The following is a 461373-nucleotide window of genomic DNA, read 5'->3' on the forward strand; positions in this document are numbered from 1 at the left end:
TATTGCAGCAATTAGAGAAAAGATAAAATACTCTAATGTCCCCCCGGCCTTGAGAGGGCTGGGAATGGCTTTTTTACTGACCGGGTTGATGGGTCTTGCCTTTATGAGCTTAATGGGTATCGATCCAGCTATTTTATAATAAATAATAAACAAGAAAAAGTAATATGATTTTACTAATTGAAGTCTTACCATTTGTTTGGGCCTTGTTAGTATTCTGCGGAGTAATTTCTGCACTATCTTTCATGTTGATCTATGCCAGAAAACAGTTGGTTCCACAGGGTGCTGTGAAAATAGTGGTTAACGGAGATGAAGATAATCCAATTATGGCTCAGCCTGGGTCTTCTTTGCTTTCTGCCTTATCGGACGAAAATGTGTTCTTACCTTCAGCTTGTGGAGGAGGTGGAACGTGCGCAATGTGCGAGTGTCATGTGGACAAGGGTGGAGGAGAGACGCTACCTACCGAGATGAACCACCTTACCAGAAAGGAGGCGGCTGAGAATAAAAGATTAGCCTGCCAGGTTAAGGTGAGAGAAGATATGGAGATCAGAATACCGGAAGAAATATTCGGTATTAAGAAGTGGGAATGCGAGGTGGTTGAAAACTATAATGTGGCTTCTTTTATTAAGCAATTTGTAGTGAAATTACCTCCGGGAGAAGAATTGGATTTTCAAGCAGGAGGTTATATTCAAATAGATGTTCCAAAGATCACAGTGCCTTTCAAAGATATGGACATAACGGCACATCCAGACTATCATGATGATCCGGATAAGTTTAAGTCAGAGTGGGATAAATTTAACCTTTGGCCTTTGGTAATGAAAAATGACGAGCCACAGTTTAGAGCTTATTCAATGGCCAATCACCCTGCCGAAGGAAACATTGTAAAACTTAATATTAGGATTGCCACACCACCGTGGGATAGAGCTAAAAACACCTGGCAAAGTGTTAATCCAGGTGTTTGTTCATCGTACGTTTTTGGTTTGAAGCCTGGTGACAAGTGTACTATTTCTGGTCCTTATGGAGAGTTCTTCATTAAGAAGACCAAAAAAGAGATGGTCTACATTGGTGGAGGTGCAGGAATGGCTCCTTTGAGATCACATCTGTTCCATTTGTTCCATACTTTAAAGACTACGGATCGCAAGGTATCATATTGGTACGGAGGTAGAACTAAGCGAGAGCTTTTCTATATTGAAGAGTTTAGAGAAATTGAAAAAGAGTTTCCTAATTTTAAATTCTACGTGGCCTTAGACAATCCTCTACCAGAGGACAATTGGAAAGTGAAAGAGGATATAGATTCAGAAGGAGATGGATTCAAAGGTTATATCATGCCTGTGCTTCACGAGCAATATTTAGCGAAACATCCAGAGCCTGAGGAAATAGAATATTATTTCTGTGGACCTCCAGCGATGAATGCTTCTGTTCTGAAATCTTTAGACGAATTAGGAGTTCCGGAAGAAAACATCAGCTTTGATGATTTCGGAGGATAATTCTGAAGTAAAATAAACTGTTAAAGGGCGATCAATGCATCATTGGTCGCCTTTTTCTGTAAGTATACTGTCCACTTTCCTTCAGTTTTTCATAAACCTGGCGATTTATTGACTTTACTCTAATATAATAAAGTAAATACCTGAATTCAATCGATTTACTTTTAAACCTATTTAATACGCATCGACTTCTAAGAATTTGCTGTCAATGGTAAATATGGATGGGAGTTCATCTGAAGATACATGTTTGAAAATATGTAATAAGCATTTTTCAAATCCTATACTCATTGAAGCATTTGTAATTCGTTCGCACCTCTGTTTTTCATACCAGTTGAACCATGATTGATATTTTCTGAAATCACCATTATCAGCTCAGATTTTAGATCTGGATGTTTCATTGCAATCTTTCTACACACGGTCATACAAAATACCTTCACTGCAATTGGTTGATCAGGTCCAGATAAATAATCGAAGCATCTATTGTAAATTTCTCCTTCGTATTCTTCAGGATAATTGTTCATGAACTGCCATGCACGAACAACATTTCTAACCAAAGCGGCGTGTTTCGGTTTATCTAAAGCTTTCAGGATTTTTGGCATCCACTTCATCATGAGTTCAGGTCGATTTTCACAGACTTTGCCAAACACCCAAGAAGCCCGTTGGCATAAACGATAGTCTTCCTCTAACAAGAATGGCATCAGCTGATCAAATTTTGCTTGTGATTCACCGATCCATAGATAAATCTCATTATTTTGTTCTTTGGTAATCCTATCTGTAAAAATTCGCTCTAAATTCATCTCTGAAATAAATATATATAAAAAGGCTATATCTATGTGATTTCCTTATCTTCGCCGAAGATTTTTTTTGCAGATTATGAATTTGAAAAAACGTATCCTTGTCACCTCGGCATTGCCGTATGCCAATGGGCCGCTACACATCGGGCACTTAGCTGGAGCCTATCTTTCTGCTGATATATATGTGCGGTTTCAAAGGATGATGGAGAAGGATGTCGTCTATGTATGTGGTAGCGATGAACACGGTGCAGCCATTACCATTCGAGCGCAAAAAGACGGTATTTCACCACAGGAGGTCGTGGACAAATATCACCAGGAATTTCAGGAAGCATTTGATAGAATAGGTATTTCCTTTGACATTTATCATAGAACATCTGCGCCTATTCACCATCAGACTTCACAGGATTTTTTTAGGACATTGAACGACAAAGGAGAATTTATCCAGGAAGAATCTGAGCAATATTATGATGAAAAAGCAGAGCAGTTTCTTGCAGATAGATATATCAAAGGGATATGCCCCAAATGTGGGTATGAAGAAGCTTATGGTGATCAATGTGAAAATTGTGGCTCTTCGTTAAGTCCTACAGAACTCATCGACCCCATTTCAACATTAAGCAATGAGAAACCTATATTAAAAAAGACATCGCATTGGTATCTCCAATTGGATAAATATGAGTCATGGTTGCGAGCGTGGATTGAAACCGGAGAGCTTGATGGTTCAGTTCTACATGATCCTACAGACTGGAAAAACCATGTGGTGGGCCAATGTAAGTCATGGCTGGATGGTGGATTGCAAAAACGATCGATGACTAGAGATCTGGACTGGGGCGTTGATGTACCACAAGAGATTGAAGGTTCGAAAGGCAAGAAGCTTTACGTGTGGATGGATGCACCTATTGGCTATATTTCAGCAACCAAGCAATGGGCACTTGATAATGGAAAAGACTGGGAGCCATATTGGAAGGATAATGATACCGCTTTAATCCACTTTATCGGAAAAGATAATATCGTTTTTCACTGCTTAATCTTTCCAGCAATCCTGAAAGCACACGGTGAGTATATTCTACCAATTAATGTTCCGGCAAACCAATTTGTAAATTTGGAAGGAAGAAAAATTTCGACCTCAAAGAATTGGGCAGTATGGGTGAATGAATACTTGGATGATCTTCCTGGCAGAGAGGATGAGCTTAGATATTACATGATTAAAAACATGCCTGAAACGAAAGACAGTGAATTTACATGGAAGGGTTATCAGGAAGCAGTGAATAATGAGTTGGTCAATAATCTGGCTAATTTTGTCAATAGGGTTGTTGTATTAACGAATAAGTATTATGAAGGAGTTGTGCCGGAATTTGACGCAGACCTGATGATAGAAGTACCCGGTGATGAAATGCCAGGATTCCACGATACTGAGATGCTGACCTTACATGATATGTGCCAGGATTGTGCTGAGTACATCAGAAAGTTTGACTTCCGATCCGCACTGAAAGTGGTCATGGAAGTTTCATCCAGGGGAAATCAAATCTTGCAATTTAATGAACCCTGGAAGCAAATTAAAGTTGATGAAGATCTGGTTAAGGTAGTCATGAATATTGGATTGCAGTACGTTAAAGCGCTCTCTGTTTTGACTTACCCGTTCATGCCATTTACCTCAGCCCGGATTTCTGAGTTGCTGAATGAAGATCACATAGATGAAAGAGATGGCTTTGTTGGAATGCTTAACTTACTTTGCGAAGATGAGCCACTCATTCAATCTGGACATACTATAGGTAGCGCCTCCCATCTATTCGATAGAATTAGTGATGAAACGATTGAAGAGCAAGTCAATAAATTGAAAAAGTCTGAGAAAAAAGAAGGAGTGAAAAACGAGAATCATGCTATTCCAGTGAAGGAAACGATAAGTTTCGATGATTTTATGAAATTGGATATCAGAACAGCCACCATTAAGCATGCAGAAAAAGTTAAAAAGGCAGACAAGTTATTAAAATTGATTGTTGACCTGGGCTTTGAAGAAAGAACGGTTGTTTCTGGCATTGCTGAATTTTACGATCCACAGGAGCTAGAAGGTAAAGAAGTAAGTATGATTGTAAATTTGGCTCCACGAAAAATTAAAGGGATTGAATCTAACGGAATGATTTTAATGGCTGAGAATCAGAAAGGCGTATTAAGCTTCGTTAGTCCTAAAGAAAAATGGGAGAATGGCTCTGTCATTAGATAAAGTTATAAGGTGGGTTTTAGTTGTAGTTTCTTTGACTGTGATCATTTTCACTGGTCTGGAAATGAGATCAGAGGACTTCTGGGGTTATACCCCTCTATACTTTTTCCTATCATGCTGGATATTTATTGTTTCACTTCTCCTTCCTTTTTATAGCAAGCATCCGCAAAAGTATAAACTACTTGCAATGTCCGGGCTTGCTGGGTTTATCCTCTTTTTGGGCTTTCCTACTAAACCAGTGACGCCCTTCATGTTTATAGGTTTGATTCCCTTAATTTGGATAGAAGAGAAAATATTTCATTGGAAGTCAGAAATATCCAGATGGGAAGTCTTTAAATATGCCTTTAATGCCTTTGTCATATGGAATATCCTGAGCACTTTTTGGGTGGCCAATACTTCATTCGTTCCAAGTATCGCAGCCTTTACATTGAATGCAGCTTTTATGGCTATACCATGGGTAGGCTATCATTGGATAAGAAAAACACTTGGCGACAGGTACAAATATGCTGCGCTGATTTGTTTTTGGCTTTGTTTTGAATGGATTCATTTACACTGGGAAATTTCGTGGCCATGGTTGACACTAGGAAATGCTTTTGCTCAATATCCGTGGGTGGTCCAATGGTATGAATATACAGGACATCTGGGCGGCAGTCTTTGGATATTGGTGATGAACATATTGCTGTACAGATATATTCAAAAGATAAGAGCTAGGGTAGAATTAAAAGTCCAGGACTTAATGTATCCGGTTTTTACGCTTTTTGGCCCTTTGATGCTTAGTGCCATGATTTATGTTACTTATCAAGAAAAAGGAGAGCATAGAAACATCAGCATTATTCAGCCCAATTACGAACCTCACTATGAGAAATTTGCCGTTTCAGAGTCTGAGCAACTTAGAACCTTCATCAGACTGAGTGAACTGTGTCTGACAGATAGCACGGATTACCTTTTGTTCCCGGAGACTGTATTTGGACCCGATGATGTAGAGAGGCTCAATGAGACCACGCATTTCAGAGCAATTAAATCCCTGCTTGAAAGATATCCGGGTACCAATCTGATCAGTGGCCTGGCTACTTACCAGTTTTTCGACAGCGAAGAAGCCATCTCGACGGCGTTGAGAGAGGCTATAATCAATGATGAGACCGTTTATTATGAATCACAGAATTCCGCCGTTCAATTGCCAGCCCAAAATTTAGATGAATACGAAGTCTATGTCAAAGGCCGACTGGTCCCCGGTGCAGAAATTTTCCCCTATAGTAAGTTGCTATTCTTTTTGCAACCTATTGTTAAGATGGCCGGTGGCGGCATGCTGGGTAGAAGTAGGGAAAGAAAGGTTTTCGAAAACCAATTTAATGAGTCCGTGGCTCCGGTGATTTGTTACGAGTCCGTTTATGGAGAATATGTGGGACAATACGTTAAAAAGGGAGCCAATGCTGTTTTTATCATGACTAATGATGGCTGGTGGGACAAAACCCCTGGCCATGTACAACATTTGAAATTTGCCCAATTAAGAGCGATTGAACACCGTCGTTCAATAGCCAGGTCTGCTAACACAGGAATTTCAGCTTTCATTGATCAGAGAGGAAATATCTTAGATAACACCCGGTATGGCAAAGAAGCCACTCTAACAGGTAAGATCAGATTTAATAAAGAGACTACTTTTTACACGAGATGGGGAGACATTATTGCCAGACTAGGTATCTTGGGAACCATTCTATTACTGATATCCGGTACTTTGAAAAGATTTCGTAAAAACTGATCCGTCAAGCAGGTCATGGCCGAGCCAAGTTAATCAAGGTAAAAAAAATAAGCCTGAAGAAAACAATCTGTCAGGCTTATTTTAAATGCATTTTCGATACTTAATCTTTTAGAGCAGCAATCAATTTTTCTGCCAATTCAATTCCAATTTTCTCCTGTGCCTCACCAGTCGAAGCTCCTATGTGGGGAGTCAACGAAATATTAGGGTGACTTAAAAGTTCTACTCTGGGTTTAGGTTCTCCTACAAAAACATCCAATGCAGCAGCTGCTACCTTTCCACTTTCTAAGGCTGCCAATAGGGCATCTTCATCAATAGTTCCTCCTCGGGAAGCATTGGCAATGAACACACCTTCTTTCATCTGATCAAACTCTTTTGTCCCCAGTACAGGTTCTCCTAAAAATGGTACATGTAATGTAATGGCATCAGCTTGCTTCAGCATTTCGTCCATGGAAGATGTTTCAATCTTCACTTTGAATTGATGGGAAGTTGGCCCAAAAGAAACTTCAGCACTGTCCAGATAAGGATCCACTGCAATTACATTCATACCAACACCTAGCGCTATACTAGCTGTTTCCTGACCTATTCTACCAAATCCAATGATACCTAATGTCCTACCAGTAAGCTCAACACCTGCTGAATAGTTTTTCTTTAGATCTTTGAACTCGCTATTACCTTTAACTGGCATTTCCCTGTTAGCTTGTTGTAAGAAACGGGCGATTGAAAATAGATGTGCAAAGACCAATTCAGCTACTGATCGCGATGATGCAGCAGGAGTATTGATAACATGAATGCCTTTTGATCGTGCATAATCAACATCTATGTTGTCCAAACCGACACCCCCTCTACATATGGCTTTTAAGTTAGGAGATTGGTCAATTAAGTCTTTGCGAACCTTTGTAGCACTTCTCACGCAAATGGCATCATACTCATTTAATTTTGCAGGTAGATCGTCCTGAGCAATCTTATTAGTGCTCACCTCGAATCCGGCTTCCTCCAGTAATCTCTTTCCCGTGGGATGTATCCCGTCATTGATTAAAATTTTCATTTGAATTGGTTAAATTTTATAGTTGTTTTCCAACTTTGTTTATCTAAATTTTAAAACCCAACATTTTCATGTTGGGTTTTATTTTTTATTCGTTTCCCGACCCTTGCAGCAATTGTATCTGCCTGTCCTTTTGTTGAAGTTCTTCTTTTAGGTCGCTGATTTCCTTTCTTAATTCCTGAATGGTTTCTTTTTGAGTTTCAATCGTGCTTTTTAATATCCCTTCTGAAGAAACTGTAGAAGTTTTATTATCGTTTTCAACATTCCTCTCTAAAGGCTGTTCAGTGGTCTCAATATTCAACAATTCTTTGACCTGATCGATTGGGTTGTTACCATTGTAAATGCTAACACCTATTAATACTAATGGTGTGAAAATCAATAGAAAGATTAAGAATCTAGCACACCCTGTCATTTTATATTTACGTCTCATGTTCGCTTTTAATGTTTACAAAAATAATAAGACTTGGCATTAATTACCAACCTTATTCTTCTTAATGCGTTTTTAATGTAAATAATTCTACACACTATACGAAACTGCAAATTTATCAGATGAAATTTTCTATAATACTGTTTTTATGCACTGTACTATTGATTTGTCAGTGCGCTCGTGAAGAAATAGTAGGCTCTTTCGACGAATCAGTAACGTATCTTTCAGGGTATGAACAAAGGGATAACGGAGATGCTGAAAAGGGATGGGACTATATTCGCTATGGAGATTACATCAGTAGTGGTATCCCGTATGACTTTTTTATTGAAAATTCACCGGATGCAGGAATGAACGAATTAAAGAGGACGGGAAAAAGTGCGGAAGTTCCTTATGGTTTTAATGTCGTAAAAGCTGAAAATGGAGTGGACGTTGTCGCACCGAATTGCTTTCAATGTCATGCGGCTTATTTGCAAGACGACTTTATCCCAGGCTTGGGTAATTATGCATCGGACTATACTTTTGATCAAAGAGTTGCGCTCAGTTTCACAGAACAAGGCATTAAAAGCATATATGGAGAGGATTCTCCTGAATGGAATGCATATGAGCCTTTTAAAAGAGCAAGTGAAGTCACAGCACCACATTTAATTACAGAAGTTAAGGGAGTCAATCCTGCTGATAAATTAACAGCAGTTTTAGCTGCACATCGAGACCCTAATTCCTTAGAGTGGCTGGAAAGCCCTCAATATGAGATACCCGAAGGTCTTATTCCTACGGATGTACCGCCATTATGGCTAATGAAAAAGAAAAATGCTCTTTATTATACAGCTTCTGGTAGAGGAGACCATGCCAAGTTGATTACACTTGCAGAAATACTGACCATGCCAGACACCATTAAAGCTGCTGAGGTTGACGCTAACTTTTCTGATGTGTACGCTTTTTTAACACAATTAGAAGCTCCCGATTACCCGAAAGAAATTGATCAGGATCTGTCAGATCAGGGCCAAGAAATTTACGAAGCAAATTGCATGAAATGTCATGGTTTGAATGAATTTCCCAATGTATTGGTTTCGCTTGATTACATTGGTACAGACCCAGAACTGGCGAAGGCCAACTTTGCATATGAAGACTTTTTAGATTGGTACAATAGCTCCTGGTATGCTGACACGACTCCTAAAGCTTTCTTTGAGAAAACTGAAGGATACATTGCACCCCCACTCGATGGCATTTGGGCTACCGCTCCTTACCTCCACAATGGTTCAGTCCCTGATTTGGAGACGCTGCTAAATTCAAAGGAAAGACCTGATTTCTGGAAGAGAACTGATGAGTATAATTTTGAAAAACCGGGTTGGAATTATTTGAAATTTAATGCAAGTGCAGGAAAAAGTATATATGATACTTCTTTGAGAGGTTATGGAAATCAGGGTCATCTCTTCGGCGATGACTTTACTGATTCAGAAAGGAGAGCAGTGATTGAGTTTCTTAAAACGCTCTAGGCTTTACTCAAGAGAGATACATTGTCATGAGCGGTATTATCAGGGTTTGGAGAGTAGTTGAAAAAGTAAAAATTTATGGGCAATCCTAGTATTTCTTTCTGTAACTTACTTGTAAATGCGATTTCTATATTTTAAATATTACTGCTTTTTATTATGCCTCTTGTCCCTTCATACTGGTCTAGGTCAACGCTTTTCATTGCTTGCAGAAGCTGGAATAGTGAGAGCTCAGATTGATGGAGATAAGATCCAAGGTTTTCATTATCCCGGCTATGTGATAGGTATCGGCACGCATTATTCTATTTCAATAGAACATGCTCTTAGCGTAAAGACATCCTATTATCGACACGGCAGCAGAGCTAAGGATTCATTTTTACCAGTTTCTAGAAGTCCATTTCAGATGCAAATGGACCTAAATTCTATAGGGCTTGAGTTTTCTTACAAGTTTGAGCCAAAAGAGAGTTATTACTTCGTCGGAGGTGGTTTTGTTCGTCATCAGCTGGTACAATTGAAATATGATATTGTGAGCAATCCTTTGTATGAGGCAGATAAAGAAAAATTTATATTGACGTCGGATCAACTTTCTTCTTCATATGTCAGCTTTAAGATTTATTATGGATTAAAGTTATTTAACAGAGCGGATATCTATTTTGCTTTAGAGACAGGATTTACAGATTTACTTAAGGAAGAGTTAGAACAATTGCAAAGCTTAAATCCGTATTCTCTTTCGGCAGTATTTACCTACGAAATAATTGCCGCAAAAGTAGAAGAGCGAAAAGTCAGACCGGGCCGCAAAATCCGAGAATAGAATCTACTGTGATTCTATAAAAATATCGACATTCTCTTCCTGGTGATTTTTGCTTTCTTTTTTTGGAAGCTATTTTTAATCAACCAGCCGTTTATTGAGCTTTATATTAATCCAATAATAACCAAGAACCAGGTGGTTTCAAAGTAAAGTAGTGGAATGATTTCTGTTTTTTCAATGACCTCGGCTTTGACTTTGCCACACTATTTTCCTCATTTTACTTTATTTTTTATTCGGCTAGCTTTAAATTCTGTGCACTAAGTACAGAGCTTTCAAGTGGTAAAAATTATTCTCCTTATTTTCAAGTAGGACAAAGTACTCAAGATCAAGATCAAGATCTCATGATCTGATCGCAAAAATGTCAATAATACACAGATGACCAAAATCTCTTTTTGACTGTAAATCAGGCTAACTAAAATAAAGAACACCTGGTTACTGGAGAGATGACAGTCCAAGTACTTTGATCACTTCTTCTTCGCATTGTTTTTAAAAGACATATCTGGAAATGCTGGAGGATCTGGAACAGCTCTGGGATCTTCCTGAATTTTCTTCATCAAGATTTCAATGGCTTTCTCCAGTTGTGCATCGCGTCCATGAAAAGTTTCATGTGGCATGTTCACCACTACGATATCTGGTTCAAAACCATGACCTTCAATCAACCATTCTCCTTCCGCACCATATACTCCGTTCATGGGAGCTCTGGCAATACCATTATCGGTTAGTCTATTCACACTGCTTAACCACACTTCACCACCCCATGTTCTTGTTCCGATCGTTGTACCCAAGTCTAAACGCTTAAAGCCTTCAGCAAAAGCTTCCCCGTCAGACGCAGTTAATTCATCCACCAGTACTACAATATGCCCCCTGAATGCATACTGCATATTCCAAGATGGTTGACCTTGGCGGCCTGCCCAATACATCCAGGCCTTCCTCATCAATTTTTCCAAAACAAAACTTTCGATGTTTCCTCCGCGATTATGTCGTACATCTACAATCAGTCCAGGTCTGTTAAACACTGGATAAAAATCACGATACCATTGACTTAAGTCATTACTTCCCATGGCCCTTAAGTGGACATATCCTATTTGACCCTCAGATGCTTGTTCTACCTCCTGCCTTCTGGAGTACTCCCAATCATTGTAACGCAAATTGTAATTACTGGAAAGTGGTTCTACTATAGTTTTTTTCAGGGAATTTCCCCTTTTGATTTCCAGCAATACTTGTTGACCGCCTTTCCCTCTTAGAAACTCATTAATATCAACACTATTCAACACGGAATGACCATCGATTGCTGTGATAAGGTCACCTTCTTGTATATCAAGAAAAGGATCATCAAGTGGTGATCTTTCATCTGGGTAATCCGGATCAGATTGATATATATGTTCCAGACGATATCCGCCAGCCTGTTCATCTCTTGTGAATCTTCCACCAAGACTGGCGACCCTGATATTTTGTTCATCTTCACGGGTATCTCCTCCTCTTACACTGGTATGTAAGACAGAGAGTTCGCCGACCATGCGACCTATGAGTTCTGATAACTCTTCCCTGGTTGTAACTCGCTCAACCAGTGGCTTGTATTTATCATGCATCGCTTCCCAATCTACACCATGCATGTTTTCATCATAGAAATAGTCTCTTTCCATTCTCCATGCATCTGTAAAAATCTGTCTCCAATCTTCTCGTGGATTAATGGTATACTTTACTCCGGAAAGATCAATTTTTGCATCGGAAAGATCACTGACCTTATTTTTTGGAGCGTCAATCATAAAGTAGTTGCTTCCTTTTCTTATCATTAGTTTCTCGTGATCATTAGTCAGGTCGAATTGATTAACATCATCGATAACCGTTTTTAACTGAATTTCTTCATTACTTATTTTTAATACCATCAAATCGTTAGATGCATTGACACCTGTAGACCTTGATAATAAATAAATAGCATCTTTACCTACCTTCATCCCGGAATAATTACCGGGTTTAATGGGCACCTCTTCTATGCGAGACATTATATTTTCCTGATCTATTGATACCTTTTCCACTTTAGTCGTGTCTTTTTCGAACAGCTCGTTCATCGGTCTGAAGGGAGACCGATATTCAGGTTTAAGTGGTAAAATGTACAACTTTTCTCCTGCATCAAAATACGGTTCTGGTTGGCGGGTTCCCCATGGTGAGCCAACTAAAGAAGTAAAACTACGATCTGATAGAAAATATATAAATTTTCCATCACTACTCCATTGCACATTAAAACTATTGGCGCGATCAGATGTGATAGGAAAGCTATTCTTACTTTTAACATTATAAAGGTGAATTTGACGCATGGTATTCAATGCTGATTGTTCAAAAGCTAGCCATTGTCCATCCTTGGACCATGTAAAAGAGCCTATGCCCTCCGAATTGGTTGATATTTTTGCGCTTTCCCCACTGGATATGTTTAAAACAAACAAATGACCATGGATATCATCATACGCTATATACTGATTGTCTGGAGAAACAATGCCTTCGTACCTTAAAACATCTCCACCAGATGAAATTTGTTCAGAAGATCCTAATCCGTTCGAGGGTAGTTTAACAAATTCAAATTCACCTGTTGCGTCAGACTGAACATAAATGGTTTTACCGTCAGGCGAGAAGTGAGCATCCCGATATCTTACCTCACTTTGATCATCGAATTTGATGATTCTACCTTGTTTTGAAGGAACCACGAATACTTTACCTCTCACAGTCAAGACAATTCTATCACCATTTGGTGAAGCGTTGACAGAGGTTAGATTTTCAGTTGGATTTTCAACCCATTTCTCCCGTAATTGATCAAGATCACTGGGAATACGGATCTTTAGTTTGTTGTTTTCTTTTGTACCAATGTTATACAACCATAAATCGGCCGCTCGATTATAAACAATTAAATCTCCGGACATATCTGCTAATCTAACATCAAAGTCTTCATGAAATGTATGTTGTTGTAAACCTGAACCATTGTTATCCATGGACCATATGTTCATCGTTCCATCACGGTCAGTAATGAAGTAAATCTGATCTCCATAAACCATGGGGTGGTGACTTTCACCTGTATAGTCAGTTGTCAATTTGACAGCTTCTTCGTCTCCTTCTGTGAATTTCCAAATTTGCCTGGCTGTTCCACCTTTGTATCGCTTTGTAACATTTCCATGAAAAGAGGGTCTTACAAAATATACGGTTTTGCCATCATTGGAATAAGAAGCCTCACTTGCTTGAGAAAGTGGAACTAGCGTTTTGGTAGAATCTTTCGGGTCAATGAGAACCACCTGCCGGTCTGGTAAGGTTGAGTATGCTCTCGTATCGTAGATGATTTGGCCATTTGAAGTCCATCCGTTGACCAAAGAGAAATCAGATTCATAGGTCCATCTTTTAGTCAAACCTCCGTTAATGGGAAGTGTATAGACCTCACTTGGACCTTCGTAACTTGCAGTGTATGCAATGGTCTGACCATCTGGAGAAATAGAAGGATACGTCTCTTCTTCAGGATGGGTAGTAAGTCGGGTGGCCATGCCCCCTAAAGTGCTTACTTTCCATAAATCACCTTCTGCCGCAAAAACAATCATGTCGTCGTGAATAGTTGGATATTGGTAGTACCCTTCAAATCCTTGAGAATGAATGACTTTTATGAACATAAAGATGATAAGAACGGCGATAAATTTTTTCAACATAGCTTGCTTGGATTAAAAGCTTTTAATATAATTAATATTGGTCGAAATATCTATTGAGGTTTGCTCCATATTTTAGAGCTTAAGTTAAATTGAACACTTAGCCAAAGATTTAGAAATGTTAAAGCACTAATATTGATGTATAATTGAATGGTTTAAAAGTCAATTGCGAACTCTTTCAAAACAAAAAGGTAACACAGAAAATACGCTTAGATGAAGTCAAGAGAATTAGAGGCGATTGTAATAGGAGCTACAGGTCTGGTAGGCTCTGAACTTGTAAAACAGTTACTTATTGATGATGATTACTCCAAAGTAAGGGTTCTACATCGAAGACCAACTGGTGTCAAGCATGATAAATTAGAAGAGTTTATCATCGATTTTGACAAACCCCAAACATGGAAGGATCTAATGCAAGGAAATGTTCTATTTTCTACTTTGGGAACAACTATGTCCGCGGCTGGTAGTAAGGATGAACAGTACAAAGTGGATTATACTTACCAGTATGAGATGGCGAAAGCAGCAGCGGATAACGATGTTGAACACTATGTTTTGGTTTCTTCAGCCGGAGCTCACCCAAAATCGCGTATTTTTTACTCTAGGATGAAAGGTGAATTAGAAGAAGCCGTAAAGAAATTAGAATTTAAGTCCATTCATATACTTCAACCAAGCATCTTGTCTGGAGACAGAAGTGAGAATAGGGTAGGAGAAAAAATCGGATTAGCCCTAGTGAAAGCGGTTTCATGGGTTCCATTTGTCAAGAAATATCGACCCATTCGAGATCAAGAGGTTGCGACAGCGATGAGGACTTGTGTCCTAAGGAATAATTTGGGCACGCATACCTATAAATTAGATGAAATCTTCAATATGAATTAGGATATTCGGCTGTAGCTCTTATATTTTTTTTGAATCCTGATCATCTCATTCCTTAAGGTCAAATTTTCTGGTAATTCTAGCCTCGGATCGGCAGATAGAATCTTTTCTGCTATGTGTCTGGCTGCGGTAAGTATTGGAGTGTCAGTAGCAAGGTTGGCAATGGCAAAATCCAGATAACCAGATTGTTGAACTCCCTCTATGTTTCCAGCGCCTCTCAATTGCATATCGGCCTCAGCAATTTCAAAACCGTTATTGGTCCGAACCATGGTTTGAATTCTTTCTTTTCCCTCCTTAGAAACTTTATAGGAGGTCATTAAAATGCAATATGATTGCTCGGCTCCACGGCCCACTCGTCCCCTCAATTGGTGTAACTGGGATAAGCCAAATCGTTCAGAGTTTTCAATGATCATGACAGTGGCATTAGGCACATTGACACCGACTTCTATCACAGTGGTGGCTACCATGATGTGCGTTTTTCCGGTCACAAATCTTTCCATCTCAAAATCCTTGTCCTTAGGTTTCATTTTGCCGTGTACGACACTGATATTAAACCTTTCCGGAGGAAAATATTGGAGCAACATCTCATAGCCAGCATTCAAGTTCTGCAGATCGAGTTTTTCAGATTCTTCGATTAAAGGATAAACCACATATATCTGCCTTCCTTTTTGTATTTCATGATGCATGAAGTTGAGTACATGAGGCCTTCTTGATTCCGTAAAATGCTTGGTGGTGACTTCTTTACGACCAGGTGGTAGTTCATCTATGATGGAGACATCTAAGTCACCGTAGAGGGTCATAGCAAGAGTTCTGGGAATGGGGGTTGCTGTCATGACCAACACATGTGGCGGCATGGTTTTATTTTTACCCCATAACTTAGCACGTTGAACCACCCCGAAGCGGTGTTGCTCGTCTATGATGGCCAAGCCCAAGTTTTTAAATTTGACAGGATCTTCAATGAGGGCATGCGTGCCGATCAGTATGTCAATGTCACCCTCTTTAAGCATCTTCAATAACTCTTTTCGCTTTTTACCTTTGACGTTTCCAGATAGAAAGCCGATTTTAAGCCCTAACCCTGAAACGTACTCTAAAACAGAAGCATAATGTTGCCGAGCGAGTATTTCTGTGGGCGCCATCATGCAGTTTTGAAAACCATTGTCAATGGCAATTAACATGCACATCAATGCTACCATGGTTTTACCACTTCCGACATCACCCTGAACCAATCTATTCATATGAATTCCAGATCCTAAATCTGCTCTGATTTCTTTGATGACTCTTTTCTGAGCGCTGGTCAATTCAAAAGGTAGTTTTTCAGAGAAAAATCGATTGAACTTCTCCCCCACTTTTTCAAAAACATGACCTTTAATGGTTTGCTTCCGAATGTTGCGAGTCTGAAGTAGCCTCATCTGCATAAAGAATAGTTCTTCAAACTTCATTCTTTTTTGAGCTTCTTCTAGGGCAGATTGACTGGTTGGAAAATGCAACTCTTTTAAAGCTTGATATTTGCCGATTAACTTAAGCCTTTCTAATAAGTAAGAAGGTAAAGTTTCGTGTATGGCACCTGCAGGCATTTTTTCGAAAAGTGCTTGCATTGCTTTTCTGATACCTTTCGCATCTAAGCCTCTACTACTGAGTTTTTCTGTGGTATAGTAAACAGGATCAAAGGACCTTTGAACGCCTTTTTTTACTTTTTCAGAAAGTTCCATTTCAGGATGGGCAAATGATTTTTTGCCTTTATAAATTTTTAGCGTGCCATAAAGCACATATTCAGAACCTATCTGTAGTATTTCGCTTAAAACTTTTGCTCTTTGGAACCAAATGAGCTCGACAAATCCAGATGGATCTTTGAACAGGCCTACTAGTCGACGGCGATTATTGGCTCCTTTGATTAATTCCAAGGAAGTCAGGTAGCCTTTTAATTGAACAGTTTCACCATCTGTCTTCAGATCTTTGATGAGTTGAAAGGAAGATTTATCAATGTAACGAAATGGAAAATTATAAATGAAATCGCCGTACTTGAAAACCTGAATCTCTGTCTTTAGAAGATCTGCACGTGCAGGACCTATTCCTTTTAGATATTCAATAGGAGTATCGAGATAGTGAGACACCAGAATAATGTTTTATGCGAATGTATGATATTTTAAAAACATATGCTTTTGACTAATTTGGAGAATACTAATATCATCTGGGTGATCGAGGTAAAAGCGGATATAGAGATTAAGATCAAGAGTAGTAGTGAGATCTTTACTATCTTTGATTCTTTAAAGTAAAAATTCAGTATGGCATCGAAAAGAAATTTGCAGGTAGCAGAAATAATCAAGAGAAATATGGGCATGGTTTTTTTTCAGGAAGGACCATATATTTATGGAGATGCATTGGTTACAGTGACCAATGTTCAGGTTACTCCGGACATGAGTCAATCAAAAATTTATCTTTCCATTTATAATACTGATGATAAGAATGCAGTAGTTGAAATGGTTCAACAACATACGCATCGACTGCGTCAGTTATTAGCTCATCGCATCAAAAAGCATGTTAGACGCATCCCTACCATACATTTTTTCATTGATGAAACGCTGGATGAGATGTATAGATTGAACGCCTTATTTGATAACATTCACGAAGAAGAGTGAGCGGTACGAAGTAATCACGCCAGCGGCGTGATAGCGAACGAACCGGCAGCAAACCTGCCGGATGGGAGGGCAGCGGTACGAAGTAATCACGCCAGCGGCGTGATAGCGAACGAACCGGCAGCAAACCTGCCGGATGGGAGGGCAGCGGTACGAAGTAATCACGCCAGCGGCGTGATAGCGAATGTGACCGACTGTTGCGAAGCAAATTGCACTACTTCTCTACACTAATTAATCTTGCCAGAGAAGTACGAATCTCTTTCTTTTCCGAATCACACTGTATTTCAACATAATCACGACCTATTTCATTTAAGATGAAATCCTGATTAGGCAATAATCCTAGCTCCCACAGTTCACTTTCGATGGCATCACTGATTTGCTTCGAAGCTATCTTAGCTTTACTTTTTGGGTGGAGATCGATAATTGACAGCTTAGGTCGTGTAAACTTCTGAGGAATGGGACTACCATGAGGGTCTTTTTCCGGATAGCCGAGCAGGTGATCCACTTCGTCCAAAAATTCCGAGGACATATGATGTTCCATTTTCTCTGCTTCATCATGGATCTGTTCTTCATTTAATCCTACTTTGTCCACAAGATAGGTTTCCCAAAGCCTGTGCGCTCGAACCAGGACCTCACCAGCGGAAAGTCCCTTGTCAGTGAGTTTAAACCTACCATTCTTCCATTGACCCAAACCCTCTTTACTCAATTGCTGTAAAAGGGTTTTGACCTGACCTTTTGAAAAATCAAGTTTATCGGTAAAATATGACACATCCAGCACAATACCATCATCAGCCTTGACCGCTTGCTTCAAGATATCTTCTTGTTCAATTTTTAATCTCTGTCGCTGCTTCCGAATGTAGCGAACTGCCAAGCCTTTTTTTGGTGAAAATACGGCAGCTATTAAATATAAACCAGTAACTACCACAGTCATAGCCGGCCCTGGAGTTGTGTTGAATATGATGGATATGATTAAACCGAGATTCGCAGATATAAGCCCAATAATTGCTGATATGATCAGCACATTTTTCAATTTATTCGAAAGTAACAAAGCTGTTGATGCTGGTGTGATCAACATGGCGACCACCAGGATGACACCGACACTTCTTAGAGCAGAAACTACTGCAAATGAAAGTAAAAGCATCAAGAAATAATGAATCATTTTTACAGATATTCCCATGGTCTGGGCAATGGTCTCTTGAAAAGTCGTGATGAAGAGATACCGGTAAAATACAACCACCGAAGCCAGGACAAAAATGCAAACGGTACCCGTAATGTAAATATCTTCAGGGCTAATACTTAAAGTCGTCCCAAACAAAAAATCAGATAAATCTAAATGTACTCCTTCGCCCTGAGAAATGTATGAAATACCCATCACTCCTATAGCAAACATCGTTGTGAAAACAATACCAATTGCTGCATCGTTTTTGGTCTTTACATTGTGCTGAATCCAGGTGATGCCGAATGCAGTGAATAAGCCTGCCACTACTGAACCCAAAAAGAATCCGATGGTACTGTAGCCCACAAGGATAAAAGCTACAAAAATACCAGGCAAAATGGCATGTGCCAGAGCATCTCCGATCAATGACATGTTCCTCAGCACTATGAAGCAGCCAATAACACCACACATGATACCCACCAGTGAAGAAGCAATCATTGCTCTTATAGCCCATCCGGAACTCAACGCATCTATCAATAAGTCCATCATGCAAATCTAAGTCATATTTAAGACTAATCAAAATTAATTTTTAGATGCATCTAAAAAATTGCTCAACATTCCTTCTTTCATGGCATATTTTGAAACTATAATTTTATCAATTTTCAGTTGGCTCAGCATATATTTAATAAGCTGAAATGCAACGACAATCAATTGTGCTCTGTCTTTTGGAATGTCCTCTCTGCTTAGCCTCTCATCGAGACTAGCACTAACGATTTCTTCATAAAAATCCAGGAAGGAAGATATCGGAACATCCATTTGTAAAGCCTCATCTTGGTCTGAAGCCATCTTTGAAAGTACTTCAAATGAACCTGATGCACCTATTAGACTGGTAAATTTAGTATCCCGACATAAGTAAAGTAATTTAGCAATATGGTCGCGAATAAATTGATTGATCATCATGATTTCATCACGTGTGATGGGCTCACTTTTGTGAAACTGCCTTCTCAGCACGGCAATTCCAATCGGATAACTGTTGCTCCATACAAAGTGACCGGATTTGATTACAATAAATTCCACACTTCCACCGCCGATGTCCATGATCAGATGGTTACCTTCCTTTAAATCAGGGACAGCTAGTTTTACACCCTGGTAAATATACTTGGCCTCTGTGATGCCATCTATCACATCAACTTTAACCTTAAGACAATTTTCTATTTCATGCACTAAACTTAGACCATTAGAGGCTGTTCTCAGTGCGGCAGTGCCTGAACAAGAGATATGTGAAATTTCAAAATGCTCAAGGTCTGTAGCAAATTGTTGCACACATGTAAGTGCTTTGTTATATGCCTCCTGGCTTATTCTTTCGATCCCATCCTTCGCTAAATGAATGTATTCACGCCGACGAAAATGCTCTATTAATCTTCCTTCCTCATTAAAGGAAGCGATAAGCAAGTGAAAAGTATTTGTCCCTAAATCAATAGCTGCATACTTCTCCATGCCACTACATCTGCTGTGCTTGTGCTAGAATTTTTCGATAAAATTCTATCCCTTCATTGGTGAAACTCGCACTGTAGACAGGAAGCCCATTTTCATAAAATAAGTAATAGGTACAGGTGGGCTCAAAGAAGATTTTAGCATCCAAAACGATTTCTCCATTTTCCTGAAAGATCTGTTGAGCGAAGTAAGGACAATCTGGATTATAATTACTGGGCTGTACGTTGTTAATATGCCTCATCGTTTGCTGAATCGATGATTTGTCTTCCTGTGAAATACTAAATGGAAGATTGGGAAATATAAAATCTATGTAATCGCAATTTTCATATACATCCAAGAGGATTTCTGTAGGAATAGCGGGTGGAGGGGTGACATTAGCTGACTTCGATTGATCGCTAGCACTTGCAGAAGCACCCTCCAAACTTGATGAACGCTCACCACTATTGTTACATGCTAACAGACAACCAATAAGTAACAAATTGATTACAAATCTCATAAAACAAGTGTTAAAAAGTATATTCCGTCCTCAATGTAAGAAAATATCCAAGGAGTCTTTCTCTTTCTCTTCCAGGAAAAGTTTCTAATTCATATAGCGTAGTAAGTGACCTGGAATATCTCAATGAAATGGACCAATTCTTAGAAAAGGCAAATCCACCCCCTAGCACCAAGCTTAGATCATAATCATTCAAATCTCGATCAATAGGAATAGGACTTTCTTCAGTATCACTTGAAATCAAATAGGCATTGGCTAAGCCCCCGTGTAAGTTGACCTTATAATAGGATTCTTCAGGAACCCACCAGTCGTTCCACTTTAATATGAGCGGCATAGAAATATAATTTAAGCCAAATCTGTAAGTTTCGGAGTAAATGTTATAGATTAAAGCAGTTCGTGATCCTCGCTGGCAATACAAAAATTCTAGTCCTAAATCAAAACTGGGGCTCAATGGAAACTCAACTTTTACTCCTGCTGTAAGTCCATATTTATGGTATCCAGCCAGGTCGTCACCATCTATTTGCGAAGCATTGACCCCAATAATTGCGCTGCCCTTAAAGAACGATTGTGCTTCTACAGATATAAAGGAAATTAATATGAAAAATGCTATTTTTGCTGTATTCATGGTACGCAAAATTAAGAGATAAGCGAAAATGATGAAATATACGAGAAATAATCTGAAAAAGATCGAGCAATATCTTGCGGATCATGACTATAAATTGATCTATGAAAAAGGTCATTTTAAATCTGGATATTGCATCGTTAATGATTCAAACATTATTGTCGTCAATAAGTTTTTTGATGTAGAAGGTCGGATTAATGTACTTCAGGAAATTATTCCTCAACTCGACTTGACGGACGGAATCTTCGAAAATTAATTGATGAAAATTACATTTCTGGGTACAGGTACTTCTCAAGGCATACCCGTGATTGGTTGCAAATGTTCTGCATGTCTTTCTGATGATCACAGAGATAATCGATTAAGAACTTCGGTTTTCGTTGAGGTTGGTAAAACCAGTATTTGCATTGATGTAGGTCCGGATTTCAGACAACAAATGCTGGCCCATTCGATTGATAAGCTTGATGCTGTTCTGCTGACCCATGAGCACAACGATCATATGATAGGTGCAGATGACCTTCGACCTTTCAATTTCAGACAGAGAAAAGACATGCCTATTTATGGTGAGCAGAGGGTGCTGGATGAAGTAAAGAAACGATTTGAGTATGCCTTTACATCCAACCCCTATCCAGGAAGTCCTAAATTTTTAATGGAATCTATTTCTGATGACCAGTCGTTTGATGTCAATGGTTTAAGTGTAACTCCCGTTCGAGTGCACCATGGATCTTTGCCTATATTAGGGTATCGAATAGGTGGGTTCTGCTATTTAACAGATGTGAAGACCATACCCGAAAATGAATTTAAAAAATTGAAAAATTTAGATGTTATAGTTCTGAATGCGCTTCGGAAAAAAGAGCATCATTCACACTTGACTATTGATGAGGCTGTTCAGATGAGTAAAAAAATAGGCGCGGAGCAAACTTATTTGACTCATTTTTCACATGATATTGGGCCTGTCCAGGAATGGGAGCAAGAATTACCGAAGAGTGTTTTACCGGCATACGATGGCTTGGAAGTATATATCAGTGACGCTGAGTGATATAACTGCATTTTTTTTCATATTTTGGTAACTTTTAATACCAATTTGCGTTTGATTAAAGAATGACATAAACCAGAATCGATACTTTGAATAGGTTTTTATTTCTCTTATTGATTATTTCTTCCAGTGCTATAGCTCAGCAGCCCATGCAGTTTAGCCAGTTTATGTTCAACAAATATCAGATGAATCCCGCATATGCAGGCTTTGAATATTCATTAAATGTTACAGGAGTTTACAGGTCACAATGGAATGAACTTCCTACGCAACCCAGGACTCAGAATGTAAATGCACATCTCCCAATGTACATATTGAATGGAGCTTTAGGGATTAATGTCGCCAATGAACAAATAGGCTATTTTAACAACACATTGGGTACCATTTCATACAATTACGTTTTGGAAACAACCTTGGGATTATTTTCCGGTGGGTTGAAGGCTGGCTTAATGCAAAGTGCTTTAAGTGGCTCACTTTTAAGGACACCGAGTGGTATCTACGAAGATCCCACCATTAGCCATCAAGATCCCATCCTCTCTGAATTAAATGAAAGCGGGGTAGGGGTGCTATATGGAGCGGGTGTCTATTTCATTGGGAATTTCTTCGAAGCGGGTCTTTCCATTTCGACTTTCCCTTCAACAAGTATATCGATTAGCGACACAAAGGTGGAGCTGATTCCATACATAAACTTCTATGGTGAATCTAATATTGACCTAAATGATAATTTAATTGTTGCACCTTCTATTATGGTCCGTTCCGATTTGGTACAGACTCAGATCGACGTGGCAGCCATTGCAAAATTATCTGGCAATATTTTTGGAGGATTAGGAGTGCGTGGTTATAATTCAAGGACATTAGATGCAGCGATTGTTTATGCAGGCTGGCGATTCAACGAACATTATACTTTGTCATATGCTTATGACATTGGTGTTTCAGCCCTAAGATCGGTACATGATGGAACGCATGAAATACTATTAAATTATAACCTCAATAAATTGATAGGAGCAGGATTACCCCCAAAGATTATTTATAATCCAAGGTACCTTTAAAATTCTTTTCCGCTTTTTGTTAAAAAAAAGTAAAATCAATAATAAAGAAAATTTTACGCCGTTAGTTTAGTGGCTTTTCCCGATAAAAGCGTCTATAGATTAAAGGTTTATATTTAGATTGAACAAAAGAAAGATTTCGGACTTAATTTTAGTCTGAATTTTGTATTAAAAACTTGCAGTAGAAACTAAGTTTGAAAGATGAAAAAGATTGTAAATTCTCTATTTTTACTTGCCTCGATTGTGATTGTCATGACTTCTTGTGGCAGCAGCAATTACGGTGAATTAACTGGTGTATTAGACCGTCCTTCCTGGAGTGGTATAAATCCATATGGTATGGTGTACATACCATCTGGGACATTGCACATAGGCCAGAGTGACCAGGATGTATTTTCCACATATACTCAACGACCCAAGGCCATTTCCATTGCCGGATTCTTTATGGATGATACCGAAATTACCAATAATGAGTACAGGCAGTTTGTTTATTGGGTAAGAGATTCAATAGCTCACACCATTATGGGTGATTTTACCGAGGATGAATATGGTAATGAAAGATTGGACTGGGAATATGAATTAGACTACACCGATGAGACCTTAGATGAAATGTTCTATCAAGGTGACATGGCTTTTAATGGTAAGAGAGAGTTAGATACCAGACAAATGAACTACGCCTATGAGTGGATTGACTGGAAAAAAGCTGCAAGTGGCGCTGAAAGAACAAGTTTAATCAATAGAGATGAAGTAAATATTTATCCAGACACATTGGCTTGGATACGAGATTTTGCATATTCATACAATGAGCCTTTCGCTAGAAATTATTTCTGGCATCCTGCTTTTGATGATTATCCAGTAGTGGGAGTTAATTGGAAAATGGCTAAAGCTTTCTGTCACTGGAGATCTGCTTTATGGAACAAGTACAATGATAGTGGAGTTAATACCGAAAACTTCAGATTGCCTACGGAAAGTGAATGGGAATATGCGGCAAGAGGAGGAAAAGATTTATCTCCATATCCATGGGGAGGACCATATGTCAGAAACGCCAAAGGATGTCTGTTGGCTAACTTTAAGCCAGGAAGAGGTAATTATCCGGAAGATGGTGGAATGACTACTGTGCCTGCAGATGCCTACTTTCCTAATGACTATGGCTTATACTGTATGGCGGGAAATGTTGCTGAATGGACTGAAACTGCCTATGAGCCCAATGCTTATAGCTTTGTTCATGATTTGAATCCTGATTTGAAATATGATGCTAAGGAAGATGACCCAGACGTTCTTAAAAGAAAAGTATTAAGAGGAGGTTCATGGAAAGATATTTCTTACTTCATTCAGACTGGAACCAGACATTGGGAATTTCAGGATACAACAAAATCATACATAGGATTCAGATGTGCATTGACTTATCTGGGACGTTCTATTAATGATTTTAAATAAATGACAATTTTTAATCATAGCACCTCGTTCAGCTGTGGTGCTATGAATGACATAAACTACCAACTCATTATTAGTGCTGCATATGTGGTACAAAGCTCAAAGTCGATACTTGAATCGGCATCTAATTAACATTATTTATTCAACTAACTTTAAATTGTAAAAAAATGAGTTTCTTAAAATCAAAGGGTTTCAAATATTTCAAAAACTTACTTATTGGATTAGGTGCAGCGGCTGTAATGTTGGGAGCCTTGGGTAAGATTAATAGTGAGCCATGGGGTGGTACTATGATTACCATTGGTCTGATTACGGAGGCAGTACTATTCGCTTTTCTTGGAATAATTGGCCCTGAAAAAGACTATTACTGGGAAAAATTATATCCAGGTCTGGATAATTACAAAGCAAATTTATCTCCTCTTTCCGCTGGAGCAGTTGGTTCAGCTGAAACATTCAAACCTTTGGATGGAGAATCTGTAGATAACAAACTAGGAGGAATGCTTGATGAGCTTCAATCTATGTCTCGAAGCTTAGGAGCGTTAAAATCACTTCAGGAAGTAGATTTCTCTGAAACTTCAGAACAACTTAAGTCCATGCATAATTTCTATTCAAGAATGAATGAAGCAATGGCTACACTAAACGACACTGTAGAAGATACAAAATTATATAAGGAGCAAATGGTTTCTCTTAATAGAAACTTGACTTCGTTAAATTCTGTTTACGGAAATGTACTAAGTGCTTTTAATGCACCGATTGCAAGAACGTAATTGAAAACCATTAGCTAACTATTTAAAATAATAAAAAATGTCAATACCAAAGGAACCGCGCCAGCTGATGATCAACATCATGTATCTGGTTTTGACGGCAATGTTGGCTCTAAATGTGTCTGCTGAAATTTTTAATGCCTTTAAAATTGTTGATAAAGGTCTTATAAAATCAAATGCTGCTTTAGAGCAATCCAATGATGCCATCATTCCAGCCATTCAGGATGGTGCAAAAAAGAAAGAGTCCTTAGCACAGTATGCTGAAAGAATAGAGCCTGCGAGAGAGCTTTCGAATAATATGGAAGCACAGATTGAGCAACTTATGGAAGATATGATTGCTGCAACCAATGGATGGGTAGAAGATAAAGAAACTGGAGCTCAGACAGACGATCTTAAAGGAAAGAAGAACATGGATATCACTACCAGATACCTGGTAGAAGAGGGGAATGGAGCAAAACTTAAGCAAGCTCTTATCGATTACAAAGATGAGATCATGCAATTAGTTGATGAAGAAGACAGATCTGAATTTGAAAAGAACGTTGCCGTAACTATCGATGATCAAACATGGAGAGAAAAAGGAAAAGCTTCCTGGTCTCATATGAATTTTGACCATATGCCTTTACAAGCCACTCTGCCAATATTTAGAAAGTTTCAGAATGATGTAAAATCTACTGAATCAGCTTTCTTAAATTACTTAGCTGGAAAAGTGGGAACTACTACAGATGTAGTACTTGATAAGTTTACTGTGGTTTCAGCACCTGAAAAATCTTATGTTATTAAGGGTGAGAAATTTAAAACGGATGTATTCTTATCTGCTTTCGCAGGTGCTGACTCTAAAACAGGAATAAGCATTAGTGTCAATGGAAAGGCTTTACCTGTCAACAGTGAAGGAATTGCTACTTTTGAGCAAACTGCTTCTTCTGTAGGTATCAAGAAGTTTGACGCTGTCGCAAGCATTAGAAATCCGGTGACCGATGAGGTTCAAACTTTTAGAAAGACTTTCGAATATGAAGTAGGTGAAAGATCTGTTTCAGTTTCTGCTTCTAAGATGAATGTATTCTATATTGGAGTGGATAACCCAGTAGAAGTTTCTGCTGCAGGTGTACCTTCAGGTCAAATACAAGTGAGCGCAGGTGGAGCTGGTGGACCTAAAATCAAGAAGAATGGTGACGGAACTTATACCGTTAATGTGAGTAGACCGACCGCTAAAGGTGAATTTGCAGAGATTAGAGTTTCTGCTCCTGGTCTAAATGCAACTAAAGATTTCAGAGTGAAAAGAATACCTGATCCAATTGCTAAACTTTCAGGAAAATCTGGAGGGACTATGGGCGCAGGTCCATTTAAAGCGCAGATTGGTGTCTACGGAGACTTACAAAACTTTGACTTCGATGCAAAGTGTAACATCGCTGGATACAGAGTAGTCAGAGTAGCTAAAAGACAAGACCCTGAATTTTCTACAAATCCAGGTTCTAATTATACTGCTCAAACTCAGGCCATTATTGCCAAAGCGAAGCCAGGTGATACCTACTATTTTGAAAACGTTAAGTGTAAGTGTCCTGGAGACCCTGCACAAAGAGAATTGAACACTATGGTGTTCAACATAAATTAAATAAAAGGTTTTTTGAGAGTTCTCACTCTAATGAGAACTCTCGATTTTTAAATTCAAATATTGAAAAAGATGAATTTTGCTCTTAAATTTTTTAATGCTTTCCTTCTACTCGTTCTGGTAGTAGGATCGGTGAATGTTTCTACTGCTCAACGAGCTGAAGAAATCATGACTGAATCAAGCGAACCTGCTAACGAAGTGTTCTTAGATGGTGTGGTAGAAAAGAGATTGATGGTCGAGAACAGAGTTTTACCTTACGAGCCTATCAGAGAAGCTGATATTGCATGGGAGAAAAGAATATGGAGGGTAATCGATACAAGAGAAAAAAGAAACCTTGTATTCAGATATCCTGAAAAGTCTTTCTTTTCCATTATTCAGCAGTTGGCTAATGATGGTGAAATCAATGTTTTCAGAGATGATAGATTTACTGAAATCATCGAAAGCAATGAATTGACAGGTATTCTGAACAGAGTAGATACATCAGTAGTTTTTGACCCTGAAACTTATGAAGAGCAGATCAAAATCACTACTGAAGAGATCAATTGGGAAGACATTAAAAGATACAGAGTGAAAGAAGTATGGTTCTTTGATGAGGAAACTTCCAGAATGAGAGTAAGAATTCTCGGAATCGCTCCGATTAAGGAAGAATACGATGAAGACACTGGACTATTTAAATATGAGGCACCACTTTTCTGGGTTTACTACCCGCAGATTAGAGAGTCACTGTCTAAGTTCCAGGTCTTTAATGATTCAAATGATGCAGCTCCAATGACATGGTACGATTTATTCGAAGCCAGAGTTTTTGCCAGCTACATTTACAAGCAATCGAATGTTTTGGATTTAAGATTAAAGGATTACTTCGAAGAAAGTGATCAGTTAGGAATAGATGTGTTATTAGAAAGTCAAAAGATTAAAAATGATCTTTTCAATTTCGAGCACGACCTTTGGGAATTTTAAGAAAATAAACTTTAAGAGCATAAAAAAGGCGACTGAATATTCTTTCAGTCGCCTTTTTTTTTAATTACATTTCTTACAGGTCTGTCCAACCTTCTTTCTTATGCCTTCCGTCACAGAAGGGTTTGTTTGAACTCATTCCACATCTACAAAAAGTTGCTCCATTCTCCTTCTCGACTTCACTTCCATCTCTCAAAGTAACTTTAAGAGGACCGTTTACTCTGAGAGGACCGTCTCCAAAAACTTGTATTTCTGTTAATTTGTTATCTTCCATCATTTAGTATTTATTATCAGAAGCGATTTTCTTCTGTATTTGTTTTCAATTAAAGCCTTAGAATCATTCTAAATTAAAAGTTCTGGTTCTTCTTTTACTTATTTCATATATCAGGTAGGCCGTCAATATAAGATATTCAATTCCAATAAATGTGTAGTAGGCTTGATTTCCCATTCCGTATTTAGAGTAGCTTAAAATGATCAGAAAAGACCATAGGATGAAGAATCTTAAGTGACTAAAAACGCTGAGAAGAACACCTAAAGTTAAGTACCAGGGATGCACTGTGGTACTAAGAAGAAGAAAGGCGAGTAAAGCAAGTTGGCAAAAAAGTATAAAATCTTTAACCTTATAGGCAAGTAACATAATTACAACAAATGTACATACCCCGAGCCATGGACCTATTTGCGCAATCATATTATAACCCTTCCACAATTGGCCTATTTCTCTCAAGACAAAATAAATACTGGCATTAAATTCAAACTTTCTAAAATAAAGATCTAGACTTTCTGTAAATCCAGAAAGTTGAAGAATTAAGGGTGACAATAAAATAAGGGTTATCAGTCCCACTTTCATCAGATAGAAAAGAGCCTTTGGCCATTTCATTTGGAACAGAAAGTAGGGTAAGAAAAGTAAGGGTACGAGTTTCACTGAAATAGATAATGCGAGAAAGAAAGAGGATGCATTTAGTTTTTGAACCAAGTAGTAATACAGTGCAATCATAAAGAAACATGCTACAAATCCTTCAAAATGGAGATTGCCCATAACCTCTACGATGACCAAAGGATTTAGCGCATACCAAAGGATATTTCTCTGATCCATTTTTAATAAGTCCAATACCTTAATACCCGTGTAAATGGTGAGGCATTCCGCTGCAATTAAGATGAGTTTGATTACAAAAGAGGTATCCATCCAAGAGAATGAGCTTATATAGAATATTATTTGTGCGAAGGTGGGATAGATGCTATAGTAGTCAGGAGAGTTTAGTAAAGGGAAGGTATTTCTAAAAAGCTCTACGTTAGTACTTTCAATGTATTCTGATGGTAGATATTCATAAGGATTAATGCCCTCATGAAGCAAGTTACCATCCCATATGAACCGATATATATCATCACTTAAGTTGGGAAAGGCAAAAAGTAAGATGACTCTTATAATCACTGCACAATATAAAAGTGCGTTAAGCTTAAAGTATGACTTGTGTATTAAAATAATGTAGGAGGCAAAGGAAACTGAGAATCCGGCAAGAATAAAGCTGAAATCTTCTTGGTCAGGCACAAAGGCTGTAAACGCCACCCCGAATAAAAAGGTTAATAGAAGAACATATTTCACTTGATCCTTAAGTGCTTCACTGAATAAAAACATATTGCACCGTAACCCAGCGCTAATAATATGTGGAGTAAGATAAAGGAATTATTATTGATTTGGATACCAGCATATATCGCATAAATAAAATATAAACACAACAATCCCTCCATAATCGTAGTAAATGGAATTCTTGTCGCCATGTATTTTTCCTTATTAAGTTTGTCTGCAATATTTTTGATATCAAATTTTGGAGTTCTAATAAAAGGAGACTTTCGTCCGATGTAACCCTGGATGATGGCTATAGAATTGTGCAATGATAGTCCCATTGATAACGCTAAAAAAACCGGGAAAATGAATAAGAACTTTAAAATAATTCTAAAGAAATGCTCTCCTTTCCAGGTCGTACGTGCATTGGCTACAAAATATACACCTACTATGGATAACATGCTCAATAAGAATATTCCAAAGTATCTGGCATTCACTCCGATTGGTTCAAGAAGAAACAGCACTGGGACACTTAAAACCCCAATGATAAAGACACTAAGAAAGACTGAACTGCTCAATAAGTGAACACTGGCATGTATTTTTTTGACCAGGCTGAGATCAGATCTCCAGACAGGTGGTAACATTTTTTTTGCAGTCTCTGCGCCTCCTTTCATCCATCTAAATTGCTGAGATTTCAGACCATTCATCTCAGCTGGTAATTCGGCGGGTGACCCCACATCTTCCAGGTAGTGAATTTTCCATCCCTTCAACTGTGCCCGATAACTTAAGTCCAGATCTTCAGTCAATGTATCTGCCTCCCAGCCACCGGCATCTTCAATCGTCTCTCTCCTCCATACACCGGCTGTCCCATTGAATTGCAATAAATAATCAGCTGTTTCTCTTCCGACTTGTTCAATTGTGAAGTGCACATTAAGTTGAAAGGCTTGAAGCTTGGTAATCAAGGAATAATCTCGATTGATGTGTTCCCACCTCGTTTGAACCACTCCGATTTTTTCATCTTTAAAAAAAGGTATAGTGCTTTGTAGAAAATCAGGATTTGGAAGAAAATCTGCATCGAAAATGGCTATAAATTCACCTTTAGCGAATCGCATTCCATCTCTCAAAGCTCCGGCTTTGTATCCGGTACGTTGCTTTCTGGTGATTCTTTCAATGTTGTAACCTTTAGCTTTGTATTCTGCAACTTTTGCTTCAGCAATCTCTACGGTTTCATCATCTGAATCATCCAAAATATGAATTTCGAACCTGTTCTTTGGATAATCAAAACCTGCGATGTTGTCTACCAATCTTTCCACCACATATAATTCATTATAGATGGGCAATTGAACCGTTACGAAGGGAAATTCTTCATCTGAAAGATCTAGGCTCTGAGCAGAATCTTCATTTTTGTCTTCCTTTAAGTGGCGATTGTACTGAAATAACAAATGAAATTGCATGAGACAGAAGACCAATACATAGGTAAGTGCCAGGCAATAAATAATCAATATGATGTATCCTAATATAACCATTGGCCTATAGCAATTTAAAAATTGTCCACAGGATCTTATGTCCCGCTAATATGGTGCCTCTCACTGTTCCTGAAACCTTGGAAACACCAATCCTCTTCCGGTACTTAGCAGGAATTTCTGTAAATCTGAATTTATGTTTTGCGGCTTTCACCTGCATCTCTACAGTCCATCCAAAGGTCTTATCCTGCATTTCGATTTCTATTAATTTATCATAACGGATAGCCCGAAAAGGACCCAGATCTGTAAAGGTCACATTGTAAAACAATTTGATCAAGGTGGTTGCGAGCCAGTTACCGAACACTTGCTGCGGCATCATTGCACCTTTCTCTAACTGACCCACAGCCCTGGAGGCTATGACCATATGCATCCCGTCGTTGATGATTGGTCTTACCAGCTCCGGCATCTGTTCCGGGTAGTCCGAGTAGTCTCCATCAAGGAACACCACGATGTCAGGATTACTTTCCAGTGATTCGATGTATGCCATCCCTTTTAAACATGCGTTTCCATATCCTTTCTCGGGTTCAGATACGACAATCGCGCCTGCTTCACTGGCGACCTCCGCAGTTCGATCTGTACTATTATTTTCACATACGATGATATTCCGTACGAGATACTTTGGAATATCTTTGATGACATGAGCAATCGAAGCCTCTTCGTTGTAGGCTGGAATAATCACATCTATAATGGGTTCTCGACTCAAATTTTGAAATTGCACCGCGAAGGTACGCTATTAATTAATTAATATACTGTTCGACATATGACATTCGGATGTGGAACGTTTACTTTTACAGATAGAACGAAGAGAAATTTTACTTTTGCAGCATGAACAGAGCTTTTCTTAGTGTTTTAGTATTATTAGCACTTATAGTCGGAGGAATTACATCTTGTAGGTATTCTGAAAACTTTTACGACCGCACTGATGCGATGATTGAGTTTTCAACCGATACTTTGAGGTTTGATACCGTTTTCACTACAGTCGGTTCAGCTACACGTAGTTTTAAAATCTACAATCCATACAATGAAGCACTACTACTGAGTAGGGTTGGATTGGACAAGGGAAGTGACAGTTTTTTTAGGTTGAATGTCAATGGTGTGGCAGGGACTGAGGTTGAGGGAACTGAAATTCCGCCAAAAGACAGCATTTATGTTTTTGCAGAAGTCACAATAGATCCCGATATGGATCTTTCGATTAGCCCTTTTATCATAGAAGAACAACTTTTAGTGGAAGTGAATGGCAATCAACAAAAAATAATCCTTGAAGCCTGGGGACAGAATGCAAACTATGTCCCATCGAACGCTGCTAAAGGGCGGCTTTCTTTGTTGTCATGTGATTTGGAAACAGTGATTTGGGATGATCCCAAGCCTTATGTGATCTATGGCATTTTGATCGTAGATAGTTGTACACTGGAATTACCACCGGATTGCAAAGTTTATGTTCATGGAGGGGTTGCTTTTACAGAGGAGCGAGCGACTTACAATGATGGTAGAGTCATTGTCTTGAAGGATGGGAGTCTGGTGGCCAATGGTACAATAGATCAACCAGTCATCATTCAGGGCGATCGGCTGGAGTCTGAATATGAAGGAGTGCCAGCTCAGTGGTATGGCCTTCAGATTTTTCCGGAAAGTAAGGGGAATCAACTCAGACACACCATTGTAAAAGATGGGATTACAGGCATTACCATCGATAGTTTAGGCGAACTAGAACTGGATGCCGTGGAGGTTAGTAACCACGCTACCAGAGCTTTGGTTTCTTTTCATGTTGGTCAATTAAATATCAAAAATTCACTTTTTCATAGTGCTGGAGCTGAAACTCTCCTTGTAAAATATGGTGGTGAAGTCAACATTGACTATTCGACGATCGCGGGCTATGACGGTAACCAGGTCGCCTCTTTATATGCGGACAATTTTAGGTGTACAGACGAGATTTTTTGTAGTCCTATTTTGGTTAATCCACTTTTCATTAATTTAAGAAATACCGTCATTGCTGGTCAGAGTGAGGATGAAATACTGTTTGTTGATGGCACCTTTAACGAGGAACCAAATGTTTTTAACTACCAGCTTACAAATTGTGCGTTGGATATCGACACGCTTCTAAATGTATTTCCTAATTTTTTTGACCAATGTGAGAACTGTCTGACCATCAATAAGTCAGAAAATCTATTTGCAGACCTTGATGAGAAAAACTTTCATCTTGACACATTATCTCAACTCGAAATGCAGGCCATTCCACTTTCAGGGATTTTTAGTGATTTGGACGGAAATTTACGAGATGTTGAAAAGCCGGACATTGGATGCTACGAATATCAGTGATTCAAAAGATTAAATTAAAGTGCAGCCTTGTCTAAGGCCCGTCGAGCCATTGCCTTCAGACCAGTTTGATATAAAGCACCTTCATTTCTCTCTAAGACTCTGCCGCGCTGATCAAGAATCAATAGGGTGGGGTAGCCAGCAACACCAAACATGACGCCCAGATTGGGACCATTGTCTTTTTCAGCATTGACCTTATAGTTAATAAATTTAGACTTCATATAATCGGCAAATTTCTCATCTACAAATACATCTTCATCCATTAGTTTACATGGCGTACACCAATCCGTATAGAAGTCTACAAATATTAATTTGTTACTTGCCACTGCCTGGTCCACAACGTTTGAAAGTGAGACTGAAGAATTATGGTTAAAATCCATCTTATCTGGATTTTTAGTAGACTCATCTTCCTTTAAAACCGTATGCGTAGTTGTGCATGATAGAGCCAGAAAAATGACCAGTAAAATTTGAATGCTGATTTTCATATTCATAATTATACTTCTGAGTATAACGATATTAAAGTTATAAGATTATTGCTTTTCCTTGATTTCACTAAGATAGGCATATTTTCGACGGAGCGCTTCAGCGTTTGCTTTCGCAATTTGGTGTCCTAGCTTTCCGTCTTTGAATCCACCTTTTAGATAATAAGATCTGAAATACTTAAACCAGGGTTTAAGCTTAGAGATCAGTCCTGCCTTTTGCTTCTGTGAATACATTTCTGCTGCCCCCAAACGGGCGTAGTGGTCCAGTCTTTTCTGTAAAGATTCCACATCCGCATAGGAATAGTGCATAATGTGGCCTGGTAAAATTGTTCGGGTCTGCCATTTCTCAATATGTAAATTTTCATGCACTTTTTGATTATTCCACCTAGTCGTTTCTCGATGGTACAATCTAAATTTAATATCTGGGTTCCAATCTCCATGCTTGATGGCTACAGAGCCTATGTGATTGATACGCCTGAATCCATAGATATGTTGCTGATTAAGTTGAATTTCACAAAGCGACCGTGACATTTCATCGTCAGGACGTTCATCTGCATCTATGCTAAGAATCCAATCGTAAGTGGTCATATCTGCTCCGAAATTTCTTGCAGCTCCATATCCTTCCCAGGGTTTGGTGAAGCATTTGGCTCCGAGATTTTGAGCTATTTCCGTAGTTCTGTCAATACTTCCACTATCTACAACAATGACATCTTCCGAGAAAACTTTGCAAGAAGAAATACACCCTGCTATTTGGTTTTCCTCGTTGTGTGTGATGACTACGACAGATATATTATTCTTGCACTTTAGCATAAGCTACAAAATAAGGATTTCTAAGCACCTCCTTATTATAAATTAAAGGTTGTCCGGTTTCCTCATTGATAACTTTTCCGCCTGCTTCTTCTAATATGATTTGAGCAGCTGCGGTATCCCATTCCATGGTGGGTGCTAATCTTGGGTAGAGCTCTGCATCACCTGAAGCGAGAATCAGAAATTTAAGCGAGCTTCCTCTTGAAACCAAGTTTGGTTGATTTAAGCCATCTACAAAGTGTTGGGTGTCTTCATTCAGGTGTGATCTGGAACAGACTACTCTAAGTCCTATATCATTCAAATGGAATGGTTTCGAGGCCAATGGAGTTTTAGTGCCGCCATTGACATGAAAAGCGCCCGCATTTCTATAAGCATAATACAGGTCTTCAGTAACAGGTGTGTAAACTATTCCACCTATGACAACATTATTTTGAATGAGTGCAATGTTGACGGTAAAATCACCATTCCTCTTTATAAATTCCTTAGTTCCATCCAATGGGTCAACCAGCCAGAAATGAGGGTATTTCGATCGTACCGAATAAGGTATCTGCTTATTCTCTTCACTAATGATAGGGATCTCAGGAAACAAGTCTAAAAGTCCACTGCAAATGATCTCATTGGCCATCTTGTCGGCTTTGGTAAGCGGAGAATCATCTCCTTTGACCTCGACACCGAAGTCATCTGAATTGTAAATTTCCAAAATCGCTTCGCCTGCTTTTTTAGCGATTCCCAATAGTTCATCCAGATTCTTGTTCCAGTTCATCGATATTTTTACTTTTAGAGCTCGCAAAGGTAAAAATATAATACGATGGGTAAAATTTTAGTGACAGGAGGCGTGGGTTACATTGGTTCACATACCGTTGTGGATTTAATTGAAAATGGTTATGAAGTTATTTCTGTGGATAACCTAGTCAATTCGAAGGAAAGTGCATTAGAAGGAATCGAAAGAATAACCGGCATAAGCATAGAAAATTATGAAGTTGACCTTTGTGATCTTAATGATCTGAGACAAGTATTTTCCGAGCACCCTGATATAAGTGGCGTTATCCACTTTGCAGCGTTAAAAGCAGTTGGTGAGTCGGTTGAAGAACCAGTGTTGTATTTTAGAAATAACGTCAATGGCCTTATTAATCTGGTGGATTGTTGTATAGAGTCAAATGTGAAACATTTTATTTTCTCATCATCTTGTACGGTCTACGGAGTCGTGGAGAACTTGCCTTGTACTGAAGATTCTCCAATCAAACCTGCTGAGTCACCCTATGGAAGGACAAAGCAGATCAGCGAAATGATCATTGAAGACTCCTTTAGAAACACGGATGTAAAAGCGATATTACTTAGATACTTCAATCCTGCTGGTGCCCATAAAAGCAATCTGCTAGGAGAAAATCCCAAGAAAGTAGCGTTGAATCTGGTTCCAGTTATCACTGAAACAGCTTTAGGGTTAAGAGAAAAAACAGTGGTTTTTGGTGACCAATTTGATACCAGAGATGGTAGTTGTGTCAGAGATTATATTCACGTCATGGACCTAGCAGATGCTCATACAAAAGCCTTGCAGTTTCTGGAAAACTCACCAGAAGCTAAAAAGTTAGATAGCTACAATCTGGGTATCGGAAAAGGTGTTACTGTTCTGGAGGCCATCAAGGCCTTTGAGAAAGTGACCGGCCAACCATTGAACTACGAAATAGGACCTCCACGGCCAGGTGATGTGGTAGCCATCTATGCCGATCATACTAAAGCCACTAAGGATCTCGGTTGGAATCCAACTCGAGGAATCGAGGAGATTATGGAGAGTGCATGGAAGTGGGCTAATAGAAAGAACTAAGTTTGCCTGGAATAAAATCCGAGACCATTTGACAAGAAGAGTTGTGAGCAATGATTTTAAAGATTGGGTTAGATTCCTGCGCTGTACAACTGCAAGATTGAAAATTCTTCACTAAAGTATTGATCAAGACAGCTAGCCCTATCCCATGCAATTATCTTTGCAAAAGCACTGTTTAAAACAAAACTGATTTTGTGAGGATACTATTTACTTTTATACTCCTATACTCTTTTTATTACATTCATGCTGCAGACTACTACTGGGTAGGAGGCAGTGGAAATTGGTCTGATATCTCCCATTGGGCAGCCGCGTCCGGAGGCACCGTTAAATACCCTGTCGCTCCCACATCAGAGGATAATGTCATTTTCGATGAAAATTCATTCGATGCTCCAGGTCAAGTCGTCACCTTCAAGAACAATATCATTTTCTGTAAGTCGATGGATTGGTCTGTAGTTACGAATAATCCGACCCTTCGAGGAGCTAAATCCGTTACCGTAAGTGTTTTCGGTGATCTACTTCTATCTAATGAAATGTCAATAGCCTTCGAGGGTAAATTTCTGTTGACAGGATCTATGGGAAATAAAAGGGTCGATTTTGCTGGCAATCTGATTCCCGGCGTTGTGACTTTTGAAGGAGAAAGTACCTGGTCAGTCGAAAGTGCACTTGAAATTGACTCCATGCTAGAAATAAGCCGTGGGAATGTGCATTTCAATGAGAACGACATCAATTGTCAATTTTTTCATATCAACACTTTCGGGACTAAAGAAGTCAATTTGACAAACTCTAACATCGTAATCTCAGGATCCTACCAGGAAGACTATGGTTATGACGGAGATGGCTCTGTCAGCATGATCATACAAAGAAACTTTCTGACCTTAAATGCCGAAGGATCTGTCATAGATATTTCTGCTGCCAATCCTGAGTTAAGATATTTAGGTCAGCAAGAAGTCAAATTAGATACGGTTCGTTTTTCTGCAACAACCGGATCTGCGCTATTGAACTCCACCTGGCATGAAGAGCCAATTGAATTTGGTGAACTTAGCTTTAATTCCAGTGCCAGGGTGGAAGGCAGTTTCAATGCAGAAATGGTCTCTTTTGGAGCGGGAGGTCGATACAGATTGGGGGCAGAAAGGAGGTATCAGATTGGAGACGTTTTGGCCGCCGGGGATTGTGTAGAAGGTGTGATTGTCACTTCTGATAATCCTGGAGTCCCTGTAAATATTGAGCTTACGAGTGGGAATGTTGATGTTGACTTTATCACAGCAAGAGATATTCACATCGAAGGAGGTCTGCTCAATGCAAATAATGGCGTTGACCTGGGAAATAATATGGGCTGGAATTTTAACAATACCACCGCGGTGGATTATTACTGGGTTGGTGGATCCGGTTGGTGGGATGATCCTTCACACTGGTCTCTTACTAGTGGAGGACCTTCAGCGGGTTGTATTCCTTCAGGAAAGGATAATGCTTTTTTTGACGTCAATTCTTTTACTGCACCCAATCAAAGCGTTAGGCTTAACAACAGAAGTACGTTTATTCACGATATGATTTGGTCAGATGTTATTGGGGCCCCAGAGTTTACAAGTCGATTGGATCAAAGAATGGTGGTTACAGGATCTCTTGAACTTGATCCAAATATGAAGCATGATATTTCAGGGTATTATGATTTTGAGTCAATCGAGAAGGGGAATACCATTACCACGAATGGAAAAATTTTCAATGAATCTATATCTTTTGCAGGGACAGAGGGCGAATGGTTATTGGTGGATGATGTAGAAGTTTACAGAGCTGTATACTTTAATTCAGGCACACTGGATATCAATGGTAATCAGCTCATTATGACCAGGATGATCAGTAATTCTAATAGAATGCGAAACCTGGATATTTCAGATAGCTACCTATTTCTGAGGGAATCGCAATATCTCAGTGTGGAGTGGAATGTTCATATGCAGGGATTTATGGTGGATGCGACCAATAGCACTATAGAATTTGTAGACAAATCTTCATTTCAGCATGATGGGCAAGCAACCCGAGGTAAACCACATTATGCTAAAGTAATTTTTAATAATGTACGTGGAGGGGTCACCAGCTTTGATGAGTTGACAGATGAGTCAGAGACTTCGGTGATTGTGGATGACATGACATTTAGTGGCAGAGGTAATTTTACGGGGTCTACAGAGGTTGGTATTTTAAGACTGGCAGAGGGTTTCTCTTATGTTTTTGACTCCAATGGAAATCGGAGGCAGGTCATCAGCGAAATCATTACGCAAGGAAGTTGTGACAAAGGGACGACCATGTTGTTTGGAAGTACTCCTGGTGAAAGAGGTCATATAGAATTAAGAAACAACGAAATGCTCGAGAGAATGTACATTTTCGACATTGAGATATTGGGAAGTACTTTAACCAATAACAATTCAATCGACGGTGGCAATAATATCGGCATGACCTTTAATGAGCTAAGTGGAAGAACTCTTTACTGGGTTGGGGATGGAGGATTGTGGCAGGATGTTTCACATTGGTCTCTGAACAGTGGTGGTGCAGGAGGGGAATGCATACCTACACCATTGGATGATGTCGTATTTGATCAAAACTCTTTCAGTTCTGCAAATCAAACAGTGGAAACCATACCTTCCCAATTCGCCTATTGTAAAAATTTTAGTTTTACAAATCAAACACAGAATCCCAGAATTTGGATGGATTATTTGCAGATCAATGGCTCAATCCGGGTGGACAACTCTTTTCGTTATGATGTGTCCTGGTTGATTTTGACGGGTGAATTAAGTGAAACTATAGTATTGGGTGGTCAACAATTGGAGAATGTCAGGATGCGAGGGCAAGGACAATACACATTTATGGATCAGGTCATGATGAACAATTTGATCCAGAATTCCGGAGAAATAGTATTGAATGACATCCTGGTAGAATGCAACAGCATAGCTACTGAAGGAAATAGGCCCATGATAATGACCTTAGGAAAATCTGAGATCACTTTTTATATCAACAATGCATACGGGTTTAATGATAGAAGCCGAACGCTGACTGTGAATCCTGGCCAATCCACCTTAATCTTTCCAAAAGACGATGTGGGCGTTTTTTCGCTAAGTAAAATTAAATTGCACGATATCCGATTTACCAATCCAGGTGGAAGGGCCACGATTGCTTCCAGGCAGGTTTGGGATGAAGGTGATCTCGATGGTACATTGACAGTTTCATCCATTAGCTTCAATGGAGACGGACAAGTCATAGGCAATTTGGTAGCAGATACTCTGATAGGTGTTGCTGGAAAGGTTTATACACTCAATCAGGATCGCGATTATAAGATTTCTGAATATTTGCAATTGAGAGGCAACAATTGCACACCTATTGAATTACGGTCGTCTGCAAATGATGTTAAGGCAAGGATTAAAATGCCTGCAACTGCGGAAGTAGTCGTTGATTTTGTTCAAATGAAGGATATCGTTGCTTCCGGCGGAGCAGATTTTAATGCGGGGTCTCGTAGTGTCGATGTCGGGGGTAGTAATCGAGGCTGGACTTTCCAGGATGCGCCTGATTTCATAGAAACAGGTTTTCTGGGAATGGATAGAGCCATTTGTGAAGGTGAAGATTTAGAATTATCAGCATTTAGTTATAGCCCGAAAGAGCAATATGTCTGGAGCGATGGAAGCACAGATTCGATTTTGTTGGTTGAACGACCAGGACTGTATTATGTAGAAGTTCAGTTTCAATCTAATTGTGTTCTACATGACACCATTTTGGTGGTTGGTGCTCAGGAAATTGAGCCTGAATTGCCTGATAGTACTTTGGTTTGTTCAAAAACAAATGTAGAGTTAGACGTTTCAGTTCCATACGAGGGTGCTTCATATTATTGGAACACGGGTTCTGATGAACCTAGATTGCTTGTTGATGAGGAAGGAAAATACAGTGTGGTCGTGGAGGTCTTGGGTTGTACAAAAGAAGATTCTACGATTGTAAAATTTGTCGATGATCCAGGTGATATTTTATGGGACGAAATTAGTATTTGTGAAGGAGAAGAATTTCTTATTGTTCCAATGGTAGAAGGAGACCAGTACCAATGGCAGGATGGTTCCACTGATAAAGATTACGTGGCTAGGCTTGAAGGCAATTATCATTTACTGTTGTCAAAGGAAGGGTGTGAATTCATGGACTCTCTTTTTCTATCTATATCGCCGCTCCCTGCGATAGATTTGCAAAGTGACACAACAATTTGTGAGGGGGATTCATTACGAATAGTGCTGGATGAGATTTTAGACTATCAATGGTCAGATGGGAGTAGTGATCACATGATCGAAATGAATGGTGCTGGAAAATGGTGGGTGAGCGTGACTGATGCCAATGGCTGCATGAACAGGGATTCAGTAATGGTTTCCACAAAGGGTATACCGGAAGTCAACTTAGGTGATGATCTGGAAGTCTGCGCTAATGAAGAAGTCATTTTAAAAGTGCCAGACATGTTTGAGGACTTTGAATGGGAAGACGGAAGTATTGAAAAAGAGCGATTGATCATTCAGGAGGGAGAATATCAACTTTTTGTAAGAGACAATGGTTGTAAAGGTTCTGATCAGATCAAAGTAGAAATGATCGCTTTACCCAACATAGACATCGGTCCAGCAGATACGCTTTTTTGTGAAGAAAGGCCTTTAAGGATTGAACCGCTGCGTAGGTCTCCGGGAAAATTGACCTGGCAAGACCTTAGCGAAGAAGAATTTTTCATAGCAAGTGTACCCGGACTGGTGACTGCTACCGTTTTTGATGGGCTCTGTGAAAATTCAGATACCATTCGGGTTGATTACAAGGATTGTGTTTTCTTCGATGTTTATATTCCAAATGCCTTTTCACCCAATGACGATGGATATAATGACCAATTTGAAATCTTCGTTCCTGAGGATTTGATTGTCAACTCATTTTCACTTCTTGTGTATGATAGATGGGGCAACCAGGTCTTTAGCAGTCAGCAAATTGACCATTCCTGGGATGGAAGTTTTCAGACCAAAGTGCTCGATAATGGCGTATACATCTATACGCTCTTTATAGAATATACAGATGTAGACGGAACCGGAAGTCAAATCATTAATGGAGATATCACCATTTTCAAATAGCATCAATTTTCACTGCAAAGATCCTCTTTTATGATAAGTCCTGAACTTGAAGGTATGGTGACATTGTTCATCAAAGTTACCTTTGGAGCAATTAACTCAACACCCGTAAGATTTTGATTCAGGGGATCACTTATCTTGATTTCATCAGCAGCCAGATAGGTTCCAGAGAGTGGATAATCAGATGAAGTCAGAGTAATACTCTTAGCTACGTTTTGGTCTATCACTTTATAAATGTCACCTCCTAGTGTCGCTAACCATAATTCTCCTTTGCTATCTTCTCCATAAGTGGTCACGTTAGCTGGAGCACCTTTAAATGCTATTCCCGATCCATCAGACTCAATGATCCAACTGTTATTGGTAACAAAGTCTGTACAAATGTATTTGCCGATCAGATCAGGATATTTGCATCCACGATAAACAAATCCTCCGGTAATAGAATTGGCTTTATTGACGTCTGTATCAAATTGACTGCTTCGATGAGCCATAACATAGATTGGATCGGTATAATCATTACTATTACATAGTGGTACACTTGTAGTGCCACAACCCGATGATCCTCCTGCATAACAATCATTTCCTTCCATCCGTTTCCAACCGAGATTGAGGCCTGATGCGTTTTCAGCATTTGCAATGAAAGTGACTTCTTCCCATAGTCCTTGACCTACATCAGCAATCCACATATCTCCGGTTTCTTTGTCAAAAGAAAAACGCCAGGGATTTCTTAATCCGATACTCCAGAGCTCTATTGGACTATTTGAAGGAACACTATAAGGGGCGGAATCTAACATTCCATCAACATCCATTCTAAGGATTTTTCCCATAAAATTGTCGGTTTTCTGAGCTCGACATCCCGGATCTCCACCGTCTCCACCATCTCCTGATGCGATATATAGTAATCCATCTGTGGGCCCAAAGCTAAGATCACCACCATTATGATTGCTATAGGGCTGATAAAACCTGATCAATTGATTCTCAGTGGTAAGATCCGCTTCATTGGCATTGTCTATCTTTACTTTAAATTCTGAAACAACAGTATATCGATTATTGTCTATGTAGTTGATGTAAAACTTTCCATTATCTTCATAGTTGGGATGAAATACCAAACCAAGTAATCCCTTTTCCCCACAACAGTCGATTTCATTGCTAAGATCTAAGAACAATCCTGGTAAGGGAGTTTCATTTTCTATGATTTTAATTTTGCCTTCCTGCTCTACGATAAATAATCGATCCGTTCCATCTTCAGGGTTACTAATATCGACTGGTCTGGAATAGCCACTAAAAGTTAATTCGAAATCAACATTTGGTTGTGCGGAAAAATAAATTGGTATCAATAGTAATAGAATAAAAAAGTTTTTCATATCATCCTTTTTTTAATGAAGTATGTAACTAGGTACTGACTAGGACTCTTTTGATCGTTTACTTGTTTTGTAAGTGGGGTAAAGAAGTGTCTATTTGTCTTAAGCATTAACTGGCCTATCTATTGTCTTACTTTGTAGTAGGGTAGGGAAAGTATATTGCAATAAAGAAACATGATGGAAAAAATGATAATTTTAAAGATGCTTAAATATTATCTGGGGGTATCCCTGCTAATGGTTGGTAGTCACCTTTACGGTCAAGGATATTTCCAGCAGGACGTTAACTATGACATTGTTGTAGAATTAATAGATAGCACACACACCTTACAAGGTACGATTACAATTGATTACAAGAACAATTCACGAACTCCACTAGATACTATTTATATGCATCTGTGGGCCAATGCTTTCAAGAACAGGAGCACTGCTTTTGTAAAGCAGAAATTGCGAAACTTTGATACAGACTTTTACTATGCGGATGAAAGTGACTATGGAGGTTATTCTGATTTAGAATTCAGGGTGGATGGTCAGCAGGTGAGATGGGGGGTTGATGATGAGCATATAGATATTGCTTATTTATTCTTAAACAAGCCTCTACTACCAGGAGAAGGCTTGACAATTTCTACCCCTTTTACACTTCAAATCCCTGCTTCATTTTCTCGTCTGGGCCATGTGGAAACGTCATATCAGATGACTCAGTGGTATCCAAAGCCCGCTGTTTTTGACCATGCAGGTTGGCATGTAATGCCTTATCTTGATATGGGTGAGTTTTATTCAGAATTTGGAGATTTCAAAGTAGAAATTACGCTTCCTGAGAACTACTATGTGGGTGCCACTGGTGTTTTAATGACCGCTTCAGAAAGAAAATTCCTGGAAGAAAGAATGGATTACACAGACCTGTATTTAAAAGACTCTTTAAAAAGTCACACAGAATTTCCACCTTCTTCGAAGAAAAAGAAAACCATTGTATATGAAGCAGAGAGCGTACACGACTTTGCCTGGTTTGCGGACAAAAGATTCTTGATTCAAAAAGAAATAGCGAGGCTGTCAACGGGCGAAGAGGTGAACTGCTGGGCATTTTTTACCGACTTTGAGAGCTCCCTATGGGAAAATGCTGCCTTTTATACTAAAAGAGCGATTGAGTTTTACTCAGACAGAGTAGGCCCATATCCTTATCCGCAAGCTACTGCTGTCCAAAGCGCATTAAGTGCAGGGGGAGGCATGGAATATCCTATGGTAACAGTAATAGGTCCTTCAGCAATTCCCGCAGCTTTAGATCAGGTTATTACACATGAAGTGGGACACAATTGGTTTTATGGCATTTTGGCGAGTGATGAAAGAGATCACCCCTGGATGGATGAAGGAATGAATTCTTATCATGATCACAAGTACATGGATATTTATTATGATGATTTTGATGAGTTAGGAGGTATACTACCAGCAAAGATCAAAAGGCAAATGGAATATTCGGCTTTGAGTTTGGTTTATCAGGTTTGGAGCAGAATTGCTAAAGATCAGGCCCCGAATACCACTTCCAATCAATTAACGAGTGTCAACTATTTCCTTGGAGCCTATGAGAAGCCTGCGATTGCTTTTAGGATTTTAGAACGATACCTCGGGGAGGAAGAATTTGTTTATGCCATGCGTGACTATTATAATAGATGGAAATTCAAGCATCCTCAGCCAGAAGATGTCAAAGCGAGTTTCGAGCAGAGTACCGGAAAAGATCTGACTTGGTTGTTTGAAGGGATGCTTTACTCTAATGCAATATATGATTATGAGTTGGAAGAGGTAAACCATAGTACTAATGCTGTCACTGTAATTAATCATGGCGAGGTAGCAGCTCCAGTCAGTATCACGTTGTATTCAGATTCAACAGATGCTACAACCATTTGGTTTGAAGGATTTTTAGGCAGTAAGACGTTAACGATAGATCAGTTAGATGGCAAACAAGTGGAAATTGACCGGGAAAGAATTTCATTGGATGTTTCGCCTGATAATAATGATCTTAGAGTAGGGTCTTTACAACTGCGCTTCTTAAGTGGATTGAAAACCAGCAAAACAAATAAGATATTTTACGCACCCGTAGTTGGTATCAATACTTCCAATTTATTGCAAGTGGGTTTGGCGTTTCATAATTACGGTATTCCTTTAAGTAATTTTCAATATTATATCAATCCTTCTGTCGGGATTCGAAAAGGAAAGCTTATAGGCTCGTTTGAATTCAGACGGGACTTTCCAAGGAGGAATGGCCCACTGAGGAACGTTTCGATAGCCTTAGGTGGTAAATCATATCACGAAAGCTATAATGAGCGCTTTGATTACAGCCTTAGATTTACCAGGATTCAACCGTCTATTGATTTTGAATGGAAGAAGAGCTGGGTGAGCCAGGTAAGCCACTATCTGAGCTATCGACCCATAGGCATCATAACAGAAATTCCGATGTTCAGTACTGAGAATGGTTACGAAGGAAAAACAAACAGCTTTGCGCTCATACATGATTTGCAATATACCTATGTAAAGAGGTCTCCTATCACACCATTAAAATTTCAAGTGAATACTGAATTCAGGCGATACGATAGAGGAATCAGTATGAACAGGTATTTAAAACTATATGGAGATGTCGAAGCTAAATTTGCCTATAAGAAAGATAGATTTTTCGAAATAAGAGGTTTTGCCGGATTCTTTCCGCTTCATAGCGAACGCCAAATTTCAACTTCAGCTGCTCTTGGAAATTTTTCACTGTTTCATCGAGGGGTGAATGATTATCGCTACGATTTTCATTTTATAGATAGAAGAGGACAAGATGGATTTCTTTCCAGACAAGTCACCTTGTCAGACGGGGGATTTAAAAATGGAATTACCAATTCTATGCCTATAGGATTGTCTAACAACTATATGGCGTCTGTGAACTTAGCCATTGATTTGCCTTTTGGCTGGACTTCTATAATTCCTATTAAGCCTTATTTTGACGCTGGGTTATACAGTTTTAAACCTACCTCGTCGGATCCATTTAGTCAAGAGCTACTTTACAGTGCAGGCCTGATGATTGATTTTCGAAAGGTAGTCATGATCCATTTTCCTTTTTTTAATTCTGACAGGATCAATGATGTCTATGCACAGACAACTACTAACTACCTGCAAAAGATCTCTTTTACGCTAAATATTAATAAACTTGATCCACATCGTCTGAAATATTGGTTTTACAGATAAATTTTTTGAGCTCTAAGTAGCCTATACTTGCATATACTAGGGAGAGATAAAGCATAGAGTAGCTATTTGTAGGTCTTACAGAACGAGATTCAGGAGAATTCACTATGTATTAGTATTTAACGTTGATATCCAATAAATGATGAGGCTGGAAATTCTATGCTGATGGTGTAAAGCTCGCTGTTAAGACAAGCTTATAAAAGAAATTAGTGGAAGTTGATTAAAATTGTCTATAAAACTATTCGACCTTAATGAATTTTAATTATCTTAATGAGGTCGCTGTTATTTCCATTACTTCAATTAAATCCTGTAGAAGATGAAGAATTTTAAGCAAAACGTTATTCAGAAAGAAAAGAAAGAGCTTGGATTTGTATCACCACCTATCACCGAATACATGACCAAGGAGTTAATCACCTTCAAACCTGATACAGCTATCATTGAAGTGATTGAGACCCTATTAAAAAATCGAATTACAGGTGCACCAGTTCTCAATGATTCAGGAGAAGTAGTGGGCCTTATAGACGATAAAGATTGCCTGCATGTTTTGATGAGTTCTGCATATAACAATCATCCTGTTGACAGGGATACAGTTAGTGATTATATGTCGAATGTGATGAAAAGTATTTCACATGATGCTGATATCTTAGATGCGGCCACAGTATTTACTTCCACTCCATTTAAAAGATTGATTGTCCTGGATGACAAAGGAAAACTAGTGGGGCAAATCAGTAGAAGAGATGTTTTGAGAGCAATCAAGAAGATCAATTCCACCACCTGGTAGATGTAGATTCTGTGATTGACATGGCGGATTGTTCAAAACTATTTCTTCTGAACTATACTTAATATTTTATCACGTTCTCTAATTTGAAATTGGTCTACAATTTCAAAGCTATCAGGTACTTGGTATTTCTCTTCGTCGATGACATAGTAGACTTGCTCGTCCTCATGTTCCATATCTCTTTCAGTAATTCGTCCTCTTGTGGAGCTGATGTAGAATGAGCTTGTATAATCTATTTTCGTCCTTTCCCATATTCGCAAATCTTCATCCTTGTATCTTTCTCCGACGCTGATGGCCTGTTGTTTATATGCTGTTGCCGGATCATGTTCATGTCGATCCGGCAGTATGAACCAGTTAAAACCTATTCTGATAATAAGCAAAGCACTTATTAAAGTGATCAGTCTTTGTTGTTTATGATGGTAAAAATAATAGGCGATAAAGATTAATGAAACGGAGACTGCTGCTCCTTTCAAAATAGGAATGGATACGTCGTTTAAACGTTCCATAAATGGAAAGACGATTCCCAAGAATGCACCCACAATTATGGTTGCGATTGAGAAGTAGATAAAAACCTTATAAAGTACGGTTTCGTCTTCATAATGTAACTTGTGTAAATAAAGAAATACCGAAAATAATATCGGAATTAACATTAAGATGTATCTGGGATACACTTCGATAGAAGCCCAATAAACCAAAATATTGACTCCAAAAATGATGGCACAATACTTAATGAACTCATTCTTGAAAAGAATTTTCAGTAAATCTCTTCTGAACAAATATATGACCATGATGGACCATGGGAAAAAGTCATAGGTGTTTTGAAAAGGATAGATAATCAGATGTCTGAAAAAATCCCAGATGGTATGGGTATCGTGCATCAAAGTTCTTCTGGTCGACTGATCAAGTAATCCCGTAATGGCGCGCCCTTCCGGGTTTGCACTGTAATAATAAAGATAATAGGATCCTACTATAGCACAAAACACAAGGATACCGAAAAGGTGTTCTTTGGAAAGCAATCGCTTGAGGTCTTTTTGGTATCCAAAAAAAACAACCAGGCTCAATCCCTGGAATAGGATGGTCGGAAAGCCTTTCAGTAAAAAACCTACGGCCGCCAGGAAAGAAGACAAAAGAAACATTTTGAGATATTGACCTTTGTGGTAGCAGTGAAAAATGACCATGAGTTCCATGTATGTTACCCAGGAATAACACATGTCTATGTACCCCAACATGGAATCCCAAAACAAAATTCTTCCACAGGTCACAAATAGCATGGCATTAATAAAAGCAAATTGTCTGTCATAATATTTCTGGGAGTAGTAATAAATAGTAAAGGCATATACCATTAGAAAAAAGAGCGTAGGAATTCGAAGTGCCCATTCATTCAAAGAACCCATCAGGGTATAACTGATGTTAAGTATCCAGTTGTACAAAGGAGGTTTAGAGTAATATAATGTACCATTCAAGGTAGGTGTAAAGTAATCGCCACTAAGCCTCATTTCCAATGCTACCAGTGCTCTGATAGATTCATCCTCATTCAGTGTGATCAAATCCAGATTAATCAAAAAGGCTGGCAGGCAAAGTGCCACAGCTAGAAAGTACCAGAAGTAATTTGGTATTCTAAAGCCTTTCATTCCTTTGGTAGGTAAATGATTTCAGTACAATTGTCTAAAGTAAATATTTTCTGTGCAACTTTCCTGATGTCATTTATGGAAACATTCCTGTATAGTTCAGATTGCTTGTTGATTAACGATACATCTCCTATCATTTCGAAATAGGCGATATTAATCGCTTTGTTAAGATTGTTCACTTCAGAGAATACCAAAGAACTTTCAATTTTATTTTGGACTTTCTCTAATTCCTGCTCTTCAATCTCCCCATTTTTAAGAGCGTTTAATTCTTTCCATATGGCCTGAATTCCTTCTTCAATTTCTATTTTATCGTGAGGCTTGGCCTCTATTAAAAATAATCCGGGCTCTACGGTTCCTGTGATGTAAGCATCAATATAACTGAATAGCTCCTGATCCTTGAGTAAATGCTGGTAGAATCTGCTGGATCTTCCGCCACTTAAAATATCAGAAATCACATCACATACATAAAAATCATTGTGATAGCGATCGCTCATGTGGAAGTTAAGGTACAATGATCTCAAAGGAACATCTGACCGGGTTTCTAATTTGATATGTTGGCGTTGAGGTTCTTCCTGTTCCCAATTGGAACTTTTTACTTCTCCAGCAGGAATGCGTCCGAACCATTTTTCTACAAGTTCAAAAGCACGATCAGGTTCTATATTTCCTGATATAGTAAGTATGGCGTTATTGGGAAGATAATAGGAATTGTAAAATTCCAAAACATCTTCCAATCTCGCTTTTTCAATATGTTCAGGGATTAGACCAATGGTCGGCCATCTATAAGGATGTTTTTTGTAAGCGTTCCCTGAAATCGTATGCCATACGTCACCATAAGGTAAGTTCAAGGTAGTTTCTTTAAACTCTTCGATGACGACCTTTTGCTGAATTTTAAGTTCCTTTTTACCACAGACCAGGCTTCTCATTCGATCGCTTTCTAACCAAAGAGCGGTTTCTATATTTTCAACCGGAAGAATTTCGTAGAAATTGGTGATGTCACTATTTGTGAAAGCATTTGATTCTCCACCAGCTTTTTGTATGGGTTCGTCAAAGTCAGGAACATTTTGTGAACCTGAAAACATTAAGTGTTCGAAAAGATGGGCAAATCCTGTTTTCTGAGGATCCTCATATTTAGATCCCACGTTGTAAAGCAAATTGACCGCAACAAGTGGAGTACTCTTATCTTCATGGACGATCACCCTAAGTCCATTGTTTAAAACTTTTCTCTCGTATTCTATCAACTTTAAATCTTGTAATTACAAATATACAGTCTTATGCTGTACCCCTATGCTATTTTTCAAATTAATGAAAGATCCATGTAAATGTAAAGTAGTTTGCATAAATACCAATTCAATCCATAGGGGGAGCAACAAAACTTAAAGTAATTAAGTATATATTTATGTATACATTACCCGTATAGAGAATGATACCTGTTTACACTAAAACTAGGTATTTTATGAAACTAATTTTTAAAGTCTTCATTCTTGCTTTTCTCACTTTTGCAGGAATGAATTCATGTCAGAAAGAGCAGACAGAGATTGTAGAAGCGTTTGATTTAGAAGATTATATCGGTCGGTATAACTTCGACATCGAACTGGAAACGTTTCGCAATGGAGAAAGTGTAGTAAGTTACCATCAGTCCGTGGGCTATGTGACCAAGGAAAATGATTATACCATAAAAGTATTATTCGACTTTTCTGCCCCCAAGGTAGATTGTGTATATGAATATGTGGTCAGAACAGATGGTTCTTTCTACTCCACTTTTAGAGGTGCAGGAGACCGAACCGGTCAGTTCATCGATGGAAATATTCAATTTGAAGAACATATTGATCTAGGTTATGATAATTTCAAGCACCTGGATTTTGTAGGAACTAATTATTCTAAGTAACGAGCGACTTATGCTAAATTGTAAGCACTAACTAAGCTTATCCCTAATACTAATTGCCGGAATATGGTCCTCCATATTCCGGCTTTTTTATTTTATGATCTTTAATTTATCTAAAATCTTATAAGATAAGTCAAGAAGTGATTGACGAATTTTATACAGACCTGAGCAGTCTTCTTTTAATATACAGAATATCTGAATGTAATGTAAAATAGAATACAAAAAAGGTATTGCTTGGACGATCATACGAACCAGAGAGCCAATAAATAAGTATAAATTAGTGACTGAAACACCCCTTTGAGAGAATGATACCTGTTTTATGTAATTTCTTTAAAAAGGTGTTTATGAAACAGTATTTATTTATTCTCATTCCTGTGATTCTCATTATATCAGGAATGAATTCGTGTCAAAAAGGGGATTTTGAAATTATTGAAACGTTTAACTTGGAAGATCATATCGGGCGATATGAGTTTGATATTGATCTGGAGACGTTTCGAGATGGAGTAAAAAATGTGAGTACCCATCATTCAGTGGGTTATGTGACTAAAGAAAACGATTATACCATTAAGGTATTATTCGATTATTCGGAGCCAAATATCAATTGTGTCTACGAATTCCTGGTAAGGTCAGATGGATCATTTTACTCCACGTATAAAGGTGCGGGAGACCGGAGTGGCCAATTTATCGATGGAAATATTGAATTTCAAGAGAAGATTGAGCTTGGCAATGGTAACTTCAAGCATTTGAAATTTATTGGTGTAAATTTTAGCAAACTTTAGCTTTAATAGCAGGGGTGCTATTATTTATTAAGTTTTTACCCTAAAACGCGAAGAAAGCTGAGATATTCACTGTAATATCTCGGCTTTTTTCTTTTAGTTAGAAAGCGATTATAAACTATGGGGCAAATGGATCAGTATTAGATCAAATGTCTTGTTTAGGGGTAATAACTGAATACCATTTTTTAGACTTTTTTTGACACTAATACAAAAAAAGATGCCCCCCTTCTGCTTTTTGTGGGAGGCACCTTATTCGGGCTAACTTTATTTCGGTTCAGAGGTATTGCGTCAAATCGATGCAAATTAGTTCAAAAAATACAAATGCAAAGTATGAATGCTAGCTATACTTTGACTTTAATTTAATTGTTCAAGATGAGTGGTAAGCCACCTTCACCACCTCCAACGATGACGACCTTGCTATTAGGAGATTGAGCCAGTTGTAAAGTAGCCTCTATTCCTTTATCCATTAAAATTTTGTCATTAAGACTCCTCGTTAGAATATCATTCGCATCGGCCTTCGCTTGTGCTTCAATCAATCTTCTTTCCGCTTCTTTTCGCTCTCTTTCCAATCTGAACTCATATTCCAGAGAGGATTGCTCTTCTTTCAGCTTTCTCTCGATAGCATCCTGAAGGGTTTGAGGAAGTTGTACACCTCTAATGAGTATATCATCAATCACAATATATTTCTTTTCTACCTTATCTCTTGTTCGCTCGTATATTTCCTGCTGAATTGTTTCCCTCTTTGTACTGTATAATTCATCCGGTAAATACTTACCAATGATTTCTCTGGTAGCAGATCTCAATTCAGGGATGATAATGGTTTGTAGGTAATCCTTCCCAATTTCATCATGCAGATAGGCAATCTGACTTTCAAGAGGTTGGTACCGTGCAGATAGATCTACTTCGATGTTCAAACCATTTTTGGAAAGAACAGTCATTTCCTCAAAATGCTCTTGTATTCTTACATCGTAGATGTATACTTTATTCCAGGGCATAATTACTTTAAAACCCTGAGAAAGTGGCGGGGTATCTTTATCTAATCCGCCAGCAAATCTTTTGAAGACGATACCTTTTTCACCGGGATCTATCGTCACAAACGTGGTGTTGGTTAGAATTAGAAGAACGATTAAGATAATGAATCCTGGTATCAATAGTTTGAGTAATCCACCTTTCTTTTGTGGATCTATGTTAATTGTTTTTCTTGTAGACATTATTTATTTAATTTTAATTACTTCGGAGTAAATCTCCCTCGTTATGTAAAATACGAATAGAGATTAATAAGTTTCGAATTTAAAGGTTTTATTACCAATTGATTAGAATACTCGACAAACACAATAGCGAAGATGTGAGTAATTTAAGCTGGCAAATAAATGGCCACTCCCGAATCAAATGAAGAGCAAGGGAGAGTCATACGACGATTCAATCATGATTCAGCCATTGAGTGGCAAGCTCAGAAACAGCCTGCACATCTTGATCCATCATACACCTGAAATGTTTTTTGGGGCATTCCGCTTTTCCCAGCTTTGAGCAGGGCCGGCAGCCCAGACCTTTCACTTCAAATGAATCAAAAGAGGTCTGATAAGGCCCCATTCCGAACTCAGGTACGGTGTTGCCCCATAAAATGGCAATAGGTTTTTTAAGTGCAACTGCAATGTGCATCATTCCTGTATCGCTCGTGATAACATATGAGGACTGCTCAATGATGGAAGCAGATTGAGCAATTGAATATTTACCACAGGCATTGGTCACATTTCTGTACTGATTTTCAAACTCAGCGCCCAGATTTTTTTCTTCCGGCCCTCCTACAAGAACGATGGGACATTTCAACAGGGATATGATGTTTGTAATTTTTTGTTTGGGAATTCTTTTAGTGAAGTAAGTTGCTCCTAAAACCAACACCACGTATGAACTCAAATTCAAATTGACTTGATCTTCAGCTTTTATATAATATTCTAGCCCCAGGCCATCCTTTTTAACCATCGGAACAGCCATAAAGTAACGATCGACAATATGTAGTTCCGGAAGTTTATTCATCCCCACATTGACATAAATCCATTTTAGCAAATTCAACTTAGGAAAACTATTCCCAGGTTTGCCAAGCCATCTCTTGACCTGGAATGAACGTAAATTGTGATGTAGGTCTGCAACATAGTCATAATTCGCTTCCAATAACTCTCCTTTGATTTCTTTTAAATGATTTTTGAAGCTAATGATTTTACTGAGATGAGGGTTAGATTTTAGGAGATCCCCATGTTGATGCTTTGTCAATAAATGTACTTCTGCTCCAAGTTGCAGTTTACAAGCTCTTATAACTGGTGTGGTTAGTATGATATCACCTATGCTACTGAATCGTATGATAAGAATCTTCACACTAGACTAATTCTTATTAAAAACTTCGGTGTATTGATGGTCTTTTGTTTTAACAGACAGCGTATATAAGCCATCGAATAAGGTTGAAATATCTATTTGTTGTAATGTTTTTGCCGTTTCAGATTGCATTTCTTCAGATATCATTAATCTTCCACTTGCATCGAAAATTTGGATCAAATAAGGGGCGGGTGTTTTGGCGTCGAATTCGATGTTCAACTTATCCCTGGCTGGATTAGGAAACAGCTTCAATACCAAATCATCCTTGTATTCGTTTTTTGTGTCTGACAATATCCTGCTACCGTTTCTGAAAACGACTCCCCATTTTGCATCCTCAATGAGTAAGCCCTCAGAATTTTGAATCGGTAAGATTTTGGAAACATCCAGATCAATTAAAAAAAGATCTGTATCAAAGGTGGTCTCATTCGAAAAGACCAGCTGGTTGTCTGTTCCACTAAAAGAAGGATATCCAAGACTTGCACTTTCATAAATTAGTCCCAGATCTCCGGTTTCAATATTGGCACCTACGACAGCATATTCATTGGCTTCTATAAAATCGAAAGCGATTATATATGGAGAATTTTTAGAAAAAGTCGGATTTCCCACACTGACTCCCTCCGAAAGACTGCTAAACAATTTGAAAATATTTCCATCTCCCCAATTATTTCTTGCGTTATCCCACACGTTCAGGAACCCAATGTCCCAGTATCCAATCTGCTCTCCAAAATTCCCGGTAATTTCACTATAAACATCGTACATCAAAACCTCCCCAGATATATCAAATTCTAAAACATCCGCAAATCGTGCATCACCTGTAGAAATTCCCTCTGTGAACGTAGGGTTATAGAGTTCGAAACCTTCCACTCCGAATGGATCTACGTACCATTCATTTAGATTAAAGTCAAAGACCCATATTCTGTTAGATTCTGCAGATTCCACTGCTGCCAGTCGATTACCATCCTTTGAAATCGCCACGTTGCTCCATATTTCCTGGTCCTGGACCAATTGGGAATTAAAAGTATTGTTGTCCCAGTCGCAGATCGTTGCGGCAATTTGATGGCTAGCATTGACATAATAAATTAAGCTACCATCGTCGGTCACACTGGGTACGCTAATGGGAGCAAAAGCCGATGCTGGATCCACTCTCAGATTAAGGCCGGCATCGACAATGGTGTATTTGGTTTGTCCTGGATCAGAGTATATGAGAAATTCATCACCGGGGTTGATCTGAGCATCTTTGGTATAGTTGCCACCTGAGCCAGTTCCTATTCCGACTTGACTAAAGGCATTCATAGCTGCATTGACTTCAGCACTACCATACAAGTCTTCGGCAGATTGAAGGACCGCATTTCTGGCATCAACAAACCTGGATGATCTGGTAAGATATTGAGTAAGCGCCCTATAAAAAACCTTCTCAGCCTTTTCTTTACCTACTGCCTCGGCAAATAGATAGAAAGCATGATTAGGAATACCACTATTAATGTGTACTCCACCATCATCCAGTGTACCGAAATATTGTTCATCCACATGTTTTGGTTGCCAACCCCGGTCACCCAGCTGAGAACCTCCATTATTGGGATTGCTTAAATCTCGCAGAGCGCCTGTCGGAAAAGCATTGGTCACGACTTCTTCGCCAATTTGATAATCATCACGATCCATCATTACCGCAAATATATCTGCAAAGCTTTCATTGAGTGCGCCGCTTTCATTAATGTAGTTTAAATTGGCACTGGTTTGGACCACTCCATGTGACATTTCATGACCAGCCACATCTAATGCACCTGCTAGAGGAAAAAATTCGGTATCTCCATTTCCATAATGCATGGCAAGTCCGTTCCAGTATGCGTTATCCATGGACAATTCATTTTCATCGGTCACATTCACAATCGATATGAGGTTACCGCCGCTTCCATCTATAGAATTTCTTCCATGAACATTCCGAAAATAGTCATAGGCAATATTTGCATTATAATGGGCGGACACGGATGATCTGTCAGACCATGAAAGATTATCATTGTTAGCTACATGAAAGTAAACAAAGCCTTCATTTTCAGGGCTTTTATTCCTGGCATCAAGGGTAAGTATTCCGCCTACCACGTCTGTGGGAATTTGTGACTGTGAAGCACTAAAATTTGGTTTTGTTGTATTGATTAGGAAAAAATTACCACTTGCCTCATAGGTGTTAATGGTTCTTGGTATTCCATTCAAATCTTGTGCTACAGCTGTCCTGGGGCCATCAGGCGGAGTCAAATGATCAGCATGAACTCTGCAAATGTTAGAATACTGTTCTATGATTTCTCCCGTATGAGCATCCATGAAGTAAGTTTTGTAACTGCCTAGATTTTCGTAGGCTTGCACGTAGTAGACCAATCTCTCTTTGTCTGCAAGTTCCTGTTCATGAAAAATGACAAGTTCTATCTTTATCTGTTCAGTCTGAAAGAAGTCTAGTTGCTCGTTCGGAATTGGAATAAAATTTTCTTTAGAACTTAATATTTGTCCTATTTGACGCTTTGCTTCTGGCAAACTTAGAGTTGGAATTATCGTCTGCAGAGATGGCGTAGGAAACCCACGACCCATAACGTGTTCAATTCTCCCGTTCTTAGCGTGCAAGTTTAATTCACCTGCAAAAACAGGCACTCCGTTAAATTGCTGTTGAGCTTTAATGTGATGCATTCCCAGCTCATCTACTTCCACGCTCTTTATTTGCCACTCCGTTGTAGCATCCTTTACTTGAAAAAACGCTGCTAATTCTTTAAGGTAAGCATTGACTTGCCTTTCGATATTGGCCTCATGGTCAACTAACCAACCTTTCATAAGGGTTGGCATTTTATTATGATCGAAGTCAATTACTCGAATGGGGTTTCTTAAATTTTTAAGCGAAAGTGCTTTTAACTGATTAATAGGGAAACTTTCTGTAGTGTCTACCCGATTTGGAATCCGTGGCGGTTTAGGCTTCTTAATAATGGTAATCCGTTCTCCTTTTTTTTCAATGGTTTTCAGTTGAGCGTTTAAGTCCAAAGCGAAAATCATTAGGAGGGGTAGTATTAATTTTTGTACCATCATAGTTCAATTGAATTACACAGTGCTAACAGATCAGCGTAGACAAATTTAAGTTTTTATTATCATACTTTTCGTTCCCATTGCTGCTGCTATTAAAATGCAACTGTCCCGTTCGGATCAATTTTTATATCAGCTTAACCTACTTCATAATCTTTGTGTGCTTAATCTCAAAGTGGGTTATAGCAAAAATTAGTTTTTACCGTATCTATATTTATGAGAGCAACACAAGTAGGGTCCAAAGATCATCGCGCTACAGTCAAATTGTCTTCACTTCCTCGAAAAGCATTTGCGATCCTCCATATGAATTATAGCCCAAAAAAGGAATCTGAACTTCTGGCGATGATTTCGCGTGATGATTGATATACTCATCTGAAGTGAAATGGCATTGCCCTAAAAATCCTAGCTTTTAACTATTTCATAATTTCTTCCTGGTGATTGATGCTTTCCTGGTGAACTGAGCGAAAAAGTGTGTTGATAAATTCTACGCTTAATCCTAGATTCTCTGCTTTTTTCTCTGACTTGACCAATATTTGGTTCCATCGATCTGGTTGGAGAATCGAAATATTATGGGCTTTCTTATATCGACCTATTTCTTCAGCAAGTTTCATTCTGTCGTCCAGAATTCGCAGTAATTCATCATCTAATACGTCTATCTTAGAACGTAAAACAGAAAGATCCGATTGCTCTTCGGTACTTCCACCTTTTTCCCTGATCACTAATTCTCTGACCAATTGGCCAAAAACTTTTGGTGTGATTTGTTGTGCTGCGTCACTCCAGGCATTGTCCGGATCTGTATGAACTTCCGTCATTAAGCCATCAAAATTCAGATCCATCGCTACTTGTGCGACGTCTTTTAAAATGTCTCGTCGTCCGCAAATATGGCTGTTGTCATTGATTACCAACAGGTCCGGAAATTGCCTTTTCAACTCAATGGGAATTTGCCAGGTAGGAGCATTTCTGTAATTGGTCTCGCCAAACGAAGAAAAGCCTCGATGTATAGCAGCTATTTTGCGTATCCCTGCTTTATATATTCTTTCAATTCCTCCAATCCAGAGTTTAAGGTCGGCGTTGATCGGATTTTTGACCATCACTGGAATGTCTACTCCTTGTAAAGCGTCAGCGATATCCTGCACAGAAAATGGATTAACAGTAGTTCGAGCCCCTATCCAAAGTGCATCAATGCCATGATACAAGCACTCATCGACATGTACCCGATTTGCTACCTCTGTGGTGACTTTCAGTCCCGTTTCTTCTTTCACGCGTCTTAACCATTTTAAACCCAAAGCTCCTACACCTTCGAAAGATCCCGGTTTTGTGCGAGGCTTCCATATCCCGGCTCTGAACATGTCAATGTTCTGATCTTTGAGTTCTTTAGCAATACCCAGCACCTGTTGTTCAGTTTCAGCGCTGCACGGACCCGCTATGATGTAAGGTCTTTTTTTATCTACTCCGAATGGATTTTCAAATTTCATTTCCATCTTAATTCTATTTTAATATTTTTTTAATCTTGTTAGCTTCACAAACCATATCGTGAAATTTCTTGTAATTTTTATTGATTAATGAACTTCTGAAGTCAGAGAGGACACTGATGTGTTCATCGAGAACCTCTAAAACATTATCCCTGTTTTGCTCGAATATAGGAACCCATGTAGCAGGCGAACTCTTTGCCAGTCTTACAGTACTGCTGAATCCAGTACTGGCCAGCTCAAATATTCTATCCTCATCTTCTTCTTTATTCAAAACCGTTATGGCCAGAGCAAATGAACTTATATGCGATATATGCGAAACGTAGGCGACATGAGTATCGTGTGCCTCAGCTTCCTGAAAAAGCAATTTCATACCCATCTGCTCATACATCGATCTGACCAGTTCGAATTTTCCAGGATCACTATCTTGATGATTACAAATCACCACAAATTTATTAGTAAATAACCCAGAAATGGCAGCATGTGGTCCAGAGTATTCAGTACCTGCCATGGGATGCGTCGCAACATAGCTTGCCCTTTTCGGATGTGTAGATATCTGTTCGATAATTTCAGCCTTGGTAGAACCCACATCTATGACGATTTGGTCTTCCACCAAATCAAGGACACTTGCAACGATCGAACTAATGGTGTCCACTGGTGTAGCTACGATGATTAATTCAACATTCTTAACTGCTGATTCCAGAGACATGCATTCGTCGACAAAGCCAAGATCTATGGCCAACTCCTGATGCGCTTTTGATTGATCAACGCCTATAACTTGATCGGCAAAACCAATTTCCCTCAGAGTTTTGACCATTGAGCCCCCTATCAAACCTAGTCCTATAACCGCTACTCTCATTGCTCTTCTTTAAATTTTCTGATTCTTTCAAATGCTTCGTTGATCAACGCTGTTGGTTGGCAAAGTGAAATTCTGATATATTGATCTCCGTTGCTTCCGAAAATATTTCCAGGTGTTAAAAAGACATTCGCACCGTATAAAACCTGATCTGCTAAAGCCTTTGCATCCTTATGTTGCTCATTAATTTTAGCCCAAAGAAACATGCCACTCTGATCCCCTTGGTATTGGCATTCTAACAATTCAATAATTTTTTCTGCCGCTTTTTTACGTCGAAGATATTTTTTGGTTAGAGACGCATACCAGTGATTGCCTGCCTGCAAAGCAGCGATAGCACCATCCTGTATGGCTCTAAACATACCAGAATCCATATTGCTCTTAAATTTCAGAACTGTCTTGATGTATTCGGAACTGCCTGCTAGCATTCCCACTCTCCATCCTGACATATTATGTGACTTACTCAAAGAGTTAAGTTCCAGCGCACACTTTTTACTGTCTTCAATACTAAAAATGCTGAAAGGATCAGGGTTCAGTATAAAACTGTAGGGATTATCGTGACAAAGTAGAATTTCATTTTGGATACAAAATGCTATTACTTCCTCCATAACGTCTCTGTCAGCTCTGGCCCCAGTAGGCATGTGAGGATAATTAATCCACATCAATTTTATCTTTGCAGTATCCAGAGATTGCAATTCCTCTATATTTGGCAACCAATTGTGTTCTTCCTTTAAGTTGTAATAAACACAAGTTGCCCCACTCAGCTTTGATGCAGATGCATAGGCTGGATATCCCGGATTAGGAATTAACACTTTATCACCCGATTCGAGAAAGCTCATGCTGATGTGCATAATGCCTTCTTTAGATCCTATTAATGGCAGTATCTCTGTCGCTGGGTTCAAACTGACATCGTATTTTCTTATATACCACTCAGCAAAAGCAGCACGCAATTCAGGGCTGCCGGTATAGGACTGATAACCATGATTCGATTCATCATTTGCAGACGCATTTAATGCATTGACAGCAGCCAAAGGTGGTGGTAAATCCGGTTTACCTATACCCAAATTGATCACATCTTTTCCATCCGCATTCATCTGCGTCACTTCCCTCAGTTTGTGCGAAAAGTAATATTCCTGTACATGATCCAGTCGACTGGCAGGTTTAACTATCATAGTATTCCCCTTTTTCGTAAGTTCCAAGAATTTTCAATTCAGAAGTGTCATTTCTTAAATCATCCATAATCTTTTCAAAATCACCTTTGCCATTGATGATAAAATCCACAAAGAAATAATATTGCCACTCTTTCCCAATGATGGGCATGGATTGAATTTTAGTAAGATTCGTGTTATTCTTACTTAAATTATTCAACACTGTACTCAAGCTGCCCACCATGTGTTCTACCGCAAATGATACCGAGACCTTTACATGATGCTTCTTATATTGATGCCCATCCTTTCTTTCTAGAACTAAAAAGCGGGTGTAGTTCCTGTGGTTGGTCTCAATTTCCTCTGCTACCACTGATAGACCAATTTGCTCTGCAGCTAGCTTGCTGGCAATCGCAGCTCGTTTTGGATTCTGATTCTGTTTGACTCTGATGGCACTGGCTGCCGTATCATCCGCTTCCACCAGTCTGATATGTTCGTGGTCCCTAAAAAATTCGGCGCATTGCAGGATGGCCATAGGATGTGAATAAACCTCCTCGATTTCTTCAATACTGATGCCGTTTAAAGCAAGCAGGTTGTGTTTTATTCGTAACAGAACCTCTCCCACAATGGTCAAATTAGAGTCCTTAAGCAAGATATAATTTTGAAGTAAAGAACCTGCAATGGTATTTTCTATGGCCATGACAGCGTAATCACTTTCTGATAGAGATTCCGCTTTTTCAATCAATTCCTTAAAAGTTCTAGCCGGAACTACCTCCACTTCAGAAAGCTTATCTTCAAAATAGTGTCTTGCTGCTATCTCGTGGAACGCTCCTTGCACACCTTGAATGACTACCTTAATTGTTTTTTTCTTATCCATAAAAATGAAAAGGGAGCTCTCATATGAGAACTCCCGTCGTATTTAATTCATATACATGAAGTTCTCATTCCCACTTTCCGTAAAAGTAAAAGAAGAAACAGAAGCATGTATTTTGTGTAATTGTATTCATTTCGGGGTCAAACTTATCTTTTATTTCTGAAATACAAAATAAAAATTCAATAAAAATGGTACTTAAGCATTTAAAATCAATTAGTTATCATTGCAACTATTGCATAAACAACTATAATATTATTATAAAAAAAGCCGATTTGTAGCTTATTTGTTACGAATTGAATGAAAAATTACCTATTTGTGGATACAATTTGGTTAATTGAATAACAATATTCTATCAGAAATAGCGTAATTAGACATCAAAAATGACCCAGCCACTATCAGGATCATTTCCTTTTTTTGACAATCCAGCTAGAATTTTCCATTCATGATTCGCATTGATTCCCCGATAGGTTCCGGGAACATTGGGGGGAATAAGAAATTCCGCATCCCATTCATATTCTCCATGAGCTTCCAAACGAAAGTTTTGATCTATGACCAACTCCTCTTTATAAGATGTGGCATATGCTGTTTTAGTGCTTCCACCAGATTTCCCAACTCGATGACCTGATCCATGAACATGACTCCGATCTCGATATCTGACCATCTCTTCTGCATGCAGCTTTACGTAAAGTTTGTCGACTAAAATACCATGTTCCTTTATTTGACAAAGGATTTTCAGTCTAACCAAACCTTCTGTATGTACAGCGGAATTATCTATGGCTAAATGTAACTCAGCTCCGGTACCCGTAATGTAGTCCTTGAATTTTTTTAGTTTGTCGAAAAATCCCATATTAGCAATAATGAAGGCCTAAAAATAAGTACTTTAGGATATACTGTGGCAAATTCATAGATTAAATCAATAAATCTTATTTGGATGACCAATCAAAACCCTGCTCATTTATATATCCATCACATTGTTAAACTGTGCCAAGACCATCACAAAAAATCGATTGATTTGCTCACCGAGGGAATCAGCATGAAAGAATTTATGGAAATCTATGCGAAAGAAATAGAGGAAGGATTTAAAAATAAGAAACTGGCCACGGCAAAAGAGATATCTAACTATTACCCACCATTGTTAGGAAAGTCTGACCTTGAGATTTTTAATTCACAACTGAGCAAAGCGTCATTTCTGGATATTGCAGCGTGCATTCATGGCTTTGAAGCATTTAGCAAAATACAAGATGTGAAGATTGACGGTGAATTTGAAAAAAGTGTTAATGCATTGCTAGCCGGGGATTATGACTTTTTAAGAGGAATAGTAAACATGAAACCCCAGTTAGTCCATCAACGTTCTAACTTTGGTCACGGCGCATATTTGTTGCATTATGGTGCCTCTAATGCTGTAGAACTTTATCGTCAAGTGGTACCTTTAAATTTGGGATCAATGATAGAACTTTTACTAGGTGCAGGTGCGGAAAAAGATAGTGAAATTGAAGTCTACGGAGGATCTTATACTTTTCTGGATTTGTTTAATTCCAGCGCCCATCCTAGAGCTGCCGGTATAATGAATGAGGTGAATGCACTCTTTTCGTAATGATCTAACGTTCTAAGATGTTGATAATCTCCCTGGCCTGTACAGTCTTCTCTTCATCGGGTGAAAATTCAATGTATTTTTCAAAATTTTCGATCGCCTCAGATGCTTTACCCACTTTTGCATTGAACATTCCCAGATACCAATACACCTCTTCTCTATATCTGAAATCCTCCTGGTTAATTTTTTCAAGGATTGACACAGCAGATTCAAATTGACCTGTGGCGCCCAATGAATTAGCGTAGAAAAATTGAAGAGAGGGATTCACCTCGATTTCCGGACTTTGCTCAAACAATTCAGCTGCCAGTGCATATTCACCACTCTCATAAGCCGTAAAAGCTCTCGTTTGAAGCTCTTCCCTTGAGTTTCGTAATACAGGGCTGTAGTCGTTGGCAGGAACCTGAAAGTAATTGGCATACATCCCTTCAATATCTGAAGGTTGTACTAATTTTAAGACTAAAATAATGGATACGATGCTTGCCACCATTAGAATAGCTAAGTAGATATATGATCTCCGCCTCCTTCTTCTTCGATGAATTTTCGACCACTCTTTAACTTTAGTTTGAAGTCTTTGACGTTCATCTTCCCTCACTACTTTTTGAAGATCAACGTACATCTCTACCTCCTCCTGGAAATCTTCGTCCGTATTGAGTATTTCATGAAAAACGACTTTTTCTTCCTCACTGAGTTTTTGATTAACATATTGATCTATTAAATAATCTTTATCCATGGCGACCTTTATTTATGAGTTCGCGTAAATTCTTGATACATCTGGACTTCGTGCTTTTTACACTGTTGGCATCCTTATAGTTCCCTAGACTGACAATTTCATTGATGGTCAATCCTTCATAATAGAATAATTTCAAGACTTTTTTACATGATGGCTGTAGTGCAGAAAAATATTGATGCAATAATTTTTGTCGATCGGTAAGTACACCATTCTGTTCTTCAATACCGTCTTCTGATTTCAGAATTTCCGCACTACGAATCTTTTTTTTTCTTAGCAAATCAATGGCTTTGTGTTTACCAATACCCCACAAATAGGCTTTTATTCCCACATCCATATTAGTAAACTTTTTTTGTATTATGTTTTGATACATGGCTATTAAGCTATCATGGAAAAGATCTTCTCTTTCAGGTTTTGTGAATCCATACTTTCTAAAAAACTTCATAAATGAAATTGAAAAGGAAAAATACAGTTCTTGTAAGGCCTCTTCGTCCTGACGCTCTAATCTTTTGATATAATCTAGATCCTTTTTATTCATCTTATCGAAGTCATTGCAAAAGGTTAACATCATTTTGCTCCAAAAAACTAAAATATGGATTAACCTAGAAAAATCTAAAATATCGTGTTAACCTTTTTGTTTTGATCCGATATCCTAATAAAACAATACTATGAGCAAATTAAAAGCAATTGAAACGATCAAGATTTTACGATTCTTTATTTTACTCATGTTTGCATTGGGTGTAACTCAATGTGGATTGCCGGATTTAGGTTCTGATCCTACACTATCAGTGAGTGTGCCTGGTGATCAGATGGTCAATTTTGGAGAAGAAGTAAACCTGGAGGCGTTCGCAAATCATTCTTCCGGAGGTAATGTAACGCTTTTGTGGGAACTAATCAGTAAACCAAGTGAATCGGACATTACTCTACAAAATGCAAATACTAACACTATCTCCTTTAAACCGGATGTTTTAGGAGAATATGTTCTACGGTTTACCGCCAACAGCGATGATGGTTTGTCAGCATTTGAAGAAGTATTACTGACGGTTATTAAAGCCCCTGTAGTGCTGACGTCAATAGATTCAGAAACTGTAATTGCGAATATCTATGATGATCCAGCGGATCCCGATTATATTGTAAAAGGAAATGTCACATTTAGTGCTAACGTCACTATTGAAGAAGATGTTTTCGTCATTTTTGAAGAAAATACCGGTCTTTCAGTGAGCTCCAGTGGATCACTAAAAGCCATCGGAACTCCTGATAAGCCAATCCTTTTTTCTGGCATTCAGAAAACGAAAGGTTTTTGGAAAGGGCTTAATTTCGAATCTCGTAGTCCCTTAAATGAATTAAGATTTACCACTATTGAATATGGAGGTAGTGGAGGCTTTGATGGTGCAAATGAGAAAGCCAATATAACTTTAAATGATGGGATCTTAAAGTTGAGTGATGTTCATTCCGTGAATGGTGAAGGAATGGGACTTCTAACGAGAGCGAAAGAAGACCTACTTCCTGATTTTAGAAACAATGTTTTTTCAGGTAACTCATCTGCCCTTCATGTTAATAAAACTCAATTTCATTTCCTTGATGCCAGTTCAGATTATTCAGGTAATAACGAAGACTTTGTTACTTCATGGGGTTCAAATGCACTCATTGAAAATGTAACATGGAAAGCCCTAAATGTGCCTTATCGTCTGCGGCCAGGTAGAGAGAATATAGAAAGTGACTTGATCATTGAAAAGGGCGCCAGATTTATAGGTCAAGATGGTAGTGGCCTACATATTCGAGATAATGGATCTGTAAAGGCAGTGGGAACAAGTAATGAGCCCATTATATTCGAAGGACAAGAAAATACAGCAGGTTATTGGCTGGGGATAGAAATAGAATCTAATACAGATCGAAATGAGTTGAGATACGTCACGATTAAGGACGGAGGAAAAGGAGGTTTCGATGGGGCTAATCTCAAAGCCAATTTAATACTGGATCAAAATGCAAGATTAAAGATGACAAATTGTATACTTTCTAATAGCTTAGATAGAGGCTTGATAGTTAGAGAGCTTAATGCTGTTCTGTCTGAATTTTCAGATAATCGAATTACAGCAAACGCCATACCTGTACAATGTTTGGTTAACCATTTTCATTATTTTGATGGTAGTTCGGATCTGACGGGAAATGCCGAAGATGTGATAATCACAACTTGGGCAAATAGTCCCACGGCACAGAATGTGACCTGGAAGAAAATGACGGTTCCCTATAAAATAACCAAAACAGATTTCATAGGTAGCGATATCACTATAGAACCAGGTGCTGAATTTGTGTTTACAGACGGTAGCGGACTGGAAGTCTATAAAGAAGGAAGTCTAAACGCACAAGGAAGCTTAAATGATCCCATCATTTTCAGAGGGAGCGAAGACGTACACGGATATTGGATTGGTTTAAAGATTTTCTCAAAAAGTGACCATAATATGCTTACATATGTGAACATCCAAAACGGGGGATCCAAAGATCAATCATTTGGTGAAAAAGCAAATTTGATCATATGGAGGGATGCAAGAGTTACAATCTCTAGTAGTTCGCTCTCCAAAAGTGGAGGATATGGTATTAGTGTGGGTAAGGAAGGCGTACTAAATGCGGCTGATATCACTTACGTTGACAATCTAGCTGGAGAAATATTCTATGAGTAGAACTGAACATTCGATACATTTTGAATCCATGAATAATAGAGGTACATTTAGTATCTCTATTATTTTATGAAAATTGGCCTTAGACTCCATATTGTTTTCTTTCTTTTCGCAATAAATCATTTGCTTTTAGCACAGGAACAAGTATTCATAACTGTATCTGACTCTATACTCATATTTGATAGCCCGTCGAAGGCGCTTTCGTCTCTACATAATGAGTTGGAACAGCATTCAATCGAAACCATTGACTTAAAAAGAAAATATTTACAAGCTTTTAAGACATATCAAAATACTTTCGACGATCAAGATTTTAAGCTACTTCATAGAGCTTTAAGTCAGCTCATTGAATCTGAAAGCATAAGCATTGATAGCAAATTATCTTACTTACATTACTTTATATCAAATTTATCTAGAACGGCTTTAAGAACCGAAGACCGGATTGAATACTGTAATTGGGCATTAGAAAAAACGAATCAGCAAACCTCACTAGATACTTTTTTTAAATTTAATTTCCTGCTTCATCGTGGCCGATCGTATTGCAATAATGCCCAATACGAAGAAGCTCTAAAAGATTTGGAAATGGCAGAGGCATTATCTAAGGACTATAGATATTTTGATGAAAATATTAATTTGAGGATTTACTATTTTTTAGGTGTGGTCCATAAGGGCCTTCATCCAGGTCAGGTCGGGAAAGGATATGAATATTTTCAAAAGGCTGAAGAAGAATTAAATCATTTAGTTCATCCCGATACCTCAATTATCGCTCAGCTATATGGAATGCTTAGTGATATAGCGTGGCAAGTCAGAGATTTAGACCGTGGTATGAAATATGTTCAGAAGTATAAACATCTCAATGAGGCTTTTGAAAAAAGGAATTCTATTGATCCTGAGCAAGTAATGCAAACACGTTACCACCTTTTATATAAAGAGGTCCAATTTTTACGAGAGGACCAGTATGAAGATGCCATTGAAATAGTAAAGGAGGCGGAGCTATACTATGAGGAGTTCTCAGAAAATGATGAGATTAAACTTAGAATGGCTTCGATTTATAATTTGACGGGTGAAAAATTCATCAGAACTCTTCCAGCCAGGTCAATTCCATACTATCAAAAAGCCATATCCGTTTTAAACAATCCTAGTTCTTCATATCACTTACAATATTTATTTAATTTAGGTAAAGCGAGTGTTTATTCAGGCCAGGAAGAAGAAGCTCTACTCTATATAAATGAATTAATTGAAAAAGGAAGTGAAGTGGATGACAACCGACTTCCTTTTTTTCTATTTCTAAAATCGTTAGCCTATATTAGGTTAAATGATTTTGATTCGGCGTTATCGATCACCAAGGAGGTCATCAAAGACCTTGACCCTAAAAATGAAATCGATCTGGTCTTACATAAAGGTCTAAGTGATTTTCAACCTTCCAGTGCACCTATTGTAAATATCAATCTTCTTTCGAGAATGGCCATGGAATTTTACAATGGCTTTAAAAACAACGAGTCAGCATTGTCAATAGCCAATGCACTGTATCAACTGGGAATTCATGAGTACAGTCGATCCATTAAAGCAGCGAAGGTTACACCCTATACTAAAACCATGTATGAACAATTAGTCGGTGGCATTCTAAGTACTAAAGCACAATTGAAAGAAGGTGACTTGAAAATCGAAGATCTTATAGCCTTTTCGGAAAATACGAATCATAAATATCTTTGGACCAATCACAAGCTCAATCACAGTCAGGAGACGTTTTTTGACAAAAAATTAGTTGCCAGGGAATCAAGTCTGAGAGAGGAATTGCTTGAGTTGAAGCAAAAGATTTTATCGGATTCAAGTCAATTGGTTCATTCCGATATTTTCGAAATAGAAATGGAAATTGAAAAAATTGAAAGGCAAAAAAGAAATTCCAATTCATCTTACTATTTATTTGAAGAAGCAGAATTTTCAATGGATGATTTGACCAGTAGACTTAAACATCAGGATCAAATTTTCAAATATGAAAATATCCTGGATTCCACTTATCTTTTCATCATTTCTAAGGACTACCGAAAGGTAATCTCGCTGGCTGCCAAAGACAGCCTGGAATTGCAAGTGGCTGGCTTTTTGCAATTATTAAATGATCCTCATTCTGATTTGCCAGATCTAAAATCACAGAGTACAGATCTATGTAACTTGCTTTTTCCTGAATGGCCAGTAACGAAAAAATTGTTGATCAAAGCGGATGGCATTTTGCAGTTTTTACCTTTTGAAGTTTTGATGAAAAATGGAGACTATCTTTTAGCTCATTACGACATTAGCTATTTAAGTGCATTGGCATTTTACGAGACCATGAGTAATTCGAAAGAGGTTGCAAATGCATTGTTCGTTGCACCCAGTTATTCGAAATCAGTTTCTAATGAGCAGGAGGCCTTAAGGCAAAAAGCTTATGATCTTTCAGGAGCTAAAAATGAAGTAGATAGGATAGGAAAATTGATTAAAGGTCGGGTACTGAAAGGAAAAGAGGCCAGCAAGTCCTCTTTTATGGAAGTAGCTGATAACTTTGATCTGCTACATTTTTCCATGCATTCTAATTTAAATGACTATGATCCTGAATTGATTAATCTTGTATTTCATGGCGCAGACGAGGACAATAGGCTTTACCTCAACGAGCTCTATGGGATGAGATTACAAGCTAAAATGGCAGTGCTTTCGGCGTGTAATACAGGAGTCGGTAAAGTTGAATTAGGTGAAGGACTAGTATCACTGGACCGTGCATTTGCATTTGCTGGAGTCCCTAGTGTGGTTGCAACACTTTGGCCTGCTCCTGATCAATCGACAAGTGATATCATGTTTCATTTCTACCAAAAACTGAAAGAAGGTAACAGCAAGTCAGCAGCATTAAGTGCATCAAAGTTTCATCATTTGCAGATGCAAGCAGGAACTGCTTTTGAGCACCCCTTCTATTGGGCTGGAGTAGTTCTTTATGGTGATACTTCATCCTTGATCTTTGGTGAAAAGCAAAACCTCTCCCTGACCAGTGTATTTATTTTCGGTTCATTACTTCTTTTAGGGTTATTGTTCCTTTTCAGGAACAAAATCCTAAGCTAAATAGCATGATCAAGCAGTAGATTCATATTAATATGATTAGAAAAAAAATTTTGCAGCATGAAAAGTGAGAAGAAAATTGAAGTTGAAAAACTAGACTTACCTTTTATTGATCCTGACGAAAAGATGGAGTTTATAAAAGTGGATTGTCCCTCCTGCTCAGCGAAGGTCCAGGCAGAAAACATTGACCTTCAATCCCGGATAGGTAAGTGTGTTCAATGTAATGCTTTGTTTTCTGTCGATAAAGATTTAATGCATTTACAGACAAATGTGAAGGAGCGGGAAAAGGTCAAAAGGCCTGAAGGAGTCGAAATATTCTATTTTAAAGATGAAATGGAAATAGAAACCATCCAGCCACTACCGGTGCTTCAAATTATCAATCTATCCCTTACTCCTTTCATGCTTATTTTTTCACTGCTTCTTTACTTCTTGAAAGATGTGGAAAACGCAATCTATGTTGCTGTTTTTTCAGCTGTATTAGTGGCCATAGGAATGTATGTGGTATTAAGACGGAAGCATCATAAAATTTACATTAATGTTAATGAGCATGAAGTATCCATTCAAAGACGACCGAGACATATGGTAAAAGATATGAAATTTGATCGGAATGAAATTGAACAAGTTTATGTCAAACAAACCACTGATGGAATGGCGCTATGTTTTATAGTCAATGGTCAGGATGGTCAGAAGCATCATCAGGTGCTCACCAGAATCAGGGATATCAGTCACGCGAAATATATGGAGCAGGAAATCGAACGCTACCTAGGCATCAGAGACAAGGTGGTACATGGAGAGTTATAGACGATTAGGCCTGTAAACTCAAATCCGCAAATGCGATAGCCGTGATGGCCTCTACGACCACTGGCGCCCTTAATGCAATACAGACATCATGTCTACCCACAATGACCAAATCCTCCACTTCACCAGACTCAAGATTGACGGTTTTTTGCGCTTTATGAATAGAAGAGGTAGGTTTTATGGCTACTCGGAAATAGAAATCATTTCCATTGGTGATCCCGCCATTGATCCCAGCAGCATTGTTGGTTTCAGTGGTTCCGGTCTCATCAATGAAATTATCATTGTGCTCAATACCCGTCATTTTTGCTGCCGCAAAGCCAGAACCAAATTCTACCCCTTTAGTGGCAGGAATTGCAAATACCAGGTGGGCCACAATAGATTCCACAGAGTCGAAAAAGGGTTCACCCAGACCGATAGGAATATTGCTGGCAGTGGATTGAATAATACCACCAATTGAATTTTGTTCCTGAATGGCTTGGTCAATGGCTTGGTCGATATCTGAAAGCCCACCTGCTTCGATGAGCTCCGCATGATATTTAATTTCTGGCGTAATCTTCTTTGCAATAACACCAGCTGCAACCAGTCCCAGTGTCAATCGGCCAGAAAAATGTCCGCCCCCTCGATAATCTTGAAAACCCTTGAATTTTTTATGAGCCACAAAATCGGAATGACCGGGGCGTGGTTGTTTCACTAGATTAGAGTAGTCTTTTGATCGTGTATTTTGATTTTCAAAAAAAATCATCAGGGGAGCGCCTGTCGTATGACCATTAAAAACACCACTTTTAAGATGCGGCATATCTTTTTCTACTCTTGGAGTGGTTCCTTTCGCTCCTGCTTGTCTGCGCTTAAGGTCAGGTAAAAAGTCTTCCACGCTGATGGGGATTCCAGGTGGCACTCCGTCCAATAAAATACCACATCCTTCTCCATGAGATTCACCAAAAATTTCTAATCTAAATATTCTTCCGAAACTGTTCATCTTTAACTTTGAATTCTAGAATCAATAAATTGTAAGATCTTAATTATGTCAATGGGTGAAAATTTTTATTTCACTAAAGCCCACAGAGCAAACTACACCAATTCTCCCCTCAATTTTATCGTCTTGCGCACATTCTCATACAATGCCTCCGCTTCACGATAACTCAACGTCTGTTGGCCATCAGAAAAAGCTTTTTCCGGACTTTCATGTACTTCTACTATGAGTGCATCCGCTCCTGCCATGACCGATGCAAGCGCAATCTGAGGTACAAAGCGCCGTACTCCGATCCCGTGCGAAGGATCAGCCACTACAGGCAAATGCGTTTTCTCTTTCAACATTGCAATTGCGTTAAGGTCCATCGTATTTCTATAAGCACCCTCATAAGTCCTAATTCCTCTTTCACAAAGCATAATTCGTTCGTTGCCATTTGAAAAAATATACTCAGCAGCTTGTAATAGCTCATTCATCGTTCCACTTATTCCTCTTTTAAGTAAAATTGGTTTATCCACTTTACCCAATTCATCAAGAAGATTAAAATTTTGTGAATTACGCGCACCAACCTGAAAAATATCAATGTAATCATGCATTGGCTCAATTTGTGAAACCTGCATGACTTCTGTCACAATTTTGATTCCATGTTCCCGACAGGTTTGGTACCACAATTTGAGTCCCTCAATACCTAAACCCCGAAAACTGTATGGTGAACTCCTTGGCTTATACACGCCACCTCGCATAATTTTAATTCCATTATTGACCAGGTGTTTTACTGTTGATTCTATTTGCTCTTCTGATTCAATGGAACACGGGCCTGCCATCATCTGGAAGTGACCATCCCCAATAAACAAGTCTTCACCAATCTTCACTTTTGTTTCACCTACTTTCCACTTCGCCGAAACTAATTTATAGGCGTCAGACACTCTGTGAATATCCTTAATACCTTCCATTGACCCAATTCGACGAATATCAAACTGTTTTTTCCCAATGGCGATAATGTATTTACCAAACTGCGTCTCAATATCAGTCCCTTCATATCCAATAGCCTGAACTTCAGATTTTATTCGATCCAGTTGAGCTTCTTCACAATCTGCTGCAATTTGTATAATCATGATCTTATGCTTTTAATAAATTCTTCAACTTTACTTTCAATGCTTCCTTCCTGACTTATGGCTTTGATAAATGCGCTGCCAATGATGGCACCATTTGCCCTCCGGCATGCCTGTTCGAATGTTTCTTTACTGGAGATACCAAAACCTATCATCTTCGGTTTTTTGAGTCCCATAGATTCAATTCTTCCGAAATAATCTAATTGAGCTTTACTAATTCCAGATTTAGCCCCTGTTATTGCATTGCTGGAAACTTGGTACAAAAATGGATGACTAAGCCGATCTGCCTCTTTTATTCTGGCTTCGCCACTCTGTGGACTAATCAGAAAGCTCATCCCCAGGTTGTAATCATCAAAGATAGCCTTGTGCTCCTCTTCATAAACATCCATGGGCAAGTCTGGTATGATTAGTGAATCAATACCCGCATCAATACATGCTTTACAAAATTTTTCCAGCCCATACTGCATCAATTGGTTCAAATAGCCCATATAGACAAAAGGCATGCTTACTTCTTTTCTGGCTTCCTTGATCTGAGCAAATAGCGTATTTAAATTCATGCCATTTGAAATAGCCTTTTGGCTACTTTGCTGAATGGTCGTTCCATCTGCTAAAGGATCAGAGTAAGGCATGCCGATTTCTACAAAATCTACTCCATTGGCTTCCAAAGCCTTTAATATAGGCACCGTATCGTTTAAGTTTGGAAATCCAGCCGTCATGTAGATGCTCAATAGCTTATCGCCCGAATGAAAAAGTTCTTCAAATTTACTTTGCATAATCATCCATATATTTCATGAAGGTATCCAGATCCTTGTCACCTCTTCCCGAGAGATTCAAAACTACGATGTCCTCTTTACCAAAGTCGTATTTCTCCAAAATGGTAAGGGCATGAGCTGATTCAAGAGCAGGGATTATGCCTTCGGTTCGGCTTAGCATAAATGAGGCATCTAATGATTCTCGATCTGTAACAGGAAATGAACGCGCCCTTCCGGTCTTAATCAGATGAGCATGCAATGGACCAATCCCAGGATAATCCAGCCCTGCTGAAATCGAATGTGGCTCAACGATCTGACCATCCTCCGTTTGCATCAACAGTGTACGACTTCCATGTATGATCCCTTCTGTACCCAAAACCGAGGTAGCTGCTGACTTATCAGTATCAATTCCATGACCGGCTGCTTCTGCCATAAATAATTGCACCCTTTGATCATCTAAATAATGATAGAAAGTTCCCGCTGCATTGCTGCCTCCTCCGACACAGGCCAACAAGTAATCAGGGTAATCCCGACCAATTTGCTCTTGAAGTTGTTTTTTAATTTCTTCAGAAATGACCGCTTGAAAACGAGCAACCATGTCAGGGTAGGGATGGGGGCCTACTACAGAACCAATGATATAAAAAGTATCCTCCGGATTTCCGATCCAGTCTCTGATGGCCTCATTAGTGGCATCTTTAAGCGTCTTACTTCCAGATGTTGCAGGTCTCACTTCTGCTCCCAACATTTTCATTCTTGCAACATTGGGAGCCTGTCTGGCAATGTCTACCTCACCCATGTAAACAATACACTGAAGTCCTTTCAATGCACAAACCGTTGCTGTTGCCACGCCATGTTGGCCAGCCCCTGTTTCGGCTATAATACGCTTCTTACCCATCCTCTCAGCTAGTAATATTTGGCCGATGGTATTGTTGACTTTGTGTGCTCCCGTATGGTTCAGATCCTCTCGCTTTAAGTAAATCTGAGTTTTATATTTTTCTGATAATTTTTTAGCAAAATACAATGGAGTAGGACGACCGACATAATGCTTAAGCAAGTCATCAAATTCTTTTTTGAATTCCTTTGTAGATGAAATTTGCAGGTACTTCTGCCTGAGTTCTTCCACATTTGGGAAAAGCATTTCAGGTATAAATGCACCTCCAAAATCACCATAAAAACCTTTTTCGTTTACTGCGTACTGCATTTGAGATAGCTTGTAAATGTTTTAATTTTATCAATGTTCTTAAGCCCGGGCTCGATTTCAAACCCACTGTTGATATCGATACCCACAAATTTAGGATGGGCAAATGCCAGTATTTTATCCACATCGTCCGGACCTATACCCCCACTTATTAGAAAGGGCGTTTCATATTTATAATCTTTGAGTATATTCCAATTGTATTGAATGCCATTACCCCCTCTCTCGGCACCTTTCGCATCAAATAAAAGGTAATCGCAATTTTGGTAAGCGATGGTAGTGTCGAACGAAAAAACGGTATCAACATTGAATGCTTTAATGACCTTGGCTAGCTTCATCATTTCGGCACAATATTTAGGATCCTCATCTCCATGAAGTTGTACGTAGTCGAGGTTATACGTTATTACCGTATTTTTTGCAAAATCAAGATCTGCATTGACAAAAACACCGACTTTTTTTACATCTCGAGGTACTGCTCCTAGTATCAGGTCTCTTTTTTCTATGTCAATGTATCTTTTAGATTGATCATAAAATATGAAACCCATCATACGTATGCCGGCATCGTACAATTGGAGAATATTCTCCTGGTTTCGCATTCCACATACCTTTATTTTCATCTTTTGTAACTGCTTAAAAATTTGTAGTCAACCGCTCGCATTATCACTTGTAATTTATGATTTATAACTTTCTACATCAGAATATCTTGTAGATCTCAATTCCTTTACAAACTTCCTGCAACTAGCACCAGGATCACCACTCGCCATGAAATACTCTCCAATTAAAAATCCATCATAACCACAATCTTGTAACTCTTTTACAACATTGGCATCGTTAATCCCGCTTTCACTTATTTTCACAGCGTCGAGCGGTAATTGATCATATATCTCCTTTGAATAATTGTAATCTGTCTGAAATGTTTTCAAATTGCGATTGTTAACCCCTATTAATTCTATTCCTTCTACATATTTCTTTATCTCGTCCGCATCGTGTACTTCAAATAAAATTTCCAGGCCCAGGGTCTTGGCGAGGGCAACATATTGTTTAATCTCATTTTCACTTAAGATGCTGGCAATCAGCAAGATCGCATCAGCACCAATGGATTTCGCCTCAATAATCTGATAGTCGCTAACTATAAATTCCTTTCTGAGAATAGGACAATAGTTGTAATTTCTTATCGTTTTCAAATCCTCATTTGATCCCCCAAAAAATTCTTTATCCGTCAACACTGAAATTGCGGATGCGCCTGCTTGCATATAACTAATGCTGACTTTTTCAGGAGAGGCATAAAGATTAATGGGTCCTTTAGAGGGCGATTTTCTCTTAAACTCAGCAATAATTCCCGATTTGTCATCCCGACAAACATATTCTTTCATAGACACACAGGGAGAATCAAAGTAGATGCTCTGTTCCAATAACTTGATAGGATATAGCGATTGATCTCGTTCTACCTGTTCCTTTTTTGCTTTAACAATTTTATCCAGTATGCTCATATCAGTATTGTATTGATTTAATCAATGCTTCTAAATTATCAAATGCTTTACCATTTTTGAGCGAATCTTCAGCTTCCAATAGACAATCATCAAAAGATTTTTGGCGATCAAAAGTCTGAATACCAAGAGCCGCATTGGTCAGAACAACCGCATTTTGGGCATCAGTGCCCTGGCCTTTCAGGATCAGACCGAATGTCTTGATGGCATCTGCTATGGTATCTGCTCCAAAAATCTGTTCAGCTTCAATTCGATTTTGGTTAAAATCGGCGGGTTCTAATAACTCTTCACCCTGTTCCGTGACAACTTTTGTAGTACCTGTGAGTGAAATCTCATCATAACCATCTAAAGCATGCACGATTGAGTAATTAATTTGACCTTCATTCATGATATGACTATAAAAAGGAATCAATTCAAGAGAATAAACTCCAGCCACTTGCTGACCGGGCTGAGCGGGATTGACCAGTGGACCCATCATATTGAAAAAAGTTTTGACTGCCATACCTTTGCGAACCGGGCCTAGTGGTTTTAATGCAGAATGAAAAAGTGGTGCATGCATAAAGCTAAGATTGAACTGGTCAAGTTGCTCTGCAATGATCCCGAGTTCATCAGTGAACTTATATCCCAACCCCTGAATGACATTGGAAGAACCACACACTGAAGACACCGCAGCGTTCCCGTGTTTAGCTACTTTGTAACCTGCACCTGCCACCACTACTGAAGCCAATGTGGAGATGTTGAAAGTATTCTTACCATCGCCTCCTGTACCACACATGTCAATCAATAAGGAACGGTCATAGTCTACTTTAATCATCAAGTCCAGCAATGCCTCACGAAACCCGGCGAATTCAGCAATACTTATAGGTCTCATTCTGTATATGGTCAATAATGATGCAAGTTGCATCTCATTATATTTTTCATCTGCGATCTCCCTCATCAGCACATTGGCTTCCTCTCTGCTTAATTCTTCATGATTGAATAATCTCTCCAATACTTTTTTCATGCCACTAAAGTTTTAAAAAATTGATCATCATTTCCTTGCCATGTTCGGTCATCACAGATTCAGGATGGAACTGGACAGCTCTGGTTTTATGATCCCTATGTGCAATACCCATAATTTCTCCCTCATCGTCCGTACATGTTACTTCTAAGCAATCCGGTAAAGTGCTTTTATCGATAACCCATGAATGGTAACGACCTGCCATAAACCTGTCAGGAATGCTTTCAAACATTTCCTTACCGGCCTCCGTTTGTACGAATTCTGTCTTTATACCATGATAGACGCGGGATAGATTCTTTAGAGAAGCACCAAAAACCTCACCGATCGCTTGTTGGCCGAGACATACCCCAAAAATTGGTTTCTTACCACTATATGCCTTAATAATAGGTTTTAGATTTCCTGCTTCATCAGGAAGGCCAGGTCCGGGGGACAGAATGATCCTATCATAACTTTGACAGTCCTCTACACTAATTTGATCATTCCGGTGAACTTCCACCTGAAGATTACTTACTTGTTTTACCAACTGGAAAAGATTGTAAGTAAATGAATCATAGTTGTCAATGATTAGTATCCTACTCATCTTAAATACTTTCTGCTAAGATTAAGGCTCGCTTTAAAGCGGCCAGTTTATTTTCTACTTCCTGGAGTTCCTTTTCTTCATCTGAATCAATCACTATGCCGCAACCAGCCTGAAAAATCAGCTTATTGTTTTTACTCAAGAATGATCTGATCATAATTGCGGTATTGATATCTCCATTGAGTCCCAAAAAGCCAATCGCTCCACCGTAAAAACTCCTGGAATGGGGTTCGTTTTCATTGATCAGTTCCATAGCGCGGTACTTGGGAGCTCCACTTAAAGTGCCTGCCGGAAAACTGTCTGCGTAAATTCTTAACGCATCTTCGTTGACGGTCATATCTCCTTTTACAATTGACGTTAAATGGATGACATGACTGAAAAATTGGGTGTTTTTATATTTATCTACTCTGACATTATCTGCTTTTCGGTTCAGATCATTACGTGCGAGATCTACCAGCATCACGTGTTCGGCATTTTCTTTTTCATCTTTCAACAACTTTTCAGCAAGCTCAGCATCTTTCTCATCATCTCCAGTCCTTCGAAAAGTCCCGGCAATCGGATGGATCTCCGCAATACCATCGTTAATAGTAAGATGCGTTTCAGGAGAAGAACCAAAAATCCGGTAAGAGCCAAAATCGAAGTAAAATAAGTATGGGGAAGGATTTATGGACCTTAAAGCTCTATATACATTGAGATCGTCACCCTTAAAATCCTGATAGTACCGTCGCGAAAAAACGACTTGAAACACATCTCCACGTTGGCAATGGTGTTTTCCCTTTGTAACCATATGCTTAAATTGCTCTGGTGGAATGGGACAATATTCTTGTCCAATCATTTTGAATCTTGCTGAATTAGAATGCCGGTTAGAAATCAAATTTTGCACCTCATCCATTTTAGATTCAGCTCCTTCTGGCAGATGCTCAATGATAGTAAGTGTATCGTTAAAGTGATTGATGACCACTACAAATTGGAAGTATTCATAAACTAAGTCCGGTATCAGTTTTTCATCTTTTTCTTCATCAAATTCAATTTGTTCAAAATATTGTACGGCATCGAAACTACTATAACCAAAAAAACCATTATACTTTTCACACTCCGCACTGCCTTCGAATTCAATGAGATTGAAGGTATCGGACAGACGGTCCAAAACAGTTAATTTGGATAAATTTTCTCGTGTGGTTTCCCCTTTTTGGTGCTTAATTTTAATGTTTCCCTGACTAGCTGAAAAAGAAAGTAAACTTTCAAAACACAGAAAAGACCTGCTATTTTCTTTCTTATTGTATTCAGAACTTTCTAGCAGAAAAACTTTGGGAAATTTACTCCTCAGATTCATAAGCATCTGAACCGGAGTATAAAGATCTGCAAACATCTTTCTGCTATTAGAATGAATTTTGATTTTCTCCATTGAAACTTTATGCTTAAAAAAAAAGTGACTTGCCGAATCGTGGCAAGTCACTTTTATAATTTTGAGTAAATTAAATACAGATTATGCCACATCCAGTTTCCTGAAGTGCCACCACCAAGCTGTATTATTTACATTATTTCTTTTCATGTCAATGCAAATATATATTGTTTTCGAAACTATTGTAAAAATTTATAAAATAAATCATTACAACATATTAAAAAAAAGACTTATATTTAATTTTGGTTATATGTAACAGACTATTATTTAGTTATTTGATTCAGAGTTAGCGAAGAACTAAATATATGGAGAATTTTGAAAAGTAATGAGAACGGAATGAGGTCGCCTGATTTTATGGTCAGGTGACCTTTTTTTAAAGACAAATTACTATTTGACATAGTCGCTTCGGTAGACCAATGCAAACATATCGTTTTCTAGTTCCAGATATCCATAGTCGTAGATAAAGTGGTAATCATTTCCGGATTTGGTGATGTATTGGTTAGTGAAATAATTGAAATTAAATCCCTTTTCAAATAGGCGGTCCCGATGCACCTTTGTTTTACCATGGGGATTTAACTCAGCTAGTATACGTCGATTTTTTCTTAGAATATGATTGATTCTTCTGGCGTAGTTATTAGGATTTCTATTTAATTGGTTGTTATACGAATTTCGGCAATAATCTCCACAGAATTTTTTATCGGAGCGACCTCGGATTTCTTCCGCACATTCTAGGCATTTCCTCATCTGGTTATTTTTAACAAAATATATAGTAATTTCTACAAAGAACAAATTATAATTTTTATTTGAGTTGGGCTTTAGTTAGATTTGAAAGGATTTAAAAATGCAATTGAAAACATTTGAATACACCTTTTAAAGATCGCTCTGCGTTCAGGGAAGTATTCGAGCTGTATTACAATCCGCTCGTTAACTTTATTTACTCCAGGTACGTGAAGGATTACGAGATATCCAGAGATATTGTCCAATCGACCTTTGGAAAAGTTTGGGAGAAAAGAGATTCAATCAACATTTCTACCTCCATTAAAAGCTATCTTTTTCAGGCTTCTAGGAATCGAGCATTAGATTACATCAGATCTAAGACTGATCACGCTATAGAGTTACAAGATGATTTCAGAGACTATGATTTAGCAGAAGAGAATGTAGACATCGATGCGCGTTCTTTTTTAATTCGAGAACAGATAGTCGAGGCCATGAAAGGCATGAAACCTAAAATGAAAAAGATCTTCGAACTGAATAAATTTCAGGGCTTTTCTTATGAGGAAATAGCAGCTGATATGGAAATATCCAAAAGAACGGTAGAAAGTAATATGGCAAGGGCATTTGCCATCCTTAGGGATAAATTGAAAGACAGTGAAATATTTAACTAATCTAAAGTGTGAGAAAAAGATAATAAAACGTCTAAATAGAGACACCTAAATGATAGAAGAGAAGGACATATTGACTTATTTGGATGGTAATTCTTCGGCAGCTTTGAAGGAAAGGGTAGAAGCATGGATTAAAGAGAGTACAGACCACAAAGAAGAATTTGAATTTACCAAAATGATGTGGGAGGAATCGTCCGCAGCAGCTGATTATGTGCAGTTTGATCTGGAAGAAGAGTGGCAAGTCTTCGAAGAATCTATTGATAAGGATACTCCTCAGCGAAAGGAAAAGGAACCTTTTAAGGTCGTACCCATCGCTAAGAGGAGTCATGGATGGAGAACAAATCTTGCTGTAGCAGCTTCACTGACTGTACTCATCGCATCGACTTGGCTCTTATGGCCTCAGTCCGAATATATTGAAATTGTAGAGGCTGCTGAGGAAATGAATATGGAGTTGGAAGATGGTTCCCTGGTGAACATTAAAAAAGGAGCTTCTTTTAAGACTAAAAGGACATACCAGTACGACACTAAGAGGAATATTACGATAGCAGGCGAAGTAAAATTTGATGTGGTACGAGATACGCAGCGACCATTTATCGTAGAAACGGAAGAATCTGCAGTGGAAGTTTTAGGAACAATATTTAATATCAAAACGCAGGGAATCGAATCAGAAGTAGCAAATGAAGAAGGGCTAGTCAAGTTTTACATTATAGATGAGCCAGAAAACTACGTGACACTCGAGGAAGGAGATGTTATGAAATATGATGGTACAGGTTTCATAGATATGAATGAACCAGATACCATTCCACAGCCACCAGCACCTCGCGTCATCCCTAAAGTACAAGATGTTTTGCAGTATCTCAGGAGAGTCTCCCGAGGTCGCGTAACCTTTGGATCGGGGATCGGTGACCACATACTTGCAGACATGGACATTGATTACGAAGGTAAATCTGTCAGAGAGGTCATTCGCTTGATGGAAGAGAAGGCCTTAGTAGTTGTACTTAGTAAAGGATGTCCCACCTGTTTTGAAATAACAGAAATCATTCCCAGAAACCGATAATAGGCTTATATTTGTGGTCAATGAAACATTGGATCAAAACCACTTTCTTCCTTTTGTTTTTTGCTCATGTGCTAGTAGGACAGCACTCTGTGGCAAGACAATGGAATGAAATTTTATTGCAGGGTATTCGCGGTGATTTTGCTCGACCGACGGTTCATGCGCGAAATTTATTTCACAGCTCTGTGGCAATGTACGATGCATGGGCACTGTATGATTCTATTGCAAGACCTTATTTTATGGGCAATACGATTGATGATTACAATTTTGAATTTGAAGGTATGCCCTCTGTAATTGATGTTGAGAGTTCACGTGAAGAAGCCATCAGCCATGCGATGTATAGACTACTGAGACACAGATTTCTAACCTCTCCAGGTGCCTGGGAGTTATACCTGGCCACTGATTCACTCATCACCCATCTCGGCTTTGACAAGAACAACACTTCTCTTGATTATCGAAGTGGTGATCCTGCAGCTCTTGGCAACTTTATCGCTGACCACATTATCAAATTTGGATTGAATGACGGTGCAAATGAAATTCAAGGTTACGAAAATTTATATTACGAGACCGCTAATCCACCTTTGATTATGGATCGATCCGGAAATCCGGGAATAGAAGATCCCAATAAGTGGCAGTCACTCACTTTGGATGTTTTTATTGATCAAAGCGGTAACGTAATTCCATTAAATACACCGGAATTTCTGAGTCCGGAATGGGGTAATGTAACACCCTTTGCTTTAGACGAATCCGTCCTTTCCAGATATGAGAATGAATGGGGATACTGGAATGTTTATCATGACCCGGGACATCCCTGGTACATTCAGGATGGTATGGGAATTGATGATCCGTACAAGTGGGGATTTGCGCTTGTTTCAGTATGGTCCTCACATTTAGGCGTAAAGAATGATACTTTAATTGACATCTCTCCTGGAAGTATTGGTAATAACATGCAACTGCCTGCAAATTTTGAAGAATATAAAGATTTCTACAATTTTGAGAAAGGTGGTGACAACAGTCCCGGCCATTTGATCAATCCTGTTACTGGTCAGTCATACGAACCAAATTTGGTCAAACGATCTGATTATGGAAGGGTGCTTGCAGAATTTTGGGCGGATGGGCCTGATTCTGAAACGCCTCCTGGTCACTGGTTTACGATTCTGAATTATGTCAATGACAGTCCATTACTTGAAAAAAGATTTGAAGGAAAAGGGGAGGTTGTGGATGATTTAGAGTGGGATGTCAAAACCTATCTGGCATTAGGCGGAGCGATGCACGATTGTGCTGTCACAGCCTGGGGAATTAAAGGCTTTTATGACTATATAAGACCTGTTTCAGCAATTCGATATATGGCCACGAAAGGCCAGTCTAGTTCACAGAATTTGCCAAACTATCATCCTCATGGAATGCCTTTGGTTGATGGATACATTGAACTGGTGATGCCTGGCGATCCCTTGGCCGGTATTCAAGGTGAAAATACCAATGAAGTAAAGATTCTGGCATGGAAAGGGCCAGATTTTATTCAGGATCCCGAGAATTCATTAGCTGATGTGGATTGGATTCTTGCCAAGGATTGGTGGCCTTACCAAAGACCTTCCTTTGTGACACCACCATTTGCAGGCTACGTATCCGGACACTCTACTTTTTCACGTGCAGCAGCTGATATATTGGCTAGAATTACAGGAGATGAATATTTTCCTGGAGGGCTGGCCGAGTTCCAAGCTGCAAAAAATGAATTTCTGGTCTTCGAAGACGGTCCCAGTGAAGACATTGTTTTACAGTGGGCTACATACAGAGACGCTTCCGATCAGACCAGTTTATCCCGAATTTGGGGTGGTATACACCCACCAGTCGATGACATACCCGGAAGAAAGATTGGAATTCAAATCGCTGAAGAATGCTTTCAAAAAGCACGTGAATACTTTTATGTTGATGCTGATAATGATGGGTTTTACAATTATGAAGATTGTGATGATAGGAATGCAGCCTCTTATCCGGGTGCTGTTGAAATTTGTGATGGCCTGGATAATAATTGCGATGGATTAATTGATGAGGATCTGGAGATATTCACTTATTATTTGGATTCAGATGACGATGGCTATGGTACCTTAGAGCAAAGCATAGATACATGTGTTAACACACCTCCCGTCGGTTATTCCACAATGGCCTTTGACTGTGATGACCTGTCAGCTGATTCATATCCGCGAGCAGAAGAAGTTTGTGATGGTAAGGACAACGATTGTGATGGGTATATTGATGAGGGTCTGACATTATATACTTATTATCTGGATTCGGATGGGGATGGATTTGGCGATGCCAATGTATCACTTGATACCTGTATAAATGTTCCTCCGATAAATTTCGTCATTGACGATACCGACTGTAATGACTTCGAAGCTGGTGTAAACCCTGGCGTTATTGATTTATTGGACAATGACATAGACGAAGATTGCAGTGGACGTGATGCTTCTTCATCCGCATTCTATATCAACAATCTCAATACCGGTGAATTTATTTTGCATTATCCCGAGCCCATTAATGCTGAAATGAGAGTATATGCAGTCGATGGGAGATTGATGCTTCTAAAAAATTTAGATTTCACCGATCATTATCAGGAGTTAGATATGAGAAATCTAGGAACAGGTATTTATATTTTAATTCTTATTTCAGAAAGTGGAGAAAGATTATTTAGCGAAAAAGTGATCATGACTTTTTAAAATCTAATCACCATATTTTACCTTTCCATCCACAATGGTATACAATACTTTTGTATCCATTATTTCATCATCAGAACAATTGATTAAGTCTTTGGAAAGGATAACAATATCAGCGAGTTTGCCTACCTCTAGTGATCCCTTATCATCTTCTTCGAATCCAGCATAAGCATTTCCTAGCGTGTAAGAGTGAACAGCTTCTTCACGATTCATGGCTTGTTCCACAAAAAATTCAAAACCATTATCCACCCGTTTTCGTGTGACCGAGGCATAAAAGGATTCGATCGGATCCACATCCTCAACAGGTGCATCTGTTCCATTGGCAATAATCACACCTTCATCTAAAAAGGACCTCCACGCATAAGCACCTTCTCTGGCTCTTTGTTCGCCTAGTCTATTTTCTGCAAACAATGCATCCGATGTGCAGTGAATACCTTGCATTGCTGCTATCACACCTAATTCTTTAAAACGAGGAATGTCGGCAGGGTCTACATGCTGAGCATGTTCAATTCTCCATCTCGCATCTTTCAATGAGGGATTTTCTTGTTGTTCTTTTTCGATGATGTCTAATACTTCCTTGTTTGCCCGATCACCTATGGCGTGTACGCACAGCTGCATATTGCTTTCAATAGCAATGTCAGCAATAGCTTGAACTTCACTGATTTCTGTCGTATTCTGACCATGAAAGCCAGGCTTATCATGGTATGGCTCCAGCAACCAAGCACCATAGGAGCCCAATGCACCATCCACTTCGGTTTTGATAGCACGGCAAGTGAAAAACTTATTTCCAGCATCTATCACTCTTGCGCCCTCAGCTTTTCCTTTCATTCGTTCTGAAGAATGACGTAACATGGCCCACAATCTTAAATCTAATTCGCCATTTTCAGCCATCTCTGTATAGTCTGCTATTTCTTTGAAACTAGAGCCCGCATCTTGAAAAGAGGTAATTCCTTTTGAAAGACATTCTTGCTCAGCGAGGCCAATGGCTTCCACCCATTTCTTCTGCAGTTCTTCCTGATCCAGGGTAGAAAGATATTCTTGATAGATGCTTCTGATAGGACCCATAGCTCTTTCTTCAAACATTCCGATGGCATTGCCCTGATTATCTCTTACTATTCTTCCACCAGCAGGATCACCAGTTTCCTTTGAAATACCAGCCATGTCCATTGCTTTCTTATTTGCAAACAAACCATGTCCGCTAGCATGTACTAGTATAACTGGGTTATCGGGTGATACCTCACTCAATTTATCATGCGATGGATAGCCATCTGTAAGTTCTTCTTCAGCAGTTTTCCACTTATCTTGATGCCATCCTCGTCCTTCTATCCAAACATCTTTATCTAAGGTTGCGGCTTTTTCTCCTACCATGTTGACAATTTCATCCCATGATGTTGCTTTTAGAAAATTCAAATTTTGCAGGGACTTTCCTAAGCCGGAAAAATGACCATGCCCTTCTATGAATCCGGGCATAACAAACGCACCATTGGCATTTATTACTCTCGTGCTATCACCTTTAAGCTTCATTATTTCACTTGTGTTTCCTACCTGTGTTATCCTTCCATTTTGCATTGCAATAGCTTCAGCTCTGGGATTTTCATCATCTACAGTCCAGATGTTGGCATTGGAAATGATTAAATCAACAGATTGATCTTCTTCAGTACAGGATTGGATCAATAAAAACAACAGCAATATTCTTAAAAACTTCATCTATCTTAAATAATTCGAGAATGTGAAAACAATTGTAAGCTAATTCAATTTCTATCTTTGTCAAAAATTTAAAGCAAAATATGCACTCAAGTCAAGAGATTAAGAATTTGTTTGACTTATATCTAAGCCAGTATAAGTTTCAAGGGCATCCTTCTAATTTATATCAGCCCATTGAATACATGATGAACTTAGGTGGAAAGAGGATCAGACCCGTTTTGGTCATGATGGCTTGTGAAATGTTCAGCGGTGATCCTGAAAAAGCGATGGATGCTGCTCTGGCATTGGAAGTTTTTCACAATTTCACTCTTGTTCACGATGATATTATGGACAAGGCAGAAACCAGGAGGGGTGAAGCGACAGTGCATGAAAAGTGGAATGAAAACCTGGCAATTTTATCGGGAGACGCAATGCTGATTATGTCCTATCGCTTATTGGGACAGTATGAAAACCCACAACTAAAGGTAAAACTCTTCGATATTTTCAGCAAGTTGGCTTCTGAATTGTGTGAAGGGCAACAGATGGATATGAATTTTGAAAGCAGTGATGATGTTCATGTCGATGACTACCTCAAGATGGTTACCTTAAAAACTGGTGTATTGATCGCAGGAGCATTGAAAATGGGCGCTTTGATTGGAGGGGCAAGTGATGAAGACAGTGAAAAACTCTATCAATTTGGTAAGAATATTGGTATTGCATTTCAATTGCAGGATGACCTATTAGACACATTTGGGACCTATGAGAAGGTCGGTAAAAAGATCGGTGGCGATATAGTTCAAAATAAAAAAACGTATCTTTACCTCAAGGCAATAGAACTTGCTGGTAATAAAGTGAAAGAGAAGCTCACTTCATTATACTCAGAACACACCTCTGGAAAAGAACAAAAAAAAATCAATGAAGTCACTAATATCTTCAAGAGTTTAGTGGTAGACGAATACGCAAGACAGGTAAGGGATGCCTATCTCGATTTGTCTTATGCACATTTGGATGCAATTGTATTACCAATTGAAAATAAGGTTGAAATTAAAAATTTAGGTAAGCAATTAATAAACAGAGATTTTTAAATGGGTAAAACTGGTGCACTGATCGCTTTGGCCTTTCCTGAGGAATTTGTTTCTATGATTCCGGCATGGTATAAGAAACCTTTGGAATGGATAGGTATGATCAAAAATGATAAGGTTTGTGCTGGACATGCAGCTCTGGCTTTGGTTGACGGAGAAACTGGAAAGGTCGAGTATGCTGACTTTGGAAGATACATCACCCCTTTTGGAAAAGGGAGAACGCGTACGGAATATACAGATCCGGAATGTGTGATCGAAGTCAAGGCTGAATTTGACGAAGATGGTAAAATCAAGAACGAGGAAGAAATTCTACTTTATCTAGAAGCTCATCCCGATAAAACACATGGAGCAGGTAGAATGTATGGCTCTTTCTGTTACAATATTAATTATAGAAAAGCTAAAAATTTTATACGAGATATCAATTTAAAAGGATCCCTTGCTTACGACCCTTTTAAAAAAGATGCTTCTAATTGTGCGCGGTTCGTATATGATACCTTTAAAGCAGGGATAAAGTCGCGCAAACAAAGAACCAAGCTTAAATTATGGAATCAGGTCACTCCTTCGCCTTTGGGTATCGTTTTCAACGGTACAGATCAAAGTGAAGTGTATAGTGTATTAGATGGTGAGATAGAGCATTATAATGGTTCGAAATTTACAGCGGTAATTAAGCACCTTTTCCTTAAACCAAGTGATGAAGATGAAGAACATCAAGAAAAACTTGACCTGGAAGACACACATCACTGGCTGGATGGTGTAGGCGCAAGCGGCTGGTTTAGACTTTCTAAACCAAATGGAAAATATATATTTGAAAGAAGGTATCCAGACGGAAAAGTTATATTTGAAGAGGAGTTTTACTCCGATAGTGAGCAGTTTGACATCAATCAACCTTACGAGCTGATTCACGACTGTAATGCACTTTGGTGCACTGTGCGTCAGAATGGAAAAATTCACAGGCTCTACAATTATGGCTATAAGGAACTGGTTTAGAAAATGATCTTGCCGTTCCACCATTGCTTTTCTATGGTTGCTCCTTGTCGCTCATAAAATTTTATGGCCTCAGCATTCCAATCCAAAACTTGCCATTTAACCATTTTGGCACCCTGGGCTTTTGAATCTTTTAACCACATCTCCCAAAGCTTGCTTCCCACACCTTGGTTTCTGTATTCCGGTAAGACGACAAAATCTTCCAGATACATCATCTTGCCTTTCCAGGTGGAAAAATTCATGTAGTACAGTACCATTCCTACAATGCGCTCCTGATCTTCAGCTACAATGACCTGGAATACTTTTTCCTCAAAGCACCTTTCGTAATATTTTGGATCTACATTCACGGCATCACCTTCTTTTTCATAATCAGCTAAGACCTGGACGAGGTGATGAACCGCAGACATGTCTTCTTTTTTTGCTTTTCTATAATTCATAAAATGGGTTTTGATGCTGACAAATTATCAAAAATCAACCTCTTTAAAGATTATTGAGCTTAAAACCTGGCTAATGAATCGATAGAATATTTTGCATGCATTTCAAGTTGTGAAATTTTAATTGGACCTAAACATACTTGGTTTTTCAATTTAATAGGACAGATTGAATCACTAGAGACCTAACTCTATAAATAACTGTTAAAATGGAGAGAATGGCATTTGGAAAATCGAAAAATAGTCGTACATTTGCATTCGCTTTTGAGAATAGGTGTCTCTAGTTGGGTCGAAAGACCTTATTTTCAAGGGTTTTACAAAGATTTAACATAAAATAAATGTTTTAGAAAATATGCCTACTATTAATCAGCTGGTAAGGAAGGGTAGAAAAAAAGTTGTTACGAAGAGTAAATCTAGAGCTTTAGACAGATGTCCTCAGAAAAGAGGAGTTTGTACCAGAGTTTACACAACGACACCCAAGAAGCCTAATTCAGCACTTAGAAAAGTCGCAAAAGTAAGATTGACCAATGGAATTGAAGTCATTGCCTATATTCCAGGTGAAGGTCACAACTTGCAAGAGCACAGTATAGTTTTGATACGAGGGGGAAGAGTGAAAGATCTTCCTGGTGTAAGATATACCATCGTAAGAGGTGCTTTAGATACAGCGGGTGTAAATGATAGATTACAAAGTAGAAGTAAATACGGTACTAAAAGACCTAAAAAATAATTTCGCATGAGAAAAAGAAGACCGAAATTAAGAGTTATTGCTCCAGATCCTAGATACGGTGATCAACTGGTTACAAAATTCATCAATAACTTAATGGTATCAGGCAAAAAGAATGTCGCAATAGCTAATTTCTATGAAGCCATGGACATCATAGCTGAGAAAAGTGATGAAAACCCTCATGAAGTTTGGCAGAAAGCGTTGAATAATGCCACCCCTCAAGTAGAAGTGAGAAGTAGAAGAATTGGAGGTGCTACTTTCCAAATTCCAACTGAAATTCCTGCTAAGAGAAAAACTTCTATCGGAATGAAATGGTTGATACGATTTGCCAGAGAGCGAAATGGGAAGGGGATAGCAGATAAGTTGGCTAACGAATTGCTTGCAGCAAGTAAAGGAGAAGGTGCAGCAGTAAAAAGGAAAGAAGACACACATAGAATGGCCGAGTCGAACAGGGCATTCGCACACTTTAGAGTATAATAAAACAAACATTAAATGTCAAAGGATCTAAAATTCACTAGAAACATTGGTATCGCAGCACACATTGATGCTGGTAAGACAACTACTACGGAAAGAGTACTGTATTACACAGGTCTAAGTCACAAAATTGGTGAAGTACATGATGGTGCAGCTACAATGGACTGGATGGAGCAAGAGCAGGAAAGAGGAATTACCATTACCTCCGCTGCGACTAAGACCAATTGGAACTGGAAAGGGCAGGATTATCCGATGAACATCATTGATACTCCGGGTCACGTTGATTTTACAGTAGAAGTGAACAGATCATTGAGAGTACTTGATGGTCTAGTGTTTCTCTTCTGTGCAGTATCTGGAGTGGAGCCTCAGTCTGAGACCAATTGGAGATTGGCTGACAACTACAATGTACCTAGAATAGGGTTTGTTAACAAAATGGACAGATCTGGCGCTAACTTTTTTAGCGTAGTTAATGATGTAAAAGAAAAATTGGGTTCAGATGCTATTCCTTTGCAGGTGCCGATCGGTGCTGAAGAAAGATTTAGAGGTGTAGTAGATCTGATTACTAATAAAGCGATTGTTTGGAACGATCACGATATGGGGATGACTTACGAGGAAATTCCTATCCCTGAAGACTTACAGGATACTGTATTAGAGTGGAGAGAGAAATTGTTAGAGGCGGTTGCTGAATATGACGAGAATTTAATGGAAAAATTCTTTGAAGATCAGGATAGTATCACGGAGCAGGAAATGATCAACGCAGTTAGAGGAGCAGTTTTAGATAACAAATTCGTTCCTATGATGTGTGGATCTGCCTTTAAAAATAAAGGAGTTCAGGCGGTATTGGATGCAGTATGCGCATTTCTGCCTTCACCATTAGATGTTGATGCGGTGACAGGTATTAATCCGGATACCGAAGAGCCAGTTAAAAGAAAGCCTTCCGTTAACGAGCCTTTCACGGCTCTTGCTTTTAAAATTGCAACCGATCCATTCGTAGGAAGACTTGCGTTTTTCAGAGTTTATTCTGGTGTTTTGGATGCAGGGTCTTATATATATAATACACGAACAAGTAAAAAAGAGAGAATTTCTCGACTTTACCAGATGCACTCCAATAAGCAAAATCCTATTGATAGGGTAGAGGCTGGAGATATAGCAGCTGGAGTAGGCTTTAAGGATTTGAGAACAGGTGATACGCTCTGTGATGAGAAGCACCCGATCGTTTTAGAAAGCATGAAATTTCCAGATCCGGTAATTGGTGTCGCAGTTGAGCCTAAATCTCAAAAGGACATGGATAAACTGGGTATGGCATTAGCAAAGTTAGCTGAAGAAGACCCTACTTTTAAAGTAAGGTTCGATCCGGATACAAATCAAACGGTGATCAGTGGAATGGGTGAGCTTCACCTGGAGATCATCGTTGATCGATTGAAAAGAGAGTTTAAGGTAGAATGTAATCAAGGTGCTCCTCAAGTTAATTACAAGGAAGCATTGACTCAACAGGTAGATCATAGAGAAAGGTTGAAAAAGCAGTCTGGTGGTTCTGGATTGTTTGCAGACATGCAATTTGAATTAGGACCCGCAGACGAAGAATTTTTAGAATCTGATGACTTTAAAGCTGGAAAGGTTAAACTTCAGTTTGTAAATGATATTGTTGGAGGTAAGATTCCTAAAGAATTTATGCCATCTATCGTCAAAGGATTTACGTCTATGATGGACAATGGTATACTTGCTGGATATGGTATCGATAGTATGAAAGTTAGAGTGTATGACGGTTCGACTCACGCTGTGGATTCAAAGCCTATTGCATTTGAACTTTGTGCTAAAGAAGGATTTAAAGAAGCGGCGAAAGGTTGTAAACCTGTACTTCTTGAACCGATCATGAAGCTTGAAATTACTACTCCTGAAGAATATACTGGTTCGGTTATTGGTGACTTGAACAGAAGAAGAGGTCTTCCAAAAGGCCAGGAACAAAAGTCTGGTGGAGCAGTACAAATTTCTGCTGACGTTCCTTTATCAGAAATGTTTGGGTATGTGACGCAGCTTAGAACCATAACTTCAGGTAGAGCGAGTAGCTCAATGGAATTTTCTCATTATGCAGCAGCTCCTAAGAGTGTGGCAGATGAGGTGATTGCTGAAGCTAAAGGTGAAGTAAAAGTTTAAGAAAATATTGCGGCAATGAGATATATTGCTATCTTTGTGCCGCTTTTTAAAATAATATATTTAATTACTAGGTAATGAATCAAAAAATCAGGATTAAACTTCGTTCATACGACCACAACTTAGTGGATAAGTCGACGGAGAAAATCGTGAAGACAGTACGAAATAGTGGTGCTGTCATTACGGGTCCGATTCCGCTGCCAACAGAGAAAGAAATATTTACGGTATTGCGTTCCCCGCATGTCAATAAGAAATCTCGTGAGCAGTTCCAATTGCGTACCCACAAAAGATTGATCGAGATTTATACTCCGACGCAGAAAACCGTTGATGCTCTATCTAAACTAGAGCTTCCTTCAGGAGTAGATATCCAGGTTAAGTTGACATAATTTTAAATAATTTTCAAGAAATCGCTGGCACTTTTAAAGTGCCCGTAGACTTTTTGTTCATAGTAAAATAATATATCGTGGACGGTATAATAGGTAAAAAAGTCGGTATGACGAGTATCTTCTCCACCGATGGGAAGAACGTCGCTTGTACTGTAATAGAGGTAGAGCCAAATATTGTTACTCAAGTTAAATCTGAGGACACAGATGGTTACAATGCACTCCAGATAGGTGCCGGTGAAGCAAAGGAGAAAAATACAACAAACCAATTGTTGGGTCATTTTGCTAAAGCGAATACCTCACCAAAGAGAAAATTGGTTGAACTGAGAAATGCTTCATTTGAAAAAGCATTGGGTGATTCCATTAGCGTCGATGAAGTATTTTCTGTTGGTGATAAAGTGAGTGCCATAGGCATTACGAAGGGAAAAGGATTTCAGGGTGTTGTGAAAAGACACAATTTCCGAGGAGTGGGAGATGCAACTCATGGACAACACAACAGAATGAGAGCTCCTGGATCTATTGGAGCCGCTTCTTATCCTGCGAAGGTATTCAAAGGTATGAAGATGGGAGGTAGAACTGGTGGTAAGAGAGTTAAAATTGCTAACCTGGAAGTAGTGAAACTGTTTCCAGAGCAAAATTTATTGGTCATCAAAGGTGCTGTTCCTGGACATAAGGGATGTTACCTTGTTATAGAAAAATAATTGCAATGAAGATTGATGTTCTAAATATCGAAGGTAAGTCTACAGGAAGGTCTGTGGAACTTCCAAGTGAGATTTTCGGTGTAGAGCCGAATGATCACGCTGTTTATCTTGCGGTTAAAGCATATCACGCTGCTCAAAGACAAGGTACTCACAAAGCAAAAGAGAAGGGAGAAATTACGGGTTCTACGAAGAAGATTAAAAGACAGAAGGGTACAGGTACAGCAAGAGCAGGGTCTATTAAGAGTGGTCTTTTCAGAGGAGGAGGAAGAATGTTTGGACCTAGAGCTGACCGTAATTACAATTTGAAATTGAATAAGAAAGTTAAGCAATTGGCAAGAGCTTCTGCTTTAAGCACCAAGGCGAAGGATGGGAAAATAGTGGTGATCGAAGATTTCACATTTGACAATCCTAAGACCAGCAATTACGCTGGAATGTTGGCTAGTTTAAGTGCTGCTGACAAGAAATCCTTGTTGGTATTGAGCGAATATGATAAAAACCTTTTACTGTCAAGTAGAAATTTAAAGAAAGCTCAGGTTGTCAACGCGAAGGATTTAAATACTTTTCAGATTCTTGATGCGCAGTCAATCATTTTGAGTGAAGGTGTCATTGAGAAGATGCAAGAATCATTTGCTTAAGCATAAAAGAATAGGAAAATGGCCAAGAATATTTTAATAAAACCCATCATTTCTGAAAAAGCAGAAATGTTATCGGAAACAACCAATCAATACAGCTTTATCGTGAATCAGAAAGCGAATAAAGTAGAGGTAAAGAAGGCTGTAGAAGAAATGTATAGTGTGCATGTAGCTTCTGTGAATACGATGATTATGCCTGCGAAGGCGAGAAATAGAAATACGAGAAGCGGTTTGATCAAGGGTCGAGTTTCTTCTTTTAAAAAGGCCATCATCACATTGGCTGATGGAGAGGAGATAGATTTTTACGGAGATATATAATTAGCATTAGTATAAAAATTATTTAACAATGCCAGTAAAAAAGTACAGTCCAGTAACACCAGGTACGAGATTTAGAGTCGGTCTGGATTATTCAGGAGTATCAGAAAATAACCCTGAGAAAAGTCTTACTGCAAAGTTGTGTAAAACAGGTGGAAGAAACCACGACGGAAAGATGACGATGAGGCAAAAAGGTGGTGGACACAAGAAGAAGTATAGAATTATAGATTTCAAGAGGGATAAGGAAGGAGTTCCAGGTAAAGTGAAGTCTATTGAATATGATCCGAACAGAACGGCATTCATTGCATTGATTGTTTATGCGGACGGAGACAAAAGATATATCATCGCACCTAATAAGTTAAATGTAGGAGATGAGATTTTATCTGGAAAAGATGCTGCACCTAATGTTGGTAATGCTATGTATCTGGAAAATATACCTTTAGGATCCTCTATTCACGCAATTGAATTGACACCTGGAAGAGGTGCTGCGTTAGCCAGATCTGCAGGAACCTATGGTGTATTGATGGGCAGAGAAGGTAAGTATGCTTCCGTTAAGTTGCCAAGCGGTGAGGTTAGAAGAATACTGATTACTTGTAAAGCGACCATTGGAACTACTTCTAATCCTGATCATACATTACAAGTTCTCGGTAAAGCCGGAAGAAAAAGATGGCTAGGAAGAAGACCTAGAGTGAGAGGTGTGGCTATGAATCCAGTCGATCACCCGATGGGTGGAGGTGAAGGTAAATCTTCAGGAGGTCATCCAAGATCAAGAACTGGTATTATGGCTAAAGGTCAAAAGACCAGAAATGTAAAGAAGGCTTCTTCAAAGCTTATTATTTCTAAGAGAAAGAAAAAAAATTAAGATAATATGGCTCGTTCATTAAAAAAAGGACCATACGTTTTTCATAAGCTTTTGGACAAATTAGTCAAAGCTAAAGAATCGAATAAAAAAACAGTTATTAAAACCTGGTCAAGATCGTCAATGATTATTCCTGACATGGTAGGTGAAACAATAGCTGTACATAATGGTAAAACATTTATTCCTGTATTTATTACAGAGAATATGGTAGGGCATAAACTAGGTGAATTTTCACCTACCAGAAGCTTTAGAGGCCATTCTGGAAACCGAAAGTAATATTGATTTAAGTTTTTAAACGCAAATAAAAATGGAAGCAGTTGCGAAATTAAGGAATTGTCCAATGTCGGCGCGAAAGATGAGACTGGTAGTAGATCTTATCAGAGGTAAGCGTGTTGATGAAGCGCTGAATATCCTTAAATATACAAAGAAGGAAGCAGCAGCATGGTTGGAAAAGCTATTGTTATCAGCTATCTCTAATTGGGAGAATAAGAACGATATGCTCTACAGTGCTGACGAATATGATCTCTTTGTTAAAACTGTGTTTTCCGATGAAGGAACAATGCTGAAGCGATTCAGACCTGCGCCACACGGGCGTGCTCACAGGATTAGAAAGAGAACAAATCACGTGACACTGATCGTGGAAAATAGAATTCCGATCGAAGAAGTCGAGCAGGAAGTGGAAGTCGCAGAAACAACAGAAGAATAAATATAAATCTATCAAATAAATGGGTCAAAAGACAAATCCAATAGGTAATAGATTAGGAATCATCAGAGGATGGGATTCTAATTGGTATGGCGGGCACTCTTTCGGAGATAACTTAATCTCTGATGTGAAAATCAGAACTTACCTGAACGCCAGAATCCATAAAGGTGGTATCGCAAGAATTATCATTGAGCGTACACTGAAAAGAATCACAGTAACCATTCATACTTCAAGACCCGGTATTATTATCGGAAAAGGTGGTTCAGAAGTTGATAGAATCAAGGAAGAATTGAAAAACCTTACAGGTAAGGATGTTCAGATCAATATTATTGAAATACGTAAACCGGAATTAGACGCTGCAATTGTAGCAGAATCTATTGCAAAGCAGATTCAGGGTAGGGTCAATTATAGAAGAGCTATTAAGATGGCTATTCAATCTACCATGAGAGCTGGAGCAGAAGGTATTAAAGTAAGGATTTCGGGTCGATTAAATGGTGCGGAAATGGCAAGATCTGAAGAATATAAGGATGGTAGAACACCTTTGCATACTTTCAGAGCTGATATTGATTACTCATTGAATGAAGCTTTAACGGTTTACGGTAAGATCGGAGTGAAAGTATGGATTTGTAAAGGTGAGGTTTTAGGTAAAAGAGATCTATCTCCTAATGTGGGCGTCGATAAGAAAAAAGGCGGAAAAAGAAGAGGTAGAAATAACAGGTAAGTCAAATTAAAATTGTACTTTTGCACCGCTTTTGGAGAAAGGTACAGTTTGAAGAGCAATAAATTAAGCAAACGTTCATAAAAAGATAGTACAATGTTACAACCAAAAAGGACGAAATATAGGAAACAGCAGAAGGGAAGAAATAGAGGTCTTGCTTATAAAGGAAGTTCTATTGATTTTGGAAGCTTTGCCTTGAAAACATTGGAACCAGGTTTCATTACGAATAGACAGATTGAAGCAGCAAGGATTGCGATGACCAGATATATGAAGAGAGAAGGAACTGTGTGGATCAGAATATTTCCTGATAAACCTATTACCTCCAAACCTCAAGAAGTGAGGATGGGAAAGGGTAAGGGTGCTTTAGATCACTATGTGGCAGTTGTTAAGCCTGGAAGAGTACTATTCGAAATGGACGGAGTTTCATTCAATGTAGCTCAGGAAGCTTTGAGATTAGCAGCCCAGAAGTTACCGGTGAAAACCAAAACTGTAGTTAGAAGAGATTATCAAGAGTAAAATTTAAACAGAATTTTCAATGGCGACTAAGAAATATTTAGAATTACAAGAATTGTCTGATGCTGATTTAGCGAATGAAATCAAGACTACTGAAGCACAATACAAAAATTTGAAATTCGATCACGCTATCAAGGGTCTTGACAATCCTTTGGCTTTGAAAGAAGTGAGAAGAGATATAGCAAGATTAAAAACTGAATCAAGAAGAAGAGAGCTTGCAGCCATGTCGGAGGAAGCTAAGGCTAAGCGATCTAGGATTGTTGCCAGAAGAAAATAATTAAGCTGTTAGAAATTTATAAAATGACTGAAGAAAGAAAAATCAGGAAACAGAGAGTGGGAGTTGTAACCAGCAATAAAATGGACAAGTCGATCACTGTATCTGTAGAAAGAAGATTACAGCACCCGATTTACGGGAAATTTGTAAAAAAGTCTAAGAAATTTATGGCTCATGATGAAAAGAATGAGTGTAATATTGGTGACTTGGTAAAGATAACAGAGTCAAGACCTCTAAGCAAAAGCAAGAGGTGGAGATTAATAGAGATCCTTGAAAGGGCTAAATAATTTAAAGAGCATTACAAATCGTTAACAATGATTCAGCAGGAAAGTAGACTAAACGTCGCAGATAATAGTGGAGCTAAAGAAGTACTTTGTATTAAAGTACTGGGGGGATCTAAAAGAAGATACGCTTCCATAGGTGACAAGATTGTTGTGACAGTGAAAGAAGCTTCACCTAATGGTGTAAAAAAAGGTACTGTTTCACAAGCTGTTGTGGTCCGTACTAAGAAAGAAATTAGAAGAAAAGACGGTTCCTACATTCGATTTGATGATAATGCAGTAGTCCTTTTGACTGCGAATGACGAGCCCAGAGGTACCAGAATTTTTGGACCGGTTGCTAGAGAGTTAAGGGAAAGTGATTATATGAGAATTGTGTCATTGGCTCCTGAAGTATTATAATTTAAAATTATGGGAAATTTAAAAACTAAGAAGTCCATGAAGGTACATGTTAAAAAAGGTGACAAGGTCATAGTTTTAGCTGGAGCTTCAAAAGGTAAGACAGGTAATGTCCTCGAGGTCTTTCCAAAGGACTATAGAGCAGTTGTGGATGGTGTAAACATCGTGAAAAAACATACAAAGCCTTCTCAGGATAATCCGGGAGGAATTAATGAAATACCTGCACCAATTCACATTTCTAATCTTGCTTTGGTAGACCCTAAGACGGGAGAAGCAACGAGAATAGGAAGAAAAGAGGTTGACGGTAAGTTGGTAAGATATTCTAAGAAGTCAGGTGAAATTATAAAGTAATGAGTTACGTACCTAGATTAAAAAAATATTACAAAGAAGAAGTAGTTCCCAAGTTAATGGAAGAATTTGGATACAAAAGTATCATGCAAGTTCCTAAATTGACAAAGATATCCTTGAATCAAGGGGTTGGTGGTGCTACTCAAGATAAGAAATTGGCAGAAAATGCTGTGGAAGAGATGTCTATTATCACGGGTCAAAAAGCTGTTCCTGTGAAAGCTAAAAAGTCTGTGTCAAACTTTAAGTTGAGAGAAGACATGGTCATTGGAGCTAAAGTGACACTTAGGAAAGAAAGGATGTACGAATTTCTTGAAAGATTTGTTACAGTGGCTTTACCAAGGGTAAGAGACTTTAGAGGAATTTCTGATAAAAGTTTTGACGGTAGAGGTAATTACTCATTAGGTATTACTGAACAAATCATTTTTCCGGAAATTAATATTGATAGAGTCAATAAAATTACGGGAATGGACATCACATTTGTGACAACAGCTGAAACTGATGCAGAAGCATTAGCGTTGTTAAAGCATATGGGTCTTCCATTCAAAAATCAAAATAATTAATTAAATGGCTAGGAAATCACTAATTGCCAGAGAAGCAAAAAGACAGAGATTAGTAGATAAGTATGCTGCACTAAGAAAGCAGTTGAAAGAAGAGGGAAGATGGGATGAGCTGGATAAGCTTCCTAAAAATTCTTGTCCTGTTAGACTACATAACAGATGTCAACTTACTGGTAGGCCTAAAGGTTACATGAGAAAATTCAAGATTAATAGGGTTACTTTCCGAAAAATGGCTAACGAGGGATTAATCCCCGGTATAACGAAAGCCAGCTGGTAATTAAAATAAAAAATTAAGCTGTAGAAAATGGCGAACACAGATCCGATAGCAGATTATTTGACTAGAATTAGAAATGCTCAGCAAGCAGGTCACAGAATTGTTGAGATTCCTTCTTCAAAAATGAAGAAAGGCATCACTGAAATTTTGTACGATCAAGGTTATATTTTAAAATATAAGTTTGCTGATGATGAAGGTGTTCAGGGTACAATTAAGATTGCTCTTAAATACAAGCCTGGAACTAAAGATCCGGTAATCAGAAAACTAGGAAGAATATCCAGATCAGGATTAAGAAAATATTCTGGTGCTGATGACTTGCCTAGGATTATTAATGGCTATGGTATAGGCATTGTTTCTACATCTAAAGGATTGATGACTAACAAGCAAGCTATGAAAGAACACATTGGTGGCGAGCTTATTTGTTACGTTTATTAATACAATAAAAATTTAACGTTATGTCACGAATAGGAAATGCGATTATAGATTTACCAAAGGGTGTTACCATAGACATAGATAAGTCTAATGTGGTAACTGTTAAAGGTCCTAATGGTGAACTTACTCAACAGATTGATCCGGATTTAGGCTTGGACATAAATGATAATGAAGTTACGCTTACCAGGCCGACTGATCAAAAAAGACATAGAGCTGTTCATGGCCTTTATCGCTCTTTAGTGAATAATATGGTGGTGGGTGTAACGGAAGGTTATACCAGAGAAATGGAGTTAGTAGGTGTAGGTTATAGAGCTAGTAACTCTGGTCAATTATTAGAGTTGACTCTCGGATATTCTCACCCTATCTTTTTCTTAATTCCGGACGAAGTTAAAGTGGAGACCATCACAGAAAAGGGAAAGAATCCAGTGGTTAAGTTGACCAGTAATGATAAGCAACTGATCGGTCAGATTTGTGCTAAAATCAGATCTCTAAGAAAGCCCGAACCATATAAAGGTAAGGGAATTAGATTTGTCGGTGAGCAAATAAGAACAAAAGCAGGTAAAACAGCTGCTAAATAATATAATGCGTTAAAGAAAATAATTTTCGCAATGAAGTTAAGTAAGAAAGATAGTAGAAGGAGAATACACAAAAGAGTCAGGAAAAGTGTTTCCGGAACTTCGGAGAAACCCAGATTGTGTGTTTTTAGAAGTAATAATCTAATCTACTGCCAATTAATTGATGATAGAGCTGGTCATACCTTGGCAGCCGCTTCATCCGTTGAAAACGGTATTTCAAAAGAAGGGAGTAAGAGTGAGCAAGCCAAGAAGGTGGGGGAACTTATTGCAAGTAAAGCAAAAGGCCTTGACATCGATAAGGTAGTTTTCGATAGAGGTGGTTACTTATATCATGGTAGAATTAAATCATTAGCTGAAGGTGCCAGGGAAGGTGGCCTTCAATTCTAAATAGATATTAATGAGCAAACAATCAAATAGGGTAAAACCTGCAGAAACAGAATTAAAAGAAAAGTTAGTTACCCTTAACCGGGTTGCGAAAGTAACTAAAGGGGGACGAACTTTCAGCTTCTCAGCGATTGTAGTCGTAGGTGATGGGAATGGTACAGTTGGCCATGGCTTGGGTAAAGCACGAGATGTTTCTGAGTCCATTAGTAAGGCCGTGGATGATGCTAAGAAGAATCTAGTGAAGGTACCGATTATTAAGGGTACGATTCCTCACGAACAAAAAGGAAAATATGGAGCTGGTAAGGTTTTGATCAAACCCGCTTCTGATGGTACAGGTGTAATTGCAGGTGGTGCGATGAGAGCTGTTTTAGAAAGTGCAGGTGTACACAACGTACTTGCAAAATCACAGGGCTCCTCTAATCCACATAACGTAGTAAAAGCTACCATAGACGCTCTAAGAAAATTAAGAAATCCTTTTGACATTGCAAAAGAAAGAGGAATTTCAGTTGAAAAGTTATACAACGGTTAAAAACCGTATAAATATTTATAAAATGGCAAGTGTAAGAATAACTCAGGTTAAAAGTGTGATTGATAGACCTAAGAAACAAAAGGACACTATGAAAGCACTGGGTTTAAGAAAAATGCATCAGACTGTAGAAAAAGAGGCGACTCCTCAGATTCAAGGGATGATCGATAAAGTGAGTCATTTAGTTAAAGTAGAAGAAATTTAAAATTTTATCCAAAATGGATTTAAGTACATTAAAGCCTGCAGAAGGTTCAGTAAAGAAAAAGACCAGAATAGCCAGAGGACAAGGCTCTGGAAAAGGTGGTACAGCTACCAGAGGACACAAAGGTGCTAAGTCTCGTTCTGGATACAAGAAAAAGAGAGGTTTCGAAGGTGGACAAATGCCACTTCAGCAAAGAATACCTAAAAGAGGATTCAAGAATCCTAACAGGAAGTCTTACGTTGCGATCAATCTCGATTATCTTCAGGAAATGAGTGACAAGTTTGAAATTAAAGAAGTTACTCCTGAAGTACTAAAAGAAAGAGGGATCATTAAGTCTACTGACCTGATCAAATTGTTGGGAAGAGGTGAATTGAATAAAACCTTGACTATCAAGGTCAATGCCGCGTCTGAAAGTGCTGTAAAGGCTGTAGAAGCAAAAGGTGGCACGGTAACCATCGTATAATATTTTTTAGCAATATGTGAAACTTTGCTAACTTGCGACCGGTTAATAATGGATACCGGTAAAAAATAACAAATGAAGAAGTTTATAGATACTTTAAAGAATATCTGGAGTATTACCGAACTAAGGAATCGAATCTTATTTACGCTTTTTATTTTAGCTGTTTTTAGGTTTGGTTCTTTTGTCGTTTTACCTGGTGTGAATCCTGAAGCATTGGCTGCAGCTGCAGCGCAACGAGGTGCTAACGATATTTTAGGATTGATAAATGCATTTACCGGTGGTGCATTTAATAATGCTGCGGTATTTGCATTAGGAATTATGCCGTATATCACTGCCTCAATCATCATTCAGTTGTTGGGTTTTGCAGTACCTTACTTTCAGCGCCTACAACAAAAAGAAGGTGAGTCTGGCAGAAAGAAAATAAATCAGATCACGCGATTTTTGACAGTCTTGATCACTTTGGTACAAGGAGGTGGATATCTGTTAATGATTAAGAGTACACCAGGTGCTGTAGATGCAAACCTCAATCCATCTATCTTCTGGTTCTCTAATTTGATCATCTTATCTACAGGTACTGTATTCGCAATGTGGTTGGGTGAAAAAATTACTGACAGAGGGATTGGAAACGGTATATCCTTATTAATCATGGTTGGTATCATTGCAACCTTACCAAGAGCGTTCTTCGCTGAACTTCAGACACAGCTGAACCAGACCAGCATCATTGTATTTATCGTTGAGTTAGTTGTGCTATTCATGGTCGTTCTTGCTTCGGTCTTGATCGTTCAGGGTGTTCGAAAAATACCCATTCAATTTGCAAAACGAATGGTGGGTCGGACATCAGGAAACATTCCGGTATCAGGTGCAAGAGACTATATTCCATTAAAAGTGAACGCAGCGGGAGTAATGCCAATTATCTTTGCACAGGCCATTATGTTCTTGCCTGGTTCAATAGCTGGGTTTTTCTCAGACGAAGCAGCAAATAGTGGTTTGCTATTGCAACTTCAAAATTGGAAATCATTACCATATAATATCATATTCTTTTTCCTGGTAGTCATTTTTACTTACGTGTATACGGCATTATTGGTGAATCCTCAGCAATATGCTGAATATCTTAAAAGGCAGAATGCATTTATTCCAGGAATAAAACCAGGCAAAAGTACTCAGGATTTCATAGATAATCTGACCACAAGAGTAACTTTGCCAGGATCTATTTTCTTAGGATTGATCTCTGTATTTCCTGCAATGGTGGGCGCTTTTGGAGTAAATGATGCATTTGCGATTTTCTTTGGAGGTACCTCTTTATTGATTATGGTAGGTGTTGTATTGGATACACTACAACAAGTGGAGAGCCATCTTTTGATGAGAAAGTACGATGGGCTGGTAAAATCAGGCCGACTAAAAGGTCGGAGTGGTATGCAGCCGATTGGCACCAATATGTAATCCAGACGTGATTTATTACAAAACTAAAGATGAAATCGAATTAATTCGAATAAGTTGTCTATTGGTTTGTAAAACATTGGCAGAGATAGCTACTATTCTTAAACCTGGTGTGACTGGTGCTACCTTAGACAAGCGGGCGGAAGAATTTATACGAGATCACCAAGCTGTCCCTGGTTTCAAAGATTATAAGGGTTTTCCTGCAACACTATGCATCTCTCCTAATGAAGGAGTTGTTCATGGTATACCTGATGATAAAGAGTTTACTGATGGTGATATTGTATCCATTGACTGTGGAACTTATCTAAATGAGTTTTATGGTGATGCAGCCTACACCTTTGCTATAGGTGAAATTCCTGATCATACTATGAAACTTCTTCAGGTAACCAAGGATAGCTTGTACAAGGGTATAGAAGCAGCACAGAAAGGCAATCGATTGGGAGATGTTGGCTATGCGATACAAAATTATGCAGAGAGGGAAAATGGTTTTGGTGTGGTTCGAGAACTGATCGGACACGGAATTGGTAGAAATCTTCATGAGAAACCGGACGTGATGAATTACGGTCAAAGGGGCAAAGGGATTCAATTGAAAGAGGGACTTGTCATAGCCATAGAGCCAATGGTCAATCAGGGAAGTAAAGAAATAGCAAAGTCCTCTGATGGGTGGACCATTATTTCGAGAGATCGAAAACCATCTGCCCATTACGAGCATACCATCGCCATCACCAAAAATGAACCAGATATTTTATCAGATCATAGTTTTATAGAAACTTCTATAAAAAAGAATGCAAATATTAGGGATATTTCAAGAAAAAAGTAGATATTTGCACTCCGAAAAAAATATATGGCTAAGCAGGATCTAATAAAACAGGATGGAATTATCGAAGAAGCCTTGTCTAATGCTATGTTCAGAGTGAGATTGGAAAATGATCACCTCATCGTAGCGACGATAAGCGGAAAAATGCGTATGCATTATATTCGTATCCTTCCTGGAGATAAAGTAGCAGTTGAAATGTCGCCTTATGATTTGTCTAGAGGTAGAATTACTTATAGATATAAATAAGGAGTAAAAAATTAAAGAAATGAAAGTAAGAGCTTCCATTAAGAAAAGGTCTGCCGATTGTAAAATCGTCAGACGAAAAGGTAAACTTTACATTATTAATAAGAAGAACCCTAAGTTCAAACAAAGACAAGGGTAATAATCTAGTATTATGGCAAGAATAGCAGGAGTAGATCTTCCTAAAAATAAGAGAGGGGTTGTAAGCTTGACTTACATATATGGTATTGGTCCTTCAAGAGCTGAAGAAATCTTAAATTCTGTTGGTGTGGATGTTCACACAAAAGTGCAGGATTGGACAGATGACAACATCAAAGCCATCACCACACTTATACAGGATAATTTCACCGTTGAGGGAGAACTGAGATCTGAAATCCAGACCAATATCAAGCGTTTGATGGATATCGGTTGTTACAGAGGTTTAAGGCATAGAAAAGGCCTTCCGCTACGAGGACAACGTACTCAAACCAATGCTAGAACACGTAAAGGGAAAAGAAAGACTGTTGCTAACAAGAAAAAAGCAACTAAGTAATAAATCTTCTATAGGATAATATGGCAAAGACAAAAAAAGCTAAGAAAAGAAATGTCAGAGTTGATTCAACGGGCTTGGTGTATATTCAAGCAAGTTTCAACAATATCATCATTTCTATTTGTAACAACCAGGGTCAGGTAATTTCTTGGTCTTCTGCTGGTAAAGCAGGTTTCAGAGGGTCTAAGAAAAATACACCTTATGCGGCACAGATCGCTGCGACAGATGCGGCTTCTGTAGCCAATGATGCAGGTATGAGATCTGCTGAAGTATTTGTGAAAGGACCTGGCTCAGGTAGAGAATCTGCAATCAGAGCAATCGATGGTGCAGGGATAAAGGTGACGAAGATCAAAGATATCACTCCTATTCCACACAACGGTTGTCGTCCTCCTAAGAAAAGAAGAGTATAACATTATCATAATAATAATCAATGGCTAGATATACAGGACCAACAACTAAAAAAGCAAGAGCTTTTGGAGAGGCAATCTACGGCCCGGATCGTTCATTCGACAAGAAGAAGTATTCTCCAGGAATGCACGGGAACTCCAAAAGAAGAAGACAAAAGTCTGATTATGCTTTACAGTTAATGGAAAAGCAAAAGGCAAAATATACTTATGGCGTGCTTGAAAGACAGTTTCGTAATCTCTTCGAAACTGCTGTAAGTAAAGGAGGAGTAACAGGTGAAGTATTGCTTCAGTTGTTAGAAGCAAGATTAGATAATGTAGTTTACAGACTTGGACTTGCTCCGACTAGAAATGCTGCCAGACAGTTGGTTACGCATAAACACATTTTAGTTAATGGTGTTTTAACCAATATTCCTTCTGCTCATCTGAGACCTGGTGACATCGTAAGTGTTAGAGGAAAGTCGAAGAATCTTCAAGTGATTTTAGATTCTTCAGCTAAGAGGTCTAATGTTAAAAACTTCCCTTGGTTAGAGTGGAATCCTGAAAGGGGAGAAGGCAGATACATTGATAATCCGGAAAGAGAGCAAATTCCGGAAAGAATCAACGAACAGTTGATTGTCGAATTGTATTCTAAGTAAGATACAAGCCGGATTAGAAATGATCCGGCATTGCTATTTAATCGTATTTATTTAATAAAAATTAATTTGGTCGCATGAGCATCTTGAACTTTCAAAAACCAGACAAAATCGTTCTACAGAAAGCAGACGATTTTCAAGGAACATTTGAATTCAGACCATTAGAGCCTGGTTTTGGTCAAACCATCGGAAATTCACTTAGAAGGGTTTTATTATCTTCTTTAGAAGGATTTGCGATTTCAGCTATAAGAATTGCGGGAGTGGACCACGAGTTTTCTACCATAAAAGGTGTTGTAGAAGACGTTGTAAATATCATATTAAATCTTAAGCAGGTTAGAATTAGACAATCTGTAGAAGATGAAGATCTAAAAGAAGAGAAAATATACCTTACTGTTAGTGGTAAAGAACAATTTCTTGCCGGTGACATTGAGGAGCAGACAAATGTTTTCAAGGTAATGAATCCTGATTTGGTGATTTGCCACATGGAGCCTTTTGTTAATCTTGAGGTGGAGTTGACCATCACAAAAGGAAGAGGATATATTCCAGCTGATGAGAACTTACCTAAAGATGCGCCAATAGGAGTTATTCCGATTGATTCTATTTATACTCCTATTAAGAAAGTAGCTTATAAGGTGTCTAATACGAGGGTGGGTCAAAGAACAGATTATGAGTTATTGACCATTGACGTTCAAACTGATGGCACCATTCATCCTGAAGAAGCAATCAAAGAAGCTTCTAGAATACTGATTCAACACCTAATGTTGATCACTGATGAGAATATTACTTTCGATGATGCTTCAACCAGAGAAGACGATATCGTGGATGAGCACATCTTACATATGAGAAAGCTACTCAAAACTTCATTAGAAGATTTAGACCTTTCAGTAAGAGCTTACAACTGCTTGAAAGCAGCAAAAATTAATTCACTTGGTGAGTTGGTTAGATACGATACACACGAGTTGCTGAAGTTCAGAAACTTCGGTAAGAAGTCGTTAGTTGAAATAGAAGAATTACTTCAGAACAAAGGTTTGACCTTTGGAATGGATTTATCTAAATATAAACTGGAAGAAGACTAGCAAACGTCTGGCACTTCTAGTGACTATAATTGTTATTGGCAGGCGATTCGCCTAATTGTTAATAGTATTAACCGATCGAGTACATTCCCAGGCCAATATAGTGGAATTCGAAAAGTGATACGAAGATTAATTCAATATGAGACACGGTAAAAAATTTAATCACCTAAGTCGAAAGAAGGGACACAGAGTAGCCCTTATGAAAAACATGTCAAATGCTCTTGTGAAGCATAAGCGGATCAACACAACGCTTGCAAAGGCAAAAGCTTTGAGAGTCTTTTTGGAACCGTTGATTACGAAAGCCAAGAAGAATACTACGCATAGTAGAAGAACTGTTTTCGGGTATCTACAAGATAAGAGTTCGATCGAAGAGTTATTTGGTCCTATAGCCGAGAAAGTAGCTGCTAGACCAGGAGGATATTTGAGAATTATCAAGACAGGGTTCAGAAAAGGTGATGCAGCTGAAACAGCATTGATTGAATTTGTAGACTACAATGATGTTTACTCTAATGAAGGTAAGCAAGGCTCTAGCGGTAGAAGACGAAGAAGAAGAGGTGGAGGAAATAAAAATGCAGCGGCCGTCAAAGGAAAGAACGAAGAAGAATAATGATATTTAATTTTAATGAAAATATAAAGGTGGTAAATGTAGCTCATTACCACCTTTTTTTATATTTGCAATTCGCTTAAACGATATTTTACAATCATGGTTGATACCTCTTACGAAAAAGCAATTCTACTACTAGAAGATGGAACATTTTTCGAAGGTCGGGCTTGTGGAAAAAAAGGCACGACTACTGGAGAAATATGTTTTAATACAGGAATGACAGGTTACCAGGAGATTTTTACTGATCCATCTTATTTTGGACAGATCCTTGTCGCAACCAATGCACATATTGGTAATTATGGAACATTGGAGGCAGATACTGAATCTGAAAAAGTGCAGATTTCCGGGTTGGTTTGTAAAAATTTCACGAATGACTATAGTCGGCAAATGGCAGATTCAGACCTGCAAAATTATTTTGAGAGCGAATCTATAGTCAGTATTTCTGATATTGATACCAGAGCTATTGTACGGCATATCAGAAATAAAGGCGCCATGAACGCGATCATCTCTTCTGAATTGCTGGATCTGGAAGAATTGAAATCAAGGCTTGAAAAGGTACCTTCAATGGATGGACTTGAATTGGCCACTAAGGTCAGTACCAAAGAACCATATGTTAAAGGGGCAGCAGACGCTGACAAGCGTATTGCAGTATTGGATTTCGGAACTAAGCAGAACATTTTAGATTGTTTCACAGAGAGGGGATGTTATTTGAAAGTTTTCAATGCAAGAACCGAATATGATGAATTAATGCAATTCAATCCAGATGGTTTCTTTCTTTCAAACGGTCCTGGCGATCCCGCTTCCATGGACTACGCTATTAAAACCGTTAAGAGAATTTTAGAGGAAGACAAGCCTGTCTTCGGGATTTGTTTGGGACATCAAATTCTGGCTTTGGCTATGGATATATCAACTTATAAGATGCATCATGGACACAGGGGAATTAACCACCCTGTCATTAATCTTTCCACCAATAAATGCGAAATTACCAGCCAGAATCATGGTTTTGGGGTAGACGCTAAAGAATTAGAAAAAAGATCTTACGATATCATTATTACACATAAGAACTTGAACGATGAAACAGTTGAGGGATTGAGAGTGAAAGGTAAAAAAGCGTTCTCTGTACAATATCATCCTGAAGCTGCTCCTGGTCCCCACGACTCAAGATATTTGTTTGATGAATTCGTAGGAATGTTATAAACGAAATAAAAAAATTTTTAGATGAGCAACATCATAGACATTAGGTCAAGAGAAATATTAGATTCGCGTGGTAATCCAACTGTGGAAGTTGAAGTGTTAACTGAGTGTGGAAATATCGGAAGAGCGGCAGTGCCCTCCGGTGCTTCAACTGGTAAATATGAAGCAGTGGAGTTGCGTGATGGAGATAAGGATAGGTATCTTGGGAAAGGTGTGCTTAATGCTGTAAGTAATATTGACAATAAGATTTTGGATCAATTGATCGGAGTGGATGTGACTGATCAGATATATATCGATGATTTGATGTTGGAATTGGATGGAACGCCAAATAAATCGAAATTAGGTGCCAATGCTATCCTTGGAGTTTCGATGGCTGCTGCCAAAGCTGCCGCAAAAGTTTGTGGTCAGTCGCTTTATCGATATATCGGAGGAGTGAATGCTCATGTTTTACCTGTACCCATGATGAATATTCTAAACGGGGGATCGCATGCTGACAACAGTATCGATTTTCAGGAATTTATGATCATGCCCATCGGAGCTGATCTATTTTCAGAAGGACTTCGAATGGGAGTGGAAGTATTTCATCATCTAAAGAATGTTCTTAAAGACAAAGGCTATTCCACCAATGTGGGTGATGAAGGTGGATTCGCACCTAATATTAAATCCAACAAAGAAGCCATTGAAATCGTATTAAAGGCGATAGAAGTGGCAGGTTTCAGACCTGGGGAAGATATTGTTATCTGTATGGATGCTGCTTCGTCTGAGTTTTACAATGCGGAGGAGAAAGTATATCACTTTCATAAGTCAACGGGTGACAAATTGACTACAAGCGAAATGGTGGATTATTGGAAAGGGTGGGTAGATAATTATCCAATCTTTTCTATTGAGGATGGACTTGATGAAGACGACTGGGATGGTTGGGTAAACTTGAATAAAACCATTGGTGAAAAAGTGCAATTGGTAGGAGACGATCTTTTTGTAACCAATACAGAAAGACTGAGCAAGGGAATTGAAATTTCAGCAGCAAATTCTATATTGATTAAAGTCAATCAAATAGGTACATTGTCTGAAACGATCGATGCGGTTAATATGGCCACCAGAAATTCCTTTACAAGTGTTATGAGCCACCGATCAGGAGAGACAGAAGACACTACTATAGCTGATCTGGCTGTAGCATTAAATACAGGACAAATAAAGACAGGTTCAGCTTCGCGTTCGGATAGAATAGCTAAATACAATCAATTACTACGTATAGAGGAAGAATTGGGTGACTCTGCAGTCTATCCTGGCAAAACACTCATTCTGTAGTAGTAGATTACTACACAAAAGTCATTCTTATAGTAAAAGGATGCCATTGTTTTCTAAAGAGAAGGCAATTTTAACCCTTAAAAATCAAATTATAAACAAATAATCATTTACCTTTATACGTAAATCGTTCATAATGAAAAGTAAATGGTTAAATAAGTACTTTTTGACTTTGTTTTTTTTTATAGTATGGCTATTGTTTTTTGACAAGTACAATTTTTTTGCTCAAAGAAAACTGAAAGCCTCAACTGTTAAACTAGAGATAGAATATCAGCAGTTACTAGAAAACATTGAAATAGCAAAGAAGGAAAAAACGGATTTATTGTTAAATCAAGAAAAGTACGGAAGAGAAAAATACTATTTACATAAAGATGATGAGGATGTCTTTATCATTGAAAAAAATAAAAAATGAGCGTTTTAGTCAACAAAGATTCAAAGATAATTGTACAGGGCTTTACCGGTAAGGAAGGATCCTTCCATGCTGAGCAAATGATTGATTATGGCACCAATGTGGTAGGTGGGGTCACTCCGGGTAAGGGAGGTCAGGAACATTTAGGAAAACCGGTTATGAACACCGTTGCTGAAGCTGTAAGTGAATTAGGAGCTGATACATCGATCATTTTTGTCCCACCAGCTTTTGCGGCAGACGCTGTGATGGAGGCTGCAGCTGCAGGAATCAAAGTAATCATTTGTATTACAGAAGGTATTCCGGTCCAGGACATGGTTAAAGTGAGGGATTTTATTAAGGATTACGATTGTACGCTTATTGGACCAAATTGTCCGGGTGTCATCACTCCTGGTGAAGCTAAGGTTGGAATTATGCCTGGTTTCGTCTTTAAAAAGGGTAAGGTAGGTGTTGTTTCTAAATCAGGAACGTTGACCTATGAAGCTGCAGACCAGATCGTCAAAGCAGGATTAGGAATTTCTACAGCGATTGGAATAGGCGGTGACCCCATTGTAGGAACTCCCACGAAAGAAGCCATAGAACTCTTTATGAATGATCCAGAAACGGAAGGAATAGTAATGATAGGGGAGATAGGTGGAAATTATGAAGCCTTAGCGTCACAATACATCAAGGAAACGGGAAACAAGAAACCAGTTGTCGGATTTATTGCGGGTCAGACTGCTCCCAAAGGAAGAACAATGGGACATGCTGGTGCAATTGTGGGAGGAAAAGATGATACCGCTGAAGCTAAAATGAAGATTATGGAAGAATGTGGTATTCACGTGGTACATTCACCAGCTGACATTGGCAAAACAATGAAAAAGGTCTTGGGTTAAATAGTACCCTTTTAAATAATAATTACGAGTTCTCTTCAACTAGAAGAGGACTTTTTTTATATCTGCGAATTTTTTCCACAATCATCGGTATAATATTTTTTGCTAAAGGTGATTGACCATTAAATAAAACCGCTACTGCGAAGTCTTCTTTTAAGCTAAAAGCCATTTCACTTCTATAGTCATTCACCATGCCTCCATGATGATAAAGTGTGCGAATCTCATCTGTATCCTCAGAGCTAAATTGGTGAACCCTCCAACCATAGGAATAATAGGTGTCTTCGAATCCTGGCCATTTCTTATAATAACGATGACTGACTTTGGTTTCAATAACAGGACAAACAAGACGCTCTACATTTTCTTTGTCAAGTAAGGCATCGAAGTTACCTAGCATCAGTCCCAAAAATCTGGACATGTCTTCAGTTGTGGTATTAATTCCTCCTGCAGGTACAGCGTTGTAGTATTTACGATTGATTCGGACTGGATACCACCCGTTGCCCTTCTTTTTATGTGGTAAAGCTACATTTGGATCTTTTGCAATGTTTCGATACTCAGTAGATGTACTGTTCATGCACAAAGGGGTGAACATCTTTTCTGCGAAGAGAGATTGAATAGACGCATCAAATTTCCTTTCAAGTAATTTGCCACTTACTGCAAACGCAGCATTTTGATAACTGTATATGCTACCTGGTTCCTTTAGATTATCAATTTTATTGAACTGCTTTATGATTCTGGATATCGGTAGGCCATCTTCCACCAAATTTGTATAGCTGTGATAGGGAAAACCTCCTGTATGTGAAAGTAAATGTCCCACAGTAATTGCTGAGGCAAAAGAATCATTTTGCAATTGAAGATCTGGTAAATAACGGTTCAGCGGCTCATGGTAAGAAACTTTATCCTGCTGCTCCAAAATGGCAAAGAGGGTAGAGGTAAAGCTTTTAGATAGTGATCCAATTCTAAAGATACTTTGTCCATCAAGTGAAGTTTTATCCTTAAAATTACTGAAGCCAAAGGTCTTCTCGTAGACTATGTGATTACCAAGGACAATAGAGATGCCTACGCCCGGAAAATCATTTGCTAATTGGCTAGCACTGAAAATAGAATCAATCGCATTTTCTAACTCCGTAAAATCTTGATACTGTAGCTGTACAGCCGGTTTAGCATTTACAATTTTTTCAGGAGTAATAGTCGAACCCTGATAACAGGATTGCAGTGACCATAACCATAGGCAAGTGCTAAAAATGAATGCTATTCTATACAAATATTAAGAAGTTTGCGCCTTTCTTCTCTGTGAACGGCTTTTAAAATACTTCTTAGCTACAATTAGCAGGCCAAAGGACTCACAGTCTTCTTTAGTTTGTACCGCATGATGCGCGCCATGAGCTCTTAAAATGGCTTTCGAATAAGGACTTTCAAGTTGCCTAAACCATTTGAATCTTTGATGTATGTAGACGTCGTGGATTAGAAAATATGTCAATCCATAGAGGCTAATGCCAATGCCTATGTATAATAAAAATCTTAACTCTGGGTAAAAAGATCCAAGCATATAGCATGCAGCACTTGGAATGGCGAAAACCAGAAAAAATCGATCATTCTTTTCAAAAAAACCATCGTTTTCATGAGGTTTGTGATGGTCTTCGTGCCAGGACCATAGTGGGCCATGCATCAAATACTTATGTGTGAACCAGGCCATAAATTCCATGCCTATAAAAGCAGCTAGAACACATCCTAAATAAAACAACCAAGTCATTATCTATCTTTTCTTTCTTAACAAGATAGACAAAATTATGTTTTAATTTTGGGCTATCCCAACTCTAAAGATATTCTTTCGACGTTGTCAAAATTGTCTTTGACATGCATTAAAGGAATCTCGATATAAAAGGTAGTACCGCGGTCTAGAACGGTTGAGAATCTGATGTGACCGTTGAATGATTCCATCATATTTGCAGCAATTGCAAGTCCCAGTCCCGTTCCACTGCTCTTAGTTGTGAAATTAGGAGTGAAAACCTTGTCTTTCATATGATCAGGTATGCCGATACCATTGTCTTTAATTTCAACCACGGCTATTCCTGATTTCTTATAAAGTTTCAGATCTATTCTACCTCTACGATCAGTGGGAATGGCCTGAATGGCATTTTTGAGAATGTTATTGAGGACTCTTATCAGATGATTTCGGTCTGCAAAAACATAGATTTCATCAAGAGGCTCTGTCATGTAGATGTCCATATCATCTCTTTTCCTGAAAAGATCATGAATGGTTTCTACGATTTCATTTAAAATGATTTTTTCGTTGCTTCCCTGAGGCATTGTTCCAAAATTAGAAAATTCTGATGCAATTTGGGATAAGTTATCAATTTGCTCAATGATGGTATTGCTAACATTATTAACCAATTTTTCAGGATCCTCGCTTTTCCTTATTGCTCTCTGCATATACTGAATACTCAGTTTCATAGGTGTCAAGGGATTTTTAATCTCATGGGCTACCTGCTTGGCCATTTCACGCCATGCACCTTCACGCTCTGTTTTGGCGATCATCATGGCAGATTCGTCCAATTGGTTAGCCATTTCATTATAATTGGATATCAATTGTCCCAATTCATCCTCGGTATCCCATTCTAATTGCTTGTTCTTACGACCTAATTTGAAGTTTTTTATTTGATTTCCCAAGACTGTTATGGGCCTGGTGATAGAATTAGCGACGGCAAGTGCAATCGCTCCTGCAAATAGAAAGAGGAAGACATAAACATTTAACAGTGTTCCCACAAAATCGGTGACATTATTTTGAGTCTTAATCTGAGAAGTATGCAACAATTGAAGATAAGCCAGATTTTCATTTTGACTGGACGATTGACTGCTATAGATAACGGGGATAAATATATTTCTATATTTTAAATCGCCTAGTTCAATCAAATCCTCCTCTTGATAAACATTGTTGGTACTTCGTAACAGATTGATTAATGCTTTATTGAGTGTGACCTGGGAAAATCCCAATTCAAAGAGTTTAGAGGCTGACGAATTAATTAACCTTCCCTCCTGGTCAAATAGGTGGATGTCCACCTGGTGCGTTTCCGAAATTGCATGGATGTTGGATTCCAGAATCCGAAGGGCATTTTTTGCCTTGTCTGCATTTTGCATTCGAGCAGAAATATCGGCAGTAATCGCCACATTTTTTTCCTCAATCAACTCCGCATCGTATTCATTTGATAAGTATCTAAAATAAAAAATGGTGACAATACCGATGGCTACAAAAGAGAAAATGCTAAGTATTACTATAGATAGCTGGATTCTTCTTCTTAGGGATGAAATGTTACTTAGCTTTAGTAGTATTTCGTCAGGAAGAAAATTCCATCTGGTATTTGCCAATGCTATCAGGCTTAAAAGGACTCCCATCAAAATAAACAAAAATGAGAATAAGGAGATAGGTTTGATTAGCCTGGCATATTTAGACTGCAAATGAATAGAAGTGTGGTCATCTACCTTATAGACCAGGTTTGCAATGTTTCCTTCATTATAGTTGTAGTATTCACCTTTCTGAAGGGATCTGGCTCTTTGATTTTCATTCTTGAAGGCGTAGGTATTCGATTTCTTTAAGATACCATTGATATAAACACCATAATCAGGTGCCTCGCTGATCTTTTTGTAGGTGTTGGTCAGTAATTTTTCTGGTTCATTGAATTGATCCGCAGGTAAAAATTCCAAAAAGATATGAAATGGACTCCCCGGGTGACTTTTTGCGGCCTTTAACTTCGTTAGCAAATAAATATTGCTTACCGGATCAAAGAATATATTGGTATCGAGTGCTATACTATTTTTTATAAAGTCGTTGTAATAGGCCATCGAAGTATACTGATCGAAAACCATTGCATTTCCGAAACGGTCATAAGCATTTAATATAGGTTTCGTTCTTTGGTCTAGATTAGTATACTGACTCAGAGGAATTTCCAGTATTTGGTTGTATTCAACTTTGTGAATTTTAAGTGGGTTAGGAATCGAATCAAAAATGGCGAGGGTAGAACCATCATCCAGGCTTTGACTCAATTGCTGTAATTGGTTTACATTTGTAGTATCCTTTTCTTCGATCAATGATTTTGCAAAGTCAATCCTATGGTTTAGATCATATTTGAGATAAAAATTAAACAGAAGAATGGCTGCGAGACTGCATAGTGTGATCATCCAAAAAATTATCCATATAATGCTTGTTTCTCTCTTGTCTATAAATAGATCTGCAAGAAATAAAAAACTAGTCACTGAAAGGTAATAGGGAAAGTAACCTATCTGTAGGTCAATCAGATAATAAATAGGGATACTCAAAAGAATGGCCGATAACAGGCAGGAAAACCGGACCCAGTAGTTGAGATCAAGAGATTTTACTTTGATACTCAGCAAATAAGTGCCATAGAATTGTATGAGCAGTAATCCGACTATACCGGTTAAGCTTGCGTATGAACCAGGTTTTAGCTCCAGTAAATTTTCAAAATCGTAATCAATTCCCGAGGAAATAATGATCCATTTGGCAAAGGCTGAAAATAGCAATATGGAAATGACTATTAGCGCGTAATAAGCGAACGCTAATACTATACGATTCCGTGATATTGCTTTATTGAATGCCAACTCATATCTATTTAAGAGATGGGTTGCTTACCAACCGTTTTCTCATTATAAGGTAAAAATAAGAATAATATATATTATAATATAATTTAATATGAACCTTCCCTGACATTCCTGCATTGATAAGTTACAATAGTATTAACTTTACTATTTCATAGAATTCTATCGCTGAAAACTTTCAGAGGAAAGTCCGGACAACGTAGAGTATTGCGCCTCCTAATAAGAGGGTGGAAAGGCCGAAATGCCTTACCAACAGAAAGTGTCACAGAAAGTATACCGTCACGCGTAGTCGTGATAAGGGTGAAAACGTGAGGTAAGAGCTCACGACTTATCTGGCAACAGGTAATGTAGACAAACCTCGCAAGTTGAAATGTCATGTACATACCAGTCGGCTTCAGCCGAGATAATGACTCGTTATTTTTCTTAGGATTCTGGTAGGGGTAGACAGCTTAGATCATGCTTAAGGCGTGACCAGATAAATGATAGAACACAGAAATGTGCACAGAATCCGGCTTATTCTATGAAATTAAAAAAGGGCAGTATGATTGATATCATACTGCCCTTTTTTAATATTCTTTTTTTAGTTCACAGCTACTCCGCCGAAATCATAATTGAAACCGAATCTAAGTGTATTATCCAATGGACCTCTTCTATTGCTTGTGGGTACCAAATAGGATAGATTCATTCCAAAGACATTGTATTTCAAACCTATTCCTACGGTTAAGAACTGTCGGTCTCCTTTCAGTGGGTGTTCGTAGTAATATCCAGCTCGCACCGCAAACTGATTATCGTACCAATATTCTAATCCTGCGGAATAATAGATTTCATTGAACTCTTCACTACCTCCACCTGAGGCATCATTGAATGACTCCAATGCGGCTTCAAATATCGACTTTTCTTTATAATCCGGTACACCATTTCCATCAGTATCGTAGCTTTCAGTGTCTTCAGCAGGAACTGGAGTGGGTACCAATAATTTATTTAGATCCAAAGCGATGGTAAATGAATTATAGTCATCCACATCTATTTTCCAGGCTGCACCAATTCCCAAATTAGCAGGAATATAGTCTCTATTGATATTTCTGGTGTAAGTAATTTTAGAACCAAGATTGGATATCGCCAGACCTATGGTCAGATCAGAGCCATAGTCACCCAGATTGATAGGTGCTACGTAAGTTAAAGAAAGATCAGTAGCGAACGCATTACCTATGAATATGTCTGTTGTAGGATCAAGTTGCTGTCCGGCTGCAAGGTTTGAATATATATACTTCGCTGTTAATGCAGCTGAAAAATTTTCACCTAATTTCCTTGCGTAGGCAAAGGATATATCCATTTCTCTTGGTCTTCCAGTTCCGATTCCATTTCCATCAATGTCGGTGAAAGGAATATCACCCAAGGAGAAAAATCGAATGGCAAAGCCAAGGGATTGCAGATCATTAATCTTCTTGTAACCAGATAAATAAGCCAGATACACATCTTGAAGTCCTAATTGTCTTAACCATGGTGTATAAGTTGCAGAAACACTGAGATCATTTTCTACAAATGCAAGTTTTGAAGCATTGTAATGCATTGAGTTGGCATCAGCGGAAATTCCTATACCAGCGTCTCCCATGCCACCGCTTCTTGCATCCGGGTTGATTCTTAGAAAAGGAACGGCTGTTAATAGCGTATTAGGCAGACAATTTCCATCTGAGTCTACTACGCAACCTTTCTCAGGCCACCATACTTGTGCTTTGACCGCAAAGCATGAAGTCAAAACAGCCAAAACTGTTAGTACATATAGATTTTTAATCATTAGTTGTAAAATTTAGAGGCGCAAATATAAGCGATTTAATCATTTAAGGATCACTAGTTTTTCGAAATTGCTTTCTTTCTTTATACCTAACTGATTAGCATATACATTTATTTTATAGAGGTATACACCATTCGCTATTTTCTGACCATAATCATCCAAGCCATCCCACTCAATATCATCAATTCTAAAGCCATCATCAATTTGAATATTTTCAATGGTTTTAACAATTTGGCCTGACATATTGTAGATATGAATTAAGATTTCTAATTCCGTGCCAGGAAGATTATGTTCAAATTGGAATAAAGTTCTGGTGCTGAAAGGGTTAGGATAGTTGAACACATGCTCCAGAGTGGAACCTAAATCATCAACTACGATAAACTCTGTATAGCCTTCTCCGGGGTTATTTGAAAGATCCCAGGCTTTTACTTTTAAAGTGTGCTTTCCAGGTTCAATATCTTTCAATGGAAATCTGACAGTTCCCTTTCTGGAATCATTTAAATCTGCTTCATAAAAATCATTGAGAATGTAAAGTTCCTTACTGTTATTATCTAATTCAGCAGTCAAATCATGCCCGACACTAACGCCTGCTACATTGATACCAAAATCGTCTTCTAACTTTATGAGTAAGATAGGTTCAGAATTACTAATGCCTCCGAAAACGAAGTCTTCATCATTTAAAAAAACGTCTACGAGCGGAGGATTGTCGTCCTCTACACCTTCATTGCTACCTCCGATGTAGAAATCATTAAAATATCCGGCGGCATCCACTTCATCATTGGACGCGTATAGACTAATTTTCCCCTTGCCATATTTGAAATTGATGTCGGAAGGAAGGTAAAATTCAAATGCAAACCGACCATTTTCAACCTTCGACTGACCCTTAAATAGCACCGTTTTTTGCAAATTGAATTCTTGCTCTCTACTGGAGGAATTGTTTTGCAAGGTTTTAGCCTGAATCACTTTGTCAAATACAGATGCATTCACAATACCATTAAAATCCTCTAAAACATCTCCATTGCCATCTGCCACATAACCTTCAAAGGACATTTTCTGTAAAGCACCGATCGTATCAGGCACATAATCATTATCAATGGTTACACCATTGATCGAAGAGGTTATGATATTAAATTTAGGGATCGCAAGTTTCAGGGCAGGATCTCCTATTAAAAGAAATTTACGTGAATTAACATTGACCGTATCATTGTGATTAGAATTTTTAGCCCTTCTCAATATTTCACCAATTCCCAGATAATCGCCATCGACCTTGGAAAAAATGGTATCAAACACAGATTCTGTCAGCTCTTTATTTCTATTGACAAAAACAGCCCGCACGGTAGACATTAAACCGATCGCCCCGCCATTTTCTTCGAAAAGGATGGTTTCGCCAGCGGAAGTTTCAGCTGGACTATCAAATCCTGTAAATGAGCATGTGGCGGTAATCATTAAGGGCAACTTGTTGGTGTTATTCCATCCAGCGACGTCTTCTCTTTTTAAAACGCGCTCCTGTGCCCAACCCTTTGGTCCGCCATGGCCCAAGTAGCAAAGGGTGAGCATGCCTTTGAAAAGATTATTGTAAAGCGCTTCAGTTGCTTGAGGATAGCGCTCACCTCCGGGAGTAGACACTTGTGGAAAAGCATCAAAGTAGATTTTCTCAAAATTAAATGATTCGTATTTCCTGCGCGTTTTCTCAGCTATAAAATCAGAGTCGCGTAAATGAATGTTACCATCTTCGTCATCCGCAGCAAAACCCACCCTCAGTCTCCATTCTTTCATGGTCACAGGATCGGTCTCATATCGTAAGATTTTATCCACCACAATATTAGCCTCCCGAGCCGTTCTTGCCGGTATACGCCCTACAGCAATATCCAGACCACCGACAAGATTATCTCCTTCGTGTTCATCTAATAAAGCATAAAAATCGTCAGTAGGAAAAGCATTGATGGGATGAAGAGAATTTTGAGTCTCATAAACGGGAACAAAATTCTCGTCATTGAATTCATCCCTGTGTTTATAGTCATAAGATCCATCGCCAATGATTGATAAAAACCTAAAACCAGGATCTCTTAGGTACAGCATTCTGGCGAAATTTCTGATTCCCGGTACATCTACTCTCCCTGAGCTGAATTCGTTATACACCTGAGAAACTGGAACAGCTACTGTATTTAAGTCACTGTGGTCCGCTCTGTGTCTGGCCAAATTTTCTGCAGCTTCTTTAAAATTTTCATGATAGAGTATGATCAGGTCTGCATTATTTATTCCATGCAAATTCTGATTCTCTACTGGTCCTATAAAGTTTGGTTTACTATTTACAGTTCCTGGATCAAAAACGACAAATTCATGGTGACCTGTAGAACTATAAGCAAACAGATTTCCATCGAATGCTTGTCGACGAACGCCTTCAGGGAAAGTCACATCCCAAACTTGTAAGTCATTTGTGATGTTTTCAATTTCGTATCCATAGACACTTCCAGCTAAATCTTCGCGGCTCCTGAATATGATGGGAGCATTTTCATAAACAAGTTTGGACTTATACTCCATCAGGATATAATCTAACCAGGCTTCAGCGTCGCCGGCAGCATTCTGATAAGACAATCTAACACTTGGGTTTTTCTGATTTAGATTGATACTAAATGACTCCTTTTCAAGATCAGCATAAGTGGTTTCAATTTTTGAAGTGCTTACTCCATTGAATGAAAGGCTTTGTGCTACACCATCAACTAAAAAAGAAAGTCTGGAAGCTGTATTAGATCTCCCTGCCGCCTGAATTTCAAAGGACACCGGTTCAGAAATATCAATATTGGCATCCGTAAAGAAAGCGCTTAAATCAATTTCCCCGCCACTTCTCAGCTTGTCACTGAACCACATTTTTCCAGAACCTTGGGTAGATTGAAAATCAGCAAGCAGGTTGTATTCATCCTTTTCATATCTGGTGTATGCATCATAATTAGTATGATATTCGCTTGATATTTCATTGGATCTTAAGCTGACGCGCTTTCCTTCTTCTGAGCCCAATTTGATAAAGTAATAATTCTGATCATCGTAAATATTGTGACGATATTCAAAATTTTCATAAGCGTGTGGTCCGTGAGCATAAAATAGGATAAAATCACCCTGATCGAAACTTCCGTCCGATTCCCCTTCTATATAAATTGCGTTTTCGATCAGGTCGTCATTTCTGAACAACCGATTGGCCTCTGGATTCATTCCTCCCGGATTACCAAAAATCTGGATCCTCCTGGGGTCGAACTGTGTAACGGGAATATCATTTTCATCGAAAAAAGATTTATTGATCTTATAAATACCAGATTTAGAAATGCCTACTTTGTATATATCGCCATCCTTCAGTACCGAACTGTTCTTAAATTCTGGGCCACCTCTCATGCTGGTAGTTGGTTGAGGTGTGAATTGATAAGTAAATTCAATTTGTGTGATTCTTTCCAGCCTACCGGATTTTTTAATGAAAGGGAGAAAAGCATACGCAATTTGAAAACCATTTCTTTCTTGTATGGTTTGAGAAGTTATTTGCGGAGCATTAGATAGTAAGTGATCAGGTATGTCGAGTTTAGATGTTGGTTCACTTTCATAGCTTAGTACATTAAATTTTGCTGTTCCAAATGAGGATGTTTTTAGCATTCCGGTAAAGTATGGCAGTCCAAATGGTCCACTGAATTGTGCGTTGCGAAAAGAGGCGGTCTCAGGATTTTCGTTATTTTGAGTCCAATTTAGTGTCTTTACAATACTTTTTTGACTGTAAATAGCTGATTGAAAATTAAATAAGATAAGCGTTAATAGAAGTAAAGTTTTATTTCGCATCATACTTTTGGTGATTCCTAGACGTTACTTAAAAACGAATTTATATGGTTCCTATTGCTAAAAATATTATTTAAGCTTGAATAAAATTATTCGCGGAATAACATTTACATTGTGTCTGGCATTTGCTGCCATGTCATTACATGCTCAGGACCCTGTCTTTTCCCAATTCTATATTGATCCCCTTCAAATTAATCCTGCCTTCACAGGAAATACCTATAATCCTAAAGTGGCACTTCAGTATCGAATGCAGTGGCCCTTGATTCCATTTGCCTATAACTCATATTCTGCTTCATACGACCAATATTTCGAGAATGCAGGAAGTGGATTCGGGGCCAATGTTCTTGCGGACAACGCTGGTAATGGTCTTTATGTTCACAATAAAATCTCATTGTTCTATGCATATCGGGCTAGATTAAAAGGAGAATCTTATTTAAAAATAGGAATGGAAGTGGCGGGAGTACAAAATCGCCTAAATTGGGATAAATTGATTTTCCTGGACCAGATAGATCCGCAATTTGGTTCGGTTAGTCCGGGAGGGACCCCATATCCAACCTCTGAGGTCAGACCTGAAAGCTTGACAAATAATTATTTTGATGCATCCGTAGGTATGTTGTTCTATAATCCGGATTATTATTTTGGTGCTTCTTTGAAACACATTAATACACCTGGAAATAATTTTTTAGATATTAATGAAGGGTTGTATTCAGGAATACCTTTACGAGCTTCTATCCAGGCAGGAGCGCAAATAAAAATAAGAAACTACAATATCGGAGGAGTACAATCGTTCATCTCACCGAATATCCTTTATGTATATCAAGGAAGTTTTGCCCAACTAAATGTAGGGGCGTACAGTAATTTGGGTGTCTTTTTCGTAGGAGCATGGTATCGTCACGCTTTCACTAATCCAGATGCAGTAATTTTTTCAACGGGAATTACTCAAGGAGCCCTAAAAATTGGGTATAGTTACGATCTCACCGTTTCTGCACTTTCCACCAGTAGTGGTGGATCTCATGAATTAGGAATCACATTTCTGATTGGTGAGGAGAAAAAAAGATCTAAGTATAACGATTGTTTCCAATTATTTAGATAATAATATTGGTACAATATGTGTTTTAGAAAAGGAATTAATTAAAAGGTAATTTACAAAGGTTTAACAATGAAAAGATTATTAAGGCTAAGTTTAGTTTTAGTATTTCCAGCACTCTTTTTAGGATCATGTAAGCAGTCCGAAAGGTCTAACACGACCGGTTGGAAGTATAATGATTCAGAATGGGGCGGATTTGAAAAATTGGATTATGAGGGTCAGAAGACAGGACCAAATTTAGTGCCCATCGAAGGTGGAACATTTATGATGGGTCTGACTGAGGAAGACGTTACCTTCGAGTGGGATAATGTCCCAAGAAGAGTGACAGTTTCTTCCTTTTATATGGATGAAACAGAGGTAGCCAATATCGATTATAGAGAATATTTATATTGGACTAGAAAGACCTACCAGTCTTATCCTTCCGTATGGAAAGAAGCTTTGCCAGATACATTAGTCTGGAGAGAAGAACTTTCATTCAATGAACCTTTTGTAGAAACGTATTTCAGACATCCATCTTATGACGAATATCCGGTAGTAGGTGTAACTTGGGTTCAAGCTGGAAAGTATGCAGCCTGGAGAACTGATAGAGTAAACGAGATGCTATTGATAGAAAGGGGAATTTTAAATCCTTCGCCTGATCAAGTTGATTCCGATAACTTTAATACAGATGCTTATCTGGCTGGTCAATACCAGGGAAATGTGAGAAAGAATTTAAAAGATCTTGGTTCCGGAGGAGAGCGACCGGTGAGGTTTGAAGATGGGATCATGTTGCCAGATTATAGGTTACCTACAGAAGCTGAGTGGGAGTATGCTGCTCTTGCACTTCAAGGAAATCAATCTGCTTCTCAAGATGAGTTGATCACAGATAGAAGAATTTATCCATGGGATGGTACCACGGCACGATATCAAAAGCGTAATAAACAGCAAGGAGGAATGCTTGCTAACTATAAGAGAGGTCGTGGTGATTATATGGGTATCGCCGGAAAGTTGAATGACAAGGCACATATCCCGGCTGACGTAAGATCATTTTTACCAAATGATTTCGGATTGTATAACATGGCTGGAAATGTAAGTGAATGGACAGCCGATGTATATAGACCGATGACCAGTACAACCTTAAGAGATGCTGAAAATCATGATTTGAACCCATATAGAGGGGGCGAGTTCATGCAGAAAGTAAGAACTGAAGATGGCGGAATCGCTGAGAAAGACAGCTTGGGAAGAATTCCTGAAGAGCCGGTTGATAGTTCGTCAATCGTAGGAAGAGAAAATTACAAAGTAGCTAATGTTAAGAACTACAAGGATGGTGACGATGAATTTGTGAATTATGATTATGGTATCCATACGTTAATCAACGACAAATCCAGAGTAATAAAAGGTGGGTCATGGGCAGACAGATTATATTGGTTATCTCCAGGTGCAAGAAGATTTAGAGATGAAGACAAGGCCAGTAGAACCATCGGATTCAGATGTGCTATGACAAGAGTAGGTGGCCCTGAAGGTAACGAGGATACTGCAGGAAATAAATTTAAGAGCAATAAGAAGAAAGTTAAAAGGAGATATAAATAAATTATCTCTGATAGAATACAGAAAGTCCTTACGTAATCGTGAGGACTTTTTTATTTTGTGCCCATGAGTACATTGGATAAATTGTATGGTTACTATAAGCTCAGCGACGGAGTAGTAACCGACACCAGAAAGAATCTCAAAGGCAAAATCTTTTTTGCATTGAAAGGTCCGCGTTTTAATGGCAACAAATTTGCCTTGCAAGCCATAAGCGAAGGGGCATCTTATGCGGTAGTAGATGAGGAGCAGAATAGCGTAGATCACAGAATTATTTTGGTGGATAATGTTTTGGAAACGCTGCAAAACTTGGCGAATCTTCATCGCAAAAAGTTAAATACTTTTATTATTGGAATCACAGGATCTAATGGAAAGACGACCAATAAAGAACTTCTACACTCCGCACTTAGTCAGAAGTTTATCTGCTACGCAACTAAAGGGAATCTAAATAATCATATTGGCGTTCCACTAAGTTTGCTGGATTTAACAAAGCAGGATGAAATAGCTATTATCGAAATGGGTGCAAGTTTACCTGGTGATATTAAAGAACTGTGTGCTATCGCCGAGCCTGACTGTGGTTATATTACCAATATAGGATTAGCCCACATAGAAGGTTTAGGAAGCAAAAGCGGTATTCAAAAGGAGAAAGGGGAATTGTTTAATCATGTAAGTAGAAAAGGCGGCCAGTTTTATGTTAACTTAAATGCACAAGAGGTAGTTGAGCTGTCCAACGGTTATGCCGGCAATGTAACTGTGGGGGAAGAAAATTCGGCGGACTATCAGTTTCAGTGCCTTTCAATAGTTCCCAATGTAGTATTAGGTTATGAAAATGATGTTATTCCCTGTCAGATTTATGGCCATCATAACTATGAAAATTGTAAGATGGCTGCTGCTATCTCACTTGATCAAGGAGTTTCGCTGGATCAAGTCAAAAAAGGCTTGTCTATGTATAGATCTGAAAATAATCGAAGCCAATTATTAGAAATGGATGGATTAAAAGTTTTTTTGGATGCCTACAATGCTAATCCGTCGAGCATGAAAGCAAGTATCGAAAGCTTCATGTCCTTTGATGGGGAAAGAAAGGTCCTGATTCTCGGTGATATGTTAGAACTGGGTGTGGAGGAACAAAGGTTACACACCTCTTTATTGAATTTCATTGTAGAAGATTGTAAAGTAGAAGACGTTGTTCTTGTAGGTCAATGTTTTTATGCTCTCAAGAATGATTATCCTCAATTTAATTTTTTTCTTTCTACCTCAGACGCCAACGATTACGTTAGTGCGACAGTTGAAGAAGGAGGTCAAATTTTAATAAAAGGATCCCGAGGTATTGCCCTGGAAAAACTCTCCATTATTCAACAGATGAAATAATGTTCAGCAGTTCTGGACTTATAAGGTCTTTGCATGCATTTTGATAATCTTCATAACTGCAAGATTTCCATTTGTTCATCGGGATATCCGGAATTTTCACCCACCATCTTCCGGAAGATTTAGATTTATAGAAGGATACGGACATATCAAGGCTGTCAACGTCAACCACATATTCATTTACAGTATTGGTGAAATAAGGATGGTCTGGAAATCTAATGGCTGCGGCTTCAGCATAATACCAAATTAATTGACTGATAAGAGAAATCTGGGATTCTGTGCAATTATTGATGATAACAGTCTTGTTCAGTTCGTTCATGCCGGCATATCGAAACATCTGGGTGGCATCTTCACTGTAAAGACCACTTGGATTGCTGAAAGATTCGTTATTAACGTCTGAAGATCTGATGGCATCCAGATCGAAGAAAAACAATTTACTTTCCCGAATAAAGGGCTCGCAGTGGGATATATTATTTTTCAAAGAACCTAAGGAGATGAAGTTTTCATCCATCTCATCTACTAGATGTCTTTGAGTGGCAATGCAGGTCACTTGTGTGCTTAAATCAAGCACTGTCTTTTTAGGACTGGCTGTTACATAAGAGATGATTTCTAAGTCTATTTGATCTGTTATTCCTTGTATCAGTTCTTCAGTATGTTTTATGTAAATTAGTACTTCATTTGAGTTTATTTGTAATTCCTCTGTACTGTCTACAATCTGAAATTCTATACCAGGTTGTTGATTGAAATGGCTTAGCTTAATATGGATTTTATTAACAAGATGATAATTATCGCCAGTGAGCAGAATATTTGTAATCATGAAATAAAATTTAATTTGGCGACAATATAAATATTAATATTTACATGGATATGTAAATAATTAATAAATAGATTTTTACATAGTATTATTTTATTGTATAGGAAAAGTATACTTTTTCACAAATCGAACAATAGCTTTCATTTGTGATTATTATTAACGAAAAGATAGCTTTTAAATGAATTTTATGCTATTTTCGCATGGTAAACGTGGGATTTAATTAGTATCAAGCCCTAGTTTTATCATTCGAATCATTGATTTGAATGTAAAAATCAATATTTTTGTACACAGCCAAACACTTAAAGAAAAAAATCGAATTATGACAAAGAAGTTATGTTTACTCGCATTTTCACTTATGTTCTTAGGAATGATGAGTGTAAGTGCGCAAGACGACACATGGACATCTGCAGAAATTGGAGATGAAATGACAGTTGATGCTGAGCAGAATAAGCAATGGAGAATGGGACAGGCCTCCTTTTCTGCTAAGCCGAAGAACGCATGGGAACTGGGAATAGCATTGGGACATTTTCACATTAATGGTGATGTTCCAGCGAACTTTCCTTCTGGATTTGGTCTCGGATTGCACATTAGAAAAGCCATCAATTATACCCTGTCATGGAGAGCTGAAGGGTTTTACAGTGTTGCAAGAGGAATTGACGGCAGATCTACTCAAGCAGCAGTCTTAAACTTAGATAATGAGGGCACAGATTTGAGTGCCAGAACATTTAGAAATTTTCAAGCGACTAGTATAACGGGTGGTTTATCAGGTATAGTAAACATTGGAAATCTACTTTTTCATAGTCCAAGAAATAAGTGGAATGCGTACTTGGGAGTTGGAGTTAGTATTACCAATACTACTGTTGTTATGGACTATGTTCAGGGAACTGAGGAAAATGGTGCTCCTTATGAGTGGGGTTCTCTTATTGGCCAGGAAAACTCTAGACAAAAAAGAGCTGATATTAGAGAACGATTAGATGGATATGATCACACTGCGGAAAATGATAGAAATGTGGCCTTTTTCTTTGATGATGGAATGATTTTTCCTTCATTCTTGGGAACAGTGGGAGTTTCGAGAAAAATAAATAAGAGAGTAAATATTTCTCTTGAGCAACAAATGATTGCACAGGACTTTGACAAGTGGGATGGTCATGAGTGGAGATCAGCAGTGGATCAAACCAATGATAGCGATATTGCCGCTTTTACATCAATTAGAATTGGTGTTAACTTAGGCAACTTTGATAATGTTACTGAGCCTCTATATTGGTTGAATCCTTTAGATGCTACTTATAATGATATAGCAGAATTAAAGCAAAGACCAGTACTTGACTTAACGGATACAGATGGTGACGGTATCATCGATATGTTGGATCAGGAATTGGATTCCCCTGCTGGATGTCCTGTGGATACTAGAGGTATAGTTCTTGATAGTGATGGAGACGGAATAGCTGATTGCAAAGATCAAGAGCCATTTTCAGCTCCTGGATATGATACTGATGAAATGGGAGTCGCTATTATTCCAGATCCTGGATATATGACGGAATCTGACGTAAACGATGTCATTAATTCCAAAATGGGAGCAATGGAAATGACTTTAAATGAAATTAAAGACGGATGCGGAAATTGGTTTTTGCCAATGATTCATTTTGATTTAGATAAATATTATATCAAGCCTGAATTCTATGGACAATTACACCATGTAGGTGAGTTGTTACAAAGATGTCCTGGACTATGCGTTACGGTTGTAGGTCACACAGATGCCAGAAGCGGTGATGACTATAATAGAGTTTTATCTTACAATAGAGCTAATGCAGCTATCGACTATTTAGTTGCAAAGTATGGAGTTGATAGGGAAAGAATGATTTTGATGTATGGAGGAGAGGAGCAGCCATTGGTTGATTCTGGAGCGAGAGGTTCATCTGAATCTAAAAACTATATGAATAGAAGAGTAGAATTTAGAGTTTGTCAGCCTGGCGATGAAGAAATGGCCAAGCCGGATGGACCTAATGCCGGACAAGGACCTTCAGGAAGAACAGGTTCTCAGTATAGCGGCAACAAAAACAGTGGATACTAATTAAATACATAACTTCTATAATTTGAGGGTCTCACATTAATTTGTGAGGCCCTTTTGTTTTATCGCAGTTTGCTCATTGGTTTATTATGGCATTCCAAGGTTAATGAGATCAGGGAGAATAGGGAGATCAAGGAGAATAGGGAGAATAGGGAGATCAAGGAGAATAGTGAGATCAAGGAGAATAGGGAGATCAAAGGAAAAAAGGCAGAAAACGGAGGATAAGGGTGATCAGTAAGGCTAGAATGGTCAGTGATGTCAAAGATCACGGAGATCATGGAGGTCACTGAGAAATTTGGATGAAATCTAGGAGTACAAGGATATGAAAGATAATAGGGAAATCACGTAGAGCTCAGGGTGAGATCTGGGAGGAAATGGAGATTAAGAAGAATGAAATGATCGGAAAATTGAGGAAAATTGAAAAAATTGAAAAAATTGAAAAAATTGAAAAATTGAAAAATTGGAAAATTGGACAGGTTTGACATAAATAGTGGTGAGTCTACGATATCCCCTTTTGATTAATCAAGAAGTTTTAGAATAATTAAATGATGAGAAATCCAGTATAGAAGTGGGGATTAATTTTACACTATAACAAGAACGACAACTTATCTTGAGTTTAGCAAGACGATCAAACCATCACTTTACAGATGCTTTAGAGAGAAACCACATTGGTCTGTAAATGAATTGTAATTTAAATTGTACAACTCATTAATGACTCTATAAATTAAATCATTCAGCCATCAGGGAAAACCTTGATCGGTCATTTCTTCCATCTTTGTCTTATTTGAATGTAATGAATGTTACCACACTAAGATGGAAGCTCATAGCTAAAACTTAATAGAATGAAATCCATTAAATTCTCAATCTGAAACCTGGGCTTTCACCCCTTCACAGCCATGAAATTGAAATGATCTCATTGATAATGCCGGCAATATTTTACACCAACATCATTACAGGATTTTCTAAGTATGATTTAAAAGTAGCCAGGAATTGAGCTCCTGTAGCTCCATCTACTACTCTATGGTCACACGAGAGTGTCACCTTCATAATATTACCGGGAACAATGTTACCATCTTTCACTACAGGTACTTTTTTAATCGATCCAACGGCTAAAATGCATGAATCCGGTGGATTGATGATTGCCGTGAACTCCTCAATGTCAAACATGCCCAAGTTTGAAATGGTAAATGTATTTCCTTGCATTTCATTGGGTTGTAGCTTCTTGTTTTTTGCTTTTCCGGCTAACTCTTTCACTTCGACATTGATTGCAGAAAGCGGTTTATGATCAGCATTATTGACCACAGGGACCAATAAGCCATCGGGTACAGCTACTGCCACTCCTACATTAATTTCCTTGTGGTAAGTGATCTTATCACCATGCCAAGATGCATTGATTGCAGGATGTTTTCTTAAAGCCAAGGCTGCAGCTTTCACAACAAAGTCGTTAAACGATATTCGGGTCTCACTGATTTCATTGATGCTTTTTCTGGAACTGATTGCATTGCTCATATCTATCGCAATAGTGAGATAGAAGTGAGGAGCACCAAACTTACTTTCGGAAAGTCTTTTGGCTATCGTCTTTCTCATCTGACTGACTTTATGATCGCCATAATCGAAATCTGCTAATCCACTTTCTACCATCGGTATGCTGATGCTACCAGAAGATTTACTGCCAGCCCCTGAAGAAATATATTCCTCTATATCTTTCTTAATAATGCGGTTGTTTTCGCCACTTCCTGTTACCTCGCTCAAATTGATATTGGCTTCTTTCGCCATGGACCTGGCTAGAGGAGAGGCCTTTATTCTTTCGTCATCACTGGCTTGATTTCCTTCTTTTTGATCTGAACCACCATCTGATTTTGACTTGGCTTCACTTGACTTGTTCTTTTCTTGAGACTCAGAGGAGGATTTTTTCTCTTTCTCACCATCATCTTCAACTTCTTTTTGCTCGTCCCCACTTTCAGCAGATTCAGATTCAGCCGCTTCAAGAGCAGGTTTGTAATCTTCACCTTCTTCACCGATCACTGCCAATATGCCATCCACTGGTACTGGCCCAGATTCAACACCTATATATAATAAAACGCCTTCTTGATAACTTTCCAGCTCCATGGTCGCTTTGTCGGTTTCTACCTCCGCAAGTACATCACCTGGTTCAACTTCATCGCCAACTTGCTTCAGCCACTCTACAATGTTACCTTCCTCCATTGTATCACTCATTCTGGGCATTCTAATTACATCTGCCATATTTGTATTCTTAAATTTTGAATGCTAAAAATAATATATAAAATTTAAATTGCTATTATTCACCCTGCTTTCCATTACAAATCTTGAAAACTCAGATAAGATAGATCATTTTCCTGCCAGAAACACTATTTTTACCTCATGAAGTTTTCGTCCACTTTATTAAAAGATGCTGTAGAAGCACTTTCCGAGCTGCCGTCTATCGGCAAAAAGTCTGCCCTTAGATTGGTCTTGCATTTGCTTAAAGATGAGAGTGATTTGGCCTTGAGAATATCTGATAAGGTAGTTGCTCTTAAAACCAAAATCAAGAAATGTGAAATATGTTTCAATTACTCTGATAACAATGTATGTGAAATTTGTTCAGATCCATCCAGGAATAAAAAACTGATTTGTATAGTTGAATCTATAAGGGATGTGATGGCCATCGAAGATACCAATCAGTACTCAGGAGTTTATCATGTATTGGGAGGTGTTATTTCTCCTATTGACGGCGTAGGACCCACAGAATTGACCATCGAACAGCTTGTTGAAAGGGTGAAAAATAAACCACCTAACGAAATCATTATGGCAATATCTCCCACTATTGACGGTGAAACGACCATATTCTATATCAGTAAAAAACTAGCTCATACAGATATAAAAATCAGTACCATCGCAAGAGGAGTTTCTTTTGGAGGCGAATTGGAATACGCAGACGAATTAACGCTCGGTAGATCTATCCACACCAGAATTCCATATAATTTAGATGTTAACAGTGATTGATGCGGGTGAACATAAGCATAATCATCGTCAATTATAATGTTCAGTATTTTATAGAACAATGCCTCGATTCAATTTTCAAAGTTTCTGATTACAAAGGCGTTATTGAAGTAATTGTAGTTGACAACGATTCTTCAGATGGTTCCCGAAAACTAATAAGGGACCATTACCCTGAGGTTTTACTGATTGAGAATGAAAATAATGTCGGATTTTCTATAGCTAATAATCAGGGTATTAAATTGGCTAAAGGAAAGTACATTTTGTTATTGAATCCAGATACACTTTTATCAGAAAACACACTTACGGCGTGTTTTGCACAAATGGAGTCTTCGCCTAAAATTGGTGCCCTCGGAGTTAGAATGGTTGATGGTGCCGGTCAATTTTTGCCAGAGTCCAAACGCGGCTTTCCTTCCCCCTCTGCTTCTTTTTATCGATTCTCCGGATTGTATAAACTATTTCCACAATCTCCGGTAATCAATAGTTATTATCAGGGACATATAGGAGAAATGCAGACCGCTGAAACAGAAATTCTTTGTGGCGCATTCATGTTCATACGTACGAAGGTCTTAGATGAGATTGGACTATTAGACGAAGCTTTTTTTATGTATGGAGAGGATATAGACTTGTCTTACAGAATTAGAAATGCTGGTTATTCCGTCTTATACTTCCCCGAAACTTCTATCGTGCATTTTAAAGGTGAAAGTACTAGAAAAGACTCCATCGCCTATACTCAGCGTTTTTATGATGCTATGGATATTTTTGCCAATAAACATTTTAAGAATAGGAGAGCCAGTTCATTTTTGAAGTCGCTTTCGTTCATTATTTGGCTTAAAGCCTTTCTATTTTATCTCAAAGGAATTTTTTCCAAACTCTTTTTGCCTTTTATAGATGTCGTTTGCATTTTCGGAGGTTTATACATTATTTCGAGTATTTGGGCAAGATTTTATTTTGGGGATGCTGATTATTATAGCAATGCACCATTGACTCTTAATTTTACGCTTTACACTTTAATTTGGGTGCTTTTTGTTTTCTTTGGTGGCGGCTATGATAAGCAGATAAAGTTGATGAAGGTCATGAGAAATTTGCTTATCGGAACATTTGCCATTCTGGCAATCTACGGACTTTTAGAAGAATCATACCGGAGTAGTAGAGCAGTTATACTGATTTCTGCATTTTTCGCAATTATCGTACTTCCATTACTAAGAGTTTTTTTAGGTCAATTCGGTATGGTGGAGGTTGATAACTTGGGAAAAAGGAAAAAGGTACTGGTCCTGTCGAATGACGAGGAGTTTAGGAAAATAAAGAGAATGCTAAATGCGGCCAATACAAAAATCCAGATCATCGAACAAATTCCAGTGGATGTGTCGACCTATGAATTATCTGAACTGATTAAGGTGAGGGGATTTAATGAGGTCATTTGTAACGTTCGCCAAGTGGGGATGCAAAGAGTGATTGAATTAATGTCAGCAATCGGATCGGAAGTGTCCATAAAGATTACAGGCGAAGATTCCCTTGGTATAATAGGCTCTCAATCAAAAAATACAAGTGGGGAGATTTATACCATGGAAGTAAATTATAACATTCAAAGTCAAAGCAGTAAGAGAAACAAGAAAATATTTGATTTCATAATTTGGCTGATTCTGACGATATTGATACCTCTTACTATCTTTTTCTCTTCTACTCGTAAGATTATCTTCAGAGGAAGAAAACTTTTAGTTGGTCAACAAACCATCATTGGGTATCATCCAACGGACCAATTGCCCCGAATCGCAGAACCAGTGTTTCAGATTTCAGATACAGAGGCCAGAGACTATGCCAAGAACTATACGGTATGGAAAGATTTTAGATATTTGTGGAATTACCTTTAGCTTATGTCATTGATAGATAGAATAAAGACATTAAATGCCAACTACTTTGATGAGCTCATTGAAATTAGACACTTTCTTCATGCACATCCTGAGCTTTCCTTTGAGGAAAAGGGCACCAGTGACTTTATAAGTGGCAAGCTAACAAAATATGGTATTGAGCATGAACGAGACTGGGGTGGTCATGGAATTGTAGCCCATATTATCAATGATCCCACTTTTGCTACCATTGCCCTTCGTGCAGATATAGATGCATTACCTATTCACGAGGAGAATGAAGTTCCCTATAAATCATTGAATCAAGGGGTTATGCACGCCTGTGGACATGATGTTCACACCACTAGTCTTTTAGGAGCATCTAGAATACTCAAAGAGTTAGGTAAAGAAGCGAAGAAAAATTTCAGAATAATATTTCAGCCCGGAGAAGAAAAGTTACCTGGTGGAGCATCGATCTTGATTAAACAAGGAGTTCTTAAGAAGCCAGTACCGACCTGCATTATTGGTTTACATGTTTATCCATCGATGGAAGCTGGCAAAGTCGGATTTAGAAAAGGTATGTACATGGCTTCAGCTGATGAGATTTATTTGGAAGTTAATGGAAAAGGAGGCCATGCTGCCATGCCACAGAATAATGTGGATACAATCTTAATGGCGGCAACAATCATTCAGAATCTTCAACAAGTGGTTTCAAGGAAGGCTGATCCAACTATACCCTCTGTGCTGTCTTTAGGGAAAATACATTCAGAGGGTGGGGCAACCAACATTATTCCTGACATAGTGAAAATAGAGGGGACCTTTAGGACGATGGATGAAAAATGGAGATTGCAGGCACATGAATACATCAAGGAAATCTGTGAACACACGGCCGAATCGATGGGCGGTTTTTGTAAAGTGGACATACAAAAGGGGTATCCATTTCTTATCAATGATGAAAAAATAACGGATAAGGCAACATTAGCAGCGCAAAATTATCTTGGAAATGATCGGGTAGAGGATTTGCCTATTAGAATGACATCAGAGGATTTCGCATTCTATTCCCAGGAAATTCCAGCTTGCTTTTACCGTTTAGGCACTGGAAATAGGCAGAAAGGCATTACATCTTCGGTGCATACTCCCACATTCGACATCGATGAATCTAGTTTAAGAATTAGTTCAGGTCTGATGGCATATATCGCAATAAGTCAGTAATAAAATCATATTATAATAAATTATAATTTGTAAAGCGATTATTAATAATTGTTTACTTATTATAAAATTATTTAATATATTGCCACATATTTAATCTTAAAGAAATACGTGGATTATGCCTAAAATATTAATTGTCGATGATGACAGTAGTATCAGAAGAACACTGAAAGACATATTAGAATTTGAAAAGTATACGGTCGATGAGGCAGTAGATGGATTAGATGCAATGGTTCATATCAAGCAAAACAAGTACGATGTGGTCATTATGGACATTAAAATGCCAAAGCTTGACGGAATGGATGCCATTGAAAGTGTGCAGAAATTACGCCCTGATCTTCCAGTTGTTATGATTTCTGGGCATGGAAACATTGATACTGCTGTAGAGGCAGTTAAAAAAGGTGCTTTCGATTTTATTCAGAAACCACCAGATCTAAACAGACTGCTTATCACGATCAGAAATGCGATGGATAAGAGTTCATTGATCACCGAGAAAAAGGTGTTACAGAGAAAAGTGCGGAAGAAAGATTCTCAGGAAATGATTGGAACCTCTGACGGTATCGAGCTAATTAAGGACACCATTGATAGGGTAGCTCCCACAGATGCACGTGTATTAATTACGGGCCCCAATGGCACGGGTAAAGAACTTGTGGCTCGCTGGATGCATATCAAAAGTAGTCGCAAGGATGGACCTATGGTAGAAGTAAATTGTGCTGCCATTCCTTCAGAATTAATCGAAAGTGAACTTTTTGGGCATGAGAAAGGAGCCTTCACCTCAGCTGTGAAGAATAGGGTGGGAAAGTTTGAGTTGGCCAATGATGGTACATTGTTTCTTGATGAGATTGGAGATATGGGGCTTTCAGCTCAGGCTAAAGTACTTAGAGCTTTGCAGGAGAGTAAAATCACAAGGGTAGGTGGAGACAAGGAAATCTCTGTCAATGTCAGAGTTTTGGCTGCAACCAACAAGGATTTAAGAGCTGAAATCCGAAAGGGAAATTTCAGAGAAGATTTATATCACCGACTCGCTGTAATCATTATTAAAGTGCCAGCTTTGAATGAAAGACGAGATGATATCCCTTTACTCGTTGAGCATTTTTCAGACATTATTTGTAGGGAATATGGTATAGGAGTTAAGAAGATAGATACAGCTGCGATGAAGTTGCTACAGGGTCTTAATTGGACTGGAAATATCAGAGAATTGAGAAACGTGGTGGAACGACTCATTATCTTAAGTGGTAATGCCATCACAAAAAAAGATGTTGAACAATTTGTAGTACCTTCCAGTTCTAAAAAAGATGCACTGACAGATCTGTTTGATAAATACGAAGACTTACATAAATTGCAGTTGCATATTAAGAGAGAGTACGAGAATTATAAAGGTGTTTTAGTATAACTGTAATGGTATCAGTACTCCTTATTAACTAAGGAAATTTAGAATGACGGAAGAAACAAGGTTGAGAAAGGCCAAAAAGCAATGGACACAGATGAAAGGAGAAAACTCCTGGACCATGTTCAAAGTGCTGGCTGAATTCGTTGATGGATTTGAAACATTGAATAAAATCGGCCCTTGCATCTCTATTTTTGGATCTGCAAGGACTAAGCCCGATGGTAAATATTATAAACTGGCAGTTGAAATTGCCAAAAGATTAACAGAAGAAGGTTTTGGTGTCATTACGGGTGGTGGTCCTGGCATTATGGAAGCTGCAAATAAGGGGGCGAAGACCAATGAAGGAATGTCCGTGGGATTAAATATTGACCTTCCATTCGAAACATCTCATAATGCATACATTGACCCTGATAAAAACCTTAATCATAGATATTTCTTCGTGAGAAAGGTCATGTTTGTAAAATATGCACAGGCTTTCGTCGTAATGCCTGGGGGATTTGGAACGCTTGATGAGTTGTTTGAAGTACTCACTTTAGTTCAAACCAATAAAATAACAAAGGTACCTGTCATTTTAGTTGGTTCTGAATTTTGGGGTGGATTGAAAAGTTGGATTACTTCCGTCATGCTTGAGAAGGAGAATAACATATCTGAAAAGGACCTTGACTTAATACCGATTACGGATGATATCGAAGAAGTGGTTGATATTATCAATGAATTCTATGAAGGAGACAAATCACACTCGCTCAAGCCAAATTATGAGCTCTAGTTCCAGAGATTCCATTGAATTCCAAATCGAAACCTGGCGTCAAACTGAGGATAGCCCTGAACCAGTTGTTCCACATCATCTCTAATAAAAAAAGCGAGATTTTCGTATTTCACAAAGGTGGTAAAAGAGCTTACTTTGAATGAAATTCTTGCGTCTAACATGGGGTAGGGGGAATATAATCTTTGGTCATTCAAATAAAACTGACCAATCACAGGATTGTAAAAAGGTAAATATTCACTGAATATATATCGAAAATCAAATCCAGCTTTGAGAAGCATTTTATCTTTAAAGATATAATCATAAAAGCTCAAACTATTTTTTGTGAAGATGGAAGGTAGATTTACGTGTACTTTATTCTGGTTTTGTAGATAAGCAGAGTTCTCTAACAAAAACTTACCTAAAGATATATCCCATTGACCATAAAAAACCAGTACCGAATACAATCCAGAGTCCTGATTAGGAAAAGAACTGATATCAAAGTACACGTAGTTGAATGTATTTTGAAGTTGGCCTCCTAACCTTATCTTCCAGGTTTCATTGAAATATTCCGCTTTAAGTGTTTGCAGTAGCAGAGGGTTGAGGCTATTTTCATAGAAAAAATCCTGGTTTAATAACAATTGTTCCTGTACCTTATTAACACGATATCTGCCTGCCAGAAAAGAAAAAAGAAATCCTTGGTTCCTGGTCAATCGTAATTCTGCATTGGCATTTAAACCAAATTCATTGGCAGCATCTAATAGCCCATAGAAAACATCCGTCTTAATCAAAAGCCTATCTTTTATATTTAAGGCTCCTTTGAAAGTGAGGTAGATCTCATGTAGCCTCTCTTTGTAACCCGAAAGATCTATGGTATTGAAATCATATCTTAAGCCAGTCTCAAAATGGTAGTAGTTTTTAAAGCTATTATGGAAATATAGTCCATTTCTTATTCGATTAAGTTCATTGTAATTTCTAATACCTCTATTCCCGATCCAATAGGACTTGTAGAGCGTACTATCAGAAGAAATGCTGGGATCTGAATAGCGATAAAATTCGTTGAATGAAACAGCTTCATAACGAAGTTTGGTTTTAAAGTCAGACGTCAAACTGTCCGAGCCCACATAATAAAAAGCATTGAATACGATGCTTCGGTTTTGGAGTCGACTTTCAGCGTCTGTAGATAAAACATCCACGTTTTCTCTGATGTCATTAATGGGATTACTTAGAGAACTGAGATCTTGTACTCCACCATTAATTTCTTCAGCTGAAGCATTTAAAATGAAAGATAGGAAGGTAGATAATCTTGGGTTACCTCTGTACGCCAAGCTGCTCAAAAAAGAGGTTTGCCTTGTACCTTGATGTTGATAAATTCCTTGTTGAGAAATTCGATCATAATCAATGACAAAGTTGACATCATTTGCGAAAGAGCGACTAAATAATGCTCCAACCTTAAGATCTGATTGGGTTTCGCCTCCTGAAAAGTATAATTCTGAGAATGGACGGACTTGCTCAAAATGTTTAATGTCATTAATGGTCTTATGATACAAGTCGTATTGGGTGTAGCCCAGATTGAATTGATTGATTAGTGGAATTTCTAATATTGTAGAGTAGGCGGCAGAGCCAACATTTCCCAGGTGACCGTAGTCAAAAGGTCTAGCGCGTGCGGGATCATATTGCTGGAAATAGGGATCTAACCCCTTAATTTTAAAACTGTCCCTGGCATCAATATCGTCCAGGGTATATGTCAGTAATTGATTACTATCAATTGCCACGCTTTCTCTTTCCAGCAAGCGATCAAGGGGCTTGCCTTTGGGTCTGATCAAAGTGTCTTGTTGAGCATTGCCGATGCTTACCACAAAAGTGGTTGAAACGATGAAGATTGCTCTTAAGTATTTGACCATACCTGTTGAATTGCGCTGCGAAATTAAAAATATGATATCAAATACCTTTTATTGCTGTACAATTATCTTCTCCACTTGTTTGCCTTCAAGGGTAAATATTTCAGCAAAGTAAACGCCTGGCTGATTGATTTCAAGATTTTTAGTATTTGAGTTGTGAATATCAAGACTGTTAACCAATCGACCATCAGCGCTATAAATATTGACTTTTTTCAAGGCTGTTTCGGACCAAATGCGAAAGAAACCACCTGTTGGATTGGGAGTGATTTTAAGTTTTGAAGAATTTATTTCTTCTGTCGCAACGGACTTACAGTAATCTGAAAATCCACTGATCACGAAAAGCCCATTTTGCATATCTGAAACCAGAATATTACCTGAGGGAAGGAATGGATACACTCCCCATGCACCTTCGTAGTTCTCTCTTGGCGAAATGTCAGAAGTAGGGTAGTATAAAATCCTTTTTGGTCGTCCCGGGTCAGATAGATCATATACCTGCAAGCCGTCGTAGTAATAGGAAGTAACGAGATAATTGCAACGAACGATCTGATTATGAGGAATGGAATATGGTGAATTATTACCTGCGTCAAATTTTGAAATATAGGTAATGTTTCGTGGATCGCTTACATCAAATACTTTGATATCGGTACCCCAGGTTTCGTCTGCCATATAGTAATACTGACCATCATCGCTTAGCCAACCAGAGTGGTTATAACCAGATTCCGGGTAATCACTACTTCTAAGATGTGATAAGACCTTTAGATTTTCAGGATCTTCCATATCAGCAATGACCAGGCCGTCATATCCAGCATTAAGATATGCAATATGATCCCGAATGAAGCCATCATGATAATGTCCCACACTTACTCCATCTATTCCAGTTCGAAAATCTCCTAGTTGAACAGGATTTAATGGTTCAGAAATATCATAAGCTCTAATCGCCGAATAAGGGTCGTCTCCACCTTTTGCCGCAAATACATATAGTCTTGCCTGAGAGGTATCAATAAAAAGATTGTGGGCCCTTTCTATTCTATCATCATCCACGTAGACGACCTCAACCTTTTCGGGAAGATTGGATACATCAATTATTTGTAGCTTCGACTTTAGGGTCCCTATCTGCTCATCTGCGATAGAATACAGATAGCCTTTGTAATCATGGTAGTCTCTGTGTATGATGTGAGGGCCAAAAGACACGCCTTGAACAAAAAAGTCTTCTACAGGATTTTCAGGGTCGGTGACATTAATAAAGTGCGTGCCGGCTGTGGATCCAATGATTGCGTATTCAGCATCGTTGACCGCAAGACCCCATACTTCATTATAAGTATTGTTGTAAGCAGAAGATCCTACCAAATCTTCGTTTTTCCAGTTAGATAGTAACACTCCCTTCTCAGCTTGTCCCCACATAGTAAGAGTTACAAGCAAGAAAGTGAAAAGCCAGATTTCCCTCATGTATTTATCTTTGATTCGGCAACTTGAGCTTGTCCGCTCGTTCTCTCTCCTCCTCTAACGCTTTCATTTCCTCACCCATTTTGTTAGCTGCTACAAATGAGGTTACCATTTGGGACAACATATCACTAGCAGCAGTCGGTGCATTTGGTAGCAGTATAAGATTGCTATTTACATTCTCACCCATTGACTGGAGTGTGTCGTAGTGCTGGGTGATAACGATTAGCGCTGATGCCTCTTGCGAGTTAATGCCTACTTGATTTAAAACCTCTACAGAATCCTCCAGCCCTTTTGCGATTTCTCGTCTCTGGTCCGCAATACCCTGACCTTGCAGTCTTTTAGACTCTGCTTCTGCTTTGGCTTTAGCAACAATTCGAATTCGCTCTGCTTCACCTTCATACTCTGCTGCCGTTTTCTCTCTTTCAGATGCGTTAATTCTGTTCATGGCATTTTTTACGGCAAGATCCGGGTCAATATCTGTCACCAAGGCTTTTATGATTCCATAACCATAGGTATTCATGGCCTCCTCCAGTTCTCTTCGAATGGCTATCGCAATATCGTCTTTACGCACAAAAACGTCGTCCAACTTCATTTTAGGAACTTCCGCTCTCACTGTATCGAAGACGTAAGAAGTGATTTGGGCAGTAGGGCTTTCTAGGCGATAAAAGGCTTCATAAATGGAATCGCTCAGAATCTGATACTGAACACTGACTTTCATTTTGACAAAAACGTCATCCCTGGTTTTGGTCTCGACAAGCACATCCAATTGTTGAATTTTTAAGTTTACCCTACCACTCACTCGGTCAATTAATGGGATTTTGAAGTGGAGTCCAGGAGATTTAATAGAATGAAACTTTCCTAGCCGCTCAAGTATGGCTGAAGTTTGCTGCTTAACTGTAAAAAGTCCACTGACCAGTAAAAAGAACACAATGAATGCGAGGACCATGTAGATGAAAGGAATATTTTCCATAAGAGTAAGTTGTATGGTTTGTAATTAACGTATTGAATCTAAATTTACCATTTAATATCAATCCTTTATAGTATTCTTAACACTATAAGCCCGATGAGGTTGACAAAGTCATCATTTCTTTAGATTACAATGAAAATCGCATTGTAATGGTGACTTATGCGCACAAAATGTAAATTTGCGGCATGAATTCAATTAAGATATCAGATTACGAAGTAGTTGTTGGACTCGAAGTACACATTCAGTTAAACACAAATTCCAAAGCTTTCGCCAGAGACCTTAATCGATTTGGTGACAATCCCAATACGAATATCAGTGCCATCACATTGGCACACCCGGGCACTCTCCCTAAGGCCAACAAGGCACATATTGAAAAAGCACTTTTATTAGCCATTGCAACACAATCCCAGATCAATCCTACTCACCAGTTTGACCGGAAAAATTATTTCTATCCTGATCTTCCTAAAGGTTATCAAATCACACAGGATCGGTACCCCATTTGTGAGGGAGGACATATTACTTTTGAGTCGGAGGGTAGAATCAAAAAGGTGAGGTTACATCATATTCATATGGAAGAAGATGCGGGTAAATCCTCTCATGATTTGTCAGATCGTGTCTCAATGCTGGATTATAATCGGGCGGGAACGCCCCTTGTTGAAATGGTAACTGAGCCTGATTTACGTAGTCCTCAGGAAGTCCATGATTTCATGGCCTATATGCAAAAGCTTGTTCGCTATCTCGGTATCAGTGATGGAAATATGGAGGAAGGCTCCATGCGTTGTGATTGTAATGTGTCTATCAGACCAAAAGGCAGCACCATCTATGGAGAGCGTTGTGAAATAAAAAATGTCAATTCTAAAAAATTTGCCAAACAAGCAGTCGCTTATGAGTTTAAGCGACAATATAAAATGGTTTCTAAAGGCGTCGTTTTTTCCAAGCAAACATTGAACTTCAATCCTGAAACAGGAGTAACTACTCCACTCAGATCCAAGGAAGATGCCCATGATTATCGCTACTTTCCCGACCCGGATTTGCCACCTATTCTATTGGCACCAGAATACATACAGACTTTAAGAGAAAGCATGCCCATGTTACCGGAACAATACGTAGAGCATCTCACAAGTAAGTATGGGCTCAATGAATATAATTCGAAAGAGCTTACTCGAGAAAAAGCCTTTGCAGATTTTTTTTTAAGGCTTGCACAGAAAGAGCACGATTATGAACTCTTAGCTAAAGTCATCGTAAACAAGATTTTACCTGAGGTTAAGGACAGTGGGAAGTCCATTGAAAAACAAGTGGTTTCAGATGAAAGACTCCTTGAATTCATAGGATTAATCAAAAGCAAAAAAGTAGCACCTTCAGTAGCTAATCAGATTCTTTTCCCGGCGATGTTAGACCAGAGTAATGTTAACCTTTTGGAACTTGCAGGCAGGTTAAATTTATTAAAGAGTGAGGATCAAGGGTTTCTAGGCGATATTCTGGACGACATTTTGAAGAACCATCCTGAAGAATTAGAAAAGTATCGCAAAGGGAACAAAGCGCTTATTGGTTTTTTTATGGGTCAGGCGATGAAGGCAGCAAAAGGAAAGGCAGATCCAAAGCTGCTCAAGACAGAATTGGTGAAGAAGTTAAATGATTAAGTAATTCTTTAGGGGATTGCTTATATTTGTACTATGAACCAATATGTTACACATTTTGAAAATTAAACTAGACCCAGATAAACTTTACTATTCCATCGGAGAAGTTTCCGAAATGTTTGATGTCTCTAATTCTTTGATTAGGTACTGGGAATCAGAATTTTCTAAACTTAAACCGCAAAAGAATTCACGAGGTGATCGTAAGTACACAGAAAGAGATATCAATACCCTGAAAGCCATATATATTTTGGTCAAAGAGAAAGGTTACACCATAGACGGAGCGAAGAAGGCATTGAAAGAGGAATTATCAGAACAAAAAAAGCGCGACCAGGTCATTTCTAGATTAAGAAAAATACGTGAAAGCTTAATCAAATTGCAGAAAAGCCTGGAAGAATAATCATACTATTTATAGAGACTTAAATCTAAGAACTGATCACATAGTTTATAATCTTCGGCTTCATTGCTGGCTACGATTAAAGTTCTTTCTCCCAGCCAATCATTCAGCAATCTCTGATACCATAGCTTTGAGGCTTCATCGAGATTAGCACCAGGCTCGTCTAATATGACTACTTCAGACTCCGTTAGAACAGCCAGAACGAGTTTTAGTCTCTGTTTCATTCCCGAAGAAAAATCACGAATGTATTTCTTGCTTTCCTTTTTTAATTCAGAAATGTTCAGCAATTCATCTAGTTCTAAATCACCAATTGGCTTCCTGAATCTAAAGTGAAACCTGACGATTTCTTCTAAGCTGAACTCTTCAATCAAGGCCATAGCGGTTGTGGCGATACTGAATTTTCGAAAAACCTGATCAACGTTTATAGGGCCATCTTTTGTTTGATAACTGATTTCACCTTTGGTAAATGGAATTTTTCCGACGACCACCTGAAGCAGCGTAGATTTGCCTGCACCATTGGATCCTATGATTGCATATCTTCCTTGCTCTGTAAATCGATAATCAATATTTCTGAAGATCCATTGGGATCCGTATCGCTTCGAGATGTTTTCGAGAATTATATCCAATTTCCTGAGAGTTATTGGTATCCACGCATCAGTCCCCTTTCTGCCTTGTTGACAAAATTCAAGATGTATTCCTTGTCTTCACTGTTGGGTATTTCCTGCTCAATCAGATTGACGGCTTTCGAAATAGCATGTCCTTTGACATATAGAATTCTATAAATTTCCATGATATTATTGATTCTCTCGGAAGAGAATCCTCTTCGTCTTAGTCCTATTGAGTTTACGCCAGCGTAAGACAACGGTTCCCGGGCTGCTTTTACAAACGGAGGCACATCCTTACGAATCAAAGAACCGCCTGTAATCATGGAATGCTTACCAATCTTCACGAATTGATGTGCAGCCGAAAGTGCAGATATAATGGCGTAGTCTCCAATTTCAATATGACCAGCAAGATTTACGCCGTTGGCCAGGATGCAATTATGGCCTATGACACAATCATGTGCCACGTGAACATAAGCCATCAGCAGGCAGTTATCACTAATTTTCGTTTTATAATTTGCTTTTGTACCACGATTCAGGGTGCAAAACTCTCTGATGGTTACATTATCACCAATTTCAACGATCGAATCTTCACCATCAAATTTAAGATCCTGCGGAATGGCTCCTATTACTGCTCCAGGGAATACTCTACAGTTTTTTCCTATCCGTGTACCAGAAAAAAGGGTAACATTTGGCCCTATCCATGAACCATCGCCTATTTCTACATTGTCCTGAACGGTTACGAATTGCTCGATCTGTACATTGTTACCTACTTTTGCCTTTGGATGAATATAGTTAAGCGTGCTCAATCCCTTTTTTTAAGTTCTTTTAACGATTTGGGCAGTCAACTCGCCTTCCGAGACAATATTGTTACCCACATAAGCAGTTCCAAGCATTTGGCAAATTCCTCGTTTGATAGGAGCCATTAACTCCATCTTTAAAATGAGGGTATCTCCAGGCACCACCATTTTTTTGAACTTAACATTCTCCATTTTTAAAAAATAGGTATCCCATTTATGCCCGGGCTCTTGAAGACTCAGTGCCAGGAGCCCGCCGGTCTGTGCCAAAGCTTCCATTTGTAAAACTCCCGGGAAAATCGGATTTCCTGGAAAATGTCCTTGAAAAAACTGCTCGTTAAATGTAATGTTTTTTACGCCTACCACGTAATTTTCTGACATCTCAATAATCTTATCTACCAACAAAAAAGGATATCTGTGAGGCAATTGGTCAGCAATTTCCATGGTATCCAAAACAGGTTTCTTGTTAGGATCGTATTTGGGTTTCCCTTTTAATTTCCTTTGCTCCTGATACTTGGCTTTGAGTAATTTCGTAAACTCAATATTCACTCTATGCCCCGGTTTGGTAGCCACAATCTTACCTTTTATGGGCTTACCCAGTAATGCGACATCACCTATTAGGTCCAACAACTTATGCCGGGCAGGTTCATTTTTATATTTTAGGTCAATGGTATTCAGTACGCCTTCCGATTTGATTTTAACACTCTTTTTTCCCAATTTTTTAGCCAATCGATCCAGTTCATCCTGTTCCATTTTCCTGTTGGCAATAACGATGGCATTGTCCAGATCTCCTCCCTTGATAAGCCCCTCCTGAAGTAGATATTCTAGTTCATGGACAAAAACAAAGGTTCGGGATGGGGCAATATGTTCACTGTAATCCTCAAAGTTGTCTACATGAGCGTACTGCTTCGATAGAATCGGAGAATTAAAATCTATCATTGCAGTGTATTCTGTACCATCGTGGGGAAGAGCAATCAATTCAATACCACTGACTTCATCTTTGTATTCGATAGGCTCATCTACAACAAAATATTCTCTCTCTGAATCCTGGGCTACTATTCCCGCTTCTTCTATCAGATCTACAAACGGCTTTGCACTGCCGTCCAAAATAGGAATTTCAGCTCCGTCAATTTCGATCAAAACATTATCTACACCTAAACCTGTCAAGGCAGAAAGCAAATGTTCAACGGTGTGAATCTGAGCTTCTCCCGTTTTAAGGGATGTTCCACGTTTGGTCGAAAAAACATACTTCACATCTGCCGGAAAGGACGGTTTACCGTCCAGATCAACGCGACAAAATCGTATGCCGTGGTCTTTTTCAGCGGGATGTAAAGTCAGTTTTGTTTTAATTCCAGTGTGTAATCCAATTCCTTCTATAGAAACGGATTTCTGGATGGTTCTTTTAAACATATTATTGGTTATCGTTTAGAAGATTTAAGTATTTCGATCTCAGCTTTAAGTGCTTTTATCTCATCGGAAAGATCTGGCAAGTTTTTGAAGTGTGCGTAGGATTTTAAAAATTCCCTATAATTTATTGCAGGTGTGCCATACACTTGTTGGCCCTTTTCATAATTGCTTGAGGTGATACCAGATTGGCCTTGAATTTTCATATTGTCAGGAACTTCAAGATGACCGGCTATTCCTACCTGGCCGCCTATCTGGCAGTTTTTTCCAATTTTGGTTGATCCTGCAATTCCTGTTTGAGCTGCAATGACCGTATTTTCACCTACAACTACATTATGTGCAATTTGAATGAGGTTGTCTAATTTGACTCCTTTACATAATCTGGTACTTCCCATCGTTGCCCTGTCGATGGTTGTATTGGCGCCTATTTCGACATAATCTTCTATCACAACATTTCCCACTTGGGGGATTTTTTCATAATGACCTGCAGTGTTGGGTACAAAGCCAAAGCCATCACTTCCGATGATGGCATTTGAATGGATGATCACATGATCTCCTATGACACAATTATGGTAAATTTTTACACCGGGGTAGATAATGGCGTTTTTACCAATGGTCACATCCTGACCAATGAAGACTTGATCGGCGATAAAAGTCTGCTCACCTATTGAAACACCCTTACTCACTACTGAATATTCACCGATAGAAACTGAGTCGGGAATATGGCAATTTTCTTTAATGATGGAAGTTTCTGCAATACCTTCATTCTCAAAGACATGATTAAAGGAACTGAGTAATTTACTTAAAGAGGAATAAACATTTTCGACCTTGATCAGGGTAGGCTTAATTTCTTTAGTGGGTTGGAAATCTTTCGAGACTAAAAGAGCAGAGGCTTCAGTAGAATAGGCAAAAGTATTGTATTTTGGATTAGCTAGAAAGCTGATGGTGCCTTTTTTTCCTTCTTCGATTTTGCTGGGGCCTTTGATTATCACATCCGGATCTCCTACCAATTCTCCCTGTACGATATCACAAATATCCTTGGTTGTTATGTGCATGCGCTACCTAGATTTGTAAAGTTTTTCTCTAAATCAAAAATATGGGTGTTCACAGAGTAAAATATTATTTGTACAAAGTTAGAAATAATTAAATAATATATGCTACGGCTGTTCATTTATTGACTTAAGTCTATCTTTGTATTTTTTCATTAATCTAACGTCTGAAACCGTAAATGCGTTTAGGAATCCATAGTTTATTTTTCACAGATGTCATAGAAGCTAAAATGAGGGAATTAGCAGAATCTAGTGATCTTGCACTGGAATTTTTCGTACGTGATTTCGATCCACCCTTAGATTTAAGTCTAGACGCTTTTTGTTTTCCCATCCATCTAATATCACCACAGCAAAAACAAGAATCAGAGATTGTTTTACTGCTAGATATCGGACAACGGTCATACAGTTTGTTAATCCATAAAGATTTAAAGGAGGTAGGTAAACGGTTGGGTTTAAATCCAGACGTCCCTATTTATCATCCTTCAGAATTTATCGGCAATCGACTGTACGAATTGAATGCTTCGATTACTCTAAGAAAAAGTCAAACAATAAAGATTATTGCTGATTTAATGGACGGTGTTCAATCGAATTTCGTTATTGAGTCCTTTCTTGTGAACGATAAGATTTCTGAATCATATGAAGTTATAAATCTTAATGAAAAAGAATTTGGTCATGCACCCGGACAGGGATTTATAGCCGTTATGATTAATAAAGATTCAACCTTCAGACAGATGCTGCGAAGGCTGAACAGTAAGGGTAACATTGCTATTAGTAATATAGAGCGAAAGATTGCCAAAATGTATGGACAACCCTTGAATATTCATTGTGAGCTCGATATGGCAGGTAGATATAAAGTTTGGGCTTTTACGGAGACTGCGCAAGTTCAAGTCTCCCAAAGTACTCGACATTTATTAGAAGATAAAGTGATTAGCAAATTAAAAAATAATTAAGTGTATTTAGTATTTGATACCACAGGTGCCGGTAAACCTAAAACATGGAAAGCATCGTACACTGATGTATTTAATTGGCCGAGGATGATTCACTGCTCCTGGATTGTCCTAGATGATCAATTCAAGCCTATTGAGGATTATAATTGCATTATCAAACCTGAAGGGTTTACGATTTCACAAGATGCTGCTAAAAAAGCCGGTGAAGAGTTAAACAGGTTTGAATCTGGAGATCCGATTGAAGTGGTACTTGAAAAATTTAAAGAGAGTTTGGATCAAGTTCAATATATTATTTCGTTTAATCTGGATTTTAATGAATCCGTTTTGGCCGCAGAATATCACAGAAAAGGAATGAAGAATCCACTCCTGTACACTGATAAATTTTGCCTGATGCAAGAAAGCACATGGTTTTGTAAGATCCCTGGAAGAGGTGGAAAATACAAGTGGCCTACCTTGAATGAATTACATGCCATCTGTTTCAATCAGAAGTATTCTCCTGCCGGTAATGCACGTGCAGATGTCATTGCAGCAAGTCGTTGTTTTATTAAACTTATGAAGCTAGGCCAACTCGAAGATATGTTTGATGACTAATTTACCGGGGTGTAGAGTTGGTCATTGACCTCAAAACCAATTATGCCTTCGGAAGCTGTGAAATACAGGGCGAGGCCAGCTTCTTTACATGTCAGTACGTTTTTGTAAGTCTTTTCTCTCAATTTAACTTCACCTTCTTCTGACATGAAGTTATCGATATCTACAATTTCAGAACGATTAAATTCTGGAGAAGTGAATTTAACATCTGTAATATGGCTGGCAAAAGTGGTCGAATTGACATGACTTAATGTAAATCTTACCGCATCATATAATAATTCAGTTTCCGGTTCATAAGCGAAAACGCTGGCTTCGATCGCGATTAAGGTACTGTCAGATGAGAGGAAAATGCTCTCTTGTGGAGCTTCGATGTATTCACAATAGCTGCTTTTGTAGGGGTCAAGCGGGTCACAGGTTGTTTTCTGGCAAATAAAGTAATTAGAAGATTCCCGACTTACTTCAAGGTTAATTAAGGTGCCACTATTCGAGATGAAAGAGATTTTATCACCTTGATTATATTTTAAAAAGTTCTTGGTCGATGCTGCTAACTCAGTCTCACCTACTTTTACATTTTCGCAGGTCTGCTTGCACGAAGCAAGGAAAAACAAACCACCAAAAACAAAAAGGAAGTAATATCTTTTCATGTTTGCAAAACGTTGATTCACCTTTGAATAGTTCTGAAACTGTATAGAATTTTTACTCAACAAAGCGAAAAAATTGTCAAATTTGGTTTGAAAACTTTACATACTAGTAAAGAAATATTAGAAAATTTATCACAGCACTTGATGATCAAGACATTTCATAGCCTGAAGACGATTTTCTAATCCGCTAATAATAAGCGAGACGGATAAAATAAGACCCGGGATTTCAAATTTATATTACAGCCCAATAACTGCCGGATTCATTCCCATACTAGAAAATCCTCCATCGTGAAAAAGATTCTGCATGGTGACCATTCGGGTCAAGTCACTAAACATAGCTATGGTAAAGTCCGCGCACGACTCTGCTGAGGCATTTCCGAGGGGCGACATTTTTTCTGCGTAATCAAAAAATTCCTGAAATCCTTTGATGCCCGATCCCGCAGTAGTCATTGTAGGCGACTGCGAAATGGTATTGACTCTTACGTTTTTAGCAGCGAAGTGATAACCAAAACTTCTAGCGAAAGACTCTAACAAGGCTTTGGATTCGGCCATTTCTGAATAATCGGGAAAGACTCTTTGTGCAGCAATATAACTAAGTGCCACGATGGAACCCCATTCATTCATAGCATCTTTCTGATATAATGTTTGCATGAGTTTATGGAATGAAATGGCAGATACATCAAAAGTTTTTTGCATCCAATCATGGTTCAGATCAGTATATTCTTTTTTCTTTCTAACATTGACAGACATCCCTATGGCGTGTAGCACAAAGTCCAGCTTGCCTCCCATCAATTCCTGACTTTCAGAAATCAAATTTTCTAATTCTTCCAGATTTGTTGCATCTGCATAGATGATGGGTTTGTCAATCGACTCAGCCAGTTTTTCCAAGCTTCCGAATCGTTTCACTACGGGTGCGTTGGTTAAAACAAAATCTCCTCCTTCCTCAAGTGCTTTTTGTGCAATTTTCCAGGCAATAGATTGCTCATCCAGTGCTCCAAAAATAATTCCCTTCTTACCCTTTAAAAGTTCGTTTGCCATTTTGTCTAAATTTAATTTGTAAAGTTAAAAGAATCTTAGACTTACTCTGCCATCAGGACTCTTGCATTCTCCATGGCCGCTTCAGAAGGTGGATCTCCACTCAGCATTTTTGCAATTTCCACAGTTTTATCTTCTCCTTCTAGCACTTCCATTTTTGTAAAACTTCTGTCCTGACTGTTCTCTTTGAATATCCTGTAATGCTTTTCTGCTTTTGATGCGATTTGTGGTGAATGGGTGATGTTGATGATCTGGTGTGAACTGGAAAGTTGCTTGATCATTACACCCATTTTTTGACTGATAGCCCCGGAGACTCCGCTATCTATCTCATCAAAGATAAGGGTGGGTAGTTTAACTTTTTTGGCCAATTCAGATTTGATGCAAAGACTTAATCTGCTTAATTCCCCCCCAGAAGCCACTTCCTTGATCTCCTGCAATCGGGCACCCAGATTCGCAGAAAATAAAAACTCAACAAAATCTTTTCCCGTCTCTGTGAATTCATCAAGACTTGTAATCTCTATTTGAAAGCGGGCATTTTCCATCGAAAGCTGGTGTAAATATTCTTGTGTAGCGTTATATAATTTGGGAGCAACTTTTTTACGATTTGCTGATAAATCATTGGCCAGCTTTGTCAATTCATTTTGCAAAGAGGCAATTTCATGCTCTACTTTAATGATTTCTTCTCCGGATTGTTTAAAGCTCGAGATCTGGTCTGCAATTTCTTCCCATTTTGCAAACATTTCCTCTTCAGAATTTAAATGGTGTTTAGCTTGCAGGGCATAGGCTAAGTCAAGCTTTTCCTGAATAATCGTAAGCTTTTCAGGGTCAAGATCCGTTTTTTCAGATTGATCTAAAAAAGCGCTTGCCAATTCTCTCAATTCTTCAATGAGGTCAAAGTACTTTTCTCCGAGTTTTTCGATTTCAGGATGAAAACCAGAGACCTTATCGATTTCATATTTTATTTCCTCCAGACCGCTTATGATTGAAGTTTCAGCCTCTTCTAAGGTATAAGCTGATTTAGACAAAACAGATTTAATCATCTCCGCATTCTCAAGCACTGCAACTTCTGACTCCCAGTCCTTTAACTGTCCTTCTTCCAGGGCAAGCTTTTCAAATTCTTCTAAATGATAGGATAGCAGTTCCTGGTCTTTTTCAGCTTGTAGTTTGGCTCTAATTAATCTATTGAGTTCCGATTTCTTAGCATTATAAGCCTGAAAGGTTTCTTGATATTGTAGCAAGAGCGCTGTGTTCTGAGCGTATGCATCCAGAAGTTCCAGTTGTACTTCTGGATTGTTAAGTCCCAATGTATCGAATTGCTGATGCATGTCAATCAGTTGAGAGCAAAGGTCACGTAGATCCTTAAGGTTGGATGGAGTGTCATTAATAAAAGCTCTGGATTTACTAGTAGGCAGTATCTCTCTTCTGATGATTAATTCTTGATCAAATTCCAGTTCTCTGCTAGCAAAAAAATGCTCTAATGGATACTCACTGATATCAAAAGTAGCTTCGACAATGCACTTTTTGTCCAGATCAAACAATACTTTTGTATCTGCACGATTACCCATCACCAGCCCTAAAGCTCCTATTAAAATTGATTTACCGGCACCAGTCTCTCCTGTGATAATATTGAATCCAGTAGAAAAACTGATGTCCAGGTTGTCAATTATAGCGTAATTACTCACCTTCAGACTTCTGAGCATAGACCATTCAAGTTTGGCACAAAAGTAAGCAAAATAAGATTACATCCTTAAATTTTCAATGCCTCCATTGAATTGAAAACCAAGTTGTCTTGCTTGATTTAAGTCTTGTTGAGCTGCAGCAGAATTACCGGTATTATAGTAATATTGAGCCCTATAAAAGTAATAGACCCCCATATTGGGGTTCATTCTGATGGCCTGATTGATATTGGGTAAGGATAGATCCCATAGACCAGATAACATTTGTGCATTGGCCAGATTGGCCCACATATTGGCATTGTTCGGGTCAAGTCTCAAAAACCTATTGATATCAGCAATTTCGTTTTGATATTGTCCCAATTGATGATAAACGATACTTCTGTTAAGATAAATGGTCGTATTGTTAGGATCTAGTTCGCTGGCCCGGGTCAGATCCTGCAGTGCACTATTAAGATCATTTAATCTGGCATAAGTAGCCCCTCTATTCATATAATATTCTCCGTTTGTCGGTTCAAGCGCGATGGCTTGGTTGTAGTCACGAAGTGCCATTAATATGGTATCACGGTTTTGTGATTTAAAGAACAGTTTGGCTCTGCTATTAAATGGTCCGGGTTTGTTTTCACCTAATGATATGGCTTTATTGTAATCTTGCAATGCAAGACGATCGAATCCTGAATCTCTATAGTAGTTGGCTCTATTTCCCCAGGGAAGAGTTGTGTTGGGATGATACTTGATGACATGTGACCAAAGTGATGCACTGTTTTCCCATATTTTATTCTGCTGATAAGTGATATAAGCTATAGCAACTAAGTACAAAGAGACAATGACATTGATTATAGTTCGGTTTTTTGGAGAGGAGGCCCATTTTTGCAGGTAGTAGGCCAGGGCATATCCAAATCCGAAGTAAGCAATGTAAGTAAATCGGTCAGCTTGAAATCCTTGACCTGCACCCAGGATCTGCAATAGAAAAAATATATTGAAAGTAAAAAATGCAATACCAAAAACCAGATTTTTCCATTCTTTGATATAAGCCCATATGGTAAAAAGAACAATACCAATAGCCGGAATCATAGAGAGATAATGTATTATAGACAATTGAGGAGGGTATGGATAAAGGGGAATAAGCCGATAGGGTACAAAAAACTTAATAAAATAGACAACATAAGAAAAAGACCCTACAAAAAGTCGGTCATACCATGCGTAATCTACAGATGAATTGAGAGAGCCTTGTTGTCTTAAAAAATAGATACCTAAGAGTCCAATAAAAATTGAAATCAAAAAGTAAAACCACTTCTCAGTGATTCGTTTAAAGATTATTTTCCGTCCCAGAAGGTAGTCTACAGCCAACATTGACAATGGCAGGGTGACAGCCTGAATTTTAGATAGCCCGGACAGAAGAAACAAGACCATTATTTTAATCAAATGCTGATTCGGCTTTTTGTTTTTAACTCCTAAAATGTAATAATAAAGTGCGGCCAGATAAAAGGCTCCAAAGAGTACATCTTTTCTTTCCGTAACCCATGCCACGGATTCAACCTTCATTGGATGTATTGCGAACAACAAAGTACAAATTACACTCGCCCAAAGATTTAAACCTAATGCTATCGAGATTCTAAAAACAAAAAAAATACATAGAAGATGAAGCAGCAAATTATCTAAATGCCAGTAAAAGGGCTGATCCAATCCATAGATTACATTTTCAAGTGCAAAAGTCCAAATGGAGAGCGGGTTGTAATTCCCGATTATAGGAGTTGAAAAAATCGCGGGTGTATTGGCAATTAAACTGGCAAAATCAACCGAATGAACAACAAAGGTGTTGTCGTAAAAATTTCGATCATCATCCCAATTCACAAATTCATTCTGCAGGCTGGGAAGAAATACCAGTACTGCCAACAGTGTAACTCCTATTATAGCGTACCAATGATTTTTTGAGAAATGGCTTTTATTTTTTTTTAAAGATGGCCTCCTACTGACTCTCTTTGACTTACTCTTTTGCATAATCTGACGTTATGACATTAAAGATATAGATTTCTTTAATATATACCTTTTAGGAGTTAAGTCCGAGATTTATTATTTGAATAGATAACCGATGGTGAGTTGGATATTATGGCCCATCAATAAGCTGTTTGAAAATTGTAAATCATCGCTCGTCACAGAAATACGATCAGTGGGTAATTCAAGTCGCTCTCTTTTCTTAAAAATCCAACTGTTTTCCTTAAAAAAAACATATTGTCTTTGTGAATAAGGAAGGTAGTAGGACCCTCTCAAATATATTTCTTTGTTTCTATTTAGCTCTATGGACATTTCACCCGTAAGTTTTAAGGATCTAAGTCTGCTACCATAGGCTATTCTTACAAAGTCGGTATTGAAGTTTTTACTTCCTATTAAGATTCGGTCTTGCAAGTTTTCCGCAGAACCAAGGTTTCTGCCATATCTCATTCTACTATGTTGCGCAGAAAGCTTTAGGAATACTGGTCTCTGCCTACTCAAATTGAATTGAACACCAAGACCCGAAGCAGACTCTTTGTAAATGGATCTTCCAAAATCGAGTGCTCCGCCAAATCTCAAAAACCATCTTTCATTAATAACAAAGTTTAAATCAGCTGCACCTATGATTTCGAATTCTCGCGAATTTATGGTATTGTCCACACTCAACAATGGCTCTTTGCCTTCTTTTTCAAAATAGGAAACAGCAAGCTGACGCTGTGGAGTAGATAAAAGGTGGCTGCCAATCCCAAACATGGTTGAGGAACTAAACCTCTTGGGTCTTTGTCTTTGGATGCCAGGTTCTCCGATTGAGATGTCCCGCATATCAAACTCCTCCTCATTTTCAAGTGCCTTCTGCTCAGCTTTTTCAATTCTCTTTGCGATTTCTAAAGAATCTCGCAGCTGAATAATCTTGCTCATTCGTTCAGGAGCAAAAATCTTTTCTGATTCTTGAGCGCTTTTATATTGCTGCATACTTTCCGTAAGCTTGTCGCTCATCGGTACAATATTGTAGGATTTCCAAAAATCTTCGTCGTAGGTACCTGTCATATCTACAAACTCTTCTCCTCTTTCCAAACGTTCTAAGTAAGGAATCTTTTCCGCTCTTCCTGTTTCAATTTCTGTAATCTTAATCTCATTAGAATAGATGCCTCCACTTTTCCGACCTCCTTCTCTTACAGCATCACTGAAGTACCACTTACCATCCACATTTTGATAGTTTACGATGTATTTATTGAAAGTCCATACACCGCTATATAATGGGTAATCATCATATTTTTTAAGTCCATAAGGTGTGATTTCAAATTCAGCACGAATGAAAGCATAGGAGTTTTTGTCAATGTACATTTTGCCTCGCATTCTTGCTTCTAGCTTATAACTCTTAGTAAAATTCAAAAGTTTATGAAATAAGGACTTGGATTTGGCATTACGATTTTTGAGTGCGGGTGCGTCTGGATCAATATCAAAGCCTATGATGTATACCTCTCGTCCATTGAACGAAGTCATATTTTCTACCCAATAACGATAGGCAGGAAAATATTCCTCGTCAATAAAGTCTTCTCTGTTTTTCACAAAATCGAACCTGTGTGCTGCCATGTGTCCGGAACTAAACCCTCCTCTTACAATGGTATCAAGAGGGTTTTCCATGTTGATCTTTCTGCCTTGTATAAGACTAACAAATCCTTCTTTCTGATTTTCATAACTGGTTTTATATACATTCAGGACCCCTTCAGCCAGATATACATACTCGTCCGATTCATCCGTTCTCGACTCGCGATAAAAGGCTGTAGCGGAGTTGGCTTTAGAAGGATAATTCGTAGGAATTCTAGAAATTGCTTTTCGTACGATATTTTCTACAGCACTTTCATCAATAATCTGGACTTCAGATAGTTGATATGCGGTGGGATTTAGTTTAATAGTTGCCGGACTCTTGACTTCACGGAGGGGCATGGTGAATCTTTCGTAACCTATTACCGACACCATCAAGTTTGAGCCTGCGTAATAATCTGGAATCTTGAAAAGGAAATTACCATCAGAGCTTGAAGTTGTGCCAATACCTCGATGAGGTATACCTATGTTAGCATAAGGAATAGGCTCATTGGTATCCTTATCTACTAATTTTCCATGTATGATTTGATAACCCTGCCCATTTAAGGAAAAACTAAAGGTTGTGACGAGTAGTAAAAGTAGTAAAAATCTCATGTAGACGAATGCGTTCAATTATGGGTTAATAAGATGAGATAAGTCGTTCTTATCCTAACATGTAAAATTAGGACGATTGGATTTTTGTGAATGTTACGATTTTTACGAAAAGAAATTAAATCAAGATTTAGGGAACAAGCTGGATGGGAGCGCTCATCAGAAAAGTACCACTATGAAAATCTTAAATTTAGAAATGCAGTATTAGCAAGATACAGCCAACCCTCTTGAGGGGGATTCTAATGAAATATTTGTGATAATAGGAGATAGTTTAGTCGAAAGATTGGTTTTCTTCAGCTGCTCTATGTACCAGAATCTGATATTCCTCAGGAGTTAAACCATCCATACAATAGTCGATTGGATTAACTGCATTTCCATTGATACGCACTTCATAGTGGAGATGTGGTGCGGTGGAAGTTCCGGTACTGCCGATCTTTCCAATCACTTGACCTCTGGTCACTTTTTCACCTACTTCTACATCAATTTCACTTAAGTGACCATATAACGTGGTATAGCCATATCCATGATCGATGATGATGTTCTTTCCATAACCTCTCTTCTTTTCTTCAACCCTGATGACTTTTCCATCACCTGAAGATATGATGGCAGTTCCTTTAGGAGCAGTAAAATCAATGCCTTTATGGAACTTCTTAACATTATGGATAGGATGAATTCTGTATCCGTAGCCAGATAACTTAAGTATATTTCTTTTTAGATGGTCCGCTCTGACAGGTTTGATACTTGGTATGGAAGCGAGTTTTTCCTTTCTTGAGTCCGCAAGCATCTCAAGCGTATCCAGTGATCTTTTCTGGATTTCGAATTGTAGCTTAAGTTTGTCTAGCTTAGATAAAGATTGCTTTATAATTTTACCTGTATTGCTATAGTTGGTGATGTAGTCATATTTTTCTGAACCTCCAATACCACCTTCCCAAACGTTTTCATCAATAGGGTCCATTCCCAGAATCACCCGATGAATGTTAGCATCTTTTTCTTGCACCTTGCCCAATTCCTGTGCCATGGAATTCATTTCATTGGTCAAAAGCTCATATTGCATAGATAATTGATCCAGTTCTCGTTTCTGGGCTCTTTCCTTCGGAGATGGAAGATAATAGTAGGCGAAAGCGCATAAAAGTATGGAGGTCAGGATAACTCCTGAAGTAATTCCGATACTTCTTTTGATGATCTCTTTAGTGCCTAGTTGATGTTTTTCGTAAGTTAGTGTGTTAGGGTTATAAACGTATTTCTCTCGTTTCATCCATTATTTTGTTTACAATAGCTGCTCATACGTACTAATGACGCAAAAAGCAACAGGTTACCCTATGTATTTTAAAATCTTTAGAACATAGTCTTAAAAAGAAGTTAAAAACATATAGTTTACTACATTTGCTGCTGTCGTAGAATATGTAAATAGGATTGGCGTAAAAGTAAGTTTTGTCAAGCGAATTACAAAAATTTATTTAACATATTTTGGTCTATTTTTTGGACACGACATAAGCAGTTGATTTTGTTGTATTTATATAATTAAAATATTACAAAATAACAACATATTAAAGTAATATTTAATTTTTAAAATATTGTAATTCAATTATGAAGGCAAAGGTCGTGAGGGAGAAGTTCTTGGATTTTTTCGAACAAAGACAACACAAAGTAGTTAGTTCTGCTCCCATCGTACTGAAGAATGATCCCACGTTGATGTTCACTAATGCTGGAATGAATCAGTTCAAGGACTATTTTTTAAATAATGCTGTTAGTCCCAATAAACGAATAGCGGATACCCAGAAATGTCTTCGTGTAACCGGAAAGCACAACGATCTGGAAGATGTAGGTATCGATTCCTACCATCACACGATGTTTGAGATGCTTGGAAACTGGTCGTTCGGAGATTACTTTAAGCGCGAGGCTATAGATTGGGCGTGGGAATTGTTAACTGATGTCTATGGAATAGATAAAGACTCCCTTTATGCTACTGTTTTTGTGGGTGATGCATCTGATGGCTTAGAGGCGGACAATGAGGCTTATGAAATGTGGAAAGATCACTTGCCTGAAGAAAGGATTTTGTTTTTCGACAGAAAGGATAACTTTTGGGAGATGGGTGAACAAGGTCCGTGTGGTCCATGTTCTGAAATTCATGTGGACATTCGATCTGATGAGGAAAAAAAGCAGCAATCAGGCGCGGAACTGGTTAATATGGATCACCCCCAAGTGATAGAAATCTGGAATCTTGTTTTCATACAATTTAACAGGAAAGCGAATGGGACACTTGAGGATCTTCCGGAAAAACACATTGACACTGGTATGGGATTTGAGCGTCTTTGTATGACCTTGCAGGGTAAGACTTCTAACTATGACACAGACGTCTTTTCGGGTTATATAGAAATGGTTGAAAAATTATCTGGTATCACCTACACCGGAAAATATGATGGAAGTTCAAAGTCCGATATTGCCATGCGGGTCATTGTTGATCATATCCGTGCGGTGTGTTTCGCTATAGCAGACGGTGAAATGCCGTCTAATACCGGAGCTGGTTATGTCATCAGAAGAATTTTAAGACGAGCGGTTCGATACTACTATTCTTTTCTTGAAATCACAAGTCCTTTACTACATCAACTTGTACCCAAGCTAGCTGAAGATTTTTCCAGTGTATTTCCTGAATTAAAGGCACAACAAGAGTTTGTTAAAAGGGTCGTTTTGGAAGAGGAGAAATCTTTTTTAAATACTTTGGAAGGTGGACTCAAAAGAATAGAGCAACTGAATTTATCGGACAATAGGATTACTGGAGACGAGGCTTTTTTATTGTATGACACTTATGGTTTCCCCATTGATTTAACCAGATTGATTGCAAGTGAAAAGGGATGGGAACTCGACGAAAAAGGATTTGAAGTAGCATTGAAAGCACAACAGGAGCGATCAAGAGCTGATGCTCAAAGATCTGTAGGGGATTGGCATACCATTCAGGAAGGGAATGTGGTATTTGTGGGGTATGACCAACTCGAGGTGAAAGATGCAAGGGTGCTGAAATACAGAACAATCAAGGATAAGGATGGGCAGCATATTCAGTTGGTGCTGGATAAGACTCCTTTCTATGCAGAAGGTGGTGGGCAGGTTGGCGATAAAGGCACTTTGAGGATCGGTCAGGATTTAATTAAGGTTTTGGATACTCAAAAAGAGAATGATCTCATTCTACATTACGTTGATCGATTACCTGGCGACTTGACAAAGCCGGTTGAAGCGCGAGTACAGAATAAAAGACGTGCATTGACTGAGAATAATCATACGGCCACTCATTTGCTGCATGCTGCATTAAGAAAAGTTTTAGGAGATCATGTTACCCAGAAAGGTTCCCTGGTCAGAGATGAAAATTTGAGATTTGACTTTGCACATTTTTCAAGAATGAGCGAGGCTGAAATTAAGGAGGTTGAAGATATCGTTAATCAGAAAATACGTGAAAATATATCTCTGGAAGAAGCCAGAAATATTCCTATCGCGGAAGCTAAGGAATCGGGAGCGATGATGCTGTTTGGTGAAAAGTATGGCGACAATGTTCGAATGATTACTTTTGACAAGGATTATTCTGTGGAGCTATGTGGTGGATGTCACGTCAATGCTACCGGGGAAATAGGTTTGTTTAAGATCATCAGTGAAACTGGTATCGCTGCAGGAGTTCGAAGAATAGAAGCTATAACGGCAAATCGGGCAATGGAATATGTGAATGATAAATTAGACACTCTTGATCAAATTAGTAATATGTTCAAATCTTCCGGTAATCCGGCGGAATTAGTAAGTAAATTACAAGAGGAGAACAAAGCACTGAAAAAGAAAATTGAATCCTTGTTAGCAGAGAAAGCCGGGGATCTACAGAGTGATCTGCGTCGTCAAATAGAAATGGTCAATGGTGTTAATTTTATCGGCACAAAGCTACCCATAACGGATAGTAAAGCAGCTAAAACATTGGCTTACAACCTGGAAAAAGAGATTGGTAATGTTTTTATCATTTTCGGAATAGAAGATAATGGCAAAGCACAGTTGATGATAACGATAAGTGAAGTGTTGACCAAGGCAAAAGGGCTTCACGCCGGAAACATGGTTAGGGAACTCGCTAAGGATATAAAAGGGGGAGGAGGGGGACAACCCTTTTTTGCTACTGCAGGTGGTAATGACCCCGGAGGACTTGATATTGCTATCAAGAAAGCGAAGGAAATGCTCTAATTCTCACCGACATCTTGCAAACAGTTATTCTGGAAACTTATACCATAGTTACTGCTCTTGCTAATCCTCATGCTAGTGCCAGAGATTGAAAAAGAGCGCCTCATAAATAGTGAGACGCTCTTTTGTTTTATCGGGCTACAGCACCACCACTAATGATTTGTCCAAAAAAGATTGCATTCGCCAGTAGTTTGTTGGATCCATACCAATATCCTCGAAAATTAGTATTATCTGCGAAGCAAATTACTTTGCCGCGTCCCTTACCGCCCACGAATATTGCAGCAGTACCTTTTAAATTATTTAGATTTTCATCTGTGATGTATCCTGATATCAATGGTTCATCAGTATACACGCCCGGACTGGAATATGGGTTTTTAGGCAGTTTGTAGAAAGTAGTACCCCTCTTAAAGCTAGCCATTTTTTCATTTTCAATACCATACATCAGAGGATGGCTAAGATCGACGGCCATTTCGAAAATGGCACCTCCTATATAGTTGCGTCCATTATCTTCCGAAAGTCTATGATAGGGTTTACGTTCATCCGATGTATCCTTTTCTGGTGACACCGTTTCTATGGCCACCAGTTTGTTTCGTTTAGCCCAATCTATTGCACTCTTATAACAAATTAATGTTCCACCATCGCTAACCCATCTTTCCAGGGCATCCACATTCAGGTTTCGATAGTTTCCATCAGGCATGATGATGACGTTATAGTCCCAGAAATCTGCTCTTCTGACATCTGAAACATCCAGCTTGGTTAATGTCATATCATAGCGCGTATCCAGTAAGTGCCATATTTCTCCAGCATCATAGCTATTGACACCATCACCGACAAACATCATTATTTTGGCATCCTCTAATTGGTCATTGGTCGGGCTTCCTAAATCAAATCCATCAGCGGGTTTACCAGAATTGATGGCATAAATATCAATATTGGTCTCCTCCGCCGCTTTACGCATCAGTTCTGCAATCTCACCTTCTACTAAATCCTGATTTTTTACAGGGACAATGATGGTTCCGCGACCAAATGTTTTGCTACCTTCTGAAGTCCGATAGGCAGATTGTTCATTGGTTACTTTAGCCCTCAAACCAGCATTAAGAATGGTATTTAATAGCTTAGGAGTATAGTAATCGTTCCATTCAAATACATAAGCGTACTCTGCATTATCACCAATGACCTTGCCTTCACTTTCAGGAACTTGTGTGATTGGTGTACCCAAATTGATATCACCTGTCAACTCACGATAATCGAGGTCAAAAGCTTCTGGAAGGGTCCATGCTGAAACATCGTAAAATAAACTATCCTGGAATTCGGTAACTTTTTCAAAAATGGTCTTGGTAAGCCTGTACTGAGGTTGGTCCAAGGGCACCACATATTGGTCATCTGACTGATATACTTTGATCTGGTGTGAAAGGAGAATATCCAAAAAATGATTCGTCTTTGCGATATCTTTACCTACATCAAATGCATATGCTTTCGTTCGGTTTTCTTTTGCCAAGGACTTTGTATCGGCATAGAATTTATCTTGATACTTTAATAAGTCTTCACGCAAATTGACCGCCGCTTTTTGAGTGGAAAGTGCTGTTGTGACTTGGTTTCTAATGGTGAAAGGGAAGGTGAGAAGTCCATTGTCGCTTTCTTGCAAATGTCCTCTTGAACTGGCCTGCTCGAACAAAATACCAACTCCACCATTGGCATCCGGATAAGTGGATCCTTTGCCATAGTAGTAATCATCAAATGATTCTCTTGAATAATAAAGTGAGCCGATATCGTCCAAGGCTTCTGCATGAAATTCAGCTATGGATTCAGTAAGTTCCTGATTTCTCCACGGAGTGTTAGGATTAACCCTGGTCTGTATACCAGGTTGGAAGAAGAAAGTAGAATTAGTACCCATTTCGTGGTGATCAGTAAGAATGTTAGGTTTCCATTTGTGAAAATTGTTAATTCTACCCTGACTTTCAGGATGAGTTAACAATAACCAGTCTCTATTCAAATCAAACCAATAATGATTGGTTCTACCTCTAGGCCAGGCTTCAGAATATTCTCTATCCGCAGGATCGGAGGTTAAGTTCTTCGATTTGTGCGTATTGACCCAAGATGCGAACCGATTCAATCCATCGGGATTATAACTGGGATCAAATAGTATAACGACATTTTCCAGAAGGTTTTCTACTTCCTCACCTTGACCTGCTGCAAGATAGTAAGCCACCATTAAAGAAGCGTTAGACCCACTTGGCTCATTACCATGAATGCTAAAGCCTTGATATATAACTGCGGGCATATCTGAATAGTCGTTGATATCATTATCAGGATCCGATAATTCGAGATGCCTTGTTCTGATATTTTCGAGATTGCCGTGATTTTCGGGAGAGGTAATGGTTAATAAAACCAATGGTCTGTTTTCATGAGATCGAGCGTAAGTTTCGATCGTTATTCTATCGGAGAGGCCCGCAATTTCTCTCATGTAACTATAAAGCTGATCGTGGCTCACATGCCATTCACCTACCTGGTAACCTAAGAATTCTTCCGGGGTCGGAATAGATTCGTCATACTCGATGTCAGGCAGGTAATAATTCAGGTCTACCTTTTGCCCAAAGACAGTGAATAAAAGTGAAGTCAATAAGAACGTCAATATCGTATGTTTCATATTTGTATTTTGCCCTAAAATAGAAATGTTTCTTTACTTTTGCAGGCTAATCTAGATAGAATGTATATAACCCTTGTGGTCATCATCATTGGTTTGGTTCTCGCCTTGTTAGGAGTCAATGTATTCTTCAGAGTGCGTGTTTTAAAGAGTTACAAAAGTTTGGTTAAAGCCAATGTTGAGTTTGATCTATCTCATATATTGAATGCAGACAAATTGGAGCGCGAAGTGATCCCCAGGTATCCCAATTCAACAGAAGAGATTCGATCATTTATACACCATTTAAAATTGTCCTTCAGAATAGGTATGTTGCTTTTTATTCTCATATCGTTATTCGGCTGGGTATTGATGCGTTATAGATAAATATGAGAGAACTTTTTGTGTTCATTTTTTTATGTACCGTTTTCGTCTCATGTGAAATTCCATCAAGGACGACGGCTGACTTTGTATTTATCGAGATCGATGAAATGCTTTTGGAGGGGCAAGATTCTGGGTTTAAAGATGTGTGGTTTTATCAGGATGGTCAAATCCAGGGAGTCTATGAGCTACCCCAAAAAATACCGGTCGTTAATGACGATCCTTTGAATGTTGTTTTTCAAGCAGGAATACGAGAAAATGGCATCAATTCAATGCCCAGAATTTATCCGTTCGCTACGCAGATAGAACAATCTCTAAATATAGAAGAAGGAACAACCATATCCATTATTCCAGAATTTAATTATTTACCCGGTACAAAGATTCGAATCAATGCGACATTTGAGAATGATGTCGCTTTTAGTAAGGATGAGGACGGAAGTGTACAAACGTCTCTTGCTTTAGTGAATGGTAAAGGTGAAATAACTTTGGAACCAGGCCAAATTTTTGAAGCCTCTACGGACTTGGTTTTTAGTGGTATACCAAGAGATGGTAGTCCTGTTTTCGTTGAAGTGGAATATCAAGGAAATGCGGATCTGAAGGTTGGCTTGGTAGGTGTTGTGGCTAATGATTCGTTTAAAGAATATTTTGTATCATTAAGGTCAGAGAATAACTGGAAGAAAGCATTTATAAACTTAACAGATTTAGTGATTGCTTCAGCCCTGGATGGTTACCGAGTCTTGATAGGGGTTGACAATAATCAAGGAAATGATCCAGTAAATGTTTTTGTAGACAATATCAAGCTATTGCATTTCTGATATGAAGCGACAAAGAGGGAAGGAGCTATTTATTTATCGTACAGGAGATTTTCTGACTGCCTTACTTGCGTGGATTTGCTTTTTCTCATATCGTAAGTCAATTGAAGGTGGGCCGTCTGATTGGTCTTCCATTTTTCAAGACGAGAAATTATGGTATGGAATGGTGTTTATTCCAGTTTTCTGGTTGTTGTTTTATTCTATTTTTGATAAGTATAAAGACATTTATAGGTTCTCGAGATTGGCCACTTTCACCAGGACCTTTTTTCTTAATTTCATGGGGGTATTGGCGCTGTTCTTTACAGTGTTGCAAGATGATTTGGCCTTAAAACTGACCAGTAACTATAAGATTTTTGGGACCCTATTTTTATTACAATTTGGATTTACAGCCACGGTGCGCATGATCCTGTTGACCATCGCCAGTCGTCGGTTGAAAAGCGGTAAGGTTGCCTATAACACCATCATTATAGGAGGTGATCAAAACGCCCTTGAGCTTTATGAAGAGATTACCAGTCGCCCATACAAACTGGGTCATAATTTTGTTGGGTTTATAGACAGCAATGGAAATAGCACCAATCTGATTAAGAAGTATTTGCCAAAGCTTGGCAAAATAAAGAATCTGGAATCAGTGGTTAGGGCACATAATGTCGAAGAAGTCATCATCGCTATTGAAACCTCGGAGCACAATAGGTTGAGCGAGATTCTGGACATCTTGTCCGAATTTGATGAAAGTGTTTTGGTCAAGATCATTCCGGATATGTATGACATTTTATTGGGAACCGTTAAAATGAACCATGTTTATGGTGCGGTCCTGATCGAGATTGAGCGTGAACTAATGCCTAACTGGCAATTTTTTATAAAGCGCCTTATTGATGTTTTTGCCAGTATAATTGCTTTGATCATCTTACTACCATTGATCATATACATTATGATCAGGGTTAAGTCGTCTTCAGAGGGACCCATCTTTTTTAAGCAGGAACGAATAGGTTTGAATGGTAAGCCTTTCCAAATTTATAAGTTTAGGTCCATGTATCTAAATTCTGAGCCTGACGGGCCACAATTAGCGCAAGAGAATGATGATCGGCAGACGCCTTGGGGGAGCGTGATGCGGAAGTGGAGATTGGATGAGATTCCTCAGTTCTGGAATATATTGAAAGGAGATATGTCGCTTGTGGGTCCTCGTCCTGAGCGTAAGTACTATATTGATTTAATCGCAAAGGAAGCGCCCTACTATCGCCAGCTGTTGAAAGTAAGACCAGGAGTTACTTCCTGGGGACAGGTCAAATATGGATATGCCTCCACTGTCAAACAAATGCTGCAACGCATGAGATTTGATATGCTTTACCTCGAAAACATGTCGCTAGCTTTGGACTTCAAAATCCTGTTTTATACCATCTTGGTAATCTTAAGAGGAAAAGGTAAATGATGAAGAATAAGAGGAAATTCGGATTGATAGGATATCCACTCAAGCATTCGTTCTCTCCTGGATATTTTGCTGAGAAATTCAATAAAGAAGAAATAGAAGATGCAGTATATGACCTATACGAGCTGGAACGAATAGATCAATTTGAGAACCTAAAGCGGTCTGAAATTGCAGGATTAAACGTCACCATACCCTATAAAGAAGCTGTCATGCCATATTTAGATATGCTGAGTCCAGAAGCAGTATCTATTGGCGCAGTAAACACCATAAAATTCACTGATCAAGGCTTAATGGGTTATAATACAGATTGTTATGGATTTAAAAATTCTTTGACCAGTTTTTATGGAAATCGAAAGCCAACCCGCGCACTGGTACTGGGTACAGGAGGCGCAAGCAAGGCAGTTCGTTACGTTTTATCAAATCTCAATATTCCATTTACCATTGTTAGTCGTCAACCATCACTACTTAACTATGATGAGTTGAGTGCTGAACATTTTGACGGTGAGGTGCTCGTGGTCAACACCACTCCATTGGGAACCTGGCCGGACATTGACAAAGCCCCTAACATACCTTACCAATTCTTAACTAGCAAACATTTCCTTTATGACTTGGTTTACAATCCTGAGAAAACTTTATTTTTGAAGCTTGGAGCAGACCAGGGAGCTGCGATTAAAAATGGTTATGATATGTTGAAACTACAAGCAGAAAAGTCGTGGGAGATATGGAACGGTTAAAAGAAACGACAGCACTGGATTTTTCTAATACTGAAATCGCATTTGCTGATAAGTCTGACCGCGAGTTGAAGAAAATGCGTTGGCTTTTTAATATGATGAGCAAGCAAGCATTAGTCAACTTTACTTCGAAGCTTGGCATGTTTGCAGTCAAATATTCTCTGCCATTTGCAAAGACAGCCGTGAAAAACACCATTTTTGAGCAATTTTGTGGTGGTGAAAGTCTTTTGAAATCTCAGCCGACCATTGACAAGCTTTACCAATCCAACATCTTAACCATTCTGGATTATGGGGCAGAAGGCAAAAGTGGTGAGAAAGAGCTAGAAATAGTTGCCGGAGAATTTATCAGAGGAATTGAATTTGCCGCCTCTAATGAGTCCGTCCCGATTATCAGTATTAAGCTTACAGCAATCGGTGAAAACCACATCCTGATTAAAAAACAGACCAGTGAACCTTTGAGTGACAGAGAAAAGCACTTGTACGAGCAAATGGTTGATCGCCTGGATCGAATCTGTAGGAAAGCATATGAACTAGGTGTAGGCGTATTTATTGATGCAGAGGAGAGTTGGATGCAAGTTACTATTGATGAACTCGCAGATCAAATGATGGCAAAATATAATAAGGAGCGAGTTGTAGTCTATAATACTTTCCAATTATACCGCCATGATAAGCTGGCTTTTTTAAAGGAATCACATGAAAAAGCCAAGTCTCAAGGGTATATGCTTGGTGCAAAATTAGTGCGGGGAGCCTATATGGAAAAGGAAAGAGAACGAGCTCAGGAAATGGGCTATGAATCTCCCATTCAACCGGATAAACAGTCTACGGATCAGGATTATAACGAGGGACTAAGATATTGCCTCGATCATTACGAAACGATTGCCTCCTGTGCCGCTACACATAATGAACGCTCTTGTTTTCTTCAGGCAGAATTGATCGGAGAAAGAAAGATGCCTAACAATCACCCACATTTGAACTTCTGTCAGCTATTGGGAATGAGTGACAACATCACTTACAATCTGGCTGCTGCCGGTTATAACGTTGCGAAGTATGTAGTATATGGTAAGGTCAATGAAGTCTTGCCTTACCTGGTCAGAAGAGCTGAAGAGAACACCTCAGTTACTGGTGATGTAGGCAGAGAGCTTGCACTTGTTCAGAAAGAGATTAATAGAAGAGAGCAATAAGGCTTGCTATACTGAAACATTTTCGTATTCTCCGATGCTTAGTAAAACCAGTGTACAGGCATTTTCACAAAGAATACCTTGCTCATTGGCCAGGTTGAAAAACTCAATATTTTCAGCTCCTGGATTAAAAATGATCCTTTTTGGCTTTAAGCTCAATAGATAATCATAAAATTCTTTCTGTCTTGAGGCATTGACATACATCGTAATGGTATGAATATCATTAATTTCAGGTGTGCCTGTCAAAACTTCGATTCCCTCTATTTCTCCTTTGCGAAGTCCCAGAGGTACTACTTCATATCCATTCAGTTTCAATATTTTCACTGCGCGATGAGAATATCGGTAAGGTTTTAAAGAGGCTCCAAATACAAGTGTTTTATATTTATTATTCATGTTTTATATAACTATGCAAGTTTTATTGCTTCCTAACGGTCAATGGTTTATATCTTAACCAATCTAGTTGTCGTTTGTTTGTTCATCCCTATCATAGGATTTATGTAACTCAATACAAAGGAGTAACAAATTATGAAGTTCTATAATATATTGAAAATAATCCATAAATTTGTCGCTCTCAAATACTTGTTTCGAAATTATATTCGTTAAGTGTGGGTGTTAAATATTTACTAGCTAAACAATAATTACAGATGTTCAATAAGATGTTTTTCCTTTTCCAAGAAGCGGCAGATGCGGAACCGGAAGTAGAATACGAAAGATTTTATGACCTGGTGCTTCAGGGAGGACCACTTGGTGTTGCGATCGTTTTGATCTTACTTTTTCTATCGATTGTAGCACTATACATATTTGTTGAACGGTGGTTTACGATTAAGCGTGCGGGGAGAATGGATGAGAATTTCATCAATAATATCAGAGCGGCAGTAGCGGCGGGAAATGTAGCGGGAGCAAAATCGCTTTGCGCAACACATGATACGCCAGTCGCTAGGATGGTAGAAAAAGGCTTGGTTAGAATTGGCAAGCCACTGAATGATATTGATGCAGCCATAGAAAATGTAGGAAATCTCGAAATCTTCAAGTTGGAAAAAAACCTTTCCACCTTAGCCAGTATTGCCGGTGCAGCGCCAATGATTGGTTTTTTCGGAACTGTGACAGGGATGATTATGGCATTTAGAGAGATGGCAACTCAGCAGAATGTGACACCCGATGTTTTAGCAGGGGGTATTTATCAGGCATTAATTACTACTGCTTGTGGATTATTTATTGGTATTCTGGCATTTGTGGGCTACAATTTGCTGGTAGCCTCAGTTGAAAAAGTGGTTTTCAAAATGGAGCGCTCCACAGTAGAGTTTATGGATTTATTACAGGAACCCTCTAATTAAGGTCAATGAGAAGGAGAAATAAAGTCAGCGCAGAATTTAACATGTCTTCATTAACAGACATTATTTTCTTGTTATTGATTTTCTTCATGTTGACCTCAGCTGCTATACAAATCAATATAGAGCTGCCGGAATCTGATTCAAGAACAGTTGCACCTACAGATATTCCAGTGATGCTTACGACTGACGGAGTTATAAAGTTTAAAGGAAAGGTGACACAAAAAAGTAAATTAAGGGGATTAATCAGTGAAGCAAAATCTAGTTCAGAGAACAGTGAAAATGCAACGGTAACGATCATTTCGCAGACGGGCGTGCCGTGGAAAGACGTGGCAGATATTATGGAAATTTCTAACTCCTTAGGTATGAGAGCAATAATCTCTACCCAACCTAGAAAATAATATGGGATTAAAGAAAAAGAGTAAGGTAAGTGCAGAATTCAATATGTCGTCATTGACGGATATCATCTTTCTGTTGCTTATTTTTTTCATGTTGACATCGTCTTTGGTGGTACCTAATGCATTAAATCTTAAACTGCCCGGTAGAACAAGTACCAAAACTCAAATTAATACTGAACCATTTAAGGTAACCATCAATAGAAGTGGTGACTATTTTTTAAATGGGAAAAGAATCAGCGCCATAAATCTGGAAGGAGCTGTTGCGCGTTTGAAAAGACAAAGAAGGGGAGGAGAAGTCAGCATGACTATTTCTCCGGATCCTAACACATCGAACGAACATGTAGTTCGTGTAATGGATATAGCTTACAGATACGGCGTAACAGCAGTGTTGCTCTAAGACGAAAACTCTGACTATACATTGTAGAACCCAAATTCTCGAATAATGGACATTAGTCTCAATTCTAAAGATGATAGAAGGGCAAAGATCGCAGCGTTTATTTTTGCATTGATATTGCTGTTTCTTATTCTTTACCCTTTCTGGTCTTACACTTTTCCTCCACCTGAAAAAGAAGGTATCCTGGTCGCTTTTGGAGAAGTAGAAGTTGTGGGTGGCAATGATGAAGAAGATAATCAACAAACAGAATCGAACGTAGTCGAAGATGGCGAAAAAGTTGAAAAAAAATCAGAACCATTGCCAGAGAATAAGCCGGCAGAGCCAAAGTCTCAAACAAAGAAAGAAGTAGTAGTCAGTGAGGTTGCTAAAGAAAAAGAAAGTGAAGTAGTGATCAATGAAAAAGTGACTGCAAAGAGTCCCTCTGCCGAGGATTTGAAAAAAGAAGAAGAAGCTAAGAGAGCCGCTGAAGAAGCCAGAAAAAAAGCTGAATACGAAAAGGCTAAAAAACAATTTGGAGATTTACTAGGCAAAGGTAAGGGAGATGGTTCATCAACAGGAAATGCCGGTGATCCTCAAGGTGACCCTAACACAGATGTATTAAAAGGTATGTCTAAGGGTAATGGAAGAATCGAGGGAGGGCTTGCCGACCGTGGTCTCATTTTCGAACCTCAAATCAACGAAAATTCGCAAAAGGCAGGCATTGTCGTTGTAAGGGTATGTGTGAATAATCAAGGTGAAGTAATCGAATCTAATTATACCCAGCGTGGGAGTACAACTACAGATTCTGATCTGGTTAGCGTGGCTATAGAAGGTGCTAAAAAGTATCGTTTTTCAAAAAGCCCTATCGAGAAGCAATGTGGCACCATTACTATTGAATTCAAGTTGAGATAAGATTGGAGTAATAATGAAAAGTTAGGGCAAAAAAAAAGCCGGAAGGGTACTCCGGCTGTGAATTCTTTTATCCTGCTTGTTCTCACGCAAATAAGGTAAAGAATTATGCTAAAAGGTGTTTAAATAATACAGGTTTTAAGTGTATAAAATGTTTCTTTCAATAGAATGACTCAAAGGTAATAATATTATATACTTGTAAAAACCTTTTAACACAAAATATTACAATTTTGAACCAGAACCTGCACTTTCGTCAAGTACTTGACTTTTTGTATGCCCAATTACCCATGTATCAGAGGCAAGGCAAGCAAGCTTTCAAGAAAGATCTCTCCAATATTTATGATTTAACGTCCATTTTGGGTAATCCACACCTTAAATTTAAATCCATTCATATTGCAGGAACCAATGGTAAGGGGTCAGTGTCTCATTTTTTGGCTTCAATCCTGCAGGAATATGGCCTCAAAGTAGGGTTATACACTTCTCCTCACTATAAGGATTTCAGAGAAAGAATTAAAATTAATGGTAAACTCATTCCTAAACAAGATATCATTGACTTTGTACAAAGAATACGTGAAAGCCTGGTCAGCATTCCTGCTTCTTTTTTTGAAATGACTGTTGCAATGGCGTTTGATTATTTTGCAAAGGAAAAGGTAGACGTAGCAGTAATAGAAACGGGCTTGGGAGGGAGGTTGGATTCAACCAATATCATCACCCCGCTTTTATCCATCATTACAAACATAAGTTTCGATCATGTAGACATGCTTGGAGATACTTTGGAAGCCATTGCAGGCGAGAAGGCTGGTATTATTAAATCTGGTGTACCAGTTGTGATAGGGGAGAAAAATGAAAAGACAAATATTGTATTTGATCAAAAGGCTTCAGAAATGAATGCTCCTATCTTTTTTGCAGAGGATTTATATCAAGTCAACAGCTCTGATAAACACGCGATTTGTTCTACAGATAATAATCCTATTGATATTTCTATTGAAAACGTCAGCCCATTTTTTACTAAAAATATCAAAACTGTATTGGGTGCAACGCATTTACTTGATCAGATTAAATTCATCAATTGGCACAAGTCAAATATTGAAAATGGTATCTCGAATGTGAAGGCAAATACCTATTACATAGGTAGATGGGAAGTTATTTCAGAACGACCCACTGTGATTGTTGATAGTGCCCACAATGAAGCCGGACTAAGCATGGCTTTAGCTAAACTGCAAGAATATCAATTTGAACGCCTTCATATCGTCTTAGGATTTGTCAATGATAAGTCAATTGACAGTATACTATCTTTATTTCCAAAGAATGCAAGGTATTACTTTGTAAAGGCTGATATTCCAAGGGGTTTGGATGCCAGGGAATTAAAAAGAATGGCCAAAGAAAAAAACTTAGAAGGAAAGAGCTATGTTTCCGTCAAAAATGGATTGCAAGCAGCTAAACGCCAGGCAAAGAAAGACGATTTGATTTTTGTGGGAGGTAGTATTTTTGTACTAGCAGAAGTGCTGTAAAAGAAGCAAGTTATGTTAGTTTTTAATTTCACCTTTTGAATTTCTAAATTTTGAGAAATCCTTATTCACAGCTATACTGGCATTGATTTCGTACCCAATCAGCAAGATCATGCAATTAAATTGAATCCATACCAAAACGATAATCAACCCTCCTATCGTCCCATAAATCTTGTTATAGGCTCCAAAATTATTGACGAAAGCAGCAAATGCTAAAGAAAGAATGACCGTGAAGATCGTTGCTGCGGTAGCCCCCGGACTAAAATAATTGAAACGCTTAATAGTGGGTGCTCCATAACGATACAGAGAACTTATTAGTGCATGCGAAGTGATTAATACCAGAATCCACCTTCCTATATTGAGCAAAATTCTGGAGGCTGCATCGATATTAAACAAATCGAATACGTAGTCCAAAATAACCTTTCCCAAAACCACTGTGGTCAATGATATTAATAAGAAAAATCCAAGGAGGAAGGTCAATTTCACTGCCGTCCATTGTCGATTCAGATATGATCTTTTTTTAAAAGTTTCGGTATAGCTCTTTTCGAAACCTTTCATCATTGCTGCCACCCCATTTGATGTAAAAAAGAGTGCCAAGACAAATCCTAATGTAAAAAGTCCTCCTCGAGGAATCGATACAACATCAGAAATAATCTGATTAATGTACGTGCTGGCTTCTGTAGGTAATAGGCTTTCTATCGAACTTTGGATGGTCGCCATGTAATCTGCGGTGACTGGAAATAGTGGTAGTAAAGTGAAGAAGAAGATGATGGCTGGAAATAATGCCAGGAAAAAGCTGAACGCCATTGAATTGGCTCGGGTGTTGATGTCATCCTGCTGCGATTCTTTAATTACAAATCTGGTGATGTCATAGACAGGAATGCCTTCGAAACCGTAGAAACTAGTCTTCTTCGTCCAAATGAGGAGCCGACGAATGAATGTTAGTTTAGAAAGATAGCCCCATATGTCGAATTCTTTAAGATTCAAAATAAGGTTTTAATTTTTCAATGATGATTTCAGGAGTATCAATTCTCCGGGAATCACTTCGCTCTAAAAAAAACAGTCTAACGATACCACTGTTCAAAATTTTACGTGATTCATCGTAGATTTCTGTCCGGAAAACGATTTTTTCCAATGGTAGTTTTGCAATAGTGGTTTCCAGTGTCAACATATCATCATACCTGGCTGGTCTGATAAACCGTGTTTCCATAGATAATACTGGCATCAGAATATTGTGCTTAGATTCTAATTCTGCATAGTTCAAACCAAGATTACGCATAGCCTCCACTCTTCCGATCTCGTAATATCTTGCGTAGTTACCATAATAAACATATCCCATTTGATCTGTTTCAGCATACCTGACTCTTACCTGGGTTGTATGTGTATACATGATTTTTACTTTCTGGATATAGGGCAGGTCATACAATGTGATCCTCCACGCGCCCTTGATAGTTCATTGGATGGAATATGGATAATGGTTTTACTAATTTTATCCACTTTAACCGCTCCACTTTTGATATTTTGTAGGAGATCGTATGCTTTGATGATATTGTATCCAGCTTTTTTAAATGCGTGATCAGTGACTGTGTTTCTATCATAAGTGATGGCTACTCCGGATTTGAGAGCGACAAGATTACAACCATCTGTCCACTGCTCTCTTTCCTGATATGGACTTCTACCGTCGCCGGCAAAGATGAATTTGATATCCGGATTTATTTCAGCTTCGAAAAAACGCTTCACAGAAGAGTATTCTGCGACGTCACCATTGGATTTATGAACAAAAACATTGGAACTGTTTCCATCATAAACAATCGGTTTGTACGCTACAATTTCGTCTTCACTAATCATCGTGAATAAGGTGTCAATATGCATATACGAACGGTCATCCGGAATATTGATGATCACCACATTCTTCACCACATTTTTCTTAAATAGAGTATCTTTTAAAAGATGTACGCCATGCATGGACGTCCTTTCCGAGCATCCAATAAGCAGATAATCTTTGTTGATAATCATGACATCTCCTCCTTCAAGAGAAACATGTTGACCCTGCCTTGAAGGGGGGAAGAGATTTAAGTCATTGAGGTTGATAATTTGGTCCTTATCCCTCAATGTCCTGAAAATCGGATGTCTCCAGAATATAAATCTGGTGAGCACATTTTCGCGGTGACGTGCTGCTTTTGAAGCTTTTGTGATGACCACGTGGTCATTGACCACTACTGCTATATCTCTCGTGAAAATGAAGTTAGGTATGGGATCGAATAATATGAAGTCTTCATTTTTTAAATATCCAGTGATTAGAACTTCTGAAAGTTCTGGAATTTCAAGTGCTTTCATTTTTTCGCCGAACGAGTCAGGCAATTCCTCATAATCCTGCACTCTATCAATGATCAAATTTTTATTGTCCGGATGATCCTTAATGGTTTCTGTAAGTAGATCGGTAATCTCAAGTACATTTTTAGGTCCAACGAATGCTTTAAGTATATCAGTAAGCACATCATGCTCAGCTTGCATCTTAGGCAGAAAGACAATATCATCAAACAACAATTCCTCCGCTCGTTTCGGACTAACCCTTGAAATTCCTGAATCGGGTCTATGTATTATTACCTTCTCAAGTTTGCCAATTTCTGAACTCACTGAAAGACTCATAACTTGTATTGTAATTTCTCCTTTGAACTATTTTTTATATTTACCCTTAATTGTGAACTATGAGGTAGACTGCAAAGTTATTTATATAATTGAAACGTATTCTCATTCTTAACACATATTTTGTATGTCAATGTTTAAAAGGCTTAAGTCCGTATTTATTGTTGAAGACGAGGATTATGTTCCCACTGAGATAGCTGAGGATGAAAGCAAGGAGAAAAAGGAAGCCAATATCCCTGTAAATGAGAATGCAAAAGCTTCAGATAAATTTGTAAATAGCTTGCTTAGGGCAATTGAATCCAATAATTTAGAAGGATTTGACTATTTGGAATACAAGCAATCACTTAAATCGTTGTCCTCCATGGATATGGATGAGTCAACCCGGTTTAATTCTGCTTTTGCTATGGCTAAAACTATGGGTGCTGACAAAAAAGCATTGATGGATTCAGCAATGCATTATCTAAAAGTTTTAGAGAATGAAAAAGGCAAATTTAATGATGCCTATGAAAAGCAACAGCAAAAACAAGTCATTGCTAGACAGGATAAATTGACTGCACTCGAGTCCAGTATTTCTAAAAAAGAAGCACAAATTAAGAAGTTACAAGAAGAAATAAAGCAGTCTAAAAAAGAGTTAGAAATACGGAAAAATGAAATTAGTGAAGCATCCGAAAAGGTAGCTAGGACAAGGGATCAATTTTATGCATCTTTTTCCAAAGTGGCTGATCAGATTACAGCAGATGTTGACCGAATGAAAAAATACTTGAATTCATGACCGAAGAATATAAAAAGAAATCATTTTGGAAAAGGCCTGAGGGTAAAACAGGTATTTTCTTCATCGTTGCCTTATTGATTGGTGGTGGAATACTTGCTTCTGCATTCATAAGTGCATTGATATCCTTTGTGACTTCCACAGTTGGGATGATCATTACTCTGTTGGCCCTGGGTGTGATTATTTTTACAGCGATAGATCCTAAAGCTAGAGGCCTTGTAGGTTATATGTATAAGAGTGTGATGAGATGGATTACTGGACTTTTTATTCAAATTGATCCTATCGGTATTCTCAAAAATTACGTTGAGGATCTGAGGGACAACCTTAAGAAAATGAACCGTCAAATCACTCAACTGAGAGGGCAGATGCACAAGTTGAAGGAAATGATCATCAACAATAAAAAGGAGATAGATAATAATCTGAGTTTAGCCAGCAAGGCAAGAGATAACAATAACAATGCTGTAATGGTGTTGAAGAGTCGAAAAGCGGGTAGGTTGAAAGAGTCAACGATGAGATTAGAGGACCTTTACAAGAAAATGGAGGTTTTGTATCGGGTTCTTGGAAAGATGTATGAGAACTCTCAGATAATGAAAGAGGATATAGAAGATCAGGTGGAAGTCAAAGAGCAGGAGCGTAAGGCGATTTTGGCCAGTAATTCAGCGATGAAATCCGCCATGAATATTATAAGTGGGAATAAAGATAAACGGGAAATGTTTGACAGAGCCCTAGAGGCCGTGGCAGATGATGTCAGCCAGAAAGTAGGTGAAATGGAGCAATTCATGGAGGTTTCACAAGGATTTATGCAATCTCTGGATCTAAAGAATGGAATATTTGAAGAAGAGGGCTTGAAAATGTTAGAGAAATGGGAAAATGAAGGTATGTCTATTTTGCTAGGAGATGATAAAGCAAAATTGCTGGTCCAGGCCAATAATGATGAAGATGTATTGGATTTAGGAGCACCCATTGCTAAACCTGAAATGGCCACAAATCGAAAGAACCAATACGATAACTTCTTCGAATAAGTAAGGCCGGAAAATCCATTATTTAAGGCAATTTTGATAGGTGCTATGTGCAACCTACTAAGCATCGTTATACTACCTTAATCAAAATTTTCATGTGGTCAATGTTAAGTATTTAAAATTTACCTGCTAGAGCATATTTACAACTTTTTCTGAAAACCATCATTTACGAGAATCGGGAACAAATGGTCATATAAATAAAAAAACCGATGACAAAATTAATGGCCATCGGTCAGTATATATCTTTAAGTAAATTACCAGCTCATATCCTCTTCAGAACTTTCACTGGACTTTTTCTCTCCTTCACTTTCGTCTCCATCCTCTTCTGCAATTTTAGCCTCCCATTCTTCTTGCCTCCGTGTATATTCCTCATAATCATAATCTGGCATTAACTCAGTTTTGATATGATTGATCACTTCGTCCAGACTTTGCTGAAAACGGTCAAAATCTTCTTTGTATAGAAAAATTTTGTGCCGATCATATCCATCACCGTTGTAGCGCTTGGTACTTTCAGTGAGTGTGACATAATAGTCATCACCTTTAGTCTTTCTGACATCAAAAAAATAGGTCCTTCTTTTTCCGGCCTTCACTTTCGATGAGTATACACTTTCAAACTTATTATCCTCCACAATCTTCTATTTTAATTGACAATTTGGCTACTAGTGATTTTTCGTATTTTGTATGATCACTACTATTACAAATGTAAATAATATTTGAAAATACTCAAATAATTGTAATTCTAATTGGTATTCCTAAGAAATCTCCTTTTCCTCCAGCTGTTGTTGCTCCAGGATGTCATAGTAGTAGCCTTGTAGGTCAATCAACTCCTTGTGTTTTCCACGTTCCACTATTTGGCCTTCGTCTAGAACAATGATTTGATCAAAATCTATTAAGCTTTGGATACGATGAGTAATAATGATTGCTGTTTTTGCAGACAATTCATTTTTCAGATATGAAAGAATTTTCTGTTCTGTTTTGGTATCAACAGCAGATAAACAATCATCCAGGATGACGATATCTGGTTTTTTGATCAATGCCCGTGCGATAGAGATTCTTTGTTTTTGGCCACCGGATAAGGTAACTCCACGCTCACCTACAAGTGCATCGTATCCATTGGGCAATTCTTTGATCTCCTTATTGATCGATGCATATTCAGCATACTTTTCAATTTCCTCTCGATGATATTCATCTATTCCAAATCCAATATTATTTTCAATCGTATCTGAAAATAAGAACAGGTCCTGCGGTACATAAGCGATATCCTGACGGAGAGCATCCAAATTGATGTCCTTGATGTCTTGACCATCAATAGTGATTTTGCCACCAGTCACATCATACATCCTCAGAATTAGTTCTGCTATTGACGTCTTTCCCGAAGCAGTTCTACCTATTATGGCTATTTTTTCTCCTTTTCCAATGGTCAGGTTAATGTTGGATAAGGCTTGTATTCCGGTATCTGGATATACGAAATCGACATTTTCAAACTTAATTTCACTGGTAAGTTGAAATGGCTGATCCGTACTGCTGGTTATCGTTGGTGTCGTATCTAAAAATTCATTGATGCGTTCTTGACTTGCAGATGCTTGCTGAATAATGGAAGCAATCCAACCAATTGAAGTCACTGGCCACGTGAGCATATTGACATAAATTACAAATTCAGCAATATTTCCAGGAGTAATATTTCCTTTTACGACTTCAAGACCACCTACATAAATCGTGATGATGGTACTAATGCTGATCAGTAAAAGCATTAAAGGAAAGAAGAGTGCATTTACTCTTGCCAATTCAAGAGATTTATTTTTATAATTATTGGATTCGTAGAGAAAGTACTTGGCGAACTTACCTTCTTGCACGTAGGATTTAATGATTCTAATACCAGAATAGACCTCCTGGGAAATGCTGGTTAGAAAGCCTAATTGTTTTTGGATTACAGAGCTTTTGCTGTGGATAATACTACTGACGATATAAATCGATAGAGATAGAAAGGGTAGGGGTAACAAAGTCCATAATGTAAGTGTAGTACTCACTCGAAACATAGAAACGATAACGATGGCAAAGAGTGAAACAAGATTGATTCCGTAAAGGATGGCCGGGCCTAGATACATTCTGACTTTTGATACATCTTCCGTAATTCGCGACATCAAGTCGCCAGTTTTATTCTTCTTATAAAAAGCAGTATCTAATCCTTGATAGTGATTAAAAATGAGTTTTCTCATGTCGTACTCGATTAAACGAGACATTACAATGATGGTTTGACGCATAAAGTACATGAAAACACCCATTATAGCGGCAAAAAGCAATACAAGGCCTCCGAATAGAATGAGATTAGTACTGATAAAAGTGTAAAAATTTTCCTGGAGCTCAAAGCCAGTGTACAACTTATATTGTTGTATGTTTTCAAATACGAAATCCAGTGCTTCTCTAATGGTCACGGGCATCAATACCCTAAAGTAATTAGAGAGAGATACAAAAATAATCCCTAGTAAAAACCTCCACTTGTACTTTAGAAAATATTGGTTTAAGAAACTGAGCTCCTTCAAATTACTGCATTGATTATATAATTCTTACTTCACCAAATTCAAAGGTAAAAGAAAATAACAGCAAATAAACATTCTTGTTTTCTAATATGTCAGATATGGTCCAATTTTATCAATCCAATTCTGATCTATTATCTTTATTTTCAATAAGTCCGCGCTGGAAGCGAAATGACCATGTTGCTTTCTGTAATTGACCACCGCTTTAGCAAATCTAAAATTACAATAAGAATGTCGTCCAAGATCTTCAATAGTGCACGTATTGACATTGATCATTTTTACAGGATTAATAATGATAAATCGCTTGTCGTTTTTCTTAAGTACTTCCACATCAATTCCATAGACTTCATAGAGCTGTTGTGGAGAATGAAAGCCTCCCAGGTTTTCTCTAAATTTAATGATTCTCTCAGACAGGACAGGACCTATGCCTGAAATTTTTGCAAAGTCAAGCGCTGAGGCTTGGTTAATAGATATGGTTTCTAAATTTCTGGAAGGTGACTTTAATGATACTTGTTCCCTGCCTTTTTTATCAGAAATTGTAAATTTTAAATGACTTGAAATTCGATCTATAACATCGGCTTCCAGGCCATAAATCTTTTGAAGCTCGATCTTAGATTTGAATTGGCCACCAGCTTGCGTATACTTGAGCCAATTATTTGCTGCTCTTTCAGGAACACCAATACGTCGAAGTATGGCAAGATCAGGTTGATTAGGATCTATGGATATGTCGCTTATTTCTTCTGTTGAATCCTGCTCCATTTCCAATTTTATGGATTCCACTTGTAGTTTTGACTCATTTGATTCTGTTTCTTCATTCGAGTAAAGAACTTTATGTCTCCTCTCCAGCGATGAATGCTTTGCCTCCAGTTCTATATCCTCATTTCTTTCTCTGATATTGGCATCCGAAAATTGTAAATTACTAGATTCTTTGTCGTACTCTCGATTACCTGATTCTTCAGAATGTCTTTCAAAAAAAGTTTTCAACTCCATGCCTTCATCCGATGGTTCAATTCTATATTCTTCAGATTCAGGCGAGGCCTCCCATTGTTTTAAGATGAAGATGTAAGCTTCATCTATAAAGCTTGAACATAGTAACACAATGATTACAAATACAAGTGATTTCCTTTCTTTTTTTCTAAAGTAGAGTAGGGGGAGCAATTGATTTTTCATTTTTAAAAATTTTGTTTAAATGCGCCTTTTGACAAAATGTTATAGTAATTAATATTGATATACCTGGATTTTAAATGTCGTGGTATGATGATCTTTTTGCAGTGACTGACATCGCTACTTTTGATATTAGGACTTCCCAGAATACAGATATCTATTGGTTGGGGATTTGAAATCGGGAGATCCTTATCAATCAGTGCCCAAGTCAGGTTATTCATTTGATATATGCTATTGTTTGCAAGCTTGGATGCTTTAAATACTTTGCTGTCCTTTAAAGAGTAGGGAGTATAATCTGGATCGCTGCTCATTCTGAAGATTTGACCTTGTACGTTTAGATCTACAATGACTTCCTTGGGATCGTCATAAATGATGATCGAGTGGTTCACATATTCTTTAATTTTAAGTGAGGATGATATAAGAATTAAGGGAATGAATGCGGAGTACATCATACTATACTTCCTTGTATTTAGTTGTAATAGGTGATAAATAATGAGTACGCCTAAGGTCCAGCCTATGATTTGCAAATAATGTATCTGTAAATCAATGATGAGTGCAAATGGGAGTTTGCTTACTGCAGTCAAAATTGAAAAATAAAATTCAATGAAGCTTTCAAGTAACGCCCCTAGGAATTGATCTAAGAAACCAGTCAGGTCTGACATGAGCAATATGATTGCCCCCCACATGATCGCTACTACAAAAGGGATACTAATCAGACTTGTAAACAAAAAATAAGTGGGAAGTTGCTTGAAGTAAAAGATGGTTAACGGAAGTACGAAAATTTGAACCGATACATTCAATGAGGTCAGCTGCCAAATTTTTCTCAACCAAATTTGATCCGGGACATACAACCTTTGGATAGGATTGTAAAACGAAAGAATACTGAGCATCGCCGCAAAACTCAGTTGAAAGCTTACTTGATAAATCAGATTTGGATTGATCGCCAAAAGTATGATCGCAGCAAAAAAGATAGAATTTAAGCTCTTCACATTTCTACTGGAAATTTTACCGATTATAAAAACTGTGAACATAAAACCCGCTCTTAAAGCTGGAATTTGCAAACCAGTCAAAATGATATAAAACCAAATACCGAAAATGATGACAAGGCTTCTTATGGAGTTGATTCTTAACCAACCAAACACCCAACTCAGGATAAGGTAGATAATACCGACGTGCATTCCTGAAATGGCTAGAAGATGAGCAAGTCCGTTATCGGTAAACAATTGCTTTGATTCTTTACTTAAGCCTTCTTTTTGACCTAAAAAAATGGCAGTCACAAGGTCAGCTATTCTTTCGTTGTCAAATGAAGTGTAAAATACATCAGATGCTAAACCGCTTACATCGTATATAAGCTTCCTAATCCCTTTTCCAGCATCAATCAATTCGGGTTCTTCTTTTAAATAAATCTGATGATAAAAACCTTTTTGGTGCAGGAAAGTACCATAGTCAAAATAGCCTGGGTTATGATAGCTTTCAATTTTTACAAATTGAGCAGGAATTTCATAGGTGCTAAAAGTTTGCAATGCTATGGTCGCAGGTGTGTAAATGATGATTTTTCCCGAAACACTGTGCTCTTCATATTTGCGGTTAACTTTTAATACCCTGGCTTCACTTTTATATCCCTTTTTAGTTGGCAATGTTTTTTGAATAATCAAGGTCAAATTGTCACCTTCATAAAAAGAAAAATGAGTGAGTTTTTCCCACTTCAAGGAGAATTGCTGGATCCCAAGACCTGAAAGAAAAAAAAGTGCCAACAATAAATAGGATTTGATATATCCAGAAGCCAAAATCGAATTTACGATCAGCAAAATGACAAATGAGACTCCAATGAGCAACAGGCCAGCATACCAAAAATTACCTGTTACTATTCCTATAATGAATAATATTAATGGCAAAAGCAAGGGCATTTTTTTGTAGCTCATTTTACTTGATTGGGCTTCAAGTGTATTAGTGTAAGATTTTTACTTTCCGTTACTGATTTCGCCGAAAAAAATTCTAAAATTTATGAGCACCGGAGACAATGGGTTTTGAATGGCATCTATTATGTAAAATTTAATATGGAATTAGCAAGAATATCATTATATTTAAAAGGCATATTGGCATTTTACTAAAACTAACTTACATGAGATACTTATCTGTTATTTTATGGATTCTTCTTGGTTTTCTCTACTATTGGATTTGGGCAAATAATGCGGGCTCCTGCTGTAACGCAGATGGTTTAACTTCCAATCAGCAAGTTTTACCCCTGGACGGAAGTGCTCTGGATGCTGATTCGATCACTAGCGGATCGGAACTTGAAGCCCGCCAATCCAATGAAGCAGAATCGAGAGCCCGTGCTGACGCCGAGGCTGAACGTGCAATCGCTGAAGCAGAAGAAACCAAAGAAGTCACATCAGTAGCGTCATCGGATGAATCCGGAATCACCAAGCTTACTTTTTACTTTCCTTATGGTTCTAATAATTCTACATACTCTGCCACCACGGAAGCTGACCTACGCAAGTTGGTAGAAAATGCACAGTCCTCTGGTAAAAAGATCGTAGTTAGCGGACACACGGATAGTGAAAGTTCTGCTGCATTCAATATGCAACTAGGACAAAGAAGGGCAGAACGAGTTAGATCAAAAATCCTGTCAATGGGCATATCTGGTGATCAGGTTGTAGCGGAAAGTTATGGCGAAACCAGACCGATAGCCAGCAATGAAACGGAAGAGGGAAAACAGAAAAACCGACGTGTTGAAATCATTATACAATAAACAAAACGAAACTTATGACTTACTTGGCATTTAATTTTTGCAATTTGGATTGGTGGCTGGTACTCTTATCCTGGCTCTTGCCTTTTCTACTTGGATTATTGTTGGGCTATGCCATTTGGGCAAGGTATAAGAAAATGAAGGAAAATCTTGAAGAGGAAGTTAAGAAGTTAAAATCCAAAATCTCAGAACTGGAGGCTGAATTGGCTGATTGTAGACATCACCATACAGAATTGGACAGCGAAATTGCCATGCTTAAAGGTCAATTAAGAGAAAGGGATCTCCAGGTATCTACATTGGAATCAAGTCTGGCAGCAGCCAATAAAAAAGGAGGATCGAAGGAAGCTGTTGGTGTCGTAGGAGCAGCAGCTGGACTGACATCGTCAGGTCAAGGTAAAGTCGATGATTTAAAAAAGATAGAGGGCATAGGTCCTAAAATCGAAAAATTGCTGAATGAAGAAAACATCCATTCTTATGATGATCTGGCGACTGCTAAAGTGAAAAAGCTAAGAAAGATACTGGATGCCGCAGGTCCAAAATATCAGATAACAAAACCGGACACATGGCCTGAACAAGCTGCATTGGCAAGAGATGGAAATTGGGATGAACTTGAGAAACTACAAAATGTCTTAGTGGGTGGTGTCAGACCAGGAGATCAAAAGGGGAGCGCAGCTGCTTCAGACGATCTAAAAATAGTAGAAGGAATCGGCCCGAAAATCGAAGCATTATTAAATGAAGAAAGCATCTGGACATTTGCAGAATTAGCAAAAACGGACGTGAGCAGGCTCAAAGAAATTCTTGATGGAGCTGGACCTCGCTACCGTATTTCCACGCCAGATACATGGCCAGAGCAAGCAGCATTAGCCAGAGATGGTAAATGGGATGCTCTGGACGAATTACAAAATAATATTAAAGGTGGTAGAAAAACCTGATGAGCCAATCATGTTAAAAACTACATCTACAATTGGGCTCGATTGCTTAAACAGTCGGGCCCGTTTTTAAATTAGGAACTAATATTTAGTAACTGCCAAAGTACCTTCTCATGAACCACTCGACTGCAAGTAGGCCAAATATTAGAAAAAAAATCCACTTGTTATCCATGAACTTATTGGTCCTGGAACTGGCATAAATAACAGGCTTAATCTGATTGTTACCCTTAATCTTTGCAGCTAATGATTCCATATCATCCATCATAACAAGCTCACCTCCATATTTGTCCGAAAGTGATCTTAGAAGTCCATGTCTGGCAGTAAGATCAAAAGATTCTAACTGAATACTTTCTACACTAAATCTGCCAGTCTGCTCTTGCTTTCTACCATTATGATCGGTGCTGGCGGTAAAACGATAACTCCCTGCTGGAAATTGGCCTGCATCGAGATAATAGTAATTGTTTCTACGTGAAAATACGAAATCATACTTATTGCCACTCGCATCAAAAATGGATAGATTGACATCCGGCTCATTAATTTTTTCATAGCTATCATTATACAACTCTGCCGTAATGATAATTTCTTCATTTTCTTTAAAGATGTTCTGAGCAGGATTGACGCGGAATTTACGCTTGTCTTCTTTCAGGGTCAAATACTGAAGAGATTTATTTACGAGTTCAGTGATTTCGTCGTAGTGGCCCTTCTGTAAATAATTAAACAGTCTCCACTTCCATATACCTTCACCTGAAATCACAGCCGTTCTCGTACCGCCCTGATCATTAAAAGCTAACAAAGGATATTCAGTTTCTACTTTTCCGATCTTTTGATTAAGCAGGACATTTGAATTAGGAGCAACGGTATAATTTCCAAAGGGTGAAATCAGTGGAGGGTAATTAATGATTTCATTCGACAAGGGATCAGAGACCACGAAGGATCTGAAACCTGATTTTAGAGTGGCCTGTACTTCATTTAATGAATTACTGTTTCCTTGAATGCTGATGACGTTTTGAATCGTGTTAAACCTGGACTGAGAAGTTTGACTTCCGAGGACATAAAGTTTTGCCGCGTTTTTTATGTTGGGCTTAGCCATAATTGCCGACAGATCAAAAGTATTGCTGGGTAGATTATGAAATATGACAAGGTCATAGGGTTCTGTGCCAATGTTGGCTGTGGAAGCATATTCTACTTCTATTTCATAATTTTTATTGGACTCAATGATCTGTTTGAAAGCAGAAACATCCGGATGTGGAGCGTTAGCAACCAGAAGAATTTTTTGTCGAGCATCCAAAACTTCAATAAAGATATCTTTACGGTTATTTCTTGTGGTGATTTCACCTTCAATATTGGATAATGTTGCCACATACCTTATCACACCGCTGGTATTGGCTTCGATAATAAGTTCTTCAGTCGTAAAAAAATCGTTAGAATTGATTCTGATTGTTCGATTTTCAATCGTTTCGGTTCTGCCTCCTTCGTCATATCTGGACACTCTTAAATTAGTCGCTTGCCCAGCTGAATTTACAGCTTCAATATCCAATTGTACAGAAAAACGGTCCCCTAGAAATACAATATTATTATTTAGTGCTCTTTTCAGAATTAAATCCTTCTTTTCAGTAGTATCACCTAATGCGATGGGAAATAAAGGAGCGGTAATATTATTGTCAAGATAAAGCGGATTTTTACCTTCATTATAAATTCCATCTGTTGCTAAGATTATGGCACCCACATTCTGATTGATGTATAATTCATCGATTTCAGAGAATACCTTTTCAAGATTGGTACTTTTTAAATTATTGGAATCGGGTAGGGTGGTGCTCATTTGATTACTGAAATAGTAACGATCAACCTGGAAATCACTTTGTAGATTTTCTTCTAAGGAGGAAAGCGCACTGCCTACATTATCTGAAGTTTCCAGTTCTTGTACTGATGTTGATTCATCAGAAGCTATAATGATGATCGGATTTTTAGTTTCTTCAAAAATGGATTTCAACATGGGTACCAAAAGCAAGAAACTCAATAAAAACACCGCGCCAAACCTGAAAAATCCAAGTAAATAAGGTAGCCAGTTTTTATGTTCCGCAAATTTTCTGTCTCTATAATATAGTGCTAAGGCGAATGCTAATCCGAGCAATAAACACAGCACGACGTAGATCGGAGGATACTGAAAAGTGAAATTTGACAAATCTTATGGATTAATGATGGCAAATATGTGAATTACAAATCTATAACACTTTAATATTGTTAAGTATTTTGAAAAACGGCGTTTTCTGCAATTCATTTTAGTGCTTTTGCGTTTTCGTCATAGATTTACTGCATATTTATATATATGAAAAAAGGAATAATACTTGGGTTTTTAATGTTTTTATGTGCTCAGGCATGGGCTTCGTTCATTCTCATACCCATGGAACATGAAACTCAGCGAAATCATCTGAAAGCTTATGGCATCACTTATTGGATCCTGGATGCAGGTGGGGAGGCCTATTGGCTTCTTAACTACAGAGGAGGCAGTTTTGCATTTGCACATTCATCCAGGGCAGAAAAAGAATTGTTGACTAGAGGTGTCAGTTACGAAGTCATCAGCGATAGTCAGTTTGGTAAAATCAGAAGTGATATTGGTGATCCGGAGGTGAATCAAGAGGTCATCAAGTTAGAGAAAGCTCCTAAAATCGCTGTATACACCCCTGATTTCAATAGTCGGGGAGAAAAAATACAACCTTGGGATGATGCAGTGACGTTGGTATTGACTTATGCGGAAATACCTTATGAAACAATTTACGATAGAGATGTGCTTGAAAATAAACTTGCAGAATACGATTGGCTTCACTTACACCATGAAGATTTTACAGGCCAATATGGTAAGTTTTATGCTTCTCAGCATACTCAAAAGTGGTACAGGGAAAATCAAAGAAAGATGGAAGAATTGGCAGGTTCTCTCGGTTTTGCCAAGGTTTCGCAATTAAAACTTTCAGTGGCTAAGAAAATTAAAGAATATATTGAAGGTGGTGGATTTATGTTCGCCATGTGTTCAGCTACAGATACGTACGATATTGCTTTAGCAGCGGAGGGTGTAGATATTGTTGGCAATGTATATGATGGTGATGGCATGGATCCCAATGCGCAATCTAAATTAGACTACAGTAAAACACTGGCCTTTAAAGATTTCCGATTGGTCATGAATCCAATGGAGTATGAACATTCATCCATTGACCACAAAAAAAGAAAAGTGACTCCTAAAACTGATTATATTACCTTATTTGATTTCTCAGCAAAATATGATCACATTCCGGCCATGTTGACGCAGAACCATACCACAACTGTAAAAGGATTTATGGGACAGGCAACGGCATTTAGTAAAGCATATGTGAAATCTGACGTTCTTATTTTAGGGGATAATAAAGCTGATAATGAAGCCAGATACATCCATGGCACTCATGGATATGGGACCTGGACTTTTTACGGGGGCCATGATCCTGAAGACTACCGGCATTATGTAGGTGATCCTGAGACCGACCTGAATTTACATCCTAATTCACCCGGATACCGCTTGATATTAAATAACATTCTTTTTCCGGCAGCGAAGAAGAAAAAGCGTAAGACATAATAAATGAAGTATATTTTCATCTCCTTGTTCTTTTTTGTTGTAGGTCAATCTTACACTCAGGACCCAGTCCATGACGAAAAATCTTTCGAAGAGAGATATGAACGCAACATTAAGAAGTCAAGGATAAATGGAGTTTACATTCCAAAGGATCTGGATGAGGCCATGTCTGAGCTACTTGCTCTTTCCTCTAAAGAGGCTTTAGAGAAATTTAAAAACGGTGAAGAAGTCGTGGTGGCTAAGAAATTGCATTTTGGTTTAGGCCGGTGGATGATATACAACTGGAACTTTTACGAAGGCTCGAGGTTTTCACACTTCTTAAGCCAAAAAGGAATAACACACCCAGACGACCAGGCCCAACTGGTTATTGTGAGTTTGCATAGAAAACTAAATGGAAGGGATTTAGATGTTGAAGGTCAGATTCAAACCTTCATAAAGGCTCGTGAAGAGGAGAGGAATACTCAATTGAAAGTGCTGAAGCAGGAGACGAGGATCAGGCCTAATGAGAAAGGTTGACTTGCGACGTATTAGTATTTTCTTACATTTGCAAACTAAATCATTCAATGCATGGCAAAGAATTTATTGATCGTTGAGTCACCAGCGAAGGCTAAAACAATAGAGAAATATCTTGGAAAAGACTTCAAAGTGAAATCGAGTTTCGGTCACATCAGAGATCTTGATAAAGGATCAAAGGGTGTAGATATTGAAAATGACTTCGAGCCTAGCTATGTCGTTTCACCTGAAAAAAGGAAGGTCGTTAAAGATCTTAAAGATTGGGTAAGCAAGGTCGATGAGGTTTGGTTAGCAACGGATGAGGATCGAGAGGGGGAGGCCATTTCATGGCACCTTTGTAAAGAGTTAGGTTTAGATGAAATGAAAACCAAGAGAATTGTTTTCAGAGAGATCACCAAACCAGCCATTCAATCTGCCATTGAGAAACCAAGGAAGGTGGATATTAACCTTGTCAATGCCCAACAAGCCAGAAGAATTTTAGATCGTCTGGTAGGTTTTGAACTTTCAGAAACGCTCTGGAGAAAAGTGAAAGGCAAGCTTTCAGCAGGCCGAGTCCAGTCTGTAGCTGTGAAATTGATCGTCGAGAAAGAGAGGGAAATAAGAGACCATGTGAGTGAAAATTACTATAAAGTAGTAGCGGTTTTCGAGGTGGATAGCGGCAAGGGTGGCAAAGCTGAGTTAAAAGCAGATCTGAAAAACCGGATCCCCGAATTGAAAGAGGCAGAAGCCTTTCTTGAAAAATCAAAAGGTTCTAAGTATTCCATTACAAGCATTGACATAAAGCCCACTCAAAGAAAGCCGGCTCCACCATTTACAACATCTACTTTACAGCAGGAAGCCAGTAGAAAGTTAGGCTTTAGTGTAAACAGAACCATGTCTGCTGCACAGAAACTTTACGAGCAGGGTTTGATCACCTACATGCGAACGGATTCTAACAATTTGAGTGATATCGCTCTACAAAGCATTGAAGAACAAATAGTGAAGGAGTATGGTAAAGAGTACTCCACTCCCCGTAAATACAAGTCAAAAAATAGCAGTGCTCAGGAAGCACACGAAGCGATTAGACCTACATATATTGAGAATCAAGGTGTAGGAAATGACAGGGATCAGCAGAGGCTCTACGAGTTAATTTGGAAAAGAACTATTGCTTCACAAATGTCGAATGCCAAGATTGAAAAAACAGAAGTGAAAATAGCCAGTTCGAAGGTAGCTGACGCTGATTTCAGAGCGAGCGGAGAAGTCTTAAAATTCGAAGGTTTTCTAAAAGTCTACATTGAATCCAATGATGATGATGAAGAAGAAGAAGCCAAAGGCATGTTGCCACCGCTCCATAAGGGGCAACAACTTGACTTAAAAGAGCTACAGGCTACTGAAAGATTTACCAGGCCGCCGGCAAGATATACAGAAGCAAGTCTGGTGAAAAAATTGGAAGAACTTGGCATCGGCCGCCCTTCAACATATGCCCCTACGATCACAAAAATCATGGAGAAGGATCGTGGTTATGTGACCAAGGAGAGTAGAGAAGGGGAGGAGCGCAAATACCAATACCTGACTTTAGCGCAAGATCAAATTAAGAAGGAAGAAAAAACCGAAATTACGGGAAGTACTTCTAATAGATTATATTCCACCGATATTGGAATGGTGGTCACAGATTTCCTGGAAGAGCACTTCGGAGGAATTTTAGAATATGGTTTTACAGCAGATATCGAGGAAGAATTCGATGTGATTGCTGAGGGTGGAAAAGAATGGAAAGAGATGCTGCGAAACTTCTACAATCCATTTCACGATAAAGTAGAAGAAACCATCGCAAATGCAGATCGTGCAAAAGGGAAACGAGAATTGGGTAAAGATCCAAAAACAGGACATACTGTTTTGGTTCAAATTACCAGATATGGGCCAGTGGTGCAGATCGGCACCAGAGAAGAGGTAGGAGAAGATGGTAAACCTCAATTTGCCAATCTGAAGCCCGGACAGTCCATGGAGACCATCAGCTATGAAGATGCGATGGAACTTTTTAAGTTGCCTAGAGTACTTGGAGAATATAAGGGGGAGGAGCTTTCCGTTAATTCAGGAAGGTATGGGCCATACGTGAAATACGGTGAGAAGAAGTTTGTTTCATTGCCTAAGGGCGGTGATCCACTGGAGATAACCAAAGAGGAAGCATTAGAATTGGTGAAACAAAAGGAAAAAGAGGATGCGCCTATCGGTACTTATAAAGGGGTAGACATCACGAAAGGTCGAGGAAGATTTGGACCATTTCTTAAATATGGCTCTCTGTATGTCAATGTTCCGAAGCGCTACGACTTTGACAATATATCCATTGAAGATGCACACGACTTGATTGCTAAAAAAATCGAGAAAGAAGCCAATCGCTATATTCAGCAGTGGCCAGATGAGAAGATCTCCATTGAAAATGCGAGGTGGGGACCTGTTGTGAAGTTCGGTCGAAAATTTGTCAAAATTCCAAAGAAGGGAGATGATAAATTGACGGCGGAAGACTTGAAAGAAGTTAGCCTGGAAGAGGTGAAGAAATGGATTGAGGCGGAGTTACCAGGTTCCTTTAAAGATAAGAAGAAAGCGACCACCAAAAAGAAACCCGCCGCTAAAAAGAAAGCTACGTCTAAGAAGAAGTAATGGATTGGTGTTTTAAACGCCTTGGTAATGTCTTCTTAATTACTCCAAATCTTCTAAGATGAAAGAAGCCGTTCTTTTCGAAGCACCGGGTTTTCCTAGTTTTTTATGCAATTCCTGATAGTCACTTAGCATTTGACTATTATCTCGAATGAGTTTTGTTAACGCATACTTTAATTTATCGATTGTTAATTCATTTTGTATCAGTTCGGGCACTGCCGGTTTGTCTAGAATTAGATTGACCAGGGAGATATACTTAGTTTGAATCACTCGTTTGCCAATTTCATAAGAAAGCATAGAAGTTTTGTAAGCTACAATCTGGGGTGTATGAAATAAAGCCGTCTCCAGGGTTGCTGTTCCGGAAGTTACCAGAGCTGCGGATGCCTTGTCTAATAGTTCGTAAGTCGTTCTTTTTGAAAAGGTAAAATTTTGGCCTGCTTTTGATGTTAAGTCGCGATAAAAAGACAATTCGAAATGCGGCATGACCGAAACTTCAAACTGAAGTTGAGGCATTTCTTTTGATAAGGAGGCGAAGATTGGAAGCATTTTCTCAATTTCTTGCCTGCGGCTTCCCGGGAGCACTGCAATCAGTCCTTTTGTTTTTGATTGTAGCGATTTTTCTTGATTGACCGAATCTAAAAGGGGATTGCCGACATAAGTAGCTTCATATCCAAACTTGCGATAAAAATCCTCTTCAAATGGAAAGATCACAAATATTCGATCCATCCACTTTGCCAATTTATGAATTCTGCTGCTTTTCCACGCCCAAACTTTGGGTGATATATAATAGTAGAATTTAGTATGCACCAGCATTTTTCGGAGCCTGGAAGCAATCCTTAGGTTGAATCCCGGAAAATCAATAAAAACGATGGCATCAGGTGCAAAATCTTCTATGAGTTGTGCTGTTTTGGTGAGATTGCGAAGAATCTTATTAAGATTGGAAAAGACTTCAAGAAAGCCCATATAGGAAAAGGCTTCGTAGTTTCGAAGGACTTCAGCACCAGCTGCTGCCATTTTTTTACCACCGTAAGCGGCGATTTTGATTTTCTTGTTTGTAGCAAGCATAGCTGAAACGAGATGAGATCCATGTAAGTCTCCGGACGCTTCTCCTGCTATAAGAAAGATCTTATGCACCGAATAATATTTCTCTGTACATGAATATCCAAATGGCAATGTAAATAACTGTAGGTATGAGCAATCCTCTCATGGTTTCATCAAATCGCTTTTTGCGATAGATTTCAAATGGTACGATATTCGTACAGATTCCAAGCAAACCCAGTGTTCTGGTTCTACGCGCAGCACTTCCAGCCGTCACTTCATCCATAATTCCAGCGGACTCCATGGCTTCAAAAAGCATCATGAACAAAGCATACCCTACGATTGGGACACAAATGCCAATGATTAATCCAAGCAGTATATGGTTCTTATTCAACATCACTTGATTTTTTCAAAGTTGCTCAATTTCGGAATGGCTTCATGGCGAGTCAGATCGTGGTCTGAAGGAACTACAGAGACATAATTATTTTCAAGGGCATGAAGATCTGTCTCCTCTTCGTGTTTCTTTTGAACAAACTCACCAGTTAGCCAATAATATTTTTGCCCCCGAGGGTCTTCGCCTTCCTGAAATTTTTCAATCCAGTTACCATCGGCTTGTCTGCATACTTTTATCCCTTTGATGTCCTTAAGTGGAACCGACGGAATGTTGACATTGAGCAGGTTACATTCCTTTAATCCATTTCGAAGCGCTTCTTGTGCGATTCTTCGAGCAAAATGAGCGGAAGCCGTAAAATCTGCACTAAATGAAAAGTCTAGCAGTGAAAAACCTATAGAGTCGATTCCTTCTATGCTAGCTTCCATGGCTGCAGACATGGTTCCGGAATAAATGATATTGATAGATGCATTAGATCCATGATTGATGCCCGAAACACAAAGGTCTATTTTTCTATCTTTAAGGATTACATTTTTTGCGAGCTTCACGCAATCTACCGGAGTACCTGTGCATTCATAAGCTTCAACCCCCTTGAAAATATCTGTTTTCTTTAACCTTATTGGTTGAGTTAAAGTTATGGCGTGACCCTGTCCTGACTGAGGACTATCAGGAGCCACTACGACTACCTCACCCAGTAATTGCATTTCATTGACCAGGGCTTTAATCCCCGGAGCAGTTATTCCGTCATCATTGGTAACCAGAATTAATTTCTTCTCCATCTTTTTGTATCCAAATTCACAAGTGTTTCTACTGCCAAGATTGACATGAAACTAAAATACCTCAAATATGACCATTAGTAAGCATACAAATGGAATCACAAAGATAAAACTATCAAATCTATCCAGGAAGCCACCATGACCAGGTAAAAAAGACCCTGAATCTTTTACTTTAAAATGTCTTTTAAGATAACTTTCAAAAAGATCACCGATTCCTCCCAATAGCCAAACGATGAAGCCTAGAAAGACATAAAATAACAATGGGAATTCACCAAAAACATACTTTAATCCGACAGCAACCAGAATGGTCATAATACCAGCTCCTAGAAATCCTTCCCAGGTTTTCCCGGGAGATATTTTGTAATAGAGCTTATTTTTGCCGATGGCTGAGCCTACAATATAAGCGAAGGTGTCACTAGACCAGATTAACAGAATAACGCAGAGGACCAGTTCCCATTGAAATGGTGGTTTCAATAAGACCACTCTCAACAGATACAAAGGCACTCCAATGTAGAAAAATGCAGTAAGGGGAGAAAATTTCTCTAAAAAATTGGCGCCTCGGTTTCTAATCATCAGAGTGGTGAAAAGAAGCATCAAGATGCAACTCAGGACAATAGATATCATCAGTCCCATTTGCTTCATCGGAAAATACATGGATAAAACGTAGGGAAGAAAGCCAGCGATCATCGTAAACATCATTGCTGGTGCCTGAACATTTCTTCTCAGCATTCTGGCCAATTCAAAAGATGCAAACAGTGATATTAAGCCAAACAGCATGATACAACTGACCTCTCCGCCATAGATGGAGGCTAGAACGATGACTCCGAAAATAATTCCTGTAATGATCCTAGGCTTCATGCTTTCTATATCTGGTGTAAATATAATAGCCGACCAAAATTCCTAAAATGGCAGATACCATCCCTACAGACCAATGCAATTCAGGTGTATCGCTTGGATCGATGGACGCCAGATCCTCATTTATGAAGTACAGACTGGCAATCGGAGCAGCATTATTTAAAAAATGGAGTAGGATCGGAACCCACAGGCTTCTGGTAAATAAAAATGAGTAACCCAACAAAGCCCCAAGCAGTAATCTGGGAAGAAAGCCCTGGAATTGTAAATGAAAGAGACTGAAAGCTGCCGCGGATATCCACACAGCCCAATGGGCATTTTTAATAGATCGTTCCAGGAAGTCCATAATCAGTCCACGGAATAATAACTCTTCGCCGATGGCTGGTATCAATGCAATTAAAATGATGTTAAAGACAAATAAGCCAAGGCTATCCATGGTTAGAATTTTTTCCAATGTAGCAGCAGTGGATTGTTCCTGACCGATCATCCATTCGGCCAGAGGGATATATGAATTGACCGTATAACTATAAGTCACCGCCGGGTAGGAGACCACACAGAAAAGCACACATAAAAGAAATAAATTGAGACTTACGGTTTGATCCAGTCTGGTGATTTTCCATTTATCATCCTTATAGTTTAAATATATAAAGAGTAAGCATGGTAAGATAAAGGTTAGCAGATGACCAGTAAGGAGGATTGTCCTTAAGGTATTGGCGCTTAGTCCATTTAGATTGGCATTTTCGATTTCATGCCCTGAAGCCATCATAATGCCCAGAGAAGCAAGTTGGGCCAGTATGATACCACCAGCCAATAATACGAGGAGTCTTAAAAATGCACCGAGCATACGAAGGAAAAAAGTAATTTTGCATTGCAAATGTAAAAGAACTATGACAAGATTAAGTGTCAATATCAATAAAGTTGCTCTTCTGAGAAATTCAAGAGAAGGCAACTTTCCGGATTTATATCAATTTGCTCGAGATTGCGAGGAATTTGGAGCTCAAGGAATTACTGTTCATCCAAGGCCTGATGAAAGACATATCAGATATGAAGATGTATATATTCTGAAAGACATTGTAAAGACAGAATACAATATAGAAGGCTATCCATCCCAAAAATTCATGGATCTTGTAACTTCTGTACGTCCGGATCAATGTACCTTAGTTCCGGATCCACCCGGCGTTTTAACTTCCAATACCGGATGGGATACTAAAGAACATTTGACTTTTCTGCAAGAAATAGTAAAAACCTTGCAGTCATATGACATTAGGGTCAGTTTATTCTTAAATGCTGATGTTTCGATGGTGGAAAGCACCATTGAGACGGGTGCTGATCGTATAGAACTTTATACTGGAAAGTATGCTCAGCAGTTTGAGCAAGACAAAAATAAGGCGATTAAAGCTCATGCTGAGACAGCTAAATTGGCCATTCAAGGTGGTCTGGGAGTCAATGCGGGTCATGATTTAAATCTTTCTAATCTGTCTTTTTATAAAAATGGGATAGCTCAATTGAAAGAAGTGTCTATAGGGCATGCATTAATTGCTGACGCCTTGTACTACGGCATCAAAAATACCATTCATATGTATTTGCGTGAATTGAGTTGATAGGGAATTTATCATGGCGGCATGGTAGTTTTAATGCTTGAATGTAGATTTTAGTGCCTATTCACATATTTAAAGATCGATCGTTATATAAATGATATCGAGTTGAAGAAAAGAGTGAATTCAGACAAAAAATTAAAAAAGGCAATAATGACGAAAGGAATAGATTGTGTTGTGGAACTTTGAAGATTGTGATGAAAGTTTGGGCATAACAATATTGTCACATTTTTGTTCTAAAACCTTTTACATTATTATGTTAATATTTTGTAAAGTTTCTGAATTTTATTTCCTTTGTGCCGACACTCGAAACTAATAATAAGACCAAAGTAGAATAATTTATGATGAAAGCCACCTATTTTTCTACGTACTACCTATTGCGTGGCGTCTACACCATTAACAAAAAATTAACTTTAAATAAGAGCGGAGTGCTGCTAACATCGGTGTTCCCCTCACTATTGCAATATTTATCTAACCAAATTATTTTTCAATATGAAAAAATTCTCACTTTACATTGTTGCGTTTCTGGTGATGATCGGTGCGGCCACAGGGCAGCGCGAGATAACAGGAACTGTCACGGACATTTCCGGCGTTCCTTTGATAGGGGCGAATGTTACAGTACAAGGTACTACTAACGGTACCATTACTGACATAGATGGAACTTATACTCTGTCTGTAGCAGATGCAGCAACTACTTTAGTTTTTAGCTACACAGGATTTGAAACTCAGGAAGTCCTTATAGACAATCAATCTACTATAGATGTAGTATTGTCTGAAGGTATTGCCATTGACGAGATTGTCGTGACAGGATTGGGTATCAAAAAAGAAAAGAAAGCACTCGGATACGGAGTTGCGACGATTGGAAAGAAGCAATTGACAGCACGTCAGGAAACTGATGTTGCAAGAATGCTTAGAGGACAGGCTACTGGTGTTGACATTACTCAAACATCAGGATTAGCTGGTTCTGGAACCAACATTATCATCAGAGGGTATTCGACCATTACTGGTTCTAACCAACCTTTATTTGTTGTTGATGGAGTTCCATTTAACACCAATACGAATACCACTACTGGAACGGGATTTGGTTCTGGTTCTGCGACTTCTTCTTCAAGATTTTTGGATTTAGATCCAAATACCATTGAGGAAATTTCAATTTTAAAAGGTCTATCAGCAACAGTACTTTACGGTGAGGCCGGAAGAAATGGTGTCGTTTTAGTTACTACTAAGAGTGGTAATGGAGGAGCTGATGTCAATAAGAAGACAGAGATCAGTGTGACACAAGGGGTGTTCCAATCTGAAATTGCTAACCTTCCTGAGTATCAGAATACTTACGGAAATGGATTTAACGCTGGTTTTGGATGGTTTTTCTCTAACTGGGGAGCTGCATTTGATGACCTTAGACCATCTTCTTATGGTTCTGATTACAAGGGTGAAAAGGATGGAAGAGTTATTATTACTCATCCATATGATCAAGGTCAATACCTAGATGATTTCCCTGAATTTGCAGGAGCCGAGTATCTTCACCAACCATATGAAAGTGTTGAGAATTTCTTCCAACCTGGTTTTTCTTCAAATACATCAGTATCTATTTCCAGCAAGTTGAATAATAATTCATCGATTACTGGAACTTACTCATACTTGACAGAAGAAGGTTTTACTCCAAGGAAGGATGAAAGAAATGATAATGCAAGATCAAATTTCTTAGACAAGCATAATTTCAGTTTAGGAGCTCAAACTACATTAAGTAGTGGCCTTAGGATGAGAGGATCTTTCAATTATGTATCGACCGCTAGAGAGACACCTTTAACTGGTACTGGATTTGGAGGTGATGGAGAAGGTTTATTCGGTGCTTTACTTTTTACACCTAGATCTGTCGACTTAATGGGTCTTCCATATCAATCTCCAATCGATGGATCTAATGTTTACTATAGAAGAGGTTCACCAATTCAAAATCCTAGATGGACTTTGAATAATACCGGTACAACTGAGGATATTCAAAGATTCTTTTCGACCTCTGAACTATCTTATGACATCAATGATAATTTCACCGTACTATATCGATTAGGTATTGACAGAGCTGCTCAAAAGAACAGAAGATATGTCAATAGAGGTGGAACATTTACACCAGATGGTGAAATGTTTACAACGAACGTTACTGATAGAATTACCGATCAGTTGGCAAATGTGTTATATAATTTCCAATTAAGTCCTAGCTTTTCTATCGATGGGGTTGTGGGATTCAATGCCAGAAGAGTAACTGCTGAAAGAGATGCTATCATTTCTTCCAATCAGTTTGTTTACGGTTTTATTAATCATGGTAACTTTATTGATAATCGATCTTTCTCCGGAAGAAGTGAAGAAAATACATTGGGAGCTTTTGCAACGGCTACTTTAGGATATAATTCATTCCTATACTTGACTTTGCAAGGTAGAAACGACTGGACCTCTACTTTAGAGCCGGGGAACAATTCCATTTTCTATCCAAGTGCGAGTTTGTCATTTGTTCCAACGGATGCCATTGCGGCTCTTCAAAACAATTCTATCCTAAATTATTTGAAGTTTAGAGTAGGTTACGGAACATCTGCAGGTTATCCTGATCCATACTCTACCAGAAATGTATTGGATTCAAGAACCAATGTATTTGTAGGACCTGGAGGGCAGGTATTGAACACAAATGGTGTTTCATCTTTCCTCGGAAATGCGAATTTAATGCCTGAGTTATTCGTTGAATTAGAAGGGGGTGTTGAAGCAAGATTTTTACAGAATCGTGTTGGTGTGGATTTATCACTATATAATAAGACATCAAATGACCTGATCATCAACTTGCCACTGGATCCAGCAACTGGTTTTACTACTACAACAGTAAATGCTGCAGAAGTCAACAACAGAGGTATTGAGCTAGGTGTGGATATAACACCTATCGTAGCAGGAGATTTCTCTTGGGATTTGACATTGAATTATACCAGAAATATTTCATTGGTTAATGAAATATTTGAAGGAATCGAAAGAGTATATGTAGACGGTTTTGGAACATTGGGTAACTACGCGATTCCTGGTGAGCCTTATGGTGTCATCTACGGAAGACAGTTTTCTAAAAATGAAGAGGGTAAAATCTTTGTGGATGGCCAAGGTGGATACGTTAGAGGTGGATTTGGAGTCATTGCAGATCCTAACCCTGAGTATACTGCTAACTGGATGAACAACTTTTCCTACAAAGGTATGAGTTTAGGATGGCAGTTCCAGTATGTACATGGTGGTCAACTGTATTCATCTACTGTTGGAGCTTTATTGGCTAGAGGAAACACTGTAGATTCGGATTTTGACAGATCTGTGCCGATCGTTTTACCTAACGGTGTAAATGCTGATGGTACTCCTAACAATAAGCAAGTATATGTAGGAGATGAAGCTTTCAATACATTCTTTACTGATGAAGGTGCTATTCTTGATGCTACAGTCATTAGATTAAGACAACTTTCATTTGCATATAATTTGCCTAATTCTTTATTGGATAAGACGCCATTCGGAAGATTGGGCTTAACGATTTCCGGGGAGAATCTTTGGTACAATGCGCCAAATATTCCTAAAGGCATGAATTATGATCCTGAGGTTGTTAGTACAGGTGTTGGTAATGGTAGAGGACTGGACTTTAGAACAGCTCCTACAGCCAAGAAATATGGTATCACTTTAAGTGCAACATTCTAATCAAGTTTAGATTAGATTTATTTGCTAAATCAAAAAAATTAAAATGAAATTAATATATAAAATGTTAATGGTCATTGGGATTTTTGCGTTCACCTCTGCGTGTACCTCCTTCGAGTTAGACTTGTTGGAAAATCCAAATGCCGTAGCTCCAGAAAATGCAAGTTTGAATGACTTATATAATAACATTCAACTTACTTTTAGGAATGTATTTGCGGGTGCACAAGGTAGTACCGGTGGTGCAGCCAGAATGTACCATGTAGGTGGTGGAACCTATGAGAATTTTGCAACGCCAGAAACCTTTGATGGTCTATGGATTAATGCATATTCAAATTTATTTCCAGATGTTGAAGCATTGGAAGCTATTTCCGAAGGACAAAACTTTAACATCCATACAGGATCAGCAAAAATCTTCAAGGCCTACACTTTATTGACCCTAGTAGATATATTCGGTGATGTGCCTTTGTCAGAAGCGCTTCAGGGAACTGACGTGATCTCACCAAGTACTGATCCGGGTTCAAGTGTTTATGATGCAGCATTGTCTTTATTAGATGAAGCCATCGCTGAATTGGATGGTACGAATGCCGCTTCTCCTAGATATGAAGGATTTTATGGTGGCGACAACGATAATTGGATTAAAGCTGCGAATTCTATCAAGCTTAAAGCTGCTTTGAATAAAGGCGATGCAGGTGCTATCAATTCATTGGTCAGTGGTGGTAACATCATTGATGAAGCTTCTGAAGATTTCCAATTTAACTATGGTAGTCAAAGAAACAATCCTAACTCAAGACATCCGTTCTATAATTCTCACTATGAACAAGGTGATGGAGCATATATGTCTAATTACTATATGTGGCTTTTGGCCGGTGATAAAGTAGATCTTAATGATATGCCTATCATTGATCCTCGTATCAGATATTACTTCTATCGTAAGGTTGATGATGCGGAAGGTCAGGATTTGACCACATACGGTTGCCACTATTCAGTAGAGCCGGTGCAAAGTGCCAAGCCTGCACATTGGGAAGCAACCAGTCCGAATGTTCCTTATTGTGTGATTCCAAATAGCGGATACTCAGGAAGAGATCACTTGAATCCTCAAGGTATTCCGCCAGATGGAAACATCAGAACTTCCTATGGTTTGTACCCTGGTGGTGGTCAATTTGATGACGATGAGTTTGACGATACCAGACAATTAGGTACGACAGGTGGTATGGGACAAGGTATATGGCCTATCCTAATTTCACCGATGGTGGATCTGATGAGAGCTGAAGCTGCTTTGACATTGGGTACCAATGATGATGCCAGAGAATTGTTAGAGAAAGGAATGAGAGCATCGATTGCAAAGGCAGTAAGCTTTGAATCACTGGTTCCCGGTACAATGGGAAGTAGCGTAACGTTGAGAGATGGTTCTGAGGGAACAATCAAAGAACTTTTTGGTACAAATGACGAGGATATAGACAATTATGTAGAGAAAGTATTGGCTATTTACGATGCTGCTGATGCTGATGGTAAACTTGATCTAGTCGCTAAGGAGATGATGATTGCATCCTGGGGTAATGGGTTAGAAGCTTATAACCTTTACAGAAGAACTGGAAAGCCTAACAATATGCAACCAGCCTTAGAGGCAGCATTTGGCCAATTTCCAAGAACATTTCTTTACCCAGCTATTAACGTAACCAGAAATGCAAGTGTATCACAGAAGGAATTAGGTGATAATACTTTCTGGATGGACAGCTCAATCGATCTATATTAATAAGATAATTAGAAAATAATGATGAAAAATATAAATATATTAATGACTTTGGCAATCTTGGTTTTGCTAGGTACCTCATCTTGTGAGGACCCTGAAAGATTGCCTCTGGTTGTCTTGGATACGGTGGAAAAAGGAGCTTATCCAAGATTAATCGACGATACCAATACGTTGATCAACCTCTTTGACGTAGACGGTTCTGCTTACACTTACGAAGTAGAATTTGTTGATGAGCAAGGTGGTGGACTGGTAGAGGAATACATTCTAGATATTGTTTATGATGACAATAACCCAAGTAATGGTGACAATAGTGCCGGACCCGTGGAATTTCTGAAGTTTGATGCCAGCCAATTCACGGAAAGTGAAAATGGCTATTTAAAGGCTCCTGAAATCACGATTACAGGACCTGAAGCACTAGGTGCTTTTGGATTGAGCGAAGATGAAGTATTGGCTGGAGATAATTTCCATTTTCAAGGAAGAATCATCTTAGAAGATGGACGAGTATTTTCACAGAATAACTCATCTGCAACGGTAACCGGACCTGCATTTAGAGGTCATTTTAATTTTACCATGCCAGCAAACTGTCCTTCAGATTTGACCGGTACTTATTCTTATGTGACTTCTGATATATGGTGCCCTGAGTCTGATGGACCTGTTTCAGGAACAGTTGATATTGTGGCTCAAGGTGGTGGAGTTTATAAATTCAGCGATTGGGCATTCGGTTCCTACGTACCTTGCTATGGAGGCGGTGGAGCAGGAGGTAACCTGACCTTTGCTGAGACTTGTGCGGAAGTAGAATTTACTGGTTTTACCGATAGCTTTGGAGATACTTGGACATTCGAATCATCAATTGATGGAGAAGAATGGACCATTAAGTGGGAGAATACTTTTGGTGAATTTGCTACTTCAGTTATTACTTTTCCTGGAGGAGTGCCATTTGTATTGGCAGAATAGCTTTTGATAAGAAGATATATTATAATTAGGAGGCTGTCTCAGAATGAGATGGTCTCTTTTGTATTTTGTTCACTACAGTTCATTTTGAATAGAATGATAATATATACTTTGGACAAGCTAATATGAAGTATTTTCTTTAAAATCGGTGCTAGATTTAGTTAAAATGATAGCTTTTCGGTGGAGCGATTTTTAACTATTCTTATATCTATTTCTCCAAAAAAAATGCAATAATTCAAAGAGCTTAAAAATTGTAATACTCCCAATGAACTAGACCAGTACCTAAGTTTGATATTTCGTACTTTTGAAGTAAGAAATATGAAAAAACAGAGAAGAAAATTTAGCAAGGAATTTAAGCTTAAAGTAATTTTAGATGCAATAAGAGAGCGAGAGACTTTGCAGCAGCTTGGCAAGAAGTATGATATGCACCCTCAACAAATTACTAACTGGAAGAAGGAGTACTTAGCCAAATCTTTAGAAATCATGGATAGTAAAACTCCTAAACAGAAAGAGAAAGATTTGCAAGGTGAAGCTGACAAGCTTTATAAAAAGATAGGACAGCTTCAAATGGAAGTAGATTTTCTAAAAAAAAATCTAGAACCATAGCGATGCAATTGAAAAGGAAATGGGTTAATCCAAAGTCAAAGCTTAGTATTCGAAGACAGTGCCAGTTACTGGGTTTGAACAGATCATCACTAAGCTACAAAGCAAAACCAGTAACGAAGAAGAATGATCATATAATGAGATTGATTGATCAGCAATATATGCGAACTCCATTCTATGGTATCGATCGGATGACAGACTATATCAATGAGTTGCCTTATGGATATAGGGTAAATGTTAAAAGGATAAGAAGGCTTTACAAGGTCATGGATCTACATGCAATGGGCCCCAAACCAAGAACGACGATTCCAGGGCTTAAACAATACAAACACCCTTATCTGTTAAAGGATATCGATGTTAGTGAACCAAATCAAGTGTGGGCTATTGACATTACTTACATTCCGATGTTTAGGGGGCATATGTACCTGTTTGCAATTATAGACCTACATACTCGATTTATAGTAGGATGGTCGATATCCAATACCATGACAACAGATTGGTGTTTAGATTGCATCGAAGCTGGCATCAAGAAGTATGGCAAACCTGATGTAATTAACTCTGATCAAGGAGCACAGTTCACCTCTAAAGCATACACAGATTATCTAAAAGATAAAAAGATTCAAATCAGTATGGGATGGAAAAGGAAGAGCGATAGACAATATATTTATTGAAAGATTCTGGAGAACTGTAAAACAAGAATACGTATACATCAATAGGCCTAACAATGGTCTTGAACTATATCATGGTTTAGAAGAATATATGCGATTTTACAACTATGAACGTAATCATTTGACAATTGGAAAAATACCTCCAGCACTAAAATATTACAATCGGAAACCTATTTTTAAACAAACTAAATATCGAGCTTAGGTGGTCGAACTTTGTGGAGTATTATAAAATTACTATGTGAAAGATTCTTTTTTTTGGAATAAATTAATTACTATATGTTTAAATTATTAACAAAAAAAATAAATTTTATGAAGATTTTAAGGGTTTTTTATGCTTTAGTATTTATTATATTACTCAGTAATTGTTCAAAGGACGTTGTAAATTTGGATGATCTTGATGAGTATAAACAAACTGTTCAATTGATTGAAAATACCGGCGTACAGTTAAGCGAAGCTGATAAATATAAAATTAAAAAAGCTATACAAAGTGGAGAAAGTTGGGCCACTAGTAGTTACACACGGAATTTGACTAAAGAAGAAATTGAGAAATACTCTCCTTCATCAACTACTTACAGAACTAATCATTGTAATTGCGTTGGAGGTGCAGAAATATTATCTGCACAAATTCCAAATTTGTTCGAACTGACTATGGCAGATAATCCAACTGTAACTGGATATAATGTCGTAGATGATTGTAATCATTCTGACAATTTCCCAAGATTTACTGCCGATTTTGAAATAGGTTATACCACTCACGATAAATCAATTAGAATTTTTATAGTAGATACTAGTGGTGGTACTTTAGAAGAAGCATTTATAGCTGTTGATAATGACTGCTACGACTTCGCTTATTCTACAGGAAATCTTTGTGGTATGGGAAATGTAACGGTTTGTGGTGTAATTTATCCTACGTAGGAAAGTTATAATTTTATTATAAGATTGGAAATACTAATTACGATAAAATGCACATTCACTTTTAGTGAATGTGCATTTATAAAATTATAACCATTATCGAATTTCTATTTTCTGACGCATTGTCGAAAAATCATTTAACCTACTTAAAATCGGACAATATTCGATTAGGTAAAAAATAGGTCTTTTGAAGATATTAATCTTGCTTTATTTATAAGAAATGAACGTATGATCTCTTACCTAAATGAAAGTACAATATTTATTAGAAAATTGTAAGATCTAAAGCAACAGACGTTGGGGATTTGCTTATGAAGTTAATCCCGATAATGAAATCGCGTGGGAATATAAAGTGCCACTTAAAGCAGGAAGTTTCGTGAATCAGGGTGATACATTAGAAATTAATAATAATCTGACCTTTCGGATGATACGCTACGCAGTAGATTATCCTGCTTTCGAAGGAAAGGATCTTGCTCCTAAAGGATACCTTGAGCTCAATCCTAATGAAGAATACTGTGAACAGCTGGTCAGCACCATAGAACCGTCCACTAGTATCAACGAGTTTTTTTTAGATGTTTATCCTAATCCTGTTGATCATACGCTTCATATTACTACTGATCCAAAGAATTTTGAAAGTAATTATCAAATTCTTAATATGGAGGGCCGATTACAAGTGTCAGGTATCATCATAAATGGAGAAAATCAGGTTGACGTCAGCTCGCTTCTACCTGGAATGTATATTTTGCAAGTAGATGACTCGCATTATCAAAAATTCATTAAGTTTTAGGGTATTACTTTATTACGTTTGCTGATACGCTGTAGTCAAGTGTTTGTATTCCCCGATTTCCCTCCTTGTCCTGTGATATGATCACAATGGTAAACTCTCCTTTGTCATCAGTATGATCAAAATTGAATTGTAGATTCCCATTTGAATCCGTCAGCAGATCAGGGTTCCAGTAGATGGTGGATTGGAAATGAGGAATATTTTCCATTGCACTTGAAGACGAAAAAACATCAAAAGTACATTGATCCGCCAGTCCGTTTAATCTGAAAATATCATCAGAGTCTGCCCGTGGAAAATCGAAAACGGGGGTGATAGTATTAACAATGACGACACCACTTAGACCCAACACATTAAATCTCTTACGCAATTTGTCCGGTGAATAGATCAATTCTATACTTTCAATATTGCTCATTTTTACTTTACCTGCATATTCAGCGTTTCTCGTCAATTGACCATCAATGATAAATAAAGGATTTCCCGGAAGAGCTGTAGCCACAGCCAGAGATGATTTTGGATTATTCATACTGGCTACCATTTCTCCCTTTACTTTTTTAAAGGTCAAGGGTGTGATTAATTCTGAAAAGAAATCATAGAGTTGGTCAAATTTTTCATATTCACTGACTACAAATGTGACATCTGACTTTTCATTAGACGTTGTTTCTTTTCTAGATGAAATGTTAGTTTCTATGGTTTCTCTATTAAAATATTGATTGATTTTTTTTCTATTCTTACTTTGCTCTAGTACATGGGCAATGTCCTCATTAAAAACAAGACTGGAAGCTTGCGGCTCTGAGATTACAGGTGGAGTTAATTTAATTTTAAAATCCTTAATTTCCTGCTCATAGGGTAAAAACTGAACCAATTGGCTTCCTTTAAGACCTGGAAGCATCATGGTAAATTCTCCTTCTGTATTTGACTTCGTATACTGCATCGATCGGTATTGATCCGCGTAAGCACCAATGACATTTAACCTAACCGGCCTATCTCCTCTGTTGTACACGATGCCTTTTACATACACTTGTTCGCTTAAAAAAGGAAGTATTGACCCTTCGAATCTTTGTCCCATTGACATGTATTCAAATCCGTCATCCGTAGATTCTTCGATCATTTTCGGAATTACTGCTACGGAAACTGATGCATTGCTTACTACTTGCCCATTTTCCAATTTTATGGCCGCATCTACTTGAACTTGTTCTCTGGTTGAGAATGTGGGATTATTCAAATTAGCGTCTATGCGAAGGGTGGACTCGATATCATTTCGAATCATAGTAGAAGAAAGGTCAACTTCTGATTCCTCAAGCACGCCCGCTGTTAAGTCATTATAAATCGGAATATCAATTTCTGCAAGATTGACTTCCATCTCTTGACCTGCATTTTTATAATTGCTATTAAATGCAAGTCGGTAGTTGCCACTAGTGTAATTAAATGGAATTGGAATGCACGATGCTAAGTAACTTGAATTGGTCGACTCACTATATAAATCCTGAACGATGTTATTATTTGAATCAATTAGCAGTACTCTGATGACTGCCGTAGCCTTCACTTCCGGATAATACAGTTTATAAAAAATCTTTTCGCCTGCGATGTAATACGGCTTATCAATATGAACCATGTAAGACTCTTGAGCCTTTGCGGTAGCTATGCATGAAATGAAAATTGTACAAAAAAGAAGGAAGTGTAATAATGATTTCATTGCAGATGATTTATTGAATCCAAAAAGCAGGTTTTAGGGTTGTACTATTATCGACTGATGCACAATCACAACAAAGTGGGTCACCACAACTGCCGTCCATGTTGACTAATCCTTCTGAAGGACATCTGGTCTCCGTCACTCCGGATAGCTCAGGATCTACATATATTCTAGAAGTATCTTGAGTGGTAACATAGAAATATCCGTATGCATCCTGACTACCATTGACATGTGTATAATTGCTCTGTACTCTTCCCGGTGGATCGGCATATATGTTGTCTTTTCTTTCTAAGACATTGCTAATCTTTTGCCAATATTCAAAAGCACCCTTGCTTAAAGACTCTTGAACTACAGTGAAATACAAACCCTCACCGTAAGTTCGATCAAGAAATTCTTCATAAACAAAGTAATTATCTAATTGGGTCCGTGTAGTCGTGCCCCCGCCATATATATTAATATCGAAAACTCCTGCGTTGCCTGACACATAGCACACTTTTTGTTGCTGGCCAAAAACGATGGGCGAATCCGTTACTTTATAAACTCGTTGAAACTCCCACTTTAAATTACTCCTTTCTTCTTGTCCGGGTATTTCTAGCGGTGTATCTATACTATAGCTAATTGTTGTTCTGGTACGCTCACTCTGATCAGGAAGCACAAAAGTTTTATCGTAGATCTCATAGTGAATGTTTTCTATTTCTGGTACAGGAAGCAATGGTTCGAAATTGGACTCAAATAGCCTTCCATCAAACATTTCCAATGAAAGTTTATAGGATTTCCCTACCTCTATGGATATAGGATCGTTTTCAGAAAATATATATTCATAAATACCATCACCGGTAGGCTTCACCTCCAGTTCATTACCCGCTTCATCGTAGATAATGACCTGTTTGGCTATAATTCGTCCTCTGGTATCTTGCGTGAAGCTGAAGATCTGACTTAAATTCAGTTCGAATGTGGACGGATTCCCCTCAACAATTTTAGCATTAATGACGATTGCATTGCCTTGTCCTTCTGGTATTTCAAGCTCAATGGGATCGAGGCAACCTGCAGCGGTGAATAGAATGATACAGACCATTAATGGGTAAGAAACAAATTGCTTTATTGATTGATATTTCATGTTTAGAGTGTTTCAAAGTTGAAAGTAAGTGATGGGAAAACCGTTCCCAATAAAGCCAATCTATTAGCTTGAACCCTTTGACCTGGTGCTTCCGTAAAGTAGATAGAATAGGCATTCTTTCGAGCGTAAACATTGTATAATGAAAATGTCCAGCTCGTGGTGTACTTCTTATCTCTCTTGTAACTTTTTCCTACCGTGAAGGACAGATCAAGCCGGTGATAATCGGGTATTCGTCCAGAATTTCGACTGGAAAAAACTGGTATAACCAGTCCGTTGGTCAGCGTGTAATTGCCCACAGGTGGGGTAACTGGCCTTCCGCTGGCATAAATAAAATTTAAGGTTACGCTATTCCTCCTGTTCGGTTGATAATTCAGGACAAAAGACATGTCGTGTGGTTTATCAAAATTACTAGAGTAAAAATCTCCTTTGTTGATGCCAGCAATTTGTCGTTGAGACCTGGAGTAGGTATAATTTAAATTACCATTTAGAACCCCTTCTTTCTTTTTTACAGATAATTCCAGACCATAGGATCTTCCGATACCATCAAGGATTTCAGTTTCTATATTCTGATTAGCAGTCAATGACGCAAAATCCTTATAGTCAAACAATTGATCAATAGATCTATAGAATACCTCAGCATTGGCTTCCCAATTATTACTAGCAAAATTTCTAAAGTATCCGGCAGAGAAATTATGTGATTTAGTAGGAGGAATGTAATTATTACTCAGCTGCCATTGACTTACTGGCGTTGGCGTCTCAGAATTGAAGATCTGGTTGATATATTGAACAGTTCTACTATAACCTGTCTTAAAAGAACTTTGCCTCGTCAATCTGAAACGCATCGATAACCTCGGTTCTAAATTTCCAAAGGAAGCGATCACTTCTCCTGAACCAAACTCAGACTGACCCGTGACCTGAGTGGAACTGGGATTTTCAGGATCTACATATTGATTAACGATGCTTGGCCCTAAAAACCTGAAATCACTGTATCGCAGTCCTGCGGATATCCCTATGCTATAATTGACATCATAGTCCATATTTGCAAAAACTGCGGATTCCAGTCCGTCTTCCTGCGGAACTGACCTGCCAATTAAAATAGAATTTTCAGTGGGCTCAAGTGTGCCGGGATCCACCTGGTATAAAATCGAAGACAAACCCATCACTAATGTTGTTTTAGAGTTAGGGGAATAGGTCAATCGTTCTTTAAATTGATAGAAAGAGACATCATTATTTAAGATTGAACCTCTTTCGGGATCAAAATCTGTTCGTGAGCTTTTGTAATCATTGAAGCCAAGTGACAAATTGGAAGATAACTTATTGGAAAAAATGCTGCGAAGAGACACTTGACCAGTATAATTTGTGTAATCAAAGCCAAAGGCATTGTTATAAGTGAAGGCATCCTCCGACGCATAGCCACTGAAGACCAACGTGTTTTTATTACCCAGTTTCGCTGAAATCTTCGCATTGGCATCGTAAAAGAAGATCGAACTGTTTCTTACTTGCTGATTTTCGACGGCATTTAATATCCAATCTGCATAAGAGCCCCGGCCACCAACAATCACTGAAACTTTATCTTTTACTATTGGGCCATCGATACTCAATCTACTGGTAACAGGACCAACTCCTCCTCGTATGTGCCATTTTTCAAAATCACCTTCCTTGGTTTTTACATCTAGTACTGAGGATAGACGACCTCCATATTGTGCCGGCATGATCGCCTTATAAAGCTGCACCTCCTCAATAAAATCAGTATTGAAATAACTAAAAAATCCAAGGGAGTGGGAAGAATTCAATAATATACCATTGTCTTGAAGAATGAGATTCTGATCTACATCGCCGCCCCTGACATTAAATCCCGTGGCCCCTTCGCCAGAGGAACTAACGCCAGTATTGAGCAATAGTGTTTTGACAACATCTGTTTCGCCCATAAAGCTTGGAAGTTTCTTGATATCACCAACATCTATCTTCGTTACTCCTGCTTGTGTATTATTGACTGCTGATTCTGCAGATTGAGCACTTACCGTCACTTCATCCAAAATAACCGCACCTTTTTCCATAGTCAATTGCAAGGTACCACTACTTAATACCCGCGTCGTAAGGTTAAGATCTTCATAGCCTACATATGAGATATTCAGAAAATGAACACCAGCCGGAACTTCAACTTCGAAATTACCATCAATGTCGGTGATGGTTTTGATATCAGTATTTTGCACGATGACTGTGGCACCAATGACTCCTTCTTCATTTTCCGCATCAAGAATGGTTCCGGTAACCGTTGCCATTCCGTCACCCTTTAATTCATCCAAACTGCCGATAACGATGTTTTCTTCCTTTTCTGATGCTTTACTGGCTTCTTCTCTGGCCTCGTAATAATTGACAGACAAAGTTTGATTGATGACTGTTCTCGGGATAATGATGACAGATCCCTCTCCATATTCCAAGAATCCTAATCTGGTGGTTTCTAAAATATCTGACAAAATGCTTTCAGCAGTTCTATCGTCGCTTTGTATGCTGACCAATTGATCATCCACATCATCTTTCTTATAGTAAAAGTCAACTTTCAATTGTTGACCTAAATCATCTAAGACCTTACTCAATTGCTCACCGGAATAATTAACATCTACAATTTTTCCAAGGACAGAATCCTGGGAAAAACCTTGAATATAAAAGAGAATGGATAAGCTCAACGTAAGAAAAAGAAGTGGGAGTTTTTGCTTTATTTTCATGTGAGGTGATAGTAAAGTATACGTAGTGAAATGTAAAAAGCCCAAATTTAGGCGTATTCTTGAATTATCAAGAATTAAGGAGGCAAAATTCTTGAGAACACTGAAAAATTTAAGTCCATTAAAACTGATTAATGCAGCTGGCAAGAAGCTTGAAGTTCGTGTATCTAGAGCTTCTTATACCAGTCGTTTGCTTAAAGAACATTGTTCAGTATATTTGCACTGCACAAAAATACTATTCCAATTAAATGTGTGACAAAGACTAAAGGCGAAACTATGATCATTTTGAGAATTCTAACTTTGCTATTGTGTATTGCCATAGTCAATGGCTGCACGAGCAGTAAGTCAATAGAGGAGCGTAAATCAAGCTTTCAAGATGAACCCATTTTTGAATGGGTTTCAGACTCGGTCAGTGGAATCGATTTTGCCAATGAGCTCAATCATGACGTTTCCACGAAAGCCAATCTTTTTGACTTTGACTACTTCTATAATGGAGCTGGAGTGGGAGTCGCAGATTTGAATAACGATGGACTGGATGACATCTTTTTTTGTGGTAATCAAGTAAATAACAGGCTTTATCTTAATAAAGGTGATCTCCAGTTTGAAGACATTTCTGAAAGTGCGAACATCAATGTCGGAAAGTACTGGTCTAATGGTGTAACTTTTGCCGATGTCAATGAAGATGGCTGGCTAGATATATATGTGTCGCAAGGTGGTCCGCACAAAGATACAGAGCGACAGAACTTGCTCTTCATTAACAATCAAGACCTTACGTTTACTGAAGTATCATCAAAGTATGGGCTAAATGACACGGGATTGAGTACCCAGTCGGCATTCTTTGATTACGATAATGACGGTGATTTAGATTGCATCGTCATGAATGAATCAGAATTGTATGGTATGGATCCCATCAAGTTTCATCAGATTTTATTGACCAACAAAAACTTGCTTCTTAAAAACTCCAGTCATCTCTATGAACAGGTGGACGGTAAGTTCATTGATGTAACTGAAGCAGCAGGATTATTGAGACCATCTTTTGGTTTAGGATTAGTGGTCAGTGATATAAATGAAGATGGTTGGTTAGACATCTACATCGCGAATGATTATTACATTCCTGATTTCATGCTCATTAATCAGAAAAACAAACGCTTTTTAGATGAAATAAAATCAAGAACTACACAGTTGTCCTTTTTCGGAATGGGGGCAGATATTGCTGATATTAATAATGACCAACATCAAGATATATTTGTACTGGACATGGCAAGCCAGGATCATGTCAGATCCAAAACGCTCATGGCGTCGATGAATACAGATAATTTTGATCTGCTTACAAAATCTTTGGAATTTCCTCATCAGTATATGTTTAATTCTTTACAGCTAAATCTAGGGAACAATCGGTTTAGGAATATTGCCCATCTCATTGATGCTGCTAAAACAGATTGGAGCTGGTCTGTCCTAATGGAAGATTTTAATGATGATGGACTTAAAGACATTTTTATCACCAATGGTTACCGCCGATACGCACTGGACAATGATTTTAAAAACAAAGTGATGAAAACGCAAATGGAATATGATCAAAAAGTTCCATTAAATGTAAAGGCCAGCTTGTATGATGAAATGCCGAGCGAACGATTGTCTAACTTATTTTATGTCAATGGCAACAATTACAAATTCAGGGAATCTGCTGGTTTTCATCAATTGGCACAGCCCTCCTTTTCAAATGGAGCAGCAATTTCTGACTTAGATGGTGATGGAGATCTGGATGTCGTTGTGAATAATATAGATCAAAAGGCCTTTCTGTATAAAAATCTAAGCCGGGAACAGAATCGAAATCACTATTTAAAGATCCGCACTGAAGGCAATCTCTCTGAAGCCTTTCCGAAGATTTTTGTATACCACGCTGAGCAGGAACAAATGTTCGAAAGCAAAAGAGTGAGGGGATACTTTTCTTCTGTTTCTCAGGATGCTCATTTTGGTTTAGGTGCTTCATCTATGTTAGATTCTGTTATTGTTCAATGGCCTTCAGGAAAAGTAGAAAAGCGATATAATGTAAAATCAAATCAAATGCTCACTTTTCATGAATCTCAGGCTGGAATTAATAACTGGGATCGCCAAGAGCAAAAACAATTCCTGGATCAGGTTTCTATCGGTACATTAAAGCTATTTTACAAGCATAATGAAAACCCTTATAATGATTTTGAGAAGGAAATTTTGTTGCCTTACAAACAATCTGGTTTGGGCCCTTTCATTTCCACTTATGTTGATGGAGAAAATGATATGCTTTATGTGGGTGGAGCCAGAGGTCAGGCAGGAAAAGTATTCAAATGGAATGGAGAGAAGTTTGAAAATATATTATCTGAGGACTTTGAAATCGATATCAATTACGAAGATATGCAGGCTGCTTTTTTAGATATAGATGGAGATGGAGATCAAGACCTTTACATTGCTAGTGGTGGAAATAGTTTGGAGAGTGAAAATGAGTGGTACGAGGATCGGGTTTACATTTACAATGGTTCTACTTTCGTAAGAGACAGATCTATATTGCCTAATGCATTAAGAGTCAGTGGGAAGAGTGTCACCACCTTAGATTTTGATCAGGATGGCGATCAGGATGTCATCTTAGGAAACAGAATCATTCCTCAATCTTATCCATTGGCCGGAGGAAATCAAATTCTTGAAAACAGAGAAGGAATCTTGATAGATGTGACCAATGAGGTAGCGCCTGAATTTCAGACATTTGGAATTACAAACAAGGTCATCACATCTGACTTTAATAGTGACGGGCGAATGGATCTCATGGCTGTAGGTGAATGGACCAATATTGGAATGTTTGAGAATAATGGCAGTGGCTTTCAAAATGTAACTGAACGATATGAATTAGAGGACTTGTATGGTTTGTGGTTTGAAATAGAGGAAGCAGACATCAATGCGGATGGTTATCCTGACTACATCTTAGGTAATATTGGTCTCAATACAAAATTTGGCGCAAGCGAGGATAAGCCTTTTAAAATGTTCGCTCATGATTTTGATACCAATGGTACTTTAGATATTGTACTCAGTAAAAAGTATAAGGATGAGTATGTGCCTGTGCGAGGTAGGGAATGTTCAAGCCAACAAATGCCATTCATTTCTGAGAAATTTGAAACATATCAGGCTTTTGCCAATGCGAGTATCTACGATATTTTTGCAGAAGAGTTAGATAGTTCTTTGGAATACAAAGCTGTTACATTTGCTAGTATGGCGCTTATCAATGATACCAAAGGGTCGTTTACAAAAATGGATTTGCCAATAGAAGCTCAATTTTTCCCGTTATTGGATTGTGAAGTATCAGATTATAACAATGATGGCGCGTTAGAAATTTTTGTTGTTGGCAATATCTATGATACAGAAGTCGAAACACCTCGTTGGGATGGCGGAACTGGAACGCTTGTTTACTCATGTGGTAGTGAGAAAGAGTTGAAACTATGTGCTAAGACTCTACAGATGAAGGGTAATATTAAAGACTTGGAATTGTTTAAAAGTAAGGGTGGGAGCACTTATATTATAGCTGCCAGGAACAGTGATTTAATGTCAGTATATGAATTGAGGAACGATTATTGACCCTGAATAGGTTGGATTTCATCTATTAAAAAACCTAAATCTAGTAAACATGCAGGATAACGTTTTGATTGATAAGTATGAAAACCATCTTCGTTATGAAAAACGATATTCGAAGCACACCATCACTGCTTACATTAACGACATTAATGGTTTTTTAAGTCATTTTGGGAGTGGCGACTTAATGGAGGTAACCCATCAAAGTATTCGTTCCTGGATGGTGCATTTAATTACCGAAAGCTACGAGCCTAAATCCATTAATCGCAAACTATCTTCGCTCAAATCATTTTTCAAGTTTTTAAAGAAAATAGGACTATTGCAACGTAATCCGGCAGCAAAGATTTCCTCTATGAAAGTAGGTAAAAAGTTGCCAAAATATTTGGAGGAGAAACAAGCCAGCGCACTTCTGGAACAAGATACATCTGATGCTTACAAAGATCTTCTCGACCAACTAATAGTTGAAGTAAGCTACACATGTGGACTTAGAAGATCTGAATGCATTGCTCTTTTATCATCTGATATCTCATCGGACAGTATTAAAGTGACGGGAAAGGGTAACAAAGAAAGACTGATTCCAATTAGTCAATCGCTATATCAAAAAATGCAGAAATTTGAGTCCTGTAAAGAGGAATATGATGTGATACCTAACGGACATTTTTTTCAATTGCCGAGTGGTAAAAAGCTCTATCCGAAATATATTTACAATGTGGTAAAACGCAAAATTGGTCAAGTTAGTAGCCTGGATAAAAGGAGTCCACATGTTCTGAGGCACAGTTTTGCCACACATCTCGTTAACCATGGCGCAGATTTAAATGCGGTCAAATCCTTGCTGGGTCACTCGAGTCTTGCAGCTACGCAGGTGTATACTCACACTTCCATAGAGCGACTTAAGGATGTCTATAAGAAGGCGCATCCCAAGGCTGAAAAGTGAGGTTTTTTATGTAACTTGGTATTCAAACAAACCAATATATGAATATCACTTTTCAATCCCTTCATTTTACAGCTGATCAGAAGCTGAAAGACTATATTACCGCAAAAATCGAAAAGCTTCAAAAGTTCAATGAGCTTATTATGGACGCGAAGGTAACGATGAAACTAGAAAATAGCGGGCAGGTAAAGGATAAGATTGTAGAAATAGTCATCCATATACCTGGAGAGACTTTTATTTGTGTCGAAGAAAGTAAGACCTTTGAATCTTCTGCGGATAAAGCAGTGGATGCTTTAAAGAGACAGATCAAAAGACATAAGGAAAAAAAGTTGGTTCGAAAAAGATCTCATTGATTTGAAGGAATTTCAATGTCATTCACTTTCCACTGAGCAAGAATATTAGTGTTTTCAGTAGATGAACACTTTTCGATCGGAATAGGGGAAATATTTAAAATAGACAGAAAAAAATAATATTTAATATTTCCTTTTTCTTAAAAATCTTCTATTTTTGCAGTCGCTTTCAAGAAAATGTTCCTAAAAAGCATAAAATTTTGATATGCCGATGTAGCTCAGTTGGCCAGAGCAGCTGATTTGTAATCAGCGGGTCGGGGGTTCGAATCCCTCCATCGGCTCATTATTTTAGGGGTATCATAGATGCTCAAAGAAGAGAGAAGGAGGGGGTGCGCCGGAGTTGGAGAGCCGGGCTGGACTGTAAATCCAGTGACTACGTCTGAATAGGTTCGATTCCTATCACCCCCACATTGACAAGAAAGATTAAATATTCAGGCGGGAGTAGCTCAGTTGGTAGAGCATCAGCCTTCCAAGCTGAGGGTCGCGGGTTCGAGTCTCGTCTCCCGCTCTAATTTAATTTTACTATCTTTGCGGACTTTAATGCAAGAGTGTTCTCTCTTTACTTGAAAAGTGTTTTGCCAATGTAGCTCAGGGGTAGAGCACTTCCATGGTAAGGAAGGGGTCGGGGGTTCAAATCCCTTCATTGGCTCTGAATTTATATATTATTATTAATTAACTAAAGTACATTTAAAAAAAAACTTTGACCGATGGCTAAAGAAACTTTTGAACGGAATAAACCGCACTTGAATGTGGGTACAATCGGTCACGTAGACCACGGTAAGACTACATTGACCGCTGCTATCACTTACGTGCTTTCTAAAGATGGTCTTGCTGCAAAGCAGGATTATGATTCTATCGATGCTGCTCCAGAAGAAAAAGAGAGAGGTATCACGATTAATACTGCACACGTGGAGTATGAAACAGCTAACAGACACTATGCACATGTTGACTGTCCAGGTCACGCCGACTACGTGAAAAACATGGTTACGGGTGCTGCTCAGATGGATGGTGCAATTCTTGTAGTTGCTGCTACTGATGGTCCTATGCCACAAACCAGAGAACACATCCTACTTGCAAGACAGGTTGGTGTACCTCAGATCGTTGTTTTTATGAACAAGGTTGACCTTGTAGACGATGAGGAAATGTTAGAACTGGTAGAAATGGAAGTTAGAGAGCTACTAGACCAGTATGAATTTGATGGTGACGGCATTTCTGTTATCCAGGGTTCAGCTCTTAAAGCTTTAGAAGATGATGAAGCAGGTACGGAAGCAATTAAGAAATTAATGGCTGCTGTTGACGCCGACATTCCTGAGCCAGAAAGATTGGTTGATCAGCCTTTCCTTATGCCAGTAGAAGACGTATTCTCTATTACAGGTAGAGGAACTGTTGCAACAGGTAGAATCGAAAGAGGAGTAATCAATACTGGAGATCAGGTTCAGATCATCGGTATGATGAAAGAAGGTGAAAAGCCACTTACATCTACGGTGACAGGAGTTGAGATGTTTAGAAAAATACTTACCAGAGGAGAAGCAGGTGATAATGCCGGACTTCTTTTAAGAGGTATTGAAAAGAACGATATTAAGAGAGGACAGGTAATCTGTGCTCCGGGTTCTGTAAATCCACACAAGAAATTTAAGTGTGAGGTTTATGTACTTGGAAAAGATGAAGGTGGAAGACACACTCCTTTCTTTAATGGATATAGACCTCAGTTTTACTTCAGAACCACTGACGTAACTGGAGATTGTAAATTACCTGATGGTGTTGAAATGGTGATGCCTGGTGATAACGTTACACTAGAAGTTGAGTTGATCAACACTATTGCGATGGAGAAAGGGTTGAGATTTGCAATCAGAGAAGGTGGAAGAACAGTTGGTGCTGGTCAGGTGACTGAGATTATAGAATAGTAATATTCTGAAAAATACATTTTATTGCGATAATTAAGCATCCATTTGGGTGCTTAATTTTTCGCATTTGAAAAGTAGGTATGTCACTGGGTTGGTTATAAAATTAAACTTTATGGCTACAAATGACAGAATAGGGGAGTAGCTCAGTTGGTAGAGCGGCGGTCTCCAAAACCGTAGGCCGCGGGTTCGAATCCTGTCTCCCCTGCAATTTGGGAGGAAAAACTCTCACCATTTAGAAGGACTGGAAGTCAGTTCTCAATATTAGAAATTAAAAAATGATTTCTAATTTAATTTTAATAGATGTTCAATTTTATAACAAGAAAAGTCTTGTTTACGAGATTGAAGACCTGAAAATGAAAAAAAATGAATGGTTTAGTATTATATGTAAAAGAAAGTTACAATGAACTTGTACATAAAGTGACCTGGCCTTCATGGCCAAGTTTGTTAAGCAGTACTCGACTGGTCCTCGTAGCTTCAGTTATCATTGCACTAATCATTTTTGTTATGGATCTAATATTCAATGGGGTGCTTCTTCAGAATCTTTACAAAGTTAAGTTTTAACCGTAACCCATGGATGATAACAGAAAATGGTACTCTCTCCGAGTAATTAGTGGAAAAGAGCGCAAGATAAAAGAGAGAATTGAATTAGAAATACAAAGAAATAAGTGGTCAGACTTTGTTACTCAGGTTTTGGTGCCCTCTGAAAAGGTGTACAAGATTAGAAATGGTAAGAAAGTCATTCTGGAAAGAAATATACTTCCGGGTTACATATTACTGGAAGCCGATCCAAAAAAATTATCGGGAGAAATCATTACCACCATTGCTAATATGCCGAATGTGATTCACTTCCTGGGGAAGAACAGTCCCATTCCTATGCAGCCTTCCGAAGCTAATCGAATGCTGGGTCGAGTGGATGATTCACAGGATCTGGGAGAGGCAATGATTGAACCTTATTTGGAAGGAGAGACCATTAAGATTATAGATGGGCCTTTCAAGGATTTCGTTGGAGACATCAAAGAAGTAAATGAAGAGAAGAAGAAGCTTACTGTAATTGTAAAAATCTTCGGAAGAGGAACAGAAGTGGAACTGAACTTCATGCAAGTAGAAAAACAATCATAATGAATGTTGATCTGATGATCAGCCGAATTATAAAAGAGTAAAATAATAGTTCAAAAATGGCTAAAGAGATTGAAGGCTTTATAAAACTCCAGGTTAAAGGAGGGGCAGCGAACCCTTCACCACCAGTTGGACCTGCATTAGGTGCTAAGGGTGTTAACATTATGGAGTTTTGTAAACGATTTAATGCTAAGACGCAGGATCAAGCCGGTAAATTACTACCAGTTGTCATTACTGTATTCAAGGACAAATCTTTCGATTTTGTTGTTAAAACACCACCTGCAGCAGTGCAGTTGATGGAAGCAGCAAAGATTAAGAAAGGCTCTCCTGAGTCAAATAGACAGAAAGTTGGTAGTGTTACCTGGGCCCAAGTTCAGGCGATAGCAGAAGACAAAATGGAGGATCTTAATGCTCACGCAGTGGAATCAGCTATGAAAATGGTTGCAGGTACAGCGAGAAGCATGGGATTAAGAGTCAAAGGAACACCTCCGTGGGAAAATTAATTAATTAACTTTTTAAAACAAGGGAGTGCATACTTTGTTATGTACGTTTGGACCTTAGATTAAATTATGGCAAAACAAACTAAGAAGTGGAAAGTTGCGGCAGCTAAAGTAGACAACGATAAGTTGTATCCTTTAGAGGAAGCAATGGCCCTGGTCAAAGATGTGAACATCACAAAATTTGACGCTTCCGTAGATGTACACGTCAGACTTGGCGTGGATCCTCGTAAAGCCGACCAGGCGATCAGAGGAACGGTATCATTGCCTAATGGTACTGGTAAAACTAAATCCGTATTGGTCTTATGTACACCTGATAAAGAAGCTGAGGCTTTAGAAGCTGGAGCGGACTACGCAGGCTTAGATGAATACGTTCAGAAAATCCAGGGTGGATGGACTGATGTGGATGTTGTGATAGCAATGCCAACCGTGATGGCCCAGGTAGGCCGTATTGGTAGGATATTAGGTCCAAGAGGTCTAATGCCTAATCCAAAATCGGGAACGGTAACTATGGATGTCGCATCTGCAGTCAATGATGTTAAAGGTGGTAAAATTGCTTTCCGTGTGGATAAATATGGAATCGTACATTCTTCCATCGGGCGAGTATCATTCTCAGCAGAGAAATTGACACAGAATGCTCAGGAACTGTTAGGCTTATTGATTAAAATGAAGCCGGCAACTGCGAAAGGAAACTATATGAAGTCCGTAAGCGTTGCAAGTTCGATGAGTCCTGGAATAAGTATTGATCCGAAATCTATTAAGTAAAGTTATAACTAATTAAAATGAATAGAACTGAAAAAACTGCTGCAATAGAGGAGTTGAAAGAAAAGTTCAGTAATAGTGATTTCTTTTACTTGACTGATTCTTCAAAACTTACAGTAGAACAAGTGAATCGACTTCGAGGCTTATGCTACGCGAAAGGCATAGAAATGAAAGTCGTTAAAAATACATTAGCTAAAAAAGCACTAGAGTCATTTGATGAAGGTAAAGGATACCAACCTTTAATGGACATCTTGAAAGGACCTACTGCTTTTATGTTTACAGATGTAGCGAATGACCCGGCTAAAGTCATTAAAGAATTTAGAGGAAAAAAAGGTGAGCGACCAGTCTTAAAGGCGGCTTATATTGATCAGGATGTCTTTATAGGAGACGATCAGATTGATGCATTGGCAAGCTTGAAGTCTAAGGAAGATCTCATCGGAGAAATCGTTACGTTATTACAATCACCGATCAAAAATGTAATCGGATCACTACAGTCCGGAGGCAATACAATCGCTGGTTTAGTAAAAGCATTGCAGGAAAGAAGCGATGCTTCATAATATAGGCTTCCAAGCATTTATTATACGCAACTATTGTTAAAAAATTTAAAACCATAATTAAAAATGGCTGATTTAAAAGCAATTGCAGAACAGTTAGTAAATCTTACAGTTAAAGATGTAAGTGAACTGGCTGACATTTTAAAAGACGAGTACGGTATTGAACCCGCTGCTGCAGCTGTTGCTGTTGCTGCTGGCCCTGCTGCTGGTGGCGATGACGCTGCTGAAGAAAAAACCGATTTTAACATTGAGTTAACTTCTGCTGGAAGTGCAAAACTTGCTGTTGTAAAAGCGGTAAAAAATCTTCTTGGAGTAGGATTGAAAGATGCTAAAGACTTAGTAGATGGAGCACCTGCTGTTATTAAGGAAGGAGTTCCTAAAGCAGAAGCTGAATCTATTAAATCTGAACTCGAGGCTGCTGGTGCTCAAGTTGAGTTGAAGTAGTTGAATGATCGAATACAGATCCAATACATATTAAATGGCGATATGGCTTAAATTGAGCGTGACCTCGATCTAAGCCTATCGTCATTTACTAGTATATCATTTTTTGTTTAGAAGCAATTTCCGGGAAAGTCCGGTTAATAATAAATATCTCAAATATGTCATCCAACACAACCGCACTGCTTGCTGAAGAAGCAAGAGTAAATTTTGGAAAAATTAAACTTCCATCAGAAACTCCTAACCTATTGGACATACAATTGGATTCCTTTATGGAATTCTTCCAGTTAGGAACCACACCTGAAAATAGAAATAGCGAGGGGTTGTATAGAGTGTTTCAGGAAAACTTTCCTATTACGGATGCTAGAAATATCTTCGTTCTGGAATTTTTGGATTACTTCGTAGATCCACCAAGATATAGCATAGCCGAATGTATGCAGAGAGGACTAACTTATAGTGTTCCCCTTAAAGCAAAGCTTAGGTTATCCTGTAACGATGAAGAGCATGTTGATTTCCAGACCATTGTACAGGATGTTTTCTTAGGAAACATTCCTTACATGACTCCTAAAGGGACATTTGTCATAAATGGTGCTGAAAGAATCATCGTTTCCCAACTACACAGATCACCGGGAGTATTTTTCAGTCAGTCTTTCCACCCGAATGGTACAAAGATTTACTCTGCAAGAGTTATTCCGTTCAAAGGCGCGTGGATGGAGTTTGCGACTGATATCAATACAGTGATGTATGCTTACATTGACAGGAAAAAGAAGTTTCCTGTAACGACCTTATTGAGAGCGATAGGATTTGATTCAGACAAGGAAATACTTGATATTTTTGGATTAGCGGAAGAAATCAAGGTTACTCAGAAGGAAATTAAAAAGGCTATAGGCAGAAAACTTGCTGCAAGAGTCTTGAGAAAATGGTCCGAGGATTTTGTGGATGAAGATACGGGCGAGGTGGTAACCATAGAAAGAAATGAGATTATTCTTGAAAGAGATGTTATTCTGGATGAGGAGAATACCAAACTCATCATGGATGCAGATATCGATAGCATCATTCTACAGAAAGATGACATCGCTGAAGATTTCTCCATCATATATAATACCTTACAAAAGGACCCCTCTAGTTCTGAAATTGAAGCAGTTCAATATATATACAGACAGTTAAGAGGAACTGATCCACCAGACGAGGAAACAGCACGAGGAATTATCGACAAGTTGTTTTTCTCTGATAAGAGATATAATCTCGGAGAAGTGGGTCGATATAAGATCAATAGAAAGTTAAAGCTGGACACCGATAAGGAAACATTGGTTTTAACGAAGGATGACATCATCCAAATCATTCAATATTTGGTGAGTTTAATCAACCAGAAAGCTGAATTGGATGATATCGATCACCTTTCTAACCGTAGAGTACGAACAGTAGGTGAGCAATTATATGCCCAGTTCGGTGTGGGACTTGCAAGGATGGCCAGAACCATTCGCGAAAGAATGAATGTTAGAGATAATGAAGTTTTCACCCCGGTTGATTTGATCAATGCGCGGACGTTATCTTCTGTGATCAACTCCTTTTTCGGAACGTCACAATTGTCTCAGTTCCTGGATCAAACCAACCCGCTGTCTGAAATAACTCACAAAAGAAGAATTTCAGCACTGGGACCTGGCGGACTTTCCAGAGAAAGAGCAGGATTCGAAGTAAGGGATGTTCACTATTCTCACTATGGAAGGTTATGTACCATTGAAACGCCGGAGGGACCAAATATTGGATTGATTTCGACGCTCTGTGTACACGCTAAAGTGAATAAAATGGGCTTCCTGGAGACACCATACAGACCTGTTAGTGATGGGGTGGTGGATCTTTCCGGAAATGGGCAATACTTGTCAGCAGAAGGAGAAGATTTCAAGAAAGTAGCGCAGGCGAACTCCATATTGAACGAGAAAGGAGCATTCGTATCTGATAGAATTAAGTGTAGAGAGCATGGGGATTTCCCGGTTCTTACACCGGAAGAGGTAGAATTCATGGATGTAGCTCCTAACCAGATTGTGGGGGTTTCTGCTTCACTCATTCCTTTCCTTGAAAATGATGATGCGAACAGGGCCTTGATGGGATCTAACATGCAGCGTCAGGCAGTACCTTTAATCAAGCCTCAGTCGCCAATCGTCGGAACTGGCTTAGAAGGAAAAGTGGCCAGAGACTCAAGAATGTTAATCAATGCAGAGGGAGAAGGTGTTGTGGAGTATGTAGACGCGAATGAAATCGTTATTAAATATGATATGGATGAAGATGAGCAATTGGTTTCTTTCGAAAGCAATGTGAAGTCTTATCCATTGACGAAGTTTAGAAGAACCAACCAAGGTACTTGTATTAACCTTCAACCTATTGTGGCGAAGGGAGACAGAGTTGTAAAAGGTAGTATTCTTTGTGACGGATATGCAACAGAGAAAGGTGAATTGGCTTTGGGCCAAAACCTGATGGTTTCCTTCATGCCTTGGAAAGGTTACAACTTTGAGGATGCGATTGTGCTTTCTGAAAGAGTGGTAAGAGAAGACATTTTTACCTCTCTTCACATTGAAAACTTTGATCTTGACATCAGAGATACCAAACTTGGAGAAGAGGAGTTGACGAATGACATTCCGAATGTTTCAGAAGAGGCAACTAAAGATCTCGATGAAAATGGAATCATAAGAGTTGGTGCCTGGGTTAAAGAAGGCGATATTCTCATCGGCAAAATCACTCCTAAAGGTGAGTCTGATCCTACACCGGAAGAAAAGCTATTAAGAGCGATTTTCGGAGACAAAGCAGGAGATGTAAAAGATGCTTCATTGAAAGCACCTCCATCAACGAAAGGTATTATCATTGACAAGCAACTTTTTGCCAGAGCCAAGAAAGATAAATTCCAAAAGGTACAGGAGAAAGATTTGCTTTCAAAACTTGAGGATAAACACGCTGTAGCGTTGAACGAGTTGCAAACGACATTGATTGATAAATTGATGAAGCTGACAGGAGGTAAATCTTCTGAGGGTGTTCGTAGTATTTACAATGAAGAATTGATTTCTAAAGGAACCAAGTTCTCACCTAAAGTCTTAAAAGAGATCAACTATAATGAAGTCGATTACTCTAATTGGACCAAGGATGAAAAGATCAATAGCTTGATCGCCAGGACGCTACATAATTATAGCATCAAGGTCAATGAGGAAGTTGGAAAGTATAAGAGAGAGAAGTTCAATATCAGTATAGGAGATGAGCTTCCAGCTGGTGTACTCAAACTTGCTAAAGTTTATATGGCTAAAAAGCGTAAACTTAAAGTAGGTGATAAGTTGGCAGGAAGACACGGTAATAAAGGTATTGTCTCCAGAATTGTAAGACAGGAGGATATGCCTTTCTTAGAAGATGGAACTCCTGTGGATATTGTATTGAACCCACTAGGTGTACCTTCAAGGATGAATTTGGGACAAATTTTTGAAACCGTTCTCGGCTGGGCTGGTAAGAAGATGGACCTTAAATTTGCAACCCCGATATTCGATGGTGCTTCTACAGAAGAAATCGAGGAACAAATACAAGCTGCAAAGCTTCCATCACTAGGACAAACGTACTTATATGATGGAGAGACAGGAGACAGGTTCCACCAGCAGGCAACTGTAGGTGTGATCTACATGCTTAAGCTATCTCACATGGTAGATGATAAGATGCATGCAAGATCAATCGGACCTTATTCATTGATTACACAGCAACCACTTGGTGGTAAAGCTCAATTTGGTGGACAAAGATTTGGTGAGATGGAAGTTTGGGCGCTAGAGGCATTTGGTGCTTCTAACATTCTGAGAGAGTTGTTGACCATTAAGTCAGATGATATTATTGGAAGAGCCAAAGCATATGAGGCCATCGTTAAAGGAGATAATTTACCAGAACCAAATGTTCCGGAATCTTTTAACGTACTGGTTCATGAGCTTAAAGGGCTCGCATTGGATATCAAATTTGACTAATTCATTCACCATTATTAAATAAAAGCATTATGCCGTTTAGAAAAAATAATACGCAGACACGCGCTCCATTCGAGTCGATCACAATTAGCTTGTGCTCTCCGGATGATATACTAGAAAGATCCTATGGTGAAGTATTGAAGCCGGAAACGATTAATTATCGGTCTTATAAGCCAGAAAGAGATGGACTTTTCTGCGAGCGAATATTCGGGCCTGTTAAAGATTACGAATGTTACTGTGGAAAGTATAAAAGAATTAGATATAAAGGAATCGTATGTGACAGATGTGGTGTAGAAGTAACCGAAAAGAAGGTAAGAAGAGAGCGAATGGGACACATTAAACTGGTCGTTCCTGTTGTTCATATTTGGTTTTTCAAATCTCTTCCTAACAAAATTGGTTACCTCCTGGGATTGTCTTCTAAGAAATTAGAGTCGATTATCTATTATGAGAGATACGTCGTTATTCAGGCCGGTATCAAGGAAGAAGATGGAATTGCAAAGCAAGATTTGCTTACTGAGGAGGAGTACTTTGAGATATTAGATGGTCTTCCGAAGGAAAACCAGATGCTAGATGACAATGACCCTCAAAAATTCATCGCCCACATGGGTGCTGAAGCAGTCAAAATGTTGTTGGAAAGATTACAACTTGATGAACTTTCAGCTGCACTGAGATATCAGGCTGCTAATGAAACATCTCAGCAAAGAAAGTCCGAGGCTCTAAAGAGATTGAGGGTAGTAGAAGCTTTCAGAGATGGACAGACACGTATTGAAAATAAGCCGGAATGGGCGATCATTCAATATCTGCCTATTATTCCACCGGAACTAAGACCGTTGGTACCATTAGATGGAGGTAGATTTGCTTCTTCAGACTTGAATGACTTGTATCGTAGAGTAATCATCAGAAACAACAGACTTAAGAGACTTTTAGAAATTAAAGCACCAGAAGTAATTCTTAGAAATGAGAAAAGAATGCTTCAGGAGGCAGTTGACTCATTGTTTGACAATTCCAGAAAATCTAATGCCGTGAAAGCAGAAGGTGGACGGGCGTTAAAGTCTTTGAGTGATATTTTGAAAGGAAAACAAGGTCGATTCAGACAAAACTTATTGGGTAAAAGGGTGGATTATTCCGGACGTTCAGTGATCGTCGTAGGTCCTACCTTAAAACTGCATGAGTGTGGAATTCCTAAAGGAATGGCTTCTGAGCTGTTCAAGCCTTTCGTAATTAGAAAATTGATCGAAAGGGGAATCGTAAAGACTGTAAAGTCAGCTAAGAAGTTAGTGGATCGTAAAGATCCAGTGATTTGGGAAATACTTGAGAATATATTAAAAGGTCATCCTGTTCTATTGAATAGGGCTCCTACTCTCCACAGGTTGTCTATCCAGGCATTCCAGCCTAAATTGGTAGAAGGAAAGGCTATTCAGTTGCACCCATTGGTATGCGGAGCATTTAATGCGGATTTTGATGGTGACCAGATGGCCGTGCACGTGCCACTTGGACATGCAGCGATATTAGAAGCTCAGGTACTAATGTTGGCTTCCCATAACATGTTGAATCCTCAGAACGGTTCTCCTATCACCCTTCCTTCACAGGATATGGTCTTGGGACTTTACTATCTGACCAAACTGAGGAAGTCGAAGAAGAAAGGTGATGTGAAAGGCGAGGGCATGACATTCTATAGTCCTGAAGAGGTTTTAATTGCATACAATGAAGGCAAGATTGATCTTCATGCTGTAATTAAAGTTAGGGTCAATGTTGAAAATGAATTGGGACAGTTGGTTCCAGAGGTGATAGAAACAAGCGTAGGAAGAGTGATCTTTAATGAGGCAGTTCCTGCCAATGTTCCCTTCATTAATGAACTACTTACTAAGAAAAACCTAAAGAAGGAAATTAGTAAGATCATTGATAGAACGAGTTTCAAAATCACAGCTGAATTCCTCGATAAGATTAAGGAATTAGGATTTTTATGGTCATTTAAAGGTGGATTATCATTCAACCTTGGAGATTTAATTAATCCTACAGCTAAAGAAAGTACGCTTTTAGATGCGAATCAAGAAGTTGATGAAGTTTGGGAAAACTACAACATGGGTCTGATTACCAATAATGAGCGTTACAACCAAATTATCGATAAGTGGACGTTTGCAGATAATAAGATTACTGAAAATCTGATGACAGAGTTGGCTGAGCATAAAGATGGATTCAACTCTGTATACATGATGCTTCATTCTGGAGCGAGAGGTTCTCAACAGCAGATTAAGCAGTTGTGTGGATTAAGAGGTTTGATGGCCAAGCCAAGGAAATCAGGAGATACAGGTGGAGCGATTATTGAAAACCCAATTCTTTCTAACTTCCTGGATGGACTTTCTGTATTAGAATATTTTATTTCCACACACGGTGCGAGAAAAGGTCTGGCGGATACTGCATTAAAGACTGCAGATGCCGGTTACCTGACCAGAAGATTGGTTGATGTATCTCAGGATGTCATCATTACGGAAGAAGATTGTGATACTCTTAGAGGTATTGATACCTATGCACTGAAGGAGAACGAAAAGGTAATAGAAACTTTATCAGCAAGAATTATCGGAAGATATACACTTTACGATGTCGAAGATCCGGTTACTGATGAAGTACTTCTAAAAGCGGGCGAATATATTAGTCCACCTGTTGCCGATAAAATCGAAGATGCTGGTATAGAGATGGTGACGATTAGATCCGTTTTAACTTGTGAAACGAAATCTGGAGTTTGTGTGAAGTGCTACGGTAAAAACCTTGCTTCTGGAAGAATCGCTGAAGAGGGTGATGCAGTAGGAATTATCGCAGCCCAAAGTATTGGGGAACCTGGAACGCAGTTGACACTTCGTACCTTCCACGTGGGTGGTATCGCTTCAGTGACCAAGCAAGAGTCTGAATTGATATCTAAGTTCAATGGTAAATTGGAATTTGATAACATTAAGACCGTAGAATCGGAGGAGAATGGAAAGAAAGTAAATGTCGTGCTATCGAGATCTGGTGAAGTGAGAATCATGGATCCAGAAACGGGTAAAGTTTATGTGACTTTATATATTCCTTATGGAGCGACACTTTTCGTAAAAGACGGACAGAAGGTTAATAAAGGAGACGTGATTTGTAATTGGGATCCGTTTAACAATATGATCATTACTGAATTCAAGGGTATTGCTCAATTTGAAGCTATCGAAGAAGGCCAGACTTACAGAATAGAAAGAGATGATCAGACTGGATTTGCTGAAAAGGTTGTGGTTGAATCTAAAAACAAAAAGAAGATTCCAACCATCAAAATCTTATCGACTTCTGGTGAGGAATTGAAGAGTTATAACTTACCTGTAGGTGCCTATATCTCTATAGAAGATGGCGCAGAAGTGAAGGCTGGTGATAAAATTGTAAAGATTCCTCGTAAACTGGGAGGCGTACAGGATATTACCGGTGGTCTTCCAAGGGTAACTGAATTGTTCGAAGCCAGGAATCCTTCTAATCCTGCTACAACTGCAGAGATCGATGGAATAGTTTCTTTCGGAAAGATCAAAAGAGGAAACAGGGAAGTCTTTGTAGAAGATGAGAAAACGAATCAGAGGAAGAAATATCTGATTGGGCTTTCTAAGCACATATTGGTTCAGGAAGGTGATTTTGTTAGAGCAGGAATGCCATTGTCAGATGGTTCTATTTCTCCAGCAGACATTCTTAAAATCAAGGGTCCATTTGCAGTTCAGTACTATTTGGTGAATGAAATTCAAGAGGTTTATAGATCTCAAGGTATCGATATCAATGATAAGCATATCGAGGTGATCGTCAGACAGATGATGAAGAGACTACAAATCGAAGATGCAGGTGACACTGTTTTCTTAGAAGGCGAAGCTGTAGAACGACATGAATTCTTAGAGCAGAATGATTGGATTTATGACAAGAAGTTCATTACTGATCCGGGCGAGTCTACCAATTTGAAAGCTGGTCAATTGGTCACTCTTAGACAGTTAAGAGAAGAGAACTCTTTACTTAAAAGAAATGACATGAAGACAGTAGAATGGAGAGATGCCATTCCTGCAACTTCTAAGCCAGTGCTTCAAGGTATTACTAAGTCGTCACTGGGTGTGTCCAGCTGGATTTCAGCTGCATCATTCCAGGAGACTACCAAAGTTTTAAGTACCGCTGCAATTGGTGCCAAGAGAGATGGATTAGATGGACTTAAAGAGAATGTAATTGTAGGTAAGAAGATACCTGCAGGTACTGGATTGAAAAAGTACAGAAATCTATACGTTGAACCAAGGAAGGACAATGGTGAAGAAGAGCTTGAAGAGGTAAGTTTGTTGGACTAGGTTCCAATCTTCAAGTGATATAATTTAAAAGCTGTTCAGTAGTATTACTGAGCAGCTTTTTTTTTGGCAGCCTAATTCTTAATGAGCTACTTTCTTTTCATTATGAATAGATTGTGCTCTAATATGATCTGTAGTTTGCCGGGAATCAAAAGTTATGGGAAGTGTTCACTTTGCAATATCGTTGATATAAAGGAAGGGTTGTAATTTAACCAACTATTATATGATAAATGTCTGGTCAACTTCTTTGCAATGAGCCAAATATCCAAGATATTATTGGAATTGATCAGCATTGCGCCTGAAAGCTTGGGAGCTATTATCGATAAGATATCTATAAATTGCAAGGTTATGATCGCACTTCTTAAATATGATCCTCCCTATAAAGTCTATTATTAAAAGCGATTATGGTGGTCATCTCGATGTCATCTCTGAAAGCCTTTATATCTATTTAATGCTTAAACGCTCTTCTTAAGATTTATTGATAAATGACTCGCTATAAAAAAAAGGCCATCTCATGAAGAGACAGCCTTTTTTTACTTACTCAAAGTATCTTTATAATCTAAAAAATAGATAGTTTCTTTATTACTCTTTCCTGATTTTCAACATTAAATTCCATGTAGTAGATACCGGCATCAATACCCAGTAATTGTGTATTGATATCAGCTTGATGTGCTTCTATATTTTGAACATGAACAACTTGTCCACTAACATTAAGAATTCTAACAGATTGTATTTTAAACTCTGATTTAAAGTTAACAACGTCTTTCACAGGATTAGGAAAAACTGTTACACCTTTATCCTTTATTTGCTTGTTCGCAACTTTTATGGACCTGGAATAAGTGTCATCACCGTTAAATGAGATCATCTTGAATCTGTAATAGGTGATTTCAGAATCAACATTTTTGTCTAGAAACTTAAATTCACCAATTTGAGGATTCTTGGTTTTCATAATATCCGACCATGCAACACCATTCGATGAACTTTGTAGAATTAAATATTCTTCACCAACTACGGCATCAATAGACCAGGTGATCAAATTGTTGCTGCTGATTGCTCTTCCAGTAACAGAACCGAAGTCGATCGGAAGAAGTCCTACACCATCAAGAAGAACAACCACATAGGTCTGATCACAGTATACTTGGGGAGCAATGGTAAAATTTCCTGGTACTGCGTCGGGATTAGAGAAATCTATACATTGAAGTTTGTCATTTTTTGATGCAACACAACCTTTAATAGGTGTGAACACACCAAAGTCTACTCCAAAGATATCTTCTGAACAGGATGTATGAACCTGCGCCGTACTGAAAACATTTGCCGCCGAAATTGTATTATTGGTGTAAAATGTAAAAAGCCATTCAGTTTGATTTTTTCCAAGATCAGTACCATCTACAAAAAAGATATCGCCAGTTGATAATCCGTATATGGTATCGAATGGATTTGAATTCGGACCTTCTTTTCCCTTTACAACTGCGGCTACGTTATCTTCTTCGCCGGTGTATTGAATTTGCATTGTCCAAATTTTTCCTCCACCTTCACAATAATTCATTGGGTAATCACATAAAGCTTCATAGCAATAATTATAAGTGAAACTATCTCTGATTTCGTAATTAGGGTCAGTCACAGTGTAACGAACATAACATTCCCCGTTCTCTGTGATTTTTTCTACAGTACCATACTGCGCATCGTTGTTTACAGAAATACCACACGGATCGACAATGATATTGTCGTTTAATGTTACAAAAATGTCCACGTAGTCATCCGGGCCTATATTAGCATAATCTATACATAGATCCAATGTACTCAGGCACTCCGTATCTTCAACTGATTGAGGATCTTCACAATCTGCGTAGCTCTGACCAAAAGTATTAAAAGAAACAAATAAGATAAAGCATAATACTATATGCTTAAGTTTTAAAGTGTTTAGGTAGTCCATTATTAAAATGATTTAATAATTAAACTAAACCGTGATCTATTAAACTTATGAAAGTAAGTTAGGTGTTAATTAGGTTTTATTAGATTTAGGTTTAAGTGTAATTAGGTTTAAAAAAAGGTATTAGTTACCGCAAATATAAAATGTTTTGCGCGACAATTTACATATTTATCATAAAAAGCTTTATTTGTAAGATATACGGCAATATTAACGCTTTTGGTTTTCTATAAACCTTAAAAAATATTTACCAAGTATATCAAATTCCAAATTGATTTTATCACCTACTCTAATTTGAGAAAAGGTTGTATGTTCATAAGTATAAGGAATAATGGCCACTGAAAATTTTCCATCACCAACATTAACGAGAGTTAGACTTACACCATTAATACAAATGCTGCCTTTTTCAACCATGTAATTGTTAAAGGACTTATCTACTGTAAATGAAAATACCCAACTTCCACCTTCTTCTTTGATAAATGTGCATTTTCCTGTTGCGTCTACATGCCCTTGAACAATATGTCCATCTAGTCTTTGATTAAGTGTGAGTGATCTTTCCAAATTAACATGGCTACCTTCTACAATTTCGCCCAGGTTTGACTTTTGCAGCGTCTCATTAATAATGGTTACCTGATATAGGTGGTTTTGTATGGCTACCACGGTAAGACAAACACCATTGTGTGATACACTTTGGTCTACTTTAAGCTCAGAGGTGATATTGGACTCTACCCAAAAACTTTTATTAGTGCCATTTTTTGTGATCGACGTGACCTTCCCAACGCTTTCAATAATACCTGTGAACATGCTTAATAATTCTGATACGATATAAATCTAATAAAATGATAAGAAGAATCTGGCAGTCCTCCAGATTATCTTGACCTAATGATGGTGACTGAACCAGCAAGTTGGCCTATAGTTGTTCCACTACTGCGTCCAATTTCACTTTCTAAAACTCTACACTTATAATAGTAAACTCCTTCGGCCAGTTCAGACCCGGAAATATCTGTACCGTCCCAGTTGATTTGCGGATCGTTAGTCTCGAAAACCAGCCCTCCCCACCTGTTATAAATTTTGAGATCTATACTCGAAATGAATCGATTAGCTCTTGGGACAAAAAAATCATTGGCATTGTCACCATTTGGTGTGAATACATTAGGCAACTCGTATAATGGGCAATTAGCAGAGCAAATGACCTCACTGAATTCACTTTCATTTCCTGAGCTGTCGATGGAGGTAATGGCATAACATCCAGACACTGAATTGTCTAGGAAGTCATCATATTCAAAATCCTGAGTGGCATCTATGTTAGCTATGAGTTCGAAGTCAATGCTGTCCTCAGAGAAATAAAGGTTAAAGGAAGATAGATCGGAGTCTGAAAGACATCCTAATTCCTTTTCGGACCATATTAATCTATTAATAAACTCTCCCTCACTACCCACAATGGTTTCATCGTCACAAAGATTGATAACGGTCAGGTCTGGAATACAGGGAGCCAGCGAGTCCTTGGGCACCTCACATCGTATTTGACTGAAATTGAATAATGGATCTTCGACACCGCTTATGCCATAAGTGCCTTCACTTCTGACTACATAGCAATATTCAAAGCCATTTTCCAAACCAGAAATTCTGAATCCTGAAGTTGTAGTCGAACCGATTGAATCCAGTTGACCAGATGTTGGATCTACCTCAAATATCGTATAGGAATAGTTTTCCCAAGGTACGCTTTCGGTCCATAAGAGATCCACCAATCTGTCATTTGAAGTAATTCCTAAAAATACGGAGGACGCCACGGAAGATGAACCGTAGAATGTATTGGTATTGCCAGTGAAAAAATCAATTCGATACCTAAAAGGAGTTTCAAGGGTATTTAAGCTTTGATCAATAAAAATCGAATCAATTTCTTCAGCAAAAAATTTGCTATTGATCTCAGTCCCAGGAACTTCCACAAATTCTGCTCCTGTAAACCCTTCTGCTCTCAGTAATTTGTAAGTGTAGGGGCCTGGAAATAATAAAGTATCCAGATCCGGAATTTTTGGTTTCACCCATTTGATTAGGATTTCTCCATCTACACTTGAGGTTTCCTCTACAGTGACTCTTGTGATAATAGGAATATCTCTAACCAGAATACCACAAGATTCATTGGAAGGCAAACTGGCGACCGGATTAAAAGGAAAACCTTGCGACGAAATCTGTGCAAACTCTCCTAAAACTCTGTAGCAATAGGTGTTTCCTTTCAAAACATCCTCATCAAAATAGACGTATTTATCTTCTTCCTTTTCACGTGTAATAAAGACAATTTTTTCATAGCCTTTGCCTTCAAGTCCAGTTTCACATGTATCAAGAGGAAATTGAGTGCTTTTCAATTTTCGCCACACGGAAAAACCTTGAAAATAATTATTGGCAGCATCTTCGCATAAATAAGGATTATCCCAGGAAAGTTTTATTCTATCGGGAAAAGTCTCAGCGACTAAATTTTCCGGAGGTGGCCCTACCACTTTAATTCTAATGGTCTTTAAGGCTGCTAAACCACTTTCCTGGAGAGTAAAAACATCGTCAACAGCTTTTACAACTACTTGATAATAAGTATCTGAAATGTGCTCACAAGTAGTTTGCCAAGCCAAATTAAGATTAACTTCAGGATCCACATATCCTTCATCATTGTCAAGTACAGCTGGCGATATATTGACCTCAAATGGCCCCCCTGTTACTGAGACACGCACTTGTTGACCTTCATCCGGATCATTGATCAGCAGAGGAATATTAACTTCTTCTCCGGCGATGACACAAATTTCCTCAATACTTTCGATAGTGGGAGGCCTATTTTCACAATCACTTACGAAAATCTGCATATCTCTTACTACGCTGCCGATGAGAACACCTCCCCTATATTCATTGATCTTAATAGCAATATTGTATTCACCTACGACTTGTGGACTGTCCCAGACGAAATTGCCGGTTTCAGGATCTAAGGAAATTTGGTTAAAAGGACCACTCACAATTTCGTCGGGATACTTGTACTTAGGAACATCCATATCAGTTCCCTCACGGGGAATAACCAACTCGTAACTGATGCTATCGCCATCTACATCATAAGCGTTGGGATTGTGTACAAATCTTTGACCTACGCAACCAAAATCAATAGGTTCCGAAAGCAATTGAACAGAACTATTAGAGCCCTGAAATTGTGCATTAAGAAAAGTAAAGGTGGTTTCTACATAAAACGGAATCTCAATAGAATTAGGAGCATTGACATTTAAAATATTAGCTACTCTATTCGGATCAGTAAAACTCATGGTATATGTTCCTCTTCCGGGATAAGTATGTTCTGCAGTGTAGAAATTCAATTTTATATCACCTTGTAATTCCTCACCATTCCCATTGCCATTGCTTCTAAACACCGCTTCCATGGTTCCATCACCCCAATCCATCATCAGACTATCTCTGTCGGCATCAAAGCTGCTGGTCTTGGTATAAGTAATGATGGTTGCCCTTATGGTCAGCTCACCTATTTGAGTATAGATAATTTCACCTGCCCGGTTATGTGTCGCGTTTAGACCCTCGTTCACAACCAGGAGTAAGGTGATGATTCCTGAAATTTTGAAAATGTTTCTGATCCCTTTAATGGTTTACTACTTCGAAATTAAAGAATAAACGTTTTTTATAACCATTCAGTTGTTTATTTCTTTAAGACATTTCTGGAGACTTTTATGCCAATGGTTCAATTCTAGATTAAATTCATCGGCAATCTTGGATTTAATGAGTCTGGAATTATTCGGTCTGGGAGCCGGGGTAGGGTACGCTGTACTTGGAATTCTGTTGATTTGTATATGCATCCCTGAAAGTTGAAAAATTGCTTCGGCAAAGTCTGCCCAGGAGATAAAACCCAGATTACTGTAGTTATAAATCCCCTGACCTTTGTCCTGCTTAATGATCTCAGTGATGACTTTTGCAAGATCTGCAGCGTTAGTTGGACTGCCGATTTGATCGTCAACAATATTGAGTTTGGTTCTTTCTGCTCCCAGTCGAAGCATGGTTTTGACAAAGTTATTTCCGAATGTTGAATACAGCCATGACACTCTCAGTACAATGGCATTCTCGAAAACATCAAAAATGGCTTTCTCACCCGCTCTCTTGCTAAGTGCGTAAACTCCTTTCGGATGGCAGGGATCACTCTCATGTAAGGGCACATTATGATCAGGATGATAAACATAGTCTGAGGATAGGTGGATTAATTTGCAATTTTGCTTCTTGGCCAACAGCGCTAGATTTCTGACAGCTTTGACATTGACATTAAAGCATTTGTCTTTTTCTTTTTCCGCAAGATCCACTGCAGTGTAAGCTGCGCAGTTAACAATGACATTGAAAGATTGGTCTTTAAAGTACTGCTCCATGCTTTTGATACTGCACAAATCAAGCTCTTTCTTATCTGCAAATGTATATCCATCGAGTCCAAGTTTTCTTAGTTCAGAACCCAGCTGCCCATTGGCCCCAGTTACCAGTACCTTTTTCACACTATTCATAAGCTACATGCGACCCCAAAGGTGGAGCTACTTTGTCCTTTTGCGAAACAATGAATTTAGAAGGCGGTTGAGGCCATTCTATATTCAGTGAGGGATCCAGGTAGGAAATTCCTTTTTCAGATTCGAAGTGATAGGGTGCATCGACTTTGTAAGAAAAGATGGTGTGATCTTCCAGGCAAAGGTAACCGTGTGCAAAGCCTTTAGGCACCAAAAGCTGAAGCTTATTTTCTGAGGATAATTCAATGGCATAAGTTTCGCCGTAAGTGCTGGATCCAGGCCGTATATCGATCACGACGTCAAATACAGCTCCATGCACTACACGCACCAGTTTTGTTTGACCAAAAGGTGGAAGCTGATAGTGAAATCCCCTAAAAATCTTCTGGTGTGACATCGCTTCGTTATCCTGAATAAAATCAATTTGCAATTCCGATTCTTCGAGCAATGATTTATTGTAACTTTCGAAAAAGTACCCGCGATGATCTCCATGTATGATGGGTTTTAAAACCTTCAGTCCCGCGATGCCCGTTTCAATGATCTCCATTACTTATTTTTCTTTAAAAACAATACTAATAGGTGTGCCAGTAAAATCAAAATGTTTTCTTAGCAGGTTTTCGAGAAATCCTTTATAGTTGGCTTTGATATGTTTAGGATGATTGCAAAAAAATGCGAACGCGGGGTGCTTCAGTGGCAATTGCGTAACGTATTTGATCTTGATGATTCGACCTCTATTTGCAGGGGGTGGATTTCGTTCGATTTGCTCTAAAAGCAAATTATTCAATTCTGATGTCCGTATTTTCTGCTGTCGATTTTCGTAGACTTTTAGTGCAGCTTCGATGACCTGAAATATTCTTTGTTTCTCTAAGACAGAGACGAATAGAATGGGTATATCCTTAAATGGCGCAATCTTTCGCTTGATTTTTTCTGTAAATTCTTTAGCAGTATTGGTTTCCTTATCTTTGATCAGATCCCATTTATTGACCACTATAACCAATCCTTTTCTCCGCTTATGCACCAGTCCTAGTAAATTCATGTCCTGTGATTCAACTCCCGTCTGTGCGTCAATCATCAAAATACAAATATCTGACTCCTCGATCGCTCGGACTGCTCTCATGACAGAGTAAAACTCCAGGTCTTCGTGAACTTTACTTTTCTTTCTGATTCCCGCTGTGTCGATTAACATGAATTCCTTGCCAAACTTGTTATAGTAGGAATGAATAGAATCTCTGGTAGTACCTGCAATATCAGTGACAATGTTCCGGTCCTCGCCCAGAAGGGCATTGGTCAATGAAGACTTTCCAACGTTCGGTTGGCCTATTATCGCCAATCGAGGCAATTCATCTTCATCCTCCTCTTCCTCATTCTCCGGCAGTTTTTCGGCTACAGCATCTAAAAGTTCCCCGGTACCTGAACCGGTGATCGAGCTAAGGAAAAAAGTCTCATCAAACCCTAGCGACCAGAATTCATTGGCAGATATTTCGCGTGTGCTATTATCCACTTTGTTAACGCCCAGAACCACGGGCTTATCGGCCCTTCTCAAAAAGTTCGCAACCTCTTCATCCAGATCAGTGATACCTGTAGTTACATCCGTAAGAAAGATGATTACTGCAGCTTCTTCAATGGCTATTTCGACTTGCACCCTTATGGCGGCTTCGAAGAGATCATCAGAATTCTTAACAAAACCTCCTGTATCTACTACTGTGAAGCTTTTGCCATTCCACTCACAGGTGCCGTAAATCCGGTCCCGGGTAACCCCGCTGACATTATCGATGATGGCCTGCCGCTCTCCGACTAAACGGTTGTATAAAGTTGATTTTCCCACATTGGGACGCCCGACAATTGCTACTATTTTCGACATAAATTTTTATCTACCCGGCAAAGTTAACAAAGTTTACATGATCGCTTTAATCTGGATTATTCCAACTGTTCTTTCCTGTATTTTCTCGGTGAAACACCCATCTGGCTTTTGAATAGCCTTGAGAAGTAAAGCGGGTCCTGAAAACCAAGTTTAAAGCTGATCTCCTTTATACTTAAATCTGTATAATTCAAGTATTCACATGCCTTCTGCACTTTTTTCATGTTGAAAAATTTAAATAATGGGTATCCGGTACTTTTCTTAAAAGTGGAAAGAATGTGGGATGTGGAATAATGAAATTTTTGAGCGAGATCCTCTGCTCTTAAGGACTTATCAATATGCTCTCTTAAGTAAGCTATAATGTCTTGAGTCAGGGTGTTTTTCTTGAAATTATTGCTGTTCCGATCTTCATTATTGAAGATGAAGGAGCTAATGAAATGGAGTGCCAGCAGACAAGCATATTCCAGATTTTTAGCCCGATAGTGATCACTCAGGACTTCAAATATTTGATCAAATACCTCAATTCTCTCATTCATATAAGGTACTTCGGTATCTTTTATGTTTAATTCAGCGTATCGTTGATAAAGAGCCTCTGACAGATGTCCGGAAAAGTGGATCCAGAATATGGTCCACGGATGTTCTTCTGAGGCTCCATAGCTATGAGGAGCATCTTTTTCTATAATGATGAATTGATTGGGCGATACAATGGTCTTTAGGTCCCTTTCTATAACCCATCCTTCTCCCCCGGTGCAATAAATAAAGATGTACTGTTTGGCACCATGTTGCCTTTCACGCATATGATGCTCGGCATTAGGGTATTGTCCTATATCGGTAATATAAAACGGTGCAGTCATAGCATTGTTCTTCAACTCTTTTCTGGTTTTTTTAGGTATGACCAATATCTTCTGACCAAGGAATCCTTGTTGAATTGCCAGACTATCCATTCAGTTATTTTTTTAGTTATATTGCGAAGGAAATTTCCACCACAAAACATCCTTCAAATTAAGTTTTTAAATGTCAATGTTTAAAGTTTTATGGCTTCATTTTTTTGCGATTGGATCAATGGTTTCCTGGGCTCAAACTGACGACAGACCTAATATCTTGTTGATAATTGCCGATGATCTGGGCTATGCTGATCTGGGTGTAACCGGAAGCAAGCAGATCAAAACGCCTAATATTGATCTATTGGCTAGGGAAGGAGTCTTCTGCAGTCAGGGCTATGTTTCCTCAGCAGTTTGTAGTCCATCTCGAGCTGGATTGATCACAGGCATAAATCAAGTCACTTTTGGTTATGATAATAACATTGGAGGAAACCAACCAGGATTTGATCCCGATTATTTAGGCTTGCCCACAGTGATTAAAACCATTCCTGATTTTCTGGATAGTCTTGGCTATGTCAATGGTCTTGTAGGTAAATGGCATCTTGGAATGGAAGAGCACTTTCATCCACTAAAGCGCGGATTCCATGAATTTTGGGGTTATCGCGGAGGTGGACATGACTATTTTCGAGCTACAGATACTGATCGAGGATATTTAGCTGCGCTGGAGTCCAATTATAAAAAACCTCAAGAAATCACATACCTCACTGATGATAAAGGAAACGAATGTGTAGATTTCATAAAACGGCATGGCAAAAAACCTTTTTTTCTTTACGCTTCTTTTAATGCCCCTCATACACCGATGCAGGCTACAGAAGAAGACCTTAAAAGATATGAATTTATTAAGGACGAAAAGCGAAGAACTTATGCAGCGATGGTACACCGCCTGGATGTTAATGTTGGTAAAATGATGAATGCTTTGAAAGAAGAGGGAGTCTATGACAATACCCTGATTGTTTTTATAAGTGACAATGGTGGGCCACAAGACAGCAATGCATCTAATAATGCACCATTTCGCGGTCAGAAGGGGACACTCCTAGAGGGAGGTATTCGAGTACCATTCATCATGACCTGGAAGAATGGTCTTCCATCCGGGAAGATCTATCACTCATTTGTCTCTTCATTAGATCTGGGCGCTACATTTCTATCTCTTGGAGGAGATGATCAAGTTGGGACCAAAGGGTTAGATGGCGTTAACCTTATTCCTTATTTAATTGGTGAATATGACGAGGCGCCCCATGAAGAGATGAAATGGCGTTTTACCATTAGTGCTTCTATTCGAAAAGGAAACTGGAAGTTAATCAGGCTTCCGGATCGATTACCCATGCTATATAATCTCGAACAAGATGTATTTGAAAGTACTGATCTAAGAGAGCACTATCCTGAAAAGGCAAAAGGTCTTCTTAAAAGTCTGGGACAATGGGATGTTGCCTTGCCTTACCCCGTATTTTTAGAAGGGGCTCAATGGAAAGCTAGACAGCTAGAGCTTTATGATAAGAATTATTCAAAGACTCCTCCAGAATAAGCCATCATCAAATTGTCTATTCTGTAGGAATATGATTGTTGCAAACTTTACTTATAGACAAATTAATTTTTGCATATTAAAGGTTTAGTCTTTGTAACATCATTAAAGAATATTTATCGCAGGTCGATTAATGTGGTCTGACAAAAGATTTTAAGTTTATGAAGAAAGTTTGCAAAATAATTGTGGTGATCATTTCAGTGATACTGATATGGTGTTGCAAGTCAACAGGAGAGGATACAGATCCCCTGCTAAGCTCAAAACCCAACATTGTTTTTATCCTTGCAGATGACTTTGGTCTGTATGACTTAAGTTTCATGGGAAGTGATTTTTATGAAACGCCTAACATAGATAAAATTGCAAAGAATGCCGTAATCTTTGAGAATGGCTATTCGGCAAGCCGGGTTTGTAGTCCCTCAAGAGCGAGTATTATGACAGGCCAATTCACTGCAAGGCATCAGATCACTGATTGGATTGGTGCTCGAAGTGGAGAAGAATGGAGAAAGGCGAATAGAAACGATATTTTGCTTCCCGCAGATTACAACCATGTACTTCCGGCTGACTTGATCACGATGCCAGAAGCATTGCAAGCAGCTGGTTACGAAACCTTTTTCACAGGGAAATGGCATATAGGAGATGTTGGCTCACACCCTGAAGATCACGGATTTCAGATCAACAAAGGTGGCTGGGAAGTAGGAAGTCCTAGAGGTGGATACTTTTCTCCATGGGAGAATCCGTCACTACCTAATGAAGAAGATGGGGAAAACCTCTCGATGAGATTAGCAAAAGAAACCGTCAAATTTATTCGTAAAGAAAGAGAAACTCCATTCCTGGCATACTTGTCTTTCTACGCTGTACACGGCCCTATTCAGACCACTGAAGAAAAATGGAGGAAATATAGAGATAAGGCTGAAGCTAATGGTATTGCAGATCACGGATTTGAAATGGAGAGGGTACTTCCCATCCGAGTCACTCAGGATAACCCCGTTTATGCAGGATTGGTGGAACAAATGGATGATGCGGTTGGACTTGTGCTTGATGAATTAGAATCGAGAGGATTGATGGATCAGACCATCATTGTTTTCACTTCTGATAATGGTGGTGTGGCTTCCGGAGATGCTTACTCGACCAGCAATCAACCGCTTCGTGGTGGCAAGGGTTATCAATGGGAAGGTGGAATCAGAGAACCTTTTTTCATCCAAATTCCCGGAGTGGAACATCAAAATGTCGAATATCCTGCAAGTGGGATTGATTTTTATCCTACACTTCTTGACTATGCCGGAATAGATCTTCCTGAAGACCAAATCATTGACGGAGTCAGTCTGAAGCCTGTTATTGAAGGCAAATCACTTGGTGAGAGGCCATTATATTGGCATTACCCTCATTATGGAAACCAGGGCGGCGAGCCATCATCGATTATTCGTGAGGGGAAATGGAAGCTGATACACTATTATGAGAATGATCACATAGAATTATATGATCTGGAAGCTGATTTGTCTGAAGAAAATGATTTGTCGAAAAGCAATCCATCTAAAGCCAAAGCGTTAAAGAATCAATTATCTGAATGGCTTAAAGCAGTAAGTGCTAACATGCCTCGGAAGGACGAGCAACATGATCCAGCTTTGGCAAAGAAAATGTATCAGGAAAAAATCAATGTGCTGATGCCCAGGCTTGAAGCGCAACGTATTGAATTTTTGAGTAAGGATTTTGATCCACAGAACCATTGGTGGGGGAGTCAAACCAAAGATTAAATACATTGAATCAGTATAGGTTTAACAATCTTTATGTATTATTTTTAGCCTCTGTTTCAGCTCTTGGAGGCTTTTTATTCGGCTATGATTGGGTGATCATTGGAGGTGCTAAGCCGTTTTATGAATTGTATTTTGGAATCGAAAGTCAGGCAGCACTTCAAGGCTGGGCTATCAGTAGCGCGCTCATTGGCTGTATCATAGGTGCCATGGTTTCAGGCTTTGTCGCAGATCGAATAGGACGAAAGATACCCTTGATCATAGCTGCAATGCTTTTCATCATTTCTGCATATGGAACGGGAGCTTGTGACCACTTTAATCCATTTATTGTTTTCAGAATCCTTGGCGGAGTAGCTATCGGACTGGCGTCAACTTTGTCTCCACTTTATATAGCAGAGGTGGCTCCGTCCAAACAAAGAGGTAGATATGTATCCATTAACCAACTGACCATTGTAGTTGGTATTTTAGCTGCACAAATCGTTAACTATTTGATTGCTGAACCTATGGGTGAGATTGGAGTAGAAGAAATGAGAACCTCCTGGAACGGAACGATGGGATGGCGATGGATGTTTTGGGCAGAAATGATTCCGGCCTTTATATTTTTCGTACTTATGTTTGTGGTTCCAAAGAGTCCAAGATTTCTAGCAACTCAAAGGAAGGACGAGAGAGCTTTTGAGATATTGGCAAAAATAGGAGGTCAGGCACATGCTGAAAGAGAACTGAAAGCCATTAAAGATACAGTGGCAAAAAACGTTGGTCGTAAAGTAAGCATATCACATCTGTTACAACCCAGAATCTTGCCAATACTCATTATCGGAATTGTCCTCGCTGTTTTTCAGCAATGGTGCGGCGTCAATATCATATTTAATTATGCTCAGGAAATTTTTACAGCAGCGGGGTATAGTGTGGGAGACATTTTATTTAATATCGTCATTACAGGTAGCGTCAATCTCGTTTTTACATTTGTTGCCATGAGGTTTGTCGATTCCTGGGGACGCAGAAAATTGATGATTTTTGGGGCGTCAGGCCTAAGCATAGTCTATTTCTTGATGGGTGGTGCCTATTACTTCCAGTTTCAAGGATTGCCTGTTCTTATTCTGGTCATTGTGGCAATAGGAATTTACTCCATGTCCCTGGCTCCCATTACCTGGGTAGTACTGTCTGAAATATTCCCCAATAGAATCAGAGGTTTAGCCATGTCCATTGCTACGCTAATGCTATGGATTGCATCTTTTATTTTGACTTTCACTTTTCCGCTACTCAATAAGTCACTTGGAGCATATGGCACCTTTTGGGTTTATGGTTTAATTTGTCTTATTGGTTTTATCTTTATAAAAGCAAAGCTTCCAGAAACTAAAGGCAAGAGTCTTGAAGAAATAGAAACGGAATTTGAAAACATATGAAAATGATAAGCAATAGAATATTGATCAGTTTTATAGTCCTTGCTTTCTTGTGTAGTGGTTTTTATGTCAATGGTCAGGCTGAAAGGAACGATTACTTGGATTCCATAAGAGCTCAGTTACAAGTCCATTGGCCTAAAAACAGGACCATCAAACTGGTCTTTCATGGTCATTCCGTCCCTGCTGGATATTTCAAAAGTGGAAATGTGAAATCATTGGACTCCTATCCCTACTTAAGTCTGAAGAAACTCAATGAAATTTACCCATATGCTGTCATTAGCCCAATGGTTACCGCTATTGGTGGTGAACAATCTGAGCAGGGAGCTGAACGGTTTCAAAGAGATGTTCTGAAAATGCATCCTGACGTCATCTTCATTGATTATAGCTTAAATGATAGAAGTATTGGCCTGGAAAGTGCTGAGAAGTCCTGGAAGTTCATGATAGAAAGTGCATTGGCCAATGATATAAAGGTGATTTTGCTTACTCCGACGCCGGATCTAAGAGAAGATATCAGTGACCCAGAAACTCCATTGGCGAAACACGCCCGGCAAGTGAGGAATCTTGCTGAGCAATACCAAATCGGCATAGTGGACAGTTACGCGATTTTTCAACAACTCTCTGAGAAGGAGAATCTAAGCAACTACATGTCTCAAAACAACCATCTTAATGGCCTTGGCCATGATTTGGTGGCCAACAACATCATTAAGTATTTTCTAGAAGAGTGATAAAGCGATTGCAAGTAGCTTATTTTGCCAACTTTGGTACCAAATTTAAGATGGAGGCATGGCTTGCAATTAAATTAGCTATAGCCAAAGTGTTTTAACTGCCTTTCATCATCACGCCAGTCCTTTTTGACTTTTACGAAGAGTTCCAGATGCACTTGCTTTTCCAGAAATTTCTCAATTGATTTTCTGGATTCCATTCCCAGTTTTTTGATCAATGCACCTCGACGTCCGAGAATGATGGGTTTCTGACTCTCACGAGAAACAAATATTTCTGCTCTGATTCTCACGATTACACCACCATCGCTTTTCTTTCCATCTTTAAATTCAGTGACGACGACTTCCGTTGAGTAGGGAATTTCCTGTTTATAAATCTCCAGAATTTTCTCTCTGATGATCTCACTAACGAAAAACCTTTCAGATTTGTCTGACAATTGATCTTTTGGAAAATAGGCCGGACCTTCCGGTAAACGTTTTCGGAGTTCTTGAAATAGAAGGTCTACATTTTTCTTTTCTAAGGCTGAAATCACGAAAAACTCATCGAACGGTACAAGCTCAGACCATTTTTGAATACGTAGTTCTACCTCATCCTCAGAATGCAAATCGATTTTATTTACTATTAAAAACTTGGGCACTTCCACTGCCTTAAGAAAACTGACAATCGACTCCTCTGCATCATTTTTTTCCGAAGGAGTAGTAACATACATCATAATATCCGCATCCTCTCGCGTTGAAAAGGCGTAATTATTCATGATTTCCTGCATCTTGTAATTGGTATCATAGATGATGCCTGGAGTATCAGAGAAAACCATCTGGAAATCTTCTCCTGATAGAATTCCCATGATTCGATGACGGGTGGTCTGCGGCTTATGTGTGATGATGGACATCCTTTCTCCTACAAGCGCATTCATTAATGTAGATTTACCCACATTGGGTTTTCCGATAATATTGATGAATCCTGAATGGTGTGTTTCGGACATACTTAAGATTCTAGTAGGATAGGCTTTTCGCACCTGCGTGCATAAGACCTTCGATTAACATTTGCACTGTTTCCGGTTTTTTTCCTTGCCATTGAATATCGCTAAAAACTCCACCAAAGTTGACATAGTATTGTAATTCTGTAGCCTCCATTTCTCGTTCTACGTGATCTTGTGTGTTAAGCAAACATATCCAACCTTGATCTTCAGCGATGTCATCCAGCCATTCTTCGTAATAGCTATTGTCAGAACCATGAAAATTTAACACATTATCACAGAATAATGTAAACTTCCTGATACCATTGGCATACAAATGATCCGCAATCTCACGCTTTATAAACATGATGTCATTATTCAGACAGTCGTTCCATTCTCCTATCAACTCTATATGACAATACCCTCGTGCATAGTCCACGTACAATATCTTCATGTAAATGGTAGCAGATCCAAATTCATCCCACTGTGGATGAATAAAGTAATTGTAGATTTTATTGGAAAAGGTGAACTCACTGTACTCTCTTCCATAAAACGGGGAGTTTTCATCTTCAGAAGCGATGTACTGGTCCCTCCATTTGTAGTATGGCTCTATATCATGCATAATCTCCAATGTAAAAGTAATTCAATGGAATTACAAACATAGTTAATATCTAATTTATTATATTGACGCAGCAATTCGAAACCAATTGAAAAAAATCATCATTACAGGTCCTGAGTCATCGGGAAAAACGACCTTAGCTAAAGATCTGGCAAGGCATTATCAGGTGGACTTTGTTAAAGAGTATGCGAGAAAATATCTCAAAGAAAAATGGACAAATTATGATTTTGAAGATGTTATCAATATTGCTGAGGGGCAAAATAAAAGGGAAAGAAAAGCCACAAAAAATGCAGAAAAGCTTGTCATCTGTGACACAGATCTATTGACCATAAAAATTTGGCTGGAATATAAATATGGAAGATCTGATGAATGGGTAGACTCTATTATTTCAACCTACAGAAATAGAATTTATCTCTTGTGTACCCCGGATATGGAATGGACTGAAGATGATCTCCGAGAAAACCCAGGAGATCGGGACGAAATCTTTGAGATTTATAAAGAAAACCTCGAATACTACAATTTAGAGTACCACATTTTAGAAGGCCCTAAAAAATTAAGGTTGCGTGAAGCGATTTCTATTATAGAAAGCAGCTAATGTATTTCCTTATCGTTTATATTTTGTTAATTTTGCGACAATTTTAGAAACCCGGAATAATTTCCGGAAATACATTTGGGGTGCCCGTCCTGGCTGAGATTATACCCACGGAACCTGACCAGGTAATGCTGGTAAGGGAAATGCAAGAGCTTGCTCAGGATACCCTTTTATAAGTATAGTAGAATGAATAGATTAATCGTTTTTATTTTATCGATGATCGTGGCTACGGCAGGTCAAAGTCAATTTTCTATATCCGGAAATGTAAGCAATGAGGATGGGGAACACCTGGTTTCAGCTGCAGTCTTTCTGGAAGGTACAGAATATGGAACACTGACCAATGCCAAAGGAGATTATATGCTTGAAAATATTCCCGAAGATGAATATATACTAAAAGTGACCTATTTGGGATATGAACCTCAATCCGAATTGATAGAAGTCATTGCAGATACAGAAATTTCTTTTGTGCTGGGTGGATCTATTTTCGGATTAGATGAGATTGAGATCAATGGAACATTCGTACAAAAGAACATGCCATTTACCTATAAGAATGTCAGCCAAGACAACGTGGAAAGGTTAAATATGGGCCAGGATGTGCCATATTTACTAAAGTATACACCATCTATGGTCGTCACTTCAGATGCAGGTGCAGGTGTAGGATACACGGGTATGCGTATCAGAGGGTCAGATCCGTCACGGATTAATGTAACCATTAATGGCGTGCCATTAAATGATTCGGAATCCCAATTGGTTTTTTGGGTTGATTTGCCGGATTTCGCTTCATCCACAGAAGACATTCAAATTCAAAGAGGAGTAGGGCCATCCACGAATGGAACATCAGCATTCGGAGCCTCGATAAATATGAATACCAATAAGATTAGATTGACCCCCTATTTAAACCTGGCCACTTCCTATGGTTCCTTTAATACAGGCAAGCTGTCAGTAATGGCTGGCACTGGATTGTTGAATAATAAATTTGGGTTTGACATAAGGTATTCAAGGATTCAGTCTGACGGTTATGTTGATCGTGCTTCTTCTAATCTCAGTTCTTTTGCAGGTACTTTTAATTATGTTACGGAATCATCCTCTTTAAATTTCAACATTTTCACTGGTTCTGAAGTGACTTATCAGGCATGGAACGGACTTCCTGTTCAATTTCTTGAGACCAATCGAACTTTCAATTCTGCCGGAACTGAAAAACCGGGAGAACCTTACAAAGATGAAATAGATGATTATAATCAAAATCACCTGCAACTCCATTACAATAAAGCGCTGAGCGATAACCTTAATGTCAATCTGACCGGCCATTATACCAGGGGATTGGGTTTTTTCGAAAACTACAAAGCAAATGAAGATCCTGCTGATTTTCAATTACCAGGCTCCATTACTGAACCACAAGATCTGGTTATTCGCAGATGGCTGGACAACCATTTCTACGGTGCTATATTCGAGGGAAATTATGAGGATCTATCCGAGAATCATAATGTCATTTTAGGGGCTTCTGCGAATCAATACCTGGGAGGGCATTTTGGGAAAGTTCGTTGGTATGAAGCACAGGATGTTCCAGTCGAACATCTGGATACTGCCTTGGTGAAAGATGCCATTGAATATTATAATAATGATGGTAACAAGATCGATTTCAATACCTATGCAAAGTGGTCATTTCGATTTCTGAATCGTTTCATAAGCTACATTGACCTTCAATACCGTATGGTAAATTACAAGTTTCAGGGATTTAATGAAAATGGTGATTTGGTAGACCAGACGGATAATCTCCAATTCTTCAATCCTAAATTCGGACTTTCATACTTACTCAATAATGACTCGAAAATCTATGTCTCCTACGGAATTGCTAATCGCGAGCCTAATAGAAATGATTATACAGAGAGTTCGGTCAAGACAAGACCAATGCATGAAACCCTTTACGACCTGGAATTGGGATACACCTTACAATCGGATATCTTTAGTGCCGGAGTGAACCTGTATAATATGCAATATGATAACCAGCTTGTTCTGACGGGTCAAATCAATGATGTGGGTGAATACACGAGAACAAATGTGAAGAATAGCTACCGTAGAGGGGTAGAGTTTGATGGTGGAATTAATGGAATCTTAGGCTTTCACTTTCTCATGAATGCTACGCTTTCCGAAAACAGGATATTAAACTTTACGGAGTTTATTGATAGCTGGGATACCGGAGAGCAAATTCAGAAGACCTATGATATAACAGATTTGGCTTTTTCTCCTTCAATCATTATAGCTAATGATTTTGGATATGAATTTTTCCGAAATCAGCCCGAGCAGCGCCTGTCAGTCTCCTTACTTTCCAAGTATGTAGGCAAACAATATATTGATAATACTACTGCTGAGGCATCCAAACTTGATCCCTATTTTTACAATGATTTGTTGATTTCCTATTCCTATAAACGTGTGAAATTTGTAAAGGATATCACCTTTTATTTAAACGTTTATAATCTCTTTAATCAGAAATACGTAAGTAATGCCTGGATTTACAGATTTAGTTCAGAATCTTATGACCCCACGGGAGACGATCCATATGCAAGGGCAGAAACTGATGAAGGAATTTACAACTTAACAGGTCTTTATCCTCAAGCGGGAAGACATTTTATGGCTGGATTGACTTTCAAGTTTTAGCCTTTGCGCCATTGCCAGGAATTTTGAATAAAATAGCAACTTAAAAATTATAGGTAATGCCAATTCGATAAACTATGGGAATGGTGCCTCTTACCTCACCAAGATTCTCTGTGACATCGTAAAGCAGCGTTGCTTCGTAGCCCCATGCAGTATAAGTAGGGGAGGAGTATCCACCACCGACCAGAAATACCGGGAAGTTGGTTCTTGGCTGAAGCGTACTGATATTGTCTAAGCTGGTAATATTGTATTCGAGATGTGCATAAAAAGCCCGGAAGAATTTCGCGCGACCAAATACTCCAGCAGCGAGATCGAAGTAGTTTTCATTAGGACCATTGGGATTCCAAAGCAACAGATAACTGACATCCGTAATGACGCCAGCGGAAAAAATATTATTAAACCGATAGGCTGCCATTGGACCCAAACCTATTCTCATCCCTAAATTTGAAATTAAAGGGCTTCCTATATTGACTCCAAACCAAAATCTCTCTAATGCGACTGGAGTTCCTCTTTCTGTTCTGACTTCTATTTGCTCTGTTTGATCTCCGCGACGATCATCATCGTCATCACTTGTTCTTCTCTTTTTCTTTTTGCCATATTGAGCAGAAACATCCACTGAACTCATTATGATGGCAAATAAGATCAATACTACAATTCCAATTGTCCTTTTCATTTCCTTCAAATGTTTAAATCTCTTCTAAATGTAAATATACGCATTCAAAAGCATTAACGGATGAACGGCTCAAAGGGTGACAAAGTTCGAAAGTTTAATTAATCTTTAACTAAGAAGCTTCATCATAGTTCTCATTTGTTCGTGGTTTAATAGGGTAAGAGGGTAAGTACTCATGACCATGGTATTTTTCGCCAATTCATTCATTTCTTTTGAAAAGGAGATTACATATATATCACAAATTATATTTGGCACTTAGGGTTCATGGTAAATTAGTGTGTCGTTTTTTGGTAATATGGTAAATAAATGTTTATATTAGGGATTATTGTTATAGATCAGACAAAAGGGTTTGGTCGGTAAAACATTCCCATTATTTTCTCGTTTAATGGATATGAAAAGTTAAAATGTTTCACAGATGAATGAAGATGGATTAGAAAAATTAAAGCCTACAATTGTGAATTTATTGGTAGCGCTTTACAAAGAGACAGAAAATTTTAAAGACGAGATGGCCTCGAAGATTGCTCAAAGAATCAGGAGAAATGCACTTCGCCTCTCTAACGCTATTAATTCCGTACAAGATATGCGTCGCGAGTTGATTGAAAAAATCATTAAGAGACGCACATCCTTTATTGAAAAGGATTTGAAAAAAGCTACAGAACTTGGATTTTTTGATAGCGATAAATTAGCATTTGTTTTAGTCATTCTGGCTGAAATCAGAATGAAGCTTTTTGGGCAATTGGCGTAAGAGCTAAGCCTGATCTTCAGATCTTGACTTACAGTATGTGGTTGATTTGAAGCCCTATATTAATAAAGTGACAACCACTTAGATAGAGTGCAACTTGGATCGGAAGAGATTATTACAGAGAAAGATAATTGAGATCAAGTGTTTTTTGTTGACGACCTAACAATAACCCATAAGAAATCTCCAAGCGCAATTCATAGGCCTGGTTTATATTTCCAAAATCTAAGTATCCAGGTGTAATATTATACCCAATAGCTGTATCTAATTGAAAAAACGACCTCTTCTTACTTTGGTATCTAACAGCGTGTCCTGTCTTCAAGCCCAAAGCGTAAAGTGAACGAGGACGAAAAAGTACCACACCATGTATCATTTCACCACCAATTCTAAAAGACCAGTTTTCTTTGACTGCAGCATAAAGTCGCTGGTAACCAGATGTGAAAGCCACTTGATTACCCCAATTCACCGTCCGCATTTCTACACCGGCACTCCAAAAATCTACGTCATTTAAACCCTTACTATAACGAAGCTGTAATCCAGGGCCATTCCTAAACCACTCTGAACCGATGTTCGTACCGAATCCTTGACCTTGAAAAAGGGAGATCGACATTTCCTGAGAAATGCCTAAAAATGGCAAAATGCATATTGTTATAAAGAACAACTTTCCTTTCATTACCAACCATTGACCTTAAAAAACTCCAACATAAAATCTCGTAAAAGCTCATGTTGCATTTCCATACTGATTGTCGCCTCGCCATCACCATGCTGAAACCCATAATCTCCGTATTGACTGTGATTTCCTCCCGAAATTTCAACCCAAATTGTTTTTCCTGCCGTCGGTTCCTCCAGATCCTCTGTCAAATCTACACGTTCTATTTGAGGAAAAAACGCCTTCGCCTCCTCTAACTTCAATCGGTTTATTATCTCATCATGACTAGCATCGAACACCAGTAATGTCCCTTGATCCCAGTCTGCGAGGGAGGCATTTTCAGTAGGGTAGCCAGCCATAATGACAAGACCATCGAAAATCTGCTTGTCCCGTGCTGCCGCAATACATGAAACGGCCGCTCCTAAGGAATGCCCACCCAGTACGTAATGGTTGAATTCAGTGAACTCTTCCACAATCTTTCGCGCCTTACCCACATTCGCAATCGCAAGATTTCCAGTCACTTTTATTATTAAAACAGGATAACCTGATTTGACTACTCCATTTAACATTGAAATATATGCATGTGGATCTACTAAACCTCCGGGATAATATAAAAATAGAGTCTCGGAGGAAGTATTTTCTGCTGATTTAAGAAAAATGTAATCAGCTGTTTCAGTGATCATTACATCAGGTATGGGTTCATGTGGATCCGGCAGATAACTACAAGCACTGACGAACAGCAAAAGACTTATAGTTCCAATTATTAAGTTTTTGTTCATAAAATCACTTTCAAAAATAATATTCATTCATAAAATGCTTCGAAAAGGTTTCTACAAGCAAAATATATCTTTTGCTCTTCTTTAATGTTGAGTAATCTATATAGGCCCAGTCATATTTGATAAACTGCAAGTCTACTACTCAAGTTCTTGTGCTTTAATGGGAGGTTCCCACAGCATATCGAACCTTCTCTCACTAAAATTCTGAAGACTTTTCATGAATAGCTTTTATTACAAAATTTAAGAGCAATATTATAACTTAACTGGTAAGTCAACATCTTGTTTGCAAAATTTTACATTTCGTTTAATACAGAAAACATTGACAAAAATGATTCTTAATTTAAACTTTCTATTTTTAGGTCATTGTTGCCAATGAGAATACAACTACTATTATTCCTCTCAGTCTATCTTATCTCCTGTTCCAGCAGGGTTCAACCCTATGAGTTCAATTGGATATGGATGCTGAAAATCATTCTGGTATTTTCCAGAATCTGTTCCAGGAAGATGGAAAGCATCGGGGAATGACTGTGTTTCACTGGAACATCAATAGAGATACTTCACTTAATCAACTCATCAAAAACAACATAGAGTGGGTTGCAGTCGTACCTTTTCTATACCAGGAAACAGATACGACAGAAGTGATGTACACCCCTGATACCATGGGAGTATGGGGAAAAAGAGATTCTGTCTTTATAGACGTAATCAATTCTATTTACGAACGAGATATGTACGTCATGCTGAAGCCTCATTTGTGGATGCGAAAAGGATGGAGGTCTGATATTAAGCATAATTCTGAACAGGGATGGGAGGATTGGTTCGAGTCTTATAGATGTAATTTAATTCACTATGCTATAATGGCAGAACATACTGGAGTAGATATGTTATGTATCGGCACAGAACTTCGTTCTTCTATTCTTAAGCAGCCTAAGATGTGGTCTTCACTGATTGATGAAATCAGAGAAATATATAGCGGAAAGCTTACGTATGCAGCTAATTGGGATGCAGAATATGCAGATATCCCCTTCTGGTCAGAAATGGATTTTATAGGGATTCAAGCGTACTACCCACTTACCTCACAACCATATCCTGAGCTGCATGAAATTCAAGCAGGATGGAAGAAACATCTTCGCATGCCGGAATCTTTTTCGAAGAAATATCAAAAACCTGTACTATTTACAGAAATCGGATATAGAAGTGATCACATTGCGACGATAGAACCATGGCTTTGGAACTCACAGTTGGATTCTACGAGTATACAGTGCACAAAGACTCAAAACCTAGCCTACGAAGCTTTATTTCGGGAATTATGGCACAAGGAATGGTTTGCAGGAATGTTTTTCTGGCAATGGCACAATACTTCCAGTGACCGTCATCATCATGAAAATAGGGACTTTACACCGCGATTCAAGCCTGCGGAAAATACCATAGCAAGATGGTATGGGAAAAGTGATTAATTTTTCTTCATTACATTAATTCGATCTAGTATCGCATCGTATGTTTTCTGGCTGTTACGAACCTTCATGCGGGCTTCTCTAAGTCTGCGTTGATTCTCCTTAAGACTGTTTGCAAGTTCCTCATTCGTATTCATCATCTCTTCGATTTCTGCTCTGTTCTCGCGAATTTCTTCCTTATTTTCTGCTATTTCTTGTTCGATTTCCTCGATCTCCTCCGCCAAGTCGCCATAAATTTCTTTACGATCCTCTACTTTTTCTGTATAATATTCAGGAAGATAATCGACTATAAATTCATAGACGATGTCTTTCAAAGCTTCGTGCTCCTCGGGATGAGTAGAGCGAGTGATCCAATTATCATATCCAAATGAAGCAAAAACATGAAGAACACTGGAGGTCTCAATGCTTTGGTCCACTTGTACACGGAGATCAATTTTTCTATCACTTACTTCAGGAATAATCACTTCTTTAGCAATCATCACATCTCTGTCAAAAAACAAAAACTTCTTGTCACGGAGATTTACATCATAGTTATCTCGCATCCACTCTTCAAATCTATCCTCTACTTTTTCAACTTGTGGTTCCAAATATATATTAATGGTCTCAACAGTTTGGTCTTCAAATTCGATGTTACCATCTGTGTATTGGATTTTTTGGGAATGGAGTGCAGTAAAAAGAAATATAAAACTACACGTAAGAAGGAGAGTAAAATTTTTCATAAAATTAATTTAGGTCTCAAAAACATTTAAGAGATACCAATTTTAGTTATAAAAGTGGATAAATGTTCGGATTGACGAGCTTAGGAGACAGGCTAGAAATATGATAATTAAGTTATGATGTCGTACTTTTTAGTCTATGACCACAATTTTTCTTGTAAAGGACTGACCGTTAATCTTTAAATGAAGGAAGTAGTAACCACTTGATATATTCTGATTTAAAATCAGAGTATTTGTACTGGTTTGAGCGGGTACGAACCTGGGTTCAAACACCTGAAGGGTATCCCCATCTGCGGAAAGAATGTAGGCATTCACTTCAGAATTGGTTTGCAGTTCGAGCGAAAAGGAGAGTTCTTTTCTAACTGGATTAGGCCAGATCGTTATGTTACCCTGACCAGGAATGACCTCTTTCACAGGAGAAACGATCCCAGTCCATTCCAGAGCAATCTTAAGTTCATCGAAATTTTTCTCCAAAGGTGCTTGATTTCCCCCTGCTCCTTCAGTACGAATCCTAACGACATCAGCTCTATTTGCTAAAACTCTGGATGACAATGTCACATCTGCTTCAGATTCTTGTGGTTCCTCAGTCGTCAAAGGATCTACCCACATGTAGAATTGATCCTCGTCCTCTTCAGGTGAAGTGACAATTTTACAAACTATCCAATGTGTTCCAATATCAAATTTGTTGACATCCTTTCTTTGTCCATCTGCTGGTGTCGATAGACCAATTCTGCGGTTTCCATAGAGTCTGCCTATCGAAAGCAGCATGGCTTTTTCGCCGGTCTCACTGCTATTGACCAGTGTAACGTTAGAGACATTATTTGGTGCATTATCTGAGCCAACATCACTAATGTATGAGATCCAATAGGTGGAACCATTGCTTGTGATGGGACCCTTTAACTTTCTATCTAGTCTTATTCTTGTATTGTTATTTTTGTAATAGACATGGTATTTATTACCTGAGGTAATTAAGTCATTGTCGATCTCAATACTCTCTTTTTCAATGATTGATTGATTTCCGCCCAAAGTACCTTGCATTATCCATGGGCCAGACCAGTTCCCATCATTTTTACCTGCACCCTGAAGTAGGCTGCCCGGTTCGTAATTAAAGGTTTCTGTCACCATTGCAAAAGCAGGTGGCGTATAGTCATCAAAAATATCAGCTAGCGACTGCCCACCTTTCAAAATTGATAATTCAGCTTTACCAGTGAGATTGAATTTTATGGATTCCGCAAAGGTGTCTTTGATATCACTTGCGATCACAAGTGGGTCCTGTAGACTATTGAAGTTCTCCGTCCAAAGTTTAATCGAATCCGGTTCATCATTAGAAAGCACCAATTGGATAAGAAATTCACTTCCACTTTGGATGTTCCACATTCTTTGATCAGCGCCTAGCGAAAGACTTAAATTATCATGGTGGATGCCTAGAGCTATGATGGGTTGCGCTTCAATATTGTCTAGTGACCAGCGCAGCGTATCATCAAAATTCTTTGTGTCTACGAAAAACCAGTATGATCTATCACCTCGCAAGTCATAGGGGGCATCTAACCTTCTGGAATAGGAGACTTCCCCTTCTGCAGATTTAATGTAGTTCTGTTCTGCACCTACCACAATCCTTGCCGATCCATTAGCGCTCAGTTTATTCCAGCCACTAAAAAATCCTTGGCCGCCACTGTAAAACTCTAATGGTTGATCATCTGCCACGTTCTCGCTCTTAAAATCTTCTTCAAAAGGCTTAGCGACAGGGAAATAATCTGCATTATTTTCTACTGAACTCGCGCCAACCTTTTCCAACCATAGATCTAGCTCCTCTGACAGCTCTTGTCTTATCTCTGGTTCCAGATGACTTCGATTAAATCGCTCGCCCTCTTGAAATTTGTATAATTCTTCAAAATCTCCTTCATAATGCCTTATAAATTTATACTCGCCTTTTATAATGGTCGACGCAGGTCTGCCATGTTGAGGACTATAGTGTGGAAAATGCCAGTGTAGTGCTCTTGGATTTTCAGAATTGAAAGTGGACAAGGTGGTCAGGTCTGCTCCATCTACTGTTCGCTGTTCAGAATTAATTAATTCAGCAAAGACATTAAACAAATCAGCGGAAGCAATGGGAGGGTTATTCATTCCTTCCAGGATATTGTGATTCATGATCCAGGGTACTCTTATTCCCCCCTCATATAAGTAACCCTTTCCAGCCCTTAATTCTCCATTGTCAGTCGGAGGCGTATGTTGGGCAAAATCTGGAACTTCTTCTACATGCAAACCTCCGTGGTCTGAGGTGAATACAACCAATGTGTTTTCCATTTGACCTAATGAGGTGAGTCGATCCATGATTTTACCAACATTGATATCAATGGATTCCACCATGGCTGCATAATGTGGGTTTGGGAACTTTTCGGAGGGATTTAATGCTCGCAATGAGTCATATTTAGCGAGCAATTCCGGCTTTGCCATGATGGGAACATGCGGAGAGTAAAAGTTAAGATGTAAAAAGTAAGGATCTTCTTGATTTTCATTTATATATTGAACAGCTTCATCTCCTAAAACATCAGTAAGGTAATCTCCTTCATCTGCGTCTGCAACAAGTTCTGGAAAAACATTATTATTCCAGAATGGATAAAAGTAGCTCGGTGGCAAACCAGGCCATGAACTAGCATAGGTGTAATCATAACCATATTGATCCGGATTTTGATCTCCTCCTCCAAGGTGCCATTTACCTACGATCGCTGTCTTGTAATTTTCGTTCTTGAACATTTTGGCAATTGTGGGGAGCTCTTTGGCAACACCTGATACATTAGCAGGAGGAATCAGACGTTGGGATGGCAATACTGGAGGCTCGCCCCTGAGATGTTCTGTCATTCCTATTCTGGCAGGCGCTAATCCGGTTAGTATCGAAGCTCTGGTAGGACTACAAATAGGTCCGGAAGCATAGGCGTTTTCAACTTTAGCGCCTAAGCGAGCCAGGCTGTCGAGATGAGGTGTGTCAATAAATGTATTTCCGTAACAAGCCAGATCTCGCGCTCCGAGGTCGTCAGCAACGATTAATATGATTCGTTCGTATTGCTGGCTGTTAGCGACTGTAGTATACAAAAAGAAAAGTAACAATAATTTTTTCATTCAATCAAATGATTTGATAAACTTCCTATATTTTCACAACCCAGTTGTTCCATAATTTGTTGGAGTTCAGTTTTTAATATACTGATGACCTGATCACCTCCTTCCTTTCCCAAAGCAGCTACACCGTACATAAAGGCTCTACCTAAAAATGTACACTCAGCACCTTTGGCAAGGGCACTAGCAATATCTGGCCCACATCTTATTCCACTATCCATCATGATTTTAATCTTGCCTTTGCCCTCGGCACAAATTTCATCCATTGTAGAAATGGTGGAAGGACCATGATCAAGTTGTCTGCCTCCGTGATTCGAAGCAATTATTCCGTCTAAGCCAAATGCTATGGCTTTTTCTGTATCCTCAGCACTGGCCACTCCCTTTAAGACCAGGTTACCTTTCCATGAATCCCTCAATTGTTTCAGTCGATCATCATTGAGCCTTCCTGAAAAGGTGCGGTTCATGAATAATCCAAGATGTCTCAAACTAAGCCCCTTAGGAATATAGGGTTTTACCGTTTTAAATTCAGGCTGTCCGGCGAAAAGTGTGGACAGCGCCCACCTCGGATGAGTGGTTATTTGAACCATGTTTCTCCAGGTCATTTTGGGAGGTATACTCAGCCCGTTTCTTATCTCTTTGGGGCGATATCCAAAAGTGGGTACGTCACTTAAGATGACCAATGTCTTGATGCCTGCCTCTTCGCACCTTCGCAGCAGTTTATCTCTCAGCTCTTCTTCTGCCGGATGATAAAGTTGAAACCATGACCTTCCGTTTGTTATTTCCGCAACCGTTTCGATGTCTGCTGTAGCTACTGTACTTAAGATAAAAGGAATATTATGCTCATGAGCAGCTTTAGCTAAAATTTCAGTAGCTCCTGGCCAAATTAACCCCTGGAGTCCCACAGGTGCCACGCCAAATGGAGCATCATAAACTTCTCCAAATAATTCAGTGGATAAATTCAGCTTTTTAAACCCTCTTAAATAATAAGGCATTAATTGGATTTCCCTCAGATCGGTTGTGTTCCTGGCTAAATTAATCTCATTGTTGCAACCTCCATCGACGTAATCGAAGGCAAAGCCGGGAATCCGCTTTCTGGCTTTTTCCCTTAGCATATCAACAGATGGGTATAATGGATTGATCTTAATTTCTTTAGCCATCTTCAAAATTACTAAGTATAAGTGGTTTATGTTTTTTAACGCCGTATTTCTTTTTGAGGAATTTTTTCCCGATTTCCTGGTCAGAAATGACCATAGCAGCACCTAAAGAACTGCCGAGGGCGGATTTGCTTGTCAAAATCTTTCGACGCGGAAATCGCTGACCCAAAACTTCGACAAATAATTCATTATCCACAAATCCTCCATCTACGAAAATTCTTTGATCTGTGTCTCCTTCGATGTACTTCAAATGTTGCACTTGCGTATCCACCAGCTCAATCATCAATCTATGATATGCTGCTTCAAAAGTGTCAAATTGATTCAAATCAGTATTTTCAGGTTGATCTCGCTCTGTCTCTATCACGTCAAATGAAAAGCTATTTTCATTATTAAGCTTTTGTTGTTCGTAAACTTCAGCATTGAATTTTACATCCTTATGAAAATCAGCGGGTTTATCAAAATGATTAGATAATTTTTGATTTTGGATTTGATACTCCTGACCCAAAAATAATCGACTTGCGCGAACCATGCTACCATCAATAGTCATATAATTGAGGCAATCTGACTTTAATTCTGAAACACTCAGGTGATGTTTTGAATAAGGATTAAGCGCAATGCTCCACGTACCTGTAGAAATAAGGGTAAAAGGCTTTTTACTGCCTTTTAAATACGGAATCAATGCTGCAGAACTGTCATGTATGCCTACGCCGACTCTAATTTTTCTGTCATCGTAATTCATATTTATACTGACATCGGTATCGACCAGTGGTCCCAATTTTGCAGCAATTCCTTCTTCATAGACCCAGTCATGATAATCACCACTTTCGAAATCCCACATCATGGTATGGCATCCCAGACTGGTGTATTCACTGACAGGTATCCCTGTAAAAATATAACTCATGTATTGAGGCAGGTGAAGAGAATACTTAACCTGTTCGAAGATAGCAGGTTGGGTTTTTTTCAGCCAATAGAGCTGCAAACCACTTGAAAGCATTCCAGATGATGGTGAAGCAGTTTGAACACTAAGTTCATCTTCTCCACCATATATCTCAAACAAATCCTGGTAAATGGATTTTTCAATAGGTTTTGTATAATTGTAAAGTGGTGTAAGTGGCTTCCCATAAAGGTCTAAATGAACCAGAGTAGCTCCATAGGTGGAAAAGTTGATGGCTTTCACATCGTACTTTTCTGTTTTCATAATTCTATCAAAAAGCGCTTTCGCCCATATTTGTATAGCTTGAAGTTGGTCAGTTTCATAACCATCTTCATCCTTGATGGTTTCAAATTTTCTGTACTCTCTAAAGACTTCTTTGAAGTTTTCATCGAAAAGAAAGAATTTCTTATTGGTTTTTCCAATATCGAATATCGCGGTTACTTTCTGCATTATAGTCCACTTGCCGATGAATCCATACCACGTTTTGCAATTAGATTATTGCGTATCTCCAGTGACCTGTAAGCATGTATAGGATCTAAGGCTGCCCCCACCTTTATTCTACTTTCTGCAACGAGAGGTCGCACATCCGTCCGATAAGCATCTTGCAATATTTGCTGACATTCGACCACATCTTGATTGAGCTGAGCGACTTTTAATTTTTCCTGATCAATGAGCAAAGCTTTAGCTCTGGCCACTAAAATTGCGTCCAGACTTTGCATTAAATCTTCAATAGGATCTTTGAGATTGTGACTGGCATCAATCATCCATGCTAAGGCCGGATTGTCCGCCACATTATTATTCATTCCATAGATCAGTTCATTGAAAATGAGGAAAAGTTGATATGGCTTAATGCTTCCAACTGTCAGATCATCATCACCATACTTACTATCATTAAAATGAAAACCTCCAAGTTTACCTTGGTAGATGAGGGTGGATACAATATTTTCAATGTTGGTATTGGGAAGATGATGTCCTAGATCCACTAAAGTATATGCTCTATCTCCAGTTTCATTTGCCAGTAAAAAGGAGGTACCCCAGTCTTGAATTACCGTATGATAAAAATTGGGTTCATAAGGTTTGTATTCGATGAACATGGACCAATCGTCCGGCATTCGTTGATAAATCTGAGCTAAACTATCGGCAGTATGGCCAAGTGTTCTTCTAAAATTGGCCTGTCCAGGAAAAGAAGATCCATCTGCCAGCCATACGGTAATGGCTTTCGACCCCAGTGCATTGCCTATATCGATGACTTCGGAGTTATGCTCGATCGCCTGGTCACGAACACTTTTGTTTTCATTACAGAGAGAGCCAAATTTATAGCTATGTGCCTGATTGGGTTGATCCTGAAAAGTATTTGAATTTACGGCGTCGAACTTCAAGCCAAGGGATTCCGCTTGTTGTTTTGTGGCTGAAGGATCATCCGGAATGTCCCACGGAATATGAAGAGAAATCGCATCTGCTGTTCCTGTTAAATCATTAATGATGCCCACATCATGAATCTTTTCTTCTAGATTAGACGGCTCACCACCGATTCTGAACCTTCCAAATCTGGTACCGCCAGCACCAAGGGCCCAAGATGGTACTGCGACCTGAAAATCACTCAGATCTTTAATGATTCTGTCTACGTTAACTCCTTTTACTTCCAATTCCTCACCTAGATGTGAAAGTTGATGTACATGCCTTTCATTGCGGGCATTCAGTTCCTGAATTTTCTCTTTCAATTTAATTTTATTATCTCACAAACGCAGAGGCCATTCCTCCGTCGACATTTAAAATATTGCCTGTACTCTTCTTTGCCACCGCAAGGAAGGCAAAAACACCGTCAGCAATATCTGCAGGAAGAATGATTTCATTCAATAGATTTCTTTTAGCATAGTGTGCCGGCAATTCGTCTACATTGATTCCATATGCCTTGGCCCGGCCTTCAGCCCATTCTCCTTCCCATATCTTTGAACCTACTATGACACCATCAGGATTGACTGTGTTTACTCTGATTCCCTCGCTACCCAATTCCGCTGCCAATAATCTGCTCATGTGTTGTTGAGCGGCTTTAGCCGTACCATAGCCAACATTGTTAGGTCCCGAAACCAATCCATTTTTCGAAGCGATACTGATGATATTTCCACCCGTTCCCTGCTTCCTCATGATTTGTACTCCTTTCTGTGCCAATAAAAATTGCCCTTTGACCAGGACATTTTGAAGCAGTTCCCAATCTTTACTTTCTGTTTCAGCAAGTGGCTTAGATATGGCTAGTCCGGCACTATGGACAATGATGTCTACCCCGCCAAATGCTAAAATGGCGGCTTCGTACATGGCTTCAATAGAAGATTCTTTAGAAACATCAGCTACAGCATAGGCAGAGACATCCCTTCCCAGTTCAGCATCTATTTCTTTGAGATTTTCTTCGGTTAAATCACTTAACAACACATTTGCACCTTCCAATGCCAATTTCTCAGCTATAGCTCTTCCGATACCACCTGCCGCACCCGTTACGACAGCTATTTTTCTTGAAAGTGGTTTTTCAGGAGGCTGCCTTTTGAGTTTGTCCTCTTCTAACAACCAATACTCTATATCAAATGCCTCTTGTCGAGGAAGTGAGGTATATTCTGAAATGGCTTCCGCACCTCTCATCACATTGATAGCATTGGTATAAAATTCAGCAGCCACTCTCGCTGTTTGCTTGTTTTTAGCGAAAGTAAACATACCTACACCTGGATAAAGGATGACCACGGGATTAGGATCTCTCATGGGTGGTGAATTCGGATGCTTACAATTATCGTAGTATACTGCGTAATCAGCTCTATATTGAGTAAAAGCTGGTGCTAATTTAGCCTTGATGGATTCGTGATCAGTCAGATCTTCATTAGGACTTAAATCAAGCACAAGTGGTTTGATTTTGGTTCTCAAAAAATGATCAGGACAGGATGTGCCCAGAGGAGCCAATTTTTCAAGGTCATGACTGTTTACAAACTGCAAGACTCTTGAGTCATCGGTGTAATGGCCAATCATGTCTTTATGAGAAGAGCAAAATCCCCTCAAGATCGGAGCCAGTAAGGTAGCTTGCGTCCTTCTTTTATCCTCTGGCAGACTTTTTACTTTTTCTCCGCCAAAAACGGGACGATCTTTTCCTTCCCTTTCAGCAATATATTCTGAAGCCATTTCGATCACTTCCAAGCTATTGAGGTAACAGTCATAGGAGGTTTCACCCCAGGTAAAAAGGCCGTGACTACCCAAAACAATACCTCTAATTTCCGGATTATCATTCAGACATTTTTCGAGTTGAAGACCTAGATCAAAGCCAGGTCTTTGCCAGGGAACCCAACCCATTTTGTCGCCCCAAATTTCTTTGGTGATTTCTTTACCATTTTTCGCGGCAGCGATTGCAATAAGGGCATCAGGATGGAGGTGGTCAATGTGTTTAAAGGGTAGTAATCCGTGCAAAGCGGTATCAATAGATGGAGCCCTGCTATCCAAATCGTATAAACAATGGTAGAACAAAGCGACCATTTCATCTTCATGCTCTATTCCGCGATATACATTTTTCAAAGATCTTATTCGATCTGTATAAAGTCCAGCAATTCCAGACCTCGTAAGTGTGCCAATATCTCCACCTGATCCCTTTACCCACATCACTTCTACATCTTCCTTGGTTAAAGGATGTTTTTCAATTGTTTTGCAGCTGGTATTTCCACCACCATAATTGGTAATTCTTAAATCTGCTCCCAGGATATTTGATCGGTACAAAAATAAGGCGACTTGATCATCACCAAGAGAAGAAGCATGTTCTTCATCCCATAAAAAATTCACATGATTAAATGTCTGTACCTCTTGCATGACTCTTTATATTATTTAACGATAGAGGCAAAATATAAGAACTGGTCATTACCTCCATTCCGTTCTATTCTGTATACAATATGATATAGAAAACTATGTATCTTTCCTAATTTACAATATTATATGTTTTATTATTCTAAAATATAATTTTATTTATATTTCCACCATGGTAGAAACAAAGTCAAAATGGCATATTGAAATTGATCAGCTTTCAAAGAAACCAAAGTATTTACAAATTGTAGAATCTGTGATGAATGGAATTCAGGATGGTAAATTTCAAGCTGAATCCAGATTACCTTCTGTAAATACTTTGTTGAGAAGGCATGATATTTCCAGAGATACCATTGTTAAGGCATATAACAAACTCAAGAGAATGAATGTCATTGAGTCTGTTCCAGGAAAAGGATATTATGTCAAAGGAACCGCAACTAAATCTACTAAGAAAATTCTATTGATTTTTAATAAATTAAGTCAACATAAAAAGATTATTTACGATTCATTTGTCCATCATCTTGGGACAAATGCGCAGGTGGACTTCTATATTTACAACAATGATTATCGTTTATTTGAATCCCTATTGGAGCCCAGATTAGAAGAGAACTATCATTACTTTGTCATCATTGGCCATTTTTTAGAGGGTGGTTTAAATGCCATTGACATACTCAACGAAATTCCCAAAAACAAGCTCCTTATTCTTGATAAAAACATCAAGGGCATAAGAGGTAGTTATGCCTCCGTATATCAGGATTTTGAATCCGACATTTTTAGGGTGCTCAACGAAGCAACGACCAGACTACAGAAGTATCAGCGTCTAAAATTGATCTTTCCATATTACACTTATCAACCTAAGGAAATTGTATCTGGCTTCATTAGGTATTGCTCCGAACTCAACGTAGACTTTGAAGTGATTAAAGAGTTAAATTCCTATCAAATAGAAAAAGGAACTGCATATGTGGTCACTATGGAAGATGATTTGGTCACTTTAATAAAGAAGCAGAAGTCTGCTCATCTGGAAGCTGGAAAGGACATTGGCATTATATCGTATAATGAGACGCCATTAAAAGAAATACTTTTGGATGGCATTACAACCATTTCTACAGATTTTGCACAATTGGGGAAAACAGCGGCAGAGTTGGTGACGAGTGGAGATAAGCTAAACGTGAAAAATCCTTTCCATATTAAGTTCCGCAATTCCTTATAGTTCTTAGAGATTCTAAACATAACAGAGCAGAACGGGAGAATTTAAGAGTCTTCTTAATTTGTTTTCAGAATATTATTTCATAGTTTAATGATTGAAGGGCTGTGAAGTATAAAGATTGAATATTACTGTATGAAAAAACTGACCCATTACTTAAGCGTCATGATCATGGCGTGCATTTCTATTTCTATTTCTGCTCAAACCGTTACAGGTAAGATAACGGATGAAGATGGCAACCCTTTGATAGGGGTCAATATTGTATTAGCAGATGGCGATGGATTAGGTACAACCAGTGATATCGATGGAAATTACAGCCTGAATGTTGCAGGAGCTGATGGCCCCATTCTTTTCAGTTATGTAGGTTTTGAGGTTCAAACCGTACCCATCAATGGAAGATCAACCATCAATATTGTCCTAAGTGAGAATGAAGAGATGCTTGATGAAGTGGTCATCATCGGATATGGCGAAGTTAAGAAGCGAGACCTGATAGGTTCCGTGGGAACGATTAGTACTAAGCAAATCGAACAGCAACCCATCACTACTTATAATCAGGCCCTCGCCGGACAGATTGCAGGTGTACAAGTAAGGCAGGGAACCGGAGTTCCTGGAGGTGGTCCCGAGTTCTTAATCAGAGGAATCAATTCAATTTCACCTCAGAGCGCTCCCCTGATTGTGATCGATGACATTCCTATAGGAAATTACAATGCCGAGCGTGATAACTTTCTAACCTTAATCAATCCTGATGACATCGAATCGATCAGTGTGATCAAGGATGCTTCGGGTAAGGCCATTTATGGCAGTAGGGCAGCCAATGGCTTGGTGATCATTAAAACCAAAAGGGGACAACCAAGTGAACCTACCATAAAGTATAATTCCTCTTATGGATTGCAAACCATTCCTTCCTGGGAGGTTCCTAACATCATGAATGCGACAGAATTGGCCACATTTCACAGAGAGCGATTTAGGGATGAATTCTTTTTGAAGAATGGCGTTTTCCCTACAGAAGATGAAATTCCTGAGCATGTTAGAAACCCTAGCCAGTATGGAGAGGGAACGGATTGGTTCGGAGCATTGACGCAGAATGGTTTCATGCAAAATCACAATCTGAATTTGTCCGGAGGGACCAAGAATTTGAGATATAGCTTAAGTGCTGGTTTTCTGGATCAGGAAGGGGTAGTCATTGAATCTGGTCTGAAACGTTATACCATGCGATTAAATATGGATGCTAAGGTTAAACCGTGGTTGGACCTAAATATTGGTCTGGCTCCTAGTTGGACAGACAATCGCACTGGGAATACTGATCCCGGCTCGGGCCAATTCTCGGTCTATAGCGTATTAAATGTAGCCAGATGGGCGGATCCAACTGGGCAGATTTATGATGAAAATGGCAACTTGACCAGAGATACCAGAGGTGTATTAACCCAGTTTTATCAGGTCAATCCCGTCAGGTATCTAATGGAACAGCAAAACAGTAAGCAAAACAGAAGCATCCAGGCCAATATCGGAGCTACAGTTAGACTTGGAAAAGGCTTTGCATTCAGAACGACAGCCAGTAGCTTTTATTTTAATAATAGAGGGAGGGGCTTTGTGCCTGCAAGCATATCCGCTAGTGGCTTAGAGCCTGCATTTACGAATACACAGGCTTTCGTAAATGTGGGTCGTTATGAAAACTTGCGATTACTCTCTGAGAACAAATTGACTTATAACAAGACTTTCAACAAAGCGCACAACATTGATGGATTACTGGCTTATACTGCAGAATGGACTCAAGAAACGACCTTGGGTGGTTCAGCAAGCAGAGTCATCAATGAAGATTTTATTCTTTTGAATAGTGGTAACAATGTTCCAAGGGTAAACGATGTAGGAGAACCCGCATTTTATTACGGCGTGAATGAGGGTATCAGCGAACAAACATTGTTGAGTTACACCAGCCGAATAAAATACAACTACAGGGAAAAATATTACTTAGGTGTTTCAGTTCGTGCTGACGGAAGCAGTCGATTCGGTCCTGGTAACAGGTATGGCGTTTTTTCAGCATATGAATTAGGCTATCGACTTTCAGATGAACCATGGTTCCCTAAATCTGATCTATTGTCCAATGTTAAATTGGAAGCAATCTACGGTACTACAGGCGCTAATCGTATTGGCAACTATGCCTGGAGAGGTAGTGTAGGTAGATCAGATTACATCATCGGAGGAGAAGAGGTTAACGGTAGTGCGGTTAATGCTCTGCCTAATCCAAGCCTTAAATGGGAAGAAACCAAGCAATTCGATTTGGGTTTGGATATAGGCCTTTTTACGAATAAATTAAATCTCGAGGTCGATTATTACATCGCCAATACAGAAAATCTATTATTTGGAGTGCCTACTCCTGCTGTTACAGGATTTGGTAGCAGAATAGATAATTTAGGAGCTATCCAGAACAAAGGTGTAGAAGTAGCCATTAATGCTACTCCTTATCTAAAGAAAGATTTTGCGTGGACGATTAATGCCAACTTTACCGTGAATCGTAACAAAGTTTTGAAGATCGGAGCGGAAGATAGGCCCATATTTACTATCCCAGCTGGAAATGGAACAAGAGCTGGTATAGTTCAGGTAGGGTCGCCAATAGGTTTATTCAGAGGTCTAAAATTACTAGGATTATACACCGAAGAGATGCTTGAGGATCCTGATGTGCCCAAATATCCGGGTGCAGTCGTAGGTGCGCCTTTCTATGAAGATTTTGATGGAAGTGGAACCTTGGATCGAAACGAAGATATTCAGATTCTTGCCAGTCCGTGGGAGACATTTTCATTTGGATTTACAAATAATGTGACTTGGAAAGACTGGAATTTGAGGGTGGTTACTTATGGTAATTACGGAAGTAAAATTTTAGATCTTTCAAGAGAGTTTATGCAAAATACTGATTTAGGAAATGGAGATTTTCTGGGTGTTTTTAATCTCGATCGGGAAGTGCAGGGTAGATGGCGACCCGGTGATACGGACTTTAACACCATAAGAGTACCTTCTACAGCCACTGCTTCCAGTAGCCAGCGATGGAGGTGGCCTAACTCGAGTGGCATAAAGGATGGTTCTTACGTGAAAATAGCCAATATCACGTTGACTTATAGACTGACCAGTCTGGCCAAACAATGGGCTTTTCTACAAAATGCGTCAGCATATTTTTCAGCACAAAATGTAGGTTATATTTCACCCTACGACGGTAACCCAGAAATACGTAGAGCTACAGGTGGAATACTGGAACGAAATGTTAATTACAGTAGTTATCCGGTGCCTAGAATATTCACATTTGGACTAAATATTGAATTGTAGAACAATGAGAAATCTAACATATATTTTGGCCATCTTTTTGGTCTTAGGTTGTGGGGAAGAGTTTTTAGATCGATCGCCTTACAGCTATTACACTCCTGAAGAATTTTATTCGAATGAGACGCAAGTAACTGAAGCTGTTAATGCACTTTATCCCGTTATTCGTGGGTTTTACACCGGAGCCAATTGGATATTGGGAGAGTTCCGAACAGACAATACTACATTTCAATATAATCCAGCAGATCGTGGGGCACAAGCTTTTGAAAGTCATGACTATTTTCTGAGCGACGCTTCTAATGGCACTTTTTCATCACTATGGGATAATGCCTACCGCGGTATCGCAAGGGCTAATTTCTTGCTTGAAAACATAGATGACGTTGTTTTTGACGATGAATCTGTGAAACAAGCCAGGATTGGAGAGACCAGATTTGCCAGAGCTTTTTATTATTATTTTCTGGTCAATTATTTTGGAGATGTGCCCTTTGTCGATCAGGTTTTACTAGATACAGATGCAGCAGGTAATTTACGGAGAGAAGATTTTAACCGAATCATTGATGAGATTATATTACCTGATTTAGAGATAGCAATTGACAACTTACCTATGAGATGGAGCCGTGCTAATGAAGGCAGGGCAAGTCAGGCTGCAGCTTTAATGCTAAAAGCGAGAATTCACTTTTTTCGCGAAGAATATGAGCAAGCATTACCAGCTCTCCAAATGGTATGTGATAGTGATGAATATGCCTTGAACAGTAACTATGAAGATGCATTTAACCCACAGAACAGATATGATAATGATGAAATTATTTTTGCCGCTCAATTTTTAAGCGTTGCCAATCAAGGAGCAGGTTTTTTTCTACAATGGCTACCCAATTCAAGTGGCCAGGATTTAACAGGTGAAAATGGGATCAATATCGGAAGCCTAAATGGAAAGAATATTCCTACCAGAGACATGGTTCGGGCATTTGCAGACAACGATAAGAGAAAAGATGCGAGCATTGCATTTTATGTTTATGAACAGGATATGGATACAGTCCCCTATATCAAGAAATACTTTTATCCACCAGTAGTGGCAGGAGGAAGTGACATTAATTTACCGATATTCAGATATGCGGAGACATTGTTAATGAAATGTGAGGCTATGACCATATTGGAAGGCTTATCTGATGAAGCCATTTTTATACTAAATGATATTAGATCCAGAGCAGGCTTATCTCCGGTTTTTCCCGGAAATCCCAATGACGATCTTAACGTAGATACACCGGAAAAGCTATTGGAACTCATTAGGAAGGAGCGGCGTCTAGAACTCGCCTTCGAGGGCTTACGGTACTCTGACTTAATCAGATACGGTACATTTAGAGAGGTCATGTTGGCCCATGGAGAAGAACAAAAGGAATATCAGGATTTCTTGGAAGAATTTCCTGATGCATACACTAACATTCAAGAGAAAATAGCCATACCATTCAACGAGATCTTAGTCTACGGATATAGACAAAATGAAGGTTGGTAGACTTTAATTAAAAGAATATGAATATGAAAAGATTTTACTTATTGATGTTGATTACAGCTTGTGCGGCATGGAGTTTTGCACAAAGTGTGGAGACATTTGACTATGTAACAGGAGAAACACTGATCGGAAAAGATGGAGGAACAGGCTTTTCTACGGCTTGGGAAGACGCGAAAAGTACCGAACAGGCGGTGATAGGAGAGGGAGGAATAGAAGTTCCAGCAATTGCAGGGGCTACCACTAATAATCACCTATACATTGCTCACGATGGGGAAGGAGGCCCTAGATTGGTAAGGTTATTAGCGGAGCCTGTCACTGACGATGGAAACACTTATTACATGTCATGGATCATGGATGCGGACTATGACGATCCCGCAGCTAACGGAAGCGTGTTTCAGACTATGCTGATCATAGCAGGAGGCTTAGGACCTTCAGGGCCTGGTGGTCAAACTGTTCGTATGGGTAAAATTTTCAATACTGAACGATTCGGAGTTGACGGACAGCGGGTATCAGGTGGTGCCAAATTTATCGAAGGTACAGATACAAGAGATGCCTATTGGGCAGTTGCTATAATCCAAATGTCAGGCGATGAAATGGAGGAAACCATATCTATTTTTATCAACCCGGACACGAGTGAAGGCCTGGATCCGGTCAACGCAGATTTACAATTCACCGCAGAACTAAATACAGGTTTTGATGCCATCGGTGCCAAACTAGAAGGTGGTGCAAATCTGGAAGGTCGGTTGGATGAACTGCGATTCGGTTCTTCATTAGAAGAAGTGACACCTATGGATTTAATTGCCATCGATCCTATACCAGTAGCTGCTTCAGAACCTTTTAACTACGATGTAGCTGACAGTTTAAACGCCAAGGATGGTGGAGATGGATTTGCTTCAGCGTGGGAGTTTAAAAAAGGAAATGATCAGGCAGTCATAGGCGAAGGTGGATTGGAAGTTGAAGCTATCAATGCCATCACATCTAACAATCACTTGCTGGTGTCTCATGTTGCTGGTGAATCAGGTGCCCGATTTATTAGAAATTTAGAGGTCCCTGTTAAGGATGATGGAGAAACCTATTGGATGTCATGGATCATGGATAACGACTATGAAAACCCGGAAGAAAATGGCAGTGTATTTCAAACAATGATTTTACTTTCAGCAGGCTTTGGAGCAAGTGGACCAGGTGGACAGACTGTCAGAATGGGAAAAATATTTAATACAATAAATTTTGGTGTAGATGGTCAGCGAGTTGCAGGAGGATCCAAATTTATTGATGAAACAGATACAAGAGAAGCATATTGGGCCGTAGCCAGAATTGATATGTCCGGTGACGAAAACAATGAAACGATTTCTATTTATATTAATCAGGATGCTTCTAATGGATTAGATACTATGAACGCAGACCTGATATTTGAAGCGCAATTAAATGAAGGTTTTGATGCAATAGGAGCTAAGCTGGAAGGGCCTGCATCTTTGACTGGATTTTTAGATGATTTGCGATTTGGTCCTAGATTAATAGATGTAATACCGGATGATTTGGGAGTATTAAATACAGGAGTGGTCTTATCATCAGAGCCATTTGACTATGAAGTTGGCGATACACTAAATCTTTTAAGTGGTGGTAGAGGATGGTTAGACTCCTGGGATACGAAGAAAGGTAATATCCAAACTTCTATTAAAGAAGGTGGTCTTGGAGTTGAATCTTTAAATGTCTTAACATCTAATAATCACTTACAAATAGATCATCTTGCAGGAGATGAAGGTGTCAGAGGTATCCGTAAATTGGAAGTTCCAGTCACTGATGATGGAGATGTATATTGGATGTCATGGTTTATGGATGTAGATTTTGAAGATGTTGAATCAAATGGAAGCGTATTTCAGGCCATGTTATTGAAAAGCGCTGGTTTTGGTGCTGCAGGTCCCGGAGGACAAGTGGTACGAATGGGGAAAATCTTTAATACTGAAAATGTTGGTGTTGATGGTCAGAGAGTGACAGGAGGAGTGAAACTTCTTCCGGGTACAGATACCAGAAACGCATATTGGGCCGTAGCCAGAATCGAGATGTCAGGTGATGACGCAGATGAAACGATTGCATTGTATATAAATCAAAATGCAACCAATGGATTGGACACAAATAGCGCTAACCTCATATTTAATGCTCAGTTAAATGATGGTTTTGATGCGGTGGGCTTCAAATTGGAAGGTGGGGCACCACTTGTTGGATTTATGGATGATTTGCGTTTTGGACCTAGTCTAGAATCTGTTGTACCCGAAGATCTTGAAGTTCTCAATGTAGGTGTGGTACCAGCTTTTGAAAAATTTGACTATGCTGAAGGTGAATCGCTCGAAGGAAAAGCAGGTGGTATAGGGTTCTCTACCAACTGGCAATTGAAAAAAGGTGATGCACAGACTATCATTGAGAGTGGCGGAATTGATATACTAAGTATGGGAGTAGCCACCTCAGGCAATTCTTTGGCGATAATCCATAATGAGGGAGACGAAGGAGTAAGATTTGTAAGAGACTTGACCTCTCCGGTACCAGACGATGGAGAAACATATTATTTATCATGGGTAATGGACTCCGATTATAGTCTGCCTGAAGAAAATGGAAGTGTTTTACAGGCGATGATCATCAAGTCAGCTGGATTTGGAGCAGGAGGTCCAGGAGGTCAGATGGTGAGAATGGGAAAGATCGCTAATTCATCAAACTTTGGTGTGGACGGACAAAGAGTTACAGGTGGAGGTGGTGCTGTAGAGGGCACCAGTACTATGGAGGCATATTGGGCAATAGCAGAGATCAAAATGTCTGGCGATGATACTGATGAAACCATCCATATATATATCAATCCAGATGTCTCTGATGGCTTGGATGCATTAACCCCAGATGCGGTTGTTACTGCCCAGCTGAACGACGGTTTTGAAGGTATTGGTGCAAAACTAGAAGGACCTTCTGCACTCAATGGTAAAATGGACGAACTCAGATTCGGTCCTGAACTTGAGGATGTCATTCCAGACGACTTAGAGGCTCTTGTTCCAGGTTCTGCCTATGATGGTTTTGACTATGAGGTTGGATCATCAGTCGAAGGTTTAAATGGTGGCGAAGGTTGGTCAGGACCATGGAGTACTGCTGAAGGTGCGGTTGATGCAGGAACGATAGCTGAAGGGTCTATTTCGAGTGATCGTACTGATGGCATAGCCAATAAATATGCTATTCAACAAGACAACAATGTGGTTTCCGCTCAAAGAAGTTTCAGATTAGCCTACGGATTGAATCCAGGGGAAGTCTGGTCAAGCACATTAATTGATGTAGAGAGTAAAGGAATCGGTAATCAGTTGACGTTTGGTTATGTTAATCAAAATGATGAGATGATCGCCGGCTTTGGAGGTGCACAAGGTTTAGCACAGTTTGTATTTTTCGATGGTGAATTCAATGCCACCACAAGTGAAATTGATCTCACTGGACCTAAATGGGTGGTATCTAAATTTGTATTCAATGATGACTCAGATGATCAGCTTTTCATGTGGATCAATCCTACAGCAGATGCTATACCTGCCGAAAACAATGCCGATTACACCTTGTCAGGCAGTTTCGAGAACGGTGTGAATTCCTTTAAGGTCGTGGCCTCAGGAGTTCAAGCCACTACAGCTAATATAGATGAATTGCGAATGGGCATTTCCTTCAGAGAAGTTTCTCCTAAATTTGGAAGTGACGATCCTAATTTGATTGCTTACGAGCCTTTTAACTACGATGCAGGTGATGAAATTGTGGGTTCTGGAGGAATCAATGCTTTTTGGGATGGCACCTGGCAAAACTTTAATCCTCTTGAGGAAAATGTACAATTGATAGCTGAAAGCAGCCTTCAATATCAAGATGTCGAAGAAAGTATCGGAAATAAAGCAAGAATTGAATTTGTAACTGAAGGGACAGAAGTTCATATCGACCGTCCCTTAGCTTTTCCACTGGTGGATGATGGACGAACTTATTGGTTGACTTTCTTAATGAATTCTGAAGAAACACCAGCTAGAAATAACGTAGGTAACATAACGTTGAGAAATACCAATGAGGGAAACAAGCAAGGTCAGATGATTGCATTTGGTCGAATTTATGGAACAGGAAATCTTGGTGCAATAACACCTCAAAACAACAATCCTACAGCAATCGAAGACAAGCCGGACGTTGGTTTAAACTGGATAGTGGTCAAAATGGTAATGAATGGTACTGAAGAGCCTGACTCTGTGTTCATGTGGGTCAATCCAGACCCTTATACGGAGCCGGATACCGCTAATGCGGATCATTTTAGAAGAACGCCATATTTAAACAACGGCATTGATGTGATTAGGATGAAAGTGGCAGGAGCTGGAGCAGATCAGGTTCCATATAATCTGGAATTTGATGAAATTAGATTGGCCACAGAGTGGCAATCAGCAACTTTCCCATCAAATACGATTGAGCTGGATCCACAGGATGTATTTGAACTTCTAGCTTATCCTAATCCTGCACAATCAGAGATTAACATAGAATTTGAGATTAAGAAGCGAGGTTCAGTATCCATGGATCTTTATGACAACCAGGGAAGACTGGTCCGCAACCTGGTCACGAGAAAGCTTGCAAAGGGAAAGCATTTTGTCACCGAGAATATTAGTAATCTGCAAAATGGGTTCTATTACCTACGATTAAAGCAGGATAATCAGTCTACCTTAAGGAAAATTATCATCTTTAAGTAATCTGTCTGGCTAATATTCTAAAATAATCAGGGCATTTTCTTAGCGTAAGTTAATGCACGGAGCAAAAATGAAATACCTGCAGTGTCAAACATTGCAGGTATTTCAATATAATTTGAAATGAAAAGAATAATACTGCTGTCATACTTGATGTTTTTCCACTGGACCTTGTCCAATGCTACAGATGAAATTGAGGGAAATTGGATTACATTAGCGAATCTGGACACCACAACGAAGGCTAATTTGTGGCTAGGATTCACCAAAGAAATTGATTGGGATCGGAGCGAACCATCTGCACATATCCGTATTGCCGGAGATACTAAATTTTGGTTATGGGTGAATGAAAAGCTGATTTTGAGAGAGGGTGGACTCAAATGGGGCCCTTCTAGAGATTCCTACTACATAGATACCATTAGCCTCGATAATTATCTCTCAGAAGGGAAAAATAAGATAAGCATTGCATTGTGGCATTTTGGGAAGGACGGTTTTGCACATAAGAATAGTGGTATAGCAGCCCTTAAGATCGATAGCGATCATTTTGATTTCGTAACCAACGAATCTTGGGAAGTAGGTAAAATAGAATGTTTCACCGATCAACATGAAGGTCCTAAGCCGAATTGGCGATTGGCGGAATCAAATATTGTATTCGATGCCAGAATAGGAGAAGAGGTTGACAACCCTTCTAATGAAGTTTTCTGGGGATGTTCCAATAATTTGTATTCTAAAAGTGTAATTGTGGATTTCCCATATCATGTAGCAATGACAAGACCCATTCCCCAATGGAAGGATTATGGGTTGAAGTCCTATAATTCCAAATTAAGCTTTCCTTTTGTGAGTGCAGGTGATACCATTGTCATGCCACTTCCCTATAATATGCAAGTGACGCCACATATGCAGATCGAATCAGAGGGTGGAGATGTTATTGACATTAGGACCGATAATTATAAAGGCGGTAGTGAATTCAATGTTCGCACGATTTATACGACGAAACAGGGTATACAAGCCTTTGAGACTCCTGGGTGGATGAACGGTCATTATGTACGCTATCATTTTCCTAAGGGTGTAATCATTCACTCACTTCAATATCGAGAGACTGGATATCAGACTGAATTTAGCGGTGGGTTTCAATGCACCGATACCTTTATAAATACTCTGTGGCAAAAATCGGCAAGGACATTATACATCACCATGAGGGACAATTTTATGGATTGTCCTGATCGTGAAAGGGCTCAATGGTGGGGAGACGCTGTCATCCAGTCCGGTCAATGCAGTTATGCATTTGATAGACGAAGTGATCTATTGACAAAGAAAGCCATACTGGAATTGGTCAATTGGCAAAATAGTGATTACACACTTTTCTCTCCTATACCTGCCGGGAATTGGGATCAAGAGCTTCCCACTCAAATGCTGGCAAGTGTCGGTTACTATGGATTTTGGAACTATTACATGCATACGGGTGACCTAGAGACGATTCGAAAGGTTTATCCTCATGTGGTAGACTATTTATCGCTTTGGAAAGTGAATGACTATGGTTTGGTGATTAATCGGCAAGGAGGATGGACCTGGGGCGACTGGGGAAATCACAAGGACATGGATCTAATCTTTAATGGCTGGTATTACTTAGCTTTGAAAGGGCAAGCATTGATGGCTGAGGCGCTTGGCAAGCAAGTAGAACATATTGGAGTTAAGAAAAAAATGGAAGCGTTAAAACATAATTTTAATCAGCAATTCTGGAATGGGGAAGTATACCGATCTCCCGATTATGATGGAGAAACAGATGAAAGAGGACAGGCCTTGGCTGTAATATCCGGAATTGCTCCGGAACAATATTATGGTGCACTCACTAAAACCATAATGGCAGGGGAGCATTGTAGTCCTTACTTCGAAAAATATGTCTATGAAGCGCTTATGCAAATGGGGCAGGAAATGTTGATGTTTGGTCGTATGAAAAGAAGATATCAAAAAATGGTTGAAAGTCCGATTACAACCTTATGGGAAGGATGGCAAGTGGGTAGCGCCACCTGGGGTGGAGGAACCTATAACCACAGTTGGAGTGGCGGACCGCTGACTATTTTAAGCCAATATGTCGTTGGGATTCAACCACTTGAACCTGGATACTCGGTCATTGAGATCAAACCAAAACTAGGACCTCTCAAAAAGGCCAACGCTCGAGTCATGTCACCACTTGGATTAGTGTCCGTTCAGGTTGAGCGAACGGATAAAGGTTACGCTATAGATTATGATGTTCCTGAAGGGATGAAAGTCAAAATCAGTGACGCAAAAGCTACTCAAAAATGAGATGGATACTCATAATCTGCCTTTTTACAAACATGTATTCTTGCCTTCCTAAAGAATCTCCTACGGCACCACCCAATATCATATTCCTACTTTCTGATGATCAAAGATGGGACATGGTGGGTATCAATGGAAATGAAGTTATTCAGACACCAAATCTTGATAACCTTGCTAGAAAAGGAGCCAATTTTGTAAACCATTACGTCACTACTTCGATTTGTTCTGTCTCCAGGGCAAGTATTCTAAGCGGACAATACGGAAGTAGACACCAGCTTTGGGGTTTCGGTCAGGGTTTTGATAAGGAGGCATTTGACAATACTTATCCAATGATTTTGAAGCGCAATGGTTACTTTACAGGCTTTATTGGGAAATATGGTGTAGGTTCAATTCTACTCCCTTCTGCGCATTTCGACTACTGGAATGGATTTGGTGGCCAGGGAAATTACAGCCAGATCAATGAGGATGGAACACCTATCCATTTGACCCAGAAAATCGGAAACCAAGTGATCGACTTTATTCAACGTGTTCCAAACGATCAGCCCTTTTGTCTATCTGTAAGTTTCAAGGCTCCTCACGTTCAGGATGGAGCACCTATCAGCAGGATCTTTCCTTATGACCTGGAATATCAATCGATGTATACTGAAGTAGTTTGGGAAAAACCTTTAACAGCAGCTCCCGAATATTTTGACCACTTTAACGGAGACGGATTTGGCCAGAATAATGTGGCCAGACAGCGCTATAGAAGAAGATTTGACACTGAAGAAAGATATGACCGCTCACTTGAAGGTTACTATCGACTGGTTCACGGAATAGATGTGCAACTGGGTCGAATGATTAAAGAATTAGAGATTGCTGGTCTAGCAGACAATACCATCATAATTTACACCAGTGATAACGGCTTCTATCTGGGTGAATATGGTTTTGCTGGCAAATGGTATGGAAGTGAACCCTCTATCAGAACACCATTAATCATTCATGATCCGAGAATGGCGGCTGTTGGAGAAGTAGAAGGTATTTCTCTTAATATCGATCTTGCTCCAACCATCCTTAATTATGCTGGTATTACTGCTCCTGCCAATTATCAGGGACAGACTCTTTTGCCGTTAATTACAGGAGAAAGCGGCGAAATCAGATCGTCATTCTTATATGAACACCTTTGGCCTTTAACACCAGGTTACGTCATTCCAAGTACAGAGGGTGTGGTCACCAAGACGCAAAAATACATGAGATACTTTCCGGGATTGAGTCCGGATAATGTCGTCTTTGAAGAATTCTACGATCTGGTCAAGGATCACCATGAAACTCGTAACCTCATCTCTGACCCCGACTATGAGTCAGAAAGAAATGAATTGAAAGAACTGCTGGAAAAATACAAAGTGGAAGTGAAATAAAAAAGAAGCACCCAGCACTTCAAAAACCGGATGCTTCACAATCTAAACTTCTAACTTGCTTTTCTTAATTTGAAAAACTCAATATAACTGTCAGGGTTCTCTACGTTACCTCTTTCAGAAATCAAGTAAATCGAAATATTTCTTGCCTTAGCTTTTTGAGCAAAATTTTCAAGTATTTCAATGATGTCATGGTCCAGGTATCTAGTTTTCCTGACATCTAATTCTAAGTAAGAATTTTCTGGAAGCGCTTCCAGCTCTTTTAGGATGGCTCCTTTATTTATAAATGTAACTTCCTCAGCTAGGGTCATCTTAAACTTTGTCTGACCATTACTCTTATCTTCAATATGAAGAAAATGCGAATTCTGATAACTTTTCAACAGTATGACTGCAATTCCCACTAGCAATCCAAGGCCTATTCCTACCAGTAAATCTGTAAATATAATACCTACAACCGTCGTAATGAACGGTGCAAACTGTTTCCAACCTTGTTGGTAAATAGTTTTGAAAAGTCCGGGCTTCGCCAACTTGAATCCGACGATTAAAAGTACCGCAGCAAGCACAGACAATGGAATCATATTCAATATATTTGGAATTAAAATCACGGAGATCAATAGGAAGAATCCATGAATGATCGCTGATTTTTTGGTCTTACCTCCGGATTGGATATTGGCTGAACTACGAACGATGACTTGTGTTATAGGTAATCCTCCTATCATTCCCGAAATAACATTTCCCGTGCCTTGCGCTAATAATTCTCGATTCGTAGGGGTAACCCTTTTTTCGGGATCTAATTTGTCAGTGGCTTCAACACATAGTAAGGTTTCCAAACTTGCAACCAATGCAATTGTAAAAGCCGTTACCCAAATGGCAGGATTGGTTATCTGTGAAAAATTTGGTGTGCTGAATTGACCAATAAAAGAATCGAAATCTGAAGGAACTGGTACGCTAACCAGGTGCTCATTGCTGATGCCAAATTTTTCACTTCCCTGTGTTATTAGGAAGTAAATGATTCCTACTGCAACGGCGACCAGAGGACCTTGCACGATCGTGAAAAACTTATGTTTTTTAGAAAGCACTTTTTCCCACAGGAGTAAGATGCCCAGACCAATAAACGCTATAATTGTGGCACCAATGCTAATGTTTCCAATAAGATTGAATATTTCTGAAAAAGTGTTGGCTCCATCGACCTGAAAAAAGGCAAAGTCACCCTCAGGATCTTCATCGTAGCCGAAAAAGTGGGGAATTTGCTTAAGAATGATGATAATACCAATACCGGTAAGCATCCCCTTAATCACTGATGAAGGAAAGTAGTATCCGATTATTCCAGCTCTTAAAATTCCAAAGCCAATTTGAATAATACCACCTAAAACTACCGCTAATAGAAAGTTTTCCCAACTTCCCAGCGTAGCAATGGCGGATAAAACGATGGCTGCAAGCCCTGCGGCAGGTCCACTGACCCCGATTTGAGACCCACTCAATATACCGACAATGATTCCACCTACGATACCGGCAATCAGTCCGGAGAACAAAGGTGCACCACTCGCAAGTGCAATTCCGAGACATAATGGAAGTGCGACAAAAAATACTACGATACTAGCAGGTATATCGTTTTTAAGTGTATGAAGTTTCATGAAAGTAAAATTTTAAGTTTAGAAATTTAGATGACCTAATAGATCTGCTTTCATTTTTGCAGACATAGGTTTTTATATGGAAAAAGATTGGTCGAGTAATCATAATCTCACCATAAGGCAAGAGTTGTCTAGCTGACCAAATCGATAAAATAGAATCTTCTATGCTTCGGGAGGAGGGCTATGAATTTCCTGGTAAGGAGTATTCAACTTTTCGCCATTTTCGATCAATGCATAAAGTGCTGAATGCATTTCTGAATGATTCAGAAGGAAATGATTACCAACGCGATATTTTGATTCTTTCTTGCCGTCTATCTCCTTCTCTTGTTCTGATTCTGTCTCGTTTTCGCAAGTTGTATCCATCAAACTTACAGTCTCACCATCGAAGAAAATAATGCCAGAAACTACATCGCTAAAAGCAATAGAAAGGACAAGTAGGATGACACTTAAAATTCGCATTGTTTTGTTCTCCACATCTTTGTGAATGTAAAGATAACATACAAGACAGTAATACTGTCATAATTGTTCACTACATTAACAATAAATTTGCAATTAATGATTTGCGGAATCAAATTTGAGATGAATAACTCCCTGTTTATTAGAGATCCGCAAGATACTGACCTGGGCAAGAAAATTTTACAGTACAGTATATTACTGATTGATGAAATTGGTTTCGAAGCCTTTACTTTTAAGAAGTTGGCCCATAGAATTGACTCTGTGGAAAAATCGATTTATCGATATTTCGAAAATAAACATTACTTATTGCTATTTCTTACCTCGTGGTACTGGGAATGGGTTTACTATTTGATCAATGTCAATGTGAAAAATATTGAAGATCCACGAAACAGATTACAAGTAGCCATCAAAAAAATGGTGCATGCAACTTCGGAAAATGTAGATACACAATATATTAACGAGAACGTATTACATAAATTGGTGATCAATGAAAGTGCAAAGGCTTATCATACTTTTCATGTGGACACTGAAAACCAAGCAGGGTTATTTTGGTCTTACAAAAAGTTGATCATCATGATTTCAGAAATCATCTGTGAGATTGATCCTGATTTTCCGTATGCTAAGAGTCTGGCCAGTAACCTTTTTGAAATGTCTAATACCCAAATTTACTTTGCGCAGCACTTACCCAGGCTAACCAGTCTGCACAGCGATCCCGTGGATGATAATGAGTTAATCGAAATGTTAAGCTTCTTTGCTGAAAAACTCTTGCGAAAAGCTTAACTAAAAATTTAAACATGTTGGTCCACCAGGATGACATTGCCATCCGGATCTTTGAACATGATACTTCCTGGTCCGTTAGTCGATTCGTCAATCTCTTGGTCTAAGGCTATGTCGGCGTTTTTTAAAGTCTTTTGAATATCTCTGACATCATTAAAATCATCAATAGGCTTCGCATTATGGTCCCAGCCTGGATTAAAGGTCAGGATATTCCCTTCAAACATGCCCTGGAAAAGACCTATTAAAGATTCCCCATTTTTCATGATGAGGTAGCCTCTGGAAATATCTCCTCCGAAAACATGGAAACCCAAAGTTTCGTAGAATTTTTGAGAGGTATGGAGATCCTTTACACTTAAACTGATAGAAAATGCGCCTAATTTCATTGGATTTAAAATTTAACCCTATAAAAATACTATTTTTTTAGTCTTGAACCATTGGCTCCAAAACCTCCCAGACATTAGAAGCCACAATTTTCTGACCTTCTACATTTGGATGTTTTCTGTCAGGTAAGTTGAGCGACTCTACCCCGGCTACATCTTTAAGGAAAAAAGGGATTAATTCAGCATTGTAATCATTTGCCAGTCTTGGATAGATATCGTTGAAAACATCGACATAATCTTCACCCATATTAGGAGCGGCCTGCATGCCTGCTATGATGATTTCAGCATCAGGGCTTTTTTCCTGAACGATGTCCAAGATAGCGCGGAGATTCTGTTCGGTAGATTCCACACTGGTGCCCCTTAACATATCATTGGCACCAAGCTCTAAGACAAATATATCCACGGGCTCTCTTAATACCCAATTAATCCGCTCAAGACCATTTGAGGTGGTTTCACCACTAAGTCCTGCATTGATCACCTCATATTCAAGACCTAGCGAATCGAGTTTGTTTTGTATCAGGGATGGAAAGTCCTGCCCCTCCTCCAAGCCATAACCTGCAGTTAAGCTGTTTCCAAAAAACATGATCCGCTTTTTACCCGAATTTTGCTGATTGGTCGATAGTGTCTGGACATTTGTTTCATTGTCGCCAACTTTCACATCATTATTTGGTTTATCTTTGCATGCTTGAAGCGATAACAGCAGCAATAAAGACAGTAAGTAATATTTCATTTGCTCAAAGGTAATATCTGATTGAGTAAGAACAAGTATAATGATCGATGATTTTAGAAGTAAGTGAAGTTTCGAAGGTTTATGAAGGCGTCAATAGGTCTTTGACAGTTTTGGACGATATTAATTTTTCAGTAGAAGAGGGCGAGACTGTTGCCATAGTAGGGGCTTCAGGTAGTGGTAAAACTACTTTGTTGGGATTGTGTGCAGGACTGGACGTTTCCAGCTCTGGTGAAATTAGATTGGTCAATCACCATCTCAATTTATTAAGTGAAAATGATAAAGCAGAGGTAAGAAACAAACACATTGGATTTATCTTCCAAAACTTCCAACTGTTGCCCACTTTAACGGCCATGGAAAATGTTATGCTACCTCTAGAATTACAGGATAAAGCGGCGGAGGCTGGCCATAAGGCTAAGGAATTGTTAGAAAGGGTAGGGCTTGGAGATCGGATGAACCATTACCCGAATCAATTATCAGGTGGTGAGCAACAACGTGTATCATTGGCACGAGCATTTTCTAATACGCCTGATATTCTTTTTGCAGATGAGCCTACGGGCAACCTGGATGATGAAACCAGTGTGGTTGTTGAAAAGTTACTGTTTGATTTGAATAAAGAGCATAATACCACTCTGGTTATTGTAACACACGATATGGAACTTGCCAGGAAAACGTCCAGGATCATCAGGCTAAAAGGAGGTAAGATCATGACAGATGAAAAAGTCAAGGCATGAAAACGGGACTGCTTTTTAAGAATGCTTTCAGAGATAGTCGTCGTGACCGTGGTAAGCTGATCTTATTTATGTCTTCGATCGTATTAGGAGTGGCTGCACTTGTGGCTATTAATTCTTTTAATTACAATTTGGTTCGGGATATTGACCGACAGGCTAAGTCGCTACTGGGAGCTGATCTTGTGTTTGAAAACAATAAGCCTTTTGAAGAAGAATGGTTAAATGTTATTGATAGCGTTCCCGGTGAAAAATCAACAGAAGTAGCCTTGCTATCCATGGCCTATTTACCTCAGCAGGAAGCCTCTCAGTTTGTTAGAATAAAAGCTCTTGAAGGAGGATTTCCGTATTATGGAAAGTTGCTGACCGAGCCTGAAAATTTTGATTTTCAGAGTCAACAGTTGGCACTCGTTGATGATGGTATGCTGTTGCAATACAATGCTGCAATTGGTGACTCCATTAAACTTGGAAAAGCAACCTTTAAAATCGGGGGGAGGTTGAAAAGTTCATTTGGATCTGTAGATATAGGTTCTGGTTTTGCCCCGGTGGTATACATCGGAAGATCCTACCTTGATTCAACGGACCTCATTCAACCGGGAAGTTTGGTGGATTATACGATCTATAGAAAAACGGGAGATGATTTCGATCCTGATGAATGGAGAATGCTTAGAAATGATGATTTTCGGGATAATGGCATGCGAATTCAGACCGTGGAAGGTCAAAAGGAAAATCTGGAAGAAGCTTTTAGCTCGCTCAATAATTTTCTAAATTTAATAGCATTAGTATCGTTGCTCCTTGCCTGCATTGGTGTAGCCAGTAGTGTACTGATCTATGTTAAAAATAAAGTAAAATCCATTGCCATTTTCAGATGTCTGGGAATGAATGGAAATGAGGCATTTTTCATCTACTTTATACAAATTTTAGCACTGGCCTTCTTAAGTGTTTTGATAGGCGCCGCGATAGGCAGTGCGATACAGGTGTTCTTGCCGATCGTCTTTGAAAGCTTTTTACCCTACTCTGTTGAAATGGAAATGTCATGGAGAGCTATAGGAGAAGGAATCTTGGTGGGTTTAATCATTACCATGTTGTTTGCTCTGGTTCCATTAATCAGGGTGAGAAATATCAGTCCGCTAAGGACATTGAGGAGCTCATATGAAGAGGAGAGAAACCAATTCGATCGCGTGGAGTGGACCATTTATGGATTGATTGTGTTAGCCATTTTTGGTTTTTTATGGAGTCTGATGGGCAATCTGAAGGATGCCGCGGTGTTCACAGGAGGGTTAATAGGTGCATTTGGGATTCTGTTTGGCGTTGCAAGGATAGTCATCTGGATGGTTAGAAGATTTTTTCCACGAAACTGGAATTTCATATTAAGACAGGGCCTTTCTAATTTATACCGACCTAATAATCAGACCAGAACGTTGATAGTGTCCATTGGTTTAGGGACTGCTATCCTGACCACTTTATTTATTGTGCAGGGGTTGATTTTAAAAAATGTTAGTGATATGGGTGCTGGCAATCAGGCCAATACCATTTTGTTTGGAATTGAAACCAAGCAAAAAGATGAGCTGGCCGACATTACCGAACGTTATGGGATGCCATTGATGCAGCAAACACCCATCATCACCATGGATTTATATGGGTGGAAAGGCAAGACCAAGCAGGAATGGCTCCAGGATACTGCTCGTACTGCAAGGAGATGGGCCATGAATCGTGAGGCACGGGTGAGTTATTCAGATACTGTTTCCAGAAATGATAAAGTAATCGCAGGAGAATACATCGGAAAGGTCGAACCCGGAGATTCCATATTTATAAGCCTTGGCGAGTCCTGGGCAAGGTCTCTGGATGTGGGTCTGGGGGATGAGATCGTCTGGAATGTGCAGGGAGCTTTGGTCAAAACCTATGTAGGAAGTTTACGTGAAATAAACTTTAGAAATCTGGAAACCAGATTTTTTATTCTCTTTCCAGAAGGTGTACTGGAGGATGCACCACAATTTCATGTTTTGGTGACCAAGACCCCTGATGCGGAAACCACGGCTGCGTACAGAAATGAAGTGGTACAAAAGTTTCCCAATGTTTCTATTATTGACTTGGGATCTATTTTAGTAACGCTGAACGATATACTGTCGAAATTGAGCTACGCCATTCAGTTTATGGCCGCCTTTAGTATTTTGATCGGAATGATCGTTTTAATCAGTTCCTTGTTTTTGTCCAAGTTTCAACGCATTAATGAAAGCGTCTTGATGAGGACCATCGGTGCGGTTAAAAAGCAGATTTTGAGAATAAATATCGTGGAATACGGATTATTGGGTGCTTTGAGTTCGTTGACAGGCATATTTATAGCTTTGGTTTCAAGCTTTCTTTTGGTCAAATTTGTATTCGAATTGAACTTTAACGTTCAATGGATTCCGATATTGGTCATATTTGTTCTTGTTACGGGCATTACCATCCTGATTGGTCTTGCGAACAGTAGGGAAGTAGTCAATAAACCGCCGCTTGAAATTCTGAGAGATAACCAGGTATAAGAGGAATTATATGCTCGTTAATAAAACGTTAAACGGAGAATATCGGAACTATGGTGCCAAAGTGAACGTAATAATAACGGTTATCAATGCAGCGCATCAAATTTGAATTTCGTTTTTTTTGAACAATTTCATACTTTTATGGCCTCGCAGAAAATAAGATTTACTTAAAAAATTTATAAACGGATAAAACTAGATAAGGAATGAGTATTCAGATTAAAAACTTGACCACTAAGCTTTTTGCAATTCTGTTAATGATGTCTTTAGGCTTCTCAACAGTGATTGCTCAGGATGAAGAAGCTGAGCCATCTCCGGCTGCTTTATACAATGACGGTTTGGCATTGCTAAAAGAGAAAAAATATGCTGAGGGCTTTGATTTGATGAGCCAGGCACTTGAAAAGGCCACTGAGGAAGAAGATGAGAAAGTGATAGAACTTGCTAAAAAGAATGGTTCGGTTGCCGCTTACCAGGCAGGTAATTCAGCCTTGAAAGCCAAGGATTACGAAAATGCGATGATGTATTATGACAAAGGAATTGAGATGAATCCTGAATATCCAAGTAATTATATTGGAAAAGGGAAAGTAAAGAATGCGAAGGGAGAGAAAGTTGCAGCTGTTGAAGCATTTATAGAAGGAGCTAAAGTGGCCAAAGAGACGGACGACACAAAGAAGGTATCAGAAGCTAAAAAAAGGTCTAAAATGGTCGTTGGTAAGCTTTTCGCAGCCAAGGAGTATGCTGATGCGATTAAGGCTGGAAAAAAGATTGAAGAATTTGAAAATATGCCGGAGGTCATGTACTATGTTGCGAGATGCCAGGTAGAGGAGAAAGATTTTGAAGGTGCATTGGAGACTGCTGAAAAGTCTATTCAAGCTGGCGAAGCGCAGGGAAAGATTGAAGATAAGTTTTACGTTGCTAAAGGACTTGCTTTAGAAGGATTAGGAAAAACGGCTGAAGCTATTGCTGCTTATAAGCAAGTGAAAGAAGGTGATTATAAAGAGCAGGCTGAATATAAAATTAAAGAGTTAGGAGGAGAGTAGTCAGCAAATTCAATGCTATTGGTAAAATCAGGGAGATTTATTGTTTTTAAAGTCTGTTTCTGCCAATGGTATGATGAATTAAGAAAAGAAAATAACGATCGATGGTCATCTGGCCATCGATTTTTTTTTGATAGAAGAAGAATCGTTACTTAGTTATTGACTTTTGATAGACAACCTGGAAAAAATTTGACGAAGCCTTAGATTGGTTTCAGGACAAACTTTCTATATTGATGTTCGGAAAAATCTTGCTATGAAGTTTACTACAGTTTTAATATTTCTAAGTGCATTGATGACAATTATAAGTTGCTCTGATAAGACCACTGTTAAAAGCCAAAAAGTTGAAAACGACCAGTTGAAAGCTCTGATCATAGATGGTCAAAATAATCATGGTGTGTTTCCGATGACCACCGTGATGATGAAAGATTATCTAGAGGAAACTGGACTGTTCGAAGTGGACATCGAAAGGACAAAGTACATATATCAAGGTCCACACCATAATGAAATTGAAGGAGTAGACAGCATTCAGCAATTGGTGGACATGTATCCCATTGAATCAGAAAAAGAATTTGAACATACTAGCAAACCGCAGTCAGACTCTGACTACCACCCCAACTTCAGCAAATATGATGTTGTGATTTGCAATTTTGGATGGCAGACGGCTGACTGGCCAAAGCAAACTCAGGATGATTTTGTCAAATACATGAAATCTGGAGGAGGACTGGTCATCATTCATGCAGCAAACAATGCTTTTGGAGACTGGGATGAGTATAATAAAATGATTGGCTTAGGTGGCTGGGGAGGAAGAGATGAAAATAGTGGACCATATGTATATTATGATGATAACGATGAACTCCAGCGCGATATGTCCGAGGGTAATGCAGGTTCTCACGGGCCTCAACATGAGTTTGTTCTTACCACAAGGTCACCAGATCATCCTATTATGAAAGATTTACCAGAAAAGTGGTTGCACACTAAGGATGAATTATATGAAAGACTCAGGGGGCCAGCAGAAAATATGACTGTATTGGCTACAGCCTTTTCAGATAAAGAAGGGAATCAAGCACCGTGGGATAAAACACGAAAGGGATCTGGAAATCACGAACCTATGTTGATGACGATCGAATATGGAGAAGGTAGGGTATTTCATACGGCTTTAGGTCATATGGACTATTCTATGGAGAGTGTGGGATTTATAATTACATTTCAACGAGGTGCAGAATGGGCAGCAACTGGCAAAGTGACCATCGATGTTCCAGACGATTTTCCTACAGTAGAGCAATCAAGTGCAAGAGCCTGGCGAAAGTAGGCTTTATAAATGAGGTACTGACAGGCATTTTTTATTTTCCTTCGACAAACTTGTCCACATCAATTTTGCTGTCTAGTCCGGATCTATTCATCTTTCTTACCTTTCCAAATACGTCATTTTCACCCCAAGCTCTGTCATGAAGTCCAAATATCCACAAGGCATTAGCATAACTATTTGGATCATTGCCATCCAGAAAATACTTGTTGTTTAAATATAAAAGTGTGCTTAAGGCAAACTGCGGTGTATTCGTCCAGGCTAAAATTTGTTTTCCCCAAAACATTCTCATATGATTATGCAAGTAACCTGTCTCCCTCATTCTTTTCATACACTCATTCCAGGCCTCATCATGCGTTTTACCATTTTCCAATTCTGATCTGGTATAGACATGCTCTCGTTCATCCGACTTGTGTTTGTCCAAAGTCTCTTGTGCCCAATCAGGTAATGCTTTTAAGCTGTCGTAGTCCTCTTCTGTAAAGTACACAAAATTGTGAGTCAATTCTCTTCTTACTAAAAGTTCCTCTATGTAAGACTTGACGTCATCGGTTTTACGCCTGGATTCCACTCTGGAAAGAATATAGCTTGGTGCGATATGTCCAAATCTGAGATACATACTCATTTCAGAAACCGATCGATCCGTGGGCGATTGACGAGCATCATCATAATCATTTAATTCACTATTTAAAAAATAATCCAACTTGGATTTTGCTTCACTATGCCCACCCTTGTATTCTTCTACTACATTTGTATGTTCAGAAAAACTCAGGTCATCGATAATGCTTTGATAAGAATCTATCGACCTAGAGTCTAAACTATAATTCAAAGTTGATTTAGGTACTTTGGATGATGTGGGTTTTTCTAAGTAATCTTGATATGCATCCATAATGTCTGACCTGATCGTTCTGGCAGCATATTCTTGTTTATCAGAAACACCCTCAACAGGAACGGTGACATTGGATTCGACCAAAACCAATTTGCTTGAAAAAGTTTTGTGAATATGATTGGTAACGGAGGTATTTTCTCTGAGATAGCCAAAATCCGATACAACCGCTTTCGCATCTTTCAGCAAATCCTTGAATACATCAGAAGCCGAGCCTAATCGAAAAACGAACTTAATATTTCTATCACTTAGTTCATTTTTGAAGTCTTGCAAGCCCTCTACGTGAAATTTGATATGTCTTTCAGTCAAGTGATTTTGAGTGTTCTCCAGGTGCGTGCAGACCACTACTCCACAATCTTCTTTCTCAGCCAATCCTACTGCATATTCTAAACTGTGATTCCAATGAGCTCTGAAAGATTTAATAGCCCAATACAAGATATATTTACCGTTTTCATCACAATCGGTATCATTTACAATGTGAATCCTATCTTCGTGTATATTTTTCATAATCATCTAAGTCTTGGAGATAATATTTATGTTCGGAATCATCAACTATGAGTGAAATATTTAAAGAAGAAAGTCTTCATTTGTTTCTGGATACCATATTTCGAGAACTTGAAAGGTCAGCAATTAAAGTTGATCACCTTGAAATGGACCACTTATGTTATCGTGTGCAAAGCATGAAACGATATGATGAAATAAAAACGCATCTCACGAATGAATATCAGCTGTTGAGTGAATCGTTGGTTAATGGTCGTCCCATTATGAATTTCCAACTTATTCCGCCATTGACATACCAGGAAAGAAAAATTGCAATTCTTGAAATCCCGGCTCCTAAACATGGCAGCAAGTATGAAGAAGGTTTTGAACATGTTGAATTTGTCATACAAAAAAGCATTGAGGAATTTCTGGAAGAGTACAAGCATATTCCATTTGATCTCAAAGGGTTAAACAAGCCTTATAATCGAGAAGTGAGGGTCAAGTTTGATCAATACAGCGTTAAATTTCATGAATCAAGCTTAGTGGAAGTCATTAGAAAAGAGAAGGAAGCGAAGCGCACCAAGCTACCTGACCAATTGTAGGCTTCCCTGGAAAATGTCTACATCCCCATTCGAAAAAGAAATCTCGGCAACATAGACATAGAGGCCCACGTTGGCTGGCTGGTCATTTAATCGTCCATCCCAACTCTGGCCATTGGATACCAGGTTGCCCCATTGATCAAAAACTTTAAGGTAGTTTACACTTTCTACGCCTTTGCCTGTAAATACTTCAAAAACATCATTGAAACCATCTTCATTGGGTGAGAAAATATTCGGAATGTAAAACCTTCTTTCTTCCGCTGCAATGAGCGCTTCCACAATCACAACGATGGTATCAAATTCAATCTGTTCTAATTCGAAGAAAGCAAAATCATCCAATGCAAAATCATTGCCGTTAGGGTTAGTATTTTGATTGATGATACAAATATCAGCAGTCTCAGCTGATTCACTATTCCATAATTCGTAAAATTGCCGCCACTCGCAAACGTTTTGAGCAGCAGTAAAAACCTGACCTATGGGTGTGCCATTGATAGAGAATTTCAGCATGGCGGGGTTCTCTCTTTTTACCGATGTTAGCCATGATGAGAAGGCGTAAGTTGAATTAGGTTTGATGTCAATGGTCTGGCACCATACTCGTTCATTGGCTACCGGTGAGCCGTCTATTACCATCATCGGTCCATCTCCAGTAGTATGATCTGGACAATCTTCGAAAAATACGCCATTCAAGGACTTTGCACTGGTCGAAATTCCAAAAACGCCTTGTGTATTGATCGCATCGACAAAGGGATAATCACTGCTAAACCCTACATTTCCTTCAGAGAAATCAGGGTTTTCAATTAGATTTTGAGTGGGTTCAAAAGTGATACGCCTGACAATATAAGTTGTTTCTTCTAAAGGTCTAGCGGTGGGATTGTAGATGGTAGGGTTCGTCAGGCTTTTAGATGGGGTCCACAGATATAAAAAGTCGCCTTGCTCGGTTTGCAATTCAATGGCTTCCCCAGGATTACAAATGTACAAGGTATCCTGAGCACTTACCAACTTAAAACCCAACAAGCATAGAAAGATGAAAATGACGTTTTTCACTTCGGAAAGATATAAAAAGATCACAAAACCATAGCGTTTCAAGCAGATGTCCGTTAGGATGCAATTGAGTTCAAAAAAGTGCAAAACTGCCAACTAAAAACTGTTAAGCACGTTTCCGCAATGATAACCATATTCAAACAAGTCAAATGAAAACAACAGTAATATTATTTTTTATATCGATATTTTTCTTTTCCTGTATCGGCGACGATTTCATTGACGATCGGGTAGACCCGATTCTTCGGATCACCAATCCTATTGATTCTATTGCACTGGACTCTACTTATCAGTTTCAAATCAGTTTTCTCAACTATGTCGGAAAAGAAGAAGAAGTGGAGGCGGAGTGGACCTCTTCCGATGAAACCATCATACAAGTGGATCAGATGGGACTGGCATCTGCGAAGTCACCCGGATCCGCTGAAATTACTGCCGAATATACAGACCTGGAAGGAACATTGGTCACGGACAGCCGTACGGTGGGCGTTGGTGAAAGAACGGTAAAAGAACAAACAAAGGGTAAAAAAGGGCTGGTGAGTACCACCAGTACTTACAAGCTTACCGGTGAATTTACCCTCACCTCAAATGATGATGGGTCTATAGAGCTGGCATTCTTCGATGATTACGAGGCCTCTACAGCACTCCCTGGCTTGTATGTCTATCTAACCAACAATCCGAGCACTATCAGTGGAGCACTTGAAATCCAGGCTGTGGAAGTTTTCGAGGGCGCACATACCTATACCATTGAGAATGTGGAATTAGAGCAATATGGATATGTCCTTTATTTTTGTAAACCGTTCAATGTCAAAGTTGGACACGGAGAAATTGAAGATCAATGAAAAAGCAATATATTGTAGCAATTCTATTTTTGTATGCAGGAAGCCTTTTGGCTGGAGGGCCATGGCCCCAAAAAAAAGGGCAGGTGTACTTAAAACTTTCAGAATGGTGGCTTGTATTTGACCAGCACTATACAGATCAAGGCTTACTAGACCCTAATATCACCACTGGCTTATTCAATACAACGATCTATGCCGAATATGGATTTACAGATAGATTAACAGGCATAGTGTATGCACCTTTGCTTAGTCGAAACTATATGAATAACCTGATATCCGCTACAAATCAAGAATTATTGGTTCCAGGTGAAGCCATCAATGGTTTAGGTGACATCGACATCACTGCTAAATATGCCATTAGCAGAAGTTTTCCAGTATCTGTTTCACTGACTCTAGGACTTCCCACTGGAGTCCCCTCTGCTGGAAGTGAAGGGAACTTACAAACAGGAGATGGCGAATTTAATCAATTGGTGCAGATAGATGCAGGACAAGGTTTTCAATTATCGGAAAATATAGGTGCTTACTTCAGTGCATTGGTAGGTTTTAATAATAGAACGAGAGGGTTTAGCGATGAATTCAGATATGGACTGGAAGCCGGAATGGGCCTATTAAATAATCGGTTATGGTTAATCGGCAGATTGAATGGCGTGGAATCATTTCAAAATGGTGAGACTGCAGCCACGATTTCGAGCACCAGCATATTTTCAAACAACTCTGAATTTACCAGTTACGGAGCAGAGGCTGCCTACTATGTCACTAAAAGATTTGGAGTATCCGCCTCATTTGCTTCGGCTTTCAGAGGAAGGATCATTGCTGCCGCACCCAGTTATTCCGTCGGATTGTTTTATGACATGAGTAAATAAAAAAGCCTTTCGTTTCTGCTGCGAAAGGCTTCAGTATTAACCAAAATACTTCTCACATGCCTATAGAGCAGAAAAGGCTTGTTCAAGATCACCTATAATATCGTCGATGTGTTCAATTCCAACACATAGTCTCAGCATTTCTTGCTTTACACCTGCTGTTTTCAGTTCAGCCTCTGACAACTGACGATGCGTCGTTGATGCCGGATGACAAGCTAATGATTTAGCGTCGCCAATATTGACCAGCCTCTTAAAAATTTTTAAAGCATCGTAAAACTTGACAGCAGCGTCATAACCTCCTTTTATTCCAAAGGTCAACAGTGAAGAAGGTTTTCCATCTGTATATTTCTGAGCCAACTCATAGTAGGGACTACTTTTTAATCCTGCGAATTGAACCCATTCTACCATATCATGTCCTTCCAGATATTCTGCAACAGCCTGGGCATTGGAGCAATGTCTTTCCATCCGCAGACTAAGTGTTTCGATTCCCTGTAGAAGTAAAAATGCATTTAATGGCGAGAGTGCAGAGCCTGTATTTCTTAGCGCCACAGTTCTTACACGACCAATATAGGCAGCTGCTTCGAATGCTTCTGTGTAAACAACGCCGTGATACGAGGGCTCTGGCTCATTAAGCATATGAAATTTCTTGGGATATTTCGCCCATGGAAAATTACCACTGTCCACTATAATTCCTCCCACTGTGGTACCATGGCCGCCCATGTATTTTGTAAGGGAATGTATAACGATATCTGCTCCAAATTCAATCGGTCGCAATACTGCAGGAGAAGCCACTGTATTGTCGACTATCAATGGAACACCATGCTTGTGAGCCATATCTGCAATTGACTGTAAATCAGGAATGTTCCCAGCAGGATTACCTATGGTCTCGCAGTAAACTGCTTTTGTATTTTCATCAATCAACTTTTCTAGGTCTTCTGCGCTGTCAGATTCCGCGAAACGAATATCAATGCCTTGCTTGGGAAGCATGTGTTTAAACAAAGTGTAAGTCCCTCCATAAAGCAAGGGGACGGTAACCACATTGTCTTCTGATTCAGCAATGTTTAGTATACTGTAATTCACAGCAGCACTCCCCGCACTTAATGCCAGAGCTGCAATCCCACCTTCCAGAGCAGCTACGCGCTTTTCCAAAACATCGTTTGTGGGATTCATGATGCGTGTATAAATATTACCTGCAACTGCCAGATTAAACAAGTCAGCACCATGTTGTGCATTGTCAAATTCATAGGCCACAGTTTGATAAATGGGTACAGCTACCGATTTAGTGGTCGGCTCTGTATCATATCCACCATGTATAGAGATGGTCTCCTTCTTCATAATTTATGTTGTTTGCTTTTATATCAATATTGTATTGTAGTAGTTAAGTCGATTTATAAAATTCATATCTAATGTAAGAATAATTCCTATTATTCATAACTAATAAATATTTGGTTTCAAATATTATAAGAAATAGACTATTAAATTTTAATATTTATAAATGTTCATACTTTCATATGGCTGGGTTCAATCTCTCGATCATATATAAAAAAATTATAATGTGATCATGCTATTGTTAACAATTATTTATACATTCACATTAACCTGAAAGCAAAAAAATAACGGTTCCTATATAAGGGATGTCACCTTTATTACGTTTCAGTAGTAATATAAAGTAACTCCCCTTCCTTTAAACTCAAAATAAAGTTGTGCCATGGTGAGTCTAAGTAAAATATTAATAGCAAAGGCCATTCTTGTCTTTTGTTTCAATTTGAGTTTTAATGAGAGCGTTCCATTTTATACAGTAAAGGATAATATCGTAGAAGTCCCCATCATGAAATTGAACTTTTATATGATGAACCGCAGTGATGCTGAAGCTGAAACCTTGAGAAGTATTCGAAAAAATGTAGAATATCTCAATAAGGAGTTCCAGGATGTGATAAAGTTTGAGATTGAACAATTTTTTGTCGACGAAGGCCATGCTTATTTACCGGACCTACACCAGGAATATTTTGGTGTAGAAGAATTAACAGTCGATAGCCTGGTTAGGGATCTAGAATCAAAAGGCACCATCAACGTCTTTATTTTCGAGAGTTATTTCATTGAAGATCTGAATGCTGAACTCATGGGATTTACTCCTATTTTCAAAGCAAGTCACAAAGAGTATGTTAATGCTTCTCCTAGTTTCGATCGCATATTTCTGGCTTATAATGCACTGGGTAAGCAAACTACCCTAGTACATGAAATGGGTCACTTTTTAGGATTGGACCACCCTTGGGAAATGTCGGAGATTAATCAGGGAATGATGGGATTGCATGATGAGGATGCTATTCAGGAAAACCATATGGCTTATGGACCAAGAGTTTCAGGGTTTACCAATGAGCAGTTGGCACGAATGCAGCATTTTGCTTTACAATTTAGAAGATATCTCGTCAACAGGAGTGAATTTAGATTACGCGGTGAAATCGCTTTCAATCAATAGGAAACATTTCATTTGTTATATGAGCTTTCCGTCTTTATAGTTTAGCCAATATATTCATGGCTTCATCATATTTGTAATGGGTCTCTTCGAATTCGTTAAAAAGCTTTTGTACTTCATCTATTCTATTTAGCTTTAACAAGGTAAGTCCTTTGTACCATTGAGCTTGCTCGACCACCCTGGCATCCGCACTATTGATGACCTGATCATAAGCAGTTAAGGCCTTATTGTATTGCTCGCTAGCTTGATAGGCATTACCTGCGTATAGCAAATAAAGGGCATCCTCATTCTGAGAATAAAGTTCGGTAAATGCATCAGCTGCCACTTGATATTTTTGAGAAATGTAGGCTGCAATGGCATCATTTAGTATTTTCTCAGCATCACCTCTCTGATTAAGCGCCATTGGGTAGGGCTCATAATTAGAAGCGTAGATTTCACCAGTAGAACTTGTCGTGAACAGTTGTGGAAGCAGCATACTGACCAAGGCAAATGAGGCAGCGACCGCCAGGCTAATAAAGATCAGTTTAAGTGTTTTTCCACTACCTTTGGTGTTGTCCTTCTCAACTAACGCTTCTGAAGATTGGATTTTATCCAATTTTTTTCTTAGATCTAAAACATCACTGGCAAATTCTTCCTCTAGTTGTCGATCTAATTTACGTTCATTACTCATATCTCTGTTAATTCTGCAAAAAGTGGATCAGCTTTGATTTTGTTGACCAACTCTTCTTTACATTTAAATTTTTTCTTTTTTATATAGCCCTCTGAACTGTCCATTTTTTCTGCAATTTCAGCCATCTTGACTTTCGCAAAAAATAAAGACAAAACCTTCTGACAACTTTCAGACAATGCTTGAAAGTGCTTTCTGTATAACTTCAATTGCTCTTTCTGTTCGATTTCTTCCTGCATGCCCGGGCTTATTTCTACACGGTCGTCATCTACTTGTTCTACATATGAAATCCGATCTGTTTTACGAATCTTTGCAAACCAAAGATTTCGGCAAACGACCAAAGCATAAGACCAGAATTTACACGTTAATTCAAATTCTCCTGCCTTTAACTTCTTGTAAATTGATACGATCATTTCTTGAAATAAGTCTTTAGCATCATCCTCTTGTCCGCCATTTTGCCGAATCCAGGATATTATTCCGGGTAAGATGTCCTTATAGATTTCTGAAATTACCTTGCTGTCACGGTTTGCAATTCCTTCTAAATAATAGGTGTTCTTACCTGCTTTCATAAACGTATATCTTAAGAGGTTAATAGGTTACCCTGGTGGATATTAAAGGTAACCTTTTAGTGGGAATCGATATAAGAGTAAAAAGTTAATTATGAAACTTACAGTATTGTTATATTGGATTTTCACATTTCAGATTCCTAGTCTAAATATAGCTCAGGACGTCTATATTCATGAAGCCATCAGTCCTGAAACTAAAAAGGAGATCATATCCAGTGTTCATGATGTGATAAATCAGTATGAGAAAAATGGAAATTTCCGAAATGATCGTGATGGTCGTTTTAGCGATGATAAGTACCTTAAATTTATAGCACTTTTTGCAGGAGAAGCTCAGTGTATTGATGACATTACATGGACACACCAGCCCACGCATTTTTCCAAATATGCTCAACTGATTTATGAAAACTTAGCGGAATCTGGCTTACCTTTTCAATTGGAAAATATAGAGATACAATCTATAGATATAGATGATACCGGATTTTATGTTGTAGATTTAAGTATGAGAAAACGGCTGTTCGCAGGCATAAATGAAGCAGGTAATCCTGTCGAACTCAGACGAGGAAGATCTGTCCAATTAGAGATGCGGATGGACCTTCCTGACTATTTGGTTAGTGATGCCAGAATCCAATATGTGAGATTGAAAGAAAGAAAGAATATCGTTCAACAACTTTTGGAGTTACCGTCCAAGTTATTGAACAGCCACACTAATAAGCAGTAGCTAATGAAATATTTCACATTATTGATATTTCTTTCATTGGGCGTGACCGGCCAGACTATCATAAACCCGGACATGGCAGAGGCACTTTATGACAGAGGTAAGGATATTTACTACGAAGCTCGTTATGATGAGGCATTAGCCATTTTGGATTCTGCTTATACTATGGCTGCGAGTCTGATTCCTCAATCAGAAAAATTACTGGTTAGCATCACCCACCGTCTAGGCAATGCCGCATTAAAGGCCAAAAAATATGAAGCTTCCAATCAGTATTTGGAAGAAGCGTTGGAAAGGGCAAAAAAGTATTATGGTCCGCAAAGTGAGAGGGTGGCAGGTGTTTATAATGACCTGGGGAATCTGTATGGAGCCATGCATTTGTATAATCGGTCCATGGCTTATTTTCAGCAATCGATCAGCATTGAAGAAACCATTAGTGGCAAGAATAGTGTCGAAGTGGCTTATATCAAAATGAACAAAGCTGGTAATTTCTATTCGTTGGGAAATTACTCAAAGTGCATTGAAGAATATCAAAAAGTGCTCAAAATATATAACGAACATTTAAAGCCTGATCACGAAAACTACAATAGGGTATACCTGACCTTAAGCAGTGCTTATCGAAAAAAGGGTGATGTGAATGGAGCTGTCGAATATGCTATGAAAGCCCTTGACATTAAGCTAAAAAACTATCCAGATGATCATCCGAGTGTGGCCAAGTACTTTATGAATGTTGGAAAGGCACTGGTCGATGCTGGCAAACCGGAAGAGGCTGAAAACTACTTTTTAAAAGCACAGCATATTGTTCAATCTGTGGGAGATGCTGAGGATCTGGGCGATTATATCAATGATGCAGCAAGGATTTATCAAGCAAATGGCGACGTTGAAGTAGCGCTTGATCAATTTGAAAATGCGAGGAAGATCATTGCAAGTGAGGGATTATCCACTTATGCAATAGATTACAATAGAGCAATATGTCTATATGCATTAGAAGAAAAGGAGCGCGCATATCAGTTGATGCAACAGATTTCAGAAGGCAGGGAGGATGCACAGAATCAATTGAGACTCAGTAAATGGGCCGGAAGATTGGGCTACCCTGACGCGGCCAAAGAATATCTGAACAGAGGTAAGGGTTTGCTGAATGAAGGAGATGAACTTAAGGCCATAGAATACAAAGTTCAAGAAGCGGTGATAATCGCCAATGAAAACCTGGAAGAGTCTTGGCAACTCATTCAGGCTGCGATTGGAGATTTTGTTAAGAAGCGTAGATATTATTCGGGAAGAGAAAGTAAGGAATTTATTAACGATGAATTAGCTGGCGTATTTGATTTTGCAGTTGAACTTGCTGTCAAGCGATATGAGGAGGACTTTCAAAATAATTCGTTGTTAGAAGATCTTTATAAAATCATAGAACAAGCTAAAGCCGCCTCATTCTGGGATGATCAAAGTGAGGATAATGCACATTATTATGGAGGTGTACCACCTGACTTGTTGGACGAAATTGATAGGCTTCAGCAGGATGGTATTGATTCCAGGGTCGAACTGGAAGAAAAGATGGATAAACTTGAAAACGATTATCCTGAATATTATAGACAAAAGTACAGCCTGGCAGTTCCCGAAATCAAACAGATTCTTGACAATCTTGGAGATGACATGGTTATCATCGATTATTATGTATTGCATGATCAGATTATAGGAATCGTCATTGGTGAATCTAATTTTCATTTGATTCAATATGCTGACAAGGATAACTTTGATTTTTCAAAGGAATTGGCGATTCTAAAACCGGACATTGAACGCATCAGCATTATACCTCATGACTTTCTTTATTTCACCTCATTTGATGGCATTCGTCATCCTGTCGAAGGGCACTTTCTTATCTATGACTATGCCTTTTCTTATCAAGTCAATATTCAGGGTTTGCTCAATTCCCATAACTCATATAAGGAAGTCAGGTATATGGGTTTGGTGCCTGAATGGAGCGGATTGGCAGATGATTTGGTTGCCAGTCGTTCTGATCTGGTGCCTTTACCCGGGGCTAAAATAGAGGTCGAAGAAGTAGCGAGTCTATTTGGTGGAAAGGTCTACAAGAATGAGGATGCTTCTGAGCGGATTTTTGTCAGTCAAGCGCCTCATTTCAGCCTTATCCATCTGGCTACTCATGCAATGGTAGATCCGGTTAATGAGCTGAATTCCGCTCTCTTTTTGCAGCCTGAGAATGAGGAGGAGACGGGAAAGCTTGAAATGGACGAGATCATGGATATGGATTTGAATGCCGATATGATTATTCTAAGTGCTTGTGAAACAGGCGCAGGAGCTTTGCAGTCAGGTGAGGGTGTGATGAGTTTGGCCCGTGCTTTTCAATATGCCGGTGCGAAAAGCGTACTGATGAGTTTATGGCGTGCCAATGATCAGTCTGCACACCCGATCATTCTGGAATTTATGAAAAATTATAAAAAAGGCATGACCAAAGATGTGGCGCTTCAACAATCCAAAATCAAATTTTTGGAAAATGCTGATCCATTATTGAAGGATAAATTTTATTGGGCAGGATTTATGATAAGTGGGGATGTTGGTAGCATGAGTTTAGGTCGTACACACATTTGGTGGTGGATCGGCGCCTCACTAATTCTCCTGTTAATGATATTAGTTTCCCTTAAGTTGCGTGCTAAGGTCACTCAGTGAACGATCGCCATTAAACTTCCAATCCACCAAAGTAACGATTGCATTGATCATGTAAAAGATATACTTGGCAACATTGGCATAATTGAATTGCAGCGCATTTTTGGTCAATTGTACTATGTTATAGATCATCCATGAAAGCCAGGTTTCTTCATATTTTAATGCTGAGGAGATATTGGCACCTATCGAAATGCCGAAAGTAATGGCCACCGTATTGAGAAATAGGGTGTCGGTTCTTCCTCCAAAAAGAGATGCACCCAAATACACCAATGCGAATCCCAAGGCAATACCTCCGGCCATAATGGTATAATATTTCCAGTCCAGTTTTTTGATTTTTTCTCCTTTGGCCCAATTGAAGACTGCAAAATTCATGATAATGAAAGTCGAAGGGTAGGTAATGATGGCTGATGCATTTCCGAATAGATAGTCGATGGTTCCTGCCGTGATGGTTGTAAAAACACCAATGATGTTCCCGATATTACTTTGCTTACCGATAAATCTGGTCGACAATAAAGAAAACATGGCTGATAGGATAGATACCAATCCAAGAGGAAATGCGCCTTCTGCCATCTGATCACTGAGATTAATCAATGGTACATTGAAAATAATTTCTCCACTTTTGTACATAGTACCCTGGAAATTCCTGGTAATGGATATGACCAAGATTAATGCGGCGCCGAATAAATCCAGGTAAGGAGATCTAACAAATTTTCTAGCCCATGGAAACTTAAGATTCATATTAACTAAACAACAAAATAAGTGCCGCAATAGCGGTGACTAACAAGATAAAATTTCTGTATGCCTTTTCATTGAACCAGGAAACAATTTTGACCCCGATGAAAAAACCGATGACGACTATCGGTGCTAGATAAGCATCTTGCAGCAATGATGTAGAATCAATGGTTTCCCAGGAAAATATATGAAATGGTACCTTGAACAAATTGACAATGAAGAAAAGCCAAGCTGCCGTACCGATGAACTGGTGCTTGGGGATCCTCATCGCCAGAAAATAAATATTTGCAAATGCACCCGCAAGATTACCCACCATCGTAGTAATGCCTGCAGCGGTGCCGGTTAATCCTGCGAACCACATTTTCTGTGGAATATTCTTTTGACTTCTTTCCCACCACACCATGATGATGACGCTGATAATGATGATGATCGACATCAAGTTTTTAAAAAGCTCTTCATTCAGATTCTTGCCGATCATTACACCCGATAACACGCCTAAAATCATCCAGGGCAAAAACTTCAACAGTATTTTCCACTGTGCATGGCGGTTGTAATAAATGACGGCAAGAATGTCACCTACAATTAAGAGCGGAAGAAGCACCCCGGTCGATTGTTTGGCTCCGTAAGCAATGGCCATGAATGAAACAATCAATATAGATGTACCTTTCAGTCCGGCCTTTGCAATTCCAAGCGTTAAAGCCGCTATAATAGCAAGTGAAATTTGTAAAGGACTCAAATTCTAGTGAGGCAGTTTGTGCTTGACTATACCATAGATGAATGTGCCGACTAAAGATGCAGCAATGACAATCAAAATGGTCCATATTCCATGTCCCAAAAGTACGAACATTGGACCCGGACAAGCACCTGTCATGGCCCAACCCAATCCGAAAATGGTACCGCCCACCAAAAGTCTGAAGATTCCCCCTTCTTTGATGGTGAACGTAGGTGATTTTCCTTCTATAGTCTTCATTTGAGTTCTTTTCATAATTTGTATTACAATAGCACCCAGCACTACAGCAGTACCAATAATTCCATACATATGAAAACTATCGAATCTAAACATTTCTTGTATTCTAAACCAACTGATGGCCTCAGATTTGGTCATGACAATACCAAAAAGAATCCCAATAAAAATATATTTGATGTATTTCATATTTTATAGTATTGCAGGCATGATGACCCAGGCAGAAAGCAATCCACCGATGAAAAAACCAATAACAGCAATTAAAGAGGCAAGTTGAAGATTTGCAAGTCCGCTGATCGCGTGTCCGGATGTGCAGCCTCCCGCATACCTTGTTCCAAATCCAATGAGTAAACCACCCACCACCAGCAAGAACCAGTTTACGGGTTTTGAAATATCCCAAAATATCTCTTCAGGAACAAAACCTGCACCTTCTGACATAGCTTCTGGTGTATTTACTCCAAGAGTTAAGAGGTGTGCCTTCGTAGCTTCGGCGATTTCTACTGGTTCAGGACTGGCTAAGTATTGAGAGGCAATAAATCCACCAATCACGGAAGCTGCGATAAAAACCAGATTCCAAGTTTTAGATTTCCAGTCAATTCTAAAGTAATCACTGTATTTTCCTGCACCTCCCATGGCACATAGCGTTTGAAGATTAGAAGAAACTCCAAATCTGCCACCAGCCCATGTAAGCAGGACCATCACCACCACTATCATGGCGCCTGATATAGACCAATGCCAGGGTTGTGAAATATAATCGATCATAAATCTTATCTATTTAAGGTTGTTAAAGACATCAAATTTAATGAAATAGTTGACGCTTGTCTAATCGACCAATTTAATTACACGTTCAATATGATTTACCTGATTATTGGATATCTTGACTAGATAGGGTCCTGGAGCAAAAGCCATCAATGAAAAAGTACCCACATATGCACCATCATAACGATTGATCTTTCTTGATTGTAAGACTTGACCCGATAAACTTACAATTTCTACATCCATTTGAGACGGACGGAATTGCGACCCATCAACTTTGATCTTAAAAACATCTGAAGTAGGATTAGGAGCAATTTGAACATCTACTGGGTTACCTAAGAAATCATAGACAGCAGAGGAAGACTCCACCAATACCATTTCATTGAATTGACAAGAACCTGATTGGTCTTTTACGCTTAAGTCGTAGGTGCCAGGAAGAAGATTCATGAAGATCGCACTTTGCTGAAAGGTTTCACCGCTATCCAGACTATAGGAGTAAGGCTCTATACCTCCTGCAACTTCAATTGAAATGATCCCATCTGCACTGTTTTCGGCGGATGCTGGCGAAGAGGTTATATCCACATCCAAAGTGCATCCAATCGCACGTCCACAGAAAATTTCAGTTGCAGATGCTCCGAATTGTCCATTGTTCGATACCAGTAAGGCATCTTGATTATCGAAAATACTGAAACTTCCATTTCCGAAATCGCAACAGATTCCATCACCAAATGCATCCGTCATCACAAATCTAAAACATGAATCAGGGTCGACGCAAATGGTTTCTCTCACCGTCATCTGTGAAACTACATCTTCAAAATCACCAGACGCAATCAATTCGCTGGTCGATTCGTAATATAATTCCCACTGGTTTTCAAAGGGGAATGGATCTGCTCTAAATTCAAGCGTTATGAATTGATCTTCTGCAAGTTTTGAAACAATTAACGATAGTGTATCATTAAATGATAAGGTGTCCTGTTGACCGCCATTGACACTGGAAATATAAAAGTCAATTTTATTTCTGCCCGGACTTAAATCTTCTACCTGATGTTCTAAAATGACAGATTGTCCGAAGGAAAGCGCACCTCTGTATAAAATTGAATCCACTGTCTTCGCATCTATATCTATTTTTATTATAAGGCTATCGATGGTTTCAGCCCCATTGTTGACGATAACTAAATTGGCCTCCGATGTTGACTTGCAACTTCCCTGTTCAATACCTCCAGAAATTCCGGCCTCAATAGCATGAAGTTGACGAATGGAGCTTCTGATGGTGTCATTTAAGCTGTTTTGATCCAGTACAGAAGAAACTACAGCACCTATTTCGTATTGAGCAACTGAACTTAGATCCAGCAAACTTTCAAAAATGATTTTTCTGGTACTGTCTGGGAAAAGAGGATCATCAACTGATAGCGTTTCGATAATTTTTCCCTGAAAGATGAGGTCTACTTTATAATTTGACATGCGCTTCAGACCTGTATTGGTCACTGATACTTCGACTTCTTCTTCGGTTGTAAGCGCTGAGCCTGTAACGGGATTATTGATGGCGCTAAGAGAAAGATCAAAAGAATCTCTGTTGATTCTGAAGGCAACGATCCGGGTTTGCGAGACGAAAGTTCCTTCACCAGCATACTCAGAAGTCCACCAAAAAGCATTGTCATTCCCAGGAGCAACGGACATATGACTATAATCTCCAAATCGTTCACCCGAGTTGATGGTATTCACTCCGTCTACTATGGTGACCTCCTCTATGGTCATTTCTCCGGGTGGATCATTTCGAGTACGACCTGTAAATCTAGCTCCCACATAAGATTCAGCGCTCGAAATGTTATAAGCAAGACCGATGTTTCCATTTTGATCCATCGCAATGGAAGGCATGAATCTGTCATATCCATCAGTAGGTGCAAAAGTACCCTCCTGATGGAGTTTCCAGGGATCTTCTGCAGCGTATCTTCGCAATTCCATCCATCTGATACCCGATAAATTATCTCCGTTGGTCACATCTGTAACGAAGCTGAATACCATGGATTCATGACTTCCAAAATTCCGCAAATGAGGTAGGTTCATAATCACTTCCGGAATGGCATCCAGGCCCTCTCCTTCAAATTGTGGAATACAGGCAAATCCAAATCCTGACTCAGAACAAGGAAATGGATCAAATGGAGTAGTCACAATGGAAGTCCTGAGAACAGTGGTATTGATGTCATTTAGAAAGTCAACGTTAAAACTATAAACGTCAATTTGATCATTTGCTGGACCACCGTCCCATGAACTGTCATTCATGGCTATGGTGATAGGTTTGTTGTCAAATGGGGGAGAAAAACCGTTCCAATCCACTGGTGAGGAGACGTAGAACCCTCCTTCTATACCAATACTTCCAGGAATCCGAACTCGCTGCATGTTTACTTCTTCGTCACCGCGATATAATCCATGTAGGTCTATAAAATATTGGTGAAGTTCTCCGGGACCTTCTTCATTGGTAGTTAAGATCAATATATCTAGACTTAGCGCATACTTTGGATAATCCGGAAAATTAGGAGTACTGAAATTATATGCAGTATAGGTCCCCAGTGGATCATCCGAATCGCTAATGGCGATCAGAACATTTGCTGGATCAGAAAACTCCGTAAGTATCCATCGATCTGCCTGCTCATCATAAAGGACAATCGGATCGCCTACACTGGATTGATCAAATTCCATCCATAGCGTATTGGCAGAAAACTTAGAGATAAGATTTCCATTCAAATCGAAAACGCCAATCATGGTGGCATTGACCATTTGTACGTAATACTGATCACTTACATCCCCTGTAGGATCATGAGGGGACCCAAAATCACCAATGCCATTGACATTAACGAAGGGTTCAACCTTTTGACCATTGGGAGAAAATCGGGTTTGCCTAAGTGGATCGGGTCCCTGGTGCTCAATAGATTTATGGATGGATTTACTGAAACCTCTTCTACCTTTAAAATTCTCTGGTGCTTTTTTGAAATTTCTATTATTTCTCTTTTTGAAGTCGGCAGTTAGCTTACGCTCTTTAAGTGATCTTATGGATCGCGATTGACCAAGTTTAACAACTTTTGAGCTGGTGACCTGAGCATTTTCTATCAACTCTGTGGTCGATTGTGAAAAGCTGGATTGCAGGGTTGCCAGCAGAAATACAAAAGTCAGGTAGCTTTTCATTTTATTCTATGATCACATTTTCTTCTGTAGCATTTTGAAAAATAGTTCAGCGACAAAAAGATTTCCTTGTTTGTTCAAATGCACCCGATCAGAAGTTAAAATTCCCTTTTCTTTATTTTGTGGATTATTGGTTCTAGCATAATCTATCATTGCTCCTCGAAGATCGATAAGCTCTGTACCATTTTTGGCTGCCAATGCTTTTATGATCTTTGTATACTCGTTAAGATCTCCATCCAGCGTATTACTGTAGTCAGTTTTCTCACCAATGACGCCCGGGGTCACTAAAACCAGGTCGATGCTGTGGGACTGTAAAGTATCAATGATGGCCTGATAAAATCGCTGAAACTTATCGGCATCTGTTCCAGTACCATGACTTTGCTTATGCCATACATCATTCACTCCTATGTAAATAAAAACGATGTCCGGCTTCTGGGATACCACGTCATCCTGCATTCTTAAATACAGATCGTAGACCTTATTACCACTGATACCTTTGCCTACCAGGTCAAAGTTTGATGACTGTCCACTGGCTTGCATAAGAGAGTCAATCAAAGTGATGTATCCACCTTCCTGCACTGCGGCTTGGGTGATAGAATCCCCGAAAAATATAACTTTCTTCTTTTCTGTGAAGAAGGAACTCATAAGTGTCAGCATTACAATGATCCCACTGAATTTTAGCATTTCAACATATTTTAGTAAAATTCAAATATGAAGAATTATTGACATTTATTTGAATGATAGGTGCATTAGTTTATCGTAAAAATAACCTGTATGCTAATTTAATTTGCTATCATTGTTTAGCACATCTTAATAGAACTTTCGGTGATCTGGTTCTGAACCAACAGACTAACTTTATAAAATATAAGAAATGACAAGCTTAGATACTTTTGATTGGGTAGTGCTCAGTCTCTACTTTCTGGTGTTGTTAGCCATTGCATGGTGGGTCATTAAGCAAAAAAACCGAAATACTGAGGACTACTTTCTAGCGGGTAGAAATGTGGGATGGTTTGTGGTGGGAGCATCTATCTTTGCATCCAACATAGGTTCTGAACATGTTGTGGGTTTAGCAGGGAACGGCGCAGGTGACAAAATGCCTTTGTTAATTTACGAATTACACTCCTGGGTTGTACTGATGCTTGGATGGTTGTTTCTTCCATTTTATGCCAGGAGCAAGGTATTTACCATGCCAGAATTTTTAGAACGTCGATTTGATGCCCGCTCGAGATGGGTATTATCTGTGGTATCTATCATTGCATATATTTTGACCAAAGTTTCCGTGACTATTTTTGCGGGAGGAATAGTTGTTTCGACACTGCTAGGTATTCCTTTTTGGGTGGGTGCTGTTTCTACCGTAGTTCTTACTGGCTTATATACCATCCTCGGAGGTATGAAAGCTGTTGTTTATACCGAAGCTGTTCAAGCCATCGTATTGATTGTCGGTGCTGCCACATTGACCTTTATGGGTTTAGATGCGGTCGGAGGTTGGTCAGGACTTAAAGAGACTGTTACTCCGGAGTATTTAGACATGTGGCGTCCCAATTCGGACCCAGACTTCCCATGGCTTCCGTTGGTTTTCACTTCAAGTATAGTGGGGATCTGGTACTGGTGTACAGATCAAGTCATTGTTCAAAGGGTACTAACAGCTAAAAATCTAAAGGAAGCCAGGCGTGGAACCATTTTTGGTGCTGCGATGAAAATCACACCTATTTTCTTGTTCTTAATACCAGGAATTGTTGCTTTAGCGCTGAAAATGCGAGGAGAAATTAATTTTGATAGTCCGGATGAAGCCTTTCCTGTATTGATGACCCATCTTTTACCCTCAGGTTTAAGAGGCTTAGTAGCGGCAGGATTAATGGCAGCTTTAATGAGTTCTTTGGCTTCAGTATTCAACTCGTGTTCGACACTTTTTACACTGGACATATATAAGAGAATTTACCCTGAAAAGAAGGAAAAAGCATTGGTCAACATTGGCAAAATTGCTACAGGAGTAGTGGTCGTACTTGGCATACTATGGATACCGGTCATTTCTGTGCTTTCTGATGGGCTTTATGAGTATTTACAGAAAGTACAGGCTTACCTGGCACCTCCCATAGCGGCGGTATTTTTGCTCGGTATTTTCTGGAAGCGGATTAATGCCAATGGTGCTATTTCAGCTCTGGTCGTGGGCATGATACTAGGAATGAGTAAACTAATGGCTGAGACATTCATGAGTAGTATGGCTGAAGGGACTCTGCTTTATGGGTTTGCGGATTTCAACTGGTTGGCTTTTGGAGCCTTGTTTTTCTTCACCTGCGTGTTGATTGCAATCGTTGTCAGCCTTTTGACTAAGGCACCTGATGAAGAAGCAATCGAGGGCTTGACCTTTGGTACAACCAGCAAAGCGCAGAAGGATGAAAGTAAATCCAGTTATACCATGGTGGATATCGTAGCTACATTGGCGATTCTGGGTATTATCGCCTGGATAATGATCACATTTAGCTAGATTAATTTGTAGACTGCTCCATGGCCCTTTCAAGATCAGAGAAAGCGCCAACTGGTCCGTGAACACCGACGAGTAGATCAACCTTTATTTCATTGGAATTGATATATTCAAATAGTGTTATGCCCTCCTGACGAATGGTTTCAAGAGGTTCACCTTCTCTTGGAGTTCTAAACAGATCACCCTGAAAAAGTAGATTGTGTTCGGGAATGTAAGCAATAAGAATGTTTTCTACATGTGTGGTTGGGCCAATATTTAGTATCTCCAGCGTCAAATGACTGTCTGAAATGGTCATACCATTTTTATTGACTGACGCCATAATTAAGGGTGCATTCTGAAATTCTCCATATCCGGCCAGTGTATGCTTGTAAGACCTGTAGTTTTCATAGAAATCTTCATCTCCCTCTGCTACTATAACCTTCGTACCTTGTTTCAGATACTCCATAAATCCACCAGAATGATCATCATGAAAATGAGAAATGAATAAATATTGAATAGGCTTATCAGGGTACCTTTTGCTGATTTCATTAATGACGACCTGACTGGCTCTATTGTCTAATGGTGCTTCTAAAATCACAATGAAATCATTGAAATTCACAAAAGCAGCGTTGTAGTCCTGATTTAGAATGTTTTTGATTAAAAAGACATCGGGTACTAATTCAACGATCTCCATTGGAGACCTCGATTGGTGGATCGGTTTAACATATCGATAATCCTCTATTATTTTGACAAAGTCTGTTTGATCCTGAAATTTTACTTGAGTAAATTGATAGTCACGCATAAGATGACCATTGATTTCCTGAGTATTTTTTAAGGCCATATTAAAGCCATTGATCTTTTCGTATTGATCGAAGTGAAGGTTGATTTCTGAGTCCCCAAATGCATAATGATAGTCCAGATAGGATATTTTTTCAATTTGATAATTCGATTGGTTGATATAAATATCACAAAGATTTCCATTCAGTAATCCTGATAGTAAAAAATATTCTTTTTGATTTGACGTGATTAGGTCTTGATACCTTAAAGATGATAAGTTTTCAGATAATGCTTTGAAGATTAGGGGTGTGAGACGCTGTTTCCAAACATTATCTGAATGATTGTTTTCAGTTGAGTGATAAGTTTGACCTTCTTTATTCAAAAAGTAAATAGAATCATTGGTTGTTAAGGTCATGGCATGATCGTTGAAGTAGGGCCATGATGTCTGCATTTCATTTAAGTACTGGTTGTTCGGAATGTTAAATTGTAATGAACCGTTTCGTTCCAACTTTTTATGGAGGCTGTCTGTGTTATAGCCTTGAAAGGGAGCGGTTACCATTCCATTATATTCTACACTCATAAAATTGATCGAATCTAATGCACTCTGTCCTCCATTGAATTCAATAGCAATCTTTAATATTTCGCGAGCCTGCTGATAAGAATCTAGAGCAGAAAGGTGATCAACTTTGAAACTTGAAGTTGGTTTATCATTGCAGGATGCAAACAGTAACGACAGAATTGATAAAATATAGATTCCCCAATCGTTCATTGATATTTTCTTACTCATCGTATCTCAGTGTTTTATAGTCTGCATCTTCAGAAGAAGATACTTTCTTCCAGGTGAAACATTATTTGATATATCAAATATAATGAACTTTGAGAACGATTACTAATGTGGAATGATAAGAGATTGTTAAATAGTTTTTAGCAACATTTACCTCACGATCATCACACCACGCATGATCGAGGCATGGCCGGGAAAAGTACAAACGTACTGATAAGTCCCCGGTTGAGTAGGAGCTGTAAAGTAAATAGCATCGGAAGTATGAGGTTGCATCAAATTAGTATGATACAATACATTGTCAGAGTCAGGTACATAGCCTTTTTCCATACCCTGAAGTCCTAGATCTACCGCTGCCTTCCCAACCTGATCCGCCGTGTTTGGCTTTACAATTAGCAGGTTGTGTAGCATGTCATCATCGTTGTTGAATACCAATTTTATTTTACTTGCAGCTTTGACGGTAAATTCCTTGATGTCATATTTTAGTCCAGGCTCTGTACCTATTTCTACTGTTCTATCAGGTCCATTTGTCCATGAACCAGGCATTTCTATAGGTCGTTTTGCTGATGTGATATCATTGATGGAAGCCATATCAGTATTGTGATCCGCATGATCGGATAAAGTACTTTGACCCTGAGGTATTTCATTGATGGTGTAATAACCCTTGTCGTGGAGTAATTCTTCATTCCCTTTACTGTTGACTCCTGATGCATTGATTTCGTAAATGTATCCCTTTCGTAAACCAGAAAAATAAATTCTGACAGATTTGTGATCCTCCCCAATTTCTATCTTGGAAATTTGCTTAGATTCCTGATTAATAATTGGACTTCCATAAATGGAATGGTATTTATAATTGAAGTCGGTAATACTATATGAGTTTTTATTCAAGGCTGTTTCAGGCTTGACTTCTTTAGTAAAATTAATGAGGAATCCGTCAGGTTGGATTTTAACCTCAGACATTTCAAACGGAACCTTACCATTCCAGGTCAAACGCTGCAGACCATACATTTCCTTGCCGGTTGAGGACCAACCCCTACTGGTCATACCTACATACAGCGAAGGAGTTTCATCAAAAAGCAGTCGTAGAATTCCGGATTCAAAGCCTTCCCGAAAGGGAAAGCAAATTCCTTGATAGACACCATTAACCCTTTCCTGAAAAACACGCATAATTTTAGAATGGCCCTGATCTCCAACGAGAAGTTGGCCCTTGAAAGGTCCAAATCCTTCTGGAATTACAACCAGATCAGAGGTGGAAATCCCCATCAGGGTATGTGGAAACCATACTGAGGGAGGTTTGACCCCAGGTACTTTTTGACTATAATCATACAGCGTTGTTTCTTCTTCAATGACAATATCACTTTCTTTTAAATTTACAGTCGAACCTTCTTCTTCAGACCATTTTAGACCTGCTGGGTTTCCCACAAAATCTCCTTGTTCTACGTGAGTCATTCTACCTGAACCTACCCAATCCCCTTGATTCTCAGTATAAAATAGATCACCATTGGCATTAAAACCAATGCCAGCAGGTGAACGCATACCTGCAGCGATCGGTATCAATTTTCCATCAGTGGTGATTTTGACTACCCAACCACGCCATTTCGACAAGCTCGCACCTTTTCCTATCCAGCCTAGATTCAAGCTCACGATCATATCACCATTAGGCAGGAACTTAGGTCCGTAAGAGTATTCATGATAATTACCGTCTAATGGCCAACTGTAAATATTCTCATATGAATCCGCCTTTCCGTCCTGGTCTTTGTCCGTGACTTTTGTCAATTCCCCGCGCTGTGCCAGATAATAAGAGCCATTTCTCCAATTAAGTCCCAATGGTTCATGTAGACCATGAGCGAATCTCGAATAAATGGGACTTGAAGAGGCAGGATTGGTGATTTCCCAAATTTCTCCTCTTCTCGTTGTTATGCCCAATTTGCCCCCATCATTAAAAACCATCCCTCCTACTTCTAAGATCACATCATCCGGAATGGGCACGTCCATAATTTGATAATACGCATTCTCTTTGACACCGTCTGTTAATTGTGCGTGCACAATTATAAGGCCCAGCATGGCCAAAAAAGTTAATGTTGATTTCTTAATTATATTACATTGCATTACCAAAATAATTTATAGGTGGTGGAAGAGTTGGCATCCATTTTAACAGTGAGTTCTTTACCGTTCAAAGTAGCGTCCGGCGATTCGATATAATATTGACCAGAGACAGAATACAATCCATTGGGTAGAAGCTTGATCTGATCGGACTTAACCAGCACAAGATCTTGTGTCTGATCGCTTTTCAAGAGCTCAATAGTTCTATTCAGTTTCCGTTCATTTTTAGAGGGATAAATAACATCCTTCCACTCCATGCCTTCACTTTTGTAATGAAAAACAGGTTGACCATTTTCATTTATTTCATAACCTTGGAAGGCTACCTGTTTATCTTTGATGGATTTAAATGGAAAACCATCTGTGGCTTCCAGTGCAGCATTAAGTGGCATTAGAATTTGAGGTTCTCCTCGACTCCTCCACATATCTGTAAGATCGGCAAAATCGCCACCCCAGAATTTTAATAGTGCACCTTCGTGAAGATCGTAGGAATAGTGGATGCCTTCAGGTGATCCTACAGAAATTGCATGCGTTCTTTTTTTGTCGTTATACATGACGAAACTTCGAATCATTTCTGTCTCCTGTACAGTTTTAATTTGAATGGCATCTTCTTTATTGGAAGATCCTCTTGGATTATGGTTAGCAAGACTTCTCCTATAAATTCCGGGACCTTCGTAATCCATTAAAATTCGCGAAATCCATGTGTCATCATAATATCTAAATTCGAACGGATGGGTCCCTTTCTCTAAATACACTTGCCCATAAACTTCATCAAATCCCGGGTTCCCTTCATTGTGAATAATCAGTGAATCGTTAATGAGCAAATCTCCACCTTCATCTATTCCAGTGTAAAAAAGGTAGTTGCCAGTGACTGGAACCTGGAGTTCTGCATTAAAAATGAGACCATAGTGATCTTCCTTTTCGTTAGCAACACTTGGATCCAAGGAAGTGGCACCCCCTTCTTTAACAATTCGGACCGTATCAAAATTTGGAAAAACTACCCCATCAGGATGTTCAAAGTACTGGTATGAAATGTTAGATAAGACCAGAGAGTCTTGCGTGTAGGACTTATAGGATATATTTCTAAAAGCCACATTACCATGGTCGCCCTGTATGATTAATGGTCCATATGGAGCCTCGCCATCCAAAAAAGGTCCTCGGGTCGGTCCTGTCAATTCAATGTTTTCATGCACAAGAATTCCATTATGGTAAACGTGATCAAACTTGGCGTTGGCAATTTTACGTCCATCACGATCAAATTTTGGAGCACGAAAGAACGCATCGATTTGTTGCCAAAGTCCGGGGGCTTTACTGCTGTTAATGCTTGGTGGATGTCCTTCGAAACCCTCTTTTCCCTTTCCTCTTGAGTCGTCCCACCTTTCGTAGATCGCTCCTGAATCGGATATACCGGGTTCTTTTACTCCATAACTGTCAAATATTTGTAGTTCATATCTACCCTGAAAATACATACCAGAATTGGAGCCTTTAGGTACCAGATATTCAAATTTGATATGCAGATCCCCATGTTCCATTTTTGTTCGAATAGCATTGTTTCCCTGCTCACCCATCTTATTGGCTAAAATACCGGTGCCTTCCTCTAAATCGAAGCTACCGGGATCTTCAAAATCTGCGTAAACGCCACCGACTATCTTCCAATTATCTCCCTCGCTTTCAAATGCCTCTAAATCTTTTAATTCCAATTGGTCGAAAGGTAACTCGGTGATCTGAATGTTTTCATTTTGATCCATAGAGATGGAATCCATTTCCAATTCTTCTTCATTGCTACATGAAGCAATTGTGAAAAAGACTGAGCATAATGCTAGTCGACTTAAAAAATGCATTGAGATTAGTTTTGATGTCAATGATAAATAGGAGATTAAGACAAAACAATATAAGAATATTGTTAGGATGGAATGGTCTATTGTGCTATTGAATTGGACGGAATAAGAAATATTAAGATATTTTGGATCAATACTTAGAATGATCAAAAGGCATTAACCAATTGTTAGTGAAGGAAGGAAGAAAATCGAAGATTAAAAGAGATGGTTAGAAGGAGAAAATTAGTGATCGGTCTGGGGCTCGAACCCAGGACCCACGCCTTAAAAGGGCGTTGCTCTACCAACTGAGCTAACCGATCTCCCATGTTTTGTTCTTGCACAAAATTGCTTGATTTCTCAAACGGGATTGCAAAGATAATAGTATATCTAAAACATCCAAGAAGATTAAATTAGAAATTACAAAAAAATCATATTACAAACTGTTCGCCGTCCTTTGCCAGTGCTACATTGGGGAACACACTTTGAGCTTCTTCCTGCAGGGAAGTCAGGTCCCTGTACCTGGAGGAATAATGACCTATAATTAATTTCTTGACATTTGCCTGAACAGCGATGTTTGCAGCTTGCTTTGCTGTAGAATGCCCGCGCTCCTTGGCCTTCTCCTTCAATTCGTCAAGATAAGTTGCTTCATGATATAGCAGGTCTACATTCTTTACTATCTTGACGAGTCCGGGATCATAGGTGGTGTCGGAGCAAAACGCATAGGACTTTGGCGGAGGAGGATCATTGGTTAATTCATCGTTTTGCAGCACCTTTCCGTTTTCACGAATAATGTTCTCACCTTTTTTAGCCTTTTGAATTTCAGGAATGGTTAATTGGTATTCCTTGATTTTCTCTGGGATAATATTCCTTTCTTTTATTTTTTCTTTAAATAAAAAACCAGTGGTGGGAACGCGATGCTTTAATGGAATGGTGTGTACGGTCAAAAATTGATCCTCGAAAATCACTTCTTCGGTGTAAGCCTGAATTTCTATTATTTCAAGTGGGAAGCTGAGGTAAAGGCTTCCGATGTCTTTCAATACTTCAATGAATTTCACAAGTCCTATTGGTCCGAATAAAGTAAGACGATCAGTTCTGCCATTGAGGGTGAAGGAGGTTAATAATCCAGGTAGACCAAAAAAGTGATCCCCGTGAAGATGGCTTATGAAGATTTCGTGAATACGAGACTTTTTGATCTTGAGATCCTTGATCCGTATTTGCGTGCCCTCGCCGCAGTCAATCAAATAATTTTTGCGCTCCGTACTCAGAACTTGTGATGTAGTAAATCTTTGGAGTGTCGGGATTGCAGAGTTGCAACCCAGGATCGTAAGCTTTAAGCTCATTCTATTACTCCACTTCCTTATCTAGTGTGCGTTCTAATTCTTCTGTGTCGATGTAGTCAATAGATTCCTTAAGACTTGGCATTAAGGTTAAGATGGTCTCAAGTCTGCTTATTTCAATGAGTCGCTGTACACTTGGATGATCGATTCCGGTAAGCACAAAAGTTCCGTAGCCTTTCCAAAGTCTGTTAGCGGTCAATATGGCACTTAAACCTGACGAATCGACATACTTGACCTGGGATAAATCAAAGATTAAATTTCTAACACCCTCGTTTCTAAGAAAAACAAATTCCGACTTGAGATTTGGGGCAATTAGAGAGTTTAAATTTTCTTCCTGCAATTGGAATACTGAATACTTTTCTTCTTTATCTACGTTGTATTTCATCAATGCTTTCTTTAATATTAAGGTTCTTCAAGGTTTATCAGTCACAAATTTATTCAAATTTATAGGACTTCAAAGTAAAATTATATATTAAACGCATAAATCATTGATAACGAATAAGATTTGACCTAAGTCGTTATAATTGAGTTAAATTTAAGTCGAACTTTAACAAAAGGCTTGGAATATGGTTGATATAAATACGCCATTTTAACAGTTGAAATACTGTGGCACGCTTTTTTTAGTAAATACGGCTGAGTACTATTGATATCTAGCGGAATTAATAGTATAATTGTTACATGTAAATTAGAATATGAATAATAAAAAATTTTCACCAAGAGTAAAGAAAATCATCTCACACAGTCGAGATGAAGCTTTGCGTCTAGGTCATGACTATATAGGTACGGAACATTTATTACTTGGCGTTCTTAAGGACAAGGACAGTTTGGCGGTAAAGGTTCTAAACTCTATGGAAATTGATCTGAATGAGATAAAATATAAGGTAGAGGAGAATACCAGTTCTAATAAGTCTGGTGACACAAGCCTTAATGTGGGTAATATACCATTGAATAAGCAGGCTGAGAAAGTACTAAAAGTTACTTTTTTAGAGGCAAAGATGTATAAGAATGATGAGATAAGTCCCGAACACCTTATGCTATCTATATTGAGACATAAAGAAAATCTGGCAGCTAAAGTTTTATATGAATATGACATTGATTATGAAAACTTTAAGAGCGAATTAGAATATGTGAGTCAGGAGGAGTCTGAATATTTTACAGAGTATATGGATGAAACGCCTTCGGATTCTGATGTACCTATGGAAGATGAAGGAAGTAGCGAGGGTTATTCACGAAAAGGATCTTCAAAGTCGAGGACTCCGGTTTTGGATAATTTTGGTCGAGATGTCACGAAATTGGCGCAAGACGGTAAATTAGATCCCATCATTGGACGTGAAGAAGAGATAGAGCGTGTATCTCAAATTCTGAGTAAACGTAAGAAAAACAATCCGATCTTAATTGGTGAGCCTGGTGTAGGTAAAACAGCTATTGTTGAAGGATTGGCACTGAGAATTAATCAGAAGAAAGTTTCGAGATCTTTATTCAATAAAAGACTGGTGATGCTGGATCTTGCAGCCTTGGTTGCCGGAACAAAGTACAGAGGTCAGTTTGAAGAGCGAATGAAAGCCATTATGAATGAGCTTGAAAAATCGAGAGATGTTATACTTTTCATTGACGAAATTCATACCATTGTAGGTGCAGGTGGTGCCACTGGTTCATTGGATGCGTCTAATATATTTAAGCCTGCCTTGGCCAGAGGAGAATTGCAGTGCATAGGTGCTTCTACCCTCGATGAGTACAGACAACATATTGAAAAGGATGGAGCATTAGACAGAAGGTTCCAGAAGGTGTTGATCGAACCACCATCAGTAGATGAAGCAATTCACATCCTACATAATATTAAGTCTAAATACGAAGAGTTTCACAATGTGGATTATTCTGATGAGGCTATTGAAGCTTGTGTGAACTTTAGTGATCGATACATCAGTGATCGATTTTTACCTGATAAGGCCATCGATATTTTGGATGAGGTGGGAGCGAGAACCCATCTTAAAAACATTCATGTTCCAAAATATATTGAAGATCTTGAAAATAAGATTGAAGAGATTAAAGAAGCTAAAAATCAGGCAGTTAAGAATCAGCAGTATGAAAAAGCAGCTGATCTGAGAGATACAGAGTCTAAATTAATTCGGAAATTGGAACAGGGAAAAGCAGACTGGGAAGAAGAGGCAAAATCCAAGAGATATCCGGTTGAAGAAGAAAATATTGCTGAGGTGATTGCAATGATGACGGGAATCCCAGTGAGCAGAGTGGCTCAGAGTGAAAGCAATAAGCTTGTGCATATGAGCGATGATCTTCAGAAAATGGTTATCGGACAGAACGAAGCGATCGTAAAAATTACCAAGGCAATTCAAAGGAATAGGGTAGGACTTAAAGATCCTAAGAAGCCGATAGGTTCATTTATATTTTTAGGTCCGACGGGAGTAGGTAAGACAGAATTGGCGAAAGCTTTGGCAAGATATATGTTCGACAATGAAGATTCATTGATTAGAATTGACATGAGCGAATACATGGAAAAATTCTCTGTGAGTAGATTGATAGGTGCTCCTCCTGGATACGTTGGATATGAAGAAGGTGGACAACTTACTGAAAAGGTTAGAAGAAAGCCATACTCTGTCATTCTGCTGGATGAGATTGAGAAAGCACACCCAGATGTATACAATATCCTATTACAGGTGTTGGATGATGGTCAATTGACTGATGGTTTGGGAAGGAAAGTGGATTTTAAAAATGCATTGATCATCATGACTTCCAATATTGGAGTCAGACAGTTGAAAGATTTTGGTCAGGGTGTAGGATTCGCTACTCAATCCAGAAAAGAGTCTGCTGAAGACCATTCTAAGTCTGTGATACAGAATGCTTTGAAAAGGACATTCTCACCTGAGTTTTTAAATAGGATTGATGATTTGGTCATCTTTAACAGTTTGGATAAGGAGGATATCTTTAAAATTATTGACATCAGCCTAGCGGATCTGTTTAGTAGGCTAGAGGGCATGAATTACAATTTAGAATTGTCAAAAGAGGCAAAAGAGTTTGTTGCGGAAAAAGGATTTGATCCTCAGTACGGAGCAAGACCCTTGAACAGAGCGATTCAGAAGTACATTGAAGATCCTTTAGCAGAATTTATCCTGACAAATAATCCGGATGAGAAAAGCAAGTTAATAGCGAAGATGAATAAGGAGAAAGATGGATTAAAGATTGAATTTGCAAAGAAGGTAAAATCAGAAGATATTAAAAAGTAAGAAATATTGAACTAAAGAAGAGAAGTATCCCTTATTTATATGGGTGCTTCTCTTTGATTTTTAAGAAAGTACAAACAATTAATTAACTAAATAAAATAAATTTGGCAAGAAGAACACGAGGAAGAGTAGTTCGCAACGAAGCAGAACACAGAATCAACGAAAACATTAGAATTCCAAAAATCCGTCTGGTAGGAGATAATTTAGATGAAGTCAGTGAAGTAGCTGGCCAAAAAATCACTCCTGAAATCTACGATACGTACAAAGCTAAGAGGTGGGCAGAAGACATGGGGTTAGACCTGGTGGAAATCAGTCCTAAAGCAAAGCCTCCTGTATGTAAAATTATAGATTACAAGCGCTTTCTTTATAATAAGAAGAAGAAGGAAAAAGAAATTAAAGCCAAAACGGCTAAGACTGTCATCAAGGAGATCAGATTCGGTCCAAACACCGATGATCACGATTTTGATTTCAAACTGAATCACGCGAAAAAATTTCTTGAGGATGGTGCAAAAGTAAAGGCTTACGTCCACTTTAGAGGTCGAACCATTGTTTTCAAGGATCGTGGTGAATTGCTTCTCTTGAGATTTCTTAAAGAGTTAGAGGAATATGGAGCTGCAGAAGCTTTGCCAAAAATGGAAGGGAGAAGGATGATTGTTATCGTTTCGCCTAAGAAAAAGAAGAAGAAGTAAATTTTAAACATCTACGAATTATAATAGATAATTTTGCTTTCAAGGTTAAGATGGAGGCAAATTAATAATTATTTAATTTTCATTTTTAATTATAAAGCGTATCTTCGCACACTATTTCAAAAAAGCATATTAAATATTAGTTATGCCAAAGATGAAAACGCACTCAGGTGCTAAAAATAGATTTAAAGTGACAGGTTCTGGAAAAATCAAAAGATTTCAAGCTGGAACATCGCACTTATTAAGAAAGAAATCTAACAAAGCAAAGACCAGACTCGTTGGTTCTACATTGGTTGATAAAGCTGATGAGGGTAGAGTTAAGGATATGCTTTGTCTATAAGTTCAATTATTATTTAACGAGGAACCAGGATTAAAGAGATTGACTAATCCTCTGGTTCGTACTAAATCAAAAAATTATGCCACGATCAGTTAATGCTGTTGCTTCCAGAAGAAGAAGGAAGAAAATCTTAAAAGCAGCAAGAGGTTATTTCGGAGCAAGGTCTAAAGTTTATACAGTTGCCAAGAATGCTGTAGAGAAAGGACTTCAATACGCATACCGGGACAGAAAAAACAAGAAAAGAGTCTTTAGAAGACTTTGGATTACAAGAATCAATGCAGCTGCCAGAATGAATGGAATGACCTATTCCACATTGATGAACGGACTGAAAAAAGCGGGATCTACTCTGAACAGAAAAGTTTTGGCAGATTTGGCGATGAATCATCCGTCATCTTTCAAAGCCATCGTTGACTCTGTCAAGTAATCTTTTTCTTTAAAATATAATAGCATGACAGTAACATTCGGTCATGCTTTTTTTTAAATCACTTATTTATGAGAACTAAACTTTCCAATTTTAATTTCGAATTACCTGAGGACTTAATTTCACAATATCCAAGTAAGGAAAGAGATGAAGCTAGATTACTGGTAGTTCATCGTGATACAGGAAAGGTAGAACACAAAGTTTTCAAGGATTTAATCGATTATTTTGACGAAGGAGATGCGCTCATTTTCAACAATACGAAGGTTTTTCCTGCCAGAATGTACGGCACCAAAGAAAAGACCGGGGCGAAAATTGAGGTATTTCTTTTACGTGAATTAAATAAAGACTCCAAGCTTTGGGATGTTCTTGTGGATCCCGCAAGAAAAATAAGAGTAGGAAATAAGCTTTATTTTACCGACGAATCTGGCAATGACGTTTTAATCGCTGAAGTAGTTGACAACACCACTTCACGTGGAAGAACCATTCGTTTTTTCTACGATGGGCCGGATGAAGAATTTTACAAGATCCTAAATGAATTAGGGAATACTCCATTACCAAAGTATATTAAAAGAGAAGTTGAAGATCTGGATGCAGAGAGGTATCAAACCATCTATGCAAAGGAAGTAGGGGCAGTAGCAGCTCCAACAGCAGGATTGCATTTTAGTCGCAGCTTAATGAAAAGACTGGAGCTGAAAGGAGTGGAGCTTCCTGAGCTTACACTTCACGTAGGTTTGGGAACTTTCAGATCTATAGAAGTAGAAGACTTATCGAAACACAAGATGGAGGCTGAATATTTCAAGATTTCTGAGTCTGCAGCTAATAAAGTAAACGCTGCCAAAGAGGCTGGAAAGAAGGTTTGTGCAGTTGGAACGACCTCCATGAGGAGTATTGAATCTGCAGTAAGTGCGACTGGTAATCTGAAGGCGGCCGAGGGCTGGACTAATTTATTTATCTATCCTCCATATGAATTTAGCATTGCCAATGCAATGATCACCAATTTTCATTTGCCCAAGACAAGTCTGCTGATCATGATATCTGCATTTATGGGTCATGATCTTGCGATGGAGGTCTATAACGAGGCGGTTAAAGAGAAGTATAAGTTTTTCTCTTATGGTGATGCCATGCTTATTTTGTAGTAAATACACTGCCTGGTAAAAAATCTTCGTTTCAGGGAATTTTTTTTGTTTTTTCCGGTTAATTATGTTGATTGACTTCCCTAGGCGCGGTGGTTAAAGCATATGAATGTTTTTACCGCTGGTTATGTCAGCGAAGTTTATATGATATTTCTTGCACAGAATTGTTATTTTTTTATTTTTGCACGAAATATGGGTGATTATTTATATTTAAAATTAGAACCAATTAAGTTATGTATTGGACATTAGAATTAGCGCACCACTTGGAGGATGCACCTTGGCCAGCAACTCGTGATGAGTTAATTGATTATGCTGTAAGATCAGGCAGACCTTTAGAAGTGATCGAAAACTTACAGGCCATTGAGGATGAAGGCGAAATTTATGATACCATGGAGGATATCTGGCCCGACTACCCAAGAAAAGATGATTTTCTTTTCAATGAAGATGAATATTAGAAGATAAAAATTTTACTTTAGAGCCTTACAGATCAAATTTGTAAGGCTTTTTTTATGGTAGTGGCAATCGATGGTTATTCAGCTTGTGGTAAAAGTACTTTAGCTAAAGCTTTGGCAAAGGAACTAAATGCTGTCTATGTGGACACAGGAGCAATGTATAGGGCGGTTACGCTGTACTTCCTGAACCACAAAATTGACATTACTTCACCTAAGGAAGTAGCCAAGGCATTGATTAGCATTCACATTACATTTGATAACACTGATGGTAAAAATGAATGCATTTTGAATGGTCATAACATCGAGGAAGATATCAGGACACCGCGGGTGAGTGAATTTGTGAGTGAAGTAGCTGCAATTCCCGTGGTCAGAAGGAAGCTTGTGGAGCTGCAACGGAATATGAGTTTAGACAAAAGTGTGGTGATGGATGGGAGGGATATTGGTACAGTAGTATTTCCTAACGCTGATCACAAATTTTTTATTACCGCAAACCCTGAAGTCAGAGCTAGAAGAAGGATTTTGGAATACCAAAGTAAAGGGATGGAGGTGAATGAACAGGCTATACTGAAGAATTTGGAAAAGAGAGATCACATTGACTCTAATCGCAAGGATAGTCCACTCAGAAAAGCTGATGATGCCATTCTTATCAACAATTCTAATCTTGATAAAAGTGAACAACTCAGGTTGGTATTACAGCATATTCGGAACCAAAAAAGTACTACCGAACAAGAGTGACATCGCCGGTGACGCTTTTAATTTCGCCAGTGATCATTTCCACGTTGACATGATAGACATAAACACCAGGCAATACATTGTTGCCACTGATGGTTCCATCCCAGCCAGCATTGGGATCACCAGGAGCAAAGTTTTGATTTTCAAAAACTTTTGTTCCCCATCTGTCAAAAATATCAATAGACCGAATGTTTAAGACTCCAGGATTAGCGGATATATAAAACACATCATTGATACCATCTTGATTGGGGCTGAAAATATTGGGCCTGAAAAGTACTGGAGTTTCATCTATTCTTACTTTTATCTCATCTGTAACAGAACACCCATTTTCATTAATCAGCGTGAGTTCTACCATAACATCCTCACTAGGAGTTAATGTAAAAGATAAGCAGTCTGCACAACCCAGCTGATTCGCAATTTGCCATTCAATAGATTGAATCTCTTCCATGGTCAAATTGGTATTCGCTGAAATTTCTACATCGTTGCCTAAGAAGACATCGATATTGCCCCCCAGATCTAATTCTAAATCCTCTGGTTCTCCGATAGTAACCAGGTTTTGCACAAAACAACCAAAGCTATCTTTCGCTATAAAAGTATATTGACCAGAAGTTAAATTAGAAAATGTACTGTCATCTTTAAACATGACTCCATCTAAAGAAAAGCTAAATGGTCCAGTTCCTCCCGTATTACCACCAAAGGTCAAACTGGCATTGTTATCTCCTGGGCACAAAGGATTGGTGACATTGATAAGGAAATCGGTGAAGTTCTGAGGTTCTTCCATCACCTGAATGATGGCAGTATCAATACAACCATTTCTACCGTCTACCACTGTTAGTTGATAATTCCCAATTCCTTTAATGTCAATAGTCTCATTAGATAATGGACTATTAATAATACCGTCCGCACTTTCCCAAAAGTATTGATACGAGGGGCCTTCAGAAGAGCCAGTGTTGTTGAGTATAATTTCATTGTCTTCACACCTGATCAATCCGTCTTGCTGAATGGCTGCCACAGGCTTAATGGTATCAAGAGAAACATTAATCGTAACATTCGCCGTACAACCATTATCTCCAAACACTTCAGCGGTATATAATCCAGCCTCGACTGGTGAAATTGAATTTTGGTCAATGGTAGTTCCATCAGGTAGGTTCCACACATAATCGAAATTTACGCTGTCTGACAATTCAGTAATGTCAATGGCGGGTTGAAAGCAGGACAACACATTATCAGTATCAAAAGTTATAGCTTCAATACCAATGGCGAAAGTATCGCTATCAACACAATTATTACTTCCACGCACGGTATAGATATAGGTGCCGGTGTCAATAGCATTGGCATTTTGTCTCATGACATTGAATCCATTAGGTCCTGTCCAGGAGAAAGTAGCACCTGGATCTGGAGATATTCCGGTCAAAGCAGCAGTATGATCAACACAATCTATCTGATCATCAAATGCAAATTGAACATCTGGCAATATAATTTCTCTGATCACTTCTACCGTATCAAATCCAATGCAGCCTTCCAAGCTTACCACACTGAGGACATATTCTCCTGGTCTGGAGACTATTGGATTCTGCTGTGTTGCAAAAAAGCTGGCAGGTCCGTTCCACGCATAGGAAGAGATAGGATTTTGAGCACTCGCGGATAACATGACGGATGAATTAATACAATTCAACGTATCCAAAGAAACAGCGAGAGGTTGAGGTGTATCTGGATTTTCAAGAATTTCCACTGAACCAATAGAGGTGCAACCGTTTCTTCCAGTTATAGAGACATTGTAAGTACCTGAACCAAATATTGTTGGCAGAGCGGAAGTGGATGTAAAGTCATCCGGCCCTTCCCATTGATAAAGTAGTCCTAATTCTGATGTATTGGGATCTAGTCTGGCTGATTGAGTGGCACACTCCAGAATGGTATCGTTCAAGGTAAAATTTGGAGGAAACGTATCCATAAGTATCTCTAAACTTTCATTACTAACACAACCGTTGCCACCGATTACATTTAAAGTGTATATTCCTGGAATTGTTACCTGGATATTTCGTGTTCTCAGGGTATCTCCTGGTCCAGTCCATTCATAGGTATTACCTCCGCCACTAACTGAGGCTATAACTTGAGCTGTTGAATCTATGCAAGTGATATTTGTATTTGAAAAATTTATCCTTCTGGGAATGGTGTCGCCATCTATTTTTGCCTCCAGGTAAGAAACACAGCCTGAAATAGTATCAGTAACTGTCAAAGAATAAAATCCCGCTGCTAAATTTTCAATATATGAAGAATCACCTTTATAGTCAAATGGACCTACCCAATTATACTTATAAGTGTCCACTTGTGTTACATCAATAACCCCCGCAAAAGGACCTGTAGAACAAGTAACACTTGCTCTGTCTTGAATACTTACTACAGGTGCTTCAGGGATTGGCTCGATCTCAAATCTTTCTATAATAAAGCAACCGTCAAATGTGCTAATTAATAGAAAATAATCCCCATAATTTGAAACATCTGCTTGTTCGCCTTCTGCGATTACTCCAATTCCTGATATTGCCCATCTGAAACGACTCGCTTGAAACTCGTTAGCAACGGGTATTGCGGTCAGTCTCCATAATGGGTTCTCGCAATCACCTATATTTTCTACTTGTACATCGTATTCTGGAAGATCAGAGATATCTCGGCCTAGAGTAATTGAATCTCTTATGTAACAACCATTGGCTAGTATCTCAATATAATAAGTTCCCTCTTCGGAAACCTGATTGATAGGTGATGAAGAGAAATAGTCATTAGGACCAGTCCAGATATACAAAGCTGTACTGATTTCTGAAGATGCAGCTATTGTCGTTTGACCTCCGGGGCATTTGAAATCCTCTCCGCTAACCTCATATTGAAAAATACCTGCATCCCCCATTACTTCAAGTGAAGTGAATCCTTTACAACCATTTTGATCCTGTACTTCCAGGTAATAAATTCCAGGTGCAGGTAGGTCTGGTTCCGCAGCATTAGATACAAAGTTATTAGGTCCTGTCCATCTGTATAGATTGTAATTCAAATTACTTACTGTTACTCGAACTGAAGTCGCTGCACAAGAAATTGTTGGAGCACTGGCACTGATCACCGGTTGATCTTCCCCTTGCTCTAATCTATACATTGCACTCACCTGGCAACCGTCGGAGGTATTCACAATAACCGTATAATCTCCAGGTACTGATACAGTGGGTGAAAGGGATGTACTAGAAAAATTCTGTGGTCCACTCCAACTTGCTGATAAGATGGTTTCAGTAGTGCTTAAGTCTAGAGAGAGTGTTTCGTTTTCACAGGATAGTTGGTCTGAACTAATGATGATTTCAGGTATGACGCCAGACTGTGTGAGATTTATTGAAGTCCTCAATGTGCATTCCCCTTCGGTTTGATCTAAATGATAGGTCCCTGGTTGAGATACTTCAATAATTAGCTCTGTAGGATTGCCTTCTATCTGCCCATCATCTGTACTCCAAAAAAAAGAGCTTCCTGACTCTTGAAGGGAGGAAGATGCATCTAGCGTGATCACAGGATTGTTACAATTGAACGCTGTCTGAGAAGAAGTGATTAATGGTTGGATATTGACAATTTCTAGGTTTAAAACTACCGAAGTATCACAAAGATCAGTGCTTTGAGCAGGTAATTTTGCTTCGAAAGTTCCTGAATTCCGAAATGTGTCTATACCTATTATTAATGATTCTCCTAAACAAATGACTTCATCTCTGGTAAGTACGGGAGGAGATTCATTTACTGTTAGATTGGTGCAATTCTCAGTAAGGTCCAAACAAAATGATATATCTCCATTTGCAAGTGCAGTAGCCATTTCAGAATAGCTTAATTCACTTGTAATTAAAGAAGTCAACGAATCCGTTTCCACAGAAAATGCACAAACTGAATAATCACCTGGTTGTAAGCCGAGGAAATGACCATCAAGATTGACAAGAACTACTTCACCAGCCTGGTCAACAACTAAATAGCCATTGGTGTAATCAGCATTAGTCGTAACATCAATATGTCCCAAATTCAAATTTAGATCATCCCCGGTACATACTTCTAAGTTGTTGACAGTTTGAGTTCCTGCTTCTGCTGCACATGGAATGCAAGTTGGGTCATTGATTAAAAAACCAAATCTTTGAACGCTTAAAGTATTGAAATCGGATGAATTTATTATCCGTAGTTTCCAGATGCCATTTATTTCACCAGTACCAAATTCGTTTTCAAAACAACCGGAATTTGGATAGTATGTTCCGAAATAATTAGTAAATACACTCCAAGGTTCACTATTTAACCAGGATTCGCTCGTTATTCCAAAACTTATGTCTGGATCTGCATCACCATTGCATTCTGAGAACACTGTAAACCAATTTGAGCCATTTGTAGGTGGTCCATTTTGTATATCTCCAATCAATATGACGGAGTTGCCTGAAGGAGCAGTTAATTCGACATAAAGTTCACTAACACTATTATGAGTAAAAAAAAATTCTAAACCTGAAAAAGGGTTTGAAGAGAGATCATTATTAAGCAGCCTTTCAATATTGATATTATAGCAGGTATCTAATCCAGGTCTGACTTCAAAAGCACCTAATAAATTACCGAGTGAATTACACTGAGAATGGGATGTAATTTGGGATAATAGGAGTAGGGCAAAAACAATTATCTTACACGGTGTTCTCATTTATAAACGATCGGGTTTTCGTCTAATATCAAATAGGGTATTATCCACATTCTCTTTAAAGTATAATCTATAGACAGTTTTATAACCATTCTGTTCGATGTGATCACCTTAAAGTTCTAAGCTTCTCCAAATTTATACAAAATTTAGAGAAGCTTAATATATAGACCTTCGCAAGTGTGTTTTCGCTGTCTACCTGACGATTATTACCTTTTTATACATTGGCGAAGCATTTTCGCGAATAATACCAACAAAGTAATGACCAGGAATAAAATTACTAGTCTCCGAGATCAATACCTGCTCTGTTCCTGCATCAACTTTCTGGCTGTGAAGCTTTTTACCAAGATGATCAAGGATTTCTACTGCCTCAACATTTTCAATATCGCTAAAGGAAATGGTAAAAACATCTTTAGTAGGATTGGGATAAATGACAAAGTTGCTTTCACTTTCCAGATCTTTAGTACTACTGGATAGGATCGTAATCTCGTCTGTAAATTCTGAAACGCAATTTCCCATAGTTACTTTGAGCGTAACCACATATGTACCTTCTTCCTCGTACAAGTACTCTACATCCAAGTCATTAGAAGTATTGCCATCACCAAAATTCCAAACAACCTCATCAAACTCATCTACGATAGCCGCAAATATCACATTCCGTCCATTGGCTTTATATTCAAATGCAATTTCAGGAATTTCAATAACCTCTATAATTTCATTAAGAACAATGGTATCTGAACCGAACTCATTGGTAGCAATAACTTTTATATCATACTTACCAGGCGTTTGATAAGTCACAGATGGATTCATTCCACTAATATTTTCCTGATCCGCACCATTAAAAATCCAGTTCACTTCTGAAGTATTATCTGTTGCTTTGCTTTCAAAATTGACCGTCAACGGAGCACACCCTTTTGTGATGTCCAAAGAAAATCCTGCTGAAGGAAAAACATCGATTAAGACGGTATCTATTGCAGTACTTTCAGAGCATGCATTACTTACTTTCTGCTTGATAATGTACTGACCATTTTTCTCGAATGAGAATTGATCTAAATGATCACCAACTAATTGGCTATTAATATACCAAGCGATATCCGTATATGATTCTGCAGTATTTTGGAGTGATATCGTGTTGTTTTCTTGAACAACATCAAAACCAGCAATAGGCTTCTCAAGAACATTGACATAGTCTTCAAGAAGGATGGTTCTTACATTAAATCCATTGGATACTGTCAATTCAACATCATAAATCCCGTATTCTGAATACATGACGCTTGGATTCTTTTCTGTAGAAACTTCAGGACTTCCACCAGGAAACTTCCAGCTCCAATCTGTAACATCGTCGGAAGAAAGGTCAAGGAATGAAATTTCATCACCCAGACAGTAGGAATTCCCCTCGATACTAAAGTTAGCATACGTTTTAGCTTCTTCGTACAAGTCAATAATCACAGATTTCTCTTGTGAACTGCAACCGTTGCTTGACTTGAGGGTTACTTCATAAGCTTTTTCCTCAGTAAATTCATAGACCGGATTCGCTTCATTACTTTCAAAACTCCAAAGGTAGGCGTCCGCATTTTCGGATTTATTTGTAAACGATACTTTATTTTTATCAACCTGGTATTCGAAATCAGCTGTAACTGCACTGCTTACATTTATAAATCTGGATTTCGATTCTGTCACCTCATCCGTATTGCTTTTTACAGTCAGGCTTACATCGTATAAGCCGGGTTCAAGATAGGTTACAACCGGGTTTTGCTCATTTGACTTTGAAGGATTTCCTCCTGGAAATGACCATTCCCAGGAAACTGCATTGCCAGATGAGAGATCAGTAAATTGTACTTCTGAAGAGGTGCAAACATCTGTTTCCACTGCATTAAAGCCCACTATTAATCTATTGTATACACCTATCAGTTGCTCCGTTTCTTCCACACTACACTCATTTTCCACTCTCAGCATGACGAGATATTCACCTTCTTCAGCATAGCTATGATTTGGATTGGCTTTTGAACTGGTTGCACCGTCTCCGAAATCCCAGGTGAAGTTGATGCCATTTTCTGAATTGTTCTTAAATGAAACTTCGAGTTCATTTTGGGTAAAGTCAAATGATGATTCTGGAAGCGGCATCACTTCTATATATTGTTGGATTACCTTACTATCTTCTTCTTCATTATTTCGTACAGTGAGTTCTACGGTATATTCTCCTGGCTCCTCTAATAATATGACCGGATTTTGCTCTTCTATGGTAATCACTACTTCACCATCAATGGTCCATTCCCACTCTGTCGGACTGCCTGAGGATAAATCCACAAGCTCGACCTCTTCTCCGGGACAAAGAGTGGTTTCAGAGGCCATAAAGTTAGCAAGTAACTCATCATAGACCGGTATGATCATCTCTTTGACGTCCGTTCCACATGGTCCTTCCGAAGTTAAGATCACGGTATAATCTCCTTCACTTGAAAAAGTATGAACCGGGTTTTCGGAATTGGAGGTATTTCCATCACCAAAATTCCAGTTGACAGCGGAGAAATTCTCGGAGAGATTGGTGAATGAAACGGTAAATTCATTCAGAACATAATTGAAATTGGCGACTGGAAGATCAGATATCGTCAGATAATCAGTGGCTTCCTGAGCATCCGCACCACCATAAATACTAGTGATGGTCAATTTCACATCATATATCCCAGCATTTGCAAAACTTACGACAGGATTAGCTTCTGTTGATGTAGCAGGTGTTCCTCCTGCAAACTCCCAAAAATAGGATGCTATTTCACCAGTAGAATTACTTTCAAAGGTAATTGATTCTCCTTCACATACTTCGGTCTGCGAGCTCGTGAATGATGCTTCAAGAATTTCTTCAATCGTAATAGAATTGACGATTTCATCTTCTCCACATTCATTTCCAACTACAAGAGTTACATCATAAGTACCAGGGCTATCATAGGTATGATTTGGATTTAAAGAGTTACTTGTTGTACCGTCTCCGAAATCCCAGCTTGAGTTTTCCGACAGTACAGATAGATTTTCAAAGGAAACACTGTAACCATCAATGGCACTGCTGAAAATAGCCTGAGGTGCGCCATTAGAAATTACAAAGTCTATTTTATTTTCAGTATCACTGATCACTCCATCACTGACAGTTAGTTTAACATTAAACGCACCTTGATCTGCAAATACAACGATAGGGTTTTCTTCTGTAGACGTGGAAGGTGAACCACCTTCAAATTCCCATAGGATTGATGTGAAATCTCCATTTGTCATATTGGTGAAATTCACTGATTCTCCAGCACATATCTCTTGTTGATCAGCACTAAAGGCAGCAACAAGATCAGACTCAATACTGATTAATTTTTCAATTTCTGCTGATTCGCAATCATTTTCAGATTGTAAAATGACATTGTAATCTCCAGGGCCATCGTATGTGTGTGTAGGATTTGCAATGATCGAGGTATTGCCATCGCCAAAATTCCATAAAAAGGTATAGCCACCTACTGTAATATTATCGAAAGTTACCGTGTTTTCTACGACCTCAAAAGTAAAGTCGACTTCAGGCTGTCCAATGATTGAGATGTAGTTGTCTTTTATAAGCCTGTCCTCATAAAGTGAATTACTAACTGTTAAACGAACATCTCTGGTACCTGGATCAGTAAAAGTTACGACGGGGTTTTCTTCAGTGGAGGTGGCTGGAATACCACCTTCAAATTCCCAATAATACTCAGTAATATTTCCTGAACTGGTATTGGTAAAAACATATTCATCGGATGTGCAGCCAAGTGTCTGATTGACTTCGAAACTAGCAGTGACTTCATCAGCTATGATAATTTCAGCAATATATTCTTCGCTGCCACAGTTATTAGATGATGTCAATGTGACGTTGTAAGTTCCTGAATTAGCGTAGGTATGAGTAGGATTAGGACTGGTACTTGATTCACCATCTCCAAATTCCCAATTGTAGAATACTCCTCCGGTTGTATTATTATCAAAGTCGACTGTGTATCCATCGATGAGTGTGGTAAATGAAGTGTTTGGAACACCTGAAACCAGTATGAAATTGCTTTTTAATTCCTCATCTGTTGATCCTCCACCAGTTACCGTTAATCGCACATTGTAGGAACCTGCCGAATTAAAAGTGACCGTTGGATTTTCTTCATTTGAAGTGGAGGGAGTTCCATTTTCAAACTCCCATTCGAAAGTTTCTGCGTTATTCGAAGATTCATTAAAAAAAGTCACTTGATCACCCTCACAGATTTCTGTAGCATTGGCCGAGAAATCGGCAGTTACCTGATCGACGATCGTGACCACTGCAGAGTGAGAGTCAGACCCGCAATCATTTTCTGAAATAAGAACGACGGTATAGGTTCCAGGGCTCGAATAAGTATGGGATGGATTTGCTGCTGAACTTGAATTAGTATCGCCAAAATCCCAAAAATAAGTCAGACCGTTCGTAGTATTATTATCGAAGGTTACAGTATAACCCGAGACTGAGTAGGTGAAATTACTATTGGGAGGATTTCCGATACCATTTAGATTCATATCGAGAATCTTAGTATCAGAACCGTCATCGTTTGTAGCCGTTAAAGTTACTCTATACGATCCCGCTCCTGGGAAATCGATGGCAGGGTTCTGTTGAGTGGATGTACTAGGAGTTCCATTTTGGAATTGCCACGACCAGCTTGTAGGATTATTGGAAGATTGATCATTGAATCGAACCCTGGTGGGATTGCATTCTGAAATGAATTCTGCATTAAAATCTGCGACGGGAGGGTTACTTCCTCCTGGAGGATTACCAGAGCATGATCCCAGGCAGTTTAAACCAGGATAGTAGCTATTGATCCCAGATATAGAAGCAGAGCTCCAGGTTGTCGACCCATTGACAGAGCCAGACATGATAAAACCTCCTCCGGAATCGTGACTTTGATCAAAATTATGTCCAATTTCATGAGAAACTAAATTTCTCATGCCACTGGCATTGCCTCCATAATCTTCAAGCACATGATATCGATGATTGGTTGCACAAACGGTCCCGACCCAGGCTAATCCAATCGTACTGTTATTGCCGTTATAAGACACATCGGTTCTGGTCCAAAGCTCACCTAAATCATGTGAATTATTGAACCCAGAAGGTGCCCATGAGGAGAAGTTATTTAATAGTGCTCCAACGTCAGAAGTAGCACCCCAGTCATTTTCACCACTGTTCTGTGCGATATAGGTTTCTACAATGACAAAGCGTATTTCATCATTAAAGGCATCGTCATAATCCGTATTGACATTAGCAATGACACCTGCATTGAAATTGGAAACAGCTGAATTAGAACCATAGTGATTCTTCATGGTGTGATCATTGGCAATGGCTAGATCAACTTGTAAGCATTCTCCGGCTGACCGATTGTTTAAGTTCGATTTTGGAGCTTGTAATTTTAAGTGATCAGCCTTTCTTAAATTTTCAGAAGCTGCACAAGTACCATGTACTTTATCAATAACATCTGATTCGCGGTAGATGACAATTTGATTTGGATCGGCAGAAGGGTCGAATGTTCGCAGTGGTTCAAAATAAATTACTTCTTTCAATGTCACTATTCGACCGTACAGAAATTCATCATTGACTGTGATGGTAGCTCGTATTTGATTAGAATGCTGACCATAGCCACGAAGCACTATAGGGAGCTGCAGATTTTCTTTCGACCTCGCGATTCCTCCATCCCTTCTGAGATAATCTTCACTGTACAATTTATCAGCAGTCAGTTCTAAATCATACTTTCTTTTGTCACTAAGTCTAAATGGAATTCTAATGAAATCGTTTCTCTTATCGTGTGCAGTGGCTTTTAACTTTCTAGAGTCAAAAGTGGAGATTTCAAAAGTTTCAAAATGCTCGTAGAGCAAATTTGATTGTGAATGTAGGTTAAGAGTAGATAGTAAAAGGGCTAATGCACATGTAACTTTGCTTATTATCTTCATAAAACTTTAAACGTCACTTCCAGATTTACAATTAAGCTTCTACTTTGCTATAGCTTAGCCGAAGACAGTATCTAATAAAAGAAACAAGTGTCTTGATTACCCACTATAAAGCATTTAGCAAGTGCCCGACATTTGTTTTTGTAATAAACTGAAAGACACATCATAAAGACTAAAGTAGTAAAAGCAATTTCTCAATAATCAAAATAAGTTTTTATGGTATGAAAGCATGACGGTTAATAATTCAACCTCCCCTAAAAATCAGACTGTAAGTTACAGGACATTTTTCACATCAAAGTACATTATTGACAGGTTTATTTATATTGCATCTTTTTCTCAGTAAATACTTGACATATGGCTGAAGATACTAATGCTTTAATTGCAGAGAAGCAGAGACTTAGAATTTCAAATAAGAATACTAAGTGGAAGAAATGGGGTCCCTATATGACGGACAGACAGTGGGGGACTGTTAGAGAAGATTATAGCCCTAATGGCAATCCATGGGACTTTATTTCACATGACATGGCGAGAAGCAATGCATATCGCTGGGGAGAAGAGGGAATAGCTGGGTTTTGTGATGCTGCAGAAATACTCTGTTTGGCACCTGCTTTCTGGAATGGTAAGGATCCGATTCTAAAAGAACGCTTGTTTGGATTGACCAATGGTCAAGGGAATCATGGCGAAGACGTGAAAGAACTTTATTATCATTTGGACAGTAGTCCCACTCACTCTTATACCAAGTTCCTTTATAAATATCCTCATGCCGCCTTTCCTTACGACAAATTACTGAAGAAAAATCAAAGAAGTAAAGATGAGACTGAGTTCGAGATTGTGGAGACAGGAATATTCGACAACAGCAGATATTTCGATATTTTTATCGAGCATGCTAAAGCAGATACTGATGATATCTTGATGAAAATTACTGTGCACAATAGAGGGGCAACTGCCCAGGAAATTCATGTGATACCCCATTTGTTCTTTAGAAATTTTTGGAAACATAATCCCAGATATAGTCGACCTGGAATCAAGTTAAATGCCGAGCATGAGGTCCTTGCGCAATCTATAAGAAATGGAAAATACTATATGTATTTCGAAGATGGAGATGCACTATTTTGTGAAAATGAAACCAATAATGTCAGAATTTATAGAACTCCGAATGACGTACCTTATGTCAAAGACGGAATAAACGACCATATTATAGAAGGATTAGAAACGGTGAATCCCGAAAAAAATGGAACTAAATGTGGGATTTGGTATCAGTCAAAAGTAGCCAGTCGAGGAAGCGTTGAATTTCGAATTAGGCTTTCTAAAAAGCAGAAGAATGATCCCTGGAAAGATTTTAATGAAATTTTTTCTCAGAGGATTGCTGAGACGGATGAATTCTATGACAGTATAACACCTAAGCAACTTGACACAGAACAGCGGTATTTATTAAGGAAGTCCTTTGCGGGATTATTATGGACCAAGCAGTTTTATTATCTGGATGTTTTCAAATGGCTAAATGGCGGACCCGGTGAAGTTCCTCCTGTAAGACATTCACGAAGAAATGAGTCTTGGACACATCTTACAAATCGAGACATTATATCCATGCCTGATAAATGGGAATATCCCTGGTATGCCGCATGGGATCTGGCTTTTCACGCTACCACATTTGCAGAAATTGATACAGATTTTGCTAAAGATCAATTGCTTATCATGTTAAAGGAGTCTTACATGAATCCAAATGGGCAAATCCCAGCCTATGAATGGAATTTCAGTGATGTGAACCCTCCCGTCCATTCATGGGCAGTAGTTGATGTTTATGAAAAAGATAAGAAGCAAAACGGTGGGATAGGAGATCGTGATTTCCTTGAAAAATGTTTTCAGAAATTACTCATTAATTTTACCTGGTGGGTAAATCAGAAAGATTCCAACGGTAATAGTCTTTTTGATGGTGGTTTCTTAGGCTTAGACAATATCGGTGTTTTCGATAGAAGTAACATGCCAAAAGGAATCCGCAAAATGCAACAAGCAGATGCAACCAGTTGGATGGCTATGTTTTCATTAGATATGTTAAGGATGTCCGTAGAACTAGCCAGCTTTAACAAAGCATATGAGGAATCCGCAGCAAAGTTCTTTAGACACTTCCTCAATATTGGTTGGGCCATGCACCATATAGGAAAGAAGAATATTTCTCTTTGGGATGATTTAGATGCGTTTTATTATGATGTGGTAGAAATGGATTCTGGCGTAACTTCCAGACTACGAGTGCGATCGTTAGTCGGCATCATTCCCCTTTTTGCCATTGAAATCATTCATAAAGATCTATTTAATGAACTGAAAGATTTCAAAAATAGAGTGGGAACTATGATGAGAACCAGGCCAGATCTGGCAGCTCTTATTTCCAGAATTGAAGAAGATAATGAAAATGGAGATTACTTGTTTTCCATCATGCGTGGATTTCGATTGGAGCATTTGCTAAAACGAATGTTAGATGAGAACGAGTTTCTTTCAGACTATGGAATAAGGTCACTGTCGAAATATCATGAAAAATATCCTTTTGTTTTTGAACATCACGGAAGGCATGTCATCAAGTACGAGTCAGGTGAAAGCAGGACCAACATGTTTGGTGGCAATTCCAATTGGAGAGGACCTATTTGGCTTCCGCTCAATTATTTAATCATTCAATCTTTGAGGAAGTATTACCAGTATTATGGAGATACTTACGTTTATGAATTTCCTACAGGATCAGGGAAGATGTTAAATCTGAAAGAAATAGCACATGAACTTACTTTACGATTGCTAAAATTATTCGAAAGAGATGACTCTGGCAAGTACCACTACCATACAGAAACCAAGAATAATTTGTACTCTACAGATATTCATTTTAAAGATCTACATCTTTTCTATGAGTTTTTCGACGGAGATTCGGGTCGTGGGTTAGGTGCGTCACATCAGACAGGATGGACTGCGCTCATTAGTAACTTGCTATTAGAGCTTGAAGATGAATGATAAAAGAGCACACTTAAGAATATAGCGCACCCGCATTCGAAAATTTTTTGTCGAATTCCTACTTCACAAATCGGATTTTTTCTAGCATTAGTCTGGAAACCGAATAGGCATTGAATTTTTATGACGTGTAAATATGTTGATAATAGTAACCAGCGAAACGGCTGATTATTAATCAATTAAAAACAAAATCTTTAAAAATGAAAAATTCAATATGTAGTATCTGTAAACTTACAATCTTAAGCTTAACAACACTTAGTATCATAACTTTGGCCATCATAGAAGTAGTTCTTTAGAACTATGAAAATTAACCCCGTATGAAAGCTGCGGTGCACAGCAGTTTTCTATTAACCAATTTTATCCTTTAAACTCTGGAGTTTCCAAAAGTTTGAAAAATTGATCCAATTTAGGAGAAATAATGATTTCTGTCCTTCTATTGGCACTTCTGCCGGCCATACTCTCATTGTCTTCCTTAGGCATATTGTCCGCTCTTCCTGCTGCGATTAATCGCTCAGGATCAACACCATATTTGTTTTCCAATACACGTACCACCGCGGTAGCGCGCTTCACAGACAAATCCCAATTATCCTTGAATTGACTATTAGAAATCGGTATATTATCGGTATGACCTTCCACCATTACATCCATTTCATAGTGATCATTAACCACACTTGCAATTTTTGACAAAACATCTTGAGCTCTGTCATTAATATTTGCCGATGCAGAATTAAATAATAGCTTGTCTGCTATAGAAATGTGTACGATGCCACCTCGAACTTCCACTTTGACATCTTCGTCATTGATGTCATTTAAGGATCTCTTCAAATTCATCACTAAAGCCAGGTTAATGGAGTCTTTCGCCTGGATTTTTGTGGAAAGATTTTCTATAAAACTATATTGCTGTGAAATGTTCTCGAGTGACTTAGAAATATTTTCTGCGCCTGCTTTTGAAACCACACTAAGGTCTGCCATGCGATCAAGTAAACTAGCGTTCGTGCCTTGTAAATCGTCTAATTGACTTTTATACAATTCTGCTTGTTCCGTTTTGACAGCAAGTTCACGCTCTAACTCTGCTCTGGACTTCCTTTTACATGAAGAAGAAAGCAGTAAGGAAGAAATCAATGCCAGGAGAAAGTATGTTCTCATATCTTTTCTTTTGAAAACGGTATAAACTTTTCAATTTATTGTTAAAACGTCTCTAAGATTCCTTACTTTTTAGGTCAATGTGTCACAAGGGAGGCTTCTTTCTTGCGGTCTTGTGAATCTTTTTGATGGGATGATTGTTACATCATGCTGGAGTTTTCAAGTAGAATATCTGTAACTTTACAACCATATAATGATCGATTTACCCATAGTAGAGCATAAATTAGAGGATTGGATGCCCATTACCCGAGCTGAAATGGAAGCTAGAGGATGGCAGGATGTGGATGTCGTTTTAATTTCAGGGGATGCTTACGTAGATCATCCGGCTTTTGGGACAGCTGTCATTGGCCGAATTATGGAAAGTGAAGGATTGAGGGTAGCAGTCGTCCCACAGCCTAACTGGCAGGACGATCTCAGAGATTTTAAGAAATTTGGCAGACCAAGACTGTTCTTTGGCGTAACGTCGGGCTGTATGGATTCGATGGTCAATCATTATACCGCTTCCAAACGCAAAAGATCCACAGATGCCTATACCCCGGGTGGGAATGCGGGATTCAGACCTGACTATGCACTGACCGTTTATACACAAATCCTCAAAAAGCTATATCCGGATGTGCCAGTTTTGATAGGAGGCATTGAAGCATCTCTTCGAAGAGTCACACACTATGATTACTGGAAGGACGAGCTGTTCCCCAATATTCTGACCTATAGTGGTGCTGACTTACTAGTGTATGGAATGGGAGAAATGCCCTTGCGAGAGATCATAAGATTGCTTTTAAAAGGAGTTCCGTTTGAATCATTAAAAACCATTCCGCAAACAGGTGTTTTGGTTCCCAGAGATGAGGATTTACCGAAGGTCAAAAAGTGGGAGGATCTACATCTTAGTTCTCATGAAAAATGCCTTAGGGATAAAACTGCCTTTGCTGCCAATTTCAAGCACATTGAACAGGAATCCAATAAAGTTCAAGCAAAGAGGTTGATACAGGGAATAGGTGACCATCATCTTGTCATCAATCCTCCATATCCTCCTATGACTGAAGATGAGATTGATACTTCCTTTGATTTGCCTTATACCAGATTGCCGCATCCTAAATACAAGAAACGAGGCGCCATTCCAGCATACGAAATGATTAAATTTTCAATCAACATGCATCGAGGTTGCTTTGGAGGGTGCAGTTTTTGTACAATTTCTGCGCATCAAGGTAAATTCGTAGCAAGCAGATCAGAAGAATCTATTCTAAAGGAAGTGGATAAGGTCACTCAGATGCCTGATTTTAAAGGTGTGATCAGCGATCTAGGCGGACCTTCAGCCAATATGTACAAGATGAAAGGCAAAATACAATCCATTTGTGATCGTTGTGTAGCACCATCTTGTATTCATCCGGTAGTCTGTAGTAATTTGGATACCAGTCACAAAGCTATGACGGAGATCTATAGGAAAGTGGATGCACATCCTGCAGTTAAAAGAGCTTACGTAGGCAGTGGAATTCGCTACGATCTTTTAGTGGACTCTTACAATAAGAAGGCTGATGGTTCACAAGAGGAGTATATGGAACAACTTGTTTCACGGCATGTCTGCGGAAGACTAAAGGTTGCACCGGAACATACTTCAGATGCAACACTACGAGTGATGCGAAAACCCTCTTTCAAGCATTTTCATGAATTTAAGAAGCGCTATGATAGGATCAATGATAAATACGGATTAAAACAACCTTTAATTCCATATTTTATTTCCAGTCACCCAGGTTCTACTGAAGAAGAAATGGCCAATCTCGCTGCTGAGACCAAAGACATGGGATTTAGACTGGAACAGGTACAGGATTTTACACCCACACCCATGACGGTGGCGACCATCATATATTATACCGGACTGCACCCCTATACCTTAAAACCGATATATACTGCGAAGACCAAGAAAGAAAAGAAAAAGCAACACATGTTCTTCTTTTGGCATAAAAGAGAGAATTACCAACAGATTAAAGATAAATTGACTGCTTTAGATAGACCGGATTTGATCGAAAAACTTCTGGAGGACAAGAAAAAAGCGAGGAAGAAAGAGATCATTAAATCCAAATCTAAGCACCATGATTCAAACAAAAATCAAAGAAAGAAAAGTAATGTAAGGAAGAAGAGGCGTTAAATTTGACGAGGGCAAGCAACGCCATTTTAGCTTAATATTCTTTTCTTTTAAGGTGTCACTTCTTTTCCGTCAGGATACAATGCAAAACGACCTTTTTCCCTAGCATGCACGTTGTCCATGCTTGACCAAGGCCATCCTCCGAACTCCGTCTCTTGATATTCCTGCATGGCGTCCATGATCTCCTTTTGGCTATTCATGACAAAAGGGCCGTATTGAGCTACCGGCTCACCTATGGGTTTGCCTTGAAGAAAAAGCAATCTGGCATTTTTTGCGCCATTTTGAATGGTCGTTGACAAATCCCCATCAAGCTCTAAAACTTTATTAGTGGAATATTCGCGACCTTCTACCTCAATTTTGTCTCCTTCAAAGAAGTAAAGACTTCGGTTGACCTTGGTTTCAGTAGCAGGGATAGTAAATTGCTTACCCGCTTCAATGTTAATGGTCCAAATCTGTACATCATTTTGTCGGTCAGCCGCCCAAGAATTGGGAGCGGGAGCTGGGGCCTGAACACCGTTGTAGTTTCCTGCAATAATTCTTATGCTTGATCCATTTTCCTGCACAATTGGAATTTCATGATTCCAGAGCATTGCAAAATGAGGCTCAACCAATTTATCCTTTGCAGGTAAGTTTAACCAAATCTGAAAGAAATCTGTGGGATTTCCTGAATCCTGATTCAACATTGGAAACATTTCGCAATGTTGAACTCCTTTTCCGGCCGTCATCCACTGCACATCACCGTTCCCGAAGCGCCCAGCAGCACCCAGGGAATCCGAATGGTCGATAAGTCCTTCCTGCACGACAGTCACTGTTTCAAAACCTCTATGCGGATGGGCTGGAAATCCTGGTATGCGCGTTCCGTGATACATTCGCCATCCATCCTTGATTTCAAAATCATTGCCCAGGTTCCTACCTGATAAGCTAGCTTTCGGTGCCATATTCTCATCTCCTGCTGGGTAATTATCTTTGTGAAAGACACAAAACAAGAAAGGATCCTGAGTTTGCCATGGAAAACTTAGATTTTTGACGCGTAGTACTGAAGACATCATTGTTTTCTTCTAGAAACATGGGCACCACTCGATTTGTTTACCGACGCAAAATTGAAAACTTATAAATCAGGATAAATAATAGTTGTTATGCTAAAGGTGCATATTCTAACACTTGACATAAGAGTCCTCCAATTAACACCAATGAAATGAGCCAGTATCCGAAATGAATGAGTATGTATTTCCATCCTCTTCTTTCAAATAACGCAATGATGGCAATGATCGGAAGAATGAAGAATATCGCGGTAAAAAGACCATGTGCTGCACCGTGTTTGAAACTTCGATGTCTATCACCATATTGGGCCATCAGATCATTGAAAACTTGCTGAGCTTCGCTGCCTGATTCCATGACTTCAGGGTTCAACAGGGAGAAAATGGCACCCTGGTGAATGACGATTGAGGTAAAAAAGAATGACAATATCACTGAAAATAGGTAAGTGAGTCCAAAAATCAAAGCCATATTAGCTCCTTTCATGGATTCGTCTGTAAAACCATTGACTTTCATCCAAAGACCACCAGCAACTTTCGGGTGATAGTAAATGGAACCAATAATTAAGGGGATCAATCCGGCAACAAGAATCATGTACCAATTCGTAGGCATAACAATTAGTTTAGAGGTTTAGAAATAGTTCTTGAAATTACAAAATATCTGTGAAATAACATTTAAAATAAAACTGAGCAATGTGTGGTAGAACTTATAAAGCTTGTTGCTGTTTAAGAAGAGATGAAAGTTTTACTTACCGGCGCAACTGGATATATAGGACGTCGACTTATCCCGCTACTTATTGAGCAAGATCATGAGATTGTTTGTGCTTTAAGAGACAGAGAACGAATAACTCTGAATTCCAGTGAAGCCAAATCAGGAAAGATCAGTTTCGTGGAATGCGACTTTCTGGAACCTGATACCATGTTCGCTTTGCCGAAAGATATTGATATAGCTTACTACCTGATACACTCCATGTCTACTTCCTCAAGCAAGTTTGATAAAATGGAAAGGGAAATGGCAGAGAACTTTAAGTCTTATCTTAATAGTACAAACTGTCGACAGTGTATTTATCTGAGCGGAATTGTCAATGATGATGAACTTTCCACTCACTTGATGTCCAGACTTCAGACTGAGAAGATTCTCCGTTCCTCAGAGGTTCCGGTAACTGTTTTGAGAGCTGCCATCATTATCGGAAGCGGCTCAGCCAGTTTTGAAATTATCAGGGACCTTTCTGAAAAATTGCCTGTAATGATCGCTCCGAAATGGTTGAAAACTTTGTGTCAACCCATCAGTATAAGAGATGTGCTAAGTTACTTGACCGGTGTCATCAATAAAGAAGCTACTTTTGATCAATCATTTGATATTGGTGGTCCTGATGTTCTTTCTTATAAAGACATGCTTTTAGGCTACGCCAAGGTGAGAGATCTGAAACGATGGATTATTTCAGTTCCGGTCTTTTCGCCGAAAATTTCATCTTATTGGCTGTATTTCGTGACTTCCACTTCTTACACCCTTGCGAAAAGCCTGGTCAGCAGTATGAAAAATGAAGTAGTTGCTTCGCCAAACGATCTTCATGAAATGGTGTCAGTCGAGAACATCGGCTATGAGAAATCTATCAAACTTGCGTTGGGTAAGATTAAACAAAATTCCGTGGTTTCAAGTTGGAAAGACGCCTTAAGCAGTGGCAAAGTCGATTCTGACCTGATGGACTATATAGAAGTCCCTACTGAAGCGGTCTTGATGGATGAAAGGAAATTTCCATTTGATGCCTCCCGGCTTGATGAAGTAATGATGAATTTGTGGTCGATAGGTGGAAGAAATGGCTGGTATTACGGTGATTTTCTATGGAAGATCAGAGGTTTTTTAGATAAATTGGTTGGGGGCGTGGGTTTAAGGAGAGGAAGAAGAAGTTCTGTCGATTTGGTAGCCGGCGATCCCTTGGATTTCTGGAGGGTTTTAGTAGCGGATCAGGAAAAAGGTCGTTTGTTGTTGTATGCTGAAATGAGACTACCAGGAGATGCCTGGCTAGAGTTTTGTGTTGACAAAAAGAATGCTGATACCTACTATCTGCAGCAGAAAGCGACATTCAGGCCTAAAGGATTACTTGGAAGAATATATTGGTATTCTGTGCTCCCCTTACACAGTCTGGTCTTTCCCGGCATGGCTAAAGGAATCATCAGAGGGTCAAAGTCCCAGCCAGTAGTTGACCTTTAAAACTATGCTTCTGCTTTTTGGTCCCAATATCCCCTCCACGATATAATCGTCTGAATAAACAACGAAAAGATCTGACATTGGAGAGTACCTCCATTGAACTCTTGAATTAATGTTGAAATTACTGGATTGTGTATTGTACTGTACAAAAGTAGTCCAGAACAGACTGGTCGAAAAATTAATTTCTGCACTCATTCTGACTAAGGTCAGATCCAGGTTACCATAAGGTTGCGGCAACCGGATATTATTTTGTTCTAATCCCAGTGAAAATCTTGCCCAAGGCTGAATTCGATAGTTAAAATCCAGGATGTTTGTAAATTTTGTACCGTTATAAAATTGCCCATAAACAGAGAAAATTTCAAAATTAAACAGCTTTCTCTGATCACTTAAATATTGAATATTGAATTCAGTCATATTATATGCATCGACAGGTAAAGGTGTTTCAGTCAATGCAAATGGGAAAATAAGGTCTACATAGTTATTGTTGAGTCGAAATCGGATTTGACTTGTATTTTTGAAGAATATAAAATGCCTCAATCTGGTGTACCATTCATTTAAGCCAGTTTGATCATTGATGATGATAAAGTTTTCCAAACCTGACCAATGGAAATTAACCGTTGAATTCTCAGGGTAGTAATAGTAGTCCAGCATATTGCCAATCTGCGTGTAACCAATTCGCTCTATGGTACCAGTGATGGGATTAAAATTGATCAATCTGGCATTGAAACCCATATCTGCGTAATAATTCTCGCCAAGATTTTGAATAAACAGGAAGGTTCTAAAATTCTGTCCGCTGTAGTTTATTCTGCCGTATATATGCTTATTCTTATCATTAAAGCCATCTTTGAAGGAATGAACATAGCCCAATTGACCTTGCCAAACACCGTCTTTGGTACTCAGATTCAATTCGCCTCCAGCATTTCTTCCATAATCTCCATTGATCGATTCTGTTCCATCATAGGCTTGCCTACTAAGAAAAAATCCTTTGATATTCGACCTGGCTCCTAATGCGTGCTGGCCACTGAAGGCGGAATAGTTTTGAGAAGAAGTTATTTCATTTTTTGCTGTCTGCATGGAAAATGCACCTATTCTCAGCTTTTTATTGATATTTCCAGTTAATCTACCTCCATACAGTATAGGAACTGTATTGCCTTGCTGATCTAAACCGATCCTTCTCGAATAAAATGGACTGTTGGCAAATTGTCCATAGCCATTAAATATGTCTGCATTTTCCAGGAAAAATTGTCTCCTTTCCGGAAAAAATATGTTAAAGCGGGTTAAATTGGTCACTTGCCGGTCCACATCCACTTGAGAAAAATCCGGGTTCACAGTCAAATCCAGATTGAGACTTGAAGTCAAAGCGATTTTAGCATCTGCACCTGCCGTTATTTTAGAATTAATCGCCGCTTCACCTGAAGCATTTTTATCCGTACGAGCGCTGACATAAGGAATGACTGCGATATTTTTTCCTTGCTTTTTCGGCGGTGTCTCGTACACCATCTCACCAAAATAACCAATATCTATACCGTCAAACTGCCGCGGGACAGGGGACCAAACATGCTGTTGATTCAAGCTGGGTTCATCTCTGTAAAAATTGATGCCCCAGGTATTGTTTTCTGCCTTAAATCTGAGGGTCTTAAAAGGAATGGCCATTTCTACGGTCCATCGATCCACATAGTTGCTTGTAGCAACCTTCCATTTATTATCCCAGCCTTCATCTACATTATTTGCAGCCATCAGCGCTTCCGATGGCGCTCCGGCAACATTCACACCAAATGCGAAACCATTCGATTTTTGATTTTGAGGATCGATCACAACGGCAAATTGATCTCCTGATCCAAATTGATCTCTTTTCAAAGTATTGATGACGTAATCACCCTCATCATATAAAGTAGCGGCGATGTATAGAAAGTCGTTATCGTAAGTCACTTGCACTTCCGTCACTTTATCAGCAGGTATTCCGTCAAGTGGAGATTGCTGATAAAAATCACCTTGTTTAGGGGTAATAGACCAAGTCTCTTCACTGAGCTCTCCATCTATAATAATCCTCTCTGAAGTCGGCTGGATCGAAAATGACTTTTTGTTACCCACAAAATCAAATTCTTCCTGTGCAAATGAAAGGGTATAAGCAATGGTCAAGGTTAAAAAAAGCAAAAATCTCATTATGAAGTAAAAGTTTGGATAAAGGTAGTTTTTTTAGATTCTACAATTTATTTTAATGAATATTTAGTATACTGAACTCGTCATTTTATAGACGAGCAGATCTTAAGAATATGATCTAGCGAGGAAATATTCATTAGGTTGGAAGAATTAAACTGTAAATTTGTAAGAGTAAACAAAATCGTATGTCTGATAAGAGCTTGACGCATGTAGGACCTGAAGGTGAAGCTACAATGGTTGATGTGGGAAATAAAGAGGTAACAGAGCGTAAAGCAATTGCGAGAGCCACTATTCAATTAGGCGAAGAGATTGTGCAGGAAATCAAACGAACCAATCTCCAGACCAAGAAGGGGCCTGTTTTTCAAGTAGCAACTTTGGCCGGAATTATGGCTGCTAAGAAGACGGCTGATTTGATACCACTTTGCCATCCATTATCTTTGAGTAAGATTGACATAGATATAAGGTTGATTAATGCTAGTGAAGCTGAAATAGAGTGTCTGGTTAAAACTTCGGGTAAAACTGGAGTGGAAATGGAAGCATTAACTGGAGCAAGTATCGCTGCTTTAACGATATATGATATGTGTAAAGCCATGTCACATAAGATTGAAATTAAGGACGTCAAACTAATCCATAAATCCGGTGGAAAAAGAGATTATGACATTACAGAATAAAAAAGATGCTCATCAGAAGCATGCCAACTTGGCTAAGCCTAAGCTGGGTTTTTTTGCCAAAAATGAATGGGCGATTATGGGTGCGCCATGTGGAGAAATCAGGAAATTAGTTGAAAATCTATCCAGCCTTACGACAGAAAATATACTCTATATAGATGAATCACACGACCATGAAGAACAAGCAAGCCATTTAGCAATCGCTACCAAGAAAGGAGATGCCCAGGAATTTTCTCACTCTATTTCCTGGAATAAGTATCAGAATGCGCTGGCAGCCAATGATTATGATATTGTTTTGATCAATGGTAATCACTTCAAAGCCAATAAGCAAATAGTCATATTAGATGACAGAAAAAAGGAATCTTTAAGTCGGAAACTAGATCGACTCACCGATGTAAGGGCTTTTTTATATACCTCTGAGGTAAAAACACCATATGATTTTCTTATAGATGGAGTGATGGAAGAGGACATACCTCTCATTTCCATTAGTGATATAGAAACCATTTGGAGGCTCATTAGAGCTGAAGTCTCTATTCCTAGCCTAAAGGCACTTGTCCTGGCCGGCGGAAAAAGCACCAGGATGGGGGAGGATAAGGCTGAAATAGAATACCATGGCCGAGGGCAAGCCAGGCATATGTATGAAATGCTGGAAGGTCTGGGTCTTGAGACACATTTATCATGCAGAAATGATCAAGCCAAAAAATTTCCCGATTTGCGGGTCATATTGGATAAAGTGAATGGTTTGGGTCCATTCGGTGCAATTGTTTCAGCATTTATGCGAGATCCGAATGCGGCATGGTTGGTAGTTCCATGTGACTTACCACTATTAGAAGAGAAGCACTTAGAAAATCTGATAAGTTGCAGGAATCCTTTTAAACAGGCTACTACTTTTTTAAACGCAGAAACTCAATTCCCTGAACCATTGATCAGTATTTGGGAACCCAAGATGTATCTGCGAATGCTTCAATTCTTAAGTTTAGGATATTCATGTCCAAGAAAGATTTTGATTAATTCCGATGTAGAACTTATTAAAGTTGAGAATCAGCAGTTCATGATGAATGTAAATACACCTGATGAGCAACAAAAAGCGCATGTAATTTTAGAAGAGAAATAGTCATCTCTCTTAACGAAAAAAGACTGCAACGAGGTGTTACAGCCTTTCTCTAATGTTCTCTAATTAGATTCTTATTGAATCAAATTCTTAAGCAGGTGATTTTCCTGCTTTTTTAGCAAGAACCGTATAAAAAATGGCTCTATACTTATTTTTATTACTCTTACCCATGGCTTCTATGGCATGATTAATCATACCATCTAAATCGTCACTTTCTTTCATGCCCAATTTGCCCATTAAGAAATTCTTCTTAACTCTGTTTAATTCATCTTTGTCAGAAGAAGAAACCGTTTCCGCATCGTCATTATAGATACTTGGTCCGCAAGCTTTCGTACAGGCTCTCAAAAGGTCATCACTTGCACTGATTCCCAAATCTTTCATTTTGGCCTTATACTTATCAACTTTCTCATCAAATTTGCTCATTAAAATTACTTTTGGTTCGATAATATTGTTATATGCCGTTAAATATAAATATTTAATTCCAACTTATACAAATGCTTACATCATTTAGTCCTTTTTAGCGGGTACGGAAATAACATCAACCTCCTTACTCCTAATCATCTCATTCATCTGCGGTAACTTTTCATCTCTAATTTCATAGAACATGTCCAGTTGCTCATTAATTTTCTGTGTCAGTTCATCTCGAACAGCAATGGCCTGATCTGTAGGTCTAAAGTCACCATAGGATGCTCCTGAAGCTACAGCTGCCAGTTTATTGGTTAAGCGAATAGGATAATTCAAAGGATCCTGACCTGATCTGTTTTTAGTCTGATATAGCTCTTTTTCAATATTGGTTAAGCTGGTATCAATATCAATGGCCATACGGACTACTTCCTGATCTATAGCAGTACTATCTTTAAACGGTGCCAATTTTTCTTTTAAAGCCCTCATGTCTTTGATGGCTTGATGTGCTTCACTTACTTTCTCATTAATCCCTTGAATGAATTCAAATTGTGCTTGCAGATCCGCTTCTGTACTTTCCATTCTTGGATCAGGAACAATCTTGAAAGGTGAAGACAAAGTTTGATCATTATATCTAAGTTCGACAGTATAGTCTCCCGGAACAGCTGTAGCACCACTTAGACTCGCTGCCCATAAAATCATTCCTTTAAACCTCTCAGCAGGTGGGTATTTCAAGTTCCAAATGAATCTATTAGAACCTTCCTCGACCTCTAACTTATTCTCTTTATCATGATTGGAATAGGCAATGATTTCTTTTCCGCTTTCGTCCATAAAAGATAAGCTAACGGTGTCTTTCTCATCATACTCTTTCATATAATAATAGACTATGGCCCCATCGGGGTGATTGATACCTGCACCTTCTACTCTTTCTGAATATCCACCACCCATTCTAATAACATCTTTAGGAGCGAAAAGCTTAAGACTCTCATCAGATTCTAAAGCCATTAAATCGTAAACAGGAGTCAAATCATCAATGATCCATAAACTTCTTCCCTGAGTAGCCACAATGAGATTATTTTGTTTAACCTGTAGATCAGTAATAGGTACGATTGGAAGATTTTGTTGAAATGGATACCAATTTGCACCATCATCGAACGAAATGTACATGCCACTTTCAGTTCCAGCATATAATAATCCTTTTTGGAAAGGATCCGCTCTTAAAACTCTTGTAAAATGTTCTTCATCGATTCCATTCGTAATCTTTTTCCAGGATTGGCCATTATTTTCAGTTTTAAATAAATATGGTTTGTAATCACCTTCTTTATAGAGCGTAGCAGCAATGTAGCATCCTTCCACGTTAAAAGGGTCAGGTTCAATGCTATTGACCATAGCCCATTCCGGCATGTTTGAAGGGGTAACATTTTTCCAGTTTTCACCGCCATCAGTGGTCAAATGAACCAAACCATCATCTGATCCGACCCATAAAACGCCTTCTTTTAGAGGAGACTCATCTGCTGCAAAGATGGTACAATAGTATTCAACACCAGTATTATCCTGAGTGATGGGTCCTCCTGAAGATTTAAGCTTTTCCGGATCATTTCTGGTCAAGTCAGGACTAACCAATGACCAGGACTGACCTTCATTCGTGGAAACATGCAAATGGTTTGATGCCGTATACAGCTTATTTGGATCATGCTTCGAAAAGAATATGGGGAAGTTCCATTGAAATCTATATTTCATGCCTTCGGCACCGTAACCCATAGGGTTGTCAGGCCATACGTTGATGCCCCTTACAGAACCCGTTTCATGATTGACTCTCGTCAGAAAACCACCATAAGAACCTCCGTATACAATTTCATTGTTTTCAGGATCCACAGCGATGTGCGCCGATTCACCACCTGCTGTAGACTCCCAATCTGATTCTTCAATGCTTCTGCCATCTGTTCGATGTGCAATCCTGACTGTGCTGTTGTCTTGCTGTGCTGCATAAATTCGATACGGGAAGTGGTTATCAGTTGTCACTCTGTAAAATTGAGCTGTAGGTTGATTGTGATAGGTAGACCAGGTCTCTCCACCATCAAAGCTTACTTGAGCGCCACCATCATCTCCTATAATCATTCTTTGGTTGTTGTCGGGATCTATCCAAAGATCATGATGATCACCATGTGGTGCCCTGTATGACTGAAAGGATCTGCCACCATCTTTCGATTTATGGTAGGAAACATTGACCACATAAACAGCATCTTCATCTTCGGTATCAGCGTAAATTCGGGTGTAATACCAAGCGCGTTGCCTTAGACTTCTATCGTCGTTGGTCTTTGTCCAGGTTTCACCTCCATCATCAGATCTAAAAACACCTCCTTCATTGTTTTCTATAATGGCATATACTCTATTGCGTTGAGCCGGAGAAACGGTTACACCTGAAATACCCCAGTCTCCATCAGGTAATCCTTCAGCATCTGAAATATCTTCCCAGGTTTCACCACTATCTGTACTTTTCCATAAGGAGGAACCTTCACCGCCACTGGACAATGAGTAGGGAGTTCTTCTGATTTTCCAGGTCGATGCGTACATCACCCTTGGATTATGAGGATCTATCACTAAATCCACCGCACCTGCCGAAGCATTAGCAAAAAGCTTTTTAGTCCAGGTCTGACCACCATCAGTACTCTTGTAAACTCCTCTATCCTCTGTATCCTTATACAGATCTCCCATCACTGCTGCATAGACAATATCGGGATTGTCTGGATGAATTCGTATTCTGGAAATGTGTCGTGATTTTTCAAGGCCCATTTGCTCCCAGGTTTCTCCAGCATTCACGGATTTCCAAACTCCATATCCATATGAAACATTGCCACGAACGGTTTTTTCTCCACCACCTGCATATATGACATTGTCATCAGAAGGAGCTACCGCAATGGCACCAATGCTGCCGCCGAAAAATCCATCCGAGATGTTTTCCCAGGATCTCCCTCCATCTTCAGTTTTCCAGATACCACCGCCGGTACTTCCAAAATAAAATAAATTGTCTTTGCCCGGCACGCCAGTAACGGCGCAAGATCTGCCTCCTCTAAAAGGTCCGATCAGTCTGTAATTTAGGGATTCAAGAATCTCAGAATCCGAATCCTGTGCTTTTACGACATTGATATCCAAAAAAAGGAGCATCAAAATGCTAAAAGCAATTGCAATAGTGGCTTTCATAAATAAGAATTTTAAAAGTTTAATATCAAGCTCCTAAAAGGCTGTATAATGCTAAAAATACGATTGCGCCGGCCAAAAATCCGACAGCTGCCAACCAGGCAATTTTCTTGACATACCAAATAAAGTCGATTTTTTCCATGCCCATGGCTGCAACGCCAGCTGCTGATCCAATGATTAACATCGATCCACCTGTTCCTGCAGCATACGCAATAAAATGCCATAGTTTAGAATCCATTGGTTGATCATACATTCCCATCGAAGCTGCAACTAATGGCACGTTATCAATGATTGCAGATCCTACTCCCAATAACATAATTACTATATCTTGATTAGGAATGGCGTTTTCTAACCTTTCTGCTAACCATCGCAAAGTACCCACACCGTCCAGAGCAAGGGTTTCTAAAGCACCTACCGCCATTAATATTCCGAGGAAAAACAGAATACTTGACATTTCGATTCTGGAAAGAGCCTTGTGTGCAGAATATAAATGCTTTCTTTCTTCATCAAAGTCTTCTTCAGGATGGATGTATTCCGATACAAGCCAAACGACTCCCATACTGAGCATCATTCCGATATAAGGAGGCAAATGAGTGAAAGTTTTGAAAAATGGAACGAACACAATTGATCCCAGACCTAAGAAAAGCATGGTTTTACTACTCAATAGACGGTTCGGTGGCTCATGATCGTCAGGGACTTCGATAGTGCCCTGAAATGGCTTCATAAAACTAGCTATTAAAAAGGGAATCACAAAGCAAACGATGGAAGGTATCACCAACCATTCAATCAACCCCATGGTACTGACCTTTTTACCAATCCACAACATCGTGGTAGTGACATCACCTATAGGTGACCAGGCCCCTCCGGCGTTAGCAGCAATGACAACCATAGATGCATACCAGATGCGTGTTTCTCTTTCATAAAAAAGCTTTCGCAGTAAGGTGACCAGAACAATGGTAGCAGTCAAGTTGTCAATGATGGCAGACAATATGAATGCAAGCACACCAATGATCCATAACAATTTCCTTTTATTTTTTGTTCTTACCCAACTTTTTAGAATATCAAATCCTCTGTGCAGGTCGATAATCTCAACGATAGTCATTGCACCGATCAAAAAGACCAGGATTTCAGCAGTTTTACCCAGATGGTGCAAGAGTCCATTGACGAAACCCTCCTCGTTCTCATAATACATTTCACTTGTGTGATCGGTAATATTCGCCAGGGTCCATAAGCTATCATGTGTATCAATAACTGTTAGTATGCCATTGTGAAATCCTACTGCAAGAAATGCCCAGCAGAGTGCGCCCATGATAAGTGCAGGGACAGTTTTATCAAGTCTTAACGGGTGCTCTAGGACAATGGTTATATAACCGAGTATAAAGCAAAGTACAATGGCTAGAAACATAGTTGGTTAATTTTACGGAAACTTAAAAATTTGTTGTACGATCTAAAAATTTTACGATCAAAACTTTTAATAATTTTAGATGATAAAGCTTGTAATATTTGGTTTCCGAAATTATGCTCGTAAAATAAAAATCTGAATATAGGAAATTGTGCAGAGTATTATGCAATGCAGGAAAATCAATTTTAAAATACAGTGATTTTGGAATTGGAACCTGGGAATCAACATTATGGTTTTAAAAAAATAGCAGTATTTTTGCGCCTTAAATAGAATGGCTTTGGTAAAAATAGGTAACACAAATCTTGGAGCATTCCCATTGTTACTTGCACCTATGGAAGATGTGAGTGATCCGCCTTTTAGAGCGCTCTGCAAAAAGCAGGGTTGCGATATGATGTACACAGAATTTATTTCTGTTGAGGGTTTAATCAGAGACGCCAGTAAAAGCGTGCAAAAACTGGATATTTATGACTACGAACGTCCAATCGGCATTCAGATCTTTGGAGCGGAGTTGGATTCAATGTCGAGAGCTGCTGAGATTGTGGAAGAGGCTCAACCAGAGGTTTTGGATATTAATTTTGGTTGTCCGGTGAAGAAAGTGGTGTGTAAAATGGCAGGAGCGGGCATCTTGCAGGATATTGATCGAATGGTAAAGCTTACAGATCACATTGTAAAAAGCACCCAACTTCCCGTCACGGTTAAAACCAGATTAGGCTGGGACGATAAAAGCAAACACATCGAAGAAGTAGCTGAACGATTGCAGGATGTAGGGATTAAAGCACTTTCCATTCATGGACGCACCAGAAAGCAAATGTATAAGGGTGAAGCAGATTGGACCCTGATTGGAAAAATTAAAGAGAATCCTAGAATTCATATCCCTATATTCGGAAATGGAGATATAGATTCGGGACCTAAAGCCAAAGCTTACAAAAATAAATATGGTGTAGATGGCATTATGATTGGCCGTGCCAGTATAGGTTATCCGTGGATATTCAGAGAGATCAAACATTTTTTGGAGACTGGTGAAGAGTTGGCGCCGCCGACCATAGATGAGCGAGTAGATGCTGCCAGGGAGCATCTGGAAAAATCACTGGAATGGAAAGGAGATGTCCTTGGAATAGTGGAAATGAGAAGGCACTATACCAATTACTTTCGAGGTTATCCTCACATCAAACCTTATCGTACGGTGCTGGTGACCTCTCATGACCAAAATGAACTTTTTGATACCTTAGAAACCATTAGAGAAAGATATTCAGATACTATACTAGTATGATTTTCAGGATAAAGAAATATGAGCGAAAAATTTTTGAACTCATTAGTGACTGTGCCAGAGAATTGGACTATCCAACTTATGTAGTGGGAGGCTACGTAAGAGATAGACTGTTAGGTCGACCTTCTAAAGATATGGATATAGTCTGTGTGGGAAGTGGAATCAAGCTCGCTCAAAAACTTTCCGAAAAATTAAGACCTATTCCGAGGTTAGTAGTCTATCAAAGATTCGGTACAGCGATGATTAAACATCAGGATCTAGAGATTGAGTTTGTCGGGGCAAGAAAAGAGTCATATCGGGCAGATTCCAGAAAGCCAGCAGTTGAAAGCGGTAGTCTGGAAGACGATCAGAACCGAAGAGATTTTACCATAAATGCTTTAGCAGTCAGTTTAAACGATCATGACTTTGGTTGTCTGATTGACCCTTTTGACGGATTAATTGATCTGGAAAGGAAAATCATTAGAACACCACTTGAGCCTGGAAGAACTTTTAGTGATGATCCACTTCGCATGTTGAGAGCCATAAGGTTTGCTACTCAGTTAGACTTCGAAATTACGAGCAAAACATACCGGGCGATCAGCGAATGCAAATCCAGAATTACCATTATTTCCAAGGAAAGGATTTCAACTGAACTGAATAAGATCATCCTTTGTGAGCAGCCTTCAAGAGGATTTAAGATGTTAGAAGAAACAGGACTACTTCCATTTTTCTTTCCGGAAATGCAAGCTTTAAAGGGGGTAGAGATCAAGAATGGAATCGGTCACAAGGATAATTTTTATCATACATTAGAAGTGCTCGATAATATTAGTGAACATACCGACAATCTTTGGTTGAGGTGGGCTGCCATTTTACATGATATTGCCAAACCAGCGACCAAAAGGTTTAATGATCAACAAGGATGGACATTTCATGGTCATGAAGTGGTGGGAACCAGATTAGTAGAAAAAATTTTCAAGAGATTGAGACTGCCATTAGATCACAAAATGAAGTATGTGCAAAAGTTGGTGCGCTTGCATCTCCGTCCAATAGCTCTGACCAAAAAAGAAATTTCTGACTCTGCTGTTCGTCGATTGTTGTTTGATGCCGGTGATGATATAGACGATCTAATGACTTTGTGCCGTGCTGATATAACCTCAAAGAATGAAAAGAAGGTAGAGCGTTATCTACAGAATTATGATAAGGTGGTAGAAAAGCTCAAAGAAGTAGAAGAAAAAGATCATTTGCGAAATTGGGAACCTCCAATTTCAGGAGAGGTCATTATGAATTATTTTAACATCAAGCCTTCGAGGCAAGTGGGAGAAATTAAGACTGCAATTAGAGAAGCGATCTTGGAAGGAGAGATTCCAAACGAATATGATCGTGCATTCGAGTTTATGAAGGAAATTGGTCAACAAATTGGTGTCACTACCGAGTCCTGACGACAGAAATCAATCATGTAATTTTTGGAATGATGCCGGGCTTGACCCCATTTGCTTTTTGAAAATTCGAGTAAAGTAATATTGATCATTCTATCCTAGTTTATGGGCCACCACTTTAATTCTCATGGATTTATTGGTTAAGCACTTCATGGCTTACTGCATCCTTCTGTTGCGCGAGTAAAGATATTTGAATGTTTTAAAGACTTTCAAAAGTAAACACCTCGCTGGGTTTTCTGGCATTGTCTATTATTGAGATCATCTCTTTGGTTATTTCCGGGTATTCATCAGCTAGATTATTGGTTTCACCAATATCCGTTTCCAGGTTATAAAGTTCAGGTTTCCGATTCGGAGATTCGAAGACATTATATCTCACGGCCTTCCATTTGCCTTTCCTGGCAGCTGCTCGGCCTCCCTTCTCATGAAATTCCCAGTATAAGTACTCATGTTCAATTTGATCTTCAGTTTTGCCCAAGATAGTGGGTAGAAATGTGATACCATTCATTTCATGTTTTGGTGTCATACCCAATAAATCATTCATGGTAGGATATACATCCCAAAATGCACTAATGTGATCAGTTTGAGTATTGGGTTCAATTTTTCCTTTCCACTTTACAATCATCGGTACTCTGATTCCACCCTCGTACAAATCCCGTTTATAGCCTTTCAAAGGTCCATTGCTATCAAAATAATCTGGATCAGCACCACCTTCTACATGCGGTCCATTGTCTGAGGTAAAAATGATCAAGGTATTTTCTTCTAATCCAAGAGCTTTCACTTTCTCTACGATTTCTCCAACCTGGCGATCCAGGACCTCGATCATCGCAACGAAAGCTGCATGTGGGTAAGATTGAGATTCATAAGGTCCTTGTCGGTACTTTTCACCTTCATCATAGCCATTGTAGGGTTTTTCTGGCTCAAATTGACCAACATATTTCCCCATTATTGAATCAGGTGCAATCAATTCTGCATGTGGTATGATGCTGGGTACATAAAGAAAGAAGGGATTTGTTTTGTTATCTTCGATGAATTGCAAAGTCTTTTGATGGATTAAATCAGGAGCATAGCTTTCTTTTTCTTTGCCGCTGTTTTCATCAAGCATTACCATTTGTTGATCGGACCAAAGGTGGCGAGGGTAGTAGTGATGACCCAGTCGCTGGCAATTATAACCGTAAAAAGTATCAAATCCTTGGTTGTTAGGATCTCCTGGTGATCCTGGGAAACCGAGGCCCCACTTACCAAAAGCTCCGGTTTTGTAACCAGCTTCCTTGAACATTTCAGCCATCGTGAATATGCTGTCGGGCAGCGGATGTTGACCCTCGGGTCTAACCTCTTTGTTTCCCCTGATATAAGTGAATCCGGTGTGTTGACCTGTGAGTAGTGTGGATCTGGAGGGGGCGCAAACAGTGCTTCCAGAGTAGTGAGAGGTAAATTTCATGCCTTCTCTGGCTAGACGATCGATATTTGGAGTACTGAATTTCTTTTGCCCATAACAGCTTAAATCGCCGTATCCCAAATCGTCTGCCAGGATGTATATGATATTAGGGGTAGCTTTTTTTTCGGATTCATATACATTTTTAGTGGATGTGTTATCACTACAACTAACCACTCCAAGGAAAAGGAAAATGATGAGATGAAAGGTAGAGGGCAAAAAGTGGTTGGACATTATTTTGTCTTGAATGATGAATTCTGACCTAAAAGGACAGATAAAATTGATCACGTCTAAAAGTATGAAATATCTTTTTTTAAATAGAGTGAAAATAGATGATTGTTGTTTTTGTAACTTTTGTAATGATTTTCTATAAGTGCCAAAGCAGTGGAGCCGCAAGTTATCTAATGAAGTTTTGTCATGCTTGAAAAATAAAGTTAAAAGCCGGTGACATTAACTTACCTCGAAATCTTAAATTGCTCCGGAAAAACATAAGGATCAAACCCCCATAGGTGATGTAAAGCAAAATAAATAACGACTGTAATAATTAATATTGATATCACATTCATCACAATTCCCACTTTAACCATATCGATGATCTTTAAATAACCTGATCCGAAGACGACGGCATTAGGAGGTGTTGCCACAGGCAACATAAATGCACACGAGGCAGCCAAAGTCGTTCCAATCATCAATAAATAGGGATGCACATTGAGTCCAAGTGCCAACGGCGCTAATATGGGTAACATCATAGCAGTAGTGGCGAGATTAGAAGTGATTTCGGTCAGAAAATTAATGGCCGCTATCAATATAAGCAGTAATACAATGTTCGACACACCTTCTAATAAAGTGAGTTGATTGCCTATCCACTCCGCCAAACCTGTATCCTTGAATCCTGTCGCAATAGCCAAGCCACCACCAAATAACAATAATATGCCCCAAGGTATTCTAACCGCTTCCTCCCATGTCAATAAAGGACGGCCCTTTTCTTTTGAGGCCGGAATGATAAAGAGTGCCACCGCTGCCGCAATCGCAATGATGGTATCATCGGTTCCCGGAAGTAATTTTTCGATCAAAAATGATCTGGATATCCAGGCAAATGCCGTTAATGCAAATACTACTAAGACTAATTTCTCTTCGTAACTAATCTTTCCAAGTAATGCTAACTGTTGCTTTATCTCCTGCCGACCACCTGGAAATTCCTTCTGTCTAATGTTAAAAGCGAAATTGGTCAGATATTTCCAGCAAATCAGTAATAATACCATCGAAGTAGGCAGACCAAGCACGATCCATTGCGTAAATGTTATTTCCACGTTATATAAACTATCCAGTATCCCGGCGAGCACGAGATTTGGTGGAGTGCCAATCAAAGTAGCTATGCCACCGATCGATGCACTGTAAGCAATGGCCAACATCAACATTTTCCCGAAAATTAGATTTTCATTTTCATCTGTTTTTGGATTATCGCTTAATTGATATACAATGGCCAATGCGATAGGAAGCATCATAATCGAGGTCGCTGTATTGGATATCCACATTGACAAGAATGCAGTTGCTATCATAAAGCCCAAAACAATGCGATTCACATTAGTCCCTACGATATTAATCACAGTAAGTGCTATCCTGCGATGCAAATCCCATTTTTCAATGGCAATAGCAAGTATAAAGCCACCTATATATAAAAAGACATATCGGTGTCCATAGCTTGAAGTGGTTTCGCCAATGTCTAATCCTCCTGTCAACGGAAACAATACAATAGGCAAAAGGGATGTCGCGGCAATTGGAATAGCTTCAGTGATCCACCAGATGGCAATCCAGGCAGTACCAGCTAACACAGCAACAGCACGCTGGCTGAGTTGAGCAGATGAAACAAAAAGTAAAATGATCAGAAAAGCCAATGGTCCCAGAATCAACCCAATCTTTTTGCCAATTGAACTCATAGAGCAATAATACTTAAACTTCTCCTATTATGGCCTCATTGACACTTATAATATGGTCCCCGATTTTTTCCAGAGAATTGAAGATATTGTTATAAATCATGGCTGATTCGACACTATAACCTTCACTACCCAACATCGACTGATTCTCCTTACGCAGATTATTCCGATGTCTGTTGATCTCTTTTTCGATCGCCTCAGCTCTTGAAATATCCACCTTGTCGTAGTGACTTTCATTGAGATTGCGATTCATTTCTTTAAAAGCCTTGTCAATTAAGACAAACATTTCATTTAGCCCATTTCGCTGCTCTGGTAAAAAGTAGTTTCGGTTTTCATTTTTTTGCTCTATGGTCTTTGAAATCTGATAAAATAAATCGCCAATACTTTCTAATTCATTACAGATGTTCAAAATACTACGAAGTTTTGTACTGGTCCGAGGGGTAATTTCCTGATTGGAGAGTTTCGTGATATATTCTGTAATTTCTATTTCAAGCTTATCAGTAATTTTTTCATACTTGCTCAGCTTTTTATATTTCTTTTTTTGAAGTTTGGCGTCTGTTGTATTGATCAATTCTTTAGCAAAGATGGACATTCGCGAAGTAATTTCTCCAAAATGCGCAGTCTCTTTTTGCAACTCCACTGTAGCCAATTCCGGTGTCCTGATTCCAGCTCCAATAAATTTTAAACGATACTCATCTACATCACCTTCTTTGTCTGGAACGCTCCATCTGGCCGCTTTCACAAGAAAATTGACAAAGCCTATCATGATCAGAACGTTCATCAAATTAAAAGCGGTATGGAAAGCAGATAATCCTATGGGCATATCTGTTGTGTCTAAGTATGGATCACTGATACCTAGAAAAGATTGCGCCAGATTAGACAATATAGGTAAGAAGTAGGGTAGCAAAATAACCATCCATGTAACTCCAATTATGTTAAACATGGAATGAATTCTGGCTGATCTTTTGGCATTTGTATTACCGACCAGTGAAGCCACTTCCGCAGTGATGGTCGTTCCAATATTTTCTCCGAGAATCATAGCAGCAGCTACCTCAAATGGAATCCAGCCTTGTGCACACATCGTCAGTGTGATCGCCATAGCTGCACTAGAAGATTGTACGATGATGGTAATCAGTGTTCCAATAAACACGAAAAAGATCCTCGAAAAAATACCCCAATTGGTGAAATTGGCCAGAAAATCCAATACCTCCGGATTTCCTCTGAGATTCGGAACGGCACTTTTAAGATAATTTAAACCAAGGAATAAGATAGCAAATCCGATAATGAATTCTCCCCAATACTTAAACTTTGATCGATTGCTAAATAGCATGGGAACCCCGACTGCAAATAGTGGTATAGAATAGGCACTTAAGTTGATTTTGAATCCCAGAACAGATACAATCCAACCGGTTATGGTCGTTCCAATATTGGCACCCATCATGATACCAGCAGATTCAACCAGTGTAAGTAGGCCTGCGTTAACGAATGAGACGGTCATTACGGTAGTTGCAGAAGAGGATTGAACCAAGGCCGTAGTAATAAATCCTGTACCGACCCCAAAGAATCGGTTCTTTGTCATGGTCCTTAAAATATTTCGCAACTGGGAACCGGCAGCTCTTTGAATGCCGTCACTCATCATCTTCATGCCATATATGAAAAAGCATAAAGCACCTAAAACTTGAATAACATCCCAAAATCCGAAACTCATATGAACATCTTATTCTTATCCATCTAATTCCTTAAATCTCTATCGATCAAGGCTAACCATAGTTTATTTCAAAGAAAGCGAGCGCAAATGTATTCTTTCTAATGTTAAATCAATATTAAGAATTATTCCACTCAGAGGATTTTAAATCAATGGCTTAAATCTTCCGCATCATATTTTTTTTGAAACTTATACATAAAAAAACTGCTGAACAAATTGATTGAACAGCAGTTTGAAATTTCGTTAATATCTTAAGCTAGTCGAAAAGGCCCTCATAATCTGAATTCGTGCTATTCGTCCGGTACTGCTCTTCTGGAACACCTAAATCCAACACATCGTCATCCAAGGTCTCTGTTCCTCCCATTAGTAATAATGAACTTTGTTTTTCATATTCTTCTAGCATTTTCAGTCCTTGCTCTTCAAAAACACCATTTTGTAGATCTACAGAGTCCATGAAACTTGATGACATTTCCATAAATCTTTCCATTTCACCCACTTTATTCGCAACATCATCTGCGATATGTTCCATCGCCTGATCAAACATGGCTCTCTTATCGCTATTTCCGGCAATGATATTCATGGCCGATTTCATCGCTCCATGAGAAGCTCTGATGGCCTTTCTCTCTTGCTCCTTCATCTTGACCTGATCTTTGGTATCTTCTAAAAGTATCTCGGAATTAGCATACATTTTCGTGAGTACCCGATGTAAGATGGTCATCTTGGAGTGTAAAGCTGCATACTTTTGATTGGACTCTTTTAGCCTTGCCGCCTTTCTGGCCGCCAAGGTTAATTGCTGTTGATTTCCAACCTCCTTGGCTTTTCGAGCCAACGCCATGTTTTGATCAATTTCTTTAGAATTGTCCTGCATCAGCGTTTTTATTTTTCTCATCTGTCCTCTTAAAGCCCCAATCTGCTTGCTCATTTTGGAAAGATTATCCTGAAGGTCATCTACGTAGTTTTTGAGAATACCTATCGGATCGATGGTAACAAAGATACCGGTGATTTTACGCATAATGCTTTTATACATGTAACTTACTAGCGCTCTCATTTTGGGATCCAGCGCCATGTATATGATGGCACCCAAAACCAATAAAGTCACGACCAAACCTAAAACGGTTTGCACAAAGGCAAGTATAGCGGCAAGATTGGTCGCTACTATAAAGCCGATTCCTGCAACAGCGGCAATTAAAAATAGTGCTCCTGTTACTCCTTCCGGCTTCTTCCAGAATGATTTGGGCTTTCCTGCATTTTCAAATGGATTTGTTGTAGCCATATTATTATAATAAGTTGTTTATTGAATCAATGTCGCTCTTCAAGACTCCTTCAAAGTGATCATATGAAGTCACGAAATTATTTTTGATCGTCTCTATTTTTTGCTTTTCCTTTTCAATGGCAGCATCTGTACCTTGAATTTTCTTTTTATAGATGGCTATTTCCTTTTCCATCTGTTTCATCTTCTCCTCGTACTCGTTGATTTTATTTCGTAAAACCTCTGCCTCTTCTAATTTCCCTGATATTTTTTCACTGCGTTGATTTTTAAGTGCATCAGCGAAATGCTCTCTTTCTTTTCTCAGCACATTCACATAATGAGTGGCTGTTTTTAAAAGTTTTTCCTTTGTCAGGCCAATGGTCTGTGCTGTTGCGAATGCAGACTTATAACTGGTGTCAATATCCATATTTAGATCCTGCATCGATTTGACCGAGTGCATGAATTTTAGATAATCGAACTCTTTAATGGCGTTATTTTTAATGGCACGGAGTAGTGCATCTACGAACTTTTTATCCAACTCACCATTCGTTTCAAATATCTTGTTTAAGTCAATGTTCATTTAACAAATATAATTAATCAAAATAAAGTTTCTACAAAAAATCAACATCCGGAGCGAAGGGGTAACGCATCAAATGTGAGATGGCTTTATCGATGTCCAGATGTTCAAAAACAATCTCATATATCAGTTCCAATATTGGAGCATGTAATTTGTATTTCTTAAGTATATATTTCATGATCTGCAGTGTCCGAACCCCTTCAGCCACTTCTTCTTCTGTTTTTTCAATTTCTTCTACAGTGTCTCCCGCTGCCAATCTTCTACCGAAGTTGTAATTCCTGGAATTTTCACTTGTCGCTGTCGCAATTAAATCGCCTAACCCCGCAGTTCCCAGAAAAGCTTTGCCTTCAGCTCCAAGAGCTATACCCACATGAATGATTTCTCTTAATCCCCGGGTAATTAATAGCGCCTGCATGTTTTTACCCAACTCACGACCTCCCAGGATACCAGAGCCAATAGCAATGATGTTTTTAAATGCACCAGCTAATTCCGCTGCAAAGATCTGATGCGAGCCGAAAACAAAAAACCTTGCACTTGCAAGCGCGATCTGTCCTTGTTCAATGACTTCCTGAAACTCACTCGCAATTACGGCGGCAGTAGGGTAGGACATGTTAATCTCTTTGCTCAAATTTGGTCCGGAAATACATCCTACTCTCAGTGTGCTGCATTCTTCTGTGATCACCTGACTCATTGTTCTTATAGGACTTCCATTTAACTGCTCAGTTCCATCCTTTTCAGATTCTACAATGTCTAGTCCCTTTGTTGCATGTATGATTAAATGCAAAGGACTGATATAAGGTGCAATCTGTTTGATTACAGTCCTGAATGAAGCTGCCGGTATGACCGGAAAAATCAGATTACACTTGTCAGCAAGCTCTTTCAGATCACCCGTTGCACTTACTCTTTCTGAAAACATAATTCCCTTATGTGGACCGCCAGCGTTGATAGCGTCTATTTCAGATTGATTTCTAGAATAGATCAAAACGTCTTTGTTCTCTGAAATTAGGGAAGCAATTGTACTACCAAAACTTCCTGCACCTATAACTCCGACGGGTCTATCCATGGTGTTCTTATATTTGAACCCAACTTAGTTCTTTGACCAGTTGTTCTAAGTATTCTTGAACATTCTTAAGTGATTCAGGCTCACCGTAGCTGATAACCGTTGAAAATTTGATTTCACCATCAGAAATCACCAAATTGGTTCTTGCAACATCCTTAATCATATCTACGGAACCAGGGTAACGGCTATACATCTTTACAAGATTCACTTCACTGATCAGTTGTCTTGCCTTCTCTATTTGCGCTTCATTAAGTTCACTTTCGTATATACCTTTCGGTTCTGTAAAATTAATGCCGTCATATTTTACTTTGCCATTGTTATAGATGGTAATACTATATACAGGGCATTGTCCCAGGCATGGTCCTTTTCGCATATGCACCATGGTATCTCTTGCCAATCTTTCAGAATACTTTTGGTTTTCTGATTTAAGACTTTCATTGTAATCGGCTACCAAATTGTTATATGAGCTGTTGACATGCTCTATGTGGACTTTCTTAATCCCATATTCGTATGAATTCATTAGATCTTTTACAGACCTTGAAGTACCACATGAGGTAAGCAAAATCCCTGAAACCAATATGACCAAAATTCTCGAAATCATATGTTTTACTTTTTTTTACTTTTCTTTCTCTGTTCCTGAATGGCTTGAGACTGCTTCATAGCCTCTTGCATTCTTTGCTGAAATTTACCTACTTTTTTGGGTTTATCTTTGTTCTGCATCACTTCAGCCCTAATTTTATCATCATCAAAAACGAAATTTTTCGTGATCACAGTTTGTCCCACATTGAATAAGTTGCTAAAAAACATATAACATGTTAATCCGGAAGCATAATTGTTGAAGAAAAACAAGAACATTAGCGGCATGAAATATTGTACATACTTCATTGCCGGATTGGCACTCATATCCATGTGCTTCGTATTGTAGTAAGTATATGCCACCGTACTTACTGCCCACAATAAAGTGAATAAACTGATGTGTGCACCATAAGCAGGAATATGAAATGGTAAGTAGGCAATGACATCATACGACGAAAGATCGTTGGCCCATAGAAAACTTTCCTGGCGGAAGTCAATGGATGCCGGGAAAAATCGGAACAATGCATACCATATCGGAATCTGAATGATCATTGGCATACAGCCCCCTAATGGACTGACTCCATATTCTCGATAGAGCTTCATATTTTCCATCTGGGCCGCCTGAGGGTCATCCTTGTGCTTGTCTTTGATCTTATTGATTTCCGGCTTTAATGCACCCATTTTGGCCTGTGACTTTAACATTTTATAGTTCAAAGGATAAAGGATCATCTTAATCAGAAAAATCATGATGATAATGGCGATACCTTTGTTGCCAATGATATTGTCCAGGAAATTGAAGAAGGGTCTAATAACCCATCTGTTAATAGAGCCAAAAATACTACGACCGAATGGAATGACCTCTTCTAAACCCACCTCATATGACCTTAGTGTTTCAAAATCATTGGGGCCCAAATAAAGTGACATATCGAAATTAAAGGCGGCACTGCCGTCATAAGCAATTTCAACATTGGAAGTTAAGAGTTTCAAATCCTCTTCTTCCTCCTCTAACATTTCTGTTTCGAAAACTCCTCCACTAAAGGGTTCCGTTTTCGCAATCAAAGAAGTATTGAAAAACTGATTAACATTAGCGACCCATCGAAGAGGTTCTCCTTCCAGATCTTCTTCATCATCTTTACGACAATTACAATAATCAGAGTCTTCATCAACTTCCTTAAAATAAATGGTGGAATAAAATTTTTCAAATTGATCATTTTGCTCCAATTTATCCAGGTAGTTTACCCAGTTAAGGTTGATTTCATTATTGCCGGAAGCTATCATCCGGTCCATGCCAACTAATGAAATGGAGTAATCCAGATCATATTTACCTGGCTCGATGGTGTACTTCTGTTCAAAGTACGCTCCTTCTCCTGCCGGTGCCCGAAAAGTAATGGTATTACCGTTCTTAGTACCTGCATATGAAAGCTCATCCGTTCTGATGATTTCTCCAGGGACACCGGAAATAGGAAGCTCATATCTAAATTTATTCTTGTTATCCTTTAAAAGATAGAGCGGAATCTGCTTATCTGTATTGTCTTCCTGCAAGACCAATTTGTAGTGTTCTTTAAGCAAAACATCCTTCACAAATCCGCCCTTATTACTGAAGTTGACTTTTATTAGATCATTTTCGAGTGTATAGATTTCTTCTTCTCCACCTATGGCTTGAGCAAAAGGACCGTATTGGTATGCCAATTTTGCATTTTGAAGGGAATCATTTTCTTTTTGAACAATAGGTGCAGTTTCTACTGAATTATCTTCGATTTTAGCAGGCTCGCTTTCTATGACAGGTGCATTGGCCATGGCGATAGAATCCTTGATTCTTTGTTGCTCTTCGATTTCAACTCTGCTTCTGTTGTTCATGACAGACCAGGCATAGAATAGACCGAAAATTAAAAGCAAGCCTAATAATTGTCTTTTATCCATTGAATATATTCATTAAAATAAGCCGCAAAGGTAACATTTTGTTTTTGCTGTTCGTACAAGTAAATTAATTATAATTTGAAATCGTTCCGCTGCAAGGTTTTAATCTACAAACTACACCGATGTGTGGACAGACATATCAATTAATGAAGCAGACGAACATCTCCTGTGAAAAGATAAGTTTCGATATCCATTCCATCCTGAGTGAGAATTATTCGATCATACTCATCTCCTTCATATTCATCTAGTCTGTAGATATCATCTTCCTCAACATTGGCATACAAAATACCTTCCACAAAAGAATCGGGGTGAACAATTATTCCGGGATAGGGCCGGTCTTTAATGCGTTTTTTGACATAACCCTTTAATACAAATGATGTAGAATGATAGGTTTTGGTGGTAAAATAGCTCCAGGTTTCAGCATCCATAAGTGTTCCATATACAAAGAGATTTACTGGCATTCTAAAGTATTATTGTGAGATGATGAAAGAATTGGTAAAGTAACAATACTACACCTTAACGATATCAAAAAAAAAGGCTTAAGTTCGATTTCACAATATATCTGTAAGTATTCTACTGATTTAAGATTGGCATACTACCACTATGGATTGTAGTAAATAAAGCTACTTAGAACGGTTGCCACAAAAGGTAAAGCACAAATTTAGAATCCATTCAATCTGGCTTGACGACTACTTTTGACAGGATTCCAGGGATCTTCATACGATTTATAAAAGAATAATTCCTGGAAGTAGGCTCTCGTCCTCACAAACCTTAAGAAAAAGCCATTGTACAGCGTCATAAATGGAACGAATAACCAAAGGTACAGCTCTTCCTTCTTACGCTCTGAATAAAGATATATGATAATCATTTGAATATATCCGGTACAGATATAGAGGGCTAGATTCATCATGAGTACATAATAAAGCTGATCATGAAAATTCAAAACCAGATCCACCAGATAAATCCACCAGAGCACATCCAAAACCAGATTATAGAATACATTTTCAAACAAGGCAAAGAACGTCAGCCATTTAAAATTCGCATGTGGCCGGTAAACGTCAGCATGCTTTCTAAGCCTAAATCTCACCAAAGACTTATTCCAACGTAATCGTTGTTTTGCAAGAATTTTAAAATTAATGGGAGCGCTGGTCAGACATACTGCAGAAGGCTCAAAGACGGTTTTATATCCTGACTTTCTGATTTTTACAGTGATATCACCATCCAGACCGGGACCTATATCCCAATAGCCCACTTGCTCCAGTACATCCTTTCTGAAAGCGCCGAATGCTCCGGAAATAATTTTGTAAATTCCTATGTATGAAGTAGAGATTCGCCCTACTGAGATCGTTTTCAGGTACTCTATGGCCTGGAGTTTAGTGGCCAATGAAGTCCGGTAATTTCTGACCTTCACATTACCACCGATCGCACCGATCTGATCATCCATAAAAAAAGGGATGACGATATTTTCTATGGCATCGCAGTCAAAGGAACAGTCCGCATCCAGATGCACGATGTATTTGCCTTTAGTATATCGAACAGCAAGATTTGCAGCTGAAGCTTTTCCTCCTCTGACTTCGTTTCTGAGAAAAAGATCTATCATTCCTAGCTGCTCCAGGTTGCGACCAATGATAGGTGTATCATCATCAGAGCCGTCGTCAACGATTATCAGCTCGAAGTTTTTGTAGGTCTGTTCATTTAATGACTTCACCAATTTATACAGATGTTTTCCTTCGTTCTTGCCTGGAACTACAATACTAAGCAATGGATTTTCAGCGCGAAGCCTGCTTTTGGCCTCTTGCCATCTTATACGGTATTCTTTTTTATTAAGTGATTTTAAAAAGTAAACTACATAGTCCAGAAGAATGTATCTGGTCAACTCAAAAAGGATGAAATACCAGAAAACCCTGATAAATTTATCAAGCCCACTTTCCAGCCAGAAATTTAAGAATTCAGGTATAAGATTACTTAGGAGTTCCATATGGGTAAGCCTAAAGCTTTCTCAAGTCTCCTGAGACAATTTGTTGTCCACTACGCATATTGTCTGTTAACAATTTGTTGAGATTATCCAATACCAAGGTGTATAGATTAAATGCCTCTGGTTGCTTACAATCTGGCAAGAGAATATGGTAATGACCTGCATTTTTTGCTGAAAGAATATCTATGGGTCTAAGATAAGTTCGCATAATTTTCAGCACTTCATCTTTCAACTGATTTCGAAAATCTTCTGAAAGTGCTGAAAATACGTTTTCGTCCACGATAATTTCACATGCGAAGGAAGAGCTATCTTTTCGATTACCTGACCTGATCTTTTCTTGCTCCATCAAAAGGTTGTAAATAGGTATTGGCACTATGCTCAGATCATTCAGTATTTCTTCAGATGGCTCATTGCCTAAATTCTTATCAAGAATCCAGTCGGCGCCTTCACTTGTTAGATTATATTTATTGATGGCAATCGTTTGTAATTGAGGTAAAGTATTGTCTTCTCCACAATCGACACATTTGGCTTTCATCTGTGTCTCTTGTGAGCTGTGTGCACAAGAATTACAACTGGCCACCTCAGCAGGTTTGTCATAGTCTATTCCAATATGTTTTAGCTGTTTATCACATTTAGGACAAATCAAGTGGTCCCCATTTTTAAAATCTGATTCGGGACCTATGTAGGCACATCGAAAATGATGAACGAGGTTTTCATAATCCAGGTCAATTGATGAGCACTTGCTACAAGCTTCATGAAAATTCAGATAGCTGCTTTGGCAAGTATGACAGAGATTTACTCTATCTTCTAAAACAGTTGAAAGAGAACCTTTACCGGTAAACTTGTCCAGCCGGGATTTAATATGAACAAGATCTTTATCAGATACCACAGAACTTAAAAAAGGAAAGTGGTAACCAATAGAGGAGGATCGATCTCTGTAAGGATACAAACCAGTTTCCCTGGTGTAGGCATATTGTAGAGATTTAACGATCATTCTGTCGTTATAGTCCTGAATAATAGAGACATCATTTTGTATATGCTTAATGCGCTCTCTAATTTCAGTACCCGCACTGCTATTCAGCGGATTAATACCTTCCATGATATAGCCATCAACTTCCTGCCCTAATTTCTTAAAGAGTTTTCTTGAATCCAGATAAATGGGTTTCAAATAAATCTCAGGATCATTCTTGGACCGGATTTGGTACAGAATTTTTCTGACGCTTATATGGTCATTGTTTTTGATGACAATGCCATCGATAGCATGGAGGTTGATAAGATTGACACTTAGAGGATCTGATACCACTTTTAGGTGTAAGTGGTCATAACTCAGATCTTTAATGCCAGCGGTTTGAATGTTTTTAAGAATCATAAGGCTTAAAGTTTATATCTGTTTTTTGATACCAAGACATTCATCTTGTAATAACTCATTAAGGACTTATGGGTGTTTTCTACCATTTTAACCTCAGCAACGATGTTTCGCTCTGTAGGCTCGTACTTTTTCTGGAATTCCTCGGGTAAGGCGTACGTGGCAATATGAAAGTTAGTAATGACTCCTTTGGAGCTTGTTTTATCAGGATAATTGATATCCACAAGGTCACCCTCGTGTAGGTATTTCATGTCAGAAGGGTCGAAGAAAGCCTTAATTTTGACGTCTTTTACTCTGTGAATGGTGAGCATTTCGTCCTTTCTATAACAGATTTCATTCTCATTATAATGAATCTGCCCAATGACACCATCGATCTGAGCGACGTAATAATGGCTTTCCTCGATAAGTTCCTTTTTCCGCGTTTCTATTCTTTTGTAATTGGAATTTTCTATGTTCAGTCGATAGAGTAATTTATTCAGGTAGGCTACTTCCTCTGCAATAGCTGCTTCCTGTGCTTCCAATCTATTGACTTGAATGGACAATTCCTCATATTCATTTCTGTCATTGTAGGAGCCAAGAAGGATCAGCTCTTTCTTTGTCTTTTGTAAGCTCTTACGCATTTCAAGCTGCCTCAATATTTCATCTCTCTCAATTTTCTTAAGCTCAATTTGCTTTTGAGTAGAAATCCGTTCTCTTAGTATCCATTCTATGGGTTTGTCAATATTAATTTCACTTGTCGAGAGCTGGTCTTCCACAGGAATGGTATATTTAAAAAGAGTATCTCCTTTTTCAACTTCTTCACCTTCACTTACATATAGACCATGTATTTTAATATCGGAGGGGAAGTGGACCATTTGTTTTTTAAGTTCAAGTTGCGCATCAGCCTGTATCACCGCTAGTTTAATGTACGCCTGGATACCTATATAGCTTAACAGACCAAAAGCAATCACAAGAAAGCTGATTCGCTGCCATTTAATTTTTCGCTTGTTCCCTTTTTTCGGCGGCTCCTTCAGGGTGGTAAGGATCGTCGGTTGGGTTCTTAGTTGAAACGCTCTCATTTATCCTTTAATACTAGGCTGTCGATATCGACCAGTCTGTTTATGTCATGAATTTCGAATATTGTGTTAGGGTAATGATGATAATAGTCGTCTATCCACTCTTCCATTTCCATTCTAGAATGAAAGTTTTCCACAGGTACTTCTACCAGGTTTTTACCAAAGAAAGCCTCGCGACCGGTGTAAACCTTAATACCTGCTTTTCCTAATTTTTGTGCAAAATCAAGGTTTTGAGAGATTCTTCCCTCAAATATGACATTGTACATTTCATTTTTCTTGAGATATTCTACCAAAATGGAAGTCTTTAACTCAGATTCGTAAGCTGAATGTAACACAGCGACTCGCTCTCCTCTTAATTTTTTGCGCATATCCAGAATGTCCCGTATCTTTATAAAAGGCAGAATGCTTTCTACGCCGGAAGTGAAATACACTTTCAATAATAGTAAATACAATTGTTGTTTGATCTCCAGTAGTTCATATCCTACACTGATTTCTTCAAGTTCTATATTCAATTCCCGGAGATCTGACTGTGGATCTTTATGATTAACCATCCTGACTACGCGGTCAACCCTCTTGTGCTCTTTTAGTTGACGAAGCTTATACATGAAGCGGGTATATAATCTTAATTTAGAATGATACGCTAAGAGATGGTTGCTCAGCTCTTTTTGTTGATTAAAATTCTTTTCCTCATTTTTCTGAATGTCCACCTGATTCCTCAAGTCATTAAGGCGTGCTCTCTCGTTTTTTCTGTTAACCAAACCCGTTGAAAACCTGATACCGAACCCATTGTAAAGATATCGATTGCTGCCTGCTGATTGAAGTGGTCTCCAGTATATGTTGTTGTAGACAGCCAGTCTTTTTTGTCTATGAAGTCTATCTTCAATCTCATTTTTTTGAAGATTTAGTTCCTGAATCTTAAGAAAACCCGTATCAGGAATTTGATAACTGAGAAGGTCTTCCACAAGAACATCAACTATAGGCAGTTGGTTAGGATTTAATTCCGGTGCTTGCTGAGGGTTTGTTTTTTTATAATGAATGTTGTAGTTGTCAATGGAAAGTAAAAGGATGGTCAATTCATCTGCTTTATCGTATATGGCCAGCAGATCTTGATATTCTGCAGCATGGTTGTGATAAAGAGCCTCATATCTTTTGGCAAGCGTGTTCAAAAGATGGGATTTTTCTCTCAGAAATCGAAGTTTCTCCTTGTTGAAGCAATAAATGATGTGATTGTATATAAATGCATAATTGTTTTTTAAAGATTCATCATCTAATTCGCATTCTTTAATTTTCTTTTTAATATCAAGTAATTCGGCTGTGACTTTGCGATCCATAAAACCTTCGTCCAATAGATTCCACTCCAAACCTGCTTTTACTCTGAAGATATTACCTTGCTCCAGATCTCCGAACTCATTTGTTCCAGCACTGGAACTTACCCTTAGACCTTTATCTTTAAGGACATAATCTCTTTCTGTTTCCAGTATTTGAATTTGTAATGAGTCAGAAGTGGTGAAACTATGTTGTAATAACTTATCGAAAGATTCAAGTCCCTGTGCAGAAAGCAGTTGTCCAATGAGGACATAAAAGAGTGTACGAATAATGGCAGGTACCATTTCAAAAGGTGTCAGGTAAATAAATTAGTGGTTAATTGCATAAAGGACAACGATAATTCCAGTTCCCCTACAGTTGCGGCCAAATTTCTTTATATAATAACTTATATTTGAGCCTTTCGATAAGCACATTTTATGACTCATTTGATTAAAAAATTGGCGCAATCGCCATCCGGTAATTTTTTTCTAATTGCCGGCCCATGCGTTGTAGAATCTAAGGATTTGTGTTATGAAGTAGCAGAAAGAGTCAATAATCTATGCATAAATTATAATATTCCTTATGTATTCAAAGCATCTTACAGAAAGGCAAATCGCAGCAGATTAGATTCTTTCACCGGTATTGGTGATGCGGAAGCACTTTCTGTTTTAAGTTCTGTGAAAAATCATTTCAAAATTCCTGTAACCACTGATATCCACAAAGATGAAGAAGCTGCCGCAGCCGCTGAACACGTGGATATTTTACAAATTCCGGCTTTCTTGTGTCGTCAAACCTCGCTTTTGGAAGCAGCAGCTGCAACCGGTAAGGTTGTCAATATTAAAAAAGGGCAATTTTTAAGCCACGGCGCCATGAAGCATGCCATGAATAAGGTCATTGAGTCTGGAAACGAACATGTAATGCTTACAGAACGGGGGAATAGTTTTGGATATTCAGATTTGGTGGTCGATTTTGTTGGCCTCAATGAAATGACTTCATTTTGCAATGCTGTTGTTCTTGACTGCACCCATTCTTTACAAAAACCCAATCAAAACTCGGGAGTTACTGGTGGAAAACCTGAATATATTGAAACCATGGCTAAATGTGGAATCGCAGCCGGAGCAGATGGACTGTTTATAGAAACCCATCCCAATCCTTCAGTCGCCTTATCAGACGGCGCCAACATGTTGCAGCTGGATCAATTAGAGCCCTTATTAGAAAAATTAGTGAAGTTACGTTCAGCCCTCAGGTCAAACCCTTGATCATATGATTAAAGTCGTAGAGATAAAAATACTGCCGGATGATCTACACAATGAGGAAAAATTAAGGTCATTAGTATTGAATAAAGTCAAGGTGGATCATTTCAGGATAAAGGCTATTTTGCTTGACAAGAAATCCATAGATGCAAGGGGTAGGGGAGCTAAGTATGTTTTGCGATATAATGTATACGTTGATGAGGAACCAAAAGAGGAAGCTTCATTTATTAAAGCATTACCCATAGTGCAGCAAGCCAAGAAGGTACTGATAGTGGGAGCGGGACCTGCTGGATATTTTGCCGCATTAGAAGCGATTGCTCTCGGGCTGAGACCTATTGTTCTGGACAGAGGTAAAGATGTTCGTGCCAGGAGGAGAGATCTGAGAGCCATTCAGCAAGAAGGACTTGTAAATCCTGATTCTAATTATTGCTTTGGTGAAGGTGGAGCCGGAACCTATTCTGATGGTAAGCTATACACTCGATCGCTAAAAAGAGGAAATTACTACCAGGTTTTAAAAATATTGGTAGAACACGGAGCTCCTGCCGAAATCATGATCGATGCACATCCGCACATCGGCTCTAATAAATTGCCGAAGATCGTGGCAGAGCTACGAAAGACCATAGAAAAGTATGGTGGAGAAGTCAAATTTAACACCAGAGTTGTGGATTTCATCATTCAAAATCAACAATTTAAAGGTGTAATTGATTCGGCAGGTCAAAGATACGAAGCTCCAGCTACCATTTTAGCGACCGGACACTCTGCAAGAGATATATTCTACCTACTACACGATAAGGGCATCACAATAGAATCAAAGGATTTTGCAATTGGCGTACGAGTAGAGCATCCCCAATCACTCATTGACGAAATTCAATATGGTCAGAAACATAGACATGAAAATCTTCCGGCTTCTTCCTATAAATTGGTTTCTCAGGTAAAAGATAAGGGTGTCTTTTCATTTTGCATGTGTCCAGGTGGATTGATCGTACCTGCCTCTACATCACCTGGAGAATTGGTAGTCAACGGAATGTCGCTTTCCAGAAGAGATTCCCCTTTTTCAAATTCGGGATTTGTGACAGCTGTGGATCGAAGAGATTACGACCATTCAAAATCTGGAGTATTTGCTGGTTTACAATTTCAAAAGGAATTAGAGCAACGCTTTTTTCAAAGAGGTGATGGTTCGCAAAAAGCTCCAGCACAGAGAATGACGGATTTTGTCCTTAGGAAGGAAAGCCCCAGTCTCAATCCCACAAGCTATATCCCTGGAATATATAGTGCTCCATTACATCAAATGTTACCCATTCACCTTTATGATCGATTAGCACAGGCACTTGAGATCTTTAAATATAAAATGCGTGGTTATTATACAGAAGAAGCGAATCTTGTAGGTTTAGAGTCCAGGACCAGTTCACCCATACGAATCCCTAGAAACAGGCAAACTTTTATGCATGTTGAGATGACTGGGCTTTTTCCTTGCGGTGAAGGAGCCGGTTATGCCGGTGGTATTTTATCTGCTGCCATGGATGGACAAAATGTAGCAAGAAAAGTAGTCGATTATTACAAAGAAATGCTTTAATTGCAGCCTAATTAGTAGTGTAAGCAAATGAAAGATATAGCTGACCTGGTAGGTAGATTTTTTCTATCTTTAATATTCTTCTTTGAAGCCTATGATTCAATAGCTTTTTTCAAGCAAACGAAGAACACTATGACTGTTTATGGATTGACCTGGAATCAAGATTTGCTGCTATATGTCACTATTTTTTTTCTGGTATTGGGCGCCATTCTGGTATTGATCGGATATTATGCTAACCTGGGTGCAGTGATGTTATTACTCTATTTAGTACCTGTAACTTTCATTGTTTTTTCATTCTGGAATGATCCTGTAGAAGTGAAGCGCATTCAATCAATTATGTTCATGAAGAACATCGCCATCATTGGTGGATTACTGATTTTAATTGTCAATGGTGCAGGGAAGTACAGTGTTAAAAGGCTGATTTATACGCTTAGGTTGCCTAAGTAAAATTTTTAAGTATCAAGGCCTCCATTAATTAAATTGCCACAATATTTACAGAAGGTAGCATCGTCATCATGACCACTTCTGCTGCAGTGCATACAAACTTGAGTATTGGTGGGAATGTCTTTTGGATTAATAAGCTCATTGGTCACAATACCTGTTGGAACAGCAATGACCGCATAACCAAGGATCATAACAAAAGCTGCTATGAATTGCCCAAAACTGGTATTGGGAGAAATATCCCCATATCCAACGGTTGTAAGGGTCACAATCGCCCAATAAATACTTCTTGGGATGGAATCGAAATCAGGATTTACCCCGCCTTCTACAAGGTACATCACGGATCCTACAATCACTACTATCATCAGTATGGCAAAGAGAAAGACCAGAATTTTTCTGCTGGATTTGAAAAGGGCTTTGGTGATGTACTCAGCTTCACTGACAAAGGTCACCATTTTAAAAATTCTGAATATTCTCAGTAACCTTATCGCTCTGATTACAATAAGAGATTGCGTTCCGGCAAAGAAAACGGATATATACGTAGGAAGAATTGCCAATAGGTCAATGATGCCGTAGAATGAAGTCGCATACTTCAATGGCTTTAATGTAGAATACAGTCTTAAAATGTACTCGATGGTAAAGAAAATGGTAAATGCCCACTCAAAGTAGTAGAACATATTGGAATAGCGGGCAATAATGCTGGGTACAGATTCTAAAAGGGCCGCTAAGACACTGCCAATAATAAATATTAATAAAGCAACATCAAAAAACTTACCCGCAGGGGTGTCAGCCTCGAAAATGATTTCGTGGATCTTATACCTTAATCGGTTTCTACTCTCTACTGACATCCAATATGTAATGCAAAAATATTTCCAAGTTTTATCGGTGACTTTTCAAAACTTCGCCCATTTCATTGATTAGTTCCATTCCCTCTGCCGTAAAATCCTTTATTTTCTCATTTTCTGCCAGATAAAAAATGGTATAGATGAAGTTGTCCGCCATAATCTCGTCCGGGTGTATAATGTAATTGGTGTTGTCCTTTATCTGCTGAAAAAATGAGTTGGCTGTTTGCAGAGGGACCACTTCTCCTAATTCATAATTACCATCCGTTTTTTCCTCAAGCTGGTAAAGGTTAAACTCGAGGTAATTGAAAAAAGTGGGTTTTGATCTTATATATTGATCATCACTTGCAGTAATCATGGGATAAGCTGGTCCCTCTTCCAATTCTATGAAATAATCAGTGGTTCCATCTGGATTAAGTAACTTTCTGGAACCGGTTGCTCCTAAATTGATTTGCCCATCCACCGGTTTGAAACCAATGAGTGCATACAATTCATTTCTGGTCTCGACATTATATCTCGAAAAGATATGAAAAAACTCATGCAACATGGTCTCAAGAAAACTTTCTCGCATGAAGTTAGTCAACATATCTTGCGGTATGATGATTTTATTTTCTCGGGTATAAAATACGCCGTTACCATAATGATTACCTTTGGTCTTAATCAGTAAAATATCTCTGTCGATCAGGTGTGGATTTACTTTCTTGATCAATTCGTTCAAACTTGAAAAGACACTCGAAACCTTATCCACTTCTTCAGCAGTAAATGAGGCCACATCTGTTCTTAAAAATGCTTTGTATGCATCAATGCAACCTTCTCTTTCTTTACAAAGTGCTGGATCTTTCATCTGTATAGAAACTTCTGTCAATGTGACCCTTTCGAAAAAATCGTCTACATTATCTGTTGCAATGGCTTCTGCTGCTTGCATGCTATCCAACAATAAGGTTTGAAAATCATTGGTCAGAGGGACAGTGTGAGCCGGTGGACTGTCGTAAGTCACTTGTTTGGCCTTACATTGACATAAGACTATTACCAGTAATATCAAAAATAAATAAGTGATTGTTTGCTTCATTGTTTCAGTTTAGTATCCTGCTGCGTGATCATCACCTCTCTTGTCTGCTGCAGCTTTTAGTTTGCCATTAAAATCTACCAAGATAGCCTCAACTCTACCAATGGCCCCACGAGTATTGAATTCATGGCCCATTTCCTTCAGAGCATCAATGGTTTGGTCAGGAAAGGCACCTTTTTCTATCATCAATACATCAGGTTTCCACTGATGGTGAAATCTGGGTGATTGAACAGCACTATTAACATCCATTCCGAATTTCATGACATTTAAGGCCACTTGCAGGACGGAAGTAATGATGGTCGAACCACCTGGAGTTCCTAGAACCAGATGGAGCTGCCCATTCTTCTCAATGATGGTCGGAGTCATGGAACTTAGCATTCGCTTCTCGGGTTCAATTTTATTCGCTTCGGCACCTATCAATCCAAACATATTGGGAACCCCAGGTTTCGCGCTAAAATCATCCATTTCATTATTTAAAAATATGCCTGTACCATCTACAATAACTTTAGAACCATACCCACCATTTAGGGTAGTCGTAATACTGACCGCATTTCCATAAGAATCCACAATTGAAAAGTGGGTTGTTTGTTCACTCTCTTTTAGGCCACCGGCCATCACTTCTTCACTATCCGAGGCTTTTTTATCATCAAAATTCTGCATTCTCATTCGTGCATATTCCGGATCCATCAGCATTTTTAATGGGACTGTGTAGAAATCCATATCGCCCAAATGTTTGGCTCTGTCCGCATAAGCGCGTCTCTCAGCTTCCACTATTAAATGGATGGCTTCTTTACTGTGAAATCCCATTTCAGCTAAATTAAAATCTTCCAGCATTTCCAACATTTGTATCAAGAGGACGCCTCCAGATGAAGGAGGAGGCATTGAGTGTATGGTATACTCATCATACTGCCCAGTAAGGGGCTCGCGCCATTTGGCCTTGTACTTTGCCAGATCTTCAAGAGTAATAATACCATTTCCGCGCTCCATTTCAGCTACTATTGCATCAGCCACCCAACCTCCGTAGAATCCTTCCCGACCATGATCCCGAATGGCTTCGTAAACTTTCGCCAGATCTTCCTGAACTAAAATTTCACCTTTCGCAAAGGATTTAGAGGAGGTAAATTGATTAGGAACCGTATTGGCCTGTGCAAATTTCACCTTATTATTATTCAATCCCTCTGCCTGCGATTCTGTCAATTTAAAACCTTTCCGCGCCAAATCTACAGACGGTTGGACCAACATTTTCCAGTTCTTTAATTTACTGAAGCGCTCAAAGGCAGTATACATGCCATCCACACTTCCAGGAACTCCAACTGCCAGGTGACCCAATTGACTTTTGTTTAAATCGGCCTCACCATTTTCGTCGAGATACATGTCAGAAGTAGCTGCCAGAGGCGCTTTTTCTCTGTAGTCCAGCGTGTACACATCGCCATCAGCTTGTCGATAGACCATAAATCCACCTCCACCAATGTTACCCGCTACCGGATAACAGACATCTAATGCAAACTGAACTGCAATTGCGGCATCCACAGCGTTCCCACCACTTTTCAAAATATCTAGACCTATTTCGGAGGCCAGGTAATGAGCGGAAACTACGGCTGCATCCTCTGCAACTATCGATTTCTTTAGGGGGTAAACGGATTCATCGCTGCTGAGCTTTTTAGTCTTACATGAGCTAACTAAAAGCAAACCTAGAAACAGGAGGTATAAAGAAAATTTTTTCACTTGATATAATATTTTTATAAATGTAACAAAGAAACTCTGACCGTCACACTATATTTGAATTTCCGTACGTTTAAAGTGCAATTCGCTAACCGGTATATTCTTCATGAAGCAATCAACGCTACTTTATCTAATTCCGTGTTTATTTTTGGGACTTTCACAATTGGAAGCTCAGAAATTTGTCAATGAGTTTCTGAACATAGGTGCTGGTGCAAGGGCCCACGGAATGTCAGGAGCAGTCATTGCTTCTACTGCGGACGGGACTGCAGGTATATGGAATCCCGCAGGTCTTACCAATGTAGATGCATCGTTACAAGTAAATGCCATGCACGCTGAATGGTTTGCTGGCGTGGCCAATTATGATTATGGTTCCATAGTAAAGCGTTTTGATGAAGAGAAAAAAGCATACGGTTCGGTTTCCGTTGTTAGATTTGGTGTTGACAATATTCCTTATACACTTAACCTCATTGGTCCGGATGGGAGTGTCAATTACGATAATGTATCCTCCTTTTCAGCAGTGGATTATGCAGTTTTTCTCTCCTACGGAAGATCTATTTTCAGCGATAATTTACGTTTAGGAGGATCGGTCAAAGTAATCAACAGATCAGTTGGGCAATTTGCCAATGCCTGGGGCTTCGGAGTAGATGTGGGACTTAATTATCATCTTAGAAACCTGACATTTGCAGCTATGGCACAGGATGTCACGACCACTTATAATACCTGGAGTTTTAATTTTACAGAGGAAGAAAAAGCCGTATTTGCTGCGACTGGAAATGAAATTGTTACATCGAGCACCGAAATAGCGTTACCTAAGTTGATTCTGGGGGCAGCTTATCATTCTGCGAAAAACCTAGAAGAATCACCTCAATTCGAGTATACGATAGAAGCCAACGTCAGATTTTCAACAGATGGCCGTGCTTCTGGAATCGGAACTGCTAATTTTAATTTGGACCCTGCCATAGGTGCAGAATTAGGATACAAAGGCTTGGTATTTATTAGGGCAGGAATTGGCGACGTTGAGCGAAAGTTGAATGAAATAAACGGTTCCAGAGATTTTTCAATGAAACCAAATGTAGGTCTTGGCTTGAAACTAGGGAGGCTCGGAGTGGATTATGCGTTGACCAATATCGGAGCGCTTGGTCAGGAAAACGGTGCATTATATTCTCACATATTTTCACTTTCTCTTGACTTCAATCCAAAGTCTAATTAAATATTAGGCGGAATGATGTTTCTAAAGTGACCATTCATTTGAACCTTTTTTTCTAACGCATTCATTTCTCGAAGTACAGGGATAATATTTTCCAAATGTTGTATGATGAAATCTTGCCGATCTGTCTCTTTAGGAATGGATAGTAATTTTAATTCATCTCTCAAGGCAAGACCAATATAATGTCCGATCCTATAGCTGTCAAATGCTTCCGCTGAAGATGGTAAAGGCTTGTGCATTTTCAAATACTGGTATAGATTAGCCAGTAAGCCAATGATTTTTTCATTTTTAGATATATCTTTTTTCCTGTCAATATCAAGATAAGTGATATCAGCTCCTGAATAAAGCCTGCTATTCATTCGTGGAATGAAATTTTCTACTTTAAAAACTTTAACACCCTGAATTCTGATATCAAGTTTACCATCTGGATATTTTTTCACCACTTCTTTCAATCTGGCTTCTGTGCCGTAAGTCAAGTCCTCTTTATCAATATAGGTAGGGACTCCAAAATGGGTGCCATTAGCCTCTGCCTCATTCATCATTTGCTTGTAACGAGGTTCAAAAATGTGCAGGTTAATAACCTCATCTGGGAAGATGACCAATTGGAGTGGAAAGACTGGAATTAATGCTGTATTCATATTCTGATAACTTTTTGTAAACCGATAATGTTTAACAAAAGCATTCGAATACAAACAATATAGTGTTATTTTCGATTAAAGATAAAACTAATAGTCGATGCCAGTAAACATTCCGGAAACAGGACAGGAAAGAATTGTAATAGTAGGTGGAGGATTCGGAGGTCTGATGATGGCCCGAAAGCTGGCAAAGTCAGATTACCAGGTCATACTTATTGATAAAAGAAATTATCATCAGTTCCAACCTTTGTTTTATCAGGTGGCGATGGCAGGTTTGGAACCTAGTTCTATATCATTTCCATTCAGAAAGGCTTTTCAGGATCATAAAAACATGTATTTCCGCGTAGGAAAAGTAAATGCTGTTGATACAGGTCGAAAGCAATTGGAGACTGATATAGGTATTGTAAATTATGATCACCTGGTGCTCAGCTATGGTGCAAAAACCAATTTCTTTGGAAATAAGGCTATTGAGGAGCGAGCCTTTACGATAAAGTCTACCACTCAGGCTTTGAACTTACGGAATACTCTCTTAACAGATTATGAGAAGGCAGTGATAGAACGAGATTTTGAGAAAAGACAGTGGTTTTTGGATATCGTCATAGTCGGAGGAGGACCTACAGGAGTGGAAGTGGCAGGTGCATTGGCAGAAATGAAGAAATACATTCTACCAAAGGATTACAAAGAACTTGATGCTAAAGAAGTAGACATTTACTTGTTACAAGGTACCGACCAACTTTTAATGGGCATGGACCCAAAGCATGGAGATACCGCTGAAAGGTATTTAAAACAAAGAGGTGTCATTGTCAAGAAGAATACCAGGGTGGTGGACTATGACGGTGAATATGTCATTACCGCAGATGATGAAAAAATCAAAGCTGGTAAACTGATTTGGGCCGCAGGAGTGACCTGTCATCGAATGGAAGGGCTCAGAGAAGACGCTTTCAATAAGCGGAATAGAATTATGGTGGACGAATACAGCAAGGTTAAAGGATACGATGACATTTATGCTCTGGGAGATGTTGCATGTATGGAAACAGAAGACTTTCCAGATGGTCATCCTCAAGTTGCACAGCCAGCTATTCAACAAGGTAAACAATTGGCCAGGAATTTTATAAGACGTGCGAAAGGCAAGGACTGGGTTAAATTTGAATATCGAGATCTGGGAACGATGGCGACGGTAGGTCGTAACAAAGCTGTAGCAGAAATAGGTGGAATGAAATTTAAAGGATTCTTTGCCTGGTTGGTGTGGTTATTTGTTCATTTGTATGCCTTAATAGGCGCAAAAAACAAATTGATTGTTTTTATAAATTGGATCTGGAACTACTTTACATATGACCAATCTTTAAGGCTTATCATTAATCCCAAAGATCAGGCCGATAGAAATCCTCCCTCATAAATATAAAGGGCTCATCTTGTTGATCATGTCCGGAGCCATAAAAATGAGGGATGAACTAGGTAAATTATAATAGAGATGTTGTGTATTAGGAAGTCTGTGTAATGAAAACTGTTTGCGCAAACAAAAAAGGGTAGGAACTTCGGAAAGAGGTCCGAAATCCTACCCATTAACACACCATGAAAAACTTTATCTTAATAGCTATTCTTTATAGCTTCATTATTATCTTGATACAAATTTGCAATAACTTGTCGTAAAATTACAATTTATTGCCTATTAATCAACTTTTTTTACTGATTTGTGACATTTATAAAATGTGGAACCCGCATCAAAGGAGCTGGTTTTTCCATAAGTTTCTGAAATTCAAGTACTTTATCATTCATCCATTTTATTTGGTATAAATCAGCATTTGCCAGCTTTCCTAAATTATTCTCAATCAGTTCTTGAGTTAGACTTAATTTTTGTTCGGGATATACTTGAGGAGACTTATCTTGAGTAAAGCGATTAACCAATTCATCCAGTGTAAGTAATTCGTCTATTAAATTCTTTTTTAATGCGTCCTGACCATTCCATATCCTTCCCTGCGCGATTTCGTTCACTTCCTCTACATTCATGTCTCTTCCGTTGGCTACCTTTTCGAGGAACAAATCGTATAAACGCTCGGTCTGTGCCTGAAATGATTTTTCCTGTTGATCGGTAAGTTTTACAAGTGGTGTATATGCCAATCCATTCTCAGATCCCAATATCGTATCTACTCCGATTTCTAAATGTTCTGCTAAAAACTGCTCGAATGTGGGCAACATGATGTAGACTCCTATAGAACCAGTCATTGAATTGTCGGTGGCATAAATGGAGTCAGAGGCACAAGCCATATAGTAAGCACCTGATGTAGCATAGGTACCGAAAGATGATAAGACTTTCTTGCCAGCTTCCTTAAGTAATATAACTTCTCTATGAAGCAAATCGGAAGTATATCCATTTCCACCTGGTGAGTCAATTCTCAAAATGACGGTTTTAATCTCATCATCCTCACGTATTTTCTTAAAAATGTCGGAATATTCACCATGAGAAATACCACCTGTTCCTGTATTGTTCCATATAATCTCCCCTTGAGCAAACACCAAGGCAACTTCTTTTGAAGTATTGGGTACAGATCCTTTATATTGATCGAATTTGACAAGCTCCTCACCGTCATATTCGCGGTCAAGAAGATCGATCACTTCATCCCTGTAAATGATGCGGTCTACAATTCCATTGGCTTGCATCACTTCGCTATTGTAATCCTGATACATGTTCAGGATCTTTTCCACTTTTGTCTCTGGTATACCTCTGTTTTGAAATACCCAGGTTACCAAATTACTATGCAGTTGACTAAGGTATGCCCTTAATTGCTCCTGATTATCCAAACTAAAACTGTCTAAACGGTATGGCTCCGTGCTGGACTTGTACTTTCCGGCATAGTAAACATGAAGATCTATGTCCCATTTTTCCAACAGACTATCGAAAAATGGTGAAAAAACTGCATATCCTTTCAAGCTTACACCACCATTAGGATTTAAATAAATCGAATCCGCGAAAGTACTTAACAAGTAGGCGTTTTGCTCATAATAATCAGAATATGCGAAAATCTTTTTTCCTTCTTTTTTGAAGTTTTGTAAAAGGACACTTAATTCGGAAATCATCTGTTGAGACATTTGAACAGTCTTCAATTCCAAGAAAATCGCTTTGATATTAGGATCTTTAGCAGCCGAATTGATCTTCTTTCTTAACTCCCAAAGTGTAAGGCCAGAGCTGCCAAAATTAAAACTAGCGAGATCCAGTCGGTTGCTCTCATAATCGGCAATGGTTCCAGAAAATGGAATATGTAAGATACCAGATTGATTATTCTTGGCTTGCTTTGTGTAGCTACTAACGATAATAAAACCGATAAATATAATCAGTCCAATGGCCACTAGAGTACCTAAACAGGATGCGATAAAACTTTTAAGAAATGATTTCATTGCCTGCAAATGTAAGATTTCAATAATTAGAGGATGCAATTTTTAGACAAATACCTAAGTTTTCACGTTATTCTGTACAGATATTTAAGCTATATTGCTAAAGCTAATTATATAAAATACCATTCATACCTCGTTATATAATTCAAAGAGTGAGTATAAGTGAAACCGGAAAAAATAATACTCCTTCTAATTCTGTTGTCTTCTCCTTTTGTAGGTGTTGTAGCTCAGCTTAACATCACAGACGGGAATACTGCGCCCTATAATCCCAATAACCTAGTTAGAAACATTTTTCTGGGCAGTGGTGTCGAAGTCACCAGTGTACAATATACCGGGGATGATCGACAAGTCGGTTTTTTCTCAGGTGGCCAGGATAGAATCGGTGTTGAAAGGGGTATTCTATTGTCAACTGGATTTGCAAAATCAGTAAGTACCCTCAATGAGACAACCAATGATAATGGAGATCAAGTGCCTGGGCAAGGCATTTCTGATCCGGACTTACAAGCCATCGCCGGTGACGTGGTAAATGACGTCGCACTTTATACGATCAAGTTTATTCCGGCCGCGGATACGCTCAGATTTAGATATGTTTTTTCCTCTGAAGAATATCCAGAGTACATTTGTGAGATCAACGATGTATTTGGTTTTTTCATTTCTGGTCCAAAGCCAGATGGTGGATTCTATAACTCCAGAAACATTGCAATCATACCTGATCCATCCGATCCATCCGGATTAACATTTACCAATACACCAGTTGCCATTAACAATGTGCATGGCGGTGATTCGGGTTGTCCAGCACAATTTCCGGAATATTATAATGAGGTATCGGTTGGAGAGCAATTTTATCAAATGAATGCCTACCTAGATGTCTTCACAGCTGAAGCGATCGTCGTTCCGTGCGAAGAATACACCATAAAATTGGGTGTAGCGGATGCCAATGATCAAATTCTAAACTCAGTCGTTTTTCTGGAAGCAAAAAGTTTTGGGACTGGGACTCTGGAGGTAAATTTAAACTCTTTAAGTGTCGATGGTAGCCTGGCAGAGGGATGTGGTACAGGTGTCCTTGAATTTTCTCTGCCGCGAGCTGTAGATAGCGACTATATCATAGATATTGAACTTTTTGATCCACCTAATGCTGCTACTCCAGATGTAGATTATCCTGCCCTTCCTGATCAACTAATCATTCCTGCGGGAAGTAAAAGCGTTACGATACCACTTGAGGCCTATTTAGATGCTGAGTCAGAGATGGATGAAATCATTTCATTCGAAATTCAGGTAGACCTTTGTAATCGAAAGAAGTTTGAAATATTAATTCGCGATGATGATTTGTTTGCCCCTATCTTACCGGGCGATACAACTATTTGTAGTGGAGAAGATTATATGATTCAATCAGAATTGGATCCTAATTTTAATTTGCCTCCAGATCCATTTTTTCAATCCAGCGACGAATTGACCATTTCGCCTGAAAATGAACCCATCTATTCAGATATTATGGTAAGCGGAGTTTTGCCTACCATCTTAAGACCTAATATCATTGAAAGTGTATGCATTCAAGGATTAGAGCATCGTGATCTGACTGACTTTGATATTTACCTTATAGCACCGGGTGGACAAATATTGGAATTGAGTACAGATAATGGATTCAAAACCAATAATTTCGCCGATGTGGATCGGTATGAAAATACTTGCTTTACGCCATTTGCAACAACTAATATTAACAATGGGGAAAATCTGGCAGGACCTATCTTTGAAGATAATCCGACATATACTGGCGATTTTCTTCCGGAAGGGGTCTGGTCAGATCTATGGGATGGCGAAAATCCAACCAATGGTATTTGGAGACTCTTGGTTATAGACGATTTCGCAGGTTCAGTTGGTGTATTGGAAGGCTGGTCAATTACTTTCAGGTCATTCTATGGATTAACGTATGAATGGTCTTCAAACCCCAACTCCACACTGTGTGAAAATTGCGAAGATATTACAGTCCGGCCATCGGAAGAAACTGAATATACCTTAAAAATCATTGATTCCTATGGATGTGAGAGGTCAGCATCTACAAATGTAAGTGTTGATCCGAGTCTTGGGTCGCCTTCAGCTTCTTGTGGAATGGTTTCTGAAAACAGCATCGAAATTTTGTGGAATGCTGTTGTAAACAGTCAGGGATATGAGGTTAGAATCGATGAAGGTCAATGGGTTAGCGTCTCAGATTTAAGTTATACGTTCACCACTTTGAGCAGTAGTACTGATTTTGAAATAGAAGTGCGTGCCGTGGGTCCCGTTTGTAATTCCATAGTGAATGGTATCGAGTGCAGGACATTAGATTGTACCCAACCTGCAGTTGTCATCGATATAATAAAAGAGAGCTCATGTTCCTCCAGCAGTGATGGGGAGGTATTGATTCAGGCGACTGGTAACGGACCATTCATGTATGAAATCAATGGATTGGCAAATAGTAATGGCGCATTTTTCAATGTACCCAATGGAAAAAACGATTATTCCGTTACCGATGCCACCGGGTGTACACTTTCCGGTGACTTCGAAATGGGAGGGCCTTCACCATTTGATATCAATGCTGGCTTTCAGTTGAGCGATCCTTGTAATGTACAGAGCGCCATCCGGGGTACAGTAAATGTACAGGGTGGAAATCCTCCTTATCAATATCAATGGTCTTCCGGAAGCACAGACAAAAATGCACCAAATTTGACGCCCGGCCTATGGTTTGTCACCATTTCAGATGATAACGGCTGCGATACCATAGCAGAGTTGGCCATTCCTCAACTGGAAATACTGGCTTATCAGATCTCTTCTGAACCTCCATTGTGTAGAGGTGATCAAGATGGAAAAGCTGCTGTTGAAATTCTTTCGGGTAGCGGCCCATTTACCTATCTCTGGGAAGATGGCACTTCTGAAGACTTCCACAATAATCTGACGGCTGGAACATATGTAGTGACGGTCACAGACGCATTGGGATGTAGTGACAGTCAACTTTTCACAGTAGATCAGGGACCAACTATTGATCTGATGATCAATACGACAGATGCTTCCTGTCTGGGACAAGAAGATGGAACGGCGACGGTCACTGCAAATGGGGGGATGTCACCGTATTCATTTATATGGAGTGCAGGAAATTCTTTAGAGAATGAGAACACGGGTTTAGGTGCCGGCACCTATCAAGTGACGGTATCTGATATCAATGGTTGCACTACTGAACAACCTTTTATGATCGAAGAGCCAGAAGGAATTTCATATCAGTCAGCAATAGTAGATAATGAATGTTTTGGCGCCAGTCAAGGAGCTATTTCACTAAGTAATCTGATAAGCCCAAATGGAAGTGTTGATGTTTTTTGGGAGGATGGTACAATGGGTATAAACAGGGAGAATTTGCCTAGCGGAACATATTGTTTTACACTAAGTGACGGTTCAGTTTGCGATTTCACAGATTGTCTTGTTGTCAATGCTCCGCCAGAAATCATAGCCAATCCAATCATATCTGATCCAAGTTGTGAGAATTCGCTGGATGGCTCTATTGAATTGAATACAGAGGGTGGTATGGCACCTTATAACTACAATTGGACAGGACCGGATGGGAGTTTGCCATCTACACCGAACATTTCCGATCTGCGGGCTGGCGAATACTTCGTCACCATTACTGATGATGTCGGTTGTACTGTGGAATTTGACTATACCATAGATCCATCCAATCCCATAGATGTAGAGAGTACGGTAATACCGGTTGCATGTTTTGGAGAGACCAGCGGTCAGATTTTGTTTGCTGCATCAGGAGGGAATTCACCATTTAGCTATGAATGGCTAGGGCCTGCTGGATTTGAAGCAACAACGAACAATATTCAAGGTGTAGAAGCAGGCGTGTACACCGTGAGATATACCGATAATTCTGGTTGTTCAGAAACACAAGATTTTGTGATCACTCAACCTGATACTCCATTACGGACGAATTTGTCCCCTGGAGACGAAGTTTGCTTCGGAAGCAACGATGGAAGCTTATCGGTAGCCCCCCAGGGTGGTTCCCCGCCATATGAAATCCAATGGAGTAACAATGCGCAAGGAATGAACCTAAATAATCTTTCACCTGGAATGTACATGGTCACTGTTTCTGACGCTAAAGGTTGCGAGGTAATTGAAAGTGCTGAGGTAGCAGAAATTGCTGAGATTAAATTGACACTTGAGCAAAATCCGGCGAGCTGTTTTGAAGCATCAGACGGGTCTGCAAGCATTGCTAATGTGAAATATGGAGAAGATCAGGAAGATTTATCCTCATTTTCATATGTATGGAGTACGGATCCTGAGCAAGTCGGATTAGAAGTTTTAGCACTGGAGGGAGGGCAAGAATATTTTGTGACGGCCACCGATCAAAGAGGTTGTCAAGGTGAAGCAAGTATCCTTATTGGGAACCCTGATCAGGTGAATGCGATTGTGGATTCTATTAAAAATATCAGCTGCTTTGGAGGTAATGATGGTAGCATTAGAATCAATGGCAAAGGAGGAACGGGTGCTTACACTTATAATTGGGAAAGTAGGTTGAATAAACCTATGACTAATCAAATCGACTCTTTATCCAGAGGAAACTACAAGGTTACTATTACAGATGAAAACGGGTGCTCTGGAGAGGGTGCGTTCAGTGTTGAAGAACCCAGACCACTTAATCTTAACTTTAACACCTTCGACGTCAGTTGTTTTGAAGGCAGTGATGGCAGAACGGAAGCTTTAGTGGTTGGTGGAACAATTCCTTATGAATATGAATGGTCGAATGGTCAATCAAGTGTAGCCGTTGAGAATACTGCTTCTGATTGGTATATAGTAACCATTACAGATGCCAATGGATGTCAGATTATTGATTCCACATTAATTGGTCGGCCGGCCGAACCTATAACCGCTAGTTTTGATCAGAGTGAAGTGACCTGTCACGGAGGCAGAGACGGCAGAATTGCCGTCGAAGCATCTGGTGGTTCAGGATTTTATAGGTATAGCATCGATGGAAATGATTTCAGTTCCAATGGAATATTTACGAATTTAGTAGCTGGTGAATACACCGTATATGTCAACGATTTCAAGGGGTGCATCGATACTTTCACAGATGTTTATGTTACCGAACCTAATAAATTGATAGTCGACCTTGGAGAAGATCTGGTCATTCCATTTGGAAATACAATACAATTAAGTCCACAAATCTTTAATGCGGATGGACCATTGTCATATAGATGGAGTTCGGTTAATCTTGACTTACTCAGTTGTAATATTTGCCTTGAACCCATATTTGATGGCCAACGCGAATCTACTTTTGAGTTGACCATTACAGATGAAAGCGGCTGTACAAGCAGTGATCTGATCAATATTAGGCTGGAAAATTTCAGTCCTTTATATGTTCCGACTGCCTTCACTCCTAATGATGATGGAGAGAACGATGTTTTGGAGTTATTTGGTCAGGGTATATCGATCATCAATCGCTTTAACATATATGATCGCTGGGGTGAATTGGTATATGCCATCGAAGAGGAGCCGATAGATGATGCATTAGAAACCTGGGATGGCATATTTAAGGGAGAAAAAGCGGGAAGTGGACTTTACTTTTGGTTTGCGGAAGTGGTATTTGAAAATGGGTTCAAAGAAGATTTTAACGGGAATGTGACTTTATTAAGGTAATGAAAAAAAGGATACTACATATAATCTTTATCCTTCTAGCGGTTGCTTGCAGTCATGCACAAGATCCTCTGTTTTCGCAGTTTATGCAAAATAAAAACTTACTTAATCCATCGCTGCTCTCTGCCCAAAGCCCATTAGTAAGTGCAAAAATGAGTTTTAGAGAACAAGGTGCCTCATTTTCAGATGGCCTACCACTTAGAACTTTTCAGGCACTAGTGAATCTATCACATACCAGCTTTAAATCGGACAAATTTAGCTATGGACTTTCGGTACTAGGTGATAAGGGTGGAACCGGACATGTGGGATCGAATATGGCTCATCTAAATTTTGCCTACCTTAAAAAGCTTACAGGTCAGTATAGCAAAGTCGGTGAACACTACTTAGGAGTTGGAGTGACCGCAGGTTCAGGTCAAAGGGCAGTAGGATGGGATCGTTTTTGGTTTGGCAATCAGTTCGATCGAACCTTTAATTATATTGATACAGATAGAGATCCGAAAGAACCTGGCTTGCAGGGCATGAAGGGCAGAACTGGTCTTTTTGCTGATGTCAATGTTGGAGTTCATTGGTATGGAAATTTGAATGACGATCTGGCAGTTCAGGCAGGACTATCCTTTTATCATTTGAATCGCCCTAATATTGCATTATTTGAAGGGGCCGTAGAAAGGCTCCCTGTCAGATACAATGCACACATAAATGCCGCGAAAGGATTGTGGGAAGGGGTGACCATCGTGCAGCAGATCTTATATGTCAGACAGAGTGTAGCTCATCAATTGCTTATCGGAGCAGATCTGCAAATGGACAATCTGGATGCATCTGAAGTTGTATTGAGCTTAGGAGTAATAGGTAGATTTGTAGCCCAACAAGAGATAAGTACTATGGATGCTGTCATTTTGACTTTCAATACGGAGTATAATAATATTCGCTTTGGACTGGCTTACGATATTACAGTATCATCTTTAGCAAAGTACAGCAACGGTAGAGGAGCATGGGAGATGAATCTGGGATACGCTTTCGGTAAAACCAATAAGACTGGATTCCATAGGGAAAAGCGAAGATTTAGATTATAGCTTCTACACAAATAATGATACCCTGTGAACACCCGGATTGTATTGTTTCTTCAGTAAGAATTTAATGTGTTCATAATGTTTGGGATTGGCCACGAAGTCAATTTCATTCAGGTCAATGATCAATACAGGAAAGGTCAAAATATTTCGAAAATATTCAAAATAGGAATTTTGGATTTTCAACAGATATTGATCGGAAATTTTCTTCTCATACTCGCGGCCTCTTTTTGCAATGTTCATTTGCAGTACATCAACACTCCTGTGAAAGTATACCAGCAAATCGGGATTAGGGAAAGCGCTGTTTAAAGTGTTGAATAGCTTTTGAAATATCCGATATTCTTCATCACCAAGGTTTTTCCTTGCAAATAAAAGCGTTTTCACAAATGTATAATCAGCAATGGTAAAGGATTGGAATAAATCCTGGTACAAGAGATTCTTTTGCAACTGTTTCATTCTTTCAGTCATAAAGAACAGCTCTACAGTCAGTGCAAATCGTTCCATATCATCATAAAAGAAAGGAAGAAAGGGATTGTCATCGAATTGTTCTAATATCATCCTGCAGTCGGTCTCTTCGTGAATCATTTTGCAGAACGAGGTTTTTCCCGAGCCTATGTTGCCTTCAATGGTGATGAAATTATAGGGAAACATAAGAAGGGTCTTTTGAGTTTTGTTTCAATTGCAATATGGACTGCTTAAGAATAGGGTGTACGTACTCCGGAACAATTTCGGCAAGTGGGTGGAGAACAAAATTCCTTTCGTGCATTCTGGGATGAGGTATAATCACATTTTCATCTTCCGTTACTTCATTGTCGTAGAAGATGATATCTATGTCAATGGTCCGAGGTCCCCAGGGAATTTCTCGTTGACGAAATAGTAAGTTTTCTATTTCCTGACATGTTTTCAGTAGTTCGTGCAAGCTCAATTCTGTCTCCATTTGAAAAGCTTGGTTTAGAAATTCCTTTTGACCTTTTAAGCCCCATGCTTCTGTGGTATAGATACTGGAAGACTTTAGAATGGTTCCTACTTTTTCTCGCAATAGGAAGCGGCATTTAGAAAGAAAGCTTTTCCTATTTCCCAGGTTGGAACCGATATGGATGATTGCATTATGCACGGCTCAAAAATAACATATTTAGTATTTCGTAATATTTATCAGCGACATTTTATTTCAATGTTTGACTGCATCAGTGATCAATAGACATGAAAGTAAGATCAAGTAAGACAAGAAAAGGAACACTATAGATCAACTTATTATCAATTAGTTAGCCTCATTAAAAAAGGGCCAAATCACATAGTATTTGACCCTTTTTTTATTTTATTTCGAATGATTATTCGCGCTCTAATTTCTCAGCCTTTTTAATGGCACTAATATATCTCGTTAATTCATCTCTAACCTTCGGAACCAATAGAATAACACCAATAATGTTCGGAACAACCATCGCAAAAATCATGGCATCCGAAAAGTCTATAACTGATCCAAGGCTAATAGAAGAGCCTACTACCACAAAGATCAAAAACAAAATTTTATATACCAGGTCAATGGTTTTTCCTCTTCCGAACAAGTACTTCCACCCCTGCATACCATAATAGGACCATGAAATCATGGTAGAGAATGCAAAAAGGATGACGGCAATGGTTAAAATGATGGAGAATCCCGGAATCACAGAGTTGAAGGCTGTTGCCGTTAACTCCACCCCTTGTGTTACTTGCTCACCGTAAGCAAAGAATCCTCCTTCTATGTTGGTAATGATTAATACCAATGCAGTCATAGTACAAATGACAACCGTATCAATAAAAGGCTCAAGTAGAGCCACCAATCCTTCACTTGCAGGATACTTGGTTCTAACGGCAGAGTGCGCGATTGCTGCAGAACCTACACCCGCTTCATTTGAAAAGGCACCTCTTCTAATACCCTGAATCAATACACCGATCAAACCACCGGCAATACCAAGTCCACTGAATGCACCTTCGAAAATCAAACCAATGGCCTGAGGAATTAGAGTGATGTTGGCAAACAAAATGATGATGGCTGCCAATACATAGATACCAGCCATAAAAGGTACAATCTTTTCAGTTACAGATGCAATTCTCTTTATACCACCGATAATCACCACCGCTACCAAAGCAGCCATAGCAATTCCAAAAAACATACCCGCATTGGCATTTCCTATTCCAAACAAATCTACAAATTGAGCCGCCGCCTGATTAGCCTGAAACATATTTCCACCACCGAAAGAACCACCTATGACCATCACGGCAAAAATGACAGCTAGCACCTTGCCCAGTCCACCAAGTCCTTTTTCCTTCAAACCTTTGGATAGGTAGTACATTGGACCACCATAGACAGTGCCATCCGGACCTACATCCCGGTATTTCACGCCGAGTGTACATTCCGCAAATTTGGAAGCCATTCCTAGCAAACCGGCAACAATCATCCAAAAGGTTGCTCCGGGTCCACCGATCGATAGTGCCACTGCTACTCCAGCAATGTTACCAAGTCCTACGGTCGCAGATAATGCAGCGGTAAGCGCCTGAAAATGCGAAACTTCACCATCTGCACTTTCATCTCTTATGGTTTCGGGTTGATCTCCTCCAGGTGTTGGGTCACCATATAGAGCATCAATTCCATGTTTTTCCACTTCTTCGTATTTACCACTGACCACTTTGATAGATCTGACAACACCGGTAAAGTTGATAAACTTAAAATAAAAGGTGAAAAATAAAGCACCACCTACCAGAACGATCAATACCCAGGGAATTTGGAAATTCTCTGAAAATGGAATCTCGTAGAATATCCCACGTACAAACCATCCGGTGTAATCACTGAATATGGCATCTATCCTTTCGGATGCTGAAAGCTCTTCTACGGTGTCCGTAATCGTCTGAGCAAATGCAATGAAAGGGATTAAAAAAGTTATGGCAAGTACGCCTATCTTCTTGTTGATTTGATTCATTTATGTTTTGATTTAGTAGCCATCAAGGTATTTACATTTTTAGAATGAAAAAAATTAATCAAAGATTTTGTAAAAATTTTACAGGCGACTCAAGGATAAATACAAATTAAAATATTTCATATTTGTTTTTAATTTCTACATTTGCAGTCGAAATTAACCAACAAATTTGAATGAAGCAGTATCATCAGCTTTTGCGTCACATTCTAGAAAACGGAAACGCAAAATCAGATCGCACCGGTACAGGCACCCTTTCGTGTTTCGGATATCAGATGCGATTCGATCTCTCAGAAGGTTTCCCTATGCTCACTACTAAAAAGCTTCATCTAAGATCCATTATTCATGAATTATTGTGGTTTCTGTCTGGAGATACGAATGTGAAGTATCTGCAGGATAATGGGGTGCGAATTTGGAATGAGTGGGCTGATGAAAATGGCGAACTTGGGCCGGTTTACGGAAAACAGTGGCGCTCCTGGGAAAAACCAAATGGAGAAACTGTAGATCAGATAAAGAGGGCCATTGACCTGCTGAAAAACAATCCGGATTCAAGAAGAATTATCGTTAATGCCTGGAATGTAGGAGAATTAGAAGAGATGGCTTTAACTCCTTGCCATTGCCTGTTTCAATTCTATGTTGCTGATGGAAAACTCTCATGCTTGCTGTACCAACGATCTGCAGATACATTTCTTGGCGTCCCATTCAACATTGCATCTTATGCACTGTTAACCATGATGATGGCTCACGAATGCGGATATGAATATGGAGAATTTATTCACCATTTTGGTGATGTACATTTATACAATGACCACCTTGAGCAAGCTGAACTTCAGTTGACTCGCGAACCGCGCAAGCTGCCGAAGCTGCTATTGAATTCTAACGTGAAGTCAATATTTGATTTCAAATATGAAGATTTTACATTATTAGATTATGATCCTCATCCTCATATTAAGGCTAAAGTGTCTGTATGAGGACGATAATTGATTATTTAGATCAGATCTAAATAGTTGCGAATGTTCTGGAATTAGTACCATTTAATACCATCTAATTCTATTTTTGCCCTCTAAAGAACAGCCTTTGAGCTTACTTAAAAGATAAAAATGATACTAGCTAAATAATTGCTATGCGTAATATATTGAAAATCAAATTTTTGCTTTTAGTTGTGCTGCTTTCTTCGCAGTTTACAGGATTTGGTCAGGGTTCTCCTGAAGAAGGTAAGACACTGTTTAGGAATTACTGTGCAACTTGTCATGCGAAAAACATGAAGACGGATGCCACTGGGCCCGCGCTTGCTGGCGTGGAAGAAAGGTGGGCTGATTATCCGAGGGAAGACTTATACAGGTGGATTAGGAATTCTCAGCAAATGATCAATGTGGAGGAACACCCACGGGCATTAGAATTGTGGAACGAGTGGAAGCCGAATGTGATGAATGCTTTTCCTAATCTCACCGATGAAAACATTGAGAGTTTACTAGCATATATCAATGTAGCTGCTAATCCGCCTCAAGTAGCAGGAGGGCCTGCGGATGGACCTGGTGCAGTTCAAGAAGAAGAGTCCAATACCATATATTACATTTTAGCAGCAGCACTGGTATTCCTTACCATCATCTTGGCCAGAATCATCAGTAATCTAAATGTGATTGCTCTTAAACGTGAAAATCCAGATGCAGTCGTTCAGCGAAAAACGTTGATTGAAACTTTAACCTCTAAAGGTGTAATTAGCTTCCTGGTCTTTGCATTAATTGTCATTGGTGGTTACAAAACGGTCAATACAGCCATCAATCTTGGACGTCAGCAAGGATACGCGCCGACACAACCTATCAAGTTTTCTCATGAAACGCATGCAGGATTAAATCAAATAGAATGTCAATATTGTCACGATGGTGCCCGGAGGTCTAAACACTCTGTTATACCTGCGGCCAATACTTGTATGAATTGTCATGAAGCCATTAAGGTAGGTTCTAATTATGGAACTGCTGAGATTTCAAAGATTTTTGCTTCTATTGGATATAATCCTAACTCCAGCACATACATACAGGATTATGCAACCATGCCTGAGGACTCAATCCGAGACATATTTACAACCTGGATTGCTGATAACTATATTTCCGAAAATAATCTGGCAGAGCTAGATCAGGAAGGAGAAAATGTAGTAGAAGAACAGTGGGAAGAAATTAAGAGTTCATTGACCAATGAGGTGAAAAAAGAAATCCCCGGGCCGATAGAGTGGGTGAGAATTCATAACCTACCGGATCACGTGTATTTTAACCATGCACAACATGTTACAGTGGGAAAGGTAGAATGCCAGACTTGCCACGGTGCAGTAGAAACGATGGAAGTTTTGCAACAGTACTCTCCACTGTCTATGGGTTGGTGTATCAACTGTCACAGACAAACAGAAGTACAATTTCAGGACAATCCTTACTATGAAGCATATGAAGATTATCATCAACAGTTGAATTCAGGTGAGAAAGATAAAGTGACCGTAGAGGATATAGGCGGACTGGAATGTCAGAAGTGCCACTATTAATTAAGAATCAGAGTAATACTCAAAATAAATATTTAGCTAAATGAAGCAAGATAAGCAGGGCATATGGATAGGAGAGAAAGACCTTACCAAAGATCCCGAATTTATAAAAGCTGCATCACAGGAATTCGCAGGTGAAAACTTGTTGGAAACTATGGGAGCTAATCCAGAGGCAACAAACCTGGAAAGCACAAGAAGAGACTTTTTGAAGTTTTTGGGCTTTGGTCTGGGTGCTGCAACATTAGCAGCAAGTTGTGAGATTCCGGTAAAAAGAGCGATTCCATACGTGATTAAGCCAGATGAAATCGTACCTGGAGTTGCTAATTATTATGCATCTAGCTATGTTAATGGAGGAGACTATTGTGCCATCCTTGTGAAGACGAGAGAAGGACGACCTATCAAAATTGAAGGTAACAGTTTGTCACCGATTACTAAAGGTGGAACTTCTGCCAGAGCTCAAGCGCTCGTTCTCGACTTATATGACTTGAACCGACTAAGAGAACCTTCGATAAATGGAGAGGAAGCAACTTGGGATGATTTAGACCAACAAGTAAAGCAAAAGCTGGCTGCCTCATCTAACATAAGAATTTTAACGAATACCATCTTGAGTCCTTCAGCAAAGGCAGCAATCACGGAATTTACAGAAAAATTTCCTAATGCCAAGGTGGTTACTTATGATCCAATATCTAGCTCAGCTCAATTAGATGCCAATGAGGAATCTTTTGGTCAGAGAGTGATCCCTAATTATAAGTTTGAGGAGGCTGATGTGATCGTCAGTTTTGACGCGGACTTCCTCGGAACCTGGATTTCTCCTGTTGAGTATGCTACAGGGTATAGTAAGAAAAGAAAAATTGATCCGAAGAATCCGAAGATGTCTCGACACATTCAGGTTGAGAGCAGAATGTCGCTAACCGGATCAAATGCAGATAACAGAATATTGGTAAAGCCTTCAGAACAAGGAGCAGCTATTTTGGCTCTATACAATGCGATTACCGGATCTGGTGGTAAGGTTTCAGGGTTGAATACCAAGGCACAGAATGCCATTGCTAAAGTAGCGGAAGAACTCCAAGCTGCCAATGGTAAGTCTATAGTTATCAGTGCAAGCAACAACAAAGCAGAACAAATATTGGTCAATGCTATCAACAATGCATTGGGCAATATAGGAAATACTGTAACCTTTGAAAATGCGTCTTTGCAAAGACAAGGGAACGACCAGGATCTTGCTGAATTACTATCAGAAATGAGAGCGGGTTCAGTAGATACCCTCATCATTAATCAAGCTAACCCTGTTTTTGATTCTCCTATGATGGGAGAATTTTCTGAAGCACTGGCTAAAGTCAACAATACCATAGCCTTATCATACGAACACAATGAGACTTCAGCCCTATGTAACTATGTTGCACCGGTCAACCATATCCTGGAAAGTTGGGGAGATGCAGAGCCGAAAAGGGGCATCATATCGACCATTCAACCAACGATAGCTCCGATATTTAATACCAGACAAGCGGAAGCATCCATGTTGGTATGGGCGGACAGTGAAAATTACGATGCAAGCAGTGAGCAAGCTTACATGGATTATGTCGTGAAGCAATGGGAGGAAGGCGCATTTGCTGGGCAGAGTGAATATATGAGTTTTAATGCTTTTAGAGATAATTTGCTAGCAGATGGTGTACTATCTTTACCTGATGGAGAAGGTGGAGCTGTAGCCTTTGCAGGTGATGTTTCATCAGCCGCTGGTTCTATATCTAAACCGGCAAACAGTGAAATGGAAATTTCGCTTTTCGAATCGATAAATTTGGGTGCGGGCCAATTTGCTAGTAATCCATGGTTAATGGAGATGCCTAATCCAGTAACCAGATGCTCCTGGGGAAATTACTTAGCTGTTCCAGTAGAGTTTGATGGCGTTAGAAAAATGATAGGTTTAAATGGCTTAAAGGACGGAGATTTGGCCACATTAACTGTTAATGGTAATGAGTACACTGTTCCCGTTATACAGCAATTTGGACAAATGCCTGGGACAGTCGCATTGGCACTGGGATATGGAAGGACTCAAGCGGGAAGATGCGGCACGGGAGTAGGTGTGAATATCAATCCTGAAATAGGAATGAATGAGGACTATCCGGTCTACTATGCAACGAATGTTTCAGTATCTGAAAAAATAGGAAAAGAAGATAACTTCTCTTGTGTTCAATACCACCATACCATGGGTGTAAAATCAGAAGATGAGAAGACAGGAGAAATGATCAATGCAGATGAAGCTGCTTTGGTCGCCTTTAACTATGGAGTGGTAAGGCAGGGATATCAAGGTGCTCTTACAGATAGGTCAATTATCTATAATTCTCATGTTGATGAATTAGAAGAGAATCTGGAATATCTCCATGACAAAAGGCACCACGCTCAGAAACTGAATGATGATCAAATTTATCCGGGCTATGATGATAAGTATGCCATGGGTCACCACTGGGGAATGCACATTGACCTCAATGCTTGTATCGGCTGCGGAGCCTGTACGATTGCATGTATGGCTGAAAACAACGTCCCTGTAGTTGGTAAGAAGGAAGTAAAAAGACACCATGAAATGACATGGTTAAGAATCGACCGATATTACTATGGTGATCTGGATAATCCAAATACGGTTTATCAACCTATGATGTGCCAGCATTGTGACAATGCGCCTTGTGAGAACGTATGTCCTGTTAATGCGACCAATCACAGTTCTGAAGGTCTGAACCAAATGGCATACAATAGATGTGTAGGTACCAGATATTGTGCGAACAACTGTCCTTACAAAGTACGAAGGTTTAATTGGTTAGATTATACAACAGCAGATATATTCCCAGCAAATCAGCCGTCACTGACAGATGAATTTGTTTTTGGAAAAGATAATATGACCAGAATGGTCCTTAACCCTGATGTGACAGTACGTTCCAGGGGAGTAATTGAAAAATGTTCTTTCTGTGTACAAAGAATTCAGGAAGGAAAATTGACAGCTAAGAAAGAAGGACGAAAACTGATAGATAGTGATGTAAGAACGGCTTGTCAGACTTCATGCCCGACAGGTGCCATTACATTTGGAGATATGAATAACAAAGGTGGAGATCTGGATAAAAAATTAGACTCTCCTTTAAATTACATTGTATTAGAAGAGGTAAACGTAAGATCTTCTGTGAATTACACAATGAAAGTTCACAATAGAAGCGAATCTTTAGACGCATAAAAAATAACTTATGAGTTCAGTTGTTTCAAAAATTAGAGAGCCCTTAATCACAGGTCATAAGTCATATCATGACATTACTGAAGATTTGGTGTCTCCTACGGAAAAAGTTCCCGGCCCATCGTGGGTCATTGCCTTTATAGTGTCCGTTAGTGTCCTGGCATTTGGATTGTTTTGTATTGCCTGGACCATTTGGCATGGTATAGGAACATGGAACTTAAACAGGACCATTGGATGGGGTTGGGATATCACCAACTTTGTATGGTGGATCGGAATTGGACACGCAGGAACACTGATCTCAGCGATTTTGTTGCTATTCAGACAAAAATGGAGAACAGGTGTGAACAGGGCTGCAGAGGCGATGACTATTTTCGCCGTTATATGTGCAGCACTCTTTCCTGGAATTCACGTAGGACGGGCTTGGGTGGTATTTTACTTCTTCCCTTATCCCAATACCAGAGGTCCTCTATGGCCCAATTTTGACTCACCGCTTTTATGGGATTTGTTCGCGATCTCTACTTACTTTACCGTTTCCTTATTATTCTGGTACACTGGATTGGTTCCTGATTTTGCGACTGTAAGAGACAGAGCCAAAGGATTCAGAAAAAAGATATACAATACACTTTCATTTGGTTGGACAGGTTCTGCTAAGCACTGGCAAAGATGGGAATCATTATCACTCATTTTAGCAGGTATTGCCACACCGCTAGTACTCTCTGTACACACAATTGTAAGTTTTGACTTCGCCACATCCGTAATTCCTGGATGGCACACAACTATATTTCCACCATATTTTGTTGCGGGTGCAATTTTCTCTGGCTTTGCAATGGTTTTGACATTGATGATCATCACAAGAAAGGTTCTAAACCTTCAGGACTATATTACCATTGAGCATATCGAGTCCATGAATAAAGTCATCTTGGTGACCGGAACGATCGTTGGTGTTGCTTATTTAACAGAGTTGTTTATCGCATGGTACTCGCAGTACCCTTATGAGCAGTTCGCATTCTTTAACAGAGCATTAGGACCATATTGGTGGTCTTATTTTGGAATGATGTTTTGCAATGTTGTTACTCCACAGTTTTTCTGGGTTAAAAAATTCAGAAGAAATGTAGCATTGACCTTCTTTTTATCCATCATCGTCAACATTGGAATGTGGTTTGAGCGATTTGTGATCATTGCTACAACATTGGCCAGGGACTATTTACCGTCCTCTTGGTCCTTTTATGTACCAACGTGGGTAGAAATCGGTATTTTTCTCGGAACCATGGGACTTTTCTTTACTTTTTATTTGATTTTCGTACGAGTTGCACCTGTTGTAGCTATCGCAGAGGTAAAAAGTATCTTGAAATCATCTGGTGATCAATATCTGGGACCAAATGCCATTCATCACGAACATAGCGGTCATGATAAAGTGATTATGGATCCCATTCATTCTGATGAAATATCCGACGAGCATCATGGTCATGGAGATGCACCTTCCGATACGCCAGGTAGTCCTGCTGACATTGGAACAGAGCAGGCGGTGAAAACGGGAAAAGACGTAAAAGGCGAAACGAAGGTATCTAACACCTACGTCCCAAGTTCCAGAAAAGAGGGATCGGAAAAAGATGATTTAAAGAAAATAGAAGGTATTGGACCTAAAATCGAAGAAGTTCTTAACAATAGTGCCATCATGACATACATTGACCTGGTCAATACCGACGTAGGTCGTTTGAATGCAATATTAGAGAATGCCGGAAGTAATTTCAGACAACATGACCCATCGACATGGTCAGCTCAAGCGAAGCTTGCTGCAGAAGGAAGATGGGAAGAGCTGAAAAAATGGCAGGACGAATTAGATGGCGGTAAAACCAAGAAGTAATGAGTTATAGAAATAGATCAATAGTTTACGGATTGTATAATGACGAAGAAGTTCTTTTGGATGCTGTGAAAGTAGCCAATGAGAAGCACTTAAAAATTATGGATGTATTTACTCCATTCCCAATACATGGCTTAGATCCCTTACTTGGTTTAGAAGAATCTCGGCTACACATTGGTGGGTTTGTTTATGGTTCATTAGGTACTTTGACTGCTTTTCTGGGAATGACATGGATATTCGTACAGGATTGGCCACAAATTTATGGTGGTAAACCACACTGGTCGGTTCCGGCTTTTATTCCCATTACTTTCGAGTTGACCGTATTGTTTGCAGCCATAGGAATGGTGGTTACATTTTACATCATCAATGGTTTAGGACCAGGAGTCGTTAATCCATATATAGATCCTAGAATTACGGATGACAAGTTTTGTATTGCTTTCGACGTGCACGAGGTTAATCAAGTGGATGCAGAAGCCTTCTTGTCTGAAACCGGTGCGGCTGAAATCAATGCTAAAACACTTTAAATTCTAAGAAGACAGAAGATAATGAAGAAAATAAAGAATATATTTTGGGTACTGGTTTTAGTGATTGTGATCATAGGTACTCATTCTTGTCAGCAACCTAGTGGAGAGAACACTGGAAGCGAGTATATGCCAGATATGGCACACTCCATTGCATATGAAGCCAATACCTATGCTTATTATTATAATAACACATGGGGGAGTAAAGAGGACTATTATGAATGGGCAAAACCAAGAAAGCCGGTCCCTGGCACAATAGCCAGAGGAGCAGCTAGCAGTCCGGATACCATGCGAACTATGAATCAGATTCGCATTACTCCTAACGGTGCAAAGCCTTACTACTATGAGGATACTGAAGAAGGCAGAGCTCAGGCGACAGCAGAATTAATTGATAATCCTTTTCCGATTACCGATGAAGGATTAGCAAGAGGTCAAGAACTTTATGATATTTTTTGTGGTATTTGTCACGGTGGTGCCGGCGGAGGTCAGGGTTACCTGGTCAGAGAAGCCAATCCGGCCATCGGAGATGAAGGAGGAAAATATCCAGTACAACCAGCCAATTTCTTATTGGAAGAGTTTATAGAGGCAAGTAATGGTAGATACTATCATGCCATTGAATATGGAAAAAACTTAATGGGAAGTTACAAGGATAAGCTGTCTTATGAAGAAAGATGGCAGGTTATTCATTATATACGTTCCCTTCAGGCAAAAAGCTTGAAATTAAAGTATGATCAATACGAAAATACATTAAATACCATCGATATTCCAGCTGGTGACATTGTTTCAGTGATCAACAATCAGGTCATGGAACTTGGTGACGGTAAATTCGAGCCAGAAGATCATAACCCGGCCAATCACGACGGTATCAATCAAAAATATCCTGGTGAAGATGCCGATGGAGATCATGATGATGATCGTTTGGAAAGAAATGATAATGGAAATCACGGCGGAGACCACTAAAGATTAATTATGGAAAAAGAAAATACAATAACAGAATATAATTTCACAGGTACTTCCAGACTTGTTCTTTTGATCGGAATGGGATTAGGGGTGGTCTGCATGATCTTATCGTTTTTCTTAGACGGAGGTGTGGAACATCACGCTAGGTTTTGGTCTAACTTTTTACATAATTCAGTATTTTTTACTGGAATAGCGCTTATGGCCACTTTCTTCATTGCCGTTTGTATCACGGCGTGGGCTGGATGGTATACCATTTTCAAGAGAGTATGGGAAGCTTTTTCTCAATTCTTGATCGTCGGATTTATATTGATGTTGATTATTGGTATAGGTATTTACCTGCACTGGCATCACCTATATCATTGGGCAGATCAGACCATACTGAATCCTGAAAATGAGGAAGTTTACGATGCGATCTTACATGGTAAGTCGGCCTTTTTGAACACTACATGGTATGTCATCATAGGTGGGTTAATTGTTTTGGTGTGGGTATTCTTTGCTTATAAACTGAGAGCATTATCTCTCGATGAAGATCAAAATGGTGGTGATGCTAATTTTAGTCATCATCGATCCATGAGATGGTATGCGGCTGCATTCCTTCCCATTGCTGGATTCTCAAGTGCCGCGATGATATGGTTGTGGATCATGTCCGTTGACTCTCATTGGTATAGTACCTTATTTGCCTGGTATACAGGTGCATCGTGGTTTGTGTCGATGATCGCCTTGACCATCTTGGTGTTAGTTTACTTAAAGAATCGCGGATACTTTGCCAATGTAAGTGCTGAACATTTCCATGATTTAGGAAAGTTTATGTTCGCATTCAGTATTTTTTGGACGTACTTATGGTTTTCGCAATATATGCTAATCTGGTATGCGAATGTAGGGGAGGAAACGACCTACTTTAAACAAAGAATCGATCACTATCCAGTATTGTTTTATGGTAACTTAATCATAAACTTTATAGTGCCTTTCTTCGTTTTAATGAGGAATGATACCAAGAGAAAATACGGAACATTAGTTTTTGTTTCTATTGTTCTTTTACTAGGTCACTGGTGGGACTTTTTCTTGATGTTGAAACCTGGAATCTTACACACTGCACATGAAGCAGCTGGAATGACAGGAGAGCATGGCGGATTTACACCTGGTTTTACTATTCCGGGGTTATTGGAAATTGGAACCATGCTTGGATTTTTGTCTCTATTCCTTTTTGTGGCGTTTTCAGTTTTATCCAGAAGTTCTTTGGTGGCCAAAAATGATCCATTCTTAGAAGAAAGTTTGCATCATCACGTTTAATTATAAGCTAGAAAAAAATATATAAATGACTGCTTTAGTAATTATATCAATTGTTTTACTTCTTTTTATCATACTGGTTCAGCTTGGTAAAGTAACTGAGCTTTCAGCTAAGATAAGGGGAGAGCAAGATGCTGAAGAACAGGGTAATAATAGAACAGCGGTATGGTTGATGATCTTCATGGTCGCTTTCCTTGTTTTCTGTGTTGTTTCCGCATATTATTATAAAAATTCAATGTTGGGATACGGCCCATTGACCAGTGCCTCTGAGCACGGATGGAAATTAGATGGGCTTTTTAATACCACTTTGTTTTTTACAGGTATCGTATTTGTTCTCACTCAAATTATGCTGTTTTACTATTCTTATAAGTATAGACATAGTAGAGATAGGGTAGGTGAATTTGTATCACATAATAACACCATTGAGGTAGTGTGGACTGCAATTCCTGCCTTAGTAATGACTTTTTTGGTGGTACAGGGTTTGATCGTTTGGAATGATGTAATGCCCGATGTGGATCCGACAGAGGATGTCATAGAAATTGAGGCAACAGGTTATCAGTTTGCATGGGATATCAGATACCCAGGTCAGGACGGAAAGATAGGTACCAAAAATTATAAACTCATTGATCCGGGTTTGAATCCCTTAGGGTTAGATTTTACAGATCCCAAGACACATGATGATTTTATTGCGGATCGAATTGTTTTACCTGTTGGTAAGAAGGTGCGTGTAAGAATTACTTCTAAGGATGTATTACATAACTTTTATTTACCACATTTTAGAGTAAAAATGGATGCCATTCCAGGCTTGCCTACATACTTCATTTTCACTCCGACGATCACCACAGCAGATTATCGTCAACAGTTAAGGGAATATCCAGAATGGAATGTGGAGCAAGATCCTGAAGATCCGGAATTGGGTACACGATGGGAAAACTTTGATTTTGAATTGGCGTGCGCAGAACTTTGTGGCTCTGGTCATTATAGTATGCGTAAAGTAGTAGAGATTGTTAGTCAGGAAGAATATGATGCCTGGTTTGCAAGTCAAAATTCATTCTACTTTTCCGGCCCTAGAAATTCTGATATTGACCCCAATAAAGGAAAACTATTAGATGTAGATATTGTTAACAGAGCTAGAGAGTTTTCTACTAAAATAGAAGAAGCACTCAATGCTGAAAATGAAGCAGACAAAGTTGTTCGATTAGATTACGTCAAGTTTGTCACCGGTTCAGCTGAATTAACTCCAGACTCCAAGTACGAACTTGATAATGTGATCGAGGTCATGAAAGACAGACCGGAATTGGTCATCGAAGTGGCAGGTCACACCGATAATACAGGAGATGCTCAGGCCAATTTGGCGTTATCTACTGCTCGAGCAAATGCCGTACGAGATTATCTCATAAATGATGGCATAGCAGCAGAACGATTGAATGCAAGAGGATATGGCCAGACAGAACCTGTTGCCGACAATGAGACAGAAGAAGGACGACAGCAAAACAGACGAACGGAGTTTAAAATTATTTCTCAATAGCTAAAGAAAGAAAGAAATGGCTGATGATGTTTTAGTGTATGACGATGAAGTCATCATAAAAGACCAAGGATACGATGATCACTTTCACGAGCATGATCATGGCGATTCGTATAAATCTAATTTCGTAAATCATTATATATTCAGCATGGATCATAAGATCATTGCTAGACAATTCCTGATTACAGGTATGATCTGGGCTTTGATTGGTGCTGCAATGTCTATTATTTTTAGATTACAGTTAGGTTTTCCTGAAGAAAGTTTGACTTGGATTAAACCTCTTTTAGGTAAATGGATAACAGTTGATGAAGTGACAGGTATAGGTACATTGATGCCGGAATTTTATTACGCATTGGTCACAATGCACGGTACCATCATTGTGTTCTTTGTATTAACAGCGGGGCTTAGTGGTACTTTTAGTAATTTACTAATTCCGCTTCAATTGGGAGCTAGAGATATGGCTTCACCGTTTCTAAATATGCTATCCTACTGGTTCTTCTTTCTTGCCAGTGTAATCATGTTTTATTCCTTGTTTTTAAGTACAGGACCATTCTCAGGTGGTTGGACAGCATATCCTCCTCTGAGTGCATTGCCTCAGGCATCTACAGGTTCTGGAACGGGAATGACTTTATGGCTGATGAGTTTAACTTTCTTTGTGGTGTCTGTATTGCTTGGAGGTATTAACTACATCACTACTGTACTAAACTTAAGAACTAAAGGGATGAGCCTATGGAAAATGCCACTTACCATTTGGGCGTTTTTTGTAACAGCTATTTTAGGATTGCTTTCATTTCCAGTATTGGTTTCTGGTTTTTTCATGTTGATTTGTGATAGAATGCTGGGAACAAGTTTTTTCCTTAGTGAAATCTTTATAGAAGGCGCGGCTTTGCCAAATGTCGGGGGTAGTCCTGTTTTATATCAGCACTTATTCTGGTTCCTTGGCCACCCTGAGGTTTACATTATTATTTTGCCAGCCATGGGGATTGTATCTGAAGTGCTGGCCGTCCATGCCCGCAAACCTATATTTGGATATAAAGCTATGGTGTTTTCCATATTGGCGATTGGATTCTTATCCTTTATAGTTTGGGCGCATCACATGTTTATGTCTGGTGTAAACCCATTTATTTCTAACTTCTTTGTGGTATTTACACTCATTATTGCTGTTCCGTCAGCCGTCAAGGTTTTTAACTGGATAACCACCTTATACAAAGGAAATATACGGCTGAATACACCGATGTTATTTGCGATTGGATTTGTATCCATGTTTATTTCCGGTGGTTTAACAGGTATTTTCTTGGGTAACTCAGCTATTGATATTCAAATGCATGATACTTATTTCGTTGTTGCACACTTCCACATTGTGATGGGAGTAGCTGCATTCTTCGGTATGTTTGCAGGAATTTATCACTGGTTCCCGAAGATGTTTGCACGATTTATGAACGAGACATTAGGAAAAATACATTTTTGGATCACAATGATAGGGGCTTATGCGGTTTTCTGGCCTATGCATTACATAGGTTTAGCTGGAGTTCCAAGAAGGTACTACAGTTTTGATACGTTCAATTCGTTCGATGACTTCGCAGCGATGAATCAATTTATCACCATTGCAGCCATTGTAGTATTTGCAGCACAGGTATTATTTGTTATCAATTTCTTTTACAGCATTTGGAAAGGAAAGCAGATGAAGACAAAGAATCCGTGGAAAGCCACTACTTTGGAATGGACCACCCCGATCAAAACTGGTCATGGAAACTGGGAAGGCAAACTTCCGGTGGTTCACAGATGGGCTTACGATTATGGAAAAGATGGAATCGACTATATACCACAGCACATTCCATTGACAGAAGAAGAAAAGGCAACTGAAGCAGCACATTAATGGCAAATGTTAAAGCAACATATCGAGCCTTATTGTTTCCGCAGCGTATTACCGATTTTGGTCTACTCATCAAATTCAAGTTAAGCTTAACGGTTGTCTTCTCAGCAGTGATGGCATATCTTGTGTTGGGCGGCAGATCATGGCTTGGAGCACTAGGCCTTTTCACAGGAGGAATGTTGGTGACTGGAGCTGCCAATGCCTTAAATCAGGTCTTAGAGAAAGATTTCGATATGCTCATGGAGCGTACTAAAGACAGACCTGTTGCAACAGGAAGAATAACTTCAGCTGAAGCTGTCCTTTTTGCAGGCTTAATGAGTCTGGTTGGTATTACCCTATTAGGAATGTTTAATCCGCTTACAGCATTCCTGGGAATGGTTTCTTTGGTACTATATGCTTTTTTATATACTCCTTTAAAAAGATTTTCTCCCGTTTCTGTATTAATTGGAACTTTACCTGGCGCGCTTCCCATATTAATAGGTGGCGCAGCTATTCAAGGGTATATCAGTGCCTTGGCGATTGTAATTTTTACCATTCAGGTTTTGTGGCAACTGCCGCATTTTTGGGCAATTGGCTGGCTAGGCTTTGAAGATTACCAAAAAGCGGGATTTAAACTTTTGCCTACGAAAGAACAAGAATTGGATTCAAGGATAGGCCTTTATTCATTCTTTGCGGCAATACCGCTTATCTTCATTTCATTTTTGCCAATTATGGTTGGAGATATTTCATTTGGTGCATGCTTACTAGTAGCCATAAGTAGCCTAATATATACTGGATTTGCATGGAATTTTTACAGAAGAGCTGATCGCAAATCGGCAATGGCATTGATGTTTAGTTCTTTTGCCTATTTACCAATAATCTTACTAACCTATTACATTGGATCAATAATTTAATGATATGGAAGTAATGAGTATAAAAAATAGAATCAATCCCCAATTATTCGGACTGTGGACAGCCATGGCCAGTATTACTATGATGTTTGGAGCCCTGACAAGTGCTTACATCGTAAGGCAGGCTGCTGGCAACTGGTTGGAATTTAGATTGCCAGATTTGTTTATAGTAAGCACGATTGTCATTTTGACGAGCAGTGTTACTTTACATATGGCATTTAATGCCTATAAGAATCAGAAAGAAATTTTATACAAAGTAGGATTGGCAATAAGCTTTGTATTAGGAATAGCTTTTTTAGTTTTGCAGTATAATGCCTGGATGGAATTGTTTAATACAGGAATTGATATGAAGATTAATCCTTCTGGTTCTTTCTTGTATGTAATTACTGCAGCTCATGCGGCGCACATTATTGGTGGAATCGCGGCTTTAACATTAGCACTCCTCCACGCATTTACTTTGAAATTTGAATATACAGATCAGAGAAAGAAAAGATTCCAGTTGGTTTTACACTACTGGCACTTCGTAGACCTGTTATGGGTATATCTGTTTGTATTTCTATTGTTGTATAGATAAATATTAGACGAAAAACATGGCAACAGAAGCAGCGGTACATCACGAGACCGAGAATGAAAAAGGAGCCTGGGATGGAGGTAAACAGCCATTTAAGGTCAGTTATGGTAAACTGATGATGTGGTATTTCTTACTCTCTGATGCTTTTACGTTCTCAGGATTTCTAATTGCATATGGAGCTTTAAGGTTTAGTATGCCTACATGGCCAGTGCCGGATTTTGTTTTTAAAACGGCACCCTTCAATAATATAGGTTTAGGTCATGGTGTGGATTTGCCACTAATCTTTGTGACCTTCATGTCTTTTCTATTGATTATCAGTTCCGTGACCATGGTAAGAGCCGTACAGGAAGGACACCGCGAAAATAAAAATGGCGTTGTATTTTGGATGCTGTTGACTATTGTGGGTGGACTCGGCTTCCTTGGCTGTCAGGCCTGGGAGTGGACAAATCTGATAGGAACAGAGCATATGACGATGACCACTAACCCCTTTGGAACGCACACTGAATCAGGTGCGTACTTAAATGAAGATGGTTCGGTGTCAGATGAGACTTTTGAAATGGGAGATAGTTATCTTATCCACAAGGTTTCAGCACATGGACATGGGGGAGAAGCACATGCCGGAGATGATTATAGTGAAGGTAGTCACGAAGGTGGAGACCACGGTGAAGCTCACGGATTCACACCTGCTCAAACAGCTCCAGGGAACTATGCGGGATATGAAATTACTGACAAAGGTTATATCTTAAGAAAATATCGAATATTAGACGGAGATCTAGCCGGTAGAACAGCAACCCAGGAATTTGGCCCTAAGGCGTTCGGAGCACTTTTCTTCTTTATTACAGGTTTTCACGGATTTCACGTTTTTTCAGGAGTGGTCTTTTTGATCATTATCATGCTGAATGCGGCAAGTGGCCTTTACGTAAAAAGGAAGAATGGCTATGAAATGGTTGAGAAAATAGGGCTGTATTGGCACTTTGTAGATTTGGTGTGGGTGTTTGTTTTCCTTGTATTTTATTTACTATAAAAGATAATTAGTCGAAGTTATGAGTGATCATAGAAGTTACGAAGAATCGATAAAAGCAGTATACAAAGGCTTAGTGTTACTAGGTGTGGTTACATTGGTAGAAGTTGCTTTCTCACTATTTGGAAAGGGACACATTTTTCCAAGTTTGGCTGAAAATTACAGATGGCCGGTTATCATTGCATCCCTAGTCATTTTAATCCTTTCCTTATATAAGGCCTACTTTATCATATATGAATTTATGCACATGAAATATGAAGTCTCCGGATTGTCAAAGACTGTGCTATTACCTTGTGTTCTATTGATTTGGGCGATCATCGCTTTCTTTTGGGAAGGAAATGATTGGAACAAGCGTAGATCGCTGATTGAAAAGAAAAATAATGAAACAGTAGACGAGAAGACTGAACCACAAATGGGATCGGATGTAAGGATACTGAAAGAAGAAGATTTCCAATAAAATACAAGCCATCCATTTGGATGGCTTTTTTTTGATAAATGAAAGTATATAAAGTCATCGCTGTTCTTGCATTACTCATTGCATTTCCTGCAATCAGCTACTGGTATCTAATGAGGGGATATAATTTCCGTTTGGATGCACTACAGAAATTGGAAACCAAAGCAGTTATTACAGATTTCAATTATGGGAATATTAAAACAAACCCCTTTAAAAATAGAGCCAGCTTGGTTTTCGATGGTCAAGCTTCCGAAGCACGTGCATATCTGGAACCAGTTTTCGAAGAGTTTTCGGATCGTGAAGAGTTTCAGATGATAGGTTTTGTAAAAGATAGCATGAATATCGCTGCATATCCAGCTAACGATCAATGGATAACACTCATTGGACACTATCCTTATGAACAAAGCATAGCTTTAATAGATACAGCTTCAGCCATCAGAAATTACTATACTTTTGATAGCCTTTCATTTAAAGATTTGATCCAACATATTCCCATCATCATCCCAAGGAAAAAGGAAAAGGACATTGTACTAAAGAGAGAAGATGAAAAATAGACCTTCAGTCAATCAGAATTTACGCCTGGCTAAAAAATTAAATGTTGCAGCTTACATTGTTTCAATAGCTGTTGTAGGTCTTGTTATCCTCATGAGAAGAGTAAAGTTAGATGTAGGTGTTGATTTCAGCTTTCTTCCGCCGATTCATTCAACCTTAAATGCTATTACAGCAGTTTTATTGATTGTAGCACTTGTTTTTATTAAACAAAAGAAAATCATTGCTCACCGAAATACCATGTTTGCCGCTGTTATTACTTCGGCATTGTTTCTTTTGTCCTATGTATTATATCATTTTACAACACCTGAGACCAGTTACTGCATTGAAGGCAATATCAGATATCTTTACTTTACCCTTTTGATAACACATGTTATACTAGCAGGAGTGATATTCCCTTTTATCTTGTTTACATTGATAAGAGGATATACTAATCAGATAGAAAAACATCGGAGAATGGCTCGCTGGGTATTTCCACTTTGGCTTTATGTAGCAGTGACAGGACCGATTTTGTATTTGATGTTGAGACCTTGCTACGGCTAAAAGAAATTAATCACTATAGCTCTTCCTGAGCATTTCTTTTTTTATTCCGATACCACACAATACCTAAGGTCAGCACAAGCAGGTAAGGTAAACTTAGAATGTAAAGAATACCTTTGTTCAATCCACGACCCATAGTCCCTCCATGTTCCAGGTTAGATTCTGCAGACATACGACACATGGGGCACTGAGCCATTAATTCATTAAATCCAGGGAAAAAGATTAAGAACAGTATGATAAGAAATAATAAAGCAATTTTTTTCATCACGCAAAGATAATCATTAACGATGTTCACCCCAAATGCACTGATTCTTAATTGACATTGATAAGGTGTTACACCATTTAAAACACTTGATTAAGACATATGGTTTCGAATATATTGGGTGAATACATATTTATCATTACTTTCGCTTTTGCCTTTCAAACCTGAGATAAATAAAAATCGCCCCACCTTTGTGGAGCGATAGGGCATAACTTCTATAATTCTGCCCAAACCCAAAGAAAAACCTCTATATTTTTTACTGAATTATAACTACTGTTAAGACGAGAAATATTTGAAAAAGTTAAGTTAATAGGCGTTAAATCTTTGTTACAACTTTCTTGAAAATCAGTCAAATATCATGACAATGTAAAAAAGTAGACATTTTCATGTTAACTGATATGATCTTTAAGGGGCCCCAGGCTTAATAAGCGTCTATTGTTTAGAAACCGCTGAATACCTTTTATAACACATCCGAAAAGTTTCTTTAATAATGAAAATGATACTTGATGAAGTATGTATTACTTTGCCTGTTGGCAGTGCTTATCAGTGCAGCTTATGGTCAGAAAAGTAACCCCCAGGAAGTCTTCGAAAAGTATGAAGAGAAAAGTATAAATACCGATTTCTTATTGTCTCAGGTAAATGGGAGAACAGATGATATGGTATACTTACAACTTCACACATGGAACTTGGAATTAACTCCTTCGAATATATTGGCGGAAGACTATAAATTTATAGATCAAAATGGTAGAGCTTTAACTTCATCTGAGGACAGGGTTATTCCTCTTACAGGTTACACTGACCAAGGTGGACAAGCCTCCATTACCATCGGTAAAGATTTCATATTTGGATATGTGCAAGATGGTGAGGAAGTGTTTTACATTGAGCCCTCCAGGTTCTATACTCCATCTCGCTCACCAGAATCATTTATTATCTACAATGTGAATGATGTCAAGGAGACTGCTCCCGTGAAATGCGGTGTACAGGAAGTTAGTGAAAAAACTTATAAGCTAAAGGATCAGGATCACAACAGCAGATCTTCGGGACTATGTTACGATGTGGAATATGCCATAGTCAATGACTGGTCAATGTTTAATAAATATGGTGCATCCGGGCTGGAATCCAGAAATATAGCCATCACAAATGATGTCAATACGAATTACGCCAATGCTTTTAGCGATGAGATAAGATTTATCATTACTGGTCAATGGAATGCAACTTGCTCTTCCTGTAATCCCTTCGGAGTATCAACAAACCTCAATACAACATTGGATAATTTTACATCCTGGGGACAATCCAATCTTAACAACTCTTCTTCAAGCAACTACATCAGGCACGATGTTGCTTCACTGTGGTCAGATGTTTTTGCTAACAGTGGTACAATTGGACTAGCGTGGGTAGGTGTCATTTGTAATTCTCATAAATATAACGTGCTTTCCGATTTCTCTTCAAATGCCAATAGCCTAAGGGTTTTGACTGCACATGAACTTGGACACAATTTTGCAGCAGGACATGATGCTGCAGGATCGGGTCATATTATGGCACCCTCAGTCAATAATACCAGCACCTGGTCATCAGGGAGCATCTCTTCTATTAATAATCATCTGGCTTCTCGAGGTTGCTTAGAAACATGTTCTGACTTGCCAGCCACTGTTTATTTTGACAGCGGAGATGCAACAGTATTGGAAGATACAGGAGGCGGAATCGGGGGAAGTTGTCAGGAGCACTACAAAGACTATTTCGTACCCATTACGATTTCAAAATCTCCCACATCCAACGTTAGTGTGAGCTTTTCTACTTCTGGATCCACTGCTACTAATGGTTACGATTACCAACTACTGACAAATTCGATCACCTTTACAAGTTCTGGTGCTACTACTCAAAATGTCACTTTCAGAATTTATGATGATGCGATTGTAGAAAATCCTGAAAACTTAAGATTGAGTTTATCTGTGTCCAGCGGACCGGGAGAGGCATCCAGTAACAATGCCATAAACATTGGTATCACTTCGAATGATGTCATAGAATCAAGCGCAGGTTACAGCGACACGGTATTCTACGGAAATACTACACAAAGCCTCTCAGGAGCCGGATTTTTTGAAGGGTCACGAACAGATGTGCGCTCGAGATTTATAATCTTAGCTTCAGAGCTTCAAAGTATGGGTATTGCAGCGGGAGAAATAGATATGTTGGCATTTTATGTTTACGAAAAGAACAGTACAGGAACATTCAATAACTTCCGACTGGGCATGACTGAAATAACTCAGAATACCTTAGATGGAGTGGGGTGGTTGTCAACTGAAACGGTTTTTAGTGGAAATGTCCAAACGACGGTTAGTGCCTGGAATGCATTTGAATTCACTTCGGGATTTGAATGGGATGGAACTTCTAATCTATATGTAGAAATGTGCTTTGATAATTCTTCAGCCATTGGTCATGATAGAATCATATGGTATAATACCGGAAGCGGCAATAATCAAATGCTATCTTTTTCGACCAATAGTCTGAATAACTGTGGCTTCGTATCTAACTGGTCTTATTACTACGACCGGGCACCGGTTTTGCTGATTAGAAGAAAAGGTTCTACAGAGGTGGAAATGTTGGCCAATGAGAGTGCCAATGGTAGAATAAAGGTAGGTGAAACTGCTAATTTATTTTCTGACAATGGAAGAATCATAGCGACCATCAAAAATACTGGTTCCTCTAATTTACAATGTATAACCAGTACCATAGACCAGGCAGGTATTGGACAGTCTACACTACCTTTTGGATCCGGAATGATGACCGATAAATCATTTTATATAGAAACCAGCAACAGCGGTACCTATGATTTAACACTATATTTTACGGAACAGGAGCTGGCAATTTGGGGTAGTGAGTCATTGACACTCAACTTTTTGAAATCAAATGTTCCAGTATCCTCGAGCAATAGTAATAATGCTGAAATACTGAATACGGCGAGCGTCAATACAAATATTGGAGCGGAAAATACCATTGCGTACAAAACTACATCTTCCGGTTCATCGTATTATGCTCTGACCAATGGAAGCAGTAGCCCGCCCGTTACAGCAAATGTAGCCAGCACCTGGGAAAATGCGGATGTATTAATTAATGAATTTGGAAAGGGACTTTTAATGAAGAACAGCACTGGAAACCAATATGTGCTGACCGTTAATACAAATGGCGACCTAATCGCAACTATGGACAACAACGTTATGTCCAATTCTAATTTTCCGGAAGGAGATTTGTGTATTCTTACTCCTGGCAAATCACTAATGCTTAAAAGAACAAGTTCAGCTTATACCGGAATTAATGTAGATAATGATGGTAATATTATTGCTACTAATACCTCGAATGTTCCCACTCAAGCCATTACTGTCGAAAGCGGTCATTTTGGACTATTGGATGTTGCAGGTGGAGTCATCTTCCAAAATATGCAGAATGAATGCTATAAAGTTTATGTGGATGAAAGTGGTAATTTAAGAACGGGAATGGTGAGCTGTCCGTAGACGATAAAAGATAAAAGATAAAAAAAACCTTCGAAGTTGCTTCGAAGGTTTTTTTTGATTTAGTTACTGAAGAAATTTGAGGTACACCCAATACCAAAAGCTGATTACACCAGCTAAGTATACTAGCCATGCAATATAAGATAGTGGCCAAAAAGCTGCAGCTGCCAAAACATACATGATGGTTCCAGCAACGACACCAATGATGGCATACCATAACCACTTTTCAACAGGATCATTTAGATCAATCCCTACTTTATTCATGAATTTTGTCAATTGAGTCGCCTTCTTCACAAACCATTTTCCAGCTTTTGTCTGTGAAAATTTAGCCAATCTCTGCGCCCATTTATTGGCTTTCTTCTCTACTTTAATGGTTTTCTCAAAATCCACAGCCTCAGGGCTGATCGGGTTGGTTGCATAAGTATTAAGTGCAAATCCTACCATTAGTAGTAACATTGTAAATAATCTTAATTTCATCGTTTAATGTTTTTGTTAATTATCAATTGATTAAAGTACTTAAATATATAAAAATTTGTAATACTAGTTTAAATTGTAAATATCATTATACTTTTTCTTAGCATAGTCCATAAAATACTTAAAATTCAATTTCTCACCCGTCAGTTTCACACATAACTCCTCAGCTTCGTACAGTCTTCCATGTTGATGAATGTTTTTCCTTAGCCAGTCCAGTAGTTCAGAAGTATCACCATCACTGATCTTAGTCTTTAAATCAGGGATGGAATGAACAGCTTCGCTAAAAAATTGTGCAGCATAAAAGCTACCTATCGAATAGGTTGGAAAATAACCAAAACTTCCATGAGCCCAATGTACGTCCTGTAGAATTCCCCGATTGTCATCCGGAATCTGGACTGCCAGAAACTTTTCATATAAGCTGTTCCACTCATGCTTCAGATCGTTAACCGGCAAATCTCCATTGATCAACCTTTTCTCCAGCTCGTAACGGATCATTACGTGAAAATGGTAATGCAATTCATCGGCTTCCGTCCGGATAAAGTTGGGAGCAACTCTATTGATGCCAGTGTAAAATTGATCTAAAGAAACATTCCCCAGATTATCCGGAAATAAGCGCTGTAATTCTCCATAGTAATGTTCCCAGTATTCTTTAGATCTACCTACATGGTTTTCCCATAATCTGGATTGTGACTCATGAATGCCCAGACTAATCGCTCCACCTGTAGGTAAACCATAGTCAATAATCTTGGTACCCTGCTCATAGAGTGCATGCCCTCCTTCATGTATACAAGACCAACACATATTAGCAAAATCATGCTCATCGATTCTGGTGGTCACCCTCACATCCTGAGACGAAAAAGTAATGGTGAAAGGATGGGGAGAAAGATCCTGCCTGCCGCTTTCAAAATCATAACCCATTTCACGCAGCAATTTCAATCCAAATTCCCATTGTTTATCCTTATCGTAATATTGCTTCAGAAAGGAGTGATCAACCTGTGAAGCTTGTCTGATTTTCTTAATAAAGGGAACCAATTCATTTCTGACATCTTCAAACAATGGATCTAGGGTCGCCACCTTTGATCCGGGTTCATACAAATCCAGCAACGCATCATAAGGATGGTCATCATAACCCAATATGCCAGCCTCTTCTCTTTTAATATCTACTAGGTCACTTAAAGCGGGGATATATTTACTAAAATCATTGGCTTCCTGAGCGGTCAGCCATGCGTGATAGGCAGTAGAAATCAGTTTTGATCTTTGTATCACAAAGGCTTCATCAAATTTGGTCGCTTTGTCATATTCTCTTTGAGTGACCTGTACATTTTTGCTCTGCTTCGCATCCAGAGATTCGTCAGTCATCAATTCATTTAACAATTCACCAAATGATTCTCGTGTGAATAATTCATGTGATATACCTGAAAGGGTGGAAACCTGTTGACCTCTAATCGCTGCTCCATTTTTAGGTAAATTAACCTCTTTATCCCAACTCAAAACCGCTATGCTGTGGCCTACATCTGCAATCTTACGCATGTGCGCCACATATTTGTCGTATTTACTCATCTTTTTTTGATATAAAGTTTATTCCCAATGTAATCCAGGCACCTATAAAGAAAACCCCTCCAATAGGTGTCATAGGACCCAGGATGGATGTACTATTGATCCCAAGAAGGTCTCTGCATGCGATCAAATATAGTGAACCGCTGAATAAGATAATTCCTGCGAGGCACATCCAGAAAGCAATTTTTAAAAGTTTTGTTGGTTTTAGATGGTACAAAATACCAATTAGCATTAAAAGGAAAACATGGAAGAAGTGATAGGTATTACCAGTCTTGTAAGAAGACAATTGTTTAACAGAAATCTGATCTGCGAGTGCATGGGCACCAAATGCTCCAAATATAACAGCTATGGCTCCTAATATTGCGCCCGTAAATAGTATGTACTTATATTTCAATCTTCTATTTTTTTATGACCAATGGCGAAAGTAAGGCAAAATGATGATTACGAGAACTCTTATAATCCTTGCAGAGGCAAATTTACATCTATTACAATTGCCAGTCAATTTCAGCAAAGCCTTTCATTCGCAATATTTCATTGGCTTTAGAAAAATGGGCGCATTCACTGAATGCATTTCCAGCTAAAGGAGAAGGATGAGCTGCCTCCAGAACATGATGCTTACTCAAATCGATAAGTGACTTTTTATTCTTGGCAAAATTTCCCCATAGCATAAAAATTACTCCTTCTCTGTGGTCGGAAATCTTCTTTATCACTGCATTGGTAAATTCCTGCCAACCTATAAGCTTATGTGATCCGGGCTTCGCCGCTTCCACTGTCAACATCGCATTAAGAAGAAATACACCCTGCCTTGCCCAGGAGGTGAGGTCTCCATGATCCGGAATTCTAAAATCAACATCGCGTTGTAATTCCTTATAAATTCTTTTCAATGATGCAGGGATGCGGATGCCTATTGGCACAGAGAAAGAAAGCCCCATAGCCTGACCATGAGCATGATATGGATCTTGGCCAAGAATCACTACCTTGACATCATGAAAGGGAGTTTGTTCGAAAGCATTAAATATCTGTGGTCCGGGCGGAAATATGGTTTTACCCGATCTGAATTCGCGTTTTAGGAAGTTTCTAATGTTCTCAAAGTAAGGTTTGTCAAACTCTTCCTTGAGCACTGTTTTCCACGATTCTTCGATCTCAATTTCCTTACTCATTCTGACTTGGCAAATATTTCTCGATTTCAGTATCGGTGGTCAATGATTCATAAACACCTGCAATACTTGATTGAAAGCAGCCCTTCCAAACAAGGAGGTTGTCATTATATTGAAAGCCCATGTCAATTTATCTCAGGTACTTTCCATTTCGTCTCTCCGACTGGTAGAGCTTTTGCTTTGCCCAGGGCCTTACCCGAACGCTTATTGTTATTGATCATGGCCCAGGTCATGACAAGACTGGTTCCGATAATAATAAACAATAGAATCCCTTCTGAAAAACCTTCAGATTGGGCTTCGGGCGGTATGGCATAATACAACAAGACTGTAATTAAGCCCCTGGGAGCAACAAAAAGCTGTGGCAATATATCTCGACCGATGATCACCCTGATTAAAATAAACCGAATGACATAGATGACTGCCAGGCATAAAGCGGAAATACCGATCACTTTCCAATCTAAAAGCGTTGAAAAGACGATGGTGATTCCAAAAATAACAAAGAAGAAGGTTCGGACCACAAAGGCGGTTTCCAGAGTCACCAGATGTAATCCATGATAAACCTCTTGTGCTTTATTTTTATTGAGCCACTTTTTCAGAGGCCCGCTGAAAAACAGTTCCATGTTCGCAATGACCAATCCGAAAACCAGGATAATGAAAAGTGGTGATAAATGAAGTAGCTTACCGATGCTGTAGAGCAGCAACAAAACCGAAATTAACAAGAATAATTTTGCGGTACTCTTAATCCGCTGAAAAATGAAAACGATGACATAACTAAATAGCAAGGATAATACCACAGTCAGCAGCGTTGTCAATCCAAAATTCAACAAACTTCCACCTCCTGCATGCTCCGCTGCCAATTCAGGATCAGCTGCAGGTATCTTACTGACAAGAAAGTAGAAAACCATAATTCCCAAAATATCCGAGAATGTACTTTCATAGATGTGAAACTCTTTCTTATCAGCGCGCAAATGCACCACACTCGGTATAATGATGGCACTTGAAAGGATAGACAATGGAGTGGCATAAATCCAGGATTGCAGCTCTGTCAGTTCCGGAATAAAGTATTGCAAAATGATCGCAGTTACCCATGCAGAGGCCAATAGACCTATTAAAGCAATGGCAAGCGCAATGGTAATAGGGATTACTTTCTCACGATCCAGTTTTAGTTCCAAGGCAGCTTCGAGGACGATCATGATCAAACCCACTATTCCTAGAATTTCCAATATGGGAAAGAAATCGATTTCATTCTCACCAATAGCCTGTAGACCCAGGTTGATCAGAACTCCAAGAATAATCAATAAAAGCACTGATGGAACACTCGTTCTCTTAGAAATCTCACCGAAAAAGAAGGACATAATCAATACTATAGATGCGGCAATGAGCAACATATACGGTGATGACAGATCCATTGCTAGTAAAGTAATATTCATTACGTTGTTATTTTTTGTACTTCAAATCCTGCTCGACTGATATACGACATCAGACTTGATGTATATTTTTTTGAAGATAAATTCAACTCTACAATAAAGGTTTTGTCTTCATACTGGACCTTAGGTTCGTCTCCCACAATAACCGGAAAACTAAATAGACACTTATCCAGTGCATTTTTTTGCTCTCTTTCTGAAATCTCAGTTGTAGGAGTACAGGAAATCGTGATGGTATCCTTGGTGATGCTCAGGAAGGCCAGTCCATCCTTGGAACTTCCGAGATCCATAATGTTTCTGCTCAGGAAGTTTTTCGCTACCAGGATATAATAAAGTATGGCAAAAATGGCGAAAGTCAGCAAGTGAAACAAAGGATTGACAAGAATGAAGCAAGTGGTTAAGACCACTAATAAAATCCTCGTCCACTGACTTCCGGTAAATGGTGTTTCCCGCTCCACAAGTAATCGTCCTATTCGTGTCCTATTGGACAACAAATAAAGGATGAGCAGACAGCCACTGATTATCAAAAAGGTCTTCCAGGATAGCGTGGTAATCTCTATCATATCATTCTATTTATCACACCTTCCACAAAAACGACCAAATATGGATTAATACAAATGAATCCTTCTTTCGGCCGCTCTAATAAACGAATTTGGACCAGCCCTTTAATGGCCGATCTTACTTCATTGGCATCTATGGCATTAAACATATTTCTGATTTCTAACTCCTGAACCCATCCATGCATGATTAACAGCTTAAGTAGGGCATGGTGATTTTCTACCAGTTTTCTAAATTGAGTCTGACTGGTATCGAAGGAGTATTTGCCATTGGTATACATACACCAAAGTTGCATTGCCTTACCCACATTCCCGCTAGCTTTTTTAGCGACCTTCCTGGAAATGGAGGCCAGTGTTTCTGACTCTGCATCCATATCATCGTTGTTCACGACTGCATGCGCCCGGGTTAATACCGCATCCTGAATCTGATCTACAGTCATGAAATCAGTATTCACTGTTTCGGTATAGATATCAGCAATATTGAAATAATGCGATAATTTATTGTATAAATATTTATGGACGACAATGGCAAAATAGACTTTTTTAGAATGTTTGGACACTATCTTGTTCAGCTCCGCGAAAATTTCAAAAGTTTTTTCCGGATGGTCTGCATAGTAGTTTAAGTCATCTATGGTGACCATACATTTTTCAGGCCCCTTATATTTAATAATGAAATTTAAGGTATCAATCAAATCGTCACCCATGGCACGCTTGTGTCCTTTGACATCAATCTTCTGTCCCGGAACTACGTGATAGCTCTCCACTTCGGGATAATTGATCGGTAACATTTCCAAAACTGTGGAGCGTCCTGACAAATGACCACCTTTAATGAGGAGTCCTCCACCATATCCTTCCCGCCACAACTCAAAATGATTTTTGACCTTGTGAATAATCTCGGTCCGCTTTACAGAAAAAGAACTGCCCAGAAAACCACTTTTTAAAAACAAGGCATTGGCATCATTTTCTGTATCAAAGCTTATGACATCTTTAATAAAGGCAGCAGCTGTAACTTGCTCTTTTTCTGAATAAGTGGAAAATAAGTTTTCGAAAAATTGGGCAAACACACTTCTGATCCTTCCTGGACTATAGCGTCTTTGAAGATCTGACTTTTCAGCAAATCCGGTCAACTGGCCAATAGCAGAAGAAGGAAGAAAATTAAACTTATTATTGAAAAGTTGGCTGATTCTTATATGCGTAACCAAACGCTCTTTTAACTCGTCGAGTCGTTCCAATGCGTTGGGCACTATGTCCTCTCGATACTCGCTGATTAACTTTTGTACCGGCGCAGTGATTTCGGATTTAGGAACTTCGACTTCATCTCCATTCGCACTCTCTAATTTGGCCTTGATTCTATTAGACACCTGAATGAGACCAACGATGGTTTTTTCTTTGTAGGCCTGTATTTTGGTGTCAATGGTCTTTAGGGGTGAAGCCAGATTAAAGGAGGTCCAGCCAGAAATCTCTGACAAAACATCTACGGATTTGTAGATTAGATGCCCACCTGCCGTTCCGACGGCAAGCTTTAACTTATCGACATCCTCCAAAACAATAAATTGGTAGGGTGCCAGCACGATTCCATCTTCAATCTTTTGTAAAAGCGTTTCTATGAGATTGTCAATCTTGTTTAATTGCACCTTCCCCAGTTTGTCTTCTTCTGACTCAATGGTGCTTTTGAGTGAAACCAGACTTTTTTCGATTTTGTGGAGAGAGTCTTCTCTTTGATTCATATGTTCCAAATAGCTGGACCGATAATCTTCAAATTTAATGGTCAGTAAGTCAAGTTTTAGCTGACTTCGTTGAATCGTTTTGATCTGATTGATCAGTTTTTCTACCTGCAATATGACCGCTGGCGCAGGATTGAATTGGTGCTCCCATTCTGAATTTAATTCCTGATTACGCTCTTCACATTTGACAAAAGTATCTTCCAGGTCATTTGTCGCAGACTCAAGAATATCGTAAAGCTCTTTTTGGTAATTTTCTAATTCTTCTTCAGACCGAATGCCATCGCTTACATATTGTTCTAATTTCAATAAATTGACGACTGTGTCCCTAAAAAGAATGGCAATTTCTTTTACTTGAAATGCCCAAATGAATGAAATTCTCGATTGATAATCTTCATCACTATCCTTGATATCCTTTTGCAGAATTTCTACCAGCTCCTCTAGAAAGGCGATGGATTTGTAGGCGAGTGGTTGTACCAACAAATCCGATAATTTAAAATTGAAGTGAATTCTGCTAGTTGTCGTTTCCATCAGGCACCAATATATTAAATAAAGATGATATCTGTTATCAATTTCTTCCTACACTACCTATATTACCATTTCTGGACAACATTATGGCAATGGCTCTCGTATTATCGAATTGAGCAAAGATTTTAATGAGTATCACCGTGATGGGTACACAAAGAAGCATCCCCACTACGCCCCATAATAATCCCCACATCACGAGGGACAAAACGATCACAAACGGACTTATGTTCAAAGAATCACCGTAAAACTTAGGTTCCAGGATCCCTCCGATGATAATCTGAATGACACCGACACCGATTAAAACGATGAAAAAAGGAGTCAAGGTTTCAAACTGTACCAATGCTACTAGAGAAGGAAAGATGGTGGCGGTTATACTTCCGATAGTAGGTATAAAATTGAAAATGAAAATGATAAAAGCCCAGAATACGGCAAAATCTAATCCCACAAAGCGCAACACACCGTAACTTAAAAGCCCGGTCGCGATCGAAGCTATGAGTTTGACTCCCAGATAAGTTCTGACTCCTTCATTGATACCCTGCATAATAACAGACAAACGTTCCCGTCGGTCTTTCCCCATGCCTAGCGCCACTATTTTTTTAGCGAAGGTGCTTTGCTCCAGAAGTAAAAATAGGGTATAAAGTAAAATGATGGAAAATTGCTGAGCTACTTTTCTGGAGGACATTAGCAATCCCCTTAAAAAACTGTCAAACTCCATTTGTGTAGAAAGAGTCTGTATATCAGTGGCTCTGGAATAGCCAATGGAAGTTGCAATCTTGCTGATTTGTTGTTCAAAATTGATCCGATAGCTCGGAGCCACGGCAATCATACCATTGATATTGGTCGTAATTAGGCTACCGATACTGAATAAGATGAGCAAAATAAAAATCGAAGATAGAGTGATCGTGATGGCTTTATGAATATTATTTCTGACAAAGGGAGCTGCTCTAAAAAGTGAATTAAGCGCATTGATCAGATACCACAGTACAATTGCAAGAATCAGCGGAACTAAGAAGTTCTTCGCATAGATGATAAACACAATCGAAATGGCAACAATAATGAATGCGTAGGCAGTTCTTTGTCTTTTCATAGGTTCTTTCTAGTTATTAAGTTACGATACTATATCATAAAAAGATTGTTATAGTTCGCAAATTAGAAAGTTGTAACGAAACACAGCATTGATTTATGCATATGTCTACTAAAAAATGCCTGCACTATCTACTAATCCTCTAGTTGGTACCAATCTTCCTCTGCAATGACGAGATTTTTTCTTCGACCTGTTTCTTCCGGTGAATAGTATTGGGCCAGATAATCTAAAATAACTGGTTCTCCCTGCCCCAGGTCACCTAATCCCTGGGTCTCCTGCATCCATCTGATCATTCCTTCCCATCCTTCCCTTGTGGCCCTATTCTGAGTAATTAGATCTGCTGAATGACAAGGTGTGCAGGCTCCAATGACCAGCTGTAAATTAGGATCATCGTGTAAACCAGTCCTGAGGTGTATGCCATCTTCTACTTTATTGAATTCCGCCGTGCCATTAGGCTCCTCGCTAGAACACGCCAGTAAAAAAGAGATCGTCACCATTGTTAATAATCCTTTCATGAGACCACTTTTACGGCAATACGATGACAAGCATTGTTTAAGTAACCTTTTGGATTCCATCCAGGCAGAATGATCGGCTGTCTGGCACCTTCTGAGTCTGTGGCTCTTGCCCATATCTCATAATAGCCAACTTTTGGTAAAGTAAGCTCTGCTTCAAACTGCTGCCACGCATAACGATTGCCAGCTTTTTTGACCCGTGTGGTCATCCAGGAAACACCGAAATCATAGGACAACTCAACTTTGTCGATGCTTTCGGCAGAAGTCCACGCCTTACCTTCTATTTTGAATTTTTGATCAGGTTTGACCATAGCGCCAGTCTTTGGAGAAGTGATCAGAGATTTGACTGGCATGGATTCAATGATGCACATGTCTTCATCTGCAACCTTGGTGCCTGGAGCTACCGGATCACAAGGAATTCGATAGGATTGGCCTTCCATCTTAGCTCCATCATGTACACGATCTCTGATCAGAATTTTACTCAACCACTTTCCAGAACAAGATGCAGGCACTCCTCCAAAAACCAATCTCAGTGGGTAACCATTCATCAATGGCAGGTCCTCACCATTCATGGACCACGCAATTAAACTCTCGTCTTCCATGGCTTTGGAAACGGGGACACCTCTCGAAATGGGTAGCTTTTGCGGATCACCCGAGAGATGTAGATCTCTTCCTTCATACGCAACGTAAACAGCATCGTCTTTTACTCCAATTTCTGCCAGTAAGTCTTTTAGCCGGATTCCCGTCCACGAGGCACATCCTACGGCACCCGTCGTCCACTGATTACCCTTTGCAGGAGGATTAAATTCTGAACGGCCATTTCCTCCGCACTCTAAGGTCAAATTAAGGGTCACATTTTTAAATTCGTCCTTCAAATCCTGGAGGGTAAAGGATTTCGATGTTTTTGCAGATTCTCCTTCAACAGTTAATGTCCAATCTGCTACATTGATCTCGCTGGGAGGAAGGCCATTGTTCCTAATAAAAAACAAATCGTTAGGTGTCAGCGCATCATTCAATAAATGGGCAGGCGTCTCAGCATTTACAGGTCTGGAATTCAATATGACCAATTCGGAACTCTTCCCTTGAATAGGATCTTCGTCCCAAATAATAGGGTAGAGTCCTTTGGGTAAATTTGTATAGTAAATAACGGGTAAACCCAAGGCAGTCTTCATGGTTTTGTTAAGAAAGGAGCGTCTACTTTGATTCATCTACTTGCACTGATTTTTTCTTTGAAATGCCTCTCATATTCTGATCTACGAAATTATCAGGAAATTTCTCAATTCCAGGAAATCCCAACCTTATTTCTTTGCCATCATGTGGAATTCTGGCCGTTTTGAAAATATAGTCCCAAATCGCTAAGGTCAAACCGAAATTGATCCCATCCTGGCGGTCTTCTGGTAAATTGTAACTGTGATGCCAGATGTGCATTTCGGGTGAATTAAAAAGATATTTCATAACGGGTCCTAATATGATGGCACTGATGATCGATGCTCCTAATATGATGAGTAGTGAACCAGCAAAAGTGGATTGTTTTGCAAATTCCAGATCCAGTAATCCCTGTGAGAAAACAATTCCAAGGAGAATACCTAATATCCCGCCGGTCACCCAACCTTGTACAGAAATATTCGAGTGATTGTAGTGTCCCCAGGCCAGTGTGAATATGTGTATGATGAAAAAATCATACAAGCCGATACCCAGCAAGGCCAAAGGAATATATTCAAGCGTCCTATAGACTACGGTCTCCATCCAATGAAACCTGAGGTGAGCGGCAAAGCCCATTTCCTCAACAGAATGGTGAACCTGATGAAACTGCCATAACCAGTCGGATTTATGAAGTAGCCGATGCACCCACCATTGGACGAAGTCCCTAACTACAAAACCGATGATTAAGATAGACCACATCGGCCAGTTATTCAATGGATTATTAGCTTGCAGATTAAATCCTGTCAAGGCCTTAATTCCGTCATTAAACAAATTCACAATAACATCTGAGGCCGCATTGTAGATAATGAGAGAAAAAAGAAAGAAATTGAAAAACATATAGAAGGCATCCAGCCAGAAGTCTTTTCTAAAGACAGGTTGCTTTTTTCTCCAGGGAATGACCACCTCTAAAAAGAAAAATAGCAAGGAAACGATGATGAGCCAGTAGAAATAACTTTTCCAGGTAGGGTGGGTGATCTCCTGCCAAAGATATTGAGCGTAACCACGGTAACCATTGATGAAAATGTCAATATACCTATCCATTGGACAATTTAGATGTCATATTTAACCATATCAACATTTTAATGTAAAAATGTTTTTCAAAGGTATTAATTATATGATGAAACTGTCATATATCGGATAAATAGTTACTCATTTATGCTACTCATAAGTATATTCTAGTATGAGTGATGTGAAAATATTGATGTGGATTTTGAAAATGTTTGACTATATCGAGTTGTTAAACGTATGTCAATGTGAATGATTGTTGTGAAATTTCTATCTCAAAGTGAATATGCGTTTCTCAAGAATTGTATACAAACTTTACTATCGATTGATAAATATTATGTATCATTTTAAAAATCTCAGAAAGATAGTTAGATACATAAAATGAAGAGTGATGCAAATCTGCTAATATTTTGAATAACTTAGATGAGAGGCTTAATGCTTTTCGCAGAGAATAGCATAACCTACTTTATAGTAATCAATTTCAAAAGGTCTAGTTAGACTGAATTTTTAAAAATTCAATACCTAATTTTATAAGGTGATAGTAAAAAATATTGATCAAGTAAATTTGAGCATTATTGAGCGGAAAAACTTTGCAAGTTAATTGCAAGTAATTTCGTTTAACTTTGTTATAATATTATGAGGATTTTTTCCATATCGTTATCATTATATATTTTATGCCTGTCGGTTTTGTACTGTGGGGATGGGTTAACACAATGTATATCTAATGATACAGTAGTAAATGTATTAAACCACACCGATCATAGCCATCCTGTAGAGCAAGAAGATAATTGTACTCCTTTTTGCACATGTTCTTGTTGTGGTACCTTCCTCATTATTCCACTTATTGAAAAACCAGCGAAGACTACAAAAGAACATATCTTCAGCTATAAAATGTACTATGCTTTCGACTATTCATTTGACTACAGTCTGGGAGTATGGCACCCGCCAAGTATAGTTTAATCAATTTCCTAGGGCAAACTATGTCCTCTTGCGCTTGATGCAAAAACTAAATTATACTTAAATCATAATTCATGTTTGATAAGATTATCACTTATTCGATTGACAATAAGTTTGTTGTAGGCCTATTGGTAGTGGCTCTCATTGTGTGGGGAATATTTTCCTTGCGACAGTTACCTATTGATGCTGTTCCTGATATTACTAATAATCAGGTCCAGGTAATTACCATTTCACCGACACTTGCGACGCAAGAGGTGGAGCAATTTATTACAACACCAGTAGAACTAGCATTACAAAATATTCAGCAATTGGTGGAAATTCGATCCATTTCTCGCTTTGGTCTATCTGTTGTCACAGTCGTTTTCGAAGAGGATATGGATATTTACTTATCACGCCAATTGGTTAGTGAATTTTTAAAAGAAGCAGAGAGCAACATACCAGATGGTCTGGGCACACCGGAGATGGCACCTATATCTACAGGTTTAGGAGAAATATACCAATATGTAGTGCGCCCTGCTGAAGGTTATGAAGACGAATATTCACTCACCGACCTTCGGAGCATTCAGGACTGGATCGTCAGTCGTCAATTATCAGGAATAGAAGGCGTGGTAGAAGTCAATACAATGGGCGGCTATCTGAAGCAATACGAAGTAGCCGTAAATCCTAATTTACTCAAATCAGTTGGGATTAGTATTACAGAGGTATTTAATGCACTAGATAAAAGCAATGAAAACACTGGTGGATCGTACATCGAAAAAAATCCAAACACCTATTATATCCGTACAAATGGTGTCGCACAGTCTCTTAATGACATCGGTAATATAGTGGTAGATGTTCGAAATGGAAGACCTATCTTAATAAAGGATGTATCCACCGTGCAGTTTGGGAAAGCTCCTCGTTATGGTGCACTGGTTAGAGATGGTGAAGAGGCCGTAGGAGGTCGGGTAATGATGCTCAAAGGAGCTAACTCAGCTGCGGTTACTGACCGAGTTAAAGAAAGGGTGATTCAGATTGAAAAATCATTGCCAGAGGGAGTTGTAATAGAGCCATATTTGGTTAGGGATAAATTAGTATCTACTACTATTGGAACAGTTAAGAAAAACTTGCTGGAAGGTGGACTTATTGTCATTTTTATTTTGGTCTTGATGCTCGGAAATTTTCGGGCGGGTTTAATAGTGGCTTCTGTTATACCTTTATCGATGTTGTTTGCCATTTCCATGATGAATGTGTTAGGGATTTCTGCCAATCTCATGTCGCTAGGCGCAATTGATTTTGGTCTGATTGTCGATGGAGCAGTGATTATTGTGGAAGCTATAGTACATCGTTTGCAAGTCAATTTTGGAGGTCAAAAACTGACGGCCGCTCAGATGAATAAAGAAGTTGAGACCGCGTCTGTTAAAATCAGGAGTTCAGCTGCCTTCGGAGAAATTATTATCCTGATGGTGTATATACCGATATTAGTGTTGGTAGGAATAGAAGGTAAGATGTTTAAGCCCATGGCCCAAACAGTTATGTTGGCAATTGGAGGAGCATTAATTCTTTCCTTGACTTATGTTCCTATGATGGCGGCCTTATTTTTAAATAAGAACATCAGCAATAAGAAAACAATTGCCGATCGAATTATCGCATTCTTTCAGAAACTGTATAGACCGATACTTGACCTTGCCTTACGTTTCAAAGCCGCCTTTGTACTGGGGACAGTGATACTGTTCAGTTTAAGTATGCTAGTTTTTAGTCGAATGGGTGGTGAATTTATCCCCACTCTAGAAGAAGGTGACTTAGCCATGCAGCAAATTCTGCCACCTGGAACTTCACTTTCTCAAAGTATCGAAATGTCGAAAATGATACAGAAAAAACTTTTGGCAGACTTTCCTGAAATAGAGGACGTAGTAGTTAATATTGGATCGGCAGAGATACCCACTGATCCTATGCCCGTAGAAATAGGAGATTATACTTTAGTTATGAAACCTAAGGACGAATGGACTTCTGCAAGCAACCGGACCGAAATGTTTGAAAAGATCGAAGAATCACTCAGTGTGTTTCCTGGAGTAGGTTACGAATTTTCTCAACCCATCCAATTACGATTTAATGAATTGATGACCGGTTCTAAAGCTGATATCGCGATTAAACTGTATGGAGAAGATCTTGATTTACTGTACAACAAAGCCAAGGAGGCAGAGGGAATTATAACTGGCATAGGAGGTGTAGGAACGGTGAATGTTGAACAAACTATAGGTATGCCACAAATCATCATAAATTTCAAGTATGATAAAATGGCACAGTATGGATTACAGGTTAAAGAAGTGAATCAAGTAGTGAGGACTGCTTTTGCAGGGGAAAGTGCTGGTATTATCTATGAAGGAGAAAAGCGATTTGATTTAGTGGTTCGATTTGATGAAAAATATCGAAGCGATATAAGCAACGTTCAAGAATTATACATCACTTTAGACAATGGAACACAAGTTCCATTACAAGCTGTCGCAGATGTGGAATTGATAGATGCACCGATGCAGATTTCCAGAGAAAACACGAAGCGTAGAATTGTTATTGGTGTCAATGTTGGAAATACAGATGTAGAGACTTTAGTTAGAAAAATACAAGTGGAATTGGATGCCAAAGTGGAATTGCCAGCCGGCTATTACTTTAATTATGGAGGTCAATTTGAAAATCTAAAAGCCGCGAATGCGCGACTGATGATCGCCGTGCCACTGGCACTTGCACTGATTTTCATTCTACTCTTTTTTACTTTTGGGTCTGTGGCTCAGGCAGCATTGATCTTTACAGCCATACCTTTATCTGCGATCGGAGGTATATGGGCCTTAGAGCTCAGAGGAATGCCATTCAGCATTTCTGCAGGAATTGGATTCATTGCCTTGTTTGGTGTAGCGGTTTTGAACGGCATCGTATTAATTGGATATTTGAATCAGTTAAAAAATGAAGGGGTTACCAATGTTAGAGAGCGGATACTTAAAGGCACAAAAGTGCGATTGCGACCTGTTCTAATGACTGCTATGGTCGCATCATTTGGCTTTCTTCCCATGGCAATCTCAAGCTCAGGAGGAGCAGAAGTTCAACGACCATTAGCAACTGTGGTCATAGGAGGTTTGATTACAGCCACATTTTTGACCTTGATTATTCTTCCTATTTTGTACAGTTGGCTTGCGAAATGGCAAGAAAGAAAGACGAATGGTTCATTGCCTACAAAGGGTACATTAATTTTGATTCCACTCCTATTTATAGGTTTTTCCTCGCAAGCTCAACAGTTACCTGTATCCATGAATGAGGCAGTGGAAATGGCTATAGCTAATAATCCAACCATAATTGCAGCTGAAATGCAAGTACAGCAAAGTCAAGCTTTACAAAATTTAGAATATAGTTTAGGAACGACGGATTTTAGCTATCAAGGAGACGGACTTTTTAGAGAAAATGGACAGCGTGTGAACCAGCTCGGCTTGATTCAAAATGTTCCTAATCCTGCAAATACGCGAGCACAAAATAGTTTGCAAAATGAACGGGTTGCTCAGAGTATCTTGAAAAAGCAATGGACTGAAAGAGATTTACAATTGCAAGTGCAGCAGAACTATCTTGACTTACAACAACGTAAAGAATTGCAAAAACTGTACGCTAGGCTTTATCAGCTTTATGAAAAATATGCTCAGGTTGCAAGAGTTCGGGTAGAAGTAGGAGAAGCAAATCAGATGGAATTGCTTTCTATTCAATCTTCCCTAAATGAGTATCGCTTACTGGAAAATCAGGTAAACATAGAGATTAAAAACTTAGAGGAGAAATTGTCTGAATTACTTAACTCCAATGTTTTGGTTACATCTGAAGACAGTTTGACGCTTCTACCCTTTGTGCAAGAAGATAACATGAATTCGTTGAGGATACAATTAGCCAATCTGGACATTAATATCGAAAAGGCAAACATTGACCTAATAAAGGCGTCCATGAAACCTGATTTTAGTGTCGGTTATGCCGCTCAAAATTATTTTGAGGGTGGATGGTTGCATGGGTTACAAGCTGGCATCCAAATACCACTCTTTAATAAGCAGGCCAAGCAGAAAATAGCTGCTCAGCGACTACAGGTGGAGGTTGCACAAGCCAACCTCGAAGCTGAACGTTTTCGAACGAAACAAGATTTGCTTTCTGTTAGGAATGCTATTCAACTTTATGCAGAAGGCGTGAAATTTTATCGAGATCAGTTAGAAAATCTTAACCCTGAATTAGACAGAATTTCAAAACTCAATTATCAGGCAGGAGAAATTTCCTATCTCGAATTACTCAATACGCTGAATCTGCTTTCTAAAAATAACAAGCAATATTGGGAGCAGATATTAGCCTATAACAAGGCTGTAATGTCTTATCAATTTTTGTCATATCAATAAAAATTTTCATAATGAAATTTATATATAAATTAATTCTATCCACTGTGTCAGTAGCATGTATGCTACTTCTAGTTTCTTGTCGTCAGACTCATCAAAAGAGTAACGGTCACAATTATAGTGATGAAGCAACTCAACACACTGAAGGTGATGGTCATGGTGAAGAACACAAAGAAGGAGAGATTCACTTGAGTAAAGAGCAAATCAAAACCATGGATATACAATTTGGTGATTTTTCTAGTATCAAAATCAATGATTTTATAAGTGCCACGGGTACTTTAGGCTTACCTCCTAATGCGTTAACTTCTGTCAGTGCGAAGTCGAGTGGTTTTATCAAAAATAGTAATAAGTATGTAGAAGGCAATTACGTTAAAAAAGGAGTAGTCATGGCTTATTTAGAAAACCCAGAATTTATCCAGCATCAGCGAGAATATCTTGAGGTGTCTGCTGAATTAATCTATGATCAACAAGAATTGGCTCGCCAAAGAACTTTAGTGGCGTCCAATGCTGGCATTGAGAAAAATGTGCAAAAACTTGAGTCCTTAGTGAATATGAAAACTGCAACTTTAAAAGGGATTGCTAAGCAGTTATCTTATCTAGGAATTGACGTAGATAAATTGACAGCAGACAATATTATCGAACGTGTTGCGATTTATGCACCGATGAGCGGTTATATTACTTCCATTAAGATGCATAATGGAATGTATGTTACTCCGAACATAGAATTGATGGAAATTGTCAATGAAAATCACTTGCACTTAGAGTTAGATGTTTTCGAAAAGGATATTGCAAACATCAAGGAAGAGCAAAAAATCAGTTACTCTGTCCCTGCGTTGGGAAGTACAATTTACGAAGGAGAAGTCCACGTCATTGGGAAAGAGTTCAATACAGAAAATAAGACAGTTCGAATCCATGGTCACTTAGAAAAGGAACGGCCCAAGTTCATCAAGGATCTTTTTGTAGAAGCTAAAATATGGTTGAACGACCAGACGGTGCAAGCCTTGCCGGAATCAGCTATAATAAAAGATGGAGCATCTTCTTATATCTATGTTGCTAATGATCAGACAGATGCAGGCGAAGTAGAATTTGAGCGACTTATGGTGATTCCCGGAACATCTGATAATGGATTCACTGCTGTAAGTTTAATCGATAACATATCTAGTGATATGAAAATAGTGACGCATGGAGCATATTATGTATATGCCCAATCTAAAGCGGGAGAATTAGAGCATGATCATTAAAATTATTCAATGAAATGTTTTTAACGTATTTTAAGAATCAATGGCACGAAAAGAAATTAATAAAATCTTGTAAATCACTTCTATAAAAAATCTTTATGAAATTATATATAATAATGCCAGAAAAGCTCAAGCCTTTTTATAATACAGAAATGAAAAAGTTCAGTACGGAGTATCGGAATGGAAAGATAGGCAACGCGTGGGTTCATTTAGAAAGGGCACACATCATAGGTCAGAGATATCCCTTTGTACATAGCTATGTTCACTGGAAAATGATGCAATTTGGATTTAGAATTAAGAATAGAAGAGAAATCCTAGGTCAAATTCCACGGCTCATTTTTGGTGGAATTAAGTCATTTGTTGGGACTGTACCCATTGGGAATCCAGGAGGCGCAGATGTTCCTGCTCTAAAACCATTTAAGATACCAAATGATTTGCAAGAAATATTTAAAAAAGCAGAAGTCGAAGTAAAACAATAGAAGATGGAAAGAGTAATCCAATTTCTAGAAGAGAAAAAGATCAGAATTACGCCTATGAGGCAGCTACTTCTAGAATTTTTTATGGAAAATGATGGCACTTTCGGTTTACAGGAGCTAGAGGATGAATTCCCAAAATCTGACAGAATCACCATCTATCGTACCCTTAAAACATTTGAGGATAAGGGTATCATTCATAGTATAAACAATGGAATAGGTGAGGTAAAGTATGCGTTGTGTAATGAACATTGTACTCCTGTTCACCACATTGACCAGCATCCACATTTTCAGTGTGAGCGATGTGAGCAAATTACATGTATAGATAGTTTAGTCATTCCAGAAATGCGATTGCCTAGTGGGTTTTTGAAGAAAGAGATGGAGCTTATGATAAAAGGCTTGTGTCCTAGTTGTAGTTAACAACTTTGCAATTTCATTGCAGACAATTCAATTGTACATTTGCTGAAATATTGATACTTCATAGGTATGGACATATCTTTTTACGATCGGTTTTCAAAAGTCTACGATTGGCTTTCTCCCAAATGGTATTACCATAAGGCAAGATCTTATGCCGTTCAACAACTTAATCTCAAACCTGGACAAACCATTCTTAATCTTCCTTGTGGAACTGGTCAGAATTTTGAGTACTTTCAAAAATATCTGAAAGATTCTGGGCTCATCATCGGTATTGATCTGTCTCCAGGAATGTTGAACAAGGCTGAGATAAAAATTAAAAGGCACGAATGGTCTAACATTAAAGTTTTTCGTGCTGATGCTAGAAATATTTGTGATAAGTGGTTAAAGAGCAACATTGATAACAAAATACAGGTAGACGCCTTAATTTGCGATTTGGGCTTGTCTGGATTCCCTGAGTGGCAAAGTATTGTAGATAATATGCTTGAACTTCTAAGCCCTAATGGTACTATGGTTATTATGGATTGGTATTTACCTAAACCTAGCTTGAGAGGTGCTTTTATAAAGTGGATAGGTAAAGGAGAAGTAGATAGACCTATTTATCAATACTTAGAGAAAAGAGTCAATCAATTTCGCGTCAACACTACCTTCAATAGGGGTGGGGTTTTCGTAGCAACCGCAGTAAAATAAAACAAAATGAATGATCACATAACTCACCCACACCCACCAGTTTATGATAGTAAAGGCAATTTGATTTGCTGTACTCTGGAAGAAAAAATAGATGGTACGACACCACCTGCGATTGCCCCGAGAACTGATCAGCACCATGAAAGGGATGGTCATGATCATTCACATGATCAAAGACATGGAGGAGCTTTAGGTTGGAAGGCATACTTGCCAGCAATGATAAGTTTGGTGTTGCTTCTTTCAGGATTAGCAGTTGAACATCTATTGAAACTCGAGTTCTTTAAGGGTTGGATTAAGATTCTATGGTATACTTTAGCGTACCTACCTGTAGGTTTTCCCGTCATGAAAGAAGCGTGGGAAGCGCTAAGAAAAGGGGAAGTATTTACTGAGTTTTTCCTGATGTCGATTGCAACTATAGGAGCATTTGCAATAGGCGAGTATCCGGAAGGAGTAGCAGTAATGCTTTTTTATGCCATAGGTGAACTTTTCCAGACTGCAGCTGTGAAAAGGGCAAAGAGTAATATCAAAGCTTTACTAGATGTGCGCCCTAACACTGCCAGTGTATTTCGAAACGGAGGTTACGAGTCGGTAGAACCGGAATCGGTTAAAATAGGCGAGACCATCCAAATACGGGTGGGAGAAAAGATTCCACTCGATGGCAGGCTTATTTCTGATAAAGCGGTTCTAAATAGTGCGGCGCTCACAGGTGAGAGTAAACCACTAGACATCCAAAAAGATGAAAAGGTAATGGCTGGTTCCATCAACTTAGAAGGAGTGATCGAGGTTAAAGTCGAAAAATTATTCAATGATAGTTCCATCGCGAGGATTCTAGAGTTAGTGCAGAATGCCACCTCTCGCAAATCCAAAACGGAATTACTGATCAGGCGTCTAGCCAAAATATACACACCAATTGTGGTGTATCTGGCAATAGGAATATGTTTTTTACCCTATTTTTTTGTTTCTGATTATGTTTTCGTAGAATGGCTTTATAGAGCCTTGATATTTCTAGTTATTTCATGTCCTTGTGCATTGGTGATATCCATTCCTCTTGGTTATTTTGGTGGATTAGGTGCTGCTTCGAAAAATGGCTTGTTATTTAAAGGTGCAACTTACTTGGATCAGATCACGAAAGTGAACACCCTAGTCATGGACAAAACCGGGACGGTGACCAAGGGTGTTTTTAAAATTAAGGACATCGTTATTAGCAGTAAAATGCCTGAAGCTGAATTTATGAACTTATTAATGGCTATTGAGGCAAAATCCACTCACCCGATAGCAAAAGCAATCATGGAATATTCTACTGATCAGAATCTGCCAGAAGCAGATGAGATCGAGGAAATTGCAGGTAAGGGACTGAATGGCGTTGTGCAAGGAAAGCGGATCTTGGTAGGGAATAAGAATCTGATGCAGCAATTTGGAATTAATGTGCCTCCAGCTACAGATGACATTTTAGAAAGCATTGTTATGGTGGGAATAGATGGAGAATTTGTAGGATATGTGACCATTGCTGATGAATTAAAAGATGATGCTATGCAAAGCATAAAACGAATCCATGAGGTTGGTATTCAGGAAGTCGTTATGCTTTCTGGCGATAAAGACTCCATAACGCAACAAGTTGCAAATGAGCTTGGAATTAAAGTGGCTAAAGGTGGTTTGTTACCAGAAGACAAATTGAATGAGGTAGAAAAAATAAAAGAAGATGAATCAAAAATAGTTGCTTTTGTAGGTGACGGAATAAATGATGCGCCTGTACTTGCAGCTAGCGATGTGGGCATTGCAATGGGGGCATTGGGCAGTGACGTGGCGATTGAAACTGCAGATGTCATTATTCAAACAGATCAACCTTCGAAAATTGTTACCGGTATTAATATCGCGAAATCCACACAGCGAATAATTTGGCAAAACATAGCATTGGCGTTTGGTGTAAAAATCATTGTTCTCATTCTAGGTGCAGGTGGTTTGGCTACCATGTGGGAAGCAGTCTTTGCTGATGTTGGTGTAGCTTTATTGGCTATTTTAAATGCTGTAAGATTGCAGCGTATGCAGTGGAATTAGCCACTAGGTAGCAGTCAATTAACATTTCCTTTATTATTTCTTAAGAACAAGTATGTAGTAAATACATCACCTACATAGTGTTGAATTCTTCTTACTGCCTTTCGATTCTAAATTGATGATTGCGTTTGCCATCTTTGATCACCAGCAGGTAACTACCGACTTCTAATTCATGTGTAGGAATGATCAGGTTACCCATCTGAAAGATTTTCTCAATTTTAATTTCCTCTTTTTGGTAATTAAAGAGCTTAATACTCAATGTGTTTTCGCAGTAAATATCCGAGAATTGAAAACTAAAGTGTTGCTTGTTGTTGTCAGCATGGTCGTTGGCTTTATCTGACGCTGATTTGTATGAAATAGGGTCGTTTGACAAGGGTATGGATGCAAATGCTACCGGAAATTTATTTTCAGATAACATACGATCTGGAGAGTCGCTTTGTGCTTCTAGTGACAAAAAATGAAAGAGCAGCACAATGAATATCACTGTAAATTTTATGTATGGTTTCATGGTGATATGTTTTGGTGTAATCGTCTATAGATTCACTAAAACATTTATTAACAAGGCGTCAAAATTTTAACATTTGTAATGAGCGGTGGTCCTTTTTAAGGCTGATCAAGTGCTTAGAAATTTTGATATCAAAGCATCAATTTTACTCCGACATACAATGACCTGGGCGCAGATGGACCATACACAAAGTTGCTGTCTCTATTCTTCCCAGTATCAAATTGCTCCTGATAACTGTTGAGTACATTTTTCACCCCTCCATATAATTCCATCGAAATATTCTGACTCAATGGGAATAAATAGCCGATTCTGCTACTGAGATCTGAAAAAGGAGAAGTAGTAAATAGCTCGTCCTTATCCTGATTGGGGGCACCTGCAAAGTGTGGTATGATCATACTGCCGGTGTAGACATAATTGAGATTAAAGTTGAATTTATTATTGGGTGTAAAGGAAAGATTAGCAAATCCATATTCATCAGGCGTTCTGATAAACGCTCTCAATCCTTCCAATTCATCGATGTAGACCACCTCCTGGTCAAATCTGCTGCTCTGTATGGTAAAGCCGGACTCTAGCTGAAGCACTCGATTATAATTGGCGCGAAGTTCTAAAGTCAATCCCTGAACAGTGGCTCCCTGACCGTTTTCCTTTCTGAATTGCTCTCCAAACTCATCTTCCCCAATGGGCTTTAAGATAAAAGCGTCATCTAATCTGGTATAAAAGGCCTCCGTTGTAAAACCCGCTATCCAATTCTCCGTCGGCTGGTCATAGTTAACGGATAAATTAAAACTTTCAGATCTTTCTTCTTTCAGTTCCGGATCCAATTGAACCCTGGAAACGCCTCCGCCTGCAAATGCGATATGTAGATCCGTGTCAAAGGCCTGAGGTGCCCTAAAACCCGTACCGTAGCCAAGTCTGACCTGGCCGAACTGAAGAAACTTATATAAGAGTGAAATTCTTGGGCTGAAGATGAGGGGATCAACCAAATTGTGATGATCCATTCTAACACCGGTCAAGAGATTTAAATAGGGTGAAATTTCATAGTCACTTTGAACAAAAATACCGAGATCCCGGGTCACTTGATCTATGAGATATTGATAGGCTGGAATCTCATCATAAGTATCATCTAAAAGATACTCGGCACCCAGGGTGAAAATATTTGAACCAGCCATGAAATCCTCGAATTCATAATTAAATTGCAACCCACTTTGTAAAGTACTGGTGTTTGAGATGCCATATGGCGGATTGTCCAGATGCTGTGAAATTTCAGATGGATCATCAGGAAAAATGCCCGTATAGTGATCTCTTGAAGTATTTTGAAAAGCAGAATATAGAATCAGGGAAGCACGTGAAAAATTGATTTGATAGTCTGCGCTTCCCATCCAGACTCGATGTGTTCTTTCTTCAGATTGCATGGCCAAATGAGCAGGTAGGTCTGTTATTTCTCCACCATATCGATATTCGTATAACCTGCTTAAGCTGACTTCGATCTTTTGCTGATCTGTCGGCTTGAAAAAAGTACTGATGCCAACTGAGCTATTGGTGATTTTAGGTAACTCTGAAAAGCCATCGTTGTTATGGTCATAGATTTCCCTATTACGTTGATTCATAAATAGGGAAATACCAGCATTCTTTTTCTTCGTAACCCAATTTCCGTTTCCGTTCAACATCATATCATTGGACTGGCTATTGATTCTTTGATACATAGAATTTAGGGTGATTGAATTCTCTTGAGGGATCTTGGTTAGAATATTGACGGTGCCTCCGATTGCACTACTTCCATACAAAGACGACCCGCCTCCTCGGATGACTTCTATTTTATCAATCATGTTAACAGGAATCTGCTCTAAACCGTAAAGACCGGTCAGAGGACTAAAAATCGGGCGTCCGTTGATAAGAATTTGAGAATATCCTCCTGCAAGTCCATTCATTCTTAACTGCGTATAATTACAGGTCTGGCAATCCGTTTCCACGCGCAACCCTGGTTGAAATTTTAAACCTTCGGACAAGTTACATGCTTGAATATTATCCAGCGTTTTACTATCCACTACATTGACAATCACCGCGGAATTGGTTTGACGTTTGAATGTTTTTGTACCGGTCACCACAATTTCGTCGAAATTTAAAGGTTCTCGTTTCAATGTGGTTTGTATGTCAATGTTTTCGCTTCCCAGCTCTATGATTTCTTCATGAGCGATATACCCTAAATAGGATAGTTGTATTGAGTATTTACCGTTTTCAAGTTGGTTGAAGACAAATCGACCTTCTTGATCCGTATATGTGATCTTTTTTTCGTTCAAGGATACCGTTGCGAATTCAAGCGGTTGGTCATCGGAGAGGACTGTCCCTGTAATCGACAGGTCTTGACTGTTGGCCCATCCAATGCTAAGTAATAAGAAAAATGTATATATGAGTCTATGCAAAATTTTTATTTAGTACAACAAAAATAAAAAGTTTGGTACTACCAAACAAATTTAAACAGAGTTATTTTATTTATTTTAGTTTCTGTTCAAAACCTCTTACTTTTGTTTAGAAATTAGGTGCATCCTAACTAGTGGTGAAATCACAATACACTTTAAAATTTACCATCAGCTTTGCCTACACAGACGAAAGAGAATTATCTAAAAGCGATATACTACCTTCAACAACGTAATAAGACTGCGACCATATCTGAATTGGCGGAAGAGATGCAGGTGAATAAGTCCACGGTCACTGAAATGATTAAAAAATTGGCTGACAGAGGATGGGTAGATTATCAAAAATACAAACCTATCAGGCTTTCAGAACTTGGTCAGGTAGAAGCGGCACAAATCATTCGCAAACATCGATTAACTGAAATGTTTCTGGTCGATATTATGGGTTTCGGCTGGGAAGAGGTGCATGAAATCGCTGAAGAGGTAGAACATTTAAAATCTGAATCATTATTTGATCGCATGGATCGGCTACTTGGTTTTCCGGACGCCGATCCTCATGGTTCACCCATTCCTGCAAAAAATGGGGAGCTATACCGAAGACCTTACAAAGCATTATCGAATTATAGGGTGGGGGATACTTTGAGACTGAAAGCTGTCATTGACAATACGGACTCCCTACTTGCCATGCTGACAGATAAGCAAATTGGACTTGGCACCGAGTTCAATATCAAAAAGGTTGAACCATTTGACAAATCAATGGTCGTTGATTACCGGAATTGTGAGGGCATTACTTTGACTCATGAAGTTTGCCGGAGATTAATGGTAGAGCAGATCAATTGAACCAATAACTTATTTTCGCGATTAGGCCTCGATCTTTAATGACATAATCATCCTGAAATGTATTTTGGGTAAATACGATAAAGAAATCAGATCCGGGCGCATAGCGCCATTGAAAGCGAACATTAACATTGAGATTATTGATTTGATTGTTGAACTGTGTGAAGGTGGATAGAAAGATTTTATCGGTGAAAGTCACATCTATTTTAGGTCCAATTAAGTAAAAGTTTGCATTGTTATAGGGTTGCGGCAAATTGATATCATTATAGGTCGCTGCTATGCCAATGTAGCCGTAAGGTTGGAATCGATAGGCTGCTTCTGTTGTAATTTCGGATCTGGTACCATTAAAAAAACTTCCATAACCGGCTGTAACAGAATAGCTTACCAAACTTCTTGGATTCGAAAAGTAGCCTATTCCTGTACCGAAATATTGGTACGAAGTGCCCGCAGGCAAGGGAGTGCCACCAGTATTCGTAGGATCAAAGGGGTTTTGGAGCCGGATAAAAACTTCTGAAATATTAAAGGAGAGTGTACTGCGGTCTGCCCAGGTAAATTGATAGCTGATTCCCGAAGTTCGGTCCAGCAATTGATAAGAAGTATCAAAAAAGTTGATTGAACCGATATTGATGCCATGGCTGACCAAACTTGAGTTGGTGGGGAAAAACCGATATTGAAATTCCGGAACCAATCTGAAAACACCTGTTCTTCTGACAAATCCTACTTTTGCGCTATATCCTTCGCCGATAAAAGAGTGGGCCAATGCGAACGCCAGCTTCGGGGTACTGTACAAAACGCTGCCAGAGGCAGTGAATGCGCTTGCCTGCATGTTTTGATAAAGAGACTGATGAAAGAATATTTTACTGGTCCATTTACTGTCAGCTGAAGATAAATTGAGGTCAAATCCAGTTACGCTGTTGTACTTACTTTGGTCACCTTGCGCATTGAAATTGTATTCATTGACCACAAAAAAGGAGGCGTTGGACCTGGTTGAGAATTGCTGTTGGAATACACCTACTGTATAATTGCTTGCATCTTTGAGCTCATTAGAACCTGTCTGGATATTCATTAGACCTATCCTAGCCTTATTGCCAAGTTTGCCACTTAATCTGGCACCCCCCAACACAGGATTGGTAAGACCAATGCGTCGGCTGAAAAAAGGCCTGTTACCATTAGCGCCAAGGCTGGCAAATAGATCACTGTTTTCAAGAAAGAACTGTCTTCTTTCCGGGAAGAAAAGCTCGAATCGATCTAAATTGATTTGCTGGACATCAACTTCTACCTGTGAAAAGTCGGGATTGAGTGTCAGGTCCAGGTTAAGCGAGGAAGAAAGTGTCACTTTGGCATCCAGTCCAGCTTTAAATTTATAGTCGAGGTTCTTGCCTTCAGAAAAATCCTGGTTGCCTTGTGTAAATAGATATGGAATAGCAGCATAATTTACTTTTCTCGAAGGCAAAGGGTCATCCCATTTCAAAGTCCCTGTAAAAGCTAGATTCGCGGTTTGAAATTGCCTGGGAACCGGTGCCCAGGCAGATTTTTGTCCCGTTTTCAGGTCTAGCCTGGAGAAATTGATGCCCCATTCTGTCTGACCTTCCTTGTATCGAATACTCTTATAAGGAATTTCAAATTCAGCCGTCCAACGATCGCTGTAGTTTTGCACCGCAGATTTCCATTTCGTATCCCAATTCAAAGAAACAAAACCACCATCTGCCTGGATTCCTTCCCACTGTGCACCCACAGCTGAAATGCCAAAAGCGAAACCGTTGGTCTGATCATTATAAGTATCGATAAAAACAATGAAGTTATCATTTCGACCAAACGCAAAGTCCCGTCTGAGTGATTCGACCGGTCGTTTGCCGGGAATGGTGTCGAAACAAGTGATGGCCACGTAAAAATGGTCTTTATTTCTAACCATCATCACTTCAGAGGGAGAGATGGGATAACCTTCATCTATAGGTGTGACTTTATGGAAAGGAGTTGTTTTCTCGGCAGTTTGCCAGGGCAGGTCATCGAGAACGCCGTCAACCACTATTTTTTGGTCAATGGATTTCATAGTCAATTGATAATCAGTTCTATTGATCGGAGTTTGTTGAGCTATTAAATCGATGGAGAATAGCAGCAATGTAAGCAGCAGCAGTTTGTACATCAAATAAATATACTGAAATTATGAAAAGGTGTACGGAAAGGGAGTTTTTGGAAGAAAGAGGCTACCCAAAGGTTAGGCAGCCTCTCTTAGAGATTATACTCTTCGAACTAAGCGTAATAGCAATAGCAATATTACTGCACCGAGCATCGCTGTAATGATGCTGGCAAAAGTCAGTCCGCCCACTGCAGCACCTGCAACTCCTAGTTCTCCAGCCAACCAGCCGCCAAGAAATGCTCCAACGATTCCGACGGCGATATTACCTAATAAACCCAATCCAAATCCTCTCACGATTACTCCGGCAAGCCATCCGGCAATAGCTCCCAAAACGATCCAAACTAAAATGCTTTCGATACTCATGATTAAAGTTTTAAAGATTGATTAATGATTTGTAATGTATTAAAGTTACTTAATCAAATGATATAATCAAATCCATCCACTTCGCCTGGGTTTTATTACATTTTATTCATTATGAAACGATGAACTAGTGTTTTGAAGAGCGTCAATTGATGGAGGATTAACTGTCGTTGATCCTTGGTGCTCCGAGGTCAGAATCAAAAGCCTACATGCTACCGCATGTACTTTTGTGTTTTAGTACGAAAGCTTTAGAGCAAGCTCTACGGCATTGTACTAAAACACAAAAGCCGGACACTAACGTGTCCAGCTTTCGATTTTCTAGTGATTCCGACAGGATTCGAACCTGTGGCCTGCTGATTAGAAGTCAGCTGCTCTATCCAGCTGAGCTACGGAACCATCTAAGCGGGTGCAAATTTACAATTTTCGTCTGATTTATACATGATCGATTGCAAATTTTTGCCCAAAATTTATCCAATAATATAAATAGATGTTGTGAATTACTATTTTCAGAATTGATTATCAATGATTTATACTTTTATCAGAAAATATGATAACTAAAATCTACTACATATTTACCTATATAATAATTGAGTTTTGATAAACAATACAGCGAAGTGTGTGAATTGGCAGTATATTAAAATATAAAACCCCTAAAGAATCATCACGCAGCCTTTGCATACTTCACGACCACGGAAATCATCTTGGTCTTCACCTTCTTCAATGCTTTCTTGAGCGCCTTGCTGGCCTTCTTACTAATGCTATTCTTAATAATCCTTTTTTCCTTTCTCCCGGGAATCAGATAAGTGACTTCAGTAATACATTTCACCTTTTCCGCTTCTTCCGTAAAGAAAATGGATACAGAAGTGATGTGACTGTCAAACCGGGAGAGCTTGTCCACCGATTTATGAACCTTTAATTTTTCTGGACCTGACAGCGTAAAGCTGCTCGAAATATGCTTTTCCATCTTTAATAATTGAAGAGTGAATTGGTGTCAATTTAAAAACTGCCTCTCTCAGCGATGTGTTCGCTCCCTAATAGAAATTAATGCAGAAATTCTGAACCATGTCGTTGTTGAGCAGTTTGCTATATTGCAAACTCAATCTAAAAAATGTCGAAAAGTATTAAACCATATAAAGATTCTGAGGCTGGCAAAAAGGAACAGGTCACTGAAATGTTTGACAATATTTCAGGTAATTACGATGTCATGAACAGAATCATCACCTTTGGTATGGATAAAGGGTGGAGGAGAAAGGTGAAACAACTCATGACGGAAGAGGGAATTGAAATAGTGCTTGATGTGGCCACCGGTACCGGAGATATGGTTTTTATGTATGCGGAGTCAGACATCGATCAAATCATCGGTTTGGATATTTCTAATGGCATGCTGGATATCGCGAGAAAACGCTCGAGTAAATACAAATTAAGCGATCGCGTTCAGTTTCAAAATGGTGATGCAGAAAAACTGCCCTTTGAAGAGGCTTCTTTCGATGCGGTTTCGGTATCTTATGGAATCAGAAACTTTGAGGACTTAGAACTGGGCCTGGGAGAAATCTTAAGAGTTTTAAAACCTGGCGGCCGATTAGTAGTATTAGAAACTTCCGTCCCTAAATCCGCTCTGATGAGATTTGGCTACGGTTTACATACCAAACTTTTTATCCCATTGGTAGGTAGACTTTTCTCAAAAGATAAAAATGCCTATTCTTATTTGTCCAATTCTGCCCATGTCTTCCCCTACGGTGAAGAACTGAAAGCCATCATGCTGAAGGTGGGATATCAATCGGTAGAAATTATGCCTCAAGCTGGTGGCATCAGTACCATTTATAAAGCATTGAAATAAATGATCTGGTCCAGTTGGACATCATGAGCCTCTTTAGGTAAGTTTCTAACCATTTGAAAAGGGTAGGCCAGACCAATTTTCATTGCATCTTCGAATTTAAGGAGGAATCGATCATAAAAACCTCCACCATAACCCATTCGGTAATTATCATTGTCAAATGCGACACCTGGAACAATCATCAATTCAGGTTCTCCTTCAAAAATTTGACCTGAATTAGGAATCTTCGTGCCTTTAAAACTCTGTTTTAGCTCAGATATATCCTTCAGGATGACCATATCCATTTCACGATCTGCAATGACTCTGGGGCATACTACCTCCTTACCTTTATCTAAAGCATATTGCAGGAAGGGAAGTATATCTATTTCGGACCCAATAGGTAAGTAAGAATGAATGACTGATGGTCGATTTGTATCACAAATTGCTACCAATTGATTGCATATGGCCTGGTCATATTTTATTTTAACATCTCGATCTATCTCACTTCTTCTTTGGAGCATTTCTCTCCTTAGTCTTTCTTTACGGCGCTTCATGGATATAGACATCTTGTCATGTTCTTAATCATCATTATCGAACATCTTTCCATCCGATGTTATAATCTAATGGTGTCTGAAGGCAGCATGGATAGGGTGAAATTACCCGAGAAAACTATGGTGCCGTTTGCCAGAGAGTCAATGGTTGCTTGAGTATCATAAGCATAGATTCTTTCTAATTGTTTGTGCGATTGTAACTCCTGAAGCTGGGCGTCACCTATGTTAGTACCACTTAAATTCAGATAAACCAATTGACCAGTTTTATTCAATAATCCCATGTCGATGCTTCTCAAATCAGTGTCGTCCAGATAAAGCTTCATCAGATTGGACATATTTTCAACAATTGTAAAGAGTTTCGAAGCATTCCTGGTATCGCTCAATTTCAGGTGAACGATGTTTGGTGCAATCTGCGCCAGCAGGTCAATTTGATCGTCCGTCAATGAATCGATATTCACAAAATCAATTTCCAGAAATGGACTATCTTCTCCAGCTGGCAACACCACCACTTTGTCTCGCTTTAGCTGATTGATAATTTCCACATCAGCTTCTGCCACTTCCGTTTCGGGTAAATTGGCGGGAATGTTCTTTCGATCATCTACCGGTTGAGCACTTTCTTCAATCATTTTTGTCATCACAGGAATCATTTTTTCGTGATCAGGTATTTGATTGACCTTCATATCAAATGCTGAGCCATTTTCAATCCACCATTTTAATGTTTTCAGTTGCTGCTCTGTCAATTGCGATTTGGTATCAGGAGGCATGTGTTTGTCATGGCTCATGGGCAGTTCAATTCGCCTGATTAATTCTCCATCAGCGGTCAGTAACTCATTACCTGATTTGCCGTTTTCCTGCAAGTGTTCAGGCGTATCCATGCGCAGTTTGCCTTTAATTTTATTCGGTCCGTGACACGAAACACATTTATTGTCCAATAATGGAGAGACAATGTCATGGTAAATATCAGCTTGCTCAACATTTTGTACTTCAAATTCAAGTGGCTTTTCATCTGCATAAGCAATGAGGCCTGGATTAAGAAAACCTTCACCATGAGTCAGACTTCCTCCTAAATGTCCTGTTACCATGATGGAAGCAGCAACAACAAGTGATGCATATTTTCTAAAATTAGCCAGTCCGGAGACACTCATTAAAAAAGTTACACTCGCAAGCAAGGCTGTTACGATACCTGCCCAGAAATGATCATTGGTTTCAGCTGAAGTATAGTCATAACCGCCTGCCAGGATGTTTCCGGTTATGCAAGCAAAAATAGCAGAGATAGCTCCTACAAAATAAATAACTTTAAAAACTGAATCAGGAACTTTAATCTCTTTAATGAGATGTACCCATTCGAGAATCACTACCATCAATAATATCCCTATCGGAAGATGGAGTATCAAAATATGCATTCGACCTAGAAAATCAACCATATCTCTCCTTCCACATTTTCATCATCATAACATTCATATCCCATACCTCTGCAAGTGGTTTTCCAGTGTCTGGATGGGTCCACATATAAGGTGGAGGTCCAAACTCAGTGGTCATGGTTAAAGCCGCTCCTTTTTTAGCCTTTTCATCAACAATTCGATCCCACCATGCAAAATGAGCTTTGACCGCATTTTCATAGTGTTCTGATGAAGGATTGGGAATTTGAGGAGCTTCCTGAAATCCAACTCTGGAATGAACATGTCTGGTTCTTGACAATGCCAAATCTACTCTTTCTTTTTGATCACCAAGCAATGACTCATGCACCACCGTCCAGTGTGAAATATCAAGGGTCAAAAAGAGCTGATCGTATGCTTTCAAAAATTGCTCAGCAGTAACAGCATTGAATAAAATTCGTCCACGATGTGATTCATGGTGAATGGGAATGCCCGTTTCAGATTCTTTCGCTATACTGTGCTCTATAAACAAGCTATTTTCTTCAAAAGTGAAATAGTCTTTTCCAGCATGACAATTGATAAAGGAAGGTTCACATTCTAAGGCATTGGAAATGGAGTCTTTATAGCTCTGCAAATGGGCCTCCGGACTATCGCCATTGTTCCCTGCTAAAAGCCCTAGTTTTAGCCCATGATCTTTAGCAACGTTCACCAGATTCTTTCTGGCTTCAATCTCTGCAGGGACCCACACCTCGATACCATCATACCCCAGCGCTTTGGATTGACTACAAAACGATTCAAGACTGCCCCCAAAACCCCATTTGGTATTATAAATCTCAATGTGGTCAAGTTTGTTGCCTTGATACTCTGGTAAGAATTTAAAAAATGTAAACATTGGCATACCACCCAAAACCACTGCGGAATTTTGCAGAAATCTCCTCCTATCTATATTCATCAAGCTATGATTTTTTTAATGACATGACCTTCCACATCTGTGAGGCGGAAAGGTCTACCTTGAAAATCAAAGGTAAATTTTTCATGGTCAAAGCCTAGTTGATTTAAAATGGTTGCATGTACGTCATGAATGGAAGATTTTTCGCTGACTACATCGTATCCAATTTCATCCGTCTCGCCATAGCTTGCCCCTTTCTTAATCCCACCTCCTGCCATCCAAATGGTAAATGCAGAAGGGTGATGATCTCTTCCCTTATAAATCTGCTTTACTCCATTTCTGTTTTCCTGCATTGGTGTACGTCCAAATTCTCCGCCCCAAATCACCAGCGTTTCATCCAACAATCCTCTTTGCTTCAAATCGAGTAATAGGGCAGCCACTGGCTTATCGGTTTCACGGCACTTATTGATGAAACCTAATTCTAAAGCACCCATTCTCGATACGCCATGAGAGTCCCATCCCCAATCAAACAATTGGATAAAGCGAACGCCTTTTTCGACCAACTTCCTGGCCAGCAATGCGTTGTTTGCGAATGACTCTTTTCCTGGTTGTGTGCCATATAATTCATGGATGTACTCAGGTTCCGTTGAGATGTCCATCACCTCCGGTACAGACATTTGCATCCTGTAAGCCATCTCATATTGAGCGATTCTGGCAACGGTTTCGGGATCATTGAATTCTTCGTAAGTCAACGCATTCACATCATTGATGGCGTCGATAGATTTCTTGCGGATGTTTCTGGGCATTTCTTCGGGGTCATTGAGAAATAGGACTGGGTCACCATTGGAACGGCAATGAACACCCTGATATACGGAAGGCAGAAAGCCATTTCCCCATACTTGTTTACCTGCATCCGGATTGGCTCCTCCTGAGGTTAAAACCACAAAGCCAGGTAGGTTTTGATTAACAGATCCCAGGCCGTAAGTAGCCCAACTTCCCAGGCTTGGTCTTCCAATAATTGCACTTCCGGTATGCATCATGATTTGGGCAGGTGCATGATTAAATTGATCCGTATGCAGCCCTCTGATGAAGGAAACTTCATCTGCCACCTGCTTGAAATGCGGCAGCCGATCTGAAACCCACGCTCCTGATTCCCCTACTTGCTCGAATTGAGCCTGGCTTCCCAACATTTTCGGAACTCCTCTGATGAAAGCAAACCTTTTACCTTCTAAAAGAGATGGTGGACAATCTTGTCCATTTAGCTGGTTTAAAACCGGTTTGTTCTCAAACAATTCAAATTGTGAGGGTGCACCGGCCATGTGTATGTAAATCACTGATTTAGCCTTGGCGGCAAAGTGTGGGCTCCTTGGACTGAGGGGATTGAGGTCAATGGGTGCTTTGGACACCGTGTTTTGTGTGCATCCAGGTAAAATGGTGTTAAGGGCAAGTGCCCCCATGCTCAAGCCTGCGGTCTTTAAAAATAACCTTCTCGTATTAAGCTCGCTTTTCTTTAATTTATATTCGTTGATGATCTTTTTCATGCTTATTTATTGAGGAAGTCGTCTAAATTAATGATGGCATTTGCTACGGTTAATGCGGCAATTTCTTCTGCATTTTCCCGATTTGAATCTGCTTTGGTCTCCTCGTAAAGTTGATGTAAAATCGCAAGTTTTTTAGGATGAATTTTCTTATTCATAGCACTGAAGTAGACTTTATCGATTCCCTCTTCCACTGATTTGGCATTCAATATTTGTAATCCGATCGCTTCTGAAATCTCTACAAACGCGGGGTCATTTAAAGTAACTAAGGCTTGTAAAGGTGTGTTAGAATCTATTCTTCGTGAAGTACACAATTGCCTGGAAGCCATATCAAAGGTTTCCATTGCCGGATAAATGGAGGTTCGCTTAATCATCGTATAAATGGCTCTCCGATATCTGTCTTCACCTTCACTCATCACCCATTTTTCATTGTTATAAGGCGTGTTCCAAATACCATCGGGTTGATAAGGTTTGACAGGTGGTCCATACATTTTGGGAACCAATAAATCACTGACAAACAGCGCCTGATCTCTGATCTGTTCCGCTGTCAATCTATTTCTGGGTCCTCTTGAAAGGAATTGGTTATAAGGATCTTTATCAATTTTCTCTTCTGAAGCCATTGAAGATTGGCGATATGCACTGGAAGCCATGATGGATTTAAGTAACCTCTTTGTCGACCACTCATAGTCGTTGGCAAATTTGTATGCCAACTGATCCAGCAAATCCGGGTGTGTTGGTTTGTCTCCTTGTGAACCCAAGTCTTCGACAGTTCGCACGATTCCCATACCAAAGATTTGTTCCCAAACTCTGTTCACATATGTTCTTGAGGTCAAGGGGTTAGCTGGACTTGCGATCCACCTGGCGTATCCTAAACGATCCTTTCTGGCACCCTCTTCCATAGGAGGAAGCACACCTGGCGTACCCGGCTCTACTTTCGCAGCATGAATTTGCCAGTTACCCCGGTCAAACACGAAAGTCTTTCTTTGACGGTCTTCCGGATTTTCGGTCATAATCAAAGTGCTTTCATGATTGCCATTTACCAATGACTCAAACTGTTTCCACATGGCTGTCCTTTCCTGAGAAGGGTTACCTGGAAAGGCTTCACCGAAATAAAACCAGTTCACAGATAGTCCTCTATCCATATCGGGGCTCAACTGATTGCTGCTGTATTTAAAATAGATATCGTGATATCCCTCTGTTTCTGGTAAATCGATTTCAACCAGTTCATATCCTTGTGATTTGCGGTTAAATTTTTGCTCAGCTAATAATTCACCATCCAAACTATCTTTGAATATGCTTAAACGGCCATTGTGGACATGGGAATATAAATTGATCCACATGACTTCTTTACCTGATAAATTGACATCGGGAATCCTTGCTGTCCCATTTTGTCTAAATCCAAGATACTTAGTGTCATACAAGGCAGCGTTTACCAGTTCATCCGTTTCGATAGAATAGATGATGGGTTGGGAAACATAGACAAAGTCTTTTAATTCAGCGGCTTTTTCTTCTTCGTCAACTGTTTCTATCCAATTGGTTAGCTTTTGTAGTTGCTGCTCATCTAATGAGTCAAGGAAGTTGAGAAGTGGATAATCTTTTTCTGTATCAGCATCTCTTGTATTATTGAAGAAAGCATAGGATTCATAGTAATCTTCATGAGGAAAAGGGTCATATGGATGACCGTGGCATTGGACACAAGCCATAGTGGTTCCCAATATTCCTTCCCAGGTAGTGTTGACACGATCCATGACAGCTTTGACACGATATTCCTCATTATCTGTTCCACCTTCATCGTTAGTCGGTGTGTTTCTGTGAAATCCTGTAGCGATCAACTGATCTTGAGAAGGGTTTTCAAGCATATCACCTGCCAGCTGCTCAATGATAAAGTCGTCATAAGGTTTGTCTTGATTGAATGATCGAATCAAATAATCTCTATATCGCCATATGTCCCGGGATCTATCCTTTTCAAAGCCCTTGCTATCTGCATATCTGGCGACATCTAACCACATTGATGCCCATTTTTCTCCAAATGAGGGCATGGATAACAAGCGATCAATTAAATCCTCGTACGATAGTTCATCTTCCAGAAAAGCTTGCTGTACATCAGCAGGTGCTGGCATACCAATCAAGTCAAAGGATACTCTTCTTAGCAAGTCAGATTTTTCAGCAGAAGCATTTTGCTTGAGGTCCAATTCCGAGAGTTTTTGGTCGATGGCAATGTCAATAAAACTCTTTTCGTTTTGGCTTCCCATTTGCAACACCTCCGGCTCTTTTGTTAAAGGTTTATAGGCCCAGTGAAGTCCCCATTGAGCACCTTGGTCCACCCATTTGGTAAGAATATTGATCTCTTCCTGTGTCAAAGGTTCTCCGCCGAGCGGCATTCTCTCTTCAGGATCCTTTAATGTCAATCTCCTGATGAATTCACTCTCGCTTGCTGAGCCTGGAATAATGGCCGGCTTTTCTGACTCTGTTTCTGACAGGGCAAGATCCCTGGATAAAAGACTGAATCCAGCACTTTGTTTGACGCCACCATGGCAAGAAATACACTTTCTGTTCAAGATGGGTTTAACATCGGTATTATAGTCGACAGGCTCTGTAAATAAAGAACAATTACCTGTTAATAATACGATAGCCCCTAATGCTATGCACCAAATGATATCTTTCGGCTTCATGATTGGAAGATATAAAAAATCAGTTAGATGAAGATTTGCTTAGTACTATTTTCCATGTTATAAGTGAAATAGTCAATATTTATTGTCTTTGATAGCAGGAAAATTGTTGCATATGCAACTAATTTCAAACTTATTGCCTTATTTTTGCTTTAAAACATATGCCACTAATCATACCAGTAGATTCTGATTTTTCAATACACAACCTTCCCTTTGGGGTTTTTTCATTAGGAGAAGGAGAAAAACGTATTGGTATTGCTGTCGGTGAACATATTTTCGATTTGACCCATGCAGTAGAAAAGGGTTGGTTTTCAAATATAAGTAAAGAAACGGTCCAAACCGGATCATTGAATGCGTTAATAGGACAGGGAAAAGAGATTACCGGTAACATTAGAAAAACTATACAATCTGCGGTCAAAAATGGAACAGATCTTTCTGCATATCTCCTGCTTCAAAGTGATGTTCGCATGCATCTTCCTGTAAAGGTGGGTGATTATACAGATTTTTACTCCAGTGAAGAACATGCTAAAAATGTAGGCAAACTATACCGTGATCCGGAAAACGCTCTGATGCCTAATTGGAAGCATCTTCCTGTAGCCTACCATGGAAGGTCTTCATCTATCATTGTGAGTGGAACATCTGTAAAAAGACCTTCAGGTCAGATTAAAACGACTGAAATGGAAAGACCTGTCTTTGGTCCGACCAGGGCGTTAGATTTTGAACTGGAGACAGGGTTTATCATAGGGAAGAATAACTCAATGGGTAGTCCTGTCTCAACGTCTGAGGCTTCGGAATACATATTTGGAATGGTTTTGCTTAATGATTGGTCCGCTCGAGATATTCAAAAGTGGGAATACGTACCTTTGGGACCATTTTTAGGTAAGAATTTTGCCACCTCCATTTCTCCGTGGGTGGTCACGTACGAAGCTTTACAACCTTTCAATGTTGCCGGACCCATTCAACAACCAAAAGTATTGCCATATTTGGAATTTGAAGGCGATAAGAACATTGACATTAATCTCCAAGTTAATATCAATGGTACGACGGTTTCGAGATCCAATTTTAAATACATGTACTGGAATATGGAGCAACAGGTGGCACATCACACTATAAATGGTTGCCCGCTAAGAATAGGCGATCTAATGGGCTCCGGAACCATCAGTGGCAAAGATGAAAATGCCTTGGGATCACTACTGGAAATGACTCATGGCGGAAAAAAACATGTGGAACTAGATGATGGAAGCCAAAGAAAGTTTCTGGAAGACGGAGACGAAGTGGTAATTTCTGGATTTTGTGAAAAAGAAGGAATAAGAGTAGGATTTGGTGAGGTAAGAGGTCAAATAATTTAAGAAATGAAGACAATAGATTTTGAAAGTGAAGGGAACAGACAGGCATATGCATTATTATCCAGTGCGATTGCACCCAGGCCCATTGCCTTTGCAAGTACAATCGACCAAGAGGGTAGGGTCAATTTAAGTCCATTCAGTTTTTTCAACGTTTTCGGGGCGAATCCACCTACTTTGGTTTTTGCGCCAGTACGGAGCGCAAGATCGATGCAGGATAAGGATACGCTTTTAAATGTCAAAGAAGTACCAGAAGTGGCCATAAGCATGGTCACTTATTCAATGGTAGAACAGATGTCTCTTGCCAGTACTGCCTATGAAAAGGGTGTTAATGAGTACAGAAAATCAGGCTTTCACGAAGTTCCCAGTGAAAAGATAAAGCCACCCTATGTTAAAGAAAGCCCTGCCTCATTTGAATGTAGGGTAGTGCAGATTATTGAAACCGGTCCAGAAGGAGGCGCTGGCAGTCTGGTGATATGTGAAGTATTGGTAGCACATGTCGATGAAGACTTCATGAAACCTGAAGGTGTATTAGATGCTGAGAAATTGGATCTTGTGGGGAGGATGGGTGAAAATTGGTACTGCAGAGCTAATGGTGAAGCACTGTTTGAAGTAGAAAAGCCCATTCGGAAAAAGGGGATAGGTGTAGATGCTTTGCCGGATTTTATCAAGGAAAGTACAATCCTTACAGGAAATCACTTAGGTAAACTTGGTAATCTGGAGCGACTTCCTTCTGACCAAGAAGTTCAAAGTTCAAACATCATGACCAATGATCAGGATAAGGTGCACCAAGTGGCTAAGCAAATGATTGATGATGGTGAAGTAATGGAAGCGTTGATTCTATTGATGAAAAAAAAGTTGAACGCTTAGTGAAAGAAACTGATTGCATTTTTCTTCGGTGAAAGGTGCTTTAGACTTTTAATGTTTCTTCCCACTACGACACTTTACTTCTGTTCCTTAAAGACTTCTATTAGTTCACAATACCCATATTCCTCAAGGTCATTTCATGGACTTTATTTAGAATTGCAGTCTGGCTAAAGGAGGTATTCGTACTTTTGCTTAAGTAACAAGAGTAGCCACACTTCAAATTAGAACGCTTTTAAAGCGCTTAGTCCTGGCCTATTTCTAGACAGTAATTGCACATTCTTATTTTATAATGGTGACTAATTCGTTTATAGATTTCTGATTCTTTCTTTGAAGTTATAAATTTCAGTTCCAAAATCAGAAATAGTTCGGTGAAGATTCCGGAAGTTGCCACTACTTTGCGCATTATCTCCTAAATAATTATCTTGTAAGGTTTGATTTGCCTGCAATTGGTAAAGTAGATTAAGGTAAAAATTTGTTCGTTGTCTCAACGAATCTAAAGTTAACTGATTTTCTCTCCTATTTCTTCGGTTAAGACCAGCTAATGTTTCTTCAGCTCTTCTAAGATTAGTATTAACGCCTTCCATTGCTCCAGCAAGTAATTCAACCCTGGTTCTCAAGACGCTTTGAGGCGTTATCTGTACTTCAAGTCCATCTATTTGATTTATTGTTTTTTCGTAAATTTTATTACTTAGAAGATATTGCCATCTGTAAGGCATTTCATCATTAGATTGATCTCTTTCACCCAAGGCTGTTAGAATCATCTGTGCCCTCGTAGAATGCTGTGGATGCCCCATATCGATTAAATGTTGCAATCGCGCTGTGATGTTGTGGAGCCTTTGTTGCACGATAGGGCTACCGGAATTGGCTACAGAATTTACTAATGCACTTCCTTTATGGCTTATTCTTTGTCCTCCTAAACCAGCCTGATCACGTATTGAGTTTTCTACATTATTGATGTTAATATATTCTTCAGGATCTGACCATAAGAAGGTGTTAGTCATAACAGGGTGATCGTTTTGCGATAAAGTATTTAACACATTACCTTGATCAATTGGCGAGGCACCTGCTTTTTGGTTAACCGAATGTCCTAATTCATGTGCTAAAGTAACAAAACTAGGTGTAAATAATTCATGATATTGAGCACTTGGATGACCTATAACATTTTCCCCTTCTACAAAAACGACTGCTCCTGTTCCTGCCCCCATATTATAAGAGTCATCTCCAACTTTTATGGATCTTTGATTGCCCAAGGTAGCTTCCAAATATTCTGATGTATTGCCTATTTCAATTTCATTCTGGTCAGGATTTTCTGTTCTTACAATTTTCGAAGCCGCTTCATTGAGGGGTTGTGATTGAGAAACTGAGATGTCTATTCCTCCTCTAATTTCTTCTGGTAAACTTGCTATCAGATTAGTTATATATATATTAGTTCTAATGTCATCTTGATCGTTTTCCAGGTCCGGTCTCGGAGAATTGAGAAATTTTAACATTGTTCTGCCGATGGGTGTTTCCAACATATGTACTATTCGTCCTAGCGTCGCTTGCTGATACTCTGCAGTTCCTCCTAATTTGATTTTCCCTTCATTATTTACAATTTGTCTCCATAAGGATTTAATGCTTTCAGCAGTTTCACCCTCTTCTAAATTATCTAAATTAAAAGGTATAAAATTTTCATCATCTTTAGTTGCATTAACGATTTCGGCATGTTCTTTTTCTAGTTGTTTGTGGAGTACAACCATTCTATTTGTATTTACCTTCCCACTCATAAAGGCCTTATTCTGGCTTTCTAAATCAAACCATTTGGAAAGATATTTATCCATTAATCCTATCAATTGTAATTTTTCATCGTTCCCTTGAGCTCCTTCATATTGCTCTAAATAACTAGCAATTGATTCTAAAATTTCGTCTTGGCTTAAATTATTAAGATCCTCCTGAACCGTATTATCTTCATTATCTCCTTCATGGTTGTCAACGTCTTGTTCATTCCCGTCCTGACCTAATTCACCATTCCATAAAAGGTCAATTTCTAATTCTGAACCTGTTAAATAATTTTCTTCTCTGAAATTTTCTGATGATATTAAAATACATTGGGCAACATTGGTGTGAATGGGAGAATACTTATAACCCTTTGTAAGTAAATTTTTATTCTGGCTAAAATTGGTCGCCTTTTCCCCCATCTCATCCGCCTCCTTCTCTAACCCCTGGTCATCATTAATCTGGAACTGCCCTTTCAACTGGGTTGTAGGCTGAACGCGCCCTTGTTTCTGTTGTACCACATGCCAGGCTTCGTGAGGAAGATGTTCTTCCTGACCAGGTCCAATATGAATATCGCTACCTTGGGCATATGCATGAGCTTGTAGTTGTGCTGGTTTATCAGAATTATAATGAACATTTACGTCATCCATAGAAAATCCGGATAAATCTTCGATGCCCGATTTTAAATGGCCTGGCAGGCCAGTATTATTTTCCTGTGCCTTTAATTGAAAAGAGTTGTTACCTTCTCTTTGTCCGTCTTTATTATTATTTGGGTCCTCTGGTGCAGATATTGAAAATTGTCCTTTTTTAAGTTGGACTTCTTCTGCGTCGGCCTCAGAATCAGATCCGGCTATTTGATTTTCGATCTTCAGCTGGAGAGGGGGAGGCTGAAGTTGATGTTGCTCAGCTCCAATATCATGTTCTTCATTCGCTATGGCCAAAGAATGCGAGCGCTGGGAATCAATTTGTTGTTTTTCCAATTTTTCGGGATTAAAGGCTCTATTCACCCAAAAATAGTAGAATTAAACAAAAATACAAGGTGATTCCATTTTTTTTGACGGTATAATTGCGCACTCTTATGTTCATGCGCCAAGAGTCATTACCACTCTTTGGACTGTATTCAGACTTATAGCTGTCCTCTATGTGGACATTCCCTCCAAATTTCTTAGGTGCCAGTGAATAAGAAATCTTATACTTGGACACCCGATAGAACAATCTCATCCACCTCTTGTTCATTATTTCCGTGTAATACGGAAATGTCACCTGTGGTCTCCAATATAACGGCTTTTACATGGGTGATTTTATAAGCATTAGCTTCTCGAAGTTTTGCCATTAAGTCTCTTTCACTAATGTTGGCGTCCTTTAAATTATCTGTAAGTATTTCTCCATCTCTCATTAGAAGTAATGGTTGATTAGTAATCAATTTTGATAGGCTTTGCGATTTTTTAGATAGGTAAGCTACCCCTAGATTCAAAAATATGATACTTGATAGTGCCACTGCACCATGGGTCACTTTTACTTTATCATTGAGGATAACACTGGCCAAAATCGACCCTATAGCAATGGTCGTAGCAAAGTCTACACTAGCCATTTTTGCAAATGTTCTCAGCCCAGCAATCTTGGTAATGAACATGATGATAATGTATATTAAGGAAGACTTTATGATGATAGCGTAAAATTCATTGATGTCCCACATGTTAAGAATTTATGATAAGATTGATCAATCATACTATTCAATGATTGAATAGCATCATTGTAATATTACCAAAGTTACCTTGTGCAGGAAAGGATGGTTCGATTTAAAATACCTTATGACCTATCTTGAAGATTTAGAACTTCAGTGGAATATGCTCTCATTTGCTTACATAGTTTGCCATTTTTAATTAATGATTGTCCATAACATGGAATCATGTGCCTAATGGTCTCTTGCCATTCTTTGGATTCCATATTTGTGGGAAAACATTTTTGTAACAAATTGAGCATGATCGAAACCGCTGTCGAAGCTCCCGGCGATGCTCCGAGCAATGCTGCAAGGCTTCCGTCCTGGCTTGATACGATTTCTGTACCAAATTTCAGAACACCTCCTTCATCTTTGTCTTTTTTAATAATTTGTACTCTCTGGCCTGCAATCTCGAGTTGCCAGTCTTCAATACGAGCCTCAGGATAATACGATTTCAGGAATTCAAATTTATCTTCAAAAGATTGCCTTACTTGGTCTATCAGATATTTTGTGAGGTCAATGTTTTTTATTCCCGCTCGAAGCATTGGCCAAACATTGTGCATTTCAATACTTAAGAAAAGATCCATAAATGATCCTTCCTTGAGAAATTTAGTTGAAAATCCCGCATAAGGCCCAAAAAGCAAACAACGCTCGCCATTTATGATTCTGGTATCGAGATGAGGTACAGACATTGGAGGTGAACCTACAGCGGCCTTACCGTATACCTTTGCTTCATGTTGGCGAATAACTTCGGGATTATTACAACGCAACCATTGACCACTTACAGGAAAGCCACCATAGCCGCGAGCTTCAGGAATATCTGTTTTTTCTAAGAGCGGTATTGAACCTCCACCTGCACCAATAAAAACAAAGTCCGCATAGGCAGATTTCTCTTCTCCTGTTTTCAGATGCTTCATGTCAATTTTCCACCAACCACCCGATTCTTGTTCTATCTCATGAATATGATGTGCTAAATGTAATCTCACACCTTCCTGATTTGATAACCAATCGATCATTCCTCTGGTAATGGCCCCGAAGTTAACGTCTGTACCGATGGACATTTTTGTAGCTGCAATCTTATCGCTTCGAACACGGCCATTCATCAGTGGGATCCAGTCTAAGATCTCATCAAAATTTTCCGAATATTTCATGTCCTCAAACATGGCATAGTTGGTCAGTGCCTCAAATCTTTTTTTGAGAAATGTAATATTGGCATCTCCCCACACGAAACTCATATGATCAATGTCATTGATGAAACCAATGTCAGGATTTAAATATTTGTTTTTTTTAAGGTAGGCCCAAAATAGTTTGGAGATTTCAAATTGCTCCGAGATGCTCAATGCCTTAGAAATCTCAACTTGACCATCATCAGTCATCGGTGTGTAGTTCAGTTCACAGAATGCCGAGTGTCCTGTACCTGCATTATTCCAGGCATCTGAGCTTTCTGCACCGACCCTATCCAGGCGTTCGTAAATATCGATTTTGGAATTTGGAAGAAGTTTTTTCAATAAGACACCAAGAGTGGCACTCATGATTCCAGCCCCTACCAGTGCAATGTTCTGCCGGGAATTGATAATGTTCATTTATGAGATTTAGAATTTCCTAAAAATACAATTATTTTTACCACTTTGGCCCTGTAGTTCAAGGGATAGAATAGGAGTTTCCTAAACTCTAGATCCAGGTTCGAGTCCTGGCGGGGCTACTTTTAGTGAATGCGATCTGTTGAATGGACTGGCAAATGTGATTTACCAAATATGGATGCATAATTAGACTATGGCATTTAATAATCAATTTTCAACGTCTTCACTGAAGACCGGAAGTAACAGATCCCAGCGCTGTAAAATGAACGCTAGACAATTTAAGTATTTAGGATATTTCAGTTCAGGTCATTCGTGATCGAAAACAGCTCATCCAAATACGCAGGTCTGTTCACCACATTGTAGGCATCTCTACATGTACCAGTACCACTTCTCATAATGCTTAAGCACAAACCACTCTGATTTTGATCCTCTCTGTGAGCGCGTAGCAGGACACAATGACCCAATTCGTGGAAAACAACCATTTCTCGTTGATTAGCCCCAACCCTGTTCCAGAAATCCCGATCAATCGCTATGTTGTTGTGAATAGCAGAGCCGTATTGACAAACTCCCGCCACCCCTTGGTCCTCGATTGGTTCTATCTTTCCTATGATTTCTATCTGATTCAGATCAATCCTCAGGCCTCTTTGAAGTGCTTCATTTTCAAACCTTTCAAAATACTCCCAAAGCCTTGGATCAGCATCAGGATATTGTAATTCTTCGACGATAAAATCAGACGAGCAAGAAGATATTAGAAAACTAAAAAGAATCGCGAATAGGGGAGCATGCATTTTCATAAGGCCCGGCAGTTTGATTTCCTATCCAACCTAAAAAAGGCTTGATGAATTATACCATTGGCCTACCTTAAGAAATTTTTAATGTTTAAATTTAGGAATCGAGATCAAATTTCATTTTATACGAGCATAATAGACATCAGCGTTATTTCTCTTAATATTTTTAAATATGAAAGCTCCACTCTCACTTCCGGTTTGTTCAATAAAATCAAAGACAGAACAAGACTTGGGAAGTCCTTCAAATATCAATGTAAAATAAGAACTTGACATAGGTGCCACCATCTGCCACTCAGGGGCATAGACTATTTTTTCTGCATGAACCATTTCACTTTTATGGTCACTATGATGATCATAAAGATAAGTGGAAGGCCAGATTCTGATGGCGGTTTCGAAAAAATATCGATTGTGATACAGACAATGAAAAATCACTTGACCCTTCTCATGAATTTTCGTTCTGATTTCCTTTAAAATATCAGGTGAAATTTCAACTTTAGGTTTTTCAATGATCTCAATGGCCATCGCGGTAATTCACTTTTAATTATAATACTGTCCCCAAAATAAGGGATATTATTAATTATAAACACTATCTTACGGCGTATTTGTTAGTGAAAAGCTCGCTGTAACTGTAGTGAAAATTGCTATATTCCGTCCTTTTCAAGCATTCCAACTCACCAGAATTTTTGAAGTTAATTAAAAAGTAAGATGATCGAAAAGGAAGCGGCAACACTTGAACCTTCAAGTGTTAAGTTCAGTAGAATAGATCCCAATATGTTTTTCAAGACCTTGCACACAAGGGTGAATAAATACTTTAAAGAAAACCAAATTAATAAAAGCGGAAATTACAAGATGGTTTTAAAAACCATTATTATGTTCACGCTTTATGTGGTTCCATTTTTGTTAGTTTTGTTCAAAGTCATCACAGGATTTGGTGTTCTGTTGATGTTTTTGATCATGGGATTGGGCATTGCAGGTATAGGTCTGAGTATTATGCATGATGCAAATCACGGGTCCTATTCGAAGAACAAAATGGTCAATAAAATCTTGAGTTATTCTATGAATTTTATTGGTGGCAGTTCTTTTACATGGAAAATGCAACATAACCTGATGCATCATACTTATACCAATGTCTATCATTTAGATGAGGATATAGATGACAAACCATTTTTGAGATTGTCACCTCATGGTAAACTAAAGAAGTATCATCGTTTTCAGCATTTGTATGCGCCATTGCTGTATGCCCTGGCTACCATTAGTTGGATTTCTTTTAAAGATTTTAAGCAATTACGCATATACAACGCTACCGGGCTTACGGAAAAAACAGGATACTCTCCATTGAAACAATCTATCATCTTGGTGCTCTCTAAAGTGTGTTATTTTGCAATTGTTTTAGTTTTACCCATTGTGCTCGGTGTAAAATGGTATTTTGTACTTCCAGGCTTTATTCTGGCGCATCTGGTCGCAGGTCTGATCATTACTGTTATTTTTCAACTGGCACACCTGGTGGAAGGGCCGGAGCACCATGATGCAATGGAAACGCCAGAAATGGAAAATACATGGGCCATTCATCAATTGAAAACAACAGCCAATTTTTCACCAGGGAATAAATTGATTACCTGGTATGCCGGCGGATTAAATTTCCAGATAGAACATCATTTATTTCCAAATATTTGCCACGTACACTACCCACAAGTAGCTAAGATTGTGAGGAAGACGGTCAAAGAATTCAATTTGCCCTACTACGAAAATGTTAAGTTTCTGAATGCCTATCGTTCTCATATGAAGGTACTTAAAAGCTTAGGCAATCCTAATTCAAGGTTACTGGATAGAAGTAATCTGACCTACTCCTAGCAAGTAATATTCAAAGATTTTACAAGATCAATTGTGTGCTCATCTGCTCATTTGGACTTTCACAATCTAAAGCCTTATGCATATCATGTTGTGTTCTTTAATGACTTCTGAAGGCCAGTCGATTACATTATATTGACGATATAATTAAGGCTGAGATTTCGTTTGGCAGATTAAATAATCTCAAAAATAAAAGGCGGTGTGTACGTACACAATTCCGTTAAATTACTATATTTAGCAAAGAATTTTGATGAAATTGCCAATAAGTTGGTAAGAATCAAATACTTAAATATGAAACTTTCACTGAAAAAATTAATTGTATGAACAAACGTTTATTAACCATGTGTATGGTTCTGTTTAGCTTCGTTTTTATGCAAGCTCAACAAACCGTCACTGGAACAGTAACTGGCACAGATGGCTTTCCGCTTATAGGAGCAAATGTGACAGAAAAAGGTACCACCAATGGTACAGTTACCGATCTTGATGGCAATTTTTCCCTTCAAGTACAAGATGGCGCTACTATTGTAGTATCTCTCATTGGTTTTGAGGCTGCTGAATACTCTGTGGCAGGTCAGACCAACTTTGATATTACATTAGAAGAAGGTGTCGCACTTGATGAAGTAGTGGTGACAGCTCTGGGCATTACCAGAGATAAAAAAGCCCTGGGATACTCTGTTACAGAGGTCGATGGAGGTGATTTTACTGAGGCAAGAGAAAATAATGTCATTAATTCCCTGGCTGGTAAGGTTGCGGGTGTAAATGTAACTTCTGCCGCTACCGGTCCCGGAGGAAGCTCTCGTGTAATCATTAGAGGAAACACAGCCCTTGATCCCAACGCTAACAATCAGCCTCTTTATGTTGTTGATGGTGTTCCTATCAACAATGACAATTTAGGCTCTGCAGGTATGTGGGGTGGAACCGATTTGGGAGATGGGATTTCTAATATCAACCCTGATGACATTGAGACCATGACTGTTCTTAAGGGTGCTTCTGCAACCGCTCTTTATGGTTCCAGAGGTCAGAATGGTGTAATTCTAATCACTACCAAGAAAGGATCTAAACGAAAAGGTCTGGGTGTTGAATACAATGGAAACTTTGTAGCTGAAACACCACTTGACTATTATACGGATCGTCAATTCCAGTACGGTTCAGGTTCTAATGGGCAAATAGCTGAGACACAAGATCAGGCATTGGCTTGGACAAGATCAAGTTGGGGTAGAAGAATGGAAGGACAGCAGGTTATTCAGTTTGATGGCTCTACTGCTCCTTACAGCTCTAACAGAGATAATTTCCAAAGCATCTATAACAGTGGTGGTACATTTACCAATACTGTTGCCTTTAATGCAGGAGCCGATAATGTTTCCTTCAGAGCATCTATGTCTGATATGCGTTCCAATGGCTTATTTGAGAACGTGAGCCTGGATAGAAATACCGTAACGGCAAGAGGAAATGCAAATTTAGGTGATAAGATAACAGTGGATGTGAAGGCCAACTATATCAATCAGAGAGCCAAGAACAGACCTGCATTGTCTGATACACCTCACAATCCAGGACACTTGACAGCGTTAGCCTCAAGTGTGGACGTTGATTTACTTAGAAATTACATTGGGGAGAACGGAGAATACATTCCTTATAGCACCAGTGCTTTTAGAGTCAATCCATACTGGGGTGTTTACAATCAGTTTAACGGAGATACCAGAGACAGACTTATTGGTCATGTTTCGGCAACTTACCATATTATTGATGGTCTTTCCTTACAAGCTAAATACGGAACAGATTGGTCAACAACAAGAAGACAAACCTGGGATGGAATTGGCACACCGCACCTAAGCGGACCAGGTAGAATCAATGAAGCTGAATGGAGAATCAGGGAACAGAATCCAAGGATATTATTGAATTTCGACCGTGACATCAACAGCAACTTTTCTTTAAATTTGAATGTCGGAGGAGAGCAATGGATCAGAGACTTTGAACGACTTTCTCAGAATGGAAATGACTTTATTATTCCAGGACTAAGAACCATTGGTAATACGAAAAACCAGTCTTTAGGATATGGATTTAGTGGTAAGCAGGTGAATTCTTTGTTCGGAGCAGCATCTATTGGGTACAAAGGATTTTTATACCTGGACTTAACGGCTAGAAACGACTGGTCTTCAACGTTACCATCTGATAATAGATCTTATTTCTATCCGTCTGTTAGTACAAGTTTGATCTTGAGTGATGTGGTAGACATTGATCCCAATATTATCTCTTTTGCGAAACTAAGGGCGTCATTTGCTGAAGTGGGAGGTGATACAGATCCTTATCGTTTAGCATTGACTTACGGAATCAATGGTCAACCGGTAGATGGAAATCCTAAAGGATCGATCGCTCAAGGGCAAATTCCTAATCAGAATCTTAAACCTACCAGTACAAATTCATATGAGTTTGGAGGAGATTTCAGATTCATCAATAATAGAGTTGGCCTTGACGTTGCTTATTATAATACCATTACTTCAAATCAAATTATTGCAGTCGGTATTTCACCTACTTCAGGGTATGGTAGTGTTGTAGTCAACGCTGGTGAGATCAGAAATAGCGGAGTAGAACTTTTATTGAACGCTGATGTGATTTCCAATTACAAAGGATTGAGATGGAACTCATCATTTAATTTCGCAAGAAACTATAATGAGGTATCAGCTTTGGATGAGGAGGGTAAACTAAATGCCATTAGATTAGGGACCTCTAGACAAAGAAATACTTTTATAGAAGCTAGGTTGGGACAACCCTATGGATCAATCGTAGGATATGCCTGGGCCAGAGATGATAGTGGCGAGAAAATACACGATGAAAATGGTCTACCTGTAGCCTCTGATACCTTAAGTATTCTCGGAAATGGGATTCCAGATTGGACGGGTGGATGGACCAACACTTTTAGTTTCAAAGGATTTTCATTAAGCACACTGATTGACATCAGATGGGGTGGTGAGATACATTCCATGACCAATCTAGCTGGATACAGTTCAGGAACCCATGTCAATACCCTTGAGGGTAGAGAAGGGTGGATCGCTTCGGAAGATGCAAGAATTGCCGCTGGAGTAGAGCCCGCAGATTGGACACCAACAGGTGGACTTGAACGCAACGGTGTATTTGTAAACCCTGAGACCTATTTCGGAAGAATTGCTTCTGACATCAGTGAAGAGTTTATATATTCTGCTGACCAGATCAGATTGAGACAAATGACATTTACATACACAGTAGGTAGAGAAGTAATGGACAGAATTCCATTCACAGGATTATCTATCAGCCTTGTAGGTAGAAACTTAGGTTTCATACACAAGAAAATACCTAATGTTGATCCTGAGTCTAATTATAACAATGGTAATGCTCAAGGATTGGAGTATTCTTCAATCCCAGTAACCAGAAGTTTTGGATTAAATGTCAATGCTAAATTTTAAACAAGAATTATAATGAAAAGAATATATATAACATCAATATTATGTTTTTTGTCGATGCTCATCTTCCTCCCCGGATGTGATGATGGGTTTGATGAATTAAACATTAATCCAACTCAGGCACCTGATTTGGATCCAGCCTTCCAATTGACCTTCGTACAAATCGCTTCATCTAATAACAGATATGAATATTGGAGAGCACAATACATTTATTGTAGTACGATTATACAGCACAATGCCAGTTCATTCAGTTATTGGGCCGGAGACAAGTATAATGAAATTGACAGTTATTCCTCAGCAATGTGGGACAGTTCATATCCTAGAGATTTGAAGAATGTAGTGGACTTAGTCAACAGGACAGCAGAAGATCCTGCTCAGGCGAATTTCAATGCTGCAGCAAGGATTGTGAAAGTCTATCTATTCGGTCGTATCACTGACTTGTATGGTGACATTCCGTATTCCGAGGCTGGAAAAGGTTTCATAGACGAAATTTTCTTCCCCAAGTATGATACTCAGGAATCCATATACAATGACTTTTTCAGTGAGCTAGATGCTGCTGTTGCTCAATTCAGCGACAGTGCCCTTCCTTTACAAGGTGATATCTGGTTGGATAATGACATCTCTAAATGGAAAAAATGGGCAAACAGCCTAAAATTGAGATATGGGATGAGATTGACTAAAGTGAATCCATCTTTGGCTGAATCCATGGTTAAACAGGCACTTCAAGCCGGAGTAATGGAAAGCATTGATGATGCTCCTGTGGTCTATCATACAGAAATGGACAGAAACGGAAATACTGCCGTGATGCAAGCTGATGACAACTTTAGGTTATCAGAAGCATTTGTTTCCTACTTACAAAGTACCAATGACCCGAGATTAAGCGTTTGGGGTATGACTTATGACACAGAAGGAAATGAGCAGCCAGATGTTTCTACATGGAAGGGGTTACCAAACGGTACAGATGGTAATTCTCCTGAATTTGAAATATTAGAGCAATTCGTTCGTCATAACAGAAGTACCATTAAATCTGTGACAGCACCTTACATCCATCAAGGTTTAGCTGAGGTTAGATTCTTACAGGCTGAAGCGGCTATCCGGGGATGGGATTCAGGATCTGCAGCAGACTATTTTGCAGATGGACTGAGAGCGGGCATTCAACAAGCCAACCTGTATGACAATACATCCATATCAGAGGAGGAAACGGAAGCTTTTGTTGCCGGTAATCCTTTGGATGAAAGTAGTACGGATGCAGCATTGGAACACATAGGAACAGAACAATGGGTGAGCACCTATCTGGATGCTATGGAAGCCTTTGCAAATTGGAGAAGAACGGGTTATCCGGTTTTAACTCCTGTGGACCATGAAATAGGTCAAACAGGAGGTACCATCCCGAGAAGATTATATTATCCACCAAGTGAGCTTGGAGTAAATCCAAACTTTAAGGAAGCCATTGATCGCCAATTTAATGGCACGAATGATTTGACGGGCAGAGTCTGGTGGGACGCCCAATAAGATTTGATTTGTACAACGCCACACCAGTAATGGTGTGGTTGTACAATTTTATATAACTAATGAGAAATTTTAAATCAAAAAAAGTTTGATGAGAGGTGTTTGTTTAGTGGTACTAATGTCAATGTTTGCTTTTGCCTTATCTGCTCAGGACTGTGAAGTTAAAGTAGAGGCGTTATCAGGATCTTATGAAGGTAAATGTCGTAAAGGTCTTGCCCATGGCAAAGGAAAGGCGATGGGAGAAGATACCTATGAAGGCAGTTGGAAGAAAGGCTATCCAGATGGTAATGGTGTGTACACCTTTGCTAATGGAAATGTTTATGAAGGCAAATTTGACAAAGGAATGAAAGCAGGTGAAGGTGTGATGAAGTTTGCAACCGACGATTTGCCCGATCTGGAAGGTTATTGGATCGATGATGAATATGCTGGAAAGGATAAGAAAGTTTACGACGTCATCGACAGATCCACTTCAATCAAGACGGTACGATTCAGAAGAATTAGTGGAGATATCAATCAGATCACCTTTAAATTTGCGAATCAGGGCAAGCCTGTGAAAGCTACGGACATCACCTTTGAATGTCCCAATGCAGTATTTGTTAATGGTACTGATTTTGAAGCCGTTTATTCTATTTCGGAGTTTCCCATAAAAGGCAACGTTAGATTTAGAGCAGCAGGATTAAGAACTGCCAATGGATCTTCGGATTACGTATCCGGTCAAGCAGAATTTGAAATTACTTTTAAGGGTGACTGGGAAGTGACCATTGAAATGAACAATAACGAATAAGAGTTGAATTTTTTTCATGACAACAAATTGATGAGGC

The 461373-nt window shown here is 39.0% G+C and carries 373 protein-coding genes, 8 tRNA genes, 1 other RNA gene and 1 riboswitch (1 of these 383 cut by a window edge); of the genes, 206 read left to right on the plus strand and 176 right to left on the minus strand.

The window, feature by feature from the left end; translation table 11 throughout:
- Together nqrE and nqrF are read left to right on the plus strand one after the other, a co-directional pair.
- Positions 1–139, plus strand: partial view of an NADH:ubiquinone reductase (Na(+)-transporting) subunit E gene (gene nqrE, locus L2567_RS05355; RefSeq protein ID WP_235296717.1) — the 3' end only. 461 nt of this gene lie to the left of the window's left edge; the window shows 139 of its 600 coding nt (coding positions 462–600); its start codon lies beyond the left edge, outside the window; it ends in the stop codon at positions 137–139.
- A 25-nt stretch (positions 140–164) separates the two neighbouring features.
- On the plus strand, positions 165–1484 hold the full coding sequence (gene nqrF, locus L2567_RS05360) for an NADH:ubiquinone reductase (Na(+)-transporting) subunit F (protein WP_235296718.1): 1320 nt from the start codon (positions 165–167) through the stop codon (positions 1482–1484).
- A gap of 281 nt (positions 1485–1765) precedes the next feature.
- Here nqrF and L2567_RS05365 read toward each other — a convergent pair whose 3' ends face one another.
- Positions 1766–2278 carry a hypothetical protein gene (locus tag L2567_RS05365; RefSeq protein ID WP_235296719.1) on the minus strand — a complete coding sequence of 171 codons (513 nt, stop codon included), beginning with the start codon at positions 2276–2278 and terminating at the stop codon, positions 1766–1768.
- Positions 2279–2354: 76 nt separating this feature from the next.
- Here L2567_RS05365 and metG point away from each other — a divergent pair, with 76 nt between their 5' ends.
- Both metG and lnt read left to right on the plus strand, forming a co-directional pair.
- Complete coding sequence (gene metG, locus L2567_RS05370) at positions 2355–4493, plus strand: methionine--tRNA ligase (RefSeq protein WP_235296720.1); 2139 nt, start codon at positions 2355–2357, stop codon at positions 4491–4493.
- Complete coding sequence (gene lnt / locus L2567_RS05375) at positions 4474–6246, plus strand: apolipoprotein N-acyltransferase (RefSeq protein WP_235296721.1); 1773 nt, start codon at positions 4474–4476, stop codon at positions 6244–6246. Before metG ends, lnt begins: the two co-directional genes overlap by 20 nt.
- A 100-nt stretch (positions 6247–6346) precedes the next feature.
- Here lnt and L2567_RS05380 read toward each other — a convergent pair whose 3' ends face one another.
- Together L2567_RS05380 and L2567_RS05385 are read right to left on the minus strand one after the other, a co-directional pair.
- Positions 6347–7291, minus strand: coding sequence for a D-2-hydroxyacid dehydrogenase (locus L2567_RS05380; RefSeq protein ID WP_235296722.1), 945 nt, complete (start codon positions 7289–7291; stop codon positions 6347–6349).
- An 85-nt stretch (positions 7292–7376) separates the two neighbouring features.
- On the minus strand, positions 7377–7718 hold the full coding sequence (locus L2567_RS05385; protein ID WP_235296723.1) for a hypothetical protein: 342 nt from the start codon (positions 7716–7718) through the stop codon (positions 7377–7379).
- 119 nt (positions 7719–7837) lie between these two features.
- Here L2567_RS05385 and L2567_RS05390 point away from each other — a divergent pair, with 119 nt between their 5' ends.
- Together L2567_RS05390 and L2567_RS05395 are read left to right on the plus strand one after the other, a co-directional pair.
- Positions 7838–9208 (plus strand): c-type cytochrome, encoded by a 1371-nt coding sequence (locus L2567_RS05390; protein WP_235296724.1) that lies wholly within the window; start codon positions 7838–7840, stop codon positions 9206–9208.
- Between the two features lie 115 nt (positions 9209–9323).
- On the plus strand, positions 9324–10013 hold the full coding sequence (locus L2567_RS05395) for a hypothetical protein (RefSeq protein ID WP_235296725.1): 690 nt from the start codon (positions 9324–9326) through the stop codon (positions 10011–10013).
- A gap of 461 nt (positions 10014–10474) precedes the next feature.
- Here the strand turns inward: L2567_RS05395 and L2567_RS05400 are convergent, their stop codons facing one another.
- Positions 10475–13690, minus strand: a complete 3216-nt coding sequence (locus tag L2567_RS05400) for a S41 family peptidase (protein ID WP_235296726.1) — start codon at positions 13688–13690, stop codon at positions 10475–10477.
- Between the two features lie 210 nt (positions 13691–13900).
- Here L2567_RS05400 and L2567_RS05405 point away from each other — a divergent pair, with 210 nt between their 5' ends.
- Positions 13901–14560, plus strand: coding sequence for an NAD(P)H-binding protein (locus tag L2567_RS05405; RefSeq protein WP_235296727.1), 660 nt, complete (start codon positions 13901–13903; stop codon positions 14558–14560).
- On the opposite strand, the gene recG is transcribed toward L2567_RS05405, so the two are convergent.
- Complete coding sequence (gene recG / locus L2567_RS05410) at positions 14557–16668, minus strand: ATP-dependent DNA helicase RecG (RefSeq protein ID WP_235296728.1); 2112 nt, start codon at positions 16666–16668, stop codon at positions 14557–14559. The two genes, L2567_RS05405 and recG, sit on opposite strands and share 4 nt — an antisense overlap.
- A gap of 171 nt (positions 16669–16839) precedes the next feature.
- Between recG and rbfA the strand changes: the two genes are divergently transcribed.
- Positions 16840–17193, plus strand: coding sequence for a 30S ribosome-binding factor RbfA (gene rbfA, locus L2567_RS05415; RefSeq protein ID WP_235296729.1), 354 nt, complete (start codon positions 16840–16842; stop codon positions 17191–17193).
- A 211-nt stretch (positions 17194–17404) separates the two neighbouring features.
- Here the strand turns inward: rbfA and L2567_RS05420 are convergent, their stop codons facing one another.
- From L2567_RS05420 to L2567_RS05435, 4 genes are read right to left on the minus strand one after another with little or no spacing between them, the layout of a single operon-like run.
- On the minus strand, positions 17405–18892 hold the full coding sequence (locus tag L2567_RS05420) for a metal ABC transporter permease (protein WP_235296730.1): 1488 nt from the start codon (positions 18890–18892) through the stop codon (positions 17405–17407).
- 36 nt (positions 18893–18928) lie between these two features.
- Positions 18929–19843 (minus strand): Ppx/GppA phosphatase family protein, encoded by a 915-nt coding sequence (locus L2567_RS05425; RefSeq protein ID WP_235296731.1) that lies wholly within the window; start codon positions 19841–19843, stop codon positions 18929–18931.
- Between the two features lie 4 nt (positions 19844–19847).
- A complete protein-coding gene (locus tag L2567_RS05430; protein WP_235296732.1) occupies positions 19848–20336 on the minus strand; it encodes a hypothetical protein in 489 nt (162 codons plus the stop codon).
- A gap of 10 nt (positions 20337–20346) precedes the next feature.
- Positions 20347–20958, minus strand: coding sequence for a porin family protein (locus tag L2567_RS05435; protein WP_235296733.1), 612 nt, complete (start codon positions 20956–20958; stop codon positions 20347–20349).
- 31 nt (positions 20959–20989) lie between these two features.
- Here L2567_RS05435 and L2567_RS05440 point away from each other — a divergent pair, with 31 nt between their 5' ends.
- The 7 genes from L2567_RS05440 (at position 20990) to porN (ending at position 27786) form a co-directional block, all read left to right on the plus strand.
- Positions 20990–21211 carry a hypothetical protein gene (locus tag L2567_RS05440; RefSeq protein ID WP_235296734.1) on the plus strand — a complete coding sequence of 74 codons (222 nt, stop codon included), beginning with the start codon at positions 20990–20992 and terminating at the stop codon, positions 21209–21211.
- Between the two features lie 3 nt (positions 21212–21214).
- The gene (locus tag L2567_RS05445; RefSeq protein ID WP_235296735.1) at positions 21215–21991 is read left to right on the plus strand and encodes an MBL fold metallo-hydrolase; all 777 of its coding nucleotides are present in this window, start codon (positions 21215–21217) and stop codon (positions 21989–21991) included.
- An 86-nt stretch (positions 21992–22077) separates the two neighbouring features.
- Entirely contained in the window at positions 22078–23034 is a 957-nt protein-coding gene (locus L2567_RS05450) for a PorP/SprF family type IX secretion system membrane protein (protein WP_235296736.1), read from the plus strand.
- A gap of 198 nt (positions 23035–23232) precedes the next feature.
- Positions 23233–24465: a T9SS ring complex lipoprotein PorK/GldK gene (porK, locus tag L2567_RS05455; protein ID WP_235296737.1), complete on the plus strand. Its 1233-nt coding sequence runs from the start codon at positions 23233–23235 to the stop codon at positions 24463–24465.
- A gap of 164 nt (positions 24466–24629) precedes the next feature.
- Complete coding sequence (locus L2567_RS05460) at positions 24630–25226, plus strand: GldL-related protein (RefSeq protein WP_235296738.1); 597 nt, start codon at positions 24630–24632, stop codon at positions 25224–25226.
- 37 nt (positions 25227–25263) lie between these two features.
- Positions 25264–26832: a type IX secretion system motor protein PorM/GldM gene (gene porM / locus L2567_RS05465; RefSeq protein ID WP_235296739.1), complete on the plus strand. Its 1569-nt coding sequence runs from the start codon at positions 25264–25266 to the stop codon at positions 26830–26832.
- A gap of 69 nt (positions 26833–26901) precedes the next feature.
- Positions 26902–27786, plus strand: a complete 885-nt coding sequence (gene porN / locus L2567_RS05470) for a type IX secretion system ring subunit PorN/GldN (RefSeq protein WP_235296740.1) — start codon at positions 26902–26904, stop codon at positions 27784–27786.
- 73 nt (positions 27787–27859) lie between these two features.
- Here porN and L2567_RS05475 read toward each other — a convergent pair whose 3' ends face one another.
- The 4 genes from L2567_RS05475 to L2567_RS05490 form a co-directional block, all read right to left on the minus strand.
- On the minus strand, positions 27860–28057 hold the full coding sequence (locus L2567_RS05475) for a CDGSH iron-sulfur domain-containing protein (protein WP_235296741.1): 198 nt from the start codon (positions 28055–28057) through the stop codon (positions 27860–27862).
- A gap of 63 nt (positions 28058–28120) precedes the next feature.
- A complete protein-coding gene (locus L2567_RS05480) occupies positions 28121–29416 on the minus strand; it encodes a hypothetical protein (protein ID WP_235296742.1) in 1296 nt (431 codons plus the stop codon).
- Positions 29380–30870: a cellulose synthase family protein gene (locus tag L2567_RS05485; RefSeq protein WP_235296743.1), complete on the minus strand. Its 1491-nt coding sequence runs from the start codon at positions 30868–30870 to the stop codon at positions 29380–29382. The genes L2567_RS05480 and L2567_RS05485 overlap by 37 nt, the downstream gene beginning before the upstream one ends.
- 4 nt (positions 30871–30874) lie before the next feature.
- Positions 30875–31570: a glycosyltransferase family 2 protein gene (locus L2567_RS05490; protein WP_235296744.1), complete on the minus strand. Its 696-nt coding sequence runs from the start codon at positions 31568–31570 to the stop codon at positions 30875–30877.
- A 122-nt stretch (positions 31571–31692) separates the two neighbouring features.
- Between L2567_RS05490 and L2567_RS05495 the strand changes: the two genes are divergently transcribed.
- Positions 31693–33180 (plus strand): hypothetical protein, encoded by a 1488-nt coding sequence (locus L2567_RS05495; RefSeq protein ID WP_235296745.1) that lies wholly within the window; start codon positions 31693–31695, stop codon positions 33178–33180.
- A 14-nt stretch (positions 33181–33194) separates the two neighbouring features.
- On the opposite strand, the gene L2567_RS05500 is transcribed toward L2567_RS05495, so the two are convergent.
- From L2567_RS05500 to cysQ, 3 genes are read right to left on the minus strand one after another with little or no spacing between them, the layout of a single operon-like run.
- On the minus strand, positions 33195–33662 hold the full coding sequence (locus L2567_RS05500; protein WP_235296746.1) for a thioredoxin family protein: 468 nt from the start codon (positions 33660–33662) through the stop codon (positions 33195–33197).
- A 45-nt stretch (positions 33663–33707) separates the two neighbouring features.
- Positions 33708–34469, minus strand: coding sequence for a glycosyltransferase family 2 protein (locus L2567_RS05505; RefSeq protein ID WP_235296747.1), 762 nt, complete (start codon positions 34467–34469; stop codon positions 33708–33710).
- Positions 34450–35229: a 3'(2'),5'-bisphosphate nucleotidase CysQ gene (cysQ, locus tag L2567_RS05510; protein WP_235296748.1), complete on the minus strand. Its 780-nt coding sequence runs from the start codon at positions 35227–35229 to the stop codon at positions 34450–34452. The genes L2567_RS05505 and cysQ overlap by 20 nt, the downstream gene beginning before the upstream one ends.
- Before the next feature lie 45 nt (positions 35230–35274).
- On the opposite strand from cysQ, the gene galE reads away from it, so the two are divergent.
- Both galE and L2567_RS21120 read left to right on the plus strand, forming a co-directional pair.
- The gene (gene galE, locus L2567_RS05515; RefSeq protein WP_235296749.1) at positions 35275–36288 is read left to right on the plus strand and encodes a UDP-glucose 4-epimerase GalE; all 1014 of its coding nucleotides are present in this window, start codon (positions 35275–35277) and stop codon (positions 36286–36288) included.
- Between the two features lie 191 nt (positions 36289–36479).
- Complete coding sequence (locus L2567_RS21120; protein WP_235296750.1) at positions 36480–41402, plus strand: T9SS type B sorting domain-containing protein; 4923 nt, start codon at positions 36480–36482, stop codon at positions 41400–41402.
- A 2-nt stretch (positions 41403–41404) separates the two neighbouring features.
- Here L2567_RS21120 and L2567_RS05525 read toward each other — a convergent pair whose 3' ends face one another.
- On the minus strand, positions 41405–42760 hold the full coding sequence (locus L2567_RS05525) for a PQQ-dependent sugar dehydrogenase (protein WP_235296751.1): 1356 nt from the start codon (positions 42758–42760) through the stop codon (positions 41405–41407).
- 198 nt (positions 42761–42958) lie between these two features.
- Here L2567_RS05525 and L2567_RS05530 point away from each other — a divergent pair, with 198 nt between their 5' ends.
- Positions 42959–45970 (plus strand): M1 family metallopeptidase, encoded by a 3012-nt coding sequence (locus tag L2567_RS05530; RefSeq protein WP_235296752.1) that lies wholly within the window; start codon positions 42959–42961, stop codon positions 45968–45970.
- Positions 45971–46283: 313 nt separating this feature from the next.
- The gene (locus L2567_RS05535; protein ID WP_235296753.1) at positions 46284–46748 is read left to right on the plus strand and encodes a CBS domain-containing protein; all 465 of its coding nucleotides are present in this window, start codon (positions 46284–46286) and stop codon (positions 46746–46748) included.
- A gap of 38 nt (positions 46749–46786) precedes the next feature.
- Here L2567_RS05535 and L2567_RS05540 read toward each other — a convergent pair whose 3' ends face one another.
- Both L2567_RS05540 and L2567_RS05545 read right to left on the minus strand, forming a co-directional pair.
- A complete protein-coding gene (locus L2567_RS05540) occupies positions 46787–48376 on the minus strand; it encodes an ArnT family glycosyltransferase (RefSeq protein WP_235296754.1) in 1590 nt (529 codons plus the stop codon).
- Positions 48373–49611, minus strand: coding sequence for a M16 family metallopeptidase (locus tag L2567_RS05545; RefSeq protein ID WP_235296755.1), 1239 nt, complete (start codon positions 49609–49611; stop codon positions 48373–48375). The genes L2567_RS05540 and L2567_RS05545 overlap by 4 nt, the downstream gene beginning before the upstream one ends.
- Before the next feature lie 215 nt (positions 49612–49826).
- Here L2567_RS05545 and L2567_RS05550 point away from each other — a divergent pair, with 215 nt between their 5' ends.
- Both L2567_RS05550 and L2567_RS05555 read left to right on the plus strand, forming a co-directional pair.
- On the plus strand, positions 49827–50258 hold the full coding sequence (locus L2567_RS05550; protein WP_235296756.1) for a hypothetical protein: 432 nt from the start codon (positions 49827–49829) through the stop codon (positions 50256–50258).
- 341 nt (positions 50259–50599) lie between these two features.
- Positions 50600–51034: a hypothetical protein gene (locus tag L2567_RS05555; protein ID WP_235296757.1), complete on the plus strand. Its 435-nt coding sequence runs from the start codon at positions 50600–50602 to the stop codon at positions 51032–51034.
- 356 nt (positions 51035–51390) lie between these two features.
- Here L2567_RS05555 and L2567_RS05560 read toward each other — a convergent pair whose 3' ends face one another.
- The 8 genes from L2567_RS05560 to L2567_RS05595 form a co-directional block, all read right to left on the minus strand.
- Complete coding sequence (locus L2567_RS05560) at positions 51391–52242, minus strand: prohibitin family protein (protein WP_235296758.1); 852 nt, start codon at positions 52240–52242, stop codon at positions 51391–51393.
- Between the two features lie 208 nt (positions 52243–52450).
- On the minus strand, positions 52451–53401 hold the full coding sequence (locus tag L2567_RS05565; protein ID WP_235296759.1) for a glycosyltransferase family 9 protein: 951 nt from the start codon (positions 53399–53401) through the stop codon (positions 52451–52453).
- A 6-nt stretch (positions 53402–53407) separates the two neighbouring features.
- Complete coding sequence (locus tag L2567_RS05570) at positions 53408–56458, minus strand: M4 family metallopeptidase (RefSeq protein WP_235296760.1); 3051 nt, start codon at positions 56456–56458, stop codon at positions 53408–53410.
- Between the two features lie 410 nt (positions 56459–56868).
- On the minus strand, positions 56869–57936 hold the full coding sequence (locus L2567_RS05575) for a bifunctional 3-deoxy-7-phosphoheptulonate synthase/chorismate mutase type II (RefSeq protein ID WP_235296761.1): 1068 nt from the start codon (positions 57934–57936) through the stop codon (positions 56869–56871).
- Positions 57937–57943: 7 nt separating this feature from the next.
- Positions 57944–58783: a prephenate dehydrogenase gene (locus L2567_RS05580; RefSeq protein ID WP_235296762.1), complete on the minus strand. Its 840-nt coding sequence runs from the start codon at positions 58781–58783 to the stop codon at positions 57944–57946.
- Entirely contained in the window at positions 58780–59949 is a 1170-nt protein-coding gene (locus L2567_RS05585; RefSeq protein WP_235296763.1) for a pyridoxal phosphate-dependent aminotransferase, read from the minus strand. The genes L2567_RS05580 and L2567_RS05585 overlap by 4 nt, the downstream gene beginning before the upstream one ends.
- Positions 59939–60799: a prephenate dehydratase gene (locus tag L2567_RS05590; RefSeq protein WP_235296764.1), complete on the minus strand. Its 861-nt coding sequence runs from the start codon at positions 60797–60799 to the stop codon at positions 59939–59941. Before L2567_RS05590 ends, L2567_RS05585 begins: the two co-directional genes overlap by 11 nt.
- A 364-nt stretch (positions 60800–61163) precedes the next feature.
- Positions 61164–61643, minus strand: coding sequence for a hypothetical protein (locus L2567_RS05595; protein WP_235296765.1), 480 nt, complete (start codon positions 61641–61643; stop codon positions 61164–61166).
- An 84-nt stretch (positions 61644–61727) separates the two neighbouring features.
- On the opposite strand from L2567_RS05595, the gene L2567_RS05600 reads away from it, so the two are divergent.
- Positions 61728–62390: a hypothetical protein gene (locus L2567_RS05600; protein WP_235296766.1), complete on the plus strand. Its 663-nt coding sequence runs from the start codon at positions 61728–61730 to the stop codon at positions 62388–62390.
- A 4-nt stretch (positions 62391–62394) separates the two neighbouring features.
- On the opposite strand, the gene L2567_RS05605 is transcribed toward L2567_RS05600, so the two are convergent.
- Both L2567_RS05605 and L2567_RS05610 read right to left on the minus strand, forming a co-directional pair.
- Positions 62395–63117, minus strand: coding sequence for a tetratricopeptide repeat protein (locus L2567_RS05605; protein WP_235296767.1), 723 nt, complete (start codon positions 63115–63117; stop codon positions 62395–62397).
- A complete protein-coding gene (locus L2567_RS05610; RefSeq protein ID WP_235296768.1) occupies positions 63110–63652 on the minus strand; it encodes an RNA polymerase sigma factor in 543 nt (180 codons plus the stop codon). The genes L2567_RS05605 and L2567_RS05610 overlap by 8 nt, the downstream gene beginning before the upstream one ends.
- A 130-nt stretch (positions 63653–63782) precedes the next feature.
- On the opposite strand from L2567_RS05610, the gene L2567_RS05615 reads away from it, so the two are divergent.
- The 3 genes from L2567_RS05615 to L2567_RS05625 all read left to right on the plus strand — a co-directional run bounded on the left by L2567_RS05615 (position 63783) and on the right by L2567_RS05625 (position 69668).
- Positions 63783–65792 (plus strand): PKD domain-containing protein, encoded by a 2010-nt coding sequence (locus L2567_RS05615; protein WP_235296769.1) that lies wholly within the window; start codon positions 63783–63785, stop codon positions 65790–65792.
- Positions 65793–66368: 576 nt separating this feature from the next.
- Positions 66369–68870 (plus strand): CHAT domain-containing protein, encoded by a 2502-nt coding sequence (locus L2567_RS05620; RefSeq protein WP_235296770.1) that lies wholly within the window; start codon positions 66369–66371, stop codon positions 68868–68870.
- Positions 68871–68927: 57 nt separating this feature from the next.
- Entirely contained in the window at positions 68928–69668 is a 741-nt protein-coding gene (locus tag L2567_RS05625; protein WP_235296771.1) for a hypothetical protein, read from the plus strand.
- A gap of 4 nt (positions 69669–69672) precedes the next feature.
- On the opposite strand, the gene L2567_RS05630 is transcribed toward L2567_RS05625, so the two are convergent.
- The 10 genes from L2567_RS05630 to L2567_RS05675 form a co-directional block, all read right to left on the minus strand.
- Positions 69673–70641, minus strand: coding sequence for a chorismate synthase (locus L2567_RS05630; protein WP_235296772.1), 969 nt, complete (start codon positions 70639–70641; stop codon positions 69673–69675).
- 92 nt (positions 70642–70733) lie between these two features.
- A complete protein-coding gene (gene aroF / locus L2567_RS05635) occupies positions 70734–71747 on the minus strand; it encodes a 3-deoxy-7-phosphoheptulonate synthase (RefSeq protein WP_235296773.1) in 1014 nt (337 codons plus the stop codon).
- Complete coding sequence (gene trpA / locus L2567_RS05640; protein ID WP_235296774.1) at positions 71744–72517, minus strand: tryptophan synthase subunit alpha; 774 nt, start codon at positions 72515–72517, stop codon at positions 71744–71746. The genes aroF and trpA overlap by 4 nt, the downstream gene beginning before the upstream one ends.
- Entirely contained in the window at positions 72507–73697 is a 1191-nt protein-coding gene (trpB, locus tag L2567_RS05645; protein ID WP_235296775.1) for a tryptophan synthase subunit beta, read from the minus strand. Before trpB ends, trpA begins: the two co-directional genes overlap by 11 nt.
- Positions 73682–74308 (minus strand): phosphoribosylanthranilate isomerase, encoded by a 627-nt coding sequence (locus L2567_RS05650; protein ID WP_235296776.1) that lies wholly within the window; start codon positions 74306–74308, stop codon positions 73682–73684. Before L2567_RS05650 ends, trpB begins: the two co-directional genes overlap by 16 nt.
- A 54-nt stretch (positions 74309–74362) precedes the next feature.
- Positions 74363–75181 (minus strand): indole-3-glycerol phosphate synthase TrpC, encoded by an 819-nt coding sequence (gene trpC, locus L2567_RS05655; RefSeq protein ID WP_235296777.1) that lies wholly within the window; start codon positions 75179–75181, stop codon positions 74363–74365.
- Between the two features lies 1 nt (position 75182).
- Positions 75183–76181 carry an anthranilate phosphoribosyltransferase gene (trpD, locus tag L2567_RS05660; protein WP_235296778.1) on the minus strand — a complete coding sequence of 333 codons (999 nt, stop codon included), beginning with the start codon at positions 76179–76181 and terminating at the stop codon, positions 75183–75185.
- Between the two features lie 4 nt (positions 76182–76185).
- The gene (locus L2567_RS05665; RefSeq protein ID WP_235296779.1) at positions 76186–76758 is read right to left on the minus strand and encodes an anthranilate synthase component II; all 573 of its coding nucleotides are present in this window, start codon (positions 76756–76758) and stop codon (positions 76186–76188) included.
- A 1-nt stretch (position 76759) separates the two neighbouring features.
- Complete coding sequence (locus L2567_RS05670) at positions 76760–78160, minus strand: anthranilate synthase component I family protein (RefSeq protein ID WP_235296780.1); 1401 nt, start codon at positions 78158–78160, stop codon at positions 76760–76762.
- A 384-nt stretch (positions 78161–78544) separates the two neighbouring features.
- Complete coding sequence (locus L2567_RS05675) at positions 78545–78901, minus strand: hypothetical protein (protein WP_235296781.1); 357 nt, start codon at positions 78899–78901, stop codon at positions 78545–78547.
- Positions 78902–79014: 113 nt separating this feature from the next.
- Between L2567_RS05675 and L2567_RS05680 the strand changes: the two genes are divergently transcribed.
- The 3 genes from L2567_RS05680 to L2567_RS05690 are packed head-to-tail and all read left to right on the plus strand — an operon-like array spanning position 79015 to position 83307.
- A complete protein-coding gene (locus L2567_RS05680; protein WP_235296782.1) occupies positions 79015–79542 on the plus strand; it encodes an RNA polymerase sigma-70 factor in 528 nt (175 codons plus the stop codon).
- A gap of 49 nt (positions 79543–79591) precedes the next feature.
- Positions 79592–80596, plus strand: coding sequence for a FecR family protein (locus tag L2567_RS05685; RefSeq protein ID WP_235296783.1), 1005 nt, complete (start codon positions 79592–79594; stop codon positions 80594–80596).
- A 20-nt stretch (positions 80597–80616) separates the two neighbouring features.
- Positions 80617–83307: a MopE-related protein gene (locus tag L2567_RS05690; RefSeq protein WP_235296784.1), complete on the plus strand. Its 2691-nt coding sequence runs from the start codon at positions 80617–80619 to the stop codon at positions 83305–83307.
- A gap of 3 nt (positions 83308–83310) precedes the next feature.
- Here L2567_RS05690 and L2567_RS05695 read toward each other — a convergent pair whose 3' ends face one another.
- Positions 83311–85011, minus strand: coding sequence for an amidohydrolase (locus L2567_RS05695; RefSeq protein WP_235296785.1), 1701 nt, complete (start codon positions 85009–85011; stop codon positions 83311–83313).
- 80 nt (positions 85012–85091) lie between these two features.
- On the opposite strand from L2567_RS05695, the gene L2567_RS05700 reads away from it, so the two are divergent.
- Positions 85092–86072 carry a polyprenyl synthetase family protein gene (locus L2567_RS05700; protein WP_235296786.1) on the plus strand — a complete coding sequence of 327 codons (981 nt, stop codon included), beginning with the start codon at positions 85092–85094 and terminating at the stop codon, positions 86070–86072.
- Positions 86073–87056, plus strand: a complete 984-nt coding sequence (locus tag L2567_RS05705; RefSeq protein ID WP_235296787.1) for a DUF6695 family protein — start codon at positions 86073–86075, stop codon at positions 87054–87056. It begins immediately after the preceding gene.
- Here the strand turns inward: L2567_RS05705 and L2567_RS05710 are convergent.
- A complete protein-coding gene (locus L2567_RS05710) occupies positions 87053–87490 on the minus strand; it encodes a GNAT family N-acetyltransferase (RefSeq protein WP_235296788.1) in 438 nt (145 codons plus the stop codon). The two genes, L2567_RS05705 and L2567_RS05710, sit on opposite strands and share 4 nt — an antisense overlap.
- Before the next feature lie 346 nt (positions 87491–87836).
- Between L2567_RS05710 and rpsL the strand changes: the two genes are divergently transcribed.
- From rpsL to sucD, 37 genes are all read left to right on the plus strand, one after another.
- Positions 87837–88211 (plus strand): 30S ribosomal protein S12, encoded by a 375-nt coding sequence (rpsL, locus tag L2567_RS05715; protein WP_235296789.1) that lies wholly within the window; start codon positions 87837–87839, stop codon positions 88209–88211.
- A gap of 6 nt (positions 88212–88217) precedes the next feature.
- The gene (rpsG, locus tag L2567_RS05720) at positions 88218–88685 is read left to right on the plus strand and encodes a 30S ribosomal protein S7 (protein ID WP_235296790.1); all 468 of its coding nucleotides are present in this window, start codon (positions 88218–88220) and stop codon (positions 88683–88685) included.
- 15 nt (positions 88686–88700) lie between these two features.
- Complete coding sequence (fusA, locus tag L2567_RS05725) at positions 88701–90836, plus strand: elongation factor G (protein WP_235296791.1); 2136 nt, start codon at positions 88701–88703, stop codon at positions 90834–90836.
- 74 nt (positions 90837–90910) lie between these two features.
- A complete protein-coding gene (gene rpsJ, locus L2567_RS05730; RefSeq protein WP_235291981.1) occupies positions 90911–91219 on the plus strand; it encodes a 30S ribosomal protein S10 in 309 nt (102 codons plus the stop codon).
- Positions 91220–91296: 77 nt separating this feature from the next.
- A complete protein-coding gene (rplC, locus tag L2567_RS05735) occupies positions 91297–91917 on the plus strand; it encodes a 50S ribosomal protein L3 (RefSeq protein ID WP_235296792.1) in 621 nt (206 codons plus the stop codon).
- Positions 91918–91922: 5 nt separating this feature from the next.
- Positions 91923–92552, plus strand: a complete 630-nt coding sequence (gene rplD / locus L2567_RS05740; protein ID WP_235296793.1) for a 50S ribosomal protein L4 — start codon at positions 91923–91925, stop codon at positions 92550–92552.
- Positions 92553–92570: 18 nt separating this feature from the next.
- Positions 92571–92867 carry a 50S ribosomal protein L23 gene (gene rplW, locus L2567_RS05745; protein WP_235296794.1) on the plus strand — a complete coding sequence of 99 codons (297 nt, stop codon included), beginning with the start codon at positions 92571–92573 and terminating at the stop codon, positions 92865–92867.
- 28 nt (positions 92868–92895) lie between these two features.
- The gene (rplB, locus tag L2567_RS05750) at positions 92896–93726 is read left to right on the plus strand and encodes a 50S ribosomal protein L2 (RefSeq protein WP_235296795.1); all 831 of its coding nucleotides are present in this window, start codon (positions 92896–92898) and stop codon (positions 93724–93726) included.
- A 6-nt stretch (positions 93727–93732) separates the two neighbouring features.
- Complete coding sequence (rpsS, locus tag L2567_RS05755; RefSeq protein WP_235296796.1) at positions 93733–93999, plus strand: 30S ribosomal protein S19; 267 nt, start codon at positions 93733–93735, stop codon at positions 93997–93999.
- Positions 94000–94030: 31 nt separating this feature from the next.
- Positions 94031–94429: a 50S ribosomal protein L22 gene (rplV, locus tag L2567_RS05760; protein WP_235296797.1), complete on the plus strand. Its 399-nt coding sequence runs from the start codon at positions 94031–94033 to the stop codon at positions 94427–94429.
- Positions 94430–94448: 19 nt separating this feature from the next.
- Positions 94449–95147, plus strand: coding sequence for a 30S ribosomal protein S3 (rpsC, locus tag L2567_RS05765; protein ID WP_235296798.1), 699 nt, complete (start codon positions 94449–94451; stop codon positions 95145–95147).
- 93 nt (positions 95148–95240) lie between these two features.
- Positions 95241–95660, plus strand: a complete 420-nt coding sequence (gene rplP / locus L2567_RS05770) for a 50S ribosomal protein L16 (RefSeq protein WP_235296799.1) — start codon at positions 95241–95243, stop codon at positions 95658–95660.
- A gap of 19 nt (positions 95661–95679) precedes the next feature.
- Positions 95680–95934 (plus strand): 50S ribosomal protein L29, encoded by a 255-nt coding sequence (gene rpmC, locus L2567_RS05775; protein WP_235296800.1) that lies wholly within the window; start codon positions 95680–95682, stop codon positions 95932–95934.
- Between the two features lie 23 nt (positions 95935–95957).
- Complete coding sequence (rpsQ, locus tag L2567_RS05780; protein WP_235296801.1) at positions 95958–96218, plus strand: 30S ribosomal protein S17; 261 nt, start codon at positions 95958–95960, stop codon at positions 96216–96218.
- A gap of 27 nt (positions 96219–96245) precedes the next feature.
- The gene (gene rplN / locus L2567_RS05785) at positions 96246–96611 is read left to right on the plus strand and encodes a 50S ribosomal protein L14 (protein ID WP_235296802.1); all 366 of its coding nucleotides are present in this window, start codon (positions 96246–96248) and stop codon (positions 96609–96611) included.
- Between the two features lie 36 nt (positions 96612–96647).
- Positions 96648–96959 carry a 50S ribosomal protein L24 gene (gene rplX, locus L2567_RS05790; protein WP_235296803.1) on the plus strand — a complete coding sequence of 104 codons (312 nt, stop codon included), beginning with the start codon at positions 96648–96650 and terminating at the stop codon, positions 96957–96959.
- A complete protein-coding gene (gene rplE, locus L2567_RS05795) occupies positions 96959–97516 on the plus strand; it encodes a 50S ribosomal protein L5 (protein ID WP_235296804.1) in 558 nt (185 codons plus the stop codon). The genes rplX and rplE overlap by 1 nt, the downstream gene beginning before the upstream one ends.
- A gap of 4 nt (positions 97517–97520) precedes the next feature.
- Positions 97521–97790, plus strand: a complete 270-nt coding sequence (rpsN, locus tag L2567_RS05800) for a 30S ribosomal protein S14 (RefSeq protein WP_235296805.1) — start codon at positions 97521–97523, stop codon at positions 97788–97790.
- A gap of 27 nt (positions 97791–97817) precedes the next feature.
- The gene (rpsH, locus tag L2567_RS05805) at positions 97818–98222 is read left to right on the plus strand and encodes a 30S ribosomal protein S8 (RefSeq protein WP_235296806.1); all 405 of its coding nucleotides are present in this window, start codon (positions 97818–97820) and stop codon (positions 98220–98222) included.
- 20 nt (positions 98223–98242) lie between these two features.
- Positions 98243–98797, plus strand: a complete 555-nt coding sequence (rplF, locus tag L2567_RS05810) for a 50S ribosomal protein L6 (protein ID WP_235296807.1) — start codon at positions 98243–98245, stop codon at positions 98795–98797.
- Positions 98798–98827: 30 nt separating this feature from the next.
- Positions 98828–99181: a 50S ribosomal protein L18 gene (gene rplR / locus L2567_RS05815; protein WP_235296808.1), complete on the plus strand. Its 354-nt coding sequence runs from the start codon at positions 98828–98830 to the stop codon at positions 99179–99181.
- A 10-nt stretch (positions 99182–99191) separates the two neighbouring features.
- A complete protein-coding gene (gene rpsE, locus L2567_RS05820; RefSeq protein ID WP_235296809.1) occupies positions 99192–99707 on the plus strand; it encodes a 30S ribosomal protein S5 in 516 nt (171 codons plus the stop codon).
- A gap of 22 nt (positions 99708–99729) precedes the next feature.
- Positions 99730–99909: a 50S ribosomal protein L30 gene (gene rpmD, locus L2567_RS05825; RefSeq protein WP_235296810.1), complete on the plus strand. Its 180-nt coding sequence runs from the start codon at positions 99730–99732 to the stop codon at positions 99907–99909.
- A gap of 13 nt (positions 99910–99922) precedes the next feature.
- Positions 99923–100369 (plus strand): 50S ribosomal protein L15, encoded by a 447-nt coding sequence (gene rplO, locus L2567_RS05830; protein WP_235296811.1) that lies wholly within the window; start codon positions 99923–99925, stop codon positions 100367–100369.
- Positions 100370–100441: 72 nt separating this feature from the next.
- On the plus strand, positions 100442–101806 hold the full coding sequence (gene secY / locus L2567_RS05835; protein WP_235296812.1) for a preprotein translocase subunit SecY: 1365 nt from the start codon (positions 100442–100444) through the stop codon (positions 101804–101806).
- A 7-nt stretch (positions 101807–101813) separates the two neighbouring features.
- Complete coding sequence (gene map, locus L2567_RS05840; protein WP_235296813.1) at positions 101814–102623, plus strand: type I methionyl aminopeptidase; 810 nt, start codon at positions 101814–101816, stop codon at positions 102621–102623.
- Positions 102624–102647: 24 nt separating this feature from the next.
- Positions 102648–102866 (plus strand): translation initiation factor IF-1, encoded by a 219-nt coding sequence (gene infA / locus L2567_RS05845; protein ID WP_235291959.1) that lies wholly within the window; start codon positions 102648–102650, stop codon positions 102864–102866.
- 19 nt (positions 102867–102885) lie between these two features.
- Positions 102886–103002, plus strand: a complete 117-nt coding sequence (gene ykgO, locus L2567_RS05850) for a type B 50S ribosomal protein L36 (protein ID WP_235296814.1) — start codon at positions 102886–102888, stop codon at positions 103000–103002.
- Positions 103003–103014: 12 nt separating this feature from the next.
- Entirely contained in the window at positions 103015–103392 is a 378-nt protein-coding gene (rpsM, locus tag L2567_RS05855; RefSeq protein ID WP_235296815.1) for a 30S ribosomal protein S13, read from the plus strand.
- Positions 103393–103412: 20 nt separating this feature from the next.
- Complete coding sequence (rpsK, locus tag L2567_RS05860; protein ID WP_235296816.1) at positions 103413–103799, plus strand: 30S ribosomal protein S11; 387 nt, start codon at positions 103413–103415, stop codon at positions 103797–103799.
- Positions 103800–103819: 20 nt separating this feature from the next.
- On the plus strand, positions 103820–104431 hold the full coding sequence (rpsD, locus tag L2567_RS05865) for a 30S ribosomal protein S4 (RefSeq protein ID WP_235296817.1): 612 nt from the start codon (positions 103820–103822) through the stop codon (positions 104429–104431).
- Positions 104432–104505: 74 nt separating this feature from the next.
- Positions 104506–105504, plus strand: coding sequence for a DNA-directed RNA polymerase subunit alpha (locus tag L2567_RS05870; protein WP_235296818.1), 999 nt, complete (start codon positions 104506–104508; stop codon positions 105502–105504).
- 136 nt (positions 105505–105640) lie between these two features.
- On the plus strand, positions 105641–106108 hold the full coding sequence (rplQ, locus tag L2567_RS05875; protein WP_235296819.1) for a 50S ribosomal protein L17: 468 nt from the start codon (positions 105641–105643) through the stop codon (positions 106106–106108).
- Between the two features lie 96 nt (positions 106109–106204).
- The gene (gene carA, locus L2567_RS05880; RefSeq protein ID WP_235296820.1) at positions 106205–107302 is read left to right on the plus strand and encodes a glutamine-hydrolyzing carbamoyl-phosphate synthase small subunit; all 1098 of its coding nucleotides are present in this window, start codon (positions 106205–106207) and stop codon (positions 107300–107302) included.
- 21 nt (positions 107303–107323) lie between these two features.
- A complete protein-coding gene (gene eno, locus L2567_RS05885) occupies positions 107324–108607 on the plus strand; it encodes a phosphopyruvate hydratase (protein ID WP_235296821.1) in 1284 nt (427 codons plus the stop codon).
- 133 nt (positions 108608–108740) lie between these two features.
- The gene (locus tag L2567_RS05890) at positions 108741–109016 is read left to right on the plus strand and encodes an FtsB family cell division protein (RefSeq protein ID WP_235296822.1); all 276 of its coding nucleotides are present in this window, start codon (positions 108741–108743) and stop codon (positions 109014–109016) included.
- Positions 109013–109885: a succinate--CoA ligase subunit alpha gene (gene sucD, locus L2567_RS05895; protein WP_235296823.1), complete on the plus strand. Its 873-nt coding sequence runs from the start codon at positions 109013–109015 to the stop codon at positions 109883–109885. Before L2567_RS05890 ends, sucD begins: the two co-directional genes overlap by 4 nt.
- 22 nt (positions 109886–109907) lie before the next feature.
- Here sucD and L2567_RS05900 read toward each other — a convergent pair whose 3' ends face one another.
- The 3 genes from L2567_RS05900 to L2567_RS05910 are packed head-to-tail and all read right to left on the minus strand — an operon-like array spanning position 109908 to position 114493.
- Positions 109908–111143, minus strand: a complete 1236-nt coding sequence (locus L2567_RS05900; RefSeq protein ID WP_235296824.1) for a serine hydrolase domain-containing protein — start codon at positions 111141–111143, stop codon at positions 109908–109910.
- Positions 111144–111146: 3 nt separating this feature from the next.
- Positions 111147–111632, minus strand: coding sequence for a sterol desaturase family protein (locus L2567_RS05905; RefSeq protein WP_235296825.1), 486 nt, complete (start codon positions 111630–111632; stop codon positions 111147–111149).
- A gap of 53 nt (positions 111633–111685) precedes the next feature.
- The gene (locus L2567_RS05910) at positions 111686–114493 is read right to left on the minus strand and encodes a sensor histidine kinase (protein ID WP_235296826.1); all 2808 of its coding nucleotides are present in this window, start codon (positions 114491–114493) and stop codon (positions 111686–111688) included.
- Between the two features lie 146 nt (positions 114494–114639).
- Between L2567_RS05910 and rnpB the strand changes: the two genes are divergently transcribed.
- Positions 114640–115021, plus strand: an RNA gene (gene rnpB, locus L2567_RS05915) — RNase P RNA component class A.
- Between the two features lie 49 nt (positions 115022–115070).
- On the opposite strand, the gene porV is transcribed toward rnpB, so the two are convergent.
- Together porV and porU are read right to left on the minus strand one after the other, a co-directional pair.
- A complete protein-coding gene (gene porV, locus L2567_RS05920; protein WP_235296827.1) occupies positions 115071–116285 on the minus strand; it encodes a type IX secretion system outer membrane channel protein PorV in 1215 nt (404 codons plus the stop codon).
- A 39-nt stretch (positions 116286–116324) separates the two neighbouring features.
- Entirely contained in the window at positions 116325–120101 is a 3777-nt protein-coding gene (porU, locus tag L2567_RS05925; RefSeq protein ID WP_235296828.1) for a type IX secretion system sortase PorU, read from the minus strand.
- A 73-nt stretch (positions 120102–120174) separates the two neighbouring features.
- Here porU and L2567_RS05930 point away from each other — a divergent pair, with 73 nt between their 5' ends.
- From L2567_RS05930 to L2567_RS05940, 3 genes are all read left to right on the plus strand, one after another.
- The gene (locus L2567_RS05930; protein WP_235296829.1) at positions 120175–121188 is read left to right on the plus strand and encodes a PorP/SprF family type IX secretion system membrane protein; all 1014 of its coding nucleotides are present in this window, start codon (positions 120175–120177) and stop codon (positions 121186–121188) included.
- 66 nt (positions 121189–121254) lie between these two features.
- Positions 121255–122751 (plus strand): SUMF1/EgtB/PvdO family nonheme iron enzyme, encoded by a 1497-nt coding sequence (locus tag L2567_RS05935; RefSeq protein ID WP_235296830.1) that lies wholly within the window; start codon positions 121255–121257, stop codon positions 122749–122751.
- Between the two features lie 63 nt (positions 122752–122814).
- A complete protein-coding gene (locus L2567_RS05940; RefSeq protein WP_235296831.1) occupies positions 122815–124113 on the plus strand; it encodes a UDP-N-acetylmuramoyl-tripeptide--D-alanyl-D-alanine ligase in 1299 nt (432 codons plus the stop codon).
- Here the strand turns inward: L2567_RS05940 and L2567_RS05945 are convergent.
- Positions 124094–124927 (minus strand): arginase family protein, encoded by an 834-nt coding sequence (locus tag L2567_RS05945; RefSeq protein WP_235296832.1) that lies wholly within the window; start codon positions 124925–124927, stop codon positions 124094–124096. The genes L2567_RS05940 and L2567_RS05945 overlap by 20 nt on opposite strands.
- Positions 124928–125243: 316 nt before the next feature.
- Between L2567_RS05945 and L2567_RS05950 the strand changes: the two genes are divergently transcribed.
- On the plus strand, positions 125244–126995 hold the full coding sequence (locus tag L2567_RS05950) for an OmpA family protein (RefSeq protein WP_235296833.1): 1752 nt from the start codon (positions 125244–125246) through the stop codon (positions 126993–126995).
- 54 nt (positions 126996–127049) lie between these two features.
- Positions 127050–127217 carry a hypothetical protein gene (locus tag L2567_RS05955; protein WP_235296834.1) on the plus strand — a complete coding sequence of 56 codons (168 nt, stop codon included), beginning with the start codon at positions 127050–127052 and terminating at the stop codon, positions 127215–127217.
- Positions 127218–127928: 711 nt separating this feature from the next.
- On the opposite strand, the gene L2567_RS05960 is transcribed toward L2567_RS05955, so the two are convergent.
- Positions 127929–129236, minus strand: coding sequence for a pyruvate dehydrogenase complex dihydrolipoamide acetyltransferase (locus L2567_RS05960; RefSeq protein WP_235296835.1), 1308 nt, complete (start codon positions 129234–129236; stop codon positions 127929–127931).
- Positions 129237–129374: 138 nt separating this feature from the next.
- On the opposite strand from L2567_RS05960, the gene recR reads away from it, so the two are divergent.
- From recR to L2567_RS05985, 5 genes are all read left to right on the plus strand, one after another.
- Positions 129375–129995: a recombination mediator RecR gene (gene recR / locus L2567_RS05965; RefSeq protein ID WP_235296836.1), complete on the plus strand. Its 621-nt coding sequence runs from the start codon at positions 129375–129377 to the stop codon at positions 129993–129995.
- A 5-nt stretch (positions 129996–130000) separates the two neighbouring features.
- A complete protein-coding gene (locus L2567_RS05970; RefSeq protein WP_235296837.1) occupies positions 130001–131860 on the plus strand; it encodes a glycosyltransferase family 2 protein in 1860 nt (619 codons plus the stop codon).
- 3 nt (positions 131861–131863) lie between these two features.
- Positions 131864–133045 (plus strand): M20 metallopeptidase family protein, encoded by a 1182-nt coding sequence (locus L2567_RS05975; protein ID WP_235296838.1) that lies wholly within the window; start codon positions 131864–131866, stop codon positions 133043–133045.
- A gap of 115 nt (positions 133046–133160) precedes the next feature.
- Positions 133161–134435, plus strand: a complete 1275-nt coding sequence (locus tag L2567_RS05980) for a sigma-54-dependent transcriptional regulator (RefSeq protein ID WP_235296839.1) — start codon at positions 133161–133163, stop codon at positions 134433–134435.
- 43 nt (positions 134436–134478) lie between these two features.
- Positions 134479–135195: an LOG family protein gene (locus L2567_RS05985; protein WP_235296840.1), complete on the plus strand. Its 717-nt coding sequence runs from the start codon at positions 134479–134481 to the stop codon at positions 135193–135195.
- Here the strand turns inward: L2567_RS05985 and L2567_RS05990 are convergent.
- From L2567_RS05990 to L2567_RS06000, 3 genes are read right to left on the minus strand one after another with little or no spacing between them, the layout of a single operon-like run.
- Positions 135192–137075 (minus strand): putative porin, encoded by a 1884-nt coding sequence (locus L2567_RS05990; RefSeq protein WP_235296841.1) that lies wholly within the window; start codon positions 137073–137075, stop codon positions 135192–135194. The genes L2567_RS05985 and L2567_RS05990 overlap by 4 nt on opposite strands.
- A gap of 48 nt (positions 137076–137123) precedes the next feature.
- A complete protein-coding gene (locus L2567_RS05995) occupies positions 137124–138518 on the minus strand; it encodes a choice-of-anchor B family protein (protein WP_235296842.1) in 1395 nt (464 codons plus the stop codon).
- Between the two features lie 4 nt (positions 138519–138522).
- Positions 138523–139485, minus strand: coding sequence for an SPFH domain-containing protein (locus L2567_RS06000; protein WP_235296843.1), 963 nt, complete (start codon positions 139483–139485; stop codon positions 138523–138525).
- 182 nt (positions 139486–139667) lie between these two features.
- Between L2567_RS06000 and gatB the strand changes: the two genes are divergently transcribed.
- Positions 139668–141122 carry an Asp-tRNA(Asn)/Glu-tRNA(Gln) amidotransferase subunit GatB gene (gene gatB / locus L2567_RS06005; protein ID WP_235296844.1) on the plus strand — a complete coding sequence of 485 codons (1455 nt, stop codon included), beginning with the start codon at positions 139668–139670 and terminating at the stop codon, positions 141120–141122.
- Between the two features lie 55 nt (positions 141123–141177).
- Positions 141178–141516: a MerR family transcriptional regulator gene (locus L2567_RS06010; protein WP_235296845.1), complete on the plus strand. Its 339-nt coding sequence runs from the start codon at positions 141178–141180 to the stop codon at positions 141514–141516.
- 5 nt (positions 141517–141521) lie between these two features.
- Here the strand turns inward: L2567_RS06010 and L2567_RS06015 are convergent, their stop codons facing one another.
- The 4 genes from L2567_RS06015 to lpxD are packed head-to-tail and all read right to left on the minus strand — an operon-like array spanning position 141522 to position 145371.
- Positions 141522–142139, minus strand: coding sequence for an ABC transporter ATP-binding protein (locus L2567_RS06015; protein ID WP_235296846.1), 618 nt, complete (start codon positions 142137–142139; stop codon positions 141522–141524).
- An 11-nt stretch (positions 142140–142150) separates the two neighbouring features.
- A complete protein-coding gene (gene lpxA / locus L2567_RS06020; protein WP_235296847.1) occupies positions 142151–142924 on the minus strand; it encodes an acyl-ACP--UDP-N-acetylglucosamine O-acyltransferase in 774 nt (257 codons plus the stop codon).
- A 9-nt stretch (positions 142925–142933) separates the two neighbouring features.
- A complete protein-coding gene (locus L2567_RS06025; protein WP_235296848.1) occupies positions 142934–144322 on the minus strand; it encodes a bifunctional UDP-3-O-[3-hydroxymyristoyl] N-acetylglucosamine deacetylase/3-hydroxyacyl-ACP dehydratase in 1389 nt (462 codons plus the stop codon).
- 8 nt (positions 144323–144330) lie between these two features.
- Positions 144331–145371, minus strand: a complete 1041-nt coding sequence (lpxD, locus tag L2567_RS06030) for a UDP-3-O-(3-hydroxymyristoyl)glucosamine N-acyltransferase (protein ID WP_235296849.1) — start codon at positions 145369–145371, stop codon at positions 144331–144333.
- A 173-nt stretch (positions 145372–145544) separates the two neighbouring features.
- Here lpxD and L2567_RS06035 point away from each other — a divergent pair, with 173 nt between their 5' ends.
- Together L2567_RS06035 and L2567_RS06040 are read left to right on the plus strand one after the other, a co-directional pair.
- Positions 145545–146315, plus strand: a complete 771-nt coding sequence (locus L2567_RS06035) for a hypothetical protein (protein ID WP_235296850.1) — start codon at positions 145545–145547, stop codon at positions 146313–146315.
- A complete protein-coding gene (locus L2567_RS06040; RefSeq protein ID WP_235296851.1) occupies positions 146316–146903 on the plus strand; it encodes a hypothetical protein in 588 nt (195 codons plus the stop codon). It begins immediately after the preceding gene.
- On the opposite strand, the gene L2567_RS06045 is transcribed toward L2567_RS06040, so the two are convergent.
- The 6 genes from L2567_RS06045 to L2567_RS21125 form a co-directional block, all read right to left on the minus strand.
- Positions 146900–147544 (minus strand): hypothetical protein, encoded by a 645-nt coding sequence (locus L2567_RS06045; protein WP_235296852.1) that lies wholly within the window; start codon positions 147542–147544, stop codon positions 146900–146902. The two genes, L2567_RS06040 and L2567_RS06045, sit on opposite strands and share 4 nt — an antisense overlap.
- 234 nt (positions 147545–147778) lie before the next feature.
- Positions 147779–148579 (minus strand): enoyl-ACP reductase FabI, encoded by an 801-nt coding sequence (locus L2567_RS06050; protein WP_235296853.1) that lies wholly within the window; start codon positions 148577–148579, stop codon positions 147779–147781.
- A 41-nt stretch (positions 148580–148620) separates the two neighbouring features.
- Complete coding sequence (recN, locus tag L2567_RS06055; RefSeq protein ID WP_235296854.1) at positions 148621–150276, minus strand: DNA repair protein RecN; 1656 nt, start codon at positions 150274–150276, stop codon at positions 148621–148623.
- A 39-nt stretch (positions 150277–150315) separates the two neighbouring features.
- Positions 150316–152145, minus strand: coding sequence for a tetratricopeptide repeat protein (locus tag L2567_RS06060; protein ID WP_235296855.1), 1830 nt, complete (start codon positions 152143–152145; stop codon positions 150316–150318).
- A 177-nt stretch (positions 152146–152322) separates the two neighbouring features.
- On the minus strand, positions 152323–154440 hold the full coding sequence (locus L2567_RS06065; protein ID WP_235296856.1) for a carboxypeptidase-like regulatory domain-containing protein: 2118 nt from the start codon (positions 154438–154440) through the stop codon (positions 152323–152325).
- 268 nt (positions 154441–154708) lie between these two features.
- A complete protein-coding gene (locus tag L2567_RS21125) occupies positions 154709–155692 on the minus strand; it encodes a M23 family metallopeptidase (protein ID WP_319942125.1) in 984 nt (327 codons plus the stop codon).
- 332 nt (positions 155693–156024) lie between these two features.
- Here L2567_RS21125 and alaS point away from each other — a divergent pair, with 332 nt between their 5' ends.
- Positions 156025–158643: an alanine--tRNA ligase gene (alaS, locus tag L2567_RS06075; protein ID WP_235296857.1), complete on the plus strand. Its 2619-nt coding sequence runs from the start codon at positions 156025–156027 to the stop codon at positions 158641–158643.
- Between the two features lie 127 nt (positions 158644–158770).
- Here the strand turns inward: alaS and L2567_RS06080 are convergent, their stop codons facing one another.
- On the minus strand, positions 158771–161287 hold the full coding sequence (locus tag L2567_RS06080) for a M14 metallopeptidase family protein (protein ID WP_235296858.1): 2517 nt from the start codon (positions 161285–161287) through the stop codon (positions 158771–158773).
- Positions 161288–161347: 60 nt separating this feature from the next.
- On the opposite strand from L2567_RS06080, the gene L2567_RS06085 reads away from it, so the two are divergent.
- Genes L2567_RS06085 through L2567_RS06105 form a run of 5 tightly spaced genes read left to right on the plus strand, consistent with a single transcriptional unit; the run spans position 161348 to position 165788 of the window.
- Positions 161348–161647: a hypothetical protein gene (locus tag L2567_RS06085; protein WP_235296859.1), complete on the plus strand. Its 300-nt coding sequence runs from the start codon at positions 161348–161350 to the stop codon at positions 161645–161647.
- A gap of 2 nt (positions 161648–161649) precedes the next feature.
- On the plus strand, positions 161650–162456 hold the full coding sequence (locus L2567_RS06090) for a hypothetical protein (RefSeq protein WP_235296860.1): 807 nt from the start codon (positions 161650–161652) through the stop codon (positions 162454–162456).
- A gap of 1 nt (position 162457) precedes the next feature.
- Positions 162458–163879 carry a sugar transferase gene (locus tag L2567_RS06095; protein WP_235296861.1) on the plus strand — a complete coding sequence of 474 codons (1422 nt, stop codon included), beginning with the start codon at positions 162458–162460 and terminating at the stop codon, positions 163877–163879.
- On the plus strand, positions 163879–164610 hold the full coding sequence (locus L2567_RS06100) for a shikimate dehydrogenase family protein (RefSeq protein ID WP_235296862.1): 732 nt from the start codon (positions 163879–163881) through the stop codon (positions 164608–164610). The genes L2567_RS06095 and L2567_RS06100 overlap by 1 nt, the downstream gene beginning before the upstream one ends.
- The gene (locus L2567_RS06105) at positions 164598–165788 is read left to right on the plus strand and encodes a proline dehydrogenase family protein (protein WP_235296863.1); all 1191 of its coding nucleotides are present in this window, start codon (positions 164598–164600) and stop codon (positions 165786–165788) included. Before L2567_RS06100 ends, L2567_RS06105 begins: the two co-directional genes overlap by 13 nt.
- Before the next feature lie 6 nt (positions 165789–165794).
- Here the strand turns inward: L2567_RS06105 and L2567_RS06110 are convergent, their stop codons facing one another.
- Complete coding sequence (locus tag L2567_RS06110; protein ID WP_235296864.1) at positions 165795–166178, minus strand: CoA-binding protein; 384 nt, start codon at positions 166176–166178, stop codon at positions 165795–165797.
- A 251-nt stretch (positions 166179–166429) separates the two neighbouring features.
- On the opposite strand from L2567_RS06110, the gene L2567_RS06115 reads away from it, so the two are divergent.
- From L2567_RS06115 to L2567_RS06135, 5 genes are all read left to right on the plus strand, one after another.
- Positions 166430–167119 (plus strand): MotA/TolQ/ExbB proton channel family protein, encoded by a 690-nt coding sequence (locus L2567_RS06115; RefSeq protein ID WP_235296865.1) that lies wholly within the window; start codon positions 166430–166432, stop codon positions 167117–167119.
- Positions 167120–167124: 5 nt separating this feature from the next.
- Entirely contained in the window at positions 167125–167514 is a 390-nt protein-coding gene (locus L2567_RS06120; RefSeq protein WP_235296866.1) for an ExbD/TolR family protein, read from the plus strand.
- A gap of 1 nt (position 167515) precedes the next feature.
- Complete coding sequence (locus L2567_RS06125) at positions 167516–167908, plus strand: ExbD/TolR family protein (RefSeq protein WP_235296867.1); 393 nt, start codon at positions 167516–167518, stop codon at positions 167906–167908.
- Positions 167909–167953: 45 nt separating this feature from the next.
- The gene (locus L2567_RS06130; protein ID WP_235296868.1) at positions 167954–168796 is read left to right on the plus strand and encodes a hypothetical protein; all 843 of its coding nucleotides are present in this window, start codon (positions 167954–167956) and stop codon (positions 168794–168796) included.
- Positions 168797–169023: 227 nt separating this feature from the next.
- Positions 169024–170304 carry a bifunctional folylpolyglutamate synthase/dihydrofolate synthase gene (locus L2567_RS06135; protein ID WP_235296869.1) on the plus strand — a complete coding sequence of 427 codons (1281 nt, stop codon included), beginning with the start codon at positions 169024–169026 and terminating at the stop codon, positions 170302–170304.
- 15 nt (positions 170305–170319) lie between these two features.
- Here the strand turns inward: L2567_RS06135 and L2567_RS06140 are convergent, their stop codons facing one another.
- The 3 genes from L2567_RS06140 to L2567_RS06150 are packed head-to-tail and all read right to left on the minus strand — an operon-like array spanning position 170320 to position 172950.
- Positions 170320–171288 carry a YihY/virulence factor BrkB family protein gene (locus L2567_RS06140; RefSeq protein ID WP_235296870.1) on the minus strand — a complete coding sequence of 323 codons (969 nt, stop codon included), beginning with the start codon at positions 171286–171288 and terminating at the stop codon, positions 170320–170322.
- Positions 171278–171691, minus strand: a complete 414-nt coding sequence (locus L2567_RS06145; protein WP_235296871.1) for an acyl-CoA thioesterase — start codon at positions 171689–171691, stop codon at positions 171278–171280. The genes L2567_RS06140 and L2567_RS06145 overlap by 11 nt, the downstream gene beginning before the upstream one ends.
- Positions 171692–171696: 5 nt before the next feature.
- Positions 171697–172950: an arginine deiminase gene (locus tag L2567_RS06150; protein WP_235296872.1), complete on the minus strand. Its 1254-nt coding sequence runs from the start codon at positions 172948–172950 to the stop codon at positions 171697–171699.
- A 130-nt stretch (positions 172951–173080) separates the two neighbouring features.
- On the opposite strand from L2567_RS06150, the gene L2567_RS06155 reads away from it, so the two are divergent.
- Both L2567_RS06155 and L2567_RS06160 read left to right on the plus strand, forming a co-directional pair.
- A complete protein-coding gene (locus tag L2567_RS06155) occupies positions 173081–173719 on the plus strand; it encodes a hypothetical protein (protein WP_235296873.1) in 639 nt (212 codons plus the stop codon).
- Positions 173716–174738, plus strand: a complete 1023-nt coding sequence (locus L2567_RS06160; RefSeq protein WP_235296874.1) for a hypothetical protein — start codon at positions 173716–173718, stop codon at positions 174736–174738. The genes L2567_RS06155 and L2567_RS06160 overlap by 4 nt, the downstream gene beginning before the upstream one ends.
- Before the next feature lie 251 nt (positions 174739–174989).
- On the opposite strand, the gene L2567_RS06165 is transcribed toward L2567_RS06160, so the two are convergent.
- The 4 genes from L2567_RS06165 to L2567_RS06180 form a co-directional block, all read right to left on the minus strand.
- Positions 174990–175364, minus strand: a complete 375-nt coding sequence (locus L2567_RS06165; RefSeq protein ID WP_235296875.1) for a DUF3276 family protein — start codon at positions 175362–175364, stop codon at positions 174990–174992.
- Between the two features lie 123 nt (positions 175365–175487).
- Positions 175488–177275 (minus strand): ABC transporter ATP-binding protein, encoded by a 1788-nt coding sequence (locus tag L2567_RS06170; protein WP_235296876.1) that lies wholly within the window; start codon positions 177273–177275, stop codon positions 175488–175490.
- An 81-nt stretch (positions 177276–177356) separates the two neighbouring features.
- Positions 177357–178439, minus strand: coding sequence for a helix-hairpin-helix domain-containing protein (locus L2567_RS06175; RefSeq protein WP_235296877.1), 1083 nt, complete (start codon positions 178437–178439; stop codon positions 177357–177359).
- A 2-nt stretch (positions 178440–178441) separates the two neighbouring features.
- On the minus strand, positions 178442–180355 hold the full coding sequence (locus tag L2567_RS06180) for a ComEC/Rec2 family competence protein (RefSeq protein ID WP_235296878.1): 1914 nt from the start codon (positions 180353–180355) through the stop codon (positions 178442–178444).
- 200 nt (positions 180356–180555) lie between these two features.
- Between L2567_RS06180 and L2567_RS06185 the strand changes: the two genes are divergently transcribed.
- Together L2567_RS06185 and L2567_RS06190 are read left to right on the plus strand one after the other, a co-directional pair.
- Entirely contained in the window at positions 180556–181185 is a 630-nt protein-coding gene (locus tag L2567_RS06185; RefSeq protein WP_235296879.1) for an OmpA family protein, read from the plus strand.
- 14 nt (positions 181186–181199) lie between these two features.
- On the plus strand, positions 181200–182114 hold the full coding sequence (locus L2567_RS06190) for a helix-hairpin-helix domain-containing protein (RefSeq protein ID WP_235296880.1): 915 nt from the start codon (positions 181200–181202) through the stop codon (positions 182112–182114).
- A gap of 85 nt (positions 182115–182199) precedes the next feature.
- Here L2567_RS06190 and L2567_RS06195 read toward each other — a convergent pair whose 3' ends face one another.
- Positions 182200–184293 (minus strand): hypothetical protein, encoded by a 2094-nt coding sequence (locus L2567_RS06195; protein WP_235296881.1) that lies wholly within the window; start codon positions 184291–184293, stop codon positions 182200–182202.
- 144 nt (positions 184294–184437) lie between these two features.
- Here L2567_RS06195 and L2567_RS06200 point away from each other — a divergent pair, with 144 nt between their 5' ends.
- Genes L2567_RS06200 through topA form a run of 3 tightly spaced genes read left to right on the plus strand, consistent with a single transcriptional unit; the run spans position 184438 to position 188856 of the window.
- On the plus strand, positions 184438–185712 hold the full coding sequence (locus L2567_RS06200) for an asparagine synthetase B (RefSeq protein WP_235296882.1): 1275 nt from the start codon (positions 184438–184440) through the stop codon (positions 185710–185712).
- Between the two features lie 3 nt (positions 185713–185715).
- A complete protein-coding gene (locus L2567_RS06205; RefSeq protein WP_235296883.1) occupies positions 185716–186225 on the plus strand; it encodes a DUF6794 domain-containing protein in 510 nt (169 codons plus the stop codon).
- Between the two features lie 51 nt (positions 186226–186276).
- Positions 186277–188856, plus strand: coding sequence for a type I DNA topoisomerase (gene topA, locus L2567_RS06210; protein WP_235296884.1), 2580 nt, complete (start codon positions 186277–186279; stop codon positions 188854–188856).
- 39 nt (positions 188857–188895) lie between these two features.
- On the opposite strand, the gene lpxB is transcribed toward topA, so the two are convergent.
- Genes lpxB through L2567_RS06235 form a run of 5 tightly spaced genes read right to left on the minus strand, consistent with a single transcriptional unit; the run spans position 188896 to position 192754 of the window.
- Positions 188896–189987: a lipid-A-disaccharide synthase gene (gene lpxB / locus L2567_RS06215; protein WP_235296885.1), complete on the minus strand. Its 1092-nt coding sequence runs from the start codon at positions 189985–189987 to the stop codon at positions 188896–188898.
- On the minus strand, positions 189980–190288 hold the full coding sequence (locus L2567_RS06220; RefSeq protein WP_235296886.1) for a hypothetical protein: 309 nt from the start codon (positions 190286–190288) through the stop codon (positions 189980–189982). Before L2567_RS06220 ends, lpxB begins: the two co-directional genes overlap by 8 nt.
- Positions 190288–191061: a 5'/3'-nucleotidase SurE gene (surE, locus tag L2567_RS06225; protein WP_235296887.1), complete on the minus strand. Its 774-nt coding sequence runs from the start codon at positions 191059–191061 to the stop codon at positions 190288–190290. The genes L2567_RS06220 and surE overlap by 1 nt, the downstream gene beginning before the upstream one ends.
- A gap of 51 nt (positions 191062–191112) precedes the next feature.
- On the minus strand, positions 191113–191916 hold the full coding sequence (locus L2567_RS06230) for a phosphatidate cytidylyltransferase (RefSeq protein WP_235296888.1): 804 nt from the start codon (positions 191914–191916) through the stop codon (positions 191113–191115).
- The gene (locus L2567_RS06235) at positions 191906–192754 is read right to left on the minus strand and encodes a CPBP family intramembrane glutamic endopeptidase (RefSeq protein WP_235296889.1); all 849 of its coding nucleotides are present in this window, start codon (positions 192752–192754) and stop codon (positions 191906–191908) included. Before L2567_RS06235 ends, L2567_RS06230 begins: the two co-directional genes overlap by 11 nt.
- A 43-nt stretch (positions 192755–192797) precedes the next feature.
- Here L2567_RS06235 and L2567_RS06240 point away from each other — a divergent pair, with 43 nt between their 5' ends.
- The 9 genes from L2567_RS06240 to L2567_RS06275 all read left to right on the plus strand — a co-directional run bounded on the left by L2567_RS06240 (position 192798) and on the right by L2567_RS06275 (position 202872).
- Entirely contained in the window at positions 192798–193511 is a 714-nt protein-coding gene (locus L2567_RS06240) for a pyridoxine 5'-phosphate synthase (RefSeq protein WP_235296890.1), read from the plus strand.
- A 486-nt stretch (positions 193512–193997) separates the two neighbouring features.
- Positions 193998–197207 (plus strand): SusC/RagA family TonB-linked outer membrane protein, encoded by a 3210-nt coding sequence (locus tag L2567_RS06245; protein ID WP_235296891.1) that lies wholly within the window; start codon positions 193998–194000, stop codon positions 197205–197207.
- Between the two features lie 43 nt (positions 197208–197250).
- Positions 197251–198957 carry a SusD/RagB family nutrient-binding outer membrane lipoprotein gene (locus L2567_RS06250; RefSeq protein WP_235296892.1) on the plus strand — a complete coding sequence of 569 codons (1707 nt, stop codon included), beginning with the start codon at positions 197251–197253 and terminating at the stop codon, positions 198955–198957.
- Between the two features lie 18 nt (positions 198958–198975).
- Positions 198976–199908 carry a hypothetical protein gene (locus L2567_RS06255; protein ID WP_235296893.1) on the plus strand — a complete coding sequence of 311 codons (933 nt, stop codon included), beginning with the start codon at positions 198976–198978 and terminating at the stop codon, positions 199906–199908.
- A 315-nt stretch (positions 199909–200223) separates the two neighbouring features.
- On the plus strand, positions 200224–200511 hold the full coding sequence (locus tag L2567_RS06260; RefSeq protein ID WP_235296894.1) for a transposase: 288 nt from the start codon (positions 200224–200226) through the stop codon (positions 200509–200511).
- 2 nt (positions 200512–200513) lie between these two features.
- A complete protein-coding gene (locus L2567_RS06265; protein ID WP_235296895.1) occupies positions 200514–201179 on the plus strand; it encodes an IS3 family transposase in 666 nt (221 codons plus the stop codon).
- Positions 201175–201378 carry an integrase core domain-containing protein gene (locus tag L2567_RS21255; RefSeq protein WP_406626661.1) on the plus strand — a complete coding sequence of 68 codons (204 nt, stop codon included), beginning with the start codon at positions 201175–201177 and terminating at the stop codon, positions 201376–201378. Before L2567_RS06265 ends, L2567_RS21255 begins: the two co-directional genes overlap by 5 nt.
- A gap of 74 nt (positions 201379–201452) precedes the next feature.
- Complete coding sequence (locus tag L2567_RS06270) at positions 201453–202091, plus strand: hypothetical protein (RefSeq protein WP_235296896.1); 639 nt, start codon at positions 201453–201455, stop codon at positions 202089–202091.
- Between the two features lie 418 nt (positions 202092–202509).
- A complete protein-coding gene (locus L2567_RS06275; RefSeq protein ID WP_235296897.1) occupies positions 202510–202872 on the plus strand; it encodes a T9SS type A sorting domain-containing protein in 363 nt (120 codons plus the stop codon).
- Positions 202873–202876: 4 nt separating this feature from the next.
- Here the strand turns inward: L2567_RS06275 and L2567_RS06280 are convergent, their stop codons facing one another.
- Genes L2567_RS06280 through L2567_RS06290 form a run of 3 tightly spaced genes read right to left on the minus strand, consistent with a single transcriptional unit; the run spans position 202877 to position 208402 of the window.
- Positions 202877–204562, minus strand: coding sequence for a hypothetical protein (locus L2567_RS06280; protein ID WP_235296898.1), 1686 nt, complete (start codon positions 204560–204562; stop codon positions 202877–202879).
- Positions 204563–204572: 10 nt separating this feature from the next.
- Positions 204573–205676 (minus strand): DUF4249 family protein, encoded by a 1104-nt coding sequence (locus L2567_RS06285; protein ID WP_235296899.1) that lies wholly within the window; start codon positions 205674–205676, stop codon positions 204573–204575.
- A 2-nt stretch (positions 205677–205678) separates the two neighbouring features.
- Positions 205679–208402, minus strand: coding sequence for a TonB-dependent receptor (locus L2567_RS06290; protein ID WP_235296900.1), 2724 nt, complete (start codon positions 208400–208402; stop codon positions 205679–205681).
- A gap of 273 nt (positions 208403–208675) precedes the next feature.
- Between L2567_RS06290 and L2567_RS06295 the strand changes: the two genes are divergently transcribed.
- The 17 genes from L2567_RS06295 (at position 208676) to rpoC (ending at position 226850) form a co-directional block, all read left to right on the plus strand.
- The gene (locus L2567_RS06295; RefSeq protein WP_235296901.1) at positions 208676–211999 is read left to right on the plus strand and encodes a VCBS repeat-containing protein; all 3324 of its coding nucleotides are present in this window, start codon (positions 208676–208678) and stop codon (positions 211997–211999) included.
- Between the two features lie 49 nt (positions 212000–212048).
- Positions 212049–212927, plus strand: a complete 879-nt coding sequence (locus L2567_RS06300; protein WP_235296902.1) for a tyrosine-type recombinase/integrase — start codon at positions 212049–212051, stop codon at positions 212925–212927.
- Between the two features lie 38 nt (positions 212928–212965).
- On the plus strand, positions 212966–213277 hold the full coding sequence (gene hpf, locus L2567_RS06305) for a ribosome hibernation-promoting factor, HPF/YfiA family (RefSeq protein ID WP_235296903.1): 312 nt from the start codon (positions 212966–212968) through the stop codon (positions 213275–213277).
- Positions 213278–213481: 204 nt separating this feature from the next.
- Positions 213482–213555 (plus strand) — tRNA-Thr (locus L2567_RS06310).
- Positions 213556–213599: 44 nt separating this feature from the next.
- A tRNA-Tyr gene (locus tag L2567_RS06315) sits at positions 213600–213682 on the plus strand.
- Positions 213683–213709: 27 nt separating this feature from the next.
- A tRNA-Gly gene (locus tag L2567_RS06320) sits at positions 213710–213782 on the plus strand.
- 69 nt (positions 213783–213851) lie between these two features.
- A tRNA-Thr gene (locus L2567_RS06325) sits at positions 213852–213923 on the plus strand.
- A 58-nt stretch (positions 213924–213981) separates the two neighbouring features.
- On the plus strand, positions 213982–215178 hold the full coding sequence (gene tuf / locus L2567_RS06330; RefSeq protein ID WP_235296904.1) for an elongation factor Tu: 1197 nt from the start codon (positions 213982–213984) through the stop codon (positions 215176–215178).
- Between the two features lie 132 nt (positions 215179–215310).
- A tRNA-Trp gene (locus L2567_RS06335) sits at positions 215311–215383 on the plus strand.
- Between the two features lie 158 nt (positions 215384–215541).
- Positions 215542–215739, plus strand: a complete 198-nt coding sequence (gene secE / locus L2567_RS06340) for a preprotein translocase subunit SecE (RefSeq protein ID WP_235296905.1) — start codon at positions 215542–215544, stop codon at positions 215737–215739.
- A 9-nt stretch (positions 215740–215748) separates the two neighbouring features.
- Positions 215749–216297: a transcription termination/antitermination protein NusG gene (gene nusG / locus L2567_RS06345; RefSeq protein ID WP_235296906.1), complete on the plus strand. Its 549-nt coding sequence runs from the start codon at positions 215749–215751 to the stop codon at positions 216295–216297.
- 56 nt (positions 216298–216353) lie between these two features.
- Positions 216354–216797, plus strand: coding sequence for a 50S ribosomal protein L11 (gene rplK, locus L2567_RS06350; RefSeq protein ID WP_235296907.1), 444 nt, complete (start codon positions 216354–216356; stop codon positions 216795–216797).
- 66 nt (positions 216798–216863) lie between these two features.
- Positions 216864–217556, plus strand: coding sequence for a 50S ribosomal protein L1 (gene rplA / locus L2567_RS06355; RefSeq protein WP_235296908.1), 693 nt, complete (start codon positions 216864–216866; stop codon positions 217554–217556).
- A 17-nt stretch (positions 217557–217573) separates the two neighbouring features.
- Entirely contained in the window at positions 217574–218110 is a 537-nt protein-coding gene (rplJ, locus tag L2567_RS06360) for a 50S ribosomal protein L10 (protein ID WP_235296909.1), read from the plus strand.
- A gap of 63 nt (positions 218111–218173) precedes the next feature.
- A complete protein-coding gene (gene rplL, locus L2567_RS06365; RefSeq protein ID WP_235296910.1) occupies positions 218174–218551 on the plus strand; it encodes a 50S ribosomal protein L7/L12 in 378 nt (125 codons plus the stop codon).
- Positions 218552–218706: 155 nt separating this feature from the next.
- On the plus strand, positions 218707–222528 hold the full coding sequence (gene rpoB, locus L2567_RS06370; RefSeq protein ID WP_235296911.1) for a DNA-directed RNA polymerase subunit beta: 3822 nt from the start codon (positions 218707–218709) through the stop codon (positions 222526–222528).
- Between the two features lie 29 nt (positions 222529–222557).
- On the plus strand, positions 222558–226850 hold the full coding sequence (gene rpoC, locus L2567_RS06375) for a DNA-directed RNA polymerase subunit beta' (protein ID WP_235296912.1): 4293 nt from the start codon (positions 222558–222560) through the stop codon (positions 226848–226850).
- 556 nt (positions 226851–227406) lie between these two features.
- Here the strand turns inward: rpoC and L2567_RS06380 are convergent.
- From L2567_RS06380 to L2567_RS06410, 7 genes are all read right to left on the minus strand, one after another.
- Positions 227407–228780 carry a T9SS type A sorting domain-containing protein gene (locus L2567_RS06380; RefSeq protein WP_235296913.1) on the minus strand — a complete coding sequence of 458 codons (1374 nt, stop codon included), beginning with the start codon at positions 228778–228780 and terminating at the stop codon, positions 227407–227409.
- Positions 228781–228984: 204 nt separating this feature from the next.
- Positions 228985–229578, minus strand: a complete 594-nt coding sequence (locus tag L2567_RS06385; protein ID WP_235296914.1) for a riboflavin synthase — start codon at positions 229576–229578, stop codon at positions 228985–228987.
- Positions 229579–229643: 65 nt separating this feature from the next.
- Positions 229644–232340 carry a T9SS type B sorting domain-containing protein gene (locus L2567_RS06390; protein WP_235296915.1) on the minus strand — a complete coding sequence of 899 codons (2697 nt, stop codon included), beginning with the start codon at positions 232338–232340 and terminating at the stop codon, positions 229644–229646.
- 102 nt (positions 232341–232442) lie between these two features.
- On the minus strand, positions 232443–233294 hold the full coding sequence (gene rfbD / locus L2567_RS06395; RefSeq protein ID WP_235296916.1) for a dTDP-4-dehydrorhamnose reductase: 852 nt from the start codon (positions 233292–233294) through the stop codon (positions 232443–232445).
- Entirely contained in the window at positions 233287–233835 is a 549-nt protein-coding gene (gene rfbC, locus L2567_RS06400) for a dTDP-4-dehydrorhamnose 3,5-epimerase (RefSeq protein WP_235296917.1), read from the minus strand. The genes rfbD and rfbC overlap by 8 nt, the downstream gene beginning before the upstream one ends.
- A 3-nt stretch (positions 233836–233838) precedes the next feature.
- The gene (gene der, locus L2567_RS06405; RefSeq protein ID WP_235296918.1) at positions 233839–235149 is read right to left on the minus strand and encodes a ribosome biogenesis GTPase Der; all 1311 of its coding nucleotides are present in this window, start codon (positions 235147–235149) and stop codon (positions 233839–233841) included.
- Positions 235150–235205: 56 nt separating this feature from the next.
- Positions 235206–236090, minus strand: a complete 885-nt coding sequence (locus L2567_RS06410) for an AraC family transcriptional regulator (protein ID WP_235296919.1) — start codon at positions 236088–236090, stop codon at positions 235206–235208.
- Positions 236091–236166: 76 nt separating this feature from the next.
- On the opposite strand from L2567_RS06410, the gene L2567_RS06415 reads away from it, so the two are divergent.
- The 4 genes from L2567_RS06415 (at position 236167) to L2567_RS06430 (ending at position 241419) form a co-directional block, all read left to right on the plus strand.
- Entirely contained in the window at positions 236167–237549 is a 1383-nt protein-coding gene (locus tag L2567_RS06415) for a sulfatase-like hydrolase/transferase (RefSeq protein WP_235296920.1), read from the plus strand.
- Positions 237550–237707: 158 nt separating this feature from the next.
- Positions 237708–239297, plus strand: a complete 1590-nt coding sequence (locus tag L2567_RS06420; protein ID WP_235296921.1) for a sulfatase — start codon at positions 237708–237710, stop codon at positions 239295–239297.
- A gap of 5 nt (positions 239298–239302) precedes the next feature.
- Positions 239303–240697 carry a sugar porter family MFS transporter gene (locus L2567_RS06425; protein WP_235296922.1) on the plus strand — a complete coding sequence of 465 codons (1395 nt, stop codon included), beginning with the start codon at positions 239303–239305 and terminating at the stop codon, positions 240695–240697.
- Between the two features lie 2 nt (positions 240698–240699).
- On the plus strand, positions 240700–241419 hold the full coding sequence (locus L2567_RS06430) for an SGNH/GDSL hydrolase family protein (protein WP_235296923.1): 720 nt from the start codon (positions 240700–240702) through the stop codon (positions 241417–241419).
- Between the two features lie 74 nt (positions 241420–241493).
- Here the strand turns inward: L2567_RS06430 and era are convergent, their stop codons facing one another.
- Positions 241494–242396 (minus strand): GTPase Era, encoded by a 903-nt coding sequence (era, locus tag L2567_RS06435; protein WP_235296924.1) that lies wholly within the window; start codon positions 242394–242396, stop codon positions 241494–241496.
- A gap of 10 nt (positions 242397–242406) precedes the next feature.
- Entirely contained in the window at positions 242407–242991 is a 585-nt protein-coding gene (locus L2567_RS06440; RefSeq protein WP_235296925.1) for a hypothetical protein, read from the minus strand.
- A gap of 85 nt (positions 242992–243076) precedes the next feature.
- Between L2567_RS06440 and L2567_RS06445 the strand changes: the two genes are divergently transcribed.
- Together L2567_RS06445 and L2567_RS06450 are read left to right on the plus strand one after the other, a co-directional pair.
- Positions 243077–243583, plus strand: coding sequence for an AAA family ATPase (locus tag L2567_RS06445; protein WP_235296926.1), 507 nt, complete (start codon positions 243077–243079; stop codon positions 243581–243583).
- A gap of 66 nt (positions 243584–243649) precedes the next feature.
- Positions 243650–243739: riboswitch (TPP riboswitch) on the plus strand.
- Positions 243740–243766: 27 nt separating this feature from the next.
- A complete protein-coding gene (locus L2567_RS06450) occupies positions 243767–246235 on the plus strand; it encodes a TonB-dependent receptor (RefSeq protein ID WP_235296927.1) in 2469 nt (822 codons plus the stop codon).
- A gap of 40 nt (positions 246236–246275) precedes the next feature.
- Here the strand turns inward: L2567_RS06450 and L2567_RS06455 are convergent, their stop codons facing one another.
- Entirely contained in the window at positions 246276–246905 is a 630-nt protein-coding gene (locus L2567_RS06455; protein WP_235296928.1) for a hypothetical protein, read from the minus strand.
- 412 nt (positions 246906–247317) lie between these two features.
- Here L2567_RS06455 and L2567_RS06460 point away from each other — a divergent pair, with 412 nt between their 5' ends.
- Positions 247318–247647 carry a hypothetical protein gene (locus L2567_RS06460; RefSeq protein WP_235296929.1) on the plus strand — a complete coding sequence of 110 codons (330 nt, stop codon included), beginning with the start codon at positions 247318–247320 and terminating at the stop codon, positions 247645–247647.
- A gap of 112 nt (positions 247648–247759) precedes the next feature.
- Here the strand turns inward: L2567_RS06460 and L2567_RS06465 are convergent, their stop codons facing one another.
- The gene (locus L2567_RS06465; protein WP_235296930.1) at positions 247760–248314 is read right to left on the minus strand and encodes a hypothetical protein; all 555 of its coding nucleotides are present in this window, start codon (positions 248312–248314) and stop codon (positions 247760–247762) included.
- Complete coding sequence (locus L2567_RS06470) at positions 248314–249069, minus strand: alpha/beta hydrolase (RefSeq protein WP_235296931.1); 756 nt, start codon at positions 249067–249069, stop codon at positions 248314–248316. Before L2567_RS06470 ends, L2567_RS06465 begins: the two co-directional genes overlap by 1 nt.
- Before the next feature lie 452 nt (positions 249070–249521).
- Between L2567_RS06470 and L2567_RS06475 the strand changes: the two genes are divergently transcribed.
- Positions 249522–250520: a glycoside hydrolase family 113 gene (locus L2567_RS06475; protein WP_235296932.1), complete on the plus strand. Its 999-nt coding sequence runs from the start codon at positions 249522–249524 to the stop codon at positions 250518–250520.
- Here L2567_RS06475 and L2567_RS06480 read toward each other — a convergent pair.
- The 6 genes from L2567_RS06480 to L2567_RS06505 all read right to left on the minus strand — a co-directional run bounded on the left by L2567_RS06480 (position 250517) and on the right by L2567_RS06505 (position 260266).
- Positions 250517–251236, minus strand: coding sequence for a BAR domain-containing protein (locus tag L2567_RS06480; RefSeq protein WP_235296933.1), 720 nt, complete (start codon positions 251234–251236; stop codon positions 250517–250519). The two genes, L2567_RS06475 and L2567_RS06480, sit on opposite strands and share 4 nt — an antisense overlap.
- Before the next feature lie 129 nt (positions 251237–251365).
- Complete coding sequence (locus L2567_RS06485) at positions 251366–254350, minus strand: sulfatase-like hydrolase/transferase (protein WP_235296934.1); 2985 nt, start codon at positions 254348–254350, stop codon at positions 251366–251368.
- Complete coding sequence (locus L2567_RS06490) at positions 254347–255501, minus strand: alpha-hydroxy acid oxidase (protein WP_235296935.1); 1155 nt, start codon at positions 255499–255501, stop codon at positions 254347–254349. Before L2567_RS06490 ends, L2567_RS06485 begins: the two co-directional genes overlap by 4 nt.
- Positions 255494–256882 (minus strand): FGGY-family carbohydrate kinase, encoded by a 1389-nt coding sequence (locus tag L2567_RS06495; protein ID WP_235296936.1) that lies wholly within the window; start codon positions 256880–256882, stop codon positions 255494–255496. Before L2567_RS06495 ends, L2567_RS06490 begins: the two co-directional genes overlap by 8 nt.
- Positions 256882–258159 carry a sugar isomerase gene (locus L2567_RS06500; protein WP_406626662.1) on the minus strand — a complete coding sequence of 426 codons (1278 nt, stop codon included), beginning with the start codon at positions 258157–258159 and terminating at the stop codon, positions 256882–256884. Before L2567_RS06500 ends, L2567_RS06495 begins: the two co-directional genes overlap by 1 nt.
- Before the next feature lie 4 nt (positions 258160–258163).
- Positions 258164–260266 (minus strand): bifunctional aldolase/short-chain dehydrogenase, encoded by a 2103-nt coding sequence (locus L2567_RS06505; protein WP_235296938.1) that lies wholly within the window; start codon positions 260264–260266, stop codon positions 258164–258166.
- Between the two features lie 166 nt (positions 260267–260432).
- Here L2567_RS06505 and L2567_RS06510 point away from each other — a divergent pair, with 166 nt between their 5' ends.
- From L2567_RS06510 to L2567_RS06535, 6 genes are all read left to right on the plus strand, one after another.
- A complete protein-coding gene (locus L2567_RS06510) occupies positions 260433–261467 on the plus strand; it encodes a GntR family transcriptional regulator (RefSeq protein WP_235296939.1) in 1035 nt (344 codons plus the stop codon).
- Between the two features lie 129 nt (positions 261468–261596).
- Complete coding sequence (locus L2567_RS06515) at positions 261597–264776, plus strand: SusC/RagA family TonB-linked outer membrane protein (protein ID WP_235296940.1); 3180 nt, start codon at positions 261597–261599, stop codon at positions 264774–264776.
- Positions 264777–264780: 4 nt separating this feature from the next.
- A complete protein-coding gene (locus L2567_RS06520) occupies positions 264781–266280 on the plus strand; it encodes a RagB/SusD family nutrient uptake outer membrane protein (protein ID WP_235296941.1) in 1500 nt (499 codons plus the stop codon).
- Positions 266281–266303: 23 nt separating this feature from the next.
- Entirely contained in the window at positions 266304–271001 is a 4698-nt protein-coding gene (locus L2567_RS06525) for a T9SS type A sorting domain-containing protein (protein WP_235296942.1), read from the plus strand.
- Positions 271002–271118: 117 nt separating this feature from the next.
- Positions 271119–273296: an alpha-L-rhamnosidase-related protein gene (locus tag L2567_RS06530; RefSeq protein ID WP_235296943.1), complete on the plus strand. Its 2178-nt coding sequence runs from the start codon at positions 271119–271121 to the stop codon at positions 273294–273296.
- Complete coding sequence (locus L2567_RS06535; RefSeq protein WP_235296944.1) at positions 273293–274684, plus strand: sulfatase family protein; 1392 nt, start codon at positions 273293–273295, stop codon at positions 274682–274684. Before L2567_RS06530 ends, L2567_RS06535 begins: the two co-directional genes overlap by 4 nt.
- Before the next feature lie 50 nt (positions 274685–274734).
- On the opposite strand, the gene L2567_RS06540 is transcribed toward L2567_RS06535, so the two are convergent.
- Both L2567_RS06540 and L2567_RS06545 read right to left on the minus strand, forming a co-directional pair.
- Positions 274735–276315 carry a SulP family inorganic anion transporter gene (locus L2567_RS06540; protein ID WP_235296945.1) on the minus strand — a complete coding sequence of 527 codons (1581 nt, stop codon included), beginning with the start codon at positions 276313–276315 and terminating at the stop codon, positions 274735–274737.
- A 159-nt stretch (positions 276316–276474) separates the two neighbouring features.
- Positions 276475–276771, minus strand: a complete 297-nt coding sequence (locus L2567_RS06545; RefSeq protein ID WP_235296946.1) for a hypothetical protein — start codon at positions 276769–276771, stop codon at positions 276475–276477.
- A 96-nt stretch (positions 276772–276867) separates the two neighbouring features.
- On the opposite strand from L2567_RS06545, the gene L2567_RS06550 reads away from it, so the two are divergent.
- Positions 276868–277548 (plus strand): TetR/AcrR family transcriptional regulator, encoded by a 681-nt coding sequence (locus L2567_RS06550; protein ID WP_235296947.1) that lies wholly within the window; start codon positions 276868–276870, stop codon positions 277546–277548.
- An 8-nt stretch (positions 277549–277556) separates the two neighbouring features.
- Here L2567_RS06550 and L2567_RS06555 read toward each other — a convergent pair whose 3' ends face one another.
- On the minus strand, positions 277557–277928 hold the full coding sequence (locus tag L2567_RS06555; protein WP_235296948.1) for a VOC family protein: 372 nt from the start codon (positions 277926–277928) through the stop codon (positions 277557–277559).
- 37 nt (positions 277929–277965) lie between these two features.
- Entirely contained in the window at positions 277966–278655 is a 690-nt protein-coding gene (locus L2567_RS06560; protein ID WP_235296949.1) for an arylesterase, read from the minus strand.
- 47 nt (positions 278656–278702) lie between these two features.
- On the opposite strand from L2567_RS06560, the gene L2567_RS06565 reads away from it, so the two are divergent.
- The 4 genes from L2567_RS06565 to L2567_RS06580 all read left to right on the plus strand — a co-directional run bounded on the left by L2567_RS06565 (position 278703) and on the right by L2567_RS06580 (position 284245).
- Positions 278703–279386, plus strand: a complete 684-nt coding sequence (locus L2567_RS06565) for an ABC transporter ATP-binding protein (RefSeq protein WP_235296950.1) — start codon at positions 278703–278705, stop codon at positions 279384–279386.
- The gene (locus tag L2567_RS06570; protein WP_235296951.1) at positions 279383–281905 is read left to right on the plus strand and encodes an ABC transporter permease; all 2523 of its coding nucleotides are present in this window, start codon (positions 279383–279385) and stop codon (positions 281903–281905) included. Before L2567_RS06565 ends, L2567_RS06570 begins: the two co-directional genes overlap by 4 nt.
- A 200-nt stretch (positions 281906–282105) precedes the next feature.
- A complete protein-coding gene (locus L2567_RS06575; RefSeq protein WP_235296952.1) occupies positions 282106–282939 on the plus strand; it encodes a tetratricopeptide repeat protein in 834 nt (277 codons plus the stop codon).
- Between the two features lie 250 nt (positions 282940–283189).
- Positions 283190–284245, plus strand: a complete 1056-nt coding sequence (locus tag L2567_RS06580) for a ThuA domain-containing protein (protein ID WP_235296953.1) — start codon at positions 283190–283192, stop codon at positions 284243–284245.
- A gap of 31 nt (positions 284246–284276) precedes the next feature.
- Here the strand turns inward: L2567_RS06580 and L2567_RS06585 are convergent, their stop codons facing one another.
- Complete coding sequence (locus L2567_RS06585) at positions 284277–285629, minus strand: deoxyribodipyrimidine photo-lyase (protein WP_235296954.1); 1353 nt, start codon at positions 285627–285629, stop codon at positions 284277–284279.
- 47 nt (positions 285630–285676) lie between these two features.
- Here L2567_RS06585 and L2567_RS06590 point away from each other — a divergent pair, with 47 nt between their 5' ends.
- Positions 285677–286204 carry a VOC family protein gene (locus tag L2567_RS06590; RefSeq protein ID WP_235296955.1) on the plus strand — a complete coding sequence of 176 codons (528 nt, stop codon included), beginning with the start codon at positions 285677–285679 and terminating at the stop codon, positions 286202–286204.
- On the opposite strand, the gene L2567_RS21130 is transcribed toward L2567_RS06590, so the two are convergent.
- Positions 286187–287245, minus strand: coding sequence for a T9SS type B sorting domain-containing protein (locus L2567_RS21130; RefSeq protein ID WP_235296956.1), 1059 nt, complete (start codon positions 287243–287245; stop codon positions 286187–286189). The genes L2567_RS06590 and L2567_RS21130 overlap by 18 nt on opposite strands.
- Before the next feature lie 146 nt (positions 287246–287391).
- Between L2567_RS21130 and L2567_RS06600 the strand changes: the two genes are divergently transcribed.
- Both L2567_RS06600 and L2567_RS06605 read left to right on the plus strand, forming a co-directional pair.
- Complete coding sequence (locus L2567_RS06600; protein WP_235296957.1) at positions 287392–288078, plus strand: Ig-like domain-containing protein; 687 nt, start codon at positions 287392–287394, stop codon at positions 288076–288078.
- On the plus strand, positions 288075–288938 hold the full coding sequence (locus L2567_RS06605) for a hypothetical protein (RefSeq protein ID WP_235296958.1): 864 nt from the start codon (positions 288075–288077) through the stop codon (positions 288936–288938). Before L2567_RS06600 ends, L2567_RS06605 begins: the two co-directional genes overlap by 4 nt.
- 60 nt (positions 288939–288998) lie before the next feature.
- Here L2567_RS06605 and L2567_RS06610 read toward each other — a convergent pair whose 3' ends face one another.
- On the minus strand, positions 288999–290270 hold the full coding sequence (locus L2567_RS06610; RefSeq protein WP_235296959.1) for an O-acetylhomoserine aminocarboxypropyltransferase/cysteine synthase family protein: 1272 nt from the start codon (positions 290268–290270) through the stop codon (positions 288999–289001).
- A 373-nt stretch (positions 290271–290643) separates the two neighbouring features.
- On the opposite strand from L2567_RS06610, the gene L2567_RS06615 reads away from it, so the two are divergent.
- Complete coding sequence (locus tag L2567_RS06615; protein WP_235296960.1) at positions 290644–291411, plus strand: zinc metalloprotease; 768 nt, start codon at positions 290644–290646, stop codon at positions 291409–291411.
- A gap of 34 nt (positions 291412–291445) precedes the next feature.
- On the opposite strand, the gene L2567_RS06620 is transcribed toward L2567_RS06615, so the two are convergent.
- On the minus strand, positions 291446–292078 hold the full coding sequence (locus tag L2567_RS06620; RefSeq protein WP_235296961.1) for a tetratricopeptide repeat protein: 633 nt from the start codon (positions 292076–292078) through the stop codon (positions 291446–291448).
- Positions 292075–292644 carry an RNA polymerase sigma factor gene (locus L2567_RS06625; protein WP_235296962.1) on the minus strand — a complete coding sequence of 190 codons (570 nt, stop codon included), beginning with the start codon at positions 292642–292644 and terminating at the stop codon, positions 292075–292077. Before L2567_RS06625 ends, L2567_RS06620 begins: the two co-directional genes overlap by 4 nt.
- Positions 292645–292735: 91 nt before the next feature.
- On the opposite strand from L2567_RS06625, the gene L2567_RS06630 reads away from it, so the two are divergent.
- Both L2567_RS06630 and L2567_RS06635 read left to right on the plus strand, forming a co-directional pair.
- Positions 292736–293359, plus strand: coding sequence for a hypothetical protein (locus tag L2567_RS06630; protein WP_235296963.1), 624 nt, complete (start codon positions 292736–292738; stop codon positions 293357–293359).
- A gap of 3 nt (positions 293360–293362) precedes the next feature.
- Entirely contained in the window at positions 293363–296035 is a 2673-nt protein-coding gene (locus tag L2567_RS06635) for a CHAT domain-containing protein (RefSeq protein ID WP_235296964.1), read from the plus strand.
- Here the strand turns inward: L2567_RS06635 and L2567_RS06640 are convergent.
- Genes L2567_RS06640 through L2567_RS06665 form a run of 6 tightly spaced genes read right to left on the minus strand, consistent with a single transcriptional unit; the run spans position 295997 to position 302345 of the window.
- On the minus strand, positions 295997–296770 hold the full coding sequence (locus L2567_RS06640; protein WP_235296965.1) for a nicotinamide mononucleotide transporter family protein: 774 nt from the start codon (positions 296768–296770) through the stop codon (positions 295997–295999). The genes L2567_RS06635 and L2567_RS06640 overlap by 39 nt on opposite strands.
- 1 nt (position 296771) lies before the next feature.
- Entirely contained in the window at positions 296772–297500 is a 729-nt protein-coding gene (locus tag L2567_RS06645; RefSeq protein ID WP_235296966.1) for a sulfite exporter TauE/SafE family protein, read from the minus strand.
- A 3-nt stretch (positions 297501–297503) separates the two neighbouring features.
- Positions 297504–297917 (minus strand): YeeE/YedE family protein, encoded by a 414-nt coding sequence (locus L2567_RS06650; protein WP_235296967.1) that lies wholly within the window; start codon positions 297915–297917, stop codon positions 297504–297506.
- A 3-nt stretch (positions 297918–297920) separates the two neighbouring features.
- On the minus strand, positions 297921–298490 hold the full coding sequence (locus L2567_RS06655; RefSeq protein ID WP_235296968.1) for a YeeE/YedE family protein: 570 nt from the start codon (positions 298488–298490) through the stop codon (positions 297921–297923).
- 60 nt (positions 298491–298550) lie between these two features.
- A complete protein-coding gene (locus L2567_RS06660; RefSeq protein WP_235296969.1) occupies positions 298551–301664 on the minus strand; it encodes a T9SS type A sorting domain-containing protein in 3114 nt (1037 codons plus the stop codon).
- 12 nt (positions 301665–301676) lie between these two features.
- Positions 301677–302345 carry an SGNH/GDSL hydrolase family protein gene (locus L2567_RS06665; protein ID WP_235296970.1) on the minus strand — a complete coding sequence of 223 codons (669 nt, stop codon included), beginning with the start codon at positions 302343–302345 and terminating at the stop codon, positions 301677–301679.
- A gap of 187 nt (positions 302346–302532) precedes the next feature.
- On the opposite strand from L2567_RS06665, the gene L2567_RS06670 reads away from it, so the two are divergent.
- Complete coding sequence (locus tag L2567_RS06670; protein WP_235296971.1) at positions 302533–304146, plus strand: sodium:solute symporter; 1614 nt, start codon at positions 302533–302535, stop codon at positions 304144–304146.
- A 1-nt stretch (position 304147) separates the two neighbouring features.
- On the opposite strand, the gene L2567_RS06675 is transcribed toward L2567_RS06670, so the two are convergent.
- The 6 genes from L2567_RS06675 to L2567_RS06700 form a co-directional block, all read right to left on the minus strand.
- Entirely contained in the window at positions 304148–305686 is a 1539-nt protein-coding gene (locus L2567_RS06675; RefSeq protein ID WP_235296972.1) for an MBL fold metallo-hydrolase, read from the minus strand.
- A gap of 147 nt (positions 305687–305833) precedes the next feature.
- Entirely contained in the window at positions 305834–307789 is a 1956-nt protein-coding gene (locus tag L2567_RS06680; RefSeq protein WP_235296973.1) for a plastocyanin/azurin family copper-binding protein, read from the minus strand.
- On the minus strand, positions 307789–309621 hold the full coding sequence (locus L2567_RS06685) for a family 16 glycoside hydrolase (RefSeq protein WP_235296974.1): 1833 nt from the start codon (positions 309619–309621) through the stop codon (positions 307789–307791). The genes L2567_RS06680 and L2567_RS06685 overlap by 1 nt, the downstream gene beginning before the upstream one ends.
- Positions 309622–309844: 223 nt before the next feature.
- Positions 309845–309917 (minus strand) — tRNA-Lys (locus L2567_RS06690).
- 108 nt (positions 309918–310025) lie between these two features.
- A complete protein-coding gene (locus tag L2567_RS06695) occupies positions 310026–310937 on the minus strand; it encodes a ribonuclease Z (protein WP_235296975.1) in 912 nt (303 codons plus the stop codon).
- A 4-nt stretch (positions 310938–310941) separates the two neighbouring features.
- Positions 310942–311319 carry an STAS domain-containing protein gene (locus tag L2567_RS06700; RefSeq protein WP_235296976.1) on the minus strand — a complete coding sequence of 126 codons (378 nt, stop codon included), beginning with the start codon at positions 311317–311319 and terminating at the stop codon, positions 310942–310944.
- A 307-nt stretch (positions 311320–311626) separates the two neighbouring features.
- Between L2567_RS06700 and L2567_RS06705 the strand changes: the two genes are divergently transcribed.
- From L2567_RS06705 to cmk, 7 genes are all read left to right on the plus strand, one after another.
- Entirely contained in the window at positions 311627–314173 is a 2547-nt protein-coding gene (locus tag L2567_RS06705; RefSeq protein WP_235296977.1) for an ATP-dependent Clp protease ATP-binding subunit, read from the plus strand.
- 101 nt (positions 314174–314274) lie between these two features.
- The gene (infC, locus tag L2567_RS06710; RefSeq protein ID WP_235296978.1) at positions 314275–314859 is read left to right on the plus strand and encodes a translation initiation factor IF-3; all 585 of its coding nucleotides are present in this window, start codon (positions 314275–314277) and stop codon (positions 314857–314859) included.
- 142 nt (positions 314860–315001) lie between these two features.
- Positions 315002–315196 (plus strand): 50S ribosomal protein L35, encoded by a 195-nt coding sequence (rpmI, locus tag L2567_RS06715; RefSeq protein ID WP_235296979.1) that lies wholly within the window; start codon positions 315002–315004, stop codon positions 315194–315196.
- Positions 315197–315272: 76 nt separating this feature from the next.
- A complete protein-coding gene (gene rplT, locus L2567_RS06720) occupies positions 315273–315617 on the plus strand; it encodes a 50S ribosomal protein L20 (RefSeq protein ID WP_235296980.1) in 345 nt (114 codons plus the stop codon).
- A 68-nt stretch (positions 315618–315685) separates the two neighbouring features.
- Positions 315686–316750 (plus strand): tRNA preQ1(34) S-adenosylmethionine ribosyltransferase-isomerase QueA, encoded by a 1065-nt coding sequence (queA, locus tag L2567_RS06725; RefSeq protein ID WP_235296981.1) that lies wholly within the window; start codon positions 315686–315688, stop codon positions 316748–316750.
- A 230-nt stretch (positions 316751–316980) separates the two neighbouring features.
- A complete protein-coding gene (locus tag L2567_RS06730) occupies positions 316981–317202 on the plus strand; it encodes a DUF2795 domain-containing protein (RefSeq protein WP_235296982.1) in 222 nt (73 codons plus the stop codon).
- Between the two features lie 54 nt (positions 317203–317256).
- On the plus strand, positions 317257–317934 hold the full coding sequence (gene cmk, locus L2567_RS06735) for a (d)CMP kinase (RefSeq protein ID WP_235296983.1): 678 nt from the start codon (positions 317257–317259) through the stop codon (positions 317932–317934).
- On the opposite strand, the gene L2567_RS06740 is transcribed toward cmk, so the two are convergent.
- Together L2567_RS06740 and L2567_RS06745 are read right to left on the minus strand one after the other, a co-directional pair.
- Positions 317918–322615 carry a T9SS type B sorting domain-containing protein gene (locus tag L2567_RS06740; RefSeq protein ID WP_235296984.1) on the minus strand — a complete coding sequence of 1566 codons (4698 nt, stop codon included), beginning with the start codon at positions 322613–322615 and terminating at the stop codon, positions 317918–317920. The two genes, cmk and L2567_RS06740, sit on opposite strands and share 17 nt — an antisense overlap.
- A 189-nt stretch (positions 322616–322804) precedes the next feature.
- Positions 322805–328561 (minus strand): PKD domain-containing protein, encoded by a 5757-nt coding sequence (locus tag L2567_RS06745; protein ID WP_235296985.1) that lies wholly within the window; start codon positions 328559–328561, stop codon positions 322805–322807.
- Positions 328562–328912: 351 nt separating this feature from the next.
- Between L2567_RS06745 and L2567_RS06750 the strand changes: the two genes are divergently transcribed.
- Positions 328913–331549, plus strand: coding sequence for an MGH1-like glycoside hydrolase domain-containing protein (locus L2567_RS06750; protein WP_235296986.1), 2637 nt, complete (start codon positions 328913–328915; stop codon positions 331547–331549).
- A gap of 354 nt (positions 331550–331903) precedes the next feature.
- Here L2567_RS06750 and L2567_RS06755 read toward each other — a convergent pair whose 3' ends face one another.
- Complete coding sequence (locus L2567_RS06755) at positions 331904–332692, minus strand: OmpA/MotB family protein (protein WP_235296987.1); 789 nt, start codon at positions 332690–332692, stop codon at positions 331904–331906.
- A 190-nt stretch (positions 332693–332882) separates the two neighbouring features.
- On the opposite strand from L2567_RS06755, the gene L2567_RS06760 reads away from it, so the two are divergent.
- A complete protein-coding gene (locus tag L2567_RS06760; protein WP_235296988.1) occupies positions 332883–334829 on the plus strand; it encodes a YgiQ family radical SAM protein in 1947 nt (648 codons plus the stop codon).
- Positions 334830–334876: 47 nt separating this feature from the next.
- On the opposite strand, the gene L2567_RS06765 is transcribed toward L2567_RS06760, so the two are convergent.
- Both L2567_RS06765 and L2567_RS06770 read right to left on the minus strand, forming a co-directional pair.
- A complete protein-coding gene (locus L2567_RS06765; protein ID WP_235296989.1) occupies positions 334877–335872 on the minus strand; it encodes a pirin family protein in 996 nt (331 codons plus the stop codon).
- A gap of 88 nt (positions 335873–335960) precedes the next feature.
- Positions 335961–336473, minus strand: a complete 513-nt coding sequence (locus L2567_RS06770; protein ID WP_235296990.1) for a DUF1761 domain-containing protein — start codon at positions 336471–336473, stop codon at positions 335961–335963.
- 123 nt (positions 336474–336596) lie between these two features.
- On the opposite strand from L2567_RS06770, the gene L2567_RS06775 reads away from it, so the two are divergent.
- Complete coding sequence (locus L2567_RS06775; protein WP_235296991.1) at positions 336597–338072, plus strand: SDR family oxidoreductase; 1476 nt, start codon at positions 336597–336599, stop codon at positions 338070–338072.
- Here the strand turns inward: L2567_RS06775 and L2567_RS06780 are convergent.
- Entirely contained in the window at positions 338043–340232 is a 2190-nt protein-coding gene (locus tag L2567_RS06780) for a carbohydrate binding family 9 domain-containing protein (RefSeq protein WP_235296992.1), read from the minus strand. The two genes, L2567_RS06775 and L2567_RS06780, sit on opposite strands and share 30 nt — an antisense overlap.
- Before the next feature lie 182 nt (positions 340233–340414).
- On the opposite strand from L2567_RS06780, the gene moaC reads away from it, so the two are divergent.
- Together moaC and L2567_RS06790 are read left to right on the plus strand one after the other, a co-directional pair.
- Positions 340415–340900, plus strand: coding sequence for a cyclic pyranopterin monophosphate synthase MoaC (gene moaC, locus L2567_RS06785; RefSeq protein ID WP_235296993.1), 486 nt, complete (start codon positions 340415–340417; stop codon positions 340898–340900).
- Positions 340884–342011 (plus strand): NTP transferase domain-containing protein, encoded by a 1128-nt coding sequence (locus tag L2567_RS06790; protein WP_235296994.1) that lies wholly within the window; start codon positions 340884–340886, stop codon positions 342009–342011. The genes moaC and L2567_RS06790 overlap by 17 nt, the downstream gene beginning before the upstream one ends.
- Before the next feature lie 87 nt (positions 342012–342098).
- Here L2567_RS06790 and L2567_RS06795 read toward each other — a convergent pair whose 3' ends face one another.
- From L2567_RS06795 to nhaD, 3 genes are all read right to left on the minus strand, one after another.
- Positions 342099–342431 (minus strand): DUF2853 family protein, encoded by a 333-nt coding sequence (locus L2567_RS06795; protein WP_235296995.1) that lies wholly within the window; start codon positions 342429–342431, stop codon positions 342099–342101.
- Positions 342432–342515: 84 nt separating this feature from the next.
- Positions 342516–345611 carry a WD40/YVTN/BNR-like repeat-containing protein gene (locus L2567_RS06800; RefSeq protein WP_235296996.1) on the minus strand — a complete coding sequence of 1032 codons (3096 nt, stop codon included), beginning with the start codon at positions 345609–345611 and terminating at the stop codon, positions 342516–342518.
- 25 nt (positions 345612–345636) lie between these two features.
- The gene (nhaD, locus tag L2567_RS06805; RefSeq protein ID WP_235296997.1) at positions 345637–347013 is read right to left on the minus strand and encodes a sodium:proton antiporter NhaD; all 1377 of its coding nucleotides are present in this window, start codon (positions 347011–347013) and stop codon (positions 345637–345639) included.
- Between the two features lie 274 nt (positions 347014–347287).
- On the opposite strand from nhaD, the gene dusB reads away from it, so the two are divergent.
- Together dusB and L2567_RS06815 are read left to right on the plus strand one after the other, a co-directional pair.
- Positions 347288–348280: a tRNA dihydrouridine synthase DusB gene (dusB, locus tag L2567_RS06810; protein WP_406626663.1), complete on the plus strand. Its 993-nt coding sequence runs from the start codon at positions 347288–347290 to the stop codon at positions 348278–348280.
- Positions 348277–349695, plus strand: a complete 1419-nt coding sequence (locus tag L2567_RS06815) for a CCA tRNA nucleotidyltransferase (RefSeq protein ID WP_235296999.1) — start codon at positions 348277–348279, stop codon at positions 349693–349695. Before dusB ends, L2567_RS06815 begins: the two co-directional genes overlap by 4 nt.
- 196 nt (positions 349696–349891) lie before the next feature.
- Here L2567_RS06815 and L2567_RS06820 read toward each other — a convergent pair whose 3' ends face one another.
- The 13 genes from L2567_RS06820 to L2567_RS06880 form a co-directional block, all read right to left on the minus strand.
- Entirely contained in the window at positions 349892–351358 is a 1467-nt protein-coding gene (locus tag L2567_RS06820; RefSeq protein WP_235297000.1) for an arylsulfatase, read from the minus strand.
- A gap of 221 nt (positions 351359–351579) precedes the next feature.
- Positions 351580–353061: an SLC13 family permease gene (locus L2567_RS06825; protein WP_235297001.1), complete on the minus strand. Its 1482-nt coding sequence runs from the start codon at positions 353059–353061 to the stop codon at positions 351580–351582.
- Between the two features lie 13 nt (positions 353062–353074).
- The gene (locus tag L2567_RS06830; protein ID WP_235297002.1) at positions 353075–354766 is read right to left on the minus strand and encodes a Na/Pi cotransporter family protein; all 1692 of its coding nucleotides are present in this window, start codon (positions 354764–354766) and stop codon (positions 353075–353077) included.
- 253 nt (positions 354767–355019) lie between these two features.
- Positions 355020–356036 (minus strand): hypothetical protein, encoded by a 1017-nt coding sequence (locus tag L2567_RS06835; protein ID WP_235297003.1) that lies wholly within the window; start codon positions 356034–356036, stop codon positions 355020–355022.
- 4 nt (positions 356037–356040) lie between these two features.
- Positions 356041–356592: a hypothetical protein gene (locus tag L2567_RS06840; protein ID WP_235297004.1), complete on the minus strand. Its 552-nt coding sequence runs from the start codon at positions 356590–356592 to the stop codon at positions 356041–356043.
- A 31-nt stretch (positions 356593–356623) separates the two neighbouring features.
- Positions 356624–357652, minus strand: a complete 1029-nt coding sequence (locus L2567_RS06845; protein ID WP_235297005.1) for an NAD(P)H-dependent glycerol-3-phosphate dehydrogenase — start codon at positions 357650–357652, stop codon at positions 356624–356626.
- Positions 357653–357659: 7 nt separating this feature from the next.
- Positions 357660–358250 (minus strand): DUF6438 domain-containing protein, encoded by a 591-nt coding sequence (locus L2567_RS06850; RefSeq protein ID WP_235297006.1) that lies wholly within the window; start codon positions 358248–358250, stop codon positions 357660–357662.
- Between the two features lie 5 nt (positions 358251–358255).
- Positions 358256–360145, minus strand: coding sequence for a membrane protein insertase YidC (gene yidC, locus L2567_RS06855; protein WP_235297007.1), 1890 nt, complete (start codon positions 360143–360145; stop codon positions 358256–358258).
- Between the two features lie 140 nt (positions 360146–360285).
- Entirely contained in the window at positions 360286–360603 is a 318-nt protein-coding gene (locus tag L2567_RS06860) for a gamma-glutamylcyclotransferase family protein (RefSeq protein ID WP_235297008.1), read from the minus strand.
- A gap of 200 nt (positions 360604–360803) precedes the next feature.
- Complete coding sequence (locus L2567_RS06865) at positions 360804–362120, minus strand: glycosyltransferase family 2 protein (protein WP_235297009.1); 1317 nt, start codon at positions 362118–362120, stop codon at positions 360804–360806.
- A 10-nt stretch (positions 362121–362130) separates the two neighbouring features.
- Positions 362131–363486, minus strand: a complete 1356-nt coding sequence (locus L2567_RS06870) for a TackOD1 domain-containing metal-binding protein (protein WP_235297010.1) — start codon at positions 363484–363486, stop codon at positions 362131–362133.
- 5 nt (positions 363487–363491) lie between these two features.
- Positions 363492–364541 carry an HlyD family secretion protein gene (locus tag L2567_RS06875; protein ID WP_235297011.1) on the minus strand — a complete coding sequence of 350 codons (1050 nt, stop codon included), beginning with the start codon at positions 364539–364541 and terminating at the stop codon, positions 363492–363494.
- Positions 364538–366148 carry a hypothetical protein gene (locus tag L2567_RS06880; RefSeq protein WP_235297012.1) on the minus strand — a complete coding sequence of 537 codons (1611 nt, stop codon included), beginning with the start codon at positions 366146–366148 and terminating at the stop codon, positions 364538–364540. Before L2567_RS06880 ends, L2567_RS06875 begins: the two co-directional genes overlap by 4 nt.
- Before the next feature lie 141 nt (positions 366149–366289).
- Here L2567_RS06880 and kdsA point away from each other — a divergent pair, with 141 nt between their 5' ends.
- From kdsA to L2567_RS06895, 3 genes are read left to right on the plus strand one after another with little or no spacing between them, the layout of a single operon-like run.
- Entirely contained in the window at positions 366290–367102 is an 813-nt protein-coding gene (gene kdsA, locus L2567_RS06885) for a 3-deoxy-8-phosphooctulonate synthase (protein ID WP_406626664.1), read from the plus strand.
- 4 nt (positions 367103–367106) lie between these two features.
- Entirely contained in the window at positions 367107–368669 is a 1563-nt protein-coding gene (locus tag L2567_RS06890) for an NAD(P)/FAD-dependent oxidoreductase (RefSeq protein WP_235297014.1), read from the plus strand.
- 27 nt (positions 368670–368696) lie between these two features.
- Positions 368697–369113: a DoxX family protein gene (locus L2567_RS06895; RefSeq protein WP_235297015.1), complete on the plus strand. Its 417-nt coding sequence runs from the start codon at positions 368697–368699 to the stop codon at positions 369111–369113.
- 5 nt (positions 369114–369118) lie between these two features.
- Here the strand turns inward: L2567_RS06895 and L2567_RS06900 are convergent, their stop codons facing one another.
- The 3 genes from L2567_RS06900 to ggt are packed head-to-tail and all read right to left on the minus strand — an operon-like array spanning position 369119 to position 372740.
- On the minus strand, positions 369119–369955 hold the full coding sequence (locus tag L2567_RS06900) for an ion transporter (protein WP_235297016.1): 837 nt from the start codon (positions 369953–369955) through the stop codon (positions 369119–369121).
- Between the two features lie 31 nt (positions 369956–369986).
- Entirely contained in the window at positions 369987–371018 is a 1032-nt protein-coding gene (locus tag L2567_RS06905) for a hypothetical protein (RefSeq protein WP_235297017.1), read from the minus strand.
- Between the two features lie 9 nt (positions 371019–371027).
- On the minus strand, positions 371028–372740 hold the full coding sequence (gene ggt / locus L2567_RS06910) for a gamma-glutamyltransferase (RefSeq protein WP_235297018.1): 1713 nt from the start codon (positions 372738–372740) through the stop codon (positions 371028–371030).
- A 103-nt stretch (positions 372741–372843) separates the two neighbouring features.
- On the opposite strand from ggt, the gene L2567_RS06915 reads away from it, so the two are divergent.
- Positions 372844–373947 (plus strand): putative type IX sorting system protein PorV2, encoded by a 1104-nt coding sequence (locus tag L2567_RS06915; protein WP_235297019.1) that lies wholly within the window; start codon positions 372844–372846, stop codon positions 373945–373947.
- Here L2567_RS06915 and L2567_RS06920 read toward each other — a convergent pair.
- Positions 373944–374582 (minus strand): LON peptidase substrate-binding domain-containing protein, encoded by a 639-nt coding sequence (locus L2567_RS06920; protein ID WP_235297020.1) that lies wholly within the window; start codon positions 374580–374582, stop codon positions 373944–373946. The two genes, L2567_RS06915 and L2567_RS06920, sit on opposite strands and share 4 nt — an antisense overlap.
- A 97-nt stretch (positions 374583–374679) precedes the next feature.
- Here L2567_RS06920 and L2567_RS06925 point away from each other — a divergent pair, with 97 nt between their 5' ends.
- Positions 374680–375975, plus strand: coding sequence for an NAD(P)/FAD-dependent oxidoreductase (locus L2567_RS06925; protein ID WP_235297021.1), 1296 nt, complete (start codon positions 374680–374682; stop codon positions 375973–375975).
- 287 nt (positions 375976–376262) lie between these two features.
- On the opposite strand, the gene sppA is transcribed toward L2567_RS06925, so the two are convergent.
- Complete coding sequence (gene sppA, locus L2567_RS06930) at positions 376263–377972, minus strand: signal peptide peptidase SppA (protein WP_235297022.1); 1710 nt, start codon at positions 377970–377972, stop codon at positions 376263–376265.
- Positions 377973–378131: 159 nt separating this feature from the next.
- Between sppA and L2567_RS06935 the strand changes: the two genes are divergently transcribed.
- Both L2567_RS06935 and L2567_RS06940 read left to right on the plus strand, forming a co-directional pair.
- A complete protein-coding gene (locus L2567_RS06935; RefSeq protein WP_235297023.1) occupies positions 378132–383630 on the plus strand; it encodes a choice-of-anchor L domain-containing protein in 5499 nt (1832 codons plus the stop codon).
- Positions 383630–384697, plus strand: coding sequence for a PorP/SprF family type IX secretion system membrane protein (locus L2567_RS06940; protein ID WP_235297024.1), 1068 nt, complete (start codon positions 383630–383632; stop codon positions 384695–384697). Before L2567_RS06935 ends, L2567_RS06940 begins: the two co-directional genes overlap by 1 nt.
- A gap of 3 nt (positions 384698–384700) precedes the next feature.
- On the opposite strand, the gene L2567_RS06945 is transcribed toward L2567_RS06940, so the two are convergent.
- From L2567_RS06945 to L2567_RS06955, 3 genes are all read right to left on the minus strand, one after another.
- Entirely contained in the window at positions 384701–385342 is a 642-nt protein-coding gene (locus L2567_RS06945) for a deoxynucleoside kinase (RefSeq protein ID WP_235297025.1), read from the minus strand.
- On the minus strand, positions 385329–385805 hold the full coding sequence (gene folK / locus L2567_RS06950; protein WP_235297026.1) for a 2-amino-4-hydroxy-6-hydroxymethyldihydropteridine diphosphokinase: 477 nt from the start codon (positions 385803–385805) through the stop codon (positions 385329–385331). The genes L2567_RS06945 and folK overlap by 14 nt, the downstream gene beginning before the upstream one ends.
- 214 nt (positions 385806–386019) lie before the next feature.
- Complete coding sequence (locus tag L2567_RS06955) at positions 386020–387645, minus strand: alanine/glycine:cation symporter family protein (RefSeq protein WP_235297027.1); 1626 nt, start codon at positions 387643–387645, stop codon at positions 386020–386022.
- A 170-nt stretch (positions 387646–387815) separates the two neighbouring features.
- On the opposite strand from L2567_RS06955, the gene L2567_RS06960 reads away from it, so the two are divergent.
- From L2567_RS06960 to L2567_RS07030, 15 genes are all read left to right on the plus strand, one after another.
- Entirely contained in the window at positions 387816–388610 is a 795-nt protein-coding gene (locus L2567_RS06960) for a thymidylate synthase (protein WP_235297028.1), read from the plus strand.
- A gap of 152 nt (positions 388611–388762) precedes the next feature.
- On the plus strand, positions 388763–390169 hold the full coding sequence (locus tag L2567_RS06965) for a c-type cytochrome (RefSeq protein WP_235297029.1): 1407 nt from the start codon (positions 388763–388765) through the stop codon (positions 390167–390169).
- A 40-nt stretch (positions 390170–390209) separates the two neighbouring features.
- The gene (locus tag L2567_RS06970; protein WP_235297030.1) at positions 390210–393383 is read left to right on the plus strand and encodes a TAT-variant-translocated molybdopterin oxidoreductase; all 3174 of its coding nucleotides are present in this window, start codon (positions 390210–390212) and stop codon (positions 393381–393383) included.
- Positions 393384–393393: 10 nt separating this feature from the next.
- Complete coding sequence (nrfD, locus tag L2567_RS06975) at positions 393394–395244, plus strand: NrfD/PsrC family molybdoenzyme membrane anchor subunit (protein ID WP_235297031.1); 1851 nt, start codon at positions 393394–393396, stop codon at positions 395242–395244.
- On the plus strand, positions 395244–395765 hold the full coding sequence (locus tag L2567_RS06980; protein WP_235297032.1) for a DUF3341 domain-containing protein: 522 nt from the start codon (positions 395244–395246) through the stop codon (positions 395763–395765). Before nrfD ends, L2567_RS06980 begins: the two co-directional genes overlap by 1 nt.
- 21 nt (positions 395766–395786) lie before the next feature.
- Entirely contained in the window at positions 395787–396722 is a 936-nt protein-coding gene (locus tag L2567_RS06985; RefSeq protein ID WP_235297033.1) for a c-type cytochrome, read from the plus strand.
- A 9-nt stretch (positions 396723–396731) separates the two neighbouring features.
- Positions 396732–398012, plus strand: coding sequence for a hypothetical protein (locus L2567_RS06990; RefSeq protein ID WP_235297034.1), 1281 nt, complete (start codon positions 396732–396734; stop codon positions 398010–398012).
- A gap of 25 nt (positions 398013–398037) precedes the next feature.
- Positions 398038–399537 carry an OmpA family protein gene (locus tag L2567_RS06995; RefSeq protein ID WP_235297035.1) on the plus strand — a complete coding sequence of 500 codons (1500 nt, stop codon included), beginning with the start codon at positions 398038–398040 and terminating at the stop codon, positions 399535–399537.
- 16 nt (positions 399538–399553) lie between these two features.
- Entirely contained in the window at positions 399554–401410 is a 1857-nt protein-coding gene (locus L2567_RS07000) for a cytochrome c oxidase subunit I (protein ID WP_235297036.1), read from the plus strand.
- Complete coding sequence (gene cyoE / locus L2567_RS07005; RefSeq protein ID WP_235297037.1) at positions 401410–402300, plus strand: heme o synthase; 891 nt, start codon at positions 401410–401412, stop codon at positions 402298–402300. Before L2567_RS07000 ends, cyoE begins: the two co-directional genes overlap by 1 nt.
- 13 nt (positions 402301–402313) lie before the next feature.
- Positions 402314–402871, plus strand: a complete 558-nt coding sequence (locus L2567_RS07010) for a cytochrome c oxidase subunit 3 (protein WP_235297038.1) — start codon at positions 402314–402316, stop codon at positions 402869–402871.
- A 16-nt stretch (positions 402872–402887) separates the two neighbouring features.
- Entirely contained in the window at positions 402888–403892 is a 1005-nt protein-coding gene (locus L2567_RS07015) for a cytochrome c oxidase subunit 3 (RefSeq protein WP_235297039.1), read from the plus strand.
- A gap of 19 nt (positions 403893–403911) precedes the next feature.
- Positions 403912–404346, plus strand: coding sequence for a cytochrome C oxidase subunit IV family protein (locus L2567_RS07020; RefSeq protein WP_235297040.1), 435 nt, complete (start codon positions 403912–403914; stop codon positions 404344–404346).
- A gap of 38 nt (positions 404347–404384) precedes the next feature.
- The gene (locus L2567_RS07025; protein WP_235297041.1) at positions 404385–404897 is read left to right on the plus strand and encodes a hypothetical protein; all 513 of its coding nucleotides are present in this window, start codon (positions 404385–404387) and stop codon (positions 404895–404897) included.
- Positions 404887–405435, plus strand: a complete 549-nt coding sequence (locus tag L2567_RS07030) for a DUF420 domain-containing protein (RefSeq protein WP_235297042.1) — start codon at positions 404887–404889, stop codon at positions 405433–405435. Before L2567_RS07025 ends, L2567_RS07030 begins: the two co-directional genes overlap by 11 nt.
- A gap of 13 nt (positions 405436–405448) precedes the next feature.
- Here the strand turns inward: L2567_RS07030 and L2567_RS07035 are convergent, their stop codons facing one another.
- Positions 405449–405628 (minus strand): hypothetical protein, encoded by a 180-nt coding sequence (locus tag L2567_RS07035; RefSeq protein WP_235297043.1) that lies wholly within the window; start codon positions 405626–405628, stop codon positions 405449–405451.
- 572 nt (positions 405629–406200) lie between these two features.
- Between L2567_RS07035 and L2567_RS07040 the strand changes: the two genes are divergently transcribed.
- The gene (locus tag L2567_RS07040; protein WP_235297044.1) at positions 406201–409200 is read left to right on the plus strand and encodes a M12 family metallo-peptidase; all 3000 of its coding nucleotides are present in this window, start codon (positions 406201–406203) and stop codon (positions 409198–409200) included.
- A 63-nt stretch (positions 409201–409263) separates the two neighbouring features.
- Here L2567_RS07040 and L2567_RS07045 read toward each other — a convergent pair whose 3' ends face one another.
- From L2567_RS07045 to L2567_RS07095, 11 genes are all read right to left on the minus strand, one after another.
- The gene (locus L2567_RS07045; RefSeq protein WP_235297045.1) at positions 409264–409674 is read right to left on the minus strand and encodes a hypothetical protein; all 411 of its coding nucleotides are present in this window, start codon (positions 409672–409674) and stop codon (positions 409264–409266) included.
- A 63-nt stretch (positions 409675–409737) separates the two neighbouring features.
- Entirely contained in the window at positions 409738–411231 is a 1494-nt protein-coding gene (locus L2567_RS07050; protein WP_235297046.1) for a carboxypeptidase M32, read from the minus strand.
- Positions 411224–411622: a DUF423 domain-containing protein gene (locus L2567_RS07055; protein WP_235297047.1), complete on the minus strand. Its 399-nt coding sequence runs from the start codon at positions 411620–411622 to the stop codon at positions 411224–411226. The genes L2567_RS07050 and L2567_RS07055 overlap by 8 nt, the downstream gene beginning before the upstream one ends.
- A gap of 91 nt (positions 411623–411713) precedes the next feature.
- Entirely contained in the window at positions 411714–412388 is a 675-nt protein-coding gene (ung, locus tag L2567_RS07060) for a uracil-DNA glycosylase (protein WP_235297048.1), read from the minus strand.
- A gap of 122 nt (positions 412389–412510) precedes the next feature.
- Entirely contained in the window at positions 412511–413815 is a 1305-nt protein-coding gene (locus L2567_RS07065; RefSeq protein WP_235297049.1) for a cation:proton antiporter domain-containing protein, read from the minus strand.
- Positions 413815–414372 (minus strand): hypothetical protein, encoded by a 558-nt coding sequence (locus tag L2567_RS07070; RefSeq protein ID WP_235297050.1) that lies wholly within the window; start codon positions 414370–414372, stop codon positions 413815–413817. The genes L2567_RS07065 and L2567_RS07070 overlap by 1 nt, the downstream gene beginning before the upstream one ends.
- Positions 414369–416618: a hypothetical protein gene (locus L2567_RS07075; protein ID WP_235297051.1), complete on the minus strand. Its 2250-nt coding sequence runs from the start codon at positions 416616–416618 to the stop codon at positions 414369–414371. The genes L2567_RS07070 and L2567_RS07075 overlap by 4 nt, the downstream gene beginning before the upstream one ends.
- 37 nt (positions 416619–416655) lie before the next feature.
- Positions 416656–417702 carry an AI-2E family transporter gene (locus tag L2567_RS07080; RefSeq protein WP_235297052.1) on the minus strand — a complete coding sequence of 349 codons (1047 nt, stop codon included), beginning with the start codon at positions 417700–417702 and terminating at the stop codon, positions 416656–416658.
- A 131-nt stretch (positions 417703–417833) separates the two neighbouring features.
- Positions 417834–418214 carry a hypothetical protein gene (locus L2567_RS07085; protein WP_235297053.1) on the minus strand — a complete coding sequence of 127 codons (381 nt, stop codon included), beginning with the start codon at positions 418212–418214 and terminating at the stop codon, positions 417834–417836.
- Positions 418211–419419, minus strand: coding sequence for a sulfite oxidase (locus L2567_RS07090; RefSeq protein WP_235297054.1), 1209 nt, complete (start codon positions 419417–419419; stop codon positions 418211–418213). The genes L2567_RS07085 and L2567_RS07090 overlap by 4 nt, the downstream gene beginning before the upstream one ends.
- Complete coding sequence (locus L2567_RS07095; protein WP_235297055.1) at positions 419406–420455, minus strand: sterol desaturase family protein; 1050 nt, start codon at positions 420453–420455, stop codon at positions 419406–419408. The genes L2567_RS07090 and L2567_RS07095 overlap by 14 nt, the downstream gene beginning before the upstream one ends.
- Positions 420456–421055: 600 nt before the next feature.
- Here L2567_RS07095 and L2567_RS21260 point away from each other — a divergent pair.
- From L2567_RS21260 to L2567_RS07125, 7 genes are all read left to right on the plus strand, one after another.
- Complete coding sequence (locus tag L2567_RS21260; RefSeq protein ID WP_406626658.1) at positions 421056–421379, plus strand: DUF6660 family protein; 324 nt, start codon at positions 421056–421058, stop codon at positions 421377–421379.
- 71 nt (positions 421380–421450) lie between these two features.
- A complete protein-coding gene (locus L2567_RS07100) occupies positions 421451–425761 on the plus strand; it encodes a CusA/CzcA family heavy metal efflux RND transporter (RefSeq protein WP_235297056.1) in 4311 nt (1436 codons plus the stop codon).
- Positions 425762–425772: 11 nt separating this feature from the next.
- Positions 425773–426999 (plus strand): efflux RND transporter periplasmic adaptor subunit, encoded by a 1227-nt coding sequence (locus L2567_RS07105; RefSeq protein ID WP_235297057.1) that lies wholly within the window; start codon positions 425773–425775, stop codon positions 426997–426999.
- Between the two features lie 95 nt (positions 427000–427094).
- Entirely contained in the window at positions 427095–427475 is a 381-nt protein-coding gene (locus tag L2567_RS07110) for a DUF3703 domain-containing protein (protein WP_235297058.1), read from the plus strand.
- Between the two features lie 3 nt (positions 427476–427478).
- Positions 427479–427889 (plus strand): Fur family transcriptional regulator, encoded by a 411-nt coding sequence (locus L2567_RS07115; RefSeq protein WP_235297059.1) that lies wholly within the window; start codon positions 427479–427481, stop codon positions 427887–427889.
- Between the two features lie 66 nt (positions 427890–427955).
- A complete protein-coding gene (locus L2567_RS07120; protein ID WP_235297060.1) occupies positions 427956–428573 on the plus strand; it encodes a class I SAM-dependent methyltransferase in 618 nt (205 codons plus the stop codon).
- A gap of 6 nt (positions 428574–428579) precedes the next feature.
- Positions 428580–430625, plus strand: a complete 2046-nt coding sequence (locus tag L2567_RS07125; protein WP_235297061.1) for a heavy metal translocating P-type ATPase — start codon at positions 428580–428582, stop codon at positions 430623–430625.
- 91 nt (positions 430626–430716) lie between these two features.
- On the opposite strand, the gene L2567_RS07130 is transcribed toward L2567_RS07125, so the two are convergent.
- On the minus strand, positions 430717–431130 hold the full coding sequence (locus L2567_RS07130; RefSeq protein WP_235297062.1) for a hypothetical protein: 414 nt from the start codon (positions 431128–431130) through the stop codon (positions 430717–430719).
- 128 nt (positions 431131–431258) lie between these two features.
- The gene (locus L2567_RS07135; RefSeq protein WP_235297063.1) at positions 431259–433547 is read right to left on the minus strand and encodes a TonB-dependent receptor; all 2289 of its coding nucleotides are present in this window, start codon (positions 433545–433547) and stop codon (positions 431259–431261) included.
- A gap of 171 nt (positions 433548–433718) precedes the next feature.
- Between L2567_RS07135 and L2567_RS07140 the strand changes: the two genes are divergently transcribed.
- On the plus strand, positions 433719–434378 hold the full coding sequence (locus L2567_RS07140) for a metal-dependent transcriptional regulator (RefSeq protein WP_235297064.1): 660 nt from the start codon (positions 433719–433721) through the stop codon (positions 434376–434378).
- Here L2567_RS07140 and L2567_RS07145 read toward each other — a convergent pair.
- The 4 genes from L2567_RS07145 to L2567_RS07160 form a co-directional block, all read right to left on the minus strand.
- The gene (locus L2567_RS07145; protein WP_235297065.1) at positions 434371–436518 is read right to left on the minus strand and encodes a DUF5916 domain-containing protein; all 2148 of its coding nucleotides are present in this window, start codon (positions 436516–436518) and stop codon (positions 434371–434373) included. The two genes, L2567_RS07140 and L2567_RS07145, sit on opposite strands and share 8 nt — an antisense overlap.
- Positions 436519–436611: 93 nt before the next feature.
- The gene (locus tag L2567_RS07150) at positions 436612–436875 is read right to left on the minus strand and encodes a GlsB/YeaQ/YmgE family stress response membrane protein (protein WP_235297066.1); all 264 of its coding nucleotides are present in this window, start codon (positions 436873–436875) and stop codon (positions 436612–436614) included.
- A 319-nt stretch (positions 436876–437194) separates the two neighbouring features.
- Positions 437195–437268, minus strand: a tRNA-Arg gene (locus tag L2567_RS07155).
- A gap of 265 nt (positions 437269–437533) precedes the next feature.
- Positions 437534–437836: a hypothetical protein gene (locus L2567_RS07160; protein ID WP_235297067.1), complete on the minus strand. Its 303-nt coding sequence runs from the start codon at positions 437834–437836 to the stop codon at positions 437534–437536.
- A 144-nt stretch (positions 437837–437980) separates the two neighbouring features.
- On the opposite strand from L2567_RS07160, the gene ubiE reads away from it, so the two are divergent.
- Positions 437981–438709: a bifunctional demethylmenaquinone methyltransferase/2-methoxy-6-polyprenyl-1,4-benzoquinol methylase UbiE gene (ubiE, locus tag L2567_RS07165; protein WP_235297068.1), complete on the plus strand. Its 729-nt coding sequence runs from the start codon at positions 437981–437983 to the stop codon at positions 438707–438709.
- Here the strand turns inward: ubiE and L2567_RS07170 are convergent.
- From L2567_RS07170 to L2567_RS07190, 5 genes are read right to left on the minus strand one after another with little or no spacing between them, the layout of a single operon-like run.
- Positions 438691–439239 (minus strand): 5-formyltetrahydrofolate cyclo-ligase, encoded by a 549-nt coding sequence (locus L2567_RS07170; RefSeq protein ID WP_235297069.1) that lies wholly within the window; start codon positions 439237–439239, stop codon positions 438691–438693. The two genes, ubiE and L2567_RS07170, sit on opposite strands and share 19 nt — an antisense overlap.
- A 59-nt stretch (positions 439240–439298) precedes the next feature.
- Positions 439299–440660: a c-type cytochrome domain-containing protein gene (locus L2567_RS07175; protein ID WP_235297070.1), complete on the minus strand. Its 1362-nt coding sequence runs from the start codon at positions 440658–440660 to the stop codon at positions 439299–439301.
- On the minus strand, positions 440653–441564 hold the full coding sequence (locus tag L2567_RS07180; protein ID WP_235297071.1) for a sugar phosphate isomerase/epimerase family protein: 912 nt from the start codon (positions 441562–441564) through the stop codon (positions 440653–440655). The genes L2567_RS07175 and L2567_RS07180 overlap by 8 nt, the downstream gene beginning before the upstream one ends.
- Complete coding sequence (locus L2567_RS07185; RefSeq protein ID WP_235297072.1) at positions 441564–443042, minus strand: DUF1501 domain-containing protein; 1479 nt, start codon at positions 443040–443042, stop codon at positions 441564–441566. The genes L2567_RS07180 and L2567_RS07185 overlap by 1 nt, the downstream gene beginning before the upstream one ends.
- 2 nt (positions 443043–443044) lie before the next feature.
- Positions 443045–445711 (minus strand): DUF1553 domain-containing protein, encoded by a 2667-nt coding sequence (locus tag L2567_RS07190; protein WP_235297073.1) that lies wholly within the window; start codon positions 445709–445711, stop codon positions 443045–443047.
- Positions 445712–445869: 158 nt separating this feature from the next.
- On the opposite strand from L2567_RS07190, the gene fahA reads away from it, so the two are divergent.
- Together fahA and L2567_RS07200 are read left to right on the plus strand one after the other, a co-directional pair.
- The gene (fahA, locus tag L2567_RS07195) at positions 445870–447057 is read left to right on the plus strand and encodes a fumarylacetoacetase (protein WP_235297074.1); all 1188 of its coding nucleotides are present in this window, start codon (positions 445870–445872) and stop codon (positions 447055–447057) included.
- Positions 447058–447060: 3 nt separating this feature from the next.
- Complete coding sequence (locus tag L2567_RS07200; RefSeq protein ID WP_235297075.1) at positions 447061–447921, plus strand: flavin reductase family protein; 861 nt, start codon at positions 447061–447063, stop codon at positions 447919–447921.
- A 302-nt stretch (positions 447922–448223) separates the two neighbouring features.
- Here the strand turns inward: L2567_RS07200 and L2567_RS07205 are convergent, their stop codons facing one another.
- The 3 genes from L2567_RS07205 to mqo all read right to left on the minus strand — a co-directional run bounded on the left by L2567_RS07205 (position 448224) and on the right by mqo (position 452976).
- Positions 448224–450680: an eCIS core domain-containing protein gene (locus L2567_RS07205; RefSeq protein WP_235297076.1), complete on the minus strand. Its 2457-nt coding sequence runs from the start codon at positions 450678–450680 to the stop codon at positions 448224–448226.
- 182 nt (positions 450681–450862) lie between these two features.
- A complete protein-coding gene (locus L2567_RS07210; RefSeq protein WP_235297077.1) occupies positions 450863–451369 on the minus strand; it encodes a DUF421 domain-containing protein in 507 nt (168 codons plus the stop codon).
- Positions 451370–451482: 113 nt separating this feature from the next.
- Positions 451483–452976, minus strand: a complete 1494-nt coding sequence (gene mqo / locus L2567_RS07215; protein WP_235297078.1) for a malate dehydrogenase (quinone) — start codon at positions 452974–452976, stop codon at positions 451483–451485.
- 47 nt (positions 452977–453023) lie between these two features.
- Between mqo and L2567_RS07220 the strand changes: the two genes are divergently transcribed.
- A tRNA-Arg gene (locus tag L2567_RS07220) sits at positions 453024–453095 on the plus strand.
- Between the two features lie 174 nt (positions 453096–453269).
- Here the strand turns inward: L2567_RS07220 and L2567_RS07225 are convergent.
- Positions 453270–453767, minus strand: a complete 498-nt coding sequence (locus tag L2567_RS07225) for a hypothetical protein (RefSeq protein WP_235297079.1) — start codon at positions 453765–453767, stop codon at positions 453270–453272.
- 111 nt (positions 453768–453878) lie between these two features.
- Entirely contained in the window at positions 453879–454283 is a 405-nt protein-coding gene (locus tag L2567_RS07230; RefSeq protein ID WP_235297080.1) for a hypothetical protein, read from the minus strand.
- Between the two features lie 183 nt (positions 454284–454466).
- Here L2567_RS07230 and L2567_RS07235 point away from each other — a divergent pair, with 183 nt between their 5' ends.
- The 4 genes from L2567_RS07235 (at position 454467) to L2567_RS07250 (ending at position 461336) form a co-directional block, all read left to right on the plus strand.
- Positions 454467–455612 (plus strand): fatty acid desaturase family protein, encoded by a 1146-nt coding sequence (locus L2567_RS07235; protein ID WP_235297081.1) that lies wholly within the window; start codon positions 454467–454469, stop codon positions 455610–455612.
- 317 nt (positions 455613–455929) lie between these two features.
- A complete protein-coding gene (locus L2567_RS07240) occupies positions 455930–459046 on the plus strand; it encodes a SusC/RagA family TonB-linked outer membrane protein (RefSeq protein WP_235297082.1) in 3117 nt (1038 codons plus the stop codon).
- A 54-nt stretch (positions 459047–459100) separates the two neighbouring features.
- Positions 459101–460555 carry a SusD/RagB family nutrient-binding outer membrane lipoprotein gene (locus L2567_RS07245; RefSeq protein ID WP_235297083.1) on the plus strand — a complete coding sequence of 485 codons (1455 nt, stop codon included), beginning with the start codon at positions 459101–459103 and terminating at the stop codon, positions 460553–460555.
- 88 nt (positions 460556–460643) lie between these two features.
- Positions 460644–461336, plus strand: coding sequence for an MORN repeat-containing protein (locus L2567_RS07250; RefSeq protein ID WP_235297084.1), 693 nt, complete (start codon positions 460644–460646; stop codon positions 461334–461336).
- The last annotated feature ends 37 nt before the right edge of the window (positions 461337–461373 follow it).

Origin of the sequence: Portibacter marinus (genome assembly GCF_021533195.1) — a bacterium.
In the GTDB taxonomy this organism is placed as follows: Bacteria; Bacteroidota; Bacteroidia; order Chitinophagales; family Saprospiraceae; genus Portibacter; species Portibacter marinus.

Coding starts and splice junctions, on each gene's coding strand:
- L2567_RS05445 (WP_235296735.1), top strand. CDS start 21,215: ATGAAAATTACATTTCTGGGTACAGGTACTTCTCAAGGCATACCCGTG.
- L2567_RS06830 (WP_235297002.1), bottom strand. CDS start 354,766: ATGAGTTTCGGATTTTGGGATGTTATTCAAGTTTTAGGTGCTTTATGC.
- rplX (WP_235296803.1), top strand. CDS start 96,648: ATGAAGGTACATGTTAAAAAAGGTGACAAGGTCATAGTTTTAGCTGGA.
- trpB (WP_235296775.1), bottom strand. CDS start 73,697: ATGCAGTACGCAGTAAACGAAAAAGGTTTTTATGGTGATTTTGGAGGT.
- nqrF (WP_235296718.1), top strand. CDS start 165: ATGATTTTACTAATTGAAGTCTTACCATTTGTTTGGGCCTTGTTAGTA.
- L2567_RS05435 (WP_235296733.1), bottom strand. CDS start 20,958: ATGAATACAGCAAAAATAGCATTTTTCATATTAATTTCCTTTATATCT.
- L2567_RS06275 (WP_235296897.1), top strand. CDS start 202,510: ATGATACGCTACGCAGTAGATTATCCTGCTTTCGAAGGAAAGGATCTT.
- L2567_RS21260 (WP_406626658.1), top strand. CDS start 421,056: ATGAGGATTTTTTCCATATCGTTATCATTATATATTTTATGCCTGTCG.
- rpmI (WP_235296979.1), top strand. CDS start 315,002: ATGCCAAAGATGAAAACGCACTCAGGTGCTAAAAATAGATTTAAAGTG.
- nusG (WP_235296906.1), top strand. CDS start 215,749: ATGGATGATAACAGAAAATGGTACTCTCTCCGAGTAATTAGTGGAAAA.
- L2567_RS06240 (WP_235296890.1), top strand. CDS start 192,798: ATGACAAGATTAAGTGTCAATATCAATAAAGTTGCTCTTCTGAGAAAT.
- L2567_RS05675 (WP_235296781.1), bottom strand. CDS start 78,901: ATGAGGAAATGCCTAGAATGTGCGGAAGAAATCCGAGGTCGCTCCGAT.
- porK (WP_235296737.1), top strand. CDS start 23,233: ATGAAAAAGATTGTAAATTCTCTATTTTTACTTGCCTCGATTGTGATT.
- L2567_RS05540 (WP_235296754.1), bottom strand. CDS start 48,376: ATGAAAGGCTTTAGAATACCAAATTACTTCTGGTACTTTCTAGCTGTG.
- L2567_RS06505 (WP_235296938.1), bottom strand. CDS start 260,266: ATGCAAGAGGTACAGACATTTAATCATGTGAATTTTTTATGGGATGAA.
- L2567_RS06825 (WP_235297001.1), bottom strand. CDS start 353,061: ATGAGTTCAATTGGCAAAAAGATTGGGTTGATTCTGGGACCATTGGCT.
- L2567_RS07100 (WP_235297056.1), top strand. CDS start 421,451: ATGTTTGATAAGATTATCACTTATTCGATTGACAATAAGTTTGTTGTA.
- galE (WP_235296749.1), top strand. CDS start 35,275: ATGGGTAAAATTTTAGTGACAGGAGGCGTGGGTTACATTGGTTCACAT.
- L2567_RS05580 (WP_235296762.1), bottom strand. CDS start 58,783: ATGAGAGTAGCGGTTATAGGACTAGGTTTGATAGGGGGCTCAATGGTC.
- L2567_RS07085 (WP_235297053.1), bottom strand. CDS start 418,214: ATGAAAGGATTATTAACAATGGTGACGATCTCTTTTTTACTGGCGTGT.
- L2567_RS06535 (WP_235296944.1), top strand. CDS start 273,293: ATGAGATGGATACTCATAATCTGCCTTTTTACAAACATGTATTCTTGC.
- L2567_RS06860 (WP_235297008.1), bottom strand. CDS start 360,603: ATGCCAGTAAATCTCTTTGTATATGGAACACTTATGGATGCTGAAACC.
- L2567_RS06680 (WP_235296973.1), bottom strand. CDS start 307,789: ATGCAATGTAATATAATTAAGAAATCAACATTAACTTTTTTGGCCATG.
- L2567_RS05390 (WP_235296724.1), top strand. CDS start 7,838: ATGAAATTTTCTATAATACTGTTTTTATGCACTGTACTATTGATTTGT.
- L2567_RS07145 (WP_235297065.1), bottom strand. CDS start 436,518: ATGTACAAACTGCTGCTGCTTACATTGCTGCTATTCTCCATCGATTTA.
- L2567_RS06570 (WP_235296951.1), top strand. CDS start 279,383: ATGAAAACGGGACTGCTTTTTAAGAATGCTTTCAGAGATAGTCGTCGT.
- L2567_RS06620 (WP_235296961.1), bottom strand. CDS start 292,078: ATGAGTAATGAACGTAAATTAGATCGACAACTAGAGGAAGAATTTGCC.
- rpoB (WP_235296911.1), top strand. CDS start 218,707: ATGTCATCCAACACAACCGCACTGCTTGCTGAAGAAGCAAGAGTAAAT.
- L2567_RS05960 (WP_235296835.1), bottom strand. CDS start 129,236: ATGGCAGATGTAATTAGAATGCCCAGAATGAGTGATACAATGGAGGAA.
- L2567_RS06875 (WP_235297011.1), bottom strand. CDS start 364,541: ATGAGAGCGTTTCAACTAAGAACCCAACCGACGATCCTTACCACCCTG.
- L2567_RS05670 (WP_235296780.1), bottom strand. CDS start 78,160: ATGGAGAAAATCAAAATTCATTCTAATAGCAGAAAGATGTTTGCAGAT.
- porN (WP_235296740.1), top strand. CDS start 26,902: ATGAATTTTGCTCTTAAATTTTTTAATGCTTTCCTTCTACTCGTTCTG.
- topA (WP_235296884.1), top strand. CDS start 186,277: ATGGCAAAGAATTTATTGATCGTTGAGTCACCAGCGAAGGCTAAAACA.
- L2567_RS06980 (WP_235297032.1), top strand. CDS start 395,244: ATGAGTTATAGAAATAGATCAATAGTTTACGGATTGTATAATGACGAA.
- L2567_RS07120 (WP_235297060.1), top strand. CDS start 427,956: ATGGACATATCTTTTTACGATCGGTTTTCAAAAGTCTACGATTGGCTT.
- rplJ (WP_235296909.1), top strand. CDS start 217,574: ATGAATAGAACTGAAAAAACTGCTGCAATAGAGGAGTTGAAAGAAAAG.
- L2567_RS06300 (WP_235296902.1), top strand. CDS start 212,049: ATGCAGGATAACGTTTTGATTGATAAGTATGAAAACCATCTTCGTTAT.
- L2567_RS06650 (WP_235296967.1), bottom strand. CDS start 297,917: ATGAAATACATCAAATATATTTTTATTGGGATTCTTTTTGGTATTGTC.
- alaS (WP_235296857.1), top strand. CDS start 156,025: ATGAAGGCAAAGGTCGTGAGGGAGAAGTTCTTGGATTTTTTCGAACAA.
- rpsN (WP_235296805.1), top strand. CDS start 97,521: ATGGCTAGGAAATCACTAATTGCCAGAGAAGCAAAAAGACAGAGATTA.
- L2567_RS05950 (WP_235296833.1), top strand. CDS start 125,244: ATGACAAAGAAGTTATGTTTACTCGCATTTTCACTTATGTTCTTAGGA.
- nhaD (WP_235296997.1), bottom strand. CDS start 347,013: ATGTTTCTAGCCATTGTACTTTGCTTTATACTCGGTTATATAACCATT.
- rplW (WP_235296794.1), top strand. CDS start 92,571: ATGGCCAAGAATATTTTAATAAAACCCATCATTTCTGAAAAAGCAGAA.
- rplB (WP_235296795.1), top strand. CDS start 92,896: ATGCCAGTAAAAAAGTACAGTCCAGTAACACCAGGTACGAGATTTAGA.
- L2567_RS05480 (WP_235296742.1), bottom strand. CDS start 29,416: ATGTTTTTATTCAGTGAAGCACTTAAGGATCAAGTGAAATATGTTCTT.
- L2567_RS06115 (WP_235296865.1), top strand. CDS start 166,430: ATGTTCAATAAGATGTTTTTCCTTTTCCAAGAAGCGGCAGATGCGGAA.
- rpsJ (WP_235291981.1), top strand. CDS start 90,911: ATGAATCAAAAAATCAGGATTAAACTTCGTTCATACGACCACAACTTA.
- nrfD (WP_235297031.1), top strand. CDS start 393,394: ATGAGTTCAGTTGTTTCAAAAATTAGAGAGCCCTTAATCACAGGTCAT.
- L2567_RS06585 (WP_235296954.1), bottom strand. CDS start 285,629: ATGAAAAATATACACGAAGATAGGATTCACATTGTAAATGATACCGAT.
- L2567_RS05525 (WP_235296751.1), bottom strand. CDS start 42,760: ATGAAAAACTTTTTTATTCTATTACTATTGATACCAATTTATTTTTCC.
- L2567_RS06230 (WP_235296888.1), bottom strand. CDS start 191,916: ATGAAGCCTAGGATCATTACAGGAATTATTTTCGGAGTCATCGTTCTA.
- L2567_RS06205 (WP_235296883.1), top strand. CDS start 185,716: ATGAAGTATATTTTCATCTCCTTGTTCTTTTTTGTTGTAGGTCAATCT.
- L2567_RS07110 (WP_235297058.1), top strand. CDS start 427,095: ATGAAATTATATATAATAATGCCAGAAAAGCTCAAGCCTTTTTATAAT.
- L2567_RS07230 (WP_235297080.1), bottom strand. CDS start 454,283: ATGGCCATTGAGATCATTGAAAAACCTAAAGTTGAAATTTCACCTGAT.
- rpsQ (WP_235296801.1), top strand. CDS start 95,958: ATGACTGAAGAAAGAAAAATCAGGAAACAGAGAGTGGGAGTTGTAACC.
- L2567_RS06955 (WP_235297027.1), bottom strand. CDS start 387,645: ATGAATCAAATCAACAAGAAGATAGGCGTACTTGCCATAACTTTTTTA.
- L2567_RS06270 (WP_235296896.1), top strand. CDS start 201,453: ATGTTTAAATTATTAACAAAAAAAATAAATTTTATGAAGATTTTAAGG.
- L2567_RS06495 (WP_235296936.1), bottom strand. CDS start 256,882: ATGCAGAAAGTAACCGCGATATTCGATATTGGAAAAACCAATAAGAAA.
- L2567_RS06590 (WP_235296955.1), top strand. CDS start 285,677: ATGAGTGAAATATTTAAAGAAGAAAGTCTTCATTTGTTTCTGGATACC.
- rpsK (WP_235296816.1), top strand. CDS start 103,413: ATGGCAAAGACAAAAAAAGCTAAGAAAAGAAATGTCAGAGTTGATTCA.
- trpD (WP_235296778.1), bottom strand. CDS start 76,181: ATGAAAAAAGTATTGGAGAGATTATTCAATCATGAAGAATTAAGCAGA.
- L2567_RS05440 (WP_235296734.1), top strand. CDS start 20,990: ATGAAATATACGAGAAATAATCTGAAAAAGATCGAGCAATATCTTGCG.
- L2567_RS06065 (WP_235296856.1), bottom strand. CDS start 154,440: ATGAGATTTTTACTACTTTTACTACTCGTCACAACCTTTAGTTTTTCC.
- L2567_RS06995 (WP_235297035.1), top strand. CDS start 398,038: ATGACTGCTTTAGTAATTATATCAATTGTTTTACTTCTTTTTATCATA.
- L2567_RS06110 (WP_235296864.1), bottom strand. CDS start 166,178: ATGAATAATAAATATAAAACACTTGTATTTGGAGCCTCTTTAAAACCT.
- L2567_RS07080 (WP_235297052.1), bottom strand. CDS start 417,702: ATGAAAAGACAAAGAACTGCCTACGCATTCATTATTGTTGCCATTTCG.
- L2567_RS06900 (WP_235297016.1), bottom strand. CDS start 369,955: ATGTCAGTAGAGAGTAGAAACCGATTAAGGTATAAGATCCACGAAATC.
- rpsM (WP_235296815.1), top strand. CDS start 103,015: ATGGCAAGAATAGCAGGAGTAGATCTTCCTAAAAATAAGAGAGGGGTT.
- L2567_RS05695 (WP_235296785.1), bottom strand. CDS start 85,011: ATGAAGTTTTTAAGAATATTGCTGTTGTTTTTATTGATCCAATCCTGT.
- lpxD (WP_235296849.1), bottom strand. CDS start 145,371: ATGCACATAACAACCAAGGATATTTGTGATATCGTACAGGGAGAATTG.
- porU (WP_235296828.1), bottom strand. CDS start 120,101: ATGATGCGAAATAAAACTTTACTTCTATTAACGCTTATCTTATTTAAT.
- L2567_RS06120 (WP_235296866.1), top strand. CDS start 167,125: ATGAGAAGGAGAAATAAAGTCAGCGCAGAATTTAACATGTCTTCATTA.
- L2567_RS05710 (WP_235296788.1), bottom strand. CDS start 87,490: ATGAATTATAGAAAAGCAAAAAAAGAAGACATGTCTGCGGTTCATCAC.
- L2567_RS05600 (WP_235296766.1), top strand. CDS start 61,728: ATGACCAATCAAAACCCTGCTCATTTATATATCCATCACATTGTTAAA.
- rplO (WP_235296811.1), top strand. CDS start 99,923: ATGGATTTAAGTACATTAAAGCCTGCAGAAGGTTCAGTAAAGAAAAAG.
- L2567_RS06440 (WP_235296925.1), bottom strand. CDS start 242,991: ATGCATGATATAGAGCCATACTACAAATGGAGGGACCAGTACATCGCT.
- L2567_RS05625 (WP_235296771.1), top strand. CDS start 68,928: ATGAAAAGTGAGAAGAAAATTGAAGTTGAAAAACTAGACTTACCTTTT.
- L2567_RS06540 (WP_235296945.1), bottom strand. CDS start 276,315: ATGAAACTTCATACACTTAAAAACGATATACCTGCTAGTATCGTAGTA.
- surE (WP_235296887.1), bottom strand. CDS start 191,061: ATGGAGAAGAAATTAATTCTGGTTACCAATGATGACGGAATAACTGCT.
- rfbC (WP_235296917.1), bottom strand. CDS start 233,835: ATGGAGATCATTGAAACGGGCATCGCGGGACTGAAGGTTTTAAAACCC.
- L2567_RS06845 (WP_235297005.1), bottom strand. CDS start 357,652: ATGGATAGACCCGTCGGAGTTATAGGTGCAGGAAGTTTTGGTAGTACA.
- L2567_RS07090 (WP_235297054.1), bottom strand. CDS start 419,419: ATGAATCAAAGTAGACGCTCCTTTCTTAACAAAACCATGAAGACTGCC.
- L2567_RS05940 (WP_235296831.1), top strand. CDS start 122,815: ATGAGTACATTGGATAAATTGTATGGTTACTATAAGCTCAGCGACGGA.
- aroF (WP_235296773.1), bottom strand. CDS start 71,747: ATGATTATACAAATTGCAGCAGATTGTGAAGAAGCTCAACTGGATCGA.
- L2567_RS06265 (WP_235296895.1), top strand. CDS start 200,514: ATGCAATTGAAAAGGAAATGGGTTAATCCAAAGTCAAAGCTTAGTATT.
- L2567_RS06730 (WP_235296982.1), top strand. CDS start 316,981: ATGTATTGGACATTAGAATTAGCGCACCACTTGGAGGATGCACCTTGG.
- L2567_RS05590 (WP_235296764.1), bottom strand. CDS start 60,799: ATGGATAAGAAAAAAACAATTAAGGTAGTCATTCAAGGTGTGCAAGGA.
- L2567_RS06685 (WP_235296974.1), bottom strand. CDS start 309,621: ATGCATTTTTTAAGTCGACTAGCATTATGCTCAGTCTTTTTCACAATT.
- L2567_RS06940 (WP_235297024.1), top strand. CDS start 383,630: ATGAAAAAAAGGATACTACATATAATCTTTATCCTTCTAGCGGTTGCT.
- L2567_RS06520 (WP_235296941.1), top strand. CDS start 264,781: ATGAGAAATCTAACATATATTTTGGCCATCTTTTTGGTCTTAGGTTGT.
- rplR (WP_235296808.1), top strand. CDS start 98,828: ATGAAGTTAAGTAAGAAAGATAGTAGAAGGAGAATACACAAAAGAGTC.
- L2567_RS07010 (WP_235297038.1), top strand. CDS start 402,314: ATGAGTATAAAAAATAGAATCAATCCCCAATTATTCGGACTGTGGACA.
- L2567_RS07210 (WP_235297077.1), bottom strand. CDS start 451,369: ATGTGGGACATCAATGAATTTTACGCTATCATCATAAAGTCTTCCTTA.
- L2567_RS07015 (WP_235297039.1), top strand. CDS start 402,888: ATGGCAACAGAAGCAGCGGTACATCACGAGACCGAGAATGAAAAAGGA.
- rplE (WP_235296804.1), top strand. CDS start 96,959: ATGAGTTACGTACCTAGATTAAAAAAATATTACAAAGAAGAAGTAGTT.
- L2567_RS05575 (WP_235296761.1), bottom strand. CDS start 57,936: ATGGAAATGAAATTTGAAAATCCATTCGGAGTAGATAAAAAAAGACCT.
- L2567_RS07075 (WP_235297051.1), bottom strand. CDS start 416,618: ATGGAAACGACAACTAGCAGAATTCACTTCAATTTTAAATTATCGGAT.
- L2567_RS06235 (WP_235296889.1), bottom strand. CDS start 192,754: ATGCTCGGTGCATTTTTAAGACTCCTCGTATTATTGGCTGGTGGTATC.
- L2567_RS05985 (WP_235296840.1), top strand. CDS start 134,479: ATGACGGAAGAAACAAGGTTGAGAAAGGCCAAAAAGCAATGGACACAG.
- L2567_RS06835 (WP_235297003.1), bottom strand. CDS start 356,036: ATGGCTACAACAAATCCATTTGAAAATGCAGGAAAGCCCAAATCATTC.
- L2567_RS06180 (WP_235296878.1), bottom strand. CDS start 180,355: ATGAGCTACAAAAAAATGCCCTTGCTTTTGCCATTAATATTATTCATT.
- rplP (WP_235296799.1), top strand. CDS start 95,241: ATGTTACAACCAAAAAGGACGAAATATAGGAAACAGCAGAAGGGAAGA.
- L2567_RS06515 (WP_235296940.1), top strand. CDS start 261,597: ATGAAAAAACTGACCCATTACTTAAGCGTCATGATCATGGCGTGCATT.
- L2567_RS05870 (WP_235296818.1), top strand. CDS start 104,506: ATGAGCATCTTGAACTTTCAAAAACCAGACAAAATCGTTCTACAGAAA.
- ubiE (WP_235297068.1), top strand. CDS start 437,981: ATGTCGAAAAGTATTAAACCATATAAAGATTCTGAGGCTGGCAAAAAG.
- infA (WP_235291959.1), top strand. CDS start 102,648: ATGGCTAAGCAGGATCTAATAAAACAGGATGGAATTATCGAAGAAGCC.
- L2567_RS07250 (WP_235297084.1), top strand. CDS start 460,644: ATGAGAGGTGTTTGTTTAGTGGTACTAATGTCAATGTTTGCTTTTGCC.
- porV (WP_235296827.1), bottom strand. CDS start 116,285: ATGATTAAAAATCTATATGTACTAACAGTTTTGGCTGTTTTGACTTCA.
- L2567_RS06470 (WP_235296931.1), bottom strand. CDS start 249,069: ATGAACAAAAACTTAATAATTGGAACTATAAGTCTTTTGCTGTTCGTC.
- L2567_RS05700 (WP_235296786.1), top strand. CDS start 85,092: ATGCACTCAAGTCAAGAGATTAAGAATTTGTTTGACTTATATCTAAGC.
- L2567_RS06485 (WP_235296934.1), bottom strand. CDS start 254,350: ATGAAAAAATTATTGTTACTTTTCTTTTTGTATACTACAGTCGCTAAC.
- L2567_RS06480 (WP_235296933.1), bottom strand. CDS start 251,236: ATGAAAAATTTTACTCTCCTTCTTACGTGTAGTTTTATATTTCTTTTT.
- gatB (WP_235296844.1), top strand. CDS start 139,668: ATGAATTCAATTAAGATATCAGATTACGAAGTAGTTGTTGGACTCGAA.
- L2567_RS07125 (WP_235297061.1), top strand. CDS start 428,580: ATGAATGATCACATAACTCACCCACACCCACCAGTTTATGATAGTAAA.
- L2567_RS07040 (WP_235297044.1), top strand. CDS start 406,201: ATGAAGTATGTATTACTTTGCCTGTTGGCAGTGCTTATCAGTGCAGCT.
- moaC (WP_235296993.1), top strand. CDS start 340,415: ATGTCTGATAAGAGCTTGACGCATGTAGGACCTGAAGGTGAAGCTACA.
- L2567_RS05530 (WP_235296752.1), top strand. CDS start 42,959: ATGCTTAAATATTATCTGGGGGTATCCCTGCTAATGGTTGGTAGTCAC.
- L2567_RS06455 (WP_235296928.1), bottom strand. CDS start 246,905: ATGAAAAGGACAATTGGAATTGTAGTATTGATCTTATTTGCCATCATA.
- L2567_RS06615 (WP_235296960.1), top strand. CDS start 290,644: ATGGTGAGTCTAAGTAAAATATTAATAGCAAAGGCCATTCTTGTCTTT.
- cyoE (WP_235297037.1), top strand. CDS start 401,410: ATGGCAAATGTTAAAGCAACATATCGAGCCTTATTGTTTCCGCAGCGT.
- L2567_RS07000 (WP_235297036.1), top strand. CDS start 399,554: ATGGCTGATGATGTTTTAGTGTATGACGATGAAGTCATCATAAAAGAC.
- L2567_RS06285 (WP_235296899.1), bottom strand. CDS start 205,676: ATGAAATATCAATCAATAAAGCAATTTGTTTCTTACCCATTAATGGTC.
- rpsG (WP_235296790.1), top strand. CDS start 88,218: ATGAGAAAAAGAAGACCGAAATTAAGAGTTATTGCTCCAGATCCTAGA.
- fusA (WP_235296791.1), top strand. CDS start 88,701: ATGTCAAAGGATCTAAAATTCACTAGAAACATTGGTATCGCAGCACAC.
- L2567_RS06045 (WP_235296852.1), bottom strand. CDS start 147,544: ATGAAAAGATATTACTTCCTTTTTGTTTTTGGTGGTTTGTTTTTCCTT.
- L2567_RS06815 (WP_235296999.1), top strand. CDS start 348,277: ATGATTTTCAGGATAAAGAAATATGAGCGAAAAATTTTTGAACTCATT.
- L2567_RS06175 (WP_235296877.1), bottom strand. CDS start 178,439: ATGAAAAATCAATTGCTCCCCCTACTCTACTTTAGAAAAAAAGAAAGG.
- L2567_RS06850 (WP_235297006.1), bottom strand. CDS start 358,250: ATGATTTCGAGAATTTTGGTCATATTGGTTTCAGGGATTTTGCTTACC.
- trpA (WP_235296774.1), bottom strand. CDS start 72,517: ATGCAAAGTAAATTTGAAGAACTTTTTCATTCGGGCGATAAGCTATTG.
- L2567_RS06035 (WP_235296850.1), top strand. CDS start 145,545: ATGCGTTTAGGAATCCATAGTTTATTTTTCACAGATGTCATAGAAGCT.
- L2567_RS05460 (WP_235296738.1), top strand. CDS start 24,630: ATGAGTTTCTTAAAATCAAAGGGTTTCAAATATTTCAAAAACTTACTT.
- L2567_RS05605 (WP_235296767.1), bottom strand. CDS start 63,117: ATGGATAAAGATTATTTAATAGATCAATATGTTAATCAAAAACTCAGT.
- L2567_RS06660 (WP_235296969.1), bottom strand. CDS start 301,664: ATGAAAAGCTACCTGACTTTTGTATTTCTGCTGGCAACCCTGCAATCC.
- L2567_RS07130 (WP_235297062.1), bottom strand. CDS start 431,130: ATGAAACCATACATAAAATTTACAGTGATATTCATTGTGCTGCTCTTT.
- rpsL (WP_235296789.1), top strand. CDS start 87,837: ATGCCTACTATTAATCAGCTGGTAAGGAAGGGTAGAAAAAAAGTTGTT.
- L2567_RS06050 (WP_235296853.1), bottom strand. CDS start 148,579: ATGGCAAACGAACTTTTAAAGGGTAAGAAGGGAATTATTTTTGGAGCA.
- L2567_RS05890 (WP_235296822.1), top strand. CDS start 108,741: ATGAAAAGTAAATGGTTAAATAAGTACTTTTTGACTTTGTTTTTTTTT.
- L2567_RS06155 (WP_235296873.1), top strand. CDS start 173,081: ATGTTTAAAAGGCTTAAGTCCGTATTTATTGTTGAAGACGAGGATTAT.
- L2567_RS05570 (WP_235296760.1), bottom strand. CDS start 56,458: ATGGTACAAAAATTAATACTACCCCTCCTAATGATTTTCGCTTTGGAC.
- L2567_RS06610 (WP_235296959.1), bottom strand. CDS start 290,270: ATGAAGAAGGAGACCATCTCTATACATGGTGGATATGATACAGAGCCG.
- L2567_RS06090 (WP_235296860.1), top strand. CDS start 161,650: ATGAGAGAACTTTTTGTGTTCATTTTTTTATGTACCGTTTTCGTCTCA.
- L2567_RS06840 (WP_235297004.1), bottom strand. CDS start 356,592: ATGAACATTGACTTAAACAAGATATTTGAAACGAATGGTGAGTTGGAT.
- L2567_RS06705 (WP_235296977.1), top strand. CDS start 311,627: ATGAATAATAAAAAATTTTCACCAAGAGTAAAGAAAATCATCTCACAC.
- L2567_RS06130 (WP_235296868.1), top strand. CDS start 167,954: ATGGACATTAGTCTCAATTCTAAAGATGATAGAAGGGCAAAGATCGCA.
- L2567_RS05385 (WP_235296723.1), bottom strand. CDS start 7,718: ATGAGACGTAAATATAAAATGACAGGGTGTGCTAGATTCTTAATCTTT.
- L2567_RS06415 (WP_235296920.1), top strand. CDS start 236,167: ATGTTTAAAGTTTTATGGCTTCATTTTTTTGCGATTGGATCAATGGTT.
- L2567_RS07240 (WP_235297082.1), top strand. CDS start 455,930: ATGAACAAACGTTTATTAACCATGTGTATGGTTCTGTTTAGCTTCGTT.
- porM (WP_235296739.1), top strand. CDS start 25,264: ATGTCAATACCAAAGGAACCGCGCCAGCTGATGATCAACATCATGTAT.
- rplQ (WP_235296819.1), top strand. CDS start 105,641: ATGAGACACGGTAAAAAATTTAATCACCTAAGTCGAAAGAAGGGACAC.
- L2567_RS06095 (WP_235296861.1), top strand. CDS start 162,458: ATGAAGCGACAAAGAGGGAAGGAGCTATTTATTTATCGTACAGGAGAT.
- sucD (WP_235296823.1), top strand. CDS start 109,013: ATGAGCGTTTTAGTCAACAAAGATTCAAAGATAATTGTACAGGGCTTT.
- rplV (WP_235296797.1), top strand. CDS start 94,031: ATGGAAGCAGTTGCGAAATTAAGGAATTGTCCAATGTCGGCGCGAAAG.
- L2567_RS06775 (WP_235296991.1), top strand. CDS start 336,597: ATGAAAGTTTTACTTACCGGCGCAACTGGATATATAGGACGTCGACTT.
- secE (WP_235296905.1), top strand. CDS start 215,542: ATGAATGGTTTAGTATTATATGTAAAAGAAAGTTACAATGAACTTGTA.
- rplK (WP_235296907.1), top strand. CDS start 216,354: ATGGCTAAAGAGATTGAAGGCTTTATAAAACTCCAGGTTAAAGGAGGG.
- L2567_RS06695 (WP_235296975.1), bottom strand. CDS start 310,937: ATGAGCTTAAAGCTTACGATCCTGGGTTGCAACTCTGCAATCCCGACA.
- rplT (WP_235296980.1), top strand. CDS start 315,273: ATGCCACGATCAGTTAATGCTGTTGCTTCCAGAAGAAGAAGGAAGAAA.
- L2567_RS06220 (WP_235296886.1), bottom strand. CDS start 190,288: ATGTTGAATAAGAACCATATACTGCTTGGATTAATCATTGGCATTTGT.
- L2567_RS06790 (WP_235296994.1), top strand. CDS start 340,884: ATGACATTACAGAATAAAAAAGATGCTCATCAGAAGCATGCCAACTTG.
- rpsH (WP_235296806.1), top strand. CDS start 97,818: ATGGCGAACACAGATCCGATAGCAGATTATTTGACTAGAATTAGAAAT.
- L2567_RS06000 (WP_235296843.1), bottom strand. CDS start 139,485: ATGGAAAATATTCCTTTCATCTACATGGTCCTCGCATTCATTGTGTTC.
- L2567_RS07190 (WP_235297073.1), bottom strand. CDS start 445,711: ATGAAGCCGAAAGATATCATTTGGTGCATAGCATTAGGGGCTATCGTA.
- L2567_RS07095 (WP_235297055.1), bottom strand. CDS start 420,455: ATGGATAGGTATATTGACATTTTCATCAATGGTTACCGTGGTTACGCT.
- L2567_RS21125 (WP_319942125.1), bottom strand. CDS start 155,692: ATGAAACGAGAGAAATACGTTTATAACCCTAACACACTAACTTACGAA.
- L2567_RS06145 (WP_235296871.1), bottom strand. CDS start 171,691: ATGTATACACATACAACCCAGGTAAGAGTCAGGTATGCTGAAACAGAT.
- L2567_RS06890 (WP_235297014.1), top strand. CDS start 367,107: ATGATTAAAGTCGTAGAGATAAAAATACTGCCGGATGATCTACACAAT.
- ykgO (WP_235296814.1), top strand. CDS start 102,886: ATGAAAGTAAGAGCTTCCATTAAGAAAAGGTCTGCCGATTGTAAAATC.
- L2567_RS06565 (WP_235296950.1), top strand. CDS start 278,703: ATGATTTTAGAAGTAAGTGAAGTTTCGAAGGTTTATGAAGGCGTCAAT.
- L2567_RS06450 (WP_235296927.1), top strand. CDS start 243,767: ATGAATAGATTAATCGTTTTTATTTTATCGATGATCGTGGCTACGGCA.
- fahA (WP_235297074.1), top strand. CDS start 445,870: ATGCCACTAATCATACCAGTAGATTCTGATTTTTCAATACACAACCTT.
- L2567_RS05365 (WP_235296719.1), bottom strand. CDS start 2,278: ATGAATTTAGAGCGAATTTTTACAGATAGGATTACCAAAGAACAAAAT.
- L2567_RS06290 (WP_235296900.1), bottom strand. CDS start 208,402: ATGAAAATAAAGCAAAAACTCCCACTTCTTTTTCTTACGTTGAGCTTA.
- L2567_RS06550 (WP_235296947.1), top strand. CDS start 276,868: ATGATTTGCGGAATCAAATTTGAGATGAATAACTCCCTGTTTATTAGA.
- L2567_RS06560 (WP_235296949.1), bottom strand. CDS start 278,655: ATGAAATATTACTTACTGTCTTTATTGCTGCTGTTATCGCTTCAAGCA.
- L2567_RS06255 (WP_235296893.1), top strand. CDS start 198,976: ATGATGAAAAATATAAATATATTAATGACTTTGGCAATCTTGGTTTTG.
- eno (WP_235296821.1), top strand. CDS start 107,324: ATGAGCAACATCATAGACATTAGGTCAAGAGAAATATTAGATTCGCGT.
- L2567_RS07070 (WP_235297050.1), bottom strand. CDS start 414,372: ATGATAGAGATTACCACGCTATCCTGGAAGACCTTTTTGATAATCAGT.
- L2567_RS07235 (WP_235297081.1), top strand. CDS start 454,467: ATGATCGAAAAGGAAGCGGCAACACTTGAACCTTCAAGTGTTAAGTTC.
- L2567_RS06870 (WP_235297010.1), bottom strand. CDS start 363,486: ATGATTCTTAAAAACATTCAAACCGCTGGCATTAAAGATCTGAGTTAT.
- lnt (WP_235296721.1), top strand. CDS start 4,474: ATGGCTCTGTCATTAGATAAAGTTATAAGGTGGGTTTTAGTTGTAGTT.
- rplD (WP_235296793.1), top strand. CDS start 91,923: ATGAAGATTGATGTTCTAAATATCGAAGGTAAGTCTACAGGAAGGTCT.
- L2567_RS06600 (WP_235296957.1), top strand. CDS start 287,392: ATGAAAACAACAGTAATATTATTTTTTATATCGATATTTTTCTTTTCC.
- L2567_RS07030 (WP_235297042.1), top strand. CDS start 404,887: ATGAAAAATAGACCTTCAGTCAATCAGAATTTACGCCTGGCTAAAAAA.
- secY (WP_235296812.1), top strand. CDS start 100,442: ATGAAGAAGTTTATAGATACTTTAAAGAATATCTGGAGTATTACCGAA.
- rfbD (WP_235296916.1), bottom strand. CDS start 233,294: ATGAATAGTGTGAAAAAGGTACTGGTAACTGGGGCCAATGGGCAGCTG.
- L2567_RS05665 (WP_235296779.1), bottom strand. CDS start 76,758: ATGAGTAGGATACTAATCATTGACAACTATGATTCATTTACTTACAAT.
- recR (WP_235296836.1), top strand. CDS start 129,375: ATGAAGTTTTCGTCCACTTTATTAAAAGATGCTGTAGAAGCACTTTCC.
- L2567_RS06770 (WP_235296990.1), bottom strand. CDS start 336,473: ATGCCTACGAATTGGTACATGATTCTTGTTGCCGGATTGATCCCCTTA.
- L2567_RS06380 (WP_235296913.1), bottom strand. CDS start 228,780: ATGGACTACCTAAACACTTTAAAACTTAAGCATATAGTATTATGCTTT.
- yidC (WP_235297007.1), bottom strand. CDS start 360,145: ATGGATAAAAGACAATTATTAGGCTTGCTTTTAATTTTCGGTCTATTC.
- L2567_RS05585 (WP_235296763.1), bottom strand. CDS start 59,949: ATGATAGTTAAACCTGCCAGTCGACTGGATCATGTACAGGAATATTAC.
- carA (WP_235296820.1), top strand. CDS start 106,205: ATGGTTGATACCTCTTACGAAAAAGCAATTCTACTACTAGAAGATGGA.
- L2567_RS06025 (WP_235296848.1), bottom strand. CDS start 144,322: ATGTTTAAAAGAACCATCCAGAAATCCGTTTCTATAGAAGGAATTGGA.
- L2567_RS06125 (WP_235296867.1), top strand. CDS start 167,516: ATGGGATTAAAGAAAAAGAGTAAGGTAAGTGCAGAATTCAATATGTCG.
- L2567_RS06880 (WP_235297012.1), bottom strand. CDS start 366,148: ATGGTACCTGCCATTATTCGTACACTCTTTTATGTCCTCATTGGACAA.
- L2567_RS05395 (WP_235296725.1), top strand. CDS start 9,324: ATGCGATTTCTATATTTTAAATATTACTGCTTTTTATTATGCCTCTTG.
- rplF (WP_235296807.1), top strand. CDS start 98,243: ATGTCACGAATAGGAAATGCGATTATAGATTTACCAAAGGGTGTTACC.
- L2567_RS05475 (WP_235296741.1), bottom strand. CDS start 28,057: ATGGAAGATAACAAATTAACAGAAATACAAGTTTTTGGAGACGGTCCT.
- L2567_RS06665 (WP_235296970.1), bottom strand. CDS start 302,345: ATGCTAAAATTCAGTGGGATCATTGTAATGCTGACACTTATGAGTTCC.
- L2567_RS06670 (WP_235296971.1), top strand. CDS start 302,533: ATGACAAGCTTAGATACTTTTGATTGGGTAGTGCTCAGTCTCTACTTT.
- L2567_RS06635 (WP_235296964.1), top strand. CDS start 293,363: ATGAAATATTTCACATTATTGATATTTCTTTCATTGGGCGTGACCGGC.
- L2567_RS06700 (WP_235296976.1), bottom strand. CDS start 311,319: ATGAAATACAACGTAGATAAAGAAGAAAAGTATTCAGTATTCCAATTG.
- tuf (WP_235296904.1), top strand. CDS start 213,982: ATGGCTAAAGAAACTTTTGAACGGAATAAACCGCACTTGAATGTGGGT.
- L2567_RS06490 (WP_235296935.1), bottom strand. CDS start 255,501: ATGGCTAAAGAAATTAAGATCAATCCATTATACCCATCTGTTGATATG.
- L2567_RS06430 (WP_235296923.1), top strand. CDS start 240,700: ATGATAAGCAATAGAATATTGATCAGTTTTATAGTCCTTGCTTTCTTG.
- L2567_RS07160 (WP_235297067.1), bottom strand. CDS start 437,836: ATGGAAAAGCATATTTCGAGCAGCTTTACGCTGTCAGGTCCAGAAAAA.
- L2567_RS06765 (WP_235296989.1), bottom strand. CDS start 335,872: ATGTCTTCAGTACTACGCGTCAAAAATCTAAGTTTTCCATGGCAAACT.
- L2567_RS06460 (WP_235296929.1), top strand. CDS start 247,318: ATGAATGAAGATGGATTAGAAAAATTAAAGCCTACAATTGTGAATTTA.
- L2567_RS05620 (WP_235296770.1), top strand. CDS start 66,369: ATGGCAGAGGCATTATCTAAGGACTATAGATATTTTGATGAAAATATT.
- L2567_RS06605 (WP_235296958.1), top strand. CDS start 288,075: ATGAAAAAGCAATATATTGTAGCAATTCTATTTTTGTATGCAGGAAGC.
- L2567_RS06895 (WP_235297015.1), top strand. CDS start 368,697: ATGAAAGATATAGCTGACCTGGTAGGTAGATTTTTTCTATCTTTAATA.
- rplL (WP_235296910.1), top strand. CDS start 218,174: ATGGCTGATTTAAAAGCAATTGCAGAACAGTTAGTAAATCTTACAGTT.
- L2567_RS06200 (WP_235296882.1), top strand. CDS start 184,438: ATGAAAAAAGGAATAATACTTGGGTTTTTAATGTTTTTATGTGCTCAG.
- L2567_RS06625 (WP_235296962.1), bottom strand. CDS start 292,644: ATGAAAGCAGGTAAGAACACCTATTATTTAGAAGGAATTGCAAACCGT.
- L2567_RS06960 (WP_235297028.1), top strand. CDS start 387,816: ATGAAGCAGTATCATCAGCTTTTGCGTCACATTCTAGAAAACGGAAAC.
- L2567_RS06385 (WP_235296914.1), bottom strand. CDS start 229,578: ATGTTCACAGGTATTATTGAAAGCGTTGGGAAGGTCACGTCGATCACA.
- L2567_RS06555 (WP_235296948.1), bottom strand. CDS start 277,928: ATGAAATTAGGCGCATTTTCTATCAGTTTAAGTGTAAAGGATCTCCAT.
- era (WP_235296924.1), bottom strand. CDS start 242,396: ATGTCCGAAACACACCATTCAGGATTCATCAATATTATCGGAAAACCC.
- L2567_RS06745 (WP_235296985.1), bottom strand. CDS start 328,561: ATGAAGATAATAAGCAAAGTTACATGTGCATTAGCCCTTTTACTATCT.
- L2567_RS05610 (WP_235296768.1), bottom strand. CDS start 63,652: ATGAATAAAAAGGATCTAGATTATATCAAAAGATTAGAGCGTCAGGAC.
- L2567_RS06755 (WP_235296987.1), bottom strand. CDS start 332,692: ATGAGAACATACTTTCTCCTGGCATTGATTTCTTCCTTACTGCTTTCT.
- L2567_RS06985 (WP_235297033.1), top strand. CDS start 395,787: ATGAAGAAAATAAAGAATATATTTTGGGTACTGGTTTTAGTGATTGTG.
- metG (WP_235296720.1), top strand. CDS start 2,355: ATGAATTTGAAAAAACGTATCCTTGTCACCTCGGCATTGCCGTATGCC.
- queA (WP_235296981.1), top strand. CDS start 315,686: ATGAGAACTAAACTTTCCAATTTTAATTTCGAATTACCTGAGGACTTA.
- L2567_RS05430 (WP_235296732.1), bottom strand. CDS start 20,336: ATGAGATTTGTAATCAATTTGTTACTTATTGGTTGTCTGTTAGCATGT.
- L2567_RS06760 (WP_235296988.1), top strand. CDS start 332,883: ATGATCGATTTACCCATAGTAGAGCATAAATTAGAGGATTGGATGCCC.
- L2567_RS06185 (WP_235296879.1), top strand. CDS start 180,556: ATGAGATACTTATCTGTTATTTTATGGATTCTTCTTGGTTTTCTCTAC.
- L2567_RS07200 (WP_235297075.1), top strand. CDS start 447,061: ATGAAGACAATAGATTTTGAAAGTGAAGGGAACAGACAGGCATATGCA.
- L2567_RS05555 (WP_235296757.1), top strand. CDS start 50,600: ATGAAACAGTATTTATTTATTCTCATTCCTGTGATTCTCATTATATCA.
- L2567_RS06865 (WP_235297009.1), bottom strand. CDS start 362,120: ATGGAACTCCTAAGTAATCTTATACCTGAATTCTTAAATTTCTGGCTG.
- L2567_RS05690 (WP_235296784.1), top strand. CDS start 80,617: ATGAAACATTGGATCAAAACCACTTTCTTCCTTTTGTTTTTTGCTCAT.
- L2567_RS07180 (WP_235297071.1), bottom strand. CDS start 441,564: ATGAATATAGATAGGAGGAGATTTCTGCAAAATTCCGCAGTGGTTTTG.
- L2567_RS06965 (WP_235297029.1), top strand. CDS start 388,763: ATGCGTAATATATTGAAAATCAAATTTTTGCTTTTAGTTGTGCTGCTT.
- L2567_RS06905 (WP_235297017.1), bottom strand. CDS start 371,018: ATGAAGCAAACAATCACTTATTTATTTTTGATATTACTGGTAATAGTC.
- mqo (WP_235297078.1), bottom strand. CDS start 452,976: ATGAACATTATCAATTCCCGGCAGAACATTGCACTGGTAGGGGCTGGA.
- L2567_RS07035 (WP_235297043.1), bottom strand. CDS start 405,628: ATGGCTCAGTGCCCCATGTGTCGTATGTCTGCAGAATCTAACCTGGAA.
- rbfA (WP_235296729.1), top strand. CDS start 16,840: ATGGCATCGAAAAGAAATTTGCAGGTAGCAGAAATAATCAAGAGAAAT.
- L2567_RS05705 (WP_235296787.1), top strand. CDS start 86,073: ATGGGTAAAACTGGTGCACTGATCGCTTTGGCCTTTCCTGAGGAATTT.
- L2567_RS06920 (WP_235297020.1), bottom strand. CDS start 374,582: ATGAATACAGCATTAATTCCAGTCTTTCCACTCCAATTGGTCATCTTC.
- L2567_RS05505 (WP_235296747.1), bottom strand. CDS start 34,469: ATGCTAAAGTGCAAGAATAATATATCTGTCGTAGTCATCACACACAAC.
- L2567_RS07170 (WP_235297069.1), bottom strand. CDS start 439,239: ATGAAGCGCCGTAAAGAAAGACTAAGGAGAGAAATGCTCCAAAGAAGA.
- L2567_RS05650 (WP_235296776.1), bottom strand. CDS start 74,308: ATGAAAATAAAGGTATGTGGAATGCGAAACCAGGAGAATATTCTCCAA.
- L2567_RS06800 (WP_235296996.1), bottom strand. CDS start 345,611: ATGAAAGCCACTATTGCAATTGCTTTTAGCATTTTGATGCTCCTTTTT.
- L2567_RS05935 (WP_235296830.1), top strand. CDS start 121,255: ATGAAAAGATTATTAAGGCTAAGTTTAGTTTTAGTATTTCCAGCACTC.
- L2567_RS06525 (WP_235296942.1), top strand. CDS start 266,304: ATGAAAAGATTTTACTTATTGATGTTGATTACAGCTTGTGCGGCATGG.
- L2567_RS06530 (WP_235296943.1), top strand. CDS start 271,119: ATGAAAAGAATAATACTGCTGTCATACTTGATGTTTTTCCACTGGACC.
- L2567_RS06780 (WP_235296992.1), bottom strand. CDS start 340,232: ATGAGATTTTTGCTTTTTTTAACCTTGACCATTGCTTATACCCTTTCA.
- ung (WP_235297048.1), bottom strand. CDS start 412,388: ATGAGTAAGGAAATTGAGATCGAAGAATCGTGGAAAACAGTGCTCAAG.
- rpsS (WP_235296796.1), top strand. CDS start 93,733: ATGGCTCGTTCATTAAAAAAAGGACCATACGTTTTTCATAAGCTTTTG.
- L2567_RS07175 (WP_235297070.1), bottom strand. CDS start 440,660: ATGGTTGATTTTCTAGGTCGAATGCATATTTTGATACTCCATCTTCCG.
- rplN (WP_235296802.1), top strand. CDS start 96,246: ATGATTCAGCAGGAAAGTAGACTAAACGTCGCAGATAATAGTGGAGCT.
- L2567_RS05485 (WP_235296743.1), bottom strand. CDS start 30,870: ATGGTTATATTAGGATACATCATATTGATTATTTATTGCCTGGCACTT.
- L2567_RS07050 (WP_235297046.1), bottom strand. CDS start 411,231: ATGAGTAAATACGACAAATATGTGGCGCACATGCGTAAGATTGCAGAT.
- L2567_RS06475 (WP_235296932.1), top strand. CDS start 249,522: ATGGATGCTGAAAATCATTCTGGTATTTTCCAGAATCTGTTCCAGGAA.
- L2567_RS06655 (WP_235296968.1), bottom strand. CDS start 298,490: ATGATCGATTATATTTCACAACCCTGGCATTGGTCTATATCAGGCGCC.
- cysQ (WP_235296748.1), bottom strand. CDS start 35,229: ATGAACTGGAACAAGAATCTGGATGAACTATTGGGAATCGCTAAAAAA.
- L2567_RS06675 (WP_235296972.1), bottom strand. CDS start 305,686: ATGAGTAAGAAAATATCAATGAACGATTGGGGAATCTATATTTTATCA.
- rpsE (WP_235296809.1), top strand. CDS start 99,192: ATGAGCAAACAATCAAATAGGGTAAAACCTGCAGAAACAGAATTAAAA.
- rpsD (WP_235296817.1), top strand. CDS start 103,820: ATGGCTAGATATACAGGACCAACAACTAAAAAAGCAAGAGCTTTTGGA.
- L2567_RS06510 (WP_235296939.1), top strand. CDS start 260,433: ATGGTAGAAACAAAGTCAAAATGGCATATTGAAATTGATCAGCTTTCA.
- L2567_RS06970 (WP_235297030.1), top strand. CDS start 390,210: ATGAAGCAAGATAAGCAGGGCATATGGATAGGAGAGAAAGACCTTACC.
- L2567_RS07020 (WP_235297040.1), top strand. CDS start 403,912: ATGAGTGATCATAGAAGTTACGAAGAATCGATAAAAGCAGTATACAAA.
- L2567_RS06250 (WP_235296892.1), top strand. CDS start 197,251: ATGAAATTAATATATAAAATGTTAATGGTCATTGGGATTTTTGCGTTC.
- L2567_RS07245 (WP_235297083.1), top strand. CDS start 459,101: ATGCTCATCTTCCTCCCCGGATGTGATGATGGGTTTGATGAATTAAAC.
- L2567_RS06245 (WP_235296891.1), top strand. CDS start 193,998: ATGAAAAAATTCTCACTTTACATTGTTGCGTTTCTGGTGATGATCGGT.
- L2567_RS06630 (WP_235296963.1), top strand. CDS start 292,736: ATGAAACTTACAGTATTGTTATATTGGATTTTCACATTTCAGATTCCT.
- L2567_RS05535 (WP_235296753.1), top strand. CDS start 46,284: ATGAAGAATTTTAAGCAAAACGTTATTCAGAAAGAAAAGAAAGAGCTT.
- L2567_RS06150 (WP_235296872.1), bottom strand. CDS start 172,950: ATGAGTCTTTCAGTGAGTTCAGAAATTGGCAAACTTGAGAAGGTAATA.
- L2567_RS06915 (WP_235297019.1), top strand. CDS start 372,844: ATGAAGCAATCAACGCTACTTTATCTAATTCCGTGTTTATTTTTGGGA.
- L2567_RS06820 (WP_235297000.1), bottom strand. CDS start 351,358: ATGTCCAACCACTTTTTGCCCTCTACCTTTCATCTCATCATTTTCCTT.
- L2567_RS07185 (WP_235297072.1), bottom strand. CDS start 443,042: ATGAAAAAGATCATCAACGAATATAAATTAAAGAAAAGCGAGCTTAAT.
- L2567_RS06575 (WP_235296952.1), top strand. CDS start 282,106: ATGAGTATTCAGATTAAAAACTTGACCACTAAGCTTTTTGCAATTCTG.
- L2567_RS05630 (WP_235296772.1), bottom strand. CDS start 70,641: ATGAACAGTTTCGGAAGAATATTTAGATTAGAAATTTTTGGTGAATCT.
- L2567_RS06420 (WP_235296921.1), top strand. CDS start 237,708: ATGAAGAAAGTTTGCAAAATAATTGTGGTGATCATTTCAGTGATACTG.
- L2567_RS05550 (WP_235296756.1), top strand. CDS start 49,827: ATGAAACTAATTTTTAAAGTCTTCATTCTTGCTTTTCTCACTTTTGCA.
- rpsC (WP_235296798.1), top strand. CDS start 94,449: ATGGGTCAAAAGACAAATCCAATAGGTAATAGATTAGGAATCATCAGA.
- L2567_RS05425 (WP_235296731.1), bottom strand. CDS start 19,843: ATGGAGAAGTATGCAGCTATTGATTTAGGGACAAATACTTTTCACTTG.
- L2567_RS06795 (WP_235296995.1), bottom strand. CDS start 342,431: ATGAGCAAATTTGATGAGAAAGTTGATAAGTATAAGGCCAAAATGAAA.
- L2567_RS06640 (WP_235296965.1), bottom strand. CDS start 296,770: ATGAATCTTAAGTTTCCATGGGCTAGAAAATTTGTTAGATCTCCTTAC.
- trpC (WP_235296777.1), bottom strand. CDS start 75,181: ATGAGCATACTGGATAAAATTGTTAAAGCAAAAAAGGAACAGGTAGAA.
- L2567_RS05420 (WP_235296730.1), bottom strand. CDS start 18,892: ATGGACTTATTGATAGATGCGTTGAGTTCCGGATGGGCTATAAGAGCA.
- L2567_RS07105 (WP_235297057.1), top strand. CDS start 425,773: ATGAAATTTATATATAAATTAATTCTATCCACTGTGTCAGTAGCATGT.
- L2567_RS06085 (WP_235296859.1), top strand. CDS start 161,348: ATGTATATAACCCTTGTGGTCATCATCATTGGTTTGGTTCTCGCCTTG.
- L2567_RS05405 (WP_235296727.1), top strand. CDS start 13,901: ATGAAGTCAAGAGAATTAGAGGCGATTGTAATAGGAGCTACAGGTCTG.
- L2567_RS05980 (WP_235296839.1), top strand. CDS start 133,161: ATGCCTAAAATATTAATTGTCGATGATGACAGTAGTATCAGAAGAACA.
- hpf (WP_235296903.1), top strand. CDS start 212,966: ATGAATATCACTTTTCAATCCCTTCATTTTACAGCTGATCAGAAGCTG.
- L2567_RS07115 (WP_235297059.1), top strand. CDS start 427,479: ATGGAAAGAGTAATCCAATTTCTAGAAGAGAAAAAGATCAGAATTACG.
- L2567_RS07065 (WP_235297049.1), bottom strand. CDS start 413,815: ATGAATATTACTTTACTAGCAATGGATCTGTCATCACCGTATATGTTG.
- L2567_RS06945 (WP_235297025.1), bottom strand. CDS start 385,342: ATGTTTCCCTATAATTTCATCACCATTGAAGGCAACATAGGCTCGGGA.
- L2567_RS06105 (WP_235296863.1), top strand. CDS start 164,598: ATGGAACGGTTAAAAGAAACGACAGCACTGGATTTTTCTAATACTGAA.
- L2567_RS06925 (WP_235297021.1), top strand. CDS start 374,680: ATGCCAGTAAACATTCCGGAAACAGGACAGGAAAGAATTGTAATAGTA.
- cmk (WP_235296983.1), top strand. CDS start 317,257: ATGGTAGTGGCAATCGATGGTTATTCAGCTTGTGGTAAAAGTACTTTA.
- L2567_RS06100 (WP_235296862.1), top strand. CDS start 163,879: ATGAAGAATAAGAGGAAATTCGGATTGATAGGATATCCACTCAAGCAT.
- L2567_RS06580 (WP_235296953.1), top strand. CDS start 283,190: ATGAAGTTTACTACAGTTTTAATATTTCTAAGTGCATTGATGACAATT.
- rpmD (WP_235296810.1), top strand. CDS start 99,730: ATGGCAAGTGTAAGAATAACTCAGGTTAAAAGTGTGATTGATAGACCT.
- rpmC (WP_235296800.1), top strand. CDS start 95,680: ATGGCGACTAAGAAATATTTAGAATTACAAGAATTGTCTGATGCTGAT.
- L2567_RS06740 (WP_235296984.1), bottom strand. CDS start 322,615: ATGAGAACACCGTGTAAGATAATTGTTTTTGCCCTACTCCTATTATCC.
- L2567_RS06750 (WP_235296986.1), top strand. CDS start 328,913: ATGGCTGAAGATACTAATGCTTTAATTGCAGAGAAGCAGAGACTTAGA.
- L2567_RS07225 (WP_235297079.1), bottom strand. CDS start 453,767: ATGAAAATGCATGCTCCCCTATTCGCGATTCTTTTTAGTTTTCTAATA.
- L2567_RS05380 (WP_235296722.1), bottom strand. CDS start 7,291: ATGAAAATTTTAATCAATGACGGGATACATCCCACGGGAAAGAGATTA.
- L2567_RS05615 (WP_235296769.1), top strand. CDS start 63,783: ATGAGCAAATTAAAAGCAATTGAAACGATCAAGATTTTACGATTCTTT.
- L2567_RS05990 (WP_235296841.1), bottom strand. CDS start 137,075: ATGGTCAAATACTTAAGAGCAATCTTCATCGTTTCAACCACTTTTGTG.
- L2567_RS06080 (WP_235296858.1), bottom strand. CDS start 161,287: ATGAAACATACGATATTGACGTTCTTATTGACTTCACTTTTATTCACT.
- der (WP_235296918.1), bottom strand. CDS start 235,149: ATGTCGAAAATAGTAGCAATTGTCGGGCGTCCCAATGTGGGAAAATCA.
- L2567_RS07045 (WP_235297045.1), bottom strand. CDS start 409,674: ATGAAATTAAGATTATTTACAATGTTACTACTAATGGTAGGATTTGCA.
- L2567_RS06410 (WP_235296919.1), bottom strand. CDS start 236,090: ATGGATAGTCTGGCAATTCAACAAGGATTCCTTGGTCAGAAGATATTG.
- L2567_RS05945 (WP_235296832.1), bottom strand. CDS start 124,927: ATGATTACAAATATTCTGCTCACTGGCGATAATTATCATCTTGTTAAT.
- sppA (WP_235297022.1), bottom strand. CDS start 377,972: ATGAAATCATTTCTTAAAAGTTTTATCGCATCCTGTTTAGGTACTCTA.
- L2567_RS05560 (WP_235296758.1), bottom strand. CDS start 52,242: ATGTCTACAAGAAAAACAATTAACATAGATCCACAAAAGAAAGGTGGA.
- rplA (WP_235296908.1), top strand. CDS start 216,864: ATGGCAAAACAAACTAAGAAGTGGAAAGTTGCGGCAGCTAAAGTAGAC.
- L2567_RS05595 (WP_235296765.1), bottom strand. CDS start 61,643: ATGGGATTTTTCGACAAACTAAAAAAATTCAAGGACTACATTACGGGT.
- L2567_RS05685 (WP_235296783.1), top strand. CDS start 79,592: ATGATAGAAGAGAAGGACATATTGACTTATTTGGATGGTAATTCTTCG.
- L2567_RS05995 (WP_235296842.1), bottom strand. CDS start 138,518: ATGAGGGAAATCTGGCTTTTCACTTTCTTGCTTGTAACTCTTACTATG.
- L2567_RS06990 (WP_235297034.1), top strand. CDS start 396,732: ATGGAAAAAGAAAATACAATAACAGAATATAATTTCACAGGTACTTCC.
- L2567_RS05495 (WP_235296745.1), top strand. CDS start 31,693: ATGAACAGAGCTTTTCTTAGTGTTTTAGTATTATTAGCACTTATAGTC.
- L2567_RS06280 (WP_235296898.1), bottom strand. CDS start 204,562: ATGAAATCATTATTACACTTCCTTCTTTTTTGTACAATTTTCATTTCA.
- rpoC (WP_235296912.1), top strand. CDS start 222,558: ATGCCGTTTAGAAAAAATAATACGCAGACACGCGCTCCATTCGAGTCG.
- L2567_RS06160 (WP_235296874.1), top strand. CDS start 173,716: ATGACCGAAGAATATAAAAAGAAATCATTTTGGAAAAGGCCTGAGGGT.
- L2567_RS05905 (WP_235296825.1), bottom strand. CDS start 111,632: ATGACTTGGTTGTTTTATTTAGGATGTGTTCTAGCTGCTTTTATAGGC.
- L2567_RS06545 (WP_235296946.1), bottom strand. CDS start 276,771: ATGCGAATTTTAAGTGTCATCCTACTTGTCCTTTCTATTGCTTTTAGC.
- L2567_RS07025 (WP_235297041.1), top strand. CDS start 404,385: ATGAAAGTATATAAAGTCATCGCTGTTCTTGCATTACTCATTGCATTT.
- L2567_RS06190 (WP_235296880.1), top strand. CDS start 181,200: ATGACTTACTTGGCATTTAATTTTTGCAATTTGGATTGGTGGCTGGTA.
- recN (WP_235296854.1), bottom strand. CDS start 150,276: ATGCTCAGAAGTCTGAAGGTGAGTAATTACGCTATAATTGACAACCTG.
- L2567_RS06295 (WP_235296901.1), top strand. CDS start 208,676: ATGATCATTTTGAGAATTCTAACTTTGCTATTGTGTATTGCCATAGTC.
- L2567_RS05400 (WP_235296726.1), bottom strand. CDS start 13,690: ATGTTGAAAAAATTTATCGCCGTTCTTATCATCTTTATGTTCATAAAA.
- L2567_RS05975 (WP_235296838.1), top strand. CDS start 131,864: ATGTCATTGATAGATAGAATAAAGACATTAAATGCCAACTACTTTGAT.
- L2567_RS05500 (WP_235296746.1), bottom strand. CDS start 33,662: ATGAAAATCAGCATTCAAATTTTACTGGTCATTTTTCTGGCTCTATCA.
- L2567_RS06260 (WP_235296894.1), top strand. CDS start 200,224: ATGAAAAAACAGAGAAGAAAATTTAGCAAGGAATTTAAGCTTAAAGTA.
- L2567_RS07150 (WP_235297066.1), bottom strand. CDS start 436,875: ATGAGTATCGAAAGCATTTTAGTTTGGATCGTTTTGGGAGCTATTGCC.
- L2567_RS06465 (WP_235296930.1), bottom strand. CDS start 248,314: ATGAAAGGAAAGTTGTTCTTTATAACAATATGCATTTTGCCATTTTTA.